At 42.1% G+C, this 461,373-nt stretch carries 427 protein-coding genes, 7 tRNA genes, 3 rRNA genes, 14 pseudogenes and 1 riboswitch (1 of these 452 only partly in view); of the genes and pseudogenes, 274 read left to right on the forward strand and 177 right to left on the reverse strand.

Going from position 1 to position 461,373, the window contains the following annotated elements:
• The first annotated feature begins 100 nt into the window (after positions 1 to 100).
• The 5 genes from dnaA to ACSC9N_RS00025 all read left to right on the forward strand — a co-directional run bounded on the left by dnaA (position 101) and on the right by ACSC9N_RS00025 (position 6,899).
• Positions 101 to 1,480, forward strand: coding sequence for a chromosomal replication initiator protein DnaA (dnaA, locus tag ACSC9N_RS00005; RefSeq protein ID WP_004697428.1), 1,380 nt, complete (start codon positions 101 to 103; stop codon positions 1,478 to 1,480).
• Between the two features lie 110 nt (positions 1,481 to 1,590).
• Complete coding sequence (gene dnaN / locus ACSC9N_RS00010; protein WP_004977721.1) at positions 1,591 to 2,739, forward strand: DNA polymerase III subunit beta; 1,149 nt, start codon at positions 1,591 to 1,593, stop codon at positions 2,737 to 2,739.
• A gap of 15 nt (positions 2,740 to 2,754) precedes the next feature.
• Positions 2,755 to 3,837: a DNA replication/repair protein RecF gene (gene recF, locus ACSC9N_RS00015; RefSeq protein WP_395474970.1), complete on the forward strand. Its 1,083-nt coding sequence runs from the start codon at positions 2,755 to 2,757 to the stop codon at positions 3,835 to 3,837.
• A gap of 52 nt (positions 3,838 to 3,889) precedes the next feature.
• Positions 3,890 to 6,361 (forward strand): DNA topoisomerase (ATP-hydrolyzing) subunit B, encoded by a 2,472-nt coding sequence (gyrB, locus tag ACSC9N_RS00020; RefSeq protein ID WP_058951451.1) that lies wholly within the window; start codon positions 3,890 to 3,892, stop codon positions 6,359 to 6,361.
• A gap of 169 nt (positions 6,362 to 6,530) precedes the next feature.
• Entirely contained in the window at positions 6,531 to 6,899 is a 369-nt protein-coding gene (locus ACSC9N_RS00025; protein WP_004977712.1) for a hypothetical protein, read from the forward strand.
• A 639-nt stretch (positions 6,900 to 7,538) separates the two neighbouring features.
• On the opposite strand, the gene ACSC9N_RS00030 is transcribed toward ACSC9N_RS00025, so the two are convergent.
• Positions 7,539 to 9,479, reverse strand: coding sequence for an ATP-binding cassette domain-containing protein (locus tag ACSC9N_RS00030; protein ID WP_058951452.1), 1,941 nt, complete (start codon positions 9,477 to 9,479; stop codon positions 7,539 to 7,541).
• A gap of 232 nt (positions 9,480 to 9,711) precedes the next feature.
• On the opposite strand from ACSC9N_RS00030, the gene ACSC9N_RS00035 reads away from it, so the two are divergent.
• The 4 genes from ACSC9N_RS00035 (at position 9,712) to erpA (ending at position 13,672) form a co-directional block, all read left to right on the forward strand.
• Positions 9,712 to 10,722 (forward strand): putative solute-binding protein, encoded by a 1,011-nt coding sequence (locus tag ACSC9N_RS00035; RefSeq protein ID WP_058951453.1) that lies wholly within the window; start codon positions 9,712 to 9,714, stop codon positions 10,720 to 10,722.
• A gap of 254 nt (positions 10,723 to 10,976) precedes the next feature.
• Complete coding sequence (locus ACSC9N_RS00040; protein WP_058951454.1) at positions 10,977 to 11,987, forward strand: putative solute-binding protein; 1,011 nt, start codon at positions 10,977 to 10,979, stop codon at positions 11,985 to 11,987.
• 229 nt (positions 11,988 to 12,216) lie between these two features.
• Entirely contained in the window at positions 12,217 to 13,218 is a 1,002-nt protein-coding gene (locus tag ACSC9N_RS00045) for a putative solute-binding protein (RefSeq protein WP_371746435.1), read from the forward strand.
• 118 nt (positions 13,219 to 13,336) lie between these two features.
• A complete protein-coding gene (erpA, locus tag ACSC9N_RS00050; RefSeq protein ID WP_004697409.1) occupies positions 13,337 to 13,672 on the forward strand; it encodes an iron-sulfur cluster insertion protein ErpA in 336 nt (111 codons plus the stop codon).
• A gap of 59 nt (positions 13,673 to 13,731) precedes the next feature.
• Here erpA and ACSC9N_RS00055 read toward each other — a convergent pair whose 3' ends face one another.
• From ACSC9N_RS00055 to grpE, 5 genes are all read right to left on the reverse strand, one after another.
• Positions 13,732 to 14,106 (reverse strand): hypothetical protein, encoded by a 375-nt coding sequence (locus tag ACSC9N_RS00055; protein ID WP_005401765.1) that lies wholly within the window; start codon positions 14,104 to 14,106, stop codon positions 13,732 to 13,734.
• Between the two features lie 115 nt (positions 14,107 to 14,221).
• Positions 14,222 to 15,133 carry a matrixin family metalloprotease gene (locus ACSC9N_RS00060; RefSeq protein WP_159151798.1) on the reverse strand — a complete coding sequence of 304 codons (912 nt, stop codon included), beginning with the start codon at positions 15,131 to 15,133 and terminating at the stop codon, positions 14,222 to 14,224.
• A gap of 82 nt (positions 15,134 to 15,215) precedes the next feature.
• Positions 15,216 to 16,040 carry an OXA-211 family carbapenem-hydrolyzing class D beta-lactamase OXA-652 gene (locus ACSC9N_RS00065; RefSeq protein WP_058951457.1) on the reverse strand — a complete coding sequence of 275 codons (825 nt, stop codon included), beginning with the start codon at positions 16,038 to 16,040 and terminating at the stop codon, positions 15,216 to 15,218.
• Positions 16,041 to 16,156: 116 nt separating this feature from the next.
• Positions 16,157 to 18,097 (reverse strand): molecular chaperone DnaK, encoded by a 1,941-nt coding sequence (gene dnaK / locus ACSC9N_RS00070; RefSeq protein ID WP_058951458.1) that lies wholly within the window; start codon positions 18,095 to 18,097, stop codon positions 16,157 to 16,159.
• 119 nt (positions 18,098 to 18,216) lie between these two features.
• Positions 18,217 to 18,765: a nucleotide exchange factor GrpE gene (grpE, locus tag ACSC9N_RS00075; protein ID WP_058951459.1), complete on the reverse strand. Its 549-nt coding sequence runs from the start codon at positions 18,763 to 18,765 to the stop codon at positions 18,217 to 18,219.
• Between the two features lie 922 nt (positions 18,766 to 19,687).
• Here grpE and ACSC9N_RS00080 point away from each other — a divergent pair.
• Positions 19,688 to 19,915: a hypothetical protein gene (locus ACSC9N_RS00080; protein ID WP_039890835.1), complete on the forward strand. Its 228-nt coding sequence runs from the start codon at positions 19,688 to 19,690 to the stop codon at positions 19,913 to 19,915.
• 136 nt (positions 19,916 to 20,051) lie between these two features.
• On the opposite strand, the gene ACSC9N_RS00085 is transcribed toward ACSC9N_RS00080, so the two are convergent.
• Positions 20,052 to 20,600: a hypothetical protein gene (locus tag ACSC9N_RS00085; protein WP_058951460.1), complete on the reverse strand. Its 549-nt coding sequence runs from the start codon at positions 20,598 to 20,600 to the stop codon at positions 20,052 to 20,054.
• A gap of 199 nt (positions 20,601 to 20,799) precedes the next feature.
• On the opposite strand from ACSC9N_RS00085, the gene ACSC9N_RS00090 reads away from it, so the two are divergent.
• Positions 20,800 to 21,873: an alpha/beta hydrolase gene (locus ACSC9N_RS00090; RefSeq protein WP_058951461.1), complete on the forward strand. Its 1,074-nt coding sequence runs from the start codon at positions 20,800 to 20,802 to the stop codon at positions 21,871 to 21,873.
• A 47-nt stretch (positions 21,874 to 21,920) separates the two neighbouring features.
• Here ACSC9N_RS00090 and ACSC9N_RS00095 read toward each other — a convergent pair whose 3' ends face one another.
• Positions 21,921 to 22,589, reverse strand: a complete 669-nt coding sequence (locus ACSC9N_RS00095; RefSeq protein ID WP_005401739.1) for an acetoacetate decarboxylase family protein — start codon at positions 22,587 to 22,589, stop codon at positions 21,921 to 21,923.
• 100 nt (positions 22,590 to 22,689) lie between these two features.
• Positions 22,690 to 23,103 (reverse strand): IS200/IS605 family transposase, encoded by a 414-nt coding sequence (gene tnpA, locus ACSC9N_RS00100; protein ID WP_005402021.1) that lies wholly within the window; start codon positions 23,101 to 23,103, stop codon positions 22,690 to 22,692.
• A gap of 20 nt (positions 23,104 to 23,123) precedes the next feature.
• Between tnpA (ACSC9N_RS00100) and ACSC9N_RS00105 the strand changes: the two genes are divergently transcribed.
• The 16 genes and pseudogenes from ACSC9N_RS00105 to ACSC9N_RS00180 all read left to right on the forward strand — a co-directional run bounded on the left by ACSC9N_RS00105 (position 23,124) and on the right by ACSC9N_RS00180 (position 38,568).
• Complete coding sequence (locus ACSC9N_RS00105; RefSeq protein WP_058951462.1) at positions 23,124 to 24,182, forward strand: RNA-guided endonuclease InsQ/TnpB family protein; 1,059 nt, start codon at positions 23,124 to 23,126, stop codon at positions 24,180 to 24,182.
• A 72-nt stretch (positions 24,183 to 24,254) separates the two neighbouring features.
• Complete coding sequence (locus ACSC9N_RS00110; protein ID WP_058951463.1) at positions 24,255 to 24,824, forward strand: peptidylprolyl isomerase; 570 nt, start codon at positions 24,255 to 24,257, stop codon at positions 24,822 to 24,824.
• Positions 24,825 to 25,251: 427 nt separating this feature from the next.
• Positions 25,252 to 26,789, forward strand: a 16S ribosomal RNA gene (locus ACSC9N_RS00115).
• 61 nt (positions 26,790 to 26,850) lie between these two features.
• Positions 26,851 to 26,927, forward strand: a tRNA-Ile gene (locus ACSC9N_RS00120).
• A gap of 68 nt (positions 26,928 to 26,995) precedes the next feature.
• Positions 26,996 to 27,071: transfer RNA gene (locus ACSC9N_RS00125), tRNA-Ala, on the forward strand.
• A gap of 420 nt (positions 27,072 to 27,491) precedes the next feature.
• Positions 27,492 to 30,385 (forward strand): 23S ribosomal RNA (locus ACSC9N_RS00130).
• Between the two features lie 170 nt (positions 30,386 to 30,555).
• A 5S ribosomal RNA gene (gene rrf, locus ACSC9N_RS00135) occupies positions 30,556 to 30,670 on the forward strand.
• The 16S, 23S and 5S rRNA genes sit together here with 2 tRNA genes alongside, the layout of an rRNA operon.
• Before the next feature lie 367 nt (positions 30,671 to 31,037).
• Positions 31,038 to 32,396: an MFS transporter gene (locus tag ACSC9N_RS00140; protein ID WP_004691886.1), complete on the forward strand. Its 1,359-nt coding sequence runs from the start codon at positions 31,038 to 31,040 to the stop codon at positions 32,394 to 32,396.
• A gap of 144 nt (positions 32,397 to 32,540) precedes the next feature.
• Positions 32,541 to 33,101 (forward strand): DUF4256 domain-containing protein, encoded by a 561-nt coding sequence (locus ACSC9N_RS00145; RefSeq protein ID WP_395475258.1) that lies wholly within the window; start codon positions 32,541 to 32,543, stop codon positions 33,099 to 33,101.
• 964 nt (positions 33,102 to 34,065) lie between these two features.
• Complete coding sequence (locus ACSC9N_RS00150; RefSeq protein ID WP_004691884.1) at positions 34,066 to 35,544, forward strand: sodium-dependent transporter; 1,479 nt, start codon at positions 34,066 to 34,068, stop codon at positions 35,542 to 35,544.
• A 9-nt stretch (positions 35,545 to 35,553) separates the two neighbouring features.
• Positions 35,554 to 35,697: a methionine/alanine import family NSS transporter small subunit gene (locus ACSC9N_RS00155; protein ID WP_004691882.1), complete on the forward strand. Its 144-nt coding sequence runs from the start codon at positions 35,554 to 35,556 to the stop codon at positions 35,695 to 35,697.
• Between the two features lie 484 nt (positions 35,698 to 36,181).
• Entirely contained in the window at positions 36,182 to 36,517 is a 336-nt protein-coding gene (locus tag ACSC9N_RS00160) for a hypothetical protein (protein WP_439036095.1), read from the forward strand.
• Positions 36,508 to 36,690: pseudogene (locus tag ACSC9N_RS00165) on the forward strand (hypothetical protein); the annotation flags it as partial. The gene ACSC9N_RS00160 and the pseudogene ACSC9N_RS00165, both read left to right, overlap by 10 nt.
• Positions 36,690 to 37,106: a hypothetical protein gene (locus ACSC9N_RS00170; protein WP_004691877.1), complete on the forward strand. Its 417-nt coding sequence runs from the start codon at positions 36,690 to 36,692 to the stop codon at positions 37,104 to 37,106. The pseudogene ACSC9N_RS00165 and the gene ACSC9N_RS00170, both read left to right, overlap by 1 nt.
• A gap of 6 nt (positions 37,107 to 37,112) precedes the next feature.
• Positions 37,113 to 37,241 (forward strand): hypothetical protein, encoded by a 129-nt coding sequence (locus ACSC9N_RS00175; protein ID WP_017396977.1) that lies wholly within the window; start codon positions 37,113 to 37,115, stop codon positions 37,239 to 37,241.
• A gap of 163 nt (positions 37,242 to 37,404) precedes the next feature.
• Positions 37,405 to 38,568, forward strand: coding sequence for an IS4 family transposase (locus tag ACSC9N_RS00180; RefSeq protein ID WP_026056493.1), 1,164 nt, complete (start codon positions 37,405 to 37,407; stop codon positions 38,566 to 38,568).
• Positions 38,569 to 38,608: 40 nt separating this feature from the next.
• Here ACSC9N_RS00180 and rsmB read toward each other — a convergent pair whose 3' ends face one another.
• On the reverse strand, positions 38,609 to 39,913 hold the full coding sequence (gene rsmB / locus ACSC9N_RS00185) for a 16S rRNA (cytosine(967)-C(5))-methyltransferase RsmB (protein WP_004691874.1): 1,305 nt from the start codon (positions 39,911 to 39,913) through the stop codon (positions 38,609 to 38,611).
• Positions 39,913 to 40,872 (reverse strand): methionyl-tRNA formyltransferase, encoded by a 960-nt coding sequence (gene fmt, locus ACSC9N_RS00190; protein WP_004691873.1) that lies wholly within the window; start codon positions 40,870 to 40,872, stop codon positions 39,913 to 39,915. Before fmt ends, rsmB begins: the two co-directional genes overlap by 1 nt.
• Positions 40,873 to 41,343: 471 nt before the next feature.
• On the opposite strand from fmt, the gene ilvD (ACSC9N_RS00195) reads away from it, so the two are divergent.
• From ilvD (ACSC9N_RS00195) to ACSC9N_RS00215, 5 genes are all read left to right on the forward strand, one after another.
• Complete coding sequence (ilvD, locus tag ACSC9N_RS00195) at positions 41,344 to 43,173, forward strand: dihydroxy-acid dehydratase (protein ID WP_078388253.1); 1,830 nt, start codon at positions 41,344 to 41,346, stop codon at positions 43,171 to 43,173.
• Between the two features lie 438 nt (positions 43,174 to 43,611).
• Positions 43,612 to 45,297 carry a dihydroxy-acid dehydratase gene (gene ilvD / locus ACSC9N_RS00200; RefSeq protein WP_395474974.1) on the forward strand — a complete coding sequence of 562 codons (1,686 nt, stop codon included), beginning with the start codon at positions 43,612 to 43,614 and terminating at the stop codon, positions 45,295 to 45,297.
• 71 nt (positions 45,298 to 45,368) lie between these two features.
• The gene (locus ACSC9N_RS00205; RefSeq protein ID WP_242759839.1) at positions 45,369 to 46,667 is read left to right on the forward strand and encodes a hypothetical protein; all 1,299 of its coding nucleotides are present in this window, start codon (positions 45,369 to 45,371) and stop codon (positions 46,665 to 46,667) included.
• A gap of 205 nt (positions 46,668 to 46,872) precedes the next feature.
• Complete coding sequence (locus ACSC9N_RS00210) at positions 46,873 to 48,975, forward strand: TonB-dependent siderophore receptor (RefSeq protein ID WP_395474975.1); 2,103 nt, start codon at positions 46,873 to 46,875, stop codon at positions 48,973 to 48,975.
• 161 nt (positions 48,976 to 49,136) lie between these two features.
• Positions 49,137 to 49,874, forward strand: a complete 738-nt coding sequence (locus ACSC9N_RS00215; protein ID WP_395474976.1) for a sulfite exporter TauE/SafE family protein — start codon at positions 49,137 to 49,139, stop codon at positions 49,872 to 49,874.
• Here ACSC9N_RS00215 and ACSC9N_RS00220 read toward each other — a convergent pair.
• From ACSC9N_RS00220 to ACSC9N_RS00240, 5 genes are all read right to left on the reverse strand, one after another.
• Positions 49,871 to 50,776 carry a LysR family transcriptional regulator gene (locus ACSC9N_RS00220; protein ID WP_395474977.1) on the reverse strand — a complete coding sequence of 302 codons (906 nt, stop codon included), beginning with the start codon at positions 50,774 to 50,776 and terminating at the stop codon, positions 49,871 to 49,873. The genes ACSC9N_RS00215 and ACSC9N_RS00220 overlap by 4 nt on opposite strands.
• A 149-nt stretch (positions 50,777 to 50,925) precedes the next feature.
• Positions 50,926 to 52,227 carry a solute carrier family 23 protein gene (locus ACSC9N_RS00225; RefSeq protein ID WP_058951473.1) on the reverse strand — a complete coding sequence of 434 codons (1,302 nt, stop codon included), beginning with the start codon at positions 52,225 to 52,227 and terminating at the stop codon, positions 50,926 to 50,928.
• Positions 52,228 to 52,528: 301 nt separating this feature from the next.
• On the reverse strand, positions 52,529 to 55,213 hold the full coding sequence (gene ppc, locus ACSC9N_RS00230; protein ID WP_159151818.1) for a phosphoenolpyruvate carboxylase: 2,685 nt from the start codon (positions 55,211 to 55,213) through the stop codon (positions 52,529 to 52,531).
• A gap of 205 nt (positions 55,214 to 55,418) precedes the next feature.
• Positions 55,419 to 56,045, reverse strand: a complete 627-nt coding sequence (locus ACSC9N_RS00235) for a TetR/AcrR family transcriptional regulator (RefSeq protein ID WP_279734761.1) — start codon at positions 56,043 to 56,045, stop codon at positions 55,419 to 55,421.
• An 86-nt stretch (positions 56,046 to 56,131) separates the two neighbouring features.
• A complete protein-coding gene (locus tag ACSC9N_RS00240) occupies positions 56,132 to 56,833 on the reverse strand; it encodes an IS1 family transposase (RefSeq protein WP_004282341.1) in 702 nt (233 codons plus the stop codon).
• Positions 56,834 to 56,990: 157 nt separating this feature from the next.
• On the opposite strand from ACSC9N_RS00240, the gene ACSC9N_RS00245 reads away from it, so the two are divergent.
• From ACSC9N_RS00245 to dnaJ, 4 genes are all read left to right on the forward strand, one after another.
• Positions 56,991 to 58,091, forward strand: a complete 1,101-nt coding sequence (locus ACSC9N_RS00245) for an efflux RND transporter periplasmic adaptor subunit (protein ID WP_395474979.1) — start codon at positions 56,991 to 56,993, stop codon at positions 58,089 to 58,091.
• A 2-nt stretch (positions 58,092 to 58,093) separates the two neighbouring features.
• Positions 58,094 to 61,231, forward strand: a complete 3,138-nt coding sequence (locus ACSC9N_RS00250; protein ID WP_094148440.1) for an efflux RND transporter permease subunit — start codon at positions 58,094 to 58,096, stop codon at positions 61,229 to 61,231.
• A 131-nt stretch (positions 61,232 to 61,362) separates the two neighbouring features.
• Positions 61,363 to 61,740 carry a hypothetical protein gene (locus tag ACSC9N_RS00255; protein ID WP_004691852.1) on the forward strand — a complete coding sequence of 126 codons (378 nt, stop codon included), beginning with the start codon at positions 61,363 to 61,365 and terminating at the stop codon, positions 61,738 to 61,740.
• A 103-nt stretch (positions 61,741 to 61,843) separates the two neighbouring features.
• On the forward strand, positions 61,844 to 62,962 hold the full coding sequence (dnaJ, locus tag ACSC9N_RS00260; protein ID WP_004978425.1) for a molecular chaperone DnaJ: 1,119 nt from the start codon (positions 61,844 to 61,846) through the stop codon (positions 62,960 to 62,962).
• Positions 62,963 to 63,025: 63 nt separating this feature from the next.
• On the opposite strand, the gene ACSC9N_RS00265 is transcribed toward dnaJ, so the two are convergent.
• Positions 63,026 to 63,265, reverse strand: a complete 240-nt coding sequence (locus tag ACSC9N_RS00265) for a hypothetical protein (RefSeq protein ID WP_078388264.1) — start codon at positions 63,263 to 63,265, stop codon at positions 63,026 to 63,028.
• Positions 63,266 to 63,462: 197 nt separating this feature from the next.
• On the opposite strand from ACSC9N_RS00265, the gene dapB reads away from it, so the two are divergent.
• Positions 63,463 to 64,284 carry a 4-hydroxy-tetrahydrodipicolinate reductase gene (dapB, locus tag ACSC9N_RS00270; protein ID WP_062031806.1) on the forward strand — a complete coding sequence of 274 codons (822 nt, stop codon included), beginning with the start codon at positions 63,463 to 63,465 and terminating at the stop codon, positions 64,282 to 64,284.
• Between the two features lie 58 nt (positions 64,285 to 64,342).
• Positions 64,343 to 64,990, forward strand: coding sequence for an START domain-containing protein (locus ACSC9N_RS00275; protein WP_159151821.1), 648 nt, complete (start codon positions 64,343 to 64,345; stop codon positions 64,988 to 64,990).
• A 49-nt stretch (positions 64,991 to 65,039) separates the two neighbouring features.
• Here the strand turns inward: ACSC9N_RS00275 and ACSC9N_RS00280 are convergent, their stop codons facing one another.
• Positions 65,040 to 65,441: a hypothetical protein gene (locus tag ACSC9N_RS00280; protein WP_004691842.1), complete on the reverse strand. Its 402-nt coding sequence runs from the start codon at positions 65,439 to 65,441 to the stop codon at positions 65,040 to 65,042.
• Between the two features lie 99 nt (positions 65,442 to 65,540).
• On the opposite strand from ACSC9N_RS00280, the gene ACSC9N_RS00285 reads away from it, so the two are divergent.
• Positions 65,541 to 66,992 (forward strand): PLP-dependent aminotransferase family protein, encoded by a 1,452-nt coding sequence (locus ACSC9N_RS00285; protein ID WP_395474980.1) that lies wholly within the window; start codon positions 65,541 to 65,543, stop codon positions 66,990 to 66,992.
• A 28-nt stretch (positions 66,993 to 67,020) separates the two neighbouring features.
• Here ACSC9N_RS00285 and ahr read toward each other — a convergent pair whose 3' ends face one another.
• The 8 genes from ahr to ACSC9N_RS00325 all read right to left on the reverse strand — a co-directional run bounded on the left by ahr (position 67,021) and on the right by ACSC9N_RS00325 (position 72,186).
• Positions 67,021 to 68,043, reverse strand: a complete 1,023-nt coding sequence (gene ahr, locus ACSC9N_RS00290; RefSeq protein WP_395474981.1) for an NADPH-dependent aldehyde reductase Ahr — start codon at positions 68,041 to 68,043, stop codon at positions 67,021 to 67,023.
• A 36-nt stretch (positions 68,044 to 68,079) separates the two neighbouring features.
• Positions 68,080 to 68,634 (reverse strand): DNA-3-methyladenine glycosylase I, encoded by a 555-nt coding sequence (locus ACSC9N_RS00295; RefSeq protein WP_178928248.1) that lies wholly within the window; start codon positions 68,632 to 68,634, stop codon positions 68,080 to 68,082.
• 19 nt (positions 68,635 to 68,653) lie between these two features.
• Entirely contained in the window at positions 68,654 to 68,899 is a 246-nt protein-coding gene (locus tag ACSC9N_RS00300; protein ID WP_004691836.1) for a hypothetical protein, read from the reverse strand.
• A 15-nt stretch (positions 68,900 to 68,914) separates the two neighbouring features.
• Complete coding sequence (locus tag ACSC9N_RS00305; RefSeq protein ID WP_224469376.1) at positions 68,915 to 69,457, reverse strand: M23 family metallopeptidase; 543 nt, start codon at positions 69,455 to 69,457, stop codon at positions 68,915 to 68,917.
• Positions 69,458 to 69,541: 84 nt separating this feature from the next.
• Entirely contained in the window at positions 69,542 to 70,576 is a 1,035-nt protein-coding gene (gene mutY, locus ACSC9N_RS00310; protein ID WP_395474982.1) for an A/G-specific adenine glycosylase, read from the reverse strand.
• 108 nt (positions 70,577 to 70,684) lie between these two features.
• The gene (locus ACSC9N_RS00315; protein ID WP_004691832.1) at positions 70,685 to 71,047 is read right to left on the reverse strand and encodes an HIT family protein; all 363 of its coding nucleotides are present in this window, start codon (positions 71,045 to 71,047) and stop codon (positions 70,685 to 70,687) included.
• Between the two features lie 74 nt (positions 71,048 to 71,121).
• Complete coding sequence (locus ACSC9N_RS00320) at positions 71,122 to 71,862, reverse strand: dienelactone hydrolase family protein (protein ID WP_148825283.1); 741 nt, start codon at positions 71,860 to 71,862, stop codon at positions 71,122 to 71,124.
• 165 nt (positions 71,863 to 72,027) lie between these two features.
• Positions 72,028 to 72,186, reverse strand: coding sequence for a DUF1328 domain-containing protein (locus ACSC9N_RS00325; protein WP_004647174.1), 159 nt, complete (start codon positions 72,184 to 72,186; stop codon positions 72,028 to 72,030).
• Between the two features lie 202 nt (positions 72,187 to 72,388).
• Here ACSC9N_RS00325 and ACSC9N_RS00330 point away from each other — a divergent pair, with 202 nt between their 5' ends.
• On the forward strand, positions 72,389 to 72,841 hold the full coding sequence (locus ACSC9N_RS00330; protein WP_130235501.1) for a YcgN family cysteine cluster protein: 453 nt from the start codon (positions 72,389 to 72,391) through the stop codon (positions 72,839 to 72,841).
• Between the two features lie 99 nt (positions 72,842 to 72,940).
• Positions 72,941 to 74,218, forward strand: a complete 1,278-nt coding sequence (locus tag ACSC9N_RS00335) for a replication-associated recombination protein A (RefSeq protein WP_159152757.1) — start codon at positions 72,941 to 72,943, stop codon at positions 74,216 to 74,218.
• Positions 74,219 to 74,315: 97 nt separating this feature from the next.
• Here the strand turns inward: ACSC9N_RS00335 and ACSC9N_RS00340 are convergent, their stop codons facing one another.
• Positions 74,316 to 74,936 (reverse strand): LysE family translocator, encoded by a 621-nt coding sequence (locus ACSC9N_RS00340; RefSeq protein ID WP_171518825.1) that lies wholly within the window; start codon positions 74,934 to 74,936, stop codon positions 74,316 to 74,318.
• An 86-nt stretch (positions 74,937 to 75,022) separates the two neighbouring features.
• On the opposite strand from ACSC9N_RS00340, the gene ACSC9N_RS00345 reads away from it, so the two are divergent.
• The gene (locus ACSC9N_RS00345; protein ID WP_228254617.1) at positions 75,023 to 75,490 is read left to right on the forward strand and encodes an Lrp/AsnC family transcriptional regulator; all 468 of its coding nucleotides are present in this window, start codon (positions 75,023 to 75,025) and stop codon (positions 75,488 to 75,490) included.
• A 157-nt stretch (positions 75,491 to 75,647) separates the two neighbouring features.
• Here the strand turns inward: ACSC9N_RS00345 and ACSC9N_RS00350 are convergent, their stop codons facing one another.
• The 8 genes from ACSC9N_RS00350 to dapA form a co-directional block, all read right to left on the reverse strand.
• Complete coding sequence (locus ACSC9N_RS00350) at positions 75,648 to 76,424, reverse strand: ABC transporter ATP-binding protein (RefSeq protein ID WP_159152756.1); 777 nt, start codon at positions 76,422 to 76,424, stop codon at positions 75,648 to 75,650.
• Between the two features lie 8 nt (positions 76,425 to 76,432).
• On the reverse strand, positions 76,433 to 77,146 hold the full coding sequence (locus ACSC9N_RS00355; protein WP_004691821.1) for an ABC transporter permease: 714 nt from the start codon (positions 77,144 to 77,146) through the stop codon (positions 76,433 to 76,435).
• Complete coding sequence (locus tag ACSC9N_RS00360; protein ID WP_004691820.1) at positions 77,143 to 77,832, reverse strand: ABC transporter permease; 690 nt, start codon at positions 77,830 to 77,832, stop codon at positions 77,143 to 77,145. Before ACSC9N_RS00360 ends, ACSC9N_RS00355 begins: the two co-directional genes overlap by 4 nt.
• Positions 77,833 to 77,916: 84 nt before the next feature.
• Positions 77,917 to 78,702 carry an ABC transporter substrate-binding protein gene (locus tag ACSC9N_RS00365; protein ID WP_004691819.1) on the reverse strand — a complete coding sequence of 262 codons (786 nt, stop codon included), beginning with the start codon at positions 78,700 to 78,702 and terminating at the stop codon, positions 77,917 to 77,919.
• A 445-nt stretch (positions 78,703 to 79,147) separates the two neighbouring features.
• On the reverse strand, positions 79,148 to 79,804 hold the full coding sequence (locus tag ACSC9N_RS00370; protein WP_159152755.1) for a YrbL family protein: 657 nt from the start codon (positions 79,802 to 79,804) through the stop codon (positions 79,148 to 79,150).
• Positions 79,805 to 80,046: 242 nt separating this feature from the next.
• Positions 80,047 to 80,766, reverse strand: a complete 720-nt coding sequence (purC, locus tag ACSC9N_RS00375; RefSeq protein WP_004691818.1) for a phosphoribosylaminoimidazolesuccinocarboxamide synthase — start codon at positions 80,764 to 80,766, stop codon at positions 80,047 to 80,049.
• Positions 80,767 to 80,802: 36 nt separating this feature from the next.
• Positions 80,803 to 81,411, reverse strand: a complete 609-nt coding sequence (locus ACSC9N_RS00380) for a lipoprotein-34 precursor (NlpB) (RefSeq protein ID WP_159152754.1) — start codon at positions 81,409 to 81,411, stop codon at positions 80,803 to 80,805.
• Positions 81,412 to 81,424: 13 nt separating this feature from the next.
• Positions 81,425 to 82,324 (reverse strand): 4-hydroxy-tetrahydrodipicolinate synthase, encoded by a 900-nt coding sequence (gene dapA / locus ACSC9N_RS00385; protein ID WP_004691815.1) that lies wholly within the window; start codon positions 82,322 to 82,324, stop codon positions 81,425 to 81,427.
• Positions 82,325 to 82,424: 100 nt separating this feature from the next.
• Here dapA and ACSC9N_RS00390 point away from each other — a divergent pair, with 100 nt between their 5' ends.
• The 4 genes from ACSC9N_RS00390 to ppk1 all read left to right on the forward strand — a co-directional run bounded on the left by ACSC9N_RS00390 (position 82,425) and on the right by ppk1 (position 86,819).
• Positions 82,425 to 82,709 (forward strand): hypothetical protein, encoded by a 285-nt coding sequence (locus tag ACSC9N_RS00390; protein WP_063454370.1) that lies wholly within the window; start codon positions 82,425 to 82,427, stop codon positions 82,707 to 82,709.
• A 216-nt stretch (positions 82,710 to 82,925) separates the two neighbouring features.
• Entirely contained in the window at positions 82,926 to 83,564 is a 639-nt protein-coding gene (gene pncA / locus ACSC9N_RS00395; protein WP_063454371.1) for a bifunctional nicotinamidase/pyrazinamidase, read from the forward strand.
• Positions 83,565 to 83,635: 71 nt separating this feature from the next.
• Positions 83,636 to 84,610, forward strand: coding sequence for a bile acid:sodium symporter family protein (locus ACSC9N_RS00400; protein ID WP_063454372.1), 975 nt, complete (start codon positions 83,636 to 83,638; stop codon positions 84,608 to 84,610).
• 145 nt (positions 84,611 to 84,755) lie between these two features.
• A complete protein-coding gene (gene ppk1, locus ACSC9N_RS00405; RefSeq protein WP_063454373.1) occupies positions 84,756 to 86,819 on the forward strand; it encodes a polyphosphate kinase 1 in 2,064 nt (687 codons plus the stop codon).
• Between the two features lie 54 nt (positions 86,820 to 86,873).
• Here ppk1 and ACSC9N_RS00410 read toward each other — a convergent pair whose 3' ends face one another.
• A complete protein-coding gene (locus tag ACSC9N_RS00410) occupies positions 86,874 to 88,127 on the reverse strand; it encodes a hypothetical protein (RefSeq protein WP_062031846.1) in 1,254 nt (417 codons plus the stop codon).
• Positions 88,128 to 88,204: 77 nt separating this feature from the next.
• Here ACSC9N_RS00410 and serB point away from each other — a divergent pair, with 77 nt between their 5' ends.
• The 3 genes from serB (at position 88,205) to ACSC9N_RS00425 (ending at position 90,801) form a co-directional block, all read left to right on the forward strand.
• Entirely contained in the window at positions 88,205 to 89,425 is a 1,221-nt protein-coding gene (serB, locus tag ACSC9N_RS00415; RefSeq protein ID WP_063454374.1) for a phosphoserine phosphatase SerB, read from the forward strand.
• 410 nt (positions 89,426 to 89,835) lie between these two features.
• Positions 89,836 to 90,171, forward strand: coding sequence for a ciprofloxacin tolerance protein AciT (aciT, locus tag ACSC9N_RS00420; protein WP_004691806.1), 336 nt, complete (start codon positions 89,836 to 89,838; stop codon positions 90,169 to 90,171).
• 150 nt (positions 90,172 to 90,321) lie between these two features.
• Complete coding sequence (locus ACSC9N_RS00425) at positions 90,322 to 90,801, forward strand: SCP2 sterol-binding domain-containing protein (protein ID WP_004691804.1); 480 nt, start codon at positions 90,322 to 90,324, stop codon at positions 90,799 to 90,801.
• 104 nt (positions 90,802 to 90,905) lie between these two features.
• On the opposite strand, the gene dtd is transcribed toward ACSC9N_RS00425, so the two are convergent.
• Positions 90,906 to 91,346, reverse strand: a complete 441-nt coding sequence (gene dtd / locus ACSC9N_RS00430) for a D-aminoacyl-tRNA deacylase (RefSeq protein ID WP_148825294.1) — start codon at positions 91,344 to 91,346, stop codon at positions 90,906 to 90,908.
• 300 nt (positions 91,347 to 91,646) lie between these two features.
• Here dtd and pncB point away from each other — a divergent pair, with 300 nt between their 5' ends.
• The 3 genes from pncB (at position 91,647) to asd (ending at position 94,718) form a co-directional block, all read left to right on the forward strand.
• Positions 91,647 to 92,858, forward strand: a complete 1,212-nt coding sequence (gene pncB / locus ACSC9N_RS00435) for a nicotinate phosphoribosyltransferase (protein WP_184117890.1) — start codon at positions 91,647 to 91,649, stop codon at positions 92,856 to 92,858.
• A 163-nt stretch (positions 92,859 to 93,021) separates the two neighbouring features.
• A complete protein-coding gene (locus tag ACSC9N_RS00440; protein ID WP_184117891.1) occupies positions 93,022 to 93,870 on the forward strand; it encodes a sulfurtransferase in 849 nt (282 codons plus the stop codon).
• Positions 93,867 to 94,718: an archaetidylserine decarboxylase gene (asd, locus tag ACSC9N_RS00445; protein ID WP_234963304.1), complete on the forward strand. Its 852-nt coding sequence runs from the start codon at positions 93,867 to 93,869 to the stop codon at positions 94,716 to 94,718. The genes ACSC9N_RS00440 and asd overlap by 4 nt, the downstream gene beginning before the upstream one ends.
• A 95-nt stretch (positions 94,719 to 94,813) precedes the next feature.
• Here asd and phoR read toward each other — a convergent pair whose 3' ends face one another.
• From phoR to ACSC9N_RS00460, 3 genes are all read right to left on the reverse strand, one after another.
• Positions 94,814 to 96,172, reverse strand: coding sequence for a phosphate regulon sensor histidine kinase PhoR (gene phoR / locus ACSC9N_RS00450; protein ID WP_004691795.1), 1,359 nt, complete (start codon positions 96,170 to 96,172; stop codon positions 94,814 to 94,816).
• Positions 96,173 to 96,181: 9 nt separating this feature from the next.
• The gene (phoB, locus tag ACSC9N_RS00455) at positions 96,182 to 96,892 is read right to left on the reverse strand and encodes a phosphate regulon transcriptional regulator PhoB (RefSeq protein WP_004691794.1); all 711 of its coding nucleotides are present in this window, start codon (positions 96,890 to 96,892) and stop codon (positions 96,182 to 96,184) included.
• Positions 96,893 to 97,106: 214 nt separating this feature from the next.
• Complete coding sequence (locus ACSC9N_RS00460) at positions 97,107 to 97,805, reverse strand: TetR/AcrR family transcriptional regulator (protein ID WP_062031860.1); 699 nt, start codon at positions 97,803 to 97,805, stop codon at positions 97,107 to 97,109.
• 203 nt (positions 97,806 to 98,008) lie between these two features.
• Here ACSC9N_RS00460 and ACSC9N_RS00465 point away from each other — a divergent pair, with 203 nt between their 5' ends.
• Positions 98,009 to 98,848: an SDR family NAD(P)-dependent oxidoreductase gene (locus ACSC9N_RS00465; protein ID WP_005401472.1), complete on the forward strand. Its 840-nt coding sequence runs from the start codon at positions 98,009 to 98,011 to the stop codon at positions 98,846 to 98,848.
• 99 nt (positions 98,849 to 98,947) lie between these two features.
• On the opposite strand, the gene ACSC9N_RS00470 is transcribed toward ACSC9N_RS00465, so the two are convergent.
• The 5 genes and pseudogenes from ACSC9N_RS00470 to ACSC9N_RS00490 form a co-directional block, all read right to left on the reverse strand.
• Positions 98,948 to 100,315, reverse strand: coding sequence for an MATE family efflux transporter (locus ACSC9N_RS00470; RefSeq protein ID WP_395474984.1), 1,368 nt, complete (start codon positions 100,313 to 100,315; stop codon positions 98,948 to 98,950).
• Positions 100,316 to 100,439: 124 nt separating this feature from the next.
• Complete coding sequence (locus ACSC9N_RS00475) at positions 100,440 to 101,597, reverse strand: methionine aminotransferase (protein WP_279663624.1); 1,158 nt, start codon at positions 101,595 to 101,597, stop codon at positions 100,440 to 100,442.
• Positions 101,598 to 101,709: 112 nt separating this feature from the next.
• A complete protein-coding gene (locus ACSC9N_RS00480; RefSeq protein WP_439036096.1) occupies positions 101,710 to 103,017 on the reverse strand; it encodes a DUF445 domain-containing protein in 1,308 nt (435 codons plus the stop codon).
• 16 nt (positions 103,018 to 103,033) lie between these two features.
• On the reverse strand, positions 103,034 to 103,603 hold the full coding sequence (locus tag ACSC9N_RS00485; protein WP_279691142.1) for a CC0125/CC1285 family lipoprotein: 570 nt from the start codon (positions 103,601 to 103,603) through the stop codon (positions 103,034 to 103,036).
• 38 nt (positions 103,604 to 103,641) lie between these two features.
• Positions 103,642 to 104,176, reverse strand: a pseudogene (locus ACSC9N_RS00490) (DUF924 family protein).
• 225 nt (positions 104,177 to 104,401) lie between these two features.
• Here ACSC9N_RS00490 and gshA point away from each other — a divergent pair.
• Both gshA and ACSC9N_RS00500 read left to right on the forward strand, forming a co-directional pair.
• A complete protein-coding gene (gene gshA, locus ACSC9N_RS00495; protein ID WP_004691780.1) occupies positions 104,402 to 105,979 on the forward strand; it encodes a glutamate--cysteine ligase in 1,578 nt (525 codons plus the stop codon).
• A gap of 19 nt (positions 105,980 to 105,998) precedes the next feature.
• A complete protein-coding gene (locus ACSC9N_RS00500) occupies positions 105,999 to 106,514 on the forward strand; it encodes a disulfide bond formation protein B (protein WP_058870537.1) in 516 nt (171 codons plus the stop codon).
• Positions 106,515 to 106,570: 56 nt separating this feature from the next.
• Here ACSC9N_RS00500 and ACSC9N_RS00505 read toward each other — a convergent pair whose 3' ends face one another.
• Entirely contained in the window at positions 106,571 to 107,902 is a 1,332-nt protein-coding gene (locus ACSC9N_RS00505) for a PGAP1-like alpha/beta domain-containing protein (RefSeq protein WP_078388291.1), read from the reverse strand.
• Positions 107,903 to 108,142: 240 nt separating this feature from the next.
• Between ACSC9N_RS00505 and ACSC9N_RS00510 the strand changes: the two genes are divergently transcribed.
• From ACSC9N_RS00510 to ACSC9N_RS00535, 6 genes are all read left to right on the forward strand, one after another.
• Entirely contained in the window at positions 108,143 to 108,718 is a 576-nt protein-coding gene (locus ACSC9N_RS00510) for a YqiA/YcfP family alpha/beta fold hydrolase (RefSeq protein WP_201706918.1), read from the forward strand.
• Between the two features lie 14 nt (positions 108,719 to 108,732).
• Positions 108,733 to 110,613 (forward strand): DNA topoisomerase IV subunit B, encoded by a 1,881-nt coding sequence (parE, locus tag ACSC9N_RS00515; RefSeq protein WP_004978337.1) that lies wholly within the window; start codon positions 108,733 to 108,735, stop codon positions 110,611 to 110,613.
• 91 nt (positions 110,614 to 110,704) lie between these two features.
• A complete protein-coding gene (locus ACSC9N_RS00520) occupies positions 110,705 to 111,340 on the forward strand; it encodes a TnsA endonuclease N-terminal domain-containing protein (protein WP_061524353.1) in 636 nt (211 codons plus the stop codon).
• Positions 111,330 to 113,246: a Mu transposase C-terminal domain-containing protein gene (locus ACSC9N_RS00525; protein WP_395474988.1), complete on the forward strand. Its 1,917-nt coding sequence runs from the start codon at positions 111,330 to 111,332 to the stop codon at positions 113,244 to 113,246. The genes ACSC9N_RS00520 and ACSC9N_RS00525 overlap by 11 nt, the downstream gene beginning before the upstream one ends.
• A complete protein-coding gene (locus ACSC9N_RS00530; protein WP_255031929.1) occupies positions 113,246 to 114,241 on the forward strand; it encodes a TniB family NTP-binding protein in 996 nt (331 codons plus the stop codon). The genes ACSC9N_RS00525 and ACSC9N_RS00530 overlap by 1 nt, the downstream gene beginning before the upstream one ends.
• Before the next feature lie 28 nt (positions 114,242 to 114,269).
• A complete protein-coding gene (locus tag ACSC9N_RS00535) occupies positions 114,270 to 114,767 on the forward strand; it encodes a hypothetical protein (RefSeq protein WP_395474989.1) in 498 nt (165 codons plus the stop codon).
• Positions 114,768 to 114,790: 23 nt separating this feature from the next.
• Here the strand turns inward: ACSC9N_RS00535 and ACSC9N_RS00540 are convergent, their stop codons facing one another.
• Positions 114,791 to 115,723: an IS5-like element ISAha2 family transposase gene (locus tag ACSC9N_RS00540; RefSeq protein ID WP_001040037.1), complete on the reverse strand. Its 933-nt coding sequence runs from the start codon at positions 115,721 to 115,723 to the stop codon at positions 114,791 to 114,793.
• Between the two features lie 211 nt (positions 115,724 to 115,934).
• On the opposite strand from ACSC9N_RS00540, the gene istA reads away from it, so the two are divergent.
• The 4 genes from istA (at position 115,935) to ACSC9N_RS00560 (ending at position 122,782) form a co-directional block, all read left to right on the forward strand.
• A complete protein-coding gene (istA, locus tag ACSC9N_RS00545) occupies positions 115,935 to 116,954 on the forward strand; it encodes an IS21-like element ISAba8 family transposase (RefSeq protein ID WP_439036097.1) in 1,020 nt (339 codons plus the stop codon).
• Positions 116,954 to 117,727 carry an IS21-like element ISAba8 family helper ATPase IstB gene (istB, locus tag ACSC9N_RS00550; RefSeq protein ID WP_034686254.1) on the forward strand — a complete coding sequence of 258 codons (774 nt, stop codon included), beginning with the start codon at positions 116,954 to 116,956 and terminating at the stop codon, positions 117,725 to 117,727. The genes istA and istB overlap by 1 nt, the downstream gene beginning before the upstream one ends.
• A gap of 146 nt (positions 117,728 to 117,873) precedes the next feature.
• On the forward strand, positions 117,874 to 119,331 hold the full coding sequence (locus tag ACSC9N_RS00555; RefSeq protein ID WP_419283680.1) for a TniQ family protein: 1,458 nt from the start codon (positions 117,874 to 117,876) through the stop codon (positions 119,329 to 119,331).
• Positions 119,332 to 119,809: 478 nt separating this feature from the next.
• Entirely contained in the window at positions 119,810 to 122,782 is a 2,973-nt protein-coding gene (locus ACSC9N_RS00560) for an NACHT domain-containing protein (protein ID WP_439036098.1), read from the forward strand.
• Between the two features lie 496 nt (positions 122,783 to 123,278).
• Here ACSC9N_RS00560 and ACSC9N_RS00565 read toward each other — a convergent pair whose 3' ends face one another.
• Positions 123,279 to 125,687, reverse strand: coding sequence for a S8 family peptidase (locus ACSC9N_RS00565; protein WP_439036099.1), 2,409 nt, complete (start codon positions 125,685 to 125,687; stop codon positions 123,279 to 123,281).
• Positions 125,688 to 125,691: 4 nt separating this feature from the next.
• A complete protein-coding gene (locus tag ACSC9N_RS00570; RefSeq protein ID WP_255031897.1) occupies positions 125,692 to 126,888 on the reverse strand; it encodes an AAA family ATPase in 1,197 nt (398 codons plus the stop codon).
• A gap of 193 nt (positions 126,889 to 127,081) precedes the next feature.
• Here ACSC9N_RS00570 and ACSC9N_RS00575 point away from each other — a divergent pair, with 193 nt between their 5' ends.
• The 6 genes from ACSC9N_RS00575 to urtE all read left to right on the forward strand — a co-directional run bounded on the left by ACSC9N_RS00575 (position 127,082) and on the right by urtE (position 133,678).
• Positions 127,082 to 127,546: a 3'-5' exoribonuclease gene (locus ACSC9N_RS00575; RefSeq protein WP_255031896.1), complete on the forward strand. Its 465-nt coding sequence runs from the start codon at positions 127,082 to 127,084 to the stop codon at positions 127,544 to 127,546.
• A gap of 518 nt (positions 127,547 to 128,064) precedes the next feature.
• The gene (gene urtA, locus ACSC9N_RS00580) at positions 128,065 to 129,348 is read left to right on the forward strand and encodes an urea ABC transporter substrate-binding protein (RefSeq protein WP_395474991.1); all 1,284 of its coding nucleotides are present in this window, start codon (positions 128,065 to 128,067) and stop codon (positions 129,346 to 129,348) included.
• A 96-nt stretch (positions 129,349 to 129,444) separates the two neighbouring features.
• The gene (gene urtB / locus ACSC9N_RS00585; protein ID WP_201701902.1) at positions 129,445 to 131,076 is read left to right on the forward strand and encodes an urea ABC transporter permease subunit UrtB; all 1,632 of its coding nucleotides are present in this window, start codon (positions 129,445 to 129,447) and stop codon (positions 131,074 to 131,076) included.
• Positions 131,077 to 131,080: 4 nt separating this feature from the next.
• Positions 131,081 to 132,154, forward strand: coding sequence for an urea ABC transporter permease subunit UrtC (urtC, locus tag ACSC9N_RS00590; protein WP_005401483.1), 1,074 nt, complete (start codon positions 131,081 to 131,083; stop codon positions 132,152 to 132,154).
• Positions 132,151 to 132,969, forward strand: a complete 819-nt coding sequence (urtD, locus tag ACSC9N_RS00595) for an urea ABC transporter ATP-binding protein UrtD (protein WP_004691767.1) — start codon at positions 132,151 to 132,153, stop codon at positions 132,967 to 132,969. Before urtC ends, urtD begins: the two co-directional genes overlap by 4 nt.
• A 10-nt stretch (positions 132,970 to 132,979) precedes the next feature.
• A complete protein-coding gene (gene urtE, locus ACSC9N_RS00600) occupies positions 132,980 to 133,678 on the forward strand; it encodes an urea ABC transporter ATP-binding subunit UrtE (RefSeq protein ID WP_395474992.1) in 699 nt (232 codons plus the stop codon).
• Between the two features lie 116 nt (positions 133,679 to 133,794).
• On the opposite strand, the gene ACSC9N_RS00605 is transcribed toward urtE, so the two are convergent.
• Positions 133,795 to 134,517, reverse strand: coding sequence for a hypothetical protein (locus ACSC9N_RS00605; RefSeq protein ID WP_395474994.1), 723 nt, complete (start codon positions 134,515 to 134,517; stop codon positions 133,795 to 133,797).
• Between the two features lie 196 nt (positions 134,518 to 134,713).
• Between ACSC9N_RS00605 and ACSC9N_RS00610 the strand changes: the two genes are divergently transcribed.
• Positions 134,714 to 135,220 carry a DUF1877 family protein gene (locus ACSC9N_RS00610; RefSeq protein ID WP_395474995.1) on the forward strand — a complete coding sequence of 169 codons (507 nt, stop codon included), beginning with the start codon at positions 134,714 to 134,716 and terminating at the stop codon, positions 135,218 to 135,220.
• On the opposite strand, the gene ACSC9N_RS00615 is transcribed toward ACSC9N_RS00610, so the two are convergent.
• Both ACSC9N_RS00615 and ACSC9N_RS00620 read right to left on the reverse strand, forming a co-directional pair.
• The gene (locus tag ACSC9N_RS00615; RefSeq protein ID WP_035326298.1) at positions 135,209 to 135,715 is read right to left on the reverse strand and encodes a GNAT family N-acetyltransferase; all 507 of its coding nucleotides are present in this window, start codon (positions 135,713 to 135,715) and stop codon (positions 135,209 to 135,211) included. The two genes, ACSC9N_RS00610 and ACSC9N_RS00615, sit on opposite strands and share 12 nt — an antisense overlap.
• A 96-nt stretch (positions 135,716 to 135,811) precedes the next feature.
• Complete coding sequence (locus ACSC9N_RS00620; RefSeq protein WP_395474997.1) at positions 135,812 to 136,543, reverse strand: outer membrane protein OmpK; 732 nt, start codon at positions 136,541 to 136,543, stop codon at positions 135,812 to 135,814.
• A 691-nt stretch (positions 136,544 to 137,234) separates the two neighbouring features.
• Between ACSC9N_RS00620 and ACSC9N_RS00625 the strand changes: the two genes are divergently transcribed.
• The 5 genes from ACSC9N_RS00625 to ACSC9N_RS00645 all read left to right on the forward strand — a co-directional run bounded on the left by ACSC9N_RS00625 (position 137,235) and on the right by ACSC9N_RS00645 (position 141,579).
• Positions 137,235 to 137,609 (forward strand): HPF/RaiA family ribosome-associated protein, encoded by a 375-nt coding sequence (locus tag ACSC9N_RS00625; RefSeq protein ID WP_094148409.1) that lies wholly within the window; start codon positions 137,235 to 137,237, stop codon positions 137,607 to 137,609.
• A 139-nt stretch (positions 137,610 to 137,748) separates the two neighbouring features.
• A complete protein-coding gene (locus ACSC9N_RS00630; protein ID WP_004978318.1) occupies positions 137,749 to 138,291 on the forward strand; it encodes a hypothetical protein in 543 nt (180 codons plus the stop codon).
• Positions 138,292 to 138,305: 14 nt separating this feature from the next.
• Complete coding sequence (locus ACSC9N_RS00635; protein ID WP_114836392.1) at positions 138,306 to 139,076, forward strand: transporter; 771 nt, start codon at positions 138,306 to 138,308, stop codon at positions 139,074 to 139,076.
• 19 nt (positions 139,077 to 139,095) lie between these two features.
• Positions 139,096 to 140,922, forward strand: coding sequence for a protein-disulfide reductase DsbD (gene dsbD / locus ACSC9N_RS00640; RefSeq protein WP_395474998.1), 1,827 nt, complete (start codon positions 139,096 to 139,098; stop codon positions 140,920 to 140,922).
• An 18-nt stretch (positions 140,923 to 140,940) separates the two neighbouring features.
• Positions 140,941 to 141,579 carry a glutathione S-transferase family protein gene (locus tag ACSC9N_RS00645; protein ID WP_395474999.1) on the forward strand — a complete coding sequence of 213 codons (639 nt, stop codon included), beginning with the start codon at positions 140,941 to 140,943 and terminating at the stop codon, positions 141,577 to 141,579.
• On the opposite strand, the gene ACSC9N_RS00650 is transcribed toward ACSC9N_RS00645, so the two are convergent.
• Positions 141,576 to 142,811, reverse strand: a complete 1,236-nt coding sequence (locus tag ACSC9N_RS00650) for a GGDEF domain-containing protein (RefSeq protein WP_395475000.1) — start codon at positions 142,809 to 142,811, stop codon at positions 141,576 to 141,578. The genes ACSC9N_RS00645 and ACSC9N_RS00650 overlap by 4 nt on opposite strands.
• A 246-nt stretch (positions 142,812 to 143,057) precedes the next feature.
• Between ACSC9N_RS00650 and ACSC9N_RS00655 the strand changes: the two genes are divergently transcribed.
• Positions 143,058 to 143,624 carry an FMN-dependent NADH-azoreductase gene (locus ACSC9N_RS00655; RefSeq protein ID WP_039890677.1) on the forward strand — a complete coding sequence of 189 codons (567 nt, stop codon included), beginning with the start codon at positions 143,058 to 143,060 and terminating at the stop codon, positions 143,622 to 143,624.
• Between the two features lie 70 nt (positions 143,625 to 143,694).
• On the opposite strand, the gene ACSC9N_RS00660 is transcribed toward ACSC9N_RS00655, so the two are convergent.
• On the reverse strand, positions 143,695 to 144,606 hold the full coding sequence (locus ACSC9N_RS00660) for an alpha/beta hydrolase (RefSeq protein ID WP_058870520.1): 912 nt from the start codon (positions 144,604 to 144,606) through the stop codon (positions 143,695 to 143,697).
• Between the two features lie 155 nt (positions 144,607 to 144,761).
• On the opposite strand from ACSC9N_RS00660, the gene ACSC9N_RS00665 reads away from it, so the two are divergent.
• Positions 144,762 to 145,199, forward strand: coding sequence for a DUF2147 domain-containing protein (locus ACSC9N_RS00665; protein WP_004691748.1), 438 nt, complete (start codon positions 144,762 to 144,764; stop codon positions 145,197 to 145,199).
• 97 nt (positions 145,200 to 145,296) lie between these two features.
• A protein-coding gene (locus ACSC9N_RS00670; RefSeq protein WP_395475001.1) for an IS3 family transposase occupies positions 145,297 to 146,519 on the forward strand; the annotation gives its coding sequence in 2 pieces (ribosomal slippage) (positions 145,297 to 145,633 and positions 145,633 to 146,519; 1,224 coding nt in all).
• 22 nt (positions 146,520 to 146,541) lie between these two features.
• Here ACSC9N_RS00670 and ACSC9N_RS00675 read toward each other — a convergent pair.
• Both ACSC9N_RS00675 and ACSC9N_RS00680 read right to left on the reverse strand, forming a co-directional pair.
• Positions 146,542 to 146,913 carry a Spx/MgsR family RNA polymerase-binding regulatory protein gene (locus ACSC9N_RS00675; protein WP_395475002.1) on the reverse strand — a complete coding sequence of 124 codons (372 nt, stop codon included), beginning with the start codon at positions 146,911 to 146,913 and terminating at the stop codon, positions 146,542 to 146,544.
• 452 nt (positions 146,914 to 147,365) lie between these two features.
• Positions 147,366 to 148,184, reverse strand: coding sequence for an exodeoxyribonuclease III (locus ACSC9N_RS00680; protein WP_333654258.1), 819 nt, complete (start codon positions 148,182 to 148,184; stop codon positions 147,366 to 147,368).
• A gap of 39 nt (positions 148,185 to 148,223) precedes the next feature.
• On the opposite strand from ACSC9N_RS00680, the gene pyrE reads away from it, so the two are divergent.
• The gene (gene pyrE / locus ACSC9N_RS00685; RefSeq protein ID WP_183173466.1) at positions 148,224 to 148,874 is read left to right on the forward strand and encodes an orotate phosphoribosyltransferase; all 651 of its coding nucleotides are present in this window, start codon (positions 148,224 to 148,226) and stop codon (positions 148,872 to 148,874) included.
• 49 nt (positions 148,875 to 148,923) lie between these two features.
• Here the strand turns inward: pyrE and ACSC9N_RS00690 are convergent, their stop codons facing one another.
• The 4 genes from ACSC9N_RS00690 to ACSC9N_RS00705 form a co-directional block, all read right to left on the reverse strand.
• Positions 148,924 to 149,772, reverse strand: coding sequence for a methylated-DNA--[protein]-cysteine S-methyltransferase (locus ACSC9N_RS00690; protein WP_395475003.1), 849 nt, complete (start codon positions 149,770 to 149,772; stop codon positions 148,924 to 148,926).
• Positions 149,773 to 149,960: 188 nt separating this feature from the next.
• Positions 149,961 to 152,195, reverse strand: coding sequence for a TonB-dependent receptor (locus ACSC9N_RS00695; protein WP_395475261.1), 2,235 nt, complete (start codon positions 152,193 to 152,195; stop codon positions 149,961 to 149,963).
• A gap of 199 nt (positions 152,196 to 152,394) precedes the next feature.
• The gene (locus ACSC9N_RS00700) at positions 152,395 to 152,592 is read right to left on the reverse strand and encodes a DUF3565 domain-containing protein (RefSeq protein WP_159152743.1); all 198 of its coding nucleotides are present in this window, start codon (positions 152,590 to 152,592) and stop codon (positions 152,395 to 152,397) included.
• On the reverse strand, positions 152,593 to 153,045 hold the full coding sequence (locus ACSC9N_RS00705; RefSeq protein WP_094148488.1) for a MarR family winged helix-turn-helix transcriptional regulator: 453 nt from the start codon (positions 153,043 to 153,045) through the stop codon (positions 152,593 to 152,595).
• A gap of 181 nt (positions 153,046 to 153,226) precedes the next feature.
• Between ACSC9N_RS00705 and ACSC9N_RS00710 the strand changes: the two genes are divergently transcribed.
• The 9 genes from ACSC9N_RS00710 (at position 153,227) to lpxC (ending at position 163,464) form a co-directional block, all read left to right on the forward strand.
• The gene (locus tag ACSC9N_RS00710; protein WP_333656816.1) at positions 153,227 to 153,709 is read left to right on the forward strand and encodes a glutathione peroxidase; all 483 of its coding nucleotides are present in this window, start codon (positions 153,227 to 153,229) and stop codon (positions 153,707 to 153,709) included.
• Between the two features lie 215 nt (positions 153,710 to 153,924).
• A complete protein-coding gene (gene gshB, locus ACSC9N_RS00715) occupies positions 153,925 to 154,869 on the forward strand; it encodes a glutathione synthase (RefSeq protein WP_291389356.1) in 945 nt (314 codons plus the stop codon).
• A gap of 480 nt (positions 154,870 to 155,349) precedes the next feature.
• Positions 155,350 to 156,447 (forward strand): undecaprenyldiphospho-muramoylpentapeptide beta-N-acetylglucosaminyltransferase, encoded by a 1,098-nt coding sequence (gene murG, locus ACSC9N_RS00720; RefSeq protein WP_234954634.1) that lies wholly within the window; start codon positions 155,350 to 155,352, stop codon positions 156,445 to 156,447.
• Positions 156,448 to 156,459: 12 nt separating this feature from the next.
• Positions 156,460 to 157,908, forward strand: a complete 1,449-nt coding sequence (gene murC / locus ACSC9N_RS00725; protein WP_004691731.1) for a UDP-N-acetylmuramate--L-alanine ligase — start codon at positions 156,460 to 156,462, stop codon at positions 157,906 to 157,908.
• A gap of 56 nt (positions 157,909 to 157,964) precedes the next feature.
• Entirely contained in the window at positions 157,965 to 158,894 is a 930-nt protein-coding gene (locus tag ACSC9N_RS00730; protein ID WP_333654243.1) for a D-alanine--D-alanine ligase, read from the forward strand.
• Positions 158,895 to 159,749, forward strand: coding sequence for a cell division protein FtsQ/DivIB (locus ACSC9N_RS00735; RefSeq protein ID WP_333654240.1), 855 nt, complete (start codon positions 158,895 to 158,897; stop codon positions 159,747 to 159,749).
• Positions 159,750 to 159,815: 66 nt separating this feature from the next.
• Complete coding sequence (gene ftsA / locus ACSC9N_RS00740) at positions 159,816 to 161,078, forward strand: cell division protein FtsA (RefSeq protein ID WP_004691727.1); 1,263 nt, start codon at positions 159,816 to 159,818, stop codon at positions 161,076 to 161,078.
• A gap of 163 nt (positions 161,079 to 161,241) precedes the next feature.
• The gene (gene ftsZ / locus ACSC9N_RS00745; RefSeq protein WP_062031955.1) at positions 161,242 to 162,438 is read left to right on the forward strand and encodes a cell division protein FtsZ; all 1,197 of its coding nucleotides are present in this window, start codon (positions 161,242 to 161,244) and stop codon (positions 162,436 to 162,438) included.
• A gap of 123 nt (positions 162,439 to 162,561) precedes the next feature.
• Positions 162,562 to 163,464, forward strand: a complete 903-nt coding sequence (lpxC, locus tag ACSC9N_RS00750; RefSeq protein ID WP_317455168.1) for a UDP-3-O-acyl-N-acetylglucosamine deacetylase — start codon at positions 162,562 to 162,564, stop codon at positions 163,462 to 163,464.
• A 97-nt stretch (positions 163,465 to 163,561) separates the two neighbouring features.
• Here the strand turns inward: lpxC and ACSC9N_RS00755 are convergent, their stop codons facing one another.
• A complete protein-coding gene (locus tag ACSC9N_RS00755) occupies positions 163,562 to 164,002 on the reverse strand; it encodes a hypothetical protein (RefSeq protein WP_058870506.1) in 441 nt (146 codons plus the stop codon).
• A gap of 108 nt (positions 164,003 to 164,110) precedes the next feature.
• Here ACSC9N_RS00755 and ACSC9N_RS00760 point away from each other — a divergent pair, with 108 nt between their 5' ends.
• From ACSC9N_RS00760 to recJ, 10 genes are all read left to right on the forward strand, one after another.
• Positions 164,111 to 164,794 carry a M23 family metallopeptidase gene (locus ACSC9N_RS00760; RefSeq protein ID WP_201701884.1) on the forward strand — a complete coding sequence of 228 codons (684 nt, stop codon included), beginning with the start codon at positions 164,111 to 164,113 and terminating at the stop codon, positions 164,792 to 164,794.
• Positions 164,795 to 165,071: 277 nt separating this feature from the next.
• Positions 165,072 to 167,774, forward strand: coding sequence for a pyruvate dehydrogenase (acetyl-transferring), homodimeric type (gene aceE, locus ACSC9N_RS00765; protein ID WP_176536761.1), 2,703 nt, complete (start codon positions 165,072 to 165,074; stop codon positions 167,772 to 167,774).
• Between the two features lie 2 nt (positions 167,775 to 167,776).
• Positions 167,777 to 169,720: a 2-oxo acid dehydrogenase subunit E2 gene (locus ACSC9N_RS00770; RefSeq protein WP_395475005.1), complete on the forward strand. Its 1,944-nt coding sequence runs from the start codon at positions 167,777 to 167,779 to the stop codon at positions 169,718 to 169,720.
• A gap of 139 nt (positions 169,721 to 169,859) precedes the next feature.
• A riboswitch (yybP-ykoY riboswitch) is annotated at positions 169,860 to 170,010 on the forward strand.
• Between the two features lie 75 nt (positions 170,011 to 170,085).
• Positions 170,086 to 170,661, forward strand: a complete 576-nt coding sequence (locus tag ACSC9N_RS00775) for a TMEM165/GDT1 family protein (RefSeq protein ID WP_201952863.1) — start codon at positions 170,086 to 170,088, stop codon at positions 170,659 to 170,661.
• 182 nt (positions 170,662 to 170,843) lie between these two features.
• Entirely contained in the window at positions 170,844 to 171,641 is a 798-nt protein-coding gene (locus ACSC9N_RS00780) for an MBL fold metallo-hydrolase (RefSeq protein ID WP_004691719.1), read from the forward strand.
• 94 nt (positions 171,642 to 171,735) lie between these two features.
• On the forward strand, positions 171,736 to 172,101 hold the full coding sequence (locus ACSC9N_RS00785; protein ID WP_004691718.1) for a YkgJ family cysteine cluster protein: 366 nt from the start codon (positions 171,736 to 171,738) through the stop codon (positions 172,099 to 172,101).
• Between the two features lie 224 nt (positions 172,102 to 172,325).
• Complete coding sequence (gene guaB, locus ACSC9N_RS00790) at positions 172,326 to 173,792, forward strand: IMP dehydrogenase (RefSeq protein WP_004691717.1); 1,467 nt, start codon at positions 172,326 to 172,328, stop codon at positions 173,790 to 173,792.
• Between the two features lie 122 nt (positions 173,793 to 173,914).
• Positions 173,915 to 175,246, forward strand: coding sequence for a phosphoglucosamine mutase (gene glmM / locus ACSC9N_RS00795; protein WP_395475006.1), 1,332 nt, complete (start codon positions 173,915 to 173,917; stop codon positions 175,244 to 175,246).
• Between the two features lie 13 nt (positions 175,247 to 175,259).
• Entirely contained in the window at positions 175,260 to 175,916 is a 657-nt protein-coding gene (gene pdxH, locus ACSC9N_RS00800; RefSeq protein ID WP_395475007.1) for a pyridoxamine 5'-phosphate oxidase, read from the forward strand.
• The gene (recJ, locus tag ACSC9N_RS00805) at positions 175,917 to 177,623 is read left to right on the forward strand and encodes a single-stranded-DNA-specific exonuclease RecJ (protein ID WP_395475008.1); all 1,707 of its coding nucleotides are present in this window, start codon (positions 175,917 to 175,919) and stop codon (positions 177,621 to 177,623) included.
• Positions 177,624 to 177,668: 45 nt separating this feature from the next.
• On the opposite strand, the gene ACSC9N_RS00810 is transcribed toward recJ, so the two are convergent.
• Both ACSC9N_RS00810 and ACSC9N_RS00815 read right to left on the reverse strand, forming a co-directional pair.
• Positions 177,669 to 178,505 (reverse strand): putative porin, encoded by an 837-nt coding sequence (locus tag ACSC9N_RS00810; RefSeq protein ID WP_159151704.1) that lies wholly within the window; start codon positions 178,503 to 178,505, stop codon positions 177,669 to 177,671.
• Positions 178,506 to 178,672: 167 nt separating this feature from the next.
• Positions 178,673 to 179,455 carry a putative porin gene (locus ACSC9N_RS00815; RefSeq protein WP_130235401.1) on the reverse strand — a complete coding sequence of 261 codons (783 nt, stop codon included), beginning with the start codon at positions 179,453 to 179,455 and terminating at the stop codon, positions 178,673 to 178,675.
• Positions 179,456 to 179,939: 484 nt separating this feature from the next.
• Between ACSC9N_RS00815 and prfB the strand changes: the two genes are divergently transcribed.
• The 5 genes from prfB to ACSC9N_RS00840 all read left to right on the forward strand — a co-directional run bounded on the left by prfB (position 179,940) and on the right by ACSC9N_RS00840 (position 184,875).
• Positions 179,940 to 181,035 (forward strand): peptide chain release factor 2 gene (gene prfB, locus ACSC9N_RS00820; RefSeq protein ID WP_100222790.1). Its coding sequence is split into 2 segments (ribosomal slippage): positions 179,940 to 180,011 and positions 180,013 to 181,035, totalling 1,095 coding nucleotides; the frame shifts between segments, so codons are not numbered across the junction.
• 140 nt (positions 181,036 to 181,175) lie between these two features.
• Positions 181,176 to 181,475: an ArsR/SmtB family transcription factor gene (locus ACSC9N_RS00825; protein ID WP_004978252.1), complete on the forward strand. Its 300-nt coding sequence runs from the start codon at positions 181,176 to 181,178 to the stop codon at positions 181,473 to 181,475.
• Positions 181,476 to 181,490: 15 nt separating this feature from the next.
• Entirely contained in the window at positions 181,491 to 182,570 is a 1,080-nt protein-coding gene (locus tag ACSC9N_RS00830) for an alkene reductase (protein ID WP_159152729.1), read from the forward strand.
• Positions 182,571 to 182,669: 99 nt separating this feature from the next.
• Complete coding sequence (locus tag ACSC9N_RS00835; protein WP_159152728.1) at positions 182,670 to 183,950, forward strand: 3-deoxy-D-manno-octulosonic acid transferase; 1,281 nt, start codon at positions 182,670 to 182,672, stop codon at positions 183,948 to 183,950.
• A gap of 214 nt (positions 183,951 to 184,164) precedes the next feature.
• Entirely contained in the window at positions 184,165 to 184,875 is a 711-nt protein-coding gene (locus ACSC9N_RS00840; protein ID WP_159152727.1) for a 16S rRNA (uracil(1498)-N(3))-methyltransferase, read from the forward strand.
• On the opposite strand, the gene ACSC9N_RS00845 is transcribed toward ACSC9N_RS00840, so the two are convergent.
• Complete coding sequence (locus tag ACSC9N_RS00845; RefSeq protein WP_087526697.1) at positions 184,861 to 185,832, reverse strand: mechanosensitive ion channel family protein; 972 nt, start codon at positions 185,830 to 185,832, stop codon at positions 184,861 to 184,863. The genes ACSC9N_RS00840 and ACSC9N_RS00845 overlap by 15 nt on opposite strands.
• Positions 185,833 to 186,284: 452 nt before the next feature.
• On the opposite strand from ACSC9N_RS00845, the gene acs reads away from it, so the two are divergent.
• Positions 186,285 to 188,228, forward strand: coding sequence for an acetate--CoA ligase (gene acs, locus ACSC9N_RS00850; RefSeq protein ID WP_159152726.1), 1,944 nt, complete (start codon positions 186,285 to 186,287; stop codon positions 188,226 to 188,228).
• Between the two features lie 81 nt (positions 188,229 to 188,309).
• Here the strand turns inward: acs and ACSC9N_RS00855 are convergent, their stop codons facing one another.
• Complete coding sequence (locus ACSC9N_RS00855; RefSeq protein ID WP_159152725.1) at positions 188,310 to 189,614, reverse strand: MFS transporter; 1,305 nt, start codon at positions 189,612 to 189,614, stop codon at positions 188,310 to 188,312.
• A gap of 31 nt (positions 189,615 to 189,645) precedes the next feature.
• Complete coding sequence (gene lhgO, locus ACSC9N_RS00860; protein ID WP_159152724.1) at positions 189,646 to 190,854, reverse strand: L-2-hydroxyglutarate oxidase; 1,209 nt, start codon at positions 190,852 to 190,854, stop codon at positions 189,646 to 189,648.
• 23 nt (positions 190,855 to 190,877) lie between these two features.
• Between lhgO and ACSC9N_RS00865 the strand changes: the two genes are divergently transcribed.
• Positions 190,878 to 191,585: a GntR family transcriptional regulator gene (locus tag ACSC9N_RS00865; RefSeq protein WP_159152723.1), complete on the forward strand. Its 708-nt coding sequence runs from the start codon at positions 190,878 to 190,880 to the stop codon at positions 191,583 to 191,585.
• A 263-nt stretch (positions 191,586 to 191,848) separates the two neighbouring features.
• Here the strand turns inward: ACSC9N_RS00865 and ACSC9N_RS00870 are convergent, their stop codons facing one another.
• From ACSC9N_RS00870 to msuE, 5 genes are all read right to left on the reverse strand, one after another.
• Positions 191,849 to 192,463, reverse strand: a complete 615-nt coding sequence (locus ACSC9N_RS00870; protein WP_159152722.1) for a riboflavin synthase subunit alpha — start codon at positions 192,461 to 192,463, stop codon at positions 191,849 to 191,851.
• A gap of 62 nt (positions 192,464 to 192,525) precedes the next feature.
• Positions 192,526 to 193,359 (reverse strand): SDR family NAD(P)-dependent oxidoreductase, encoded by an 834-nt coding sequence (locus tag ACSC9N_RS00875; RefSeq protein WP_159152721.1) that lies wholly within the window; start codon positions 193,357 to 193,359, stop codon positions 192,526 to 192,528.
• Between the two features lie 14 nt (positions 193,360 to 193,373).
• Positions 193,374 to 193,766 carry a DoxX-like family protein gene (locus ACSC9N_RS00880; RefSeq protein WP_159152720.1) on the reverse strand — a complete coding sequence of 131 codons (393 nt, stop codon included), beginning with the start codon at positions 193,764 to 193,766 and terminating at the stop codon, positions 193,374 to 193,376.
• A gap of 127 nt (positions 193,767 to 193,893) precedes the next feature.
• On the reverse strand, positions 193,894 to 195,000 hold the full coding sequence (sfnG, locus tag ACSC9N_RS00885; protein WP_178895759.1) for a dimethylsulfone monooxygenase SfnG: 1,107 nt from the start codon (positions 194,998 to 195,000) through the stop codon (positions 193,894 to 193,896).
• A 26-nt stretch (positions 195,001 to 195,026) separates the two neighbouring features.
• Positions 195,027 to 195,755: an FMN reductase gene (gene msuE, locus ACSC9N_RS00890; protein WP_078425075.1), complete on the reverse strand. Its 729-nt coding sequence runs from the start codon at positions 195,753 to 195,755 to the stop codon at positions 195,027 to 195,029.
• A gap of 377 nt (positions 195,756 to 196,132) precedes the next feature.
• Between msuE and ACSC9N_RS00895 the strand changes: the two genes are divergently transcribed.
• Positions 196,133 to 196,783, forward strand: a complete 651-nt coding sequence (locus tag ACSC9N_RS00895) for a response regulator (RefSeq protein WP_004691689.1) — start codon at positions 196,133 to 196,135, stop codon at positions 196,781 to 196,783.
• A 57-nt stretch (positions 196,784 to 196,840) separates the two neighbouring features.
• Here the strand turns inward: ACSC9N_RS00895 and ACSC9N_RS00900 are convergent, their stop codons facing one another.
• Positions 196,841 to 197,608, reverse strand: coding sequence for a hypothetical protein (locus tag ACSC9N_RS00900; RefSeq protein WP_159152769.1), 768 nt, complete (start codon positions 197,606 to 197,608; stop codon positions 196,841 to 196,843).
• A gap of 402 nt (positions 197,609 to 198,010) precedes the next feature.
• Positions 198,011 to 201,508 carry a hybrid sensor histidine kinase/response regulator gene (locus tag ACSC9N_RS00905; protein WP_159152768.1) on the reverse strand — a complete coding sequence of 1,166 codons (3,498 nt, stop codon included), beginning with the start codon at positions 201,506 to 201,508 and terminating at the stop codon, positions 198,011 to 198,013.
• Between the two features lie 186 nt (positions 201,509 to 201,694).
• Between ACSC9N_RS00905 and ACSC9N_RS00910 the strand changes: the two genes are divergently transcribed.
• The 4 genes from ACSC9N_RS00910 to ACSC9N_RS00925 all read left to right on the forward strand — a co-directional run bounded on the left by ACSC9N_RS00910 (position 201,695) and on the right by ACSC9N_RS00925 (position 206,808).
• Positions 201,695 to 202,027, forward strand: a complete 333-nt coding sequence (locus ACSC9N_RS00910; RefSeq protein WP_058870483.1) for a DUF485 domain-containing protein — start codon at positions 201,695 to 201,697, stop codon at positions 202,025 to 202,027.
• Entirely contained in the window at positions 202,027 to 203,742 is a 1,716-nt protein-coding gene (locus ACSC9N_RS00915) for a cation acetate symporter (protein WP_183174706.1), read from the forward strand. The genes ACSC9N_RS00910 and ACSC9N_RS00915 overlap by 1 nt, the downstream gene beginning before the upstream one ends.
• A 251-nt stretch (positions 203,743 to 203,993) precedes the next feature.
• Positions 203,994 to 204,683: an ion channel gene (locus ACSC9N_RS00920; protein WP_004691682.1), complete on the forward strand. Its 690-nt coding sequence runs from the start codon at positions 203,994 to 203,996 to the stop codon at positions 204,681 to 204,683.
• A gap of 157 nt (positions 204,684 to 204,840) precedes the next feature.
• The gene (locus tag ACSC9N_RS00925; RefSeq protein ID WP_183174707.1) at positions 204,841 to 206,808 is read left to right on the forward strand and encodes a BCCT family transporter; all 1,968 of its coding nucleotides are present in this window, start codon (positions 204,841 to 204,843) and stop codon (positions 206,806 to 206,808) included.
• 49 nt (positions 206,809 to 206,857) lie between these two features.
• On the opposite strand, the gene omp33-36 is transcribed toward ACSC9N_RS00925, so the two are convergent.
• Complete coding sequence (omp33-36, locus tag ACSC9N_RS00930) at positions 206,858 to 207,736, reverse strand: porin Omp33-36 (RefSeq protein ID WP_183174708.1); 879 nt, start codon at positions 207,734 to 207,736, stop codon at positions 206,858 to 206,860.
• A gap of 1,085 nt (positions 207,737 to 208,821) precedes the next feature.
• On the opposite strand from omp33-36, the gene ACSC9N_RS00935 reads away from it, so the two are divergent.
• Positions 208,822 to 210,531 (forward strand): GGDEF domain-containing protein, encoded by a 1,710-nt coding sequence (locus ACSC9N_RS00935; protein ID WP_178895762.1) that lies wholly within the window; start codon positions 208,822 to 208,824, stop codon positions 210,529 to 210,531.
• 110 nt (positions 210,532 to 210,641) lie between these two features.
• Positions 210,642 to 211,109, forward strand: coding sequence for an HIT family protein (locus ACSC9N_RS00940; RefSeq protein ID WP_101598932.1), 468 nt, complete (start codon positions 210,642 to 210,644; stop codon positions 211,107 to 211,109).
• Between the two features lie 118 nt (positions 211,110 to 211,227).
• Here ACSC9N_RS00940 and uvrA read toward each other — a convergent pair whose 3' ends face one another.
• The 3 genes from uvrA to tenA form a co-directional block, all read right to left on the reverse strand.
• A complete protein-coding gene (gene uvrA, locus ACSC9N_RS00945; RefSeq protein ID WP_058951558.1) occupies positions 211,228 to 214,059 on the reverse strand; it encodes an excinuclease ABC subunit UvrA in 2,832 nt (943 codons plus the stop codon).
• Positions 214,060 to 214,379: 320 nt separating this feature from the next.
• Complete coding sequence (locus ACSC9N_RS00950; RefSeq protein WP_058951559.1) at positions 214,380 to 214,754, reverse strand: hypothetical protein; 375 nt, start codon at positions 214,752 to 214,754, stop codon at positions 214,380 to 214,382.
• Between the two features lie 161 nt (positions 214,755 to 214,915).
• Positions 214,916 to 215,590 (reverse strand): thiaminase II, encoded by a 675-nt coding sequence (tenA, locus tag ACSC9N_RS00955; RefSeq protein ID WP_058951560.1) that lies wholly within the window; start codon positions 215,588 to 215,590, stop codon positions 214,916 to 214,918.
• A 212-nt stretch (positions 215,591 to 215,802) separates the two neighbouring features.
• On the opposite strand from tenA, the gene ACSC9N_RS00960 reads away from it, so the two are divergent.
• The 6 genes and pseudogenes from ACSC9N_RS00960 (at position 215,803) to ACSC9N_RS00985 (ending at position 223,098) form a co-directional block, all read left to right on the forward strand.
• Positions 215,803 to 216,882, forward strand: coding sequence for a DUF475 domain-containing protein (locus tag ACSC9N_RS00960; RefSeq protein ID WP_058952492.1), 1,080 nt, complete (start codon positions 215,803 to 215,805; stop codon positions 216,880 to 216,882).
• A gap of 159 nt (positions 216,883 to 217,041) precedes the next feature.
• On the forward strand, positions 217,042 to 218,406 hold the full coding sequence (locus ACSC9N_RS00965) for an MFS transporter (RefSeq protein ID WP_004978200.1): 1,365 nt from the start codon (positions 217,042 to 217,044) through the stop codon (positions 218,404 to 218,406).
• Between the two features lie 51 nt (positions 218,407 to 218,457).
• Entirely contained in the window at positions 218,458 to 219,042 is a 585-nt protein-coding gene (gene ssb / locus ACSC9N_RS00970; RefSeq protein ID WP_058951561.1) for a single-stranded DNA-binding protein, read from the forward strand.
• 151 nt (positions 219,043 to 219,193) lie between these two features.
• A pseudogene (locus ACSC9N_RS00975) lies at positions 219,194 to 219,382 on the forward strand (site-specific integrase); the annotation flags it as partial.
• 55 nt (positions 219,383 to 219,437) lie between these two features.
• Positions 219,438 to 220,370 (forward strand): IS5-like element ISAba12 family transposase, encoded by a 933-nt coding sequence (locus ACSC9N_RS00980; RefSeq protein ID WP_131230786.1) that lies wholly within the window; start codon positions 219,438 to 219,440, stop codon positions 220,368 to 220,370.
• Positions 220,371 to 220,527: 157 nt separating this feature from the next.
• Positions 220,528 to 223,098: a toll/interleukin-1 receptor domain-containing protein gene (locus tag ACSC9N_RS00985; protein ID WP_058951563.1), complete on the forward strand. Its 2,571-nt coding sequence runs from the start codon at positions 220,528 to 220,530 to the stop codon at positions 223,096 to 223,098.
• A gap of 7 nt (positions 223,099 to 223,105) precedes the next feature.
• Here ACSC9N_RS00985 and ACSC9N_RS00990 read toward each other — a convergent pair whose 3' ends face one another.
• Together ACSC9N_RS00990 and ACSC9N_RS00995 are read right to left on the reverse strand one after the other, a co-directional pair.
• Positions 223,106 to 223,972 (reverse strand): DUF4231 domain-containing protein, encoded by an 867-nt coding sequence (locus ACSC9N_RS00990; protein WP_058952493.1) that lies wholly within the window; start codon positions 223,970 to 223,972, stop codon positions 223,106 to 223,108.
• A gap of 8 nt (positions 223,973 to 223,980) precedes the next feature.
• On the reverse strand, positions 223,981 to 224,451 hold the full coding sequence (locus ACSC9N_RS00995) for a TIR domain-containing protein (RefSeq protein ID WP_058951564.1): 471 nt from the start codon (positions 224,449 to 224,451) through the stop codon (positions 223,981 to 223,983).
• Between the two features lie 313 nt (positions 224,452 to 224,764).
• On the opposite strand from ACSC9N_RS00995, the gene tnpA (ACSC9N_RS01000) reads away from it, so the two are divergent.
• The 3 genes from tnpA (ACSC9N_RS01000) (at position 224,765) to tnpC (ACSC9N_RS01010) (ending at position 227,159) form a co-directional block, all read left to right on the forward strand.
• Positions 224,765 to 225,148, forward strand: coding sequence for an IS66-like element accessory protein TnpA (gene tnpA / locus ACSC9N_RS01000; RefSeq protein WP_098733097.1), 384 nt, complete (start codon positions 224,765 to 224,767; stop codon positions 225,146 to 225,148).
• Positions 225,145 to 225,480 (forward strand): IS66 family insertion sequence element accessory protein TnpB, encoded by a 336-nt coding sequence (gene tnpB, locus ACSC9N_RS01005; protein WP_004282310.1) that lies wholly within the window; start codon positions 225,145 to 225,147, stop codon positions 225,478 to 225,480. Before tnpA (ACSC9N_RS01000) ends, tnpB (ACSC9N_RS01005) begins: the two co-directional genes overlap by 4 nt.
• Before the next feature lie 74 nt (positions 225,481 to 225,554).
• Positions 225,555 to 227,159, forward strand: coding sequence for an IS66 family transposase (tnpC, locus tag ACSC9N_RS01010; protein ID WP_004835366.1), 1,605 nt, complete (start codon positions 225,555 to 225,557; stop codon positions 227,157 to 227,159).
• Positions 227,160 to 227,476: 317 nt separating this feature from the next.
• Here the strand turns inward: tnpC (ACSC9N_RS01010) and ACSC9N_RS01015 are convergent.
• The 5 genes from ACSC9N_RS01015 to ACSC9N_RS01035 all read right to left on the reverse strand — a co-directional run bounded on the left by ACSC9N_RS01015 (position 227,477) and on the right by ACSC9N_RS01035 (position 232,280).
• Positions 227,477 to 228,552, reverse strand: a protein-coding gene (locus ACSC9N_RS01015) for an IS3 family transposase (protein WP_439036100.1) whose coding sequence is annotated in 2 segments (ribosomal slippage) — positions 227,477 to 228,300 and positions 228,300 to 228,552 — 1,077 coding nt in all. Because the reading frame shifts where the segments join, the coding sequence is not laid out codon by codon here.
• A gap of 66 nt (positions 228,553 to 228,618) precedes the next feature.
• Positions 228,619 to 228,840: a hypothetical protein gene (locus ACSC9N_RS01020; protein ID WP_058870629.1), complete on the reverse strand. Its 222-nt coding sequence runs from the start codon at positions 228,838 to 228,840 to the stop codon at positions 228,619 to 228,621.
• Between the two features lie 23 nt (positions 228,841 to 228,863).
• The gene (locus ACSC9N_RS01025; RefSeq protein WP_058870630.1) at positions 228,864 to 229,784 is read right to left on the reverse strand and encodes a copper resistance protein B; all 921 of its coding nucleotides are present in this window, start codon (positions 229,782 to 229,784) and stop codon (positions 228,864 to 228,866) included.
• Positions 229,771 to 231,894, reverse strand: coding sequence for a multicopper oxidase domain-containing protein (locus ACSC9N_RS01030; RefSeq protein ID WP_058870702.1), 2,124 nt, complete (start codon positions 231,892 to 231,894; stop codon positions 229,771 to 229,773). Before ACSC9N_RS01030 ends, ACSC9N_RS01025 begins: the two co-directional genes overlap by 14 nt.
• An 89-nt stretch (positions 231,895 to 231,983) precedes the next feature.
• A complete protein-coding gene (locus ACSC9N_RS01035) occupies positions 231,984 to 232,280 on the reverse strand; it encodes a hypothetical protein (protein ID WP_004281865.1) in 297 nt (98 codons plus the stop codon).
• Between the two features lie 148 nt (positions 232,281 to 232,428).
• On the opposite strand from ACSC9N_RS01035, the gene ACSC9N_RS01040 reads away from it, so the two are divergent.
• Both ACSC9N_RS01040 and ACSC9N_RS01045 read left to right on the forward strand, forming a co-directional pair.
• Positions 232,429 to 233,109, forward strand: a complete 681-nt coding sequence (locus tag ACSC9N_RS01040; RefSeq protein ID WP_004679347.1) for a heavy metal response regulator transcription factor — start codon at positions 232,429 to 232,431, stop codon at positions 233,107 to 233,109.
• The gene (locus tag ACSC9N_RS01045; RefSeq protein ID WP_044111300.1) at positions 233,102 to 234,502 is read left to right on the forward strand and encodes a heavy metal sensor histidine kinase; all 1,401 of its coding nucleotides are present in this window, start codon (positions 233,102 to 233,104) and stop codon (positions 234,500 to 234,502) included. Before ACSC9N_RS01040 ends, ACSC9N_RS01045 begins: the two co-directional genes overlap by 8 nt.
• A gap of 38 nt (positions 234,503 to 234,540) precedes the next feature.
• Here the strand turns inward: ACSC9N_RS01045 and ACSC9N_RS01050 are convergent, their stop codons facing one another.
• Genes ACSC9N_RS01050 through ACSC9N_RS01070 form a run of 5 tightly spaced genes read right to left on the reverse strand, consistent with a single transcriptional unit; the run spans position 234,541 to position 239,572 of the window.
• Positions 234,541 to 235,821, reverse strand: a complete 1,281-nt coding sequence (locus ACSC9N_RS01050) for an MgtC/SapB family protein (RefSeq protein WP_058951567.1) — start codon at positions 235,819 to 235,821, stop codon at positions 234,541 to 234,543.
• Entirely contained in the window at positions 235,818 to 238,193 is a 2,376-nt protein-coding gene (locus ACSC9N_RS01055) for a heavy metal translocating P-type ATPase (protein ID WP_058951568.1), read from the reverse strand. The genes ACSC9N_RS01050 and ACSC9N_RS01055 overlap by 4 nt, the downstream gene beginning before the upstream one ends.
• Positions 238,194 to 238,204: 11 nt before the next feature.
• Positions 238,205 to 238,855 (reverse strand): methyltransferase family protein, encoded by a 651-nt coding sequence (locus tag ACSC9N_RS01060; RefSeq protein ID WP_004681447.1) that lies wholly within the window; start codon positions 238,853 to 238,855, stop codon positions 238,205 to 238,207.
• Positions 238,852 to 239,124, reverse strand: coding sequence for a DUF2933 domain-containing protein (locus ACSC9N_RS01065; RefSeq protein ID WP_058951569.1), 273 nt, complete (start codon positions 239,122 to 239,124; stop codon positions 238,852 to 238,854). The genes ACSC9N_RS01060 and ACSC9N_RS01065 overlap by 4 nt, the downstream gene beginning before the upstream one ends.
• Before the next feature lie 28 nt (positions 239,125 to 239,152).
• On the reverse strand, positions 239,153 to 239,572 hold the full coding sequence (locus ACSC9N_RS01070) for a hypothetical protein (RefSeq protein ID WP_131230782.1): 420 nt from the start codon (positions 239,570 to 239,572) through the stop codon (positions 239,153 to 239,155).
• 573 nt (positions 239,573 to 240,145) lie between these two features.
• On the opposite strand from ACSC9N_RS01070, the gene ACSC9N_RS01075 reads away from it, so the two are divergent.
• Positions 240,146 to 241,171, forward strand: a complete 1,026-nt coding sequence (locus ACSC9N_RS01075) for an IS30-like element ISAba125 family transposase (protein WP_439036101.1) — start codon at positions 240,146 to 240,148, stop codon at positions 241,169 to 241,171.
• Between the two features lie 94 nt (positions 241,172 to 241,265).
• Here ACSC9N_RS01075 and ACSC9N_RS01080 read toward each other — a convergent pair whose 3' ends face one another.
• Positions 241,266 to 241,508 carry a DUF2789 family protein gene (locus tag ACSC9N_RS01080; RefSeq protein ID WP_004281876.1) on the reverse strand — a complete coding sequence of 81 codons (243 nt, stop codon included), beginning with the start codon at positions 241,506 to 241,508 and terminating at the stop codon, positions 241,266 to 241,268.
• Positions 241,509 to 241,981: 473 nt separating this feature from the next.
• On the opposite strand from ACSC9N_RS01080, the gene ACSC9N_RS01085 reads away from it, so the two are divergent.
• From ACSC9N_RS01085 to ACSC9N_RS01095, 3 genes are all read left to right on the forward strand, one after another.
• Positions 241,982 to 242,362: a copper resistance CopC family protein gene (locus tag ACSC9N_RS01085; protein WP_004681441.1), complete on the forward strand. Its 381-nt coding sequence runs from the start codon at positions 241,982 to 241,984 to the stop codon at positions 242,360 to 242,362.
• Positions 242,363 to 242,426: 64 nt separating this feature from the next.
• Complete coding sequence (locus ACSC9N_RS01090) at positions 242,427 to 243,308, forward strand: copper resistance D family protein (protein ID WP_005105846.1); 882 nt, start codon at positions 242,427 to 242,429, stop codon at positions 243,306 to 243,308.
• 469 nt (positions 243,309 to 243,777) lie between these two features.
• The gene (locus ACSC9N_RS01095; protein WP_004281879.1) at positions 243,778 to 243,972 is read left to right on the forward strand and encodes a heavy-metal-associated domain-containing protein; all 195 of its coding nucleotides are present in this window, start codon (positions 243,778 to 243,780) and stop codon (positions 243,970 to 243,972) included.
• A 177-nt stretch (positions 243,973 to 244,149) separates the two neighbouring features.
• Here the strand turns inward: ACSC9N_RS01095 and ACSC9N_RS01100 are convergent, their stop codons facing one another.
• A complete protein-coding gene (locus ACSC9N_RS01100) occupies positions 244,150 to 244,854 on the reverse strand; it encodes an IS6-like element IS1006 family transposase (RefSeq protein WP_058951570.1) in 705 nt (234 codons plus the stop codon).
• 523 nt (positions 244,855 to 245,377) lie between these two features.
• On the opposite strand from ACSC9N_RS01100, the pseudogene ACSC9N_RS01105 reads away from it, so the two are divergent.
• Positions 245,378 to 245,568, forward strand: a pseudogene (locus ACSC9N_RS01105) (addiction module antidote protein); the annotation flags it as partial.
• Positions 245,569 to 245,623: 55 nt separating this feature from the next.
• Here the strand turns inward: ACSC9N_RS01105 and feoB are convergent.
• Genes feoB through ACSC9N_RS01120 form a run of 3 tightly spaced genes read right to left on the reverse strand, consistent with a single transcriptional unit; the run spans position 245,624 to position 248,992 of the window.
• A complete protein-coding gene (feoB, locus tag ACSC9N_RS01110) occupies positions 245,624 to 247,453 on the reverse strand; it encodes a ferrous iron transporter B (RefSeq protein ID WP_058951571.1) in 1,830 nt (609 codons plus the stop codon).
• Complete coding sequence (locus ACSC9N_RS01115) at positions 247,443 to 247,700, reverse strand: FeoA family protein (RefSeq protein ID WP_058951572.1); 258 nt, start codon at positions 247,698 to 247,700, stop codon at positions 247,443 to 247,445. The genes feoB and ACSC9N_RS01115 overlap by 11 nt, the downstream gene beginning before the upstream one ends.
• 11 nt (positions 247,701 to 247,711) lie before the next feature.
• The gene (locus ACSC9N_RS01120; protein ID WP_005105969.1) at positions 247,712 to 248,992 is read right to left on the reverse strand and encodes a cation transporter; all 1,281 of its coding nucleotides are present in this window, start codon (positions 248,990 to 248,992) and stop codon (positions 247,712 to 247,714) included.
• Between the two features lie 90 nt (positions 248,993 to 249,082).
• Here ACSC9N_RS01120 and cadR point away from each other — a divergent pair, with 90 nt between their 5' ends.
• The 4 genes from cadR to ACSC9N_RS01140 all read left to right on the forward strand — a co-directional run bounded on the left by cadR (position 249,083) and on the right by ACSC9N_RS01140 (position 252,087).
• Complete coding sequence (cadR, locus tag ACSC9N_RS01125) at positions 249,083 to 249,475, forward strand: Cd(II)/Pb(II)-responsive transcriptional regulator (RefSeq protein WP_439036102.1); 393 nt, start codon at positions 249,083 to 249,085, stop codon at positions 249,473 to 249,475.
• A 251-nt stretch (positions 249,476 to 249,726) separates the two neighbouring features.
• Positions 249,727 to 250,536: a restriction endonuclease subunit S gene (locus ACSC9N_RS01130; protein WP_131230780.1), complete on the forward strand. Its 810-nt coding sequence runs from the start codon at positions 249,727 to 249,729 to the stop codon at positions 250,534 to 250,536.
• A 90-nt stretch (positions 250,537 to 250,626) separates the two neighbouring features.
• The gene (locus ACSC9N_RS01135; protein WP_058951574.1) at positions 250,627 to 251,253 is read left to right on the forward strand and encodes a hypothetical protein; all 627 of its coding nucleotides are present in this window, start codon (positions 250,627 to 250,629) and stop codon (positions 251,251 to 251,253) included.
• A 9-nt stretch (positions 251,254 to 251,262) separates the two neighbouring features.
• Complete coding sequence (locus tag ACSC9N_RS01140) at positions 251,263 to 252,087, forward strand: hypothetical protein (protein WP_058951575.1); 825 nt, start codon at positions 251,263 to 251,265, stop codon at positions 252,085 to 252,087.
• Between the two features lie 376 nt (positions 252,088 to 252,463).
• On the opposite strand, the gene ACSC9N_RS01145 is transcribed toward ACSC9N_RS01140, so the two are convergent.
• Positions 252,464 to 253,882, reverse strand: coding sequence for an aspartate ammonia-lyase (locus ACSC9N_RS01145; protein WP_058951576.1), 1,419 nt, complete (start codon positions 253,880 to 253,882; stop codon positions 252,464 to 252,466).
• A gap of 134 nt (positions 253,883 to 254,016) precedes the next feature.
• On the opposite strand from ACSC9N_RS01145, the gene ACSC9N_RS01150 reads away from it, so the two are divergent.
• Positions 254,017 to 254,907 (forward strand): LysR substrate-binding domain-containing protein, encoded by an 891-nt coding sequence (locus ACSC9N_RS01150; RefSeq protein ID WP_058951577.1) that lies wholly within the window; start codon positions 254,017 to 254,019, stop codon positions 254,905 to 254,907.
• Positions 254,908 to 255,041: 134 nt separating this feature from the next.
• Here the strand turns inward: ACSC9N_RS01150 and ACSC9N_RS01155 are convergent, their stop codons facing one another.
• Complete coding sequence (locus tag ACSC9N_RS01155; RefSeq protein WP_058951578.1) at positions 255,042 to 256,340, reverse strand: dicarboxylate/amino acid:cation symporter; 1,299 nt, start codon at positions 256,338 to 256,340, stop codon at positions 255,042 to 255,044.
• An 893-nt stretch (positions 256,341 to 257,233) separates the two neighbouring features.
• On the opposite strand from ACSC9N_RS01155, the gene ACSC9N_RS01160 reads away from it, so the two are divergent.
• The 4 genes from ACSC9N_RS01160 (at position 257,234) to ahpC (ending at position 260,728) form a co-directional block, all read left to right on the forward strand.
• Positions 257,234 to 258,226 carry a DUF1852 domain-containing protein gene (locus tag ACSC9N_RS01160; RefSeq protein WP_058951580.1) on the forward strand — a complete coding sequence of 331 codons (993 nt, stop codon included), beginning with the start codon at positions 257,234 to 257,236 and terminating at the stop codon, positions 258,224 to 258,226.
• A 36-nt stretch (positions 258,227 to 258,262) separates the two neighbouring features.
• Positions 258,263 to 259,309 (forward strand): methionine synthase, encoded by a 1,047-nt coding sequence (locus ACSC9N_RS01165; protein WP_058951581.1) that lies wholly within the window; start codon positions 258,263 to 258,265, stop codon positions 259,307 to 259,309.
• 85 nt (positions 259,310 to 259,394) lie between these two features.
• Positions 259,395 to 259,886 carry a flavin reductase gene (locus tag ACSC9N_RS01170; protein WP_058951582.1) on the forward strand — a complete coding sequence of 164 codons (492 nt, stop codon included), beginning with the start codon at positions 259,395 to 259,397 and terminating at the stop codon, positions 259,884 to 259,886.
• A gap of 278 nt (positions 259,887 to 260,164) precedes the next feature.
• Positions 260,165 to 260,728 carry an alkyl hydroperoxide reductase subunit C gene (gene ahpC / locus ACSC9N_RS01175; RefSeq protein WP_004691631.1) on the forward strand — a complete coding sequence of 188 codons (564 nt, stop codon included), beginning with the start codon at positions 260,165 to 260,167 and terminating at the stop codon, positions 260,726 to 260,728.
• Between the two features lie 97 nt (positions 260,729 to 260,825).
• Here ahpC and ACSC9N_RS01180 read toward each other — a convergent pair.
• Both ACSC9N_RS01180 and ACSC9N_RS01185 read right to left on the reverse strand, forming a co-directional pair.
• A pseudogene (locus ACSC9N_RS01180) lies at positions 260,826 to 261,046 on the reverse strand (LysR substrate-binding domain-containing protein); the annotation flags it as partial.
• Positions 261,047 to 261,209: 163 nt separating this feature from the next.
• Positions 261,210 to 261,413, reverse strand: a pseudogene (locus ACSC9N_RS01185) (hydrolase); the annotation flags it as partial.
• A gap of 101 nt (positions 261,414 to 261,514) precedes the next feature.
• Between ACSC9N_RS01185 and ACSC9N_RS01190 the strand changes: the two are divergent.
• From ACSC9N_RS01190 to ACSC9N_RS01200, 3 genes are all read left to right on the forward strand, one after another.
• Positions 261,515 to 262,396, forward strand: coding sequence for a pirin family protein (locus ACSC9N_RS01190; protein ID WP_058951583.1), 882 nt, complete (start codon positions 261,515 to 261,517; stop codon positions 262,394 to 262,396).
• A gap of 414 nt (positions 262,397 to 262,810) precedes the next feature.
• Entirely contained in the window at positions 262,811 to 264,109 is a 1,299-nt protein-coding gene (locus tag ACSC9N_RS01195; protein ID WP_178928517.1) for an FAD-dependent oxidoreductase, read from the forward strand.
• A gap of 3 nt (positions 264,110 to 264,112) precedes the next feature.
• Positions 264,113 to 264,943 (forward strand): SAM-dependent methyltransferase, encoded by an 831-nt coding sequence (locus tag ACSC9N_RS01200; protein ID WP_058951585.1) that lies wholly within the window; start codon positions 264,113 to 264,115, stop codon positions 264,941 to 264,943.
• A gap of 67 nt (positions 264,944 to 265,010) precedes the next feature.
• Here ACSC9N_RS01200 and ACSC9N_RS01205 read toward each other — a convergent pair.
• The 3 genes from ACSC9N_RS01205 to ACSC9N_RS01215 all read right to left on the reverse strand — a co-directional run bounded on the left by ACSC9N_RS01205 (position 265,011) and on the right by ACSC9N_RS01215 (position 265,894).
• Positions 265,011 to 265,086: transfer RNA gene (locus ACSC9N_RS01205), tRNA-Thr, on the reverse strand.
• 177 nt (positions 265,087 to 265,263) lie between these two features.
• Positions 265,264 to 265,491, reverse strand: coding sequence for a hypothetical protein (locus ACSC9N_RS01210; RefSeq protein WP_004691623.1), 228 nt, complete (start codon positions 265,489 to 265,491; stop codon positions 265,264 to 265,266).
• A gap of 312 nt (positions 265,492 to 265,803) precedes the next feature.
• Positions 265,804 to 265,894: transfer RNA gene (locus ACSC9N_RS01215), tRNA-Ser, on the reverse strand.
• A gap of 121 nt (positions 265,895 to 266,015) precedes the next feature.
• On the opposite strand from ACSC9N_RS01215, the gene ACSC9N_RS01220 reads away from it, so the two are divergent.
• Positions 266,016 to 267,893, forward strand: a complete 1,878-nt coding sequence (locus ACSC9N_RS01220) for a potassium transporter Kup (RefSeq protein ID WP_130235123.1) — start codon at positions 266,016 to 266,018, stop codon at positions 267,891 to 267,893.
• 62 nt (positions 267,894 to 267,955) lie between these two features.
• Here the strand turns inward: ACSC9N_RS01220 and ACSC9N_RS01225 are convergent, their stop codons facing one another.
• Complete coding sequence (locus ACSC9N_RS01225) at positions 267,956 to 268,564, reverse strand: hypothetical protein (RefSeq protein ID WP_178904331.1); 609 nt, start codon at positions 268,562 to 268,564, stop codon at positions 267,956 to 267,958.
• A 257-nt stretch (positions 268,565 to 268,821) separates the two neighbouring features.
• On the opposite strand from ACSC9N_RS01225, the gene ACSC9N_RS01230 reads away from it, so the two are divergent.
• Complete coding sequence (locus ACSC9N_RS01230; RefSeq protein WP_058952494.1) at positions 268,822 to 269,910, forward strand: DNA/RNA non-specific endonuclease; 1,089 nt, start codon at positions 268,822 to 268,824, stop codon at positions 269,908 to 269,910.
• A 76-nt stretch (positions 269,911 to 269,986) separates the two neighbouring features.
• A complete protein-coding gene (locus ACSC9N_RS01235; protein WP_005006328.1) occupies positions 269,987 to 270,232 on the forward strand; it encodes a hypothetical protein in 246 nt (81 codons plus the stop codon).
• Positions 270,233 to 270,313: 81 nt separating this feature from the next.
• On the opposite strand, the gene aqpZ is transcribed toward ACSC9N_RS01235, so the two are convergent.
• A complete protein-coding gene (gene aqpZ, locus ACSC9N_RS01240) occupies positions 270,314 to 271,000 on the reverse strand; it encodes an aquaporin Z (protein WP_058951600.1) in 687 nt (228 codons plus the stop codon).
• 131 nt (positions 271,001 to 271,131) lie between these two features.
• On the reverse strand, positions 271,132 to 272,133 hold the full coding sequence (locus tag ACSC9N_RS01245) for an AraC family transcriptional regulator (RefSeq protein WP_058951601.1): 1,002 nt from the start codon (positions 272,131 to 272,133) through the stop codon (positions 271,132 to 271,134).
• 110 nt (positions 272,134 to 272,243) lie between these two features.
• On the opposite strand from ACSC9N_RS01245, the gene ACSC9N_RS01250 reads away from it, so the two are divergent.
• Positions 272,244 to 272,882 carry a hypothetical protein gene (locus ACSC9N_RS01250; RefSeq protein WP_131230756.1) on the forward strand — a complete coding sequence of 213 codons (639 nt, stop codon included), beginning with the start codon at positions 272,244 to 272,246 and terminating at the stop codon, positions 272,880 to 272,882.
• Between the two features lie 318 nt (positions 272,883 to 273,200).
• Here ACSC9N_RS01250 and ACSC9N_RS01255 read toward each other — a convergent pair whose 3' ends face one another.
• Positions 273,201 to 273,662, reverse strand: coding sequence for a hypothetical protein (locus tag ACSC9N_RS01255; protein ID WP_058951603.1), 462 nt, complete (start codon positions 273,660 to 273,662; stop codon positions 273,201 to 273,203).
• Between the two features lie 74 nt (positions 273,663 to 273,736).
• The gene (gene hisF / locus ACSC9N_RS01260) at positions 273,737 to 274,495 is read right to left on the reverse strand and encodes an imidazole glycerol phosphate synthase subunit HisF (RefSeq protein WP_148825358.1); all 759 of its coding nucleotides are present in this window, start codon (positions 274,493 to 274,495) and stop codon (positions 273,737 to 273,739) included.
• 113 nt (positions 274,496 to 274,608) lie between these two features.
• Here hisF and ACSC9N_RS01265 point away from each other — a divergent pair, with 113 nt between their 5' ends.
• Genes ACSC9N_RS01265 through ACSC9N_RS01275 form a run of 3 tightly spaced genes read left to right on the forward strand, consistent with a single transcriptional unit; the run spans position 274,609 to position 276,623 of the window.
• Complete coding sequence (locus ACSC9N_RS01265) at positions 274,609 to 275,559, forward strand: homoserine kinase (protein WP_058951604.1); 951 nt, start codon at positions 274,609 to 274,611, stop codon at positions 275,557 to 275,559.
• Between the two features lie 13 nt (positions 275,560 to 275,572).
• The gene (locus ACSC9N_RS01270) at positions 275,573 to 276,202 is read left to right on the forward strand and encodes a DUF1294 domain-containing protein (protein ID WP_058951605.1); all 630 of its coding nucleotides are present in this window, start codon (positions 275,573 to 275,575) and stop codon (positions 276,200 to 276,202) included.
• Positions 276,203 to 276,230: 28 nt separating this feature from the next.
• Complete coding sequence (locus tag ACSC9N_RS01275) at positions 276,231 to 276,623, forward strand: DUF4870 family protein (protein WP_004691561.1); 393 nt, start codon at positions 276,231 to 276,233, stop codon at positions 276,621 to 276,623.
• Positions 276,624 to 276,960: 337 nt separating this feature from the next.
• Here ACSC9N_RS01275 and ACSC9N_RS01280 read toward each other — a convergent pair whose 3' ends face one another.
• The gene (locus ACSC9N_RS01280; protein WP_439036103.1) at positions 276,961 to 277,320 is read right to left on the reverse strand and encodes a helix-turn-helix domain-containing protein; all 360 of its coding nucleotides are present in this window, start codon (positions 277,318 to 277,320) and stop codon (positions 276,961 to 276,963) included.
• Positions 277,321 to 277,407: 87 nt separating this feature from the next.
• Here ACSC9N_RS01280 and ACSC9N_RS01285 point away from each other — a divergent pair, with 87 nt between their 5' ends.
• Positions 277,408 to 278,751, forward strand: coding sequence for an APC family permease (locus tag ACSC9N_RS01285; protein WP_058951607.1), 1,344 nt, complete (start codon positions 277,408 to 277,410; stop codon positions 278,749 to 278,751).
• A gap of 40 nt (positions 278,752 to 278,791) precedes the next feature.
• Positions 278,792 to 280,204 (forward strand): NAD(P)/FAD-dependent oxidoreductase, encoded by a 1,413-nt coding sequence (locus tag ACSC9N_RS01290; RefSeq protein ID WP_058952495.1) that lies wholly within the window; start codon positions 278,792 to 278,794, stop codon positions 280,202 to 280,204.
• A gap of 72 nt (positions 280,205 to 280,276) precedes the next feature.
• Here the strand turns inward: ACSC9N_RS01290 and ACSC9N_RS01295 are convergent, their stop codons facing one another.
• A complete protein-coding gene (locus tag ACSC9N_RS01295) occupies positions 280,277 to 281,176 on the reverse strand; it encodes a DMT family transporter (protein ID WP_131231024.1) in 900 nt (299 codons plus the stop codon).
• A 91-nt stretch (positions 281,177 to 281,267) separates the two neighbouring features.
• On the opposite strand from ACSC9N_RS01295, the gene ACSC9N_RS01300 reads away from it, so the two are divergent.
• Positions 281,268 to 281,816, forward strand: a complete 549-nt coding sequence (locus tag ACSC9N_RS01300) for a helix-turn-helix domain-containing protein (RefSeq protein WP_094148590.1) — start codon at positions 281,268 to 281,270, stop codon at positions 281,814 to 281,816.
• Between the two features lie 76 nt (positions 281,817 to 281,892).
• Here the strand turns inward: ACSC9N_RS01300 and hisA are convergent, their stop codons facing one another.
• From hisA to hisB, 5 genes are all read right to left on the reverse strand, one after another.
• Positions 281,893 to 282,624 carry a 1-(5-phosphoribosyl)-5-[(5-phosphoribosylamino)methylideneamino]imidazole-4-carboxamide isomerase gene (hisA, locus tag ACSC9N_RS01305; RefSeq protein ID WP_004691558.1) on the reverse strand — a complete coding sequence of 244 codons (732 nt, stop codon included), beginning with the start codon at positions 282,622 to 282,624 and terminating at the stop codon, positions 281,893 to 281,895.
• Positions 282,625 to 282,703: 79 nt separating this feature from the next.
• Entirely contained in the window at positions 282,704 to 283,372 is a 669-nt protein-coding gene (locus ACSC9N_RS01310) for a 3'-5' exonuclease (protein WP_094148592.1), read from the reverse strand.
• A gap of 92 nt (positions 283,373 to 283,464) precedes the next feature.
• Positions 283,465 to 283,929 (reverse strand): DUF805 domain-containing protein, encoded by a 465-nt coding sequence (locus tag ACSC9N_RS01315; protein ID WP_004978134.1) that lies wholly within the window; start codon positions 283,927 to 283,929, stop codon positions 283,465 to 283,467.
• Between the two features lie 288 nt (positions 283,930 to 284,217).
• Entirely contained in the window at positions 284,218 to 284,835 is a 618-nt protein-coding gene (gene hisH, locus ACSC9N_RS01320) for an imidazole glycerol phosphate synthase subunit HisH (protein ID WP_395475012.1), read from the reverse strand.
• Positions 284,835 to 285,428, reverse strand: coding sequence for an imidazoleglycerol-phosphate dehydratase HisB (gene hisB / locus ACSC9N_RS01325; RefSeq protein WP_004691554.1), 594 nt, complete (start codon positions 285,426 to 285,428; stop codon positions 284,835 to 284,837). The genes hisH and hisB overlap by 1 nt, the downstream gene beginning before the upstream one ends.
• Before the next feature lie 92 nt (positions 285,429 to 285,520).
• On the opposite strand from hisB, the gene ACSC9N_RS01330 reads away from it, so the two are divergent.
• The 4 genes from ACSC9N_RS01330 to ACSC9N_RS01345 all read left to right on the forward strand — a co-directional run bounded on the left by ACSC9N_RS01330 (position 285,521) and on the right by ACSC9N_RS01345 (position 287,268).
• A complete protein-coding gene (locus ACSC9N_RS01330) occupies positions 285,521 to 285,898 on the forward strand; it encodes a GNAT family N-acetyltransferase (RefSeq protein WP_004691552.1) in 378 nt (125 codons plus the stop codon).
• 186 nt (positions 285,899 to 286,084) lie between these two features.
• Positions 286,085 to 286,160, forward strand: a tRNA-Phe gene (locus tag ACSC9N_RS01335).
• Between the two features lie 137 nt (positions 286,161 to 286,297).
• Positions 286,298 to 286,373: transfer RNA gene (locus ACSC9N_RS01340), tRNA-Phe, on the forward strand.
• Between the two features lie 142 nt (positions 286,374 to 286,515).
• Positions 286,516 to 287,268 (forward strand): class I SAM-dependent methyltransferase, encoded by a 753-nt coding sequence (locus ACSC9N_RS01345; protein ID WP_335998752.1) that lies wholly within the window; start codon positions 286,516 to 286,518, stop codon positions 287,266 to 287,268.
• 10 nt (positions 287,269 to 287,278) lie between these two features.
• On the opposite strand, the gene ACSC9N_RS01350 is transcribed toward ACSC9N_RS01345, so the two are convergent.
• The 4 genes from ACSC9N_RS01350 to ompR all read right to left on the reverse strand — a co-directional run bounded on the left by ACSC9N_RS01350 (position 287,279) and on the right by ompR (position 292,079).
• The gene (locus ACSC9N_RS01350) at positions 287,279 to 287,698 is read right to left on the reverse strand and encodes a GNAT family acetyltransferase (protein ID WP_004691549.1); all 420 of its coding nucleotides are present in this window, start codon (positions 287,696 to 287,698) and stop codon (positions 287,279 to 287,281) included.
• A gap of 128 nt (positions 287,699 to 287,826) precedes the next feature.
• Entirely contained in the window at positions 287,827 to 289,344 is a 1,518-nt protein-coding gene (locus ACSC9N_RS01355; RefSeq protein ID WP_004978127.1) for an acetyl-CoA hydrolase/transferase family protein, read from the reverse strand.
• Positions 289,345 to 289,550: 206 nt separating this feature from the next.
• Positions 289,551 to 291,011 carry an ATP-binding protein gene (locus tag ACSC9N_RS01360; RefSeq protein ID WP_125273607.1) on the reverse strand — a complete coding sequence of 487 codons (1,461 nt, stop codon included), beginning with the start codon at positions 291,009 to 291,011 and terminating at the stop codon, positions 289,551 to 289,553.
• Between the two features lie 303 nt (positions 291,012 to 291,314).
• Positions 291,315 to 292,079 (reverse strand): osmolarity response regulator transcription factor OmpR, encoded by a 765-nt coding sequence (gene ompR, locus ACSC9N_RS01365; protein WP_004691545.1) that lies wholly within the window; start codon positions 292,077 to 292,079, stop codon positions 291,315 to 291,317.
• A 336-nt stretch (positions 292,080 to 292,415) separates the two neighbouring features.
• Between ompR and ACSC9N_RS01370 the strand changes: the two genes are divergently transcribed.
• Complete coding sequence (locus ACSC9N_RS01370; RefSeq protein ID WP_395475013.1) at positions 292,416 to 294,767, forward strand: Tex family protein; 2,352 nt, start codon at positions 292,416 to 292,418, stop codon at positions 294,765 to 294,767.
• 56 nt (positions 294,768 to 294,823) lie between these two features.
• Here the strand turns inward: ACSC9N_RS01370 and ACSC9N_RS01375 are convergent, their stop codons facing one another.
• From ACSC9N_RS01375 to ACSC9N_RS01390, 4 genes are all read right to left on the reverse strand, one after another.
• Entirely contained in the window at positions 294,824 to 295,141 is a 318-nt protein-coding gene (locus tag ACSC9N_RS01375; RefSeq protein WP_058870435.1) for a hypothetical protein, read from the reverse strand.
• A gap of 94 nt (positions 295,142 to 295,235) precedes the next feature.
• The gene (locus tag ACSC9N_RS01380) at positions 295,236 to 295,559 is read right to left on the reverse strand and encodes a hypothetical protein (RefSeq protein ID WP_058870434.1); all 324 of its coding nucleotides are present in this window, start codon (positions 295,557 to 295,559) and stop codon (positions 295,236 to 295,238) included.
• Positions 295,560 to 295,690: 131 nt separating this feature from the next.
• Positions 295,691 to 296,566: an SDR family NAD(P)-dependent oxidoreductase gene (locus ACSC9N_RS01385; RefSeq protein ID WP_238893368.1), complete on the reverse strand. Its 876-nt coding sequence runs from the start codon at positions 296,564 to 296,566 to the stop codon at positions 295,691 to 295,693.
• A 320-nt stretch (positions 296,567 to 296,886) separates the two neighbouring features.
• A complete protein-coding gene (locus ACSC9N_RS01390) occupies positions 296,887 to 298,164 on the reverse strand; it encodes an O-acetylhomoserine aminocarboxypropyltransferase/cysteine synthase family protein (RefSeq protein WP_234304410.1) in 1,278 nt (425 codons plus the stop codon).
• Between the two features lie 295 nt (positions 298,165 to 298,459).
• Here ACSC9N_RS01390 and ettA point away from each other — a divergent pair, with 295 nt between their 5' ends.
• Positions 298,460 to 300,121, forward strand: coding sequence for an energy-dependent translational throttle protein EttA (ettA, locus tag ACSC9N_RS01395; protein WP_004978114.1), 1,662 nt, complete (start codon positions 298,460 to 298,462; stop codon positions 300,119 to 300,121).
• A 66-nt stretch (positions 300,122 to 300,187) separates the two neighbouring features.
• Here ettA and ACSC9N_RS01400 read toward each other — a convergent pair whose 3' ends face one another.
• From ACSC9N_RS01400 to ACSC9N_RS01420, 5 genes are all read right to left on the reverse strand, one after another.
• Positions 300,188 to 300,991 carry a DUF4198 domain-containing protein gene (locus ACSC9N_RS01400; RefSeq protein ID WP_395475014.1) on the reverse strand — a complete coding sequence of 268 codons (804 nt, stop codon included), beginning with the start codon at positions 300,989 to 300,991 and terminating at the stop codon, positions 300,188 to 300,190.
• Positions 300,992 to 301,141: 150 nt separating this feature from the next.
• Positions 301,142 to 301,483: a membrane protein gene (locus ACSC9N_RS01405; RefSeq protein ID WP_010327661.1), complete on the reverse strand. Its 342-nt coding sequence runs from the start codon at positions 301,481 to 301,483 to the stop codon at positions 301,142 to 301,144.
• Positions 301,484 to 301,635: 152 nt separating this feature from the next.
• Positions 301,636 to 301,711 (reverse strand) — tRNA-Glu (locus ACSC9N_RS01410).
• A gap of 92 nt (positions 301,712 to 301,803) precedes the next feature.
• The gene (gene gltX, locus ACSC9N_RS01415) at positions 301,804 to 303,312 is read right to left on the reverse strand and encodes a glutamate--tRNA ligase (protein WP_395475015.1); all 1,509 of its coding nucleotides are present in this window, start codon (positions 303,310 to 303,312) and stop codon (positions 301,804 to 301,806) included.
• 148 nt (positions 303,313 to 303,460) lie between these two features.
• Entirely contained in the window at positions 303,461 to 303,745 is a 285-nt protein-coding gene (locus ACSC9N_RS01420; RefSeq protein WP_395475016.1) for a hypothetical protein, read from the reverse strand.
• A 411-nt stretch (positions 303,746 to 304,156) separates the two neighbouring features.
• On the opposite strand from ACSC9N_RS01420, the pseudogene ACSC9N_RS01425 reads away from it, so the two are divergent.
• The 4 genes and pseudogenes from ACSC9N_RS01425 to tnpC (ACSC9N_RS01440) all read left to right on the forward strand — a co-directional run.
• A pseudogene (locus ACSC9N_RS01425) lies at positions 304,157 to 304,797 on the forward strand (transposase); the annotation flags it as partial.
• 309 nt (positions 304,798 to 305,106) lie between these two features.
• A complete protein-coding gene (gene tnpA, locus ACSC9N_RS01430) occupies positions 305,107 to 305,490 on the forward strand; it encodes an IS66-like element accessory protein TnpA (protein ID WP_098733097.1) in 384 nt (127 codons plus the stop codon).
• The gene (gene tnpB, locus ACSC9N_RS01435) at positions 305,487 to 305,822 is read left to right on the forward strand and encodes an IS66 family insertion sequence element accessory protein TnpB (protein WP_004282310.1); all 336 of its coding nucleotides are present in this window, start codon (positions 305,487 to 305,489) and stop codon (positions 305,820 to 305,822) included. Before tnpA (ACSC9N_RS01430) ends, tnpB (ACSC9N_RS01435) begins: the two co-directional genes overlap by 4 nt.
• A gap of 74 nt (positions 305,823 to 305,896) precedes the next feature.
• On the forward strand, positions 305,897 to 307,501 hold the full coding sequence (gene tnpC, locus ACSC9N_RS01440; RefSeq protein ID WP_004835366.1) for an IS66 family transposase: 1,605 nt from the start codon (positions 305,897 to 305,899) through the stop codon (positions 307,499 to 307,501).
• Between the two features lie 232 nt (positions 307,502 to 307,733).
• Here tnpC (ACSC9N_RS01440) and tnpA (ACSC9N_RS01445) read toward each other — a convergent pair.
• From tnpA (ACSC9N_RS01445) to ACSC9N_RS01465, 5 genes and pseudogenes are all read right to left on the reverse strand, one after another.
• Positions 307,734 to 307,997, reverse strand: a pseudogene (gene tnpA, locus ACSC9N_RS01445) (IS200/IS605 family transposase); the annotation flags it as partial.
• 32 nt (positions 307,998 to 308,029) lie between these two features.
• Complete coding sequence (tnpC, locus tag ACSC9N_RS01450) at positions 308,030 to 309,655, reverse strand: IS66 family transposase (RefSeq protein WP_395475017.1); 1,626 nt, start codon at positions 309,653 to 309,655, stop codon at positions 308,030 to 308,032.
• Positions 309,656 to 309,729: 74 nt separating this feature from the next.
• Positions 309,730 to 310,065, reverse strand: a complete 336-nt coding sequence (tnpB, locus tag ACSC9N_RS01455; RefSeq protein WP_004691523.1) for an IS66 family insertion sequence element accessory protein TnpB — start codon at positions 310,063 to 310,065, stop codon at positions 309,730 to 309,732.
• The gene (gene tnpA, locus ACSC9N_RS01460; RefSeq protein WP_005401365.1) at positions 310,062 to 310,490 is read right to left on the reverse strand and encodes an IS66-like element accessory protein TnpA; all 429 of its coding nucleotides are present in this window, start codon (positions 310,488 to 310,490) and stop codon (positions 310,062 to 310,064) included. The genes tnpB (ACSC9N_RS01455) and tnpA (ACSC9N_RS01460) overlap by 4 nt, the downstream gene beginning before the upstream one ends.
• A 76-nt stretch (positions 310,491 to 310,566) precedes the next feature.
• Positions 310,567 to 310,728, reverse strand: a pseudogene (locus ACSC9N_RS01465) (transposase); the annotation flags it as partial.
• Positions 310,729 to 310,748: 20 nt separating this feature from the next.
• On the opposite strand from ACSC9N_RS01465, the gene ACSC9N_RS01470 reads away from it, so the two are divergent.
• The 10 genes and pseudogenes from ACSC9N_RS01470 to ACSC9N_RS01515 all read left to right on the forward strand — a co-directional run bounded on the left by ACSC9N_RS01470 (position 310,749) and on the right by ACSC9N_RS01515 (position 322,169).
• The gene (locus ACSC9N_RS01470; protein ID WP_005401363.1) at positions 310,749 to 311,807 is read left to right on the forward strand and encodes an RNA-guided endonuclease InsQ/TnpB family protein; all 1,059 of its coding nucleotides are present in this window, start codon (positions 310,749 to 310,751) and stop codon (positions 311,805 to 311,807) included.
• 2 nt (positions 311,808 to 311,809) lie between these two features.
• Positions 311,810 to 312,700 (forward strand): annotated as a pseudogene (locus ACSC9N_RS01475) (sulfate ABC transporter substrate-binding protein).
• 252 nt (positions 312,701 to 312,952) lie between these two features.
• Positions 312,953 to 313,972, forward strand: a complete 1,020-nt coding sequence (locus ACSC9N_RS01480; protein ID WP_058870429.1) for a sulfate ABC transporter substrate-binding protein — start codon at positions 312,953 to 312,955, stop codon at positions 313,970 to 313,972.
• Positions 313,973 to 314,159: 187 nt separating this feature from the next.
• Positions 314,160 to 315,083: a 16S rRNA (cytosine(1402)-N(4))-methyltransferase RsmH gene (gene rsmH / locus ACSC9N_RS01485; RefSeq protein WP_058951622.1), complete on the forward strand. Its 924-nt coding sequence runs from the start codon at positions 314,160 to 314,162 to the stop codon at positions 315,081 to 315,083.
• The gene (gene ftsL, locus ACSC9N_RS01490) at positions 315,083 to 315,415 is read left to right on the forward strand and encodes a cell division protein FtsL (protein WP_004691506.1); all 333 of its coding nucleotides are present in this window, start codon (positions 315,083 to 315,085) and stop codon (positions 315,413 to 315,415) included. Before rsmH ends, ftsL begins: the two co-directional genes overlap by 1 nt.
• 12 nt (positions 315,416 to 315,427) lie before the next feature.
• Positions 315,428 to 317,251 (forward strand): penicillin-binding protein PBP3, encoded by a 1,824-nt coding sequence (gene ftsI, locus ACSC9N_RS01495; protein ID WP_078389190.1) that lies wholly within the window; start codon positions 315,428 to 315,430, stop codon positions 317,249 to 317,251.
• Between the two features lie 7 nt (positions 317,252 to 317,258).
• Positions 317,259 to 318,755: a UDP-N-acetylmuramoyl-L-alanyl-D-glutamate--2,6-diaminopimelate ligase gene (locus ACSC9N_RS01500; RefSeq protein ID WP_348959934.1), complete on the forward strand. Its 1,497-nt coding sequence runs from the start codon at positions 317,259 to 317,261 to the stop codon at positions 318,753 to 318,755.
• 9 nt (positions 318,756 to 318,764) lie between these two features.
• Positions 318,765 to 320,174 (forward strand): UDP-N-acetylmuramoyl-tripeptide--D-alanyl-D-alanine ligase, encoded by a 1,410-nt coding sequence (locus ACSC9N_RS01505; protein WP_005401358.1) that lies wholly within the window; start codon positions 318,765 to 318,767, stop codon positions 320,172 to 320,174.
• The gene (gene mraY / locus ACSC9N_RS01510) at positions 320,175 to 321,293 is read left to right on the forward strand and encodes a phospho-N-acetylmuramoyl-pentapeptide-transferase (RefSeq protein ID WP_004691502.1); all 1,119 of its coding nucleotides are present in this window, start codon (positions 320,175 to 320,177) and stop codon (positions 321,291 to 321,293) included.
• Between the two features lie 69 nt (positions 321,294 to 321,362).
• On the forward strand, positions 321,363 to 322,169 hold the full coding sequence (locus ACSC9N_RS01515; protein ID WP_395475018.1) for a putative RNA methyltransferase: 807 nt from the start codon (positions 321,363 to 321,365) through the stop codon (positions 322,167 to 322,169).
• A 31-nt stretch (positions 322,170 to 322,200) separates the two neighbouring features.
• On the opposite strand, the gene ponA is transcribed toward ACSC9N_RS01515, so the two are convergent.
• Positions 322,201 to 324,729 carry a penicillin-binding protein PBP1a gene (gene ponA, locus ACSC9N_RS01520; RefSeq protein WP_395475019.1) on the reverse strand — a complete coding sequence of 843 codons (2,529 nt, stop codon included), beginning with the start codon at positions 324,727 to 324,729 and terminating at the stop codon, positions 322,201 to 322,203.
• Positions 324,730 to 324,894: 165 nt separating this feature from the next.
• Here ponA and ACSC9N_RS01525 point away from each other — a divergent pair, with 165 nt between their 5' ends.
• The 19 genes and pseudogenes from ACSC9N_RS01525 to ACSC9N_RS01615 all read left to right on the forward strand — a co-directional run bounded on the left by ACSC9N_RS01525 (position 324,895) and on the right by ACSC9N_RS01615 (position 347,308).
• Positions 324,895 to 325,953, forward strand: a complete 1,059-nt coding sequence (locus tag ACSC9N_RS01525; protein WP_004978085.1) for a pilus assembly protein PilM — start codon at positions 324,895 to 324,897, stop codon at positions 325,951 to 325,953.
• Positions 325,953 to 326,609, forward strand: coding sequence for a PilN domain-containing protein (locus tag ACSC9N_RS01530; RefSeq protein WP_395475020.1), 657 nt, complete (start codon positions 325,953 to 325,955; stop codon positions 326,607 to 326,609). Before ACSC9N_RS01525 ends, ACSC9N_RS01530 begins: the two co-directional genes overlap by 1 nt.
• On the forward strand, positions 326,606 to 327,328 hold the full coding sequence (locus ACSC9N_RS01535) for a type 4a pilus biogenesis protein PilO (protein ID WP_004691497.1): 723 nt from the start codon (positions 326,606 to 326,608) through the stop codon (positions 327,326 to 327,328). Before ACSC9N_RS01530 ends, ACSC9N_RS01535 begins: the two co-directional genes overlap by 4 nt.
• A complete protein-coding gene (locus tag ACSC9N_RS01540) occupies positions 327,328 to 327,855 on the forward strand; it encodes a pilus assembly protein PilP (protein WP_004691496.1) in 528 nt (175 codons plus the stop codon). The genes ACSC9N_RS01535 and ACSC9N_RS01540 overlap by 1 nt, the downstream gene beginning before the upstream one ends.
• A gap of 19 nt (positions 327,856 to 327,874) precedes the next feature.
• The gene (pilQ, locus tag ACSC9N_RS01545) at positions 327,875 to 329,953 is read left to right on the forward strand and encodes a type IV pilus secretin PilQ (RefSeq protein ID WP_439036104.1); all 2,079 of its coding nucleotides are present in this window, start codon (positions 327,875 to 327,877) and stop codon (positions 329,951 to 329,953) included.
• Between the two features lie 37 nt (positions 329,954 to 329,990).
• Positions 329,991 to 330,524 (forward strand): shikimate kinase AroK, encoded by a 534-nt coding sequence (gene aroK / locus ACSC9N_RS01550; RefSeq protein WP_004978075.1) that lies wholly within the window; start codon positions 329,991 to 329,993, stop codon positions 330,522 to 330,524.
• A 30-nt stretch (positions 330,525 to 330,554) separates the two neighbouring features.
• On the forward strand, positions 330,555 to 331,640 hold the full coding sequence (gene aroB, locus ACSC9N_RS01555) for a 3-dehydroquinate synthase (protein WP_395475022.1): 1,086 nt from the start codon (positions 330,555 to 330,557) through the stop codon (positions 331,638 to 331,640).
• Positions 331,641 to 331,647: 7 nt separating this feature from the next.
• Complete coding sequence (locus ACSC9N_RS01560) at positions 331,648 to 332,487, forward strand: hypothetical protein (RefSeq protein ID WP_395475023.1); 840 nt, start codon at positions 331,648 to 331,650, stop codon at positions 332,485 to 332,487.
• A gap of 447 nt (positions 332,488 to 332,934) precedes the next feature.
• Positions 332,935 to 337,410, forward strand: coding sequence for a glutamate synthase large subunit (gene gltB / locus ACSC9N_RS01565; RefSeq protein ID WP_395475024.1), 4,476 nt, complete (start codon positions 332,935 to 332,937; stop codon positions 337,408 to 337,410).
• A gap of 72 nt (positions 337,411 to 337,482) precedes the next feature.
• Positions 337,483 to 338,904 (forward strand): FAD-dependent oxidoreductase, encoded by a 1,422-nt coding sequence (locus ACSC9N_RS01570; protein ID WP_395475025.1) that lies wholly within the window; start codon positions 337,483 to 337,485, stop codon positions 338,902 to 338,904.
• A gap of 223 nt (positions 338,905 to 339,127) precedes the next feature.
• On the forward strand, positions 339,128 to 340,006 hold the full coding sequence (locus ACSC9N_RS01575; protein ID WP_395475027.1) for a metal-dependent hydrolase: 879 nt from the start codon (positions 339,128 to 339,130) through the stop codon (positions 340,004 to 340,006).
• 149 nt (positions 340,007 to 340,155) lie between these two features.
• Positions 340,156 to 340,746, forward strand: a complete 591-nt coding sequence (locus ACSC9N_RS01580) for a LemA family protein (RefSeq protein ID WP_395475028.1) — start codon at positions 340,156 to 340,158, stop codon at positions 340,744 to 340,746.
• Between the two features lie 37 nt (positions 340,747 to 340,783).
• Positions 340,784 to 341,851 carry a TPM domain-containing protein gene (locus ACSC9N_RS01585; RefSeq protein WP_395475029.1) on the forward strand — a complete coding sequence of 356 codons (1,068 nt, stop codon included), beginning with the start codon at positions 340,784 to 340,786 and terminating at the stop codon, positions 341,849 to 341,851.
• Positions 341,845 to 342,405, forward strand: a complete 561-nt coding sequence (locus tag ACSC9N_RS01590; protein ID WP_395475030.1) for a TPM domain-containing protein — start codon at positions 341,845 to 341,847, stop codon at positions 342,403 to 342,405. Before ACSC9N_RS01585 ends, ACSC9N_RS01590 begins: the two co-directional genes overlap by 7 nt.
• A 205-nt stretch (positions 342,406 to 342,610) precedes the next feature.
• A pseudogene (locus tag ACSC9N_RS01595) lies at positions 342,611 to 342,713 on the forward strand (pilin); the annotation flags it as partial.
• Positions 342,692 to 343,189 carry a pilin gene (locus ACSC9N_RS01600; RefSeq protein ID WP_434056516.1) on the forward strand — a complete coding sequence of 166 codons (498 nt, stop codon included), beginning with the start codon at positions 342,692 to 342,694 and terminating at the stop codon, positions 343,187 to 343,189. The pseudogene ACSC9N_RS01595 and the gene ACSC9N_RS01600, both read left to right, overlap by 22 nt.
• A 7-nt stretch (positions 343,190 to 343,196) precedes the next feature.
• Positions 343,197 to 343,970, forward strand: coding sequence for a TfpX/TfpZ family type IV pilin accessory protein (gene tfpZ / locus ACSC9N_RS01605; RefSeq protein ID WP_395480422.1), 774 nt, complete (start codon positions 343,197 to 343,199; stop codon positions 343,968 to 343,970).
• A gap of 4 nt (positions 343,971 to 343,974) precedes the next feature.
• Positions 343,975 to 345,594, forward strand: a complete 1,620-nt coding sequence (locus tag ACSC9N_RS01610) for a Wzy polymerase domain-containing protein (protein WP_439036105.1) — start codon at positions 343,975 to 343,977, stop codon at positions 345,592 to 345,594.
• A gap of 76 nt (positions 345,595 to 345,670) precedes the next feature.
• Positions 345,671 to 347,308 (forward strand): PglL family O-oligosaccharyltransferase, encoded by a 1,638-nt coding sequence (locus tag ACSC9N_RS01615; protein WP_395475034.1) that lies wholly within the window; start codon positions 345,671 to 345,673, stop codon positions 347,306 to 347,308.
• A gap of 48 nt (positions 347,309 to 347,356) precedes the next feature.
• Here ACSC9N_RS01615 and bfr read toward each other — a convergent pair whose 3' ends face one another.
• The 6 genes from bfr to gmk all read right to left on the reverse strand — a co-directional run bounded on the left by bfr (position 347,357) and on the right by gmk (position 352,181).
• On the reverse strand, positions 347,357 to 347,821 hold the full coding sequence (gene bfr / locus ACSC9N_RS01620) for a heteropolymeric bacterioferritin subunit Bfr (RefSeq protein WP_004691472.1): 465 nt from the start codon (positions 347,819 to 347,821) through the stop codon (positions 347,357 to 347,359).
• A 251-nt stretch (positions 347,822 to 348,072) separates the two neighbouring features.
• Entirely contained in the window at positions 348,073 to 348,267 is a 195-nt protein-coding gene (locus tag ACSC9N_RS01625) for a bacterioferritin-associated ferredoxin (protein ID WP_010327639.1), read from the reverse strand.
• A 155-nt stretch (positions 348,268 to 348,422) separates the two neighbouring features.
• Positions 348,423 to 348,806: a RidA family protein gene (locus ACSC9N_RS01630; RefSeq protein ID WP_004691470.1), complete on the reverse strand. Its 384-nt coding sequence runs from the start codon at positions 348,804 to 348,806 to the stop codon at positions 348,423 to 348,425.
• Between the two features lie 69 nt (positions 348,807 to 348,875).
• Positions 348,876 to 350,975, reverse strand: coding sequence for a RelA/SpoT family protein (locus ACSC9N_RS01635; protein WP_395475035.1), 2,100 nt, complete (start codon positions 350,973 to 350,975; stop codon positions 348,876 to 348,878).
• A 223-nt stretch (positions 350,976 to 351,198) separates the two neighbouring features.
• Complete coding sequence (gene rpoZ, locus ACSC9N_RS01640) at positions 351,199 to 351,480, reverse strand: DNA-directed RNA polymerase subunit omega (RefSeq protein ID WP_004978050.1); 282 nt, start codon at positions 351,478 to 351,480, stop codon at positions 351,199 to 351,201.
• Positions 351,481 to 351,557: 77 nt separating this feature from the next.
• On the reverse strand, positions 351,558 to 352,181 hold the full coding sequence (gmk, locus tag ACSC9N_RS01645) for a guanylate kinase (RefSeq protein WP_005401338.1): 624 nt from the start codon (positions 352,179 to 352,181) through the stop codon (positions 351,558 to 351,560).
• Between the two features lie 134 nt (positions 352,182 to 352,315).
• Here gmk and ispH point away from each other — a divergent pair, with 134 nt between their 5' ends.
• The 12 genes from ispH (at position 352,316) to rplS (ending at position 362,937) form a co-directional block, all read left to right on the forward strand.
• On the forward strand, positions 352,316 to 353,266 hold the full coding sequence (gene ispH / locus ACSC9N_RS01650; protein WP_317112052.1) for a 4-hydroxy-3-methylbut-2-enyl diphosphate reductase: 951 nt from the start codon (positions 352,316 to 352,318) through the stop codon (positions 353,264 to 353,266).
• Between the two features lie 165 nt (positions 353,267 to 353,431).
• Complete coding sequence (locus tag ACSC9N_RS01655; RefSeq protein WP_395475036.1) at positions 353,432 to 353,887, forward strand: pilus assembly FimT family protein; 456 nt, start codon at positions 353,432 to 353,434, stop codon at positions 353,885 to 353,887.
• Positions 353,884 to 354,387, forward strand: a complete 504-nt coding sequence (pilV, locus tag ACSC9N_RS01660; RefSeq protein WP_159151566.1) for a type IV pilus modification protein PilV — start codon at positions 353,884 to 353,886, stop codon at positions 354,385 to 354,387. The genes ACSC9N_RS01655 and pilV overlap by 4 nt, the downstream gene beginning before the upstream one ends.
• A complete protein-coding gene (locus ACSC9N_RS01665) occupies positions 354,387 to 355,274 on the forward strand; it encodes a PilW family protein (RefSeq protein WP_279736063.1) in 888 nt (295 codons plus the stop codon). The genes pilV and ACSC9N_RS01665 overlap by 1 nt, the downstream gene beginning before the upstream one ends.
• Positions 355,274 to 356,041 (forward strand): pilus assembly PilX family protein, encoded by a 768-nt coding sequence (locus ACSC9N_RS01670; protein ID WP_395475037.1) that lies wholly within the window; start codon positions 355,274 to 355,276, stop codon positions 356,039 to 356,041. Before ACSC9N_RS01665 ends, ACSC9N_RS01670 begins: the two co-directional genes overlap by 1 nt.
• Positions 356,042 to 356,051: 10 nt before the next feature.
• Positions 356,052 to 359,783, forward strand: a complete 3,732-nt coding sequence (locus tag ACSC9N_RS01675; protein WP_395475038.1) for a pilus assembly protein — start codon at positions 356,052 to 356,054, stop codon at positions 359,781 to 359,783.
• The gene (locus ACSC9N_RS01680) at positions 359,783 to 360,199 is read left to right on the forward strand and encodes a type IV pilin protein (protein WP_159151570.1); all 417 of its coding nucleotides are present in this window, start codon (positions 359,783 to 359,785) and stop codon (positions 360,197 to 360,199) included. Before ACSC9N_RS01675 ends, ACSC9N_RS01680 begins: the two co-directional genes overlap by 1 nt.
• Before the next feature lie 10 nt (positions 360,200 to 360,209).
• Entirely contained in the window at positions 360,210 to 360,674 is a 465-nt protein-coding gene (locus tag ACSC9N_RS01685) for a type IV pilin protein (protein WP_159151571.1), read from the forward strand.
• Between the two features lie 145 nt (positions 360,675 to 360,819).
• Positions 360,820 to 361,077, forward strand: coding sequence for a 30S ribosomal protein S16 (gene rpsP / locus ACSC9N_RS01690; protein WP_004718284.1), 258 nt, complete (start codon positions 360,820 to 360,822; stop codon positions 361,075 to 361,077).
• 28 nt (positions 361,078 to 361,105) lie between these two features.
• On the forward strand, positions 361,106 to 361,654 hold the full coding sequence (gene rimM, locus ACSC9N_RS01695) for a ribosome maturation factor RimM (protein ID WP_004978035.1): 549 nt from the start codon (positions 361,106 to 361,108) through the stop codon (positions 361,652 to 361,654).
• A 27-nt stretch (positions 361,655 to 361,681) separates the two neighbouring features.
• Positions 361,682 to 362,422, forward strand: a complete 741-nt coding sequence (gene trmD / locus ACSC9N_RS01700; protein ID WP_094148539.1) for a tRNA (guanosine(37)-N1)-methyltransferase TrmD — start codon at positions 361,682 to 361,684, stop codon at positions 362,420 to 362,422.
• A gap of 140 nt (positions 362,423 to 362,562) precedes the next feature.
• Complete coding sequence (gene rplS / locus ACSC9N_RS01705) at positions 362,563 to 362,937, forward strand: 50S ribosomal protein L19 (RefSeq protein WP_004691454.1); 375 nt, start codon at positions 362,563 to 362,565, stop codon at positions 362,935 to 362,937.
• A gap of 59 nt (positions 362,938 to 362,996) precedes the next feature.
• Here the strand turns inward: rplS and ACSC9N_RS01710 are convergent, their stop codons facing one another.
• The 3 genes from ACSC9N_RS01710 to ACSC9N_RS01720 all read right to left on the reverse strand — a co-directional run bounded on the left by ACSC9N_RS01710 (position 362,997) and on the right by ACSC9N_RS01720 (position 366,193).
• Positions 362,997 to 363,968 (reverse strand): esterase/lipase family protein, encoded by a 972-nt coding sequence (locus ACSC9N_RS01710; RefSeq protein ID WP_395475040.1) that lies wholly within the window; start codon positions 363,966 to 363,968, stop codon positions 362,997 to 362,999.
• Positions 363,969 to 364,141: 173 nt separating this feature from the next.
• Entirely contained in the window at positions 364,142 to 365,095 is a 954-nt protein-coding gene (locus ACSC9N_RS01715; protein ID WP_439036106.1) for an esterase/lipase family protein, read from the reverse strand.
• Positions 365,096 to 365,161: 66 nt separating this feature from the next.
• The gene (locus ACSC9N_RS01720; protein WP_395475042.1) at positions 365,162 to 366,193 is read right to left on the reverse strand and encodes a lipase secretion chaperone; all 1,032 of its coding nucleotides are present in this window, start codon (positions 366,191 to 366,193) and stop codon (positions 365,162 to 365,164) included.
• Between the two features lie 154 nt (positions 366,194 to 366,347).
• Here ACSC9N_RS01720 and truB point away from each other — a divergent pair, with 154 nt between their 5' ends.
• Positions 366,348 to 367,253: a tRNA pseudouridine(55) synthase TruB gene (truB, locus tag ACSC9N_RS01725; protein WP_395475043.1), complete on the forward strand. Its 906-nt coding sequence runs from the start codon at positions 366,348 to 366,350 to the stop codon at positions 367,251 to 367,253.
• 35 nt (positions 367,254 to 367,288) lie between these two features.
• Positions 367,289 to 368,044 (forward strand): sulfite exporter TauE/SafE family protein, encoded by a 756-nt coding sequence (locus ACSC9N_RS01730; protein ID WP_395475044.1) that lies wholly within the window; start codon positions 367,289 to 367,291, stop codon positions 368,042 to 368,044.
• Here the strand turns inward: ACSC9N_RS01730 and ACSC9N_RS01735 are convergent.
• Positions 368,007 to 368,969 (reverse strand): IS30 family transposase, encoded by a 963-nt coding sequence (locus ACSC9N_RS01735; RefSeq protein ID WP_005401265.1) that lies wholly within the window; start codon positions 368,967 to 368,969, stop codon positions 368,007 to 368,009. The genes ACSC9N_RS01730 and ACSC9N_RS01735 overlap by 38 nt on opposite strands.
• 321 nt (positions 368,970 to 369,290) lie before the next feature.
• Here ACSC9N_RS01735 and ACSC9N_RS01740 point away from each other — a divergent pair, with 321 nt between their 5' ends.
• Positions 369,291 to 369,749: a hemerythrin domain-containing protein gene (locus ACSC9N_RS01740; protein WP_395475045.1), complete on the forward strand. Its 459-nt coding sequence runs from the start codon at positions 369,291 to 369,293 to the stop codon at positions 369,747 to 369,749.
• A gap of 42 nt (positions 369,750 to 369,791) precedes the next feature.
• Here the strand turns inward: ACSC9N_RS01740 and ACSC9N_RS01745 are convergent, their stop codons facing one another.
• The 3 genes from ACSC9N_RS01745 to serA form a co-directional block, all read right to left on the reverse strand.
• A complete protein-coding gene (locus ACSC9N_RS01745; RefSeq protein ID WP_395475046.1) occupies positions 369,792 to 370,664 on the reverse strand; it encodes an EamA family transporter in 873 nt (290 codons plus the stop codon).
• Positions 370,665 to 370,799: 135 nt separating this feature from the next.
• Entirely contained in the window at positions 370,800 to 371,675 is an 876-nt protein-coding gene (locus ACSC9N_RS01750) for an EamA family transporter (protein WP_078425491.1), read from the reverse strand.
• A gap of 138 nt (positions 371,676 to 371,813) precedes the next feature.
• Complete coding sequence (gene serA, locus ACSC9N_RS01755; protein WP_004691438.1) at positions 371,814 to 373,046, reverse strand: phosphoglycerate dehydrogenase; 1,233 nt, start codon at positions 373,044 to 373,046, stop codon at positions 371,814 to 371,816.
• A gap of 364 nt (positions 373,047 to 373,410) precedes the next feature.
• On the opposite strand from serA, the gene ACSC9N_RS01760 reads away from it, so the two are divergent.
• The 8 genes from ACSC9N_RS01760 to ACSC9N_RS01795 all read left to right on the forward strand — a co-directional run bounded on the left by ACSC9N_RS01760 (position 373,411) and on the right by ACSC9N_RS01795 (position 380,079).
• Positions 373,411 to 374,820, forward strand: coding sequence for an FAD-binding oxidoreductase (locus tag ACSC9N_RS01760; RefSeq protein WP_439036107.1), 1,410 nt, complete (start codon positions 373,411 to 373,413; stop codon positions 374,818 to 374,820).
• A gap of 140 nt (positions 374,821 to 374,960) precedes the next feature.
• Complete coding sequence (locus tag ACSC9N_RS01765) at positions 374,961 to 375,332, forward strand: hypothetical protein (RefSeq protein ID WP_078389157.1); 372 nt, start codon at positions 374,961 to 374,963, stop codon at positions 375,330 to 375,332.
• 220 nt (positions 375,333 to 375,552) lie between these two features.
• A complete protein-coding gene (locus ACSC9N_RS01770) occupies positions 375,553 to 376,077 on the forward strand; it encodes a hypothetical protein (protein ID WP_325087186.1) in 525 nt (174 codons plus the stop codon).
• Between the two features lie 27 nt (positions 376,078 to 376,104).
• Entirely contained in the window at positions 376,105 to 377,037 is a 933-nt protein-coding gene (locus tag ACSC9N_RS01775; protein WP_395477891.1) for an IS5 family transposase, read from the forward strand.
• 22 nt (positions 377,038 to 377,059) lie between these two features.
• Positions 377,060 to 377,473: a hypothetical protein gene (locus ACSC9N_RS01780; protein WP_325087094.1), complete on the forward strand. Its 414-nt coding sequence runs from the start codon at positions 377,060 to 377,062 to the stop codon at positions 377,471 to 377,473.
• A 12-nt stretch (positions 377,474 to 377,485) separates the two neighbouring features.
• A complete protein-coding gene (locus ACSC9N_RS01785; RefSeq protein WP_205667547.1) occupies positions 377,486 to 377,674 on the forward strand; it encodes a hypothetical protein in 189 nt (62 codons plus the stop codon).
• A 36-nt stretch (positions 377,675 to 377,710) separates the two neighbouring features.
• The gene (locus tag ACSC9N_RS01790; RefSeq protein WP_325087095.1) at positions 377,711 to 378,601 is read left to right on the forward strand and encodes a pirin family protein; all 891 of its coding nucleotides are present in this window, start codon (positions 377,711 to 377,713) and stop codon (positions 378,599 to 378,601) included.
• 248 nt (positions 378,602 to 378,849) lie between these two features.
• Positions 378,850 to 380,079 (forward strand): MFS transporter, encoded by a 1,230-nt coding sequence (locus ACSC9N_RS01795; protein WP_087011712.1) that lies wholly within the window; start codon positions 378,850 to 378,852, stop codon positions 380,077 to 380,079.
• 116 nt (positions 380,080 to 380,195) lie between these two features.
• Here ACSC9N_RS01795 and ACSC9N_RS01800 read toward each other — a convergent pair whose 3' ends face one another.
• The 5 genes from ACSC9N_RS01800 to ACSC9N_RS01820 form a co-directional block, all read right to left on the reverse strand.
• Positions 380,196 to 380,495, reverse strand: coding sequence for a DUF3817 domain-containing protein (locus tag ACSC9N_RS01800; protein WP_004977999.1), 300 nt, complete (start codon positions 380,493 to 380,495; stop codon positions 380,196 to 380,198).
• Positions 380,496 to 380,609: 114 nt separating this feature from the next.
• The gene (yccS, locus tag ACSC9N_RS01805) at positions 380,610 to 382,760 is read right to left on the reverse strand and encodes a YccS family putative transporter (protein ID WP_125273554.1); all 2,151 of its coding nucleotides are present in this window, start codon (positions 382,758 to 382,760) and stop codon (positions 380,610 to 380,612) included.
• A gap of 216 nt (positions 382,761 to 382,976) precedes the next feature.
• Positions 382,977 to 383,528, reverse strand: a complete 552-nt coding sequence (gene sodC, locus ACSC9N_RS01810; RefSeq protein WP_395475048.1) for a superoxide dismutase [Cu-Zn] SodC — start codon at positions 383,526 to 383,528, stop codon at positions 382,977 to 382,979.
• A 145-nt stretch (positions 383,529 to 383,673) separates the two neighbouring features.
• Entirely contained in the window at positions 383,674 to 384,795 is a 1,122-nt protein-coding gene (locus ACSC9N_RS01815; RefSeq protein WP_168158788.1) for an AI-2E family transporter, read from the reverse strand.
• A 137-nt stretch (positions 384,796 to 384,932) separates the two neighbouring features.
• On the reverse strand, positions 384,933 to 385,577 hold the full coding sequence (locus ACSC9N_RS01820; protein ID WP_395475049.1) for a ParA family protein: 645 nt from the start codon (positions 385,575 to 385,577) through the stop codon (positions 384,933 to 384,935).
• Between the two features lie 123 nt (positions 385,578 to 385,700).
• On the opposite strand from ACSC9N_RS01820, the gene ACSC9N_RS01825 reads away from it, so the two are divergent.
• Positions 385,701 to 386,174, forward strand: coding sequence for a Holliday junction resolvase-like protein (locus ACSC9N_RS01825; RefSeq protein WP_004691414.1), 474 nt, complete (start codon positions 385,701 to 385,703; stop codon positions 386,172 to 386,174).
• A 65-nt stretch (positions 386,175 to 386,239) separates the two neighbouring features.
• Here the strand turns inward: ACSC9N_RS01825 and ACSC9N_RS01830 are convergent, their stop codons facing one another.
• Positions 386,240 to 386,881 carry a class I SAM-dependent methyltransferase gene (locus tag ACSC9N_RS01830; RefSeq protein ID WP_286405423.1) on the reverse strand — a complete coding sequence of 214 codons (642 nt, stop codon included), beginning with the start codon at positions 386,879 to 386,881 and terminating at the stop codon, positions 386,240 to 386,242.
• Positions 386,882 to 387,056: 175 nt separating this feature from the next.
• On the opposite strand from ACSC9N_RS01830, the gene ACSC9N_RS01835 reads away from it, so the two are divergent.
• Positions 387,057 to 387,617 carry a hypothetical protein gene (locus ACSC9N_RS01835; RefSeq protein ID WP_058870379.1) on the forward strand — a complete coding sequence of 187 codons (561 nt, stop codon included), beginning with the start codon at positions 387,057 to 387,059 and terminating at the stop codon, positions 387,615 to 387,617.
• A 219-nt stretch (positions 387,618 to 387,836) separates the two neighbouring features.
• Here the strand turns inward: ACSC9N_RS01835 and ACSC9N_RS01840 are convergent, their stop codons facing one another.
• Positions 387,837 to 388,169 carry a HopJ type III effector protein gene (locus ACSC9N_RS01840; protein WP_291389283.1) on the reverse strand — a complete coding sequence of 111 codons (333 nt, stop codon included), beginning with the start codon at positions 388,167 to 388,169 and terminating at the stop codon, positions 387,837 to 387,839.
• Between the two features lie 389 nt (positions 388,170 to 388,558).
• Here ACSC9N_RS01840 and crcB point away from each other — a divergent pair, with 389 nt between their 5' ends.
• Complete coding sequence (crcB, locus tag ACSC9N_RS01845) at positions 388,559 to 388,936, forward strand: fluoride efflux transporter CrcB (protein ID WP_004691408.1); 378 nt, start codon at positions 388,559 to 388,561, stop codon at positions 388,934 to 388,936.
• A gap of 121 nt (positions 388,937 to 389,057) precedes the next feature.
• Here the strand turns inward: crcB and ACSC9N_RS01850 are convergent, their stop codons facing one another.
• Both ACSC9N_RS01850 and ACSC9N_RS01855 read right to left on the reverse strand, forming a co-directional pair.
• Positions 389,058 to 389,312, reverse strand: a complete 255-nt coding sequence (locus tag ACSC9N_RS01850) for a type B 50S ribosomal protein L31 (RefSeq protein ID WP_004691406.1) — start codon at positions 389,310 to 389,312, stop codon at positions 389,058 to 389,060.
• Between the two features lie 129 nt (positions 389,313 to 389,441).
• On the reverse strand, positions 389,442 to 390,740 hold the full coding sequence (locus tag ACSC9N_RS01855) for an ABC1 kinase family protein (RefSeq protein WP_184118004.1): 1,299 nt from the start codon (positions 390,738 to 390,740) through the stop codon (positions 389,442 to 389,444).
• A 193-nt stretch (positions 390,741 to 390,933) separates the two neighbouring features.
• On the opposite strand from ACSC9N_RS01855, the gene ACSC9N_RS01860 reads away from it, so the two are divergent.
• Positions 390,934 to 391,143 (forward strand): DUF1737 domain-containing protein, encoded by a 210-nt coding sequence (locus ACSC9N_RS01860; RefSeq protein WP_004691402.1) that lies wholly within the window; start codon positions 390,934 to 390,936, stop codon positions 391,141 to 391,143.
• Positions 391,144 to 391,198: 55 nt separating this feature from the next.
• Here ACSC9N_RS01860 and ACSC9N_RS01865 read toward each other — a convergent pair whose 3' ends face one another.
• Together ACSC9N_RS01865 and ACSC9N_RS01870 are read right to left on the reverse strand one after the other, a co-directional pair.
• Positions 391,199 to 392,500 (reverse strand): MATE family efflux transporter, encoded by a 1,302-nt coding sequence (locus tag ACSC9N_RS01865; RefSeq protein ID WP_184118015.1) that lies wholly within the window; start codon positions 392,498 to 392,500, stop codon positions 391,199 to 391,201.
• 101 nt (positions 392,501 to 392,601) lie between these two features.
• The gene (locus ACSC9N_RS01870; RefSeq protein WP_131230683.1) at positions 392,602 to 393,063 is read right to left on the reverse strand and encodes a DMT family transporter; all 462 of its coding nucleotides are present in this window, start codon (positions 393,061 to 393,063) and stop codon (positions 392,602 to 392,604) included.
• Between the two features lie 124 nt (positions 393,064 to 393,187).
• On the opposite strand from ACSC9N_RS01870, the gene hemW reads away from it, so the two are divergent.
• Positions 393,188 to 394,342, forward strand: a complete 1,155-nt coding sequence (gene hemW, locus ACSC9N_RS01875; protein WP_131230681.1) for a radical SAM family heme chaperone HemW — start codon at positions 393,188 to 393,190, stop codon at positions 394,340 to 394,342.
• 78 nt (positions 394,343 to 394,420) lie between these two features.
• Here the strand turns inward: hemW and ACSC9N_RS01880 are convergent, their stop codons facing one another.
• Positions 394,421 to 395,050 (reverse strand): hypothetical protein, encoded by a 630-nt coding sequence (locus ACSC9N_RS01880; protein WP_281199382.1) that lies wholly within the window; start codon positions 395,048 to 395,050, stop codon positions 394,421 to 394,423.
• Positions 395,051 to 395,704: 654 nt separating this feature from the next.
• On the opposite strand from ACSC9N_RS01880, the gene hchA reads away from it, so the two are divergent.
• Positions 395,705 to 396,574 (forward strand): glyoxalase III HchA, encoded by an 870-nt coding sequence (gene hchA, locus ACSC9N_RS01885; RefSeq protein WP_281199383.1) that lies wholly within the window; start codon positions 395,705 to 395,707, stop codon positions 396,572 to 396,574.
• A 124-nt stretch (positions 396,575 to 396,698) separates the two neighbouring features.
• On the opposite strand, the gene ACSC9N_RS01890 is transcribed toward hchA, so the two are convergent.
• Together ACSC9N_RS01890 and ACSC9N_RS01895 are read right to left on the reverse strand one after the other, a co-directional pair.
• Positions 396,699 to 397,460, reverse strand: coding sequence for a substrate-binding domain-containing protein (locus ACSC9N_RS01890; protein ID WP_281199384.1), 762 nt, complete (start codon positions 397,458 to 397,460; stop codon positions 396,699 to 396,701).
• Positions 397,461 to 397,800: 340 nt separating this feature from the next.
• Positions 397,801 to 399,624 (reverse strand): acyl-CoA dehydrogenase C-terminal domain-containing protein, encoded by a 1,824-nt coding sequence (locus ACSC9N_RS01895; protein ID WP_078389970.1) that lies wholly within the window; start codon positions 399,622 to 399,624, stop codon positions 397,801 to 397,803.
• A gap of 231 nt (positions 399,625 to 399,855) precedes the next feature.
• On the opposite strand from ACSC9N_RS01895, the gene ACSC9N_RS01900 reads away from it, so the two are divergent.
• Positions 399,856 to 402,273: a hypothetical protein gene (locus tag ACSC9N_RS01900; RefSeq protein WP_281199386.1), complete on the forward strand. Its 2,418-nt coding sequence runs from the start codon at positions 399,856 to 399,858 to the stop codon at positions 402,271 to 402,273.
• Between the two features lie 43 nt (positions 402,274 to 402,316).
• Here ACSC9N_RS01900 and aroE read toward each other — a convergent pair whose 3' ends face one another.
• From aroE to hemF, 3 genes are all read right to left on the reverse strand, one after another.
• Entirely contained in the window at positions 402,317 to 403,105 is a 789-nt protein-coding gene (gene aroE, locus ACSC9N_RS01905; RefSeq protein ID WP_281199387.1) for a shikimate dehydrogenase, read from the reverse strand.
• A gap of 100 nt (positions 403,106 to 403,205) precedes the next feature.
• Positions 403,206 to 403,412 carry a hypothetical protein gene (locus ACSC9N_RS01910; RefSeq protein WP_010327619.1) on the reverse strand — a complete coding sequence of 69 codons (207 nt, stop codon included), beginning with the start codon at positions 403,410 to 403,412 and terminating at the stop codon, positions 403,206 to 403,208.
• A gap of 288 nt (positions 403,413 to 403,700) precedes the next feature.
• On the reverse strand, positions 403,701 to 404,642 hold the full coding sequence (hemF, locus tag ACSC9N_RS01915) for an oxygen-dependent coproporphyrinogen oxidase (protein WP_234954372.1): 942 nt from the start codon (positions 404,640 to 404,642) through the stop codon (positions 403,701 to 403,703).
• A gap of 267 nt (positions 404,643 to 404,909) precedes the next feature.
• On the opposite strand from hemF, the gene hemN reads away from it, so the two are divergent.
• Positions 404,910 to 406,274 (forward strand): oxygen-independent coproporphyrinogen III oxidase, encoded by a 1,365-nt coding sequence (hemN, locus tag ACSC9N_RS01920; protein ID WP_395475264.1) that lies wholly within the window; start codon positions 404,910 to 404,912, stop codon positions 406,272 to 406,274.
• A 59-nt stretch (positions 406,275 to 406,333) separates the two neighbouring features.
• Here the strand turns inward: hemN and ribA are convergent, their stop codons facing one another.
• Complete coding sequence (gene ribA / locus ACSC9N_RS01925; protein WP_159151594.1) at positions 406,334 to 406,936, reverse strand: GTP cyclohydrolase II; 603 nt, start codon at positions 406,934 to 406,936, stop codon at positions 406,334 to 406,336.
• Between the two features lie 304 nt (positions 406,937 to 407,240).
• Here ribA and dxs point away from each other — a divergent pair, with 304 nt between their 5' ends.
• From dxs to ACSC9N_RS01965, 8 genes are all read left to right on the forward strand, one after another.
• On the forward strand, positions 407,241 to 409,142 hold the full coding sequence (gene dxs, locus ACSC9N_RS01930; RefSeq protein ID WP_159151595.1) for a 1-deoxy-D-xylulose-5-phosphate synthase: 1,902 nt from the start codon (positions 407,241 to 407,243) through the stop codon (positions 409,140 to 409,142).
• A 116-nt stretch (positions 409,143 to 409,258) separates the two neighbouring features.
• Positions 409,259 to 410,089 (forward strand): inositol monophosphatase family protein, encoded by an 831-nt coding sequence (locus tag ACSC9N_RS01935; protein WP_004691373.1) that lies wholly within the window; start codon positions 409,259 to 409,261, stop codon positions 410,087 to 410,089.
• Between the two features lie 757 nt (positions 410,090 to 410,846).
• A complete protein-coding gene (locus ACSC9N_RS01940) occupies positions 410,847 to 412,769 on the forward strand; it encodes a DEAD/DEAH box helicase (RefSeq protein ID WP_062032563.1) in 1,923 nt (640 codons plus the stop codon).
• A 403-nt stretch (positions 412,770 to 413,172) separates the two neighbouring features.
• Positions 413,173 to 413,991 (forward strand): ABC transporter ATP-binding protein, encoded by an 819-nt coding sequence (locus tag ACSC9N_RS01945; RefSeq protein ID WP_004691369.1) that lies wholly within the window; start codon positions 413,173 to 413,175, stop codon positions 413,989 to 413,991.
• On the forward strand, positions 413,988 to 414,767 hold the full coding sequence (gene mlaE / locus ACSC9N_RS01950; RefSeq protein WP_004691368.1) for a lipid asymmetry maintenance ABC transporter permease subunit MlaE: 780 nt from the start codon (positions 413,988 to 413,990) through the stop codon (positions 414,765 to 414,767). The genes ACSC9N_RS01945 and mlaE overlap by 4 nt, the downstream gene beginning before the upstream one ends.
• Positions 414,767 to 415,441: an outer membrane lipid asymmetry maintenance protein MlaD gene (gene mlaD, locus ACSC9N_RS01955; RefSeq protein ID WP_281199388.1), complete on the forward strand. Its 675-nt coding sequence runs from the start codon at positions 414,767 to 414,769 to the stop codon at positions 415,439 to 415,441. Before mlaE ends, mlaD begins: the two co-directional genes overlap by 1 nt.
• Before the next feature lie 20 nt (positions 415,442 to 415,461).
• Positions 415,462 to 416,097 carry an MlaC/ttg2D family ABC transporter substrate-binding protein gene (locus ACSC9N_RS01960; protein WP_087527364.1) on the forward strand — a complete coding sequence of 212 codons (636 nt, stop codon included), beginning with the start codon at positions 415,462 to 415,464 and terminating at the stop codon, positions 416,095 to 416,097.
• An 11-nt stretch (positions 416,098 to 416,108) separates the two neighbouring features.
• The gene (locus ACSC9N_RS01965) at positions 416,109 to 416,396 is read left to right on the forward strand and encodes an STAS domain-containing protein (RefSeq protein ID WP_004691363.1); all 288 of its coding nucleotides are present in this window, start codon (positions 416,109 to 416,111) and stop codon (positions 416,394 to 416,396) included.
• 81 nt (positions 416,397 to 416,477) lie between these two features.
• On the opposite strand, the gene ACSC9N_RS01970 is transcribed toward ACSC9N_RS01965, so the two are convergent.
• On the reverse strand, positions 416,478 to 417,491 hold the full coding sequence (locus ACSC9N_RS01970) for a CorA family divalent cation transporter (RefSeq protein WP_004691361.1): 1,014 nt from the start codon (positions 417,489 to 417,491) through the stop codon (positions 416,478 to 416,480).
• 152 nt (positions 417,492 to 417,643) lie between these two features.
• Here ACSC9N_RS01970 and ACSC9N_RS01975 point away from each other — a divergent pair, with 152 nt between their 5' ends.
• Together ACSC9N_RS01975 and ACSC9N_RS01980 are read left to right on the forward strand one after the other, a co-directional pair.
• The gene (locus tag ACSC9N_RS01975; RefSeq protein WP_094148658.1) at positions 417,644 to 418,243 is read left to right on the forward strand and encodes a TIGR00730 family Rossman fold protein; all 600 of its coding nucleotides are present in this window, start codon (positions 417,644 to 417,646) and stop codon (positions 418,241 to 418,243) included.
• On the forward strand, positions 418,240 to 418,644 hold the full coding sequence (locus ACSC9N_RS01980) for an NUDIX hydrolase (protein WP_094148657.1): 405 nt from the start codon (positions 418,240 to 418,242) through the stop codon (positions 418,642 to 418,644). Before ACSC9N_RS01975 ends, ACSC9N_RS01980 begins: the two co-directional genes overlap by 4 nt.
• Here ACSC9N_RS01980 and ACSC9N_RS01985 read toward each other — a convergent pair whose 3' ends face one another.
• Together ACSC9N_RS01985 and recG are read right to left on the reverse strand one after the other, a co-directional pair.
• Positions 418,645 to 419,292 (reverse strand): ComF family protein, encoded by a 648-nt coding sequence (locus ACSC9N_RS01985; RefSeq protein WP_094148656.1) that lies wholly within the window; start codon positions 419,290 to 419,292, stop codon positions 418,645 to 418,647.
• A complete protein-coding gene (recG, locus tag ACSC9N_RS01990) occupies positions 419,279 to 421,324 on the reverse strand; it encodes an ATP-dependent DNA helicase RecG (RefSeq protein ID WP_131230677.1) in 2,046 nt (681 codons plus the stop codon). The genes ACSC9N_RS01985 and recG overlap by 14 nt, the downstream gene beginning before the upstream one ends.
• Positions 421,325 to 421,357: 33 nt before the next feature.
• On the opposite strand from recG, the gene ACSC9N_RS01995 reads away from it, so the two are divergent.
• The 3 genes from ACSC9N_RS01995 to ACSC9N_RS02005 all read left to right on the forward strand — a co-directional run bounded on the left by ACSC9N_RS01995 (position 421,358) and on the right by ACSC9N_RS02005 (position 423,160).
• Entirely contained in the window at positions 421,358 to 422,173 is an 816-nt protein-coding gene (locus ACSC9N_RS01995; protein WP_094148654.1) for an NAD-dependent epimerase/dehydratase family protein, read from the forward strand.
• Positions 422,174 to 422,364: 191 nt separating this feature from the next.
• Positions 422,365 to 422,598 carry a DUF6500 family protein gene (locus ACSC9N_RS02000; RefSeq protein WP_029575124.1) on the forward strand — a complete coding sequence of 78 codons (234 nt, stop codon included), beginning with the start codon at positions 422,365 to 422,367 and terminating at the stop codon, positions 422,596 to 422,598.
• Between the two features lie 184 nt (positions 422,599 to 422,782).
• Positions 422,783 to 423,160 carry a hypothetical protein gene (locus tag ACSC9N_RS02005; RefSeq protein ID WP_029575123.1) on the forward strand — a complete coding sequence of 126 codons (378 nt, stop codon included), beginning with the start codon at positions 422,783 to 422,785 and terminating at the stop codon, positions 423,158 to 423,160.
• Between the two features lie 112 nt (positions 423,161 to 423,272).
• Here ACSC9N_RS02005 and plsB read toward each other — a convergent pair whose 3' ends face one another.
• A complete protein-coding gene (gene plsB / locus ACSC9N_RS02010; protein ID WP_131230676.1) occupies positions 423,273 to 425,846 on the reverse strand; it encodes a glycerol-3-phosphate 1-O-acyltransferase PlsB in 2,574 nt (857 codons plus the stop codon).
• Positions 425,847 to 426,138: 292 nt separating this feature from the next.
• Between plsB and ACSC9N_RS02015 the strand changes: the two genes are divergently transcribed.
• Positions 426,139 to 427,011, forward strand: coding sequence for an acyl-CoA thioesterase (locus ACSC9N_RS02015; RefSeq protein WP_131230674.1), 873 nt, complete (start codon positions 426,139 to 426,141; stop codon positions 427,009 to 427,011).
• A gap of 230 nt (positions 427,012 to 427,241) precedes the next feature.
• Positions 427,242 to 428,501 (forward strand): dicarboxylate/amino acid:cation symporter, encoded by a 1,260-nt coding sequence (locus ACSC9N_RS02020; protein ID WP_131230672.1) that lies wholly within the window; start codon positions 427,242 to 427,244, stop codon positions 428,499 to 428,501.
• A 55-nt stretch (positions 428,502 to 428,556) separates the two neighbouring features.
• On the opposite strand, the gene ACSC9N_RS02025 is transcribed toward ACSC9N_RS02020, so the two are convergent.
• The 6 genes from ACSC9N_RS02025 to ACSC9N_RS02050 all read right to left on the reverse strand — a co-directional run bounded on the left by ACSC9N_RS02025 (position 428,557) and on the right by ACSC9N_RS02050 (position 435,304).
• Positions 428,557 to 429,501 (reverse strand): metal-dependent hydrolase, encoded by a 945-nt coding sequence (locus ACSC9N_RS02025; protein WP_439036108.1) that lies wholly within the window; start codon positions 429,499 to 429,501, stop codon positions 428,557 to 428,559.
• 140 nt (positions 429,502 to 429,641) lie between these two features.
• Positions 429,642 to 430,502, reverse strand: a complete 861-nt coding sequence (gene yihA / locus ACSC9N_RS02030; RefSeq protein ID WP_010327597.1) for a ribosome biogenesis GTP-binding protein YihA/YsxC — start codon at positions 430,500 to 430,502, stop codon at positions 429,642 to 429,644.
• 103 nt (positions 430,503 to 430,605) lie between these two features.
• A complete protein-coding gene (locus ACSC9N_RS02035) occupies positions 430,606 to 431,055 on the reverse strand; it encodes an RrF2 family transcriptional regulator (protein WP_004977913.1) in 450 nt (149 codons plus the stop codon).
• Positions 431,056 to 431,144: 89 nt separating this feature from the next.
• The gene (gene hmpA, locus ACSC9N_RS02040) at positions 431,145 to 432,353 is read right to left on the reverse strand and encodes an NO-inducible flavohemoprotein (RefSeq protein ID WP_131230668.1); all 1,209 of its coding nucleotides are present in this window, start codon (positions 432,351 to 432,353) and stop codon (positions 431,145 to 431,147) included.
• Positions 432,354 to 432,503: 150 nt separating this feature from the next.
• A complete protein-coding gene (locus tag ACSC9N_RS02045) occupies positions 432,504 to 434,087 on the reverse strand; it encodes a helicase HerA-like domain-containing protein (RefSeq protein WP_439036109.1) in 1,584 nt (527 codons plus the stop codon).
• 8 nt (positions 434,088 to 434,095) lie between these two features.
• Positions 434,096 to 435,304, reverse strand: coding sequence for a PLP-dependent transferase (locus ACSC9N_RS02050; RefSeq protein ID WP_159152627.1), 1,209 nt, complete (start codon positions 435,302 to 435,304; stop codon positions 434,096 to 434,098).
• A gap of 161 nt (positions 435,305 to 435,465) precedes the next feature.
• Here ACSC9N_RS02050 and ACSC9N_RS02055 point away from each other — a divergent pair, with 161 nt between their 5' ends.
• From ACSC9N_RS02055 to ACSC9N_RS02205, 31 genes and pseudogenes are all read left to right on the forward strand, one after another.
• Positions 435,466 to 436,203, forward strand: coding sequence for a type 1 glutamine amidotransferase (locus ACSC9N_RS02055; RefSeq protein ID WP_131230662.1), 738 nt, complete (start codon positions 435,466 to 435,468; stop codon positions 436,201 to 436,203).
• Positions 436,204 to 436,467: 264 nt separating this feature from the next.
• Entirely contained in the window at positions 436,468 to 436,779 is a 312-nt protein-coding gene (gene rpsJ, locus ACSC9N_RS02060) for a 30S ribosomal protein S10 (protein ID WP_000070912.1), read from the forward strand.
• A 60-nt stretch (positions 436,780 to 436,839) separates the two neighbouring features.
• On the forward strand, positions 436,840 to 437,478 hold the full coding sequence (rplC, locus tag ACSC9N_RS02065; RefSeq protein WP_004691328.1) for a 50S ribosomal protein L3: 639 nt from the start codon (positions 436,840 to 436,842) through the stop codon (positions 437,476 to 437,478).
• Between the two features lie 11 nt (positions 437,479 to 437,489).
• Entirely contained in the window at positions 437,490 to 438,092 is a 603-nt protein-coding gene (gene rplD, locus ACSC9N_RS02070; RefSeq protein WP_004691326.1) for a 50S ribosomal protein L4, read from the forward strand.
• Entirely contained in the window at positions 438,089 to 438,409 is a 321-nt protein-coding gene (gene rplW / locus ACSC9N_RS02075; RefSeq protein WP_004691323.1) for a 50S ribosomal protein L23, read from the forward strand. Before rplD ends, rplW begins: the two co-directional genes overlap by 4 nt.
• Positions 438,410 to 438,420: 11 nt before the next feature.
• Positions 438,421 to 439,245 carry a 50S ribosomal protein L2 gene (gene rplB / locus ACSC9N_RS02080; RefSeq protein ID WP_004691322.1) on the forward strand — a complete coding sequence of 275 codons (825 nt, stop codon included), beginning with the start codon at positions 438,421 to 438,423 and terminating at the stop codon, positions 439,243 to 439,245.
• 19 nt (positions 439,246 to 439,264) lie between these two features.
• The gene (gene rpsS, locus ACSC9N_RS02085; RefSeq protein ID WP_004281508.1) at positions 439,265 to 439,540 is read left to right on the forward strand and encodes a 30S ribosomal protein S19; all 276 of its coding nucleotides are present in this window, start codon (positions 439,265 to 439,267) and stop codon (positions 439,538 to 439,540) included.
• A gap of 9 nt (positions 439,541 to 439,549) precedes the next feature.
• Complete coding sequence (gene rplV / locus ACSC9N_RS02090) at positions 439,550 to 439,879, forward strand: 50S ribosomal protein L22 (RefSeq protein ID WP_004691320.1); 330 nt, start codon at positions 439,550 to 439,552, stop codon at positions 439,877 to 439,879.
• A gap of 1 nt (position 439,880) precedes the next feature.
• A pseudogene (gene rpsC, locus ACSC9N_RS02095) lies at positions 439,881 to 440,697 on the forward strand (30S ribosomal protein S3).
• Positions 440,637 to 441,050, forward strand: a complete 414-nt coding sequence (gene rplP / locus ACSC9N_RS02100; RefSeq protein ID WP_004691317.1) for a 50S ribosomal protein L16 — start codon at positions 440,637 to 440,639, stop codon at positions 441,048 to 441,050. Before rpsC ends, rplP begins: the two are co-directional and overlap by 61 nt.
• Entirely contained in the window at positions 441,050 to 441,247 is a 198-nt protein-coding gene (rpmC, locus tag ACSC9N_RS02105) for a 50S ribosomal protein L29 (protein WP_004650482.1), read from the forward strand. The genes rplP and rpmC overlap by 1 nt, the downstream gene beginning before the upstream one ends.
• The gene (gene rpsQ / locus ACSC9N_RS02110; protein ID WP_004691314.1) at positions 441,244 to 441,501 is read left to right on the forward strand and encodes a 30S ribosomal protein S17; all 258 of its coding nucleotides are present in this window, start codon (positions 441,244 to 441,246) and stop codon (positions 441,499 to 441,501) included. The genes rpmC and rpsQ overlap by 4 nt, the downstream gene beginning before the upstream one ends.
• A 92-nt stretch (positions 441,502 to 441,593) precedes the next feature.
• Complete coding sequence (gene rplN / locus ACSC9N_RS02115) at positions 441,594 to 441,962, forward strand: 50S ribosomal protein L14 (protein WP_004657680.1); 369 nt, start codon at positions 441,594 to 441,596, stop codon at positions 441,960 to 441,962.
• 9 nt (positions 441,963 to 441,971) lie between these two features.
• Positions 441,972 to 442,289 carry a 50S ribosomal protein L24 gene (gene rplX / locus ACSC9N_RS02120; RefSeq protein ID WP_004691313.1) on the forward strand — a complete coding sequence of 106 codons (318 nt, stop codon included), beginning with the start codon at positions 441,972 to 441,974 and terminating at the stop codon, positions 442,287 to 442,289.
• Positions 442,290 to 442,304: 15 nt separating this feature from the next.
• Positions 442,305 to 442,841 (forward strand): 50S ribosomal protein L5, encoded by a 537-nt coding sequence (rplE, locus tag ACSC9N_RS02125; protein WP_004691311.1) that lies wholly within the window; start codon positions 442,305 to 442,307, stop codon positions 442,839 to 442,841.
• Positions 442,842 to 442,850: 9 nt separating this feature from the next.
• Positions 442,851 to 443,156, forward strand: coding sequence for a 30S ribosomal protein S14 (gene rpsN / locus ACSC9N_RS02130; RefSeq protein ID WP_004691309.1), 306 nt, complete (start codon positions 442,851 to 442,853; stop codon positions 443,154 to 443,156).
• Between the two features lie 12 nt (positions 443,157 to 443,168).
• Positions 443,169 to 443,564, forward strand: a complete 396-nt coding sequence (rpsH, locus tag ACSC9N_RS02135; RefSeq protein WP_004691308.1) for a 30S ribosomal protein S8 — start codon at positions 443,169 to 443,171, stop codon at positions 443,562 to 443,564.
• A gap of 13 nt (positions 443,565 to 443,577) precedes the next feature.
• Complete coding sequence (rplF, locus tag ACSC9N_RS02140) at positions 443,578 to 444,111, forward strand: 50S ribosomal protein L6 (RefSeq protein ID WP_004691306.1); 534 nt, start codon at positions 443,578 to 443,580, stop codon at positions 444,109 to 444,111.
• A gap of 14 nt (positions 444,112 to 444,125) precedes the next feature.
• Positions 444,126 to 444,476 carry a 50S ribosomal protein L18 gene (gene rplR, locus ACSC9N_RS02145; protein WP_004650473.1) on the forward strand — a complete coding sequence of 117 codons (351 nt, stop codon included), beginning with the start codon at positions 444,126 to 444,128 and terminating at the stop codon, positions 444,474 to 444,476.
• A gap of 2 nt (positions 444,477 to 444,478) precedes the next feature.
• On the forward strand, positions 444,479 to 444,976 hold the full coding sequence (gene rpsE, locus ACSC9N_RS02150) for a 30S ribosomal protein S5 (protein WP_004691304.1): 498 nt from the start codon (positions 444,479 to 444,481) through the stop codon (positions 444,974 to 444,976).
• A gap of 6 nt (positions 444,977 to 444,982) precedes the next feature.
• Complete coding sequence (gene rpmD, locus ACSC9N_RS02155; protein WP_004691302.1) at positions 444,983 to 445,159, forward strand: 50S ribosomal protein L30; 177 nt, start codon at positions 444,983 to 444,985, stop codon at positions 445,157 to 445,159.
• Between the two features lie 3 nt (positions 445,160 to 445,162).
• Entirely contained in the window at positions 445,163 to 445,603 is a 441-nt protein-coding gene (gene rplO / locus ACSC9N_RS02160) for a 50S ribosomal protein L15 (protein WP_004691300.1), read from the forward strand.
• Between the two features lie 45 nt (positions 445,604 to 445,648).
• Positions 445,649 to 446,968 (forward strand): preprotein translocase subunit SecY, encoded by a 1,320-nt coding sequence (gene secY / locus ACSC9N_RS02165; protein ID WP_171054269.1) that lies wholly within the window; start codon positions 445,649 to 445,651, stop codon positions 446,966 to 446,968.
• Positions 446,969 to 446,987: 19 nt separating this feature from the next.
• On the forward strand, positions 446,988 to 447,104 hold the full coding sequence (rpmJ, locus tag ACSC9N_RS02170) for a 50S ribosomal protein L36 (RefSeq protein WP_000867907.1): 117 nt from the start codon (positions 446,988 to 446,990) through the stop codon (positions 447,102 to 447,104).
• Between the two features lie 107 nt (positions 447,105 to 447,211).
• Entirely contained in the window at positions 447,212 to 447,568 is a 357-nt protein-coding gene (gene rpsM / locus ACSC9N_RS02175) for a 30S ribosomal protein S13 (RefSeq protein ID WP_004691296.1), read from the forward strand.
• A 19-nt stretch (positions 447,569 to 447,587) separates the two neighbouring features.
• A complete protein-coding gene (gene rpsK / locus ACSC9N_RS02180; protein WP_001040166.1) occupies positions 447,588 to 447,974 on the forward strand; it encodes a 30S ribosomal protein S11 in 387 nt (128 codons plus the stop codon).
• A 12-nt stretch (positions 447,975 to 447,986) separates the two neighbouring features.
• The gene (gene rpsD / locus ACSC9N_RS02185) at positions 447,987 to 448,613 is read left to right on the forward strand and encodes a 30S ribosomal protein S4 (protein ID WP_086213046.1); all 627 of its coding nucleotides are present in this window, start codon (positions 447,987 to 447,989) and stop codon (positions 448,611 to 448,613) included.
• Positions 448,614 to 448,629: 16 nt separating this feature from the next.
• Complete coding sequence (locus ACSC9N_RS02190; protein ID WP_004691292.1) at positions 448,630 to 449,637, forward strand: DNA-directed RNA polymerase subunit alpha; 1,008 nt, start codon at positions 448,630 to 448,632, stop codon at positions 449,635 to 449,637.
• 18 nt (positions 449,638 to 449,655) lie between these two features.
• A complete protein-coding gene (gene rplQ / locus ACSC9N_RS02195; RefSeq protein ID WP_004691290.1) occupies positions 449,656 to 450,021 on the forward strand; it encodes a 50S ribosomal protein L17 in 366 nt (121 codons plus the stop codon).
• A gap of 195 nt (positions 450,022 to 450,216) precedes the next feature.
• Positions 450,217 to 451,707, forward strand: a complete 1,491-nt coding sequence (locus ACSC9N_RS02200; RefSeq protein ID WP_159152626.1) for a flavin-containing monooxygenase — start codon at positions 450,217 to 450,219, stop codon at positions 451,705 to 451,707.
• A 138-nt stretch (positions 451,708 to 451,845) separates the two neighbouring features.
• Entirely contained in the window at positions 451,846 to 452,637 is a 792-nt protein-coding gene (locus ACSC9N_RS02205) for an alpha/beta fold hydrolase (protein ID WP_078426171.1), read from the forward strand.
• 34 nt (positions 452,638 to 452,671) lie between these two features.
• Here the strand turns inward: ACSC9N_RS02205 and ACSC9N_RS02210 are convergent, their stop codons facing one another.
• Positions 452,672 to 453,844, reverse strand: a complete 1,173-nt coding sequence (locus ACSC9N_RS02210; protein ID WP_131230659.1) for an acyl-CoA dehydrogenase family protein — start codon at positions 453,842 to 453,844, stop codon at positions 452,672 to 452,674.
• Between the two features lie 192 nt (positions 453,845 to 454,036).
• Here ACSC9N_RS02210 and ACSC9N_RS02215 point away from each other — a divergent pair, with 192 nt between their 5' ends.
• From ACSC9N_RS02215 to ACSC9N_RS02240, 6 genes and pseudogenes are all read left to right on the forward strand, one after another.
• Positions 454,037 to 454,294: a succinate dehydrogenase assembly factor 2 gene (locus ACSC9N_RS02215; protein WP_004977895.1), complete on the forward strand. Its 258-nt coding sequence runs from the start codon at positions 454,037 to 454,039 to the stop codon at positions 454,292 to 454,294.
• 5 nt (positions 454,295 to 454,299) lie between these two features.
• Positions 454,300 to 454,686 (forward strand): protein YgfX, encoded by a 387-nt coding sequence (locus tag ACSC9N_RS02220; protein ID WP_078426173.1) that lies wholly within the window; start codon positions 454,300 to 454,302, stop codon positions 454,684 to 454,686.
• Positions 454,687 to 455,206: 520 nt separating this feature from the next.
• Complete coding sequence (locus tag ACSC9N_RS02225) at positions 455,207 to 456,244, forward strand: hypothetical protein (protein WP_131230657.1); 1,038 nt, start codon at positions 455,207 to 455,209, stop codon at positions 456,242 to 456,244.
• A gap of 71 nt (positions 456,245 to 456,315) precedes the next feature.
• On the forward strand, positions 456,316 to 456,888 hold the full coding sequence (gene rrtA / locus ACSC9N_RS02230; protein ID WP_131230655.1) for a rhombosortase: 573 nt from the start codon (positions 456,316 to 456,318) through the stop codon (positions 456,886 to 456,888).
• 182 nt (positions 456,889 to 457,070) lie between these two features.
• Positions 457,071 to 458,673, forward strand: a pseudogene (locus tag ACSC9N_RS02235) (TRAP transporter large permease subunit); the annotation flags it as partial.
• Positions 458,674 to 458,813: 140 nt separating this feature from the next.
• Positions 458,814 to 459,353, forward strand: a pseudogene (locus ACSC9N_RS02240) (TRAP transporter large permease subunit); the annotation flags it as partial.
• A gap of 406 nt (positions 459,354 to 459,759) precedes the next feature.
• On the opposite strand, the gene ACSC9N_RS02245 reads toward ACSC9N_RS02240, so the two are convergent.
• The 3 genes in view from ACSC9N_RS02245 to ACSC9N_RS02255 are tightly spaced (at most 52 nt apart) and all read right to left on the reverse strand, a layout consistent with a single transcriptional unit that may run on beyond the window.
• The gene (locus tag ACSC9N_RS02245; protein WP_131230652.1) at positions 459,760 to 460,179 is read right to left on the reverse strand and encodes a hypothetical protein; all 420 of its coding nucleotides are present in this window, start codon (positions 460,177 to 460,179) and stop codon (positions 459,760 to 459,762) included.
• A gap of 12 nt (positions 460,180 to 460,191) precedes the next feature.
• Positions 460,192 to 460,404: a YheV family putative zinc ribbon protein gene (locus ACSC9N_RS02250; protein WP_171503108.1), complete on the reverse strand. Its 213-nt coding sequence runs from the start codon at positions 460,402 to 460,404 to the stop codon at positions 460,192 to 460,194.
• 52 nt (positions 460,405 to 460,456) lie between these two features.
• Positions 460,457 to 461,373 carry the 3' portion of a M3 family metallopeptidase gene (locus ACSC9N_RS02255; protein WP_171503109.1) on the reverse strand. Its footprint extends 1,126 nt past the window's final position, so the window shows 917 of its 2,043 coding nt (coding positions 1,127-2,043); its start codon lies off the right edge, out of view — the gene reads right to left on this strand; its stop codon occupies positions 460,457 to 460,459.

Consider the following 461,373-nt stretch of genomic DNA (forward strand, 5'->3'; position numbering starts at 1 on the left):
TTTCCATGACAGATGTGGATAACTTGGTTAGAATGGCGACCCGCTTCGGTGGGTACATAGTGTTTTTATTAATTATCGATGGAATGAATAGGGGTTTCACATGCTTTGGACGGACTGCTTAACTCGCTTGCGACAAGAGCTCTCTGGGAATGTCTTTACAATGTGGATACGCCCTTTAGTTGCAGAAGAGTTAAATGACACACTACGTCTTTATGCTCCGAATCCCTATTGGACACGTTACATTCAAGAACATCACCTAGAGCTGATTACAATTTTAGTGGAGCAGCTCTCTGAAGGGCGTGTACGTAAAGTTGAAATTTTAGTCGACTCACGCCCAGGTGCAATTTTATCTGCGAGTGAGCAACCTGCAACGACGACTGCGGCTTTAGAGTCTGCTCCAGCACCTGTTGTACGTCCGAAAAAAGAAAAAGAAGAGGGGAATTCTAAAAACAGCCGTAAACGCCAGTTAAATCCTTTATTTTCCTTCTCACTTTTTGTGGAAGGTCGTTCAAACCAAATGGCTGCTGAAACGTGTCGTAAGGTTTTAACCCAGTTAGGTGCTTCTCAGCACAATCCCTTATTTTTATATGGCCCGACTGGATTGGGTAAAACACACTTAATGCAAGCAGTGGGCAATGCCTTGTTGCAAGCCAAACCGAATGCACGTGTCATGTATATGACGGCAGAAAGCTTTGTTCAAGATTTTGTTAGTTCTTTACAACAAGGCAAAGTAGAAGAATTTAAGAAAAATTGCCGATCTTTAGATCTATTGTTGGTCGATGATATTCATTTGCTGGCGGGTAAAGAGGCGAGTTTAGTTGAGTTTTTCTATACTTTTAACGCACTTTTGGATGAATCAAAACAAATTATTCTGACTTCTGATCGTTATCCAAAAGAATTAACGGAATTAGATCCACGTTTGGTTTCACGCTTTTCTTGGGGCTTGTCGGTTGGGGTTGAGCCACCAGATATTGAAACCCGTATTGAAATTTTGCTGAAAAAAGCAGAAAGCAATGATGTGGAATTACCACGAAACTGTGCGTTATTTATTGCGCAACAAGTGGTTGCAAACGTACGTGAATTGGAAGGTGCGCTGAATAAAGTGGTGGCCATTTCACGCTTTAAGGGTACAGCTATTGATTTGGATGTTGTGCGTGAGTCATTAAAAGACGTCTTGGCCATTCGTGCACGAACCATCAGTACTGAAAATATTCAACGTGTGGTGAGTGAGTACTTTAGAATCCCACTCAAAGAGTTGGTTGGGCCTAAACGGACCCGTATTTATGCTCGTCCACGCCAATTGGCAATGGGCTTGGCACGGGAGCTAACCGGAGACAGTTTCCCTGAAATTGGTATGGCCTTTGGCGGTCGAGATCACAGTACCGTCATGCATGCTTGTGAAAAAGTTTTAAGTCTGCGCGATGAAGATCCGATCTTCAATGAGGACTATAAAAACTTGCAACGCTTGCTGCAAAGTTAAGCAAAATTGCTCAAATTCTATTCTTGCAATGCGGCATGTTCTGCCGCATAGTACACTGCTAAAAACACATTTATTTATTATTTTATCTTCAGTTTTTCGAGGAATGTATCGTGCGTTTAAAAATCGCGAAAGAAAGCTTACTTAATGTTCTATCACATGTCGTAGGAGCGGTTGAACGTCGCCATACTTTAAACATTCTTTCAAATGTTAAAGTGCAAGTGAGCCAAGCGTCGTTGACGATTACAGGTTCGGACTTAGAGGTCGAATTGGTTGCAAGTACCACGCTTGCGGAAGGGGCGTGTTTGCAAGCGGGTGAAACCACAGTTCCTGCACGTAAGCTGATGGATATTTGCAAATCTTTACCGACTGCAGCACTGATAGACCTACAAATTACTGAAGATCAACGTTGTATCTTAAAGTCCGGTAATAGCCGTTTTGTGTTGGGGACTTTACCCGCTGAAGATTACCCGTTATTGACCACAGAGAACACGCAAGGCACGCAAGTTGCGGTGACACAGCGTGAATTAAAGCGTCTATTTGAAAAAACTGCATTTGCTATGGCGGTGCAGGATGTACGTTTTTATCTCACAGGAACCTTGCTCGAAATTGATAATAATCAACTGCGTGCAGTGACCACAGATGGCCACCGTTTAGCTCTGTGTGAAACTGTTGCTAGCTCAAATGCCACTCAATTGATTCAAGCGATTGTTCCACGTAAAGCGGTGGGTGAACTACAGCGTTTATTGAGCATTGAAGATGAACAATTGGCGTTGTTGATTGGTCGTGAACTATTGAATGTGACCATTTCTATTGCCAGCCGTGACAAAGAACAAGGGGATACAACGGTTCGTTTCACCACTAAACTGATTGACGGTAAATTCCCTGATTATCGTCGTGTGATTCCACGTGGTGGGGATAAAAATGTGTTAATTGCACATGATGTCTTTAAGCAATCTTTACAACGTGTTTCGATTTTAAGTAATGAAAAACTACGTGGTGTGTTCTTAAACTTTGCCGCAGATACTTTGCAGCTACGTGCCAATAACCCAGAGCAAGACGAAGCCGTAGAAGATTTGGCGATTCAATATAATAATGCGCCAATGGAAATGTCTTTTAATGCCCAATACATCTTGGAAGTTTTAGGTGCATTGGATGGTGATGATGTATCAATGACGATGACCGAAGCAAATCAATCGGTTCTAGTGCAAGATCCAGCCCATCAAGATCAGACCTATGTGGTCATGCCAATGCGTGTTTAAGCCCTAGGTTTAGGCATGCAAATCACGCGTTTAAACATCGAACGTGTTCGAAATCTCAGAACGGTTGCTCTCCATGGATTGCAACAGTTTAATGTTTTTTATGGACAAAATGGTTCAGGTAAAACCTCAATTTTAGAAGCCATTCATCTGCTGGCGACAGGGCGTTCCTTTCGCACCCATATTCCGAAACACTATATTCAAACCGATACCCAAGACGCGGTTGTCTTTGCCCAATCCAGTTCTGAAAAAATAGGGATGCAAAAGCTGTTGTCTGGTGAACAGCTCATCAAGGTCAATGGCGACAATATTGCCACTCAAGGTCAATTAGCTAAAATCCTTCCTTTGCAACTGATTGATCCGCAAAGTACCGATATTATTGATCATGGTGCCAAGCCTAGACGGCAACTATTAGATTGGCTGATGTTCCACGTGGAACCTGAGTTTTATCATGCATGGCAATATTATTCACGGGCATTAAAACAGCGTAATAGTTTACTAAAAACACGACGGAATCTAAGTCTGGCAGATTTGGAGCCGTGGAACAAAATGCTTGGTGATTATGGGGAAATGCTGCATTCGCAGCGCGTCAGCATTGTGGAGCAGTGGAAGGGCTTTTTTGAGCAAGATTTAAAACACCTGCTGCCAGATATCGAGGTTCAGTTAGAATATAGCCCTGGCTTTCATACCGAGTTAGGGTTACTGAATGACCTGCAAAGTCATCATCAAAAAGACCTTGAACGGCGCTATACCGAGTATGGTCCACACAAGGCAGATTTGCGTTTAAAAACAAGCCTTGGCGATGCTGATGTCGTACTGTCACGTGGACAAAAAAAGCTGTTAATCATAGCCTTAAAACTGTCACAGATTGCAATGCTACATGCTTGTAATAAGGAAACTGTGGTATTATTAGATGATCTGACAGCAGAATTAGATTTAACAGCACAACAACGTTTAATTGAGCGATTGAGCCAACTGGGTAGTCAAGTTTTTATTACCACTTTAGAGTATGAATCAGTCAAAAATCACTTACATGATTTATCTATTTCTTATCAATTATTCTGTGTTGAAAACGGTCAAGTTCAAGTTGTCGCACAATGATTTTAGATTTTACCCATCACGGGATAGACCTATTTTTCGCTAGGGAGAAACCATGAGTTCAGAAGATCAACAAGCTGCTTCTCAAACGGAACAAACCACAGAAAAAGCTTATGATTCCTCTAGTATCAAAGTATTACGTGGATTGGACGCAGTACGTAAACGTCCGGGTATGTATATTGGCGATACGGATGATGGTTCAGGCTTACACCATATGGTGTTTGAGGTGGTGGATAATGCGATCGATGAGGCGCTTGCAGGTCACTGTGATGAAATTTTGGTGACGATTCACGAAGATGAATCTGTAAGTGTATCGGACAATGGGCGCGGTATTCCGACCGATATTCACCCTGAAGAAGGGGTTTCTGCCGCAGAAGTGATTTTAACCATTCTGCACGCAGGCGGTAAATTTGATGACAATAGCTACAAGGTTTCAGGTGGTCTACATGGTGTAGGCGTATCGGTTGTGAATGCCTTGTCACGTAAGTTGGAACTGACGATTCATCGTGCAGGTCATATTCATCAACAAGAATATAAACACGGTGATCCGGTTTACCCACTGACTGTTGTGGGGGATACGGATACCACAGGAACAACTGTCCGTTTTTGGCCAAGTGCTGAAACTTTTAGCCAAACCATTTTCAATGTCGATATTCTAGCGCGTCGTTTACGTGAATTGTCTTTCTTAAACGCGGGCGTGCGCATAGTTTTGCGTGACGAGCGTATTCATGCAGAACATGTGTTTGACTACGAAGGCGGTCTGTCTGAGTTTGTGAAATATATTAACCAAGGCAAAACCCATCTGAACGACATTTTCCATTTCACCGTACAGGCTGAAAATGGCATTGGTGTTGAAGTGGCGTTGCAGTGGAATGATACCTATCAAGAAAACGTACGTTGCTTTACCAACAACATTCCACAAAAAGATGGTGGAACGCATTTAGCGGGTTTCCGTGCGGCATTAACGCGTGGTCTAAACAGCTACATGGAAAACGAAAACTTACTCAAAAAAGAGAAAGTAGCGGTTTCTGGTGATGATGCACGTGAAGGTTTAACTGCGATTGTTTCAGTGAAAGTGCCTGATCCGAAGTTCTCTTCTCAGACCAAAGAAAAGTTGGTTTCAAGTGAAGTGAAACCTGCGGTTGAGCAGGCAATGAATAAATCATTCTCTGAATATTTGCTTGAAAACCCGCAAGCTGCAAAATCAATTGCAGGAAAAATCATTGATGCGGCACGTGCTCGTGATGCAGCACGTAAAGCGCGTGAAATGACGCGTCGTAAAAGTGCGTTAGACATTGCAGGCTTACCAGGTAAGCTCGCAGATTGCCAAGAAAAAGACCCTGCATTATCTGAATTGTATCTGGTCGAGGGTGACTCTGCAGGCGGTTCAGCAAAACAAGGCCGTAACCGTAAGATGCAAGCGATTTTACCGTTGAAAGGTAAAATCTTAAACGTGGAACGTGCGCGTTTTGACAAGATGATTTCATCTCAAGAAGTCGGCACGCTGATTACAGCATTGGGTTGTGGTATTGGTCGTGAAGAGTACAATCCGGACAAATTGCGTTATCACAAAATCATCATCATGACCGATGCTGACGTGGATGGTTCGCACATTCGTACCCTATTGTTGACCTTCTTCTTCCGTCAAATGCCTGAGCTGGTGGAGCGTGGTTATATCTATATTGCTCAGCCACCGCTGTATAAGCTGAAAAAAGGCAAGCAAGAGCAGTATCTTAAAGATAATGATGCGCTTGAAACCTATTTAATTTCAAATGCGATTGATGAGCTTGAATTGCACATCAGCGATGCGGCACCTGCAATCCGTGGTGAAGCTTTAGCGAATGTGATTGCAGACTATCAAACGTCTCAGAAGAGCTTACAGCGTTTAACTGTGCGTTATCCTGCCAGTGTCTTAGATGCGTTGATTTCGGTTGAAGGCTTTAAGCTTGATCAAAACCATGACCGAGCTTATGTTGAGCAGTGGGCTGAACAAGTGCGCAGTGCTGTGGCAGAGATTCAACCGAGCTTGCGTCCTGAGTTAAGCTTAGAAGCGTTTGAAAAAGAACTGGCAGATGGTCAAAAGATCGAGACTTACTTGCCTCGTATCACCATCTATGTACACAATCTGCCGCACAGCTACTTATTAGATGCAGGCTTATTGGGTTCTGGTGAATATGCACGTTTGTTGAAAAACTCCAAGAGTTGGTTCACGTTGTTGGAAGATGGCGCATACCTACAAAAAGGTGATCGCAAGATTGCAGTCACTAACTTCCATCAGGTATGGCAGCATATTTTGTCTGATTCGCGTCGTGGCATGATGATTCAACGCTATAAAGGCTTGGGTGAGATGAATGCGGACCAGCTTTGGGAAACCACCATGGATCCTGAAAACCGCAACATGTTGCAAGTTACCATTCAGGATGCGATTGAAGCCGATCGTATGTTCTCTTGTTTGATGGGTGACGATGTGGAACCACGTCGTGCATTCATTGAGGAAAATGCATTGAATGCGGACATTGATGCCTAAGCGCTTTACAAAATAAGCCAAAAAAGCACCCTACGGGGTGCTTTTTTTTACAGCATTTTTTATGATTTTGAATAAAATATAAGCAGTGCACACTGTTATTAAACTGACTTATAGCGATGTCATGATGTGAGTATCAAGTCTTTTGCACAGTGCAAAATGTGAGGTCATTATGATGGATAACCAACTAGAACAAGTACGCGACATTTGGGTGAATGCTTTTTTTACAGGTAATTATGAGGTTTTAGCTCAATATGAAGATGAGCATTTTAAAGTGGTCTATGAACAAGCTGATCGTGTAGAGAGTAACTATACGCGCTATGAAAAGATCGCGCATGCTGTGAAAAATGGCGTTTGGAAACCTCAAAAACCCGACGTCGAATTTGAAGAATTTGAGTTTGATCGTGACCAAACACGCTGTCAGGTCTTGATCGGTTTGGTTGAAAATCGCCAACAAATCCAAGAAACATGGGTCTTCGATCAGGGATGGAAAATACAAGAATTACGTTTTTTAAAGGCGCAAAGAGCTGTATTAAATTAAGGAAAAAGAGCGCAAAAAAGAGGATGGATTTGCCTAAAACAACTGAATAAATAAACAACATTAGCCTGTGGATAAATAAAAATAGCACTTTATATCAGTTGCTAAAATACGTATAATTTTATCCACAGCTGCTTTAAGTGTGGTTTTAAATTTAAAACCATGCGTTATTTTTTAAATTTAAATCGGATCTTTTAAATTGATTCCCTCTTTTTAAATTCAAAACTTGTTGTGTTGAAAGGTGCGTGTCTGAACATGATGGATATTCGCTGTCTGTTGTGAAGGTTGTATTTGGCTTTAAGCTGTGAAATGCATGGAAATAGGGCTGTATATAGTTGAATATTCAATTAATTAAGCTAAATTAAACAATCTAATTTTTTGCTTTTTAAGAATATCTAAACAATAAGAAACAATCAATTTATTGATTTATTTATTAAGAAATAATTTTAATTTCAATCACTTATGATTTCTTAAAATGCTCAGACTATTTGGGTGCATTTCCTATTGAGTTATATGCATAGACCGAAAAGGCACGTTTTTCGAGATCGATTGGTGTTGCAGCAAAGTAAATCAATCAAAATGGTTAAGACATAAAAATGCCCGCCATGCATAAACAGAGCGGGCAGGGTGTATGAGGAAAGATTATTCGTTTTCGAATGAGCTTTCGAGCTCTTCAAGTTCCATCATCAGCTCTAGCATTTGTTCTTCAGCTTCACTGACTTGGTTTTTAAGTTCGGTTTGCTCATTCATCAGTTTCATGAGTTCATCTTTGCGTGCAGCGTCATATAGGCCAGCATCACCGAGTAAACTTTCAATTTCGAGTAAACGTGGCTGGTGTTTTTCCAGTAGGCTTTCACATTTTTCGATATTTTTACGAATCGGACGCGTTTGTTCACGGCGCTGTGCAGCTAATTTACGCTGCGCTTCTTTATCAACCTTTGAAACGATGGTTTTTTGAGTGCTGACTTTAGACACGATCGGCGCTACGATTCCGCCTTGTTTAATCATCTCTAGGCGCGCTTGGCGTAACCAGTTGGCATAATCGTGTAGATCGCCTTCAAATTCGGTCGATTTTCCAGCATGGACTAAAATGAGGTCATCACATACGCTGGCAATCAGTTGGCGTTCGTGTGAAACCAAGACCACAGCACCTTCATAGTCTTGTAAAGCCATGGTTAAGGCATGGCGCATATCTAAGTCTAAATGGTTGGTCGGTTCATCTAGAATCAAGACATTGGGACGTAACCACACGATTAAAGCCAATGCCAAACGGGCACGTTCACCACCAGAAAAACTCTCGCAAGGGGTATCCATTCGCTCGCCACTAAAGCCGAAACTGCCTAAAAAGGCACGTAAGGTCGCTTCACTGATTTTTTTATCCGCAATGCGTGCCAATTGCAGCATTGGGCTGGCCGACTCATCCAGTGAATCCATTTGATGCTGTGCAAAATAGCCAATATTCAGCAGTTCTGAGGCTTTGCGTTGTCCTGCCAATAAAGGTAAATCACCGACCAAGGATTTGATTAAAGTTGATTTACCTGCACCATTCATCCCCAATAAGCCAATCCGGCTCGTCGGGGTGATTTGTATGTTGATATTGGTGGCAATCAGTTTGTCGCCATAACCAATATCAGCCTGTTCTAGAGTGAGCAGTGGTGAACTCATTTTGGTGGGTTCACGGAAGCTAAAGGTAAATGGGGTATCGACATGTGCAGGAGCAAGCAGCTGCATCCGTTCCAGTTGTTTAATTCGGCTTTGTGCCTGACGCGCTTTAGTGGCTTGGGCTTTAAAGCGATCAATATATTTTTGAATATGCGCCCGTGTTTCGAGCTGCTTTTCATAGGCTTGTTGTTGTTGGGCTAAACGTTCAGCACGAGTGGTTTCAAAGGTGGAATAGTTGCCGCTATAGAGGGTGAGTTCTTGATTTTCGATATGCAAAATACGGTTGGTAATGGCATCTAAGAAATCACGGTCATGCGAAATTAAAATCAGGGTGCCCGTATAGGCATTTAACCAATCTTCTAACCATAAAATAGCATCGAGATCTAAGTGGTTGGTCGGTTCATCCAGTAATAATAGATCTGAACGGCTCATCAAAGTACGCGCTAAGTTTAAACGCATTCGCCATCCACCAGAGAAACTCGAAACCAAGAGTTGGTTTTGATGTTCCATAAAACCCAGACCCGCCATAAGCTGAGCGGCTTTAGCGGGTGCGGAATAACCGTTAATTTCGTCGAATCGGCCATGTAAATCAGCCAGTTCAGTGTCAGTTAACTGTTCAGGATGGTTGAGCTGTTGTTGAATGTTCCAATATTCTTCATCACCGGTCAGGACGAAATCAATTGCAGCCATATCTAAGGCTTTCACTTCCTGTGCCATGTGCGCCACCGTCCATACGGCAGGGCGGCTTAGGGTGCCATCATCAGGACCTATCGAGCCTAAGAGCGCAGCAAACAGGGTTGATTTTCCAGCACCGTTGACACCGGTGAGACCAACTTTCCAACCCGGATGGATTTGCATGGAGGCTTTTTGAAATAACACTCGTCCACCACGGCGCAATGAAACTTGATCAAGCTGAATCATGGAACTATCAAATATCAGAAAAAGGTGCGCCTATTCTAATGGATGCGTCCGCAAAAGACTAAACATTCAAAATTTATCTGAACTGAAATCTCTCAGCGTTTCTTTATAAGGGGGAGGATGAAACCATTTGACCTTTGGTCGGAAAGCTAAAAGTTGACCTTTTTTGACCTATATTGAGGAATAGCACACAGATATATTTCCCCAGTAAAACAAAAAATATGAAGGGATAATAATGAAAAGAAAAGGATTTTTTATTTTATCGACGCTAGCACTATGCGCTTTCTCCAGTATGGTGCAAGCGAAGCAGCAGGTGTGTGTCTTCGACCTATTAGGTAAAGCAGGGGAATCTTATAAATTCTTAGAAGAATGGGCTTTGGTCAGTAAAAAATGGGGTGCACAGGTACAATTGATTTCGTTTCAGGACGAAGACTTGGCCGATAAAGCCTTCCAAAATGATAAATGCGATGCGGTGTATATGACCTCAATGCGCGCGCGTACCTATAACAAGTTCGCAGGTTCGATTGATGCCTTAGGCGGAGTGCCAAGCAATAAAATTGCACAAAAGGCGGTGGAATATGTGTTGGATCTTAGAAATACCAAGCGTATGACCACCACATTACAAGGTGAAAACTATGAAGTGGCAGGTATCGGTTTGATTGGTTCAGCCTATATTTTTGTAAAAGACCGAAGTCTAAATACCATCGAAAAAGCACAAGGTAAAAAATTTGCCATCCTGCATTATGACCGGGCCCAACGGGTGATGGTAGAGCGAGTGGGCGCTGTACCTGTGATGTCGGATATTTCCAACTTTATAAAAAAGTTTAATACAGGCGAAGTCGATGTAGTTGCTGCACCTGCATATGCGTATAAACCCTTAGAAATTGAAAAAGGTCTAGGCTCTAAAGGGGCTATGCTTAACTTTCCCGTGGTCAATGTCACTGCAGATTTAATTGTCAGACCCGAGCGTTTTCCTGCTCAATTTGGCGAGCAATCACGGCAATGGTTTTTGCAAAAAATTCCGCAATCCTTTGCTATGGTGCAGCGACTTGAAGCTGCCATTCCCAGTAAAATCAAAATGCAGCTCAGCAAAGAAGACAAAGAAAAATATCAGCGCTTGCTACGGGAAGGGCGCATTGATTTAACCAAACAAGGGGTCTATGACCCAGGCATGATGCGCGTGCTGAAAAAAGCCCGTTGTACGGTTGAACGCACTAACTTTGAATGTTCATTGGGCGGTGAATAAGGCGAAAATCTGTATTTCTTTGTAATATTAAGCATCATTCATGTAAAACGAATGATGCAGGCTTTTTATTTTAATATAATGAATTTAAAATGTTTTTATAAATCCTTTGAAAATAAAAATGAGAGAAAAGAAAAAAATTTGCCCAATTGACAGTAATTTTTGAGTAAATGCTCTATTTTTTTAATTTTAACTTGCTTAATATTTTGCATGTGTATGGACACCTGTCAAACAACAAAACGAACAAGGACACAAGAATGAAAAAATTAACCCTCGCACTCGCTGCTTTTTCTGCTTTGGGTGTAGCGTCGACAGCACAAGCGGCTAAAGTGGACATCTGTGTATTTGACTTGCTTGGCAAATCTGGTGAGTCGTATCAAATGGCGCAAGAATGGGCTTTGGCGGCAAAAGGCTGGGGGGCTGAAATTAATTTAATCCCTCGTCAAGATGAAGCCGTTGCCGACAACGACTTTAAAGCAGGCAAGTGTGATGGCGTATTTATGACCGCTATGCGTGCGCGCCAGTACAATAAATTTGTCGGTTCTATTGATGCATTGGGCGGTGCCCCAAGCAATGCCATTGCACAACGTGCGATTACTTTTGCATTAGATCAGCGTAATGCGACCAAAATGGTGACCAATCTTGGGGGTAAAAAATATGAAGTGGCAGGGATTGCACCTTTAGGTTCAGCTTTTATTTTTGTACGAGATAAAAGTATTAATTCCATTGAAAAAGCGGCGGGTAAAAAGTTTGCAGTCTTGGGCTATGACGATGCCCAAAAAATCATGGTGCAACGCGTCGGTGCGCAAGCGGTGATTTCCGATGTGTCTAACTTTGTGGCGAAGTTTAATAACGGTCAAGTCGATATGGTCGGGGCACCGGCTTATGCTTATAAACCTTTAGAGATTTATAAAGGTTTAGGCACGAACGGCGCAATGTTTAACTTCCCTGTACTACAAGTGACAGCTGACTTTGTGATTCGCCCAGATCAATTCCCTGCAGGCTTTGGACAAAAATCGCGAGATTGGTTTGTGAAAAACCTACCGAAAAGCATCGCAATGATTGGTCGTTTAGAAGCAGGCATTCCTGCAAAATACAAAATGAATCTTACAGCAGAAGACAAAACTAAATATCAAAAAATGCTGCGCGATGGTCGGATGGATATGACCAAACGAGGCATTTATGATCCAGCAATGATGTCGGTCTTGAAAAAAGCCCGTTGCTCGGTGGATAAAGCCAACTTTGAATGCTCACTGGGCGGTGAGTAATTTGCCGAGTGTGATCAAAGAAAGCTCAGTTTAATTGAGCTTTCTTTTTTGCTTTTAAGCGACAGATTTAAATGGATTTGACGCAGCTAATTTGTATAGCGCGTAGGAAATGAGTGGTTTTGAACCGAGTGAAGTGTCATTCGGGGCATTAAAAATAACAAAGAGCACAAGTGAATGGCTCATCACAATAAACAACAATAAGTCAAAAGGAAGATACATGAAACAGTGGATGAAAAGCCTCAGTGTCGGGACATTAGTCATTTCTGCAACAGCGATGGCACAGGCCAAACAAGTGGTTTGTGTATTCGACTTGGTCGGTAAAAATGGTGATGTATATAGCTTGATGAAAGATTATCAGTTGGCGGCTAAAAACTGGGGCGCGGATATTGAACTGCGGGTCGGACAAAACGAAGCCGTGATTGCTGAGGATTTTAAAGCAGGAAAATGCGATGCCATTAGTGTTACAGGCATGCGTGGGCGTCAATTTAATTCGTTTACAGGCTCACTCGACGCAATTGGTGCGATGCCCGATCTCAATTTAGCGGTTAAAGTGATGCAAGGCTTGGCCAGCCCAACTTTTGCTAAACATATGGTCAATGGCAAGTATGAATTGGCAGGGGTGATTCCTGTGGGGGACGCCTTTTTATTGGTGAATGACCGTAGCATTAATACCGTAGCGAAAGCCGCAGGCAAGAAAATTGCGGTTTTAGACTATGATCAAGCGCAAAAAGTCATGGTTCAACAAATTGGTGCGCAAGCTGTGAGTGCCGATGTCACGAACTTTGGTGCAAAGTTTAATAACGGTCAAGTCGATATTATTGGTGCGCCTGCTGCGGTTTTTAAGCCCTTAGAGTTACATAAAGGCTTGGGGACGAAAGGGGCGATTGTAAATTATCCGATTTTACAGGTCACAGGTAATATCATTATTCGTCCAGATAAATTCCCTGCAGGTTATGGACAAAAATCACGGGAATGGGTCAAAGGCCAGCTGCCGCGTGCATTCGGTATTTTGGGTAAAATGAAAGCTGAAATTCCGCAAAAATATTGGATGCAGGTGCCCGCTGCAGATCAACCGGGTTATCAAAAGATGATGCGGGAAGCACGAATTGATCTCACCAACCGCGGTATTTACGATAAGCGAATGATGAAACTGTTATGGCAATTCCGTTGTAAGCAAGCGGCGAAAAACTTTGAATGTGGACTACAGGATGAAAATTACAAACAATCTTGAGAAAATTAGTCTGATTTGACTTTAAATATTCAAATAGGGACCATATATTGAGTATGCTATACTCGAAATATGGTCTTTTTGATTTGAAAGACAGCTGAACCGAACTGAGGAATCTAAGATGAATGCCCAAGCACTTGAACTAAGCGACAATGCCGCAAATAAAGTACGTCAATTACGTGACAGTGAAGGTAATCAAGATTTAATGCTTCGTGTATATGTCACGGGCGGTGGTTGTTCAGGTTTTTCTTATGGTTTTAACTTTGCTGAAAACCAAAATGAAGACGATGCAGAATTTATCAATGGTGATGTGAAAATGTTGGTTGACTCATTGAGTTATCAATATTTGGTCGGTTCAGTGGTGGATTATATTGAAGGTTTAGAAGGTTCACGTTTCATCGTGCAAAACCCAAATGCAACAACGACCTGTGGTTGTGGTTCATCTTTCTCGATCTAAACCTGATCTGATTAAAAAAGCCCTCATCATGAGGGCTTTTTATGTGCAATCATTCACTTTCAATCGAGTTTAATTGCATCGAGTAAGTCAAAAATAATCGTGGTGACATCTTGGCTTAAGTCACGGTTATTAAAAACTTCATAGGCAGTAATGGTGACATCGGTGTCACTCGGTAACAGTTTCTGTTCTTCTTCGATCAAGTCATTGATTGGTAAAAGCGTCTGTTTCACTTCTAGGTGTAAAACATCCTTAAACTCTAAATTTTCATCTTCAAGTTCTAACAGCTGCTCATTAAAATAGGGCAATAGAATAGAATGGAGATAAGGTTGAATCTCAACAATATCAAAGATTTCGATATCACGAGTTTCTTCAATCGTACTGATGTGGTCATTTACTTCGATTAAGATATGGTAGTAACTCACATTCGTCTCCAAAGCTTCTAGTGGATATTCAATTATTTACAATAACACGAACCCGAGTCAAGATGTGCTGTGATTGTATTTTATACACATATTGAAATTAGGGAATTGTTTTTAGCAATCCATCACTTCAACGGGCATTAAACAACGCAATATCGGCACTTTGTAAACGAAAATGCTGCATGTCTTGCTCTTCTAGCATTGGGTACATCAGGGCTTTCGGATCATTATGATGTTTCATGCCGAGGGCATGGCCAAATTCATGTGCTAAAGTCATACGTAAGTCTTCTTTGGACTCAAACTCATAAATATGAATTTCACGCCCATTGAACAGTCCTTTATCAAATAAACGAGGTTGAAAGCGCTGGTTGAACTGGTCGATGGCCAGATTGTGACCTTGATCCAAACGGTTCAGCTCATCTACCTTTTGGTTGTAGGCATTCACTTGCAGATTAAAGCTGGTAATTTGTTGGTCTAAAACGTGTTGCTGTTGATGCAGCTGCGCTAAACTCTGTTGTACGGCCGCTTGCTGCGAAGCAGGAACTCCGCCGTGCTGGTTATACTGACGGATCATGGCATTATAGTTTTGGCTAAGTTCTTGTAGACTCTGTTTTTGCACATCTAAGGCCCCTGAGTGACGTGCCAGATTTTGTTGCATGGCTTTGAGTTCATTATTTTTTTGACTCAGCCCGTGTTCATTTTGTGTCAGTTTAGACAGTTGATCGCGGCGTTGTAACGACTCATCTTGACGCTGGTCATAAATGAGTCGAATACTGAGCCGAGCATTAGGGTCATAGACAAAGTAGTCTTGGCCCAAACCCTGTTTCCAAATGTCCGTGGCTTGCTGGCTAATCTGCTTTAACTCATGTTCACTAAGAGCAAAACGTGGATCGACTTCCGCAATACGATAGCGAATACGCTGATCGAAAGGATGGGTGAGCCGATCCAGCAGTGGGTTGAGACGCAGCTGGGGCTGTTGTATATTTTGATACAGAATCAACCCTAAAAAGCCCAGTAAAGCAAACAAGAGACTTTGACGCATATTTCTTCATATATCTTTATTTTTAGCTACTTTAGCGTAAAAAATACCTTTGCAACATAAAAAATGCGTCTTCTCTGGGGGCTTAAATTATCCCCAGTGCTGTTAGACTTTGTTTGACCAGTTGCTCACGCACGCTGGCTGAAATTCCTGTTTTCATCTGCATATTCAAAGCAAAATACACTTTTTCACCTGTTGCTGTTTCGACCCAGCCTGTCCACCAGCCCACTTGCGGTTCTAGGTCCATGCCCCAACCAGATTTGGCGTAGAGTTTATAATTCGGTTTTTGTTCAATCAGCAACATGTCTTGTACGGTATGTTGCACATCTGGCTCAAAAGCGAGTTGTGTATTGGCCAGCTTCTCTACAAAAAGGACTTCTTGAACAGGTGTAATTTGCAGTGGACCGACTAACCAAAAATTATCGACAACGGTGCCAATCTGTTGATTGCCATATCCAATGCGCTGTACTTCTTTTTGCATCAGGTCTAGACCAATGCGCCGTGCAAGCTCCTGATAAACGGGAACAGCAGATGCTTGCATGGCTTGCCCTAAAGTCATGTCTTTTTCCCAGGCAGGGAAACTACGCTTTTGACCATCCCATTTAAACACCTCGGTGCTGGTTGCTTTACCATGTTCTAGTCCGATTAAGGCATTCAGCATTTTAAAGGTAGAGGCCGGTACATAGGGTGTCTGAGCACGGCTCAAGTCATTGCCGTAGCTGTGTAAGCCATACTTGTCCTTAATGACAATCACCCCAGTGGTTTGGAGTTGATCGAAGGCTTGTTGGATCTGCTGCTGCGCGCTTTGCTGATGTTGGTTTTTAGCTGTTTCTACGGAGGGGCTTATTGTTGTACATGCGGAACCGAAGGTTGTAATGAGGACGATGAGTCCCAACTGTAAATTTTTCATTGAAGGCTGAGATCTAAATTTTTTATCAGCCTAATGTAAAAGTGGAATGTGAAACAACAATATTTAGGTAATAAAAAAACCGCGCCTAAGCGCGGTTTTTTTATTAAAGAGACAAATTATTTTTTGTCATCTTTTACTTCAGTGAACTCAGCATCTACAACGCCATCGTCCGCTTTTTGTTGTTGACCAGCTTCACCACCGAATGCATTCGGGTCGAACCCTTCAGCACCGCCTTGACCTTGCGCAGCTTCATAAGCGCGTTGCGTGATCGGCATGATGATGTTTTGAAGTGCTTCAGTTTTCGCTTTGATGTCTTCTACATCATTTTCTTTAGTCGAAGTTTCAAGCTCAGCAACAGCAGTTTCAACAGCAGTTTTTTCGTCAGCAGTTACTTGCTCGCCTAGATCTTTTACTGCTTTTTGAGCAGAAGATACCAATGCATCCGCTTCGTTACGTGCTTTCGCAAGTTCTTCGAACTTACGGTCTTCTTCAGCATTCGCTTCAGCATCTTTGATCATTGCTTCGATTTCAGCATCAGACAAACCTGAGTTTGCTTTAATCTGGATTGATTGCTCTTTACCAGTGCTCTTATCTTTCGCAGATACTTTCAAGATACCATCAGCGTTAATGTCGAACGATACTTCAATTTGTGGCACACCACGTGGAGCAGGTGGAATGTCGCCTAATTGGAAGTTACCTAACAATTTGTTTTGCTGTGCCATTTTACGTTCACCTTGGAACACAGAAATGTCTACAGCAGGTTGGTTGTCCGCAGCAGTTGAGAACACTTGAGATTTCTTCGCAGGAATCGTGGTGTTTTTCTCAATAATTGCTGTTAACACGCCACCCATGGTTTCGATACCAAGTGTCAACGGAGTAACGTCAAGAAGAAGTACGTCAGTTTTGTCACCAGACAATACCGCACCTTGAATTGCAGCACCCATTGCTACCGCTTCGTCAGGGTTCACGTCTTTACGTGGTTCACGGCCGAAGAACTCTTGTACTTTTTGTTGTACAAGTGGCATACGAGATTGACCACCCACCAAGATTACGTCAGAGATGTCGCTTGTTGAAAGACCAGCATCTTTAAGCGCAATGCGGCAAGGTTCGATTGTACGTTCAACTAAATCAGCCACTAAACCTTCAAGTTTTGCACGTGTTACGTTAATCACTAAATGTTTAGGACCAGTCGCATCAGCCGTGATGTACGGAAGGTTAATTTCAGTTGCATTTGACGAAGAAAGCTCGATTTTTGCTTTTTCAGCTGCTTCTTTCAAACGTTGTAATGCAAGTGGATCTTGTTTCAAGTTGAAGTTTTGTTCTTTCTTGAACTCTTCAACCAAGAACTCGATTAAAGCGTTATCGAAGTCTTCACCGCCAAGGAAGGTATCACCGTTAGTTGATAACACTTCAATTTGTTGGTCGCCATCAAGATCAGCGATTTCAATGATAGATACGTCAAAAGTACCACCACCTAAGTCATAAACTGCGATTTTACGGTCGCCTTCTTTTTTGTCCATACCGAACGCAAGTGCAGCAGCCGTTGGTTCGTTGATGATACGTTTAACTTCTAAACCTGCGATTTTACCCGCATCTTTAGTTGCTTGACGCTGTGCATCGTTAAAGTAAGCAGGAACGGTAATCACCGCTTCAGTTACTGTCTCACCTAAGTAATCTTCTGCAGTTTTCTTCATCTTTTTCAAGATTTCAGCAGAGATTTGTTGTGGTGCAAGTTTCTTGTCGTTTACTTCAACCCAAGCATCACCATTGTCAGCTTTGATGATTTTGTAAGGGACAAGACCGATGTCCTTTTGAACTGCTTGGTCTTGATACTTACGACCGATCAAACGTTTGATTGCGAATAATGTGTTTTTAGGGTTAGTCACTGCTTGACGTTTTGCAGACTGACCCACCAAGATTTCGCCATCTTTATACGCAATAATCGATGGTGTTGTACGTGCACCTTCAGCGTTGTCGATCACTTTAACTTTGTCGCCTTCAAGTACAGCGACGCAAGAGTTTGTTGTACCTAAGTCAATACCAATGATTTTAGCCATTTGGATGATTCCTCAAAAATTTTTGCAATGTTTTTGCTTGTTATTCGATATGAGAGCCGTTCAATTTTTTTCAAGTGATAATCAAGAAAAAATTTTACAAACTCTCGAATTTATAGAGTTTATGCGCCAACCATGACCATTGCTGGACGAAGCAAACGACCATTTAAGGTATAACCTTTTTGTAATACCGTTCCGATCTCGTTGGCTTTTGCATTTGGATCAATCCCGACTGCTTGATGCAAGTCCGCATTGAAACCATTTGCTGTATCAACTGCGACCACACCAAATTTTTCCAGTGCAGTCAGTAGCGATTTCAACGTTAGTTCCACACCTTCAAACATTGGTGTTTTTTCCTCACCCGATGCGCTAAGGGCACGTTCTAAATTATCCACTGAGTCAAGTAACTCTTTTGCGAATTTTTCGAGAACGGTGTCTTTATGCTTATCGGATTCACGTTGAATACGCTCTACACTTTTTTGTGCTTCGTATACAGCATTTGCAGTGCGTGCTTTTTCAAGCTTTAGGCTTTCTTCAAGATTGGTAATTTGAGCTTGTAAATCCTCAACTGAAACTTCAGCTTGCTCCGTTTCAGCTTGAGTTTGCGCTGTTTGTGAATCCGCTTGCTCTTGCCCTAGATCTTGAGCTTCTTGATTGTGCTCAGTCGCCATTGATTTACTCCGTTTAAATGGGTTCTTAAACATGTACAGTCCTTCAGGCATCAGTGTTAACTGGGTTAATCTGAACTGCCATGCGTCATTGAATTCAGGATTACTATAAAAGGTCGGGGCAACAGCCAAAAATTCAAGCGGCTTCAGTGATTAATTCATTTATTTTTGGTAAAAATTTGCTGAAATCAGGCTTTCTTGGCACTTATTCTGTCTGAAGGTCCATTTCCAATCCTGCTTTAGTTTTTTTATGTTGAAAAAGTCTAATCGTTACATTGAATTATTTTAATTAAATTTATCTGTTTTACTAATTTTTCGCTTGACCACATAATGAGTTCATCAGCGGTGATCATACTTTGTGGAGAGAGCAAAGTATGGTGACTGGGACCTATTTGCATAGCTTGGGGAAATCTTCCTAATTTAGAGATTTAGGTTTTTGAATAATACGTCTCCCAAAAGTACTTTATTCAGTGCAAAGGTATAATGCTGTCAGGATGCTTCCAGCTTTGCGCTCAAAATTCGATTTTTAAGGCTGTGGTTTCTTTATTTTTGTATGCTTTCTCGAGCTTAATCCGCTTTGGGTTAAGCTTTTTTTGCTTAAACTTTAAAAATAACATTATTTAATCGTGTATCAGCATACAAGAGTTCTGCAATACTGAAGAGTTGATGGTCTAAGCATAGAGTTCCTATTTATGCTGCTCACCGAAGAAAGAAATAATGCAGAATCAGCATATTAACTTGAGCTGCTGTGGAGATGTAGTGCTAAGGCGGTATTTGTGCGCAATTAATAAAAAATTGCACAAGTTGTACTCGAGTCTGCAAAAACTACAACTCAGCACGTGTGTAAAAGTTTTCGGATTTGACAAAGATAGGCAGGGCAAAGTTTGGCTTTGCTATTTTGTATGACGTAAAAGGAAATGAAAGAATGTTAAATAAGAAAACTGCACTATTGTCTCTAGCGCTTTTAGGTTCAGCATTTGCCATTGTGGGCTGTAGCTCAAATGAAACCAATACAGCGCCTGAGTCCGCTCAAGTGACCACTGCACCGGATGCAACAGCAACCGTTGAGGGGAGTGCTGGAGTCGAGGTTCAAGCAGATCCTGCGGCTCAGATTGAACCCATCCAATCTACACCTGCGACAACACAACAATAAAGCTTAAAAGAGAACTTCTCTTACACTCGCTTTGTTAAAGACCTTCACAGGATGCCGTGAAGGTCTTTTTTTATAGGATAAATCACTAAAGCTGTTCAGCCGTGTTATTTCATCAGTCTGATGTGCGATGACGATTTTATCGCTCTTGACGTGAGTTATCCCAACCTTTGTTTTGATCGCGGCGTTGATCATCGGTACGTTGCTTACGATCGTTATTGGATTGTTTACGTCGATCTTCAGTTCGTTGACGCTCTTGCTCACGACGTTTGCGTTCGGCATTTTGTCGTTGCTGACGCTCAGCATCATAACGTTTACGTTCTTGGTTTAATCGCTCTTGCTCACGCTTTTTCTGTTGCCAGTCTTGATGACGTTGATGAGCGATCCGTTTGCGCTCAGCTTCAATACGTTGCCGTTCTTGTTCGCGGTTTTGGCGTTCCCATTCAGTATGTCTTTGACGGTTTCGGTCTGCCTCGCGGCGTTCGCGTTCAATGCGGTTTTGTCGTTGTTGGTATTCCCAACGTTGGCGGTCTCGTTCACGTTCATAGCGATCATGCTGGTCGTAGCGTCGATCGTCATAATCATAGCGGTGGTCATAGCGTCCGTCATAATAGCCATCCTCAGGAAAAGCCACACAACCAACAAACAAGGTGCTGATGAGTGAGAGGAATATTATTTTTTTAGTCATGGCAGGTCTCCTTCATAAAAACGGAGTAGCAAAACACTCCTAAATCGGCATAAAAATTGTCAATGACAAGCTCTTAAAAGAAGATTAGCGTATAGGGCGTATTGCTATGTATCTTGATGTGAAGACTTATATAAGAGAATGGTCACATAAGTGCTGATCATGTAGAGAATATGAAGAACGATAAAAGGATATTATTGACATGGGCGTGTTGAATCAAACTTTACAACAATGGATGGAACAAGGCCAAGGCAGTGCGGCACGAGTAATTGATCGCTTACCGACAGTAGCACAAGAAGGCTTGGTTAAAGCGCTGGGTTATCCTCACCAGTTTGAACAACTGGACCCCTTTATCAAATGCTTAATGGCAGCTCAATATAAGCAAGGCAAATCAGGCTTTATTTTTGAAGACTACCACCGTTCGCGTAAATTGTTTGATCATCAAATTCAAATGTTGACCGCCAAACCCAGCACGGTAAAACAAGTGGAGGATTTACGTCTACCTTTACAAAGTGGAACTGTGTTTGCGCGGCATTATCATCCTGCACCGAATAAGAAACTTCCGATGCTGGTGTTTTATCATGGCGGCGGCTTCGTGGTCGGCAGTCTCGACAGTCATGATGAAGTCTGTCGCTTACTGGCGATCCATGCCAAAGTGCAGGTGCTCAGTATTGATTATCCTTTGGCGCCAGAAGTTGGCCCGAATTTATTAATTCAATCTTGTGAAGATGCTTTGGCTTGGGTCTATCAAAACCGTCGTCAGTTCAAAATTTTGAAGAATCGAATTGCGGTGGCTGGCGATAGTGCCGGTGGTAATATCAGTGCCGTGGTGGCGCAGCGAACTGCTGCAAAAGCTTATGCGCCAAGTGCACAACTGTTAATTTACCCCGTGGTCGATTTCAAAAGTCGCCATCCATCGTTCTTTGCTTATAAAGATGGACTGACCTTAACGGGGCAAGATGTCGATAGAGTGACGTCGTTGTATGCTGAACAACATCAGGTAGCACTGGATGATCCTATTGTTTCGCCGACTTATGGTGTATTAAAAAGTGTCGCACCCGCTTTTGTCATCACCGCAGGTCATGATTTATTGCATGATGAAGGTGAAATTTATGCCATCAAATTAAAGCAGCAGAGCAATAAGGTTTATTATCAGAATTATCTAGATCAACCCCATGGGTTTGTGAACTTCACCATCATTTCTCGTCGGGCAAAAAAAATTACCATAGAAATGGCAAAGAATTTTAGAAAATTTTGGGATAAGAATGCCAAATAAAAAAGCATGGATTTTAAAAAGAATGTTTCACGTGGAACATTCTTTTTTTATTTAGGGCGGATTTTGGCTTCTGGAAAAACGAGCTGAAAACTCGGGACATAAAAACTTTGTAGAGCCTTGGCTTGGCCAAAGTCTGGGAAGAGGGTGGTATGGTTTTGCCATTCAAATTTTTTCAGTTTTATTAGCTTTGCGCGAAACTGTGGAGAAAACTCATAGCGTTGACCTTGCCATGCTTGTTGTATTTTGAGCATGGAACGTGGAATGTGATGACTATTAATATAAAACGGACGTGCCTTTTTGCATTGGGTGAGTGTTAAACACAGGGTTTGGTCTTGAGTGCTGAGTTGACATTGTGTTGTTTCGTGCTGCGTATGCCAGTCAAACTGAGCGAACTCTTTCGGAATGCCCCAAAGTTGTTGACCATGTTCAACTGAAATCTGTGTAGACACATAAATTTTAGGAATCGAGCTTAATCGCCGTTTGCTCAGTAAAGGGTGGTCGAGCAAAAGCAGTTCATCATAAGGTCCAACAGGGGATTGATGATAACGCACCAACATGACTTGAACCACACGACCAATCGGGGACGGGGCGATACGAAACGCTTTATATTGTCGGATAAATTGCGGACTGATCCAATAATTCAAAATAAAGGCTTCACCTTGTAAATGCCAAGGTGGAAATTGACTCAATTGAGACAGGGCTAAAGCTTCATTCATCGTTATTCTCGTTTTCTTAGAAGAAGTAGTGTTTTATTTATCCATTGGAGCGTAAAACCTCGGGGTTTAGCCCGAGGATATAAGCGAGTGGCGTAAGCCATTAATGCGGTGTTTGCTGTTGTTGAATATATTGTTTAACAATTCCAATTGGCGCACCGCCACATGAAGCAGCGAAGTAACTAGGCGACCACAAAGCACTGCCCCATAGCTTGTTTTTAATTTCAGGGTGTTTGGTTCTTACAATGCGACTTGAAGCACCCTTTAAACTATTCACTAAGCTAGAAATTGCTATTTTAGGTGGATAATTCACAAGCAAATGAACATGATCGTGTTCACCATCAAACTCTACCAACTCGGCTTCAAAGTCTAAGCAGATACGCTCAAACACTTCACGCATTGTTTCAAGCATTGCTTTGGTAAAAACATCTCTACGGTATTTAGCCACAAAGACTAAATGTACATGCATATTAAAAACACAGTGGCGACCTGTTCTAATCTCTTGACTATTGCTCATAGACCAAATATATTTTAATCATGAAAACACTTAAATTACGCATAAAAGACAAACATTACAAGGTACTAGACCAACTCGCATTGGAAGTAAATTTTGTTTGGAATTATGTGAATGATTTAGGATTTAAACATCTAAAAAGAAAAGGTGAATTTCTTTCAGCTTACGATATTGCTAAATACACGAAAGGCACATCTAAAGAATGCAATCTGCATAGTCAAACTGTTCAAGCGATAACAGAAGAATTGGTTACTCGAAGAAAGCAGTTTAAAAAAGCAAAGCTAAAATGGCGGGTGAGTAATAAGAAGTCTGCAAGACGTTCTTTGGGTTGGATACCCTTCAAAAAGGTTGCAATCAAATATGCTGATGGCTACGTGCAGTATGGCAAGCATCAATTCAAGCTATGGGATAGCTATGGACTATCAAAATACAACGTCAAAACAGGCTCATTTGTAGAAGACAGTCGTGGACGTTGGTATGTTTGTTTAGTTGTTGATAAGACAAAACAAGTTAAATCAAAGGGTAATACCTCAATCGGTATAGATTTGGGCTTAAAAGACCTTGCAACCTGTTCAGATGGCGTAAAGCTCAAAGCCCCTCAAATCTATCGGCAATACGAACAAAAACTTGGCATTGCTCAACGTGCTAGAAATAAAAAGCGTGTTAAAGCGATTCATGCCAAGATTAGAAACATACGTCAAAATACGCTACATCAATTCAGTCATAAATTGGTGAATAAACATGCAGCCATCTTCGTTGGTAATGTGAATGCAAAGGCATTAGCACGGACTAAACTAGCGAAGTCTGTATTAGATGCAAGTTGGACAACACTTAGAACCATGCTCAAGTATAAATGCGAGAACGCAAGTGTATGGTATAAAGAAGTCAATGAAGCCTATACCACCCAAACTTGTTCGAGCTGTGGCTCACGCTGTAGTAGTCCGAAAGGTAGAACGGGACTTGGAATAAGAGAATGGCAGTGCATGGAATGTGGTACATTCCATGATAGGGATATAAATTCCGCACTGAATATTCTTGCGCTCGGACATGAGCGTCTAGCAGTAGGAATCCCCGTCCTTTAGGTCGCGGAGGATGTCAAACTGAACGATTAATATACCGAAATCTAATAACATCTGAATGCTGTGAGTAACGAAATGTTAAAGAAGAGTTTAGTTGCAGTGGCGGCTACATGTATGAGTATGGCGGTCATGGCAAATAACACGATTGTTGAAATGAAAACATCAATGGGCAACATCGAAATTGAACTGTTTAATGATAAAGCACCAATCTCAGCAAAAAACTTTGAAGACTATACGAAAGCTAAGTTTTATAACGGCACGATCTTTCATCGCGTCATTCCGGGTTTTATGGTGCAAGGTGGGGGCATGACTGCTGACCTGATAGAAAAACCAACACGACCAGCCATTCAAAATGAATCAAGTAATGGTCTATCGAATAAACGTGGCACTTTGGCGATGGCACGAACCAACCTACCGCATTCTGCAACCAGTCAGTTCTTTATTAATGTGGTGGATAATAACTTTCTAGATAGAAGTACCAATAACGCAGGTTATGCGGTTTTTGGTCAGGTCACTAAAGGTATGGATGTGGTGGATAAGATCACTAAAGTACCGACAGGACGTGCAGGGCCACATCAAGATGTACCGAAACAACCTGTTAAAATTCTCAGTGTGAATATTAAAGCAGCAGCAGTGCAAAAGTAATGAAAAAAGATAGCAGAAATATTAAATCTATATTTCTGCTTTAAAATTATTGGGTTAGGTGTGTGGTTGTGTGTTTTTGAACCTTTTTAGTGCATAAAAATACAACATCCGATAAAACAACCAGTTAAAAGCACTTGCAAAGCTTTAGAAATCCTCTAGAATGCACCCCATACCGACGAGATAGACGGAAACGAACGAAGCACGAAGTGCTGAGTTGTTAAGTATATTGAGTCCAGCTTCTAGCACTGACGAGGTGTTAGGAAGATCATTAAGAGATTATGAAGAACAACTTGTGTGGATTTTTACTGATTGATCGATCGAAAATATTTCATTGATTGATGGTAAAAATTACTCGAAGTTTATTTGAGAAATATTTGTCAGAAAATTGATGAGCCAAGATTTGTAGCCATAAGCTACTAATGATTTTTAACTGAAGAGTTTGATCATGGCTCAGATTGAACGCTGGCGGCAGGCTTAACACATGCAAGTCGAGCGGGGAAGGGTAGCTTGCTACCTGACCTAGCGGCGGACGGGTGAGTAATGCTTAGGAATCTGCCTATTAGTGGGGGACAACATTCCGAAAGGAATGCTAATACCGCATACGCCCTACGGGGGAAAGCAGGGGATCTTCGGACCTTGCGCTAATAGATGAGCCTAAGTCAGATTAGCTAGTTGGTGGGGTAAAGGCCTACCAAGGCGACGATCTGTAGCGGGTCTGAGAGGATGATCCGCCACACTGGGACTGAGACACGGCCCAGACTCCTACGGGAGGCAGCAGTGGGGAATATTGGACAATGGGCGAAAGCCTGATCCAGCCATGCCGCGTGTGTGAAGAAGGCCTTTTGGTTGTAAAGCACTTTAAGCGAGGAGGAGGCTACTTAGATTAATACTCTAGGATAGTGGACGTTACTCGCAGAATAAGCACCGGCTAACTCTGTGCCAGCAGCCGCGGTAATACAGAGGGTGCGAGCGTTAATCGGATTTACTGGGCGTAAAGCGTGCGTAGGCGGCTTCTTAAGTCGGATGTGAAATCCCTGAGCTTAACTTAGGAATTGCATTCGATACTGGGAAGCTAGAGTATGGGAGAGGATGGTAGAATTCCAGGTGTAGCGGTGAAATGCGTAGAGATCTGGAGGAATACCGATGGCGAAGGCAGCCATCTGGCCTAATACTGACGCTGAGGTACGAAAGCATGGGGAGCAAACAGGATTAGATACCCTGGTAGTCCATGCCGTAAACGATGTCTACTAGCCGTTGGGGCCTTTGAGGCTTTAGTGGCGCAGCTAACGCGATAAGTAGACCGCCTGGGGAGTACGGTCGCAAGACTAAAACTCAAATGAATTGACGGGGGCCCGCACAAGCGGTGGAGCATGTGGTTTAATTCGATGCAACGCGAAGAACCTTACCTGGTCTTGACATAGTAAGAACTTTCCAGAGATGGATTGGTGCCTTCGGGAACTTACATACAGGTGCTGCATGGCTGTCGTCAGCTCGTGTCGTGAGATGTTGGGTTAAGTCCCGCAACGAGCGCAACCCTTTTCCTTATTTGCCAGCGGGTTAAGCCGGGAACTTTAAGGATACTGCCAGTGACAAACTGGAGGAAGGCGGGGACGACGTCAAGTCATCATGGCCCTTACGACCAGGGCTACACACGTGCTACAATGGTCGGTACAAAGGGTTGCTACCTAGCGATAGGATGCTAATCTCAAAAAGCCGATCGTAGTCCGGATTGGAGTCTGCAACTCGACTCCATGAAGTCGGAATCGCTAGTAATCGCGGATCAGAATGCCGCGGTGAATACGTTCCCGGGCCTTGTACACACCGCCCGTCACACCATGGGAATTTGTTGCACCAGAAGTAGGTAGTCTAACCGCAAGGAGGACGCTTACCACGGTGTGGCCGATGACTGGGGTGAAGTCGTAACAAGGTAGCCGTAGGGGAACCTGCGGCTGGATCACCTCCTTAACGAAAGATTGACGATTGGTAAGAATCCACAACAAGTTGTTCTTCATGACGATGTATCTGAGGGTCTGTAGCTCAGTTGGTTAGAGCACACGCTTGATAAGCGTGGGGTCACAAGTTCAAGTCTTGTCAGACCCACCAAATCTGACTAACAAGCATTATTAAATGCTGAATACAGAAAAACAGAGACATTGACTTATTGATAAGCTGGGGACTTAGCTTAGTTGGTAGAGCGCCTGCTTTGCACGCAGGAGGTCAGGAGTTCGACTCTCCTAGTCTCCACCAAATTTCAAGAATAGAAAAACAATGTTTTTCCTTGAAATTTAAGCAAGAAGCTATGCTTCGCGCAGATAGGTTGGATTATAGAATTTAGTAAGTTGAAGCTTATTAACTTCTGTGATTTATCACAGTTTCCTGACCTGACGAAGGCTGGAAAAATCATTAACAGAATATATTTGAGTTGAAATAATTTGTTCATACTCGTTTTTAAGATTGACATTAACAGTGATTTATTACTGATTGATGAAGATTGAAGAAATGAGTTACTAGCGAAATTAACTGAATCAAGCGTTTTGGTATGTGAATTGAATTGAAGCTGTACAGTGTTTAAGTGCACAGAACAACAAACTGTAAGGAAGTGATGAGAAATCATCATAGACTGTCTTAATCCTACTTGTAGGGATTAACGACTGTTTGGGGTTGTATAGTCAAGTAATTAAGTGCATGTGGTGGATGCCTTGGCAGTCAGAGGCGATGAAAGACGTAATAGCCTGCGATAAGCTCCGGGGAGGCGGCAAATATCCTGTGATCCGGAGATTTCTGAATGGGGAAACCCACCTGTCATAAGGCAGGTATCGTATGATGAATACATAGTCATACGAGGCGAACGAGGGGAAGTGAAACATCTCAGTACCCTTAGGAAAAGAAATCAATTGAGATTCCCTCAGTAGCGGCGAGCGAACGGGGAAAAGCCCATTAAGTCATATAAGTTCTAGTGGAATGCTCTGGGAAGTGCAACCATAGTGGGTGATAGTCCTGTACACGAAAGGGCTTATATGATGATGTCGAGTAGGGCGGGGCACGTGAAACCTTGTCTGAATATGGGGGGACCATCCTCCAAGGCTAAATACTCCTGACTGACCGATAGTGAACCAGTACCGTGAGGGAAAGGCGAAAAGAACCCCTGTGAGGGGAGTGAAATAGATCCTGAAACCGCATGCATACAAGCAGTGGGAGCCGACTTGTTCGGTGACTGCGTACCTTTTGTATAATGGGTCAGCGACTTACATTCAGTAGCAAGGTTAACCGCATAGGGGAGCCGTAGAGAAATCGAGTCTTAATAGGGCGTTTAGTTGCTGGGTGTAGACCCGAAACCGGGTGATCTATCCATGAGCAGGTTGAAGGTTGGGTAACACTAACTGGAGGACCGAACCCACTGTCGTTGAAAAGCCAGGGGATGACTTGTGGATAGGGGTGAAAGGCTAATCAAACTCGGTGATAGCTGGTTCTCCCCGAAAGCTATTTAGGTAGCGCCTCGGACGAATACCATTGGGGGTAGAGCACTGTTTCGGCTAGGGGGTCATCCCGACTTACCAAACCGATGCAAACTCCGAATACCAATGAGTACTATCCGGGAGACAGACTGCGGGTGCTAACGTCCGTAGTCAAGAGGAAAACAATCCAGACCGCCAGCTAAGGCCCCAAAATTATAGTTAAGTGGGAAACGATGTGGGAAGGCATAGACAGCTAGGAGGTTGGCTTAGAAGCAGCCACCCTTTAAAGAAAGCGTAATAGCTCACTAGTCGAGTCGGCCTGCGCGGAAGATGTAACGGGGCTAAAACTATATGCCGAAGCTGCGGATTTGCAATTTATTGCAAGTGGTAGGGGAGCGTTCTGTAAGCCGATGAAGGTGTATTGAGAAGTATGCTGGAGGTATCAGAAGTGCGAATGCTGACGTGAGTAACGACAATGCGAGTGAAAAACTCGCACGCTGAAAGACCAAGGGTTCCAGTCCAACGTTAATCGGGGCTGGGTGAGTCGACCCCTAAGGCGAGGCCGAGAGGCGTAGTCGATGGGAAATTGGTTAATATTCCAATACTTCTATGTAATGCGATGAGAGGACGGAGAAGGTTAAGTCAGCCTGGCGTTGGTTGTCCAGGTGGAAGGTTGTAGGCATGTATCTTAGGCAAATCCGGGGTACTCTATGCTGAGAACTGATAGCAAGCTGTACTTGTACAGTGAAGTGGCTGATACCATGCTTCCAGGAAAAGTCTCTAAGCTTCAGTTACATAGGAATCGTACCCGAAACCGACACAGGTGGTCAGGTCGAGTAGACCAAAGCGCTTGAGAGAACTCTGCTGAAGGAACTAGGCAAAATGGTACCGTAACTTCGGGAGAAGGTACGCTGCCGACGGTGATAGGATTTACTCCTTGAGCTATTGGCAGCCACAGAAACCAGGCCCCTGCAACTGTTTATTAAAAACATAGCACTCTGCAAACACGAAAGTGGACGTATAGGGTGTGATGCCTGCCCGGTGCTGGAAGGTTAATTGATGGGGTTAGCGTAAGCGAAGCTCTTGATCGAAGCCCCAGTAAACGGCGGCCGTAACTATAACGGTCCTAAGGTAGCGAAATTCCTTGTCGGGTAAGTTCCGACCTGCACGAATGGCATAATGATGGGGGCGCTGTCTCCAGCAGAGACTCAGTGAAATCGAATTCGCCGTGAAGATGCGGTGTACCCGCGGCTAGACGGAAAGACCCCGTGAACCTTTACTGCAGCTTGACATTGAACTTTGATCTTACTTGTGTAGGATAGGTGGGAGGCTTTGAAACCGAGACGCTAGTTTCGGTGGAGCCAATCTTGAAATACCACCCTGGTAATATTGAGGTTCTAACTCTGTCCCGTTATCCGGGACGAGGACCATGTCTGGTGGGTAGTTTGACTGGGGCGGTCTCCTCCTAAAGAGTAACGGAGGAGTACGAAGGTGCGCTCAGCGTGGTCGGAAATCACGCGTAGAGTATAAAGGCAAAAGCGCGCTTAACTGCGAGACCCACAAGTCGAGCAGGTACGAAAGTAGGTCTTAGTGATCCGGTGGTTCTGTATGGAAGGGCCATCGCTCAACGGATAAAAGGTACTCTGGGGATAACAGGCTGATACCGCCCAAGAGTTCATATCGACGGCGGTGTTTGGCACCTCGATGTCGGCTCATCTCATCCTGGGGCTGAAGCAGGTCCCAAGGGTATGGCTGTTCGCCATTTAAAGAGGTACGCGAGCTGGGTTTAGAACGTCGTGAGACAGTTCGGTCCCTATCTACCGTGGGCGTTGGAAATTTGAGAGGATCTGCTCCTAGTACGAGAGGACCAGAGTGGACGAACCTCTGGTGTACCGGTTGTGACGCCAGTCGCATCGCCGGGTAGCTATGTTCGGAAGGGATAACCGCTGAAAGCATCTAAGCGGGAAGCCTACCTCAAGATAAGATTTCCCTAGGACTTTATGTCCTCTAAAGAGCCGTTGAAGACTACGACGTTGATAGGTTGGATGTGGAAGCATAGTGATATGTGAAGCTGACCAATACTAATTGCTCGTGAGGCTTGACTATACAACACCCAAACAGTTGGTGTTGTGGTTCAAATCACTGCAAACAACTTGATTTAGTTATAAAGCTAGATAAAATATCCAACTCAAATATACCTGTTAATAACTCATTTGATGAAAGTTAGGCATACACAATGTGTAAATAAGACCCAACGAATAGTCATAAACAGTTGTGCTGGCGACAATAGCAAGAGTGAACCACCTGATCCCTTCCCGAACTCAGAAGTGAAACCTCTTAGCGCTGATGGTAGTGTGGAGTTATCCATGTGAGAGTAAGTCATCGCCAGCTCATTAATTCTAAATCCCCCTCCGCTTAAAGCAGAGGGGGATTTTTTTATGCAACATATATTCAATAATTTAAATAAAGAATTATTAAGTGGGTAAGAAGAGAATTAGAGCGGAGAATACACGCTAAATTATACAAAAATACATTTATATAATTTAAAATTATGTGAAACATCTACTATTTATCAAAGAATTCGATGAAGTGCAAATTATTTTGCGTCATTTTTATACAACTTTAGTCTAGTTTTTCCAAAAAAAGCTGTTTCAATTGTTTTATTTATAGACAAAAACTGAATTATGATTCATTTTATTTAAAAGTGAATTTGGATTCACTTTTTATAATAAAGCTCACAATTGGAGGTGAGGGAAAAATGACAGCGACAACAATGAATGTAAATGCTGTAATCGATCAGGCTAAGTTTAAGCCTTTTCATTTAACGGTTGTTTTGTGGTGCTTATTCGTCGTCTTGTTTGATGGTTATGATTTAGCAATTAACGGTGTGGCTTTACCGCTTTTAATGAAAGAGTGGGGTATGACGGCTGTTCAAGCGGGAATGCTAGCCAGTACTGCCCTAGCAGGTATGATGTTTGGTGCAATGCTATTTGGGATGCTGGCCGATAAAATTGGCCGTAAAAAAGTCATTATTATCTGTGTTACGTTGTTCAGTGGGTTCACTTTTGCGGGTGGCTTTGCATCAAACCCGACTGAATTTGGTATTTTACGCTTTATCGCAGGTCTTGGAATTGGTGGTGTATTACCGAACTTGGTCGCTTTAACTTCGGAATATGCGCCGCAGAAGTTTCGTAGTACTTTGGTGACCGCGATGTTTAGTGGCTATGCAATGGGTGGGATTATGGCAGCGCTACTAGGTGTTGCGTTTACGCCAACCTTTGGCTGGAAGATCATGTTTTTCATTGCGGGTATTCCATTACTGTTTATTCCGATTTTATGGAAATTCTTACCTGAATCAGTCACTTTTTTAGTGAAAGACCAGCAAACAGAAAAGGCTCGTAGCATTATTCAACGTCTGGTCCCTGAAGAGACTGTAACTTCAGATACTGTTCTAGTGCTGAACGAAGCTAAAGTCCCTGATGCATCTGTCGCTGCCTTGTTTAAAAATGGCCGTGGTATGGGTACAGTTTTATTTTGGTGCTGCTTCTTCATGTGCTTATTGATGGTTTATGCCCTAGGAAGCTGGTTACCAAAACTGATGATGGCTGCGGGTTATTCGATGGGCAGCAGTTTAATGTTCCTCCTTTCCTTGAACATTGGTGCGGTGATTGGCACTGCTGGTGGTGGTGTGCTTGCGGATCGTTTCCACTTGAAACCTGTCATTATTAGCATGTTGACTGTCGGGGCATTTGCATTGGTGGGTTTAGGCTTTAATTCACCACAACCTGTAATTTATTTATTGGTTGCACTTGCAGGAGCTGCTTCAATCGGTTGTAGTATTTTACTATATAGCTATGTGGCGCAATATTATCCATTGGCTGTTCGTTCAACTGGGTTGGGTTGGGCATCAGGAATTGGCCGTGTAGGTGCAATCGTGGGTCCAATTGTCATTGGTGTATTGTTGGGCATGGAATTACCACATAAGTTGAATTTTATTGCTGTGGCAATTCCTGCGGTACTTGCTGCGATAGCAGTTTCTTTTATCCGTTTAAATAGTGCTGAAGAAGCAGTTAAAACTCAGGTGAAAGTTTCAAGTTCAATCAAAGCATCTTCTTAGTTAAATCTTAAATAAATAAAAGGCTCTCGTTGTGAGGGCCTTTATTTTTTTCAAAATAGATGTACCGTTGGATGGTATTTGATCGTGTTTGAAGGAGAGTGCTATGCTAAAGGCAGCTTTAAATAGGGCAGTACAATAACAATGATTAAGCAGCAGAAAAAACTCGAACCTGAGCAAAGTGAACGTTTATTCAACATCCTAGAACAGCGTTTTCAGCAGTACACTGAACGTCATATGCAAATTAGTTGGGCATTTGTCCGAGAAAAACTTTTGCAGTCTCCGGAAAAATTATACGCCTTACAACAAATGGAAATGAGTAGAGGTGAGCCTGATGTCGTGGTTTTACCGAATACACAAGATGTGTATTTTTTTGATTGTTCGATTGAGTCACCGAAGGGGCGACGGAGCATGTGTTATGACCGAGAGGCACTATTGAGTCTCAAGGATCATCCGCCTGAAAATACAGTGCTCGATTGGGTACAGGCGTATGGCTTAAGCTTAGTGACGGAACAACAGTATTATCTTTTACAGCAGATCTTTAATTTTGACTTGAAAACATCCAGTTGGGTTGAGACTCTAGCTGAATTACGTCAGCAAGGCGGGGCAATTTTTTGTGATCAGCGCTATGGTCGTACGTTTACCTATCATAATGGCGCTGCTTCGTACTATGCGAGTCGAGGATTTCGGACTTATATTCAGCTTTAACTGTGGAAATATAGATAAAAAGAAACCCCGACATCCTGTCGAGGTTTCTTTGTATTTCAGTGTTTAGATACAACTTCTGTCATATCTCACATCCTGATGCTCAAACTGATTATTGTTGTTTTAAGTTTGGGAAACGTCCTGTTTCCTGATGATTTAAATATACATGGCGATGGCTGTTGTTCATACAGCATTTTAACCACGCTATTTGTAAGCCTAAGCTGACAAAAGTGAATGGCTTATAATTTTTGCTTAGTGCTTTAGATCAGCATCTTTTAAATAGTCTGATGAATGCTGGATTGATCTAGTGAAACTGATGATGTTCTACGCAATGACTGGCTTTGGTGGTTTCTCTTTTAAATATAGAGCATCACTGGTATCGCGCAGTTTTAAATACGACTGCGCGATAAATACAGAACAATATTAAAAAGTTGTATGCATGCATGTGATGTTCATCAGAAAGATGATCAATCTTTCTAGATGGAGTGAATATTTGAATAAAAATGTGAAAAGTAATGTTTTTATGCAGGAGATTGATAGCTTTAGCGTTATTTACATTGATTTTTTCAGTAGGTTGAGTATCGATACAGGATCTTCAAATTTTATGCAAGAAAATAGGCGCAATAAATCATTCCAAAAATTTTGTTAATTTATAACTAATTTTGTACAATAAATAAGCTGATTAATTGAACGGTTGAATCAGCACACATTATAAAAATGGAATATTTGAAGCAGAAATTACAGAATATTTTTATAAAAGTGAGTATTGTTGAACCATATAAAAGGGAAGTTTAATCGACACACTTTAACCAAGGTTTTGTGAAAACTCCTCTGTTTGTCATTTAGAACCTTGCACCCAAAAGGTCGAAGCTAAATCAAACACTCAAGATTAATATTAAATGGTTCTTTTTTGTTGCGAGATAACCAAATAAAAAGCAATTAAAAGGGACCTAGGTTTAGGTGTTTTATGTCAGGAACTCGTGAAAACTGGACATCACGATCTGGTTTTATTATTGCAGCTGTAGGTTCGGCTGTAGGTTTAGGTAATATTTGGCGTTTCCCTTATGTTGCTTATGAAAATGGTGGCGGCGCCTTTCTTATTCCTTATTTATTGGCTTTAATTACCGCTGGTTTACCACTGTTATTTTTAGATTATGCAACGGGACATCGTAGTTCGGGGTCACCACCTAAAGCCTATCGGGCTTTGTTTAAAGGCGGTGAAACGCTGGGTTGGTGGCAAGTCTGTGTGTGTATCATCATTGGTTTGTACTATGCCAGCGTACTGACGTGGGCGGGTAGCTATGTTTACTTCTCGATTGGTCAGACTTGGGGCAGTGACCCTGAAAGTTTCTTCTTTAATACCTACTTACAAACTTCGAAAGCAACAGGTTTCGATTTACAGTTTGTAAGCCATTTATTTTGGCCAATCGTAGGAATTTGGGCGCTGACCTTAATTATTCTGTTTGGCGGGGTTAAAAAAGGTGTTGAATTATCGAATAAGATTTTCATGCCTTTATTGTTCGTTTTATTTACCATTTTAGTAGTGCAATCACTTCGTTTACCAGGTGCCGCAGAAGGCTTAAATGCATTCTTTACGCCAAACTGGTCTGCGATGATGGACTATAAAGTGTGGCTGGCGGCGTATGGTCATACCTTCTTCTCGCTTTCTGTGGGTTTCGGGATCATGGTGACTTATGCATCTTACTTAAAGCCAAAGACCAATTTGACAGGCTCAGGTTTAATCGTTGGTTTTGCCAATGCTTCAACTGAAATCTTGGCGGGTATTGGTATTTTTGCTGCATTAGGCTTTATGGCGCATGCCGCAGGCAAAGAAGTTCAAGATGTGGTGAGTGGTGGTATCGGTTTGGCATTTATTGCTTTCCCGAAAATCATTTCAAGTCTTGGTGCAGGTGCTGATTTATTCGGTCTATTGTTCTTCTCATCATTATTTGTTGCCGGTATTTCTTCTATGGTTAGTATCTTGGAAGTGCCAATTGCAGCGATGCAGGATAAGTTAAAATGGAGCCGTAAAAAAGCAGTTACCATTATCGGTGGTGGTAGTGCACTGGTTTCAGTGATCTTATTCTCAAGTGTGAATGCGATTAAATTGGTAGATATCGTGGATCACTTTATCAATAACATTGGCATTGTGGGTGGCGCGCTTGTTTCTATTCTTTGTATTACTTGGTTTAAGCGTTCAGCATTGATTGAGCTGCGTGATCACGTAAACCGTATTTCTACCATTCAACTCGGTAAGGGTTGGGCATTTACCTTGACCGTGATTACTTCACTCGTGTTATTAACGACGTTGAGTATGACGTTATTTAATTTGGTGAAAAATGGTTACGATACTTATAGCATGAGTCTGCAAGGGCTATTTGGTTGGGGCAGTGTGATTTTCTGTGCCGTCGTCGCAATCGTACTCAGTAAAGTTAAAGATCGCTAGGAGAAAAAAATGAATACTTCAGCAATCGTAATGATGGTGATTTCGATGTTGTTTGTTTGGGGAGGACTTGTGTTGTCTATTCTCCACTTGATGAAAAATCCAGAAGAGCTCGATGATGTTCTTGAAGAAGTGAAAGACCAGCATACGTTGTAATACCTGATATAAAATTTAACCCTGAAAATAGGTATTTACCTATTTAAAATAACGCCCGATGAGCTTCATTGGGCGTTATTTTTTTCTATGGAGGTAAAGTGAGTTGGCAGCTTAGATAAGCTTTTTTTGATGAGTTGATTTGGAGCTTATTGTTCACGTCCATTTGGCTCGAAATAAATAAGAATTTAAACGACCAGAAAGCACAAAAAGTATGCTGTACAAATTTTATCTAATAAATATGCAATCACAATAACAACTATGATACAAAATAGTATAGAGTTGTGACACAGTTTGTATTTTTGCTGGCTAATTCATATGAAAATTAACAAAAAGAAATTTTCTGCTCTGTCGTTTTTATTTTTTTTCATTAGAAGCACATGCATTTCCACAACCGGGAAGCTATATTTCTAACGTTGCATCTGGGGACTATACCGATGAGATGGGGAATGTTTTATTGGTCAATTCCAATCCCGTGGCATTGGAAGTGCAAAAAACGTACTCACTGACTTTAGTACAAAATCAAAACCAATATGGTGTGGTTGGTGGGGCGGTAAATCTGCCACATGTGTTAACCAATACAGGTAATACTGCTGATCGATATACATTGGGTCTAGTACAAAGTAGCACTGATAATTTTGATTTAAGTAATGTGAAGGTCTATGCAGACCGCGATAAAAATGGTTTACCAGATAATACCGAAGACTTATTGGTGGGATCAATTGAGCTCAATGCGGGTCAATCTTTAGCAGTTCTGCTTGTGGGCAGTATCTCGACCAATGTGTCTTTTAATCAGCTCAGTAGTTTAGACCTCATCTACTAGCGTCGAACCTTTGGGTTTCAGGTGGATATAACTTTGTGGGCTATCAAGATAAAGATCTGATTGATAGTGATACAACGATGGATGGAGCATATTTCCGTTTCCGCTTCAAATTTGACGAAAACTTATTTAACAAAAATAAGCCTTCAGTCAATAAAGCCTTGGAGCCTAAATAATGTTGAAACACCATGCTAAACATGTGTTGTGGCTTCTAGCTTTGGGTACTGTGGTGGCGCATGCTGCAGAGGTCCCTGTCAGCTCAAATTATCCAGTTTCGCAGCAGCAGGTGCATGAGCAATTGCACACTGCAATTGAGCAAGCGATGGACGTACGAGACAAGTACCAGTTAGAAAAAGCACGAACATGGCTGAGTTATGCTGACCATGAATATAGTGAAAAAGCGAAGCGTCAAAATATTGATCTGATCTATCAGCAGGTCTTAGACATTGTATATGCAGATCAGCGTGCAACGTTAAGTATAGAAACACCAATGCTACCGTTTTCCCAACTGATGCGCCGCGATTTATGGACGCGTGCCACAACCATAAAAACACAGACTGGATTTCAGTGTGCTTATAAAGAACTTGCATAGGCTGAAGTGAATTTGGTTTGGGCGGCTGCTGAGTACCGTGAATTAGGTTGGCATCATTCGCGTGAGATTTTTGCTTCTGCAGAACGGTTGATGGATCAAGCCACATATTTATCTGAAAACCGTGGCACACTTTAACTTAAAGCAGTTCACTTTTTAGAAAAATTGCAGTAACTGCAATCAGTACACACATGAAAAAAGGAGCCTTTCAGCCACTGCTGTCCCATAGTTAGATTTAAATAAAAAACCTGAGTCCAAAGTAGTTAAAATATAAGTGCGAACAAACACTTCAACTACAAGGATTCAGGTTTTATCACATCAAAATACTGTATTTCATCAATTACTCAAACCCATTTTAAGACAAGATTTTGAACGTCTTGCAAAACAATACCATCAAGGACAAAAATTAAGATCTGCAACACGATGGGATCAATTTATTGCTATTTTGATGTCTCAATTATCATGTCGTCAAAGCTTGAGGGATATTGAGTCTAATCTCGAATCACAACAGGAAAAGCTTTATCACCTTGGTGCCAAAAGAATTGCACGAAGTACGTTGGCAAGAATCAATGAAGAACAACCAGTTAGCTTGTATCAGCAATTGTTTATCCAATTACTTCAACATTGTGAAAATTCCAAGATTGCTCATAAATTTCGATTTAAAAATCCATTATATTCACTTGATGCGAGTCATATTGATCTTTCACTGTCATTGTGTGAATGGGCAAAAGTACATGAGTCCAAAGCCAGTATAAAACTTACAGTTGGGTTAAATCATAGTAATACCATTCCTGAATTTGTTGCGCTTGGTGATGGTATTGAAAATGACATGGTACAAGGTCTACGACTCAAATTCCCACCTGGAAGTATCATTGTATTTGATAAAGGGTATGTTGATTATCAGTGTTTTGTAGAAATGACCAACCAAAAAGTCAGCTTTGTCACTAGGCTGAGACCAAAGACAGTTTATGAGGTGAAATCAAAACAAGATGTGTTAGTCAGTAAGGGGATTCTTGCGGATGAATATATTGAGTTGAGTAGCGATTATGCTAAAAAGCGTGGTGCACCGAAGCGATTAAGACGTATAGAATTTTATGATGAAAAAAAGAAAAGAACGTTTGAGTTTTTAAGTAATAACTTTCATTTAGCTGCATCAACCATTGCTGCAATTTATAAAGATCGATGGAAAGTAGAACTATTTTTTAAAGCGATCAAGCAAAACCTAAAGTTGAAATCGTTTTTAGGCCGTAGTCGCAATGCGATACAAACACAAATATGGATTGCACTAATCGCGTATTTATTGGTGAGTTTTGCGAAACATATGGCGCAGGAAGGATGGAGTGTTCAAAGATTATTAAGAATTATTCAGGTGAATTTATTTGAAAGGAAACCATTGAAGGCTTTGTTTTTACCTGACAAAAAGTGGAATAAACAAGAAGAACCTCAACTGAGGTTCTTCTTGTGATATTTATGGGACAGCAGTGGCCTTTCAGCTCCTTTTATTTTTAAATTTTTTCAATGCGACAATAATAAAAACCATCGCCACGCCCTACTTGTGGGAGTAGTTGGCGACCATGAATCTGCTCAACACCCCAATCGGCATCAATTTTAATTTCTTTCGCATCCGTATGTTCAGCAAAGAAGTCGACCATTTGCTGTTCATTTTCGGCTTTCAAAATCGAGCAGGTGATGTAAAGCAATGTGCCGCCGACTTTGAGTTGTTGCCACATATTTTCAAGAATTTGCTTTTGCAGCTGTACTGTTTTAGCAATATCGCCCGACTGACGCAGTAAACGAATATCGGGATGGCGACGGATTACTCCAATGGCAGAACAGGGTGCATCGAGAACGATACAATCCGCCAGTTCAGGCGATGTCCATTTCACTGCATCGGCAGTGATAATGTCGACATACTTTTCATTTAAAGCCAAACGCTCTAAGTTTTCAGAGACACGTTTTAAGCGCTTTTCATCTTGGTCGAGTGCAATCAGTTTTTTCGGCTGATACATCTCTAAAATATGCGCTGTCTTGCCGCCAGGTGCTGCACAGGCATCAATTACGAATTTGCCATTTAAGTCTGGCAACAAGGTTGCACAGAGTTGCGCATGTTCATCTTGTACTGAAAAACCACCTACTTCAAAACCCGGTAGGCTTGGGATATGCAGACTGTCATCCAACACAATACCGACATTCGAAAGTTCACAGGCGTGTGCTTCAATGCCTTCATCTTCTAAAATTTCAAGATATTCGTCACGGCTGACTTGTAAGGTGTTCACTCTTAAGGTTAAGGGTGCAACTTGTTTAAGCTCATAGCTGATTTCAGCCAATTGCTCGCCCCAGTCTTTTTTCAAACGTTTGGATAACCAACTTGGCAGATTCGAGGCTTGTTCCAAAACATCGTAGAATTGTTCTGTTTCACGTGTTGCACGGCGTAAAATGGCATTCACCACACCACTTAAGCTTTCCATCCCCAATTGTTTGGCTGCTTCTACCGTTTCAGAAATCGCGGCATGCGCTGCAACGCGGGTACACAACAATTGGTATAAACCCACATATAAACAGGTTTCAACGACTTGGTTTTCCAGTGGCTTAGTCAACAACGGTAAAGTCACTTGTTTAAGTGCATGCCATTGGCGTAGGCAGCCAAGAACTAATTCATGGTACAAGGCACGGTCTTTGTCAGACACAATTGCCATGTGTTGCTGAAGCACCGATGCCAGTGATTGACCATTTTGGACAGCCAATAACGTTTTAACAACCTGAGCACGTAAGTTTAGAGTCTTACCTGAGGCGTGGGGAGATTGTTTCATTATAAAATTTGTCCAATATTCAGTTTTTGGGTTTGTAAAATTTGTACGGCATTTAGGGGTTTACCACCTGGCCATTGCAGAGAGCTTAAACACACTGCTTGTTCATCGCCACAAGCCACATGAACACCGTGTTTATCGATGGCTAAAATGGTCCCTGCAGCTTGAGCTTGGGCATTTTCTTGAGACAACATCGAACCCCAAACGCGCAGATTATTGCTTTCATCCAGTGCGATAAATGCGACAGGCCATGGGTTAAATGCGCGAATATTACGGTCAATTTGCACCGCTGTTGAAGTCCAATCAATTTGCGCTTCAGCCTTAGAGAGTTTGTGTGCATAGACTGTCAAAGCTTCATCTTGCACTTCGCGGTTGTCTAAATAGTGCTGCAATGTGCTTTCAGAGGCTAACACTTTGACCGTCGCTTCAGCCCCTTGGAGTGCCAGTTTGTCATGCAAACTTGCAGAGGTATCTGTAGTTTCAATCGGGCAGTAGGTTTTATACATCATATCGCCCGTATCCAAACCTGCGGCCATTTTCATAATGGTGACCCCAGTTTCGGTATCTCCAGTAGAAATTGCGCGTTGAATAGGTGCTGCACCCCGCCAGCGTGGCAACAGCGAACCGTGAATGTTTAAACAGCCATATTTAGGCGTATCCAAAACCACTTGAGGCAAAATCAGGCCATAAGCCGCCACCACCATGACATCTGCATTTAAGGCTTTCAATTCAGCCTGAGCCGCTAAGCCTTCTTCAGTTGAAGACTTAAAATGCAGCGGTTGATAGACAGGAATATCATGTGCTAAAGCCAACTGCTTCACGGCTGAAGCGGTAAGTTTCTGCCCACGACCTGCTTTACGGTCAGGTTGCGTATAGACGGCTACAATTTCGTGTTCTGTTTTTAGGAGAGCGTCTAATGCCACAGCCGCAAATTCGGGCGTGCCTGCAAAGATGATTTTCAAGAAATACTCGGAAAAAAGGAGAAGATTAAAACAATTATAGCAAAACTCGAGCAGCTACAGATTTATCCTGCATAAAAAGCCGATAGAGTAGTTCTAACTAGATGATGTGCGAGAGTTTTATTCAAAAAATAGCGGAAGGATCCTTGATAGCATATCGCTCAAAATTTGTATTTCATATAAATAAAACTCATGCAAAATTTAAAAATTATTCATAGAAGTTTTGTATTGCAAGGCGATTGAACGGGTTATAGTAGTTTCCATATGCAATTGAATGTCAGCTCATCGGTTAAAATGTAGCGCGCAAACTTACTGCCTTCGGTAATTTAGGTCGAGATGCCTAAAAACGAGATTTATGCAGAATGCGAATATGCTATGTTTAAATTTTTGACAGTTTGACACTCTCAGAACTCAGATTTTAGCCAGAGTGAATGTGGACATTCATCTCAAGCACAACTATGTTGGAAAAGTACAATGCCTGACTATCGTTCAAAAACATCAACACACGGAAGAAACATGGCGGGTGCGCGTGGCTTATGGCGCGCAACGGGGATGAAAGACGAAGACTTTGGTAAGCCGATTATTGCGGTAGTCAACTCATTCACTCAATTTGTACCGGGTCACGTTCATTTAAAAGACTTAGGTCAACTTGTGGCACGTCAAATTGAGAAAGCAGGTGGCGTAGCTAAAGAATTTAATACCATTGCGGTCGATGATGGGATCGCGATGGGACACGATGGCATGCTGTATTCATTGCCTTCACGTGACTTGATTGCAGACTCAGTGGAATACATGGTCAATGCGCACTGTGCTGATGCGATGGTCTGTATTTCAAACTGTGACAAAATCACTCCGGGCATGTTGATGGCGTCTATGCGCCTGAACATTCCTGTGGTGTTTGTCTCTGGCGGGCCGATGGAAGCGGGTAAAGTGAAAATCCGTGGTAATGAACACGCGATTGACCTTGTCGATGCCATGATTGTCGCAGCAGATGACAGCTTCACTGATGAAGAAGTGGCTGAATACGAACGTTCAGCTTGTCCAACCTGTGGTTCATGTTCAGGCATGTTTACTGCAAACTCAATGAACTGTTTAACCGAAGCTTTGGGACTATCGCTTCCGGGCAATGGTTCAACCTTAGCGACCCATGCCAATCGTAAAAAATTATTCGAAAAAGCAGGTCAGTTGATCGTTGAAATTACTAAACGTCATTATGAACAAAACGATTACAGCTTGTTGCCACGTTCAATTGCCACCAAAGCAGCCTTTGAAAATGCCATGACGCTTGATATTTCAATGGGCGGTTCAACCAATACCGTTTTACACTTGTTGGCAGCGGCGCATGAAGCGGAAGTTGACTTTACCATGACTGACATTGACCGTTTGTCACGTAAAGTGCCTGTGCTGTGTAAAGTTGCACCTGCAAAGCAAGATGTGCACATGGAAGATGTACACCGTGCGGGTGGTATCATGTCGATCTTGGGTGAGTTAGACCGTGCAGGGCTATTGGATACGTCTGTACCCACTGTGCATGAAAAAACCTTAAAAGATGCTTTGGACAAGTGGGACATCATCCGTACTGAAGATGAAGAAGTGTATCAATTCTTCCGTTCAGCACCGGGTGGTGTGCCGACGCAAACCGCATTTTCACAAGACCGTTACTACTCTCGTTTAGATGGTGACCGTGACAACGGCGTGATTCGTAATGCTGAACATGCCTTCTCTCAAGATGGGGGGTTGGCTGTCCTGTACGGTAACATTGCACTTGAAGGCTGTATTGTGAAAACAGCTGGTGTAGATGATTCCATCTTAAAATTCAACGGCACCGCACGTGTGTTTGAAAGCCAAGATGCAGCGGTAGAAGCGATTCTAGGTGGAAAAATCACCGCTGGTGATGTGGTGGTGATTCGTTACGAAGGACCACGTGGTGGTCCGGGTATGCAAGAAATGTTGTATCCAACCAGTTACTTAAAATCGAAAGGCCTTGGTAAAGACTGTGCTTTACTCACCGATGGGCGTTTCTCTGGCGGTTCATCAGGTCTATCGATTGGTCACGTGTCGCCTGAAGCGGCTGAAGGCGGTGCAATTGGTTTGGTGGAAGATGGCGACCGTATCGAAATCGATATTCCAAACCGTAGCATTCACTTAGCCGTGGATGAAGCAACGATGGCTGCGCGCCGTGAAGTGCAAGAAGCCAAAGGCTGGCAACCTGCTGAACAACGTCCACGTAAAGTGTCTAAAGCCTTAAAAGCTTATGCGATGCATACCACGAGTGCGTCTAAAGGTGCGGTACGTGAAATTTAAGCTGTAGTCTTTGACTGAGTAAAAAAAAGCACTCCATTTGGGGTGCTTTTTATTTAAAAGTCATTGGTTCAGCACAATGGAGTCTTAAAATAGGTTTCTCAAATTGCAGTTGATATCCTTCGGTTCGACCTACTTTTGTTTCGGCAAAAGTAGGCAAAACCATTGGTCGTCCGCAAAACCTGTTTATTTTCTGCATCTAAAAGAATGCCTTGAAAAAACCGCCCATTGAATCGGCTATGCAGGTTGCGGACGACGTTTCCGTGTATCAAACAACCTGATGGATTCAAGATCAATATGTTAAGACCGTGAAGAGCTTGATGGGGATTGACTCAAAAGTCTCATTGTACTTTTATGTCTAGCCTGCTTTCTATACAATAAAAACAGAAAAAATTGCCAAGACTGTAGAGCAATACGCCGCCATCGCTAAGGACAAATACAATGAGTAAAGACAATATCCGCGAACATTCAGCTCCTGTTTATGAAGGCATCGAAAATGCACCCGCACGTTCCATGATGCGTGCCACAGGCTTTAAAGATTCAGACTTTACTCGTCCCTTTGTCGGTATTGCATCTACTTGGGCCAATGTCACGCCATGTAATATGCACATCGATGGTTTGGCACGTGAGGCTGAAAAAGGGGTCAATCAAGCTGGCGGTAAAGGCATTATTTTTAATACCATTACCATTTCTGACGGGATCTCGAACGGCACCGAAGGCATGAAGTATTCATTGCTGAGCCGTGAAATTATTGCAGACTCGATAGAAGCGGTGGTGGGATGCCAGGCCTATGATGGGGTGATTGCCATTGGTGGCTGTGACAAAAACATGCCGGGTTGCATCATGGGCTTGGCCCGTTTAAACCGTCCGGGTTTGTTTGTCTATGGCGGGACGATTAAGCCGGGCGCAGGGCATACTGACATGATTTCTGTCTTTGAAGCTGTGGGTCAGCACGCCAAAGGTGAAATCAGTGCCATTCAAGTTAAACAGATTGAAGAAGTGGCACTGCCGGGGCCAGGTTCTTGTGGCGGTATGTACACTGCAAACTCGATGGCCTCTGCGATTGAAGCTTTGGGCATGAGTTTACCGGGTTCATCTGCGCAAGAAGCAGTTTCGGATGACAAGCGGATCGACTGTCAAAAAGCAGGTGAAGCGGTGATGAATTTGCTGCGCTTAGACCTGAAACCACGCGACATTATGACCAAAGCTGCATTTGAAAACTCAATTAAAGTGCTGATTGCCTTGGGTGGTTCGACCAATGGTGTGCTGCACTTACTGGCAATGGCACATACTGCTGGGGTTGAGCTGAGTTTGGATGATTTCGTCCGTATTGGGCAAGATATTCCCGTGGTGGCCGATGTACGTCCATCTGGCAAATATTTGATGTCTGAGCTGATTGCGATTGGGGGCATTCAACCGCTGATGAAGCGTATGCTGGATGCTGGCATGCTCGATGGTTCATGTTTAACCGTAACTGGAAAGACCTTGGCGGAAAATTTGGCTGAGGTCGAAGACTATCCAGAAGGTCAGCAGATTATTTTACCGTTCGACGCGCCAATTAAAAAAGACTCTCACTTGGTGGTACTTAAAGGTAACCTGTCTCCAACAGGTGCTGTGGCTAAAATTACCGGCAAAGAAGGTTTGTATTTCGAAGGGCCTGCGCGTGTCTTTGAGGGTGAAATCGGTGCGATGCGTGGTATTTTGGACGGCGAAGTTCAAGCGGGTGAGGTGGTGGTGATTCGTGGTGAAGGGCCTAAAGGTGGTCCGGGTATGCCTGAAATGCTGAAACCGACCTCAGCGATTATTGGTAAAGGACTCGGTAAATCTGTGGCGCTGATCACCGATGGTCGTTTCTCTGGCGGCAGTCATGGTTTTGTCATTGGACATGTAACCCCAGAAGCCTATGAAGGCGGGCCAATTGGTCTAGTGCAAAACGGAGATCGCATCTCGATTAATGCCGAAACCCGCGAAATGACGTGGCATGTTTCGGCAGAAGAAATTGCAGCGCGTCAAGCCGCGTGGGTGAAACCGCAACCGAATTATCGTTATGGGGCTTTGGCCAAGTTTGCAAAACTGACCACTGGTGCGGAAAAAGGCGCGGTAACTGATCTAAATTTAGATGTCTAATTGATCATTTTGCTGTGAATTGATATAAACCCTTGTAGTACTTTCAAGGGTTTAATTTAGAGGCTTTGCTCATGTCACTGTTGCGTCGATGGTTCGATCCGATTCGATCGCGTTGGTTTTATCAAAAACCGATTCGTCAAACGGTCGTATCTACAGAACAAGGCTTGAGTATTCATTTACGCCTCGACGATGTATATAGCTATTTAGCGGTTCAGCAGTTACCACAAATTGAAGAAATTTTAGCGGATGAACTGAAGCCATTGAAGGTGGTCATTTCCAGTCAGGCTGCTGAACCTCCGAACCAAATGTCGGCTTTGGAATGGCAAACTTATTGTTTAAATGATGCCAAAATTCTGTCGCGTCAGCACCGTTTTAGCTTTCACGAAACGCCAGAACAACCCAGTCCAGAGGCATTGAGCCAAGCAGAAACCATCTTGCGGCATACGCCGCTGCGTGGGCAGGACTTTTTGTATTTGCTGGAAGATGTGTTTCACATGCTGTGGCAAAAACAAGAAGGTAAGCTGCGCACCTTATATGCGATGGCCAGCCGTCATCATCAAGAGCAAAACTTTCCAGAACGTATTTTTAATGATGATGCGGTACTGGCCAGTTACTTCCAGCTCGGTGATCGTCAGTATCATGCCGTCGATGATCTGCTGCGTTTAACGCGCCGTTTAAAACAACAAAAATTATTTACCGATAACCCCATTTTTTTGATCAATCATATTGATTGGCGTGAGCATTTGATTAGTGATGCTGAAGAGTTAAATGAAATTCAGGCGCTCGATCCAGAGTTAGACTTATACGTTGCGCTGGAAGATCCAATTTCATGGTTGTTATTGGCTTATATTAAAGAAGAACTGGCCGATTATTATAATATTCAGCTCAATGTCTACCCGCTCAGTTATCACGGTCGAGATGGGTTTGATTGGAGTTTGGCAACGCGTTTATCCAAACGGACAGAAATCAAATTCACACCGTTTTGCCGTCCGACGCAAGCAGCCACTTTGGCGATGGCACAGTTATTTTATAGCGTGCCCGAAGAGCAGCGTATTGATGCCATGTATCGGATTTTGAAAGCCGTTTGGACCCAAGGCAAAGATTTATCCTTTAAATCGCATTTTGATCAACTGATGCAAGAATTGGAAATCACAGCATTGATCACCGAAGATGTAGAAGCCAAGCTTCAAGAAAATGACATGCTCTGTGAAATGAAGTCCCAGCCTGATTTCCCCGTGATTGAACTGCGTGTGGATGGGCAGAGCTATGTCTTTAATAGTCTGTATCGCGTCTGGATGATTGAAAGTATTTTCAGTAATGTGCTGGAAGATCAATATAAAACCGACCCTGTGGATGAAAGCGAAGGCTGAGTTTTTGTATACCTCTTATTGATCAAAACAGTCCAATAACACATGAAACCTAAAGCCGATGGTGTTTTAGGCTGAGTTATTAAAGTGCTTATTAATAATGTTAATGAGGTTTAACAATTAAATTCATTGTTAAATTTTATTAATAAATAGGCTTCCAAATGAAAATGATTATAATTGGCATTCTTTCTGTCTGTTGATTGATGTTATGCGTTTTCATATTTCTTCTTTGAGCTTATCCATTCTGGCCGTGATGACTACAGCAGCGTTTGCTCAGGGCGAGACACAGGAAACAGCATCATCCCAAGTTTTACCGACTTTGCAATTTGAAGCCCAAGGTGCTGATGACAAAGCGGCATATGCAGCAAAAACTGCATCAGCTGTTTTGCGTTCAGATGCCCCACTTTTTGAAACCGCACAATCGATCAGCGTGATTAGTGAAAAACAACTGGAACAGAAACAAGCAAAAACACTGTCTGAAGCCTTGCAGGGTGTAGCGGGGGTCACCGCAGGACAGTATGGTCGCCGTGGTTGGGATGACTTTATTATTCGTGGGCAGGTTTCCAGTGCACAGACCTATGTAGATGGCTTGCGTATTCAAACTTCTGATAATGCCCTACGTTCAGAGGACATCAGTGGTTTACAGTCGATTGAAGTGGTGAAAGGGCCGACATCGACTGGTTTTGGCTTTGCCTTGCCGGGCGGCTTAGTTAACTTAACCACCAAACGTCCTGAAGCTGAAACTTTTTCTCGGGGCAGTGTGAGCTATGGCAGTAATGCCTTTGTAGATGGCACATTTGATATCAATTATGCGCCAAATGATAGCGAAAAAGGGGCGTTTCGTGTGGTGGGTCATGCCTCTGACCAAGATGATCCAACTGATTATGTTTATTATAAAAATTATTATATTGCACCGTCTTATAATTTTGACTTAGGTGAAAAAGACGAATTGTCTGTGATTGCCAGCTATCAGCATCGGGATTTTATTCGCCAGCAGGGGATTCCCTATAGCAATGGCGCTTATAAAAACTATTCACAGACCTTATTTTTTGGTGCACCGAATCTAAGCAATACGGTCGATGTTCTACGCTTAGGGTCGAACTATGCGCATTATTTTGATAATGACTGGAGCTTTAAACAAAACTTTGCGGTCACCAAAACCGATGCAGATAACAATCCAGTATTGGCGGGGAGTAATAACACATTACCGACCATCAAACGGACGGTGGAAAGACAGATTAAAGATGATGTGAATTTTGCGCTAGATCATAATTTGTCGCGTCATTTTGATTGGGGCAAAACCCAATATGATTTAATGATTGGTTTAGATATGATGCATGAGCGTAGTGACTATGAACGCCGTCGCAATAGTTTGTCATCTTTTAATGCCAATAATCCTGTTTACACTGCAATTCCAAAAGCAACAACAACAATTGCTCACCAAATTACCGACACCCAATATATGGGTGTATATCTACGTAATAATTTTAAAATTGATGATCATTGGATCTTGGGCTTATCGGGTCGTCATGACTGGACACAGGTCGAAGTCGATGACCTTTTTAATGATACGACGCTGAAAAACTCGGACAACGCTTTCACGGGTAATGCATCCTTGATGTATCAAATCAATGATATGTTTGCCCCTTACTTGAGTTATGCAACCTCATTCTTTCCTGTGAGCAACACTGGCGCTGGTGGAACACTATTGGACCCTGAAGAGGGAGAGCAGTTTGAGGTTGGAGTTAAGTTCCAAAGGCTGAATCAAAGACTGCAAGGTTATGTGGCTTATTATAATTTAACCCGTCAGAACGTGACTGAGTCGGATTCTACCCTCGGTTATTATGTGCAAATCGGTGAACAAAAAACTAAAGGTTTTGAGACTGAGTTATCCGCTGCGTTGACGGATCAATGGAACTTGATCGCAACCTATAGTTATATTCCTACTGCAGAAACGACAGAAAGTACCACCAGCAGTGATATCAGCAAGCGAATTAACCATGTGCCTAAAAATGCAGCCTCTTTATCAACCCAATACTTCTTTGCAGATGAGCAATTGGGCTGGAATATTGGTGCCAGTGCGAATTATCAAGGTGCGCGTACAGCACAACGTGGGACTGATTATGTGCCACTATCGAGCTATACGCTATATGACGTCAGTGCAGGTTATGAGGCGAAAAATTGGGGCGCAAAATTCAGCGTAAAAAACCTGTTTGATAAAGAGTATTTAGTCGGAACCACGCCAAATGCACAATTGGTGAGCTGGGGCGATCCACGTACTTTCCGCTTCAGCCTAAATTTCAAATACTAAGCAGAATTACAGCGCATCACATCTGGATTCAATAACAGTTGAGTCCAGACCATTCTTTCCAGTAAGCCTCAATCTTTGGTTGAGGCTTACTTCTAAAAACAGTGATATGAGCCCAGATTTAAATTTTATAGCATGGCGCTAAGTGTTTAGAGAGAAGCGTCATGCTTGCTTTTGTTATTTTTGTTTTTGCTGTCGCAGGCATGATTAAAGGTACCATTGGTCTGGGTTTGCCCGCCGTGTCGATGGGACTTTTATCTTTGGTGATTAGCCCATTTCAAGCGGCAACTTTGCTGATTATCCCTTCCATGGTCACGAACTTTTGGCAATTGTTTGCAGAAGGGCGTGTACTGCGACTGGTACAACGCTTTTGGCCGTTGCTAGTGGGCATGATCATTGGTTCAGTTTGGAGTGTTTTTCCTACACTTGGACATGGCGAATTTCAAAGTGAAGCGCTGTTGGGCGGGATGCTGGCCATTTATGGTCTATATGGTTTGTTTGCCAAAAACATGCCCCACTTAGCCCCGTATGAAAAATATTTATCACCGATCATGGGCTATTTGGGCGGTGCTTTGACGGTGGCGACAGGAGTGGTGGTGATTCCCGTGGTGCCGTATTTGCAGTCCTTGCATTTGAAACGGGATGATTTGGTACAATCGCTCGGCCTTGCCTTTACCGTTTCAACTTTATGTCTTGCCGTGTATTTACATCTAAATCCTGTTGAAGACACTCCAATTGACTATCAACTGTCGTTGATCGCACTGCTGCCTGCATTGCTCGGAATGTGGTTGGGCACTAAAATTCGCTATCGCATCCCTGAGCAAGCCTTTCGTAAGGTGTTCTTTGTGGGCCTAGTCTTATTTGGCAGTTATATGGTTTTACATCAACTGGGCTGGCTTTAATGCGCAATGAGTTGGTCATGTTGGCTCAAGAGGAATTGACTAAAACGTTGATAATCTGCAGGGAGCTGATCAAAACACCGTGCTGCTAATAGCAACTTGCGGTTGGCCCATTTGCCTAAGAGTTCAACCTGCTGAAAATCATACTGTGCTTTTAAACGCAGGGCTGCCCGTTTGGGAATAATCGCAATGCCGACGCCATTGGCAACGACTTGGGCAATCGCGGCAAAGTTCGGCACCCGTAGACGATAGTGGATGTCACAGCCTAAGCGTTTGGCTTGCGCTTCTATTGACTGTTGTAAGGAGTGATATTGCATGAGGCCCACAAACGGATGTTGCAGTAATTCTCCCAGTTCTAGTTGTGCCGCAGTGGCAAGTGGATGCTGGCTTGGGCAGATCAGTACCAACGGGTCTTCAGCAAACTCTTGAGTTTCAAGCTGTCCCGCATCAAAAAAACCAGAGATCAGTCCTAACTGCGCCGTGCCTGTACTGAGGGCCTGAATGATGTCATTGGTTTCGGCTTCTTTTAATTCAATATGGAGCTTCGGATTTTCCATCAAATACTGCGGCAATAAATGCGGTAAGTACTCACTCTGCGCCGATGAGTTGCACCACAATATAATGTTGCTCGTTGCACTGTGAGCAAAGGGCAGCATGGCTTGTTGTAATTGCTGCTGTTGTTGCAGTAAGTGCTGCGCATGTTCCGCAAAGGTTTGTCCAGCAAGGGTCGCTTTTACCCCAGTTGCATGGCGGGTAAATAAACTGACTTTAAAATGCTGTTCTAATTTTTTAATTCGCTCACTGGCGGCCTGTAAAGAAATGGCGGAGCGTTCTGCACCCTTGGTCAGACTGCCTGTACTCAGGATATTGATAAACAATTGCAGATCAAAAAAATCAAGGCGCATGGCAGGGTCAAAGCGGAAAAGGTTGCTTTATCTTAGTCCTTTTTGCGTTTTGAGACATCCCTTTAGGTGTAATAGGAGTCAGAGCATTAGACCAAAAAAAGCAGCCCGAAGGCTGCGATCAACAATGGATAATCAAAATATCAGATAGATTAATCTTTTTGCCCTAAGCTGAAGAACCAGTTTAAGAACAATGCTGCAAACGTAGCAGTACCAATACCACCCAAGTTAAAGTTGCCAATTTGTAAGGCAAAATCACCTGTACCTAAAATGATGGTGACTGCAGCGACCATCAGGTTTTTGTTCTGTGAAAAATCGACTTTGTTTTCAATCCAAATTTTTGCACCCGCGATGGTAATCAAACCAAACACCACAATCGACGCACCGGTTAAAATCGCGGTCGGAATGGTATGGATGATGGCACCAAATTTCGGTGACAGACCCAAGAAAATGGCAAACACACCTGCGATGGCAAAAATGATGGTCGAGTAAACACGTGTGACTGCCATGACCCCAATGTTTTCACCATAGGTGGTCATGCCTGGTGCGCCGACACCACCCGCTAATGTCGTTGCGACACCATCGGCAACAAACGCTTTACCAATGTGCGGATCAAGGTTTTCACCGGTCATCGCACTCACGGCTTTAATGTGACCGAGGTTTTCTGCCACCAAAATTAACGCGATTGGTGCAATGATCATCATGGCATTGGCATTAAATTCAGGTGCATGAAAAGTCGGTAAACCAAACCAAGCGGCTTGCTGAATTGGTGCAAAATTAATCGCTGTGCCATAGCCCATAACGTTGGTCACGATGAAATAGACCAAGTAAGACAGTAACAAACCAATTAATAATAAGAGACGCTGCAATAAACCACGGGTAAAGACTGCAATCGAGCCCATACATAATACGGTAACCAGTGCCATCCACATATTAAAGGAATTGCCCGCAACGCCTTTGACCGTCACTGGGGCAAGGTTGAGACCAATAATCATCACCACAGCACCTGTCACCACAGGCGGCATCAGTTTTTCAATCCACTTGGTGCCCGTTGCCATGACCATAAAACCAAACAAGGTATAGAGCACGCCGCAGGCAATAATACCGCCGCCCGCCATAGCTAAATTTGGATTGAGTGCGCCTGTGCCCGATGCGGTATAGCCCGTTGCTGCAATCACAACCCCAATAAAGGCAAAACTTGAACCTAAATAGCTTGGAACACGTCCACCCGTCATAATAAAGAACAAGATGGTACAAATCCCGGACATTAAAATGGCAAGGTTGGGATCGAAGCCCATTAAGAAAGGGGCAAGAACCGTTGCTCCAAACATGGCAAAGGCATGCTGAACACCTAAAATTGCACTTTGTGAAGCAGGGAGGTATTCACTTGTGCCAACAGGACGTGCATCGATATTGCCTTCGTACGGGCGCCATTTGGGAAACCAATTGGACATTTTTTGAGCACTCTAAAGATAAATTGTGCACATCATACTCTTGTTTTTTAGAAGATTTAATCAGTGATACAAAAAATTGTTCAAACTAATCTCATGACTTTTCAGAACTTTTTACCGCATGGTAAAACTTTTTATTTTTAAAAATAATGATAAATCAAGGTTTAATTGGTAAATTTAGCCAATCGCTCATTCATAAATATTTATGATTGGATTGATAAAAAAAATTATAAAAGGTTTGACCATGCGGTCAATAAAAAAGCACATCATAGTGATGTGCTTTAAATGGAGCGGGCTTAAAACTTTATCCTGTGTTACGAAGACCTGCTGCAATGCCGGCGATACTCACCATAAGTGCATGATCTACAGGTGTATTTGTTTCATGACGCTCTTCTAGGTAACGGCGGCGACGTTTCATTAACTCTGCTTGGAGTAAATGCAGCGGCAATAAATACGGTTTGCGCACTCTCATAGACTGATCTAAAACTTCGTTACTGCTGAGGAGTTTAGACTCACCTTTAAGCGCTAACAGGGTTTGCACCGCATACTTTAAGCGCTGACGCAGATGTTCACCGAGCACTTTCAAGTCTTCATCATCGGTCAGATGCGACTCATAATACAGCGCCACATGAGCATCAGACTTTGAGAGCACCATTTCCAGCATATCAATCAGGGTTTGGAAATACGGCCAGGCCACCAGCATTTCATCTAAGGTAGCTTTATGACCTTGATCAATCACTTGGTTAATTGCCGCACCAGTACCCAACCAAGCGGGTAGCATCAAACGAATCTGGGTCCACGCAAATACCCAAGGAATGGCACGTAAGGACTCAATGCCGCCAGAGACTTTACGTTTTGCAGGGCGTGAGCCAAGCGGTAACATTTGCAGTTCAAGCTCTGGCGTCACTGTACGTAAGTACTTTACGAAGTGCGGGTTTTCTCGCACGGTTTGACGATACACCTGTACCGACAAATCGGTCATGCTGTGCATTAACTCGCGCCACTCAGGTTTTGGGACGGGCGGTGGAAGTAAAGTGGCTTCTAAAGTGGCAGCGGTATAAATCTCTAGGTTTTGTAGCGCAATGCCTTCTAAGCCAAACTTGAAGCGAATCATTTCACCTTGTTCAGTGACTCGAATTGCACCTGAAATCGAGCCAGGTGGCTGTGAAAACAGGGCTTGTTGCGTTGGCGCACCGCCACGGCTGATGGAACCGCCACGACCATGAAATAGTGTGAGTTGTACGCCATGCGTTTTCGCAATTGCGGTTAATTCTTCTTGCGCACGGTACTGTGCCCAATTGGCTGACATAAAGCCTGCATCTTTTGCCGAGTCCGAATAGCCAATCATGACTTCATGTTTGCCCTGAATATGCTGTTTATACCAATGCATATTGAATAGGGTATTCATGGTGGCTGCGGCGCCATCTAAGTCTTTCAATGTTTCAAACAATGGCACCACACGTAGTGGATGTTGGATGCCTGCTTCTTTTTGCAAAAGCAGTACCGCCAGCACATCACTAGGATATTCAGCCATCGAAATAATGTAGGCACCTAAACTTTCTTGAGGCTGCGCTGCCAAAGTACGCATGGTGGCAAATACTTCTTGCACTTCAGGTTGTTCAATCAAGCTTTGCGCAGGTTCATTTAAATGCTTGGGCAACAGTGGACGTTTGCTTTGTAGCTCTTGCAATAAGAAGTTTTGGCGCGCTTGTTCGGTCCACGTTTCAAAATTACCCAGACCCAAATATTCAGTAATGGCCGAAATCGCTTGGCGATGACGTCCTGACTCTTGGCGAATATCCAGTTTCAGCAGTTCAATCCCGAAACAGTTCACCCGATGGATAAAGTCCAGCAATTTGCCATTGGCAATTTCAGGCAGATTGCTGGCAATCAAAGAGCGATAACACAGCAGTAAAGGCTGTAACAGTTCATCTTTGGCTTTAATCACCAAGCTGTCATCGGCATCGGCACCGCGCAGTTTTTCTGCGAGCCAATGGCGCGTAGCTTTTAAACGTTCGCGGGTATCGCGTAGATATTCACGGTAGGGTTCAGGATGGTCTTGACCCAAGGCTTGGCGCAGTTCATCGCTACAGCTTTGAATCGACAGTTCCCAACGCAAATCTTCAATGTCACGTAAGTAAAGATCAGCCGCTTTCCAACGCGATAGCCACAGGACTTCTTGAGTAATGTTGTGTGTCACATTCGGGTTGCCGTCACGGTCACCACCCATCCATGAAGCGAAACGTACAGGTGCCACATGTAAAGGCAGACGTTGCCCGCAGTGTTCAATCACCATGTCGTCTAGTTCACGCATGAACTTCGGCACGGCATTCCATAAGGTTTGCTCAATGGTGGTAAAGCCCCATTTTGCTTCATCGACTGGGGTTGGACGGTGTTGACGAATTTCATCGGTCTGCCACGCCGAACAGATCAGTTGTTTTAAGTCTTCAAGGACTGTTTGGCGCTCACGAGGGGTCAGTTTTTGCTGATCCATTTTAAATAAGGCATCGTTAATACCATCATATTTTTGGATCAGGGTACGTCGGCTGACTTCAGTAGGGTGAGCGGTCAGAACCAGTTCAATATTTAAATCACAGATTTGCTGGAACAGCGTATCGGTTGAAATGTCGTTATTTTTAAATTTAGCAAAGAGGTGGTCGAGCGGATTTGGAGAGGGTGCGGTCTCATCAAATTCACTTTGACGACGGCTACGCACCACATGATATTGTTCCGCAATATTGGCAAAGTTCAAAAAGTGGGTAAAGGCACGCGTCAGCGGCAAAATTTCATCGTCTTCAAGGCTGAAAAACAATTGTTCCAGCTGCTTTTCGGCTTCAACTTGACCGTCCCGTGCCCCTTTGGATAAGGCCCGAATTTGCTCGACCTGATTAAACAAATCTTGTCCTGCATGCTCCTTGAGGGTTTCACCCAATAGGTTGCCGAGTAATCGGACATCTTCACGTAGTGGAGCATCAATTTGTTGAATCATGATTATTATTCCCTCGTTGTTCTTAATTTGACTATACCCCGATTCGATGACAATCCAAGTAGGGGCAGACAAAAGTAGGGGATTAATTGCTGATTTTAGAATCAAATGAATAACTTAGGGCAAGCAATTGTTTTAAAGTAAAGAGAGTTTTTAATTGCAAATATTTGAATTAATTATGAAAAATACAAGTTTAATTAACCGAATCCTAATGTTTTTGTAAGGGGTATTTTAATAAAAAAATCGCAATAGCCTCTTGAATCAGTTGCTCGCGTTGTTCGGCATTTGGCACTTCATTCATTCCCAACAACATTTCTTGGTGACGATACCCAAACAGTAAAGACATTAATAAGGTGATGACCTGATTGACCTGTTCAAACTGAAGCACGCCTAAGGCTTGAGCTTGGGCAAAGAACTGTTCCCAAATCGCCCGCATTTTGAGGTGGGAGGCTTTATAGAAGTTCTCTAGTAATGGGTTTTGTTCAGCGGCCAGCTGTAATAGTAGGTGCTCCAGCTTGATGGCCTCAGGCAGGTTAATAATATGCATCGATAACGCACAGATCTGTTCGAGCATGGGCACAAAGTCTTCGGCATGTTGCAATTGAAATGAACGACCCAGCATCAGCTTTTCACAGGTTTCCTCAATCGCACAACTGAACAGATTGGCTTTGTCTTGAAAATGGTTATACACCGTGAGTTTGGTGACGTGCGCTTCCTTGGCAATATGGTCCATGCTGGAGCCGTGGTAGCCATGTTGTAAAAACAACTGACGTGCCACCTCCAAAATACGTTGCCGTTTTTCTAAATCCTTGGGACGTCCTGCTGAAGTTTGCACACATTTTCCTAAAAAAAGTTCAAAAAGTCATTTACATCTGAGCATATCTTTAATTAGTGGGTGGTGTTTCAAAAAGTATGCTGGCATTAAACGAATCCATTATTGATATAAAAGAACACTAAATCAAAGGCTTTGAAATGATTTTCAAGCTTTTTGGAGAAGTTGCAGCTTCTCCTAAAGCCTCGCCTGATTCGATGCCGTAATCGACAATTATTGCCTTCTATACCCACAGTGAAAAATTTACCAATCAACTGTTTGCATTCTTTAAAGGTCGTAACAAAGCTATCCCAATGGTCACTTGATATACATGTATAGCTTACACCTAACTGCTTCAATTTTAATTTAAGTCGTTTTGCAGTGGCTAAATCTCGGTTACCCCATACATAAGCAACAATTTCACCTGTTTCTCGATGATAGGCATAAATTAGCCATTGTTTATTTTGCTTATGACCAACAAAAGTCCAAAACTCATCTACTTCAAGGGTTTCATAATGACTTTGCTGTGCTCGAAGTTGATATTTTGATTGGCTAAGTGTCCGTAGAACTTTACCGATACTTACTCTTTCAATTTCTGCTATATCCCTGACACCACTGCCTCGCACCATGAGGTGTAATATTTTGGTTTTGATACCTGAGTGACAGCCTTGATAACTGAGAGCATGATCACCAATAAATTGACGTCTGCATATTTTACATTGGTAATTTTGCTTACCATCTACTTTTGTGCCATTTTTCTTTATACTGTCACTTAGGCAGGCTGGACACTTGATTTCTAGAGTTATTCGCATTTCTCTATTTTATCAAAATCCAACCTGCTTTTTTTCAGCATACTTTTTGAAACACCACCAATTAGTGTACTATGCAGTATATTAATTAAAAAATAACCAAATTAAGTCTGGATATTGTGCCTGATTAATTGATGGTTATGGAAGAAGAGCAGACTTCATGAGCAAAATTCAGACCCTTGTGGCAAGTATGATGGTGGTGTGTAGTATCACCTTGTGGGGATGTAGCAAAGACACGACCGAACCAGAGTCGGTGCCTTTGGTAATGGTGAGCCAACCGAATACCACACATCTAGAACAAAAAAGCTATGCAGGCGAAGTGCAAGCCCGCCAACAAACGGCACTGTCTTTTCGGGTTGGGGGACAAGTCACGGAGCGTTTGGTCGATGTGGGTGACCAAGTTAAAGTCGGGCAAGTTTTAGCGCGCTTAGATGTGCAAGATGCCCAGTTGCAACTCAATGCAGCCAAAGCACAGTTAGAAAGTGCTCAATCGGCTGAAAAAAATGCGCAGGATGAACTCAATCGCTTTAAACAATTATTACCGAGTCATGCGGTGAGTCGTTCACAGTACGACAGCGTTGAAAATCAATATAAAGCTGCACTATCGAGCTTGAAACAAGCACAAGCCAATTATAACGTTACGCAAAACCAAACCAGTTATAACCAACTGATCGCCAATAAAAACGGCGTGATTACCGAGCGTAATATTGAAATTGGACAGGTGATTTCAGCAGGGCAACCCGCATTTCAACTGGCCATTTCAGGTGATCGTGAGGTGGTGATTGGTGTGCCTGAACAAGCCATTGCTCAGATTAAAGTTGGGCAAGACGCAATCGTCACCTTGTGGTCCAAACCTGATGAGCGTTTTGCTGCCTACGTCCGCGAAATTTCGCCTGCCGCAGATCAGTCACGTACTTTTAGTGTCAAAGTGGCTTTGCGTGAAGGACAAAATACGATTCAACTGGGACAGAGTGCTCGGGTGTTTTTCAGCTCAACTGAAAGCAATGTGTTGAGTGTACCGTTAGCCAGTGTTTCTGCTGCGGGTAAAAATGCCTATGTCTGGGTGGTGAATGCTGACAACAGTATTCGTAAAGTGCCTGTCAGTGTGGGGGAGTATGGTCGAGACAGCGTTACCATTCGTTCAGGTTTACAGCCAAAGGACTATGTCGTGGTGGGTGGGGTACATTTACTGCGTGAAAAACAAAAAATTCAACCGATTAGCCGTGACAATAAAACGGTCAAGATTGCGATAGGGAGTTAAGTATGAACTATAACCTGTCGGAATGGGCCTTAAAAAATAAGGGCTTGGTCCTTTATTTGATGTTGTTACTGGGCATCGTGGGTGTGGTGTCTTATTCCAAACTTGCACAAAGCGAAGACCCACCTTTTACCTTTAAAGTGATGGTGGTACAGACCTATTGGCCGGGTGCAACGGCGCGCGAGGTGTCTGAACAAGTGACCGACCGTATTGAAAAAGAGCTGATGACCACGGGTAAGTATGAGCGCATTATGGCCTACTCCAGACCCGGCGAGTCGATGGTGACTTTTGTGGCACGAGATGCCATGCGCTCCAGTGAGATACCAGATGTGTGGTATGACGTACGCAAGAAGGTTGGAGACATCAAACATCAGCTGCCCAATGGGGTACAAGGACCATTCTTTAATGATGAGTTCGGCGATACTTTCGGCAATATTTATGTGCTGACTGGTAAAGACTTTGATTATGCGGTGATGAAAGAATATGCCGACCGTCTACAGTTACAACTACAACGCGTCAAAGATGTCGCCAAGGTCAACTTGGTTGGGCTGCAAGATCAAAAGATTTGGATTGAAATTTCCAACACCAAGTCGGCACAGTTAGGCATTCCTGTGACAGCGGTGCAACAAGCCCTGCAACAGCAAAATACCATGGCCAGTGCAGGCTTTTTTGAAACAGAATCGGATCGTATTCAACTCCGAGTCACAGGGCAAATTAAGAGCGTTGAAGAACTGCAACGTATGCCTTTATTGGTGAATGGGAAAACCATCCAGCTGAGCGACGTTGCCGACGTCTATCGTGGCTTTAGTGAACCCGCTCAACCCCGTATGCGCTTTATGGGGGAAAATGGCATTGGCATTGCGGTATCGATGCGTAAAGGCGGCGACATCTTGGCTTTGGGTAAAAACTTAGAAACTGAGTTTTCCAAGCTGCAAAAAACTTTGCCTATAGGTATGGAGCTGAAGAAAGTTTCAGACCAGCCTGTCGCGGTGAAGCGTAGTGTCAACGAGTTCATGAAAGTTTTGGCTGAAGCGGTGATTATTGTCTTGCTGGTTAGCTTTTTCTCGCTGGGTTTCCGTACTGGACTGGTGGTGGCATTCTCCATTCCATTGGTCCTAGCCATGACCTTTGCAGGCATGAATATTTTTGATGTCGGTCTACATAAAATTTCCTTAGGTGCGTTGATTTTGGCGCTCGGGCTCTTGGTCGATGACGCTATTATTGCTGTGGAAATGATGGCGATCAAAATGGAGCAAGGCTACAGTCGACTACAAGCAGCAGGGCATGCGTGGCGAACGACGGCTTTCCCAATGTTGACGGGAACCTTGATTACCGCTGCGGGCTTCTTACCGATTGCTACAGCAGCGTCCAGTACAGGCGAATATACCCGTTCTATTTTCCAAGTGGTGACCATTGCCTTAATTGTGTCATGGTTTGCAGCGGTGCTTTTTGTACCTTATTTGGGTGACAAACTCCTGCCCGATTTTAATAAAGAGCTGATTCAAAAAGCGCCGTGGTATAGCCGTTTGTGGGCACGTTTGCGCAAACAGCCAGAACCTCAGCCGATGGTGCATCATGCAGGTGAGCATCACGATCCTTATCAAACCAAGTTCTATCAAGGTTTTCGCCGTTGGGTCGATCTGTGTGTGACCTATCGTAAAACGGTCATTGCGACGACTGTGGCTATTTTTGTACTCTCGGTGTTGATGTTTAAGTTAGTACCACAGCAGTTTTTCCCGCCTTCGAATCGTGCCGAAATTTTGGTCGACTTAAAACTTGAAGAAGGAGCATCTTTAACCGCAACTGAAAATGCGGTGAAAAAAGTTGAACAGTTCCTGTCGAAGCAAGAAGGCATTGATAATTATGTGGCATATGTGGGCACAGGCTCGCCACGTTTTTATTTACCGCTCGATCAGCAGCTACCACAAGCCAGCTTTGCTCAGTTTGTGGTCTTGGCTTCTTCACTGGATGATCGCAATGAAATTCGCAAATCCTTAGACACCCAAATCCGTCAGTTATTGCCCGATGTACGTACTCGTGTCTCTTTACTTGAAAACGGTCCACCTGTTGGTTATCCACTTCAATATCGCGTATCGGGTGAAGACCTAACCCAAGTGCGTGCTTGGGCGGATAAAGTCGCGGCAATGCTGAGTGCTAACCCCAACACCACCAATGTGCACTTGGACTGGGGTGAACCAAGCAAGATGATCAATTTAGAGATTGACCAAGACCGTGCCCGCCAAATGGGGGTATCGAGTTTAGATTTGGCCAATTTCTTGAACAGCTCAATTTCGGGTGCCACCATTAACCAGTACCGTGAGAAACGTGAACTGATTGAAATCCGTTTACGTGGCGATCAAGCCGAGCGGGTTGAAGTAGCATCATTGGCGAGCCTTGCCGTTCCAACTTCAAATGGCGGAACAGTACCGTTGGCACAAATTGCAAAAATTGATTATAGCTTTGAAGAAGGTTTGATTTGGCATCGTAACCGCCTACCGACCATTACGGTACGTGCAGATATTCGGACCAAGTTACAGCCGGCCACGGTGGTGGATGAAATGGCCGAACAGATGAATCAGCTGCGTGCGGAACTGCCGAATGGCTATTTGGTTGAAGTTGGCGGTACAGTGGAAGAGTCTGCACGTGGGGGTAAATCGGTTGCAGCGGGTATGCCTTTGTTCTTGGCCGTGGTCATGACTTTGCTGATGATTCAACTGCGCAGTATGTCTCGTGCCACGATTGTCTTACTCACTGCGCCTTTAGGTTTGATCGGCGTGGTGTTATTCCTGCTGTTGTTCAATAAACCTTTTGGCTTTGTTGCGATGTTGGGTACCATTGCCTTGTCGGGCATGATCATGCGCAACTCACTGATCTTGATTGATCAGATTGAGCAAGACATTCAAGCGGGGCATGAATCATGGGATGCGATCATCGATGCGACGGTGCGACGTTGTCGTCCAATTGTGCTGACAGCATTGGCAGCAGTTCTGGCTATGATCCCACTATCGAGAAGTATTTTCTTTGGGCCCATGGCGGTTGCGATCATGGGCGGACTGATTGTGGCGACGCTATTAACCCTGTTCTTTTTACCTGCCTTGTACGCGCAGTGGTTTAAAGTAAAAAAAATTAGCCATAAGCTGTAAATTTATGCCAATATCAGGTGCGAAACGTTGAAAATTTCAATATAGTAGCACCTGAAATTTATGGCATTTTTATAAAGCAGTTTTTTGCTACACATTAAAAAACCAACGATGTGGCAAATGGGGTTAAACGCATGATGCAAGACAATGTAACCAAGTATCGCCGCTCTATCGCGATTTCTTATGTCTTCATGTTTTTGGCTTTGTTTACTGTGATTAGTGGCGCATTTTCCTATTGGTATGCCCGAAAAGTCACGCAAATTGATCATGCCGAAGTGTGGTTACAAGCGCAAGCACTCTGGGTCATGCGCAATATTGTGATTTATAGCATTTTGGCTTTATTTGCAGCACTGTGGTTTATTCCTCTTATTTTCTTCACTTGGGACAGCGCATTATGGGTGACTGGATGCACGGTTGCAGGTGTGGTTTTTAGCTGTATTGCATTTCTCTTCCTTCTAAATGCATGGTTTAAAGGCCTGTCTAAATTTTTGAAAAATAAAGCAGTTTTCTAATTCTACTGATTTTTTTCAAACACCCCCTTGTAAAACTTGGTTTGAACCCAATTTCAGACCACAGTTGAGTATTAAATAAATTCCGTGAGGAGCATCGCCAGACATGGCTAAACGTGATTATTATGAGGTTTTAGGTGTTGCTAAAACCGCTAGTGATGATGAAATTAAAAAAGCCTACCGTAAGTTGGCGATGAAATATCATCCGGACCGCAACCCTGACAATGCTGAAGCTGAAGAGAAATTTAAAGAAGCGGCTGAAGCTTATGAAATTTTATCGGATAGCGAAAAGCGCAGCATGTATGACCGTATGGGGCATCAAGCCTTTGAAGGTGGTATGGGCGGCGGAGGCGGCTTCGGTGGTGGTTTCAGCGCAGAAGACATTTTCAGTCAATTCGGTGACATTTTCGGTGGTGCATTTGGTGGCGGCGGCGGTCGTGGTCAACAGCGTGCACGTCGTGGTTCTGACTTACGTTATGTGATGGAACTGACGTTGGAAGAAGCAGTAAGAGGGGTGAAAAAAACCATTACTTTTACCGCACCAGCGCCGTGTGAAACTTGTGACGGTAAGGGCTCTAAAAATCCGAACGATGTTGAAACCTGTAAAACTTGTCATGGTGCAGGTCAGGTTCGCATGCAGCAAGGTTTCTTCTCTGTACAGCAGACCTGTAGCACCTGTCGCGGTCAGGGCAAGATCATTAAGAATCCATGTAATACCTGTCATGGTTCGGGCGTTAAAGACCGTCAACAAACCTTAGAAGTGACGATTCCTGCGGGCGTCGACAACGGTGACCGCGTTCGTTTAACGGGTAAAGGCGAAGCGATTCGTGATGGTCAGTCAGGCGACTTGTACGTAGAAGTAGTAGTGCGTGAGCACGAAATCTTCCAACGTGATGGTGCAGACCTGTATATGGATGTGCCTGTGAGCATTGCCGATGCTGCTTTGGGTAAAGAAATTGAAATCCCGACACTCGAAGGTCGTGTGAGTTTGAAAATTCCTGAAGGCACACAAACGGGTAAAATGTTCCGTTTACGTGGCAAAGGGGTTAAACCTGTACGTACCAGTATGCAAGGTGACTTACTCTGCCGTATCGTGATTGAAACACCCGTTAACTTGACGGCACGTCAACGTGAACTGTTGAAAGAGTTGCAAGAAACTTTAGATGGAGATGATCACAAATCATCACCAAAGAAAAAGTCTTTCTTTGACCGACTGTTTGATTAATTGAATACGGTAGGTCTGAATTGGTGTTGAAAAGAGCGGGAAGATTTTCCCGCTTTTTTTATGTTATTGCCCTTCTGTTGGCAGCTCAGGTTGATCGATCTCTTCAACCGACACCATTTCTTCAGCCATAGGTGCAGCGGCTTGTACTTGTTGTTCGGCCTGTACTTTAGGGTGTGTGCTGGTGGTGATCTTTACCTGTGACAAACTTTCTAAGGTGTCGCCCGCTTGAACAGCGGGTTCAGCCTGAACTTGTGCCCAACTGCCCCCAAACGCCATCGCTAGAAAAAGTACCTTGGCTTTCATTCTATTTTCCTCATTTTAAAGTTGTTTTTAAATGCGAACCTAGTCTGCGTAAGATTGATTGCAAATTTGTGAAAAGCTGGAGAAATCATGTTTGAAAATAAAGCGATTTTTTCGATGAAAATGCCCAACAAACCTTAGTCTGTGCAATCAGTTTTGCTATAGTAAGAGCAATTTTGAAGCTAGATTAGGAATATGTTATGTCAGCAGCTCCACGCATTGGGGTCTTAGGTGCCGGCGGTCGTATGGGTCGCATCCTTATTCAAGCGGTACATGAAGCAGGCTATCAACTGGCTGCGGCAGTGGAACGTCCTGAAAGCTCACTGGTTGGTACAGATGCAGGTGAGCTTGCAGGTATTGGCAGCCTAGGCGTGAAGGTGGTGGGTAGTCTGGAAGCGGTAGTGAAAGATTGTGATGTGATCATTGATTTCACTGCACCAGTAGCGACCGTTCAGCATTTAAAAATTTGTCGTGAAGCTGGGGTCGCCATTGTCATTGGCACCACGGGCATGAATGACGAACAAAAAGCTTATTTGGATGACTCTGCGACTCAAACACCTGTGGTCTATGCAGCCAACTATTCTGTGGGGGTCAATGTTTCGATTAAACTGTTGGAATTGGCGTCTAAAGTCTTTGGCGACACAGTGGATATTGAAGTGATTGAAGCGCATCACCGTCATAAAGTCGATGCACCATCAGGCACAGCGTTGATGATGGGTGAGGCGATTGCGGGTGCTTTAGGTCGTGACTTGAAAACCGATGCAGTGTATTGCCGTGAAGGTCATACAGGACCACGTGAGCGTCAAAGTATTGGTTTCCAAACCATTCGTGGCGGCGATATTGTCGGTGAACATACGGCTATGTTTATTGCTGATGGTGAGCGTGTTGAAATTACCCATAAAGCGACCAACCGTATGAACTTTGCTTCGGGTGCGGTACGCGCTGCGGCTTGGGTGGTAGGACGTGAAGCACGTAAATATGACATGAAAGATGTACTGGGTTTTAACGACATTCAAGTTTAAAACCTGTTTCATTCGCCATAAAAACAAGATAAAAAACTAAAATAAGACGAAGAATAGAATGAAAAAAGTCATATATATGGCTTGTGTTGTTGCCGTGATGACGACAGCACAGGCCAAACCTATGGATCAAGCCAAACTCAGTATTCATAAAAATAATATTAAAGTTTGGACCTATCAAAATGCACAAAACCCAGTTTTTTTATATGAGGCTGAAACCACGTTTGATGTGCCGATTGAAAAAGCAGTGTCATTGATCTTAGATGTTGACCATGCGGTGAAATGGGTGCCGTATATGGGCAGTGTGAAAGTCTTGTCGCGCGATGATAAAAAAGGCGAGTTTCAACTGTATATGGTGCTGGATTTTCCTTTTCCTTTAAAAGACCGCGACTTGGTGGTGCAGGGAAAAATGACCAAGGACAGTCAGGGCATTATTAGCATTAAAAATAAAGCGATTGATAAAAACATCCTTAAAAATCCAGATTATGTGCGCCTAAATCATTATGAGGGCGATTGGACCTTTCAGAAACTGGGATCAAATAAAGTCAAGGTTTCGACCTCAGGTTATGCTAACCCTGAGGGGTCGATACCACTGAAGTTTGTGAATATGTTTGTCCAACAACAACCCTATCAAATGCTGCAAAAAATGAAAAATCAATTGCTGGAACAAGAAGACACTCCTGCCCATTTACCAGTTGCCTTACGTTAATTTTAAAGATGAAGAAGCCTGCAATGCAGGCTTTTTTATGTTTTAAAACTTAAGGCTGTTGATAGGCGCTCAGCAGCTCTAAGGTTGAAGCCTTAGGCAGGTCTAACTGGATTAAACTGAGCATGGCATCTCCTTCACCAGCGAGCGAGATCTTGAAGTTTTCAGCACTGCTTTGGTCACATTGGAACTGTAAATTTTTCTGGTGGGGCAAGTTCATCTGCATTTCACGTTCATTGTTCAACCGATATTGATAGGTTCGTTGGGTCGAGGTTTCAGTCAAGCTCGGCGCTAAACTTAAAAACTGATAATCAGTTAAATTTTGCGTTTTCAGAAACCCTTCAATCAGTGCTTTACAAATAAAATGTTGCTGTTGTACCTGCTGTGAAACATGTGGCGGTTGGCAAGCCGATAAGCTCAATAAGCAAAAGAGAGATATGATTATTTTTTTCATAAAAGTGCCTATTTATGGTTGTGAACGAATGACAGAAGCATAATTCTGTTGGCATAATGGATACAGATACATAAAAGTTAAAAAAATAGGTACAGATGAATGGCATTCCAGTATCAAAGCTTGGCTGCACAGTTGCTTGAAAAAATTCAAAATGCTGAATTACCCGCAGGGCAAAAGTTGCTGTCGTTACGCCAGTTTGCTAACTTACAAAAGGTCAGCTTGAATACGGCCAAGAGCTGTTATGAGCTACTCGAGTCGCAGGGGTATATTCATGTGAAAAATAAGTCGGGCTATTTTGTCAGTTATCAGAAAAATACCAGCTCATCTATTCCTGTACCGCAGCATCCTGATTTTCAGTCTCAAGCCCGTGATATTTCTAATTTAGAGCTACAGCTAGAAATTCAACAGTCTTCCATTAATAGCCGTCTCATCCATTTGGGAGCGATTCAGCTTTCTCCAAAACATGTGCCTGTAGAGGCGCTCCGCCGCTCCATTCAACGTGCTTTAAAACACAGTCAACCTGAAGATTTTTTATATAGCGATAAGCAGGGTCATATTCGCTTACGGCAGGCTTTGTCTGAGCATTGGGCTGAAGATGGCTTTTATATTTCGCAGGATGATATCTACATCAGCAATGGCTGTATGCCTGCGTTGTCGGTGATGATCCAACACCTCAGCAAGGAAGGCGACAGCGTGATTGTGCCGACCCCAAATTTTAATGGCCAGTTGCAAATGCTGGCGGGGTTAAAGCGAAAAATTATTGAAATTCCAGCCGATACCCAAGGCTTTGATCTTGAACGTTTAGAGCAGGTCATGCAAAGTTCAGGCGCAAAAGCGTGCTTACTCACGGCCAATTATCAAAATCCATTGGGGTTTTGCTTAAGCAATGCAGAAAAAGAAAAAATTGCACAACTGGCGGCGCGCTATCATTGCTATGTGATTGAAGATGATATTTATGGTGAATGTAGTTTCAGCTCGAGTCGTCCGCTGCCGATTAAGTATTGGGATCAGCAGGGTTATGTGATTTTCTGTGGTTCGGTTTCCAAGTCACTTTCAACTGCGTATCGCGTAGGTTGGTTTTGTATTCCGCAGCGCTTAGCGCATTTGAAGGCTACGTTATTGATGCAAAATATTACAGTGAATACACCCTTGCAGTTGGCACTGGCCGATCTCATTTATAGTCGTGCTTATCGGGAGCATTTACAGCAGTTAAAGCCGATTTTGAAACAGCAAGTTGAGCAATACCGACACATGATTCAGCATGCCTTTAACGGAGTTGAGTTACGTATCAATCAACCCTTTGGTGGTTATGCACTGTGGTTACAGTTGCCAGAGTGTATTGACGGTTTAGATATGTACTATTTTGCTCAGCAGCACGGTATTAATATTGTGCCAGGCGAAGTCTTTGGTGAAGGGCAGCGTTATAAAAACTGTATCCGCCTCAATGCAGGTCATGAAATTTCAACAGATATTCGCGCAGCGGTCACTTTGTTGGCCGATTGGGTGAAAGCGCAACTCAGCAGTTCGACGTTGGTCAAACAAGCGGTATAAAAAGCGCCTCTTTTGAGGCGCTTATGGATTAAAAATCGGCTTTGAGGACGATACGATAACGGGCTTTTCCAGAATGTAACCGTTCCAGTGCTTCATTCAACTGTGACATAGGATACAGTTCAATTTGTGGCGCAATGTTTTTACGTGCAGCGAATTTGAGTAGCTGACGTAATGCCGCAGGTGAGCCAGTGGGTGAACCCGTGATAGACTTTGCTCCACCAATCAGACTACCTGCATTTAACTTGATGGGCTCTAGAGGCAGGCCTAGCAAATGGATCGTGCCATTCGGTGCCAGCGTACTGATATATGCAGGCCAATTGAGTGAGACATTCACGGTGCTGAGGATGAGATCAAATTTGCCCCGCTGGGTTTTAAGCGCATCCACATCACGGCTATTCACCACATGATCTGCGCCCATGGCCTTGAGCTCTTCAGTTTTGTCAAGGTTCGAGGTGAACGCCGTGATTTCACAGCCCCATCCTCGAAGGAGCTTAATAGCCATATGCCCTAAACCACCGATGCCAATCACTCCGACATGGTGAATGGCTTGAATGCGGTGTTTTAAAATTGGATCAAAAACGGTAATACCGCCACACAATAAAGGACCCGCTGACTCAGGATCTAGCTCTTCAGGTAAAGGAATAATCCACTGCCAACCTGCGCGAACTTTGTCGGCAAAGCCGCCTGCATGACCGACGATGGTTGCTGTCGGTCCTCCTGTACAGAGCACTTGTTGGCCCGACACACAGGGGTCACAGTGTTGGCAGCTTTCTGCCGTCCAGCCAATACCGACGCGCTGTCCAAGTTTAAGCCCTTTGGCTTCGGAGCCTAGGCGACTGATGGTGCCAATAATTTCATGACCAGCGACAACGGGATAGACCGAAGAGTTCCATTCATTGTTAATGACTGAAACATCGGAATGGCACAATCCACAATATTCGACTTGGACTTCGACCTGATGTGGTTGCAGTTCACCCGCATCGAATTGATAGGGTTGTAGTGCTGCACCTGCTTGCATTGCCGCATAGGCACGAATGGTGTTATCCGTCATATTCGAGATCCTTATTTTCCTGTTTTTTATGTACTTTTATTTAAAATGACAGCTGTTTTCATGATCATTGACCATACCAACCGCTTGCATAAAGGCATAGCAGGTGGTGGGTCCGACAAATTTAAAACCCTGTTTTTTTAAGGTTTTAGACATATTTTGGCTTTGAGGAGTCTGTGCAGGTGCTGTACGGTAGTCCGGGACATCATTGTTGATTGCGTGTTGCTCGACAAAGTTCCAGAGCCACTCAACGGGGTTGATGCCTTGTTGCTTTAGGGCTTGCCATGCAAGCGCATTGTCACGAATGGCGGTCAGCTTCCCGATATGGCGAATTAAGCCGATATCTTGGACTTTTTCGGCTAAGTCTGTATCACTCAAAGCCGCAATCTGTTCAATGGAATATTGAAAAAACTGGCGATGATAATGTTCACGCTTTTTCAGGACGGTAATCCATGACAGCCCCGCTTGTTGACCTTCGAGGCAGAGCATCGCAAATAACTGCTTTTCATCATGTAGTGGTTTACCCCACTCATGATCATGGTAGTCGATGTAAAGTGGGTCTGAGGAGCACCATCCGCAGCGTTGAGTGGTCATGAACATGCTCCTGATCTTTTTATAGGGTAAAAGGTGCCCATTGGTCGTGTTGATTGTCCCAATAAAACAATTGGGCGTGTTCGAGGTCGGAAAAGTTAATCCAAACATCTTTTCCTGTTTTTTCAGCAAATCCAGTGCTGATTAAAAGCGCATCTTCAGTAATTTCCATGATCCAACCTTGGTGGTTTTGTCCAGCCAAGATGATTTTTTGTTGATTGCCTGATTCAGCAAATTCGACCAGACGGTTGATCAACGCTTCTGACATGAAAAATTCCTAAAGTTAACGTAAATAAGGATAGGGATTTACTGCACCACGGCCTTTACCTTGTAAATAAAGTCCATAATGCAAATGTGGGGCTGTGTGCCGTGCATTGCCTGTATTGCCAACATAGCCAATCAGGTCGCCTTTTTTGACATAGTCGCCGACACTTAAGCCGCGTTTATGGTCATCAAGATGAGCGTAGTAATGCCAAGTGCCTGCTGGCCCCATAATCCAAACCACTTTACCACCCAAATTGTTATTGCGTAAGTCTGCAACGAGACCTTCTGTGGCAGAAAAAACTTTTGTTCCACGTGGAGCCAGAATGTCGATGCCTTCATGCGTCCGTCCGCTACTGCGGGACGCTCCCCAAGTATCTGTGAGCCCGTGACGTTTAATGCCTTGAACGGGTACAGGCAGCTGCTGAGCTAAACGCATGTTTTTCAGCTGTTGGACTTGTGAGGCCGGTAATTGACTTCCACTCGGCGCAGGCGGCGTGGTGCGGCAAGCTGCGAGTAACAGAATCACAAAACTTAAACTGGCAAGCGCAGAAAGGCTGGGCAAACAATTACGCACGAACAATCCTTTATTATTTCAGTGATCTAATTTTAAAGTGTCAGGGTGAACCCAATGCATCACCCAACTATGTCACAGTTGAATTGCCGAGATCAATTTTTTCATCGCGGTTGGGATGCCCATTTCTGTGACGTTTTGTATGTCTATCCATGTGCTGGCCAATTCTATACTTAAATGTTCGAGTTGATCGGCATCGACCTCAAAACAAAGCGCTTCCAGTTGCCAAGTGAAATGGGTGAAACTATGCGAAATTTCAGCGCGTTGCGAGACTTGTTTTAGTCCTAGACTTTGGCACAGTTGCGTGAGTTCATCACGATTTTCAAAAATAGGTAAACACCATAAACCACCCCACAGTCCACTATTGGGACGCTGTTGCCACAGCCATTGATTGTGATGACGCAGTACCAAAACTTGGCCAGACTTCACAGGCACAGCTTTCTTGGGCTTTTTAAAAGGCAATTCAGTTTCTAGCCCTTGTGCATGGGCTTTACAGTGTTGCTGCATTGGGCAGTATAAACACAGTGGTTTTTTAGGGGTACAGACGGTTGCCCCCAAATCCATGATGGCTTGGGTATAGTCGTGGTTACGTTCAGTTGGACAGAGTTTAGTGGCCAGTTGCCACATGCTGCGTTCATGCACAGGTTTGCTTAGATCATCCTCAATGGCAAAAAAACGCGCGAGCACGCGTTTTACATTGCCATCCATAATGACGCCGTACTGACGTAAACCCAAAGACATCAGCGCCCCTGCGGTAGATGGACCAATGCCTGGCAGTTCAATCCAGTCCTCTAAAGTTTGAGGAAAGTGTCCCTGACGTGCCACAACCCCTGCGGCTTTATGCAGATTACGTGCACGGGCATAGTAGCCCAGACCTGCCCAGTAAGGTGCGACCTCATCCCATGATGCTGTCCCTAAAGCTGCAACCGTTGGGAAGCGTTCGATAAAACGCTCGAAGTATTGCAGCACTGTTTTGACTTGGGTCTGTTGCAGCATAATTTCAGACACCCAGACTTTGTAGGGATCATCGGCCACTTGCCATGGCAGGTCATGTCGACCATGAACATCGAACCAAGTCAGTAACGCATCTGAAAAAGAGAAAGGAGACATCTGAGGCACAAGCAAAAAATTCGGCTTAGTATAACTGAATGTCTTTTCTGAGCCCGAGTTTTTGCGCATAAAAAATGGCGCTTACGCGCCATTTAAAACCATAAAAACTTAGTCTTTTGTCATGCCCCAACGTGCATCGAGTTTTAGCTCTTGGTCTTTGTAGCGTGGAATAATATGGATATGTAAGTGTTCAGACACATTCCCAAATATTTCACCATCATTAAAACCAATATGAAAGCCTGAAGGTTGATGACGCAATTGCAGTTCATTACGTGCCAATTCTAGTAAAGACATTAAACTTTTACGTTCTTTGTCGGTAATGTCAAAAAATGAACTCACATGACGTAGAGGGATAATGACACAGTGACCTTTAGACAATGCATTGGGTTCGGGCAAAATTACCCCAAAGTCATTTTTATCAAGCACGTCATATTCATCAAAATTACAATATTGGCAGTGGGTCTCAGTCATTGTTATCTCCTCTAAAATCTAATTATGTATCCTGTTGGATCTGAAAAATCAAATATTTGATTTTTCAGCTCTAGTTAAGCACTGAGATTGCGTTCTAGCAAGTCATACATTGCATCTAGCCCTTGTCTTTCTGCTTCTGGGTTATAGCCCAAGTCTACGCCATTGGCTTTGGCACGCTCATCGGCCAATGGGTTGCTAAAACCGTGCTTCGCATCTTCAAAAATGATGACTTCATGGTCCACTTTTGCCGCATGCATTTCTTCACGGAAGCTGGCAACATCATCCAAAGTGACCATGCTGTCTAACTCACCATGTAAAACTAAAATTTCACCCTGAATTTGACCTTCGGCCGCAGGGGCTTTTGGTGTCAATGTCGCGTGGAAAGTCGCTACAGCTTTAAGTGGTGCGCCTGAGCGAGCTAAGTCTAAAACCACTTTACCGCCATAACAAAAACCAATCGCCGCCAGTTGAGTGGGATTCACTTCAGGCTGGGCAGCAAGCGTATCTAAACCTGCTTGCGCACGGTTGACAATGGTGTCGGCATCCGCAAAAGTTTGCATCATCCATTCATAGGCTTGTTTGGCATCTGTGGTGACATTTTTGTCGCCGTACATATCAATCGCCAGTGCGGCATAACCGTGTTCAGCCAGTTCGCGAGCACGTTGTTCAGTATATTCATTTCGGCCCCACCATTCGGGTGCAACGATGATACCTGCATGCGGTGTTTGAGAGCTTGGTGCTGCAAAATAACCAACTAAGCGTTGTCCATCGGCGGCGTTATATTGAATTTCTCGAGTTTGAATACTGATTGTCATGCTCAAATCCTGATAGATGATCTGCTCTGATTAAAGCATAAAAACTTTTACAAGGATTTGAAAAATATTCCGATGTACATGAGAAATGTGAGAAATTACTTTTAAAGGCACACATAAAAAAAGAAGGATCTGAATCCTTCTTTTTTTTATGAATAGTCGCGTACTTTAGACTTTGCCACGGGATAAAAATCCGACAATCGCTAGAATCACAGCAATCACCAATAAAATAATCGCAAAGTCTTTGGATAAACCTGCTACGCCGCCAAAACCAAGTAAACTTGCAATCAGTGCAATCACTGCGAAGATAATCGCCCAACGAAACATAATTTTTCTCCATAGATGTTCTTATTTATTACTCTATTAGTATAGAAAGAAGGTTCGGACACACTGTGTTGCTTTTGTTTAAAAAGTGTTCTGTTTGTATTTTAAGTTTATGAATATGATGTAAATATTGACACTTTAGATAGCTCTGAAAGCCATGTGACTATAGGTTATAATAGTGCATTCAGTTTTATTGGCAGTGGTTATGTCCAACGAATTAAGACCAGAGTTTTGGAAGCATTATGCGCTCACTGAGCTACGTTCAGCAGAGTGGGAAGCGTTGTGTGATGGTTGTGGTCTATGCTGTCTGGTGAAACTTGAAGATGAAGAAAGCCAAGAAGTCGCCTATACCAAAGTGGCCTGTAAACTGCTGGACTGTCAAACGGCCAGTTGTCGGGATTATCCGAACCGAAAGCAGCATGTGCCCGATTGTATCCAGCTTACGCCCGAACTTTTAGACACGATTCATTGGTTACCACCGAGCTGTGCTTACCGTCGTCTGCATGAAGGTAAAAATTTGCCCAGATGGCACTATTTGAACACGGGCTCACGTCAAAGTATTCTGAAAGCGAAAAAGTCTGCAGCAGGACGCTGTATTTCTGAAGAAGAGATTCAGGATGACGACATCGAAGACTATATTGTACGTTGGTTTCGCTAGCCGATAAAAGCACAATCAAATTGCATGAAAAGCTTGTGTCATTTGCCTGAATTTGCCATAACATAAGCATTCGATGAACGCATGATAAGTCCTAGCCCTATGTCCGATAGCAATATTCCACTGCCTGAACGTTTACGCCCGCGTGATTTATCTGAAATTATTGGGCAGGATCACTTATTGGGTGAGCAGGCACCGCTCCGCCAAATGATCGATCAAGGGCATTTGCCATCGATTATTTTTTGGGGGCCGCCAGGCGTGGGGAAAACCACCATTGCTTTACTGTTGGCGCAAGCAATCGACCGACCATTTGTCAGTCTATCTGCACTCAATACGGGGGTTAAAGAGCTCCGTGAGATCATTGCCGATGGCGGAGATTTAATGCCACCTGTGGTGTTTATTGATGAAATTCATCGCTTTAACAAATCACAGCAAGATGCCTTACTGAATGCTGTGGAGAAAGGCAAAATTACCCTCATTGGTGCCACCACCGAGAATCCTTCTTTTGAAGTCAACAGTGCATTGTTGTCGCGTTGTCAGGTCTATACCTTAAATGCACTCGATGCCGATGCGATTCAAATTTTATTATTGCAAGCAATTAAAAGCGATCCGTTTTTAAAAGAGCGTTATATTCAAATTGAAGAATTTGAAGCACTGGTGCAGTTTGCCGCAGGTGATGCCCGTAAAGCCTTGAATTTAATTGAACTCATTGCGGGCACCTTCGAACCTGACGTTGAAAATATCGTGACCAATGCAATGGTGGTCAAAGTTGCACAGCAAAATATCGCCCGTTATGACAAATCGGGTGAGCAGCATTATGATTTGGTGTCGGCTTTTATTAAGTCAATTCGAGGGAGTGATCCCGATGCCACCTTGTATTGGATGGCACGCATGCTCAAAGGCGGTGAAGATCCTGTTTTTATTGCCCGTCGGATGTTGATTGCAGCCTCTGAGGACATTGGCAACTCAAACCCCAATGCACTGCTGCTTGCTGGAGAATGCTTCCGTTCTGTTCAAGCGGTGGGCATGCCAGAGTGTCGAATTATTCTTGGGCAGTGTGCGGTTTATTTGGCGACCAGTGCCAAAAGTAACAGTACTTATCTTGCGATCAACAAAGCGTTGGATTTGGCCGAGAAAACAGCGAATTTACCTGTGCCGCTGCATTTAAGAAATGCACCGACCAAGTTGATGAAAGAGCAGGGCTATGGCGTCGACTACTTGTATCCGCACAACTATCCAGAGCATTTTGTGATGCAAGAATATTTACCCCCTGAGCTCAAAGGCGCCAAGCTGTATGAGTCGGCACGCAATAAGCGTGAGGTTGAGGGTGAGCGTTTACAGCAACGCCGTTGGCAACAAGAGCAGCAACAGCAGCAGTAATAAAAAAGCCTGATTCACAAATCACGCTTTTTGTTTCTGGGGCTTAGGATTTAGTCACATTCATTGAGCAGTTTTTTCTTTAAGCACTGTAGCGTTTTTATGTTCCGATGTGCGTATTTATCAATTTTAATGCCGCAGGTAACACAGCGGCTAATAAAGCGATTGCCATCGTGATGTTAAAGCTCAAGGCAAAGCGTGGTTTCATCAGATATTGGCGTAAGAAAAGACCACCGACAGCCCAAACCCCGACACATGGAATGGAAATCACCATTAAAATCAGGGCCGCATAAAGAATATCACTGACATGATGGTTTAAAGCAAAATAAGTGGCAATGGTGCTGATGGAGATAATCCACGCTTTGGGATTGACCCACTGAAAAAGAGCCCCTTGTAGAAAACCCATCGATGGTTTTTGTTCTAATTCGATGTTGAGTGGTCCACTGGCTGCAATTTTCCATGCGAGCCACAGAATATAAGCTGTGCCGATCAAACTTAAAATAAATTGGAGCTGGGGCAGGGCCAGAAACACCTGATTTAAGCCGATGCCGATGGCGAAGAGTTGCACGGCCACACCAAAGGCAATGCCTAAAACCAGAGGTAGGGTTTTACGGATGCCAAATCGTGCACCAGACAGCATGACCAGTGCATTATTGGGTCCAGGCGTGCAGGTCATTACGACACAGAACAGCAGATAAGAGACAAACAGTGACGCATTCATAAAGGGGATGGAGTAATCAAATAAGTATAATTTTATTGTTGATTTATCACAATTTGGTTGTATATTGATCGTTAATACTGAATTTTATGCAACAAATGATTGAATTAGATCGATTAGACCGAAAAATATTGTGTGAACTTGAGCGCGATGCACATTTAACCAATATTAAACTGGCAGAACGCGTGGGTTTGTCACCATCGGCCTGTTTACGACGCGTGCAAGAGTTAGAAAGAATTGGTGTGATCCGAGGCTATAAAGCGGTGATTGACCGTTCGCTTTTGGGTGTTGGTTTAACGGTTTATGTGACCATTGGGCTGTCTTGTCACTCAAAAGAAAGCTTGAGTCAGTTTGAGGATGTGATCACAGCAACGGATGAAGTCACAGAGTGTCATACCATTACAGGCTCGGTCGAGTATTTACTCAGGGTTGAAGTGGCAGACATCAAGTCTTATAAAAAGTTTCATACTGATGTTTTGGGAACGATTCCTTCCATTAGCTCGATCACCAGTTTTTTGGTGATGGATACCACTAAAAATCGATATACCAATCTATAAAAGCTTAGGTGGAAAGGTAAAAAACCGAGCGAAATGGCTCGGTTTTTATCTGAGTACATATAGTTTCGCGGGATCAGATCAAACGAGGCACTTTATCTTTTTAACTAAGCATTGAGTGTTGAATCATTGCTGCATCAAGCTATTGAAAGCTATTCAATTATTTAAAGTTACCCTCTAAAAACTGTTGCAGGCGTTCACTTTTGGGGTGAATTAAAACTTCTTTTGGATCACCTTGTTCTTCAATTTTGCCTTGATCTAAGAAAATGACATGATTGGACACATGGCGTGCGAAGCCCATTTCATGGGTGACCACAATCATGGTTCGGCCTTCTTCAGCCAAACTTTGCATCACTTTCAACACTTCACCCACCAGTTCAGGATCTAGAGCGCTGGTTGGCTCATCAAACAACATCACTTCCGGCTCCATTGCCAAGGCACGGGCAATCGCAACACGCTGTTGTTGTCCTCCTGACAAAAAAGACGGATATTTCTTTTCGACACTTTCTGCGAGCCCCACTTTTCTTAAATATTTTCGCGCACGCTCTTCTGCCTCACTCCGCTTTAGCCCCAAGACATGAATGGGCCCTTCAATAATATTTTCTAATACCGTCATATGCGACCATAAATTGAAATGTTGAAAGACCATCATCAGTTGAGTACGCATTTTTTGCAGTTGTTTAGAGTTTGTCGCTTTGAGATCACCATTTTTATCTAAAGTGGTCTCTAACTGTTCGCCATTGAGCTGAATGCTGCCTTGGCTCGGTTGCTCTAGAAAATTGATGCAACGAAGAAAGGTACTTTTACCTGAACCTGAGGAACCAATAATACTAATCACATCACCTGCGCGTGCCTCAAGTGAAACCCCTTTTAAAACTTCATGATCGCCAAAACTTTTACAAAGGTCTCGAATCACCAGTTTTGCTGAATTTTCCATTGTTTCTCCTAATGATTCGATGGTTTTAAAAACGCCAACCAGCGTTGTTCCAATTTACGAAAGATCCAAATGAGGATAAATGCCAGACAGGCATACAGCACAGCGGCAATGCCAAAGGCATCAAACGTGGCATAAGTGGCAGCATTGACATCCCGTGCAATTTTGAGAATATCAGGCACGGTTGCAGTGAAGGCAATGGTGGTTGCATGCAGCATCAAAATGACTTCATTACCATAAAACGGCAATGCTCGGCGTAGCATCGACGGAATAATAATACGGGTATAGCGTTTCCAAGGCGACATTCCAAAGGCTTTTGCAGCCTCAATTTCGCCGTAGGGAATCGAACGTATGGCCCCTGCAAAAATTTCAGTGGTATAAGCTGCTGTATTGAGTGCAAACGCTAAAATGGTGCAATTAAGCCCCTCTCTAAAAAACTCATCGAGCCGTTCATGGGCATGCACAAATTCAAGGCTATAAATTCCGGTATAAATAATCAGTAGCTGCACATATAAGGGGGTACCACGGAAAATATAAGTAAAAAACCAAACAGGTCCACGTACAAAAGCATGCTCAGAAACTCGAGCAATTGACAAAGGCACAGCCAGAACAAAACCAATCGCAATCGATAAGACCAGTAGCCACGCGGTCATGGCGACCCCAGTCATTTGAAAACCATCGGTCCACAGATAGGACTGCCAGTATTGTTGAATAATTTCAATCATAGTTGTCCCTTTTTCACACCAGCAGAATAACGACGTTCCAGCCACATGAGAATCAAATTCGAAAGGGTGGTGATGGCCAGATAAATGACGGCTGCAACAATACTGAAATAGAACACTTGCATGCTGCTTCGACCTGCATCTTGGGTAATTTTGACGATGTCGGTCAAACCAATTAAGGACACCAAGGCAGTGGCTTTAATCAGGACTTGCCAGTTATTGCCAATCCCCGGTAAGGCAAAGCGCATCATTTGTGGAAAGAGGACACGCCTGAAGACTTGAAATGGGGTCATGCCATAGGCATATGCAGCTTCAAGTTGACCTTTGGGGACGGCTTGAAATGCGCCACGGAAGGTTTCCGTAAAATAGGCCCCATAAATAAAGGCTAAAGTAATCACCCCTGCCACAAAGGGATTGATGTCAATTTGCTCCATATGGATCGATTCGGTAATCGAGTTCAATCCAAGTTGCAGGCTATAGAACAACAACAACATGATTACCAGATCAGGAACACTACGAATGAGCGTGGTATAGAGGGTTGCAACATGACGTAAGATTTGAATACGAGAGAGTTTGGCACTTGCCCCAAACAATCCAATAATGATCGAAAGTACCAGTGATAACAAAGCAAGCTGTATGGTCATCCAAGTGCCACTGAGTAATACGGGACCATAGCCAGACAGAAACATACTCAGTTTCTCCGAGTAAAAATATAAAATTTTATAAATCAGCAATATATATAGGGTGTCGGTATTTAATCGACACCCTATAAATTAATAAATGCTGAAGGAGAAGTATTTTTTCTCGAGTTTCTTATAGGTGCCGTCGGCAATAATTTCAGCTAATGCTTTATCAATATTCTTTTTCAGATCGACATCTTCTTTACGTAAGCCGATTGCAGCGCCTACACCGAGTGTTTTGGCATCGACAACATTATTGCCCGCAAAAGCAAAGCCTTTACCTTTCGCCGATTTCAGGAACCCTGCATCGACCATAATCGCATCTTGTAATGTTGCATCTAGACGCCCAGAAACCATGTCTTGGTAAAGCACATCTTGGTTTGGATAAGGAACCACATTCACACCCTTAGGTGCCCAATAGGCTTTTGCATAGCCTTCTTGAATCGTACCTTGTTGTACACCCACACGTTTTCCTTTTAAAGATGCTGGTGTAGGGAGCAAAGGAGAACCTTTCTTTGCGACCATGCGGGTAGGCGTGTTGTAAATTTTATTACTAAATGCGATTTGTTTTGCGCGATCCGTAGTGACCGTCATTGAAGACAGGATACCGTCGAATTTCTTCGCTTTGAGTGCAGGAATCATCCCATCAAAGGAGTTTTCTACCCAGACACATTTAGCTTTTAATTTGGCACAAATGGCATTGCCCAAGTCGATGTCAAAACCGACCAGCTTATTGTCTGGTGTTTTATATTCAAAAGGTGCATACGCAGATTCTGTGCCAAAACGAATGGTTTTCCATTCTTTTGCTTGGACAGTACTGCTTAGTGCTACGGCTACGAATGTAGTGGAAAGTAGTAATTTTTTTTGCCAGTTTTTCATTTTAAATATAGCCATCCGTAAAAAATCAAATCTAAGAAATAAGACGAAGATAGAACTTACCCTACTGAGTACTTTTGAATAAAAGCAATATCTATACCAAGCTTTCGGCTCTTAGGAGATCGATGGATCTTGTCGCCATGAGAGATGAGGAAATAAGGGTATTTTTTCGGTTGGAATAATTTTTATCTGAGAACGTCCTGTTCATATGTTTTTATCATATGAAAAAATGAAGGTGAGACATAGTTGAAATATACCTGAAGTCTTGTGCGCTATGGCGTACAGAATTGATGATTTTTTAACAGTGGATCAATGTCTTACAAGACTATTTTTCAGTGCTGAATAGCTTATAAGTAAGCTGAAGTACTGTAATAGCTATGGAGCTGAAAACAAAAAAACCGAACGTTTAAGCTCGGCTTTTTGAATGACGCAACTTAAAGGAGTGGTATTAGCTTAGAGGAAGAAGCTCATCTTTTAAGTTCAGCATTTGCTGCATTTGGGCGCGAATTTTTCGCTCAGTTTTTCGTACATTATGTGCATTAATTCTTTTGCTCATAGCCCGGATTGGAATAAATAATTTCTCACCCATACCATCGACCAAGACAAATTCGGGCTTATTATTTCGCTGCTCTGTATACATAATTCCTGCGATGTTTACCTCACCGAAGATAATGTGTAAGTCGCAGCAAAGCTGAAAAAAGTCATCTAGAGCTTTGGCGTGTTTTTCCTCAAATTGATGTGATTTGCATAACTCAAATAAAGTCATACCTTCACCACTTGGGCAGACAATTTTTTCAGTCACAAAACCCAAGCCTACAGAAGTTTTCACAAAACCATAAGGCATTTCGACAGGAAAGCTAAAGATATTATTTTTATAATGATTTTTACATAGCTGTAGATATTGCAATAATTCACGGCGGAATTGGCGATAAACGCCTTGCGACATTCTACGTTTAAGTTTGCCATGTCCTTTCCAGCCACCATCTTCATCCACTCGATTTGGATTCATGACTTTGATGATTTTGTTTTCATCCTCAGGATGCTGAAACACCATTTTTGAACAGCCTTGTCCGATACATTGCAGTTCATCTAATTGATAAATCATACGGCCTTCTATCAGGAGATATACAAGAAAAGCATCATTAGAAATGTGACATTTCATGTGATTGAAATGACTATTTTACAAAAAAATAAATAAAATTTCATGAAACTTTAATATTTATGTTGTAGAGGGGGGATTAAAAAAGAACTTATAGGCTTGTATTGCAGTTATAACAAGGCATTGATCTAAAATGTGAAACATAAAAAAACCGAGCGATTAAGCTCGGTTTTTGAATCTGTAACAGATTAGATATCAGAAAGGTCGATACCTAAACGTGCAGCAACTTCTTCATAAGCTTCAACCACACCGCCTAAACCTTGGCGGAAACGGTCTTTGTCGAGCTTTTTCTTGGTTTCTTTGTCCCATAGACGACAACCGTCTGGAGAGAACTCATCACCAAGAACAATTCGGTCGTGGAATACACCAAACTCAAGTTTGAAGTCCACAAGTAGCATGCCACCTTGGTCAAATAAGTTTTTAAGCACTTCGTTTACTTGGTAAGTGAGGACTTTCATTTGCTCAAGTTGCTCAGCAGTTGCCCAACCTAAAGCAATCGCTTGAGACTCATTGACCATTGGGTCGCCAAGCGCATCATCTTTGAAGAATAATTCAAAAGTCGGCGGTGTTAATTCCTTGCCTTCTTCTACACCTAAGCGACGGCATAAAGAACCTGCTGCATAATTACGGATTACACATTCAACAGGGATCATGCTGAGTTTTTTCACTAGAACTTCAGTTGGAGAAAGAAGTTTTTCAAAGTGAGTCTCAATGCCAGCCGCAGCCAATTTATCCATGATAAAGGCGTTAAAACGGTTGTTCACCTTACCTTTACGATCTAGTTGTTCGATCTTTTCACCATTGAATGCCGAAGCATCATCACGAAAGACTAAAATCAGGTGGTCTGCACTGTCTGTTTCATAGACAGATTTCGCTTTACCAGTATAGAGCAAGGTTTGTTTTAACATGAGGGAACCTTTTTCAAAAAAAAATGCCTAGTACGACTAGGCTGGCCAATTTTGGTAAATCTGGGTTAACAATTCTGTGGCTTTTTCAGGCGCTGCAAAACTGTTATCGGCATTGAACACAGCAAGGTTGTTGCTGCTGCCGACCGCGGTCAGTCTTAACACATAGACCTGTTGATCGATTTTAATGGTTGCTTCATAACCATTTTTGCTTTGACCAACGATTTGATGGTTGAGGCTGCTAAGGGTGGCAAGCGTATATTGCCAAATTGTAGCAGAATTTCCCTCAATTTTGAGCAGCGGATTATTATTTCCGTCAATAATCAATTGAGGGTGACTCACAGCTGTATCAACTGTTTCCGTTGATTCGGCATTCGACATGACTTGAGCAGCTTGAGGGCGCGGCATTGCAAAACGGTTTCCGCGCTTATTTTCAAGTACAGGTGCGTGTTCAAGAGCGAGCGCTTCAACCGTTGGAGCTGGATACAACGGCGTTGCAGGTCGAACCATAGAGCCTTCAGGGTACTTAAGAGGTTCTAAGGTTGCTGTTTCTTTATAGTCCAAACTACCGTTATTGACTGCAAGGGAACTACAACCCGCTAAACTGACGACTGAAAGTGCGAGAGTAAGACCTAAACGTAATTGCATATTGATGTGCTCTTTATTTAATGACACCCGCCGTTGTGAGTGCTTCACGGAGCGGTGTGCGATATTGTTCTGCAAGTGGTGTTAATGGTAAACGAATACCCGTTTCGATTAACTCCATTTCATGAAGTGCCCATTTCACAGGAATTGGGTTTGATTCGCAAAATAGAATTTCGTGTAAATTTGCAACTTGGGTATTTAGGTTTTCTGCTTTTTCAGCTTCGCCTGCCAGTGCTGCCGCGCAAACATCGCTCATTTCTTTTGGGGCAACGTTCGCAGTCACAGAAATATTACCTTTTGCTCCCGACAGAATCAGTTGATAAGCCGTTGCATCATCACCTGAATAGACGGTCATCGCTTTGCCAGCAAGGCCTTCGAGCAGTGCTTGGCCACGAGGGACATCACCTGTGGCATCTTTAATGCCCACAATTTGAGGAATATCGGCCAAACGAATGACCGTTTCATTCGCCATATCGACACCTGTACGACCAGGTACGTTATACAGAATTTGAGGAAGATCAACAGCTTCAGCAATAGCTTTATAGTGCTGATATAAGCCTTCTTGAGTCGGTTTATTATAATAAGGGGTAACCAGAAGAGCAGCATCTGCACCGAGTTCTTTGGCTTCTTTCGTCAACTCGATGGCTTCACGCGTTGAATTCGCGCCAGTCCCCGCAATAATCGGGATGCGTTTGTTCGCGACACGAATGATTTCTTTAATCACTTGTGTATGCTCTTTCATGCTTAGAGTAGACGCTTCACCCGTTGTACCGACAGCAACAATGCTATTTGTGCCTTGTGCGATGTGCCACTCAACGAGCTTCTCTAGACCCTTCCAATCTACGCTGCCATCTTCAAACATAGGGGTGACGATTGCGACAATTGAGCCTTGGATGGTCTGTGCTTGCTGAGTCATTTTAAAAAAATATCCTATTTGTCCATCCAGTTAGGCCAGAAAAACATAAGATTGGATGGGTGCGTATTTTAATTTATAGCATTTTCAAAGCGCTGATGCATTGAATAATGCTTATGCAAATTATGAACGAACACAACATGAAGAACAATATGCTTTAGTCAAAGTGTATAAAAACTTTATCATTCGCTACAAAAATACAGCTTGTTCAAATGGTAGACAAAGAAATGCATCTTATTTTGCATCTGAAAAGAGCGTTTTGCATAACCTATGGCCATGGATTAACGCATTTAAAAAAAAAGAGACTCTTCATCTCAATCGAGCATTAGAAGCCGATCAAATTGAATATTGGGTTATAAACTTCTATAAACGTCAGGATTTTGCATGATTATACGAGTTCTCTAAGTATGTGTGACATCGTCCTTTTAACGTTATAGATTAATGCCTAGCATTTTGTTCTGTATTCTATTTTCGCTTCAATTTGCCGCAATATCCATTGCACTCAAGGCTGTGGTCATTTAATTTTGACCCGCGAGGATGAATACTGTTTTATAAATTAAGCTATGCTTGGCCTTCGAGCGCAGAACAAAAAGGACAGAGAAGAATGCAGAAGAATATGGCATTGATTGTGGTGGATGTACAAAATGGTTTTACGCCTGGTGGAAATTTGGCGGTAGCAGGATCAGATCAAATTATTCCTAAAATTAATCAGTTGGCTGATTATTTTGACACTATTATACTCACCCAAGATTGGCATCCCGAAAATCACATTTCTTTTGCAGACAATCACCCCGATCAACAAGCCTTTCAAACCATTGAATTGGACTATGGCACACAAGTACTCTGGCCACGTCACTGTGTACAAGGCACACAAGATGCTGAACTGCATCCTGATCTCGACCTTGCCAAAGCGCAGTTGATCATTCGTAAAGGATGTCATACTCACATTGATAGTTATTCTGCTTTTTTAGAAGCGGATCACAAAACCCAGACGGGACTCGCAGGCTATTTAAGAGAGCGTGGGATTGATACTGTGTTTATTGTTGGGATTGCAACTGACTTTTGTGTGGCATGGACGGCAATTGATGCCTGTAAACTCGGTTTTCAAACCTATGTGATTGCCGATGCCACCAAAGGCATTGATTTACATGGTTCTTTACAACATGCATGGCAAGAGATGCTGGCCCATGGTGTGAAACGTCTGTATTGCAAAGATATTGTGCAACAATATGCCGTGAACTGATGCGCTGAACCAATCGGCTCACCTCAATCACTAATATCGACATTATAAAAAACATGCAGTAGGGAAGGGTCATGGGCACTTTTTTAAAATTTACCGCTTGGATTCAAAAAACCTTTGCCCTGTGGGTGGTGTTATTTGCAGGCATTGCGCTCCTAAGCCCTGAAACTTTTGTCTGGATGAAGGCTTATATCACGTGGATGTTAGGGCTGATCATGTTTGGTATGGGCATGACCATGACACTGGAAGATTTTAAAGGGGTGATGCAAAGTCCTAAAGCGGTTGCAATTGGGGTAGCGGCTCAGTTTGTGGTGATGCCAAGCGTGGCTTATCTGCTGTGCTTATTATTTCGCTTGCCGACTGAAATTGCGATCGGGGTGATTTTGGTGGGTTGCTGCCCGGGTGGCACAGCATCTAATGTGATTACTTATATGGCGAAAGGCAATACGGCTTTGTCTGTCGCATGTACCACGGTATCGACCTTATTGGCGCCTGTGTTGACTCCCGCGATTTTCTATCTGTTGGCCAGCCAATGGATTGAAATTAATGCATGGTCGATGCTGAGTTCAATTTTGCAGGTGGTGCTGTTCCCGATTATTTTAGGGCTGGTGGTACGTGCCGTGCTGAAACACAAAGTTGAAAGCTATATTTCGGTGATGCCCTTAATTTCTGTAGTGGCGATTGTGCTGATTGTGGCGGCGATTATTGGCGGCTCAAAAGCACAAATTTTAGAATCAGGCTTATTGATTTTAGCTGTGGTGGCATTACATAACGCGATTGGTTATTTACTTGGCTTTGCAGCAGCACGGATGTTTCACTTGCCACATGCCGACTGTAAAGCGGTTTCGATTGAGGTCGGTATGCAAAACTCAGGACTAGGCGTGGCTTTGGCTGCCGTGCATTTTGCTGCTTCGCCAATTACGGCGGTACCCAGTGCGATCTTTAGTTTGTGGCATAACATTTCAGGGCCAATTTTAGCCAGTTATTGGGCCGCCAAAGCAGACGCCACAGCCAAGGAAAAAAGTGAAAAGGAACATATGTCGGTTTGAATACTGTACGCTGTTGCAGCTTTAAGCATAAAGTCAGGATGAATTTTCTATTTGGCATGAGGTTGTAACTAAACTGTCATAAAGACTACCTAACATCCCTGCCAAACACTTCATAACAGACTGTTGCAAACAGCATTGAGAGGGTATGGATAATTTTCAGCATTCATCGGCGACGTATTTTAACCGAGAGTTATCGTTATTTGAGTTTCATCAGCGGGTTTTAGCACAAGCATTAGATCCGAGTTTGCCAGTGCTGGAGCGTTTAACTTTTTTAATTATTTTTTCACGTAATTTAGATGAGTTTTTTGAAATTCGTATTGCGGGCTTGATGAAACAACGCGATATGAATGTGATAGCACGGACCCCTGATGCTGTTCCCACTGAAGTGATATTAGAAGACCTGTCCCAATCCATTCATCGTGCCGTCAAAAAACAGTTTGAAGTTTTAAATCATTCGATTTTGCCTGAGTTACAAGCGCAAGGTATTCAGTTCATCCAGTTCCAAGATATTTTAGAAAAACATAAAGCGTGGATTGCAGAATATTTTGCCAAAGAAATTCAACCCGTTTTGACCCCCATCAGCTTAGATCCGTCACACCCTTTTCCTCGCCTCGTGAATAAAAGTCTGAATTTCATTGTGAGTTTACAAGGTAAAGATGCTTTTGGACGAAGTATTGAGATGGCGATTGTCCCTGCACCGCGCTCATTACCGCGTTTAATTCAGATGCCGAAAAACGTGGCAGGCAATATCGACACGCAGATTTTTTTAACCGCAATGATTCAGCAGCACATCAGCGATCTGTTTCCGGGGATGAAAGCCACGGGCTGTTATGCTTTTCGTGTGACGCGTAATGCAGATCTGATATTATCGGAAGATGTTGATGATTTGGCGGTGGCACTTAAAGATGAGCTGTCTTCACGCCGTTTTGGTCGCGCGGTGCGTTTAGAAATCGAAGATGACTGCCCCGAAGCGGTGATTGATTATTTGCTCAAGGAGTTTGATTTAACTGAGCAGGAGCTTTATCGCATTGATGGGCCAATCAATCTTTCACGCCTCAGCACCAGTTGTGACCGACCTGAATTAAAGCATCCAGTTTTTATCCCAGTCATTCCCAAAGTTTTGCGTAAACAAAAAAGTACCTTTGATACCTTAAAAGCACAGGATGTGTTGTTGCATCATCCTTTTGATTCTTTTCAGCCTGTGATTGGTTTATTAAAAGAAGCAGCGAAAGACCCAAATGTGCTGGCAATTAAACAAACGCTCTACCGCAGTGGACCTGACTCGGAAATTGTACAGGTCTTGGCAGAAGCAGCACGAAATGGCAAGGAAGTCACAGCCGTGATTGAGTTGCGTGCGCGTTTTGATGAAGAGTCGAACATTACCGTGGCCAATATTTTGCAAGAAGCTGGAGCGGTGGTGGTGTATGGCATTGTTGGTTATAAAACCCATGCCAAAATGATTTTGATCGTACGCCGTGAAAATGCTCAGTTGGTCCGTTATGCCCATCTGGGCACAGGCAATTATCATGCGGGTAATGCGCGTATGTATACCGACTATGGGTTGATGACCACACAACCTGATATTTGTGAAGATGTACACCGTATGTTCCAAGAACTGACGGGGATGGGCAAAATGGCCAAGTTGAAGGCGTTGTTACATGCGCCTTTTACGTTACACAGTGAACTGTTAAAACTGATTGAGCAAGAAATTCAGTTTGCGCAAGCCGGTCAAAAGGCGCGTATCATCATTAAAGTCAATGCTTTAACGGAACCTCAGTTAATTGCCGCACTGTATCGTGCGTCACAAGCGGGGGTACAGGTCGATCTGATTATCCGTTCGATCTGTTGTTTGATTCCACAGGTCCAAGGCATGTCTGAGAATATTCGTGTGCGTTCGATTGTGGGCCGTTTTCTTGAACATACCCGTGTGTATTGTTTTGAGCATGGCGGTGAGAAAAAGCTGTACTGTGCCAGCGCAGACTGGATGGGACGTAATTTATTTTCGCGTGTTGAAACCTGCTTTCCAATATTAGATCGCGTTTTGAAAAAGCAGATTTATAAAGACGGATTAATCAGTTACTTAAATGATTGTTTGAATGCTTGGGAGCTACAAGCCGATGGTCATTGGCTTAAAGTGGCCTGTACCGATCCAGAGCAAAGGTATAGTGCGCAGCAACATTTGATTGCGCAGAAGCAACTTAAAATTTAACAATTGCCATAAAAAAGCCTGACATATGTCAGGCTTTTTTATGGTTGGACATCATTAAGAGGCTTTAGATTGTTTTGCTTTTAAAATTTCCGTTCTTAAGCTTTGTGCCAACTCTGCAGACTCCGCACCCATGCCATTGACCATAAAGGCATGGCGGGTCAAGACATTGGTTGGATTAGGTAAATTCACCAGTTGGTAACTTTCAGAAATGTCTTTCAATAATTCGTTGCTTAAATGTATGGCACTTTCTTTGGCAGACAACTGTTGGACCAAACGCTCAGCAGCTTGATTTGCAGACAGCTGCATCGCATCGACTGAGGTTGAAATGCCACAGCGCGTTTGCAAAACAAAGCGCTTTTCTTCGCGGTAACGTTTATATAAAACCTCAGATAGCAGTTGGAACACACTACTGATCATCATTAAACACGGCACTGCATTCGGCGTGTCTGTCGACATGCTGAGGGTGGCACCATGTTCATTAAAGGATTGAACTGTAGTGATGTCCGTGCTGTTGAGTTTGTAGTGTTTTAGACAAAGTTCTGTGCTTTTATTGAGGAAAATTTGACACAAATTAAAGTATGGAATAGACACGGTTGTATTCACCGAGTCCATCAACTGTTTCGGGTCATAAAATTGAATATTGAGCGCAACCGAATGATTATCCACGATCACAGGTTTCTGTTCTTTGGGCTTCGCACTGGTTTTGATTTGTTGTTGTGCTTGGGCAATCGCGACCGCCGTATGGTGTTTTTCCTGTTCAAGCGTTTGGGTTAAAACTTGAATTTCATGTTTTAAGCGGGATTCGTTATTGATCCGTGCCAAATATTCGGTACGGCTTGGGCGCGCAATGGCGCGATAAGCCAACCACAGTAAACCATGAATCGCTAAGGACAATAAAATCGCTAACCACTGAGTACGTAAAATCTCACCCATACTTGGTTTAATGAGCGTGATTTCAATGCTACCTACTTTCTTTTCATTTTGCAGCGCATCACGGACAAATACTTCACCATCACGTGTTCGAACTTGGCCACCTGTGGCCAAGACTTGATTGTTGGCATCCAAAATACGAATGGAAGCTACGCTTGGGTTGGTCGCATAGCGATCCACCAAAAGCGCAAGGGAAACCGTGTTGGCAGGCTCCAGCTCTGCAAGACTGTCTGTGACCAATTGAGAGGTCATCAGTTGGCCTTGGTTGGCACGGTTTTCATTCAGTTGATGAGTCGTTGCCAATACCAATAAAAAGGTATGTAAAGCAAAACTTACAATTAATAGGCTAGCAAATAGCCCTTGTCTAGGCGCATTCAACGTAAACTTCCAAAGAAAATATATTCAATTTCGATTATGATTCTAACAATAGTCGTAGCTCAGACCCGAGTCAATTCATGCGAGAAATCATTCTTATTTCATTTTTAGGACCAGACCAGCCGAATCAGTTCACTCGATTAATGCAGGTATTGTCCACTCATTCATTACAAATTTTAGATGTCGGACAAGCAGTTATTCATAACCAATTGACCTTAGGTATTGTTATTTCTTCAGATGACCAAACTGCAACAGCTTTGGCCATGAAGGAAATTCTAATTTTAGCACATGATATTGGTTTAACTGTACGTTTTAAACCAATCACTACAACTGAATATGACCAGTGGGTGAGTGAAGGTGGACGGACGCGTTATATCGTCACGGCTTTGGCGCCAGAGCTTGAAGCGTCTCACTTACAAGCAGTTACAAATATTGTGTCCAACCAAGGTTTCAACATCGAAACCGTGACCCGTCTGTCTGGTCGTCCAGTCTTAAATGGCGAAGTCGATGGGCCGAAACGCGCCTGTGTTCAATTCGGTTTAAGTGGTCAAATGCTGGATGCCGCAGCCATGCGTGCAGCTTGTTTACGTTTGTCACATGAACTAAATGTCGATGTAGCGGTACAAGAAGACAATGCCTACCGTCGTAACCGCCGTTTGGTGTGTTTTGACATGGACTCGACTTTAATCGAGCAAGAAGTGATTGATGAGTTGGCGATTGAAGCGGGTGTCGGCGCACAAGTCGCTGAAATCACCGAACGTGCAATGCAGGGTGAGCTAGATTTCCAGCAAAGCTTCCGTGCACGTGTCGCACTGCTCAAAGGGATGGATGCCTCTGTCCTACCTAAAATTGCAGAACGTCTGACCGTTACAGAAGGTGCTGAACGCTTAATTTCGACTTTAAAAGCGTTGGGCTACCGCACGGCTATCTTATCGGGTGGTTTTCAGTACTTTGCAGAGTATCTACAAGCCAAACTTGGTATTGATGAAGTCCATGCCAATGTCTTAGACGTTGAAAATGGGTTGGTGACGGGCGAAGTTAAAGGTCACATTGTCGATGGTGCGCGTAAGGCATTATTATTACGTGAGTTAGCCGATAAGATGGGCATTTCTCTTGAGCAGGCGATTGCAGTAGGAGATGGTGCGAACGATTTACCGATGTTGTCGATTGCTGGCCTAGGTGTAGCTTTCCGTGCGAAACCGCTGGTGAGACAAAACGCTAATCAAGCCATTTCAAGTGTCGGCTTAGATGGGGTGTTGTATTTATTGGGTGTGCACGATAAAGACTTAAATCGTGCTTAAAGCATCTCTGTGTTATTAAAAACGCAGCCTTTGAGCTGCGTTTTTTTGTTGCAAATTTAAGCGAAAAATGATGAGCGGTCAGTGAAAAATGTCGATAAAAACAACGATCAATAGAATTGGAAAAAATATTTTTAAGCGCTGAAAATACGGGTTTTATTTTGTAATGACACGCCAAGACTGAGCGCGTCTTTGTTTTGGAAAAGTTCAAATCTAAAAAAATGTAATGACAATATAATATGGCGACAAGGTATGTCGCATTATAAAAATACAAGCCTTTTTTTCTTTTCAAAACTGCTCATAATGCATGCATAGAGTTTGAAAGCTACACAATCCATTAATTTTAAACGGTATCGGGGATGAGTTCAGCACAGTGTATCAGTCGCCTGAATTTATCTTAGACGGAGGTTTTTATGGTAACAGCGAATTTAGCAACCATCGTTGGCTTAAGTTTAGTCGCCGCTGCGTTAATTGCTGTTTTCTTTTCGCCTTATCGTCGCTGGTTGAGTTTTATGGTGGCGGGTATGGTGTTTTGGGGAATCTTGGAAGTCATTCGCCTAGGTGTGCAAGCAGTGTTTGAAATGCCGATCACTTATAGCTACTTAACTGCTTTAACTTCAGCGATGCTTATTGTGACGATGTTGCTTCTACGTGAAGACCGTCGCGCAGAACGTGCTCTGGCGCAGCGCCGTTGTATTGAACATACACCTGTATATGAAGATGACCAACAGCAGTGTTCTAGCCGCTAAGTCATAACCTCATACCGTAAAAGAAGATGCCTAGAGCATCTTTTTTACGTTCTTACATGATTGTTATACAAAGCCTAGCGGTAAAAATGGCAACTTGTGGTAGCATTGAAAACAGTCAATTTATCAACAATTACAATAGGCTTTCATGTCATGAAACTATCTTCAATTCCTGTGGTTAAACTTCCATTGGTTGATGTCAGCACGGATCCGCTGGATTTAATGGTTACTGGTTTGGCACTTCGTATGAAACAGCTGGCGCGTACCAGTCCAAAATTTATTGAATTAGTTCATGAACGTCAGTTCCGTATTCAAATTGGTACGGATCTGGGTATGGCGCGTCAAATTATTGTGAACAATGGTCAGATTGATACCGTTTCAGGTGATGCCGAAAAAGCCGATTTTATTTTACAGTTTGCGGACAGTGAGCAGGGTGTGAAAACTTTAATCAAAGGTGACCCAACCGCATTTATGACGGGCATGCAAAACGGCAGCATTAAAATGGAAGGTGATTTTGGTCTCTTGGTTTGGTTTAACCAAGTTGCAAAATTGGTTCCACCCAAGCTACCAAAGCCTGTGAAAGCAAAAATTAAAGCCGCTCGCGCATTTTTAAAAGAAAAAACAGGTAAGTAAAAAGATTTTTTAAACGTCTCGATTTCGTCTCCTTTATAAAAGGCAGATTGAGAGTGATGAAATCGAAAAGCCCTCTATCGAGGGCTTTTTTATGCATGGTGTTTTTATTCGACTTCTAAATTGAAAGTCACGGGTCCATCATTGACCAAATGTACTTTCATGTCGGCAGCAAAAATACCGGTTTGCACATGCTCAAACTGGGTCTTGGCATATTCAACCAGTTGTTCGTATAAGGCTTGGGCATCATTTGGTGACATGGCTGGTCCAAAGTCAGGGCGTAAACCTTTTTGGGTGTGCGCCATTAAGGTGAATTGAGAAACTAGAAGAATCCCACCACCGGCTTGGCTGACATTCCAGCCCATTTTGCCTTGTTCGTCGTCAAAAAAACGATACTTTAAAATTTTATCGATCATTTTTTTGCCTTTGTCTAAAGTGTCTTCTTTCCCAAGACCTAAGAAAACCAAGATACCGTGTTGAATTTCGCCTGTGGTTTCACCATCGACCACCACTTTGGCTTCGAGAACGCGTTGTAATAAGGCCCGCATGACTGATTCTATCTACTATTTGATTGTGCAGACTGAAATTGTAGCAAACCAAGTGCCGCACAGGAGAGATATCGATTGAAAAAACAAGGCAATTGCGTTGATATTCATTGCAAGGTTTAAGGAAAAGAGCATAAGCTAAGAGCGATAACAGCAAAGACAGCAACAGTTGGATTCTGAATCAAGAGAAACAAGGATCTATCGAGTAATTGGTCGAATAGCAAGACCGAATTACCAAAACATGGCTATGCAGTTTAAAAAAATGTGCTTTAATGCAATAAGTTGCTAAAAACCGAAAATGATATGTCTGCCATCATCCAATCCTTATTAGATACTGATCTGTACAAATTTACGATGCTACAGGTGGTCCTGCATAAGTTTCCCCAAGCGCATAGTGTGTACCAGTTCCGTTGTCGCAATTTGGATGACACGGTCTATCCTTTGGTCGACATTCTTGATGATTTAAATCACCAATTAGATTTGCTCTGCCAATTACGTTTTCAAGACGATGAGCTGCAATACCTGCGTGGTTTGCGCTTTATCAAAAGTGATTTTGTCGATTATTTAGAGTTGTTTCAGCTCAAACGCCGTTTTATTGTGGCCAGTATCGATCACCAAGGCCGTTTAGACATTCGAATTGAAGGGCCGATGGTTCAAGCCATGATGTTTGAAATCTTTGTGCTTGCCATCGTCAACGAGTTGTATTTCAGCCGTATTCGAACTGATGAGGTGATGGCTGAAGGTGAACGTCGACTACAGGCTAAAGTGGCCTTATTAAAACACTATGAAACATCGCAAACGCCAAATGATCCCCCATTTTTAGTTTCTGATTTTGGTACACGGCGTCGCTATAGTTTGGCGTGGCAAAAACATGTGATTGAAGTGTTTAATCAAGCTGCACCGCATATTTTCCGTGGCACCAGCAATGTCTTAATTGCAAAGCAATTGGGTCTGACCCCGATTGGGACCATGGCACATGAATTCCTACAAGCATTCCAAGCGTTGGATGTACGTTTACGTAATTTCCAAAAATCAGCACTGGAAACCTGGGTACAAGAGTACCGTGGTGATTTAGGTATTGCTTTGACGGATGTGGTGGGGATGGATGCATTCCTGCGTGATTTTGACTTGTACTTTGCCAAATTGTTCGATGGCTTACGCCATGACAGTGGCGACCCGTATGAATGGGGCGATAAAGCCTATGCTCACTATAAAAAGTTGAAAATTGACAGTAAAACCAAAATGCTAACGTTTAGTGATGGACTCAATTTAGAGAAAGCATGGGATCTGCACAACTATTTCAAAGACCGTTTCCAAGTCAGTTTCGGAATTGGTACCAATTTGACCAATGATATGGGACAAACACCATTAAATATTGTGCTCAAACTGGTCGAATGTAATGGCCAGTCGGTTGCGAAAATCTCAGACAGTCCGGGTAAAACCATGACCGATAACGATACCTTTTTGGCGTATTTACGTCAGGTTTTTGAGATTGCTGAAGCAGAAACCAATTAATCCAGAATATATACCATGCCAGAATCCATTCTGGCATTGTTGTATTCAAAAACTGGCGAATAGTGATATCTATAATTCTGCTAAAAGAATGCAAAAAATCAGAATAATTGTAAAAATGAGTTGTGCTAAGATCAAAGCATGATCTGAAAACATACGAAATAATATGACACATTCTGCCTTTGATTTTGGCTTGTTGATAGACACAGAGCAGTTGATTCCGCATTTAGGGAATGACAAATTACGCATCGTCGATTTAAGCCGTGCTTCAGTCTATGACCAATTGCATATTCCACATGCTTTGCATTTAAAGCCGAAATTTTTGGTGCGCCAAGATGAACAAGCTACGGGATTACTTCCCGATGTAGAAGGTTTACAGGAACTGATTCGTTATCTGAATATTTCACCCGAGCATCATGTGGTGGTTTACGATGATGAAGGTGGCGCTTGGGCGGGGCGTTTGATTTGGAATTTACACTGCTTAGGTTTTGAAAATACCAGTCTGCTGAATGGTGGAATTCATGCATGGCTTGCAGCAGGACTTCCAACCACTTCTGAAGTGGAACAGTTTGAACCTGTCAGTGCTTTAGTACAGGTCGATCAAGCCAAAATACAGCAGTATCGAATTGAATATGCTGAGTTATTAGAGAAAGTTCAAAGCAGCCAAGTCCAACTCTGGGACTGCCGCACAGAAGACGAATATACCGGCCTGCGTCTTGCAGCGCGACGCGGCGGTCACATTCCAAATGCACTACATTTTGAATGGAGTACTGCCCTTAACCGTGAAAATCATTTAAGATTGCACCCTTTAGAACGCACGCAGCAACGCTTAGAACAATTGGGTTTTAACTTAAATGAACCTGTGGTGGTGTACTGTCAGTCACATCACCGTTCAGGACTGGCTTATATTTTAGGTCGTTTATTGGGTTGGAATATTCAGGCGTATGACGGTGCGTGGAGTGAATGGGGCAACCGCCTCGACAGTCCTATCATTACCGGAGAGATGCCGTCTTGAGCCTCACATCACGCTTAAAAAAACAAATTTTCATTCAAGCTCAACGTGTTGTACCCCAACATCAGTTATCACGTGTCGTGGGCAGAGTCGCAGCCAGCGAAAATCCGATTGTGAAAAATGCGGTCATCACTGCGTTTAAAGCGCAGTATGGCATTGATATGTCGATTGCTGAGCAGAGCAATGCACTGAAGTTTAAGTCCTTTAATGAATTCTTTACCCGTGCATTAAAAGAGGGTGTACGTGATATTGATACCGATGCGACCAGTATTGTATCGCCTGCGGATGGTGCGATTTCACAGTTGGGTCCAATTGTGGAAGGTGATATTTTCCAAGCCAAAGGGCAAAAATTCACCGTTGATAACTTAATTGCAGATCCGCAGTTGGCTGAACCGTTTAAAAATGGTCAGTTTGCAACGGTGTATTTATCGCCTAAAGATTATCACCGTGTGCATATGCCATTTGCAGGCACATTGACGGAAACCTTATATGTGCCGGGTGAATTGTTCTCTGTCAATCAAACCACTGCTGAAAACATTCCAGGCTTGTTTGCCCGAAATGAACGTATGGTCTGTTTATTTGATACAGAAATCGGCCGTATGGCCGTAGTTCTCGTTGGCGCCATGATTGTGGCGGGGATTGAAACTGTTGCAACAGGAAAAGTGAAGCCTACTGGCCGTTTAGAATTAAATCAGCATAATTTATTCTTGGACAAAGGAGCTGAACTGGGTCGCTTTTACTTAGGCTCAACCGCTGTGGTACTGTTTGAAAAAGACAAAATGACGTGGGATGCAGCCTTTAAAGCCAACTCGACTGTGGTGATGGGTGAAGTGATGGGACATACAGTTTAATCGTTTCAGCTCTCGGTCACCGTCCTTGTTAAAGGGACGGTGAGAGACAAAAAAGCACCGATATCGGTGCTTTTTTCATGCTTTTGAAGAAAGGTTTATTCAGGATTATAGGTGCGTTCTTTGGGGAAAATCACTTTAAAAATAGAGCCTTGATTTTCTTTGGATTCAATTTCTAAATGTGCTTGGTGCTGCATTAATACGTGTTTCACAATTGCGAGTCCTAAGCCTGTGCCACCCGTTTGTCGACTGCGCGCGCTGTCAACACGGTAGAAGCGTTCGGTTAAACGGGGCAGGTGCTTAGGATCAATGCCTATACCAGTATCTTCCACAGTAAAATAAGCCTGTTCACCATTGTCATGCCAACCCATGGTCACCGTTCCACCTTTCGGCGTGTATTTGATGGCATTGGTAATCAGATTACTAAAAGCGCTGGCTAACTCCATATCTGAACCGATTAAGTCGCAGTGACTGTCGATATCGAGATTGAGCGTATGCCCATAATCAATATTATAGGCATGCGCATCGTCATAAAGTTGGTTCATTAAGCTAGGCATATCAATGATTTGATTTTTAGCAATTTGCTTGTCATTTTCTAGGCGTGACAGTAATAGCAAATCATTCACCAAGGCATTCATGCGTTTGGCCTGTGCCTGCATTTGGTCAAAGGCCCGCTTCCAACGTGGGTTGAGATCTTCTTGGTCTGTAAAGGTTTCAATATAACCACTGAGTACTGTGAGCGGTGTGCGTAGTTCATGTGAAATGTTATCGACAAAGTCTTTACGCATTTGTTCGAGATTATGCATACGGGTCACGTCATAGGCGACTAGTAAGCGACTTTCACCCCCAAATCGGGTCATTTTGACTTGAACATAATGTTCATCAAAACTGGATGACTTCATTTTTAAGCCATCTGGTGCCGCATCAATATTATTGTAATAATCCACAAAACTCGGTTGGCGTAATAAAGTCAAAATATTACGGCCACGGTCATTTTGTTCGATGCCTAATAATCGTTCTGCGGCAGGGTTCCACCATTCAATTTGTTGCATGTCATCGATCAGCACCACGGCTTCTTGCAAAGCGACCAATGATGACTGTGCCCGATCAATCAACCCGACCATTTCCGCTTGTACAATCCGTTCTTGGCGCTGTGCACGATAAACATTGAACAATAATGCCCCCCAAATGCCCCCAAGGTTGGGTGGAACTTCGTAGGGACGATTGGAAATCCAGTCATTGACCAAATACAAAGAGCGCATTTGCAGAATGAAAAAAACGGCAAAGGCAAAGGAGATACACGTCCAAAAATAACCAACGCCAAAACCAATCAAGCTTGCAATCAGCAAGAAAAAGGCAAGGAGACGTAAGTCCTGTTTGGCAAAGCCCCATAAACTGCTGTATCGCGTTTTTTTATGCTCGCGCGCAAGTTCAGGGACCGGGTAGGGTTCATACATAAAACAAAATTAACCTAGGGCGATATCCGCACGTGTAGAGAATCGATAGCCTGTACCGCGAACTGTTTGCACAAAGCGATCTGCCGCATAAGGCTCAAGCACTTTACGTAAACGGCGAATATGCACGTCGATGGTACGGTCTTCAATATACACGTTTCCACCCCAGACTTGGTCAAGAAGTTGTGCACGGGTGTAGGCACGCTCAGGATGAGTCATGAAGAAGGCCAGTAAACGATACTCGGTTGGTCCCATGTCGAGGAAATTATTGCCAAAGCTGACCCGTTGGCTGACAGGGTCTAAGATTAAGCCATTGGCATCAATCGATTTTTCACCGCTGAGCGCATTAGCGCGGCGTAAAACGGCTTTAATGCGTGAAACCAATTCACGGGTCGAAAACGGTTTAGTCATGTAGTCATCTGCACCAGCGTCCAGACCTTGTACTTTATGGTCTTCTTCACCACGTGCCGTGAGCATAATGACTGGAATTTCAGAGAGATTTTCATCGCGCTTGAGACGGCGACATAAGTCTACGCCACTGACGCCACCAGGCATCATCCAGTCGAGCAAGATCAAAGCAGGGCGCTGATCCACAATCATTTGGTGGGCTTGTTTTGCATCTTCTGCTTGTAAGCATTGAAAGCCTGCCATATCCAACGAGGTGTGAATCATTTCTCGAATGGGAAGTTCATCATCGACGATTAAAATGTAGTCATCTTTCACAACGCAATATCCTATTGTAGGTAACGGCAGGCCGTTTTAATTTTATGACAGGCTTATTACAAAGATTAATTATGACAGTATCATTGCAAAAAACAGACGATTGATGAAATTTGCAAAAAAATGTGACAAAAAATCGTCATATTGGGATTCAAAATTAATGGAAGTTTAATCTAAATTGCATTCGGAAATGCCGATTGCATCCAAATGAAAAGTCTTAGACATCCAATTTTGCCCGTGTATTCGGGTCTGAAAAGGTTTCTAGGAGTGAAATAAACACAATACGGCTGGAGGATAAAACTTCTTCAAAGGATTGTTTAAACCCACTAACCACCCAACGGATCGCAATTTGTGTGACATAGCCATTGAGACCTGTGGCGACCAGCGAAATTTCTCGTTCGGACCGGTTAATTTGCGGCATCATTAGCATCACAAAGGCCTGAATCATTCGGTCAAAACGGGTCATGGTTTCATGAATGGTGGCTTGGTTATGTAATTCTTGGACCAACATTGCATCGATATAAATAATACGCGCCATGCGGGGATTATCTTTTAAGGTGGTGAGCAGGGCACGCAGTCCAGCATCAATCATTTTGTGTGGATCTGAAGAGGCTTGCATAATGGCTTGCATGACATTGTGCTGTAACTCATCAATCAGCTTTAAAAAAATGGTTTGAAACAGTTGCTCACTTTTTTTAAACGATTCATAAAAATAACGTTCAGTAAGTTTGGCTTCATTACAAATATCTTTCACCGTCACGGCAAAAAAGCCGTGAGTGCCGTAGGCTTCAATTCCTGCTTCAATGAGTTTTTCACGACGCAGCTGTTTACGTTCAGAAAGCGATAAGCCTTTGAATTGTCTTTCTTTAATTTTATTGTTGTCGCTGTTTTTTTGTACTGGTTCAGATGCCGTCATCAGATTTCATCGCCCTATTTTAAAGCCAAGGTTTTGTATAGTTTAGCAATAAACCATGACTCTACCTATGCGTAGGCTTTAATCACTATCTGGTTTTCATGGACTTGACACTTTTGGCTATTAAATTTATGACAATTGATATTGTCAATTATAAAAAAAGTATCTACAGTCGATGTACAAAGATAAAGGACAACCACAATCTCATGAAGAATTTTAAAAATAAAGTTGCAGCCATTACAGGCGCTGGGTCGGGTATTGGCCAACAATTGGCACTTTTATTGGCCAAGGCGGGCTGTCATGTGTCATTGAGTGATGTCAATGAGCAAGGTTTAGCGAAAACAGTTGAACTGCTACAAGGCAGCAATGTACGCGTCACCACGAAAAAATTAGACGTCTCAGACCGTTTAGCGATGCAAGCGTGGGCTGAAGAAACTGTACAAAATCATGGTTCTGTAAATATGATTTTTAATAATGCTGGCGTTGCTTTGGGTTCAACCGTAGAAGGTGCATCCTATGAAGAGCTGGAATGGATCGTGGGGATTAATTTCTGGGGTGTGGTCTATGGCACCAAAGAGTTTTTGCCTTATATTAAGAAAACAGGCGATGGGCATATCATCAATATTTCCAGCTTATTTGGCCTAACCGCTCAACCGACTCAGTCTGCTTACAATGCCACTAAGTTTGCGGTGCGTGGCTTTACCGAGTCATTACGCCAAGAGTTAGATATGGAAAACTCTGGCGTGAGCGCGTTGTGCGTGCATCCGGGTGGGATTCGAACCAATATTGCCAATGCTGCCAAAGTGAATGACAGCTTGCGTAGCATCGGGATGAACCCTGAGAAATCTGCGCAGACCTTTAATAAATTATTACGCTGTCCACCCGAAGAAGCGGCACGTCAAATTTTAGAGGCGGTACAAAAAGACAAGCGTCGTTTATTGATTGGTAATGATGCGAAAACGCTAGATTTGATTCAGCGTATCTTACCGACGGGCTACCAAAAAGTGACGGCTTTTGCGACCAAATTAAGCCAAAGAAAGTCTTAATGTTGTGATGTAAAAAAACCCGCTTTGGCGGGTTTTTTTATACTTTATTTTAAAGAGTGTCATGATCAAAAAACTGTTTTATTAAATATCCGTTTAACTTTAAATGAGCGTTTCAATGGTCTTTTTCTTCCAAACAAATTGATAATAAAGCCCCTGCATAATGCATAAGCTGACAAAGGCTAGCGCATAAGCATACCAAATCCCTTGCAGTCCCCACCATTCACTAAATAAGTAGGCACAGGGCACTTCAATCGCAATAATCGCAATGATATTGATGATCATGGGCATGGTGACTGTACCGCTGGCCCGCATAATGGAGGCAAAAATGGCACTTGCACCAAAGAATAAAATGGACCACAGAACAATAAACAACAGCTGTTGCCCTAACTCAACGACTGCATGGTCCGTGATAAAAAGTGCCATGAGGTATTTGGAGAAGAGGTAGGCCAAAACCACCAAAGAGCCCGTAATGATAATGTTCATGCCGAGCGCGGTACGTGTGACTTTGGCCAATAACTCGGACTTGCCTGCGCCAATGGCTTGTGCACCAAAAATCGATGCAGCAATGGCAATCGACAGGGCGGGGAATTGAATATAATTCAGAACCTGATTGACCGCACCATAGGCTGCGGTCGCATCGGCCCCATGGCGGTTGACTAGGCCCACAATCACAAGACCCGCAACCGAGGTGGTGATCATTTGAACGCCTGTTGGAACCCCTAAGCGGAGAATGATTTTACTCAGCTGGCGGTCAAAGCGAATATGACGTAGCAGTTGTGCATCAAGCCTGAGTGGGTGCTGTTTATAGTTCAAATAGAAATACAAAAAGGTCAGCACAGAAACAAAGCCTAAAATGGTCGCAATGGCAGGTGCAACAATCCCCAGTTTGGGAAAGCCAAAATAACCCGCAATCAGAACTGGCGTGACACAAAGCCCAATCAAGATGGTCATGCCAGAAGCAATCAGAGGTGTCGTGCTGTCTCCGACACCGCGTAAAATTGAGGTATAAATAATATATACAAACAGTAGGGGACTACCTGCCAACATCCATTGCACATAAGGTAGCGAGAGATGCATAACATCTTCATCGATACCCAAAGCCGATAAAATTGGTCGCGCAAAAATCACCCCTAAAAATGCAATAAAACTGCCACCAATGAGGGTCATAAAAATAGTGGAGCCGACTACCGCACGGACTTTTTCAATATTCTGTGCGCCCCATGCTTGACCAACCAAGACGGTAGAACCCGCAGATAGCCCAATTACGAAGGCCATTAAGCAAAATAGGATGGGGAAGAACACTGCAACCGCTGCAATCGCCTGCACACCCATCATCTGTCCGACAAAGATGGTATTAATTGTACCCGACAGATTTTGCAGAATATTGGTGGCAATCAAAGGCATCAGGAAAATAAAAAAGGCTTTCCATAGCTTTTGTTGTTGCACCAATGGGGGGTGTGCTGACATAAGTCATCCTGAGGTTATTTTTATTACATTTCTAAGGCTTACCCTAGCATAGTTCGGTGCTGAAAAGCCGATGTATTTCAGTAAGCGAAGCCTGTTCTTGTGCAAAAGTAAAGCTGAAAAAGGTTTAAACGCTTTGCAAAATTTCAGCTGCCTGAGCCAAGGTTTGATCGGTCTTGGCAAAGCAAAAACGAATCATGCGCAAAGCCTCTGGTGCCTGCTGATAAAACACGGAAACAGGAATGCCAACAATGCCATGCTGCTCTGCCAGAAAGCGGCAAAATTCAACATCGTTTAAATCGGGACGAATGTGGCTGTAGTCGACATTTTGAAAGTAAGTGCCTTGCGAAGGCAGCCATTGAAAGCGTGAACCGGTTAAACCCTCAATAAAACGATCGCGTTTTGCTTGATAAAAGCCCGCTAAGTTTTGAATATGCTCAGGATGTTGCTGCATATAATTGGCTAACGCCAGTTGTACTGGGGTGACTCCGCAGAAGTTGGCAAACTGATAGACCTGACGGAACAGTTGCATCAGCGCAGGTGTAGCAACGCAGTAGCCGGTTTTCCAACCGGTCACATGAAAGGTTTTGCCAAAGGACCCCACCACTACACTACGCTCACGCAGTTCAGGAAAAGACAGCGCCGAATAGTGACGTTGACCATCAAATACCAGATGTTCATAGACTTCATCGGACAGGACTAAAATATTGGTGTCGCAAATCAGTTCAATCAGCATCAACCAATCTTGCTTACTCCAAATGGCACCACTTGGGTTATGTGGTGTGTTGATAATGATCAGTTTGGTTTTGGCAGTGATGGCTGATTTGACCTGCTCCCAATCGACCGAAAAATGTGGGGGGTGGAGCGCAATATGAATGGCTTTGCCCCCAACCAAAGCCACACTTGGCGCATAGCTGTCATAACTGGGGTCAAAAATGATGACTTCATCATCCGCATGGACTACGGCTTGAATGGTGGCAAAAAGGCCAATGGTTGCGCCCGGAGTGATGGTGATTTCAGTCATCGGGTCGAGCTGAATCTGATCGCGGTGTGCAAATTGCTGCGCCAGTTGCTCGCGTAATAACCAGACTCCATCGCCTGGAGCATACTGATTGAAACCACTTTGAGTGGCCTGTGCTAAAGCATCCAGCAGTTCAGCAGGAGCTTCGAAGTCTGGAAAACCTTGGGATAGATTTAGTGCATTTAAGCGCTGTGCCATGGCAGTCATAGTGCTGAAAATAGTGACGCCTTGTGCAGGCAGTTTAGATGAAGGCAACTGAATCATGAATGCTTAAAAGTGTCTAAATATCAGCCCAAAATAGCATATTCATCCCCTTTTACTTATGCAAATTTTGCATGTAGGGCAGGGGTGAAGCATGCATTTTTGTGGATTGCTTTTATAAGAGCTGTTCAACTGCCGCGCGAATAATCCCCAGTGCTAAGCCAATAAATGCACCGACTACGACGCCATTGACCCGAATCATATGCAAGTCGCCACCGACTTCATTTTCGATCTTGTCAATCATCACACTGGAGTCCCATTCGTGAATACGTTCACTGATAAAACGAATGACTTTTTCACTATATTGGTCACTGAGATTGACCGCAATGCCGCTGAGGCGTTGATTAAGCAAGTCTCTGACGGCTTGATTGGAGATGATGTTTTCCCCGATTTGTTGAATGGATACACGGATGTTGTGAGCAATACCAGAGTATGGTTTTTGCAAGTCTTGTTTAATGGCATCACATAAAATTACCACTGCACCGCTAATAAAATTCAGCACTTGTGGGCTATCTAGCAGGGCGTCTTTGGTCTGGTTTAAACGCTGACTGGCCCTACTGTCGCTGTCTGCCAGTTCGAGCATAAGCGCGTGTCCTATTGCTTCAATCTTTTGACGCCATGGATGCTCAGGATCGGCCAACATCGATTCGACTCGTTGAATGAGTGAGTCGATGGTTCTTTGCTGCACATCGATGCCAATCCAACTGGCCCCTTTGGCCAGTTTCCAAACCCCGAGTTCTTTGAACAAGGTTCGGGTCAACTCACGACTTTGTTCAGGATGTTGGGTCATCCAGTCATGTGCCAAGTCGAGTCCGCGTTGTAATACATCTTGATGGAAATCATTTTCCAGCACTGCACGCAGCATTTCACTGGCCAAATGATTGACCTGAGTGTTACGCACCCACTGCACGCTGTTACTTTGAATAAAGCGTCCGATTTGTTCTTGGCCCACAAACTCAAAGACTTTAGGCACAGTTTGTTGAATGACTTGGGTGACTTGCAGATTGTTTTGTGGGTTGGCAAGCCATTGGCCAACGGCCAAAGACAGGTCGGTGCTTTGCAGGCTTTTTTCCACCACTTGTGGAGAAAGAAAGTTCTCTTGTACAAAGCGGCCCATAGACTCTGCAATACGGTCTTTGTTACGAGGAATAATTTCGGTGTGATCGCGTAAAAACTTTGGAATCGGCATTTTTCCAAAGGGATTACGGAACAGCACAGTAATGGCATACCAGTCAGCCAAGCCACCGACCACACCTGCTTCTGCGGATAACATTAAAATATGAATGATCCAAACCTTGTCTGTGGGGACAAACTTGGCCACGACCATCAGCAGCAGCCATGTCACCACTGCCGTGATTAGGGCAATGGTGGCAAAACGTTTGCTGCGTTTCAGACTCGATGGGACGGCTTGAGGTTCATTCATAGGCAGGCTCTATGCTTTATTTACTGGTCGACGCGGGGCTGCCAGGTTCAGGCGGTGGGAGCACTTCACCAGTTGGGCTCAAACCGTATTTTCCACCCAGCGATTTTAAAATCAGCGTGGCATCAAAGGCATCGCTTGGTGCAGATTTTTGGTCTTTAAAGCATTGAATGCTGTATGACACTTGTACGGGGTCAATGTCGACTACACGTGGTACATCGTAGAACGGATCAGGCCAAAAGGCTGGATGGCGAGAATAATAACCATATGGGTAGTAAGGCATTGGGTTTGAATACACCACGGCCTGCCTTGGGGGTTGGTTTTGGTTGCTTGGGTCATTCAGCACTTTAAAGAAGCGATAACCATTTTGCACCGTAGTTTGCGCGGCTTTGACCAAGGTAATTTCTTCAGCCGTGCCATAGCTCATATTTGGACGCGCTTGGAAGCTGATGCGATAAGTCGAAGTGTTTAAAGGCGTATTACTAAACCGACCTAACTGGTCGAAGGTTAAGGGCTTTGAGGGGGTAGAGGCACAGCCTACTAAACTCAGACCCGTCGCCAGTGCACAGGCGATTAAAATTTTCTTCATGAGATAGACTCCTTAGCACAGAGGGAGAAGCCGAACAGTTAAAAATGGCTGTTGGGCTGAGTCAAAAAATCCAATTCTTCTTGGCTTGAGTTGCGGCCAAGGACTTGGTTCCGATGTGGATAGCGTCCAAAACGATCGATAATCTCTTTGTGACGCTGTTCAAAATCGAGGTTAATCGGATTGCCTAAGTCTTCGAATAATTTTAAAGCATATTGATGAATAAGTTTCGATTCACTATGCATAAAGGGCATATATAAAAAACTACGTGGGTGGCAGTGCTGCATCCAGTTTTAGCGTGATGGCTTCTTGTGCCAAAGCCAAGGCCAAAGCGTCCTGAGCAAAGACCAAAGAACTGTTGCGATACAGGTTTCTCGACAGTTGGTCGAGCACAATAATTTCAGCCAAACGCCCCTCAGCACTACTGCGCCAAGACCATAGCTCAGCATGCGCCGCTTGTTGATGAATTGTCTTAAATTTTTCTTCGATGAGTGCATCGAACGCATCATTTTGGCTAAACCACCAGCTTTGGTTTTTGGGATCGAACCAAAAATCTAAAATTTCTTGATAATTCATAAAGTTTACAATTCTTTAGCATTTATTCTTCAATACAATCACACTTTTGACATGTCTAATAGCGTAACTTTGTGATAAATATTTTCCGAAAAAATAGAACAGATGGTTTACTTGAAAATAGGACTGGGTGTAATGTGCCGAATTAAAATCACGTTATACTGATATAAACTGATGATTTTATTTTATTCGTCGTTGTAATTGTTTCTTCCAAAAAGTGAGATTGTAATGGGTCAACCCGCATCTAAATCTACAGCTGTGTTACCGACTTGGGTCAATTCATCACTTTTGCAAGGGATGTTACGCGGGATTGAGCGTGAAAGTCTGCGCATGCAAAGTGATGGTTTTTTATCACAAGCCGACCACCCTCAAGCTTTGGGTTCTGCGCTGACTCATCCACATATCACGACGGATTATTCGGAAGCTTTATTAGAATTTATTACACCGCCCCAGCCTAGCATTACCGAGGCGTTGCATTATTTAAAAGACATTCATAGCGTGGCGCATCGTCATTTGGAACATGGTGAAAAGCTCTGGCCGCTGTCGATGCCATGTATGTTGGATGACAATGACGATAAAATCCGTTTAGCCCAATATGGCAGCTCAAATATTGGGAAGTTCAAGACCTTGTACCGCCATGGTTTAGGGGTACGTTATGGTCGTCGTATGCAAACCATTTCAGGTTTACACTATAACTTATCTTTTCCTGATCAACTGTTTGAACAATTACAACAACACGAAACAGATGAGGCACTAAAAGCTTTATCTGCACAAGACTATCGTAGTCACCGCTATTTTGGTTTGATCCGCAACTTTATTCGCCTTACACCGTTGGTCATGTTCTTGGTCGGGGCAAGTCCATCGGTCTGCCAGTGTTTTATGACAGGGCGTGAACATCATCTGTTGCCATTGCTGCGCGGGACCTTGTATTTACCGTATGCAACTGCTTTGCGAATGGGACGTTTTGGTTATCAAAACTCAGCACAAAAGCAGCTCGGGATTCATTACAACAATATCGACGGTTATCTCGAAGGCCTACAAAAAGCAGTCAAAACGGCTTATGCGCCGTTTAGTCGCTTAGGCCTCAACGATGCGCAGGGCGAACCGATTCAAATTAATGATCATGTCCTACAAATTGAAAATGAGTACTACAGTTTGGTGCGGCCAAAGCAAGTGCCGCAAGCAGGGGAAACACCATCACAAGCGCTGAGCAATCGTGGTGTCGGTTATGTGGAACTACGTGCGGTGGATGTGAATCCGTATAGCCCAATTGGGATCAATGAAGATACCGCAGGTTTCTTAGAAGTGCTGGCGCTGTATTGCTTACTGCTGGATAGCCCAGATTTATTACCTGCAGAGCAAGATCAAATCGAGAAAAACCAAGCGGAAGTGGTCAATCGTGGTCGTGCACCGAATGCTGCAATTACTGTGGGTGAGCAATCGTTCCCAATTGAAGCATGGAGTCAGTCTCATTTAGAGGCGATGCAAGAACTGGTTGTGTTGTTAGATCAGTGCTATGGCACCACACTCTATAGCAAAGCGATGACAGTCATGCAACAGAGAGTCGCTGAAGTTGATGATACTTTGTCGGCGCAGATGATCGAAGATACTCTGGAAGCGGGTGGGACATGGGGCTTTGGTAGCCAAATGGCCGCACAACATGCATCGAGTTATGAGCGTCATCAGTTGAGTGCAGAGACATGGGCTTATTTTGACGATTTAGCTACGCAATCACTGCAACAACAACAGCAATTAGAGCAAGACAGTCAACTGAGTTTTGAACAGTATCTTGCACAATTTAGATAAAAAATTAAGAGGATTGACCATGCAATGGAGTTATCGCTTCGTGAGTGGTGTTTTGGTTTTAGCCAGTATCATCGGGATGGCCTTTGCCTTGTATTTAGAGCATGGCCCGCTACAGTTAAACCCATGTCCACTCTGTGTGTTCCAACGTGTGGGACTGATTGGACTGGGGATTATTTCGCTGATTGCCTTTTTGCATAACCCAGCATCGAATGGTTTTAAACGCTTTTATGCATTTTTAGGCAGCCTCTCGATCTTATGGTCGGCTGGTGTGGCAGCACGTCACGTTTGGTTACAGAGCTTACCGCCTGATCAAGTGCCGAGCTGTGGCCCAGGCTTGGATTATTGGTTAGACACGTTGCCGCTGCGTGCTGTGTTTGAGCAAGTCTTAACAGGTTCAGGTGAATGTGCACTGGTAGACTGGACTTTCTTGGGTCAGTCTTTACCTGTGTGGTCTTTGGTGTTTTTTGTGGCACTGGCGTTGATTAGTCTGTGGCAATTGTTGCGTAAATATCCAAGCCACGCGAAGAAAAAATAATAAAGATAAAAAAAGCCAACGTGATGTTGGCTTTTTTATGAGGTGAATGAGGGGGCCTAGGTGAGCGCAATGCCCTCTAAGTCATCCAACCCGATCATATATTCATGCACTTGACCATATTCCGTTTCAGTTGGATTTGGATAGAACCAATTGACGATTTGTTCGGCAACACTGGCATGGGTGTGTAGCTCAAAATGGTTTAAGCCATAGAAAATGGCTTTATGTGAATCGGGGACTTTCAGTTGAAAGCGTGGATTCATATGCTCGCCTAAGGCACTTTTCACACTGACCAAATAATCCCCAATCACATTGAGCGCACGATATTTTCGATGTTCAAACTCAATGGTACCTGCCACCAAGAAGGTATTGATATGGGAGGGCAATGGAGCAGGTTTACGGTTGTCATCAACATGACCAATACGCGCTTCATTATGTTCCCAGTCATCGTCCCGCACACTGCCATGACGTAAGTCTAAAATACCGTTGCTGCGAATGTTGACGATATGCCCAATAATTTTGACAAAAGGGAAACGTCCCAATTTGTCCTGCAAATGAAAGCCAAAACGTTCTAAAGCCGCACCATGATGCGGAGAACCAATACAGACCATGTTTTCCACCACATGAATCCAGCTTTGCATATTTTGTTTGCCGTAGAACAGCGCACTGCGCGAAACCAGTCCGCCCATACTGTGCCCAATCAGATCAATCGAGCTAATCCGTGGGTTGCGGTTGAGTAAATCTTGTAGTGAGTTGGCAAAGCTACGCCCATTGGCTGAAATACGACGACCCGTGTTGTAGTTGAGATATAGCATGGTATTTTGTGCACGTTGCGCCAGCAGTTTTTCCCCTATACCGCCATAACGCGCCGTGCTCCAGTACAAATGGTTCATGCATAGACCGTGGACCATAATCACCACGCGACCAGACAACTCGCCTTGCTGGATAGCACCGTAATGATCATAAAACACCATCGGTAGCGCCACAGGGTTGTGATATTTCAGTAAATAGTCGCCCAAAACGCCGTTGATTGCACCAACTAAATAATGCATGGTTGGGGTTAAGGGTTTGCGATGCAAATTTGGAAATTTTTCAATGATATGACGCAAACTTGGCGCCAATAAATAGCTACCGTAGTTTTGCAAGGTATTGAAGGAAAACTGGTAAATTTCTTCAATTGACCGTGTCGACAGAAACTTCTTGGAACTGGTTTCATTCATCCCAAATATACTGATTAAAATTTCTCGTTGAATGGCCTGAATTAAATCGTGGACGACATCGCCTAAGCGGGTTGTCACCAACTGAGCAATCCCTTCAAGCAGGTCGGCTTGGCTGGGAGGAGTACGATCCCATTTACAATAGGTCTCGTGCAGAGGCGTTAAACTTGGCATTTTTTCTACCCTTGTGTTTCTGTGTCCAAAGGGACTTTATTTTTTTCAACGATCACGGTATAAATTCTTAGCACTCTAGCTTATCTAATTCATCTCGAACAACTTTTACAATAGCGATGAATACACAGATGACCTTATTTTTTTGTCTGACAATTTTTATATCCATACAAAATAATACAGTCGGCTGATGCCACCTCTTTTGAGTTCAATAAAAATGATGTAGAAGAGTAAATGTACAGCATGAATATTATTTATTTACATGGCTTTCAAAGCAGTTCTTTATCGATTAAAGGTCAATTGCTGAAACGCTATTGCGAATCTCGTCCACACTGGAACGTGCATTTGCCAGACTTGAACATGCCGCCACATTTGGCCTTAGAAAAATTGGCCGCCTTGATTCAGGAGTTGGATCAGGTAGTGCTGGTGGGCAGTAGTTTAGGTGGATTTTATGCGACACAACTGGTCGCGAAGTTGGCAGTACCGGCTGTGCTGATCAATCCGGCTATGCAACCATGGCATTTGTTCCGAGATCTATTTGGTGCGACGCAACTGCCCTATAGAGTCAATGAACATTGGACGCTCGATGATGCGCAATTGGACTATTTAGAACAGATTGAACTGCCATTTGTGCAAGATGCAGACAAAATTTTAGTGTTATTGCAACAAGGCGATGAAGTTTTGGATTATCGTGAAGCACAGCGCTATTATAATGGCGCAGCGCTCGTGATCTCGGAAACGCAAGGCAATCATGCGATGGAAGATTTCGCAGACAAAATACCGATGGCATTACAGTTTTTATCGGACTGCTTAAAATAAGGAAACAGTACAACGTGTCTCAATATACGGCTCAATCGCTTGAAGTATTATCTGGTTTAGATCCGGTACGTCGTCGTCCCGGCATGTATACCGATACCACACGCCCAAACCATTTGGCGCAAGAGGTTATTGATAATGCAGTCGATGAGGCACTGGCCGGTCATGCCAACAAAATTACCGTCACCGTTTATAAAGATGGTTCACTCTCAGTCGAAGACAATGGTCGTGGCATGCCTGTCGATATTCACCCCGAATATGGTCAAAGCGGGATCGAGATCATCCTGACCAAGCTGCATGCAGGTGGTAAATTCAGTACCGACAACTACCAGTTTTCAGGTGGTTTGCATGGCGTAGGCATTTCCGTGGTGAATGCTTTATCTAGCCGAGTCGAAGTAGAAGTTCAGCGTCAAGGCAACCTCTACCAAATGGCCTTTGAGCACGGTGAACCGACTGCGCCCTTGGTGGTATTAGAAGGTAAAGCTCCGAAGCGTGCGACAGGAACCACCGTTCACTTTTGGCCTGAAGCTAAATATTTTGATTCACCGAAATTTGCCCTGAAAGCGCTGAAGCACAACTTAAAAGCCAAAGCTGTTTTGGCTGCCGGTTTGCAAATCAATTATGTCGACCAAATCAATGACGAAAAAATCGTTTGGCAGTTTGAAAATGGCCTCGTCGATTATTTGATGGATGAAATTGAGGATCGTGAGATTCTGCCTCATCCAGCCTTTGTGGCAACAGGAGATGCTGAGCGTGCCAGTGCTGAATTTGCCATTTGTTGGAATGTCGATGGCGGCGAATTGGTTCAAGAAAGTTATGTGAACTTGATTCCAACGGCACAGGGCGGCACCCATGTGAATGGTCTACGCTCAGGTGTGACCGATGCGATGCGTGAGTTTTGTGAACTGCGTAACTTGCTGCCACGCAATATGAAGCTGTCGGCTGAAGACGTTTGGGATGGCGTGAACTATATTTTATCGTTGAAGTTCCAAGAGCCACAGTTTTCAGGCCAAACCAAAGAGCGTTTATCCAGCCGTGAAGCATCGGGCATTGTTCAAAACATTGCCAAAGATGCTTTTGCACTGTGGTTGAACCAAAATTCCGATATTGCTATGCAGTTGGCGGAAATGGCGATCTCAAAAGCAGGTCGTCGTCTGAAAGCTGCGAAAAAGGTCGAACGTAAGAAAATTGTGGCAGGGCCAACTTTGCCCGGAAAACTGTCAGACTGCGTTGGGCATACCTTAGAAGAGTCTGAACTGTTCATTGTGGAAGGGGATTCTGCGGGTGGTTCAGCCAAGCAGGCGCGTGATAAAAACTTCCAAGCGATCATGCCTATCCGTGGAAAAATCTTAAATACGTGGGAAGTCTCTTCTGATGAAGTCTTGGCTTCGCAAGAAGTGCATAACATTGCCATTGCGATCGGGGTCGATCCGGGGTCGGATGATTTATCCGAATTACGTTATGGCAAGATCTGTATCTTGGCCGATGCTGACTCGGATGGTCTACACATTGCGACGCTGCTGTGTGCTTTGTTTGTGAAACATTTTCCGATCTTGGTTGAAGAGGGACATCTGTATGTGGCGATGCCACCGCTGTATCGAATTGATGATGCAAAAGATGTGCACTATGCCTTGGACGATGACGAGCTTGAAAGCATGTTGAAAAAATGCAAAACCAAGAACCCGCAAATTACTCGATTTAAAGGTTTGGGTGAAATGAATGCCAGCCAACTGCGTGAAACCACGCTGGATCCAAATACACGCCGTTTGGTGCAGTTAGACTTGGATGACAGTCATTTTACCGCAGGTTTATTGGACAAATTACTGGCAAAAAAACGCTCCAGTGACCGTAAAGAATGGTTAGAGCAGAAAGGTAACTTGGCCGAGTTAGTGGTTTAAGTGTAGATTGTAGGATAAGTTTATAAAATTGTAGGATAAACTTATAAAAAAGCTTATAATTTGAACAAGGAAGTTCAGGATGAGCTAGAAAATGAATAGCCCTGCGCGCAAAATTCAGAAATCTGCTGTTAAGAATATTGTTCGTTTTCCTTCAATAAAAGCGAATGATGGAAAGACAATTCTTGTTGAATCCATCTTAGAGTCGAAATATTGTCTTCATTTAGAATTTGACACTGAGGTAGAGACATATTTTCCGCAACCTCGAAAATTTGAAGTTTCTGATAATGATGGAGAATGTAATATCTATACACCTGATTTTGAAGTTATTTATACTTCTGGTGTTAGGAAATATGTAGAGGTCAAACCCTCTGAAAATGCTCAAACTGAACACTATCAATTTCTCTTTTCTCGATTTTCCAATTTCTTGCAAGGTACTAATACAGACTTCTTGATAGTGAGTGAAATTGAAATCTATCAGCAGCCATTACTATCAAACTATGAAAAGCTTTACCAATATAAAAAGCGCCCTTTATTAAAAATGAAGAATCTTCAGCAGTGCGCCGAAGATATTAATGATTCGATGCCATTAGCACAGTTAGTGCATAGACTTGGTGATCGAGCGCACTTGAGAGAAATATATTCATGGATTGCGCTAGGGTATTTGCGATTTGATATGCGCTCTGAGCCATTGAGTATGACAACAGAGGTGAAATTCGATGTCTGTTGAGTTATGGGAACAAGGTGTAATCATTGAGTTTAACAAGGGTATTCCTTGTCATCGTGCTATGGTTCGGTCTGTAGGAAAAGCAGAAGTCGTTTTAGTAGATATTGAGAATGGTGCCGTATCTAGATTGAGTCGAGAAGAACTAGGTACAGTTTACGCTTCAGGAGGTATCAAATTTCTTGCGGAATCGCGAGATTTTGGGGATCTTAAGTTTATTGATCTTTCAGAAGCTGAACAGCGTGAAACCAATAGAAAATATAAATATATCAAAAGGCTTAAAGAAAATGGTATTAGTAAAATCACTGAGAAAAGTGCCAGAAATACGATAGAGGAAGTCGCTTTAGAATTAGGTGAGAAAGCACCACATTGGCAATCAGTAAGAAGTTGGTATGCTAGTTTTGTCGAGGCAGGTCTAAAGATACAAGGTCTTTATCCTAAGCATCGATTTAAAGGGCATAGAAATCCTAAGATTGATGCTAAGGTTGTTGAAATTATTGAATATTGTGCAAAGCGATATTATACACTCAGCCAGTCATCAATGGCTTCAGTGGTTCGTAATGTTGAAGCTAAAATTATGTCACACAATTTAGATCATCCTGATGAACCACTTCAGAAACCAACATATCATACTGTTCAGAACCGTGTATTAAGTGGGCTTTACCAAACTAAGAGAAAAGGGCGATACGGTGCTCGAGTTTTGCAGGCGGAGCTAGCTAAAGCATTAAGTGGGATAACTACTACTAGAGTCTTAGAGCGTGTTGAGCTTGATCATACAGAGTTGGATATTCATGTTCTACATGATGACTATAAGACTTTACTTGGCCGACCTAATATCACTGCTTTGATAGATCATTATTCTGGAATGTTACTTGGATTCCAAATTTCTTTTGAAGCACCTTCATATGCCTCAGTTTGTTTGGCTTGTTTGAATGCATTCTTACCGAAAAATGACTTTATGAACGAGTTGAAATTGGACGGTTCTTGGCCTGCTCATGGAATTCCTTCGACGCTTGTAACAGACAATGGGAATGAGTTTTGGGGTAAGAAATTTATTGCAGTTGCGGATGAAATAGGGACAGTTTTTCAGTATTGTCCGATTCGTAAAGGTAACTATAAAAGTCGTATTGAACGTTTTTTCGGTATAGTCAATGCACTAGTGCTTGACGATTTGCCTGGTGTGGTTAGAAAAATTGGTAAATCTGGTGATGGCTATGACGCAAGGCAAGAAGCTGCGCTCACATTTTCAGAGTTTAAACGCTATTTCTTGAAGTGGGTGACAGAAGAGTATCACCATACACCTCTAGAAGACTCAGATTTAACACCTTATGAAATTTGGGCTAGCTCGGAGGAGTGCTTTCCGGTGCCAGTAGAAGATAAAATGGAGTTGACTACTATTTTACTGGCTACTGCCACACGTACGCTGAATAAAAGTGGTATCGAAATTTTTTCGATGAACTATGACTCAAGTCTTCTTAAAGATTTATATAGAAGAGATGGGCCTGGGGAAGTAATTGTAAAATACAATCCTTTTGATATTGGTTATATCTTGGTGCTAGATAAGATTAATAAGGTCTATTTAAAAGTAGATTGCCTGAAATATTCTTATGCTTCCAATCTTTCTGAGTTTGAACATAATAAGATTCGAGCTGCTGCAAGAGCTGCTCGACAATCAAAATTTGATAATCTGAATCTCCAAAAGGCTAAAATTCAACTTGCTAAAGAGCGTGAAGAATATCATGCAAGAAATGTTCGAAGAAGTAAGCAAGTAACAACATCTAAAGCCGCAAGATCGGATAAAACAGGTGTCCCTAATATCAGCCTTGTGGTGGACAATTCACATCGTACGATGAAAGTTGATTTTGAAGATGATGGGGATAATCTCAGCTTAAATGGATGGAGTATGGGCTAATGAAAACTACTTTCGAGGATCGTCCATTCATTAAAAGTCCATTTCTTACAAAGATGGTGAACTTATTTGATTCTTTGCGCAATAAAAAGAAAAAATATGGTGTTGCTTCTTGCATGTTGGTAACTGGAGAATCTGGAAGTGGGAAATCTGAGTTAGCAAAATATTATGCAAAGAATAATCCGAAAATAGAGCAAGTGGAGCGGACACATATCCCTGTTTTACACTACGAATTAAGATCTGTTTCTACACCAGAAGAATTCCTAAGATCGTTGTTGGTCACTATTGGCGACCCACAGTGCGGACGAGGTGCGAGAAACAAAGGTGAACTTTATGAGCGATTGATTACGTTGCTTAAGGTGGTTGGCATAGAGTTGCTGATCCTTGATGAAATTCAGGTGATCATTGAACGTCGTAGTGCAAAGGTTGTTACAGGAATTGCAGATTTATTTAAAGACCTAATCAATGATACAGAGATACCGATTATTTTTATGGGAATGCCTTGGAGTAGATATCTCGTTGAATCAAATCAGCAATTAGCACGTCGAATATCATACCGCTACACCATTCCACCCTTTAGGATTAGCAGTAACGAAGAGCGTGATGATTACAGAAGACTCTTGATGTGCCTATCTGAGGCATATGGGCTTTCTAAAAAGATTAAACTAGAAGAAATTACAATGTCGCTAAGGTGTTTTAGTGCAACGAGTGGAAATCTAGCAGCTACGGCTAATCTTGTTCGAGATGCTAAGATGATGTCTGAAATGGAAGACATGAAAGTAGATACGGATTTGTTTGCCGAGGTTCTTAGCAGCTATGGTATTGATGAGCGAAATAATGCTTTTTTACTGCCGATTGACAAGTTAGTGTTGAGAGAACTCATCGTTCATTCAGACTGGCATTTTGGGTATAGGGCAAATAAAAATGCGATCATCGATGCTGAATATGTTGAGTTCGGCGTATCAAAAGGCAATAAAGTGTTTTGTTTGGCAGGGTAAATGATAATTTATTTCAAGGTAAAGCATTGTGTTATTTGATCGATCACGACCAAATGATCAGCAAACATTTGATGATTACTTGAATGATTTAGGAAAGAAAAATGGTTTTTCGGATATTAAAGCTTTTAAAAAATTTCTAGTAAATTCTTCTAAAAAGTGGTATCGCACCTATTCTGTTAATAATTTGGATAGATATAGGGCCATTTCTGGGCTATTTCTTGAGCTTGGTATTGATCAAAAAGAAGTATCAGATATTATGCAGATACAATGTTTTAAGTGTCTTGATCGATACCCAGAGATATGGTCATGGAATAAGATAGCTGAGTACGAATGCGTAGGGCCAGAAGCTTATACCAGTAAAACATGTGAGCCATTACAGCAAGCATTTAAAACTAAAAATAAAGAAGAATATTGCGGTTTAATAAAGTGTTCTATGAGTAAGCTCGGACTAAGTACTTCACCACTACCAGATGGGTTCTATTTTGCGGATCTGGCTGGCTTTGTTGCACAAAGATTTAAAAGATAACACTCTGCTCATTTGAACAGAATTCAAGTGACAACTTGGGTATGAGGACGACCTAATTCTGTAAATTTGTTCAATACGGCTATGCGTGCATGAATCTCATTCACCTGACTAGAAAAACTCCTTGCTGTTAATTTATCACCTAATAGTTTGATGCAATGCATCTTGGTTTCAACTAAACTTCGACGATGATAACCAGACCATTTTTTCCAAAGCGTTCTTCCTAAACGTTTAACTGTTTTCAGTAACTCATTCCGCTCTAAAGATCTCAATTTCTGATCTTTCCATGGTTTTGCATTTTTTCTTGGCGGAATGAGCGCATGTGCATCTCGATCTAGAATGACTTGTCTGCAGTGCTTCGTGTCATAAGCACCATCGGTATAGACCGAATCAATTCGTTCATCTAAGGGAATTTGAGCAAGTAAATCACCGAGTACTTGCGAATCGCTCACATTATTTGTAGTAAGCTGTACTGCACGTATTTGCAAGGTTTCAGCATCGATGCCAATATGAAGCTTACGCCATTGGCGACGATATTCAGGTCCATGTTTCTTACGTTTCCACTCACCTTCACCTAGAAACTTTAAGCCAGTTGAGTCGACGAGTAGATGTAGCCCATCACTACTTTTTTGATAGCTAATCGCAATATCAATATGTTTTTGTCTTCGACAAAGCGTACTGTAATCTGGTGCGGTCCAATTTAATCCACAAAGTTTAATCAGACTTTGAACAAAACCTGTGACCATGCGTAAAGAGAGTCTAAATAAAGATTTGATCATTAAACAGCATTGAATAGCCGTATCGGAGTAAGTTTGATTTCGACCTTGCTTGTTTTGTGGTTGTGCATACCACTGAGTGTTTGGATCAAACCAAATGGAAATGTTGCCCCGATTAATGAGAGCGCGATTATAGGAAGACCAGTTGGTTGTACGATAAGTTTTAGGAGTAGGTTTATTCATTTTGAAATTATAGGACTGAATAAACCTTATAGGCTAGGTTTGTGCAACAAAGCCGATCTGGCTTCAAAAGAAAAACTAATGAAACGTTTCCGGAACTATAGTGGGATGAAAGAGCTTTCCATATGTTAGCGGCAGTGTAAAAATGACCCCCTAATGGCATTTAAAAACTGACCCCCTTGGTTAATATAGCGGTCATTTTGGACTGCTCAACATGTTAACTTTGGAGCAAGCAGTGACAATCCAAATACTTCATCAACAAGGTAAATCTATTAAAGCCATTAGTCGTGAACTGGGGGTGTCCAGAAATACCGTACGTAAATATTTACGGCAAAACACCACACCTCAGTATCAGCGTATACAGCCTAGAATAAGTATCCTTGACCCATATAAACCCTATTTACTCCAACGTGTAAATGCAGCTCATCCTGAATGGATTCCTGCTGTCGTGCTCTACCAGGAAATTTTAAGGTTGGGATATCCAGGAAAGATCAGGATCTTGAGGGAATATCTTGCAACATTAAAACCAGTTGCCAAACCGGAACCGATCATTCGTTTTGAAACCCAACCTGGCCAACAAATGCAGGTAGATTTCACGACAATTCGACGCAACAACACGACTTTAAAAGCCTTTGTCGCAACATTAGGGTATTCCAGAGCGACTTTCGTGAAATTTTATGATCATGAACGTACCGATGCATGGATCGATGGTCTAGAAAATGCATTTCAGTTCTTTGCAGGAGTACCTCAGGAAATCCTGTTTGATAACGCTAAAACGATCATGATTGAACGGGATGCCTATCAGGAGGGGCATCATAAATGGAACCCCAAACTGCTCGACTGCGCCAAGAAATACAGCTTTCGTCCCCGCGTATGTAAGCCCTACCGTGCACAGACCAAAGGCAAAGTTGAACGCTTTAATGGATACCTCAAATCAAGCTTTATTGTGCCATTGAAAGCAAGCCTGAAGACTTCGGGTTTACTGTTAGATGTTGATGTCGCCAATGCCCACATTGGCCGGTGGCTGCATGAAACCGCCAATCAGCGGATTCATGCCACCACGCAAGAAAAACCGGCTGTTCGACTGCAACAGGAGCAGCAAAAATTTACGCCATTACCGCAATCAGATACAGGTTCCAGCACTGTACCTGTTGCAGCAGCACAGCATGTCATGCCCTACGAGAGTTTGCAGCATCCCTTATCGGTATATGACCAGTTGCTGGGAGTTTCCTGATGAATCTGCAATACGACCGTATAGAGCAACTTTGCCAAAAGCTTAATCTGCCTGCCATCGCATCACAATGGTCACATCATGCACAACAAACATTAGGTCAGGATGGAAGTTATGCCGACTTTGTTGAAGCGATCTTGACGCATGAATATGCTGCCAGGCAACAGCGTAGCCAGCAGGTACTGATGAAACTCTCAGGCCTGCCTCAAGTCAAAACCCTGGAAGACTATGATTTTAATTATGCCCTAGGGGCCCCTAAATCACAGGTGATTGAACTGTTCAATCTGAGCTTTATTGCTAGAGCAGAAAATGTGGTGTTTCTCGGGGCTAGCGGAGTAGGAAAAACGCATTTATCTATGGCATTAGGCTATAAGGCCATCATGAACAACATTAAGATCAAGTTCATTACCGCAGCGGATTTAATGCTGCAACTGAGTACAGCCTATCAGCAAGGTAAATTGAAAACCTATATGCAACGTGCGGTACTGGGACCAAAGTTACTGATTATCGATGAAATTGGTTATTTACCGTTTGGACGTGAAGAAGCGAATCTGTTCTTTAACGTGATTGCCAAGCGTTATGAAAAAGGCAGTACGATATTGACGAGTAACTTACCCTTTAGCCAATGGTCTAAGTCATTTGCGGATGATGTTACGTTGACCGCTGCGATGTTAGATCGGCTATTACATCACTGTCATGTGGTACAGATATCGGGTGAGAGTTATCGTCTAAAAGATAAAAAGAGAGTAGGAATTCAACCACAAATTGAGTCTTAATAAATCATCAAAGGGGTCAATTTTACTTTGCTGTTTTTAAGGTAAAAGGGGTCAGTTTTAAATTGCCGTTGACACATAGATAGGCTGATAGCATTAAGATCTCAGTAACTATTAGATATTTTATTATCGATTGTGAGATCATTGAGATGCTTCTCGCCAGACCTAGCATCGAACCAAATGAATGCTTAGTTAGTTATTTGATTCGAATATCAGAGAAAAATGGCTTTAAGCACATAGGTCATTTGCTGCGTCACGCTGGTTTGGCTTGGAAAAATAATCGTGTACCAGTTCATCAGATTTTAACTGGTGAGTTTGATCTCAATGTGTATTTATTGCAGCTTGGGTTAGCAACTTGCTCCTCTAAAATTGAGCCAATATCTCACTCTTTTCAAAATGTTATTGATACGCCCTATCTAATCGTTAAATATCCAAAAGTATGTCCAGATTGTATTGAAGAATTTGGATTCTGTAGATTTGAATGGAGCTTATTGCCATACCTTGCATGTGTGCGACATGGAAAATTATTGATAGATATGCATTCTGGTACTAGCAAACGGTTGAATTGGTATCGTAGGTATTTAAATAAGTTTGATGATACTGATGTTATCAACTCATTAAGTAATGTTGCTCCGTCTGAGGCAATCAAACTCAGCCAATATATTGAAGCATTATTGAATGGTAGAAATGGTGTTACTTACCCTGAAATTCTGCAAGGTTTGGAGCTTCGAGAGTCTCTTAGCGTAATGCATTTTATTGCTCATTATAGATCAAGGTTATTGGGTGGTTCGTTTCAACCTCTTTCAATGACGAATAGTGAGCTTGCTCAACATTATCAGTACGTATGGGCAATGCTTGAGAATTGGCCAGATGCTTACTACAAGTTCCTCAACCAGTATCTTGAGCATCCGATGAGTAATAAAGGAGTCGGTGGCTTACATAAACATTTTAGGGATTTATATGAGTCTCTACATCGTCAGAGTGAAAACAAGGGAATTGCTCGGATCAAAGTTGAATTTGACCATTACATAGAGAATTATTGGCCTAGTGTCTTAGAATCGAAGCGTATAACACGCATCCAGTTAACTACCCGAGAACGAAATGTTGTTTCCAGAAAGGAAGCTGCCAAAATTCTTAATTGCCATCCAGATAGAGTAGATAAATTAGTACAACAACAAAAGCTTACACCTCGTGTTTTTGAAGGGAAAAAGCACTATTCCCGTGAACAGGTTGAGGGCCTTGCAATACAGATATCCTCAAATTGGTCGATGGATGAGGCTTGTGAGGCATTACAGCTCACAAGATACCAGCTAAAGCAGTTGTTAGATGCCGGTATATTACATACGTTTCAGCGCCCAGATACGTTCAACCGGGATTGGATCATTGATAAAGCACAATGCCAAGAGCTGATAGTAAGCTTGAGCCAGAAAGCACGGAAGAGCCCCACACTTTCGGGATCACTCTCAATGATAAGCATGCAGCGTAGAGGCTACTCAATAGTTCGATTAGTTCTAGCTATGCAAGCTGGGCAGATTGAGTTTGGGCAACTCTACGTTGCTGATCGTCCTTTAAGTTTTAAGCAATTTACAGATTTTGCTTTAATCTAAATAGTTATTAATTTTTTCGAAAAAAATAATTTAGTATGATAAAAAAATTATAAATGTTCTCAGATGATTTAATACAAAATCATCTGAGGGTTCTTGATTGTGTAAATTTTGAAATTAATACTACTTCTTTAATTGAAAAAAGAGACTATAAAAAATTTAAAAGAAAAATAGTGATCGTATCAACAAGTAATAGCGAAATAATTTTTGTACTTGAAAAAACACAGAAAAGTTTATTTAAGTACATCATTTCATATTGAATTTTAAAATTAGCTCATCACTATTTTTGATTAAATAGTGATCGTTGTGGTGTTGGTAGGAATTCAAGATGATGCAAAATATTTTTTTCAGGGTTACAATTACATACAGAGTATTACATCAAAATAATGAAGTAACCTTTCTCTAAAGATTTTTCATCCTCTATTTTAACTCTGGTTATTTGTTGGAAGGTCAACTGTAATTTTTATAATGGATTTTATTAATGGAACACCAAATTTTATTAGAAAAGCTATTGCAACAAGATGAAAGTTTATGCTTGGAATTTAAATCATTTTGGTACTGGAAATTAGAAAGAGAAAATTTAAAACAGAAAGGTTGGGATGAGTTTTTAAAAGATTTTATTTCGATGTTTAATACATATGATAATAATGATTCTCCTAGGTATTTTATTTTTGGGTTTAATGAAAAAACAGCAGAAAAAAACAATTTTTTTACGAATTCAGATGGTGATGATTTAAAAGAATTGCTAGATTTAGAAAATTTAAAATCAGATCTAATTACACGATTAGAAACCACATGTAATTATTCAATAAGTTCGACTGATAATATAATTAATATAGATGATTTTTTTGAATTTGAAACTATTAATGTAGAAGGAAAAGTATTGCTATTATTAACATTACATCATGCACCATTCTATATTACTCTAAAAAGAGATTTATCAGATGGTATGAAAGAAAATGTTATTCCTGTACGATCAATTAAACAAAATTCACCAAGAAACTCTATATTACCTAATAATCAGACTAGTACTTTAATAAATATTGTCGAAAAAAATAGTAGAAATATTCAAAAGCGAGATAAAAGAAGTATTAGAAGGATTGTTGAAGCATTTCAAACTAAACACTTTCCTTCTGCTACCGTTCATTTAAGAGAAGAAGCTAGAAATAAATCTGGAATTTATTTTGAAATATTTGAAGTACTTTCAGAATTAAATCCTGCTCAAATTTTTATTTATATAACTTCTTTCACGCGCCAAGAAAAAACTATTAATAATATTTTTTCATTTTATTTACAAAATCTACGAGAAGCTTCAAATATTTTTATTTTAGTAGATAAAGAAAATAGAGTAGGAGGTACTATTGATCTGGATAGAATTGAGAAATTATTTAAAGAAAAGCTTGAAAAAAACAAAAAAGCTGTAAAAGTTGAATACCTAGAAAACTTTTCTATAAGTAAAATTTATAAGGAAGAACTGTTAGAAGAGATTTTCTCTATTGAAAAACCTTCATCTCATAATGTATATATTTCACCTGATATTAAACAAACTAATGGAGAGAAAATAAAATCAGATTTATTTTTTGACGAATGGATTAAAAATGATGAAAGTCCAATTTTAGTTATAAAAGGTCCTGGTGGTGTTGGAAAAACAACAGTTGCTAGGCAGTTTATATACAAGATTCATAAGAAAAATAGAGTCTTAACTCCTGATGTAAATGATACAAAATATTTGTTTATTAATTCACATGGAATTATTAATGAATTAATGTCCTCAGGAAAAATAACTGATTTATATGACTTCTATCAAGTATTAGCAGAAGTACATAATACTAAAAAAAGATTTAATAGACATACATTTAGTCTTTCTGCTGATAATGGTAATTTAGTAATTGTCTTGGATGGTATTGATGAAGTTATTGCTAAAAAAGGTAGTGACTTTGATGTAGTGAAACTCATGAATTCAATCACTACAGAGTATTTAGGAAGTTTAGGAAAAACAAAGATTATTATTACCTGCCGTGACAGTTTTTGGAGTAATGATTTAGTTGAATTAAATAATATAAGTGAAATTGAAATATTACCTTTTGATAAAGATCTAGCTGAACAATATTTTAGAAAGATATTTGATGATGGTAGTAAGCAAAAAAAAGCTATAAATATGGCTCGTGATTATGAAATCAGTGGTAGTTATGTTCCATATATACTTGATATGATAAGAGAAATTATTATTTCTGATGAGGAAGGCTTAGGTAAAGCTAGTTTTGATAGCAAACTATTAAAATCATTCAAGAATACACATGACTTTCTAATAGGTAAAGTTTGTGAACGAGAAATTAAAAAACTAGATAATACTAATATTGATGAACAATTAGAATTATTCATGGATATGGCACTTCGTTATTCAGGAACTTTAAATCAATTACAATTAAAAGAATTACTATCTAAAAAATTCTCTCAAAAGAATTTAACCAAGTTTAATGCTCATCCTTTATTAAAGGAGTTAGATGGCATCTTGAGCTTTAGATATGACTTTTTTGAAGAATACTTTAAAGAATTATCTTTATGTGTGTTTTTTGAGCAAGATGATGTTAAGTTATCGAACCTTAACTCGTATTTAATTGATATTTTAAAAGACTATGTCAATTATGATAATGATTTTGTTGAGGATTTAAAGATTCGAATTAATGATACAGAGAAACTTAAATCTGATCTATATCTTCTATTAGCCGACTTAACTGAATTAGACCCGAATAAATATTCAGATATTATTAATATTAATAAAAAACACATCACATCTTCTTTCTTTATACTATTGCTATTAAATAATGAGTACAGTAAAGAAGCACGAACTGCATTATTAAAGGATATATTCATGACAGGAAAATGTATTGAAAATTTTTCTTTAATTAATTTACATACTATCAATAAAAAAATAAATTTTGACTTTAAAGGTTTGAAATTTAACAATTGTCATTTTGAAAATTTCTTTGAATGTGATTTTGATGAAGATACTTATTTTAGAAATAGTACTTTCTTGCCAAAATTGCGCAAAAATTCTCAAATTTCATCTAGTCTTACACAAAATAATATTGATAATTCAACTTGTAGGTATGATGGCTTACAAGGATATTTTGATGAAATAAAAGAAAAAGGAGTAAAGGAGAGAGACTTAAATGATAAATTTTTGAGAGATGTTATACGCTTTTTTTGGAAAGGAATTGGTTTTAAAATTATACCTAAGCAAAATGTAAATAATAGATTTAAAAATAATTATGCCCTATTAGATAAATTATTATCTATCTCTTTCTTAAAAGAGAAAAAGATTACAACAACACGTGAACGGAAAGAGCCACACTATTATATTTCAGAGGAATTTGATGGTGTTAGAAAAATTATGGAAGAGAATCAGACCTGTGTAGAATTTGAACGAGTTAAAAAAATGATGAGAGAGTAGATAAAATTTCTAATAATAATTTTATATAGATAAATTTATTATTGCAGACTTATTTATTAGTGAATAAGTCTGCAATACAAATAATTCAAATTTTCATACATGCTATTAAAAAAATAAAAAATACTATCAATTAATGTGTTGAATTAATAGAAATATTCGCTATTTTCCTATTTGTAAAAGAAGCATTAACTATTTTATCATGACAAAGAATTAGAAAAAATTAATTTCATTTCACTAAAATATTGCTATATCCTTGTTCTTTAGCCTGTATAAAAAAATTAGGGAAAAGAAAAAACTATATCCGCTGACTATTTTCTATTAAATTCTTCTTTAAAAATCAATGATTTTCTAAAGAAGAATAGAAGTATCAATATATTAATATTATTGGAATATTCAACCACGCTAAAAAATTTAAATCCATCATAGATATTAAGGTTGCTTGTTTTAAAACTACGTCAGTTTGATAATCATTCTAATTACTAAAAATTAAATCTTTCTAAGACTGTAAACGTGGTCGCAATGCTGTTCTAATATCAGAAAGCTGGACACCCTCGGACTGTAACTGGCTTCGGACAGCATTAAATACATCTTCTACTTGATTAGGATCACTAATTGTTACTATGACACTAAATGGTATCGGTTCTTTAATTACATAATCCGCTCTAGTTAATGGCTCTACCACTAAACGACATTGTGAGGATTGTCCCACGCCTTCAATAAATACATCACTTGATTGTTTGATTGGCCACCATTTAGCTCCTTGTGCAATTCTTTCTTTTTCTAAACCACTATCTGCTTTTTCATTTCGAATCATTCCACGATAAGAGATATTTCCAGTATTTTTATCAATTTTAGCTTGTCTTAGCCATGTGTTTATATTTACTAGAACGAATTCAGCCCCATTTTCTCGTTCAATAGGAGGACGATATACTGTCGTAATTTTCACACTACCAAGACATTTCCCTTCTGAAGTAACTAGGCAAGATGGCCATGCAAAATCAAAAACCATTTGCTGTCTATGCCCAACTTCACCATTAAAAACCATTGTAATTTCATGATTATTTAATAATAGTGATGAACTAGCATTTTGAGGTAATCCAACCCCAACGTAATCTTTTGCAATTCTTTTTAAATTTTTCGATTGTAATATTTCTGGTATTTCAGAATTATGCAATAACAATCCACATAAAGCTTCTCTTAGTACTTTTCCTTCAATTGCAAAATCTAGTGCTGCAAGCGTTTTTGCTACTAAAGGAGCAGCATAACTAGTACCACAACCTTGACATAAATTGCCATCAGGGCTTATCGAATAAAGGCCATGTGATTTTGTTAACCCTCCACCCACATGTGCAATATCGGGCTTTGCTCCATATGATGGACCAGGTCCTTTTCTAGTATACTGGGCTGGTTTTACATGACCTGTCATTGAGCTTGGATCTAAAGCGCCTACTGTAATAGAACGTAGACTATCTGCTGGTTGGTAAAGTCTATCTTTTCCTGAATGTCTATACTCTGCAAGCATTTGCAAAGCATCTTTATCATCTGATGGCCAAGGTTTTCTTACAGTATTTTGATCTAAATTACCTGCTGGCAATACAAAAATTACATCATATTTGTCGCATATCTGGTCTATTGTATTTGCAAAGAAACTATAGCGGGTATCCTCAACTAAAGTTTCAACAGACAAACTCATATTAAAAATACGAACCCCTTTTGAAACTGCATCTGCTATTTCAATTTCAAGCTGCTCAAGAAAATCTATAAACCCATTTGGATAGTAATATGAAAATTTCTTTTCATCTGGATATATCCCCAAATCATAAAACTTACATTCACTTTCTTCTAACTCAGGTAGAGGATTTAACTCTTTACCTGCACTTACAAGTCCAGCAATGAATGTACCATGATCAGTTTTCTTCATATTTGGAAATACAAAATCAGAACTCCCAATACTCCATGAATTTAAGGCATCAATGTCAGCAACACCAGAATCAATAATTCCAACCACAGGATAATTTTTACCTGCTTGCGGTAAATTCAAAGTATAAACAGATTCACTAACTGTGGACTCATTGGATGCTTGTAAAATTGGTGGAAGAAAGATAGATCTGACAATTTGTGAATTATCTAAAAAGGCAAGTAATGACTCATGATCTTCAAGTGTTGCTCCATTTGGGCGATTCATTTTAATTACAAAAAAAGTGTTAGAAAGCCAATCCTTATTCACTTCTGTTACAGAAATTGGGATATCTAATCCAGTTAAGCTAGCTTTAAATTTTCTCAATAACTTTAAAGACTGGCTCTTCTGCTTGTCATTAACAGTTTGTGAAACAAAATCAGCTGAGTAGAACGTTTCTATATAATAAGCTCCACCTGTTCTAGCATCACTTAACCAATTCCAAGCTTGTTCTATCGTAAAATTTCTTCGCTCTTGGGTTGAATAAGCTCTAATTGTACTAATTGCACCAACCTCACTCCTTTGAGCACTTGGTTTAGCAACTAGTTTACCTTTTTTATCTTTTACCCAATTTGTTTTTTCTTCAGCAGAGATTACAGCTAATTCAGCTGTTTGGAGATCTTCTTCAGATAATTCAACAATTAAGCGTCCGAGCTCATTGCCACCAATAGATCGTACTTTTTTTAAAGGAAAAAGTTTATCTGTTGGTTTATGACTTTTAGCCCATGCAGCTGATTGCAATTCAACAGTAGCATATATAACTTCATTATCTTTGAGCATTTTACTACTTTTAAGATATTGAATTTCATCAATCAAATTTTGCTTATGATCTTTGAAATCTTCATCACGCCCAGCATAAAAATCCTTATGGCCTCCACCTGGTGGCTTATTATTGGCCACTACATAGTTTTGTGTATTTAGGACAATTTGTACTGGGTTATTACTCATATTTTTATCCTTCTAAAGCTACGATATCTTTATTTGAATTTAACATTTTGCTAATTTTAGGCTGTGTTACGCCAAATAGTTGAGCTATTTTCATCTGTGAAAACCCTAACTCAGTATCATGGCTTAACACTTGAGCCAACTCTTCAGGTGAGCTTAATACCTTTTGTTTTCGATCATTACTATTTGTGTTTGCATTCAAACGCAAATATTCTTTAATTGTTTCTAAAAAATGAAATTCTTTGTCTAGAATAGCAATTTTCCTTTGAATAAAGAATGCCAATTTCTCAATATCTGATCCGCTATAACCTTTTGATAACCATACTAAAAAGTCCAGTTGAACATCTGTTATTTTAATTAAATCGTTAAAGTGGTTCTGTAACATGGTACGTCGTGCTAAAGCAACAGGTTTTGGAATTTCGATTCTTAAATCAAACCTACGCCAAATAGCTGAATCTAGAAGTAATTCATGATTGGTAATAGCCATAGTAAATCCTATCTTACTTCTTTCATCTAAACATTGGAGTAATGTATTTACGACTCTTTTTAACTCACCAAGTTCATTCGGATCATCACGTAACTTAGCAATTGCATCAAATTCGTCTAACAATAAGATGCATTTATATCTATTTGCAAAAGCAAAAAGATTTGCAATATTTCGTGCTGTTGTACCTAAAAATGATGAAAGCAATCCATCAAGGCGTGCCACAATAATAGGTAATCCTAATGTTTCACCAATATGGTGTGCTAATAGTGTTTTACCCGTACCAGGCGCTCCAAAAAGCATCAAAGATAATGCAGGCTCAATTCCCTTCATTTTTAATTTATCAACATGTTTCCACTCATCCAAAATATTATTGATACTTGAAGCCAATCCGCTTTCGAAAATTGGCAAAGTTATAGGCTTAGCTTTAGGGAAAATAATTTCGGCTAATGGTGCACTTGTTTCTCTATCAACAGGAGCCTTTACTGTTGGAATCAATTGTTCACCACTTAAAGCATTTGATGAAAGAATAACTCTGCTCGGCAAGATTTCTATATTCTTTTTTTTAGCTTGTAAAAGCTTTTTTAATCCAGCAACTTGATCTACCTCTTCATCTTTCTCCAAAGCTTTTATCAACCTTTCAACATGACCTGATATGGCTGGATTTTCGACTTGTAGTGCTGCTCTGCATATAGCGACAACAATTGAATAATGTTGCATGTTCCACCTAATTGCTTTCTATTCCAAAAAATAAAAAACTATAACTAATTTCTAGTATTATATAGCAAAAAATCAGATAAATATTGTGTTTTTGCGTGAACTTATGCCAAAAATTGGTTTTTATATAAAGAAAACTATACTTTTTATAACTAAAAGCATATTTTAAATATATCTTGTGTTCCGATGACAAAAAATGTATTTATTCTTGGATTGTGAATTTAATGGTTGGCATGATCAAGGTACAGGTGAATTGATTTCATTAGGCTTAGTGTCTGCCGACGGCAAATATGAGTTTTATGAGGTGGTGAGCTGTAAGGATCCTGGTCCTTTTGTTGAACAACATGTCCTGCCAATTTTAGGACAATCAGCTATTCCTATATGGGAGTTAGTGAACAAGTTGTGCAGTTTCTTATGGGAGGTAGACTCTCAACAAGAGGAGCACATTACTATCGTAGCTGACTATCCTTCAGATATAGAGCTATTTAACCGTATTTTGCTCTTAGGACAAGGGCAATGTATCAATGTTCCAGTATTAGGTTTCTTACTCGATTTGTCACTCACTACGAAGAACTCTATGATTCCCCACAATGCTTTAGCTGATGCTAGAGCTTTGAGCATAGATTATGCATTGAAGTACGCCCATAAGATTGTAAAGTGAGTTGGCATTGAAATTAGCCACAAAAAAGTGGCTTTTTATAATATTATCCTACAATTTAATTTATAGATTTATGCTTCAAAAGGCTTAGTTGAGCGGGGGCTAGGCTATTTTTTTATAAAGTTATCCTACAACTGACATTAAGTACGGCTAAGGATAAAATCAAAAAGCCCGCATATGGCGGGCTTTTTGCTGCGCAGATGAGCAATAAAATTGCGCCTAATCTGTGCACAATTTTCCAGATCAATCGACTGAATTAGGCGAAATGAATTGATTTGGAACACATGATGTATACAAGTTTGTATGCAGAAAAGTAGCCATTTGGGCGCAAATCCACCTAAAATGCAGTGCATTTAAAAATTAATAAATTATTGATAAATATTAAAATAATTAAAAATTTGATAATGATTTGTATATCATTAAATCCCGCTTGGCATAGAAATTGAATTGGCATTCATAGCACGAATAACAATCATGCATTGCAAAATGCACCCTAAGTTTCAAGTTTGGAGAAAATCAAGATGTTCCAACAAAAATTACTCACGAAAGCATTCCTTGCAACTGCAATGATGGGGACTATTGCTTTGACAGGTTGTTCAAAACCTGCGGAGAAAGCGGAAACAGCAACGTCTGAGCCAGCAGCGGCAGTGAGCAGTGGTGACACCATCAAAGTCGGAATTTTGCACTCGCTCTCAGGCACCATGGCAATTTCTGAAACCTCACTCAAAGATACGGCCTTGATGACCATCAATGAAATTAATGCCAATGGTGGGGTACTGGGTAAAAAATTAGAACCTGTGGTGGTTGATCCTGCATCTGATTGGCCTTTATTTGCTGAAAAAGCACGTCAACTCATTACCCAAGATAAAGTCGCGGTGATTTTTGGTTCATGGACATCGGTATCGCGTAAGTCTGTGTTACCAGTGGTAGAAGAATTGAATGGTTTATTGTTCTATCCCGTGCAGTATGAGGGGCAAGAACAGTCTAAAAACATTTTTTATACGGGTGCTGCGCCAAACCAACAAGCGATTCCTGCGGTGGAATACTTGATGAGTGAGGAAGGTGGCAAAGCTGAGCGTTTTGTGCTACTCGGTACGGACTATGTCTACCCACGCACCACCAATAAAATTTTACGTGCGTTCTTGAAGTCCAAAGGTGTGGCCGATGCGGACATCATGGAAGAGTACACCCCCTTCGGTCATAGTAACTATCAAACCATAGTTGGTAATGTGAAGAAATTTGCTGCAGGTAAGAAAACTGCGGTCATTTCAACCATCAATGGTGATTCTAACGTACCGTTCTATCGTGAGCTGGGTAACCAAGGCATTAAAGCTTCAGATATTCCTGTCATGGCTTTCTCTGTGGGTGAAGAAGAACTCCGTGGTATTGATACCAAACCATTGGTTGGACATTTGGCTGCTTGGAACTATTTCATGTCGGTGAAAAACCCGACCAATACTGAATTTGTGAATAAAATGAAGCAGTATGCGGTGCAGTATAAGCTGCCGAATGCTGACAAAATCGTGACCAATGACCCGATGGAAGCCACCTATGTGGGCATCAATATGTGGAAGCAAGCGGTTGAAAAAGCAGGCAGCACCGATGTTGATAAAGTTCGTGTTGCGATGGCTGGTCAAGAGTTCAAAGCACCATCAGGCTATACCTTAAAAATGGATGCTGAAAATCATCACCTACAAAAACCAGTGATGATTGGGGAAATTCGTGGTGATGGTCAGTTTGACGTGGTCTATAAAACACCAAATGTGATTAAGGCGGAACCTTGGAGTCCGTACATTCCTAAATAATTTTCTTAAGCGTTGAGCCTGCTGCGATCGCTGTGGGCTTTTCAGTAAGCACATCTCGATTTGAGATGTTTTAAGCAAGCTTAAGGAAGTCATATTATGAATCTTAATTTTTTTTGTGCTGCACTGTTGTGCGCAATGGCACAGCTCGTGAGTAGCAGTATTTGGGCTGAAGAGGCTCAACTTGCTGCTCAGACCCAAAGCGTATCAGCATCGAATGATACGATTCAACGTTTTGTCAAAGCTGAGTTTGCTGAGCGCCGTGCCATGCTCAACCAATGGCCGGGGACGATTGAAGAATTTGATCGACTGGTGGCACTGATCGACAGTGATGAGCTGTATCGGGACAGTGTAGGCACGACGTATATTTTAAAAAATAATGAAAAATTATTGCGTTATCCCGATGAGCAAGTGATTGAAACTTGGCCAGCGGATTTGTCTCAGGTGACTTTGGTAAACACTTTACGTAAAGCCTTAAACTTTGGACAAGCACAGGCCAAATTAAAATCTGAAGAATCTGCCCAACGTTTAGCAGCCATTGATATTTTAGAAAATAATCTGTCTGAACTGAATGTTGCGCAGATTAATCAGCTCTACCTGCATGAACAAAATAATAAAGTTAAACAGCGCTTGGCGCAGCTTAAAGCGCGCCTCGACTTTGAAAGTCCAGATGTTTTAGTCCAAATTCATGCTGCTAAAGTCCTTACCGATTCCAACCGTCCCGAGGTGCTGGCACTGGTTGAGCAAGCTTTAACTCAATCAAACTTGAACCCCGAACTCAAAGCTGTGTTGGTAGATGCCAAAAGTCAGATTAAAACACGGATTCAGGCCAGTGAATGGGCAGGGCATGTGTTTTCTGGTTTCAGTACAGCCAGCATTTTACTGCTAGCAGCACTCGGGTTGGCCATCACTTATGGTCTGCTTGGTGTGATTAATATGGCGCATGGTGAGTTGATTATGATTGGGGCTTATACCACCTATGTGGTGCAAAGCCTGTTTAAGGCCTACTTGGGTAGCTATGTCGATTGGTATTTGATTGCTGCCATTCCTGCGGCCTTTTTGGTGAGCGCGTTGATTGGCATGTTGATTGAACGGACGGTGATTCGTCCACTGTACGGTCGTCAGCTTGAAACCTTGTTGGCCACTTTTGGGGTCAGTCTGATTTTGATGCAATTGGTGCGGATGATTTTTGGCGCACAAAATGTTGAAGTCTCGAATATTTCTTGGTTATCGGGCGGTATTGCGCTGAGTCCAAGTTTAATGCTGCCGTATAACCGGATTGCCATTATTGTGTTTACGATTGCGGTGCTACTGCTGTTGGTTTACCTGCTTAATAAAACTCGCTTTGGTCTGTTTGTTCGTGCAGTGACACAAAACCGTCAAATGGCACGTGCTGTTGGTATTCGCTCTAGCCGTATCGATATGTTGGCCTTTGGGCTGGGTTCAGGCTTAGCTGGTCTAGCGGGCTGTGCCTTAGCACAAGTGGGCAATGTTGGGCCTGATTTGGGTCAGAACTATATTATCGATGCTTTCTTGGTCGTTGTGGTGGGTGGTGTAGGACAAGTTTGGGGAGCTGTGCTGGCGGCGCTTGGTTTAGGGATCAGCGGTACGGTCCTTGAAATTGGGATGGGGGCTGTTCTTGCAAAAATTATTCTACTGGTTCTTGTGATTTTGTTTATTCAAAAACGTCCACAAGGTTTGTTTGCCATCAAAGGCCGTTTTGTGGAGTAAGCGCATGAAAATCACTTCTTTATTTTCCGATAAACCTTATAGTGCGCTCGCTATTGCGGTCTGCTTTGCGGTGATGCTGATCCTGCCTTGGTTACATTTACTACCAGTCGATTCAGCCTTTCATCTCTCTGCGTATTGGGTCACCTTGATTGGCAAAATCATGTGCTTGGCTCTGGTGGCTTTGGCGTTGGACTTGGTTTGGGGTTATGCAGGCATTTTAAGCCTAGGCCATGGCTTGTACTTTGCCCTTGGTGGTTATGCCTTCGGCATGTATCTGATGCGCCAGACGGCAGGTGACAGCCTGCCTGACTTTATGCGTTTTTTAAGCTGGACTGAACTGCCGTGGTATTGGGTGGGTAGCAATCATTTCTTATGGGCTTTGGCCTTGGTGGTGTTGGTTCCCGGTGTGGTGGCCTTCATCTTTGGTTTCTTTGCCTTTCGCTCCAAAATTAAAGGCGTGTATTTTTCGATTATTACGCAGGCGATGACATTTGCTGCGGCACTGTTATTTTTCCGCAATGAAACAGGCTTTGGCGGAAACAATGGGTTTACAGGCTTTAAGACTATTTTAGGCATGGACATCACTTCTGCACCCATGCGTGCCACCTTATGTTCCTTAACGGCTTTGGTGTTGATGCTGTGCTTCGTGGGGTTGCGTCATCTCATGAATAAACCCTACGGTCGTGTGCTGGGGGCAATTCGGGACAGTGAAAACCGCTTGCAGTATTTGGGCTATCGTACGCTGTGGTACAAGCTTTCTGCATGGGTGCTGTCCGCAGTGATTGCAGGTATTGCAGGAGCATTGTATGTGCCTCAGGCTGGCATTATTAACCCGAGTGAAATGAACCCCGTTAATTCGATTGAAATGGCGGTGTGGGTGGCTGCGGGTGGGCGTGGGACTTTGATTGGTCCAATTTTGGGTGCAGGGTTAATTAATGGCGTGAAAACCTATTTCACCGTGGCTTATCCAGAAGCATGGTTATTGATCTTGGGTGCTCTATTTATTGTGGTCACCATTTTCTTACCCAAAGGTGTCATTGGTCTATTTGACCGTTTTAAAAAGGAGCGTAGCGAATGAGTGAGCTAATACAACCTCATGGTGGCCATGCTTCAGACGGCTATGGACGTCCCAAAGAACAAGGTGCCGACTTCAGTCATGGGATTGCACTGTACTTGGAAAAAGTTAGTGTTTGGTTTGATGCTTTTCGTGCCTTAAATGATTTATCGCTATACATCCAAGAAGGGGAGCTACGCTGCATCATTGGGCCCAATGGGGCAGGTAAAACCACACTAATGGATGTGATTACGGGAAAAACCCGACCGACAGAAGGCTCTGCTTTTTTTGGGCAAAACTATGATTTGGCCAAGATGAGTACCGAGCAAATTGCGGAAGCAGGCATTGGACGTAAATTTCAAAAACCAACGGTATTTGAAAACTTTAGCGTGATGGAAAACTTACTGCTTGCTGCACCAAAAGATAAGCGGGTGAAGAAAAGCTTTTTTAGCAAACTTGACCCCGATGCACAGCTGGCTTTGGATGAGTCTTTGGCTCAAATACGACTCGAAGAATGGGTACACAAACCTGCGGGGCTGTTGTCACATGGGCAAAAGCAATGGTTGGAAATCGGTATGTTGCTTATGCAACGTCCTAAGTTGATTCTACTTGATGAACCTGTGGCCGGTATGACCGATGCCGAAACGGAACGAACAGCTGAGCTATGTTTAGAACTGAAGAAAAATCACACCTTGGTGGTGGTTGAACATGACATGAGCTTTATCGACACCATCAGTGAGAAGGTGACGGTACTGGCTCAAGGGGCGATCTTAGCCGAAGGTACATTGGCTGAGGTACAGGCCAATGAAGATGTGATTGAGAAATATTTAGGACGTTAAGGAGCCGACCATGTTAGAAGTCAAAGACGTCAATCAGTTTTACGGTGGCAGCCATATTTTAAGAGATGTCTCCTTTCAAGCACCTGTAGGAGAGTGCTCCGTGGTGCTGGGGCGTAATGGCGTTGGGAAAACGACTTTACTTAAATGTTTAATGGGGATTTTACCGATTAAGTCCGGACAGATTTTACTTGATGGTCAGGACATCTCGAAAATGAGTCCCGAGCAACGCGTGCGTGAAGGTTTGGCTTATGTGCCGCAAGGGCGTGATATTTTTTCAACCTTAACGGTTGAAGAAAATATCCTGATTGGCATGGCCAAGTTTAAGGGAGCGAAAACTCGAAGAGTGCCTGAGCATTTGTATGAAATTTTCCCAATTTTAGATGAAATGAAGCACCGCCGAGGTGGGGATTTATCAGGGGGGCAGCAGCAGCAACTGGCGATTGCGCGTGCTTTAGCATCAGAGCCTCGGGTGTTAATTTTGGATGAGCCTACAGAAGGCATTCAACCTTCTATTATCAAAGACATTGGCCGAGTGATTCGTAAACTGGCGGATGGCGGCGACATGGCGGTGGTTTTGGTCGAGCAGTTTTATGATTTTGCCGAGGAGCTGGCCGATGCATATACCGTCATGGCCCGTGGACAAGTGATTGCGCAAGGGGCAGGCTGTGAAATGCCTGCAAAAGGTATTCGAGAATTGGTAGCGATTTAAGCTTTTTTATTCTCCCCCTCTTCCAAAGAGAGAGGGGGGAGAATAATGAAAATCTTGAATCTTGAATCTTGAATCTTGAATCTTGAATCTTGAATCTTGAATCTTGAATCGCGATCTTAGTCTACTTTTAGAAATATACCGTCTGCCGAAACATTGTGCCCAAAACCACAGCTCATTGTATTGGTTTCGCTGACACGGATGGTGTGTCCCATTTTGGGATCGAAGGCGAACTTTAAATTTATTTTACAGTCATCGACCTGATATTGCGCTTGAGTTCGATTTAGCGGCATGGTGGTTTCAAATTCGCCAATATTGGGTCCATAGATGAGACTGCGTAGTCCCATATAAAGACCATTAAATTCAATTTGATATACATTCTTAAGCGGTTTTACCTCAATCTGATTCCACTGCCCAAAGCCTGCATACTGCACATATTTACCTGCCAGTGTTGCTGACTGTTTAGGGAGTGGCAGTTGCTTTAAATTAAATTGACTGGATTTCGACTCAGCATTACGCAAAAACCATGCTCTAGCCCAAAGCGGTTTTCCCAACTTGCTATAACTTAAACCGACATTGTTGTTGGCAATTTCGACATCACGTTCAGTGAGGGATACACCACTTTCAGGTTGATTCATTAAACAAAAAGAAGACCACGTCGCCTGATACTGAAATTGCTCTAACGCTTTTTGATATTGTTTTTGATCATAAAATTTCTTACCAGTGCTGGCAGAGCTTTTGATTTTGGCACAACCTTGGCGAAGTTCTTGTTCAAAGGTGTCGTCTGCTGAAGCGAGTGTGCTTACAGTTAAAAGTCCAATCAAGAATGGATACTTAGGCATGATTTGATTCCATTTTCGTTATGCTTTGAATAAAACATAGGGAGCTATTCGAAGTAAAGGGACAATCTTTAGGAGCTCGCAATTATTTAAGATAGAGTAATGATGGAAACTGAAAAATTACTCATACAAATTGTTTGAGCAGTGTGCTTTTAGACGCGTTAAGCTAGTGCAAAGCAACAACAATAAGAGCAGCCATATGGACACATTATTATTAAGTATTCCGCCCAATGCTTTGGAAACGTTGATTTTAGAATCTATTTCTGTCGACGATGTGCTGAATTCGGAGCACATCGAGTCACATCTGCTTTTAGGTAAAAACTGGAAAATCTTACAGACCTTATTGCAAGGCAGTTTTAAGTCTGGCACTTCTTTACTGGCTTTGAGTGTGCAAGCCGAGCATCACTTGGCAGAGCGCCAAAAACAACTTACAGAGGTACGTTATAACACCGCGGTGCGTGTGGTTGAAGTCCAGGAAGCTTTAGAAAAACTGGATATCGAAGACTTTAAAAAGCATATGCAAACCAATTGTTTGAAACGCTTAGGACAGGAACATGGCATCCAGACCGAATCGATTGAATTGCAATTTGCCGAGTTGAGTTTAGTCTTTGCTCAGCTCAGAAACTTTTATGAACATGCGGCCAAGCATACATATGCCGTAATTAGCGTAACCAGTGACAAGTTAGTCCCGACCTCACTGATTTAACAGCAGTTGCATCAACACCAGATCACGCCATTGCCCAAACTTTTGTCCGACTTGGGGCATATAGCCAGTTTGTACAAAGCCAAACTTTTCATGCAAAGCAATTGAAGCCAGATTGGCGTGGTCAATCCCTGCAACCATGACATGCATGTGCTGCATTTTTGCTTGTTCAATCAAATACGCTAAAAGCTGTTGACCTAAGCCCTGACGGGCATAGTTGGGTGAAATATAAATTGAGTGCTCAACGGTATAACGATAGCCTGAAAAATTACGGAAGGTGGCATAGTCTGCAAAGCCTGCAATGGCCTGCGTTTCTTGGTCTTCCACCACGCAAAATGGAAATTGGTTTTGTTGAAAGTGTAGTAATTGTTTTTGGAAATGCGCTAAATCATAGGCATGTTCATTCCAAGTGGCCATGCCATGTAAGACTTCTGCATTATAAATATTTTGGATCGCGGGCAGATCGTGTTCAGTAGCTGGACGAATGAGAAAAGACATGAAGGCAAGGTTGTATGCGTTGGGGCTTTATCATGCTGCTTTTGCATAAAAAAAAGCAAGACAGAAGTCTTGCTTTTGGATATTCACAAAAGTGAATTAGAAGTGGTATTTGATTAACGCACTTACGTCATTTTGGTCAACGCCTTTATAGCCGTATTTGTTATTCCAAACTGAGTGCTCGATACCCACGTATAGGCGTGTATCTGGAGAAATGTGTTTACCTACATTCCATTTGTACTGACTAGTCCAGTTTAACTCGCTTGCATGGTCATCTTCAGCAGTTGACCAGTCAAGGAAGGCATCAACTAAAAAGTCTTCAGAACCAAGTTTGAACGGTACTGCATAGGTGATAGTCATTTGATAATCATCATCAGTCAGGTCGTTATCTGCTTTGTAGAAGTTGATGTTTGCATACTGTGTATATGGCACATTTAAGGCAAAACCAATACCATAGAGGTAGTTATTGAAACCTTCACCGCCTTCCCATGTCGTTGCAACTAGCACATCTTTAACTGGGCCAAGCTCAAGTTTAGTTCCTGTCATTGTACCTAAGCTGAAACGTGGTGCAACTTCAAAGTAAGTTCCATTGCCATCAGCATCGTTGTTGGTACGGTCAGCGAAAGCGAAGAAATCGCCATATTTGAAGCCCGCTGCGTATTCTGCAGTAATGGTTGTTTGCTCAAGCTTTTCGTCTTCAGTTTCGAACGGTGATTTGTAGTTTTCACCATATAAACCAGTGATGCTAAAGTCTTGCCAAATTGGCGCAGCTTGAGAGATTGCCGCAGCAGAAGATAATGCTAAGAAAGCAGCAAGTTGAGTCAGTTTCATGAATATTTCCCCAAAAAATCGGATACAGGATACCGATTATTAAGCAAAAATAAAGCCAAATTTGACGAACGTCATGGAAAATAGATATCAAAATGAGCCATTTTTTATACTTTTTTTACCAAATGGTTTAATGTTGCCTTTCAGGCATGACACTTAATTTGATATGGACCTTCATGGAAAAAATGTTAGGTGATTGAATAATAAATTTAGCAATATCGACATGATACAGCTCGGGAAAATCCTAGAATGGAACAGCGTTTGCACTTATTTGGGGATGTTTGCAAAGAGTGAATGATCGATGAGTGGAGTCATTCCTGCCGTAATTGAAGTTGTCATAATCATTAGATTTTTCTTGTTCATTCTAGCCAATGAAGTCACCTGAATAGCGAGAAGATGGAATCAAATCCATCTGTTTCTGGCCATGCAAGTAAGGGCTTGTCACAATAAGTATCCTTTTCATATTTTTTTAAAAATATCACTTGCATAATTTTCAGTTAGGCCCGATATTCAAAGGAGAAGGACACAGATCTGCAGACTCAAAAGTGTTCATCATTCAATCGATGGAGGTTACATTCCAAAGCAATTGAAGATGGTCGAATACTGTTAAAACAGTAAGTTACAAGTGTGCTAAGAGATAAAAATCTTCGTACAAAAAAAGAGTCGAATAAAGAAAGAGAGAGGATGTTATTTTATGAACATAGAAATCCGTACAGATAAAAACATTCAAAATAGTGACCGTTTAATTAGTTATATACGCGAAGAGCTGAATCAAGAATTTCAACGTCACAGTGAGCGAATTACCCACTTTTCAGTGCATCTAAGTGATGCCAATAGCCATAAAGGCGGAGATGACGACATTCAATGTATGATTGAAGCGCGTCCAGCAGGTTTAAAACCCGTGGTTGTAAATCATAAAGGTCATAATGTCGATACTGCGATTCATGGCGCGATCGATCGCCTGAAACGTAGTTTAGAACATACCTTTGAAAAAAATGATAAACCGCGTACTGGCCAACCTGTATATGCAGATCAGGATGATGGCCTAGTTGATGATGAGGAAGATTAAACCTCACCGAATTTAAAAAAAGCCCCTCAATCAGGGGCTTTTTTAATGCTGGGCACTCACTTTTATCCAACATTACGGATAACAAATATCCCGTTTATTCGGCATAATAGAATAAACTGAATTGAAGAGCGTCATCTCCATGTTAACCGCGCAACAACAAGCTTTCGTGCAAGCACTTGAAGAATTAGATCTTCAACAAGTTCAACGTCTATTGACCGATGGGTTAAGTCTCAATTTTATCGATCCTGAAAAAGGACCTGTGATTTCTGTTTGGTCAGACGGCTTATTCAAATGGTGGGAAGCGATTTGCGAAGCGTATGAAGCAGGTGCACCACTGTCAGAACAAGAAAAACAACAGACTCTAGCGGTACATTTAGATATTTTAGAACAACTGATTCATGGCAAAGCAAACTTGCATTTGTGGGATACAGAAGAAATTTATGGCCCACTTTGGGATGCTGCAAGTGCTGCATGTGCGCCAGCGGTCAAGCGTTTGTTGGACGAAAAAGTCGATCCAAACACCAAAGATGAAGATGGCTTAACTATTTTATCTTCAATTAGCGATTTATTCTTTGATTGTGAGTTTGACGAAATTAATTGGGCCGAAGCATTGGCTGAAGAAAAGCAAACTTTAGAGTTGCTTCGTCAGCATGGTGCAAAAATGACAAAAGAATTAGCTTAAACAGCGAGATCATCATGATGCAATTAAAACATTTAGGTTTATGTGTAGCCGCTGGGTTCAGTATGAATGCGATGGCTGCAGATTTTTCCTTTGACCGCCCAGGTTCGGGCATAGGGACAGGGATTACGCCTGTGGGGCAGTTGGCTTGGGAGCAGGGCTTGGCCAATGCGCACTATGCTGAATCGACCACGGCTGATGGTGAAAAAGTCAAAACCACCAGCTTAAATGCAGATATGTTATTGCGCACAGGTTTAGCTGAAAACATCGAATTGCAATTGGGTTGGGCTGGGCCCTCTTGGCAACAAATGAAAGTGGCAGGCAATAAGTCTGAAACAGATGGTTTGGGTGATGTCAGTGTGGGTGTGAAAGCGGCGATTCCTTTGGATGATGAACGCTTGACTATGGCGGTACTGGCTGAAGCGATTATTGCCACAGGTAATGATGGTTTCACCAATGAAGATGATATTTATAGTCTGTCATCTGTGGTGGCATACGATTATAGCGACCTCGTGTCGACATCCATCACTATGCGTTATGAAGTGCAAAATAGTGATTGGGCCATTTCTGCAATTCCGACTTTAGAATATCAATTTACCGATAAACTCAGCGGTTTTTCTGAATTGGTTTATCGTAAAGCAGAAAGTCAAGACAATGAATATGCGCTCGGTACAGGTGTCATGTATGCGGTGAATAATCGGATGCAGTTGGACGCAAGTGTTGGTGTCGACTTAAATGGTGCAGATAAAAGTTATTATTCAGGCCTTGGCGTTTCATACTTATTTTAATTAGAAAAAAGAACATATTATGAAAAAGCATCTTCATCTGAAACAGGGGATGAGCGGCAAAACGTGGTATCTGGCGCTGTCAGTATTGATCATCAATCTGTGTATCTGGGCCAGTATCCTAAACGTTCATGCGGAAACTCCACTTCTTTCAGCTGAAGATGCTTTTCCATTTACAGTGGAATCCACGACTGAGCATAAGGCTCAACTGCACTGGAATATTCCTGAACAGTATTATCTGTATCAGCACAAATTTGAAGTGCAACAGGCGGGTCAGCCCCTTAAGCTTGAGCTACCGCCTGCGCATGATCTGTATGATGAAAACTATGGACACACCCAAGTTTATTATCAACAAGTGCAATTTGACTTAGATACACAGGCCTCGCAGACCTATAAGGTGACTTGGCAAGGCTGTGCCAAAGATCGTATTTGCTATCCGCCGCAAAGCATTGAGTTTAAAACGGATGTAAATGGTTTGGTCAGCCTACAAGACCAAGCAGGTGGATCAAAACGACTGTTAGATTTAGCCGCGCAATCGAATCCGCAATTTGAGCCGATCAACCCCACAGTCACTGCTGAACCCGCCGCAACAGCTTCTGATACGATGGCTGCGCAAGATCAAATTTGGTCTGAAGAGTTAGCCAAAAGCTCGTTGGCCTATGGTTTATTACTGTTCTTTGGCCTCGGGATATTACTGGCGTTTACGCCGTGTTCTTTACCGATGTTGCCGATTTTAACCTCTTTAATTATTCGCGATAGCAAAGGCCTCAAAGCATGGATGATTGCCTTGGTCTTTGTGTGCAGTATGGCCATGGTCTATGCCATTTTGGGCTTGGTGGCCTCATCTGCAGGTTTGAACTTTCAGCGTTGGTTACAACAGCCATCCACCCTGATTGCTTTTAGCATTCTTTTTGTTTTGTTCGCACTCAATCTATTTGGTTTGTTTGAACTTAAACTGCCGCAAGCCGTGGTGAATAAACTTGATCATATCCAGTCTATGCAAAAGGGTGGAAGTCTGATCAGTGCTGCGATTATGGGCATGATTTCTGCGCTGTTGGTTGGACCGTGTATGACGGCACCTTTGGCAGGCGCTTTACTGTTTATTTCGCAGACACAAAGCCAGTGGCAAGGGGCCATTTTGCTGTTCACCTTAGGCTTTGGTATGGGGACACCATTGTTATTGGCAAGCGTACTGGGTGCTAAGGTATTGCCTCGTGCTGGGCTGTGGATGAATCAGGTTCGGGTATTCTTTGCTTTCATCATGTTGGCTTTAGCGCTGTATTTTGTGCGTCCTTTGCTTTCTGAAACATGGATGCAAGCACTGAGTCTGCTGCTAGGCTTGAGCTTTATTATTTATGTGTTGTATCGTTTGATGTGGCATAAAACACAATTGCGTATGCTGTACATTGTGGCTCTAGTCATTGGCGGGACGTACATTGCTTATAGCCAATATCAGCAGAGTCAGCGTTTCTTTGAAGCACCAATGGCTGCATCTGCGCGTTGGCATGTGGCAGCGACAGCAGCGGAGTTTAAGCAGCTCTTGGCACAAGCACCAAAAGGTCAAAAGATCATTATCGATGTCTATGCTGATTGGTGTGTTGCTTGTCAGCCGATTGAACACCGTATATTAAAGTCTGCAACGGTACAGCAAGCGCTTGCGCCGTATTATTTGATCAAATTAGATTTGAGTCATTACGATGCAACCCATCAACTGCTCTTAAACCAGTGGGATATTTTAGGACCACCGACCTATTTATTCTTAGATGCCTCACAACAAGAAATTCGTGGTTTACGTTTAACCGGTGCATTTACTGAGGCTGAACTTTTAGCTCAATTACAACGTTTTTAAACCTGAGGGAGAAGGGTGATGCAACGTTTATATATTGCCAATAAAAATTACTCCAGTTGGTCGATGCGAGCGTGGTTGGTCTTGACTGCATTTGATCTGGATTTTGAAGAGGTAGTGGTTCGCTTTGATGCGACAAACCCCAGTTTTAAAGAGCAACTGTCTCACATTCATGCTAATGCTAAAGTGCCCGTATTGGATGTGGGTGAATTTAAAATTTGGGATTCTTTAGTCATCTGTGAATATTTGGCCGAGCAAAATCCAGATTTAGCCCTGTGGCCCAAGCTTGACTATTTGAGAGCAGAAGCACGGAGTATCAGTGGTGAGATGCACAGTAGTTTTATGGCACTACGCCAATTATGCCCCATGAATATTCAGGCGCAGTACAGCATAGCTGAGGGGCTAGCTTTGTGTGCGCAGCATGCTGAATTAAGAGCAGATGTCGAACGAATTGAACAAATTTGGGCACAGCGTTCGGATGAGCATACCTTTTTATTTGGTGATTTTTCTATAGCCGATGCCTTCTATGCCCCTGTAGTGATGCGTTTCAAGAGTTATGCACTACCTGTATCTGAACGCAGCCAGCAGTATATGCAACACATTATGCAGCATCCTGCGGTCATACAATGGGTCGACGCGGCACGGGCAGAAGCCGTTTAGTTAGGTGAAATGTGCTGTGTGTCACCACATGCAGCGCTATCTTTGAGCTCACCGGGATTGATTTCTAAATAGCATTTGATTTGATTACGTCCACTGGCTTTAGCGGCATAGAGTGCTTTGTCTGCTTGACTCAAAACTTGCTGAGGTCTGAGTCCATGGTGAGATTGTGCAATACCAAAACTAGCTGTGACATGGATAGATTGGCCTTCATCATTGTTAATGACTAAAGCCTCGATGGCTGAACGACAACGTTCCGCAATTTGATGGGCTTTAGAGAGTGAAGCATGTTTTAAAATAAGGATAAACTCCTCTCCGCCAAAGCGCCCCACTAGGTCATGGTCTTGTATCTGGTTATTTAATTGTTGGCTCACAGCGATGAGCACGTTATCTCCCATATGATGTCCAAATTGGTCATTGATGCTTTTAAAATGATCGAGATCTAAGAGGATAACCGCATAGGGATTCTGCGGATCTTGCTGATGCAAATACTCCAAACTTTGGCTAATATGGCGACGGTTAAATGTATTGGTTAGTGGGTCGATCTGACTTAAATGTTGAATGAGTCGTTCACGATGTCGCCATTGGCTAAGTAAAATTTCAAATAAAATCAGACAAGTGATTAGGATGGGAATAACGAAATACAGCATCGATAGGAGCCAAAACCCATTGAGAAAGAGTTGGCCATCAATCTGAAAAATAGGAGCATAAGGAATCACATCAATAAAACTGAGGTAGCCTGAGAAGGTTAAGAAGCCTGTCGCAGGAATTAGCATCGCATACACGATCTTTCGCTCAAACAACACCAAACCGACAGCGATCAGACAAATATAGACCACCATAGTGACAGGGCTAAACACCCCAATCATATAACCGTTATAGCAAAGTGAGATGATTAAAATTCCAATCGCAATATAAGGGAGGAATCGTTGTACCCAAGCTTGTTTTTGTAGGGCATAGCAAGGGTAAATCAAACCCAATAACGTGATGAAAAAAATGGAATTAATAACCAATTTATGGCGCAAAAGCTGAACATTAACGACATGCCAATATTCTGAGTTGAACAGTACAAAAGTCTCCCAAACTAACCAGATCAAATTGACACAACAGCCGAGAACAAGGATTAAAATACACTTTTTCAAGGTATCCCAGTTCATAATCACTTCCTCTTCAAGTAGATAATGAGAAAGTTTGCTGTTGCTTAGCTGTTTAGATATTGAGAACCATGAACTCATTCAATCGTTTCATCCTTGATATATCCGCTTTATTTTTTAAATAATGTGATTGATTTCTTATACATTGCTTTCAACATATCACAATCTTATAAAAAGACGGTATCAAAGGTGACGAACTGAGCATGTAGCTCAGAAGGGAAAGACCATTCTATTTTTAGAACATAGTGTTTTGAATAGGCCTATTATTCTAAGGATAATCTTATTTTAAAATGCAACTATTCAATAAAGATTATGTTGGAACATCCCATGAAAGTTTTACATATTGATTCAAGTATTATGGCGGATGCTTCTGTGTCTCGTCAGTTGAGCCAAGCGATTGTTTCGCAACTCAGCGAAAAGCATGCGCAAGTTGAGGTTGAATATTTGGATTTGGCAACGCAACCGATTCCACATTTAGACGCAGAAATTTTAATGGGTCAAAATGCAGAACAATCGGCTCTGGGCGAACGTATTATTCAACAGTACTTAGATGCGGACGTTGTGGTGATTGGTGCAGCGATGTATAACTTCGGGATTACTTCGACTTTAAAAGCATGGATTGACCGCATTAGTGTTGCAGGTCGTACTTTCAAATATACTGAAAATGGCCCGGTCGGTTTGGCTGGTGACAAGAAAGCCTATATTGCCAGTAGTCGCGGTGGTGTCTATGGTGAAAATAGTCCTGTTGACTTCCAAGAAGGCTTCTTAAAAACCGTCTTTAATTTTACCGGTGTGACCGATGTTGAAATCATTCGTGCTGAAGGCGTGAATATGGGGCCAGAGCTGAAAGATAAAGCCATTGCAGCAGCTTTAGCACAGGTGCAAGCGATTTAAACAATAACTGTAGTTCCATGATTCCTCATTTGGTCAGCGTTAAGCTGACCTTTTTTTATGCAGGATGTGTCTAGTCTTGGTCGAGCGCTTGAGCAAACGTTGCTATGTCATGCAACGCCATTTTAGCTTCTGGAAACCATGCATTAAACATTTGAAAGTTATGCCACATGCCTGTGTATAGTTTAAATGTCACATCTACACCTGCCTTGGTCGCTTTATCTCTAAACCGCTGGGCATCGTCCAAGAGAATTTCTTTCGAACCGACTTGTACAAGGGTAGGCGGGAGGTCTGCTAAATCATCAAATAAGGGTGAAACGAGTGGGTCGGCGGGGTCGATTTGCTCTGGAACATAATAGTCGATGCCTGTTTCAAGGGCTTCGATGGATAACAGTGCATCGAGCTTGCTGTTATAGCGAATAGATTCACTGGTTAAGCTTAAATCCAAAAATGGCGAAAGCAGAATCAGCCCACTGACTTGAGGGCGTTGCTCATCACGAATGCGCAGCGCCAAGGCTAGCGCTAAATTTGCACCACATGAATCCCCTGATAAAATAATATCTTTGGCTTGTATCCCTTGCTCCAATAACAGCAGATAAACATCAAACAGCGCATCAATGGCTTCAGGATAGGGGTGTTCGGGTGACAAAGGATAGTCAAGGTGAATGACTTGCATTTGTGTACTGGCTGCAAGGTCTGAGACAAACGCACGGTGGGTATTCATTGAACCTAAAAAGAAAGCTCCACCATGAATATGCAAAATGAGCTGAGTGGCTTCAGTTTCAGGTTTTAACTCTTCCGCACGCAGGCCTGCAAGACGTAGAGGACGAATCTGGATCGACTTATTGAGTGGAAAGGCACGACACATTTGTTCAAGAAGAAAACGCTGACTACTGGGTGGGAGACTAAAGCGACTTGGGGTTCGAATCGTGGTTTTTAAAAACTGCTCTGTAATGATTTGTTTCCATGGATCGGCAATCTTCATAGTTATTCCATTTTGTTATTTGTTTTACCTTGAGTTTGTGTATTTACCAACATAATTTACAAGGTTACACTAATTGGTCACATTGAAAAATTGAAAAATTGTTGTGACTTTTTAATAATGATAGTCGTCTATACTAGACTAGGGAAATGACAAAAATGAAAAAAATTGCACTTGCGTTAAGCGTACTAGGATTAACCGCTCTAGCTCATGCAGCAGATCCGCTGAATGGCACTGTTTGGAAAACGATTGATGACAAAACTAAACAAGCGAAAGCCTTGGTTAAATTCACTGAGCAAAAAAATGGAACTTTAACTGCGAGTATTCAAGGTATTTTGACACCAGGTGAAGAAAATGCATGTACCAAGTGTGAAGGCCCATACAAAAACAAATCGTTGAAAGGTTTAACGATTGTACATGGTCTGAAAAACGCGGGTGGTACAAGCTATGAAGGTGGATCAATTTTAGATCCGCAAACGGGTAAAACTTATAAATTAAAAGGCAACATTGCTGCTGGTGGTAAAAAACTAGAGCTTCGTGGCTATATTGGTGTGGCTGCACTTGGCCGTAACCAAACTTGGATTCGCGCGAACTAATCTCATCCAACAAAAAAAGCCGAGCAATTGCTCGGCTTTTTTGTTTTTGTTATGTGTCCCGTCCTGAAATAAGTTTACACCTTAAGAGACTTATTTTATGGAACATGCACGAGAACAACGAGTTAAACGTACACAACGTGATTATAGCTTGGCCTTTAAAATGATGGTGGTACATGAAGTAGAAAAAGGGCAAATTACTTATAAACAAGCTCAGGCAAAATATGGTATTCAAGGAAGATCAACTGTGCTGGTATGGTTACGCAAGCACGGACAACAAGATTGGACTTCGAATATGCCGACTTCTTCTAAACGTCAATTGACACCCCAACAACGAATCCGCCAATTAGAAAAACAGTTAGCCGCAGAAAAGCTCAAAACTGAATTTATACAGGATGTGATTTATCACATTGATAAAGAGTGTGGGACTGATCTTGGAAAAAAGTATACCGAGCACGTTTCAAAGATTGGCAAAGCCAAAGAAGACTAAGCGTTTCACGTTATTGTCAGTGGTTAGGAATCACTCGACAAGCTTATTATCAAGCAGAAAAACGTGCTCAAATGACTGCACAAATAACCGAACAAATACTCGAGTTGATTATGGAGTATCGCTGTCTCATGCCAAGTATCGGAACACGTAAGCTGTATTGGCTTATTAAAGGCAAATTGTTGCAGCGTGGTTTAAAGTGTGGACGGGATCAGTTATTTAAAATATTGAAAGAAAATAATTTATTGATTCACCCCAAGCGTCGCTATACAAAAACTACGGATAGCAAGCATTGGATGAAGAAGCATCCAAATTTATTAAAGGATTATTCAGCAGTGCAAGCCAACGAAGTCTTTGTTAGTGATATTACTTATGTTGAGAGTGCTGAAGGCGTACATTATTTATCATTGGTGACAGATGCTTATACCCGTCAGATTAAAGGTTATAAGTTATCGAATGATATGCGTGCGGAGAATGTTATGCAGGCTCTACATATGGCGATGCAGCATGTGACGGATCGAGCGACTAGGATGATTCATCATTCAGACAGAGGCTCTCAGTATTGCTCTGAGCTATATCAATCGGCATTGCGCCATTATGGGATATGTCCTTCCATGACAGATGGAGGAGACTGTTATCAAAATGCATTAGCAGAGCGGATTAATGGAATATTAAAGCAGGAGTTTTTAACTACACGATGTCAAACCATGAAGGAGTTAGATCACTTAATTACGGAATCTATCATGATTTATAATTACTATAGACCACATTTAAGTTTAAATATGAACACCCCGAATCAGATGTATGAACAAACTAAAACCGAGCTAATTGCTTAACTCGGTTTGAAGTGGAATACTGTCAATCTATTTCAGGACAAGACAATGCCTTTAGGGCGCGAATTGCATCTTCATTGAACCCCACAATAAAACCATTCGGGGTTGCAATCACGGGGCGCTTGATGAGACTGTGATGGGTCGTGAGAGCTTCAATCAGTCCTTGCTCTGAAGCTAAAGCAGTGTCTTGTTCTGCTTCAGTCAACTTACGCCAAGTGGTGCCTTTTTTATTCAGGACCAGATCTGCCCCAATCTGATCGAGCCATGTTTTGACAGTCGCAGCATCAATGCCTTGTTTTTTATAATCATGAAACTCATACGCTAAACCTAACTCATTCAGTAGGTCGAATGCTTTTTTCATTGAATTACAATTTTTAATGCCATACACGTTTAACATGGAAAACCCTTCTAAATTTTAAGCTGGGTTTAGAGTAACGGAAAAAGCAGAGCAGCTCTAGTGTCGCGATTTAAGCCAACAGCGTCATCGTCTTGTCATAAAAGCGTTTTAGAATTAAATCAAAGAAAAATAGAATATAAAAAGAAGAAGCATTAAAAAAGCAGAGACTAAAAAAGAGAAAACCCGCATTTAATCATCCTGATCATGCGGGTCTCATTACAACGTCCATTGTCACATCCTTGAAAACCAACTATATCCATAGTTCGTTTTAATTTCATCCTACGGCGTCCTGTCCTTGTGCTGTCATCCTGACATCGTCCCTTTGCCGTGGAAACATAATGCACTGATTGATTGATCAGAAAAAGACTCAAAAAACGGCAGATAATGTAGGTTAAAAACTCATACTCAGTAAACGGTTGTTCACTGAGTATGAACTAAATACTTAAATTTTTCTAGATTTTGTAGTCAATAATGACAGGTGCATGGTCGCTAAACCATGTTTCTTTATAGACCCAAGCATTGACTGTGCGGGCTTTCCAGTCAGGTGAGCAAGCCTGATAGTCAATGCGCCAGCCCACGTTCTTGGCACGAGCTTGTCCACGGTTTGACCACCACGAATAAAGCTCAGCCTCTGGACGTACTTCACGGAAAGTATCGACATAGCCAAGTTCATCATAAATATGATCGAGCCAAGCGCGTTCGTGCGGTAAGCAGCCTGAGGCCTTTTGATTGCCTGACCAGTTTTTAATATCGATGCGTTTATGTACGATGTTGTAGTCACCGCAGACAATCACGGATTTATTTTCATCGCGCCATTGTTGCAAAATTTGTTTGTATTCGTCTAAGAAGTGATCTTTACGGACTTGTGCTTCTTCACCAGAAGAACCCGATGGTAAATAGAGTGAGCAAATATGCACGTTTTGGTCTAAGCCTAAGTCAAACTCAGCCGAAATAAAGCGGCCTTGAGAATCAGCCAATTCAAAACCAAGCCCATCAGTAACTGAAACAAACGGTAAACGGCTATAAATAGCAGTACCAGCATACCCTGGACGTTCAGCAGGGAACAGGTGGGTATGCCAGCCTTCAGGTTTAAATTTATCGGTCCATTGTTCGTGGGTGATGCGAGATTCTTGCATGCAAATCACATCGGCATCTGATGTGGCAATCCAATCAAAAATCCCTTTTTTTTCTGCAGAACGTAGACCATTTACGTTAATTGAAACCACACGTAAAATTTTTTGATCACTTGGATAGCTACTCTTTGGTATCATGCGCAAGTCTTACCTCAATTTGAAAATACGGAGCACCGCATGACAACGCAAGCGACATTTAACCCTCAAGCTTTTATCGAACTCGCATTATCACGTGGCGTGCTTAAATTTGGTGAGTTTACTTTAAAATCGGGTCGTGTGAGTCCTTATTTTTTTAATGCAGGCCTACTCAATGACGGCGAAGCCTTGTCACTACTGGCGTCTGGCTATGCAACTAAACTGACAGAATGCAACAATGTTGAGGTGGTCTTTGGTCCTGCGTACAAAGGGATTCCTTTTGTTGCTGCAACAGCGGTGGCCTTGTCACAAAATCATGGGGTGAGTGTGCCTTGGGGGTTTAACCGTAAAGAAGCCAAAGATCATGGTGAAGGCGGGGTCTTGGTTGGTGCATCCGTTGCAGGCAAAAAAGTCTGGATTATTGATGATGTGATTACTGCTGGCACAGCGATCCGTGAAGTAGTCACCATTTTGAAAAATGCAGGTGCGCAGATTGCAGGTGTGTTGGTGGCATTAGATCGTCAAGAAAAAGGTCAAGGTGAGCTGTCTGCGATTCAAGAAGTGCAAAAAGAACTTGAAATTCCAGTACATGCATTGGTGACCATGAAAGATTTGATGAATTATTTAGAGGCTAAAGGTGAGACAGAAGCTTTAGCAAAAATGGAAGCCTATCGCGTGAAATATGGCGTTTAAGCGTTGAAACAAAAAAGGGAAGCTTCGGCTTCCTTTTTTATTGGCTCTCTCATTCGGTTGGCGTTTGGCTATGCGCACCTTCCCAACCAATTATCGCAGTTTTACGTGTTGTCCCCCACATATAGCCGCCACGTTGCCCTGAAGACTGAATGACCCGATGGCATGGAATTAAAAAGGCAACGGGGTTGCTGCCAATGGCTGTTCCGACCGCTCGTGAAGCACGCTCTTGCCCAATCTCTTGGGCAATATGTGCATAACTGCTGAGCTGCCCCATGGGAATTTTGAGCAGACTTTGCCACACCTTGAGCTGAAAGTCGGTGCCTTTCAGATGCAGTTTAATCTCTGATAGGCTGTGTTGATCTTGCTGAAAAATCGCGAGTGCTTTGCGTTGTAATTCATCCTGATCTTCAATAAATGTCGCACGTGGGAACTGTTTTTTCAGATAGGCCAATGCATCCCGATCTGCTTCGGTAAAGGCTATATGACAAATCCCTTTAGGGGTCGAGGCAATAATGACGGAGCCAAAAATGGTCTCGGCAAAGCTATAGTGAATGTGGAGTGCTTCACCGCCATGTTTATATTCTGCGGGCGTCATACCTTCGATTTGGACAAATAAATCATGCAATCGGCTGGTACTAGAAAGGCCAGTGTCAAAAGTTGCTGCAAAAATATTATTTTCTGTGTGATTTTTCAAAACTAACTTTGCATATTCCACACTAATGTATTGCAGAAATTTCTTCGGACTAATACCAGCCCATTCGCTAAACATACGCTGAAAATGTGTAGGACTTAAATGCACGTGTTCAGCAATCTCAGCCAAACTGGGTTGCTGTTTGAAGTTTTGTTCAATGTATTCAATTGCCTTTGCCACACGTGCGTAATTGCTATGTTCTGTCATGATTACTCGTGGAAATCATTTAACTTAAGAAAACACTAACAAATCCAGTCAGGCCTGAAAATCCGTTTCTTGCGTTTTATAACAAAAGATTCAAAGCATTTATTGATTGGCATAATCGTCCCTTGATAAGCATAAAAAAGCGGAACAGTGACCTGTTCCGCTTGAGATGGCGTTTTAACTAAAGGGGTTTAGAACTGGTAGTTCAAACGCATGAGGAAGCTACGTGGTGTACCAGGCATAGAGTTCGAACGCCAATATTCTTTATTGGTCAAGTTGCTGACAGCTAAGGTCAAGTTCCATGGATCAGCATTATAACCAATGGCTGCATCGACACGATTGAAACCATCCATCTTGGTCAAGTTATTGATGTTTGTGTAATAAGAGCCCACATAAGTCACACCAACTTCACCGTAGAGTTTTTCTGTAGGTAAGTAGCGCACAAACAGGTTGCCTGTGTTTTTAGAGGCATTTGCTAATGCATTCCCTACATTCTCTGGTTTTTCCTTATCCTTTTTCACTTCAGTATCGGTATAACCATAACCACCACGGACAAATACGTTGTCCAGTACACGACCGATGAAGCTGAACTCTAAACCTTTGGCTTGATGTTCACCACCTACGGACCAAAGGAAAGGTTGTTCTTTTGAATCAGGTTGATAACGAATATTCTTTTTACGAATGTCATAAACAGAAAGTTGTGTGTTTAAGCGTTGGTCTAACCAATCACTCTTAACCCCAATTTCATATTGTTCATTGTATTGAGGTTCAGCATCATAGTATTTAGGATCAGTATTAACATCAACAGAAATATTGCCACGACCTCCATAAGGGGCGAAGCTTTTATTGTATGAAGTATAAAAACTGTGTTGTTCTGATGGTTGCCATACAAAGCCAATATTAGGGCTGAAGGTCGTATCATCATATTGTTTTGAAAGGTTCTGGATATGATTGGTCGATTTGAAATTGTACTGATCATAGCGCATACCTAACATCATTTTGAGTTCAGGTGTCAGGCTAATTAAATCTTGAGCGAAGAACCCCATTGACTCACCTACGTGATGATTTTCCGAGGTTACAGGGAGGCGTTCAGAGCTTGGTAACGTATTATATTGGTCTGCTGGATTGTAGGGGTTAATAAAACCATAGTAGCGAGGAACACCTGTACCACTTGAGTAATTTCCTAGTTTTGGTGAACGGTCTTCACGGCTGACATCTGCACCGACGAGGAGCTGATGTTCTATAGCTCCAGTTTTGAATGAGCCAGAAATATCAAAAGTATTGGTAATGGTCTTATTCATGGTTTCTTGCCATGCATAGCTTTGACGTATGTAACCATTCCAAGTACATGCTTTTGGTGTGGCTTCTAAAGTGAGATTATTGTTGCAATAGGTGCCACCAAAGAAGTTGTCAAAGTTCTGATAAGCTTGGCGATAGCTGAGCGCCCAGTGGAAATTCCAATTTGGCGCATATTGATATTTCACATCAGTACGAATGACTTGTAATTCGTCTTCAATAAAATCGCCTTCTTGAGCAAAGCCAGTCTTGATTGAAACACCCGCGGGTAAGTTACTATAAGAAGGCCCGCGGTCAGGGGTTCGATTTAATTTGTCATAAGTATATTGTGTGGTCCACGTGAGGGTTTCATCATCATTTTTATAAGTGAAACTTGGCGAGATCATCTCAATTTTACTGTCGATGCCTGAACGGAAACTATCCGCTTCACCGTATTCACCTGTTAAACGGACAGCCCAATTGTCATTCAACACTTGGTTAATATCTGCGGTAGCACCGTAGTTATCATATGAGCCTACGTAAGTACCGACGGAACTTTTCGAGTCAAAGTTGGCGTATTTACTCACCATATTGATCACACCACCGCCAGCACTACGACCGTAAAGTACCGAGGCAGGGCCTTTTAAAATTTCGATGCGTTCAATGTTGGATGTGTTGCGACGTACTTGGCCACTTTCACGAATACCATCACGGTAAATATCACCCGAGTCGGCAGAGAAACCACGGAGGGTAATGCCATCACCACGCGTATCGTAGCTGGTGGATACCCCTGGTGTGCCTTGTAGCATTACACTGAGGTCGTTAGAGCCATAGATTTTATATTTCTGTACATCAATGGTGTCGATGGTTTGAGGAATGTCTTTTTTCTTTAAACCATTCCGTGTGACATTGGCCTGATCATAATCGACATAGCTTTTGATTGGATCAAGTTCACTCATTGCCTCAATTTTTAAGGTGGGCAAAACTGCTGCTGTGCCCGATTTGTTTGTCATCGCTTGCGAGGAGGGGTTCTCATTATTTTGTAGCGTCGCTTCATCCGCATAGGCTGCATGCGCATTTAAAATCATAAAGCTGAGAAGGCTATATTTGAATAGGTTAGAACCACAAAGCGGCTGTGGTGAAGATTTCATCATGATTTAAGGCTCGGAGAGAGTGAATTGCCAATAAAAATGAGAAGTATAATCATTTACTAAAAATGAACAAGACTTACGGTAATATTCATTTTTTCTACATAGTTTTACTGGGTTGAAAAGTACAGCTGTACAGGCTTTTTAATTTTTCTAAAAAATTGATAAATAAGCATTAAAATTTGAAGAAAATGTAAAAGAATTATTTTTGTGCATTTTCCATGCATTTTTTACAGCTTAAAAGAACGCCTATTTTTTCTTGACGTCCTTGCTCAGTTTGTACCCAAGGGCGGTTTTGCCATGGTGGAGTATGGCGGACATGTTGTGTGTGGCCACAGGAAAGCTCCGCCACCCAATGATGTTCTTCATCGAGATGAAAGCCAACAATCGCTTGTTGCACTTAAGTATCTCGACTGCCGTGTTGGGGCTGTTCTAAGCCATTTAAAAAACGCTGACACAGTTGATGGATAGCCGCCAAATCATCGGGATCTAGGCCTAAAGAACACGCCAGCTCAAATGGAATGGCCATAATTTTATCTTTGGCTAACAGTGCTTTTTCCAGTAGAACGACTTTTTTCATACGTTCATCTTCTTTGACGGCAACACGCTTTAAAAACTGTTTTTCTTCTAGTTTTTTAATAATCGGGGTTAAGGTGCCTGAGTCAAAAAAGGTTTTTTGTCCAATCTCGGTCAGTGTCACATTGTCCTGCTCATATAAAGCCAACAAAACAATAAATTGCGGATAGGTCAGATCGTAAACTTGTAAGCGTGGACGGTATTGACGAACCATGGCATTGGTTGCGGAATACATGGCAAAACACACGCGGTTTTCTAAAAGTGGGGTGTCCGCCATGTTGCATGTCCTTGGGTGTTAATGTCTGTAAAGCAGTATAAATGAAATAGGGATGAAAGTGTATTGCACATAATAATCTTGTGCGCAAGTTAATTGTGTGCAATATTATTCTGAGAGTGAGGTCGATTCAGTGTTTGAAGCGACTTTAAGTAATGACATTTTGATGAATGGAAGAGATGTAATGACCACAATTTATGATTTTCAGGCCGAACTGTTGGAAGGCGAGCAAAAGAATCTGGCCGATTATCAGGGCAAGGTTTTATTGGTGGTGAATACCGCCAGCCAATGTGGTTTAACCCCACAATTTGAAGGTTTGGAGCAGTTATATCAGGACTATCAACAGCAAGGTCTGCTGGTTCTAGGCTTTCCTTGCAACCAATTTGCGCAGCAAGACCCTGCGAGTAATGAAGAGATCGGCAGCTTTTGCCAGCGTAACTATGGAGTCTCTTTCCCAATGTTTGCCAAAGTTGACGTGAATGGGCCTACAGCGCATCCGCTGTATCAGTATTTAACCGCTGAAGCTAAAGGCATTTTAGGTAGCCAGAGTATCAAGTGGAATTTCACCAAGTTTCTCATTAACCAAAAAGGACAGGTGGTGAAACGCTATGCGCCGATTGTTAAACCTGAAAAAATTGCCAAGGATATTCAACGCCTTTTGGCTTAATGGAGAAGGTGTGGAAAGGAGCTGTCGCTTGGTAATGGATGTAACTTTCCTTTGTTGCATCGCGCAGTTAGCATCTGATTAGTTGCCGCAAGAAGTTGTAGTTATTTGAATAAAATAGATTTTTTAATCTTTAATTATTACACAACTTGTTGCACCCAAACTTGAAAACTTCGCTATACTTTTTGCCAAGTTTAAAAAATTTGAGCGTGAGAATTATGCGTGTACTGGTAGTGATGGACCCGATTGAAACGGTGAATCTGAAAAAAGATTCCACCATGGCCATGTTATGGGCAGCAAACCGTCGCGGACATGAGCTGGGTTATGCATTACAACACGATTTATATATCGATCAAGGCAAAGCCTTTGGTCTGATTTCTCCCTTAAAAGTGTTTGAAGATTACGATCATTATTATGATTTGGGTGAACAGCAAAAAGAGTCCTTGGCCGATTACGATGTGATTTTGATGCGTAAAGATCCACCATTCGACATGAACTTTGTCTACACCACCTATATCTTGGAACAAGCGGAACGTGAAGGCGCGTGGATTATCAATAAACCACAGTCCTTACGTGACTGTAATGAAAAACTGTTTGCCACGCAGTTCCCCGAACTGCAAGTCCCTACATTAGTGACTTCACAACAAAGCCTGATCCGTGAATTTATCAAAGAACATGGTGATGTGATTGTGAAGCCTCTCGATGGGATGGGTGGCATGGGAATTTTCCGTTTATATCAAGATGGTGTGAACATTGGCTCAACTTTGGAAATGTTGACGGAAATGGGCACACGTCCGATTATGGCGCAGCGTTATATTCCTGAAATTGTGGAAGGGGATAAACGTATCTTGCTGGTCAATGGTGAACCTATTCCGTACTGTTTGGCGCGTATTCCACAAAACGGCGAAGTCCGTGGGAATTTGGCCGCAGGTGGTTTGGGTCAAGCACGTCCTTTGACTGAAAACGACAAGGCGATTGCTGCAAAAGTGGGACCCTTCTTACGTGAAAAAGGTTTGGTTTTTGTTGGACTTGATGTAATTGGCAACTATGTGACCGAGATTAATGTCACCAGTCCAACCTGTATTCGTGAGATTGATGCGCAATTTGGTACCTCGATTGCCGATACTTTATTTGATATCTTAGAAGCAGGCAAAGCCAGCTAAAACGACAGAAAAGGAACCTGAAATGGTTCCTTTTTTCTTTCATGGTTGTGGTCGGTTTTGAAATAGAGCTGTACTTTGCTGCAAAGTGTATCAATTTGGTTGAAAATAAAGCGGATTATGTTGCCAGACACTACAAATTTTCATCCTACTCAAATGTATGCGCTCAGATTGTATTTCTAAGCGCTAAAATGAAGTGAATTGGGCTTTAGAATGATGTTAAATATTTGATTCAAATCAGCTTCATAGTTTTATTTTTAAATATCGCCAATTGCGCTGTCGAGCCTGATTGTGTGCTGTAGTTTGAGTAAAAATGCACATCTGATAACAAATCTAGTTTAAACTTGAAAATCAGTAGAAAAAAACAATCAAATGCCTGTTGAAAAAAAGTAAATAATCTTTCGCGGTTATGCGTTTGTGATTACAATTGATCGCTTAAAATTGAATTTTGTTTCCATATTTTTAGAATTGAAGAATTAGACTGTGACCGAAGCAACACAAACAAAGCCGAAACATGTAATGATGATGGCTGCCGGAACGGGCGGGCATGTTTTTCCAGCACTTGCTGTGGCTAAGGAATTACAGCAACAAGGCTGCCAAGTCTCGTGGCTTGCTACGCCTACAGGTATGGAAAATCGCCTGCTTAAAAATCATGATATCCCAATTTATCAAATTGATATTCAAGGTGTGCGCGGCAATGGCTTAGTCCGCAAAGTATTGGCACCCTTTAAAATTTTAAAAGCCACTTTAAGTGCAATGCGTTACATGAAGCAGCTCAAAGTCGATGCCGTCGCGGGCTTTGGGGGGTATGTCGCTGGGCCAGGTGGATTGGCTGCGCGTGCACTGGGTATTCCTGTGATTATTCATGAGCAGAATGCGATTGCGGGTTTTACCAATACGCAGTTATCACGTATTGCCAAAACAGTGTGTCAGGCATTTCCAAATACCTTTGCTGCACAAGATAAAATTGTGACCACGGGTAATCCCGTCCGCAAAGAGATTACGGAAATTTTAAATCCGTCTTGGCGTTATCAAGAACGTGAAAAAGCAGGTCTGCCACTGCGAGTTTTAATTGTGGGTGGCTCGTTGGGTGCACAAGCGTTAAATGAGCGTGTTCCTGAAGCATTGAAGCAATTGAATGTGCCGTTAAGCGTTTATCATCAGTGTGGTCAAAACCATGCAGATACGACCCAAGCGCGTTATGCCGATGCCCCTGAGCAGCTTCAGGTTGAAGTCCACCCTTTTATTGAAGATATGGCCAAAGCTTATAGCGATGCCGATTTAATTATTTGCCGTGCTGGGGCGTTAACCGTGACCGAAATCGCGACTGCTGGCGTGGCTGCGGTGTTTGTTCCGCTGCCGAGTGCAGTGGATGATCACCAAACGGCCAATGCAAAGTTTTTAGCCAATATCGGTGCAGCCAAAATTTGCCCACAAGCAAGCATGACGCCCGAGAGTTTAAAAGAATTATTATTACCCTTGATGAACCGTCAGTTATTGTCTGAAATGGCAGTGAAAGCACGTCAGCAAGCACAACCCGATGCAACCCAACATGTGGTTCGTTTAATTCAAGCATTGTAAACCGAGTATTTTATGTCGCCATCTACGCCTGCTGATCAAGCAAAAAAGTTAATTAAAGTGCCAGAAATGCGCCGTATTAAGCACATCCATTTTATTGGGATTGGTGGTGCGGGTATGTGTGGTATTGCCGAAGTGCTCAAGAACCAAGGCTACAAAGTCTCAGGTTCAGATATCAAAGCGTCAAAAACCACGGCTCAGCTTGAAGAAAACGGCATCAAAGTCTATATCGGGCATACGGCTGAAAATATTCAAGGGGCAAACGTGATTGTGGTGTCGACTGCAATTGATGCAGAAAACCCAGAAATTAAAGCAGCCATTGAAACGCGTACACCTGTGGTGCGCCGTGCAGAAATGCTGGGTGAGCTGATGCGCTACCGTCATGGGATTGCTGTTGCGGGAACGCATGGTAAAACCACGACCACTAGCCTTGTCACGTGTATGTTGGCAGAAGAAAATCTCGACCCAACTTATGTGATTGGCGGTTTGCTGAATCGTACTGGTGTGAATGCTGCACTGGGCGCGAGTCGTTTTATCGTGGCAGAGGCAGATGAATCAGATGCTTCATTCTTGCATTTGCAACCAATGGCCACCATCGTGACCAATATTGATGCAGACCATATGGACACCTATGGTGGTAGCTTCGATGTCTTAAAAGATACCTTTGTACAGTTCTTACAAAAACTGCCGTTTTACGGCTTGGCTGTGGTGTGTGGCGATGATGCCAACATTCGTGAAATCATGCCGCGCATTGGTCGTCCATTGATCACGTATGGTTTTAACGAAGACAATGACATTCGTGCAGTAGATATTGAACAAGAAGGCATGCAGTCGCACTTTACCGTATTACGTAAAGATCGTGAGCCTTTGCGTTTAACCATCAATTTGCCGGGTTTGCATAATATTTTAAATGCACTTGCGGCGATCGGTATTGCAACCGATGAAGGTGTGTCTGATGCTGCGATTGCACGTGCGTTGGAAAGTTTCAGCGGTGTAGGTCGTCGTTTCCAAGTCCAAGGTGAATTTGACATCGAAGGCGGTAATGTGAAATTGGTGGATGACTATGGTCACCATCCAAAAGAAGTTGAAGCGACCATTAAAGCTGCACGAGCAAGCCATCCAGACCGCCGTTTAGTGATGATGTTTCAGCCACACCGTTTTAGCCGGACCCGTGACTGTTTCGATGACTTTGTGGATGTACTGTCACATGTCGATCAGTTGTTGCTGCTTGAAGTCTATCCTGCGGGCGAAAAACCGATTGTGGGTGCAGACAGTCGTTCATTGGCGCGTAGTATTCGTTTACGTGGCGATGTAGAGCCGATTTTGATCGATCCAGTCGAAGGTAATTTGCAGCATGCGTTGAAAAAAGTGTTACAAGCGGATGACTTGTTATTGACGCAAGGCGCAGGTAATGTGGGGGCTATCTCGGTTGAGCTTGCAAGCAATCATTTATATTTAAAATAATCACGTTGTGTGATTACTCAATGAATAAAACAGTCATAAAGTTTAAGGATATCAACGTGTCAAATGCTTCAAAATTCGGCAAAGTAGCGGTGTTGCTTGGTGGTAAGTCTGCCGAGCGTGAGGTTTCTCTAGATAGTGGTGCAGCTGTACTTGAAGCATTGGTTCGTTCGGGTGTAAATGCAGAAGCTTTTGACCCGCAAGAGCGTAGTGTGACCGAATTGGTCGCTTATGACCGTGCGTTTATTGTGTTGCATGGTCGCGGTGGGGAAGACGGTCAAATCCAAGGGGTCTTAGAGTGGCTCAACATCCCGTATACCGGAACAGGCGTACAGGGTTCTGCTATTGGTATGGATAAAGTTAAAACCAAGCAAGTTTGGCAGGGTTCAGACTTACCGACAGCACCCTATCGCATCATTAGCCAAGAGTCAGATTTAGCTGAAGTGGTGGCGAATTTGGGCCTTCCACTGATTATCAAGCCGGTACACGAAGGTTCAAGTGTCGGCATGAGTAAAGTCGAAAAAGCAGAAGATTTGGCAGCGGCAATTGCCAAAGCGACCCAACACGATGCTGTGGTGATGGCTGAAAAATGGATTACGGGACGTGAATTCACGATTTCATTTTTAAATGGTCAACCGCTACCTGTGATTCGCCTACAACCGCCTGCAGATGTGGCTTTTTATGATTATGAAGCGAAATATCAACGTAATGATGTGGAATACGGAATTCCGTGTGGCTTAAGCGCTGAAGAAGAGCAAAAGTTGCAAGCGCTTTGCCTCCGTGCATTCCAAGCGGTGGGTGCAAGTGGTTGGGGCCGTATAGATGCGATGCAAGATGAGCAAGGCAATTTCTGGTTGCTAGAGGTGAACACAGTACCTGGTATGACCAGTCACTCTTTGGTACCAAAAGCAGCAAATGCAGTGGGTTATAGCTTTGATGCACTTTGTGTCCAAATTTTAGAGCAAACACTGACAGGTGCGGCTCACTAAATGGCGCAATTACCCGCTTCTATGCGCCGTAAACGCGCAGCGATTACTTCAATACACGATAAACCACCGACGCGTAAGGAGAAGCTTGCCAACTTCGGTGGTTGGGTGATGTTGGTCGTTGCCGTGGCGGTGCTGTTGGTTGGTATTTATGGCTTATATCAAGTCATGACAGATGCACGTGTGGCCGAACTTGATGTGGTAGGCGTACGTTCTGAGGCGGAAAAAAATCAGGTGATGGGACATGTTTCACCAGCCATTACTCATAATTATTTCACCTCAGATTTAGAAGAAATTCGTGATCGTACCTTAGAGCTGGGTTGGGTCGATCGTGTGGTGGTTTCGCGCGCATGGCCGAATGCAATTCGCGTTCGCGTCATGCCTCGGCATGCAATTGCACGTTGGGGGACGGGGCGTCTCTTAAGTGACAGTGGTGACGTATTTAGCGAAGTGGCGCCGAAAAATAATCAGAATTTGCCTTTATTACACGGCCCAATCAGTCAGTCTAAAATGATGATGCGCCGTTATAATGAAATTAATCAATTATTCCAGCCAGTCAACCTTCGTTTAAAAGAACTATATTTAACAGAGCGTATGACTTGGTTTATGCAGTTCGATTCAGGTTTACGTGTTATCGTAGATCAGGATCAAACCATGAGTAAGCTGCAACGTTTGAGTTATTTGGCTCAAAGTGATTTGAAGCCAGTTTGGGCCAAAGTATCTGCCATTGATTTGCGTTATCGGAATGGCTTGGCCATCCAATGGAAGAATGCTGCCGCACCAAAGATAGCAAATGGTCATTTTGTTGTAACGATTGATGACACAAGCATTGCAGGTGGAGCAGCAGCAAAGCCATAATACTTGGCTTTAAAACAGAGGCATAAAGCCATAAATTAAACAAACATGTGATGGTAGTAGTAAATAATGAATGAAGCGGTTCCCTCAGTTGTTGCGATTGACATTGGGACGCACAAAGTTTCAGTTTTGATTGGTAAGGTACATGCGCCAGACAATATCCAAGTGATAGGAATGGCAACTGCTCGTAACCGAGGCATGAATAAAGGAAAAATTGTAAGTCTTGATAAAGTCATTACAGCGATAAAAAATGCCGTGCAAGAAGCAGAAGATATGGCTGAATGCCGTGTCCATTCCGCGTGGGTCTCAATCCCAAGTGCCGAGTTAAAAAGCTTTTATGCATCTGGACGAACGCCAGTTGAAAATACTGACCATACAATTACAACAAGTGAAGTGGTTCGTGCATTAGAGTTGGCCAAAGCCAGCCACATGACCTCGGATCATTATTTGGTTAGTGCTGTTCCACTGGGCTTTGAGCTGGATGATTCCACTGAGTGGGTACAAAACCCAATACGGATGTCTGCACACAGCATGATTGGTCATTATCAGTTGATGATGTTACCGATTAGCACCATGCAAAACCTTGATCGGGCATTAAAAGGCGCGAACATCGGGGTGGAAAAACTGGTGGTGTCTTGTCTGGCAACGGCAGAGGCTAGCCTACTCAAAGATGAAAAAGAGTATGGTGTCTGTTTAGTCGATATTGGTGCAGGTACCACCAACATTGCGGTGTATTTGGATGGTCGTTTGGCGTTGACACATACTTTGCAGCGTGGTGGCGAACATGTCACCCGTGATATTGCTGCTGTGTTACAAACCACCACTGAAGAAGCTGAGCGAATTAAATTACTCTATGGGTGTGTCGACATTAAGTCGGTTAAACCGGACCATATGATTCAGATCCAAGGGATTGATGGTCCGCAAACGATTAGTCGTATTGAGTTGACTGAAATTGTGATTGCACGTTATGAAGAAATCTTAGGCCAAGTTCGCCAAGAGCTAGAGCGTAATGGTGCGATTCATGGTTTGTATCATGGTGTGGTGTTAACTGGTGATGCCAGTCAAATCGAAGGTATGGTGACGTTGACTCGTCGTATGTTGGGTGTGTCTGCGCATTTGGGGAATCCACCTGTGCAAGTGACAGCAGATGAGCAAAATATTGCCGCACTGCGTCGCTCTCAGTATGCCACTGCCGCAGGTTTGTTGATGTTTAGTCAGAGCGAAACACAAGAAACTATAGTGGAACCAGAAGATACAGAAAAACTGTCTTTGATTAAACGCGTTGGACGCGCTTGGTCGGGACTCAATGAAAAGCTGAAATCTGTTTTTTAAGTTGAATTTTTTTGGAATATTGTTAAGAAGTTGTACAACGCATCGCTTAAACTTGACAAGTTATGGCTTGCACAGCATGCTTAAAAGCAATTTTGTTTATTAAGATCAAGGCAGTATACGGGCTTAAGTGACTGCCAATAACGAATTAGGAAATCTATAGGTCATGGCCTCATTTGAATTTTTAGAAGATGATCAAACCGATAGCAACGGTCAAGCCCGTTTTACTGTGTTTGGTGTTGGTGGTGCAGGTGGTAACGCCGTACAACACATGCTTGAGTCAGATATTCAAGGTGTAAAATTTGTATGTGCCAATACGGACAAGCAAGCGCTAGACCGTATGAATGCACAATTCAAAATCCAGTTGGGTGAGCAAAGTACTCGTGGACTAGGTGCAGGCGCCAATCCAAATGTAGGTCAAGCCGCGGCTGAAGAAAGTCGTGACTTGATTCGTCAACACCTTGAAGGCACTGACATGGTATTTGTCACTGCCGGCATGGGTGGTGGTACAGGTACAGGGGCTGCGCCAGTGGTTGCTGAAATTGCCAAAGAAATGGGCATTTTAACCGTAGGCGTGGTAACGACACCGTTTAACTTTGAAGGTAAACGTCGTCTTCAGTCTGCTGAGCAAGGTATTGAAGCATTAGAAGCGCATGTAGATTCTTTAATCATCATTCCAAACCAACGTTTGTTAAAAGTTTTCCGTGACATCTCAATGAAAGATGCTTACAAAAAAGCGGATGATGTCTTATTAAATGCGGTCCGTAGTATCTTTGATTTGGTAGTGCGCCCAGGTCATATTAACCTTGACTTTGCTGACTTGAAAACTGCGATGAGCACACGTGGTTATGCCATGATGGGTGCAGGTTTAGGTCGTGGTGAAAACCGTGCACGTCAAGCAGCCGAACAAGCGATCCGTAGTCCATTGCTAGATAATGTCACCATTATGAATGCCAAAGGAATTCTGATTAATGTGACGGGTGGTGATGACGTTACATTTGGCGAAATCGAAGAAATTACCGACGTTGTGAACCAAATTGTCGATCTAGATGAAGGCCAAGTCTTCTATGGCACTGTATTTGATCCAGATGCGCGTGATGAAATCAGTGTGACTGTGATTGCAACTGGTTTGACTCGAAATTCAGCAGATTCTGCTGAGCCAGTGAAGCGTCCAAATGCACATGTGCAGGTAGCACAACATGGGCATGCAACGCAAGCGGTTGTTGAAGATGATGATGTGCCTGCAATCCAGCGTCAGAACCAAGACGTGGCTGCTGCAGCGAATTCTGCATCGACAGTGAGTGCTGCACGCCCAACACCAATGAGTATTCAAGATTACTTGAAAAATCAACAACGTAAGTAGTATTTGTCTATGTGGTTAAGCCACATATGATGAAGAAAAGGTAGTCAGAGACTACCTTTTTGTTTTTTATCAATGGCTAAATATGCTAACGTATAGCGGTTTAGTGGTGAGATGATATGAAACATGTTGAAACAAAGAACTCTACAACGTGTCGTTAAAGCAAGCGGCATTGGTTTGCATAGTGGTCAAAAAGTCTTAATTAACTTTGTGCCACATCATGCGGACGGAGGAATTGTGTTTCGTCGTATCGATCTCAGTCCACCAGTCGACATTCGTGCAAATGCAATGTTGATTCAAGAAGCCTTCATGTGTTCAAACTTGGTTCAAGAAGATGCCAAAGTCGGTACGATTGAACATGTCATGAGTGCAATTGCAGGTCTAGGTATTGATAACCTAATCATTGAAGTGTCTGCCTCTGAAGTACCAATTATGGATGGCAGTGCAGGTCCGTTTATTTACTTGCTCATGCAAGGCGGTCTCAAAGAACTGGATGCACCTAAAAAATTTATTAAAATACTCAAACCTGTTGAAGCTCTCATTGACGACAAACGCGCCATTTTCCGCCCGCATGAAGGTTTTCAACTCAATTTCACCATTGACTTCGATCATCCCGCTTTTAAGAAAGAATATCAGTCTGCCACGATCGATTTTTCAACCGAAACCTTTGTTTATGAAGTCAGCGAAGCCCGTACTTTTGGTTTTATGAAAGATTTGGACTATCTCAAAGCCAATAATCTCGCTTTGGGAGCAAGTTTAGACAATGCCATTGGCGTTGATGAAACCGGGGTGGTGAATGAAGAGGGTTTACGCTTCTCAGATGAATTTGTTCGTCACAAAATATTAGATGCGGTGGGTGATCTTTACTTGCTCGGCCACCAAATTATTGCCAAATTTGATGGATATAAGTCTGGGCATGCTTTGAATAATCAATTATTGCGCAATGTCCAAAGTGATCCAAGCAGCTATGAAATTGTAACATTTAATGACGAAGATCAGTGTCCAATTCCTTATGTGAGTGTGACTTAAGTCATTGTCTTTATTGTGTGATGTTATATTGTAACAAGCATAAATGTGATGAATTTATCATTTTAAAAACGCAATTCTGACGCGGGTCGAGACGAGGTTACTTTTTTTTGCTTGCCAAACGGCGCATTGCTTGGCTAAGCTTAGGGTCGCTCACAAAGTCAGCAGCACCTCGAATTAAGTCTTGAGTTTCTGTGCTTAGCGATCTTGAAATAGATTGTATCTTTGCGGGTGTTTGAGAGGGGATTCTCAAACGAACTTGGAGTTTTTGTAGGTCTTTAAACTCATCAAGTTCCGACAGTTGTGCAATATATTGTTTTTGAAGGTAACCAAGTTGACTAATCATCGCTTGATTTTCGCCGGTAATCGTCAAAATACCATATTGATAACAAACAACCTGCCACTGCTCTGGTTGCGGTAGGATAGGTTGAATCAGTTTTGTAAGTTTCTGCCATGCAGTCACTTGCTTTGAGAGAAACGTTAAGTTTCCTGTTTTTATGTGTTTTCTGGTTTGTTGAAAGAGATTCACTGGTTCGGACATACATATTTCCTTCATGTTAATGTCTTAATCTTATGCGCTTCTTTCGGTAGATATCAAGGACGAGATCACGCAAGAAACATTCGTAAGAACAGTTTTAAGAGGTTTTTTATGCATATGCGACGTATTTTGTTGGCTTTTTCTTTTGCGGCATCGGCTGCTTCAGTAGCCTTCGCTGATTTGGTAGAACTCAATACAAATAATGCATCTTCGGATCGAATTGAGCAATTGACACGCACTTTATCGGAAGGTGCTTATACCGAATCTAATGATATTGATATCCCTGCCGAAACGAAAATGTCCGTGAAACTACGTGAGAAAACAGTTGAACTCAACAACGCTTCACTGGCGAAAAAATACGGTTCGGAATCCTCTGCAAAAAGTTTTTCAAATAATCCATATTCGTGGTTAGTGACACACCCACTTCCAAGCGCACGTGTTAGCTCAAGTTACGGCGGCCGAACCATGAATGGTCGTGCTGAGCGTCACTCAGGTCTAGATCTTGCTGCGCCAAGCGGTACACAGATTTATGCGACAGGTCCAGGGATTGTGACCAAGTCAGGTTGGGGTACAGGTTATGGTCAATATGTTGAAATTAACCATGGCAATGGTTACATCACGCGCTATGCTCATGCATCGCGTTTAATTGCTCGTGTTGGCGACCGTGTAGACGCGGGTGAACATATTGCCAATGTCGGTTGTACAGGTCGTTGTACTGGCCCACATTTACATTATGAAGTGGTTAAAGATGGTCAACGCAAAAACCCATCGACTTATCTAGCAATGTTGCCTTAAATCCGATTTGATCGATAATCCGAACTTACCGTTGGTCTGATGCTTGAAAAAGGAATACAGCTCTGACGAAATCCAAGTTAGCATCAAAAAGCAGCATTAAATGTATAAAAAACCGCCTAAATTGGCGGTTTTTTGTTATCTTGGGTAACGAATGGTAAATGACTATTTAGTTGCTAAATAGTATGGCTCAGCCATATTCAGCTGTAGCGATACTCTTATAGGACGAAAGTATGATACATATTAGCGTATAAGATTAGGATATCGAAATAGGTGAATTATGGCGTTTTATGGTGATACTGACGCGCAAGAAACGCAAGAGTGGCAAGATGCGTTTGACTCCGTTTTACAACACATGGGGACTGAGCGTGCAGCTTTTCTACTGGAAAAACTGTATCAACAAGCAATCGCTAAACATGTCCCTATTCAGCGATTAAATACGCCTTATTTAAATACAATTTCAGTGGCTGAAGAACCTGCAATGCCAGGCGATCAAGACATGGAGCGTCGTATCCGTGCGTTGATTCGTTGGAATGCGCTAGCGATGGTACTCCGTGCCAATAAAACGGGTGATGACTTAGGTGGTCACTTGGCAAGTTTTGCCTCTTCTGCAACTTTATATGATGTCGGTTTTAACCACTTTTTCCGTGCCAATAACGACAACTTTGGCGGGGACATGATCTATTATCAAGGTCACTGTGCGCCAGGTATTTATGCGCGTTCGTTCCTTGAAGGTCGTTTGACTGAAGAGCATCTAAACAATTTCCGTCGCGAAGTGGACGGTGTTGGCTTACCTTCTTATCCGCATCCATACTTAATGCCTGATTATTGGCAGTTCCCAACGGTATCGATGGGTCTTGGCCCAATCATGTCGATTTACCAAGCACATATTCAAAAGTATTTGATGAACCGCGGTTTAATCAAAGAAGAAAATCGCAAAGTTTGGGCATACCTTGGCGATGGCGAGATGGATGAGCCAGAAAGCACAGGTGCAATTTCACTTGCGGGTCGTGAAAAATTAGACAATCTCATTTGGGTTGTAAACTGTAACTTACAGCGTCTAGATGGCCCAGTACGTGGTAACGGTAAAATTATTCAAGAATTAGAGTCTCTATTCCGTGGTGCGGGCTGGCGTGTCATTAAAGTGGTTTGGGGCCGTCATTGGGACCCACTACTGGCTAAAGACAAAACTGGTGCTTTAAAGTCGGTTATGGAAGAAACACTGGATGGCGAATACCAACGCTTACAAGTGAAGGGCGGTGCATATGCACGCGAAAAGTTCTTTGGTAAATACCCAGAAGCGGCTGAGTTGATTAAAGACTTAAGCGATGAAGATATTGATAATCTAAATCGTGGTGGTCATGACCCGTACAAAGTTTTTGCAGCCTATGCAGAAGCATGTACAGCCAAAGGTCAACCAACTGTAATCTTAGCGAAAACTGTTAAAGGTTATGGCTTGTCTGATGAAATTGAAGCAGTAAACAAAACGCATCAAATCAAAAAGATGCAAATCGAATCTTTAAAATATGTACGTGATCGCTTCAATTTGCCATTTAACGATGAGCAATTAGAAGAAGTGCCTTTCTATCGTCCAAGCGAAAACTCACCTGAATTGAAATATATGAAGGCACGTCGTGAAGCACTAGGTGGTTACTTACCTGCACGTCGTAAAGAAAGTGAACAGTTGGCTATTCCAGAACTTTCTATCTTTGATGCAGTCTTAAAAGGCTCACAAGGCAAAGAACAATCAACCACCATGGTGATGGTTCGTTTAATCGCTGCATTGTTAAAAGAAAAAGCAATTAAAGACCGTGTTGTTCCTATTGTTCCAGATGAAGCACGTACTTTTGGTTTAGAAGGTATGTTCCGTCAATTGGGTATTTATGCAGCCAATGGTCAGCATTACACGCCTGAAGACCAAGAACAGTTGATGCATTACCGTGAAGCAAAAGATGGTCATATGCTTCAAGAAGGTATTAACGAAGCAGGTGCAATGAGCGCTTGGGCAGCGTTGGCAACCAGTTATTCAACCAATAACTTACCCATGATTCCAATGTACATGTACTACTCTATGTTTGGTTTTCAACGTATTGGCGACATTGCATGGGCTGCAGGTGATGCACAAGCACAAGGTTTCTTATTGGGTGCAACAGCAGGCCGTACAACGCTCAATGGCGAAGGCTTACAACACCAAGATGGTCACTCACATATTCTTGCGAACACGATTCCGAACTGTGTGTCGTATGACCCATGTTTTGGTTATGAATTAGCAGTTATTGTGCATGATGGTTTACAACGCATGTATGTGAACCAAGAGCGTATTTTCTATTACTTAACGGTAATGAACGAAAACTACGAGCATCCTGAAATGCCACAAGGTGCTGAAGAAGGCATTAAACGTGGTATGTACTTACTTCAAAAAGATGAAAAAGCCACTGTTCAGTTGATGGGTTCAGGTGTAATTCTGCGTGAAGTCATTAAAGCTGCTCAAATCTTACGTGATGAATACCAAATCCATTCAAATGTATTTAGCGTAACAAGTTTCAATGAACTTGCACGTGATGGTATGGCATGTGAAGAATACAACCGCTTGCATCCAATGAGCGAGAATGTGAAAGAAGCTTGGGTGACTGAGCAACTGCGCGGCACAGAAGGGATCGTAGTTTCTGCAACAGATCATATGCGTGCTTATAGCGAACAAATTCGTGCATATCTTCCAGACAACCGTCCATTCGTAGCATTGGGTACAGATGGTTATGGTCGTTCAGATTCACGCGCTAAATTACGTAGCTACTTTGGTGTAGATGCAGCGCACATTGTTGTTGCCACACTGAAGAAATTGGCTGATGAAGGTGAAGTGGATGCACGCTTAGTGAAAGATGCCATCTCTACATTTGAATTAGATACAGATCGTCCAGTAGCTTGGGCTCCTCAAGCAACGCCATCTGTACACGCTGTAGCTGACTACAAAGAGGAGAAATAAGTATGCAAATTACAACTCCTGATATTGGTGTAGATAAAGCCGTTGTTGCTGAAATTTTGATCAAAGTTGGCGATACCATTGCGGTTGATGACAGTGTTGTTCTATTAGAATCAGACAAAGCATCTGTTGAAGTGCCTAGCACTTCAGCAGGCGTTGTTAAAAGCATTTTAGTAAACTTAGGTGACTCTGTTGCTGAAGGTGCAGCGCTGATTGAGCTGGAAGCCGAGGGACAAACTGAAGCGCCAGCAGTACAAGCACAGGCTGACGTTGTACAAGCTGAAGAAAAGACTGCACCCGCTGCGACTACAGCATCACAAGTGATTGATGTGCAAGTGCCAGATATTGGTGTGGAAAAAGCAACCGTTGGTGAAATTTTGGTGTCGGTTGGCGATCAAATTGACGTCGATCAAAGCATCCTCGTGGTTGAGTCAGACAAAGCGACTGTGGAAGTCCCGAGTACGATTTCAGGCACAGTGGAATCGATTAGTATTCAAGTTGGTGACAGTGTTAAAGAAGGTGTGGTGATTCTGACTGTAAAAACAGCAGCTTCAGTTGCACCAGTGACTGCTGAGCCTACGCAAGTTGCAGCACCTCAAGCCACTGAAACTCAGCCTGCTGAAGCGGCGCCACAAGTTGCTGCTGCGCCTGCAGGTGCGGTTGAAATTGCAGTGCCTGACTTGGGTGTAGACAAAGCGGCTGTTGCTGAAATTTTGGTGTCAGTAGGTGATACGGTTGAAAAAGACCAAAGTATCATCGTGGTTGAATCAGACAAAGCAACGGTTGAAGTACCAAGTACAACAGCGGGTGTGATTAAAGCCATTCATGTTGCATTGGGACAAAATGTATCGGAAGGTGTGGCTTTGGTGACCATTGAAGGTGAATCTTCATCAGCACCCGCTGCTGCACCTGCGGCGGCTTCTGCTCCAGCGCCTAAAGCTGAAGTTAAAGCGCAGCCTGCGCCAGCAGCACAGTCAGTTGCGGCTCCTGTGTCAGAACAGGGTGCAGACAAGCTGACGAAAGCGCAGAATGACGCCAATGCGAAAGTCTATGCAGGCCCAGCTGTACGCAAGCTGGCGCGTGAATTAGGCGTCGTATTGTCTGAAGTAAGCGCATCTGGCCCGCATGCGCGTGTCATGAAGGAAGACCTGAAAGCATTTGTCAAAGCGCGTTTAACTGCGCCTCAGGCTGCTCCAGCCGCTCAGGCTGCTGCTCAAGTTTCTGGCTTGCCAAAGCTTCCTGATTTCACAGCGTTTGGCGGTGTCGAAGAGAAAGTGCTGACACGTCTGCAACAAGTCTCTATTCCGCAGTTGTCTTTAAACAACTATATTCCACAAGTGACTCAGTTTGACTTGGCGGATATTACTGAGCTTGAAGCTTGGCGTAATGACCTTAAAGGTAACTTTAAGAAAGATGGCATTAGCTTGACCATTATGGCTTTCATTATTAAAGCTGTTGCGCATTTGCTGAAAGAAGAGCGTGATTTTGCCGGTCACTTGGCTGATGATGGCAAGTCTGTACTCTTGCGTAACGAAATTCATATGGGCATTGCTGTAGCAACACCAGATGGTTTAACCGTTCCGGTACTACGTAATCCAGACCAGAAATCAATTAAAGACATTGCGGTGGAGCTCGGTGTATTGGGTCAGAAAGCACGTGATAAGAAGCTTTCGCCGAAAGACCTACAAGGTGCAAACTTCACGATTTCAAGCTTAGGTGCAATTGGTGGTACGGCATTTACACCATTGGTGAACTGGCCACAAGTCGCAATTTTGGGGATTTCTCCAGCGACGATGCAACCAGTATGGAATGGTCAAGGTTTTGATCCGAAACTGATGTTACCGTTGTCACTGTCTTATGATCACCGCGTGATCAATGGGGCTGATGCAGCGCGCTTTACCAATAAGCTGACCAAGTTGCTGAAAGACATCCGTACTTTGCTGATCTGATGATCTGGTTTTTTGTCCTGTTGGTTTCTCTTCTCAAAAGAGAAAAATAGCGGCTGGAAGCACTGCAAAAATACCTCAATAAAGACTCTGCTTCGGCAGGGTCTTTTGTATTTAGAGATTGCCAAAAAACGTATTTTCGCCTAACATGGTGTTACTTCATTGGGGAGTAGCCGCTGTTCGTGAGAACAGGTGATGATCAACATATTTGCTCTAAAACGAGCATGGTCATCATAGCAAAGAACCAAATGAGCTTCCTAAAGAGCTTTCTTTTGTTGGCAAGACCTTTGATTTACCACTCTGCAGATTTTTGGCTAGCAGGAGCGGTGAGTCATTGGTATTTGTTATGCTAGCCAGAGAAAGACATCATGTATGAATTCCTCCTCTCCACAGCCATCGTGGCTTTAGCTGAAATGGGCGATAAGACCCAACTGCTCGCATTGTTACTTGCTGCACGTTTCCGTAAACCCGTCCCAATTCTATTGGCTATTTTGCTGGCGACCATTATTAACCATGGCGTCTCTGCTGTTTTAGGCCAATGGATCACCACAGTTTTAAGTCCTGATGTGCTGATCTGGATCCTCTCGATTGGTTTTATTGCTATGGCAGGTTGGATGTTGATTCCTGATCAGTTGGATGATGAGTCAGGCAGCATTAAGAAATGGCAGAAACTAGGGGTATTTGGCGCAACGTTTGTGTTGTTCTTTTTGGCCGAAATTGGTGATAAAACCCAAATTGCGACAGTGGCTTTAGCGGCACGTTTTGACAGTATAGTTTGGGTGATGTTGGGTACGACTTTAGGGATGATGTTGGCCAATGCGCCAGCGGTCTTTATTGGCGATAAGTTGGCGACCAAGTTGCCAATTGCCTTAATTCATAAAATTGGTGCGGCCATTTTCTTGGTCATTGGTGTTGCGACACTTGTACAGCATTATTTCTTCTAATTCACCGTAGAAAATAAGAATCCCGACTTAAAAAATCGGGATTTTTTATTGCAAAATTATCTTCAATTTATTGATATATCAAATGATATTGGTCGCAAATGCATTGTAAGTTTGTGTAAATCCATATATGTTGTAGGTATTAAAAAGTCTTTTAAGAAAAACAGCATTTTGAGGGGATGGGCATGGCATTTGACCGCACAACGTCACAGGTTTTATATGATGATGGCACACATAAGTGTATTAGCTTTACCAGCTTGGTCAAAGGCGAGGGTGTACAGGCAAATCAGTTTTTAATTATTGATCATGAGCGTGCAGCAGTCTTAGATCCGGGTGGTGATTTAACTTATGTGCCGTTGACCATGGAGTTGAATAAGTATACGCGTTTGACCAATCTTGATTTTGTGATGGCCTCACACCAAGACCCCGACATTATTACTTCAATGCCGCGTTGGTTGGTCTATACCGAAGCGAAAGTGGTGGCGTCTAAACTTTGGGCACGCTTTTTACCCCACTTGAACTCTGCCTTTATGAGTGAGCGGATGAAAGGTAACTGGCTGGATCGTTTAGTGGAGCTACCGGACCACGGTCAGGTGATTACCTTGGGGCAGTCTTCGATTATTGCTGTGCCGGCGCATTTTTTACATTCAGTGGGTAATTTTCAGTTTTATGACCCGATTGCCAAGATTCTATTTTCAGGCGATATGGGGGCATCGATGGTGGATGATGCCTCAAAACCTTTGGAAAACTTTGCTGCGCATATTCCTAAAATGAAAGGGTTTCATCAGCGCTATATGTGCAATAACAAAGTGATTCGTTTATGGGTCAATATGGTCCGCACCATGGATGTCGAAATGATTGTACCGCAGCATGGAACACCGTTTATTGGGCAAGAGCAGATTCATCAATTTTTAGACTGGATTGAGACTTTGGAGTGCGGTACAGACTTGATGGATGAGAGTGTTTTTACCTGTCCAACTTAAGTGACAAAATAGTCGTAAATTTTGCTTGTTTGGCAACCACAATTTTTTTAATATTTTCTTCCAAAAAAAGTTTTTGAAAATGAGAATATAAAGGATGTTGTCTCAAGTTCCAACGGAAGATGCCTGTTTAAGCTGCGGGGCATGTTGTGCCTTTTTTAGAGTCTCATTTTACTGGGCTGAAGGCATCTCCATGCCTGAACATTACACAGAGCCAGTGACGGCTGTGTATTCATGTATGATTGGAACCAATCAAGCCAGCCCACGCTGTATCGCACTGCAAGGCACCATTGGTGAGCACGTCAGTTGTGGGATGTATGAACAGCGTAGCTCTTCATGTAAAGAAGTTCAAATTGCTGATGATCAATGCAACAAAGCACGACGTGCACACAATATGATTCCATTTGTGCAATTGGAAGCGAGCATTGCCGTCAACGATGAAGGTTTTGATCAAGTGTGTTAATCAGTAAAAGCAGAGTCAAGGCTCTGCTTTTTTGAGTTTTAGAACGTCAATTGAACCCATCTCAAAACAAGAAATAAAAAAATAAAGGTGAAAATGAAGGTGTCAAATAAAATATAGGTTTTATCACTTTATTTTCTAAGATAAAAAAATAAATTTTCAATTGAAATGAAATTTAAGTTCATATTTGTTTATAATAGCGCACGGAAATTACCAGTGAGACTGCCATGTTGACCATCGTTCAAGACGCGTTAACTTTTGATGATGTCCTATTACTCCCTGCCTATTCTACTGTTCTCCCAAAAGATGTCTCATTAAAGACACGATTCACGCGCGGCATTAATTTAAATATCCCCCTTGTTTCAGCAGCAATGGATACGGTGACTGAATCACGTATGGCGATTGCAATGGCGCAAAACGGTGGTATTGGTATTTTGCACAAGAACATGGATATTGCGGCACAAGCTGCAGAAGTCCGTCGTGTGAAAAAATTTGAAGCAGGAATGGTGAAAGATCCAATTACTGTGACACCTGAAACCACAGTACGCGAATTGATCTCGATTACTCAAGCCAACAACATCAGCGGTGTGCCTGTTGTGAAAGATGGCAAAGTGGTCGGTATTGTGACAGGTCGCGATACACGCTTTGAAACGAACCTTGAGCAACCTGTAAGCAATATCATGACCGGCCAAGACCGCCTTGTGACTGTTCGTGAAGGTGAGTCGAAAGAAAATATTCAAGCATTACTGCAAAAGCATCGGATTGAAAAAGTTTTGGTCGTTGGAGAACACAACGAACTTAAAGGCTTAATTACAGTTACCGACTTCCGTAAAGCGGAAAGTTATCCAAGCAGCTGTAAAGATGACCTTGGTCGCTTACGCGTGGGTGCTGCAGTCGGCACAGGTGTAGAAACACCAAGCCGTGTAGAGGCTTTGGTTGAAGCGGGTGTTGATGCGATTGTCGTGGATACGGCACATGGTCACTCTGCGGGTGTGATCGAGCGTGTACGTTGGGTGAAAGCGAATTACCCACAAGTCCAAGTGATTGGCGGTAACATTGCAACTGGTGATGCTGCATTGGCACTCCTTGATGCAGGCGCAGATGCGGTTAAAGTCGGTATCGGCCCAGGTTCAATTTGTACCACTCGTATTGTGGCAGGTATTGGTATGCCGCAGATTTCTGCGATTGACAGTGTGGCTAATGCATTGAAAGATCAAATTCCATTGATCGCAGATGGTGGTATTCGTTTCTCTGGAGACATGGCGAAAGCGATTGGCGCGGGTGCGAGTACGATTATGGTCGGTTCACTCCTTGCCGGGACTGAAGAAGCGCCAGGTGAAGTGGAATTCTTCCAAGGTCGTTACTATAAAGCGTATCGTGGTATGGGTTCATTGGGCGCGATGGCAGGAGCAACAGGTTCTGCGGATCGTTATTTCCAAGACTCTAAAGCAGGCGCTGAAAAACTTGTTCCTGAAGGTATCGAAGGTCGTGTGCCATACAAAGGTCCAATGGGCAATATTGTGCATCAAATGATGGGCGGTTTACGTTCTTCTATGGGCTATACGGGTTCATCTGTGATTGAAGATCTTCGTCAAAATGCGAAGTTTGTGAAAATCACTTCGGCAGGTATGTCTGAGTCGCATGTTCATGATGTGACGATTACCAAAGAAGCACCGAACTATCGCGTTGGCTAATAAAGTTATACGAATTGTTGAATGTAAAAGCCGTCATTTTTATGACGGCTTTTTCGTTTTGGTGTAAAGTGTCGTGAGTAAAAAAGTGATGATTTAGATCACCATTAAGAAGTGAGTAGAACATGAGTTATTTTGGTACCGATGGTATTCGCGGTAAGTTTGGCGTCCTCCCTATTACCCCTGAATTTGCCCTTAAATTAGGCTTTGCCGCAGGGAAAGTTTTAAAACGCCACAGTAAAAAATCAAAACCATTGGTGGTACTTGGTAAAGACACACGTTTATCGGGTTATATTTTAGAGTCAGCATTACAAGCGGGTTTAAACGCAGCAGGGGTGTATGTACATTTACTAGGCCCATTGCCAACCCCAGCGATTGCACATTTGACTCGTGCTTTACATGCAAGTTTGGGCATTGTGATTTCAGCATCACATAATCCTTATTTTGATAATGGGATCAAGTTCTTTTCCAGTGAAGGTAAGAAACTACCAGATGCTATTCAAGAAGAAATTAATCAAGAACTTGAAAAAGAATTAGTGATTGAAGACACAGCAAACTTAGGTAAAAGTGTGCGTGTAAAAGATGCCAATGGCCGCTATATTGAATTTTGTAAATCTACATTTCCATATCATTTAGACTTGAACGATTTAACGATTGTGGTGGATTGTGCTAATGGTGCAGCATATAACGTGGGTCCATCGGTCTTTCGTGAGCTCGGTGCCAAAGTCATTGCCATTCATAATGAGCCTAACGGTGTAAATATCAATGAGCAATGTGGATCGACCCATCCTGAGCATTTGCAGCAACTTGTCGTGAAGCATGAAGCTGATTTGGGCATCGCCTTTGATGGGGATGCAGACCGCGTTATTTTAGTGGATAAAGATGGCAAGCTGATTGATGGCGACCATATTTTATATATCTTGGCGACACAAAGTGCTAAAAAGCCTGCTGGAATAGTGGGCACCTTGATGTCAAACATGGCTTTAGAGTTGGCATTGGATAAAGCGGGTGTAGCGCTATTACGTGCTAAAGTGGGGGATCGTTATGTCCTACAAGGTCTAGAAGAAAAAGGCTGGGTCATTGGCGGTGAGCCATCAGGACACATCTTAACCTTGGATAAAAGTACCACGGGTGATGCCATTATTGCGGCTCTACAAGTCCTTACCGTGATGGTCGAGCAGAAGAAAGCGCTGCATGAATTGGTTGCTGACTTTAAGCTTCTACCAAATGTGCTGGTGAATGTACGTTTAGAGGCGATGTTTGACCCTTATGCGGTGCCTGCTTTGGTGGCTGAATTTGATAAAGCCGAGCAACAACTCAAAGGTCGTGGTCGTTTGTTGATTCGTAAATCAGGTACTGAACCTGTGATTCGTGTCATGGTGGAAGGAGATGATCTCGATGAAGTCAGCACTTTAGCCCATACATTGGCTGATGCTGTACGTGTGAATGCAGCTTAATAAGGAGTGAAAAATGAGTGATTTAATTAAAGATCTCAGTGAGCTTCGTTTAAGTTATCAAAAAGGCGAGCTGCATGAAGATCGAGTAGAAACCCATCCACATGCTCAGTTCTTGCTTTGGTTTAATCATGCCTTAGAAGCACAACTGCACGAACCCTATGCCATGTCATTGGCGACAGCAAGTGCGCAGGGTCGCCCACATGTGCGAACGGTATTGCTACGTGGTGCAACCGAAGAAGGGTATGATTTTTATACCAATTATGACAGCCAAAAAGGCAATGATTTGGCAGAAAACCCATATGCAGAGTTACTGTTTTATTGGCAAGAGCAGGAACGTCAGATTCGCATTGGTGGTAAAGTAGTCAAAATTTCTGAAGCTGAATCGACGGACTACTATCATAAGCGTCCACGAGATAGTCAAATTGCAGCACATATCAGTACACCACAAAGTGGTGTGATTGAAAGCCGTGAGGTATTGCAACAACGTTTTGAGCAATTGCAAAGCCAAGTTGAAGGTAAATCAGAACTGAATAAACCTGTCTTTTGGGGTGGCTACCGTCTCGAGCCTGACTATTATGAGTTTTGGCAAGGGCGTCCAAACCGTTTACATGACCGTTTAAGTTATGAAAAACAGCAAGATGTTTGGATGCTGAAGCGTTTGATGCCGTAAATGTCATCTATTCAAATTAAGCAAAGACCCTTCATGACCTGTCCTGAATTATTTCAGGACATTCCTGCGTTTATTGCAGAAATTTTAGCCCGCCGTGGGGTGGCGTCAACGCAGGAGCTGGAGTTAAAGCTCAAGCATTTACTGGCCCCTAGTCTGAAAGGCTTAAATGAAGCGATTCAGTTGATAGATGCTGCAATTGATCAGCAACACAAAATTGTCATTGTGGGTGATTATGATGCAGATGGTGCAACCAGCACTGCTTTAATGATCTTGGCTTTGCGAGAAATGGGGGCGCAGGTAGAGTATCTGGTTCCAGACCGCTTTAAATATGGTTATGGCTTAACGCCTGCGATTGCGGATTTAGCATTTACCAGCTTTACACCTGATTTATTGATTACTGTGGATAATGGTATTTCCAGTCATGACGGCGTGAAACAAGCGCAAGATCATGGTATGCAGGTGATTATTACCGATCACCATTTGACCACCAAACCGACTCCCAGTGCCCAAGCGGTAGTGAATCCGAACCAGTTGGGGTGTGATTTTCCAAGTAAAGCCTTAGCTGGGGTGGGTGTGGCCTTTTATGTCTTGGCCAATTTATCGACCTATCGTAAAAAACTGCATAAGTCCTCGGCACTCATGAGTCAGTATTTGGATTTGGTGGCCTTAGGCACTTATGCCGATGTTGCCAGTCTTGACTATAACAATCGCATCTTGGTCGATGTTGGCCTGAAGCGCATTCAACAGCATTTATGCCGCCCTGGTATCAGTGCTCTACTGGAGATTGCAGGTCGAGAGGCTGCAACTTTAAAAGCGCAAGATTTGGGGTTTGTACTGGGACCACGTATTAATGCGGCAGGTCGCATGGAAACCATGGATATCGGGATTGAATGTCTATTGGCACAGGACTTTGCCTCTGCCTATCCATTGGCAGAACAACTGAATCAGTTGAATGTGGAACGTCGTCAGGTTGAAACCACGATGAAACAAGAGGCTTTAATAGCCTTGGATCAAATTCAACTAGATGATACGGTCTTACCCGCGGCTTTAATTATGTTCGAGCCGCATTGGCATCAAGGGGTGATTGGCATTGTTGCGGGGCGCTTAAAAGAACAGTTTCATCGTCCGAGTATTGTGTTTGCTGCAGATGAAGATGGGATACACATCAAAGGTTCTGCCCGTTCGATTGAAGGAATCCATATCCGCGATGCCATTGAGTGTGTTGCTGAGCAATATCCACATTTGGTCAGCCACTTTGGTGGGCATGCTGCGGCAGCGGGTTTAACCATTCAAAAAGTCCATTTTGAAGAGTTCAAGCAGGCCTTTGAAGCACTGATGACAGCTCAGGATGAACGTTTATTTACGGCGACTTTATGGACCGATGGCGAGTTAGCTGCACAGAATATTCAGGTTGAAACGGTCGATCTGCTGCAGCAGATTAGTCCATGGGGGCAAAAGTTTCCAGCGCCTATTTTTGAAGGAAATTTTCAAATTTTAGATTTTCGCTGGCTGAAAGAAGTGCATTTAAAATTACGTGTTGCTTTAGACAATGGACAGGTGGTAGATGCGATTGCTTTTAATGCGTTGGGCAAATACCAGTTCAATGAAATGAACCATCAAATTCGTTTGGTCTATGAGCTGGATAAAAATGAATTTCGTGGCAATGTCAGCGTACAACTTCGCATTTTGCATTTAGAACAACACTAAAAAACCGCTCTATAGAGCGGTTTTTTTAATACATTTTTGTTTCAATTAGAAGCGGAATGTACCATTGATACCGTATGAATCAGCATCTTCCGTTGTTGTGTAGTTCAAGCCAACAGCAATAGCAGGCGTAAAGAATTTTTGCGCGCGAACAGCCCAAACAGTGTCAAAGTCATCGAATGTTGTATCCATAAACGAAACACCAACACTTAAGGTTGGATCGATATATAAATCGGCACCTAAGCGGTAAGCAGTTTCATCGCCAAAGTATGTTGCACCTTCAAAATTAGTAAAATAGTTACCAATTTGAGTCACATATTTAGCGCGTAAGGTCACAGCTGTATCGTCTGCTACTGCGGAGATATTTGAGAATGTATCAATGAAGCCATTTTTTGAAACATACATTGGATCAAGATTTTCTTTGGCTACACCAGCCGCAATGAGTAGCCCATCGACAGGCAGGTAACCTGCTTCTAATGCATAACCCACATTATCATCTGATGCTTTACCAAATTCACTTTCAACCGTTACTTCAGAGCGGTTGAGGCTACCAGAAACATAAAATTGAGAGTTTGGGATAAAAAATTCACCATTTAAACCGACTGTGTCAATTTCTAAATCGGCGCCGTCTTCATCAATACTTGAGTTCGCATAACCAAGACCAATGTTGCTTGCTTTGCTTAAAAAAGCAGCCTCTGCAAGTGGCGAATTTTTAGTGTTCACTCCATTTAAGTAGTACTTGCCACTGATGCCAAAAGTATCAAGATCTTCACTGTCACCATCAAAGCTTGTATTTTCGTAGTTTGCATTGATTTCCGCTTGGTAAGCATGTGCAGTCCCGAAGCTCGCAATAAGTGCGGTAGTAAGTGCAAGTTGTTTAAGCATTTTAGAGGTTCTCTCTTTGTTATAAAAATATGACTGTTCTATGACAGTTGTAACGAAGTGTACAAAAAAGTAGCAGGGAGTCAATCTTTATTTATAACAATGCTTTATGAGAGGGCAAAAAGCCCATTCGAAAATGGGCTTTTTGTATGTAAGGTTTTTAATTGGTTTTAGAAACGATATTTAGCAGCTAAACCGAATTTGTTGTAGTCGTTGTTGCCATCTTCACCAAAACCAACACGGCCTTCAAGGCTGACTTGCGGGGTAAAGAATTTACGTGCATTGATACCAAATTCGTTAGTATCACCATAGTCACGGTCTTTGCTGTAGTAATCTACACCTAGGCTTAAGGTTTTATCGATGAAGTAATCTGCTGCAAGATTATATTCGTCTAAATCACCAAAACCTGCGCCTGCTTCTAAGTTAATATCTTTACCATTGCTTAGAGAAGTGACATATTTAGCGCGAAGAGTAGGATCTACGCCATCGTCATAATCGTTGTCATAGCCTTTTAGACCCGCAGCAATTAATAAACCTGGTGCTGGTAAATAACCCACTTCAGCGCCATAAACGGTCTCATCAAAATCGCCACCGCGGTCAAATTTCCTATCATCGCGACCAACATTACCACTCACATAGAAATCTGAGTTAGGGACAAAGACTTCAGCACCGACGCCATAACGATGACGTTCATTATCACCTACTTCGTCGTATTGGTATTTTGCGTTAACGTTACTTGCACGGTCTAAGAATGCTGCTTCTGCAAGTGGCGCATTACGTGTTTGAACTGGGTTGAAATAGTATGTGCCATCTACGCCAAAAGAGCCGCTTGAACTACCGTTGTCTGGATCAATTAGGCCAGCTGAAGCACCCACTTCTGCTTGGTATGCATGTGCAGTACCTGTGATCGCTAGAGCTGAAAGTAATGCTGAAGCAATTGCTAATTTTTTCATGGTATGTACCCCTCGTAAGTGGAACTGTATTTCATTAATTTTTTGTTACAACTTCAGTCTAGGGCAAAATAAAAAAGCGTCAACCAAAGGAAAGTTAATGCTCTGTATCTAAGGTTACATCGTGTAATTTTTTAAATTTAAATGATTGATAATAAATTATAAATTTATAATGTTTTGTTTTATTAAAATTGTGTAGATTATGTGGATTTCATAATTTTTGACGCTATTTTAACCAATTTTAACTCAAAATGTTTAGTCCGTTCGTCTGTTGAGAAAGCTTCTCAGACGTATTTTTTTTTTGGATGGTTCGCATTTGTATGCAGCTTGATTTTGGATCAAGTGAATACTTTTTGGGAGGCTAAAAAATTTTAAGCTCTAGAAAGAAGGGTGTGATTTTGTCGAATTTGAGATGAATAATCCCAGCCGTCGACTGTGATATAATCAGCGGCTATTTTTCGCTTTATATTGATTGAGAGTAATTCACGTGGAAATTAATCCGTATCTAAACCAATTAAAAGACTTAAACGACCGTGGTCTCACATTACGGGGGTATCTTTGACTACGATCTGAAAAAAGAGCGTTTAGAAGAGGTTCTCCGTGAATTAGAAGATCCAGCGATTTGGAATGATCAAAGCCGTGCACAAGCCATGGCCAAAGAAAAAGGCGAACTTGAAAACGTCTTAAATGTGTTAGATGGTTTGGCAACGCAGCTTGAAGATGCGCAAGCGATGCTTGATTTGGCAGTAGAAGCAGATGATGAAAGTCTGTTGGCTGATGTCCAAGCTGAATTGACTTCTGCAGAAGAAGAGTTAGCGAAGCTTGAATTCCGCCGTATGTTCAGTAACCCAATGGACCCAAATCCATGTTATGTGGAAATTCAAGCCGGTTCAGGTGGGACAGAAGCACAAGACTGGGCTTCAATGCTACTGCGTATGTATATGCGCTGGATTGAACGTCATGGTTTTAAAGCTGAATTGATGGAAGAGTCAGACGGCGATGTGGCTGGGATTAAGTCAGCAACGATTCGTGTGGAAGGTGAGTATGCCTATGGCTGGTTGCGTACCGAATCGGGTGTGCATCGCTTAGTGCGTAAATCGCCATTTGACTCGGGTAACCGCCGTCATACCTCATTCTCTGCTGTGTTTGTCTCGCCAGAAGTCGATGACAACATTGAAATTGATATCAACCCATCTGACGTGCGTACCGATACCTACCGTGCTTCGGGTGCAGGTGGTCAGCACATTAACAAAACAGACTCTGCGGTACGTTTAACCCACGCGCCAACAGGCATTGTAGTGGCGTGTCAGAACCAACGTTCACAACATGCCAACCGTGACCATGCGTGGAAACAGTTACGTGCGAAGTTGTATGAGTTGGAAATGAGCAAACGTAACGAAGCAGCGCAAGCACTTGAAGACTCGAAGTCGGATATTGGTTGGGGCAGTCAGATTCGTTCTTATGTATTGGATGACTCGCGTATTAAAGACTTACGTACGGGTGTTGAAAACTCCAACACAGGTGCAGTACTAGATGGTGACCTTGATAAGTTTATTGAAGCAAGCTTAAAACAAGGTTTGTAATTTAAATGATGAATGAAAGCAAAGGGTTATCAGCTATTTTACAATATATCTAAAAAAATCGATATTAAAATCGAAAAAATGCGATATATTAAGTAAAACAAGCTGACAACGCTTTGTTGCCCATTAAACGTGTCTTGAGTATGGATATAGATTTAATTTTTAAAGCCTTGGCTAATCCAACGCGTCGCCAAATTTTGGAATGGTTAAAAAAACCGGAACAATTTTTATCGAGTGACGAATGTGGTGACTTTAGACGCGGCGTATGTGCAGGTCATATCGAACGGTTGGGAAATGTATCGCAATCGACGATGTCGAACCATTTGTCCGTTTTACAGCAGGCCGGTTTAATTCAAGTGGAAAAATATGGACAATGGTCTTATTTTTCTCGCAATGAAGCGTTGATTCAGCAATTTATCGAACACCTACAACAACACCTTTAACAGGTGGGAGTAACGATGGCTGAATTAAATTCTCCTTTAACGCTCGGTGCGTTAGAGCTTAAAAACCGTGTCATCATGGCGCCGCTGACCCGTAACCGCGCAACTGCTGATCGCGTTCCAACCCCAATGATGGTTGAGTACTATGCGCAACGTGCAAGTGCTGGCCTGATTATTTCTGAAGCCACAGTGATTTCTGAAGAAGCCAATGGCTATTTGAATACTCCAGGATTGTTTACCGATGCTCAGGTCGAAGGCTGGAAAAAGGTCACTCAAGCGGTTCATGAGAAGGGCGGTCTGATTATTGCCCAGCTTTGGCATGTTGGTCGTGTATCGCATCCGGATCTGTTAAATGGTGAAACACCAGTCTCTGCAAGTGCAGTACAACAGGCGGGTCATGTCAGCTTACTACGTCCAAAACGTCCTTATGTATTGCCACGTCCTTTGGAGGTTTCTGAAATTCACGTGATTACCGAGCAATATAAGCAAGCCGCGATTCGTGCTAAAGAAGCCGGTTTTGATGGTGTGGAATTACATGCTGCCAATGGTTATCTGATTGACCAGTTCTTGCAAAGCAAAACCAATCAGCGTGAAGATGAATACGGCGGTTCAGTGGAAAATCGTACACGGTTCCTGCTAGAAGCAACTGATGCACTGATTGAAGTATGGGGCGCAGATCGTGTAGGGGTGCATTTTGCGCCGCGTTGTGATGACCATGACATGGGCGATGATAATCCACGTGAAACATTTGGCTATGCCATGGAGCAGCTGGGCAAACGCAAGATTGCCTTCTTCTTTACCCGTGAATATCTGGCTGAAGATAGTATTTCTGAATATATGAAAGAGCGTTCTGGTGGAGTGCCTTATATTGCCAATATGCAACTGAGTCGTGAAGATGCGATTGAGCTGTTGGCAGCTGAAAAGGCAGATGCCGTTGCATTTGGTAAAGCCTATATTGCGAATCCAGATCTGTATGAGCGTCTACTGCAAGATGCACCACTGAATGAACTGAAACTGGAAAACATGATTGGAACAGATGTCGCGGCAGGCTATGTGGACTATCCAACTTTAGCTGAAATGGAAACTGCTGCGGTTTAAATTGCTTTTCCGTTAAATTCGCGACAAGATAACAGCGTAATTCATGGGATAATATGAGTTGCGCTGTTTTATTTTTGCATTGATTTTTGGAGCACGTATTTGGCTACTCCTTTTTGGTATAACGCAGCACTTGCGCTGATCAAACCGCTGTATAAGTCTAAAATAAAAAAACGTGCAGAGACTACAGAACAATTTCAACAAGAATGTCTCGAACGTTTCGGGCCGTTTCAACCGGTTAAAAATCGCCAAGCGATTTGGTTCCATGTCGTGTCGGTGGGTGAAACCAACGCAGCGCAGCCTCTAATCGAGCATTATTTAAAAGCCGGTCATCCAGTCTTGGTGACCAATACCACTAAAACTGGGCAGGCGCGTGCCAAATCCCTATTTTTAAAAGTACCTTATTTAGACCTGTTCCAAGCTGTATATTTACCTGCAGATCAAAAGCCTTTAGTTCGTCAGTTTTTTGCATTGTATCAGCCCAAACTCTTGGCTTTGGTTGAAACGGAACTCTGGCCAAATTTAATTGCCCAAGCAGGGCAGAGTCAGGTGCCATGTATCTTGATTAATGCGCGCCTCTCTGAAAAATCAGCCAAAGGCTATGCCAAAGTATCTAGCCTGACGCAGCCGATGTTACAGGGGCTAGATCAGCTTTTGGCACAAGATCGGGCAACTGCAGAGCGCTTTATTCAGCTTGGTGCAGCGCCATCGGTAACACAGGTCGTGGGCAGTATTAAGTTTGATATTCATGCGCCAGAATCGGTTGTCAAACATGCAGCTCAGCTCAAGCAAGAATGGTCACTCGCTGGGCGTAAGATCATCACTATTGCCAGTACTCATGCACCCGAAGAACAAAAACTGTTAAGCGCGCTTAAGCCGTATTTGGATGCACAGTCTGAACTGTTGTGTATTGTTGTACCGCGTCATCCAGAACGTTTTGATGAGGTCTTTGCTGCTGTACAGAGTCTAAATTTAAATACCACTCGCAGGAGTACGGGACAAAGCATACAGGCGGACACCCAAGTCTATTTAGCCGATTCGATGGGGGAGATGTGGTTATGGTATGCCTTATCTGATGCTTGTTTTGTCGGGGGATCACTAAATGAACCGGGTGGCGGACATAATATTTTAGAGCCAATTGCGTTACATGTGCCGACGGTTTTGGGCAAAAACTATTTTAATTTCCAAACCATTGTCGATGAATTTGTACAAGCCGATGCAGTGAAAGTTGTTGAGGATGCTGAACAAGCTGCCGTGGTGTTGATGACACTGTTAGAGGATACTGAGCAGGCCAATACACTGAATCAATCTGCACAAAAGATTATGCAGTTAAATACGGGCTCTTTGAAAAAGCATATTCAAGTGATTGATGCTTATTTATAAAACTTGAGTGAGTTTGTCATTACTACAAATACTGTAGATTTTATGGATGGCTTTGCGTAGGTGGTTCTTACTTTTCAAAGATGAAAAGTAACGAAAATCTTTTGCTGTGCTAAAGGTACATCCTGTACCTCAGCACAGCGGGCGGCATCCTTGTCGCCTTTCACGATGACATGTGCTGATGAGGCCTTCACTGTTTGGATTTTTTCTATTTATTATGAATATCGTTCTGTTAGACCCGCGCCAAACTGAATCTGAACTCTGGTCCATTAGCGCTAAGCGTCAGCTTGAACATTTGCATCATCATTTAGAGTTGAAAGCCGGTGATACGTTAAAAGTAGGGATACAAAACGGAAAGCGTCATCTTACGCAAGTGGTTGATGTTTCTGAAACAGCTGTACGTATAAAACCCTTATATGAAGAACCTGTACCAGCCAAACTGCCAGTGACTTTAATTGTCGCGATGCCACGCCCTAAAGTTCTGCGTCGTTTGATTATGGATGCGGTGACTTTAGGGGTTGAAAAAATCATTTTGCTGCACAGCTATCGGGTTGATAAAAGTTATTGGCAAACCCCGTTCTTACAACAGTTGGATCAATATGTGACTTTGGGGCTAGAGCAGGCAGGTGATACGGTTGCGCCCAAAATTGAAATTTATAAACGCTTTAAGCCTTTTGTTGAAGATCAATTGCCAAGCTTAATTTCAGCCGATTGTCCTGCTTATGTGGCACATCCTTATAGCGATGCCAAAATGCCTTTTGCGATTCAGCATCCGTGTACGGTTGTGATCGGACCGGAAGGTGGATTTATCCCTTACGAAGTTGACCTACTTGTAAAAAACGGCTGCCAAGCGATGAGCTTAGGCAACCGTATTATTCGGACTGAAACCGTGATCCCTTATGTTTTAGGACGCTTATTTAGCGGTTGAGGCTTCTGTCGGGTAGCTGTCATTTTTTGCGACGCGAACTTCTTGAACTGGGTAAGGAATAGAAATCCCTTGCTCAGCAAAGGCCTGAACCACATATTCTTGTACTGAACTGATTGAGCCAGATACCGTGGTTTCTGTGGTGTTGACCCACCATTGGACTTTGAGGTTCACTGAAAAATCTGCAAGTGCAGCGACGTTCACGCTAAAACCTGGTTGACTTAAAATGGTCGTATCTCGGTCTAAAATACCTAAAATAATATCTTTGGCTTTTTTGATGTCATCTTCATAACCAATACCGACCAAGAATTCACAGCGACGACGTGGATAGGCGGTGTTAACGGTGACTGCACTGGTATACACAGTTGCATTTGGAATCACGATACGACGACCATCTGGCGCACGTAGGTAAGTGGCACGAATTTGAATATCTTCAACGTTACCTTCCATACCCGAGACAATGATGTCGTCGCCAATCTTAAACGGTTCACCCAGTAAAATCAGGATTCCTGAAAGTAGGTTTTGGAAGATGTCTTTAAATGCAAAACCAATCGCAACCGAGCCAATCCCCAAAGCACTCATCAGCTGACCAGGGGTGAAACCCGGAATCGCAATCACCATGGCAATCAGGAAGCCAATAAAGACGATGGCCGAACTGCCGACACGGTTCAGGACAAGGACAAGGTTTTGCTTGGTATAAGAACGATCAGACAGTGCTTTACGAACAAAAAGTTTAAACAGCTTGGAGAGCAAATAAAAAATGACGAAGGTAATCAGCGCAATACAAAAATAAGGCATACGCTCCCAAAAACTATCGACAAATTTGTCGATGGTGGAATAGGCGTCATTATATTTTGCCGTATGTGCAATTACACTTTGCGTGGTTTTCGCTGTCGCGTCATGTAGCATCTCTGACGTACCTTGAGCAACCTCGCTCAAGGTATTGGTTTGTTCTGACACTGGTGCTCCAATCGCTGAAAATTTGGCATATTTTGCCTGAAAATTGTGTGTATTTAATAGAGAAAAGCGTATGAAATTATCGCATTCTGGGTGATTGATAAACGGATAAAAATCTATCTGTCTGTTTTTTAAATGCTTGATTTTTTGAATCAAGGTGCTGAGCCATGCTCCTATGTATGAAATAGCACAGCCTGAAGTGTAACAATATTCTTAAAAAGCCTAGCTGGAACGACTTTACGTAGTTCGACGTTGTTCATGTTACGGATTAAACACAGGATCTCATTGAAAGATCACTATGAAATGTGTTTTAAATTGTAGAAATAATATACGACCAAAGCCGTGTTGATCTGTTTAAAAAACAATCGTCATACTGTGGTTATGCAGTCCAATAATAAACCAATAACTGTGGCATGAACTCTCGCGATGTGAGTCAGAATATAAGGAAGTATGATATGAAAGAAGTCTATCCTGTACCTGCTGAATTTGAAAAAACTGCGCGCACCAATGAACAAGAATATTTTGAACGCTATCAAAAATCGATAGAACAACCTGACGAGTATTGGGCTGAACAAGCGTTGAAGCTAGATTGGATCAAGCCTTTTAGCCAAGTTAAAAACACCAATTATGATAAAGACAATTTTAAAATTGAATGGTTTGCAGATGGTCAACTGAACTTAAGCGCCAACTGTCTTGATCGACATTTAAAAGAGCATCCGTATAAACCTGCCATTATTTGGGAAGGCGACCATCCCTCGCGCCATAAAATAATTTCCTTTGCTGAACTGTATGATGAAGTGTGTCGTTTTGCCAATGTCCTGAAAAAGCATGGGGTGGTGAAGGGTGATCGTGTGGTGCTGTATATGCCAATGATTTCAGAAGCAGCCATTTCGATGTTGGCCTGTGCCCGAATCGGTGCCGTGCATTGTGTGGTGTTTGGTGGTTTCTCGCCTGATTCATTGGCGAGCCGAATTGATGACAGTCAAGCCAAAATTGTGATTACCGCAGACTCTGGAATGCGCGGTGGGAAACCGATTCCGCTGAAAGAAAATGTAGACGCAGCATTGAATCTACCCGGGACAGACTCAGTACAGAACGTGATTGTGGTGCACCGTACAGGCAATCCAATCACGCTGAAAGAAGAGCGTGATTTGTGGTATCACATGGAGATCATGACCGTCAACGAGATTTGTCCACCTGAACCGATGAATGCCGAAGATCCCCTATTTATTTTATATACCTCAGGTTCAACGGGTAAGCCCAAAGGGGTGCTGCATACCACAGGCGGTTATTTAACTTATGTGAATAGTACCTTCCGTGAAGTGTTCGACTTAAAACAAGATGATGTTTTTTGGTGTACCGCCGATGTGGGCTGGATTACAGGGCACTCTTATGTGCTGTATGGCCCCTTGTCGAATGGAACCACAACGGTGATGTTTGAAGGAATCCCACAGTATCCAAGTTGGGCACGTACAGGGCATATTGTCGACAAACACAATGTGACGATTTTATACACGGCACCGACAGCGATCCGCGCCATGATGCGTGAAGGGGATGCCTTTGTCCGTGAGAGTGATCGTAGCAGTTTGCGTTTAATTGGTTCCGTCGGAGAGCCGATCAACCCTGAAGCATGGAATTGGTACTACACAGTGGTGGGGGAAAGCCGTTGCCCAGTGGTGGATACTTGGTGGCAAACTGAAACAGGCGGGATTTTAATTTCTCCACTTCCGGGTGCGACACCACTTAAACCAGGGTCTGCAACGCGTCCTTTATTTGGGATTCAACCAGCTTTGGTTGATGCTGAAGGCAAAGAGTTAGAAGGAGAAGCTGAAGGCAATCTGGTGATTAAGGATTCATGGCCGGGGCAAATGCGAACCATTTGGGGGGATCCTAAGCGGTTTATCGAAGCGTATTTTGCAACTTATCCGGGAACGTATTTCACGGGCGATGGCGCACGCCGTGATAAAGATGGTTACTACTGGATTACAGGACGGGTGGATGATGTACTGAATGTGTCAGGGCACCGTTTAGGCACGGCTGAAGTGGAAAGTGCTTTGGTGGCACATGAGGCGGTTGCTGAGGCTGCCGTAGTAGGAATGCCACATGAGATCAAAGGGCAGGGAATTTGTTCTTTTGTCACTTTACAAGCAGGCACAGCGCAAACGGAAGAGCTCCGTGCAGAGCTGATTCAGTGGGTAAGAAAGGTGTTGGGTCCTGTGGCAACACCAGATGCCTTACATTGGGCACCGTCTTTACCTAAAACACGTTCAGGCAAAATCATGCGCCGTATTTTAAGAAAAATTGCGGCGAACGAGTTAGATAGTTTGGGCGATACATCGACGCTGGCTGAACCGCAAGTGGTCGAAGTGTTGATTAAAGAAGTATATCCAAACGGATAAATGTTGGCTGAAGCCAAAAAGCCCATGTCTTAAATTTCAGACATGGGTTTTGTCTTTGTAGACGAACAGCTATTCAAGTATTTAGTTTTTATGTTTGGAGAATTTATAGCCTTGATCGCAAAAAGCAGTTACGACCACAAATAAACCTGCTAGCGCTAAAATTAGAATCACGCCTGTCGTGGAATGGGTTGGTGAAGCGGCTACCAATGACAAGGCACCTAAAGGTGCTAAGCCCCCTGCAATTGCTGTTCCAATTTCGCGGCCTGTACTTACACCAGTAGAACGGTTTTCCACGGCAAACTGACGACTGAGGAAAGATCCCTGTGGTGCAAACATCATTGGAGCAAGAATACCTGTTCCAATTGCTAAAGCGATGTAGATTGAAGTGTTGTCACCTGTTTCCAGTAATTTCATAAAGGGATAGGCAAACAGGATTGATAGAAAACCACCCAAGATCAGAACATTTCTACTGTTCCATTTGTCACACAACCAACCGAAGAATGGTACAGTGAAGATGGCAACCAAACTTGCAATGGTCACGGATAATGAAGTGACATGTGCCGTAACGCCTTGGAATTGAGTTAAATAAGCCAAAGAAAAGGTTTTAAAGATATAGCTCAAGGCGTTATAGCCAATTGCAATCAGAAAGACCACGCTTAGACCTTTCATATTGGTTTTTAAGATCTGTTTAAATGGGTTTTCAGTCGATTTTTCGACGTGTGCTTCAGAATAATCAGGCGTTTCAGGCAAACTCTTACGTACCCATAAACCAATAATCACCAGCACAAAACTGAGAATAAATGGAATACGCCAGCCACCATTAATTAAGAACTCATCACCATTTAAGGTTAATAAAAAGACTGTAAGTGAAGAGAGCAGGAGACCTAAGTTTAGACCCAGAGCAGGCCATGCACCTTGACTACCGCGTTTATCTTCAGAGGCATGTTCATACGAGGTAATTGCAGCACCCGCAAATTCAGCCCCTGCACCGAGGCCCTGAATAATACGGAAGGTCACCAACAACACTGCTGCCCAGATACCGATAGATTCATAGGTTGGAATAAGGCCAATAGCTGTAGTGCACAGTCCCATCAATAAGAAGGTGACAAACAGCATCTTCTTGCGCCCATATTTATCGCCAAAATAGCCAAAGAACAGCCCCCCTAGAGGGCGTGCGATAAAGCCAATCGCGAAAGTCGCAAAGGCTTTCAGACTGGCACTACCTGGGTCTGAAGTGTCAAAAAACACTTTAGCAAAGACAATCGAGGCCATGGTGGCATACAGATAGAAGTCATACCACTCTAACATGGAGCCGACAATGGTTGCGGTTGCTACTTTTTTGAGTCGCTTCTTTTTTTCTAATTCTGTTTCATGAGTATTGCTCATTTGATATTCCTTTATGAGAGTCAGTTTTTTATTAGTGGTGAGACATGACTTCGCGCACAATATATTCGGCAATCGCTAAAGATGAGGTCGCGCCCGGAGACGGGGCATTACGAATATGGGTGATATTGCCTTGTTTGCGAATGACAAAGTCATCGACCAATGAGCCATCAGCTTCCATAGCTTGAGCTCGAATGCCACGTGTTGCAGGTTCAACAGAGACGTCAGCAAGAGATGGCACATATTTGGCTGCTTCTGCGACAAAATTGGTTTGGCTGAGCACCGTTCTCAGCTCTCGTACCGCTGCGGGCATGTTTTTAGAGGAGAATTTCCAAAAACCTTTGTAAGTGAGGAAGTCGTAAATATCGGTGAGGTTAAATTTATTACCGGTATAGTTTTCACGGCCAAACGAAATAAACGCATTTGGTCCAATGGTCATCTGACCATCAATTCGTTTGGTGAAATGTACCCCTAAAAATGGATATTTAGGATCGGGTACAGGATAAATCAGACCTTTGACATGATTTTTGAATTGTTCATCAATCACATAGTATTGACCAAAGAATGGGACAATTTTTGGCGTGGCAATATCGCCTGAATTGCTCGCAAGTCGGTCAGACTGTAAACCTGCACAGGTTACGACGTAGTCAAACTGAGTTGGATAGACCTCATGATCGTCAAAATGTACACTGACTTTATTATTTTTTTCCGTCAAATTAATGACTTTTCGACCCAATACCAATGTGCCATTTTTCTGTTTAATTTCTTCTGCAATTTTTTTCGCAATTGCACCATAGCTGACAATTGCGGTACGTGGGGAATAGAGGGCTTTGGTCCCAATACAATTCGGTTCCACGTCTTGAATTTCGCCAGCTTGAAGAATACGGACATCAGGAACTTGGTTGGCCATTGCTTTTTTGTAGATTGCGTCGAGACGACCTTCTTCATCTTTAGAGAGTGCAACCACGACTTTGCCACATTCATCATAGGGAATTTGGTTTTCAGTACAGTATTGTTGAACCAGTGTCGCACCACGACGGCATAAGCGGGCTTTTAAGCCCCCTGGTTCATAATATAGCCCAGCATGTACTACACCTGAATTATGGCTAGATTGATGCATGGCAACATCAGTTTCTTTTTCAAATACCGTGACACGGGCATCTGGATAGTCCAACAGAAGTTGGCGGGCAACAGCCAATCCATTGATTCCCCCCCCGATGATGGCATAATGTTTATTCAGCATATTGATTCCCTTTGTAAAACCTCATGAAACTGATCCAAAAACCAAAAACATTAACTGAAGAAGCTTTTGAAATTTTGCAGGATGCAATTATCAATAATCACTTACAGTTCAATGTCTTGTACTCAGCAACAGAATTGGGTCAGATGCTTGGCGGCATTTCACGCACACCTGTGCGTGAAGCAGCACAAATGCTTGAAAAGATTGGTATTGTGAAAATTGAGAAAAATAAAGGGATACGTATTATTCCGACAACATTCACCACAATGATTGAATCCTTTCAAATCCGATTGATGCTGGAGGTTCCTCTGGTCTACCGTGCAACTAAGGTCAGAACAGAGCAAGATATTGAACATTTGAATGCTATTTTTGAGGAGTTCAAACTGAAGGCGGCCTCAAATGACATTACAGGGACTTTAAAAGCTGACCGGGATTATCATTTAGCGTTGTTACAAATCGTGGGCAATCAGAAAGCGATTGATATTATTAGCAATACCCGTAACCAAGTGTTAATCGCGGGTTCTGCAACCATTCCGCATTCGCGAAATTGTATGCAGACCTTTGATGACCATTTAAAGTTACATCATGCATTTGTGAGTGGAGATGCTCAACAAGCCGCTAACTTGATGAAAGATCACATAATAAATACCGCAACGCTACTGATAAACCAAGAATCGGAAAAACGTGAAAACTGGTCAGATTACAGTACCAATGACTATCTCAACTGGATCTAAAACTGATGGTAGCATGTTGCATGCAACATGTAAATTTTGAACAATCATTCCTGTGCGGAAATTTTATACGACTTTAGTCGTGGTTTTTGGCAGCGATTATTGATGTGAAATATGAGGCTCAACCCTTAGAGATTTGAACTGAGGAGGATCGAAAGGGCGCATGTGCATTGGTAAGCTGATTGATAATTAATATTTTTTAAAATACGCAAAAACGCCTGAGTCAGGCGTTTTTGTACAGCAATAATGTCAAAAATAAATCTAGCTTATCGCTGATGGATGCTTTCTAAGGTATCCACCATCGTCCGTGTCATCTGATCAATTTCATAATTGACGGCATCGCCGACTTGTACCGATGGCCACGTGGTCAGACGCAAAGTTTCAGGAATCAAATCAACTGAAATTTCATGGCTGTTACGATCAACACGGTTGACGGTGAGGCTACAACCATTCAGACCAATAAAACCTTTTAAGAAAAAGTATTTAATATTGCCCTCGGGAATGTGAAGATCCACATGCAGAGTCTCGCCGTGACGGCTCAGCTGCTTTACTGTAGCCGTTCCTTCGATATGTCCATACAAGTTGTGTCCCCCATTTTCCATCCCGACTTTGGCTGAACGTTCGATATTCACCTCATCACCTGCCTGTAAAGTGCCTAAAGTGGTCAGGCGTCGAGTCAAATCCGAAACATCAAAATGGACTTGATTGGCGGTCAGATCGATGTGTGTTGCAGTTAAGCAGGTACCATTGATGGCTACACTTGCACCGATAAAGACATCGTGAAAAAAGTTGTGTGTATTTGAAACCACAAGGGTGCTAAAACCGTCGCCTTGACGGACATCTAGAATTTTTTCTAAGCCTTGTACGATACCTGTGTACATTAGAAGCCTTCCTTCATTTGGGGTTTATGTTTAATGTAAATGATCTACACCTTGATGTGGCATTATTTTGAGTTGAGATGTGCTAAAGCTGTATCTTTGATTGGGTTTCGACGCCAATAATAGGGTTGCAAAAATCGGAGTAACAGACGTAAGGGCGTCATCCATACGATGCGAGTATGGCGATGTTTATTCTCTAAAATACGTTGAGCCAAATAGCGACAGACCACTTCGGGAGGATCGATAATAAACAAAAAAAGCCGTTTCATTTTGTTCCAGTGCTGAACATTGCCATTTTGCCAAGAGGATACCAGTAGGTCGGTTGCCACCATTCCGGGACTGAGCGTACCGACTTGAATGTTGGTCTGTTTGGTTTCTTTAAACAGTGCTTGACTAAAGTAACCTACGGCACGTTTGGTGGTGGCATAGGTAGTCATGCCTGCACTCCATTCACCCCGAGTACCCCAACCTTCCATATTGAAAATTTGACCATAGCCTTGTGCCAGCATGCCGTTTAAGGCTACTTGTGAGCCGAACATACTGCCTAGAATATTGGTTTGAACCACAGTCTGTATGTCTGCTGCTGCGAGATCTTTAAAGTCTAGTGTCGCTGTACAACTGCCTGCATTATTAATCCAAATCTGAACAGCACCAAAGTGTTGAATGGCTTCATCCCAAAGTGTTTGTACTTCATGGATCTGCGTGACATCACAAGTGACGGCATGAATCAGCGCAGCAGGAAAGCGATGCTGTAGCTGTTGCAGGGCGCTGTGCAAATCTGTGCTGTTTCGCCCAGAAATCACGACAGCTTGTTGTTGTTCCAAGAAGGCTTGAGCTAAACCCAAGCCGATACCTTTAGAACTGCCTGTAATGACGATGCAACCTGATTTTGAATTCATATGGATCCTTTACTTTATGAACTAAAGGACGTCGCTTTTTGTCTGTGAAGCATGCAATAACAAATGGATAGACTGATCATTGCAAGGTTCATGACCACAGGATTAAAAGCACGAATGAGACTGCCTGGTATTAGAAAAGCGACCAGTGCGAATAAAAACACCAAGCTAAAGATACTGAGGTAATGCAAATATTTACTTGAATTAAAGAGGAACAATAAAGCAAAAACACACTCAAGCACACCTGAGCCCTGACCTGCCAGTTGGGCCTGTGTGTAGGAAAGCCCAAAAGTTTGCCAAATGGCAATCTCATCGGGATTGATAAAAAGGATTTTAGGAATTAGACCTTGATAGCCCCATAAAAAGGCCAAAGAGAGATTAATGAATTTGGAAGGTTGGCTGTTGTTCATATCAAGTGGTTATTTTTTACTTTGTGTGGATTATACACCAATAAAAAAACCCTCAAGCCGAGCCTTGAGGGAAGAATAGAGTCACCTATGATTATTATTTTTTAGTTCGTGTCTGCTGCTTACCGAGCTAAGCAGATTTGGCAGTCTCAACGGATTGCTGCTGAGCTTCCAACTCACGAACCAATGGCAACACTTTGGCACCGAAGTATTCAACCTCTTCGATAAAATGTAAAAAACCTGAAAGGATTAAATCCACACCAACGGCTTTTAATTCCACAATACGTTCGGCAATTTGGCGTGGTGTACCAATCAAATTGGTTTTAAAGCCATCATTATATTGAACCAAATCTTCAAAGGTCGATTTGGCCCAGTTGCCTTCACCTTCAAGTGTTGATGCTCCCGCTTCACGGGTAGCCTCACCAAAGGCATGTACCGCTTGAATATTGGCTTTATCAATAATTTCTTGCAGAACCGTTTTCGCTTCTTCCTCGGTATCTCGGGCAATGATGAAAGCATTGACCCCAATTTTGACCTGATGACCATTTTGTTGGGCTTTTGCACGAATATCATCAATCTGTTTTTTGAGCTCCTCAGGGGTATTGCCGTTGGTGAAATACCAGTCTGAAACCCGCGATGCCATATCCCGTGCAGCGCGTGAACTGCCGCCTTGAAAAATTTCAATATGCGGCTTTTGCACAGGTTTGGGTGACAAGGTGTAGTCTTTGAACTGGTAGTATTTTCCATTGAAGCTATAGTTGTCTTGGGTCCAAACGCCTTTTAGTGCACGAATAAATTCTTCCGAGCGGGCATAGCGTTGGTCATGTTCAGGCCATGCTTCACCAATGGCATCAAATTCGCTGCGAAACCAACCACTAACCACATTAATCGCAATACGTCCTTGGGTTAAGTGGTCGATGGTTGCAAGCTGTTTTGCGGCAAGCACGGGTTTCCACGGGCCAGGTAAAATAGCGGCAATGACTTTGAGTTTGCTAGTTTTGGCTAAAATACCGTGACTAAAGCTGACCGACTCATGTTGGTTTTCTGCGTTATAACCCGCAGTAAAACGAATCTGAGTCAGAGCATAATCAAAGCCACTTTTTTCTGCAGCCTTCGCTAAACGGACGTTATAGTCATAACTCCAATCCGTACGTTGCTCAATATTACTTACCACTAAGCCACCGCTGACATTGGGAACCCAATAAGCAAACGTAATATTTTTATTCTGTTGTGACATGTGAAAACCCTCTCAATGCTTTTGCGTTAAGCGACCTGTGGTTTGGCTTTTTTCTGATGCAAGCGAGACTCGGCTGCATCTAAATTCGGAACTGCGGCTGAAGGCAGCACATCGTCTTGTTCGATTTGTGTGTTGATACCCAAGTTTTGATTTGCAAGTTGGGTCTTTTCTTTCACTACTTCTGCACGCTGACCTTTGGCAGGTGCCCATTCTAGAATGGGTAAAGCACGGGCCACAGCAAGGGTGATGCGATCTCGTAATAATTCACTGTGGATGGTATACGCGGGTGTAAAGTCTTTGTCTGTGGCATAGACACCAATAGGTAAAGTTTGCGCTTGGAAGAAACTAAATAATGGGCGGAGTTGATGCTCCAGTACCAACGCATGACGCTCACTGCCGCCTGAGGCTGCAAGCAGTACCGGTACATCGACCAGCGCCGTTTGCTCAACAAAGTCGAAAAAGTGTTTAAACAAACCAGTAAATGAAGCACGGTAAACTGGTGTTCCAACAATCAACGCATCGGCAGCTTCGACTGCGGCTAAGTCATCTTGCACACGTTGTGGCAGTTGATTGCGGTAAATCGCACCACCGAGCAGATGGCCAATTTCGCTGAATTTAATAAAATGTACATGGATTGGGGTTGCATCGCCCAGTTCATTTAATATTTCTTGTACTAGCGCCTCAGTTTTAGACGGGGTATTTAAACCGCCTGACACAGCGACAATATTGAGTGGTTTTTGCAGTAAAGTAGACATAAGGACAGCCCTAAAGTGTTGTATCTCGGAATGGGCTTATTTATCTAATATCTGCATTTGGTCTGTAAAATAAAGAAATAGCGTTAAGTTATCTAATTTTCAGATATATCTGTTGATGCCGAAAAAGACTATCTAAATTTTTATTAAATGGTTGTATTTTTTATATATATTTAAATTAAATAACCTTTTTCAATGTGCTGATAAATTTTATATCAAAATGTGATTAGTTATTTATATTTCAATATCGACTTGGAATTGAGGCTATTTTCCTGCCTAAAGCGTGATAAAGTGAAAAAAAGTTAGACTTTGCATATCCTTATCGGCACTTGTATGGTTAGAATAGTCAAGACTAGTGCACTCGAAATCTCTCGTTGCTTATGAATATATTAATCGTTGATGACCATCCGCTGTTTCGCCATGCGTTAATCCAAGCTGTTCGTTATAGCTTACCGCAAGCTCAAATTCATGAAACAGCCGCAGTAAACGAGTTTTATGAACGCCTTGAAAAAGGTCCTGAACCTGATTTGGTGCTATTGGACTTAAACTTACCAGGTGCTTCGGGTTTTTCTGCATTGGTACATGTTCGTGCCCAGTATCCATCATTACCGATTATTGTCGTTTCAGCGCATGAAGAGACGTCGATCATTCAGCGTTCAATTGCGCATGGTGCGATGGGGTATATTCCAAAGTCGGCACATCCAAGTCATATTGGCGAAGCAATTCGCGAAGTCTTAGATGGTGAAATTTGGTTGCCGCCAAATTTACCTGCTAACATGAACTTTGACCCACGTGCTGCCGATGAAACTGCACTGGCTGAGCGGATTCAATCCTTAACGCCGCAGCAGTTCCGTGTTTTGATGATGGTGGCAGAAGGTTTGCTGAATAAGCAGATTGCTTATGAACTTGATGTTTCAGAAGCGACAATTAAAGCGCACGTGACTGCGATTTTCCGTAAGCTCGGGGTACAAAACCGAACTCAAGCGGTCCTTGCGATCAATGCTTTAAATATTGAAGAAAAACGCATGTAAGCTGATCTATTGAATTAAAAAAGCGCTGAATCATCAGCGCTTTTTTTGGTCTTAAGTTTAAGCCAAGCAGTTTTGTTTGCTGGTGACATCAGTACAAAATAAAGGATTTAAAGCACATTGCAGATCATCAATTTGCTCTTCAGAGACATAGCCCTGTTGTTTCAAATAAGCCGCAACACGGTCATCGCGCAGACTTAAAAAGGCCGCATCATACACGCCAAGATCGACAAATAAAGCCGCCGTTTCTAAGCTATTGAAACGGTCTAAGTAGATTTCGTTGTCATACATGAGGAAAATATGGTCTTGTGTTCCTTGCGCATCAATACTTAATCGATCCGCCAAGACTTGCGGTGGTGTTTTAATAAAGAGCAGATCCGACAATTGGTCAAACTGGGTGGTGTCGAGTTGATCCTGATCGGTTTTGACTTTACCGAGCCATGCTTTAAACACCAAAACTGCACCGCCGCGAAGGAGCATGCTCCACATTTGATGGCGCACATCTGCACTGAGTCCGCTGGATTCGGCTTCCAATGCCAGCAAGAACGGGTCTTCTTGTTGCTGAAGTTTTTCAAATAGACCTAAACCTTGCGGTTGGTAAGCCGCGGGGCGAAACACATCAAAGTCGAGTTGTTCAAACACTTGTAATGCGAGGGGAATAGCGGTGTGATACAGCGTATCTAAGGCCTGAACATGAGTCTCGCTGAGTTTACTTTGTTTAAAGAGTTCAACCCAGTCGATACTGGGTAAAAAGGCATTGGCACTATACTGGCGCAGAAATTGTTGCGACTGATCTGAGCCATGTGGCATTGCTTTAGAAATGTTCATCATAAAACTCCAAGAGAAGGATGATCAGTTTCTTCAGCGAAGGAAGGGGTATATAGGTAGAAAAACTGATCTTTTCTTAGTCCTAGTTATCTGCCAATCCCCTATGGAGATGAATAAGACTAAAGTCGTAGTTTATGTTTTTATGCATATTTAGTTTAGATAAAACAGGTGCTTGAGAAATTGTAACTAAGTATACAAGTGTTCACTAATGTAATTGGTGTATTTTGCCATAGTAAAAGTAGGTGTGTAATTTTTAGCCAATATTGTTGGGCTTCAACGTGCTGAAAATGAGCACTTTTGTAGAAATCTTTAAAATTTTAGTCAGTTTGCCATGTATACAGAGCCTAAAAAAGACAAAACCCAAGTCATATGACTTGAGTTTTGTGAGTAAATGTAGTGAATTTATTCAGGATTTGAAATTTTTAAACCCGATAACCATGCTCGTAAAGAAGCAGGTTTTAATGGTTTTTTCAAAAGCACGATATTCATATCTTTGACCCGTTGTGGCAGTTCAGGATCTGAGTCTGCGGTAATCAAAGCGACCGGGACATTTTCTTGACGATTGGCCAAAATAAAGTCCAAACCAATTTTGTCATGATTTAAGTGCTGATCGACCAACCAGACCTGAATGCTTTCTTGCTGAATCATCTCAAAAGCCTGTTCAGGTTCAGTTGCTTTAAACACTTGATAACCCCATTTGGTGAGTAAAGTCGACATCCCTTCTAAAATGGTTTCATCATTGTCCAAGCACAAAATCTTATAGGCTTTGGTTTTGAGTGGAACTGCTTGTACAGGCGCTGCTACGACTTTTGGTGGGTCAATGATTGGTACTTCAATCATAAAGCATGAACCTTTGCCATACTCTGAATAGACATGTACTGGGTAGTCGAGCAGGCTGGTCATCCGCTGTACGATGGCCAAGCCCAAGCCAAGCCCTTGCTCACCCCATGGTGAGGTATGACCGCAGCGCTCAAACTCTTGGAATAGTTTGATTCGTTGTTCTTCTGCAATCCCGGGTCCTGTATCCCAAACTCCAATTCGAATATGGCGTGGTTTGTCCGTGGAGCGGAGTACGCCCACCACCACTTTGCCTTTGGCAGTGTAGCGTAGGGCATTACTGACAAAGTTCTGAATAATACGGCGAATCCATTGTGGGTCGGTATCTATCCAGAACTGAGCATCATGTACGCTGAAACGAATACCGCGCTGTGCTGCAATGGATTTAAACTGCAATTCGAGGTCACTGAGTAAATCATGCAGCGGATAAGCCTGACGGTTGGGTTGAATGGTGCCACCTTCAAGACGGGCAATATCCAACAGGGCAGACAACATACTTTCTGCACCGTGTAAGGCACGATCAAGCTGTTGTAAGGTTTTACGGTCTTCTTCACTTTGTACGCTTTGTTCTAAAGCTGTACTGAACAGACGCGCAGCATGCATCGGTTGCAATAAGTCATGACTGGCCGCGGCAATAAAGCGGCTTTTCGACATATTGGCTTTATCGGCTTGTTCACGTGCCAGTTGTTGTTCAGTCAATGCATCTGCTAACTGTTGAGTTCGGTCTTGGACACGCGCCTCCAGCATGGCTTCATTTTCACGGAAGGCGGTAATGTCGGCGAAGGTGGTGACAAAGCCGCCGCCTTCAATTGGATTGCCACGCATTTGAATGACACGACCATCTTTACGAATGCGTTCAAACTCGTGTGCGCTACCGACTTGCATCCAGTGCATCCGTTTCCGTACATGTTCTTCGACCGAACCCGGGCCACATTCGCCGCGCTCTGCGTTATACCGAATCAAATCGGAAATTGGACAACCGACATAGACAATGTCCTTCGGATAATCAAACAGTTTTAAATATTGGTTATTCCATGCCACCAAACACATATTTTCATCGACCACACTCACCCCTTGGGTCATGTGGTCAATCATGGTCATGATCAGGTTTTGATTAAAACGTTGCCACTGTGAGGCTTGGTCTAGAATGTTTGCCACTTGCCCCAAAGCGAGGCCATTGTTGACCATTGCGGTGGTGAGCAGGGTACGTGCCGATGCAGCGCCAATCGTGCCTGCTAAATATTGTTCGGTAAAACGCCACCACATGCCGTTGGCATTGCTGTTTTCATTCAGCACCACATTGTTCTGGGCACAGAACTGTTGGAAAGCGCGCATAGTTGCGCCATCGCCAGTAATCCGTTTGGCTAAGGTGATTAAATCACCAACTTTTAAGCGTGCAACATCGTGATGAATGTAGTTGATGTCTGTTGACGTGCTCTGTGTTGGCAGTGGCTTAGTTTCATAATAGAAAAAGCTTTCTGCTTGAATTTGTTCGGCCACGCTGGGGCGGAAAATTCGGGAAATCCAAATGTATAAAATAATATTCAGACCCAGTGCCCACACCACCCCATGGGTAAGTGCGGCAAAGGATTCAAAACCGAGCAGGGCTTCAGGACGTAACCAGTTAATGCCCATTGGCCCGAAATTGAGAAAGCTTTCGGTAAAGTGTGAATATTCAGCAGGCAAACTGCGCAGTACAGTGGGTAACAGTAGGGTGTAGGCCCACATACCAAAACCAGCCAATAAACCTGCATAGACGCCTTGTTTACTGCCGCCACGCCAGTACAGACCACCTATGAGGGCAGGTGAGAACTGAGCCACCGCACTAAAGGCCAACAAGCCAAAGACTGAAAGTTGGTCAATGTCATTGAAAAAATGGAAGAACAAAAAGCCCAATAACATTACGGCTAAAATACAGACCCGACGGGTAAATTTAAGCACCAAGGGTAAGCGTTTATCGTGGCGGGACAGTAAATTAGTACGCCATAAGGCAGGCATGATCAAGTCATTACTGAGCATGATCGATAGTGCCACTGAAGACACCAACAGCATACCCGTAGAGGCAGAGAAGCCGCCTAAAAAGGCCAATAGGGTTAACCAGTCTTGGCCATAACTTAAAGGTAAAGACAAAACCGCTACATCGGGAATCGCTAAGTAACCTGGCGTTGCATGCAGCGCCCAACTGGCAATCGGGATAATAGCAATGATGGTTAAAACTAAATAGACTGCGAACCAGCGCCGTGCCCCGCGAATATGCTTTTCATCACGCAATTCGACCACAGCGACGTGGAACTGACGCGGTAAGCAAATGATCGCGAGTCCAGCCAACAAGGTTTGAATCCAAAATGTATCGGGCACCCCAATGAGTTGTACTTGATGGAAAGTCTCTGCGACATCTTTGGAAATTTGATGGATGTTTTCAGGTGCAGCAAACACGAAAAAGAGTGCGACACACAGCAAAGCAAACAGTTTGACAAAAGACTCGAAGGCAACCGCCAACATCAGACCACCATGTTGTTCTGTATTGGCAATCTGTCTAGTCCCGAAAATCATGGCTAAAATGGCCAAAATACCGGTGAGGAATAGCACACCGTTGGTGGTCGAGGCGATGCTGCCTGCGGTAGGTTCTAAAATCACCGCGGCACTGAGTGCAATGGCACGTAGCTGTAGGGCAAGGTAAGGGATAATCGCAATGACGGCGAGGATGGTCACCATTGAGGCCAAAGGCCCACTTTTACCATAGCGTGCAGCGACAAAATCGGCAATTGATGAAATAGCATGATGCTGACGAACGCGGCCTAAACGACGCCAAATGTCATAGCCCAGTGCGACGAAAAGTAGTGGGCCAAGGTAGATCGGCAGAAAGATAATGCCTTCACGAACTGCTGCACCTGTTGCGCCATAAAAGGTCCAAGATGAACAGTAGACCCCTAAAGTTAAACTAAACAATAGCATGCGCCCACGCGTGCTCAGGCGGCTGGCGTGTTTCTCACCAAAAAAGGCGCAGATAAAGAGTAAGACGATATAGAGGGCCAATACCCCGATAATGAGCCAGCTGTTCATTTTACCTAAAGTTTTTCCATCATCTCGGCCATCATAGCGCATCTGGGATAGCGGCTGCTGAGCTTGTTTAAAATTTACAGACCAAAGTCTAAATTACAACCCATACAGAAGCTTGCTACTTTAGCAAATGTAATAATTCGAATTAAAAAATTGTATCTACGGTTGGATACAGACAGGAGTATGGTTATGGATGAGAGACAAGTAGAACAGATTCTACAAAATCCCAAATTCAAGGAAATGGTTAGTCGTAAAAGTAAACTGAGCTGGACACTGACAACTATTATGTTGGTTGTATACGTTGGTTTCATGTTGTTGGTCGGCTACAACAAAGAATTTTTAATGACTTCAGTCAGTGGTGGGGTGACCACGATTGGCATGCCATTGGGTCTAAGCATTATTGTATTGTCTTTCCTTTTATGTGGTGTGTATTCGTATATCTCGAATAACAAACTCGACGCATTAAATGAAGAAGCAATGCGTGAAGTCGAAGCCATTGCGCAAGAGAAAGGACAGCACTAATGAAATGGAATTCATTGAAAGCGCTTACAGTCGCTGCTATCGCACTGTTGACTTCGAGCCTAGCACTTGCAGGCCCAGATTTGGGTGAGGCTCAACAACAAGCGACAAACTGGCATGCAATTATCATGTTCGGTATCTTTGTCGGATTTACTTTACTCATCACCAAATGGGCAGCAAAACAAACCACCAACACTGCTGACTTCTACACAGCAGGTGGCGGGATTTCAGGTTTCCAAAATGGTTTAGCGATTGCGGGTGACTATATGTCCGCAGCGTCATTCTTGGGTATTTCCGCAATGGTTTTCAGTTCAGGCTTCGACGGCTTGCTGTATTCATTGGGTTTCATGGTCGGTTGGCCAATCGTATTGTTCTTGGTGGCTGAACGTCTACGTAACTTAGGTAAGTTCAACTTATCTGACGTAGTGTCATTCCGTTTAGCGGAAAAACCAGTGCGTACGCTTGCAGCAGTAAGTTCTTTGGTTGTCGTTGCATTCTATCTGATCGCTCAGATGGTGGGTGCAGGTCAGCTGATCAAACTGTTATTTGGTTTGAACTACAACATTGCTGTAGTAATTGTTGGTCTTCTGATGATGGCTTACGTGATCTTCGGTGGAATGTTGGCAACGACTTGGGTACAGATTATTAAAGCTGTAATGCTTTTGTCTGGCGCGACATTCATGGCTTTCATGGTGATGAAAGGCGTGGGCTTCAGCTTCTCTGAAATGTTCACCCAGTCAATTCAAGTTTTCTCTAAAGTACATGACATTTCTTTAGCAGAAGCGGGCAATATCATGGGCCCAGGTAAACTTGCAGCGAACCCAATTGATGCCATTTCTTTAGGTTTGGCTTTAATGTTCGGTACAGCGGGTCTACCACACATCTTAATGCGTTTCTTTACCGTTAAAGATGCTAAAGAAGCACGTAAATCAGTGGTTGTAGCAACGGGTTTCATTGGTTACTTCTACCTTTTAACTTTCATCATTGGTTTTGGTGCGATCCTTTATGTATCGAATAACCCACAGTTCATTGATGTCGCGAAAATGGCAGTAACGGGCAAACTAGAGCTTGTTGGTGGTAACAACATGGCAGCGGTTCACTTGTCTGATGCATTGGGCGGTGACTTGTTCATGGGCTTCATTTCAGCAGTGGCGTTCGCAACGATTCTTGCTGTTGTTGCAGGTCTGACCTTGTCAGGTGCTTCAGCAATCTCGCATGACTTGTACGCAAACGTATTCAAGAAAGGTCAAACGACTCCTGAATCTGAACTTCGTATGTCTAAAATCGCGACTTTAGGTCTTGCTATTTTTGCAATGATTTTAGGGATTCTGTTCGAGAAACAAAACGTTGCCTTCATGGTTGGTTTAGCATTCTCTGTAGCAGCATGTGCCAACTTCCCAGTGCTTGTACTGTCAATGTTCTGGAAAGGTTTAACCACGCGTGGTGCGGTGATTGGTGGTGTGATTGGTCTAACGACTGCGGTGGTACTCATTATCTTATCTAAAGCAGTTTGGGTCGATACATTGGGTATTTCTGAAACCCCAGTGAACCCATTCAATGGTCCAGCAATCTTTGCAATGCCATTGGCGTTCTTCTGCTGCTGGTTGTTCTCTGTGACTGATAACTCAGCACGTGCACAAGCAGAACGTAAAGCATTTGATGCGCAGTATGTACGTTCGCAAACAGGTATTGGTATTTCAGGCGCTTCAGATCACTAATCTGAACCTGAACTAAAAAAAGCCCCATTGATTGGGGCTTTTTTTATGGTGTTGAATACCTAATTTTGTTGGCTTTGAATGCTGAAAGACCTAGATCGTGACATTCACTACTCAAGCAGTACTCAAATTGTTGGACAAAATGAATCGACTGACACGAACAAAAAGCATCGGTTTCAGTGGCTATTCATGCTAAGTTAAAATAGCGAGAACAAGAACCAATCAAACTTGGCTTTAAAAACAACAGGCTGCATATGCAAGTATTTGTCGAATTTTGGAAAGGTTTCCGTCTACTGCCTTCAGCATGGTTACTGCTGTTGCAATTTATTATGCTGATTTTGGCGCTGTTGAGCGGCCATAGCCTGTCCTTACGTGTATTGGTTTGGGGCTTAGGTGTTTTGGTCCTGTTACTCATTGCCAAGGTCATTCGTCAAACTCCCGTGTTTACCATCCTCGGCTTGAGCTTTGTTGGTGGGGCGTTGTTCTTTTCCTTACTGATTTTGCTGGGTGCGCGAGATCCGATGCTGTTGGTGATTAGTCATGCCTTTGAGGCGATGGCCTATTTTATTGCGGCCTATGGCTTGCTGCGCTATATGTTTGCAGACCGTTATTTGACCAAAGATGAGCTATTTGCTGCAGGGGCAGTGTTTACGCTTATTGCATGGGGTTTTGCCTTTTTATATAGCATTTGCCAGATTTTAGAACCGAATAGCTTTTTAAATCCCAATGTGGCGGGCGCACAGTCATGGCTTGATTTATTATTTTTAAGCTTTAGTTTGCAGTCGGCGACAGGTTTGTCCGATTTAATGCCATTAACACCGCTGGCTCGTATGATTGCGATGTTACAGATGTTTTGTGGGGTGATGTATTTGGCTTTAGTCGTCTCACGCTTGATTGCCTTGCAGTATATTCAGCATCGCCCCAATGATCATAAAGAAAATTAAACTGTTACAGGATTCGCACTGCCTTATTTTTAAACATAAATTATGATGGAACAGAATCGTTAAATTTTAAGCTATTCATTCTTCACTTTTTATTAGACTCGTCTAATTAACCATTTTGGTTATATCTTTGTACTAAAAATAATTTTCTGGGGGAATTATGCCTTCCATAAAGCCATCGCTGTTTGCAAACGTCAAACGGAATGTATTTCTCAGCACTGTCGTGATTCTGGTGCTTTTTCTGGCCTTGATTCTTTTTGATCCAAGTGGTTTTGAGGCTTTAACCAAACATTTAAATCAATGGATTATTGATTCATTTAGCTGGTTTTATGTTTTAGCCGTCGCGTTATTTCTGATCTTGCTGATCTTTATTGCGCTCTCCGATATGGGGAAAATCAAACTCGGCCCCGATCATAGTCTGCCTGAATATAGCAGTGGTTCTTGGTTTGCTATGCTGTTTACCGCAGGGATGGGGATTGGTTTGATGTTCTTCGGTGTCGCTGAACCGGTGATGCACTATGTCAACCCGCCCACGGGAGACGGGCAAACCGTAGATGCCGCACAACAAGCAATGCGAATCACCTTTTTCCACTGGGGATTACATGCATGGGCCATTTATGCGCTTGTGGGATTGTCGCTCGCCTATTTTTCTTTCCGACATAATTTGCCTTTAAAGGTTCGCTCTGCTTTATATCCTTTGGTGGGCAAAAAAATCTATGGTGCAACGGGAGATGCGGTTGATACCTTTGCAACCTTAGGCACCATTTTCGGGGTTGCGACCACACTTGGTTTTGGGGTGACCCAAATTAATTCGGGACTGAATTATCTTTTTGGCATTCAGCAAAGTATTGGCATTCAGGTCGGGCTAATCATTTTTGTCACTTTTTTAGCTTCGCTCTCAGTCGGTTTTGGTTTGGACAAAGGCATTAAACGGCTGTCTGAATTGAACTTGGTGCTGGCAGTGGTTTTACTGTTATTTGTGTTTTTTGCCAGTTCTTCCATTTATATCTTACAAACCAGCATTCAAAATGCAGGGCAATATGTATCTAATCTGTTCACGATGACTTTCAACCTCTATGCCTACCAACCCAATGGTTGGATTGGTGGTTGGACCATTATGTATTGGGCCTGGTGGATTTCATGGTCGCCTTTTGTTGGAATGTTTATTGCCCGAGTGTCTAAAGGTCGAACCATTCGCGAGTTCATTGTCGGGGTGTTGTTCATTCCAACAGGCTTTACCCTGATTTGGATGGGCTTCATGGGGAATGCAGCGCTGTTCAGTATTATTCAAGATGGGCACACTTCTTTAATCTCAGCGGTACAACAAGATTCATCCGTCGCACTGTTTGAATTTTTGACCCATTTACCTTTCTCTCAAATATCGAGCCTGATTGCGACCGTTCTGGTGGTACTATTCTTTGTGACTTCAGCCGACTCAGGCTCATTGGTCATTGATTACTTAACCGCAGAAACAGAAAATTCACCCTTATGGCAACGATTGTTTTGGACAATTTTGATTGCGTTACTGTCGATTATCTTACTGATGGCAGGCGGACTTTCAGCCTTACAATCGGCCACAATTATGAGTGCCTTGCCCTTTACTTTGATTATGTTACTGGTCTGTTGGGGCTTACTGAAAGCACTGCGTTTGGATGTCACCAAAATGCGTGCACTACAAGATGCGCGAATTACGCCACGTGCGATTCAAAATCCACGCAGTTGGCAACAACGTCTAGGTCTGATTATGCATTATCCGCATACCCAGTCTGAGGTTGAAGAATTCATTGGTCAGCAAGTACAACATGCATTTTCAGCGGTGCAAAAGGAATTTCAGCGCCGTCAGCTAGATGTGACCATTCAACCGATTGAGCATGGCTTGCAGTTACGCGTAGATCACCATAATGAAATTAACTTCATCTATCAGGTGGTTGCCCGTGAAACCCAGCCACCTAGTTTTATGGCGGATAGACTGGAGGAACAGCAGTTTTATCAAGCTGAAGTTTTCTTAAGAGAAGGTGGGCAGAATTATGATGTGATGGATTGGACTTTAGATGATCTCTTGCAAGATATTATTGACCAATATGAGCGTCATTTACATTTCTTAAATTTAGTCAGAGCCACAAACTAAAAAAAGGACGCTTAAAGCGTCCTTTTTTCTATTCAGTTTCTAAATTGAATTAGAAACGGAATTTAGCGTTTACGCCAACAGATTGTGTATCAAGATTTGCACTTTCAGCATTAGCATTTACATAGCTAGCACCTACAGCAATCGCTGGAGTGATGAAGTAGTTTACGTTCGCACCCCAAGCTGAATCTGGAGTACCAGCAAAGCTTGATTCAACATAAGAAGCACCAACACTTAACGCAGGTGTTAAGTAAAGGTCAGTTTTTAATTGGTAAGCAGTGTCGTCACCATAAACAAGGCCAGCTTCTAAGCCAAGCGCCATGTTAGTACCGTCGATGTTACCTACGTATTTAGTACGTGCCGTAATCGCGTCTTGGTCATCACCGATGGTTGCAGTTTCACCAACAGCTTTAACCGCGCCATTGCTCATTACGTTGAACGCATCAAGAGCAAATTGGTCAGCAACGCTAGTATAACCTACAGCAACCAAGAAGTTTGGAGCAGCTAAAGCACCCACTTCAAGAGCATAACGGTCGCCATTGTCATCAGGAGTTTCGCTGTTTTTACCATCCAAATGTGTGTGGCTATAAGACGCACTTGCATATGCTGGAACGAATTTAGTAGGAATATACGCTTCAGCTTTAGCGCCGTAGTTGTGTGCGATGAAATCAGTACCGTCAGTGCCTAATTCAGCATAGTTATATGCCAAAGAAACATTTGAAGCTTGGTTTAAAAAAGCAGCTTCAGCTAAAGGACCTTTAGATGAATCAACATCTTTAAAGTAGAAAGTACCTTGTAAACCGCCAGTAAAATCTTTGTCATTTGCATCAGATGCATCGATGTATTCAGATTGACCTTGTACTTCGAATTGGTATGCTTGAGCACCGGTCATGGCTAATAATAAAGCAGTGGCTAAACCGAGTTTTTTCATGATATTTACCAGATTGTTAACATTGGATTAAACTAATGCTATTCTATTGTAACAATTTATTAAGTCAATGAGCTCTAATGGTATTATATTATTGAGTAATTACTCTAGCTGTGTTAGAGGTTAAAAATTGCTCAATTGAGTGTATCCATGTCAACCAAAAAAAACTTACAGCAGAACAATAGGGTATACCTATTTAGAAAACAGAGAATGCAGGAAAATGAATTGTACTGAACTTGATTTTTAATTGGTAAATTAGATTGAATATATTGATATAAACGGTAAAAAAGTTAAATAAGGCACCTCAAATATAGGCGTTTTTGTGTCCTAAATCTAAAAAACGCCTAAAATTAGCGCAAAAAGCTCGTTTTTAGCTTGCATAATGTACATATCCTCTGGGTATTTGTGATAATTTTCACGATAATTATAGCGTTGTGTTAATCCATAGTGCTTTAGTTGGCTTTACAAGTGAACGGATTTATTTCATAATGACTTTAGCGAATCATTTAACAATATTGTTGTTTTCTGAGAAGCTAATTCTCCACAAACAGTTTTTGTTTATCTGCCCAACTTTCCCCAAGGTTGGGCTTTTTTTTATTTAAATTTTCGAGATCTTCTTTTTTCTGAATAAAAATATATTGGAGTTTAATGCGCCATAATGGTGCAAATGTGGGGCTGTATTTTTCATTAAAAACTTTTATTCGAGCAAAAAAAAACCAACTTCTAAGAGAAGTTGGTTTTTTCCGCCAAAATTTGTGGGAAAATTAGAATATTTGCTGAGGATATACTCTAATTCGCTCCAATACTGTGCATTATGCACTTAAATGTTGCATATGTAAATATAGGAACTTTAAAAAATGGGAATTAAAAATATTGAATGAAATTCACACTAAACATGAATATTATTAAGGATGGATTGACTCAGCTTTCATAGGTGAGTGAAAGTTTAGCTGTGATCATTTGGGGATGATGAAATCTTAAAACGATGCAAAACAAAGAATTAATCACTTAAATACACGATATACTGTTCGTATAATAAACAGTTAATTTAGTTTTCTTTTATTTGGGAATGGGGGCGTGGTTGAAGTATGCGAGAAATACGCTCTGAGTATTTGAGTCAAAAGCTGTATATTGCAATGAGCATTATTATTTTGTCATTGTGCAGCTTATCCATTCCGTTGATAGTTAAAAGTTATCGTGATTACAACAAAACCAACCAAGCTTTAACTGAAATACAAGCCTTACAGGCTGTTGCAGACTTGGCCAATAAGATTTCACGAGAGCGTGCACCAGCCAACAAACTCATGTCGAGTAATCAACAAGACTTTGCCAAACACGTGCTTGAGTTAAAACTATATCGGCTCACGGTGGATGAGCAGATGAAAAAGACTTTAGAGGTTTTAAAGCACTCGAACCTCCCAAATTTAGATTTAAGTTTAGTTGACCGTTTAGATGAAGCTTTAATGCAAGGCAGACAACAGGTAGATGCCTATGCAGCTCTACCACGTGAGCAACGTAATGCCGAGACCATGGATCAAGCCATCCTAAAAATGTTTAGTGCTTGGGATCGTAGTCATGATGTTTTAAAAGACGTAATCGCTGTATCTGAAGGCAAAGACACCGCTGTTTCAAACTTCTATGTCCAAATTTTATTATTAGCGGACTTACGTGATCAGGCCGGTCGTGCTGCATCCAATGTGATGGCACATGTGGCTTTTAAACAACCGATTCCTGAAACCAATTTAGCGCGTTCTTTACAGACTCGGAGGCAAGTGATGTATTTGTGGGAACTCATTGATACCTTACAGCCCGAGCGTGATAAAACCGAAGAATTTAAAGTGCTGCATCAAGCGGTTTATAACGAGTTTTTAGCCAAAGGGCTATTAATCGTAGAGCGCTTGATGAATGAAAGTATTTACCATCGACCGTACTATTTAACAGGGACACAGTTAACTGAAGCAATCGTTGATAAATTTTCGACCGTGGTGGAATTGCAAAATTATTTACTCAAATATAGCGTTGAAAAAGCCATTATCGAAAAGCATAAAGCACAAAATATTTTGCTCACAACGGTGGGTATTTCACTGATTTCAATTTTTGCGGCACTGTTTACCATGATCTATGCGCGCAAGAGAGTGTTTAGTCCACTCATTCAAGCGCGTGAAATTCTGTTTGATTTATCCCATTCAAGTATTCGCCCCAACCCGATGGATACCAAAGATCAACCCGCCAATATGTATTCTTTATTTACAGCAATTCAGCAGTTAAAACAGACGCTTCAGCAGCGAGATGCGTTGGAGTTTCGACTCAAGAATATTGCGCATTTGGATTCATTAACCGGGGTTGCAAACCGTTATGCGCTGAATGAATACATTAAACTTTTGGAAAATCAGCCGACTCAGTTTTCGGAAACTTGTTTAATGGTGATCGATATCGATCATTTTAAACAGGTCAACGATGTGTATGGACATCTGATGGGGGATCAGGTGATTCAGTTTGTGGTTGAAAAATTAAAAGAAAATATTCGGACATCTGACTTGTTGGTACGTTACGGTGGCGATGAATTTATTGTGCTGATTGAAAATGTTGGAATGGAGCGCGCTTTAAAAATTGCGGAAAAGATTCGTTCTGAGATTTATGAAGCGAAGCCACTTGATAATGTACGTTGCCCTGATTTAAAAGTTAGTATTAGTATTGGGGTCGCAATTGGTGCGACCAGTTGGATGGCACTGTTAGAAAAAGCCGATCGTGCTTTGTTTCAAGCCAAAGAGCAGGGTAAAAATAAGGTGGCGAGTTGAGTTTATTTGTGAAATTCTTAGCTACTGGAAATATCAAAAAAACCAGGGTGATATAACTCAATAGAAGTCTGTGTTTAAATTAAATTTGATAATAATAGAAGGAGCTAAACGTGAGCGAAGGCTGTATTTTTTGTCAGATGATTCAAAATAAAATACCTTGCCACGTCATTGATAGCAATGATGACTATATGGCTTTTTTGACTATCTTTCCAAATACATTAGGCGCAACGGTTGTGATCCCGAAAAAGCATTATGCAAGTTATGCTTTTGATTTAGATGATGATGTTTTAACTGGGTTAATACTCTATACCAAGAAAATTGCGAAAAAGTTAGATGGATTCTTTGAAGACGTTGGACGTACCGCAATGGTATTTGAAGGTTTTGGTGTCGATCATATACATGCAAAATTGTTCCCTATGCATGGAACTATGCAAGTGCATGAAAACTGGAAAGCTGTAAATTCTAATGTTGATAAATACTTTGAGCAGTACGAAGGCTATATTTCATCACATGATTTTCAGCGAGCAAATGATGACGAGTTGGCGAAATTGGCGGAGAAGATTCGAGCATTTGAGTAATATAAGTAAACTGTTGGTATGGTAATCCCCCCTAACCCCTCTTTGATAAAGAGGGGAACACCATTTGATTAGTAATGGGAACTCCCTCCTTTTTAAAAGGGGGGGTGGGGAGGATTTACTACTTCAACATCGGCTTCAAAAACTTCGCAGTATGCGAAACTTTATTCTTCGCCACGTGTTCAGGCGTTCCTTCCGCAATAATCATCCCACCACCTGCACCACCTTCAGGGCCCAAATCAATCAACCAGTCAGCAGTTTTGATCACATCCAAATTATGCTCAATCACCACAATAGTATTGCCCTTATTGCGTAGCTCATGAAGGATATCTAACAGTTTAGCAATGTCATGGAAATGTAGACCTGTAGTGGGTTCATCCAAGATATATAACGTTTTACCTGTATCACGTTTTGCCAATTCACGTGCTAATTTCACACGTTGCGCTTCACCACCTGATAGAGTCGTTGCTGACTGACCTAAACGAATATAGCCCAAGCCCACTTGATTCAGTGTTTCTAAACGACGATGAATCACAGGAATCGCATCAAAGAAATGCATTGCATCTTCAACTGTCATATTCAGTACATCGGAAATATTCTTACCTTTATAACCCACTTCTAACGTTTCACGGTTATAACGTTCACCATGACAATTATCACAAGGCACATACATATCAGGTAAAAAGTGCATAGCCACTTTGATCATGCCATCACCTTCACAGGCTTCACAACGACCACCTTTCACGTTAAACGAGAAACGTCCCGCAGCATAACCACGTGCTTTGGCTTCAGGTGTTTGCGCAAACAATTCACGAATTGGGGTAAACAAACCCGTATACGTTGCAGGGTTAGAACGAGGTGTACGGCCAATCGGGCTTTGGTCAATATCAACAACTTTATCAAGGAATTGCAGACCATCAATTGAATCAAATTTTTCAGCCGTTAAAGTGGTTGCACCATTAAGCTGTGTTGCTGCTAAAGGCAATAAAGTACGATTAATCAACGTTGATTTACCTGAACCAGATACACCAGTCACACAGGTCATCACACCCAAAGGAATGGTTAAATCCACATTCTGTAGGTTATGACCCGCAGCACCCATCAATTTAATTTGTTCTTCAGGCTTTGGTGGTTCAGTACGTTTTTTCGGTACTTCAATTTTCAGTTTGCCTGATAAATATTGACCTGTAAGTGATTCACTATTCGCAAGGATTTCATCATAAGTCCCTTCAGCAATCACATGACCGCCATGAATACCAGCGCCAGGACCAATATCGATAATATGATCCGCTGCACGAATCGCATCTTCATCATGCTCAACGACTAAAACGGTATTCCCCAAATCACGTAAGCGGACTAAGGTTTCCAATAGGCGATCATTATCACGTTGATGCAGACCAATCGATGGTTCATCGAGGACATACATCACACCCATCAAACCTGCACCGATTTGCGAAGCCAAACGAATACGTTGCGCTTCACCACCAGACAATGTTTCTGCTGAACGAGATAGACTTAAATAATTCAAACCCACAGAGACTAGAAAGTGCAGGCGCTCACGAATTTCTTTAAAGATTTTATCGGCAATTTCACCTTTTGCACCATCAAGATTTAAATCTTGATAATAACTTTCCGCATCACCAATCGACATTTTGGTAATTTGGGCAATGGTTTTGTCTTTTACTCGAACATGACGTGAAATTTCATTTAGACGTGATCCGCCGCAGGCATCACATGCCGCATTAGACAGGTACTGTGCTAAATCATCACGAACATAGTTACTCTCAGTTTCACGATAGCGACGTTCTAAATGTGGCAAAATTCCTTCAAAAGGTTGCACACGATTATGCTTACGACCACGTTCGTCGATATAACTTAAATCAACTTTTTCTTTGCCTGTACCGTATAAAAATTTCTTTTTGGTATCCGCATCCAATTCATTCCAAGGTGTATCCAAAGAAAAACCAAAATGCGCTGCCACTTTTTCAATCATGCTGTAATAATACGGACGTTGACGATCCCAACCACGAATAGCACCTTGGCTAATCGATACATCAGGACTTGGAATGAGTTTTTCAGCACTAAAATGGCTACGGGTCCCTAAACCATCACAGGTTGGGCAGGCACCAAAGGGATTGTTGAATGAGAATAGACGAGGTTCTAATTCTGCGACAGCACGGTCACATTCAGGACACGAGTGTTTAGCCGAAAAGACCCGATCTGGGTGTTCACCGTTCATCCAAGACAAAACAGCAATATCACCACCTAAGCGCAGTGCCGTTTCAAAAGATTCTGCAATCCGGTTGCCGAGGTCATCACGAACTTTAAAACGATCCACCACCACTTCAATGGTGTGTTTTTTCTTTTTATCGAGTTCTGGAATTGGGTCGAGATCAACAATTTCACCATCGACGCGCGCTCGGACAAAACCTTGACTTTGTAATTGTTCAAACAAGTTGGAATATTCGCCTTTACGCTCACGCACCACTGGTGCAAGCAGCATCAGTGCTGTCCCTTCATCCAATCCTTTTACGGCATCGACCATTTCCGATACGGTCTGTGCCACCATCGGCAAATCATGCTCTGGGCAAAATGGCGTGCCGACACGTGCGTAGAGTAGACGTAAATAGTCATAAATTTCGGTAATGGTTCCCACCGTAGAACGTGGGTTATGGCTGGTTGACTTCTGTTCAATCGCAATGGCAGGGCTTAAACCTTCAATTGAGTCAACTTCAGGTTTTTCCATTTGTGACAAGAACTGGCGCGCATAGGCCGAAAGCGATTCGACATAACGACGCTGGCCTTCGGCGTACAGCGTATCAAATGCAAGCGATGACTTACCTGAACCAGAAAGTCCCGTGATCACCACGAATTTGTCGCGGGGAATATCAAGGTTCACATTTTTTAAGTTATGGGTACGTGCGCCTCGAATACGGATATGACTTTGGCTCATAAAACTATCTCGAAATTGTGCAGATGAAGGAGGTATATGATAACGACTTATGCTTTATTCAAGTGTTAAACATGATTTTATAGCGAAAAATCATGTCGGCCAAAAGAAAATTGATGCTGCTAGACTGTAGCTAGATTTCAGTGTTGAAACAAGTCTCAAGCTATCGATATTGGCTGTGACTGAAAACAGGAAGGTATTTATAAGTTCCCTAAAAAAGAGTGGATCACCCATTCGGCGCAAAGCAAAAGTTGAATCATGACTGTGTTATTTTTGGTTTGCCGTACGCCTTCAGGGATAGAGCATTGTTATGGTTGCAGTATTTAACATGCTAGCGCATAAGGACGTTCAAAGATTGAATCGACCGTCTCAAAAGCAAAGGGACGGATAATGTCATGATGGAGACGGACATAGAAATTGACTTCGTGCTCAAGAGTTTGTAAGAAGGCGTCGTAGTCATCTTCAAAGTCTGGTAGGTCGAGTAAGTCTTGTTCTCGACTCAAAACGCAATGATATTTTTTAATAAACGCCAACATCAATTTTTGAATATGTGGATTGGTATAATAAATGAGATAGGTCGCGGCAGAACCGCAGTGTAAACAGCCTTTTTCAAGGTAAATTTCTTCGTTATTCAGCCAGCAACATTGTACGGTAAAAAATGCACGAATGGCTTCAGTACCTAGAGTATCAGGATGCATGAGAACGGCCCTCGAAAGTTAATTATGCAAATGATAATTATTATCATTATTGAAGTTTAGTTTTAAATGCTTAAAATAGCAATCGCGCCTTCTGAAAAAATACGATATTCGGTCAATAAAAAGCCCTGAAGGGTTCAGGGCTTTTTGGATCATTTTCGCTTTTAAGCGTGGTCTAAACCGAGCCATTGCTGCTGTTTATAAGCGCTGTCCCAGAACAACCATTCCAGTTCAGCCCCTTTACGGTAGGCTTTATGCATTTTCTCAATGGTATCCGCATCGCAACGTGCAGCCACTTTATCGATGGTTGCAATTACATTACGTACCGCTTGGTTGAATTCTTCCCCCGCGTAAGTATTAATCCACGCTTGGTACGGGTTGTTGGCGATAGAGTTACCCACAATGTCTTTACCCACTTCAGCATAAATCCAAAAACAAGGTAAGAGTGCTGCTAACACTACAGGGTAGCTTTCAGACCATGCTGTTGCCGTTAGAAATGAAGTGTAATGGTGACATGCTAAAGTTAGCGGTGTTTCTTCAAACTGCTGCTTTGAAATATCAAAATTTTTCATAAAGCCATCATGTAAACTGCGTTCCACCACAATCGCTTCTTTAGCCCCTTGGCTAAACTGAATAATGTCGTCAGCCTCATACGCTTTGGCACCACACACCGCTAAAGCACGACCATAAGCCACCAAGTAGTGCGCATCTTGAATCACATAATGGCAAAACGCTTCTTTATTAAGTGTGCCTGAAGCCAATTCTTGGTTAAAAGGTAAAGCCAGTGTTTTTTGATATAAGTCGACATTACGTTGCCAAACGTCTTGGGAAAAGGCCATGATTAGATCCTGAGGGAAGCCAAAATATGGGCAAGACTATAACAACAGTTTACGCGGAACAACAATCCATCTCCGTACATCGGTGAGATAAGTAAAAATTAACGAAGATGTTTTGGTTTCAGGCGCAAAAAGCGTCATAATTGCGGCCATAAAACTCAACCTGTTTTTTAAGTTTTCGTTCATCTCCAAATTTTTTTATAGGTCGATCTGTCATGATGAAACATTTTGGTTTCTCTATCATTTTTACGATCGTGTGTCTTGCGTTGTCTGCGTACTGGGGTTTTACCCATGGACCAGAAGCGGGCTTAAAGACCATGTTTACTGCTTTGACCATCACTGCAATTTTAGCGGTGATGGAGGTCTCGTTATCTTTTGATAATGCCGTTGTCAATGCATCTGTGTTACGAGGTTGGGATCATTTTTGGAAAATGTTATTCCTTACCGTGGGTATTTTAGTCGCTGTATTTGGTATGCGTTTAATCTTCCCTGTCGCAATTGTGGCGGTAACTGCAGATATGGGCTTCGTTGAAGTTGTTCAATTGGCTTTAAATGATCCAAAAACCTACTCACAACGTCTGATGGATCACCACCCTGAAATAGCTGCATTTGGTGGCGCGTTCTTATTGTTAGTGTTTCTTAACTTCTTTTTGGATGAAGGTAAAGATACGCACTGGTTCCGTTGGTTGGAGCGCCGTTTGGCGAACTTGGCTAATGTTCCTGCAATGTCAGTCTTCCTTGCACTGATTGCACTTTTGGTGATGGCGGCTAATGTCGATGAAGCTAAACGTCTCGTGGTGACCATGGCGGGAATCTGGGGCATCGTGGTTTACATTGGCGTACAAGTCTTGAGTCATTTGTTGGGTGGTGAACCTGAAGTTGATGAAGACGGCAATGCAGTTACACATGATGCCAATGGCGCAACCACGGGTGTGGTCAAAGCAGGTATTGGTGGTTTCTTATACCTAGAAGTACTTGATGCATCGTTCAGTTTTGATGGCGTAATTGGTGCATTTGCGATTACTTCCGATGTTGTGATTATTATGCTGGGTCTCGCGATTGGTGCGATTTTCGTGCGTTCGATGACGATTTACTTGGTAGAAAAAGGGACTTTGGATGCCTATGTCTTCCTTGAGCATGGTGCACACTACGCAATTGGTGCTTTAGCATTCATTATGCTGGCAAGTGGCACAGGTCTACATGTACCAGAAGTTGTCACGGGTTTAATTGGTGTGGCCTTTATTGTTTGGGCTGTTATTGCTTCTATTCAATACAAAAAACATCAAGCCGCTTAAAGCAGATTGCTTTAAACCGTGGAAAAGCGCAGCTCAGGCTGCGCTTTTTGTTTTTCAGATCAGGAAGGCTTTTATTAAACATAAAATTCATGCCGCTAGTCAGATTGAATAGCCTATAATCTTGATCCAAGATTAATTCAATACAGTCTGTCCTTGTTTATGATGAATGCTTTAGAACGTCGTTCAACTTTTGCCTTAAGCAGTATTTTTGCCTTACGCATGTTGGGTTTGTTCATGATCATCCCTGTATTTTCTGTGGCAGGGCAGACCTATGAATATGCAACGCCTGCGTTGCTCGGTTTGGCTGTGGGGATTTATGGCTTAACACAGGCCATTTTACAGATTCCTTTCAGCTTAATTGCCGACCGTTATAGCCGTAAGCCTTTGGTGGTTTTTGGGCTGCTTCTGTTTGCTTTGGGTGGTGCAATTGCAGCGATGTCAGACACCATTTATGGGGTGATTATTGGTCGTGCCATTGCGGGTGGTGGAGCAGTGTCTGCCGTGGTGATGGCACTACTGGCGGATGTGACCCGTGAAGAAAACCGTATGAAAGCCATGGCAACCATGGGCATGAGTATCGGGGTTTCTTTTGCTGTGGCTTTTAGTTTGGGGCCGTGGCTTACCGGTTTAGTAGGAATTTCAGGATTATTTTGGGTGACCACCATCATGGGTTTGGCGGCCATTTCGATGTTATTTTTGGTGCCCAAAGTCACCCGCCATCATCGTAATTATCAGCAAGGTTATTTGGCTCAGCTCAAACAAGTCTTAAAAATGGGGGATCTGAACCGTCTGCATGTGTCAGTGTTTAGCTTACATTTATTGCTGACGGCAATGTTTATTTATGTTCCCTCACAGCTCATCGATTTTGCAAAAATTCCACTAAATTCGCATGGCTGGGTGTATTTGCCACTGTTGGTGATTAGCCTATTTTTTGCCTTTCCAAGTATTGTGTTGGCTGAAAAATATCGCAAAATGCGAGGCATCTTTTTAACGGCCATTGGCGGCATTATTTTAGGCTTAGGCATCCTAATTTTTGGCTTTGAGTCGAAGTATATCTTGCTGACAGGTTTGGGCTTATTCTTTATTGCTTTTAACGTTATGGAAGCGTTGCTGCCGTCATGGTTATCGAAAGCTGCACCGATTCAGTCCAAAGCGACTGCGATGGGCGTAAATGCCAGCAGCCAGTTTTTAGGCGCATTCTTTGGTGGTGTCACAGGTGGTCAGTTGTTGCTGTTAAACAATACTGCTTTGGGTTGGAGCATCCTGACTGGACTGGCGATTGTTTGGTTATTGATTAGTTTTGGCTTGGCACAACCGCGTTATTTGTCTTCGATGGTATTGCGTTTACCTGAACATAAACAAACGGACGAATGGACTTCACAGCTTTTAGCGATTCGTGGTATTGAAGAGGTCGTGGTGATGTCTGATCAGCAAGTAGCGTATGTAAAAGTCGATAAGCAGCAAATAGATGATGCTACGCGACAAGATTTAACGCAGTTGTTGGGGAAAGAGGTAGCCATTTAAGCATAACTCTTATAAAGTAAATAATAGAAATAGATAGGAAGTAAACATCAGATGCGCGGTGTAAATAAAGTTATTTTAGTGGGCACATTAGGCCGAGATCCAGAGACGAAAACTTTTCCAAACGGTGGTTCGTTGACCCAGTTTTCAATTGCCACGAGCGACTCTTGGACAGACAAAAGCACAGGTGAGCGTAAAGAGCAAACCGAATGGCACCGTATTGTGTTACACAACCGTCTAGGTGAAATTGCGCAACAATACCTACGTAAAGGTTCGAAAGTTTATATTGAAGGTTCACTGCGTACTCGTCAGTGGACAGATCAAAATGGTCAAGAACGCTACACTACAGAAATTCGTGGTGAGCAAATGCAGATGCTCGACAACAACCGTCAGCAAGGTGAGCAAATGCAAGGCGGAAATGATGGTTATGCACAACCACGTTTCAACAATAACCAAGGTGGTGGTTATAACAATAACAACAACCAAGGCGGTTATGGCGCCAATCCTGCAGCAGGTAATAGCAACAATCAACAAAGTGGTTATGCGAACAATAACCCAAGCGGTTTTGCACCCAAGGCGGCTCCTCAGTCAGCGCCTGCGGCAGCACCAGCAGATATGGATGATGATCTTCCGTTTTGAGACACACTAGAGATATATTTTTGTAAAGTTTATAAAATTTATCTTTATATTTAGTAGGTTACAGAGAAAGTTTACAGATACTAAAATAGTTCTGTAAACTTTTTTTTATTATGATTTAATATATTTAATACTTAGACTTTTTGTAAAATTTATGCTTTCAGTTAAAAGATTTGTCATGAATAGTGGGGAAAGATTTGCTGTCTTAATTGATAGTAATGGTCTCCCTCTAACATACCCAAATCTTTATACGATGATTTATTTGAGAAACAGAGGGCATTCGGTTAACACAATTGTTGCGGTACTTGAAGATATTGAACTGCTTTACCATATTTTTCATAAATGGCTTTGTTGCACAAACCTATCTGTAAAGGGTTTTTCAGCGATATAATTTTCAAATGAAGAAGCCTGCACACAAAATCTACCGCACAACCAATTGGCCCGCATATAACCGAGCACTCATGAGTCGCGGAAATATTGCCATTTGGTTTGATCCTGCTACGCAATGGTATGCGCCATCAAAAGGCAAACAAGGGCGAAATCAAACCTACTCCGACGCAGCCATCCAATGCTGCTTAATGATTAAATCCTTATTCCGTCTGTCTTTACGTAAGGTCACTGGCTTTGTGCAAAGTCTGATTAAACTTTGCGGATTAAATTGGATAGCTCCAGATTACACCACGCTTTGTAGAAGACAAAAGCATATTGATATTGTAATCAGCTACCAAAAAAGTAGTGATGGGCTGCATCTACTCATGGACTCTACAGGCATGAAGTTTCTAGGTGAGGGCGAATGGAAACGCAAGAAACATGGACCTGAATATCGTCGCCAATGGCGTAAACTTCATATTGGTATAGATGCTAAAACCCTACAAATACGAGCAGTTCAGCTTAAAACCAATAATGTCAGTGATTCACAGGTGCTTGGTGATTTACTTAATCAGATTCCACAAGATGAGCAGATTAACTCTGTTTATACCGATGGAGCTTATGACACCAAGCAATGCCGTCAGGTCATTGCAGATCGGCAAGCGCATGCGGTGATTCCACCTAGAAAAAATGCGAAACAATGGAAAGATACAAAGAGTAGCTCGCTAGAGCGAAATGAATTACTTCGAACAATTAAACGTTTAGGCAGGACACTATGGAAAAAATGGTCAGGCTATCATCGGCGAAGTTTGGTTGAAACTAAGATGCATTGCATCAAATTATTAGGAGATAAACTCAGTGCAAGGAGTTTTGATAGCCAAGTGAATGAGATCCATGCACGTGTAGCAGTCCTTAACAGATTTACGGAATTAGGTCGCCCACTTACCCAAGTTACGCCTTAAATTTAGCTCAATTAGGGGCGCTTTGCATTTCAAATCTTTGTGCAAAAAGCCTATCGCTGAAAAACCCTTTACAGATAGGTTTGTGCAACAAAGCCTAAAAATACTATAGAATAGATGAAAAATTTAACAATATTTTTATGGGGTTGAGGGTAGTTTAGTGGCTAAAATTTTTATTAGTTATGCACATAAAGATGAAGATCATAAGAATGCATTAACAGAGCATTTATCTCCCTTAGTAAGAACTGGTTTGATTGAAGAATGGAACGATAGAAAATTAGTACCAGGCACAAATTGGGCAAATGAAATATCAGAAAATTTACAAAATTCCACAATTATTCTTTTTTTAATTAGTTCTAGTTTTCTAGATTCAGACTATTGTATAGAAGTAGAAGCACAAACCGCATTAAAAATGCACAAGGAAGGTAAAGCACAACTTATACCAGTAATTCTTAGACCTAGTATGTGGAATAAGAACTCTGATTTATCAGAGCTTCAAGCATTACCAACAGATGCAAAGCCTATTACTAAATGGGATGATGCAGATGAGGCTTGGTTGGATGTAGTGCAAGGTCTTAATACTGTAATTACTACTTTTCAGCCAGTCGAGATTATGAAAACTAATAAAATTATAGATTCTGAAGAGAATATCGGTATAACTACAGATATTGAAAATTGGTTAAATGATACTGAAATAACTCTAACCCATAGAAATGTTACAAAAATAGGATTAGATCAAATCTTTATTACCCCTGATGTAGAGATAAAAAATGAAAATATAGGGGGTGAATTAAAATTTTATCATGACTCAGGAGATGTATTAAGAAAATGGGATGAAATATTAATTGTAGCGGAAGAGCAACAGGGTAAATCATCACTTCTAAAATATCATTACAGAGATCAACTTATTAAGGGTTTTTTACCTTTATATATAAGTGCAGCGGAAATTAAGAAATCTAATACGGAAGAAATAATTAAGAAACAGTTAAAAAAACAATATAACAATTTAAGTTTTGATGATTATATTAATTCTAATAAAGCAATTTTATTATTAGATAATGTTGATCAAATCGGTTTAAATCCTAAATATCGCAATATACTTTTAAGTGAATTTAATAAAATTTTTATAAAGAAAATTTATACATCTCAAATTTCATATTTATTAATGATTAATGATATACCACCTCTTTTAAATTTTACAAAGGCAGAGATATTAGGCTTAGGGCATAAGAAAAGAGAAAAACTAATTCAAAAATGGGTTTCGTTAGGTATTGAAGAAACTATTCAAGAAAAAGATTTATATGAAAGATGTGATGATTTAAAAGAACGACTTAATACTATTGTTAAAAGAAATATTGTTCCATCAAAGCCAATATATATATTAATGATGCTTCAAATGTTTGAAGCTCATAAAAACTTAAATTTAGAGCTATCTTCCCATGGTCATTGTTATCAACAATTAATTTACCAGTCATTTGAGAATGCAAAAATAAATGAAAGAGAATATGATAAGTATTTAAATGTATTAACAGAATTAGCATGGAGAATATTTGTTAAAGAATCAGATTTAAATGCTTATGAACTTGAAGAATTTTTTTCTTATTATCAAAAAGAATTTCTAAATATAGATAAAGAAATAATTCTTAAGAAATTAGTAGGACATTCAATATTAATGAAAAATGGTATTTATACAGGATTTAAATATCCATATATATTCTATTTTTTTGTAGGTAAGAAAATTGCTGAATCATTTTCAGAGGATGAAGAAGCTAAAGTAAAAGTGGATTACTTAATAGATAATATGCATCGTGAAGACTTTGCAAACATTCTTATTTTTATAACACATCATACTAAAGATGCATGGGTTCTTGACAAAATAAATAATATAATGCAGTCACTATTTGATTCTAATGAGGAGGCTTCTTTAGAAAAATCCCAGCTTAAATTTATGGATGAGTTTATGAAACAAATTCCTGAAATAATAATTGAACAAAGAGTTGTTCAAAGTGAGCGTGATAAACATAATGAAAATTTGGATCTAGCTGAAAGATCAGGTAATCATGAAATTAATAAACTTGAAGCAAATTATGTAGATGTTTCTAAAGATATATTAGCGAATATTAATAAGGCTTTTAAAGGGATGGAAATTTCTGGCCAAATTATCAGAAATAGACACGCTTCATTAAAAAGAAGAGCATTAAATGATTTAGCAATAAAAAGTATTAAATCAGGGTTAAGGTTTTTACAATATTTTATTCAGGTTACTGATATTGCTAAAAAAGAAATAGTTCAGTTAATTTCACAACAATTAGCTGAAAACCCTAGTCTTTCAAATAAAGAAATAGAAAAGTATGCTGAAAATGCTTATACACATTTAACATATAATGTTATGCAAGCAGTAATAAGAAAAATAGCAGCTTCGATCGGATCGAAAGAAGCTTTAGAAGTTTATGATAATATTAAAGAAGAAAATGAAACACCGGCTTTAATTTTATTAAACCAGTGCATTCATCTACATTTTAATAAAAAGCTAGATATGTCAAAAATTTCTAATACAGCGGATCAATTAAGAAGTAATCCAGTTTGCTTTAGAATTCTTAAAGAACTAATAGTACAACATATATATATGTTTCCAACTGACTATAAGGAAAAACAACAGCTTTCTCAATTACTGCGCCTTCCTATTCAACAACAAAATATAATAGGAAAAAAGCAAAAAAGCTTAGCTTAGTAAGTATTTAGTATATGTCTTTTCTTGCTACCCATTGAGTGTGTTCGCGAGAAAAGGCATTTTCTGCATCACCAACAAATACAGAAAATTCGTCTTCGTTCATTTCATCTAATGCTTGAGACTTGATAATATTAATTTCATGTGCAGCTAAAGTATATGAAGCAGCCAGTTCTGAAAATCTTTTAGCTTGTATCCATGTTAAAATGCTTGCTGCTGCTGCAATAAAAATATCGGTAGGCCACGGTGTAATATCAGCAAAAGCTATTTTTGTAGCTGCTAATATGACTGCGATACTATTCATTATAATCAATATTATGAAGAAAAAATTTGATTTATCTTGATTATATTTTGCTTTTGCTGAATACCAATCGTTCTGGTCTTTAATTCTATATAGGTGATAATTTTGTTGTCTTGTCTTTAGATCTTTTGAACGCATTTCGATCATTTTTTTAGTGATTTGTTCATCACCAAGATGATTTGAATAGTTTTGACAGACTTCTCGATTTTGCTGGACTGCTTGATTTAAAGTTTTAATAAACTCACTTTTAGATTCTTTATCTTCATTATTAAATGGTTCTGCTTTACTAATATATCTCCAAGTTAATGTCTTAATTGATTCAGCAAGAGCTCTGCCAGAATACCAAATTTTTTCCGGTTTTTGAGTGGCTAAGTATATTGAACACAATAAAGTGGTTAATAGTACAAGTAATTGTAGTAAAGGAATTATCCAATGTGATATAGGAATGAAGGATAAAATTGCAGCTATTACTAAAGTAATTAAATTTGTTTTTAAAACAAGTTTAAATTTATCTTGATAATTTTTCGCTACTTTATCTGCGGCTAGAAATAAACCTGGAAAGTCTTCCTCTTTCATACTCACTCTCAATATCCAAGTTGTTGATAAATAGAATCTGGGTAATACCAGTTTCCACTTGGCTGCTTAACCCAATACTGTAGAGCATAGGCTACGATCTCTGCTGAAAAAGGAACAAATACTGCACCAATATCTTGTAAAAAAGTTGGACAAGTAGAGAAATTTAATTGGCGTGATCCATCTAAATTTACAGCAATGATTCGGCAGTTTTTTTCTAAGGCAACTTCAACTTCCCACTTAACAAATGTATTTTTCAAATAAGTATCTTTTCCTACTAGTACAATTAATGTACCAGCCATATTGATACGTTCTCTGCATAATCTTTTTATATAAGCTTCATTTACCGATTGTATAGCAGTATGTAATTGGCAATCAGTAAAATTAAAATTTATGTGCTTATTGGCTTTCCATGCCTGCATTAATCTGTAGTAATGAATATCAGTACTACTGAAGCTAACAAAAGTTCGAGGTAACCCCATAATTTTATGAGCCTTGATGATTAGAAAATGATTAAAATCTTAACAAAATTTTCATACAAATAGTTTAAGAGTTTTAAAAGTGAATTAAGACGACAAAAAAATTAACATTATTGTATTAAGTGCATAAAAGAGTTAGAAAAAGTGGGGCTCAGCGGACGCTTCCGTTCTAGATCATATACCCAAGTAATTTGTTAAGTTGTTTAAAGGTTTATTGTTTTAAATTCATTGTAAGCGTCCGCTGAACACACCTTATGAATTCATCCTATAAGCCTTAATTTAGTCCCCACTTAAAAACAAGTGGGGACTAAAATTTATGACTACAAATAACCAGACATCCATCGCATCTCTTGCGAAAAAACGAAGAACATACAGTGCTGAATTTAAACAGCAGATCGTTCAGGCTTGTAAAGCACCGGACGTTTCAATTGCTTCGGTCGCTTTGCAACATGGATTGAATACAAATCTTGTATCCAAATGGATTCGCTTAATTGATGCTAAGCCAGGGAATGATCGCTCACCACTACCGAATAAACCTGCATTTATTGCCTTATCCTGCTCTGCACCATTAGATCCTACTCCTACTGACATATTAACGGTTCAAATTACTTTACCCCACTCAAAAGCAGAAATTGGCTTGAAATGGCAAGTATCAAAAATATCTGCTTTAGCAGAATTACTCAAGGCACTGGCAACATGATCCGTATCGATGAAATCTGGTTGTCTACCCAGCCCATGGACATGCGAGCAGGAATGGATACGGCCATGGCTCAGGTGGTGAGAGCCTTTGGCTACATCAAACCGCATTGTGCTTACCTGTTCTGTAATAAACGTGGCCATCGCATGAAAGTACTGGTGCATGATGGACTGGGGATCTGGCTGTGTGCCCGGCGGCTGGAACAGGGCAAATTTCACTGGGCTAAAGTTCACCAGGGTGAAAGCGTAGCCCTCAGCCCGGAACAGTTACAGGCACTGATCCAGGGTTTGCCCTGGCAGCGCATTGGACAACAGCAGGTAGTGACGATGCTCTAAACCAGGCTGCTACATTCTGCTATTCTCCAAACGTTCTATTTCCTCTGCGTCATGACCTCAGGCATACTGCGGTCATGAATACGCTGCCTGACTTAAGCCAACTGACCCATGAACAACTGCTGGAATTTACCAGACAGTTGGCAATGCAGCATCAACAACTCGCAGAAGATAACCAACAATTAGATACCAAAGTTCAGCATCTTGAAGCATGCAACCAACATCTTTCCATTCTCAATCAAAAATACGAGCATGAACTGGCGCTGTTTAAAAAGCACAAATTCGGCAGTAAAAACGAACATCTCACCGCAAAACAAATCCATCTCTGGGATGAAGCGGTCGAAGAAGATATTGCAGCCGTTGATCTAGAATTAGAACGATTAAATGCAGATAAAACCGATGCAGCGACACAGAAAGCCACAGTCAACAAACCTAAACGTCGACTGCTACCCGATCATCTACACACCATCCGTATTGAGCATGAACCTGCATCAACCCAATGCAGTTGTGGCTGCCAGTTACGTCGTATCGGCGAAGATATCAGTGAAAAACTGCATTTCAGACCGGCACAGTTCTATAAGGAACAGCATGTACGTGGCAAATGGGTCTGTGATCAGTGTGACACCCTGACTCAGCAAGCGATGCCCGCCTATGTGATTGATAAAGGTATTGCCAGTCCTGAACTGCTCAGCCATGTGCTGGTATCGAAGTATGCCGATCATTTGCCGCTGTACCGTCAGCGCCTGATCTATCAGCGGGCGGGCATTGATCTGTCCAGATCCACGTTATCTGACTGGATTGGTCGCTGCGGTGTAGAACTGGAACCTCTGGCCAATGCCTTAAAACAGGTGATGCTGCAACAGCGGGTGATCCATGCCGATGAAACGCCGGTCACCATTATGCGGATGGGTGAGAATGAGAAAAAACCGAAGAAAGGTTATGTCTGGGCCTATGCCACCACACAGTACAATCCAGTTCAGGCAGTGATCTATGACTTTCAGGATAGTCGTTCAGGTCAGCATGCTGAAGCGTTCCTGAATGGCTGGCAGGGTCATCTGGTCTGTGACGATTACAGTGGTTATAAAGCACGCTTTAAATCAGGCCAGGTCATTGAGGTGGGCTGCATGGCGCATGCACGTCGTAAATTCCATGAGCTACATGTGACTGGGAAAAGTCAGATCGCTGAACAGGCATTACTGATGATTCAGAAACTGTATGCGATAGAAGCAGAACTCAGGAAAAAGACCGATAGTACAGCAGAACACCGCCGCGAATACCGACAACAGCACAGCCAACCGGTGATGCAACAACTGTATGAATGGCTCAACCAACATTATCTGACGGTGCCATCGAGTTCTCCAACCGCCAAGGCCATCAATTACAGTTTTAAGCGTTGGCCAGCTTTAAGCCGCTATCTGGATGATGGCAATCTACCCATTGACAATAACTGGGCAGAGAACTCAATGCGCCCCTGGGCCTTGGGACGAAAGAACTGGCTATTTGCAGGTTCGCTGCGCAGTGGTCAACGAGCAGCCAATATCATGACTTTAATCCAGTCAGCAAAGCTGAATGGGCTGGATCCGTATGCCTATTTAAGTGATGTGCTGAAAAGGCTGCCGACACATAAAGCGACCCAAATAGAAGAATTACTGCCACATCGCTGGAAATCCAACTCAAATTAAAAAATAGGCATGGGGTTCAGCGGACGCTTACAATTCATTTAAATTCAGTTTCTTAAACAGTAAAATAGCTCCTTTTATTTTGTAAATAAGAGGAGCTATTTTTTTAAACTTTAAAAATGTTAAGTTAAAAGTGCATATATAATTTATTTTGTGTAAGCGTCCGCTGAGCCCCACTTTTTCTAACTTCTACAAATCTGATTGTTGTTCACTTCCAGTGTGTTTTTTAGATTGGAAATATCTAGATTTATCTAAAAATATCTGAAATTTATCACTTGTGTGGTAATCCTCCCATAAATAACCGAAGTTAAAAGTAGAGGTTAAGCAGCCATTAGAGGTGGCTTTCCTTTGTTAGCTTGATGTGGTCTTTCATGGTTGTAATGCCACAACCAGTTTGTTGCATAATCTTGTACTTCATCCAAAGTATCAAATAAATGCTTGCTCAGCCAACTATAACGTATGGTCCGATTATAGCGTTCAATATACGCATTCTGCTGTGGCTTACCCGGTTGAATATATTCAATACGAATACCGTGCTCAGTAGCCCAGCGCACAAATTCGTGACTGATAAATTCGGGACCATTATCGCATCGGATCACTAACGGTTTTTCTCTCCACTCCAGCAATTGATTCAACGTACGAATAACCCTGATTGTGGGCAATGAGAACCCTGCTTCAATGGCTAGGCCTTCGCGGCGGTAATCATCAATCACATTCAATAATCGAAACTTGCGACCATCGGAAAGCTGATCATGCATAAAATCTAATGACAAAACCTGATTTTCTCGGATTGGTTCTTTCAATGGTTCAGGCGCATGCCGTTTTAGTCTTCTTCTCGGTTTAATACGCAGATTCAGTGCCAACTCACAGTAAATGCGGTAAACCCGCTTGTGATTCCAGCAGCAACTCTCAACATGCCGTAAATACGAGAAGCACAAACCAAAGCCCCAATCGGAATTTTCCTCAGTGATTTCAATGAGCTGTTCAGCAATGAGTGCATTGTCATCGCTGAGTTTGGCTTGATAGCGGTAGCAGGTTTCACTAATGCCAAATGCTTTACAAGCCAAACGAATACTAATGGCATGCTGGGCAACTGCCTGTTGTGCCATCTTACGCCGGCAAGATGGCTTTACCACTTTTTTGCCATCGCTTCCTGGATGATTTCGGCCTTTAATCGCTCTTCCGCATACATCTTTTTAAGTCTGGTATTTTCGGCTTCTAGCTCTTTCAGTCGAGCCATTAATGATGTATCCATACCACCATATTTGGCACGCCATTTATAAAAGGTAGCATTACTCATGCCGTGTTCACGGCAAAGGGTCGCTACAGGTGTGCCAGATTCTGCCTGTTTCAAGATGGACATGATCTGACTGTCAGTAAATTTAGATGTTTTCATGCAGAATCTCCTGCTCGTATCTTAAGAGAAAATTCTACTTTTAGATCCTATTATTTTTAGGGGGGATTACCCTTTAAAAAAGCTTTCTTGCAATATATAAGCAGCTGCTTTAGCGATATCACGCTCAGATGTTGGTTTTTTAGTTGGCATATCAAAAACTCTCATAAGTGATAATTTTAAGCATGTTTTTAACCACTGCATAAAAATAGACCAAAAATTAAGCTTTTTTAGTTTTACAGATTCGAAAATAAATAGTAATAATTCATGAATAGTAGCCGAAGCTACCATTCATGAATCCAAATCATACTATTTTAAAAAACTAATTCGATGCCTGCACCATATTTCCATCCCTTTTCAGACTCTGTTGCCTCTTGCATAGAAGTGGCTTTCTGTCCTTTTTCATATTGGTAAGCAACATCAATGAAAGGTTTAATTCGCTTAGTAATCTCATATCGGGTTTTGATACCAGTTTTTAGTTCTGATAAACCTGATTTTGCAGCATAGTTAGAATCATCGCTAAATATTACATCTGCTTCGATATAAGGTTGAGTAATAAGTTTCTGAGTTAAAAGCAAATCACGTTCTAATTCAAAACTTGCTCCCCAAAAATTATTCTCACCGCCATAAAGATATGCTTGTGTTTCAAAGAAATAAGGAGCTAGACCTAATATACCAATAACCCCATCCACTCGATCGCTGCTGCTGTTATTTTTATCTTCACTATATCTTACCCCAGCTTGTACATCCCAAAATGGGGCTACGTTACGGCTATAAAGTGCTGATACAGCATATTTTGGATCATTACTTTCTGACTTTTCCGAATTGGCTTCAATAAATAGACGATTTTCATCTGTTCCAATTAAAGTTTCAAACTTTGTTCCTAGGTTGCCCTTACCGTCTTCATCAACCATCCATTCATTTTCAAGTTTTGTTGCTTGATAAATTTGTCCGCCATGTTCTTTAAGATGATCATCATGAGATGGGGCTGATCTCTTTCTTGCGGTCAGAATAATATTATCTCCCCCATTTGCATTTTCCATTGAATAATATTCTGGATACAATTCTTGGGGGCTATATCTTAAGCCACCAGACTCCTGTAATAAGACTCTCATACCATTTGTAATATTACTGTCTTGTACAGGAGTTTCATTTTTAGCGAACGTTAGATTTGATAATCCAAATAGCGCAATCATCAAAGTTGTTTTTGAAAACAAATTATTAGTGATGTGCATGTGGATTTACTCCCTTCTCATTTACTTGGGACTGAGGAACAGTCTTTGTAGAATTACCATCTTCCACTTGAGCTACAATGAGTTTATTCATCATTCCTGCACTCATATGGTAAAGCAGGTGACAATGAATAGCCCACTCACCTAACTCATCAGCTGTGAGTAGAGTGGTTATCGTTTTCCCAGGTGGAACAATTACCGTATGTTTGTTTGGCATATTGCTTGGATCCTGACCATTCTCAAGCTGCATAAACATGCCATGTAAGTGCATTGGGTGAGCCATCATACTGTCATTGACAAATTTTAAGCGAATACGTTCACCATACTTCACCACTAGTGGGTCGGCTTCATTAAATTTTTTACCATTTATTGTCCAAATATAACGCTCCATGTTTCCACCAAGACGGATCTCTATTTCACGTTCAGCTGCACGAGTGTCTTTTTGAGGATCTAACGATTGCAAATCACTATATTGCAATGCTTTATTACCTTCAGGTGTTGAAGCATTTGCCCATCCAAATACGGTATTATCATTCTTGTCTGAAGCCGCCTTAACAGTAGCGCTATTCATCGGCATATCATGATCCATACCTTTCATAGAAGACATATCGTGATTCATGCCTTTCATAGAAGACATATCGTGATTCATGCCTTTCATAGAAGACATATCATGATTCATATCTTTCATTGAAGACATATCATGATCCATACCTTTCATAGAAGACATATCGTGATTCATGCCTTTCATAGAAGACATATCATGATCCATACCTTTCATTGAAGACATATCATGATTCATACCTTTCATAGAAGACATATCGTGATTCATGCCTTTCATAGAAGACATATCGTGATTCATGCCTTTCATAGAAGACATATCATGATTCATATCTTTCATTGAAGACATATCATGATCCATACCTTTCATAGAAGACATATCGTGATTCATGCCTTTCATAGAAGACATATCATGATCCATACCTTTCATTGAAGACATATCATGATTCATACCTTGCATTGAAGACATGTCATGATCCATCCCCATATCTTCCATAGTCAATAAAGAGCGAGGACGAGGTTTAGGCATCTCAATTTGTTTTACAGGTAAGGTATTTTCATCATGTAAGGTTCCAACCGAAAAACCAGTACGATCAATAGATTCAGCTTCAATTTGGTAATGTGCTTGTTTTGGTTCCACAATGACATCATAAGTTTCAGCAGTACCAATACGGAACTCATCTACAGGAACGGGCTTTACAGGTTGACCATCAGCACTGACTACAGTCATTTTTAGGTTTGGAATGCGTACATCAAAGAATGACATAGCGGAAGCATTAATAAAACGAAGGCGAACTTTTTCACCAGCTTTGAAGTTACCCGTCCAATTTTGCTGAGGTGTCTTGCCATTCATTAAAAATGTATAACCAGTCACATCGGACATATCTGTTTTCAGCATTCGCATCTGATTCCACATAGAACGGTCTTGCCAAGTCGCTTTTAGCCCATCACGTTTAACTTGTTTTAATACATCGAATACTGTTTCGCGGCGGTTCTGATAGTAGTCTGCTTCTTTTTTAATATTTTTCATAATTTGATCACTTGTCGAATTATGAAAATCAGAAAGCAAAACAACGTAATCTTTATCGGTTTTTTCAGCAGCTGTTAGTGGAGTTTTATCTTTAGGATAAATAACAAAAGCACCATATAAACCGTCTTGTTCTTGTCCTTTACTATGTGAATGATACCAATAAGTACCATTTTGGCGGACTTTAAACTTATATTCATAAGTTTTATTAGGGGCAATGCCATTAAATTTGTTAAATCCAGGTACACCATCCATAATTCCAGGTAATAATAAGCCATGCCAATGGATTGAAGAGTCCTGATTTTTTAACTTATTGTGAACACGGATAACGGCCTCATCACCTTCTTCAAATTCAAGAAGTGGTGCAACGAATTTACCATTTACAGTAATTCTCTCAACTGGTTTTCCTGTGATATTTACAGTTTGTTCAGCGATTGTTAAATCATATTCTTTAACTGCCGCCATTACCCAAGTTGATGAAAATAAACCAACTCCAATTAAGAGTATATGACTTAACTTTTTTGACATTCTATCTCACCTTTAGAAAGGTCAAGATTGAAGTAATAAAGCAAATATTTAGTATAAACTTTAATACTTCTTTCTCGCTATTTATAAAATTATTTATTGCTACTAGGCATATTCATCTTTGAATGATCCATTTTAGAATGGTCCATATTCATCATAGAATGATCCATTTTTGACATGTCAGATGAGTTAGGAGACTGATGTTGACTATGATCTTGCTGAGTCTTGTCATCTTTTTCCATTTTACAAGGTTTTGTACAAGGTTCCTGTGCTTTTACCGTTTTAGTGGCACTTGAGGTTGATACATCTTTTGCCCAAGATTGAGTACCAGCAATTAAAGTTCCAGCACACATTAAAATTGTTAGACTACGACGCACTACAGTTTTCATAAGTTTCTCTAAAAGTTAATTTCTTGCTACTACAATAAAGTGAAGCACTGAACATCTAAGTGACTTGAAAATGACATTTTTGTAATCTATCTCGATCAGATGTTTTATAACGTTATTATAGTTTTAATGAATGACTTAGGATTCGGAAATGAGAATACTATTAGTTGAAGATGAACAAAAAACTGGTGATTATCTCAAGCAAGGTTTATCCGAAGCTGGCTATATTACTGACTGGGTTACAGATGGGTTAACGGGTAAACATCAAGCTCTTTCTGAAGAGTATGACTTAATTATTTTAGACGTGATGTTACCTGGACTAAATGGTTGGAATATTATCAATGATATTCGTAGCAGCGGTAAAACAATGCCCATTCTTTTTCTTACCGCCCGAGATCAAATCGAAGATCGAGTAAAAGGATTAGAGCTAGGCGCTGATGATTATTTAGTTAAGCCTTTTGCTTTTGCAGAGCTTCTAGCTCGAATAAAAACGCTCCTTAGACGAGGGCAACAAAGAGAAGATAATAATATTATTAAGATTGCTGATTTAGAACTTGATTTGAGAAAACGTCGGGTAACACGAGCAGGTCAACGCATTGATTTAACGGCTAAAGAATTTGCTCTTATGGAGCTTTTTATGCGTAGAAGAGGTGAAATTCTACCAAGAGCACTTATTGCATCTCAAATTTGGGATATGAACTTTGATAGTGATACAAATGTAGTTGAAGTCGCTATTAAACGATTAAGAAATAAAGTAGATAGTAATTTTACCCCTAAGTTAATTCAAAATATTAGAGGAATGGGGTATGTATTAGAGGTAGAAGATGAATAATAAATTATTCAAATCTATCAGTTTTCGTATTGGTATTATTTTCTCATTATCGACTATATGTATTCTCATTATGATGGGGTTTTTCATCCATAAATTAGTGATGCATCATTTTGAAACGCAAGATCGTACCCAATTAGAAGGTAAAATCCAGCTAGTTCAAAACCTTCTTAAACAAAACCCTAAAAACTCTCCAAAACTTAATTTATATTTGAAAGATGCTTTAGTTGGGCATCATGATCTGATTGTTCAAATTGAACGACCCACAGGCCAAATTCTATTCAGTACTGCCCCTTCAATGATTAATTCCCAAAAGTTAATGAAAACAGCGGATAGTTCGTGGATTGAGTGGAAACTTCAGGGTAAAACTTATCGGGGGATTATCTATAACGCGAATATAGTTGAAAATTCTGAAATAAAATCTACTCAAATTATTGTCGGTATAGATACCTCTGAGCATCTACATTTTTTAAATGATTTTAAGCGTCAACTTTTTTACATTGGTTTAGCCGGTACGATTTGTTTAATGTTTTTAGGCTGGTTTGCAACCTGGAGAGGTTTAAGACCCGTGCAAAAAATGGCTAAGGTCGCAGAAGGCATTTCTGCCCAACATCTTTCAGAACGTTTAGAAGTTGAGCACACACCAACAGAACTAAAATCATTAGCAATTGCCTTCAATGATATGCTCGACAGACTAGAATCAGCTTTAGAAAGGCTTTCCGATTTTTCATCTGATTTAGCGCATGAAATTAGAACACCGATTAATAACTTAATGACTCAAACTCAAGTATGTCTTGCCCGTAAACGAGATACCAGTACCTATCAAGAAGTACTATTTTCTAATTTAGAAGAATTAGAACGTTTGGCTCGAATGGTATCCGATATGCTTTTCTTGGCAAAAGCAGAACATGGCCTAAAATTACAGAACTTACAGAATATTGACCTGGTTAAAGAAGTTACAGCCTTATTTGATTTCTATGATGCGCTAGCTGCCGAAAAAAATATGACGCTTCAACAAACAGGATCTGGAAATGTCAAAGGTGATCCTGCTATGTTACGTCGAGCACTCAGCAATCTATTATCTAATGCAGTTAAATATGGAAATAAGAATTCTACAATACGCATAAAACTTCAACAGAATTTAGATAACACAATATTTTCAATTGAAAATGAAGGCCCTGAAATCTCTCCTGAACAACTATCCAGGTTATTTGATCGATTTTATCGAACAGATGCATCTAGACAAAGAACAGAAGAAGGAACCGGCTTAGGGCTCGCGATAACAAAATCTATTCTTGATATGCTTGGGGCGACCATCCAGGCTGAATCCCTCAATGGTCGAATCATTTTTACCATTGTTTTTCAAAGTGAATCCATGCAAGGGGAATCATTTTAACTCATTTTTTGAACATCTTCCATTTACCCGAGTTGACCTTACATAAAGCTCAAACTGAGAGCCAGAGCTACGCCAGCACCTATCATGGCAATTGTGTAGCCAAATATGATAGCTCGGCCAAACTGTGCCCCCCCTGTCATCCATGCAATTGTCGCTTTGCTTAACATGTTGCTCAGTGTGGCCAGCCCTAGCGCGACAGCAGCCACATTTGTTGTTAAGCCTTCAGTACTATGCAGGCGGGCAAGTGAGACTAAAATAGCATCTACGTCTGCTAGCCCAGAAATAGTCGATAATACGAAGATGCCGCTGGTGCCCAACCATTGTTTTGCTGCCGGGACCAAGACTGCCATGACAGCCAGGAAAGCAAAGCTGAATGCTGTCCCAAGATCAAAAGGAGCCATTGCTTCTATTGTTCGATCGTTGTTTTCAGCGCTGGTAATTTGGCGTTGTCTCCACAATGCCATACCCAGCAGAAGGATTCCCGCAATCATCATTGCACCACCAAAAGTGCTTAGCAATGCTGGCTCAATGACGCCTATCAGCACAACCATACGAAAAAACATGATGCCACAGGCAGCCAATGTTCCAGAAATAGCAGCACTGACCATGACGGGGTGCTGGCGTGTATAGCGTGCCAGTGCGACAGTTGCAGCTGTAGAAGATGCCAAACCACCCAATAGACCTGTCCAGAGTATGCCTCTTTCTGAACCGGTGAGCCGCATGGCAAAATGACCTGCCAGAGAGAGTCCGGCAATCAGGATCACTGCCCACCATAACTGGTAAGGATTTAATGCAGCAAAAGGTCCCATACCCGTATTGGGTAAGTAAGGTAATATAACGACAGAAAGTACCAGTAACTGTAGAGATGCGGTTAATTCACGATGTTCGATCAAGCGTAACCAACCATGTAAGGTTGGCTTGAGATCCAAAAATACAGCCACGATGACAGCCGCTGTTAATGCTAAAGTAACATTACCATGGGATGCATATGCACCTAGAACTAATGTCAACAGCATCGCGATCGTCGTGGTAGCGCTTAAATTACCGGAAATTTTTGCGGTACGCGCGTAGGATACCGTAAGTAAAAGGGAAAGCCCTAATACGGCTGCGACTAGTGGCCAAGGCCCAAAGTTTGGCTGTAGATGACCCAGCACTCCTCCGAGTAATCCTGTCAATGTGAAGGTACGTAGACCTGCTACTCGGCTGCCTTCTGGCAGTTCACGATCATTCCATCCTCGTTCTAAACCAATGAGCAGGCCGATGGCAAGTGCTGCAATCAGGCCTGATACATCTGGTGGAAGAAAAAGACTCTCTATCATAGCTTTTTATGTCGCAGGCGAAGGGCATTGGTGATCACTGAAGCGGAGCTAAAACTCATGGCCAAGGCCGCAATCATGGGTGACAACAACCAACCGGTAAATGGGTAGAGTACGCCAGCTGCTATTGGGATACCCAAGGCATTGTAAAGGAAAGCAAACATGAGGTTCTGTTTCATGTTGCCAACAGTAGCTTCCGAAAGTGAACGGGCAACCGCGATACCGCGTAAATCTCCCTTGACCAAGGTAACTTGAGCACTATTCATTGCGACATCAGTTCCGGTCCCCATAGCGATACCGACATCAGCCTTGGCTAGTGCTGGTGCATCATTGATTCCATCGCCGGCCATTGCCACGATGCGACCTTGCTTCTGCAATTTGCTGACAAGTTCGAGTTTATCTGCGGGTTTAACTTCACCATGTACCTCATCAATACCCAGACGTGCTGCGACTGAACGGGCAGTGGTGAGACCATCTCCTGTTGCCATCACGATACGTAGTCCAGCTTCCTTCAGGGTGGCAAGTGCTTCAGGGGTACTTTTTTTGATGGGATCGGATACTGCAAGCAGGCCGGCCAATTCACCATTGATGGCTAGATGCATCACACTTGCACCTTCTGAACGCAGCTCTTCGGCTTGCGGAATCAGAGATTGTACCGAGATACCTAATTGCTCCATCAGTGCTGTGTTGCCCAAAGCTAACTGACGATCGCCCACTTGACCTCGAACACCAATCCCTGAGCCTGATTCAAAATTATCTGGTGTTTCAAGAGACAGGCCACGTTCGTGTGCTGCATTTACAATCGCTTCGGCTAGCGGGTGTTCACTGCCTTGATCAAGACTGGCGGCTAAACGTAATACTTCAGATTCATCGAAACCTGATGCGGCAACCACACGATCGAATACAGGGCGTCCTTCGGTCAACGTACCTGTTTTATCGATGATTAGTGTGTCAATCTTGCGCAGATTCTCAATGGCTGCTGCATCGCGGAACAACACACCATGAGTAGCACCTTGACCCGTTGCAACCATGATAGACATTGGAGTTGCCAAGCCTAGTGCACAAGGACAGGCAATAATGAGTACTGCCACAGCATTGATTAATGCATAAACCCAGCTCGACTCTTCTGGGCCGAACAATCCCCATCCAAAGAAGGTAAGCAAGGCAATGGTTACTACAGCCATGACGAACCAACCTGCTACCTGATCAGCCATACGTTGCATTGGTGCTCTCGATCGTTGAGCTTGCGCCACCATCTGTACGATCTGGGACAACATGGTACTTGAACCAATTTTCTCTGAACGCATGATCAATGAACCATTGGTATTCAGGGTAGCGCCAATGACTTTATCGCCGATACGTTTAGTGATTGGTAAAGGTTCACCTGTCAGCATCGATTCATCCACTGAACTACTTCCTTCAGTGATTACACCATCAACAGGCACTTTTTCACCTGGGCGAATTCTGAGTAAATCTCCTACATGTACATGCGTTAGAGGAACATCTTCTTCAGTTCCATCAGGTAGGATTCGGCGAGCTGTTTTAGGAGCGAGCCCAAGGAGTGACTTAATTGCAGCAGAAGTTTGCGAACGTGCTTTTAACTCCAATATTTGTCCCAGTAGGGTCAATGAAATGATGACCGCTGAAGCTTCAAAGTAAACAGCGACACGACCCATGGAAATAAATGAGTCGGGGAAGATTTGGGGTGCAATGGTTGCGACCACACTATAAATAAATGCAGCTCCAGTGCCCAGACCAATCAGCGTCCACATGTTCGGGCTGCGATTCACAACTGATTGCCAACCCCGGGAAAAAAATGGCCAACCTGCCCAGAGTACAATCGGGAGTGACAACACCAGTTCAATCCAGCTCTGAACAGCCATATCGAAGAGATTCATTTGATGACCAAACATCGCCAAAAAAGTCACGATGATGGTCAATGGCAGTGTCCACCAGAAACGTCGGCGGAAATCACGTAACTCCGGATTCTCATCTTCCTCTAATTCAGGAATGAGTGGTTCCAGTGTCATTCCGCATTTAGGACAGTTTCCAGGATGATCCTGTCTAATTTCTGGATGCATTGGGCAAGTATAGATGGTCGTGCCTGTTGTGCTTGCCTCATTAACGGCTTGAGCAACCTGATGATGCTGTGTGTGTGCATCGGCATTCATAGTTCCAGATTTAGTGATGTATTGCACAGGGTTGCTATGAAACTTTGATTGACATTTATCACTGCAAAAAAAGTAAGTTTTCCCCTTAAATTCCTCATGGTATTTCGATTCTTTAGTCACTGTCATACCACAGACTGGGTCTTTCAATACGTCTGTTGTAGCCTGCGCCATATGGTCCTGGTTATGATTGTTTTGGTCTGACATAAATAATTCTCTTATGGAAAAGTGGTTTTATGGCCGAATTTTGGAATAAATCTCGGAGTCTGTTGAGCATAGCTGTCATAGACAGCGCCAAACTGTTTACTCATTTCAGCCTCTTCCTTAATTGCCAAGCGGCTGTACATTAAGAGTAAGATTGGAAACATAATCAGTGTCAGTAAAGTTGGCCATTGCAATAAAAACCCCAGCAAGATCAAGATAAAAGCCACGTATTGGGGGTGACGTATGCGCGCATAGGGTCCGGTTACTGCCAATTGGTGATGACGTTGTGCGTGGTACAACACGTTCCATGCTGATGACAGTAAATAGAAACCATAGCCCAAAAAAATATAACTCGCGATGTGCAGAATGCCAAAATGTGGATCACCCTTTTCACCCAGTAGCGTTGACCATAAGTGACCTGAGTTATGCGACAGCAAATCAAGTTCAGGAAAGCGAGTTTGTAGCCAGCCTGACAACAGGTAAATGGTTAAAGGGAAACCATACATCTCGACAAACAATGCAATGATGAAAGCAGAGAAAGCGCTAAAAGTACGCCAGTCTCGTGCTGTGGCGGGTTTAAAAAAACTGAAGGCAAACATAATGAAAATTGCCGAATTTATGATGACGAGCCACCACAGACCATAGGCCGATTCCGCATGATTCATGAGGGGTCTCCTGGTTCGCGTGATTTTTTATTATCTGATGTGTCTGGATTTTTCTGTTGATGATGGTGATGTCCATGACCACCATGCATAAAAATATGCATGAGTGGGCATGCTAAAAGGAGTAAAAAGGGTAAAACACCAACGATATGGGCCAAATGCTCGGTTAAGAGAAAATAGGCTGCCACACCACCAATCACGAATAGGCCGATGGCATAACGTGTAGACCAAAAGTTAGGTACTGAATTATGTTCTTGAGGTTGATGGTTCATGGTGCTTCCCTCTCTAATTCATGGGTAATTATTTAGTTGTGGAGGGAGGCATACAGTCCATCATCATCTGCATCATGTCCATACGTTTTTCCATCATTTGCTGACGGTCAGCCATATTTGCATTCATGCTTTGGCTGCCCATCTGTTTCATCATACTCATACCTCCTTGCATGAGTTTCATGTGCTCAGCCATAAGTTTCTGACGTTCTTGTGGGGTTTTTGCAGCCATCATCTTCTCATGCATGGCTTGCATCGCCTTCATGTGTTGATCCATTGCAGCCATTTTATCTGTAGCAGTGGTGCTGGTAACTGTTTGCTTAATTGTTACTGCAGATGGTGCTGTTTTTTCAGGGTGGTGATCTTTGTGTTCATCGGATTGCTGTGCAAATGTATTCAATGACGCGGCTGCGATACATAAGCCCAAAAAAATGTTTTTGAATTTCATCATAGTTTTTCCTTTAAATAATTTGGAAGTAAAAGCTATGTTTTAGTACTGAACAGAGACTAGGAATTTGACTACTAAACTGATGAAATTTTTGGTTATTCTCTGTCTCTCTTAAAAATTTTAGCACTATTAATTAATTATTTTTAAAAATGACAAAAATGTAATTTTGAGATCTTCTCGAAATATATAGTCTATGCTGAGATGACAAAAATTTTATTTAATATTAATCTTTTAAAACTATTAAAGTTGTTATGATTTTATGTGCTTAAAAAAATAAAAATGAAATGATTAGATGACTCCAAGGCTAGTTAGAGACACATTCTTAATGTAATTTACACTGTTATTCCTTTAAAGAAAAAATACAGTTGATCAAAATAGTTTTTTTATAGAAAAAAGGGTGGATAATTTAATTATTAAACTTATTGGTATATTTATTAGATAGAAGGTAAAGAAGATTATTTTTAATATTAGGGTTTATAATCCAAATTTCAGAGTAAGGAATCTACTACTTATATAATAGAGGGCAGAGTAAAACTTGAAGTGCGACATAAACCACCTAATTAATTTAAAGGGTTTATGGAGTATATAAAATTGTCATACCATCATCTTAACTTTGAAGATCGTACTGCATTAATGCTTGAGTCAAGAAAAGAAGGCTTTTCAGCCAGAAAATTTGCTGAACTCATTAAAAGACATCCTAGTACGATCTATCGTGAGCTTAAAAGAAATAGCATCAATGACGTTTATCAAGCTCGATATGCTTCTGATAACACCTTCGCTAGACGTAGACGTGGTCACAGAAAACTCAAAATCGATTCAATCCTCTGGAAATTTATTGTTGAAGCGATCCGTTGTTTATGGTCTCCTCAGCAAATAGCAAAGCGTTTAAAGACATTTCCTGATTTGGATCAAACAATGAATGTAAGCCATACAACGATTTATTCAACGATACGAGCATTACCCAAGGGTGAGTTGAAAAAAGACTTATTATCCTGTCTGCGTCATGAAAATAAAAAGCGAAAAGCTAACGGTGAACCTAAAAAAGATTCTATATTACAGGATATTAAAACTATTCATGAGCGCCCAGCCGAAGTTCAAGAAAGAAAAATACCGGGTCATTGGGAAGCTGATTTAATTAAAGGTAAAGACAATAAAAGTTCGATAGCAACACTTATTGAACGAAATACACGGCTCTGTATCTTGGCAACATTACCTGATGCAAAGGCAGAATCAGTGCGCAAGGCTTTAACTGAAGCTCTGAAATATTTACCTGCAGAACTGCGTAAAACGTTGACCTATGACCGTGGACGCGAGATGTCAGAACATAAAATACTCGAAGAAGATTTAGGCATAGATATATATTTCTGTGACCCACATTCACCTTGGCAAAAAGGCACATGCGAAAATATGAATGGTTTAATTAGGCAATATTTACCTAAAGGGATTGATTTAAATCAGGCAGATCAGCATTATTTAAATCAAGTTGCCATGTCACTGAATACTCGTCCTAGAAAGGCGTTAGATTGGCTTACACCATTAGAGAAATTTGCTCAGCTTGTTGATTATCATATGGCTTTTGAAACTGTCGCACCTCATGTTTGAATTCGCCGAGATTCCATCTCCAAAACAGTACTACTGTATGAATGAGTTGTATTCAATGCAGGGAAGAATGTAGATCCTTAATACTAACGGAAAATTATTTTACTGAATTTTCATGTAAAGACTCATTTAATTGATCAATCACTGTCGTCCATTCACCATCAGAGTGTAGTTTTTCTTCTAAAAAATGACGTTGAGCATCAGTCCAAAAAATTGCTTGTGTTAAAAAAACATCTCCAGCTAGCTGATGGCTCTCTATGAATTTTGCAATTGCTTCTTCAGTAGAAGCTAAACCAAGCTGTTCAAATAATTTGGTCATTCTTGGACGTGTTTGAGTCATGTGCTTAGCCCATAAATTTATATTAGATCAAATTAAACATAACATGTTTATATTTAAACTAAAATATAAAAAATTAAATAGCTACGGCTTTGTTGCACAAAGATTTCATAACTATATGATTTTAAAAGTTTTGATTATTTTTTGATCCAAAATTAAATCTATTTAAATCAGATGCTTACATATTTATGCAACAAAGCCAATAGCTACTATTTTCTTAGACAAAATGATTACTACATTTCATAAATCAACCACCTACATAATTTGTTTATTAAATGATCATTATTTTTCAATAAGATTATTTTAATAGTTAAAGATTTTAAATTTTAAAAATGACAAAAATGTAATTTTGAAGTCATCGCTCTGTTTCTGTCTCTCACTAATAATTGAAATATAAGAGGAGATGATGTGGTCTCATTAAATATAGATTTTATAAAGTCATCTCTAATGAACTAACGAATCAAGAGGAAACGTAAATGAAATTATTTCAAAATAAAATGACTGCTCTACGTAATGTTGTAGTAGCTGCAACGATGATTGTGGCTACTACAACTACGTTCGCTCATGTGAGTTTAGTGAGTGCGATTCCTGCGGAAAATGCATCTATCCTTAGTCAACCAAAGAACTTGACCCTTAACTTTGGTGCAGAGGTTATGTTGATGAATATTAAGTTACTGGATGCTCAGCGAAGAGATGTTCCTTTAAAATATAAAGTTACTCATGACTTAAAGAAATCCTTTGATGTCGCTCTTCCGAAACTGAAAAAAGGTAAATATACCGTTGTCTGGACAACAATGGGGAAAGATGGTCACAACATGAATGGTGAATATAGTTTCACTATCAAATCAACTAAATAAGAATTGATTACCTTTCAACATGTCAGTGAGGTGCTGGCATGTTGTTCTAGAATGGACAAAAATAATGATTTCTGAATATTGGATGTGGGCCACTTGGTTAACTAAGGTTATTTTATATTTAAGTGTAGCTTTTGTCGTTGGTGGAGCCTTTTGCTATTTTTTACTTAGACAATATCTTGAACTAAAAGAATCGATTCTTAAATATATTACAATTGGCGCTGGATTAGGCCTAATTTCCAGTACCTTGGGATTTTTTATTCTGATTGGTAGTTTTGCCAATACTGGTATTACAGGGATGGTGGACCCCACGTATATTAATATATTGGTTAATACTCCGACGGGGTATATATACGTTCTTCGTTCTATTAGTTTTGCTCTTTTACTTCTTCTCATGGTGGTTAAACTTAACAGGAACAAAGGTCAGTTTTCTATAATTGAAAGTTCAATATTTTGTGTTTTACTTCTCCCGATTATTTTTAGTTTTTCCCAGCTCGGACATGTCGCTAATTTAACCTTACTTGCTCAAATTTTATTATCAATCCATATTCTAGTTATGTCGTTATGGATGGGGTCTTTATATCCGTTATGGAAAACCAGCCGGGAAATAAGTGGTTTACCTTTAAAAGATCGCATGCATGTATTTGGACGTATTGCTGCTTTCATTGTTGGGATATTAATCGCCTGTGGCGCTAGTGTAGCTCTTCTTTTAATTAAAGATTTTAATACCTTAATCAATACTGCATATGGCTATGGTTTCATGGTTAAAATGTTTTTTGTTATAGGTATTCTACTTTTAGCTGCCTTCAACAAATGGTATTTCACCCCGCGTCTTCAACATCCTAAATTCGCTAAACACCTTAGTCATGCCATTTTATTTGAGATGTTATTAGGTCTATCAATTCTATTAACAACAGGCTATATAACCACTGTCGTGGGTATTGAATAAGAGAATTTCAAAATAAGGGAATTGAGGAAATTTAACATTACTGCATTTATCTTTTGTAGCTGAGCAATAAAGTTTCTACTGGACTGCCAACTTACGACAATCAGAACAGTAAAATCGCATCATGAGGCATTATACATAAAGGTAGTCACCGGTTTTTAGCTTATCTTCAACCCATAACGGTCTCATCTATTCAGTTCACTACCATTGATTGAAATAACTAATCTTATAAATTTCAGAGTGATCGTAGATGATAAAAATGTCATTTTAAAGTCACATTAATGTTGGTTAAGTACTTTTACTGTAGTCATTAGAACACTCTTCTTTGGAATACTCTGAAGAAAACTGTAAGGTTGTAAACAGACCAAGTTACAGCGAGTAACTGATTCAGAAAAAGGCTGGTTGTATGGTGAAAGTTTAGAGTTACTGTTCTAATGTTTTAAACAAATGTTTTGTTAAAAAGGAGCAACATATGAAATTTCACATCGCTAATATGACTTGTGGTGGTTGTGCACGCGGCATTACTACCGCAATTAAAGAGCTCGACTCGAATGCCTCACTCGATATTGATTTACAAAACCGTATTGTTGAAATCAACACAACGGTGAGTCAGGATCAAGTCATTGCCACTCTCAGTGAGCGTGGATTTACAGCTGATCCTGCTTAATCTCTGTTAGAGTAACAGTGGGAATTCCTTACCACTTTTACTCTCTCTTATTTTCCTCATCGTACAGATTAAACCTGTACTTGCTTGAAATAAAAGTAATCCCTGAATTCCCCCTAATCTTGGTTGGCACTGTTGCAAATAGAGATTTGAGTCGATGATGTTTCCTTTAAAAAGTACTTAGAGACCGAAAACCCTGTTGATTAGACACACTTCACCCTGAGGCTGACCATAATAAAATGACGATGCTTGTCCTTTACGTAGTGCACGCATGACTTCAATACCTTTAATTGTGGCATAAGCCGTCTTCATAGATTTGAATCCTAATGTGGCCCTGATGATCCGCTTTAGCTTGCCATGATCACATTCAATCACGTTATTTTTATACTTAATCTGCCTGTGCTCAAGGTCTGGTGGACATTTACCTTCCCGTTTTAACCGTGATAAAGCACGTCCATATGTGGGTGCTTTATCCGTGTTGATCACTTGTGGAATTTGCCACTTCTTCACATTATTTAAAATTTTTCCAAGAAAACAATATGCTGATTTGGTATTACGTCTAGAAGAAAGATAAAAATCAATGGTATCGCCACGTTGATCGACTGCACGATACAGATAAGACCATCGTCCATTCACTTTTACATAGGTTTCATCAATATGCCACGAGCTCAGATCTGTAGGATTACGCCAATACCAGCGTAAACGTTTTTCTATTTCAGGAGCATAACGTTGAACACAACGGTAAATAGTCGTGTGATCAACATTCACACCCCGTTCGGCCAGCATTTCCTGCAGTTCACGATAGCTAATGCCATATTTACAATACCAGCGCACAGCCCAAAGAATGATTTCGCCCTGAAAATGCCGACCATGGAAAGGATTCATATGCTGCACCTTTAGCTAAAACAGTCTTCAGCTTACCATTCGTGGTTATTTGCAACAGTGCCGTTTAACGACTGTAATACAGGCACACATTGCTTGATAATTTGGGAATAACGCAGCAAACCTAAAACCCTGTTCTGACCTGCTACAATCACGAAAGCTTTCATTTTTTGGGACTGAATTAGGCATTTTAATTTCAGCTTGCAAGTGCAGTAAAGCAGAAATCATGGCTTGTTAACTACCAAACGCACACAGGGTTCTTCAGCACCGTATTCACGGTGATATAAGAACCATATAATAATTGCTGAGGCCACAATACAAATAAATATCCTTTTACAGTGATAATAATTCTTACCTCATGTGCAACGCACCAACTTGTCCAAGGTGCAATAAAAACCGAAAATCAGACCGTCAGTAAAAGGGAGGCATACTCTAAAATAACATAAAAGGGTATTTTATATGTTTTGCACTTGTGACGTCAGGTGACACAAGATTTGTCATTGAACGACACATAATGTTATTCCCGTCTAATTGCGATGCGGCATTTATAGCTAAAGCTTTGGGAACTATCGCAAAGGTCAAAGGGATGACTCAATTGTCTGAAGATACTGGTCTAGGTGAGAAAGCCTTTATAAAGTTCTTTCTCGTGAGGTTAACCCTAGTTTCGATACTATGATCAAAGTTGTAAAAGCATTTAATTTACGGCTAGCAATTTAACAGTGAATATTTAATAACAACGGGAACTAGACTCCCGTTGTTATTATTTTGGTAATTAAAGATTACTAGCAACTTGGTATGTGATGAATGAAAAGATGTAAGCTAATGCGAATAGATAAGTTGCCATAATGACTGGCTGTTTCCAGCTACCTGTTTCTCGTCTTATTGTTGCTAAAGTGGCGAGACAATGGGGAGCAAAAATAAACCATACTAATAATGATAAACCGGTGGCTAGCCCCCACCCATCTGGACCTGAAATTTGACTTAGCAGACTTTGGGTTACTGTATTTTCATCGCCAGACATTGCATAAATGACACCAAGAGCAGCAATTACAACTTCCCTTGCTGCCATAGCAGGGATGAGGGCAATACAAATCTCCCATGTAAAACCAATAGGTGCAAATATAGGGTGAATTAAATGTCCTAATTGACCAGCTAGACTATAGTTAATTGCTGGCATGGTAGCGTGGTCTGGTGGTTGAGGGAAAGTAACAAGTACCCATAACAGGATAGACAGTGCCACGATAATGCCACCAACTCGTTTTAAGAAAATGCTCGCTCTATCATACAAACCTAATGCAATGTTTCTAATATCTGGAATTCGATAGGTAGGAAGTTCAAAAATAAAAATACTTTCAGTTTTATCTTTACGAACTAATTTCAGAAAGAGTGAAACTAATAACGCAGATACTATTCCCGACATATAAAGACCAAAAAGGACCAATCCTTGCAGACTTAACCAGCCATAGATCAATTGGTTTGGAATAAAGGCAGCGATTAATAAAGCATATACTGGCAATCTTGCTGAACAGGTCATCAAGGGTGCAATCATAATTGTCGCTAATCGATCCCGTTCAGAGCTAATGCTTCTGGTTGCCATAATTCCGGGAATAGCGCAGGCAAAGCTAGATAGCAAAGGAATAAATGAACGCCCACTAAGGCCTGCTTTAGACATTAATTTATCTAACAGAAATGCTGCCCGTGGCAAGTAGCCTGATTCTTCGAGCATTAAAATGAAGAAGAATAAAATCAGAATTTGGGGCATATATGCAAGTACGCTACCTGCACCAGCAATTACGCCATCAACGACTAAGCTTCTTAATAATGGATGCTGAATGAGGGGGCCAATAGAATCACTAAGCCAGACCACAAAATTTTCAATGAATTCAATAAATGGTGTGGCCCATATAAATACCGCTTGGAACATCACAAACATGGTTAAAGCTAAGATTACCAAACCCAGTACAGGATGTAGAAAAATCTTATCTAGAAACGCAGTTCTTTTGTCACCACTGTCATTATTTAAAATGACTTGTTTGGTGATTTGCTTGATCTGTTCAAAGTGATCTAATTCAGAATGATAAGGGGCAACAAAAAGATTTTTTTGATCTAACTGATTAATTAAATCTTGAATCCCTTTAGTTTTGACAGCGACAGATTCAACTACAGGGATACCTAACGATTGAGAGAGCTTATCCTTATCAATGGATATACCACGCTTCTTGACCTCATCCATCATGTTTAATACAAGAAGCATAGGCCTGTTTAGAGCACGAACTTCAAGAACTAAGCTCAAATGTAAGCTGAGATTTGTGGCATCTACAACGCATACAAATATGTCAGGTAAAACTTCACCTTTTAGCTCACCAAAACAAACTGCTCTAGTGACTTCTTCATCTAAACTGCTAGGTTTTAAACTATAAGTTCCGGGTAAGTCTAATACTCGTACTGTATCACCAGAAGGTAATTTAAAAGAACCTTCCTTTCTTTCAACAGTAACCCCAGCATAGTTGGCAACTTTTTGACGAGTACCTGTAAGGGTGTTAAAAAGTGAAGTTTTACCGCAATTGGGATTACCAATAAGTGCAATATTTTTAGTGTTCATTGATGATCTCTACAAAAATGCGTTCAGCTTCGTTCTTTCTTAAAGCAAATCTTGAAGTTTCAATTTGAACTAATACAGGGTCTCCACCAAAAACACCTTTAGCGAGTACTTGTAGAGTTTCACCCTCTCTAAAACCTAATAGTTGGAGCCGTTCCAATACGGGATCAGTGGTATGACTGTATTGATTACCTTTTTTGAGATCTCTAATTTTGACGATCTGATTTTGTTTAACTTGAAATAGATTCATTTTCGATACTCTTACTTCAAAGCCAAAATCTTTCGAGCACCATTAAGCACGAATAAAGAAACCAGGATGCCAATGATTAAGTCTGGGTAAGCTGATCCCGTCCACGCCACGAGTACACCGGCAAATATAACGCCCATATTTACGACAACGTCATTCGCCGAGAAAATCCAACTGGCTTTCATATGTGCGCCATCTTCTCGATGACCAGAAATAAGATATAAGCATGTCACGTTAGCTATAAGTGCGAGCAGGCCAATAACAATCATGAGCGTTGATTCTGGCTCGCTTCCAAACATGAATCGTCTAATGACATCAATAATCACGATGACAGCAAGTAATAACTGAATCCAACCTGCGAAATGGGCTGCTTTCACTTGATATTTCGCAGCTTTTCCGACGGCATATAGCGCAATACCATAAACGGCTGCATCGGCAAACATATCTAGAGAATCAGCAATCAATCCTGTAGACGCAGCAATAATTCCGCTGATGAATTCTATAAAGAAAAGTAGAGCATTAATGCCTAATAACAGTTTAAGTACTTTAGCTTGTCTCACAGGATCAGGTTCATTAGGTATATCGCCTGAAGAAAGCTGTGTTTCATCAAGTTTCGCCCCAAAACCCAGTCCTTCAAGTTTGGCCGTAATTTGCTGACTCCCTTCATTATGGAAGACTTTCAGTTTTCGATTGGGAAGATCAAAAGTAAGACCTTTAACTGCTTCAATATCTGCAAGAGCCATACGGACCATTTGCTCTTCAGCAGAGCAATCCATTTTAGGAATGGTATAGGTACTTGTTTGCTTAGCCTGTTGATTGCTTATATAAGTTTCAGTCTTCACAAGCTTTGCACCAAAACCCAAAGCTTCAAGTTTGGTAGTTATATTTTCATCTTTTTGATTATGTAGAACCTTTAAAGACCGGTTAGGTAAATCAAAGATGAGTTTTTGAACACCATCAATTGAAGATAGCGCCATACGAACCATCTGTTCTTCCGCAGAACAATCCATTTTGGGAACTAAGTATTCACTCATGTAGTGCGAATTTTTTAAAACGTCTTCAGTGCTTAAATTTTCTTTGGGATCAGAACCACAACAGGATTGAGCGGTATCTTCACAACTGTTTGAAGTGTTACAGCAAGGAGATGAAGATTTTTCTTCTTCCTCTTCACCACAACAGCTAAGCGTATTATTACAATTCTTTGAATTGTTTGCTTCTGCAATTGATGGATGATTTTCTTGTTGAGATTTCTTATCTTTGCATGGTGTTTCTTTACTACATCCACAGCCACTCATAATTATACCCATTAAAAAAATTTATAAACTTTGAATATTAGAATCCCTATAGTTACTATAGAGTCAAGATTTTTTGGAAATACCAACTCAATGCATTTAAAAATTGGTGAACTCTCTAAAAAAACCTCATGTTCAGTATTAACAATTAGGTTTTATGAAAAGGAAGGTTTAATTCCGGAACCCGAAAGAACGGAAGGAAATTACCGCCTTTACGATATAGGCTATGTTGAGCGAATTAAGTTTATTTTGAATTGCCGAACTTTAAATATGAATTTGAATGAAATTCGTCAATTACTCACCTATAAAGATAATCCCAAGAAAAATTGTTCAGATGTGAATGAATTAATTGACTTACATGTCAGTGCTATCAGAGAAAATATAATCAAGCAACAAAAGCTTATTGAACAACTATCTGATTTAAGAGGTACTTGTGATGGTTTATGTACAATTGACCAATGTGGAGTTCTAAAAAATCTAGCTTGATTATCTAGACCTATGCTTTTTTCAAAAACTCTGTATATCTTTACTTAAGGCTGCAAAAAGATTAAGGTGACTTAAATTTTGTGATCAGATCTTAGATGGATTTGGACAGCTTCCTATTGGTGTTTTAAATACAGATTTGTGTATGAAGAGAAAAACATTTCTAATGGCTTTGTTGCACAAAGATTTCATAACTATATGATTTTAAAAGTTTTGATTATTTTTTGATCCAAAATTAAATCTATTTAAATCAGATGCTTACATATTTATGCAACAAAGCCTATCTGATTGAAAAAATAATTGCCAATAATAATCGTATTAATCTTGAGCTAGAGAATAAAGCGAGGCTATTATTTGATTATTGGTTTATACAGTTTGATTTCCCTGATGGTGAAAATGAGCAATATAAATCTTCAGGTGGAGAAATGGTTCATAACCAAATATTGAATAGAAAAATCCCTGAAAACTGGTCTGTTAAAGAATTATCAGATATCGCAAATATAACCATGGGGCAATCTCCTGAAGGTTCTTCGTATAATAATGAAGGTAATGGAGCAATATTTTTCCAAGGTTCTACAGATTTCGGTTGGTTATTTCCATCTGTTCGTCAATTTACAACGGCTCCATCTAGGATGGCCAAAAAGGGCGATATCCTGTTAAGTGTACGTGCACCAGTCGGGGACATGAATATAGCGAATACTGATTGTTGTATTGGTCGAGGCTTAGCTGCACTGAATAGTAAAGATGGATTTGATGGGTTTCTTTTTTATGTGATGAAATACTTTAAACAGGTATTTGATAGAAGAAACTCAGAAGGAACAACTTTTGGCTCAATTACGAAAAATGACTTATATTCCCTAAAGTTAGCTTATCCTCCAAAAGAGCTTATAGAAAAATACGATAATATCGTTTCAAAATACAATGAGATGATCTTTATTAGAAGTATGGAAAACCAAAAGTTAGAAGAGTTACGAGATTGGCTCTTACCTATGCTGATGAATGGTCAGATTTCTATTCGAGATGCGGAAGAGCATATGGCTAAAAATTTTGAGCAAAACGAATAAAGTGTTAATGCGTCAAGTTGTGTCTCTTCACGCTATGAAATGGGATGAAAATTAAGCACAATAGACTTTGATTGCAGATGGAGATTTAGCATGAAACATCTATTACATATAGTTTTGACTGCTATTTCCATCGCCTTAGCAGGCTTAATCTTTCTGATTTCTCATGAAGAAACAGTTTGGTTGAAGTGGGAGTGGGTCAAGTATCTAATCTCACTTTTACTTAGCCATGAAAATCTTAGATTTAGTGAAAAATTTATAACTGAGTCAATTACATATGTTGTCTATGTAATTTATCTGATAGCTTTGCTGTTTCTTTCATTTTTTTCGATTAAATTTAGTTTAAAGTATTTAGATCAGGATGTTATAGAGAGAAAAAAAGTAAAAGAATTTGAGCAGGCAAATGACTTTTATCTTCCAATTTATTTAGGTTATGCATTTGTTGCCATTAGTTTACCTACATTGAAGTCATTCATACTTTTCTTTGTATTAATGCTAATCGTCCTAGCTAGGACTCGATTTTTTTACTTTAATCCAATCTTTTTAGTATTGGGATATAAATTTTATTTTATAAAACATATAGATGATTCAAAAGTTTTGGTAATTTCTAAGAAAGAAATAAAAACTATTGATGAGCTTTTTGAAGATAGTAATGGTGATATGCGAAGTTATATTGCTCTTACAAAAGTGAACGAGTATACATTTTTAATTTTAGACTAAGGGGTGGTAATGAATTTTCTGTATTCACGTAATAATGCGAAGTTTCATGTCGTTTTGTCTGGTCAAAACTGTCCTAATTTTTATGCTGGTTTATTACCGACTACTTTAAATACTATTTCTTACACACCAACAGCGATAGCCCGAAATGGTGATTGGTTTAAAGTGGACTTAAACACGTTGACTGATGTAACAAACCCTATTCTAGAATTAGAAAGAAAAGTAAATACCTCATTGCCGACCATCAGTGCTGTTCAGTATAAAGATATTAAGTATTTAATTTTTAAGCGTCAGAGCGATGATTTTTACTATATCCAAAAAGTTTTGCCTAGCGCAAAAATTTATAGAAAGACTTTAAGTTTTTCAAATCAGCCTGAAGTGTTGGATAATCCTATTGTCGTTTTGACCGATTCTCCAGATGCAATTTTTGATAAAAATACGGGGCATTTATATTTTAAAAGCTTAAGTGCCATGAATAGTATTTTTAAAGGATTAAACACCCTTTATAGAGCAGCGACAACCGCAGAAGTAACACAATTTTTTCAATTGGGCAGTTTATTAGCTGTTGATCCCTCATACACTGAAGACAAAGTGGGGATTCCAAATCGTAAGAATATCGCTAAAGCATTAGATACTTACAATTCATATAGCCCTCAAGTTCAAAATAGCTTACATAGCTATATTCAAACCTTGGGCTTACCTACAGATGCAAATGGTAAATACACGATTACAGACGAAGAGTCCTTGAAGAATTTTGTATATGCCATCCAAGAGCGTTTCTACACAACACAGGCTTCCACAGAAAAGCGTTTAGCTCAGGCTTATGTTCCAGTTTAGTATATTTGTTTTTTCATAGCTTGCGAATTAACACTAAATTTCAGTGTAATAAAAAAGTGTAAATTTTTAAGCAATTTCTCATTGAATTTTTACAAAATACATTACATAATGATATAAGTTAATGAAATATATGTATTAATATTATTTTGGTGTGTATATCCATTTTAGACTATACAATAACTAAATATTGTATGAAGTGAAAAAGAACTTGATTTATATCAAGTTCTTTTTTTATGACTCGGAAAACTTTGTATTTAAAAAAGAACTTTATGGCATCAAAATGTTCAGCTAGTACGAGTCACATAGCATACTTTTCTTTTCTATAAAAAAGGACCTCTGATGAGATCCCTTTTTAAAAAGACGAAATGCTAATAAATTATGATAAAGATTGCTGAGGATGAACCATATTTTTGATCGATAGCACATCAGCCAAAATTTGATCAGACAATAGGTTTTCAGCTTTAATTAAAGCCAATACACTTTGACCAGTTTCATTCGCTTGTTTTGCAATACGAGTCGTTGTTTCATAACCCAAATATGGGTTGAGTGCAGTAATAATGCCGATTGAATTATCTACATTTGCCTGACAGTGTTCAGTATTGGCACGGATGTTTTCAATACATTTATGTTGGAACATTTGCATAGCTTTACTTAACAAATCGATCGATTCGAACAGTTTAAAAGCAATTAACGGCTCCATCGCATTGAGCTGTAACTGACCTGCTTCGGCCGCCAAAGTAATGGCCAAATCATTTGCAATCACTTGAAAACACACTAAATTCATTGCTTCTGGAATAACAGGGTTCACTTTGCCAGGCATAATTGAGCTGCCTGGTTGACGCGGTTCCAAATGGATTTCATTCAGACCAGTACGAGGGCCACTAGACAGCAAGCGCAGGTCATTGGCAATTTTTGAGAGTTTAGTCGCGGTACGTTTTAAGAAGCTCGATAATAAAACGAAATCCCCCATATCTGAGGTTGCTTCGATTAAATCAGGTGAACTGCTGATCTGCTTTTGCGTAATTTCAGACAATGCTGCGATGGCATATTCACGATACTTAACTTCGGTATTGATCCCTGTTCCAATTGCTGTTCCACCCAAATTTACAACACTTAAAGCAGACGGCATGATGTCATTAAGCTTGTTTAAATCATTTTGTAAGGTATTTGCAAATGCGCCAAATTCTTGACCTAAGGTCATTGGAACGGCATCTTGCAATTGGGTTCGGCCCATTTTTAAGATATGTGAAAACTCATCTGACTTGTTCTTAAAACTTTGAATTAAATTTTGAAACGGGCCGTTCAATTGCTCTATTGCAAAAATTAAACCTACTTTAATTGCCGTTGGATAAACATCATTGGTTGACTGAGACATATTAATATCATTATTTGGATGTAAATATTGATATTCGCCTTTTAAATGATCTAAATGTTCTAAGCCAATATTAGCCAGTACTTCATTGATATTCATATTGGTGGACGTTCCAGCACCACCTTGAATCATATCAATTGGAAATTGGTCATGATATTTATAATTAATAATTTGTTCACATGCATATTGAATGGCATTGTATTTATTTTCTTCAAGTTTATTGAGTTTAAAATTGGCTTCTGCGCATGCAGCTTTAACCATTGCAAGGGCATTAATAAAAACAGGGAATTGATTGAGTTTATTTGGGCTTAAATTAAAGTTCTCTAAAGCTCTTAAAGTTTGTACGCCATAATAGCAATGAGCAGGAATTTCTTTATATCCTAATAAATCCTTTTCAACGCGTGTGTTAATCTTAATGTTCATTTAAATAGACTCTAATCTCGAATAAATCAATATTAAAGTGCGAACGGTTTTTTTTCTAATGTAAAAATATATTACTACATGCATTTTTTGCATAATAGATTATAATTGATCAAAGGATGAGTGAAGAATGAGTTATGACTTTAGAAATTCGATGGATTGAAGATTTACTTGCGTTAGAGCAAGAAAAATCGATATCTCAAGCAGCAGCTCTACGACATGTCACGCAGTCTGCCTTTACGCGCAGAATTCAGAATATTGAAAACTCATTGGGTTTCCAAATTTTGAAAAGATATAGTAAAAATATTGATTTCACAGAAGCAGGGCAAGTTTTACTGGCTTCGGCAAAAAACATACAAAATCAACTAACTACAACAATAAAGTATTTAGAAAAGAATGTGAAACATGATGAGTTAACCGTCAAGTTTGCAGTGTCACACTCGCTCATTACCCAGTTTTTCCCCCGCTTTATTCAGGAGTTAGCGATGGATATGACGGACTTAAAATTGGAAATTATTGCCTCAAATTTCAAACAGGGGATGCGCTTATTAAAAGATGGCTCGTGTGATTTTTTAATCAGTTATTGTGATCAAAAAACATTAGAACAATTCGATCGTTCTTTGTTCGAATTTTATAAAATTGTTGAAATGGAAATCCTCCCTGTGACAGCCTTAGATCATGACGGGACTGCCAAATATTCACTCGATCAGTCTTTTCCTTTGTTGTCTTATAGTAAACAAGCATATTTAAGAAACTGTGTGGATGAAGCGATTGAAAATAAGTTGGATTATAGAACTTTATATGAGACGGATAATGCAGGTGATTTAAAAGAGTTGGTATTGCAAGGTTTAGGTGTGGCATGGCTGCCGAAATTATTGGTTGAAAGAGAGATTCAAGAAAATAAATTAAAAGTACTGGACGGTAAGCAGTACTATTTATTCCAAGATGTCTATCTGGTTAAGCGTGAAATGTCATTTTCAAATCGAATTGATTATATTTGGAATATTTTAATTCAGAAAAATAAATAATTGGATTTTATGGATTATTTTATTTAATCATTGTGAGATATATTTTAATAATAAATAAGGTGATTTTATGAATAGTAAATAAAGGACTTTACTTACTATTTAAAAATCACCTTTTATTTTCTCTATAAATAATTCTAACTGTTATCGGCCAATTGGTTTGCAGGAGGAAGGTTGTTCACCATGATGCCTTCTTGCTCCGTAAACTCATCTTTATTGCCCTCAGTGCGTGCAATCACGGCCGTTGCAATACTATTTCCAATCACATTGGTTGCCGTACGGCCCATATCTAAAAACTGATCAATCGCTAAAATTAATAGAATACCGGCTTCAGGAAGTTGGAACATAGCCAGAGTGGAGGCAATCACCACAATAGATGCTCGTGAAACACCTGCAATCCCTTTACTCGTAATCATGAGGGTAAAGAGTATGAGTGCTTGCTGGGAAAAACTTAAATCAATGTTGTAGGCTTGTGCAATAAATAACACAGCAAATGCCATATACATCATCGAGCCGTCGAGGTTGAAAGAATAACCTAAAGGGAGCACGAAACTGGTAATGCGTTTAGGCACACCGAATTTCTCCAAAGCTTCCATGGTTTTTGGATAAGCCGATTCGCTACTTGCGGTCGCAAATGCCAACATGGAGGGTTCACGCACGATTCGCATCAATTTAAAAATATCTTTTTTCAAGAAGATATAGCCGAAAGCAATCAGGAGAGTCCAAAGCAGCAGTAATCCTACATAGAACTGTCCAATGAAAATACTATAATCGATAATCAGCTTAGGGCCTTGGATGGTAATCGCGGAGGCAATGGCTGCAAAAACGGCGATAGGGGCAAATGCCATGACATAATCTGTAATTCGGAACATGACCTTGCAGAGTTCATCAATAATTTTACCAATGACGGTCACTTCACTTTGATGTTGCACATAGGCAAGTGCAGAACCAAAGAAAATTGAGAAAACCAAAATCTGTAATATCTCATTATTGGCCATGGCTTCAGCAAAACTACGCGGGAAAATATGCGTAATGAAGCTTTCTAAGCTCAGACTTGTCGCACTGACACCGATATCAACTGCTGTTTGAGGAACGGTGAGATTCATTCCAGCGCCGGGCTGGAATAAATTGGCTAAGCCCATGCCCAGTAAAAGTGAAATAAATGATGCACCAATGAACCAACTCATGGCTTTTAAGGTAATTGATCCCAGAGATGAGGATTTTCCCATCGAGAGCAGACCAGAAACGATTGTTGCAAACACTAAGGGTGCAATAATCATTTTAATTAATCTTAAGAATACATTGGTCACAATTTTAAAATAGGCTGCAAGTTCTGTGGTTTGTGCAGTTGTTAAAGTGCTATGAAAAGCCCAACCAATCAGTATTCCTGAGATCATGGCAATCAGAATATATTTCAGTAGTTTCTTCTGCTTCATACTTATCGTTCCTTCTTTAATCTTCTTTTCATCAACTTTTGGCCTGATGTAGCAAGGCATTGATGACATTCCATGTTGATCAATTTATAGAGGCATTGCTTTAGGTATTGAGTGCTAAATCATCGATTGGGGATTTAACTGTGGCAAGTGTTACTTTTTTTAAAAAAACGACAATGCAATTTTTAATTCAGTTATGCAAAAAATGCATTAGATGATTCTTTAGTTTTATTTGATATAGGTGAGCTGTTTTTAATATAACGACCGAATGTTTGTTTTTTTAATTCTGATTGGTGATAGGAAAGATATTAAATTTCTTGATTCTGTGAGGAAGAGCCAAGGTCAGAAAGAGGAGCCAAAGTTAATAAATACAAGAACTCAAAACCAAGCTTGCACTCTTAATTTTCCCACAGACAAAACCATTGAATTGCCTGTTTTATCTAATATTTTAATAATCATCCCATGACTTTAAGTTGCTGATTTAAAAAGATAATTAAAATAAAGATGTAGCGTGTTGATGACGTTGATTGAGCAATATCATGACTTTTCACAACTCACGCACAAGGGCTTAATGTTTTCATTCTTTCCTTTCGTACATCCACAAAAATTATCCACGCATAATTCATTGTTAAAGTGACAGAATTTCTAAACATGAATTTAGTTCACTTTGGTGTGAGATTAAATCATTTTTATTCATGTGATCATTCAGGTATAAATTAAACCACGCTCTTAACGATAGATCATATTCATCGTTGCTTCTTAGCCTGATGCTCAGAAAAATCTGAGAAGGTTGGAAAGACGATTTGCTAGAAAGATCCAAAAAGAAAATTGGACCCTCTAGAAAGAGCATGAAAGAAATTCAGTTTTATCGCAGAAATATAGGGTAACAGATCGCCATGAGTACAGAGTTTGCATGTTCAATTAAACGCATTCGTTTTGATGAAAACTATCAACCAGCAGATAACACACGTCTAACGACGAACTTTGCTAACTTGGCGCGTGGTGAAAGCCGTGAGCAGAACCTACGTAATACACTTCGTATGATTAACAATCGTTTCAATGCCTTAGCACAAACAGATAACCCGAATGGTGATCGTTATTCGCTTGAAATCGATATTATTTCTGCAAATTTAGACATTGAGGGAAATGGTCAAACTTTCCCAATCATTGAAATGCTGAAAAGCACGATTAATGATCATTATACCCATCAACGTATTGAAGGCATGATTGGCAATAGCTTCTCGTCTTATGTACGTGACTACGATTTTAGCGTGGTGCTGAAAGAACATAATAAAGAGAATTCGACGTCGTATGCGCCTGAAGGTTTTGGTGATCTACATGGCAAACTGTATCAATACTTGGTGAACTCAGAGACTTTTAAAGCAGAGTTTAATCAACAGCCTGTGATTTGTTTGAGTGTTTCAACAGCGAAGAAGTATCACCGTACTACCAATGAGCATCCTGTGTTAGGCGTTGAGTATAAACAAGATGAATATTCACGTACCGATGAGTATTTCCATAAAATGGGCTTACAGGTTCGCTTCTTTATGCCGAAAGGGAGCGCTGCACCTTTAGCATTCTATTTTGCGGGTGATTTACTGCGTGATTACACCGATCTTGAATTGATCAGTGTGATTAGCACCATGGAAACTTTCCAAAAGATTTATCGCCCTGAAATTTATAATGCAAATTCATCAGCAGCTCAAGTCTATCAAGCCAGCCTAGAGTACCCAGATTACTCATTAACGCGAATCGTCTATGACCGCGTTGAACGTGGTCAGCTCGCGGTCAAGCAAGGTAAATGGACAGAAGAAAACTTTATCAAGCCGTATCAAGACATCCTTGAAAAATGGGCTGCGAATTACACCGTAAACAGCAACGCTGCTTAATTTACCTGAAACAGAATATTGAAATAGAGATTTAAAATGGCCATTTTATTACCAACATCAACTGCGGGCAGTTTACCGAAACCTTCTTGGCTTGCTGAGCCTGAGAAACTTTGGTCACCTTGGAAACTCGAAGGTGAGGCATTACTCGAAGCGAAACAAGATGCTTTACGTTTGTCATTGCAAGAACAACTCCATGCAGGCATTGATATCGTTAGTGATGGCGAACAAACCCGCCAACATTTTGTGACGACGTTTATTGAACATCTGGATGGCGTTGATTTTGAGAAACGCGAAACGGTGCGTATCCGTAATCGTTATGATGCGAGTGTGCCGTCTGTAGTCGGTGCAGTAAGCCGTCAAAAGCCTGTTTTTATTGAAGATGCTAAGTTTTTACGTAGCCAAACAAATCAGCCGATCAAGTGGGCATTACCTGGCCCGATGACCATGATTGATACGCTGTATGATGGTCACTATAAAAGCCGTGAAAAACTGGCTTGGGAATTTGCCAAGATCCTGAATCAAGAAGCACGTGAGTTAGAAGCTGCGGGCGTGGATATCATTCAGTTCGATGAACCTGCATTTAATGTGTTCTTTGATGAAGTGAATGACTGGGGTGTTGCAACGCTTGAACGAGCACTTGAAGGTCTGAAATGTGAAACTGCGGTTCATATTTGCTATGGCTACGGCATTAAAGCCAATACCGATTGGAAAAAGACCTTGGGTTCAGAGTGGCGTCAATACGAAGAAGCATTCCCTAAACTGCAACAATCTAAAGTTGATATCATCTCACTCGAATGTCAAAACTCGCGTGTACCAATGGATCTGATTGAACTGATTCGCGGTAAAAAAGTCATGGTCGGTGCGATTGATGTTGCAACCAACACCGTTGAAACACCAGAAGAAGTTGCGAATACACTACGTAAGGCGCTTCAGTTTGTCGATGCAGATAAACTCTATCCTTCGACCAACTGTGGCATGGCACCTTTAGCACGTGAAGTGGCACGTGGTAAGCTGAATGCGTTAAGCGCAGGTGCAGAAATTATTCGTAAAGAACTTTCGGCTTCATACGCAGCAAGCGCGTGATGTGAGAGGGCTATCTATTTGATCAGAAATGGGTAGCTCGTATTCCATTTAAAAGCATGTGTCCGTTCTACTGAGGAATAAAATGATGATTGAAGCAACAGACTTTAGAGATGCAATGTCTTTGTTAACCAGTGCCGTGAGTGTCGTAACTACGGCAGGCATGGCTGATCGTCATGGATTCACAGCATCTGCCGTATGCAGTGTGACGGATACACCACCGACATTATTGGTCTGTATGAATAAAGCATCGCGTTCACATGCACATTTTGTCGACAATAAAATTTTATCGGTGAATGTGTTAGGTGCACAACATCAGCATATTTCGAATGTCTTTGCATCTAAAATGACGTCTGAAGAGCGTTTCAAACATGGTGTGTGGACAGAGCTAGAAACGGGCGCACCTGTTTTAAAGGATGCTTTGGTCAATTTTGATTGTGAAATTGAGGATATTCAAGAAGTGGGAACACATACGGTTTTTATGTGCCGTATTGTTGCGATTCAACAAAGCCAACATGAGCAAAGTTTGGTTTATTTTAATCGTGCTTATCATCAGGTGGGGCTGACCGAAACGGCTTAATTTCACTTTTTATTGAACATCAAAGCTTTGAAAGGCCCTTCCAAATCATAGATTTTCCACTGCTTGACTCTAGATTTGACTGTATTAGCTCGATTTGAAAAATGGAAAGGTTTTCATTTAGACCACAAGATGGTGAAAATCGGGCAACAGTGTCGGGAAATAATGAATCTAAAAATCCGATAAAAATAATAAAAACTTACTGTTTTACCAATTTTTGGTTTGTGCGTATTCTTGCTTCATCACTTAAGCACTCTCACAAATCTTTTGAGGACGAATACATGAGTTTAATCAATACTGAAGTTAAGGCGTTTAATGCAACAGCTTACCAAAATGGTGAATTCATTGAGTTGTCTGAGCAAAACTTGAAAGGCACATGGTCTGTCGTATTTTTCTATCCTGCTGATTTCACCTTTGTGTGTCCAACAGAATTGGGCGACTTAGCCGATCACTATGCTGAGTTTAAAAAACTCGGTGTGGAAATTTACGGCGTATCGACCGATACCCACTTTACCCATAAAGCATGGCACGACACTTCAGATGTGATTGGTAAAATTCAGTATCCCTTGATTGGCGATCCAACTTGGACTTTGTCTAAAAACTTTGATGTGCTGATTGAAACAGAAGGTCTAGCAGACCGTGGTACTTTTGTGATTGATCCTGAAGGTAAAATCCAAATTATTGAAATTAATGCCGGCGGTATTGGTCGCGATGCGTCTGAACTATTACGCAAAGTGAAAGCAGCACAATATGTGCATGCGCACCCAGGCGAAGTATGTCCTGCAAAATGGAAAGAAGGTGAAGCAACGCTTGCGCCGTCAATCGACTTGGTTGGTAAAATCTAAGTCAACCTCGATGGTTGCATTGTGCTAAGTCATGAGCATGATACCTGTAAAAAATCAGCCCAAGTGGCTGATTTTTTTATGTGAGTTCTTTTCGGTTCTAGAGATGGTAACCCTTGCTGGTGCTGGCAAAGTCTCTTAAACCTTGGATCAAATACTCAATCAGTTTCTCCATGACCAAACGTTGTCCTTTACGTGAAGCATAGACCAACTGTACGCTTCCAATATTGGAACACCAGTCGGGCAAAATTGAACTAGGCGACCTGAAGCAATATCTGCCTCTACCGTTAAGTAAGGCAGGTTGGCAATGCCGAGTCCATCCACAGTCAAAATAATAATAGTCGTCAAATGAATGCATGATGGATTCAAGCCTGTATTGATTTGTGACAGAAAGCAGTCTGCGATGGATGATCTGATACTGTTTGATTTCTAACGATTGCACACGACAAAAAGCGATCCTACGATCGCTTTTACTGAGGTCTGATTATTTTTGAGCAGTATTTTTGCTATAGCTTTGAATCGGGTTTTTATAGTCTGGAATATGCGCTGCAAAGAGTGAACCGAGGCCTTCAATATCATTAAGCCAGTCGCGGTGTAATTCACATGCGGCACCAAACCATGACATCAACTGCGCATCTGCCTGATATATACGATCCCATACTGCATCACGTGTGATGGGATTAATTGTCCTATTTTTGTGATTCTGTGTACTAGTGCAGCGCTATAAGAGGGCTGAGGAAAAGGGTAGTATAGATTGCATATTCATCCTATCGAGATAGGCGCTCCAAGATGAAAAAAGTAATTGGTGTTTATCGTAATCAAGACATGCATTGGGTGGGTGATGGTTTTCCTGTCAAAAACCTCTTTTCATATGACCGCTTAGGACAAGCAATTAGTCCGTTTCTACTTTTGGACTATGCGGCACCTTACAAATTTGATCCAACCACATCGCAACGTGGTGTGGGTTCACACCCGCATCGTGGCTTTGAAACAGTCACCATCGCCTATAGTGGTGAAGTGACGCACAAAGACTCTAGCGGCGGCGGTGGTACCATCAATACTGGCGATGTACAGTGGATGACTGCGGGTTCAGGTGTGGTACATGAAGAGTTTCATTCCCCAGCCTTTGCTGAGCATGGTGGTCTGTTTGAAATGGTACAACTTTGGGTGAATTTGCCAGCCAAAGATAAAATGACCACACCGCGTTATCAAGCCTTGACCGTGGCGGATATCCCGCGCATCGAAATGGATGATAATGCTGGACACATACGCGTGATTGCGGGGGAGTTTGGTGGTCATCATGGCCCTGCTCAAACGTATAGTCCCGTCAATGTTTGGGATGGTGAATTAAAAGCAGAGTACGAAACTTTTATCCATGTGCCTATCACGCATAACACGATTGTGGTGGTGCTCAGTGGTGAAGTGTTGATTAATGGCACGCAAAAAGTGGTGGATAGTTCCATTGTGATGTTTGCTCAAGATGGCGAATCTGCAATTCAACTACAAGCGCTGCAAGACACTAAGTTCTTGGTGTTGACTGGTGAACCACTAAATGAGCCAATTCAAGGTTATGGTCCATTTGTGATGAATAGCAAAGCGGAAATTGTGCAAGCTTTTGACGATTTTAATCGTGGCAAGTTTGGTGAAATCCCCGTTGCTGTGGTGGACTAAAATCTTGTCGCTAAAAAGAAGAAATCCCTACTCGGTCAAGGGTAGGGATTTTTTAGGCGCTGTAGTCTTCTTGTTTTGCATAGTTGGTCATGAATTATTATGTGATGTAATTATCTTTTTTATGCGAGGCGCATATTAGCGCTTTTTCGCTAGTTTGTAAAACAGATGTTATAAAAATAGTTAATTTATATACTTTGTTTTTAAAGGGTTTATCTTTTTATTTAAAATAAAATGCATAAAAAACCTGTGTTTATTTAAGTGGCTTTTTAGTGTAATGAAATGTAATTTAAGCAAATATCGTCCTACCAGTGCGGCACATGAAAAAATGTGATTCTGGTATTTTTTAATAGCCCTATTTTTTCGACATTGGGTCATAATTTCAGTCAATATAAGTCAGACTGACGGATCATAATTTTGGATATTGCAGTTATTGGTAGCGGCATGGCCGGTCTTGCTACCGCAAGAATTCTAAAGGATGCTGGGCATAATATTACTATTTTCGAAGCACTGACTGGGCGAGGGATGGATAGCCACAGTACAGAGTTTGAAGGTGGTCTGATTGATGCTCCGTTACGTGTCATGAACCCACACTTATGGAAAAACACCTTAAGTCTTGCGACTTATTTAGGCATCAAAACGTATCCAGTACGCACCTACATGGCATGTAGTTGGTTGTTTGAAGACCGTACAGAAACATGGTTAACCACTACCCGTAGCCGCATTGGCAATTTCCCAATTATCAATAACCGTAAAGGCCTACAGCAGTATGGATGGCGTTTGGTTAAAGGTATGTTGCAGCTTAAAACCGCGATTGCTAAATTCTTCAAATCTAAAGATCAAGACATTACTTTGGCTGAATTTATCAACCAGCATGACATTGAAGAAGTATTTTGGCATGGCGCAGTCATGCCTGTGCTCTACACCATCTGTACCTGTAATCCAAAAACCATTGGCGAATGGCCAGCGAAACCGCTGTTGATCTTTTTACGTCAGTTGACGGATGGCGATGCTTTATTGCGTATACAAGGGGGAACACCTGCCTTGGTCGATAAATTGATTGAAAACATCAATATCCAAAGCGGATCGGCTATTAGCAAAGTCACTGAACAAGGTGACAAGGTTTTGGTTGAAAATAATAAGGGCGAACAGCAACTGTTTGACCGTGTGGTGGTGGCAACGCCAACCACAAAAATTGAAGAGTTTTTAGATCCTGTTCAGTTTGCAGATGATATTGCGCTGTTAAAGCAGTTTCGTTTTGAGCAAGGTCAGCTGGTGATCCATACTGATCCTTCCGTGATGCCGCCTAAGCGTAAAGACTGGTCGGTGCTGAGCTATATGATGGACCGTAAGTTTATCCGTCAACAGTTCACGGTTTGGCTCAATTCAGTCGAACCGAGTCTGGTTGGTAAAAATGCCGTGTTTCAAACGTGGCAGCCTGTGACCGAGATTGACCCGAAAAAAGTAATTTCAACTGTAACTTTGACCCGTGCGGTGGTGGACTCGCAAACGGTGGCTTTGAATAAAGAGTTACAACAACGCCATAAGAGTGCTAACCGAAAAGTCTTCTTCTGTGGTTCATGGTCGTGCGATGGTCTGCCTATCTTAGAGTCTGCCGTCACTTCAGCAATGCATATTGCAGAAATTTTCGGTGCGCCATTGCCGTTTGTTGGATTAAAACCTAAAGTTGAGGTTGCCCCACAACTCGGCTACTAAAGCATGAAATGGCTCCAAACCTTACAGCGACATCTGCCCAAACATAAATATGCAATTGATGCAAAACAATTGGGAGATCACGCAGTATTGGCTTGGAGCAATCTTGGTTATTGGGAAAATAACCAATCCTCCTACCCTGAAGCTTGCCAAACCCTGGCAACGCATCTTGCTGATCGATTACAGCTAAAGTCAAATGACCGGGTTCTAGACTTGGGCTGTGGACAGGGTGCGAGTCTATTGCTGTGGCAGCAGCATTACCATGTTCAGCAACTTTGTGCGGTTGAGTTACAAGCCGAATGTGTTCAGCGCATACAACACACTTTAAATTCAAAGATACACATCACTCAAACGTCATTTTTAAATTTAAATTCAAAGCTATTTTCAGCGCCTTTTAATGTGGTGTTGTGCCTCGATGCCGCTTATCACAGTGATTTAAATTCATTTCTGAGATCAACCCATTCTGTTTTAAATTCAAAAGGGCGTATCGGTTTTCACTATCTGATGTTGAGTGATGCATTTTTGAATTTAAATCGTTTTGAGAAACTTCAACTGAAAATGCTGTTAAAAGCAGCCGATGTTCATTTGGAACATCTTCAGTTAGAAGCGAATTTGAAGCATTCGATAGAATCACAAGGCTATCAGCAGGTTGCTATTGAAGATTTATCCGATGCAGTTTTGGCGGGTTTTTCTCGTTATTATCATGTGCATTTAGTCCAACAGGCCGCTCAAAATTTGGATTACTTCAAAATTAAAATGACGGCTAAGCTCTGTCAAAAATTATTTGAACAGGGCATCGTGCGCTATGTTCAAATTACAGCAGTTAAAGACATTTAAAATGAAATAAAAAACCAAAGGGCCAGAAACAACAAAGCCTCACTAAAAAGCGAGGCTAAGTATAAAATGGTGCCGGCACACGGATTCGAACTGTGGACCTACTGATTACAAGTCAGTTGCTCTACCAACTGAGCTATGCCGGCAACGTGGTGAGAATAATAGCGGATTTTCTTGAAAACGCAAGCCAAAAAGTGAGCGATTGAAGTGCACATGATTTTTTGTTCAAACTTCACCCACCAAAGGGTGGGTGAGAGCTAAGAATAAAATTTGGGGGCTGTGATGAAACTGTTTTTAAATAGGGTTAAGTGAAAACATGGAACTTATTTGCTCCTTAAAATTTGATCGAGGTCTTGGGCACATTCTTCCAACGTAAAAGCCATGTCGAGTTGCATTTGAGGTTTGAGTTCATTGGCCAGCGTTCTCCATTGTTCAATCAGACGAATTGCTTTTTGAATTTTATGTTTGTTGACATCCTTTGCAAGGGTTGGGGTATAACCGCCTCGTTTAGCGTTTTTAATTTGTTTGACATAATTGGTGCTGTTATTCATTCTGACTCCCGAATAGCAGTTTTATTGGTCAATTTAGTGTTTCGCTAGTTATATACCGCAAATGAATTGTGCTTCATAAACATTGCATCTAGATGATCATTGATGATTTATTTTAACCTCCCTTAGAAATTATTTAGCTCAAGTTTGAATCAGGTTCAAGCGTTTATTTTTGAATAAATATTTCACTTTGTGGTGCAAATTATCCTGTTTTGTGAAGAGTCGTTTTTATGAAGCAGACTTTGTGCCAAGTCTAAATAAGAATGTTCAGCATAAAAAAAGACCTTAATCTTTCGATTAAGGTCTTTAAAATTTTGGCGGTGAAAGAGGGATTCGAACCCTCGAAACGCTATAAACGTTTACACACTTTCCAGGCGTGCTCCTTCAGCCACTCGGACACTTCACCATGGCCGAGGATAATATCGAAAAACATAGCCATCGACAAGGTGAAACAATTGAATTCGAGCAAAAGTTTTAGCTCAATGATATGATTCGCAAAAATAGTGTCGATAATTGAAGACAAGCTTATGCAAAGTACTGCAAAAAAAGCCGCCTTGCCTGCGATGACCTTGGCAGCATTAGGGGTCGTGTTTGGGGATATTGGAACCAGTCCACTCTATGCATTGAAAGAATCCTTCCACGCTGCACATGGCTTGGGCATCACCCCTGCAAACGTATTGGGTATTTTGTCCATTATCTTCTGGACCATGACCATGGTCATTACCATTAAATATTCTGCAATTGTAATGCGTGCAGATAACAATGGTGAAGGCGGGATTATGGCTTTGCTTGCACTCAATTTGCGCAATACCAATTTTAGCCATCGGAAAAAATTACTGTTAATTTCGATTGGCTTTATTGGGGCTTCACTATTTTTTGGGGATGGGATCATCACCCCAGCCATTTCAGTCTTATCTGCCGTAGAAGGCTTATCCATAGCAACCGATGCACTTGACCCTTATATTGTGCCGATTGCAATTAGCATCGTCACTGCTGTATTTGTCATGCAAAAGTATGGGACAGCCTTTGTTGGTAAGTTCTTTGGCCCACTGACTTTATTGTGGTTCTTCTCTCTGGGTATTCTTGGGATCTCGAGCATTATTCAAACGCCTTTGGTTTTGGGCATGCTGAGCCCACATTGGGCATTTCAGTTTATCGTGACCAACCCGTTAATGGCCTTTTTCATTATGGGTGCGGTAGTGTTGACCGTCACAGGTGGCGAAGCCCTGTACGCAGATATGGGACATTTTGGTCCTGTGCCGATTCGTTTGGCTTGGTTTATTGTGGTTTTGCCGTGTTTACTGCTTAATTATGCAGGACAAGGTGCATTGCTCTTGCGTGATCCGACTGCGATTGAAAATCCATTTTACCTGTTGGTGCCAGAGTGGGGCTTGTACCCAATGATCTTCTTGGCCACTATGGCCGCAGTTATTGCTTCACAGGCCGTAATTTCAGGGGTCTTCTCTTTAGCGCGTCAGGCCATTCAATTGGGCTATTTACCACGTTTAAATGTGAAACATACTTCAGACTCGGAACAGGGGCAGATTTATGTACCTTTACTGAACTGGATATTGTTGGCATCAATTATTGTCTTAATTTTAATCTTCCAAACCAGCTCACAGCTTTCGCATGCCTATGGTCTAGCGGTCACCATGACCATGCTATGTGACACCTTATTGATTGCGGTATTTATTCGTTATACATGGAAATGGAGCATGCCAAAATTGGTGCTGCTGATTATTCCATTCCTTGTTTTAGATTTGGTCTTGGTGAGCGCGACCTCACTTAAAGTATTATCGGGCGGTTGGGTTCCATTGCTGATTGGCGGTATTGCATTCATGTTATTAATGACATGGAAACAAGGTCGCGAGTTAACTTTTGCCAAGCTTCAGCAAGATACATTGCCACTCGATTTATTTGTACAAAGTATTGGTGATCAAGCCAATTGGGTTGAAGGTGAGGCCGTCTTTTTAACAGGAACGCCGACTGTTGTGCCACATGCCATGTTACACAATATGAAGCACAATAAAGTACTGCATCAAAAGAACATTATTCTCACTGTTAAAATTCAAGATGTTCCTTATGTGGAAGAGTCTGATCGCTTCCATGTCGAAACCATGAATCAGCATTTTTATCGTCTTGAATTGTACTATGGCTTTAAAGATGAAATGAATATTCCACAAGCGCTTGAAGCGGTATATCAAGCGATTGAGCTGGAATATAACTTAATGCAGATCAGCTTCTTTGTATCGCGTGAACGGATTATCAGTACCGTGGGTGATGGTATGGCGCCGTGGCGTGAAAAGCTCTTTATCTCAATGCAAAGGAATACCAGTCCTGTGAGTGACTTCTATCAGATTCCACCTAACCGTGTGGTTGAGCTCGGTAGTCAGATCGAGATTTAAAACCTCAATAAAAAAACCAGCATATATGCTGGTTTTTTTTGGAGGATAAATCAGTTGAAGTCTTAGTTCATTGGGTCATTTACAGGTGCTTCAGGCATCGCTTGGACAGGCTGTTCTGCTGAAGCGTCAGGAAATGCCTGTGCAGGAGCATCTGGTGATGGCAGTGAATCAGGCTCAACCGCATTGACGGGTGCCTCTGCTGATGAATCTAATTGAGGTGCAGCAGCTGGGGCAGCATTCATATCTGTATTTGCGGTGGGTGCGACAGCATCATTTAACGCCGCTTCAGCTTGTTGTGCTGAGAGTTCTGCATTTGGTGCCAGCGGATGTTGCTCTGTTGGAGTCGCAGCGACTTGTTGTTGCGCTGTGGTATCAGGTGCGGCCTGTTGAACAGGAGCTTCACTCTGTGGTGCTGTTGGCATCACTGCTTGGTCATTGGGTGCACCTTGGCCTGCTGGGCTGATAGGTGCTGCATTTGGATCAAGCAATTTAATTAGCCCTGAGCTTACGAGTTCTTGAATAGAACCCGGTTGACCATTAACCGTAGTCGTGACTTTGGCTTGAGAGAGACTTTCTAAGGTGTCACCCGGTTGGATAGGTGGCTCGGCGAAGGCTGAAGCACTTATCACTGTGCCGATTAAACCAAGAGAAGCTAAAATCTTAGAATGCATAAGAACTCCGTAAATTGCATGTATTATTTCGTTCGATTCTTTTTTACCTTGGCATATTTTTTGAAGCGACAGCAATCAAAGATACGCAATCGCATCACGTTGCCGTAGAAAAACTCTACAAAAAAGACATTTTGTTACATGCAAAATCATCTAAATATGGCGATTTGTTTAATTGTTATGCGAATAGAACTCGAGCGATATACTTCGTATACGCTGATTGTTAAGCTCGTGAAAAACCGATGTTTATTGTAGTTGTGATGGCGAAGAAGAAAAGTAGTTCAGGTAAGTCAGTCTTTAACATGTTTAATCAAAATGGCCTGAAAGTGATTTTAGGATTGGTGGCAACGGGAAGTTTTGCGATTGCCTTTGGTCAAGAAAAAATTCAGCAATACGTGTCTTTAAGCCCAAGCTCAAATTCAGCCTGTTTAGAACAATTTTATCGAGAAATTCCGCCTTATTTACTCAAAGAAAGTTTAAGTAAACACAGCTATGCACTGTGCTTTAACGGTTTTAATGTGATGTATTCGGGCGTTTCGAAAACCCCCCTCTGGGTTGCAGAGGCCCTGAAGCCGCAGCGCCTGAGCCAAAAAATTCCACGTGAAGATAGTTTTCACGAAGAAAATAATGTTGCAACCGAACATCGAGCGACATTGTCGGACTACCGTGGTTCAGGCTATGACCGTGGACATATGGCACCGAATGCTGATATGCCCAACAAAGCCGCACAATTCGACAGTTTTTCTTTGGCCAATATGGTGCCACAGGCCCCTAAAAATAATCAGCAAGTGTGGCGTGAATTGGAAGAAGCCACACGGGCGCTTGTGACCAAGCAAAAGCTGGATGTTTTTGTGGTAACTGGGCCGGTATTTCAGGGCAAAAAGCTCAAGACCATTGGTCAGGGAGTGATTGTTCCGAGTGCGGTTTATAAAGCGGTCTATATGCCAAAAACAGGTGCAATCGGCGCTTATTACGCACCGAATGATAATTCACAGCAGGTAAGAATTGTCAGTGTCTGCTATTTGGAAGAGCAGTTGGGTGTGAATTTATTTCCGCAACTGACAGAAGAGCAAAAACGTAATACTTATAAACTACCGTTGACAGCAACGGCGGTAAAAGCCAATAGTGCAATTCAGTATTCACATTGGGATGCGGAAAGTCAGTGTGCAGAAGAGGTTGCATCCGAGCAGCTCAAAGCCTTACAAAAAAACTTTAAATCGGGCTCTACTCAGTCGAGTAGTGGTAGCACCGTAACAAAGGGCACGGTTATTGATGCGGCGGACCAAGATGCGATTGTGAAACAATTAGTCGACGCCTTATTGCAATATATTTTGCAGCTGTTACGTTAAAGTTCTAGGCAGTTGGATGTATAGACATTCGACTGCAGTGCCCAATGCCTGAAAAACAAACAAGAGTAAAAATAAAATGTTTAAACCTTTTGTACAAGGTAACGAGTCCCATGCCATCCATGATTTGACCCTTGAAAATGACACGGACTGCGTCAGTATTTATGGCAATTTACAACTCACCAAAGACCAAGCTGGTTTAGCTGCGGCCAAAGCATTGCAGGCATATCTGAATGCCATTGTGCAACAGCTTGAAAGTGAAGCTCAGCTTCCTGAGAAAATTGAACATCCGCAGTCGGGTGAAATTGACAATCCATTTTTATAACATAAGCCTATCTATGTTCCATGTGGAACAATAACAAAGTCCACAGATTGTGGGTTTTTCTTTTAAGGGATAGAGAAAAAATTAATCCTCTTTTCCTAAAATTTTATAAATAATAGCGCCGATAATGGCACCGACAATCGGAGCAACCCAGAACAACCAGAGTTGGCTTAAAGCGGCTGTTTCAGCAAATATTGCAACACCTGTACTTCGTGCAGGGTTAACCGAGGTGTTGGTCACAGGAATACTGATCAGGTGAATCAAGGTCAAAGCTAAACCAATGGCAATCGGCGCGAAACCAGCAGGCGCACGCTTATCTGTGGCGTCCATAATCACGATTAAGAACATTGCGGTCAGTACAATTTCAATCATTAAAGCGGAGATTAAGGAGTATTTTCCTGGTGACAGTTCGGCATAACCATTGGTCGCAAAGCCTCCTGTACCGGCGAAACCAGCTTGTCCTTGGACAATCAGGTATAACACCCAAGCGGCTAAAACTGCTCCGACCACTTGGGAGACCACATAGGGGATCAGATCTTTGGTATCAAAACGTCCACCGACCCATAAGCCGACACTGACTGCAGGGTTAAAGTGACCGCCAGAGATATGTCCAAGTGCAAAGGCACCCGTTAAAACGGTTAAACCAAAGGCAAGTGCAACGCCAAGAAAGCCGATGCGCAACTCGGGAAAAGTTGCTGCAAAAATGGCACTGCCACAGCCTCCGAAGACCAACCAAAACGTTCCGATGAATTCAGCAAGATATTTATTCATAATGCGCTTTTTCTAGTTATTGATGTTTTATTCGCATAGAACTTTATATCTAACGAGAAAATACTCGTTTTTCAATCAATTTAACAAAAAAAGCATGACATCCTGATGACGTGGATTAAACAGGTCAGATTTTAGTGAAAATGCTGAATACGCCACTGCTGAGGTGTGACTTGTGTCCAGTGTTTAAAGGCACGTTGAAAAGCACTTTGTTCAGAGTAACTCAGCAACAGTGCAATTTCCTGTAAGCTGAGGTGTGGATCTTTTAAGTATTGCTCCGCCAAAATACGTCGAACTTCTTGCATCCGCTGTTGGTAGGTCGTGCCTTGTTGTTGTAAGTAACGTTGCAGCTGTCGGACTGAAAAGTTCAGCTGCCGAGCAATATGTTCAATTTGATATTGGTTTTTTTGTAGCCCGGTTAAAATCGCATGCTGTAAGCGCTGGTCGATGTGAGTAGAGTTAGGGAGTTTTTCCAGTAAGGCTTCGGCCTGCTGTAAGAGCAGTTTTTGCAGGGTTTGATCACCTTGCTGAAAGGGCAGGGATAATTCGCTGAGGGGAATCATCATCATCGGTCGGCTTTGAGAGAAGCGAACTTTACAATTAAAGTACTGCTCATACAGTGCCGTATTTTTCGGGGCAGGGTGAGTAAAATGAACCTCGCTGAGCTGGATGTCATCATGGGCGACAAAGTGCTTCATAAACTGAATGATCAGCGCCATCGCCACTTCATTGCTGAGTTGTGTGGTCAGTTCAATCGGCATCTCCACCCAACCAAAGCACAGATTTTCACCTTCAACTGCCATATACAGTGAACTGCCATCATAAATGAGACGGTGAAAGTCATGATAACGGGTGAGCGCTTCGCCTAAATTTTCGCAGGACAGCGCAATATAGCCCAAAATGCCTAAATGCTTGGGCTGTACATACTTTGCAATCTCAAGTCCGAGCGCAGGGATGTGCAGATGGCTGTCAAGATCATTCAGTAACTCTAACCACAGGGCATAATCAAAACGTTCTAAGTTCTGTGCTTTTTCAAGCTGTTCAGAAATTGGGTAGCCCACGGCTTGGCAATAGGCATAGAGTAAATGTCCCAGTCCACCGTAGACAGAACCTGTGTAATCTTTGAAATGTTGCATTGATTAGCTCTATTGTTCTTGTCGTAATTTGTCAATGAATTTGAATGCTAGGGTCAATATTTAGCATAGTTTCCACATTATATTCAATCTGAATATAGGAGGAATTTGCCATGTGGAAAGGTTTTGTCGCAGGACTGGTGGTTGCCAATGCGTTTGAGTGGGTTGCACATAAATATATTTTGCATGGAACACACCGTGCTGGAAAGCCACGCTATAGCCCCGTGCCTGACAGCATGAAATCGCATTGGGAGCATCACCGAGAAGTGCGGAAAACCACATTTCACGATCATGGTTATGTTGAAGGTTGGAGCAACTGGCGTACCAAAAATGAAATCGTGTCACTTGCTGTCGTGGCGGGGGTATTTGGGACATTATTTTATCCTGTCTCCAAAGGCATGACGTTGTCTGTGTTGTACAGTGCAGGAAATTATTACTATATCCACCGCCGTGCACACTTAGAGCCAGACTGGGCAATGCGTAAGATTCCTTGGCATTATGACCATCATATGAACTCCAATCAGGATGCCAACTGGTGTGTGACTAAGCCGTGGTTTGATTATATTTTAGGAACGCGGGTCATTTCCTCGCTGGATTTGCAAGAGCAAAATCCGCTGGGTATTGCTTTACCCCAAGTGGTGTCGAATAAGCTCACCCAGTGGGTCAATCAGGTCTTCCCTGCAAAATGGATTAAGGCACCTGAAGTGATTACGCTGAACTCAGCGCAGACGACGGAAACGGTTGCAGGATAATTGAAAGGGATATTTTTGTCGTGATTTGTCAATAATATTGGTATGTATTGTCAATATTTCGTCATTTGAACATTCTATAGTAAGGCTGTTAATCAGATGAAATCATCTCATAAGTATTAATACGTTATTTTTCATTTTCCAGTCTAACAAGTCAATGTTGTCGTTATTCTAGGTTTATAGGGAGTCGCAAGACTCCCTTTTTTTATCTCAAAAATTGAGAGCATAAGTTCGGTCAAAAGCCAGCGAGCATTCTAAACTTTAACATCTGCTGCATAATAGAGGCACTGGCTGTGCCTGAGTACAGCGTAATTGAGCTTTTTAATTCGCCTGCTTTTTGAAGCCTGTTAAAATATAGCGATCCATTTCATCGGTATAGTCAGGGGAAAACTGAAAGCAAACATGCTCATTGATGTTTAAGGTTTTGAGATCAGGGAAGCTTTGTCTGGCACGCGGACTATTGCTAAATAAAAAAGCTTGTCGATCACTCTGAAAGTAAAACACTTTTTCAGTGCTGATGTTGTGCCGTCGATAATGAGTGACCTCCGACCATTGTGTAAAAATACCACAAGCCCGAATTTGATCAGGTGCAATCAGCGCTTTTTCATAATAGTGTTTAAACTGGTATTTGCAGAAGCTGATATAGCTAAACAGGCATAAACCAAGGAGTAGCAGTACAGCCAGCATAGCAAAAGGGCGGTCAACATATTTCTTCATCAACAGAATGAAAACAAAACAGATCAATAGACCACAAATAAATAAGATTAGCTCTAAGTGATACATTTTTTCTCATCTTTAAAATGATAAAAAGAGTACTCGAAAGCACTCTTTTCATAGATTTTACGGTTATGGTCTGTTTATAGACGCATTTCAATGCCTTGCTCGGCAAGATATTTCTTCGCTTCAGGAATGGTGTGTTGTCCAAAGTGGAAAATCGAAGCAGCCAGTACAGCGTCTGCGCCACCTTTTAAAATACCATCGGCCAAGTGTTGTAAGTTACCGACACCGCCCGAAGCAATGGTTGGAATGGTGACGCGGTCATTGATTTGACGCATCAGCTCGAGGTCATAGCCTGCTTTGGTACCATCGGCATCCATCGAAGTAATGAGCAGTTCACCCGCACCAAAGTCAGCCATTTTCATGGACCATTCAATTGCATCAATACCCGTTGGTTTACGGCCACCATGGGTAAAAATTTCCCATTTGTTCTCGCCCGTTTTTTTCGCATCAATGGCAACCACAATACACTGTGCGCCAAAGCGTTGCGATGCTTCTTGTACAAATTCTGGGTTAAACACCGCTGCTGAGTTAATGCTGACTTTATCCGCGCCAGCATTGAGTAAGAGGCGAATATCTTCAACTTTGCGAACGCCACCACCGACCGTTAAGGGAACAAAAACCGTTTCAGCCATACGTTCAACCGTACGATAAGTCGTGTCGCGACCATTCGAAGTTGCGGTAATGTCTAAGAAGGTAATTTCATCAGCACCTTGTTCGTTATATCGACGTGCTACTTCTACTGGGTCACCTGCATCACGAATATCAAGGAATTGAACACCTTTCACTACACGACCGTTGTCTACGTCGAGGCAAGGAATAATACGTTTAGCTAGCATAATTTTTTCCAAAAATAACAGCCGATTATGAAACTTTGCGACTTAGATGCTACACCTTAATAGTCGGAGCGGGTATTCTATCAAACTTATGTAAGTTTTTTTGCAGGTTTTATATGTCGGTTTATACCACTTTGACTTTACAGGAAGTTCAGGCGTTTGCAGCACCTTATGAACTTGAGGTAATCGATCTGATCCCAATTCAAGGCGGTATTCAAAATACGAACTATTTTATTGTGTGTGAAAATGCTGTGCAGTATGTATTGACTGTATTTGAAGAAATGGATGAACAGGGCGCAGGCGAGTTGGTTCCTGTACTTGAGCATTTAGGTCAGGCTGGTTTAGCGGTTCCTGTACCTTTAAGTCATTCAGGTAAAGCCATTCATAGTTTAAAAGATAAACCCGCGCAAATTGCCCCACGGATGATGGGCAAACACCCCATGCCTGCGACCCTTGAACAAGCCGAAGCGATTGCGGTTGCACAAGCGAAAATGCATGTCGCACTGCAAGATTTTCCACTGGAACGTGCAGAATACCGTGACCATGATTACTGGCTCGCTGTAGCGTTACAGATGAAACCGACATTAAGTGAGGCGGATCAAGCACTACTCAATAAGTTGTTGGGGTTATATGACGCATTATCGGCGGTTTATCCGAATCGTCCAAAGGGCTTTATCCACTCGGATTTATTTCGTGACAACACTTTGTTTGAGGGCAATCAGCTCAAAGGCATTTTAGACTTTTATGAACTGAATAAAGATGAGTTCTTGTTTGATATTGCGATTACCCTGAATGATTTCTGTACCGAATATCCAAGTGTGCATTTAAATGAAGACAAAGCCATTGCATTCTTAAACGCCTATGAAAGCATTCGTCCTTTGACTGCCGATGAAAAATCTTGTCTCGAGTTGTATCTTGCAATGGCCGCTGCGCGTTTTTGGATGATGCGTTTACAAGTGGCACAAAAAAATGCTGAACAAGGCCGTACGGGGGATGACATTTTGCAGAAAAATCCTGCCGAAATGCGTAATATGGTGATTGACCGCCTAAAATTTGTAACTGCTTAAATAGGAAAGAAAAATGCGTGACCAAGGACGACTCGTTGAATGGTTTGATGAAAAAGGCTATGGCTTTATTCAGCCTAACGATGACAGCAAAGATCGCGTGTTTTTACATATCAAGGACTTTGCTCGGCAAGGTCCTCGTCCTATTTTAGGTTGTGCGTTGGAATACAACGTGATTGTGGATGTGCAAGGGCGTTATCGTGCACAGCAAGTTAGTTATTTAAAAGCATCACAAACCCAAAAGAGCCGTACCTCAAAAGTCTCACCGAAAAAGACCGAACAGGGTCAACGTTGGAGTCCAATGCAAATTGCGTCGGTGGCATACATCGTGTTTTTGGCGTTATTGGTACTCATGGGGCGTTTGAGTGGATTGGTGCTGCTGTTTATTAGTGTGATGAATGCGGCCAGTTATTGGTTCTATGCACAAGACAAAGAGGCTGCACAAAATGGACAGCGCCGTGTACCTGAAAATACACTACATCTCCTTTCATTTTTAGGGGGATGGCCTGCAGCATGGTTAGCGCAGCAAAAGCTACGACATAAAACACAAAAACAACCGTTTAGAAAGATTTACTTTTGTACAATTCTATTCAATATTCTTTTAATTTTATGGCTTATTTCTCCTTTCAATAGTTTGCCTATTTAAAGTTCAAGCCCACTTCATGAGGGACAATATGAATTATTCAGTCGATCAAGATCCGAATCGTAGTCTGACTTTTATTCTTTATATTTTGTATATCGTTGCGATTTTTTCCGCAGGGATTTTAGCCATCATTGCTTTAGTGATTAATTATGTGAAGCGTGGCTCTGTGCGAGGTTCCATTTTTGAGAGCCATTTTACTTGGCAGATTCGCACCTTTTGGTGGTATTTGATTTGGAACGTGATTGCTTTTGTGCCATTTATTTTCTTATTCTTTACGGGTGAAAATGCCACCGCTTTCGCAGGTGTCGCACTCGGTGCTTCAACCTTCTGCGTGTCTGTGATTGGGTTGTCGTGGGTGTGGATTGTGTATCGCGCCATTAAAGGCATTATTCGTTTAAACGACAATCAACCCATGTATCAATAACAAGTGATGGGATTTAAAAAAGGGCAGTGTGCCCTTTTTTTATGACTTTATTTTTTATAACAAGGTTTATGCACCGAGATGAACCAAGCTGATGCAGTAGTGTCTCTATTTTTGCGCAGGCTTTTAAAAAGCATCTTACTAAATTGAATTTCAATATTTACCTTTTTATATTAATAAATTTACTTTTTTAATATTTATAACTTACATTTTTATTTATAAATAATTACTTTTTTAATAATCATAACTTACATTTTTAATAAATTAACCTTACATTAATGTACAGTTATTTATATGAATATATGCGTAGAAAATATTATAAAAAATAGTCCCTTTTTGACTAAGCGTAGAATCTTCCTCGACGACGTTTTAGCCCCAAAACATGAATGGCGCGAACCAAAACTGCATAAGAAACCGAATAGCCAAAGTGTTGTTCAAAAAGTGGAACCAAATCGCTAATATTTTGAAATTTTGTATTTTTAACAAATACTTGAAATGCAATCCAGTCTTTAATATGGCTGGGTGCTCCACGGCTGTTGGCTACTTTTGGAGACAAGCCGCCTGTTTCTTCTTCGAGCTTAATCCATGCGTCTAAGTTCACACGAGAGATGTTAAATTCCTTGCAAACGGCAACCTTATAATCCGTGAGTTTATAGCGTTGAATCGCTGCTTTTCGGGTTTCTAAATCGTACTTTGGCATTTAATTCAATATTTTTAAAATAGCTAAGCTGTTATTATATGGCATAGTTGTTGCAAAAACCAAAATCACTAGATTAAAAAATGAAAGATGGTGATTTCGGTGAAAAATGCAGATTTTTCTTTAAAGAAAATGTCACTATGGCAAGTGGTCATTATTGGTGTGGCCTATATGACCCCGATGGTCGTGTTTGATACCTTTGGGATTGTGTCTGGGATTACCGATGGGCGTGTGCCATTGGCTTATATTTTGGCGTTGGTTGCAATGTTACTGACCGCATTTAGTTATGCACGTTTTAGCCGAATCAGTGGTGACTCAGGTTCTGCCTATAACTACACGGCACAGTCGTGTGGAGCCAAAGCAGGCTTTTTTGTCGGCTGGTGTTCACTGCTAGATTATATTTTGTTGCCCTTGGTGAATGCCTTACTGGCAAGTATTTACTTAGAAGCTGTGATCCCGAGTGTGCCGTATTGGCTATGGGTGGTTGTATTCACGGGTTTGGTTACGCTGATTAACTGTTTCCGAATCAATATTTTGGCGAATTTAAGTCTGTTGTTTGTACTTTTACCCTTACTGCTGATGGTTTTATTTATCTATCTAGTCATTCAAGGCGTGGGTTCTGAACAAGGCTATGATCATGTACTGACTTTAGCCCCTCTGTTTAATGGAGACAGTTCTGTTTTGCCTTTGATTGCGGGTGCATCGATTTTATGTTTTTCATTTTTGGGTTTTGATGCGGTCACGACCATGTCCCATGAAACCAAAGATCCCCAAAAGAATATTCCACGTGCCGTGCTGCTTACCACGTTGCTCGGGGGCGGGATTTTTATTAGTGCCTCATGGTTTATCCAGCTGTATTTTCCAAGCAATGTGCGTTTTAACAACCCTGACGAAGCCTTACCTGAAATTGTCCTCTATGTGGGGGGAGCACTTTTCCAAGCCGTATTTTTATGTGCCCAAATCATGAATACCTTCGCTTCAGGTTTAGCCACTCATGCCAGCGCTTCACGCTTAATTCATATTATGGCGAAGGATGGCATTTTCCCCAAAGCAACCTTTGGGCAGCTCCATGCAAAATTAGGTACGCCACTTTATGCCGTCTTAAGTATTGGCCTGATTTCGCTATCGGCCATTTTTCTAGATCTTGCGACTGTGGTCAGCATGATTAGCTTCGGTGCTTTGATTGCCTTTACTGCGGTGAATTTCTCGGTTTTTGTGAAGTTCTATCTGTTGGAAAAACAAACCCAAGGCATTAAAAACAAATGCCTCAATTTGATTCTTCCCTTGTTATCTGTATTGGTGATGCTTTGCCTCTGGGTCAATTTAGAACGAAATGCATTGATTTTTGGTTGCTCTTGGTTGGCGATAGGCATTGGTCTATTTATTTATAAGAAATTGAAAAGACAAAACATTGTGATTGGAAATGCATATTAAAACCTGCATGAAAATGAGATAGATATTGAGTGTGAATGAAATGAATATGAATAAACCGACATTTTTAGATGACGTTGAATACAAAGCCTGTTCTGCGGCACAAAGTGGTAAAGAGTGGAATTGGTTGAACCCGCAGTGTGGTGCGTTTAGTCATCCAGCCAATTACTATGAAAGTTCAATGCATGTATGGCATGAGTTTGAGCCTTTAAATGCAGATATCGAATGTGACGTGGTCGTGATAGGCGGTGGCTTACTGGGAGCATCGGCTGCACTGCATTTTTCGGAGCAGGGTGTCGATACGGTCTTGGTTGAAAAAAACCGAGTGGGCAGTGCTGCCTCAGGGCGTAATGGTGGGCAACTCACCCCGGGGTTGGCACGTTGGGAAGCCGAAACCATGATTGAGCACTTCAGCTTTGAAGAGGCTAAAAAGTTATGGCACTTTACCTCAACGGAAGCCATGACTTTGATAGATGACATTACTGAAAAATATGGCTTAGATGTGCAACGTAAACGTGGACATCTAACGGCCGCAGTACACCCAGGACATTTAGATGCACTGCATGAAGGGATGAAAGCACGTCAGTATTTAGATGAAAAAAATACCTCAATGTTGACCCAAGACGAATTACGTGAGCATGTGCAATCCGACAACTATTTTGGCGGTCAGTTGGATCAACTTGGGGGACATATTCATCCTTTAGCCCTGACGCGTGGTTTGGCTTATGGCTTTTGTCAAAACGGCGGCACGATTTATGAACAGACGGAAGTACAGTCAATCCAAGAACGTGCCGATGGTATTTATGTGACCACAGAGCAAGGGGTAATTAAAGCACGTAAAAGTGTGGTGATGGGCGTACACCATGCCTCATTTAAACTATTAGAAGAACGTAATCAAACCACCATTCCTTTTTATACCTATGTGTGTACCACAGCACCTTTAGCACTGGATTTGAAAGAGCTATTGCCGACGGATCTGCCTGTATACGACACCCAGTTTCAAATTGACTATTACCGAGGGGTCTCAAAAAACCGATTGTTATTTGGCGGTGAAGGCACGGGTTCGTGTTGGAGTCCTGAACAAACCCATGACTATTTGCTAGGACGTATTCAACACGTATTTCCTCAGTTAGAGCAAGTCCAGCTTGATTTTGTGTGGAGTGGCACGACCGATTTAACCGTTAATGGTGCTGCGGATAGTCGTAAATTTGGTAGCCAATACCCAATCTATGCTGTTCAGGGGTGGAGTGGACATGGTGTTGCGCAAACGGTGCGTATTGGTAAAGCCATTGCCGATGATTTCTGCAGTGCAAGTGATGACTTTAATATGTTGACCCGTATTCAACATCAGAACATTCCTTTTGGTCGTGCACTGGCGCCATTGGTCATTCCAATAGCCAAAAGCATGTATGGACTCGGAGCAATGATTAATCCGGGCAAGATGGTGTCATTCTAACCACCTGACCATACTGCTGAATTGGTGGCCATTGATCACTCGATTCAGCAGTTTTTGCGTTTCGGAGATGGGCTAAAGTTGTTCGACGTTCTTTTTCGACTTCAGCAGTTTCGGTTTCCATTCACTGATCATAATGCCAAACACCACTAAAAGTCCGCCCAACAAAGCCAGTGGTGCTAAGCGTTCTCCTGCAAGACGCCCAAACAGTGCTGCCCATACAGGCTCTCCTGCGTAAATAATCGCTGCTTGAGATGGACTGACTGAGCGCTGTGCCCAATTCATTACATATTGAATAACGGCACTGGCAAGACCCAAGCCGAGTGCGATACTCAGTAAAGGCCATGAAAAGTCTGGAATGCGGTGTTCACCTGCCAATGGCATGGCTGCAAAGGCGAGCACAGAGGCAACTGCCAGTTGAATGACCGTCACTCGACCAATGTCGACTGTTGGGGCAAAATAACCAATTAGGATAATTTCCATCGCTATAGCAATTGCACCGAGTAGGGTTAAGGTCTGGCCAAAGTTCAGTGAAATTGAATTCAGGCTATTGCCTGTAAGTAAGACTAAGCCCATGAACGCACAGAGCGCACCAATCCAAATCATAAAATGGGGCACTTTACGAAAGATTAACCATAATAATACGGGTACTAGGGGTACATACAGTGCAGTTAAAAAGGCAGACTCACTGCTACTGACTGTTTGTAGTCCGACCGTTTGTGTGCCATAGCCAATAGTGACCATACAGCCAATGAGTGCACCTGCCCACAAGTCCTGTCGGGTAATGTGTTTTAAATGTTGATAGGAAAATAAGCCAATAATTGTCGCGGCGCAGGCGAAACGACAGCCCACAAAGAACATGGGGGAGCTGTAATTTAAGGCGTATTTCACGGCCAAGAAGGTACCGCCCCAAATAAAGGTAATTAAAATCAGTGCAATGACAGGTGCTTTAGAGCCGAGCTGAGTATTCAACATAAAAGAATTGGTGTGCAATATATTGCACATAGCTTGTCATGCTTTGTTTTTATGTGCAATATATTGCTCAATGTTTTTTTGATTGAACTTTATGAAGTCTCCTGCAGTACTACAACACGTCAGTCAAAATGTGCGTCATTATCGAAGCTTAAAAGGCCTGAGCCAGCAACAACTAGCGGATTTGGCTGGCTTAAGCCGTCGCATGGTGGCTGGGGTTGAATCAGGGCAGGACAATATTAGTTTGGCGAAACTCAGCTTGATTGCCGATGTGCTTGAGGTCGATTTTGTACAGATTATTGCCGCGCCTGAACAGCAAGGGCAAGCGGTGGTCAATGTTTTGGCTTGGCAGGGCACACAAGCACACAGTGAAGCAAAATTAATGGCCTCGGCGGCGGCAACACAAAAAGTTGAACTGTGGACATGGGTACTTGCCCCAAATGAACACTATAGTGCAGAACCTGACCCAGAAGGTTGGCGTGAGATGCTCTATGTGATGGAGGGGGAGTTAACTTTGGATTTGGCAGGTGACATGAAAGTCTTGGGTGTAGGAGAGTCGATTGTTTTTTCCAGTGCCATCGAATACCAATATATCAACCGTGGAACTGTACCGTTAAAGTTTATTCGTAATGCGATTTATTAAATAAGATGCAGATCTTACACACTGATATTTAGCGCATAAAAAAGAGGTCAAAAGACCTCTTTTTTAAGTTCTACAGTTAGAGCGACTGTTCGTCTAATAGCAATTGTGCTTCACGTAGGTTTAAACTGCCTTCGTAAATCGCACGACCAGTAATTGCGCCCAAAATACCCGGTTGACCCTTGAGGTTACGTACGTCATCAAGGTTAGTCACACCACCTGATGCAATCACAGGTAGGCCAGAGTATTGTGCCAGTTGAACAGTTTGCTCAACGTTCACACCTTGCATCATCCCGTCACGCGCAATGTCGGTATAGACAATGCTCGATACGCCCGCATCGGCAAAACGTTTGGCCAAATCGGTTGCTTTCACATCGGTCACATTGGCCCAACCATCGGTGGCCACCATACCATTCATGGCATCGATACCGACAATGATATGACCTGCAAATTTCTTACAAGCTTCTTCAACAAACTCAGGATCTTGAACAGCTTTGGTGCCAATAATGACAAAAGACACACCCGCTTCTAAGTAGTGTTCAATGGTTTCTAGTGAGCGAATACCGCCGCCAATTTGAATTGGCAGTTCAGGTTGTGCGCGAGCAATGGCTTCAACCACAGGTTTATGAATTGGCGTACCAGCGAAAGCACCATTTAAATCGACCAAATGTAAGCGACGCGCGCCTTCATTTACCCAGTGCTGTGCAGTTGCAACAGGATCATCAGAAAAAACCGTATCGTCTTCCATACGACCTTGTTTTAAACGAACACATTTGCCATCTTTCAGGTCAATTGCAGGGATGATCAGCATGCTTTCGCTCCTAGCCAAATCTTAAATAAAATCAATGTCCGTCATCTTAGCAAAGTATTGGCAATTTTCTAAGCATCTGTTACAGCTTTTCATGACGACAAGGTTTTGTTGTTTTTTCTAATTCTTTGGAAATATCTTTTGGAAGTCGCTCTAAACGCCGCAATTCTTCAAAAACCAACAGCGCCGCATAGGCATCCGCAGCAGCATAGTCAACTTGTTCAGGCGTGAGCATTTTCCTTGCCCAATTTGAAGTGCTGACTTTTTTACTTTTCGGGAAGTTGAGCCGAAAGAGCAGGGCGATGGCATTTTTAATGCCGACAGGGTTGGTCAAACCAAAGCTTGCAAAGCATTTTGACAGCTCAACCACGCCTTTGAGCTCAAAACCTTTTTTGCGGAAAAGATGGGTATCATTTTTTAAACCAAAGCCCACTTTGAGCTGGTCTGGATTCGCCAAAAATGGTGCAAGGAAGCTCCAAATGGGTGGACTCATTTGAAACAAATAAGCCTGCTCGACGCTGGCTAGTTGAATTAAATGCGGACCCGTGGAGACTTCTCCCACTTGAAAGGTCGGTTTGGACTCGCTGTCAAAACCGAAGATGGAAACCTGTTCTAGTTCAGCGCGGATTGCTTCACACTGTTCTAAGTTTTGAATGACATGAATTGCTTGTTTTGGCAAATTTTGAAAACGAGGAAATTGTTGAATTTCGACTTTGCTGGGAAGGATGTGTTGAAAAGAAGAATCCATCATGCTTTGACTATGCCATTGTTGCTTAAGCCTAAAGCTTTTAGGTTGATTTAGCAAAACAGCCGACCTAGGCAGGCTGTTTTGCACGGGTGATTTTAGGACATAAAACCAGCCGCAATACCGCCGATAATTGCTAAAACGAAAATCACGATGTAAATCCATGCCAAAACGGCTTCCCAGCCTGCGGTTGGGCGTGGTGAGCCATAGCTGTTGCTACGATCATCGCCTGGTGCGAAAATCAGGTAAAGCATTAAGATCACGTTGGCAAGAGGCACCAACATCAACAGTGATAACCAGCCCGTATGGTTGCGGTCATGTAGGCGACGAATAGTAAATACAAACGTGAAGTACATCAGCGCAACATAGATCAGGATGATAAAAATCATGCCGCCACCGAAGTTGCCTGTTTCCAAGTTCACGAATGTATTAGGAAAGATGGCGATGAAAATACCAAGAATAATTGATGCTACAATGGCAAGTAGACAGTTCCATGCTAGGTATGAAAAACGTCCGAAACGACCTGCGGCATTCAGCGCAGATTCTTGTGCATATTGAGTCATAGTGACTTACCTTATCGTTGTAAATTAAGTTTTTTATAAATAAAAATGTCTAAAAAGCAGGCAAAGCATAATCAAATTTGGTGACAATGAAAAGGCATCTCAGCCATCTTGAGTACACTAGTCTGCTGTAAAGCAAAGATTTTATACATTGAAAGGCACAGGAGTGAGGCACACGCCTCATTTACTTAAGTTGTTTCTGATTTATTTTGAGTCTAGATGCATCAATTTTGGATAAACAAAAGCCCAACCGAAGTTGAGCTTTTTCAATCAAACAAAAGCTGGAATGAATTAAATTTTCCATTCCACAAAGTTTTTCAGCAGTTGTAAACCTGCAGTATGACTTTTTTCAGGGTGGAACTGGGTCGCAAACAAATTTTCTTGGTGAATCGCGGTACAGAACTCTAAACCATAGTCACAAGTTGCAGCCACAATGCTAGAGTTCTTAGGTTCAACATAAAAGCTGTGCACGAAGTAAAAACGTGCATCTTGCTCAATGTCTTTCCACATTGGATGACTCGGATCAGCCTGATGAACTTGGTTCCAACCCATATGTGGGACTTTCAAGCCGTCTACATCAGGAAAGCGTTTCACGCTTCCTTCAAAAATACCGAGAGCATCCACTCCGCCATTTTCTTCAGAGCGTTGCATCAGCGCTTGCATACCCACACAAATCGCTAATACAGGCTTATTAAATGCTGCATGACGAACGACTTCATCAATCCCTGCTTCATGCATGCCTTGCATACAGTCACGCATAGCACCTACGCCGGGGAATACAATTTTATCAGCTTGAGCCACTAACTTGGGATCATTGGTCACATCGACCGTTGCACCAACATGCTCAAGCGCTTTTGCTGCTGAGTGTAGGTTACCCATACCATAGTCAAGAAGGGCAATACGGGTCATTACAAACTACCTTTGGTTGAAGCAATGGTGTTGGTTGCACGTGGGTCAATTTCACAGGCCATACGAAGTGCACGCGCAAATGCTTTGAACACACTTTCAATTTGGTGGTGGCTATTTTTACCTTTGAGGTTATCAATGTGTACCGTCATGAGCGCATGGTTCACAAAGCCTTGGAAAAACTCAGAGAAGAGATCCACATCAAAACGACCAATCATGGCGCGGGTAAATGGAATATCCATAAACAAACCCGGACGGCCTGATAAGTCCACCACAGCACGGCTTAAAGATTCATCTAACGGTGCATAAAAATGACCATAACGACGTAAACCTTTTTTGTCACCTAAAGCTTTGGCAAAAGCCTGTCCAAGCGTGATACCACAGTCTTCAACCGTGTGGTGATCATCAATTTCCAAGTCACCATCACATTCAATATCAATATCAAATAAGCCATGTCGCTTGATTTGATCAATCATATGATCTAAAAAGGGAATACCTGTGTTGAGCGTGCCTTGACCCGTACCATCGAGGTTTACACGAACTCGAATTTTGGTTTCGTTGGTATTTCTTACCACTTCACTGATACGTTCTGTCATAGACACGTTCCTCAAAGACGTCAAATAATTGATGTAAAATGTTTCGCCGTAACGAAGTCACCGCATATTAGATTGCTCAGGAGGGTTTATCAATGCCTATTACCGTACACGCTTATACTTCACTGGAAAAAGAAGAGTTGCGCAGCCAGCTAGAGCGACTGTACGACACCAGTCCTGAATTTGGCGATGGGCATGATGCCGTAGAACAACTTGAGCAAAATCTAGCTCAGTATACCTTACTTTACACTGCAGAATTTAATACTAAAGTCATTGGTGCCATTTGGTGTAGCGGGCAGGGTGAAAATAAAACCTTAGAATACATTGTGGTACATCCTGCAAACCGTGGACGAGGGGTTGCGGAGCGACTGGTTGAAGAAGTCTGTCGTATGGAAGAAGCCAAAGGTGTGAAAGTGTTCGAGCCGGGTTGTGGTGCGATTCACCGTTGCTTAGAGCACATTGGTAAAATTTAAGCTTTTTTCAAGCAGTCTTCGGGCTGCTTTTTTTCATGAATAGTGATGGTGACGCGCTTTAAGTGCAAAGAATGACTCGAAAAATGTACGAAGGGTGCTGGGTTTGCTGTAAAAGTAAACACTCAAATGATTTTTTTGAAAACGGACTTGACGCTGCTTCGCTTAAACTGTTTAATACGCGACATCGGCGTGATAGCTCAGTAGGTAGAGCAACGGATTGAAAATCCGTGTGTCCCCAGTTCGATCCTGGGTCTCGCCACCATATTCAAAATCTTATTTAAAAGATTTCAATCCCTGATCCCATCAGGGATTTTTTTTGCCTGAAATTTATCCGATCAAATAAAAAAGTGATGATTTTTATTGACTATTCATCCGAGATACGGCTTAATACACGGCATCGGCGTGATAGCTCAGTAGGTAGAGCAACGGATTGAAAATCCGTGTGTCCCCAGTTCGATCCTGGGTCTCGCCACCATATTCAAAAAAGCCTCAAACAATGTTTGGGGCTTTTTTTTGTCCCATGAAAAGTGCGATTGTGTAAGATGTTGGACAACATCATGCTTTAGTTAATGGAAAATGTGCTAATTTTGAGTCAAAAATAAGACTGAGAATAGCTTATGAAAGACCGCTTTTCGTCAGGAAGTCAGCTTTATCAACTCGCACGTCCAAGTTATCCAGCAAGTTTGATTCAAGAAATACTCAAGCATGTGGCGACTCCTCAATTTGCATGGGACTGTGGCGCAGGGTCGGGGCAATTGACTCAATTGTTGGCGCCGCATTTTGATGCCGTGGTGGCGACAGATATCAGTGCTCATCAGTTACAACATGCACCTTATTTTGAAAATGTCAGTTATCAAGTTCAGTCTGCAGAGCACACCAGTTTTGCCGAGCAGAGTTTTGATTTAATCACAGTGGCTCAAGCCATTCATTGGTTTGATTTTGATGGTTTTTATGCAGAGGTGCTGCGGACTTTACGACCTGAAGGCATTTTGGCGGTCATTGGCTATGGTTTAATTCAGCTGCAGCAACTTGAGTTACAGGGTTGTATTGAGCGACTTTATTTTAAGACTTTGAAAGGCTATTGGGATGCCGAACGTCGCTATATCGACGAGGCCTATCAAACCATTCCTTTTCCCTTTGAGAAAATAGCGACATCTGAATTGTCGATGTCATTTCAATGGTCTGCTGCTCAATTGTTGGATTATTTAAATACATGGTCTGCACTGAAACATTATCGAGCGAAAAATTCAGATGACCCCTTATATGAGTTCAAAGCATTCTTTGCGTTGGATGATCATGCGAACCAAGTTTTTGAGCTTAAATTTCCAATTTTTTTAAGATTGGGTCGTCTATCTGTATCGGCACCTTGAGTGTCTGAGCTTAATCGGCAATCAGACGTTTACCAAAGCACACGACTTCGATTTCCTCATAGCCTAGCTGCTCATAGAAGCTTTGCACGTCGATATTTTCTTTACGTACAAGCAGTTGTAGTTTGGGGCAACCTAACGCAATCAGGCGCTTCTCGAGCTGCTGTATGAGTGCAGTTGCGACTCCATTGCGTTGAAAGTGTGGATGTACTGCCAAATAATTAATCCAGCCGCGATGGCCATCATAACCACCCATCAATGTGGCGATGAGCTGTTCATCTTTAACGGCCAATAAAAATAAACCATCTTTTTGTGCGGTTTTTCTAAAAATATCAATTTCAGGGTTGTTCCAAGGGCGAGTGAGGTCACATACCTCCCAAAGTGCAATGACATCTTCTAAATCTGTTTCGAGATAGGGGCGAATAATGAACATGAGCTTGGCATTTTTATTTTTTGGATGCCTTTAGATTAATTGAGTTTTTTTATTTTGATAAGTGTTTTATTGCACTTTTCATCAGACATAAAAAAACGCCCAATGGGGCGTTTTTCTTAAACTTTAAATTAAGCTGATTTCGCTTCTGCTTGAACAGGAAGCATGTGGCCTGTTTCTTCAAAGTTAGAATGCCAAGACAACGCTTCACGAAGGAGGTGAGGTGTATGACCGCCTTTTGCACATGAACGATCAAAGTAGTCGTTTAACGCATCACGGTAAAGTGGGTGTGCACAGTTGTCGATAATCGCACGTGCACGTTCACGCGGTGCTAAACCACGGAGGTCAGCCAAACCTTGTTCAGTGACAAGAATGTCAACATCGTGCTCTGCATGGTCGATGTGAGACGCAAACGGTACGATAGAAGAGATGTCGCCACCTTTTGCAATTGATTTGGTTACGAAGATTGCCAAGTGCGCATTACGTGCGAAGTCACCTGAACCACCAATACCGTTCATCATTTTCGTACCGCAAACGTGAGTTGAGTTCACGTTACCGTAAATGTCAAATTCAAGTGCAGTGTTGATGCCGATAATACCTAAACGACGAACCAGTTCAGGGTGGTTCGAAATTTCTTGCGGACGTAAAACCAATTTATCTTTGTACGCTTCAAGGTTATTAAATACTTTTTCGCCGTATTTAGCTGAAAGGGTAATTGATGAACCTGAAGCAAACTTCATTTTACCTGCATCAATCAATTCAAACGTACAATCTTGAAGTACTTCTGAGTACATGACGAGGTCTTCGAAGTTTGAATCTTTAAGGCCTGTAAGTACAGCATTGGCAATTGAGCCAATCCCTGCTTGTAATGGGCCTAAGTTCTTCGGTAGACGCTCTTCAGCTACTTCTTTTTCAAAGAATGCGATTAAGTGGTCTGCAATGCCTTGAGTTTCATCATCTGGTGCAGTTACTGTTGATGGAGAGTCGTGCAAGTCATTGTTGATGACGATACCTACGATTTTTGCAGGATCGATATTGATCGCGTGCGTACCAATACGCTCATCCACTTGAGTCAATGGAATCGGTTGACGTGTTGGACGGTAAGTTGGGATGTAAATATCGTGTAAGCCTTCAAATGCAGGGCTTAAGTTGGTATTGATTTCAACAATCACTTTTTCTGCGAAAATTGCGAAGCTTGCAGAGTTACCTACCGACGTTGTTGGAATGATGCCGCCATCTTCAGTAATTGCAACCGCTTCAATGATCGCTACATCTGGCTTTTTCAACTGAAGGTTACGCATTTGCTCAACAGTTTCAGACAAGTGTTGGTCAATGAACATCACTTCGCCATTGTTGATTGCTTTACGTAACGTGTTGTCCACTTGGAACGGTAAACGACGTGCCAATACACCCGCTTCAGTCAATTGCTTGTCTAGGTCATTACCTAAAGAAGCACCAGTAATTAATGTGATTTTTAAAGGATTTGTGTGTGCACGTTTAACCAATGCCAAAGGTACAGCTTTCGCTTCGCCAGCACGAGTGAAGCCACTCATACCTACAGTCATGCCATCTTCAATAAAAGCAGACGCTTCTTCTGCACTGATGACTTTATCGTGAAGTGAAGCTAAACGGATACGATCTAAAGACATGGTTTACTCTCGTTAATATTCTGGATCTGGCACCGATTGTACCGATCAAGAACGACATTGTGCATACCTGTTAGGCTAAGGTCTAATTTTTTGAAAAAATGTGGGTATAAGGGATTCTGATGATTTGTAAGTGGTTGAAATATATTTGGTAAAATTAAATTGTTGAATAGTTGAACAAAATCGTTTGATCAACTATTGTACAAAGTTTAAAAATGCTCAACCAAGGTTTGCTTTAATTTTTCGAGTGGATTGTTGCTGGAAATTTCAACATCTTGATTGTGATGAAGAGGTAGCGAAATAATTGCTTCAAGTCCGCCTTGTTCCCGATTATGAATGCTGAGCTGACCTTGGTGAATATCGACAATGCGTTTCACAATGGCGAGACCTAAACCACTGCCTTGAACTGTTCTGGCTTCATTCCCACGCACAAAAGGTTGCATGAGTTCTTCAATTTGATCATCAGGAATACCTTCCCCATGGTCTGCTACGCTAATTAAAATATGTTCATTTTCCACTGTTGCGGAAAGTTCAATCGGCTCAGCACCGTAGCGTTTTGAATTATTAATCAAATTACCAATCAGGCGTTTAAGAGACAGGCTACGTGCCTGAATAATTGGTAATTCAGCAGGTTCAAAACGAATATCCAGCGGTTTGAATTGCACCACCAATTCTTGTAACAGCATATTTAAATCGGTGTCTTGGATTTCCTCATCCGAACCATCACGCATATAGGAAATGAACTGATTTAAGATCGCGTCCATATCTTCAACGTCATAAATCAGTCCTTCTTTTAAAAAATCATCATCGGGCATCATTTCTGCACTGAGTCGAATACGGGTCAGTGGGGTGCGTAAGTCATGTGAAATCCCTGCCAACATAATCCGGCGGTCACGTTCAGTCTGATCTAGGGTGTAGATCATGTGATTAAACGCTTGGTTGACCTCACGAATTTCTTGGGGGCCGTGATTGGTCTCTAAATACGGCGCTGTGCCTGTTTTACTATAACTGTTGGCAGCATTTTGCAGACGACGCAGCGGGCGATTGAGCTGACGAACCAAGGTTAAAATAATGGCTGCTGCAATAAGGGGTACGCCAAGCAGCCAACCGAAAATTAACTCAGGGCTGTAGTTGGCATAAGTTTTCAGTGGTTCCCGTACCCAGTTGCCGTTCATTTCAGGCGTTTGAATCCAAATGCGCGGGCTAGGTTTAAATTGGAAATATACTGTGGCATGTTCGACTTTTAATTCTTTGGCCAGCTTTGCTTCAATTTGGTTGGTAAAGAACTCGGCAATCACCTTATCTTTAACATTGGGGTATTCTTTGGGATCGGTGACGTATTCAATGCCAACTCGGCTTCTTAACCAGTCATCGACATCGACTTCAGTATTTTGATGATAAATCCGTAAATCGGGGTTGTTGAGAATTTCTATTTCAACAGCAAGATAGCGAGCATGTTGTTGGATTTCTGGAAGATATAAGGTTCGCCAAAAGAACCACAAGGACATAAATAAACTGAAAAACACAATGAAAAGTACCAGTACGGTGGTACGCATGGCAGCAGAGCGCGGCTTGATTTTATCTAAAAAGCGTTCCCAACGCGTGCGTTTCCGTTCTGAATACGCTTCGTAATCTGTAAATTTTTGAGGGTCGATGGGTTCGAGTTTCACGTGATTTCCTGTTTCTATGTAAGAGACATAGTTCAATGGTGACAGGTATGCGATACGCGAAAAGTCATCTGCAATTGTTCGAGGCAGGAGGTCTGGGTGTTATAAAGTTTCTGCGAGCATGATGTTGAAATGCAGAAATATGCCGAGTTTTGCAGATGACAATGGTTTTGCTTACTTTTGTCGAAACAAAAGTAAGGCGAACCGCAGGTTAATCGATAAAGTTGAGCTTAATTTTAGGACTCCGTCGTGCTGATTATTGCTACTCAGCTTAAAAAGACCGAAGCCGTATTTTTCAATTTTGAATTATTCCGCGCCATCTGGAACGAACACATAACCTACACCCCAAACCGTTTGAATATAACGTGCACGAGCAGGGTTTTCTTCTACAAGACGACGTAGGCGCGATACTTGAACATCAATTGAACGTTCCATTGCGCCCCATTCACGGCCACGCGCAAGGTTCATCAATTTGTCGCGAGTTAAAGGCTCACGTGGATGTTGTACCAAGGCTTTCAGTACCGCAAACTCACCTGTAGTTAGGGTCACGACTTGACCTTCACGCGTTAGGGTACGTGTTGATAAATCAAGTGACCATGGTCCAAAGCTGACCACTTCCATTTGTTGGCTTGGTGCACCTGGAACTTCACGCACTTGGCGGCGCAGTACGGCGCGAATACGTGCTAACAACTCATTTGGATTAAATGGTTTCGGTAAATAGTCATCTGCACCCGCTTCTAGACCTGCAATACGGTCTGAGTCACTGCCACGTGCGGTGAGCATAATAATAGGCGTATCGATATTGGATTGGCGTAGACGACGGCAGATACTTAAACCATCTTCAACAGGGAGCATGAAGTCGAGCACAATCAGTGAAAACAGTTCGCGCTGTAAGAGACGATCCATTTGGGTTGCGTCATGCGCTGTTTTCACCACAAAGCCTTTATCTTCTAAAAAGCGTTGGAGTAGCGTACGTAAACGCACATCGTCATCTACCACTAAAATGCGTTCAACGCGATCTGCATCGCTATGTACAGCATCTGTTTTTTCAGCAGGTACAACTAAACTCATTGAAGTGCTCCTTTATTCTTTATTGTCATCGTAAACAAAAGTCGGGATAGTCTTGAGTATACGACTCATTTGTATGTCTTTACTATGCTCTAAAGCAACAAGTATTGCAGGTAAAATCAAGACATAGATACCAAATGTATACATCTTAGCCCATAGAAAAAAATGGCAAAGAATACCTAAAAATAAGATTTAACACTGAAAATGAGATGGATTTATGAAATTTGCCTGAAATATGTCACATTTAAGCCATTAAATTAATAAAAACAGTTGTGGATTTTATAGTCTCGGTCTTTATAATCATGGCTTTTAGTACATATCCTTGTGGGATCACATACGATGACTGACTTAGTTCAGCAGTTGGCAAAAGAAATTGCCGTACGTCCAAATCAAATCGAGGCTGCCATCAAGTTGATTGATGAAGGTGCTAGCGTTCCATTTATTGCGCGTTACCGTAAAGAAGTCACGCAAGGCTTAGATGATGCGCAGTTACGTCAGCTCGATACACGTTTGGCTTATTTACGTGACTTATTTGAACGTCGCGACAAGGTAATTGAATCATTAAAAGAACAAGACAAATTGTCTGATGATTTATTGGCACGTGTAAATGCTGCTGAAACTAAAAATGCCTTAGAAGAAATTTACGCACCCTACCGTCCAAAACGGACCAGTAAATCATTTAAAGCCAAAGAAGCAGGCTTAGGCCCGATTGCAGAGAAAATCTTTGCAGAAGCGGTTGATCCAGCTGAAGCATTGGCAGGCTTTAGCCATGAAGATTATCTAGATTTAGAAAGTCAGTTGGATGCGATTCAACATATTTTAATTGATGACTGGGCGCAGAACATTGCACTGACCACTGAACTTAAGGCCACGTTTGCAAAAACGGCCACTTTAAAAAGTTTAGTGGCAAGTGATGAGAAAAAAGAAGTTGGCAAAAAATTCCGCGATTACTTCGATTTTTCTGAAAATTTAAACAAAGTCCCATCACACCGTTTATTGGCCATGTTACGTGGTCGTCAAGAAAACGTTTTAGGTTTAAAAGTTGATGGCGAAGATGATGCACTATTGGCGCGTATTGAAACAGAATACAGCCTTGAAACTGCACAGCCGCAAGCACGTCAAGATTACTTAAAACAAACGGCTAAATTGTTCTGGTTAGGTAAGGTTCGTCCAAGCATCGAACATTCGTTGCTCACCGAAAAACGTCTTTCAGCTGAATCTGAAGCAATGGATGTTTTCGCTGAAAACTTACGTCATTTGTTGCTGTCTGCACCTGCGGGCGCACGTACAACATTGGGTGTAGATCCTGGCATCCGTACAGGAGTGAAATTGGCTGTGGTGAATGCATCAGGTGATGTACTTGCACATAGTACGATTTATCCATTTGCACCTAAAGATGATAAAGCGGGTTCAATTGCAGAACTTGCCCGTTTATGCCGCGAGTTCAATGTTGACCTGATTGCCATTGGCAATGGTACAGCAAGCCGTGAAACAGAAAGCGTTGTGGCTGAAATGATGGCTGCAAATAGCGATCTTAAATTGACGCGTGTTTCTGTATCAGAAGCCGGTGCATCGGTTTATTCAGCATCTGAATTGGCTTCTGCGGAGTTACCAGAGCTAGATGTGTCGATTCGTGGTGCAGTGTCGATTGCACGTCGTTTACAAGACCCATTGGCTGAACTGGTGAAAATCGATCCAAAATCGATTGGTGTAGGTCAGTACCAACATGATGTGAACCAAACTGGTTTAGCGAAAACCCTTGAAGCAGTCGTTGAAGACTGCGTGAACTCGGTAGGTGTGGATGTTAATACTGCATCATCTGCTATCTTGGGTTATATTGCCGGTTTGAATAAGTCGATTGCGCAGCAAATTGTCGATTTTCGTAAAGAAAATGGCCGTTTTGACAACCGCCAAGATTTGAAAAAAGTGCCACGTTTAGGCGAGCGTACTTTTGAACAAGCAGCAGGTTTCTTACGTATTCAAGATGGTTCAGAGCCACTAGATGCTTCTGCTGTTCACCCAGAGTCTTATGCGCTGGTGGGTAAAATTGTTGAAGCGAAAGCGACGACAGTGAAGGATATCATTGGTAACTCTGAAATCATTCGCCAAGTGAATGCTGAAGAATTTGCAGATGAGAAATTTGGTTTACCAACCATTCAAGATGTACTGTCTGAACTGGAAAAACCAGGTCGTGATCCGCGTCCAGAGTTCCGTACAGCAAAATTCCGTGAAGACATTACGGAAGTTGCGCAACTGACTGAAGGCATGCAGCTTGAAGGTGTCGTGACCAATGTAACGAACTTCGGTGCTTTTGTGGATGTGGGTGTACATCAAGATGGTTTAGTTCATATTTCAGAGTTGGCCAATGAATTCGTTGCAGATCCGCATAAAGTGGTGAAGCCGGGGCAAATTGTGCAAGTACGTGTACTCACTGTAGATGCTGAGCGTAATCGTGTGAATTTGTCGATGCGCCCTGAAGGTGCTGAAGCGCCTAAAGCTCCACGTCAACCACGTCGTGAAAATACAGAGCGTAGTGAACGTAAACCACAAGGTAAACGTCCACAACAAGCACGTCCGCAAGGCGAGCGTGCTCAAACAAACAAGAAGCCGCAAACGGCTAAACCTCAAGAAAATAAAATTGGTGGTTTAGGTGCATTGTTACTTCAAGCAGGCATTAAAGGTTCGAAATAATCTTTAAGATTTGAATAAAAAAACCTCCCAAGTGGGAGGTTTTTTTATGGTTACTTTTATCCGTTGATGATGGGCACGATCCAAGTGGTGATAATCAGCATAATGCCAAAGTGCCCAAGCTTTCGGCAAACTTTGACAAAGGTAGGAGCGGGTTGTTCCAGTCGAGTGGCATAATCTTTGAGGCTTATGGCTTGGGTACTGCGGCTATGCCACAGGAAAACAGCAAGATCGATACAGATTAGAATCGTCCCGACATTGGCCACGATATCCATCATCACATAATCTTGTAAATACAGGCTACTGCCTACTCGGTAGCAGAGATAAATCGCAAAAGCGATACACACATATTGCAGTACGAAAGTAAAAGCGCGCATAAATTCACAAAATAAAAAAAGACGGCTGTTTATAACACAAAAAGTAGAAGGGTCACGTCGTCTTTATCTTTTGTCCACAAAAAAGGTATGAGTCTTAACTGATTAGGCTTTGTCCAATCAGGCTGGAAAAAATGGAGACTAACCCTATTTTTGAAAAAATATTGCTATATATGCTTGGGGGTTGTGAAGTTGGCCCAGTTTCTGTTTCTAGTGAGCGTATTTCACTCGTTAGTGGGGTAGTCTGTTGTGGTGCGCGTTGGCTCTTAAAGCCAAATTCGAGCAAGATCATCAGCAAACCACCATGAATCAGCACTTGCCAGATTGAAATATGAGAGAGGGTAAGTTCTGTATATAGATTAAAAGTGGTAATTGCAGCAAAGATGAAGCAAAAAAGCTTGAATAAATAAAGTGCCTGCATTTCTTTTCCCCTTTTATTGTTGCTCTTATGGTGGACTTTTTTTCTTAAGCGAATATTAAGGACTATAAAAGAGTGGTGAAAAATTTAGTTACCCAACCTTTAATCAAAGGTTGGGTAACTTGTAAGAAAACTTACCAGTGTTCACCTGGGAACAAGCGTGCATATGCTTTTTGTACCCAGTTGAGTTTTTGCTGTTCGCCCACAGACGCGGTAGAACTTGGGAATAAGTTATAACCAATCGACATGAGCTTATTGTTGATGTCTGGTGCGATTGAATAAGTGATTGATGCCAAACGACCTAAGTTAGTTGCCACTTTCTTCGGGCGTTTCACAATCGCATAAGCAACCAGATCTGCTGCTTGTTCAGGCGAAAGAGTCGGAACGTATTTATAAATTTTTGTTGGCGCAATCATTGGCGTACGTACCAAAGGCATATACACCGAAGTAATCGCAATTTTATGTGAATGCACTTCAGCAGAAAGACAGCGACTGAATGCATCTAATGCGGCTTTAGACGCCACATAAGCCGAGAAACGAGTGGCATTTGCCAATACACCAATCGAGCTAATGTTAATAATATGCCCATCACGACGAATCATCATTTGTGGCAGGATGTTCATGACTAAACGTACAGCACCAAAGTAGTTGAGCTGCATGGTACGTTCAAAGTCGTGGAAGCGTTCGGCTGACTCATGTACAGCACGGCGGATCGAACGACCTGCGTTATTAATTAAAATATCAATATGATCGACTGAAGCTAAAATCTGCTTAGAGACTTCATCAATCGAGTCTAAATCATTTAAGTCGCATGGAAAAACAGAGGCTGAACCACCTTTGGCTTCGATTTCTGCTTTAACTTCTTCTAATGTTTCTTTGGTGCGCGAAACTAAAAGGACGTGTGCTCCTGCGTCAGCCAGTTTGTGCGCAACGGTTAAACCAATACCACTTGAAGCGCCTGTAATTAAGACGGTTTTTCCATTTACACGTTCTTTAAAAAGTCTATCCATTCTTGAATTCACGTTATCATTCCTGATCTAAGTCAAATATTTGAGGGTTATGGCTATTTTTATATTCGATTATTAAGGCTGCATTTTCTGAGAAATGTAGCGGCTTTCCTTCACAGTATAATACCTAAACTGCTTAAAAATATCACGGCATAAGTTATTGAAATAATAAATAAAATTAGAGTAAAAGCTCTATTTTATTTCTTCTAATTACTTGTTTTTACCACGAATTCAAGCGAAGTGAAAGGGCTATAAATATAAAAGACAAGCGTATAAAAAACCTCAATCATGTGATTGAGGTTTTAAGTTTAGCAGTCTGTTTTTTAGACTTGAGCCAAGGCCTGCTCTAAATCTGCAATCAAATCATCAATATGTTCAATACCTACAGATAAACGCACCATATCAAGACTTACTCCAGCAGACTTTAATTCTGCTTCATTCAGTTGGCGATGTGTGGTGGTGGCGGGGTGGCAGGCCAGACTTTTGGCATCGCCAATATTGACCAAGCGAGTGAAGAGTTGTAGTGCATCAATAAAGCGAGTGCCTCCTTCACGGCCATCTTGTACCCCAAAGGATAAAATTGCCGAAGGTTTTCCTTTGACATATTTTTGCGCTAAGCCATGCTGAGGGTGATCTTTCAGGCCGGCATAGTTGACCCATTGTACTTTAGGGTGTTGCTGTAAATATTCAGCCACTTTCTGCGCATTTTCAGTATGACGTTCCATACGCAGGTTCAGCGTTTCTAAGCCTTGTAGAATCAAGAACACGCTTAACGGACTAATGGCTGCACCGGTATTGCGTAATGGCACCACACGGGCACGTGCGATATAAGCTGCTTCGCCTAAAGCTTCGACATAGTTCACGCCGTGATAGCTTGGGTCTGGCGTATTCAGCACTTTAAAGCGTTCAGGATATTTGCCCCAAGGAAATTTACCGCTATCGACAATCGCACCGCCAATCGAGTTACCATGCCCGCCAATATATTTGGTCAGGGAATGCACCACAATATCTGCCCCATATTCAAACGGTTTCAGCAGCGCAGGAGTTGCGACAGTATTATCGACCACCACAGGCACACCATATTCATGTGCGATTTTGGCAATCGCTTCTAGGTCAATGATGTTGCCAAGTGGATTGCCAATCGATTCAACAAAGACCAACTTGGTTTTTTCATCAATTAAACCGCGGAGGGCTTCTGGATCTTGATAATCAAAGAAACGGACTTCAATGCCTTGTTTCGGTAGAGTGTGGGCAAACAGGTTATAGGTGCCACCGTACAAGGTTGAAACAGAAGCAATGTTGTCGCCTGCTTCGGTAATGGTTTGAATGGCATAGGTGATGGCAGCCATGCCAGAGGCTAAGGCCAACGCGCCAATTCCCCCTTCGAGTGCGGCTAAACGTTGTTCTAGCACCGCAGTGGTCGGGTTCATAATTCGAGTATAAATATTGCCTTGTACTTTAAGGTCAAATAAATCCGCACCATGTTGCGTATTATCAAAGGCATAAGACGTAGTTTGATAAATCGGTACTGCCACTGCTTTGGTGGTGGCTTCTGGGCTATAACCAGCATGGATAGCCAAAGTTTCATCTTTATAGGTCATGGGACTTCATCTGCGTGAGTTAAATATTGCACAGTCTACCATCAATGAATATGAGTGAAAGTGTGAAAATAATGAATATTTATCTAAAAAATTCATAAAGATGAGCTGCGAGAAGCTTCTTGTCTGCGGAAAAGTGAGATAAAAAGGGCGTTTAAAAAACAACCGTGCTGAAAGTTGTAACATTGCATTGAAGATCGGTTTCATGCCTTATTTTTTCAACGTATTCATCGTATAATGCCCGCAAATATTTTTTCGCTTCTTGCGATTTTTTGGTTTTTCTATTGAGGAGTCCTACGTGGCCCAATATATTTATACGATGAACCGAGTGTCTAAGATGGTTCCGCCTAAGCGCGAAATCTTAAAAGACATCTCTTTGTCATTTTTCCCGGGTGCAAAAATTGGTGTACTTGGTTTAAACGGTGCAGGTAAATCGACCTTGCTTCGTATTATGGCGGGCGTAGACAAAGATTTCTCTGGCGAAGCGCGTGCGCAACCAGGTATCAAAATCGGTTACCTAGAACAAGAGCCGCCACTTGATCCAAATAAAGATGTGCGTGGAAACGTAGAAGATGGTTTACGTGAACCATTGGATGCTTTGGCGCGTTTGGACGAAGTATTTGCTGAATATGCAGCAGAAGATGCAGACTTTGATGCATTGGCAAAAGAGCAAGAAAAACTTGAAGCAATTATCCATTCATGGGATGCGCATAACCTGAGCAACCAAATGGATCAAGCTGCAGCTGCCTTGAATCTACCAGCTTGGGATGCGGATGTAAGCTTGCTTTCAGGTGGTGAGCGTCGTCGTGTTGCATTGTGTCGTTTGCTTTTATCTAAGCCAGACATGTTACTTCTAGACGAACCAACGAACCACTTGGATGCAGAATCGGTGTCTTGGTTAGAGCGTTTCTTGAAAGACTTTGCCGGCACGATTGTGGCGATTACGCACGACCGTTATTTCTTGGATAACGTGGCGGAATGGATTCTTGAGCTTGACCGCGGTATGGGTATTCCATATCAAGGCAACTATTCTTCTTGGTTAGAGCAAAAGAATGCGCGTCTAGAGCAAGAGAACAAGCAAGAAGAATCTTTTGCTAAAGCATTGAAGAAAGAACTTGAATGGGTTCGTTCAAATGCGAAAGGTCAGCAAAAGAAAAACAAAGCGCGTATGGAGCGTTTTGAAGAGCTTAACTCACGCGAATTCCAACAGCGTAACGAAACTTCTGAAATCTATATTCCACCTGGTCCACGCCTAGGCAATAAAGTCGTAGAAGTGGAAGGGATCAGCAAATCATTTGATGGTCGCGTACTGTACGAAAACCTAAGCTTTACCGTACCACCTACAGCAATTGTGGGTATCGTGGGTCCAAACGGTGCGGGTAAAACCACACTGTTCCGTATGATGACGGGCGAACAACAGCCAGATACAGGTACGGTGACTTTGGGTGAGTCGGTTAAAGTAGCGTATGTGGGGCAGATTCGTGACACCTTAGATAACAACAAAACCGTTTGGGAAGAAGTTTCTGGCGGTTTGGATATCTTAAGAATTGGCGATTATGAAATTGCATCACGTGCTTATATCGGTCGCTTTAACTTTAAAGGTCAAGACCAACAGAAGCGTGTAGGTGAGTTGTCAGGTGGTGAGCGTAACCGTTTACAACTTGCGAAAATCCTGCAAATGGGCGCAAACGTGATCTTACTGGATGAGCCATCGAACGACTTGGATATCGAAACCTTACGTGCACTTGAGGATGCAATTCTTGTATTCCCAGGTACGGTAATGGTAGTGTCGCACGACCGTTGGTTCCTTGACCGTATTGCAACGCACATTTTGTCATTTGAAAACGAACAGCCTGAATTCTACGAAGGTAACTATGCTGAGTATGAAGCCTATCGTTTAGCGCGTTTGGGTGATGCTGCAGTTCAAAAACGCACCAAATACAAGAAAATTGGCGGTTAATACTTCCGTTAATTCAATTAAAAAACCAGCCTTCGGGCTGGTTTTTTTATGCTTAGCAATTGCCGCTTAAGGCGTTTTAGGGGCATTCACTTGTAAGCTAATAATGGTGTAATACTGATTTTTAGGTTTTGCTTTGGCATCGACTTTTTCGCTCACTTCAATCAGGTATTGCCCAGCTTGTGCAAACGTGAGTGTGGCATGGCCTTGTGCGTCGACAGGTGTGCTTTTCGCTTGTTGCTCAAGCTCACCTTGAGCACGAACCATGAGTTCTGCATGCGCTAGGGCTTTGCCTGCTTGAGTAATTTGCAATTGTACAGGCTGTTGCACCGTGATTTGGTTTGGATGGGTTTTGAAGTTGACTTGAATTGGGGCTGGCGTTACAGCAACAGGTGAGGTGCTGTCTTTGCTCACATAGCTTTGAATGCTCCATTCGCGAACCGTAGAGACTTTGCTTGGCACTTTGCCTTTAAAGTCACTTGGAATGACATAGTCACGCTCGCTTAAGGCAGGGACTTTGTCTGCTGCGACATCAGCAAAGATTTTCCATTGACGATTATGTTGTACATATTCAATTGGATATGAGGTCTTGGCAAAAATGGTATAGGTGCCTTTTTCCGGTAGCTTAAGATCAAATGCAGTTGCAGATTCTAAGTGCTTCTGTGCTTGAATCGTAGTCTGTGTTTGGTTTGGCTGGAAAACGCTGAATGAAATATCTTTTAGGGCATATTCAGGATGAAAGGCTTGTTCTGCGTAGGCGCTCAATACAGGAATTTGGGTATTTTCAGTGTGATACGCCAGTGGAGCGACATAGGGTTCATGCGCTTGAGCCACTGAACAGAATAAGAGTGTGCAGAATAGAGCGTTTTTCATAGAGACTAGGCCTAAAAATATTTGGTAAGATAAGGCTTTTGATTATATCGAGAAAAACTAACAGGTGATAATAATTATTATTTATTCTTTGGGTGGATAAAAAGGGGGTGCATAGACTCCCCCTTTTGGATGCAGGTTCTAAGTTAAGGCTTAGATTTCCCACTCATGGTCGCACTCGCGACATTTCCATTTTTTCTGAGACTGCATGAAGCCTTGCATTGAAATCTTAAAATCAGGAAGGTCACGGTAAAATAGGAAGCCTGCAATCACACACACGATGAAAACCACAACCGTTGCAATTTGTAGTGTTGAGCCAGCGCCATCCCCAAATAGCCACATTGCGATGCTAATGAGCACCAAAAGTAATAATACAAAAATGGCTGGAACTAAAAAAACCAGACTTTTAGGCACGACAGGGCGTGTTGCTGGAGCCCCTGCTTGAGCAACAGGCATAATTTTTGGGCTTTGACATTGAGGACAACGATATTGCATTACAACTCCAAAATTCGAATCTATGCTGTATTCTAATCGGATTGGAGCAGAAAGCCAAAAAAGCGTGGTAATGAAGTGCTGATACTTTTGAGGCAATAAAAAACCCAAGTCATAATGCTTGGGTTTTTTACCAGATGTTGCCATCTTAAATATGGCGTCCCTACGGGGATTCGAACCCCGGTTACCGCCGTGAAAGGGCGATGTCCTAGGCCTCTAGACGATAGGGACTTATTGAGGCATCACGTTGAGTGGTTAACACCGTCTCTCTGTGTGAGCGCTATATTAGGGATATAACGCCCATGCGTCAACTAAAAAATCAATTAAGCTTCATCAACTGCGTCATTTTTCGGCAATTTTAGACTTTCATTGATTTTTTCCCAAACTTTTGCTTCTTTTTTGCTTGGACCGCCCACAATTTCAAGGGCATGACGTAAGCGCGCGAAGGTTAAGTCTGGGCCAATGGTGACCATGGTCTGCATAACTGGGGTCGAAGCGGTTGAACCGGCAATCGCAATAAAGAACGCTGGCATAAAGTCACGGAGCTTAATTTCCATTTGGCTAGCTAAGTCCATCAAGGTTTGACTTACGGTGTCATTGTTCCATGTGAACATGCTTTCCAAACGCCAAATCGCAAATTGCAGACTTTGACGAACCTGCTCTTCGCTCAGTTTCTTGCTTTCAAACTGTTCTTTGGTCAAGCTTGGGAATTGGTTAAAGTAATGCGCAGACCAATTCACCGCTTCTGAAAGTAAGTTGATACGAGGTTGAATCGCTGCGGCGATGTCTTCGAGCATCTTACGATCTGCTTTCCATGCCAATAAAGTATCTAACAGTTCAGCAGGGCTTAAGCCTTTGATCCATTGACCATTGAGCCAATTCAGTTTTTCCACATCAAAAATTGGACCACCGAGGGATACACGTTGAATATCAAAGTGTTCAATCATCTCGGCCAATGTGAATTTTTCGCGTTCATCTGGCATCGACCAGCCCATGCGGCCTAAGTAGTTCAACAAGGCTTCAGGCAAAACACCAATATTTTTGTAGTAGTTAATAGAGGTTGGGTTCTTACGTTTCGACAGTTTTGATTTGTCTGGGTTACGTAGTAATGGCATATGACCCAGTACAGGCATTTCCCAACCAAAGTATTGATACAGCAACTGATGTTTAGGTGCAGAAGGCAGCCATTCTTCGCCACGGAAAACGTGGGTAATTTGCATCAAATGGTCATCCACCACATTGGCAAGGTGATAGGTCGGTAAACCATCTGTTTTAAGTAAGACTTGCATGTCCACTTGTGCCCAAGGGATTTCTACTTCCCCTCGCAGTAAGTCATTGACTGTACAAATGCCTTCTTCGGGCACTTTCATACGAATCACGTGTGGCTCACCTGCAGCAAGACGATTTTGGACTTCTTCAGCAGATAATTTTAAACCACGACCATCGTACTTTGGTGTTTCACCACGGGCCTGTTGTTCTGCACGCATTTGATCCAACTCTTCGCTCGTAGCAAAGCAGTAGAACGCATGACCTTTTTCAACCAAATCCAGTGCATATTGCTTATAAATATGCATGCGTTCAGACTGGCGATATGGCGCATGTGGCCCGCCAATGTCTGGACCTTCAGACCAATTCAATCCTAACCAACGCAGTGAATCTAAAATCATTTTTTCAGATTCAGGAGTCGAACGAAGTTGGTCGGTATCTTCAATCCGCAGAATAAATTCACCACCATGTTGCTTGGCATAGCATAAGTTAAATAACGCAATATACGCTGTGCCCACATGCGGGAAGCCAGTTGGAGAGGGTGCAATACGAGTACGAACAGTCATAGCCAATTATGATTCAGAATGTAAATTGAGGTCTATTATAACGAAAAAGCCCGACCACTTAATGCTTAATTCAACATTCAGTGATCAGGCTTTAGTACGCAAATGTCATAACTTGAGAGTGGTTACGACACTGTGGCTTATTTTTAGTTTAGAGGAACAATGATTGCACAAAACGGCTAAAGCGCTGGTTTTGTGTAGCAAAGAAATTTTGTGTCGGTGCAACTTTGATTGAGGTCATGATTTTTAAATCATTATCCGTCATCGTGGTTCGGTCACTGCCTTTTTGTTGACTGAGCGCTTTTTCAATCAACGATGTTTTCTCAGTGGGCATCGTCGCTTTGTCATTGCTTTGAATGGCTGCACTATGTCCCAGTTGGCTAAAACAAGCCAAGCCGATACTCAACGTAAAGGTATGTAAAAATGTTGCTTTCATGTCCTTTTCCCCCCTCTCAACATGGTATTGGAACAGATTTTTATTAAAGTCATTGGTAATCTAGTTTCAATTTAACCGATTTCACAAATAAAAAAGTAGAACTGTGTCACATAATTTACAAAATTATAAACAAATTTGGGCTAAATTGACATTTAAACATCAAATATAAATCATTTGGCTTTTTGTACCAAATAACTGTGGAGATAGCATGGAGATTTTGAGCTTGATCTGTGGAGGGTGGATATGGGTTATCCTTAAAAGTGCACAAAATAGTCCTTTTAGAGATATCTTTTTATCAGTATAGCCGTAAAACCTCGCCTTCAGGGTATAGGTATCTATGATCCTAGCCAAAATAATGGACAGCACGTCCCTCTAAAGATAACGTAACTTTAATCTTTGGAGATTCAAGAAATGGCTAAACGTTTTAGTCCTGAATTTAAACAGCAAGCGATTGATTATGCACTTTCAAACCCCCACGAACCTATAGCTGCAATCGCCCAGAAATTAGGTGTTGGTTATTCAACATTGGATAAATGGATTCGTGAAGCCAATCCAGTGGGTTCAAGCAAACGCCAACTTTCATCAGAACAACAGCGGATTTTAGAATTAGAGAAAGAAGTCAAACAGCTCAGGGACGCCAATGACATCTTAAAAAAAGCGCATGTGTACTTTCTGACAGATCATGCCAAGAAAAGTACACGGTAATTCAAGATCTGGATGTGAATGAAGTCACTGTATCTTCTGCCTGTAAATGCCTGGGTGTCAGCACTTCAGGCTATTATGCCTGGCGAAAATGCCAGGCCAATCTAGCGCAGAAATATAATGATTTAAAAGCCGTATATTGGCAGCATCATGCACGATTGGGTGCACCTTCATTGGTACATGACATGCATGATTTAGGTTACAGCATGAGCGAACGAACCGTTGGAAGAATGCTTAAAAAGCTTGGTTTACGTAGCAGGATTGCACGTAAATACAAGCATACGACTGATTCAAACCATCGTTTGCCTACAGCGCCTAACTTGTTGGATCGTCAATTTGGCGTTGGTCAATTGAAAGCTACTTCAAGCTTCTAAAACAAGCGGGTCATGATGTTGAATCGTGGCTCCAAACGACCCCTCAAGCAATTTTAAGAAAACTACTTGTTGCGAGTATGGCCTGCGTACTGACATGGCGAATACAACGCTGTAATGATGAACAAACTACTCGAGTAAGAGCCGTACTAACACGACTATCTGGGCGACAGCAAAAGCGAGGGAAAAGAGAAAGTGCACCGTAAGCGTCCGCTGAACACACCTTATGAATTCATCCTATAAGCCTTAATTTAGTCCCCACTTAAAAACAAGTGGGGACTAAAATTTATGACTACAAATAACCAGACATCCATCGCATCTCTTGCGAAAAAACGAAGAACATACAGTGCTGAATTTAAACAGCAGATCGTTCAGGCTTGTAAAGCACCGGACGTTTCAATTGCTTCGGTCGCTTTGCAACATGGATTGAATACAAATCTTGTATCCAAATGGATTCGCTTAATTGATGCTAAGCCAGGGAATGATCGCTCACCACTACCGAATAAACCTGCATTTATTGCCTTATCCTGCTCTGCACCATTAGATCCTACTCCTACTGACATATTAACGGTTCAAATTACTTTACCCCACTCAAAAGCAGAAATTGGCTTGAAATGGCAAGTATCAAAAATATCTGCTTTAGCAGAATTACTCAAGGCACTGGCAACATGATCCGTATCGATGAAATCTGGTTGTCTACCCAGCCCATGGACATGCGAGCAGGAATGGATACGGCCATGGCTCAGGTGGTGAGAGCCTTTGGCTACATCAAACCGCATTGTGCTTACCTGTTCTGTAATAAACGTGGCCATCGCATGAAAGTACTGGTGCATGATGGACTGGGGATCTGGCTGTGTGCCCGGCGGCTGGAACAGGGCAAATTTCACTGGGCTAAAGTTCACCAGGGTGAAAGCGTAGCCCTCAGCCCGGAACAGTTACAGGCACTGATCCAGGGTTTGCCCTGGCAGCGCATTGGACAACAGCAGGTAGTGACGATGCTCTAAACCAGGCTGCTACATTCTGCTATTCTCCAAACGTTCTATTTCCTCTGCGTCATGACCTCAGGCATACTGCGGTCATGAATACGCTGCCTGACTTAAGCCAACTGACCCATGAACAACTGCTGGAATTTACCAGACAGTTGGCAATGCAGCATCAACAACTCGCAGAAGATAACCAACAATTAGATACCAAAGTTCAGCATCTTGAAGCATGCAACCAACATCTTTCCATTCTCAATCAAAAATACGAGCATGAACTGGCGCTGTTTAAAAAGCACAAATTCGGCAGTAAAAACGAACATCTCACCGCAAAACAAATCCATCTCTGGGATGAAGCGGTCGAAGAAGATATTGCAGCCGTTGATCTAGAATTAGAACGATTAAATGCAGATAAAACCGATGCAGCGACACAGAAAGCCACAGTCAACAAACCTAAACGTCGACTGCTACCCGATCATCTACACACCATCCGTATTGAGCATGAACCTGCATCAACCCAATGCAGTTGTGGCTGCCAGTTACGTCGTATCGGCGAAGATATCAGTGAAAAACTGCATTTCAGACCGGCACAGTTCTATAAGGAACAGCATGTACGTGGCAAATGGGTCTGTGATCAGTGTGACACCCTGACTCAGCAAGCGATGCCCGCCTATGTGATTGATAAAGGTATTGCCAGTCCTGAACTGCTCAGCCATGTGCTGGTATCGAAGTATGCCGATCATTTGCCGCTGTACCGTCAGCGCCTGATCTATCAGCGGGCGGGCATTGATCTGTCCAGATCCACGTTATCTGACTGGATTGGTCGCTGCGGTGTAGAACTGGAACCTCTGGCCAATGCCTTAAAACAGGTGATGCTGCAACAGCGGGTGATCCATGCCGATGAAACGCCGGTCACCATTATGCGGATGGGTGAGAATGAGAAAAAACCGAAGAAAGGTTATGTCTGGGCCTATGCCACCACACAGTACAATCCAGTTCAGGCAGTGATCTATGACTTTCAGGATAGTCGTTCAGGTCAGCATGCTGAAGCGTTCCTGAATGGCTGGCAGGGTCATCTGGTCTGTGACGATTACAGTGGTTATAAAGCACGCTTTAAATCAGGCCAGGTCATTGAGGTGGGCTGCATGGCGCATGCACGTCGTAAATTCCATGAGCTACATGTGACTGGGAAAAGTCAGATCGCTGAACAGGCATTACTGATGATTCAGAAACTGTATGCGATAGAAGCAGAACTCAGGAAAAAGACCGATAGTACAGCAGAACACCGCCGCGAATACCGACAACAGCACAGCCAACCGGTGATGCAACAACTGTATGAATGGCTCAACCAACATTATCTGACGGTGCCATCGAGTTCTCCAACCGCCAAGGCCATCAATTACAGTTTTAAGCGTTGGCCAGCTTTAAGCCGCTATCTGGATGATGGCAATCTACCCATTGACAATAACTGGGCAGAGAACTCAATGCGCCCCTGGGCCTTGGGACGAAAGAACTGGCTATTTGCAGGTTCGCTGCGCAGTGGTCAACGAGCAGCCAATATCATGACTTTAATCCAGTCAGCAAAGCTGAATGGGCTGGATCCGTATGCCTATTTAAGTGATGTGCTGAAAAGGCTGCCGACACATAAAGCGACCCAAATAGAAGAATTACTGCCACATCGCTGGAAATCCAACTCAAATTAAAAAATAGGCATGGGGTTCAGCGGACGCTTACAGTGCACCATCAATACTTGCTGGACTTTCAATCTTATTAAACACCTTGAAGCTACTGGAAAGTTATTCGGTGGATGAGTTAAAGGAAATGGCTAAAATTGCGTTGGGGTATCCACACGAAGATGTGTAGATACCTATACCTTCAGGGCGGGGATGTAAGGCTGCAATCCGCTAGTCCCCTTGTGGGGATTAGCTAGGATTGCTAATGCGGAGTTTGCTGTTGCTGAATATATTGTTTGATAATCCTAATAGGTGTACCATCACATGATGCAGCGAAATAGCTAGGCGACCACAAAGCATTACCCCATAACTTGCTTCTAATTTCAGGGTGCTTGGTTCGTAAAATACGACTGGAAGCACCTTTTAAACTATTTACCAAGCTAGAAATAGCGACCTTTGGCGGATAATGCACAAGTAGATGGACATGATCATCTTCACCATCAAATTCTGCCAACTCGGCTTCAAAGGTAAGCGTGCGCTGAACCCCATAGCTATTTTTTAACTTGGGTTGGATTTCCAGCGGTGTGGCAGTAATTCTTCTATTTGGGTCACTTTATGGGTCGGTAACCTTTTCAGCACATCACTGAGATAGGCATACGGATCCAGCCCATTCAGTTTTGCTGACTGGATCAGGGTCATGATATTGGCCGCTCGTTGACCACTACGCAGCGAACCTGCAAATAGCCAGTTCTTACGTCCCAAGGCCCAGGGACGCATCTGATTTTCCAACCAATTATTATCAATGGGCAAATTGCCATTATCCAGATAGCGACTTAAGGCTGGCCAGCATTTTAGGCTGTAGTTGATCGCTCGGGCAGTTGGGGAACTCGATGGCACCGTCAGCTGATGTTGGTTGAGCCACTCATATAGTTGTTGCATCACCGGTTGACTATACTGTTGCCGGTATTCGCGGCGGTGTTCTGCTGTACCATCCGTCTTTTTCCTGAGCTCTGCTTCTATCGCATACAGTTTCTGAATCAGCACTAATGCCTGTTCAGCGACCTGACTTTTCCCAGTTACATGCAGTTCATGGAATTTACGACGTGCATGGGCCATGCAGCCCACCTCTATGACCTGGCCTGATTTAAAGCGTGCTTTATAACCACTGTAATCATCACAGACTAGATAGCCCTGCCAGCCTTTCAAGAACGCTTCAGCATGCTCGCCTGAACGACTATCCTGAAAGTCATAGATCACCGCCTGAACTGGATTGTACTGTGTAGTGGCATAGGCCCAGACATAACCTTTCTTCGGTTTTTTATCATTCTCACCCATCCGCATGATGGTGACCGGTGTTTCATCTGCATGCAGCACCTGCTGTTGTAGTACCACCTCTTTTAAGGCATTGGCCAGAGGTTCCAGTTCCACACCGCAGCGACCAATCCAGTCAGATAAAGTAGATCTGGACAGATCAATGCCCGCCCGCTGATAGATCAGGCGCTGACGGTACAGCGGCAAATGATCGGCATACTTCGATACCAGCACATGGCTGAGCAGTTCAGGTGAAGCAATGCCTTTATCAATCACATAGGCGGGCATCGCTTGCTGAGTCAGGGTGTCACACTGATCACAGACCCATTTGCCACGCACATGCTGTTCCTTATAGAACTGTGCCGGTCTGAAATGCAGTTTTTCACTGACATCTTCGCCGATACGACGGAGTTGGCAGCCACAAGCACATTGGGTTGATGCAGGTTCATGCTCAATACGGATAGTGTGTAGATGATCTGGCAGTGGTCGACGTTTAGGTTTATTTGCTTTGGCTTTGTGTGTCGCTGCATCGGTTTTATCTGCATTCAGCCGCTCCAGTTCCAAATCAACTGCTGCGATATCCTCTTCAACCGCTTCGTCCCACAGATGGATTTGTTTTGCGGTGAGATGTTCGTTTTTACTGCCAAATTTGTGCTGTTTAAATAGTGCGAGCTCATGCTCGTATTTTTGATTGAGAATAGAAAGATGTTGAACTTTAGAATCTAATTGCTGATTGGTGACTTCAAGATGTTGAACTCTGGCATCTAATTGCTGGTTTGATTGTGCTAGAGACTGATGCTGCAGCGCCAACTGTCTGGTAAATTCCAGCAGTTGTTCATGGGTCAGTTGGCTTAAGTCAGGCAGCGTATTCATGACCGCAGTATGCCTGATGTCATGATGCAGAGGAAATAGAACGTTTGGAGAATAGCAGAATGGACGAGCCTGGTTTAGAGCATAGTCACCACCTGCTGTCGTCCAATGCGCTGCCAGGGCAAACCCTGGATCAATGCCTGTAACTGTTCCGGACTGAGGGCTACGGTTTCACCCTGATGAAGCTGAACCCAGTGGAATTTTCCCTGTTCCAGCCGCCGGGCACACAGCCAGATACCCAATCCATCATGTACCAGCAGTTTCATGCGATGGCCACGTTTATTACAGAACAGGTAAGCGCAATGCGGTTTGATGTAGCCAAAGGCTCTCAGCACCTGAGTCATGACAGTATCCATACCTGCACGCATATCCATCGGCTGGGTAGCAAGCCAGATTTCATCAATACGGATCATTGAGTCAAACCCTGGATCAGCACCAGTAATTCAGTTACTGACTCCACCGGCCAGTCGATCTCGATCATCTGACCCCTTACGGAACCTGGTTCCTCATGTAGTGGAATCCTAATATGAGCGACAACTTTCTTCTCTGGTACAGGTGGCGGAGGTGCTTCTTGTCTGACTGGAGTCGGGTGAAGAATGACGGGAAGGAAGTCGGTCTGTGGAATAGATGGGGGTGTTAATGATGGAACCATTGATCTGGACTGACGAATCCATTTATGCAACAGATTCGCATTGACCTGATGTTGCATTGCCACCTTGGCCACTGATGTGTCTGGCTGCTGACATTGCTGAATAAGTTGATGTTTAAATTCAGCCGTGAAGGTTCGACGGGGCTTTTTTAGGGTTGGTGTGCTGTCTATAACTGTCTTTAAATCCATAAATAGGTGTCCACTTAAATTTTAGTGGACACTATCGCGGTATTAATGAGTTAGAAAAAGTGGGGTTCAGCGGACGCTTACCTTCAAAGTCTAAACAAACACGCTCAAACACTTCACGCATTGTTTCAAGCATTGCTTTGGTAAAAACATCTCTACGATATTTAGCGACAAAGACTAAATGAACGTGCATATTAAAAACACAATGACGACCTGTTCTAATCTCTTGACTATTGCTCATAGACCAAATATATTTTAGTAATGAAAACACTTAAATTACGAATAAAAGACAAACATTGCAAGATGCTAGACCAACTAGCAGTAGAGGTGAACTTTGTTTGGAATTATGTCAATGATTTGTGTTTCAAGCACCTACAACGTAAACAACAATTCTTTTCAGCATACGATATTGCTCAATACACGAAAGGCACATCAAAAGAATGTAACTTACATAGCCAAACCATACAGGCAATTGCAGAAGAATTAGTTACACGAAGAAAGCAGTTTAAAAAAGCCAAGCTAAAATGGCGTGTCAGTAACAACAAATCTGCAAGACGCTCATTAGGCTGGATACCTTTTAAGAAAGTAGCCATTAAATACGCCGATGGCTATGTGCAATATGGCAAGCACCAATTCAAACTATGGGACAGCTACGGACTAAGCAAATACAACGTCAAAACAGGCTCATTTGTAGAAGACAGTCGTGGACGTTGGTATGTTTGCCTTGTGGTTGATGATATTCAACAAGTTAAAGCTATAGCTAAAGGCTCAATTGGCATAGACTTGGGTTTGAAAGATTTAGCCACTTGTTCAGATGGTGTGAAACTCGAAGCTCCTAAAATCTATCGCCAATATGAGGAAAAACTTGGCATTGCTCAAAGAGCAAAAAATAAGAAACGTGTCAAAGCGATTCACGCCAAGATTAAAAATATACGCCAAAATATGTTGCATCAATTCAGCCATAAACTGGTGAATGCACATGCAGCAATCTTTGTTGGCAATGTGAATGCTAAAGCATTAGCACAAACTAGATTAGCGAAGTCAGTGTTAGATGCCAGTTGGACAACACTAAGAACCATGCTCAAGTATAAATGCGAGAACGCAGGAGTATGGTATGGAGAAGTCAACGAAGCCTATACGACCCAAACATGTTCGTGCTGTGGCTCACGCTCTAGCAGTCCGAAAGGTAGAGCAGGTCTTGGAATAAGAGAATGGCAGTGTATGGAGTGCGGTACGCTCCATGATCGGGATATAAATTCCGCACTGAATATTCTTGCGCTCGGACATGAGCGTCTCGGAGGAGGAATCCCCGTTCTTTAGGTCTGGGAGGATGTCAACAAGAATATAACCAAGCCTTTGGACAGTATTGGAAAAGCAAAGCTGGGCAGGAGGTCAACTTTAAACAGTCTCATGGTGGATCGGGCAAGCAAGCACGTGCCGTTGCAACGGGTCTCCAAGCAGATGTGGTGGCCTTGGCCAATGATATTGATGAAATTGTGAATACTGGACAAATTGATAAAAACTGGCAAAAAGAATTTCTAAATAATTCTGCACCTTATACTTCAACCATTGTTTTTTTAGTGCGTAAAGGTAATCCAAACAAATTAAAGACTGGAATGATTTAACCAAGCTGGGGGTGAGATCATTACCTCAAATCCAAAAACAAGCGGTGCGCCGCGTTGGATCTATTTATCTGCTTGGGGGTATGCGTTAAAACAACCTGGAGGTAATGATGCTAAAGCCAAAGAATTGGTGAAAAACTGTATCAAAATGTCAAAGTTCTTGATTCAGGCGCGCGAGGTTCATTGACCACGTTTGCTGAACGGGGCATAGGTGATGTGTTGTTGTCTTGGGAAAATGAAGCTTTACTGGCAACTCAAGGCCTAGGTAAAGACAAATACGATATTGTTTATCCGTCTATTTCGATTTTAGCGGAGCCGTCAGTTGCGATTGTAGACAAAACCGTGGACAAAAATGGCAATCGAAATTTGGCCAAGGGCTATTTAAACTATCTGTATTCGCCAAAAGGGCAGGAGTTGGCGGCGAAGCATTTCTTCCGTCCACGAAATAAACAAGTGGCGAACAAATACCTTGCGCAATTTCCAAAGCAAAAAACCTTTAATATTAATGATGTCTTTGGAGGGTGGACCAAAGCGCAGAAAACTCACTTTGTAAATGGTGCGATCTTTGATCAAATTTATACTGAAAAATAAACGTGCTATGGTTTGACGCGATCACGTTCGAACATAAAAGTGGATATACACATATCCACTTTTATTATATTTTAAGCATAAAAATGTATATAATAAGAATAAGTAAAGTGTTTGCTATTATTTTAAATAAAAACAATTCATTAAGTCTTAGTGATGTAAAAATAATGTGTATTTAAAAAACAAAAGCGAATTGCGATTTATGATTTTGTTTCATATATTTAGCATAATTCTTGATATTTAATTTAATACGCTATGAAAACGCATTTGAAATCTCTCTGGGCTGCTGCCGTAGTGGCAACAGGTCTGACATTCAGTATGACATCAGCTCAAGCAGCTGACCGTACTATGCTCAATGTCTCCTATGATGCAACACGTGAATTTTACGATGAGTTCAATAAATCCTTTGGTGCTTATTGGCAAAGTCGTACTGGACAAACGGTCGATTTTAAACAGTCACACGGGGGTTCAGGTAAACAAGCCCGTTCGGTCGTGGATGGTCTAAAAGGGGATGTGGTGACCTTGGCCTTAGCCAATGACATTGAAGAAATTGTTAAATCAGGTCAAATCCAGCCGGGTTGGCAAAAAGAGTTCCCAAATAACTCTGCGCCTTATACATCGACCATTGTGTTCATGGTACGTAAAGGCAACCCGAAAAAAATTAAGGATTGGTCTGATTTAACCAAACCAGGTGTACAAATTATTACGCCTAATCCTAAAACAGGCGGTCTACCACGTTGGGTGTATCTGTCTGCTTGGGGTTATGCACTGAAACAACCCGGTGGCAATGAGGCCAAAGCCAAAGAGTTCGTGGGTAAAATGTACCATAACGTGAAAGTCATGGACTCTGCGGCACGGGCGTCTATGACCACCTTTGCAGAACGTCGCATTGGTGATGTGTTATTGACTTGGGAAAATGAAGCCTTAGTGACACAAAAAACTTTAGGTAAAAATCAGTTCGATATTGTTTATCCATCGATCTCGATTTTAACCGAGCCTTCGGTGGCAATCGTTGATAAGACCGTGGCGAAAAATGGCAACAAGTGGTTAGCACAGGGTTATATCAACTATTTATATTCACCACTGGGTCAGGAAATGGCGGCGAAACACTTCTATCGTCCGCGTAATGCGGCAATTCTAGAAAAATATAAAGCGCAATTTCCACCGTTAAAAACCTTCACCATTGATGAAGTGTTTGGTGGTTGGGCCAATGCTCAAAAGACCCACTTTGTGAATGGGGCGACTTTCGACCAAATCTATAATAGCCGTAAATAATCCAGTTAATTATTTCAGCTGCTGCTTACAAAGCCTCCCTTGGGAGGCTTTTTTGATAATGAATGCCGTTTAAAAACGGTTTTGTCTATGAAAAGTAATATTTCCCTACAAAAAGTCGTTTGGAGCTTTGTTAAAACAAGGTAATAATGTGCAGTTACATTTTTCCTTCCGATCATATTGAGTCTTTATGTCGCATATTTCTGTATTACTTCACGAAACTGTTGATGCTTTGGTAGCAGATCGCAATACAGGGATTTTCATTGACGGGACGTTTGGTCGTGGCGGACATACACGCTTGCTGTTGTCTAAGCTGGATGAAAATGCACGTGTCTATGGTTTTGATAAAGACCCGCAAGCACTGGAAACAGCCGCGATTTTAGAACAAGAAGATCCACGGTTTAAAATTATCCATGCCAGCTTTGCTGACCTTAAGCATGAGTTAGAAGTACGCGGCATTGGCTTGGTCGATGGTGTTATGGCCGATTTGGGCGTGTCTTCACCGCAGCTTGATCAGGCGGAGCGTGGCTTTAGTTTTATGAAAGATGGACCACTGGATATGCGTATGGACAATTCAAAAGGTCCAACTGCAGCGCAGTGGTTGGTCAATATTGAGGAAGAGGCGTTAGCCAATATTATTTTCCAATATGGTGAAGAGCGTTATAGCCGTCGTATTGCCAAAGCTATTAAAGCAGCTGGGTTGATTGAAACCACCGCGCAGTTGGCTGAAATTGTGAAAGTGGCGCACCCGAAATGGGAAAAAAATAAACATGCCGCAACACGAACTTTCCAAGCAATTCGTATTGCCATTAATAAAGAATTAGAAGATATTGAAGTTTTCCTACCGCAAGCGGTAGACGTATTAAAACCGAATGGTCGCTTGGCTGTGATTAGCTTCCATTCGCTAGAAGATCGATTAATTAAACAATTTATTCAAAAAGAGTCGACACTTGAGGAAGACATGGGTTGGGGAATGCCACAACAACGACCAGATACACGTCGTTTAAAGAAAGTATCACGTGTGAAAGCAAGTGATGCAGAAGTTAAAGCCAATCCACGTTCACGTAGTGCATGGCTTAGAGTTGCAGAGCGCTTAGCACTTAAAGGCGAATAATGAAAACTGAAGTCGTTGAAAAAATTCCAACAAAGTTAAAGTTTAAGAAGCTGATTGCCTATGTCATTTTATTGGTGCTGGTGTTTATCAGTGCCATGATGGTGGTGTTCCAAGTGTTTGAATACCGCCATGACTATCGCGAAATGAGCTCTTTTATGCGCGAGCGTGATGACCTAAATGCAGAGTGGGGCCGTTTGCTGATTGAACAGCAAACTTTTGGCGCAACTGCACAAATTGGAACGCGCGCGGTGACGCAACTGCGGATGTATTCACCACCTGCGGCGCAAACCGTAGTGATTTCTTTACCCACGACTTCAGAAGACAAAAAATAAGGCCGCTGTAACATGGTAGAAAAGCGTAAACCCACTCGTAAAAAACAGCAAGCGGTGACTGAAAAATCGGCTCTACAGGTTGAAATGTGGCGCTTTTATCTCATGTGGGCGGTGGTTTTAGCCTGCTTTATTGCTTTGGTTGGACGTGCTTTTTACGTACAAGTCATTAATACCGAATTTTTGCAAAATAAAGCCAATGCCAATATTTTAAGAACTGAAAAAATTAAGGCCATGCGCGGTGTGATTTATGACCGTCATGGTGTACCTTTGGCGATCAGTACGCCGATTATGAAAGTGGTGATTGACCCGCGTGATTATTTTGATAATAAAAAACTATTTGATGAAATTACCGCTGAATTAGCCAAAGATCCACACAATCGTAAATTGAAGCGTCAATTACCAGACAAAAATCTAAATCTGGATGAACTGGCTGATGCCGTGGGCATGGATCGTGCGGAACTGAAGCGGAAACTCAATGAACGTCCGCGTTCGCGCTACTTGGTTTTGAAAAAAGAAGTGCCACCTCAGCAAGCCGAACTGATTGCAAAACGTGAGTTCCAAGGTGTGTATACCGAAAAGAACTACAAACGTTACTATCCGCAGCCACAACCGAATGCGCAAATTATTGGTTTGACCAACAGTGAAGGTTCGGGCATTGAAGGTTTAGAAATGCAGCTGAATCAACGCTTGTCGGGTATTGATGGTGAGCAGCAAATTGTTCGAGATAAAAAGGGCAATCGTTTTAAAGATGCCGAGGTGGTTAAAGAAGTTGAGCCGGGCGAAAATATTACGCTCAGTATTGATTCGCGCCTTCAGTACATTATGTACCGTGAACTGACCGCTGCGGGTGTAGCCAATAATGCTCGTTCTGCCACAGCAATTGCGGTCGATGTGAAAACGGGTGAAATTTTAGCGATGGCGTCGTGGCCGTCGTATAACCCGAACGATAAAAACAGTTTGTCCAATAAAGACGCCATGCGTAACCGTGGTGCGGTTGACTCTTTCGAACCGGGTTCAACCATGAAGCCTTTGACCATTTCAATGGCCTTGGAAAGCGGCAAATACATGCCGAATACTGTGGTTAATACCACTCCGGGTTCGATGCGAGTCGGCAACCACACCATTCGAGATACACATAACTATGGTCCACTGACTTTGGGTGGAATTATTCAAAAATCGTCTAACGTGGGTGTGGCTAAAATTGCTTTGTCTCTCCCTTATGCAACTTTACCGACTTTTTATAAACGTCTCGGTTTTGGTCAGCGTTCAGCTGTTAAATTCCCGGGTGAAAGTGGTGGTTTAATTCTTCCACCAAGTAAATGGAATGTATCGGAAGTGGCGACCATGGCGTATGGCTATGGCTTAAATGCGACTGTGCTGCAAATGGTGGATGCTTATGCCATGTTGGCTAACAAAGGTGTGAAAATGCCTTTGAGTTTGTATAAGTTAGATGCGCCTCCCCGTGGTGAACAAATGATTGATCCAAAAATTGCGGATCAAGTTTTGTTGATGATGGAAACGGCAACCTTACCGGGTGGTACCGCGACTCGTGCAACCATTCCGGGTTACCGTGTAGGTGGTAAAACAGGAACCGCGCATAAGTTACGTGCTGACCGTAAAGGCTACTCAACCAATGAATATCGTGCACTTTTTGCCGGTGTTGCACCAGTCAGCGACCCGCGTTTAGCGATGGTGGTTGTGGTCGAAAACCCGCAAGGGACCTACTATGGTGGTACGGTGTCTGCGCCTGTATTTGCCCGTGTTATGCAAGAATCCTTACGTTTAATGAACGTGCCTTTAGATAAACCTTTAGATGCTCCTGTAATCAAGAAATAGGTGATGAATGTCCATTACATTTCAACAACTCTACACCGCTAACCAAAACGCTGGATGGATGGCACAGCCATTTCAAGGTTTTGTTCTTGATAGTCGTAAAGTACAGGCAGGGCAAATTTTTATTGCGCTGACCTCCCTTTCACAACCTGAAAAAACCGTGCAGTTTGCGCAAATAGCCTTGGATAAAGGGGCTTTAGCGGTGGTGAGTGAAACTGAGCTTGCACTTGAAAACAGTATTGTGGTGCCGAATGTGCGTCACTTGATGGGAGGCTGGCAAAAGCAATTTTTGTTGGCCACTAGCCAAGTACAGCCTGCTCGTATTTTAGCGGTGACAGGAACCAATGGTAAAACCACCATTTCTCGTTTAGTCGCAGAACTGTTGATGCTACAAGGCAAATCATGTGCAGTAATGGGCACGACAGGTAATGGCATTTTGCCCAATTTAGAAGCATCGTCGCATACCACCTTGGATGCGCTGCATCTACAAAATGCACTACATAGCTATGCCAAGCAAGGTGCTGAATTTGCATCGATTGAAGCCTCTTCACATGGTTTGGAACAAGGCCGTTTAGCGGGCAGTGAAATTGAAATTGCTGCATATAGCAACTTAAGCCGCGACCATTTGGACTACCATGGCACGCTTGAGGTCTATGCCGAAGCTAAATCTCGCTTATTTCAATTTCCATCATTGAAAGTTGCAGTCATCAATCTGGATGATGAGCATGCTGGAGTCATGATTCAAGCGGCACAAAATAATCCAGCCCAACCGAAAATTTTAACTTATTCAACCACGCAGCCTGCAGACTATCTGGTAAAGAATATTCAATATAGCCTGACGGGTGCAAACTTTAGCTTGTGTACGGCACAGGCCGAATATCAGGTACAGAACCCATTATTGGGTCATTTTAATATTGAAAATTTGGTCGCCAGTTTAATTATGGTTGAACAAGCGGGTTTTGATTTAGCCGATGTGGTTGCTACAACAGCACAGCTCAAGGGTGCGCCAGGTCGTATGCAAGTGATTCGTGATGATGCGCGTTTGTTTGTGGTTGATTATGCGCATACGCCTGATGCTCTGGTGCAAGTCTTAAGTACGTTGAAGCGCCATGTGGAACAGCAACTCTGGGCAGTATTTGGCTGTGGTGGAGACCGCGACCGTGGCAAACGGCCACTCATGACCCAAGCAGCATTAAACGGAGCAGATGTGGTGTTGTTGACTTCAGATAACCCACGTACAGAAAATCCTGAGCAAATTTTTGCCGATATGAAAGCGGGGATTGATTTCTCAAACCGTGTGGTTCATGAAATCCATGATCGTCGTGAAGCGATTAAATTTGCCGTTCGACAGGCCCAAGCGGGTGATATTGTCGTGATTGCAGGCAAAGGTCATGAAAACTATCAAGAAATAGAGGGTGTTCGGCATTGGTTTGACGATGTCGTCGAAGTGCAATCCGCGATTGATACACAGCACCACACTACTGATTCTGCTTATCCTGCACACTAAGGAAGTCGTATGCATACCTCAACAACAAGCACAGTGCCTTTAGTGTCATGGACCGCCGCACAGTTGCTCGAAGCTACCCAAGGTTATTGGCTAAATGATCAAGCGCCAAATACTGAAATTAAACGCATTTTGACGGATTCACGTGATGCAGAAGCAGGAGATGCTTTCTTAGCACTCAAAGGCGAACGTTTTGATGCACATGCTTTTATTACGCAAGTTGCTGAACAAGGTTGCCAAGTGGCCATTGTGAGTCAGCCTATAGATGCAGAGGTTTGTCAGTTGGTGGTGCCCGATACACGTTTGGCATTGGGACAACTGGGGGCTTATCGCCGTGCACAAAACCCACAGCTAAAAGTGATTGCGCTGACGGGTAGTAGTGGTAAAACCACCACCAAAGAAATGTTAGGCAGTATTTTGTCACGTATAGCACCAACGTTGGTGACCCGTGGCAATCTGAATAATGACTTGGGTGTGCCAGTCATGTTATTGGAATTACATCCAGAGCATCAATATGCAGTGATGGAGTTGGGTGCAAGCCATCAAGGTGAAATTGACTATACTTCGAATTTGGTCCAGCCCTTGGTTGCAGGCATTATCAATATTGGTACAGCACACTTGGGTGAGTTTGGTGGACGCGATGGCATCTGCCGTGCTAAGTCTGAGATTTATGCGCATATTGCTCCAAATGGCACATCAATTGTTCCTGCAGCCGATGATTTTGCCGATAGCATTCGCCAAGCAGTGCAAACTGAACAGGTGCTCAGCTTTGGTGCGGGTGGTGAAATCTTTGCCACTGAGATTGAGTTACAGGCACAATCTGCAACGTTTAAGCTAAATACCCCGCAAGGCGTGCGTCAGGTGAATTTACCATTTGCTGGGGAGCATAATGTTCAAAATGCAACTGCTGCGGCAGCTTTTGCTTTAGCGATTGGTATTAGCTTGGATGATATTGTGCTTGGCCTTGAGCAAGCGGTCGGTGCAAAAGGGCGTTTGAACTTTATTCAACAAGGCCGTCATTTGTTGATTGATGATACCTACAATGCCAACCCAACCTCTATGCGTGCCGCTGCTGAAGTGCTTGCACAGCAAGAGGGGGTTCGAGTGATGGTGATGGGTGATATCGGTGAGCTAGGTAGCTCTGCTGCACAGCAGCACTATATGCTGGGGCGCGATTTGGTCTCAGTGAAAGGGCTGAACTTCGTGGTGGCTGTCGGTGAATTTGCACCTGCGGCACAAGAAGGTGCACGCAGCACCCAATATGGCAAAAAAATGCAGGCTTTTTTAACTCAAGAGCAGGCTTTGCCGTTCTTACTCAGTTTAATTGAAACACATCAACCCCAGTCTATGAGTTTCCTGTTTAAAGGTTCTCGTTATACCCATATGGAAACGTTGATGGCTGATTTGATGGAGAAACTCTAAATGTTGTTATGGTTGTTTGAACAACTGGCGGGCTACCATAGTTCGTTTCAGGTGGTTCGTTATTTAACATTGCGTTCTTTGCTCAGTGTTTTAACCGCACTGACCATTGGTCTAGTGCTCGGTCCTGTGATGATTCGCAAGTTGCAAGCACTCAAATATGGTCAAGCCGTGAGTTCATATGCTCCTGAAAATCATGCCAAAAAAATGGGCACACCAACCATGGGTGGTGTGTTGATCTTACTCTCAATTGGTATCTCCACACTGTTGTGGGCAGATTTATCCAACCCTTATGTATGGATTGTCTTGGCAGTGATGGTGATTTTTGGTGCAGTGGGTTGGGCCGATGACTGGATCAAGATTCGCTATAAAGACAATGCAGGCTTACCTGCCCGTAAAAAGTTCTTTTGGACGTCGCTTGCATCATTGGGCGCAGGTATTGCGCTATATGTAATTGCGCAACAACAGAGCAATCCTGTGCATACCGCAAATATGCTGGATCTGCTGATTCCATTTTTTAAAGATTTAAGTATTCCTTTGTCGGTGATTCCGTTGGGTATTGGTTTTATCATTTTCACCTATTTGGTAATTAATGGTGCATCAAATGCCGTGAACCTGACCGATGGTTTGGACGGTTTAGCGATTATGCCTGTAGTGCTTGTTGCAGCGGGTTTAGGTGTATTTGCATATTTGGCTGGTGATGTCCGTTTTGCCAATTATTTACATATTCCTTATGTGCGCTTTGCTTCTGAGTTGGTGGTGATTTGTGCAGCCATGATTGGCGCGGGTCTAGCCTTCCTCTGGTTTAATGCACACCCTGCACAGGTTTTTATGGGCGATGTGGGCGCATTATCATTGGGTGCAATGCTCGGTACAATTGCGGTCATGGTTCGTCAGGAAATTGTCTTTGCCATTATGGCTGGTGTGTTTTTGGTCGAAGCGATTTCAGTCTTCTTGCAAATTGGTTCCCTCAGAATGCGCAATAAACGGGTATTCCTGATGGCACCATTACACCACCATTATGAGAAAAAAGGCTGGCGTGAAACCCAAGTGGTGATTCGTTTTTGGATTATCACAATTATGCTGGTAGTTTTAGGTCTAATGACCTTAAAATTGCGTTAAGCAAAAGTATGAAAAGAGTCGGTATTTGCCGGCTTTTTTTATGCCTGAGGTAAGGTCTTGGAGAAAATAATGAATCTGCTCATGTGTCCTGTGTGTCGTGAGGCTTTAACTTTAAACGAAAGAACATGGCGCTGTGCGAATTCACATAGTTATGATGTGGCGAAACAAGGCTACGTCAATTTGCATGTCGTTCAACACAAGCACAGCAAAAATCCGGGGGATACGCCTGAGTCGGTACAAGCCCGCCGTGCCTTCTTAAGTGCAGGTCATTACGCGCCTTTACAGCAAGCAGTGATCAATAAGGTACGTGAGTTACGTATTGAAAATTTACTCGATATTGGTTGTGGTGAAGGCTATTACACCGATGCAATGCAGTCGGAGGTACTGCAATGTGTCGGTGTAGATATTGCAAAAAATGCAGTGCAAGTGGCTGCGAAAATCAATAAAAATATCACGTGGGTAGTGGGTACAGGAGCAACTTTACCCGTGTTGGATCAGTCAATTGATTTATGTAGCAGTTTATTTAGCCCGATTCCAAAACAAGAGATTTTAAGGGTGCTCAAGCCGCAAGGATATTTATTTGTAGTGACGCCTGCGCCTCAGCATTTGTATGCCATGCGTGAAGCTCTGTTCGAAGAGGTGAAGCCGCATGAACCGAGCAAATTTGTAGAGCAGTTGAGTGATGCGTTTGATTTGGTGAGTGATGATGTTGTTGATGCTGAACTTAGGCTTAATCAGCAGGACTTAAAAAACCTGATTGCCATGACCCCTTATGCCTATAAAGCAAAACAAGAGCGACGTGAAGCCTTAGAGTCACAAGCAGCTCTTGACTTACATGCACAGTATCAAATTTTACTGTTTCAGAAAAAAGTATAAGTATAAAAAAGCCCGCAGATGCGGGCTTTTCTTATTGGACTTGATCAATCAAATGATCGAGCGCATCTGTTTTAGGTTTTGGTTGTTCTTTGGGTGCATGCATGGTGGGTGGGGCGCTGTTCTTTGGAACCAGCGTTTCCTCTTCACCCGGCAAATCATCAAAGTCACGCTCAGGAGCACGGGGAACCACCACCGGTGCAGGGCGATACAACGGCTGCGCCAAAGGTGGGGTTGGGCCTAAGTTGCTTTGAGGTGCTTCTTTCTGATGGCGTTGAATCGGCGCTTTGGCTTTGGCATCGAGTTGAACCCAAGCCGAAGGCGTGCCTTGTAAGGCTTTGGCCATGAAGTCTGTCCATATCGGGAGCGCAGCCACACCGCCGTATTCGCGGCGTCCTAAAGTCGTTGGTTGGTCGAAACCGACCCACGCTACGGTCACTAATTTGCCATTAAAGCCGGCAAACCAAGCATCTTTCGCATCATTGGTGGTTCCTGTTTTTCCGCCCAAGTCATCTCGTCCAATACGTAGCGCAGCACGGCCTGTACCATGTTGAATCACGTCTTTTAAAATATTCGCCATATCATAAGCAGAACTGGATTTTAAAATACGTTGCGCTTGGCGATAGTCACTGTTGATCTCAACAGGATTTGCCGATTTTTCAGCAGGGTTCAGCTCTTGGTTGGTGACTTCAATTACTTCATCATCAGGTGTGATGGTGTCAGCAGACTGAGGATTTGATTCTTGTTGAGAGATACAACTAATACATGCATATTCAGGATTGTTCTGATAAATGACCTTGCCATAGGCATCTTCAATCCGATTGATGAAGTGTGGTTGAATACGATAACCGCCATTGGCAAAGGCTGAGTAACCTGTAGCCATTTGAATTGGTAAAACCTGAGGTGTTCCGAGTGCAATGGTGTAGTTGCGTGGAATCTGTTCATCAGTTAAGCCGAAGTCCATGAACAATTGACGTGTACGTTCAATGCCCACGGTTTGTAAGAGTCGAACTGACACGGTGTTACGCGATAAATAGAGTGCACGACGCAATGGAATCATGCCTAAATAGCGACCATCGGCATTGCGTGGTGACCATTTACCAATGGTGATTGGGCTGTCATTCACCATGCTATACGGTGTCATACCGCGCTCTAAAGCGAGTGCATAGACAAAGGGTTTAATAATCGAACCTGGTTGGCGCCAGCCTTGTGTGGTTCTATTAAATTTAGATTGATAAAAGTTATAACCACCGACCAGTGCTTCTACAGCGCCATTGTTTGGGTTCAGTGCAATCAGCTGGCCCTGAACTTTAGGCAATTGCACCAAAGCCCATGAGGTTTTGTTGTCATTGGGGCGCAGACGTACAATGTCTTTTACTTTAACAATTTGAGATGCTCTTGATGGTGCACCGCCTACCGCATTTGCATTGCGATAAGGACGTGTCCAAGACATGCCAGACCATGGCACGGTTACTGTCGAGCCATCTTGCATTAAGGCATCAAAGCTATTTTGATTCACACGGGTAACTTCGGCAGGGAAGGTATTGGCAAAAGCACTAAAGCTACTTAAGGGTTTGTCATGGGCTTCCGCACCACGCCAACCATGACGACGGTCATAGGCTTCTAAACCATCTTGTACCGCTTGTTCGGCATAGGCTTGGCGTTCGCTGTTGATGGTGGTGTAGACCTTATAACCAGAGTCAATCGCATGCTCGCCGAACTTTTCAATCAGTTCGCTGCGGACCATTTCACCGATATAGGGAAATCGGTTGCTTACCCCGCGGTCAGGCATATCGAGGTTAATTGGTTCAGCAATCCCTTTTTCATATTGGCTTTGGTTGATGTAGCCTAGCTGCAGCATACGACCCAAAATCCAGTTACGACGTTCTAAAGCACGTTCGGGGTTGACCACTGGATTGTATTTAGACGGCGCTTTAGGCAGACCTGCAATCATCGCCATTTGCGCAATGCTGAGTTCGTCTAAGCTTTTGTTATAGTAAATTTTAGCTGCCGCTGCGATACCGTAGGCATTTTTACCCAAGAAAATCTTGTTGACATAGAGGGTTAAGATTTCCTCTTTCGTCAAATTTTGTTCAATTTTTCGTGCCAGAAAAACCTCAGTCAACTTACGTTTTAAGGTACGCTCGGGACTGAGATAATAGTTTTTTGCCACTTGCATGGTGATGGTCGAGCCACCCGTTTGGACGTTGGAGCCAGTAATACTTTCACTGACTGCACGTCCTAAACCTTTAAAACTGATACCACTATGCTCAAAAAAAGAAGAATCTTCCGCTGCTAAAAAGGCATGAATAAAACTTCGTGGGATCTGATCGTAATCTACGGGTACAGATAGCTTGCCACCGTATTCCGAAATGAGTTGGTTATCCGCACTATAAACTTGTAAAGGTTTTAGTAATGGCGCCTTTTTTATAGTTGTCATTTGCGGCAAAGATGGGGCAATATAGAGATACATGCCATAAAAACCCATTGGAATTGAGACCAACATTATAATAATGATCAAAAAAAATGGATGAACACGGCCCGAACAAGATAGCTTTTTCATAACAAGTAAGTTTTAATAAGAGCTAATGGCAAACTAATTAGCGGTCAGTATATCCTGTACACATACGGAATGTTAGATGAGTTATTGTATCCGTATAAAATTATAGACGCAGACTAATTAGTGGGTTACTTTTTTTGGGGATAAAAAAATAATAGGAATGATACTGTGCTCAGGTTATATCGTAAGCCAAGTAAGGGGTTAATAGGAGTAGATATTAGTTCGACTTCTGTTAAGGTATTGGAACTTTCTGTTAAAAACAATCGGTATTGGGTGGAGAGCTATGCACTTGTCCCTTTACCAGAAGGAAGTGTGGTCGAAAAAAATATATTGAATCCAGAAGCAGTTGGTGATGCCCTTGAGCGTGCGGTAAATTTGGCCAATGTTCAATCGACAGACGTAGCACTGGCAGTTCCGACTTCCATGGTGATTACTAAAATCATTGAAATGGATGCCGATATGAACGATGACGAACGTGAAATTCAGATTCGTGATGATGCTGAGCAATATATTCCATTCCCATTAGATGAAGCGAGTTTAGACTTTGAAGTCCTTCCAGACCGTTTAGCCAATCCTAATCGTGTCAATGTACTCCTCGTTGCAACCCGCATTGAAAATGTAGAGGCACGCGCCGAAGCATTGGAGTTGGGCGGTTTAACGCCTAAGATTGCCGATGTTGAAAGTTTCGCCATTGAAAATGCATTCAAAGTTTTTTCAGATACGCTTCCAATGGGCGTAAATACTGTTGGGATTCTGGACATCGGTCACACCATGACCACCTTGTCCGTCATGCAAAATAATAAAGTCATTTATACCCGTGAACAGGTGTTCGGGGGTAAACAACTGACGCAAGAAATTCAAAATCGTTATGGTTTGTCTTTTGAAGAAGCTGGACGTGCCAAAAAAAGCCGTACCTTGCCTGATGACTATGATATTGAAGTCCTTGAGCCTTTTCTTGAAGCTGTGGTGCAACAAGCAGCACGCTCTTTGCAGTTCTTCTTTTCGTCCTCTCAATTTAATGAGATCGACCATATTTTATTGGCAGGGGGGAATGCCAATATTCCAGGACTGGCGAAGTTATTACAACAAAAATTAGGTTATCGGGTCACCATTGCCAACCCATTTTTACAGATGGGCTTTTCTCCACAAATCGACATTAAAAAAATTGAAAATGATGCTTCATCACTCATGGTGGCATGTGGATTGGCATTGAGGAGTTTTGATTAATGGCAAAAATTAACCTACTCCCTTGGCGTGATGCGTTAAGAGAGAAACGAAAAAAAGAATTTATTGCCTATTGTGTTGGGGCTGCATTAGTTGGGGTTTTAGCTGTTGCTTTGGCTTGGTTCTTTTACAGTCAAAAACTGGAAGATCAAGAACAGGCCAATCAGTTGGTGGTGAGTACCAATCAAAACTTAGATGTTCAATTAAAGTCATTGGAAGGTCTGCAAGAGCAGCGCAATGCGATTGTTCAACGGATGAAGTTGATCCAAGGCTTGCAAGGTCAACGTCCTGTGGCTGTGCGTTTGGTTGATGAAATGGTGCGTGTTACACCAAGTAATATGTATATTACTAAGTTTGTGCGTACAGGTGATAAATTTACCATTGAAGGGAAAGCGGAAAGCCCGAATACAGTTGCGGAGTTCTTACGTAACCTAGAAGCATCGGCGTGGTATCGCAATGCCTTTATGAATTCATTCTTGGTTGCTGAAGAGAAAAAAGATAAAGCACCAAGTTCCATCGTGCCACGTGTTGAAGAAACCTATGGCACCTTTGTGGTCACGGCAGATTTAGATGAGATTGCTCAGCCAGTAACGCCTGATGCGACCACACCTGAAGCCGCAAGCACAGTTAATAATTCAACAGCGGGGGCAGCACAATGAGTCGCGATGAATTTGAAGAATTAACGTCAGAAAACCATGCTGTAACCAAGAAAAAAATGACGGTTGATAAATTTTTTCAACAGTTTAATACCCTAGATCCAAACAATTACGGTAGTTGGCCGTTTTCAGTCAAATTGACTTGTTGGATCTTTATCATTTTAGTGATTGGAGCTTTGGGTTATTTTGTCGTGATTAAGCCGAAACTTGATGCGATTTCAAATGCACATGCACAAGAACAAAATTTACTGAATGAGTTTCGTGAAAAAGATTCAAAATTACGTAACTTGCAGCAATATCAAGCGCAATTGCAAGAAATGGAAGCTAATTTCAATCAGCAGTTAGAACAGTTGCCGAAAGAAACTGAAATTCCGGGTTTGGTTGAAGATATCAACGTGAGCGGCGTAAATTCTGGATTAAAGTTTAAAAATATTCGTTTAGAGCCAGAAATTCGCCAAGAGTTCTTTATCGAACAGCCGATTTCTATTGAAGCGACGGGTGATTATCATTCTTTTGGTTCATTTGTCAGTGGAATTGCAGCTTTGCCGCGTATTGTGACCTTGCATGACTTCGATATCTCAGCATCAAGTAATAATGAGAAAAAGACGGATATTCCGCAAATTTCATACAGTGTAAAGGCTAAAACTTACCGCTATGTCGGGGCGACAGCTGCTGCAAGTGTGGAAAATACAGCTAAAGCAGATGCAGGAGGTGCTCAGTAATGAAATATCAAAATCTCATGCTTAGTCTCTGCGTTGGACTATTCCTTATCGGTTGTGATTCACGTATTGATGCGGTCAATATGCAAATGGCTGAAATTCGTAATCAGCCACCATTGCCGATTGAACCTGCGCCAGATTTCCCACCTGTACCGACTTTTAATTATGCCGCGCATCAATTAAAAAGTCCGTTTATGCCAAGCTCATTAGCGGCTGAACTGAAAATTATGGCTGGAAAGCGTGTTTATCCAAACTTATCTCGCCAATTACAACCCTTGGAAAGTTATGCGATTGAATCGCTTAACATGAAAGGCAGCATGCGTGGACAAAATGGACAAATTTTGGCGTTGATTCAAACCCCTGATGGTGAAATTGAACGCGTGCAGCGTGGTAGTTATTTGGGGATGAATCATGGTCGTGTGATTAATATCACCGCTACACAAATTGATTTGATTGAAATTATTCCGGATGGGCGTGAGGGCTATGTCGAGCGCCCGAGAAGCCTAGTATTAATTGGGCCGGCGCCTTAAAAAAGGAAAAGGAATAAAAATGAAAAATAGTGCTAAAGATTTTATATTTGGGGATGGCAATACGATGAACCATATGTTCCGTCAGTTTTCAATGGGTGCAATTGCAATGGCGGTGATGCAGGCTGCAAGTGCGCAAGTCAGTATTACGAATATTGTGCCGATGCAAATTCCGGGACAGGGAACAGAAATTCGTGTCATGTTCAACGGTTTGCCACCACAGCCGCAAGCCTATCAGTTGGAACAGCCATCACGTTTGGTTTTGGATTTTGATAAAGCACAGCAGAGCTTAAAACAAGGCAGCATTGTGGTGGCAACGGCTGAAGCAAGTACAGTAGATGTAACTTCAGATGCGCAGCGTTCACGTTTAACTGTAAATTTGGCTGATGCCGGTGCATTTACTACACGTGTTGAAGGTAATACCTTTATTCTGAAAATTAACTCAGTGAACCCAGCGCTAGCAACACCTGTTGCTGCAGCGCGTTCAGAGCAAGGTATTTCAAATATTGGATTCCAACGTGGTTCAGACGGTGAAGGCCAAGTTGTCATTGATTTAAAAGGTAGCAATACCCCTGTCGATGTGAAACAACAAGGCAGTAAAATTGTGGTGCGCGTTTTGGGGAATAAAATTCCTGCCCACTTATCGCGCCGTCTCAATGTGAATGATTTCGCAACGCCTGTATCGACCATCGATGCACAAAACGATGGCAGTAACGGCCTGATCACGATCCAATCGAATGGCAGTTTTGAATATATGGCTTATCAGGCTGAAGATAAGCTCACCATTAGTTTAAAGCGTCCTGAAGATAAAAATCCAATGAAGCCTAAAGCACCAAGTGCTTATACAGGCAAAAAGATTTCTTTAGATTTTCAAGATATTGAAGTGCGACGTGTATTACAGCTCTTGGCTGATTTTACAGGCATTAACATGGTGGCTTCTGACACTGTACAAGGTAATATTACCTTGCGCCTGAAGGATGTTCCGTGGGATCAGGCGCTTGATATCATTATGAAAACCAAGAACTTGGATAAACGACGTAATGGTAATGTAATTTGGATTGCTCCTGTAGCTGAACTGATCAAATCTGAGGATGATGAAGCTAAAGCCATTGCACAAAGTATTAAACTTGCACCGATTCAAACCGATTATATTCAGTTGAGCTATGCGAAAGCTGCTGATATTTTAAAATTGCTAGAAGATTCTCGAAATAGCAAAGGGGCGGCATCCAACGGTACGGCTGGCACAGATTCACTAGCTTTAGAAAGCTTATTGAGTTCACGCGGTAGTGTGGTTGCCGATTTACGAACCAATACTTTAATCGTAAACGACACATCGCAGAACATTGATAAGATCCGCCGGATGATTGACTTACTTGATGTTGCAGTGAAACAGGTGATGGTTGAAGCCCGTATTGTAACTGCACAAACAGATTTCTCTCGCGAATTGGGAATTCGTTGGAGTGCGCAAAAACTCAATAACAATCCTGTGTGGGGTGGGGATTTCCAACCGAGTTTTGATTTAGGAGTAGATTTGGCAACGGGTACGGCGGGAACGTTTAACTTTGGTTTGTTAAAAATCTCAGACTATATGTTGAATCTTGAGTTAACTGCGCTACAAGCAGATGGTCATGGTGAAGTTTTGTCGGCGCCTAAAGTACTTACTGGTGATAAACAGAAAGCCTATATTCTACGTGGAGATCAAATTCCTTATCAAACGTGGAGTGCGGATACAGGAACAACAACTAGTTTTGTTGATGCGAATTTGAAGTTGGAAGTCACGCCAAGTATTACACCTGATGGTCGCGTACAAATGTCGCTAAAAATTGAAAAAGATACAGTTGGTACACTAACATCAGCAGGGTATTTAATTAATACAAATGAACTTGAAACTAATGTTTTGGTTGATGATGGTGAAACAGTCGTACTTGGCGGTATTTTTGATGACATTAAGCAAAATCAATATGAGAAAGTTCCATTTTTTGGGGATTTACCTGTAGTGGGTGCTTTATTTAAAAATAACACCAAATCTAGTGCGCAAACTGAGTTATTGATTTTTGTGACACCACGAATTGTTAATGACAGTGTTTCAAGAAATCATTAATATATTTTCAATTTGAACAAATCTAAAAGGTGACTCCTTGCCAAGCAAAGAGTTTGAAACCCTACCAAATATTTATTTGGTAGGGCCTATGGGGGCTGGAAAAACAACGGTAGGACGACATTTAGCTGAACTGTTAGGACGTGAATTTCTTGATAGCGATCATGAAATTGAGCGTAAAACAGGGGCAACGATTCCATGGATCTTTGAAAAAGAGGGAGAGCTTGGGTTTCGTAGTCGTGAAACGGTTGTGATTGATGAGTTAACCTCTCGACCCAACTTGGTTTTGGCCACAGGTGGTGGGGCGGTGACTCAGGCTCCAAATCGCGCATTTCTCAAACAACGGGGTATCGTTGTTTATCTTTATACTCCTGTCGAAATTCAGCTACAGCGAACCTATCGTGATAAAAATCGCCCACTGCTTCAAGTGGAGAATCCTGAACAAAAGTTAAGTGACTTACTCAGCGTTCGAGATCCTTTATATCGTGAAGTTGCCCATTATATTATCGAGACCAATCAAGGGGCTGCACGAGATCTGGCGCAGCGTATCTTAAATTTGATTCTTGTAAAGTAGTTTTGATTCAGTTTTGAAGTGATTTGAACCATGCAAACCTTATATGTTGAACTTGGCGAACGCCGTTACCCGATCTTTATTGGTAGTGATTTAGATCCGAACGCTTTACTTGAGCCATATATTCATGGGCGTCAAGTGATGATTGTGAGTAATGAAACGGTCGCGCCTTTGTATTTAGGTCGTTATGTCGCAGCAATTGAAGCTTTGGGTAAATCGGTTGCAACCTGTATTTTGCCCGATGGTGAAAAATATAAGAATATTGAGCACCTCAACCTGATTTTTGATGCATTGTTAGCGTCAGGCTTCAACCGTGATTGTACAGTTTTAGCTTTAGGTGGTGGTGTGATTGGTGATATGGCGGGCTTTGCTTCGGCATGTTTCCAGCGTGGAGTCTATTTTATTCAGGTGCCAACAACACTTCTTTCACAGGTTGATTCGAGTGTCGGGGGTAAAACAGGGATTAACCATCCGCTGGGTAAAAATATGATCGGGGCATTTCAGCAACCGCAAGTGGTCTTGGCGGATATGTCTCAACTTAAAACGCTGCCAGCACGTGAGTTATCAGCAGGTTTGGCAGAAGTGATTAAGTACGCACTCTTGGGAGATGCTGACTTTCTCACTTGGTTGGAACAATATATAGATGATTTGGTCCAGGGTGATGAAGCTGCACTGGCTGAAGCTGTGTATCGTTCTTGTGCCCATAAAGCGCGTATTGTTGCCAATGATGAAAAAGAACAAGGCGAGCGTGCCCTATTGAATCTTGGGCATACTTTTGGACATGCGATTGAATCTTATTTAGGCTATGGTGAATGGCTCCATGGTGAAGCTGTGGCAACAGGTATGGTGATGGCAGCAGATCTATCGCAGCGTATGGGATGGATTAGTGCAGAAGATTTGGTACGTACAAAAAATATCATTCAACGCGCGAATTTACCGATAGTATGTCCGCAGATTCCTCTCGATGACTTTTTGGCATATATGGCTCATGATAAAAAAGTCTTGAACGGGCAATTGCGTTTGGTTTTGATGCAAGCGGTAGGGCAGGCCATCATTACCAAAACATTTGATGTAGAATTGATGAAACAGGCGATTTTAGCCAACCAAGAGCAGGCATAACTTTATTATGGCAACAACCCTTCGAACCCAGTGGCAGACAAAGCAAAATTATATTTGGCTTGCATTCGGAGGGGTATGCTTGTTTGGCGCCATAGTCTTTTGGGCCATTACAGATCAAGAGACTGTGGTTGAAGTTGAAAAAAAAGCTGAATCTGAAGTTGAGTTGCAAATTCAGCCAGAAAAAGTCGCAACCACCGCCCATTTAGGCTCATTCATTGATGAAGTAAAACCTTTGGATATGACGACACGTGTTGTCGCCATTGCACAGCATGAAGCTGAATTCCGCGGTACCAAATTTATTCAGGAAAATAAAAAGAATAGTGCAATTGAACTGTTTAGAGTCTCAGAAGAAGCGATTATTAAACGTTTTTTGCAAAGGCAATCTGATCGTCAAGCTTTTAGTTACTTAAGACTGACAGGTGAAAACCAAATTGAGCAATATGTGCTGATCTATGGTGTATATAAAAATGCTAATGAGGCGCAAAAGGCATTGGCTGATTTAAAATTGACATTGCCGAAGTCAGTGCAACCCAAAGTTGAAAAAATTGAAAGTTATGCTGAATATGTCAATGATCTCGGTTCTGATGAACTTGGACTTAGCAATAAGCTCTATGCTGTGCAGTTGAAACCAGTAGCTGTACCTGTGATTGATGAAGCTACACTAGCTGCGCGTCAGCAAGCGGCACGTGCAGCAGCCGTACAAAATAAACAATCGACAACATCGACGACGGTTACTCGTCGTGATGCGGATGGAAAAGTGGTTGATGTGCAAAAGTCACAAACGACCGTAGAGAATGCGCCACAAAATAAAACAAATGAACCTGAAGTGACCGACCCATTTAATTAAAATTGGTTCATTATGGCGCATCAAAAAATGTAAATTCCATATACGCACAAATATAGTGCAATAAATTGATTGTCTTCGAACTAATTTTTTACGTAAAAAACACAAACCTAATAAAACTAAAGCGCTTAACACACAAAATAAATAATTGGCATAAAACTTGCTTTAATGGTGCATGAATTGAGTTGATGTCACTGTTTTGGCGCAAAAAAGATTCGATTTATGAGCGAAATAGTAGCGGCCAAGTGCCTTAAAAAAGTGCGTGACTGCTGCATACATTTTTTCAATTAAGACATGCATAAAGACGAAAATCAGTCTATCTTGGGTGTGAAGAAAAAATGCTGTACTTCAATCAGAATCTGAATATGAGTCAATTGAACGAATCGGCAAGAAGTAATTAGATTGTTAGACGCCCGACAGGGCCTGTAGAAAGAAGGGTACGCTATGCACATGCCATCGCCTAATACTGTAGCTCCCGCTCAAGGTTTATACCAACCGGATGAGTTTAAAGATAACTGTGGTTTTGGTTTAATCGCCCATATGCAGGGTGATGCAAGCCATGATCTTGTCAAGACTGCTATGCACAGTCTGAGCTGTATGACCCACCGCGGTGGTATTGCTGCAGATGGTAAGACAGGGGATGGTTGCGGTTTACTCTTAGCAATGCCAAAACAGTTTTTCCGCGAAGAAGCGAAAAAACTCAGTGATATTACACTCAGTGAAGTTTTTGCTGTCGGTACGGTGTTTTTAAGCCTCGATCCAGCAATTGCTGCACATGCAAAACAAATTTTAGCCAAAGAAATTGAAGCTGAGGGTTGTCGTGTATTGGCTTGGCGTGTAATCCCAACCAATAACGATGCTTTGGGCCCAATTGCAATGCAGTCATTGCCTGTATTTGAACAAATCATTGTGAACTGCCCAATGGGTGTGTCTGAGGTTGAATTTAACCGTAAACTCTTCTTGGCACGTCGTCGTGCAGAACAGCAGCTCAGCAATGATTCTTCATTTTATGTAACCACATTATGTTCAACAGTGATTAGCTATAAAGGCTTGATGATGCCTGAAGCGATTGCTGATTTTTACACAGACTTGGCTGATCCACGTCTTGAGTCACATATTGTGGTGTTCCACCAACGTTTCTCGACCAATACTTTGCCGCGTTGGCCTTTGGCTCAGCCATTCCGTTATCTTGCACACAATGGTGAAATTAATACCATTACTGCGAACCGTAACTGGGCGATGGCGCGTACGCCAAAGTTTGAAAACCCATTATTGCCTGGTTTAACTGAGCTCAACCCAATCGTGAACCGTACTGGCTCGGATTCTTCAAGCTTAGATAACATGCTTGAAATTCTTGTGGGCGGCGGTATGGACTTGTTCCGTGCATTGCGTATGTTGGTTCCGCCAGCATGGCAGAACGTGGAGACTTTAGATGCCGATTTGCGCGCATTCTATGAGTTTAACTCGAAGCATATGGAAGCGTGGGATGGTCCTGCTGGTCTAGTGATTCAAGATGGTCGTCATGCAATTTGTATGTTGGACCGTAATGGTTTACGTCCAGCACGTTGGGTGATTACCAAAAATGGTTACATCACACTGGCATCTGAAATTGGTGTATGGGGCTACGAGCCTGAAGATGTGATCTCTAAAGGTCGTGTCGGTCCAGGTCAAATTTTAGTGATTGATACCTTCACAGGTAAAATGCTCGACACTAAAGATGTCAGCACGCATTTGAAAAAAATGCGTCCTTACCGTGAATGGTTACGTGAAAACTCGGTTCGTGTACAAGGTAGTCCAGAGCTTGAAGAATATTTATGTGATCAAGGCTTAAAAGGCGACGACCTTAAAGCATCACAAAAAATGTTTATGGTGACCTTTGAAGAGCGTGACCAATTGCTTCGTCCAATCGCTGAAAGCGGTCAGGAAGCAGTGGGTTCAATGGGTGATGATACGCCAATGGCGGTTTTGTCTCGCCACGTACGTCATGTATCGGATTACTTCCGTCAACAGTTTGCTCAGGTCACTAACCCACCAATCGACCCATTACGTGAATCGATTGTGATGTCATTGGAAACGTGTTTAGGCCGTGAGCAAAACGTTTTTGAACAAAGCCCTGAGCATGCGGATCGTTTGATCATTTCAAGCCCAGTGTTGTCAAATTCGAAAATGCATCAAATCCGTACGTTGGGTCGTAAGGGTTATGAAATTGCAGATATCGATTTAAATTATGCGGAAGATGAAGGTCTAGAAGCTGCAATTGCGCGTATCTGTGAAGAAGCAGCACAAGCCATTCGTGACGGCAAAACCTTATTGGTGTTGTCTGACAAGAAAATCCGCCAAGGTTTCTTACCTGCCAATGCATTGATGGCAACTGGTGCAGTGCATCACTACCTGATTAATGTCGGTTTACGTACGGATGCCAATATTATTGTTGAAACGGCGCTGGCACGTGATCCGCACCAATTTGCGGTTATTCTAGGTTTTGGTGCAACTGCGATTTATCCTTACCTTGCTTATGATGTGATCAATGACTTGGTTGCAAAAGGTGAGCTATTGGGTGACCCAATCCAAGCGCAAGTGAATTTCCGTAAAGGCATTGAAAAAGGCTTGTTAAAAGTCCTTTCAAAAATGGGTATTTCTACGGTGGCCTCTTACCGTGGTGGTCAGTTGTTTGAAGCGGTGGGTCTGTCTGAAGAAGTGGTTTCAAAATGCTTCACGGGTGTACCGAGCCGTATCAAAGGTGCAACCTTTGTTGACCTTGAAAATGACCAAAAGAAATTGGCTGATACCGCATGGAAAACACGTAAACCAATCGATCAAGGTGGTTTGCTGAAATTTGTCTTCGACAAGGAATACCATGCATTCAACCCAGATGTGATCAATGCTTTGCATAAATCAGTGCGTTCTGGTCAATATGCAGACTTTAAAGAATATGCTGAGCTGGTGAATAACCGTCCAGTGGCAACAATTCGCGACCTATTAAAGTTAAAAACAGATAACTCGATTGCTTTAGATCAAGTGGAGTCTGTAGAAGCGATTTTACCGCGCTTCGACTCTGCAGGCATGTCCTTGGGTGCATTGTCTCCTGAAGCGCATGAGGCGATTGCGATTGCGATGAATACCATTGGTGGCCGTTCAAACTCTGGTGAGGGCGGTGAAGATCCAGCGCGTTATGGCACGATTCGTAACTCGAAAATCAAACAGATTGCATCAGGTCGTTTTGGTGTAACACCTGCGTATTTAACCTCTGCTGAAGTCTTGCAGATTAAAGTAGCGCAAGGGGCTAAACCGGGTGAAGGTGGTCAATTACCAGGGGGTAAAGTGAATGGCTTAATTGCACGTTTACGTTATTCAGTACCGGGTGTGACCTTAATTTCTCCTCCACCGCACCATGATATTTATTCAATTGAAGATTTATCACAATTGATCTTTGACTTAAAACAAGTCAACCCTCAAGCGATGGTTTCAGTGAAACTGGTGTCTGAACCGGGTGTTGGCACCATTGCCGCAGGTGTGGCAAAAGCCTATGCTGACTTCATTACCATTTCAGGTTATGACGGTGGTACAGCAGCATCGCCATTGTCTTCAATTCACCATGCAGGTTCACCTTGGGAGTTAGGTCTTTCTGAAGCGCATCAAGCACTTCGTGTCAATGACTTACGTGGTAAAGTCCGTGTTCAAACCGATGGTGGCTTGAAAACAGGTCTAGACGTGGTAAAAGCTGCGATTTTAGGTGCAGAAAGCTTTGGCTTTGGTTCTACACCAATGATTGCTTTAGGTTGTAAATACCTGCGTATTTGTCACCTGAATAACTGTGCAACGGGTGTTGCAACTCAACAAGATCATTTACGTCAAGAACATTATATTGGTGAGCCACAAATGCTCATTAACTTCTTCACATTTATTGCTGAAGAAACACGTGAGTGGTTGGCAGCGTTGGGTGTTTCAAGCCTCAAAGACTTGATTGGTCGTACAGACTTGCTTGAAATGCTTCCAGGTGAAACGGAGAAACATGCGCACCTTGATTTGAGTGCATTACTGGAGTCACATCCTTCTGCGCAAGGTAAGGCGCAGTACTGCGAAGTTGAAGGTAACGCACCGTTTGATAAAGGCTTGCTTGCTGAGAAAATGGTGGCAGAAATGTTGCCAGCAATTGAAGCTGGGACCACTGGTGAATATCACTTCACCATTGGTAACTGTGACCGTTCAATTGGTGCTCGTATTTCTGGTGAGATTGCGCGTCGTTATGGCAACCTCAGCATGGAAGCACACCCAGTGAAGATGAACTTGGTGGGTACTGCGGGTCAATCCCTCGGTGTTTGGAACGCAGGTGGTTTGCACATTCGATTAGAAGGCGATGCGAACGACTACGTGGGTAAAGGCATGGCAGGTGGTCGTGTGTCAATCTTCCCGCCAAAAGGTTCGCCTTTCCAAACCCAAGAAACGGCAATCATTGGTAACACCTGTTTATACGGTGCAACAGGCGGTAAATTGTTTGCGGCAGGTACAGCTGGTGAGCGCTTTGCAGTACGTAACTCGGGTGCTTTCGCTGTAATTGAAGGTGCGGGCGATCACTGCTGTGAATATATGACAGGTGGTATCGTGACCGTCCTTGGTAAAGTGGGTCATAATTTCGGTGCAGGTATGACAGGCGGTTTTGCTTACGTTCTTGACCTTGATAATGACTTCGTTGATCATTACAACCACGAGCTGATTGAGCTGAATCGTATTTCGACTGAGTCGATGGAAGAACATAAAGAGTTCTTAAGCCGTATTTTAGATGAACACATTGCTGAGACTGGTAGTGCTTGGGCGTACAAGATCCGTAACGAGTTTGATTTCTACAGTCGTAAATTCTGGTTGGTGAAACCGAAAGCTGCCAACTTACAGACTTTGTTGAAAACCACTCAAGCTGATCCACAATAATTCCACTACTGCTGATACATAGGCAGGTGCAGACGATAGATAAACGGGCTGCACCTACCCACGGAGAGAGACATGGCAGAGCGCCTAAACAATGACTTTCAATTTCTGGATGTAGCACGCCAAGATCCAGAGAAAAAAGAGATTCAGGTCCGCAAAGCAGAGTTTGTGGAAATTTATAAACCTTTTACAGCGGAAGTGGCAGCAAATCAGACCCACCGTTGTTTAGGGTGTGGTAACCCATATTGTGAATGGAAATGTCCAGTACATAACTACATTCCAAACTGGTTAAAATTGATCGCTGAAGGTCGTATTTTCCAAGCAGCAGAATTGTGCCACCAAACCAACACGCTACCTGAAGTATGTGGTCGTGTTTGTCCGCAAGACCGTTTATGTGAAGGGGCTTGTACCTTAAACGATGGTTTTGGTGCAGTGACGATTGGTAACGCTGAAAAATACATCAATGACACCGCCTTTGCACTGGGCTGGCGTCCAGATATGTCTTCAGTAAAGTGGACAGATAAAAAAGTCGCGATCATTGGTGCAGGCCCTGCGGGTCTAGGCTGTGCTGATATTTTGGTGCGTAGCGGGGTGAAACCTGTTGTATTCGACAAACGTCCTGAAATTGGTGGTCTATTAACCTTTGGTATTCCAGAATTTAAAATGGAAAAAGATGTGATGAAGCGTCGCCGTGAAATCTTCACGGGTATGGGCGTGGAATTCCGTTTAAATACTGAAATTGGGACAGATGTCACCATCGATCAACTGCTTGCAGAATACGATGCGGTGTTTATGGGTATGGGTACTTATACCTATATGAAAGGCGGCTTTGCAGGTGAAGACCTTAATGGTGTCTATGATGCATTGGATTTCTTGATTGCCAATGTCAACCGTACTCAAGGTTGGGAAAAAGACCCAAGTGAGTACATCAGTGTTGAAGGCAAAAAGGTGATTGTTCTTGGCGGTGGTGACACTGCAATGGACTGTAACCGTACTTCGATTCGTCAAGGTGCGGAAGTGGTGAGCTGTGCATACCGTCGTGACGAAGAAAATATGCCAGGTTCACGTCGTGAAGTGCAAAATGCCAAAGAAGAAGGTGTGAACTTCTTGTTTAACCGCCAACCAATTGAAATCGTCGGTGAAAATGGCAAAGTTGCGGGCGTGAAAGTGGTTACAACTCAACTTGGCGAGCCTGATAGCCGTGGTCGTCGTAGTCCAGAACCAATTCCAGGTTCAGAAGAAATTTTACCTGCAGATGCGGTGTTATTGGCATTTGGTTTCCGTACCAGCCCTGCGGATTGGTTTACAAATGTGAATATTAACCTTGATGGTTCGGGTCGTGTGGTTGCAGCTGAACAGCAAACTTATAAATTCCAAACCTCAAACCCGAAAATCTTTGCGGGTGGTGATATGGTTCGTGGTTCAGACCTTGTTGTCACAGCGATTTGGGAAGGCCGTCAAGCAGCTGAAGGTATTTTGGATTATTTAGACATTTAATCTAAATCGTTCAACACAAAAACCCGCTTCGGCGGGTTTTTTTATGATCACTATTTGCCTGAGATGATATGAAAGAGGTGGATCGGGATAAGTCGAAAAAGATCTGGTGGTGAGTCAGATAAAAATGGATGAATTTGCAAACGCACTAAGCATTTTTGCCATATGTGAATGGCCTCTAAATTCAGATACTGAAGATCGCTCGGTTAAATGTTAGGAAATGGACATGACTCAAGTGACGACAGAAAAACTATATCAACATCGTCCAAAAGCTCAGGGTATTACGATTCGACGTTTGCAATTCAACCCCAAAGCCATTCGCAGGCATTATTTTGCCAATTCACCGGTCATGTCGCATTTGCTGACGGCATTGTCTTCGACTTTTCCCATAGGTGAGCAGTTCTTTGTGCATAGCGTGCGTAATGTACGTGACCAAGTGAAGGATGAAAATCTGCAAGTGCAGATTGCGGCATTTATTGGTCAAGAGGCGATGCATTCTCAAGCACACACGGCATTTAATGCGGCATGGCGCCGTGATGATTATAATCTTGACCGTTTTCAGGCGTGGTTGGCGCGTAAAAATGATTATGTGAAAAACCTGCATCCTAAAATTCAGCTCGCAATCACCTGCGCTTTTGAGCATTTTACGGCACTGCTAGGCGGCTATATTTTAAGGCATCCTGAGGTATTGAGTACCTTGGATGATGATGCGGTTAAACTCTGGGTGTGGCATGCCATTGAAGAAATTGAGCATCGTGCGGTTGCCTTTGATGTTTATCAAGATGTCTATGGTGATGACAAGATTCGCCGCTTAATTATGCGCAGTGTAACGACAGGTTTCGCCAGTTTAACTTTTTACTCGGCCAGCCGTTTATTTTTACAAGACCGTAAAAAGAGTATACCGAAATTGGGCGGGAATCTGTTTGGATTGTATTTACTGGTGAAGATGTTTGTGCAATTACTGCCTGAATATCTGTCTTACTACAAAACCAACTTCCATCCTTCTGACATTGATTACAGCCAACTGTTGAAATATTGGAAAACTCGTTTAGCAGAAGACTATCAACTCGAAGGTTTTCAGCAGGAGTGGCACGCGGTTGTTTAATGTTAAGTATAAGAAATGAGTAATAAAAACCGAGTGAAGTTCACTCGGTTTTTCATTTTTAGATGCTTTAACTAAAAGCAACAAAAGGATAATCAAATGTGTTTACAATCAAGTTATTGCAATAAATACAAAAGAAAGAGGATAGCTGAATGAATTTTATGAAAAAAACTGCTGTCGTTGTTACCCTCGCGAGCACGTTAACGCTATCGGGCTGTGGTTATAATACCTTGCAGGTCAAAGATGAGGCGGTTACTGCTGCGTGGTCGGAAGTACAAAACCAATATCAACGCCGTGCAGACTTGGTGCCGAACTTGGTGAATGTAGTGAAAGGGTATGCCAAACATGAAGAACAAGTCCTAACTGAGGTCACACAGGCTCGTGCCAATGTGGCAGGTTTAAAAGTCGATAAAGAAGTATTAGAAGACCCTGCATTATTCCAAAAATATCAAGAAGCGCAGGCGCAAATGACCGGTGCATTGTCGCGTTTAATTGCGGTCTCAGAAAATTATCCAGATTTAAAAGCCAATGAACAATTCCGTGATTTGCAGGTTCAGCTCGAAGGTACCGAAAACCGTATTGCGGTAGCGCGTAATCGCTACATTAGTACAGTACAAGACTTTAACTCCTATGCACGTCAGTTCCCACAAGTCATGACTGCGAAGGTGATTGGGATGGATACCAAACCAAACTTTAATGCAGAGCAAAGCGCGCAAAAAGCACCAACGGTGTCATTTAACTAGCTGTGACTTAAAGTAATCGCAACCATAGGGTGAATGAATGATAGTACAGCAGCAGTTCTTACGGTTTTCGTATAAATGGGTGGTTGCATTCATTTTATCAGGACTGCTGTGTCTAAGTTCTTTAACATGGGCAGAGGTTGCTACAGCAACAGATGGTGGTGCTGAAACAGTTATCGCTGGAAAAATTATTCAAGGTCAGCAAGCGGAGAGTTCCAATAAGGTAAGCTCGACGAATGCTGATGTTGTGCCACAACCACCCATTGCCAATGATATGGCAGAAGGTGAATCCATCCGTGGACTGCCCACGCTAAATGCGCCCGTTGTGGATCAGGCAAACTTATTAACAGAAAGTCAGAAACAGGAAATTAGTCAACGGATTTTAGCGCTACATGAACAAGGCAAGGCACAAATTGGTGTGGTGATTGTTCCAAGCACAGGGCAAGAAGATATCTTCGACTTTGCCATGCGAGTTGCTGAAAAATGGCAATTGGGTTCAGCTAAACAAGACAATGGTTTATTGATGGCGATTGCTGTAAATGACCGTCGTATTCAAATTCTGACAGGTTATGGTTTGGAAGGTGTAATACCCGATATTGTGGCAAGTCGAATTATTCGAAATCAGATCACTCCTTATTTTAAACAGGCTCAATATGCACAGGGGGTTGATGCGGGCTTGGTTGAAATAGAACGTATTTTAAATATGGATCCTGAAGTCGCACAGAAAGCAGCTGAAGAACTTAAAGAACGTCAACAACAAGCTTTGCATGAACAGCAAGCCAAAGAGAAAACTTTTAGTACTGCATTATTTATTTTGATTGCAGGGATTATTGGTTCTTTTATTTTTGGTAAGGGTCTAAGTGCATCGACTGCTGCGGTAGCTGGAACAGTCGCTGGTTTGGTGAATGGTGCAGGATTAGTCATCAGTTTATTAATTGGTGGTGGAATTTTCTTTTTACTGATTACCGCTATTGCACAAACCATTTTTCAGCTGTTCTTGGCTTCTGGTGGGGGACGTGGCGGTCGAGGCGGCGACTTTGGTGGTGGCGGTGGATTTAGTGGCGGTGGCGGTGGTTTTGGCGGGGGAGGAGCATCAGGCTCATGGTAATAAAAACAGAAACGACAGAAATTGTCACACAACCTAAAATAGAAGAATTAAGCCAACCTAGTTTTAAGCGCTGGTTAAAGCATTTTCTATATATGCCTGCGGCTAAACGTTATTTTTCCAAGCAGGACCAACATGCAATTGCTCAAGCTGTAACTGAAGCAGAACACGGACATGTGGGTGAAATTCAGGTGGTGATTGAAGGTTGTATTCCAGCTAATCAGGCGTATAACCAAAATACACGTATACGTGCACAACAACTGTTTGCTGAACTGGGCGTATGGGATACTGAATATAATAGTGGGGTACTTTTATATTTAAATTTATGTGAACGAAAAGTAGAAATTGTGATTGATCGGGGAATCAGGAACGCAACTGAACAGGCAGTCTGGGATGAGATTTGTCAAAAAATGATTATGCAACTTTCCCGACATCAATATCGTGAAGCTGTGATGACAGGTGTATCTAGCATAAGGAAAGTGTTAAATGAGTTTTATGCACACTCAATAGATGATCAACATAATGAATTAAGTAATACACCAATCATATTGGGCTAGGAAATAGTAGGTAAGTGACAAAAAATGTCATTTTTTTACCAAAATAAACATTAAAGCTACGTTGTAATAATTTTATTTTTTTAAAGTGCTGTTTTTTCTGTTAATTTTATTATAATCAATTTTGGCACAGTTAGTGCTAACTATAAATTAAGCTAAATTAGCTTTACAAAGCTTATAAATAAACAAAACATTTGTGGAGAATGTTATGAAATCTATACAAAAGGGTTTTACTCTTATTGAATTAATGATCGTGATCGCGATTATTGGTATTTTGGCAGCTGTTGCATTGCCTGCTTACCAAGACTATACCGTTCGTGCAAAAGTTTCTGAAGCAATCCTAGCAGGTTCTTCATGCCGTACAGCGGTAACAGAAGCAATTCAAAATGGAGTAATCCCTACAAATGGTAATTGGGGGTGTGAACAAAATGCTGATGCAGGTTATACAATTAAAACTACAGGTACTGCTGCCAGTAAATATGTGCAAGGTATAGTAGTAGATTCGACTACAAATATTGGACAAATCAAAATATTATTGAATCCTACTGCATCAGATTTGAAAGATGCAAAAAACACATATATTGTTATGACACCAAAAGGCAGTGATAATAAAGCATTTACAAATAAAACTGTAAGTGACGTTCAGACAGGTCCTTCAAATAGTAATGGTTCTACGGCAGCTACTGCAGGCGGTATCACTTCTTGGGATTGTGGTCCAGGTGCCGGTACTACTGGTACCCCATCTAAATATTTACCAGCTTCTTGCCGTACAGTAGCAGCAAGCTAACAATATTTTGCAAAAAAGCTGGCTTCGGTCAGCTTTTTTTATGAGGTTTGGAATGTTGAATAGCAAAAAAGTCCGTTATTTTATAAAACATTTACTTGGGTCACTCTTTATTGGGTTAAGTGCATTATTGGTCATCTATTGGCTGTGGTATCCCGCCCCTTTAGCCACTGCCACAGGTGCGAATAAACTCATTTTAATGCTGATCATTGTGGATATCATTATTGGGCCATTGCTTGGTTTTATTGTCTATAAAGAAAGCAAAAAAAGCTTAAAATTCGATTTAGCTTGTATTATTGCACTACAGTTAACCGCATTCTGTTATGGCATATGGCATATTGCCGATGGTCGTCCTGCATGGCTGGTATTTAATGCTGACCGTTTTGAGTTAGTGCGTAACAATGAAGTCATTCATGATGGAAAGGTTAAGCCCCAGTATCAATCGGCAGCCTGGACAGGCCCACAATTTGTTGCAATTCAAGCTGCAGAAAACCTTCAAAAGAAAAATGATGATTTATTTCTTGAAATGATGTCTGGGGTTAAACTTTCACAATTTAATGCACGATATGTAGCATTAGACCAATTAAATAAACAAATGAAGCTTTCAGCTCAATCAATTGATAAACTAAAAAAATATAATAATAAGCAACAGGCGCAGCATGTACTGGAGCCTTATAAAACAGCGAAATATTATTTACCTTTAACGATGAGTCAGCAAGATTTGAGCATATTATTAGACAAAAATTATAAAATTATCAAAATTGTTAATTTAAAACCATGGTGAAGAAATGCTTTTAGAATATAAATATACTCAATCCTGTATATTATTAATCAGTGCATTATTTATATCTTTAGCATGGTTGTGGCCAAATGCGTACTATCCTTGGCTTAGCTATACTCAAGATTTATTTTGTTTTTTAGCAATATCTACATTGTTTTTACTGTGTTTGAATAAAAAATTAAATCTGCCACTAAGTTTTTTATTTTTTTTAGGTGTTAGTTGTATTCCATTGATACAATATAGTTTTGGTCTAATTTATTATATTTCTGATGCTATTTTAATTACGTATTATTTACTATTTTTTTGTTTAGCTTATTTGATTGGTTGTAATCTGAGTTTTTATATTGATAGATCGAAAATATTATTTTTATTGGCTTGTATGATTGGAGGTACAGCGATTATTTCAGCTATTTTGAGTGTGTTACAGTTTTTTGAATTAAATTTTAGTTTTATTCGGGGACTAAAGGGTCATCGTATTTACGCAAATTTTGGTCAACCCAATAATATGGCAACGTTTCATTTTATGGGTTTAATTGCTTTATTGTATTTAAATTATGTTAAACGATTACATAATGTAGTATTGCTATTAATTACTGCATTACTGGTGTTTTCCATTGTGCTCAGTCAGTCTCGTGCAGTTTGGTTGAGCTATATATTAGTTATTTTTCTGACCATGATTTACTTTAGAAATAAAATATTCATTCTGAAATTAATGACAATCGGACTGATGTATGTTGGCTTGAATATCGTCTTTAGTGTGTTAAAAACCCCAGCGGTATTAGAACGAGGAATATCAAGTAACGGTAGGTTAGATATTTGGCAACATATGCTCTTTGCCATTGGCCAAAGCTCATGGCTTGGTTATGGTTGGTATCAAACGAGTATTGCACAGCTTGAAGGCGTATTGCTTTTTAAAAATGCTGGTTATTTATCCAGTGCACATAATATTATTTTAGATTTAATATTATGGAATGGTATTCCGCTTGCTCTAGTGATTATTATTACGTGTTTTTTTATTTTAATTTCCATCTTTTACTCGCTAAAAAATAGTCAAGATTTCATATTATTTTTATGTATTGTACCAATTCTAGGTCACTCATTATTAGAGTTTCCCCTATTTTATGCTTTCTTTTTAATACCTTTTGCATTTATTTTGGGATTGTTTTCAGCGCATATGCCATCTATTTTGACGCTCAAGCAGGATACTTCAAAGTTGATATTTTTGGTGTTAATTGTGGTCTTTGCATATTCCTATCAACAAATCTATATCACTATGAACAGACTTTCGGCTGCTTCTTTTTTTTCTGAATCAAATCAAAAATTAGAATATCCAGAAAAAATATATTTATTGAATAAAATGAGTGTTCAAGAGCAATGGCTTCTTTTAGATCCGTTTACAAAAATGGATGCAGACAGAATTCAATTTTTTAAAAATTTCGTTATAAGTAAGCCAACTTATTACAATTTAATGAAATTTTCACAACTTTTGGCATATAATAATAGAAAAGAAGAAGCAAGAAAAAACCTAAATATATTAAATGCTTTATATTCTAAGACGCACACTGAGGATGAGTTACTCAGAAAAATTGATTTTAAAGGCAGTCTGATTATTTCTCAAACAAATTAAAATTTAACTCGTAAATTTTTGAATCTGAGCTAAACTTGCCAAGCTATTGATTGTTGCTTTGTTATAGTCAAATTATATGAAATTCATCCTTGTACTCATTGCAGCCATTCTCATCTCCTTTGCTTGGCTTCTCCCCATCCATTACCGCCCTTGGGTCACCTACACCGGCGAGCTATTTGCATTTTTATCCCTTTTTGCCTTAGCTGCAATTTATCTAAAAGATAAAACTAAATTGCCTGTATTAAGTTTGCCTTTACTAGTTCTTGCTACTATCCCACTAATTCAATACTTAGGTGGTGAATTATTTTTCTTCGATAAAGCTTTGACCAGTACGCTATTTGTCTTTGGTTTTTGGATGAGTATAGTCATCGGCTATAACTTGTCTGTAGAAAAAATAGATCGTGAAGATATTTTTACTGGTCTCAGCTATGTATTTTTAATGACGGGTACAGCCACGGGTGTTATTGCGATCTGCCAATGGACCAATTTGGTTGCGTATTTACCGGGTATGGTGAATATACAAGGCAACAGACGTCCTTTTGCAAACTTTGCTCAACCTAACAATATGGCGACTTTTCTACTCATGTCATTAATGGCATGTTTATATCTGTATGAAAAGAAAAAAATCCAGACCAAATGGGTAGTAGCCTGTGCTTTACCTATAGTTATCGGCGTTGCCTTAAGCCAGTCACGTACTTCTTGGGTCGCGTGTCTGTGTATTTTAGCCTATTTGGCTTATCACCAATATCGGGGTTTCATTCGCCTTAAATGGTATTGGTCAGTTACATGGTTTATTTTATTTGTCGGACTGATTGTCATATCTCCTGTATTGAGCCACCTCCTTGCACAAGCCACTGATGCACAAATTGTGCAAAGCCGCGATGTAGTACAGCGCGCAACAGGTGATATGTCTCGCTTAGCCATTTGGGAGCAAATGCTGCACGCCATTTTAGATCGCCCTTGGTGGGGCTATGGTTGGAATCAAACCAGTGTGGCTTATACTTTGGTCAGTGATCATTTTCAGGGACCCGTCTGGATACGTAGCGCACATAATTTTATTCTTGATTTTGTGCTCTGGAATGGCTTGCTAATTGGCATTCCATTTTTGGCCTACTTTGGTTATTGGGGCTATCAGCTGAATAAGCATGTCAATTCAGTGGAGTCCGTAATTGGTATTTTAATGATTGGGGCGGTGCTGGTTCATGCCATGCTCGAATTCCCGCAATATTATGCTTATTTCTTGCTTCCTGTGGGCTTTATTCTGGGGTTGGTGCAATCACAACAATCCAATATCAAGACCATTACGCTTTCACCCAATTATATGCGTGGGCTTTATGTTGTGTCGCTGTTGTTATTGGGATTGATTATTCGAGATTATTCGGTTGCTGCTGCAAAACTGAATCAATCGATACGTTATGAAAAAACACCTGAGAAAATAACCAATCAAAAGCCCATTTATTTGCTTGAAGAATTTGACCGACGGATTGCATGGATTCGTATGAGTCCATATACAAAGCTTAATCAGCAGGAATTAAACGAAATTCGGGAAATGGTTTTAAACTATCCGACTAAATATGATTTGATTAAATATGCTAAAGCATTGGCTTTTAATGGTCATGAAAAAGAAGCTAGACATCAGCTGTGGCTACTTAAAAAATTAGGAAAAATGGATCTGGATTATGCTTCACTAGCACAGCCTATTTCTAAAAAGTAGAACATCAAATGTAAAATAGCCAGTCAATTGACTGGCTATTTTTTTGGATTAAATTTGACTCTGAATATAATTTTCTACACCGACGGTTTCAACCAAATCGAGTTGTGTAGTTGTCCAATCTAACCACTCTTCTTCTTTTTCTAAAATCTCTTGAACAAGATCTCGAGTAACGTAGTCCAGTTGTTCTTCGGCAAGCTTAACAGCGGCTTGAATGGATTCAATGTTCTCTTTAACTTTACGGACATCACAGTTTAGAACTTCAACAGTATGTTGGCCGATATAGAGTTTCCCTAAGTGTTGTAAGTTTGGTAGACCTTCTAAAAAAAGAATACGTTCAATAATTTTGTCAGCATGCTTCATTTGGCGAATCGATTCTTTATATTCTGCAGAACCGAGTTGCTCAATTCCCCAGTCATTAAACATGCGAGAGTGCAGGAAATTTTGGTTAATTGCAGTTAAATGATGATAAAGCACCTGATTTAACTGATTAATTACATCACGATTGCCCTTCATGAGAAAGCTCCATTCAAACTGCGGCTTAAAAATAATATCAATAACTTATGAGAAATATCTTAAACAACAAAGTGGATTTTGGCGAGTAATTTATAGAACAGCAAATGAAAATCGCAATCAAAAGCATGCGGAATGGAAATTTGATTTTTAGGCATTTTAAAAGAAAACCCGCCTAGAGTCATAAGCGGGGGAGGAGCTACTCATAAAGAGTAAATTTATAATTATGTTTATTCTAAAAACGAATCAAATACCTAGGCAGCAATGGCTAAGCGTGAGGCAATCGCAGAGACTTCAGCACTGATGATTGAGCGTGCTTCTGGTGCACAGCGACCACAGCATGTGCCGAGGTCGAGCATCTCGCGAACTTCACGATAACTACCCGCACCATTTTCAACAGCGTCTTTAATATCTTGATCTGTAATACCACGGCATAAGCACACGTACATTTCAGCAAGCTACATGAAAGAAATAAGATAAGTGATATTATTGATAATTGTTATCGTTTGTCAATAAAAATCATTTGAAATCTCATTTGTCTTTATTGGAATTTTGGATAAAAAAAATCCACTCAATCGGTGGCTTTTTCTTAAAAAAATATAACTTATTGATTAATAATCACAATGCCATCCATCTCAACCAATGCATTTTTAGGTAGGCTAGCCACACCGAGTGCAGCGCGTGCAGGGTAAGGTTGTGCGAAATACTCGCCCATAATTTGATTGACCAACTGGAAGTTTGAAAGATCGGTTAAGAAAATATTCAACTTCGCGATATCAGCCAGTGTTCCACCAGCAGCTTCACAGACAGCTTTTAAGTTATCAAACACACGACGAATTTGTGCTTCAATGCCTTCAACCAACTCCATACTGTATGGGTCTAAACCGATCTGACCAGAAAGGTAAAGTGTATTGCCGACTAAGATTGCTTGCGAATAAGTGCCGATCGCAGCAGGGGCATTTTCAGTATGAATTACTTGGCGGGACATCGTGTTCTCCTATTATATTCACCATCAATCATAGCCTAGATTGGCATTAAAATGTGTGGATTTAAACAATTAACTCGCAATCGATGTTTCCGCAATACTAACAGGTTGAGCCAATCGACTGATACGTGGGAAGCCAAAATGCATACGTAGATCACGAATGATTTTTGCAATTTGCTTACGGTTGTGCACCACAACATTGACATAAGTCTTATCATCTTGATTACACACCATTTCGACCCCGATTTTTTCTTTACGGCATTGATAAATTAGGTCAGAAATTTGTTCGTCATCCATGGCCATGTTAATCAATAAATATGCAGTAAAACTAATTTCTTCTTCATTCTCGTTAGTCCACTGCAACGGCATGATATTTTCAGGGTGCAGATGTTGTTCATGTAGGAGGTTATGACAACGTGCACGATGCACAATAAGACCGCGGCGTGATAAATGTCCTTGAATTGGGTCACCCAACACAGGGTTACAGCAATGTGCGTATTTAACATCGACACCCTCAGTACCTTGAATGAGTCTGTCAGATTCCTGTGCACTTTGGTCATGCGCAAACAAATGATTCGCAACCAATTGCGGCAGTAAATCGCCCACGGCAATTTGTTCAAAGAGTTGGTCTTTACTTTCAATATGTCGCCATTGTAAAAGCTCTAACCAGTCTGATTCGGTTAAATCTTTAATGGATACATTGAATAGTTTTAAAGCGCGATTTAAAGCTTGTTGTCCAACAAGGCGTTGTTCTTCGATGTCTTGCTCACGCAGTATATTTTGTAGGGCACGGCGGGCTTTTTGCGTATTGACGAAGCTGAGCCAATCCGGGTTTGGGGTGGCCAAGACATCGGTTATAATTTCAATCACCTGACCACTGTGCAATGGCGTAGAAAGTGGTTTAGTTTCCCCATTGATTTTCGCACCTACCGCATGGTTACCTAAAAATAAGCTAGCAGAGTAGGCAAAATCGACGACTGTTGCACCTTGTGGTAACTCGTGTAGATGACCTTGTGGTGTATACACCCAAATTTTCTCTTGGTGTAAATAATCGAGCAGTTCGCTAAAAGTGGTTTTGGCACAGGCACCATCAATCAAGACATTTAAGTTCTGCATCGAGGCTTGAATCGCAGAGCGGCAAGCTTGCGGAGCACTGTCGCCTAGTACTACACCAAAACGCGCCGCTTTGCGCATCAGTTCGGTTTGAATGGTGACTGATAAGGTTGTATTTTCACCTTTTAAACGTAGTAGTAGCGATTGGTTACCACCTGGGAGTGGTTTACGAATATGGTCTGCAAAGTGTAAAACTTGAAAACTCTCTCGCAACACATCGGCTAAGCGGTCACAGTCAGCAATACTATTTAGAATAATTTCAAAGGCATGACTATGCGTGAGTTCATGCAGATCAATGTCATTTTTTACAAAGTGACGTAACAGTTCGATATTATTATTTTTCTTTTTAATTCGACCTGAAATTTGATGGGTTTTTAATAGCTCAGTAAGATTATTTTCCCATTTGCTTTGATATTCACAGCGTTTGGGTTTGGTTTGCAAGAGGGCTTCTTGGACATTGTTATACATGTCGAGATCAAGGTTTTGATAACACAGATGTTCGAGGTTATCGCCCATCTCATTCATGCCAACAATACGTGCCATTGGGACAAAAATATCAAAGGTTTCTTGGGCAATACGCGCACGCTTATCGGGGCGTAGTGCATCCAAGGTAGTCATATTGTGATAACGATCAGCCAGTTTAATAATAATGACACGTGGGTCTTGTAGTGTAGCTTGCAGAATTTTTCGGAAAGAAGCGGCTTTGTTATATTCTTTATCGCTGGATTGACTAAGTTTGGTGACGCCATCGACCAGTTCGGAAACGGTTTTTCCAAATTTTTCTGCAATATCTTCTTTGCTAAAGTCTGTGTCTTCAATCACATCATGTAAAAGTGCCGCCATCAGGGTTTCGGGATCTAGACGCATATGCGCTAAAATGCAGCTTACCGCAATCGGGTGCAAAATATAGGGTTCGCCACTTTTACGGGTAATACCATCATGGGCAATGTCCGCATAATCACAGGCCGCAAGCACTCGCTCGACGTCGCTTTCAGTTAAGTAAGCATCGATAATAGTTTTGAGCTGTTGTTTAGCTTGGCTGACCATTAGGCCTGGCATAAAACACCTTTAAGACGTAGCAATGACAAGAAAATTTTACTGATCCTCTAATGAAAAACATATTGCATGAGTTGTCAATTTTTTCATTCGAATAAAAGTAAAAAAGATACACCTAAACCACGATGAATCCTATCTTCTAGTTATAACGTGTATTGCACAAATATAAAAGTTATCCAATAAAAAAGCCTAGTTAAAAACTAGGCTTTTAAGCGATAAATTTTTCTTATTGGAAAGAAAAACCATCTAAATTCAAATTGTTTGCAGAAAGTGCAAGATCAAGACTCGAAGTTTGGTAGTCTTGCTCACGTTGTTTCAAAATATCTTTAGAAACATGACCGATTGCGATTTCACGTAATGCAACAACAGTCGGTTTGTCATTGTCCCACTCAACAGTAGGTTCAATGCCTTGACGTGCCAATTGACGCGCGCGTTTGCTTGCCACTAGTACAAGCTCAAAGCGGTTGTCTACATGGTCTAAACAATCTTCAACGGTTACGCGTGCCATAAGAGTTCTCGTTACAAAGGCTAAAATTAAACAGACTGTGCAGTATAAGGTGCTTTGTCTGTAGACTCAAGTTTTAATCACTTTTCAACAGGGGTGATCAGCTCAGAAATCATTTTCTGATGACGACTCGCTTGCTGTGTAATGACTAAACGATTGGCAATAATTACAGACTCAAGATCGTGCAATGCCTTATTAAAGTCATCATTAATAATGACATAGTCGAAGTTGACATATTGTTGCATGTCTTCGACCGCACAGCCTAAACGACGCTCAATCACTTCAACCGAGTCTGTGCCACGGTTAGACAGACGTTGACGCAGATCAAACTGGCTTGGTGGTAAAATGAAAATTTGTTTAGAGTCAGGAAAAAGCTTACGAACTTGCTGTGCGCCTTGCCAGTCAATTTCTAATAGGACATCATGACCTTTCGCCAATTGTTCTTTCACAGTGGCTTGAGCTGTGCCGTAGTAATTACCAAAGACTTCGGCATATTCAATAAAACCACCTTGTTCAACCAAGGCCAAAAATGAGTCTTTTTCGGTAAAATGGTAATGTACACCATCAAGTTCGCCGGGACGTTGCCCACGTGTAGTATGAGAAACAGAAACGTGAAGATTCGTTACACGGTCTAAGAGGGCTTTTACGAGGGATGTTTTGCCTGTTCCTGAAGCTGCAGAAACGACAAACAAGAGACCCGACATGATATTTTTCCTGATATGATAAAATATCTTCTCTATTTTAGAGCAGACAAGGTTTAAACGAAATAGCAAGGCGTCACTTTGTTTGCATTTATTTTATTAGTTTCCACTGATTGAAAAGTGGTATCGAGGAACATATGGAAATTGTATTGGCCAATCCACGTGGTTTTTGTGCAGGTGTTGACCGTGCGATTGCCATCGTAAATCGTGCGCTTGAGTGTTTTAATCCGCCCATTTATGTACGACATGAAGTGGTGCACAATAAATTTGTCGTGGACGATTTACGTCAACGAGGTGCAATTTTTGTCGATGAATTGGATGAAGTACCCGATGACAATATTGTAATTTTTAGTGCACATGGGGTCTCTAAAGCGGTACAGATCGAAGCCGAACGTCGTGGTTTAAAAGTTTTTGATGCAACCTGTCCATTGGTGACTAAGGTTCATATTGAAGTTACTAAATATGCTCGTGAGGGGGTTGAGGCGATCTTAATTGGTCACGAAGGCCACCCTGAAGTTGAAGGTACCATGGGGCAATATGACCTGAAAAATGGTGGTGCGATTTATTTGGTTGAAGATGAGCAAGACGTGGCCGAGCTTCAAGTCCATCATCCTGAGCGTGTGGCTTTTGTTACTCAAACAACTTTGTCGATCGACGATACTGCAAAAGTGATTGATGCGTTACGGGCAAAATTTCCTGAGATTCAAGGGCCGCGTAAAGATGACATTTGTTATGCGACTCAAAACCGTCAAGATGCGGTGCGTGATTTAGCAACCCAATGTGATGTAGTGTTGGTGGTCGGTTCACCAAACTCATCAAATTCGAATCGTTTACGAGAATTGGCCGAACGAATGGGTAAAGCCGCTTATTTGGTTGATAATGCAGATGAACTTCAACAAGTGTGGTTTGAAAATATCGCCAAGGTTGGCGTCACAGCGGGTGCATCTGCACCTGAAATTTTAATTAAGCAAGTGATTCAACGATTACAAGATTGGGGTGCAACACCACCACAAGAACTTGCCGGAACGGAAGAAAATATTACCTTTAGTTTGCCAAAAGAGTTACGTATTGCGGTAACTCAAGCCTAAAAGGTGGATTGGTTAACATTCTAATTTTATTGAAAAATTGACAGATGATTGTAAATTGGCAATCATCTGTTTTTTTATGCCTTTTATCCTGTATTGTGCTGATTGTGTAAAGAATTAGAATATGATTTTAAATAGGGTAAAGTTTTGTTGCCTTGGGGAGGGAGTATGCAAAATAAACATAAAGGGTTCACCTTAATTGAGCTGATGGTGACGATTGCGATTATGGCGGTAATAGCAGCAATAGCTGCTCCTTCTTTTCAGGCACAAATTTATAATTATGAGCTGAAGAAGGAATTAAATGAGTTGGCCTCTGTACTCAATGAAGCTAAAGCTAGTTCGAAGGCATTAAACCAAACAGTTAGTATTTTCTTTAGAGCAGCAGAGTCAAAAGATCCAGCCAATTCACTGTACTTAGATCCTGATAAGAATAAATATGAATTTAATATGGGGGGTAAAGTGATTTTGTTTAGAAATAACGGTCTGATAGACCCATCTTCGGGTAACTTCCCTATATGTTTTGAAGTTAAACATATGAAAAGTGGTAAAACGAAAAGCGTAGAGTTGACTCAACTTGGTATGCAGAAAATTTCGGATGGTGCGTGTACGAGGGCAGGATCATGAAATACCAAAAAGGTGTGGGATTGATGGAAGTTATTATTTCAGTTCTTGTGCTAGGTCTTGCTGTATTGGGATTTATTGCACTTCAGTACAGGTCCCTAGAGTTGGCATCAGAAGCCTTAAAGAAAGTTGAAGCTGTTAACTTAGCAAGTAATTTAGCAGAACGAATGTATGTTAATCGGACATCCTATACGGATGCAGATGGATTAATCGCTGGTCGAAATCTTAGTGACTGTGTAAGTGAAAATGACTCCATTAAATATTGTAATGCTGCAAGTTTCGCTGCAAAAGATATAGCCGATATTCAGGCGATTGCTGCGGAAAAAAATATGCAAATAAATGTATTTACATGTCCTGATACCAGCAATAACCGAAACTGCATATATGTAGCATGGGATGAGACGCAAGCGATACAAGGAGATGAAGGAGATGAAGCTTGTACCTCTGAAGATGATTTTAGTTATTTGCCCAATGCTAAATGTGTAGTGGTGGAGACGTTCTAATGAAAAGAAAAATGAGCGGCTATACGTTAGTTGAGCTAATGGTTGCATTGGTTCTAGGCTTAATTGTTGTTTTGGTTGCTGTTCAAATGTTATTGGCTGGTCAGAGAAGCGTAGCATTTCAAAATGCTGTTTTAAATGTACAGGACAATGCAAATATTGGACTGAATTATATTGTCACAGATTTGAAGCATACCAATTTAAATTTAATTAATCGTGATATGAGAAGCACAGGGGTTTCAGGTCTTATTGTAAGTGATTCAAATTATCCAGCTAATATTACAGAGAATAGAAGAGTGAGCTCTACTGCTTTGGCTGGTTCACCATCTTTAACCGAAGATGATAGCGATGTATTAGTTATTCAATATAGACCGAATTTAGCCAAAGGTTATGATTGTGAAGGAGAAGCTATTACTTCACCGAATGATGTAATTGTTCAGCGCTATTTTTTAAGACGAGATACAAATGGTGCGAATTTTGATTTAGCTTTAGCTTGTGATGCTGGGCGATATGCGAATACAGAAACTGAGACTACTATTACTGGGTTTAATAATAGTAATAATAGTGGCCAAATTATTATGCAACGTGTAGATCAATTCAAAGTTTTAGTAGGCGTACAAAATACATCAACAAGAAGTCTATCCTATATGACCTTGGCTCAGTTTGCTGCTGTTCCAGCAGGTGAGAATTTAAGAGCTGTATCTTTACAAATTGGTATTCTGGCACGTTCTTTGGATAATGCTGGCGCTGATACGAATGAAAAATTAGATTACACTTTGCTTAATTTGCCACAAGTTGTTGATAAGCCTGATGAAATGAAAGCAAGATATGTACGTGTACCTGTCGAGCAAACAATTGCATTAAAAAATGGTTTAGGGGAGCGCTTATAATGAATGGTTTTAGGCAAAATGGCTCAGCCTTAATAATTGTACTTGTTGTTGTGATGTTATTGACCATTATTGGGGTTATGGCTGTACGTTCGGGTTTATTAGGGTTGAATATCGCAACCAATAGTCAAGCTTCACATATTATGGATCAAAATAATGATGCTGCATTATTCCAGATTGAAGATAATGCGCAGTTTGATGATTTTATCGCAGGAACAGGATTGTTTGGTTATCCTAAAATGATTGCTAACCGAGATAAAGAGTTGGTCATTTGTTATCGCGGGAAAATAAATCAATTTTATCAGTTTTATCGTGCAAGTGTGGTATATACAGAAAAAAATCAAGATCAAGCTACTGTTGTAAAAACAGAGGATATTGGCGGTTCGGCACGTTCAGGGTTTTGTCAGGTCAATGATCAAAAGTCTGACTTCGTGAGTGGTAGAGCAGCAGCGATGACACAAATTTCTGTTCGTGTTGCAGGTAGCGTGACAGATGGTAGTGAGCCTTTTAGTTATTATCAAGTTGGCACAGATACGGAGTCTGGAAAATTAGATGAAGCTGTGCGCCTTATTGTAACAGCAACAACCGTAATGCCTGTATTAAGTACTGAAGATAATGAAACCATTAATGCGTGTATGAAAAATCTGAGCTATGTAGATACAGCAACAAATTTGGAAACTATATCTGAATGTCTAAGTAAAAATGCAGTCCCGTATAAAACCCAAGTATCTGAATATACTTTGGGTCAGTTCATTAAAAAAGTAGCGTAGGGGAACCGTTATGAAAAATAGCACATACATTGAAAAAAGATGGATGCAATTTAAAGTATCGGCTTTATCTGCATCTATAACAGCTTTAGTTGTGAGTGGTATCCCCACCCAAATCTCAGCATCTGATATTGATATTTATCAGTCTGGTGGTACTGGTGCGATTAATATTTATTTTATGCTGGACACATCGGGCAGTATGGGAGGTATGAGTCTGCCATCTGATTATGAACACACTACGACCAAAAATGTTTGCAATAATCATGCAGGTTATAATTATACACAAGCATTAAGGGGTACTAGTTATGTTTATTTTGAGTTCGTTGGTTCAAATAATGGAAGTTATAATAAAAGTGGAAATAACTATAACTTTGTAGGGCCAAACAAAGGCCAATATAATATTTACAGAGAATCAACGAGTAATTTTGTGGGAGCGACTAGATATAATAAAACTGAAAGTAGTGTGAGTGTTTGTAATAATGTTACCACCAATATTTGTTCATCTTCTAATTTATATCGATCTGAGTGGTATGGAGAAACTTTACCTGCTGCTCTCAAAGAGGGGGGGTATGAATATGCTAACCAAGGTGAAGGATATTGTTTAGTTAAAGAGTCTGATTTAAATTTCGCTAGTAATGCTGATAAAGAATATCTAATCAAAGTTCAAAAAATATGTGAGCCTTCAGGGGTCGCAGGTCAGTATAATTGTTTAACACGTTTGGCTAATTTAAAGAAAGGTTTTTATCAATTACTTACATCTTCTGAAATAGATAAAGATCATAATTTTGCAATAGGTAAATATTCTAGTAGTAATATTAGTACGCTCAAAGAATTTACCAGTATGGATTCAGTTGGTAAAAAAAGCCTATCTTTGTACGTGCAAAATTTAGTTGCTGGTGGAGGTACGCCTATTGCAACAGCCTACAACGAAGCGAGTAACAAGATAACTGTAGGTGATACAGTCAGCAATGCTAAGCCGCAATGCAGCGGAAATGGTATTTACTTTTTAACAGATGGACAACCCGATCCTGGTTTTACTAATTTATTTTCTGGAGATAAAGTTGCAGATAGTGAGCTGATTTATAGCGCACATACAATTAACAATAATGGTGACAAACAGTACATATGGAAGGATGGACAATGGGTCCCTGTTATGGGGAATACTGATTATTGGCAACGAGTAGCGGGTAAAGGAAAAAGCCTTAGAGAAAGTAATAAACTTATTAAAACAGCTACAGTGGGTTTTGGTGGTGAATATTATTTGACTAACTCGTATGCAAAAGATGGTAATTTTGACTGTTCTGTCTATAGCCACCCACAGAAGGGGTTATGTCTATGGGGAACAAAGCAGAGAACATATGGTCAAGGTGGATTTTATAATGCGCAATCTGCTGAAGACATTGTAGGAAGCATTAAACAGTTTGTTAGTGATGTTTCTGTGCCTATAGAAGGCTCGACTATGGGAACCAGTACCATTCCTGTTGATGCCTTGAATACAACTCAACTACAACCATACTCCTATTTCCCTATGTTTAAGCCTTTAATTGATTCAAAAGATCAACTTTGGGCGGGAAATTTGAAAAAATTCAAAGTTACATCAGGAACAATTGTTGATACACAGAGTTTAACTGTTTTTGAGAATGACAAGATTAGAGCGCAGTTGCAAGATTATTGGTACAGTGCAAATGGTAGTAGTAGTGATGACCAGTTTATGACTTGGGGAGGGCATCTAAGTCGATTAAAAACATTTAATCTACCGAAGTCCGAAACAAGTTCAACCACTTTAAATAAGAATTTATATATTGATGTAAATGGTGAGCTTAAAAAAGTCACAGATGTTCTAAGCTCGAGTGATAAACCAACCAATAGTCAATATCTTTATGGACTTATGGGCTTTTCTAAGTTGAAAGAAGCTGATTTTACCGCTTTAGGTGATAATAAAACCTATACTCAACAATTAGCTTATTTAAAAGACAGAGTGAGTACTGCATCAGGCTATCAAATGGGGGCGGTAATTCATTCAACGCCTGTACTACTCACTCAAAAAGGTGCGATTGAGGTTGAAAAGGGTGTGCAGTCCTCTAAAGACCGTGAAGATTACATCATGTTTGGTACAACGCAAGGTGTTTTACATATTGTAAAAGCTGGTCAACAAAATACGAATTCGGTTGATGCTGAAGGCGGTAAGGATGTATTTAGTTTTGTGCCTAATGAGTTTTTAACACGACAGTCTAAAGGCTTTGCAGAGTCTTTGGCTATGGGGAGAACAGATTCAGTCAATACCTTTTTCTATGGCATTGATGGCCCTTGGGTTGCACACACGGTTTATGAGCCATCTATTACTGATTTTTATAAGAAAGATGAAAATGGTAATGATGTTATAGAAAATGGCCAAAAAGTTATTGAATCTACCCGTGGTTCATTGGTAGTCAAAGCTGATAGTAAAAATAGCCATCAGTATGTATATGGTGGCTTACGCATGGGTGGACGTAGTTATTATGCCTTGAATTTATCTGACATGAGCAAACCTAAGTTGATGTTTCATGTAAATCCAGATGCAGAAACTTTAACCACAGACGACCCTTTATACCATATGGGTCAAAGTTGGTCTCAGCCAACACTCACTTATATAAAATGGAATGGTGAAAAGAAACTTGCCATGATTGTAGGTGGTGGATATGACAAAAAATATGAAGATCCAGCTTTTACCAACAACCCTTTAACGGATGAAGATACTTCAGGGAATGTTCAAGGTAATGGCGTTTATATTTTTGATGCAGAAAATGGCAAATTGCTTTGGTGGGGTAGCGCTAGGGTAAAAAATGCATCTCAGGCAACAGTAGATAATAAGGGAATATTGACCAGATCTGAGTCGACAACCATTGGAGCGATGGTCAATAGTATTCCATCTCGAGTTAAGGCTATTGACCGAGATGGCGATGGGATAACGGATCATTTATATGTGGGTGATTTGGGTGGGAAATTATTTAGGATTGATTTAAACCCTAAACATACCATTAGTGAAAAAACAGACGAAAAAAAATCATTTATATTAAATGCCTTTGCTTTGGCAGATGTTGGTTCGCGTCGGTTTTACGAAGCGCCAACATTTACGATTCATAAGTCAGGTATGACTCGGTATGCTGTTTTATCGATGGGTTCAGGGGATAGAAGTAGTCCATTGTCAAACTCAAGTTCCAATGATCTGTTAGTTGGTATTTATGACACGAGTGTGACTAAAACGATACCAGCTGTTCAGGCGACAGTTAGCTTAGGTAACTTAAGAGAGATTTATAAAGATAATAAAGAAGATGAAATACATCAGGGGTGGTACTACACACTACCAAAACTCACAGTTAAGGATACAACGTATCAACAACGTATTTTGGAAGAAGGTGTCGCTTTAGATAATTCACTGTATTATCCAATTTTTAATCCACAAAGTAGTACTGCAAATGTAGATGCCACTTCTTGTACTGGTGGGATTACAGGTGAGAGTACACTTTATCAATTCTGTCTACCAAGTGGGGAATGTGTTGCGAATCAGGATGCACCAAAAAGTGGTGGGCCTTTGGGTTCGGGGATTTTAGGTTTGGCCGTCGGACCTGGTTCTGGTGATAATAAACGGACGTTTGTTTTTAATAAAAAGCCAGATCCGATACCAGATGAGTTCGAAACATTGAATAAATTACTTCCGCAGCGTTGGTTTGAGTATTCTCCTTATAAGGTGAAAGGAGATAAATAATGAAAAATCATGGCTTTACTCTTATGGAGTTAATGGTTGTTACAGTTATAATTGCAACTATGGTAGCCATCGCGCTACCAAGCTATGCACATTATGTTCGTAAAAGTCATGAGAAGCTCGTATTACAAAAAATAGCTGATGTTGCTTTAAAGTTAGAGAAAGAGAAATCACGTAATTTTAGTTATGAGCGATTTAAACAAGCAAATGAAGATAAAACTGTAACAAGAAGCAAAACTTCTAATGAGGTTATTTATAACATCGATACAGTTTCGGGTTTTCAAAACTGGAGTATAGTGGGATGTGTGAACAGTTCATTGCCGAATGCTAGTCAATATAAAAATTTTGCAGAGAATAATAAGGGGCGTAAATGCGAATGGATAGACACAAATTGTTCTGTACCTGAAAGTTGTAAGTAGGCAAATTAAAATGCATAAAAAAAACAAAGGTTTTACATTGATTGAAATGATGATTGTTGTTGCGATTATCGCTATTTTAGCTGCAATAAGTTATCCGAGTTATCAAAATTATGTGAGAAAGACAAAAAGACTTGAAGCTCAGTCGATGCTAATGGAAATAGCTAATAAATTGCAGCGATATAAGGTAGTTAATTCTACATTTAGACCTAATAATGTAGCAATTACATTAGAAGCATTAGGCTATAAAGTTAACCCAAATGGCGCACTATCTATTCCAGAAGGAGCAAACCCTACTTATAGAATTTCATTGCAGGAGGTTACTGACAGTGAATGGTTACTTGTTGCAATGACAGAGAATGGTCAAAAAGGTGATGGTACTCTAGGCTTAGATCATAGAGGACAACGGTGTTGGGCAAAAGGAGATGATAGAGGGAGATGTACCCCGAATTCAGCCACCAACTGGGACGGCAGATAAAACCCAAATTCAAAACTGTGGATAAATAAATTTTAATCTTTCTTTCACAGCAAAGATAACGTAAAATATTGCCCTCTATGAAAGGGGTTTGAAATGTTCCGGTGGTCGGGGCAGGGATAATCCGTAAAAACTATAAGGTTGTATCATGGTAGTTATTCGTCTTGCACGCGGTGGTGCTAAAAAACGTCCGTTCTATCAAGTTATTGTAACTGATAGCCGTAATGCGCGTGACGGTCGTTTCATCGAACGTATTGGTTTCTTCAACCCAACAGCTCAAGGTAAAGCAGAAAAACTTCGTTTAGATGCTGATCGTTTTGCACACTGGGTTGCTCAAGGTGCTCAACCATCTGAACGTGTTGCTTCTTTAGCTGCTCAAGCTAAGAAAGCTGCAGCTACTGCATAATTTTTGCTAATTAAGTAGTAGGTAGCCCATGACACCAACACAGAATGTTCCCGAAGATCGTATTCAGATTGGACAGTTACGTTCAGCATATGGATTAAATGGGTGGCTCTGGATCTATTCCAATACAGAACCGATGAGCAACATCTTTGACTATCTGCCTTGGTACATTGAAACCAAAGCAGGTTGGCAAACCATAGATGTAAAACGTTGGAAACCGCATGGCAAAGGCTTAGTTGTTTCGCTAAAAGGCGTCATTGATCGCACTGCAGCAGATAACCTAGTTGGCGCAAATGTCTGGATTTCAAAAGCGCAACTTCCTAAAGCAGGAATGGATGAGTTTTACTGGTCAGATTTGAAAGGCTTAACAGTGTTAGGTTTGGATGATGAAGAACAAGAAGTAAATCTCGGAAAAATCCATGAAATGTTTGAGACAGGTGCCAATGATGTGATGGTGGTTCACGCAACACCAGACAGCGTTGATGCTGAAGAGCGTATGATTCCATGGCATAAAGATGTGGTGCAACGCGTTGATCTCGAAGCTGGTCGTATCTACGTTAATTGGGGCGTAGATTACTAATTATTTTTGGAAATACGGGGGTCTGCGATGTTTTTTGCAGTCATTACGCTTTTTCCTGAAATGTTTGAAGCGATTACAGCCTACGGTATTAGCGGGCGCGCAGCAAAAAGTGATTTAGTACAAGTGACTTGTATTAATCCTCGTGATTATGCTGAGGGCAACTACAAACGAGTGGATGAACGTCCTTTTGGTGGTGGTCCTGGTATGGTGATGATGGCTGAGCCTCTGGCAAAAGCAATTCAACATGCCAAAGAGCTTGCCATGCAAGCAGGTGCAGTTCATGTTCCTGTGGTGTATATGTCACCGCAAGGAAAAACCTTAAATGAGCCTGCAGTACAACAGTTTGTCGACTATGATGGATTGATTGTATTGTGTGGTCGTTATGAAGGGGTCGATGAACGTTTGATCCAAAAATATGTTGATCAGGAATGGTCCATAGGCGATTACGTTTTATCGGGTGGCGAGCTTCCTGCGATGGTTTTATTAGACAGTATTATTCGGAGACTCCCGGGTGCAATGTCTGATGAACAGTCTCATGTGCAAGACTCATTTGTGGATGGTCTTTTGGACTGCCCACAATATACCAAGCCAGACCATTTTGAAGGTTTGGATGTCCCTGAAGTTTTAAAGTCGGGACATCATGCCAATATTGAGAAATGGCGGTTTTTGCAGCGTTATCAACGAACACAACAACGCCGACCTGAGTTGGTGGAAAATGTGGAGTTGACGAAGCAGCAAAAGAAATGGCTAACAGATTTGAATACTTAATTTAGAGTATTCTTTTAATAGGCTCTTTGTGCATTGAAGTGGTCAAGCATAAAGAGAAAGATAATCGGGTCTATGCGATTTAGCCTCTATACCCAGCGGATATCAGACCTCTTCTGACCCGCACATATTGGAGATACCCCATGAGCGGTAAGCATCCTTTAGTACAAGCTGTTGAAAATGCACAGCTTAAACAAGACATCCCAGCTTTTGCACCAGGCGATACAGTTATCGTTCAGGTTAAAGTAAAAGAGGGTGACCGTGAGCGTCTTCAGGCATTTGAAGGTGTTGTAATCGCGAAGAAAAACCGTGGCTTGAACTCTGCGTTCACAGTACGTAAAATTTCTAGCGGTGTTGGTGTTGAGCGTGTTTTCCAAACTCACTCTCCAATCGTTGCTAAAATCGAAGTGAAACGTCGTGGTGACGTTCGTCGTGCTAAACTTTACTACCTACGTGAATTGTCTGGTAAAGCTGCACGTATTCGTGAAAAGTTACCAGCTCGTAAAGTTAAAGCTTAATTTTAAGTTTTATACGAGTAAAAAAATGCGCCCAATGGCGCATTTTTTATGCCTAAATTTTAGAGTCCTTGAAGCTTCAAACGGTTGGCGTGTTGACGGTAAACATCAACAGGGTCTGGAGCAAAAATAGAACGTAGACCAAAGAACTGGTTAATCACATCTAAATGGTTCCAATTATAGTTATCGCGCACGGTCTTACCATACTTGGCACTACAACGTGAGACTAAGCCATCGTTATCATTGGGCGCTTGCATGAGTAAGCCTGTCGCCGCCAGTAATGAGTCTGGATCAAGTACGTTCGTCAACGTTGAGTTGCCAGAGAAAGAGTAAAAATAAACTCCATTTTCTTTCGCTAAACCTTCACCACAGCTTGTTTTTGGCATACCCAGTGGATATTTCTGTGCAAAAGCTTTAGAACTAGCTTGACTTAAACTTTTACCAGCACCGAGTGCATCATGTGGAAGTGAGTTCGGATCTTGCTGTTGTGCCCAAACAATAGCCTTGGACCCAAAGTTGATTAAGCCTACCAGCGGTTGTTCTAGCGGCGTACCTTGAGCGGAAATAATCAAATCCGCCACAGGAGAGCCTTTTAAAGGACTAGAAATGGCTGTTGCAGTCGCGATTTTATTGGGCATAACATTTGAGACATAGGCAATACTATGTCCGCCGTGACTATGACCAAGCAAATTGACTTTGGGTGCTCCTGTAATCGCTAAGATTTCATCAACTTGTTGCAGCAGTTGTTCACCACGAACTTCAGATGTGTTGAATGGAGAAACGCGTGTTGCCCATGCGTTTGCACCGTTACGGGCTAAATCTGGCAAGATTTGATACCAGTAATCCACACCAAGTTCATCGGTTCCTGCTCGAATCCAGCCACCCATACCATGTGCAAAAACCAAAGGGTATTTGGTCTTTGCATAATTAGAGGCAACGTAGTTTGATTTAATTTGTGAAGCAGCTGCTTGCGTTTGTGTAGCAGCAAGTGCGCAGGTCGACAGCAGTCCAGCTATCAATAATCCATATTTCATTGATCATCCTCGTTTTTTATTTTTTATGACGACAATTTAAGTTGTCAAAAATGAGTATAAAGGTGAGGGAGGAGGAGCGTAGAGAAATCCGATTAAATTAAATACAGTTTGTAACTGGATAATTCTAGGAGGCATCCCTCCGAAACGTTAAAGATTCGAAGGGAAAAATTGAACTAGAGTCCTTGAAGTTTTAAGCGATTGGCATGTTGGCGATAGACATCAACAGGGTCTGCGCTAAATAGTCCACGTAGCCCCATAACTTGGTTGACTTCATCTAAATGATTCCAGTCATAGTTATCACGGATGACTTTACCGAAGTGTGTACTACAGCGTGCCACCAAACCATCATTGTCGAAATGGCCATAGGCCAACGGCCCTAGCAGTGAGATTGCACTATCAGCAACATCGAGAATGTTGGTGACTTGAGATGTGCCTGTCCACGAGTAGTAATACACGTCATTGTTGGACGTAGCACCGCTCTTGTTACAGTCGGAAGCCAGTGCTGGTGTTGGGTATTTCTGATTAAAAACACGGGAACCTTGCTCGCTAATCGAGGTGAGCGATGCCGTTAAATTGCTTTTTAATGCAGGGTTACTTTGCCCATAAGCAAGCATAGGGCCAATAATATAATCCGCCGCTAGGCTGAGCAGTTGTGTTCCGCCTTGATTGGCAAGAAGCTGGTCTGCCACTTTTGAACCTCTAAATGTTGCTCCCACACCTGTCAGTGAGGCCACATATTGCGGTTTAACTGCTTCTACATAGCGAATGGTTGGTCCGCCATGGCTATGTCCAATCAAATTAACCTTGGGCTTGCCAGTCAGGGCAATCACCTCTTCAACTTGTTGTAGTAACTGTTCACCTCGTACTTCAGTTGACTCTAAAGGGGAAATTTGTGCTGCAAAGGTGGTTGCGCCATTTCGAGCCAAGTCGGGTAAAATTTGATACCAGTAATCTAGTCCAAGTTCGGGAACGCCCACTCGGCTGAACCCAAACATGCCATGGGTAAATAGCAATGGATATTTAGTCTGAGCATAATTACTTTTTACGCTTGCAGTCACCGTCTGTAACCCAGCTGTGGCTGTGGTTGCGCTGAGTCCAAGGCTGGTAACCAGACCTACGAGTGACATTGTTTGTATCATTCTTTTCGTTATAAACATTTTTTTCATCCTGAAAAAGTCAAACACGGTATAGCTTTAATCTGCGAACGGAAGTTTTCCTCCCGTGTCATGCGTGGTTTCAAAGGCTCCTAGTCGAAGTTGTTCTTGTGAATTATTAAACTGTTGATCACGTAGTTTTTGAATAGCTTGCTGCTGCGCGTCTTGACTCATGTTGCTGTTGAGAATGCTGTCGCGTTGTTCTAAGTAAGTATTGACCCGAAATTTCCAATTGTTTCGATCTTGGTCGAGTTTTTCTAGGCGTACGGTCGCTTCGGCACCGACAAGATTCTGGCGCATTTGGCGAATTTCTTCAGCAGAGCCGCCGCGCGCTTTAATATCTGAGGTCAGTTTACGCAGATCTTCGAGTTTGGAGAGTTGTTCTAGGTTTTCTTTCCAATCTTCAGGCAGTTGAGCAAACAACTCTTTCAGTTTCTGCGCTTTTTGTACTTCAGTTAAGGATTGATCTGCCATGATGCTCATACGGTCTAAGGTATATTCATGGTAGGTATTTTCAGCGCCAAAGAGACCTTCGATTTCATAGTCGGAAAAGAACTGGCTACGTAGGTTTTTCATCAAAGTAAAAATTTTACGATAGTACTCAGGGTCTTCTTTATTTAGGTTTGGCTCCTTCAGACTACCCAATTGCACACGATAATCTAAATAACGAGTCCAAAGATCTAAAATTTGCTTAAGCGCAGGTTCTTGATAACCTTGCTGGATATAGGCTTTAAAATCTTGCTTGATCTGGTCAATATTTTTTTCACCATATTGGGTAATAAAATATTCAAAACAATTACGAGTCTGTTCATTGACAACTAAGCGATTACCTTGGTCGAGCACCAGTTGGCAGTTGACTTCGGTGTCCTGTTGGCTGTTACTGACAAAAGGCAGCCCCGATGCGTTTGGCGAGTCTGACGCTGCGGGTAATAAGCCTGTCGTATTTTGAGCACTAGAGCTAATCGGCCCTTGTTTGGAGCCAACAGTTGCATTGGGTGCGAGCCAAATGAGAAAACCAAGAATGACAACGATGATCACGGCGAAAATGAGCCATAATTTCTTTTTTTGCATATCCTATGCCTAACATCCCTATTGTATTTTTTATTTGGTTCATATGACTGAACTCGATTTATTCTGAAACAAAAGGGTAAATAAACAACAGAAAAGTTGTAAAACTAGACAAGCGGTTGATAGTATTGCGGCAGCTTTAAGACGTGTCTATGTTATGAAATCATCTGCTTCAAAAATCCAGCGCCGTGCAGTGAATGGTGTATTTTTATTGAATAAGCCATTGGGGATCAGTTCAAATGCGGCATTGCAAAAAGTGCGCTGGTTATACCGTGCGCAAAAGGCGGGGCATACAGGAGCGCTTGATCCATTGGCATCGGGACTGCTGCCGATTTGTTTGGGCGAAGCGACCAAGTTTTCGCACTTTTTGTTGGACTCGGTGAAGCGTTATCAAACCACCATTCAGCTGGGGCACAGTACCACCACAGGTGATGTAGAAGGCGAACGGTTGTTAGAGCAGGCTGTACCTGAGTTAACCGAAGAGTTGATTCAACCCATTTTGGCTCAGTTTATGGGTGATATTCAGCAAGTGCCGCCGATGTATTCCGCTTTGAAGAAAGATGGCCGTCCTTTATATGAGTTAGCCCGTAAAGGGATTGAGATTGAGCGTGAAGCACGCCCGATTACCATCTCTGCGATTGAGCTGCTTTCATTCACAGCAAACAGTGTCACCCTTGATATTACCTGCTCGAAAGGCACATATATTCGTGTTTTAGGTGAAGATATTGCGAAGGCATTGGGTACTTATGGTCATTTGACTTATTTACACCGCATTAAAACGGGTCATTTTGATCTGATTCCAAGTTATACCATTGAGTATTTGGAAAGTTTGTCGGAACAAGAGCGCGAAGCACTGTTGTTACCTGTGTATGCACCTGTAGATCATTTTCCTAAAGTACAAGTTCCAGAAGGGCGCAGTGAATACTTTAGTCGCGGTATGGAAAGTAATATTGAGCATATAGCGGAAGCAGAGGTCTTGGTTTTCGATGGGGAAAAATGCTTAGGCTTGGCTGAAATTACCGATAAGAAAAGATTGGTTCCAAAGCGGGTTTTAAATCTATAATCGAAATATATCACTCGGTAAAAAAAGGATAAGGCGTGGACATCGACATTATTATCAGTCTGATCTTTTTTGCCTTTTGTGCAGGCGCAATTGACGCCGCCGTTGGTGGTGGTGGACTGATCCAAATTCCCGCTTTGATGAATGCATTTCCGTCGATGGCACCTGCCACTTTATTTGGTACCAACAAATTAGCGGCAGTGGTGGGTACAGCTACTTCCGCCGTTTCCTTTGCCCGAAAAGTGCGCTTTGAATGGAAACTTTTGGCTGTGGTTGCAGTGTGTGCCACCATCAGTTCATTTGGGGGCGCAGCCAGTGTGGCCATGATTCCAAAAGAAGTCCTTCAACCCTTTGTCTTGGTCATGTTGGTTGTGATGGCGGTCTATACCCTCATGAAGAAGCAATTTGGGCAAGTGCATATGGCACAGCGTGTGACGCCTAAAATTTTGCTGTTGGCGGGAATCGGGAGTTTAGCCATTGGCTTTTATGATGGTTTGTTTGGCCCAGGTACGGGCAGTTTCTTTATTTTCTATTTTATTCGCTATTTACGCGTTGATTTTTTGCATGCGGCGGCATTGGCTAAAATTGGCAATGTGATGACCAATCTTGCAGCGCTAAGCTTTTTCATTCCCTCGGGGCATGTGCTCTTTGCTTTAGGAGGCATGATGGCCGTCGCAAATATGATCGGGTCTATTTGTGGGGTAAAAATGGCGCTGAAATATGGCAGCGGCTTTATTCGTATTTTATTTGGCGGATTCAAGCGGCAAGTGCAACAGTATAAAAACCAGCCATAACTTCACTCGGTGTATGCCAACCTAGTGTTTTTCTAGGACGATGGTTGAGTGCAAATTCTATCTGCTCTATTTGTTCGTTTGACACGTCATCAAACGATGACGATTTTGGCAGATATTGCCGGATTAAACCATTCGTATTTTCATTTCTAGCTCGCTGAATAGACTTGTAAGGATCAGCAAAATACGTATCTATGCCAGCATCAGTAATTCTTTTGTGTTCGGAAAATTCCTTGCCATTATCAAATGTCACACTATAAGCATGGCTCATCTGTAAACGATCTAATGCACAAGTAATCGTTTGAGAGGATGCTCTCGTTGACCCTAAATGAACAATATGTACGTACAGGCTCTTTCGATCAACGAGAGTTAATAAAGCACCTTTATGATGTTTACCAATCACCGTGTCACCTTCGAAATCTCCTAAACGTTGTCGTTGATCAATGACCTGGTCTCGGCAATGAATACTTGTTTTATCAATGATTTGACCCCTACGATCCGTGTTTTTGTAACCTCGTTTTCGATATTTCTTCTGATGCCTTAAGTGTAGATGGAGTTTACCGCCTTTTGATTTATCTTGATAAATGTACTGGTAAATCCACTCATGTGAAGGTACATCCAGCCAACAGCGTTGTGTTAAAGCACCTGAAATTTGTTCTGGTGACCAGTCCAAGCCAATCAAATAATCAATATAAGCGAAGGCAAACGCTGTCATGGGTGATGAAGGACGGTACCGTCTTTGACTTGCAAATTTAGCTGCCTGTTGAGCTCTATATCCACGTTGTCCAGTATTTCTTTTTAATTCACGGTAGATGGTTGATCGTGAACGCCCTAACTCCCGAGCAAGGGTAGCGATTGAACTTTTACTTTTCAAAGTAGCATAAATTTCGTATCTTTCATCTTGAGAAAGTTGGGTGTATTTCTTCATTGTGTGCTTTCCAATTGCGAGTTGAAAAAGTCCAATGATTCTACGAATACACCTAACTTTTTCAACTAACTACAAATGTGTCGCACTTGGGATTTGAATCTGCGTTTCTTATTTTGGTGACAATTCTGATCGTAAGATTGAGTTATCAAATGTTTTTGATGTAATGGTGAGATAGCTTTAAAACTTCATTACAAAAAACGCGTAGTCTGTGACCTCATTTCTCGTTTATTGCATTTAAGATAAATACAGCGCACTTAATGCTGTGCCAAGAAGCTTTTCAATAAAAATGATGTTTTAAGCTGAACGGAACTGGAGCATAGAATGAATATATTTGAAGCCTTAAGAGAAAGTCACGTTATACAACGAAATTTGGCTGAACGACTACTCCAAACTTCAGGGGATACGCCTGAGCGCCGTGAGCTATTTGAACGCCTTAAAAATGAATTATTTGCCCATGCTGTGGCAGAAGACCGTTATTTTTATATCCCGTTAATGATGACTGATTCGGGCCTCAACATTACCCGCCATGCTTTGGCAGAACACCATAAAATGGATGAGTTATTGGAACAGTTGACGGAGACGGAATTCTCAAATCCGGGCTGGTTGGCAATTGCAAAAAAATTATCGGAAACCGTACATCATCACTTACAAGAAGAGGAGCATGGTTTTTTTCAGCAAGCAGGAAAAATTTTACTTGATGCTCAAAAGACTGCACTCGCCAATCAGTATCAGAAGGAATACAAAAAGTACAAAAAAATTGAAAAAGACAGTTTGGTTTAAGTCCATTTTAAACAAAAGATGGCGAGTGCCATCTTTTGTGATTTAAAGCGCGTCATCACTTTGTGGTTTGGCTCTAAAGGTAACACCAACAGAGGCAATCATAATGCAAACCAACGCCAACGTTTGCCACATACTAATTTGCTCTTTTAGTAGTAACCAACCTGCCAAGGCTGCTAAAGCCGGTGATAAACTTGAAAGCGTCCCATAGCTAAGTTTACTCAAACGTTTTAAAGCCATCAGGTCTAGAGCATACGGAATGGTTGTGGCGAGTAGTGCAATCAATAAGGCTTTGGGCCAGTATTCCGTTTGCATTAGCGCTGTAGGGTTATGCGTGGCGCTAATGGGCAGTAGCACCAAGGCTGAGATCACAATAGCAATACTGAGGGCATGCATGCCGATATTTTGACGGACGACTTTTTGCCCAAAATAAATATACAGCGCCCAGCAAGCACCCGCTGAAACCGCAAATGCAGCACCTAAGAAAGAGAAGTTGGTTGCATTGGCTTGATGCCACGGCACCATCAGTGCAATGCCTAAAATCGCTAATCCGACCCAAATATAATCACGACGTTGTTTAATCGAGAGTAGCGCTAAAGTTAAAGGGCCTAAAAACTCTAAACCGACGGCAATACCTTGCGGTAGTTTACCCAGCGAAGCGTAGAATAAAATATTCATGAGGCATAAAGCTGCTGTATAACTGAGTAAATCTTTCCACTTTAAACGCGGTAGGCGTTTGATGATGCTCCATGAGCGGAACATCAGCACAATTAAAATTGCCGCAAAGCACAGTCTAAGGGTCACCACGGTTAGCGGGTCAAGGATGGCAATCAACTGCTTGGCAAAAGAAGCACTGATTTGATAGGACAGCATGGACAAGACCATGAACATCACTGCCATCAGTTGAGAATTAGGCATCATGCACACATCAGGTCATGGCGACCTGTTATTTTAAGAAGGTGGATTAGTATAACGATTCAGCACCCAAGTTGGATGCTGAATAAGCTGATTTTTTGAAACACCACCCTAAATTCAAACTCTGGATTACATCGTTTAAACTGCAGCTTGGCGGTTTTTTTGGGCTGTATAGGTACAACCAATAGACGCCATGATAATCACGCTGAGCGCAAGCCACTGTGACCACAATAGTTGCTCGCCTAGAAAGACAAAACCGGATAATGCTGCGATAGCAGGTTCAAGACTCATGAGCGTCCCAAAACTTAAAGCGGTTAAATTGCGTAGCGCAATCATTTCCAAGCTAAAAGGCAAAGCGCTGGCCAAAACTGCCAAAGCTACGAAATAGATCAGGTTTGAGGGTTCAAACACATTTGTGGGTAAACCACTGAATAGGGCGAGCGGCATTAAAATAAGCATACCGACAAACATACCTAAGCACACGGTATGATTGCCCGAAACACCCGATGGGCGCTGCCCCGCCACGATATACAAGGCCCAACATGCACCTGCACCTAGTGCAAATGCAATCCCAAGAGGATCTAAAGGTTGAGCGGCTTGGTCGAATGGAAACAGCAAAACCAAGCCTAAAATAGCCAGCCCGACCCAAACAAAGTCAAAGCGTTGTTTGGCATAAAACAGAGCAACACTGAGCGGGCCAATAAACTCAAACGACACTGCAATGCCAAGCGGCAGGCGAGCAATGGATAAATAAAACAATAGGTTCATGCCTGCCAAAGCAAAACCATAGCTGAGAATGGCTTTATATTTGACTTGCTTAAAGTCAACCTGCCAAATTTTAAACAGCACGGCCAAAATGATTGATCCCAACAGCAAGCGCATGGCGGAAACGGTTAAAATGGGAAATTGATCGAACAGCACTTTGGCCAATGAACCACTACTTTGCAAGCTAAGCATTGCAATCAGCAATAAAAAGGTTGCTTGGAGGTGGGGAGTACTTTTTAGATTTGGCATTATTAGAATACTAGATAGGGAAGTGAATACTTGCGAAAAGTAGCGGAGAATGTGCTTGGGTCGCACATAAAACTTTAACAAGTATTCAAAAATAAAAAAACCACAGCTTGGCAGCTGTGGTTTTTAAATAGAGTCGAATTAGAACAATACGCGAACGCGGATTGTGCCTTCAACGTCTTGTAGAGTATCTAAAGCTTCTTGAGATGCTGTTGCGTCTACATCCATCACTAAGTAACCAACATCACCTTTGGTCATTAAAGATTGACCTGAGATGTTGATGCCGTGTTCAGCAAACAAGTTGTTGATTTTTGACAACACGCCTGGCACGTTTTTGTGGATGTGAAGTAAACGGTGTTTGCCTTCGGTCAACGGTAACGCGATTTCTGGGAAGTTCACCGCAGATAAAGTCATCCCTTTATCTGAATATGAAACGAATTTCTCAGCCACTTCTAAACCAATGTTCGCTTGCGCTTCCATAGTCGAACCACCCACGTGAGGAGTTAAGATCACGTTTGGAATGTTACGTAGTGGAGAAATGAATTCTTCACCATTGGCTTTTGGCTCTTTCGGGAAAACGTCAACCGCAGCACCAGCAACATGACCTGATTTCAAGGCATCTGCTAAGTCTTCAATCACGACACATGTACCACGTGCAGCATTGATGAAGATTGCACCTTCTTTCATTTGTGCAAATTTTTCTTTGGTCATGAAGTTACGTGTAGACGGAACATCAGGTACATGCAAAGAAACAACATCAGCATTGGCTAAAAGTTCGTTTAAGCTACCGACTTGACGTGCATTACCTAATGGTAGTTTCGTCACTGTGTCGAAGTAGATCACTTTCATACCCAAGCTTTCAGCAAGGACAGAAAGTTGTGAACCGATTGAACCGTAACCGACAATCCCTAAAGTTTTGCCACGAGTTTCGAACGAACCAACAGCTGACTTGTTCCAACCGCCTGCATGTGTATCTGTCGATTTTTCAGGTACACGGCGAAGAAGAAGGATAGCTTCAGCAAGTACAAGTTCAGCCACTGAACGTGTATTTGAGTATGGTGCGTTAAATACTGGAATACCACGAACCATCGCAGCATTTAAGTTCACTTGGTTGGTACCAATACAGAAACAACCAACAGCGATTAATTTATTCGCTGCTTCAAACACTTCTTCAGTGAGTTGTGTACGGGAACGAATACCAATGAAATGTGCATCTTTAATCGCTTCTTTCAACGCTTCACCTTCAAGCGCAGTTTTACGATAATCGATGTTGGTGTATCCGGCAGCATTTAGTGTGTCGATTGCGTTTTGGTGAACGCCTTCTAACAACAAGAAACGAATTTTATCTTTAGGAAGTGAAAGATGTTGGCTCATTACGGCTCCGCTACAAAGGCCAAATTTAGTGGCGATATAATAGCACGTACCGCGCCCGATATACATTTCCTTTATGCGGACTCTGCTGGGTATTTTTAGCCTCTATGGTGCGTAAAAAAGTCTTTTTGGTCTAATTAAACTAATCATTTCAAAGGTATCCTGAATAAAACAGCTTTTTCTGCGGGAAACAGAAAAAATGCCTTATAATATGACTCCGTGAAAATAAGCCAGTTGCACACTGCTGCTTAAATCCTCACGAACTGCCTGAGCTTTAGGGCATGGAAAGACTGAAATGAAGCGCTTTTCATGCAGAGAACCCTAGTGCCACAAACAACTTGTTTACTTCTTGCAAGGTCTGAAAACGATGAATGCTCCAGTCGCTTTAACCCCAGAGTTATTGACCCAATTGACAGCAATTGTAGGTGAAAACCGCATTAAAACCGATGCGGATAGCCTTGAAAATTGGGGACGCGATCATACCAAACATTTTGATCCAAACCCGTCAGTCATCGTTTTTCCATCGAGCACGGAACAAGTGCAAGCGGTTGTGAAACTTGCAAATGAGTTTAATGTTGCGATTACACCATCGGGTGGTCGTACTGGCTTATCTGCCGGTGCAGTCGCTGCCAACGGTGAAATTGTGGTGAGCATGGACAAGATGAACCAAATCTTGGAATTCTTCCCAGCAGACCGTATGGTTCGAGTCCAAGCAGGCGTGGTGACTGAACAGCTGCAAAACTATGCTGAAGAGCAAGGCATGTATTACCCAGTCGATTTTGCTTCTGCGGGTTCGAGTCAAATTGGTGGAAACATTGGCACCAATGCAGGCGGTATTAAAGTCATTAAATACGGCATGACGCGTAACTGGGTACTCGGTTTAACTGTAGTTACGGGTAAGGGTGATGTGCTGCGTCTAAACAAAGGCATGATCAAAAACGCGACTGGTTATGCACTGCAACATTTATTCATTGGTGGTGAAGGGACACTGGGCTTAGTGACTGAAGCTGAAATCAAACTGGAACGCCAACCGCAAGACCTTCAAGTAATGGTGTTGGGTGTGCCTGACTTTGATGCTGTGATGCCTGTACTGCATGCTTTCCAAGCAAAAATTGACCTGACTGCATTTGAGTTCTTTGGTGAACTTGCAATGCAAAAAGTGTTGGCACATGGTCATGTACAACGTCCATTTGAAACTGAATGTCCATTCTATGTATTGTTAGAATTTGAAGCGCCATTTGAGCCAATTATGGATAAGGCGATGGAAATTTTTGAGCACTGCATGGAACAAGGCTGGGTACTGGATGGCGTGTTGAGCCAAAGCCTCGATCAAGGGGAAAGCTTATGGCGCTTACGTGAAGACATTTCTGAGTCGATTGCTCCATTTACACCATACAAAAATGACATTTCAGTGTTGATTACCCACGTTCCGGCATTTATTAAAGAAATTGATGCGATTGTGGCAAGTAACTACCCAGACTTTGAAATCTGCTGGTTCGGCCATATTGGTGACGGTAATTTACACTTAAATATTTTAAAACCAGCTGACCTAAGCAAAGACGAATTCTTTGCTAAATGTCAGGTGGTGAATAAATATGTCTTCGAAACCGTGAAAAAATACGATGGTTCAATTTCTGCGGAGCACGGTGTGGGCATGACCAAAAAGCCATACCTTGACTACACGCGTTCGGCGGAAGAAATTGAATATATGAAGGCATTGAAGCAAGTTTTCGATCCAAACGGAATTATGAACCCAGGTAAATTATTCGACCTTTAAGTTCGAATTGGGTTTTAAAAGCGCATCCATCGTGATGCGCTTTTTTATGGCTGAAGGAACTGAATTACATTTACTAAATAGTGTAATAGGCCTAAAAAAGGCATGATGGACTGATAAATAATGAATTTTAGGTGGGATTTATGTTGCGTCTTATTTTAGCATCAGCCGTATGTGTGGGATTATTGTCAGGTTGTGCGACGACCAAAGAGTTAGTGAATAAAGTCGGTTCGTCAGATACGCCGTTGGCTCAGGTACTTAAAGAGCGTCCAGATTTGCGTAATGAGTTGGCTACGGTTGAAATCCGTCAGTACTTTAATACAGTTGAGTCTCCGACTGCGGCAGAAGTTAAAGTGACTGAAACAGGGTTGTTAGATGATTCGGTGAAGTCGGTGCGTACCGTATATAACTTTAAGTTGGTCGATGGCGACTGGGAAAAAACTGCGACGAAAACGTCTTACCAATGTGCGCGCGGTAAAAATACCAAGAACTTCCAAACAGCGAAGTGTGCATAATAAATCTTTGATTTATGGTTGAAATGTAGACGATTCTACCTCATAAAAAGCGTATCGGTTGATGCGCTTTTTTGCTTTTTGGGATTTTATAAAAATGAATATTTTGATTGTTGAAAGTGACTTATTTAAGAAATTGATTCAATAAAAGTACTTTTAAAGTATTACTGGTTATTGGTAATATTATGTTTGTGAAAAGAATAATAAATTCTTGGATGTATTGATGTTAAAAAAGATTTTTGGTCAAAAGTGGCTTAGTTCAGCCTTTGCTGTTTTATTGGGATTATATTATGGAACTTTGGATATTTGGGGAGATGATTGGGGGTGGATCGTAGATTATAAGCCTTTACACAGTAGAATATATTCAATTTTGATGGGACTTACTATAATCAGTGTAAGCCTAAGAGCATATTATGATTGGCAAGATGTGAAGAATAAAGCTGTTCACGATAAACTCCAAAATCAATTTTTATTATTTATAAAAAATATTGTACAAGCGAAAAGAACTCGCTTTTACGATAAAGTGACAAAGTTGGATATAGGAAAGAGGGCTAATTTCTTTGAAATTATTACTCATCCAAAAGAACAACTAAGATCGATAATGCAGAATGCAATAATCTTTTTTGAATTTTATGGTGTTCCACGATCTAATTTGCAAATCACCATATTAAGTTCTAATTCAAATACTAATGAATGGGTTTATGAAGAGACACTAGATAGGGGCTTTGTTGCACAAACCTATCTGTAAAGGCTTTTTCAGCGATATAATTTTCAAATGAAGAAGCCTACACACAAAATCTACCGCACAACCAATTGGCCCGCATATAACCGAGCACTTATGAGTCGCGGAAATATTGCCATTTGGTTTGATCCTGCTACGCAATGGTATGCGCCATCAAAAGGCAAACAAGGGCGAAATCAAACCTACTCCGACGCAGCCATCCAATGCTGCTTAATGATTAAATCCTTATTCCGTCTGTCTTTACGTATGGTCACTGGCTTTGTGCAAAGTCTGATTAAACTTTGCGGATTAAATTGGATAGCTCCAGATTACACCACGCTTTGTAGAAGACAAAAGCATATTGATATTGTAATCAGCTACCAAAAAAGTAGCGATGGGCTGCATCTACTCATGGACTCTACAGGCATGAAGTTTCTAGGTGAGGGCGAATGGAAACGCAAGAAACATGGGCCTGAATATCGTCGCCAATGGCGTAAACTTCATATTGGTATAGATGCTAAAACCCTACAAATACGAGCAGTTCAGCTTACAACCAATAATGTCAGTGATTCACAGGTGCTTGGTGATTTACTTAATCAGATTCCACAAGATGAGCGGATTGACTCTGTTTATACCGATGGAGCTTATGACACCAAGCAATACCGTCAGGTCATTGCAGATCGGCAAGGGCATGCGGTGATTCCACCTAGAAAAAATGCGAAACAATGGAAAGATACAAAGAGTAGCTCGCTAGAGCGAAATGAATTACTTAGAACAATTAAACGTTTAGGCAGGACACTATGGAAAAAATGGTCAGGCTATCATCGGCGAAGTTTGGTTGAAACTAAGATGCATTGCATCAAATTATTAGGAGATAAACTCAGTGCAAGGAGTTTTGATAGCCAAGTGAATGAAATCCATGCACGTGTAGCAGTCCTTAACAGATTTACGGAATTAGGTCGACCACTTACCCAAGTTACGCCTTAAATTTAGCTCAATTAGGGGCGCTTTGCATTTCCAATCTTTGTGCAACAAAGCCCTAGATAGGCAAAAAAATCATACTGATGCTAATGTTTTAATGCAGAACAGATCAGTTGCGACCCAAGCTTTACAAACTGGAGAGCCTATTTTTTTTGCTGATTTAAGTGAGGAAGGTACGAGAGACTCAGAGAAAATATTTTACAAATCTGAGCGTTCTGTTAAAGTGAATTGTATAGGTTCTATTTATTGCAAACCAGTAACAATAAAAATTCAAGAAATCACTTACAACTATATTTTCACTCTAGTAACATATGGCACTTATTTATGTTCGCCAAATAATGTAGATGAAGCTAACCAAATAGCAACATTGTTGGATGAAATTGGTGATAGGGTGGAATTAGAACTTTATCTCTTAGCAATGCGACAGCATCAAGCTAAATGATAGGAGGGTAAAATGAGCACATCTAAAAGCAATAATACATGTAACAATGTTAGAGTTATAGTTTCAGAGAAAACAACTCATTCAGAACATGATGTAGCAAAAGGTCATAAATATATTTCTGTATTCTCAAACTTATTTATTTCATCTAAGAATGAAGGTAGTTCTTCTGATAATAAAAGAGTTACTCGTTGTAACTCTTGATAAAATATGGGTCACAATACCTAAAAATTGTAAATCATGAAAACCCTTGTCTTTATTCACTCAGAAAGTACACGAACGGCTGTAGGCGACTTCGCCCCAGTCGTCTCTGTGTTTTCACACTATGAACTAGGGAACTCGGTTTCACCTTTTCTATTGCTGGATCATATAGGCCCGAGTTATTTACAGCCAACTCGCTTAAAAAAGGGCGTGAGTGAACATCCGCATCGTGGCTTTGAAACAGTGACTATTGTCTACCAAGGTGAGCTTGCCCATCAGGATTCTACAGGTGGTGGAGGTGTGATTGGCGCAGGGGATGTACAGTGGATGACAGCAGGGGCTGGGGTACTGCACGAAGAAGTGTTTAGTGAGGCATTTTCCAAAACAGGCGGGGCATTTGAAATGATCCAGCTGTGGGTCAATTTGCCTGCCAAAGATAAAATGAATCCTGCACGTTACCAACACTTAAGTCATGAAGCTATTCCAGAAGTTGAGTTGGCGCAAGCTCAAGGAACAGTTAGGGTGATTGCAGGGGCTTATGAAAACCAGACAGGGCCCGCTCAAACCCATAGCCCTATGACCGTGTTGGATGTTCAACTTATAGCGAGTACGAAAACAGTTTTACCTGCATTGGAAGGTGAGACGACACTGCTGTATATCCGTAGGGGGCGTCTTCAGCTCAATAGCAGAGAAACTGTTGAAGCACAGCAGATGGCAGTCATGTCCAATCATGGCGAGCACCTTGAAATACAAGCGATACAAGACAGCGCTTTTTTATTACTCAGTGGGCAGCCTTTAAATGAACCCATTTATGGACGTGGCTATTTTGTCATGAACACCTTCACCGAAGTTTTACAGGCGTATGAGGACTTAAAACAAGGGCATTTTATTGCGCCTAATACAAAACCAAATGCGACAGATGAAACTTAAAAAAGTAACAATACAAACAGATGCAACACTGCTAAAATAGCTTAACTGAGCTTTGTCGGTGTCACCGCTCAGTCTATTTTAATAACACCTTTTCTAAAAACGCTTTGTGAATACAGCGTAAAACCAGTGTGCATTTCTCGCACCCATTACATTTTTATTCAATTTTACAGTGCTTGCCATTGGGCTTAGTCGTCTCTCCCTCTAATGGACTTCGCTCAAGCGTGTACGCATTTTATATGTAGATAACAATGCAAAACGTACAAACTTTAAAGTTAAGCCGTGCCACATTGATGTTTCCTTTGGCATTGGTTTTATTCGAATTTTCGGTCTATATCGGTAACGATTTAGTCCAGCCTGCTATGCTCGCGATTACCCAAGACTTTGGGGTAAGCAGTGCGTGGGCACCATCCTCTATGTCCTTTTATTTACTGGGCGGTGCTTGTGTCGCGTGGCTACTTGGACCACTCTCAGACCGTTTAGGCCGTAAAAAAGTGTTGCTCGCAGGTGTGGCATTTTTCGTGCTGACTTGCCTCGCGATTTTACTCACTCAAAACATTGAGTCTTTTTTGGCGCTCCGCTTTTTACAAGGCGTGGGGTTGTCGATGATTTCTGCGGTAGGTTATGCCGCAGTACAGGAAAGTTTTGAAGAACGTGATGCCATTAAAGTCATGGCACTCATGGCCAATATTTCTTTGTTGGCACCGCTGCTTGGCCCTGTAGTGGGCGCATTTATGATTGACCATGTGTCATGGCATTGGGGCTTTATTGGCATCGCCTTTTTGGCTTTTTTAAGTTGGTTTGGTTTAAAAGCCAAAATGCCTGCGACACAACAACGTCATTCTAAAAAGCCGCTGCGCTATATTTGGGATGACTATAAAACGGTCTATAAAAATAAGACCTTTTTGGCGCTCACCTTTGGCCTACCGATGGTCGCCATGCCTTTGATGCTGTGGATTGCGCTGTCACCCGTGATTTTGGTGGAAGAACTTGGCTTGAGCAGTATGCAATACGGCTTGGCACAGTTCCCCGTCTTGGGTGGTCTCATTCTGGGCAACATAGTACTGATTAAAGTCATCGACAAAATGGCACTGGGTAAAACCGTGTTACTCGGTTTGCCTTTGATGTTCGTCGGTACGCTGTTGGTGGTGCTCGGCACCATTTTCCAAAGTTATTTCTTGCCGTTACTGATTGTGGGGATGACTTTGGTGAGCTTTGGTGAAGGTATCAGTTTTTCTGTGTTATATCGCTTTGCTTTGATGTCATCGGAAGTGTCCAAAGGGACGGTTGCCGCAGCCGTTTCGGTATTGATGATGTTTACGTTCTTCTTCGTGATTGAACTGGTGCGTATGGCTTATGTGGCATTTGGCCTCTGGGCCTATAGTTTGGTCTGCCTCATTTTAATTGCACTTTGGTTTAGCTTTCCACGCTCGACCGTAAAAAAAGTGATGCAAAAACGTCTTGAAAGTGGTGTTTACTAAGATTTTATTTGCTGGATTCAGCGAAGTTCACATCATTAAAAAGCGCGCATTCATTTGAATGGGCGCTTTTTTATTACGGCTTTAAAAAATCCGTTTTAAAGTCAGTTTTTTTAAACTTAGGCTTCGGCTTGCTCAGGTTCTAATTTTTTAATTTTGGCATCAAACACAAAAGGCCCAAAGGGTAGAATGGACGCGATCAAACCTAAAATAAACATCTTCAAAGACCATTTTTGCTTTTCACAGACCACAAACAGCACGATGAGAAACAAGATAAATAATACGCCATGCCCCATACCCACGTATTTGACTAGGATCGGGTTATCAAAGATGTATTTCATTGGCATCGCAACGAATAACAACAGTAAAAAAGAAATCCCTTCTAAAAATCCTACAACACGTAATGTCTGAATGTTCATGGTCAAAAAATCTATGAGAATGAAGCTCGAGTGTACGCAAGAACCAGATAAAAATGAACCACAATACACTCGTACATCATGACGCTTTTAAAGATCTTCGTTGTGTCGTCCGTTTTATTTAATGTCTCGGGCCAGCAGTTCAGTTTTTAACTTCAGCAATTCGGGCAGAGTTTCCAGTAGTAGACTGATTTGTTTGAGGACCAAGTGTAAATTCGGACTCATTGTTTCTTGCGCATTTAGGCTTTTAATCTCTGCCAGTTTTTGCTGGATGTCGAGTTCAGCTAATGCCTGCTGATGGAGCAGTACATGATTTAGCGTATTTTGACACCACAGCATGAGTTCCAGCACTTGTGTATCCTGCACCAATTCTCGGTGACTTCCCAAAGCAGAAATATAACTGAGTTGACTGTGGCTATATACCAAGTAGCGAAAAGCATGATGTACCAGTTCTGGGTTGGGATTGGGCTCGGTACTGAGACTAGAAATCATGCTTGCAAGTTCAGTTTGAGCATTATGCGCAGTACGACGCGCACTGCGGTAACTCAGACTATTATTTTTGCCCTGTTGGTACTGTTCACAAATGGCATTGAAATAGTTGAGGGTTGCATCTGATGCTTTTTTAATGGTGTTGGAAATATTGCGGAAGTCCCAATCCGGCCAAATAAAACTCACTGCGAACCAAGCAATGGCACAACCAATGAGGGTGTCTATAATTCGCGGTAAAATAATGGCATAGCCTGCACCTTTTAAATTAAAAATCAGCAGCACCATGAGTGTTGCCATCAGGGTCGCCATGGCATATTTCTTGGAACTGAGATAGAAAAAACACACGCCAAAAATAATGGTTAGTAGCAGTTGTCCTTCAATACTCGGCACAAAATACAGCAGCGGAACCCCTAAAACAACGCCCAAAATAGTGCCCAAGGTTCGCATTTTTAAGCGGCTTTTGGTGGCGAAATAACGCATTTGGCAAACAAATAAACTGGTGAGCAAAATCCAATAGCCATGTTGCGCAAAGGGCAGAAGTGAGATGCCATAACCTACAGTAAAGACAAAGGCGATGCGTACAGCATGGCGAAACAGTGCGGATTGGGGGGTGAGATGTTGACTGAGTTTGAGCCACAGATCATGCCAATCATGGATATCATCATCATATAAGTTGAGGTTATCAATATGCTGTTGATAACGCTGTTCTTGGCGCGATTGTAGTTCGTTGAGGTGCTGAAAATGTTCATGAACACTGTCCAAATTATTTAAAATCAGTTGTAGATTTTTGACTTCAATATTGTGTGGATGATCTCGAATCCAGTCCTGCATGGAACTGTGTAAATTCAGCAACGCCTGAGTGGTCGTTGGATCTGATACATAGGTTTGATTGTTCAAAATACACCGTGCCAAAGCCTGACAGGCAAGGGCTTGCAGTCGAATATTTTTTTGAATACGAAAAATGAGATCAGTTCGGCTAAAGTTTTGATGTAACTGCTCATAGTGCAAATAATTAGAGCTGGCTTGTTCATGAATGTCTTGAACGAGAAAGTAGAGATTGAGCCAATAAATCGTATTTTGGTTGGCGCGAGACGCTTTTAGTCGCGTCAGTAGTGAACTTTTAGTGTGGTTAAAACTTTGCACCACAGTACTGTTTTGTAGGGATAAATCGTAGAGCAGCGCTTCTACATTGTCTCGATTGTCTGGGTCGAATAGACGTGCTTTTGCGTTGAGCAAATCGGCAACTTGATTAAAACAGCGGGCTAAGTTGTCCTGAACGGCCAAGGTGGGTTTAAGGATATAAAACACAATGGCGGTACAGCCATACCATAATGCTCCCAAGACAAAACAACTGGGTTGAAAGTACCAAACCGAATATTCACCTAGGCCAAACATACTGTATAGGGAAAGTAGAATGGTGCCAAAGCTCATCGCTGCATAGCGTTGCCCCAGTGCCCCCAGTAAAATAAAACAAGCACTAGACAGTGATAAATATAAGATGAAGAAGAATTTATAAGGATGCAAAAAATCTAAGATGCTACTGACGCTAAAGAACAAGACACAGACATAGGCAAGGTTTCTGAGACGAATACTGAGCCTATCGTCGAAGTCGGTCAGGGCTGTTGCAATTGCACCTAATGTGGTCGGAACGATGAGCTGTTGCAGTCCTAAGAAATATAAACCTAAGGTTGTACCACTCAGCACAATCAAAATTTGCAAGCAATACATAAAAATTGCATTGGACTGAAAGGACTGAAACCACTGACGAAAATTGTTCACGATGTAATAGTCTAGGCTTAGTTTTATTTTGGTTTTAGCCTGAACTTTTTTCAGGGCACTGTCAATTTAATGCTGTGGTCCTTTGCATGAAAAATTCACCTATGACAATAAAAATGCAGCAGAGCATGGCTCCGCTGCATTGTGTGTATAAGTCGAAACTTATCCACAGGTGCGAGGGGAAAACACTGCTTTATTCACAGTGCAAAGGCGATAGCCTTATTTAATCACGCCACACGCGATACGGTCACCGCCACCGCCAAGTGGTTTAGGGGTGTCTGAATAGTTATCACCACCTGCATGTACCATCACCGCTAAGCCCTCAACGTCAGCTAAACTTAAGCGAGGAGCGAGTAAATTGACTTTTGCATTACCTGCCGAGTCGACATTCAAGATCGGTAAATCACCCATATGGCCATTCAGTGGTGTGCCGTGGTTTGGTGCTTTTTCTGGGTTAAAGTGTCCCCCAGCCGCTAAAGCAGCCACAGGTTTTCCTTCTTTTTCAGCCACATCACACGAACCTTTTTCATGGATATGAAAACCGTGTGGGCCGGGTGGAAGTTGAGTCAAATTGGTTTGAATCGCTAAACCAACAGGGCTATCAATAAAACGAATGGTGCCAATTTTTTGTCCTACACCTGCAGTAGAAACAGCGTGTACATCGACGTCTTTGACCATCGTATTGGTTTCAGTGGGTGTAGTGGTACATGCCACAGTCCCTAAACCGATTAAAATCACAAGTGCGCTTAGTTTGAAAGCAGAAGACAACATTTTGGATCCTTTTTTCCTTAAAATTCAGAACCATTCAAACAAAGCCAAGGCTTCGGTTCAATGTTGTCCGTACAGCGTTTTTGTATCTGACATAAAAAAAAGCATACTTTCGAGGAAAGCATGCGCTCAAGTCATTTCACTGAACTTATTTTTTGGGCGTATCTAAAGGCTCTTCAGGTGGATCATAAGCCAATGTCGCTTTCGGCATCATTAGGGGTTCATTGACTTGTTCATGTAGCCATTCGCGCCAAATGGCTAACAGTACCGCTAGAATCACGGGGCCGACAAATAAGCCGACCATACCAAAGCTGGCTAAACCACCCAATACACCAAACATGATGAGTAAGAATGGAATTTGCGTTGCACCTGAGATCACCAATGGGCGAATCACATTGTCTGCTGTGCTGACCACACAAACCCCCCATACCATCACTCCAATCGCTTCAATAGTCTGCCCTTGAGAGAATAACCATAAAGACACGGCGCTATATGCCACAGGTGGGCCAAAAGGAATGAGTGCAAAGATAAAGGTCACAATGGTCAGTACCATTGGGTTTGGGACACCAGCAACAAAATAGCTCAGGCCTGCCAAGAGTGCTTGCGCAATTGCAGTTAGGCCAACTCCATAGACCACAGCACGCGTTGTTTCTGAAATGGTGTCTAAATAGTGGTGGATACGTGGGCCAATTACCATTTCCAGCGCTTTACTGACCTGATTTAAAATGGTTTGTCCGTCACGATAGAAGAAGAATAACGACATCACCGCAAAACAGAGTTTAAAAATATTTTTACTGATTTCACTCAGCACCAAACGACCATAATTTAAGTGGCTTTGAAACCAGCCTGAGACATTTTGTACAATACTGTTCGGATCGGTGTTGATTTCTTTTAAAGTACGGGTGACTTCTTTACCAATAATGGGCAAGTCCCGAATAAATTGAGGTACATCTAAATGACCTGAGAACACTTGTCTTTGCAGTTCATAAAACAGATTACGGCCCTCATGCTGCAGCATAAAGATGGCAAAGGTCAGCGGGATGCCGACAACTAACACCACCATACTGATCATGATGGTGGCGCTTAAGGTTGGACGCGGTCCACAGAGTTTCTGCACTGAGTGATATAGAGGCCATGTGATGTAGGCAATAATCGCAGCCCAAAGCACAGGTACAATAAAGTATTTCAGGACTTGAAAGCTCAAATAGAACAGAATAAAAATCAGTCCAAATAACAATACTTTTTGTAAGGCTGGTGCGTATCGTTGCACGGTATTCACTGCTATATCTCTAAGGTCAAAGTCATATTAACTGAAAAAAATGCGCACGAGAACGTACCCTTGGTAAGTTCTCGTGAATAACCGACTATAAATAGGGAATAGCCCCATTTTATCTATAGCAAAATATTTTAGAACCAAGCACTTGGGTCATCGACAATGGCGTTCAGCAGCGGTTGCCATTGGCTTTGAATGGAGAGGTAATTCTTTTGTGTTTTATCAAATATACTTAAACCTTGCATTGCCAATTGGCCATACGCAGTACGTTCTGAAATCCATGCTACAGGTTGTTGTTCAATTTTCGCAAAAAAATCTTGGATGTCTTTGGCACTGGCGCTGTTGGCTTTGACCCGATTGGCCAAAAGCAAAATTTGCACTTTGCCTTTACGAATACGTTTAATGTCTTGTAAATGCTTTAAAAAACGACGGGTACTGTCAATATCAAAAAACGAGGGTTGTAGTGGGGTCACAATCGCGTGTGCTTCACTGACCAGTTGTTCAGCATGTTCACCAGACAGCGCACCCGGCGCATCGATAATTAAATATTCAATGTTTTTAGGTACTTCACCAATCGATTTCTCATGGCGCCAATCTAAACTTTGAATATGCACCACTTGCTCTGGACGCTGTTTTAACCACTGACGAGCAGATTTTTGATTATCGGCATCGGCCAAAGCCACTTTATAACCTTTTTGTGCGAGTGCCGAAGCTAGATTGATTGCGGTTATCGTTTTGCCACAGCCACCTTTTTGGTTGGCGATTAATATCGTTTTCATGACCTTAAATGATTTTATTCTGCTCACCCCTAGCATATCATTCTTTTGTGTGTCGCATATGACACCAAACCAAAGTTGTAAGTTTAAATCTTGCTACCTGTAGCACAAAATTAGGAAAGAACCATGTCCATATGGATGGCAATGTTGATCGGTGCAGCAATTGGTGTGGTATTGACCACCCTTATTTTAAGTCACAGCCGAAATGGACGCATCAAAGCAGAATATGAGCGCTACATTGCCGAATTAGAACTAGAGCATCAGCAGGCTTTGGCTCAAGCACAAAAGCGCAGTGTCAATACCAGTCGTGCAGTGCTCAAAGGTAAAATGGCGGAGCAACTGGCACCGATTATGCCGCAGTTTGAATACTTACCCAGCGATGCCAAGTTTTTGGGTGATCCTGTCGACTATGTGGTCTTTGATGGTTATACCGACCTGCGTGATGGTGAGGGGAGAGCAGAAGATATTGAAATTGTTCTCATTGATATTAAAAGCGGTGGGGCGAGGTTAACCAAAGGACAAGTTGCCATTGCACAAGCGATTCAAGCAGGGCGGGTTCGTTTTGAAACGGTCCGCATCGACTTCGATACGATTGAATAAGCTTGATAATGTCTACCCATGAAAGCATCTTGCTTGATATAGAGCAGATGTCTTCTACATGACTATCATGACCCATCGCTTGAATGTAGCTTTTGAGCACGTGCAAAAAACATCAGTTGTCCGAGTTTTGGAATACCTTCGGCATAAAAGTAGTGTTGTTCTATCAAATTAAAACCTGTTGCTTTTAAGGCCTGTTCAATGTTTCGATTGAGATGGCAACCATCGGCTAAACGTTTTTGTACAGGTGTGAGTAAGTGTTGTAGACGCTGAATATAAAGGTTATTTGTATTTAATACATGTTCGACCACATGTAAGGTGCCACCCGGTTTGAGCACGCGTAATATTTCCGCCAAAGCCAGTTCTAGCTCAGCAATACTACACAGTGTCCATGTACTGACCACATGCTCAAGGCTCTGGTCAGCAAAAGGCAGCTTTTCCGCACGGGCTTGTACATGATGCACTTCAAATGCTGCTGCTTGTACTCGCTCTAAAGCTAAATGATAAATTTCAGGACTGGGTTCAAGGGCAAAGACAGTATCGACATTTTGATAAAAGGGTAGATTCAGCCCTGTACCAAAACCAATTTCTAATACCTCTCCCTGAATTGGCAAAAGCAGTTCGCGGCGTTTGTCCATTAAGCTTGGTACTTGCATGACCTGATTCAGGACATGTGGAAAGATGTGTTGTTGATAGTATTTATAAAGCATGATTGTTTTTGGGTCTCTGTTCTTCAGCTCTAGCCTAACTGAAAAGTTCTGTGGCTAAAAGTAGACTGCATAATTCGTTCACAATGTTACTAAGTTCATAAGCTTCTTTTCAGGAAACTGGACTAAGATGAAAATTGGTTGATATTTTCCTAGGTCGATGGGAATGAGGTTTGCAATGAAATCTAAATTTATCCTGCTTAGTTTACTCAGCAGTTTGCTGTTGCCCATCAGTGCAAGTGCCACGGTAGATTACAACATTGCCAAAGGTTTAGCGCCGACCTCTAAAGATCAATCGATTTCGGTATTGAAACCGTTTAAAGGTGATTTTCGAATTTTAGGTTCTAAAATGTATTCGGATGATGCACAAGCTAAATTCTCTCCGATTGACTACGCCGTGAGTTGGGGCTTGTTTGCTGAACCTGAAATTGCACGCCATATTACCGTGAATCAATACGACCGTTATCTCAACTGGAAAATTGATCGTTTGCCTGTGCCTGCCGAGCAAGCCATGCAAATGGTGTCAAATATGCACATCATTCCAGCCAACCCTGAAATTGCTAAACAAATTAAACACGTGAAACGTGGTGATTTGGTCCGTTTAAAAGGTGAGTTGGTTGAAATTAAAGACAAAGATATGGTCTGGACCTCATCCTTAACCCCGACCGATACGGGCGATGGAGCATGTGAAGTATTTCGGGTCAGCTCAATCCAATGGATCGAACGGGTAAAGGGGTAATGTGGAAGTAGCGCTGAGTTACTTCAGCGTGCTGTTTTAATGTTTTATAGCTGATTAACACCCATATGAAGTCTTGCTCCACGTGAAACCTACTTGTCAAATCTGTGGATGCTTATAGGTGTATCAATGTTAATAGTGTTTATAAATGTCTGATAATAAAATTAATATTGTATTTGTTTAAAACCACGTTCAAGTTGCTTGAACGTGGTTTTTTTATCTTTATTTTGCAGTTAATGCCGTACCATCAAATTCAATACCATCCCATCCATTCAACATGAACTGACGAATATTTTGATGATCTGTTGCATCAGGTGTGGCTAAAACAGAAGCATAGTGTTCTGCAAATAGGCTTAAAGTTTGCGTTTGATTGAGACCTTGAAGTTGTGCAAACGAAAACACTTTTGCGCTGCCTTGGTTTTCAGTTGCCGCATTGTGCTGCAAACCATTTTTAAATGCGGTTGGTGTATATGTATAGGCTGCTTCAATAAAAGCCAATACATCTGAAAATTTTGCTTCGCCCGCTGCAAGCTGAGCCAATAATACCTGTGCCATGCGTCTATTTCCGACTAAATTTATATCCACATCATACCCAAAAATTGTATGTTTGGGAGTTTTTGCCTGAGAGAAAACCGTCTGTTTTGCATGAAGAACGAGTGCTAGTAATTTTGGGAATCTATGTTGTATTGGTAATAGAACACAGCAGGGGTGAAGTGAGGATATCTGGTGATGTTGGGTTCAATATCCAATGTAAAGCATGTGTTAGTTTGAATGCTAATGTTCACTATTGATAGTGAGACAAGAAGATATATAAGGATCAACAACCGATGTTGAAAAACCTTGAAGTGCGAGGATTGATTCAGGTTTAATAGCGTTATAGTTGATGAACTGTGGATAACTTTGGACTTATCCATACCGCATTTTGTAAAGAATAGGATAGGTCAATGAATTGGATCTTGGTGGCAATGGGGGGCGGAATAGGTGCCTGTTTACGCTACGGTGCAGGATTGTGGTTGTTTAAACCGAGTATGAGTTTTCCATGGCCGACATGGTGGATCAACATCATCGGTTGTTTTGCTGCGGGTATTTTCTTTGCTTTTAGCCAGAAGTTTCCAGTACTGCAACAAGAAGCACGTTTATTTTTGATGGTGGGCATATTGGGCGGTTTTACGACATTTTCGAGTTTTGGCCTCGAAACTTTTCAGTTATTTAGACAGGGACAAACTGTACTGGCTTTGAGTTACGCCCTGTCGAGCTTAGTGGTGGGTGTCATCGTGCTTGGGATCGGATTTTATCTGTTGGATAGTGTGCTTAAACATTAAGAAAAAAGTTGGTCAAAATAGGAACCAGAAAAGAACGCATAAAAAAGAAGCCTAAGCTGGAGGAGGTCTTAGGCTTCTTGATATCTTTACTATAACGCGTATAGCTTAAAGAAAAATGAAATTATTGTGAGCGTTTGAAACGCGCGAAACGTTTATTGAAGCTTGCAACACGACCTTCATTACTGGTTTGACGTTGTTCACCGGTATAAAACGGATGTGAAGCACTTGAGATATCTAAACTGACGTAAGGATAAGTCTTGCCTTCATACTCACGAGTTTGATGACTTTGTAAGGTACTGCCGATCACGAAAAACGCGTCGGCATTGGTGTCGTGGAACAGAACTTCACGATACTCTGGATGAATATTGGCACGCATAGACTTCTCCTTAAATGTATTATTTTGAAATGTTATAATGTAACAATAAGGAAGTCAAAATAAACCCAGTGACTTTATGTAACTGGGTTTATTGAGTTGCAGCGATTTTATCGTGCTCGCAGTCTTTATTTAGGCAGGCGGTGGCACCAACTCTTCAAATAGATCATTGAGGTTGTCGTGCACTTTGAGATGAATCAGGTTCCAATAATGTCCTGAGACTGTGCGATTGACCATTAGTGTATCGGGTGAGGGTTTAAATACATCCCAGTATTTTAGCGATGGTTTGACCAGTTCAATACCATCATGATGCGCTGAGTTCTCAGCAAAGTCATACAAAGTGGTCAGTGGACGCATGAGCACTTCTAACCATGCTTCATACAGTTCGGCAGGGAACTTGCCTTGCTCAGACATCGAGTGCAAAGCAGTCAGTTGCTGTTCCATGGCCAAGATATCACTGTCGCGCGCTGCTTGAATCAGCTGCTTAAAATGCATCACGATTTCAGTCGATAGGGTTTTTACACCGCCGTAGTCATACACGATCACGCTACCATCTTCTCGGAAAGCAAAGTTGCCCGGATGTGGGTCGCAGTGGAAGCGCTTTAAGAAGAAAATTTCACGGCCAATGGCACGAAATAAACGACGCCCCAGTTCATTTCGCGTCTCTTGTGACCATGTACTGGCCGTTTCAATGCTTTCGCCGTGCTCCAAGCTTAAGGTCAAAATATGACGGCTTGAATAGTCTTTGTAGACTTGAGGAATAATAATTTTAGAGTCTAAAGCTTGATGAAAGGTTCTTGCGACCTCTAAGTTTTGGGCTTCTATTTGATAGTTTAGCTCGTTGTCTAAACTGTCCTGAATTTCTTTAAAGAGTTGATCTTGCAGCTTACGGTCAATTTTAAGTACACCCATTAGGCGTAGCGCTAAACGGACTTGTTTTAAGTCGCTTTCACAGGCTTCTTCTACACCCGGATATTGAACTTTAACCACAACTTGCTCACCACTCGGTAAAGTGGCTTTATGTACTTGACCAATGGAGGCTGCGGCAAAGGGTTGTTCATCAAAGGCTGTAAAAATTTGATTGAGCGGCTTGCCGAGTTCTTTTTCAACTTGAGCTTTGATCTCTTGAAAAGGCATCGCAGGCGCTTGACGTTGTAATTTACTAATTGCACGTGCCACTTCAGGCGGGAAAATGTCTTTGTATTGAGATGCAATTTGCCCGACTTTCATCACGGCACCTTTCATTTCACCTAAGGTATCTGCAATTTGAAGTCCAATGTCCTGAAAAAGCTGACTGCGCGCCGCATTTTTTTTATCTTCATCGGCATTGAAGTTTTTAATTGAATTGGTCACAGTTTTGGTTGCGATACTTGCTGTCATGCTGGCAAGTTTCATAAAGCGACGACCGGGCGTACGAGTCGTATTTGCCATGCGATATTCCTCGGGGAATTTTCATTACATCTCAGATTTGATCATAGGCGACAAATGCAAAACTGCCTACTTTAAATTGTTAAGCTGATGTTTCTATTTAAATAATAGTGGTCAGTTGAGTGAATTGCACACAAGATGCTTTTGTATTGAAAAATCGCGTTACACTGTGCGAAAAATTTTGAGTATGAAATAAATGAAAGTTTATCGTTATTTTACAGGCAAGGACGATGTGCATTTTTGTGCGCGTGTCACCAAAGCACTCAATGAAGGTTATAGCCTGTATGGTTCACCCACCATGACCTTTAATGGCAGTGAGGTGATCGTGGGGCAGGTGGTGGTTAAAGACGTTGAGGATGAGAGTGAAGTGCCACAAGGTCTGAAAGACGCTTTGGCACAACAGTAAAATAGCTGGAATAGGAGAAGAGTCTGGCTCCTTCCTATTCTATGCCATGCATGACTTATGGATAGTCCTGACTGAGGCGTTTATTGTTGTTATAAAGTCGGAGCAAGAGCAGGACACATGCCACGCTTAAACCGATAATCAGTCCAATCCAAACACCTGCTGCACCTATGTTGGTGTAGCGCGCCAAATAAATGCTGACAGGAAAGGCCACGATCCAATAGGCAACCATTGTGATCCACATCGGGCCTTTGGTGTCTTGCATGCCGCGTAAGCAGCCTGCGGCACTAATTTGCCAAGCATCCATCAGCTGGTAGGCGAGTGCGAACAGCAGTAAATACATCGCAACTTCCGATACTTCATGATCAGAGGTATAAATCGCCACAATTTCAGGACGAAACAGTGCAATCAGCAGCATGGTCATCAGCGCCAAAACCGTGCCTGTAGCCAGTCCAAGCTTTTGTACCTTGCGCATCGCGATCCAGTTTTTTTCACCATAGTAAGTCCCGACACGAATAGTCAGGGCGATGGCAAGGGACATCGGAATCATAAACAACTGAGAGGTGACCGACATTGCAATCTGATGAGCTGCCACAATGGTTTCACCCAATGGGCTGAGAATAATCGCAGCGGTACTAAAAATACTGACTTCGAAGAAAATAGCTAAGCCAATAGGTAAACCAAGTTTTAAAATACGCTCGATCCAGTAGCGATCCATCTTCTCCCAAGTGCTAAACACTTGAGTTTTTTGATATGCCGAGGCTTTAAAAATATAAGTGGCTAAGGTGAAAAACATGATCCATTGTAAAATAGCAGTGGCAAATCCGCAGCCTGCCGAACCGAGTGCTGGAATCGGGCCGAAACCATACATAAAGACAAAGTTCAGTGGAACCAAAAGAACCAAGGCCGCTAAGCTAATGACGGTCACAGGACGTGGGTGACCAAGTGCTTCAGAATATCCACGCAGTGCTGCATACATAGTCACCGCAGGCATGCCAAAGCCAATGGCATGTAAAAATAGGCTGGCTTTAGGTAGTAAGTTTGCAGGAACACCCATGAGGGACAATAACAGCGGCATGGCTTGTAAAATTAAACCCGCAATGCTCCCCAAAATAAAGGCCACCCACAGGGATTGACGAGCAATAGTGGCGATTTTTTCAGGGGTGCGTGCACCATTGGCTTCTGCCACCAACGGTGTTGTCGCAATCATGATGCCGCTGAACAGCAACATCACTGGTATCCATAAACCAACACCGACGGCAATCGAGGCTAAATCGGTAGGGGATAAATGCCCCGCCATGATGGTATCAATTAACCCGAGACCCGCTTGAGAAAACTGCGTGATCAGGATGGGCAGCATTAACACCAATAACTTTTTTAATTCGAAACGATGGGACGTGATTTTATTTGTAGTCGACACAAAAATTACTCATATTCATCATGTGCTTGGTCTAAATAAATTCAGCGTTGTAAAGTGAGAAGCACACCAATAAAAATTACGACGCCACCAAGTAAACGCTGCCAATTGACAGGGGTTTTTTCGGTACCAAGTAGACCATAGTGGTCAAAAATCATCGAGGTCAGGATTTGTCCAAAAATAACCAAACCTGAAAACGTGAGAAAGCCTAATTTAGGCGCAGTATAGATGCTTATACTGATGGCATAAACCCCTAAGCAACCACCGAGCCATAAGTACCATGGAATATTGGAAAAATCATGTAACTGCGGTTTGTCGACGGGTTGGAGTACAACCAAAAGTACTAAAACGCAGGTACCAATGAAGAAGGATAACAATGCGGCTTGTAGTGGAGAGTAAAAATATTCTCTGAGCTGTGTATTCAGCGCCGTTTGAAAAGTCATAGCAATGCCAATACCAAAGGCCAGTGGTAGCATAAACAGCAAGTGGCTCGATATTTTCATCATTTTAAACCATTCATTCTTCTTGTCTTTTTATCAGTCTAATCCAAATAGACACAGATTTCATAAGTGTCTTGATGCAGTCATGTTAAAATATGCAAGATTACCGCTGTGCTTAAGAGTCTCTTCCTTGACTGATTTACATCCTGCAAATATTCCGTTGTCTTTATATATTCACATGCCGTGGTGTGTGCGTAAGTGTCCCTATTGCGACTTCAACTCACATGCGGTGCCAGATGGCAAACTGTCTTTAGATCTAGAGCAAGAATATTTACATGCTTTGGTGGAAGACTTTAAAACTCAACTCGAGTTTGCTCAAGGGCGTCATATTCATAGTGTGTTTATTGGCGGCGGAACGCCGTCTTTGATTTCAGCACAAGGGTATCAATGGTTATTTGCCCAGTTAAAAGCACTACTGCCCTTTGAGACCGATTGTGAAATTACCTTAGAAGCCAATCCAGGTACAGTCGAACATGACCCTTTTGCCGATTATTTAGCGGCAGGTATCAATCGGTTGTCGATAGGGGTTCAAAGTTTTAATACTGAACATTTGACCAAGTTGGGACGAATTCACAGTAACGCCGATGCGATTTCTGCGATTGGTCTTGCGCGTGATGCAGGCTTTCAGCGAATTAATGTCGACCTCATGCATGGTTTACCTGAGCAAACTTTAGAACAAGCTTTACTGGATTTAAAGCTGGCCGTAGACAATGGTGCAACGCATATTTCATGGTATCAACTCACGATTGAACCGAATACCGTGTTCTTTAGAACCAAGCCTATCTTACCTGTGGACGATGTGCTTGAAGAGATTCAAGCCCAAGGTGAAGCTTATTTAAAAGCGCAGGGTTTTATCAATTATGAAGTTTCGGCATGGCGTAAAGAGCAGCCTTCTGCGCATAATTTGAATTATTGGCAGTTTGGCGACTATTTAGCGATAGGGGCTGGTGCACATGCCAAAGTTACACAGCCAGATGGAGTCTATCGTTTCCAGAAAACTCGTTTACCCAAAGACTATTTGGCTAAAGTTCCTGCGGAGCATGTGCAGTTTAAGCGGATTGAAGCCGACGAACTTCCATTTGAATTTATGATGAATGCTTTGCGTTTAAATACGGGTGTGTCTGCTGAATATTATGCGCAGCGGACAGGTTTGAATCTGGATAGTTTGGCTGAAGCGTTAGACTCACTACGCAGTCGAAAATTAATGGTGGATGATGCCACGCGCTTAGCATGTACCGAGCAGGGGCATATATTTTTAAACTCAGTGTTGGAAGAGTTTATCTAAGTTTTATAAAGCCATGATTGTATGAATTACCATCATGGCTTGAGTGAAGATCTCAAGCCAATTTTTTAACTTGGATGATTACTTAAATGGCATTCGATCAAGCCAAGAATTCCAATTAGTATAACCATCATCAAAGCCGATATATTTCAACATCACCAGTGGGACTAGCATACTGAAATTAGCATAATATTCTGACATTTCGAGTTTTATATATGTTCCATTTATATTTGGCTCACATTCCAATTTTCCATTATGAAATAAAGCATTGCGTAAATGGGTATATGTGGAAACGGATTGTGTTAAATTTTTGACATTGTCTTGAGATATATCAAAGTTATATGGCTTAAGAAATTTTGCAATAGGAGTGGAGACATTCTTTGAATCATAATCATCAAGATGATATCGACTTAATGATTCTAATGCAGAAAAAAGCAGATAATAATTTACATCAATGAAGCTCTCACTGCCTCTAAACGGCTCTATAGATTTAAAAAAAGCACTACGAAAAACTCCTTGGTTTTGGTCATACTCTTTCAATTTATTGAGAGCTTTTTGTATACAATCTTTTCTAGATTCAGGGCTAACTGTATCTCTTAAAATCAGAGACCCAATACCATTTAATCGTCCAATAAAAGTAATTTTTAAGGGATAGTCTTGATCTAATGTTTGATCGGTTTCATGCGGGCGTAAGGGATGGGTAATAATCACATTCTTTTTGATCAATAAAAGATAAGATACCCTGTAAATCAAAAATTAAAATGTGTTGATTTAAAATTTGATTTTCATCTATTTCAAGAAATCCCGTTAAATGATAATGATCTCGATCTGCGGCTAATTTTTTAACTTCTCTATGGTTTTGAGAGCGTGGGATCAGTTTGAAACCCTATAATTCAGCAGTTTTTGTAATTTCATATCCGTAGATGCCATAAGTGATCATTGATTAATCCTGAGTATTTTTAGATTTTTATGGAAGTCTTAAAATTTATAATAAGATGAATTCTATTTAATTTGTACGAATTAGCTTACATCAATTCCCGCTTTTTGCGCCTATACGCCTGCCTGTAAGTTTTTTTAATATAGAATCATAGAGAGCAGGATGCTCCAATAGAATAACAATAAAGATCAGCTCAAGGACGAAGGTACGACAGGAGTCATACCTCAGCACTTAATACGAAAAACACCGACAGGATGTCGGGGTTTTTTATTGTTCAATTTTTTATCTTGTCATACAGGCAAGCTTATATTTACATCTTAAAACAGAGCCACGTTGAAACTTTGTTATGCTGAATAAATGAGCTGTGGTACAGAACTCTAGGTTTCGTAAAACTGAAAATAACCAAGCAATAATAAAGGAGAATCAGCATGGCACAGACCAGCCAAGACCGTAATCCAAGCCCTGATTTAGCTGAAGATAATGCGTTTTTTCCATCACCTTATTCACTTTCCCAATATACCGCCAGTAAAACCGACTTCGATGGAACTGACTATCCAACACCCTATATTGGGCATAAAAAAGTTTTGATGGTCGCAAGCGATGAGCGTTATCTACTGATGAAAAATGGCAAGTTCTTCTCCACAGGCAACCACCCAGTAGAAACTTTACTGCCTATGTATCATTTAGACCGCGCGGGCTTTGACATTGATATTGCTACGTTATCCGGCAATCCAGTTAAACTTGAAATGTGGGCGATGCCCCATGAAGATGCTGTTGTGCCTGCAACATTCCAAAAATACTTAGCCCAATTTAAGAAACCTTTAAAACTGGCAGATGTACTGAAAAACAGTTTAGGTGATGACTCTCCCTATTTGGCTGTCCTTATTCCCGGTGGGCATGGTGCTTTAATTGGTCTACCTGACAGTGAAGACTTAAAAACCTTACTGAAGTGGGCGGTGGCAAAAGATAAATTTGTCATTTCGCTGTGTCATGGGCCAGCAGGCTTATTGGCTGCCGCGGTTAATGAAGCCCCTGAAAACTATATTTTTAAAGGCTATAAAATGTGTGTGTTCCCCGACGCACTCGACCAAGGGGCAAACTTAGACATTGGTTATATGCCGGGGGAATTACCATGGTTGCTGGCAGATCGCTTAGAAAAGTTGAGTGTCGAAGTGGTCAATAAAGAGATGTCGGGACAGTGTATTCAAGACCGTAAGTTAATTACAGGAGATAGTCCTTTGGCATCGAATACCTTGGGTAAAATGGCAGCACAAGCGCTTTTGGCCGAGGTTCAGTAGTTATATTTTCTTCAATCAAGAGCGCCGAGGCGCTCTTTTTTATGTCCAATTTGCTTATTAAAAGTTCGATTTTTTAAGCTTGGAAACTGATCTTGAATGTGGATCAAAGATTAAAATTAAGCACTTATTTGTTCCAACCAAACTGTTTAAAAATCGCATGGCCTTGTGGAGAACTTAAAAACGTAACAAAACTTTTTGTTTCAGGATTTTTTAGACTGTGCTGAGTCAGTGCAACACCTGCATCGCGGTAAATCACCAGTTCAGGTTCGATCGGAATAATTTGCCCAATGTCTGGATTACTGACTCCCCAAATATTAAACACCAACCATGCATCATAGCTGCTGTCCGCTTCCCATGCTTTTTTCGCTGCGCCTGTATTGGGTGCATACATGGCGATATTTTTACGGAATGATTTTGTGAGCTGAATGTTACCTGTTCTACCTGCAATATCTTCCCACATGCCCACTTGGCCTGCGCCATGTGTGACCAAAACTTTAGTGTTTGGTTTGCTTAGGTCTTTAAACCCTTGAATATGTTTGGGATTGCCTTTTCTGACTAAAATGGCAGCAGGGCGTAAGTAGAGTGGCTCAATTGAGTCCTTTACGATTTTGTCAGTAAATACGCTTTCTAAATCAGACATCATGGCTTCAGAACCGCTATAGATGACGTCGGCATCGAGTTTGGCTTTGTCTGCCCATTGTGGCGTAGGGCCAGCGGTTACATGGACATCAACTCCTGTCTTATTTTGAAATTGTTTAGCTGCTTCATGCATCGCTGGTGCTGGCCCACCTGGGCCATAAACATTGATTGCAGCTATAGTATTCATTGATAAAAAGCTCAGCATGAGCGGAAATATATAGTGGCTGAACTTATAGTTTTTTGACATTGTTATTCCCTTTATTGATATTTGTTTTTCTGATGTATTTGAATCTTTATATTATTTTTTCTATTAAATGATTTTTTAAATATAAACGCCATTTTCTTACTTAAATTTAAGTTGTAGAAAGACAGAGCCATGACAAAATTTTTAACGCGCTAACTCTAAAAAACTATCAGGGAGCGTAGAGAACTCTTTTTAACTGTGTAGGGGACGCTTTTACCAAAGTCTAAAGATGAGGCCAGAAAATTGGAGCGACAGCTAAGTTGCTGGGGGAGTTGGATTGTAAGGTCGGACAAGAAATAAAAAGAGCGCCTAGGCGCTCTTTTTATTATTTTGACACTATTAATTAGTAATCAAAGCTAAAGTGTTCAGGTGCTAAAGAAGTCATGGTTTTTGAAGGATTGACCATTGCTTCGGCATGACCTTGGGTACGTGGTAATAAACGTTCGAAATAGAAGTCTGCAACTTTAATTTTCGCTTTATAGAATTCAGCAGATTCTTTGCCATCACCAGAAGCCAATTTTTCTGAAGCGACAGCCGCTTGTTGCGCCCAGAAATACGCCATCATCACATAGCCAGAGAACATCAAGAAATCGACAGAAGCTGAAGATACCACGTCACGGTCTTTACGGGCTGCCAGCATAATGCGAACAGTTAAGGCATTCCACTGCGCACATACTTTGGTTAAGTCCCATGCAAAACGACGCATGTATTTGTTGCGTGCCTGTTGACCACAGAATTTTAAAATTTCAGTGGTGTAGTCGCGAATCACTTTACCTTTAGAGGTCAGAAGTACTTTACGACCAATTAAGTCAAGTGCTTGAACACCTGTTGTGCCTTCATACAATGTCGCAATGCGTGCATCACGTGCAATTTGCTCCATACCCCATTCTTTAATGTAGCCATGACCGCCATAGACTTGCATACCGTGGTTTGCAGCTTCCAAGCCCAATTCAGTTAAGAACCCTTTTAAAATTGGGGTATAGAAACCTAAGTGATCATCATGTGCTTCAAATGCAGCAGTATCGCCACGCTCAAGTGCATCTGCCATTTTGTCTGCAATTTGTGCTGCATAATAAATCATTGAACGACCGCCTTCAGCAATCGCTTTTTGTGTCAGCAACATACGGCGAACGTCAGCGTGATGAATAATGGCATCAGCGACTTTTTCAGGGTCTTTCTTGCCAGAAAGTGCACGCATCGACATACGTTCTTTGGCATATGGAAGTGCGCCTTGGAATGAAAGCTCAGCATGTGCAATACCTTGAATTGCTGTACCGATACGTGCGGTGTTCATGAAGGTGAACATGGCATGTAAGCCTTTGTTTGGCTCACCAATCAAGTAACCGACAGCATTATCAAAGTTCAACACTGCGGTTGCAGAAGCACGAATCCCCATCTTATGTTCAATTGAACCACAGGTCACAGGGTTACGTTCACCAAGGCTACTGTCTGCATTGACCAAGAATTTAGGCACAATGAACAGTGAAATGCCTTTGGTGCCTGCAGGTGCATCTGGAAGACGAGCAAGTACGATGTGAATGATGTTTTCAGTTAAATCTTGCTCACCTGCAGAGATGAAGATTTTGGTGCCTGAGATGTTATAAGTGCCATCGGCATTTAATTCTGCTTTGGTCTTTACTTGACCTAAGTCGGTACCACACTGAGGTTCAGTTAAACACATGGTACCTGACCATGTACCTGCCACTAAGTTCGGCATATACAGATTTTTCTGTTCGTCTGTACCAAACTGTAAAATGGTGTTCATACAGCCGATGCTTAAACCTGGGTACATTTGGAAAGACCAGTTTGCTGTGCCCATCATTTCCGATTTAATCAGATTTAAAGATTGAGGCAGGTTCTGACCGCCAAACTCTTCAGGGAAAGACAAACCTTGCCAGCCACCTTGGACAAACTGGTCATAAGCATCTTTGAAGCCTTTTGGAGTTTTCACTTCACCATTGTCGAAGGTACAACCTTCTTCATCGCCCGATTGGTTTAAAGGAGATAAAATATTTTCACAAAAATCTGCTGCGCCTTCTAAGATCATATCTACCGTATCAGCGTCGGCAGCTTCACCATTCGATAGGGTTTGATAATGTGCAGGATAGTCCAGCACTTCATTCATTAAGAAGCGAATATCATGTAAGGGAGCTTTATATGCAGGCATGTGTGTAATCCTAATTTAGAAATAGTATTGGATTATTTAAATCGATCATTTCATTATTCATACATCGTATCAAAATACATTGATAGATCCGACTTGAGAAAATGTCAGAAAGGCGAATTGGTAGATAAAATCATCAATCTAAAAAGACAGTTCTGTTACACTGACTCGGTGGTCTTTTGATCATGTACTTTTTTAATAAACTATAATTAACTCAGGTTTTCAGCAAGTATTATGCGCTTAAAATATATAACACTTTGTTTATTGGGTTTGAGTATCAGTGGGTGTACTCAGCATGTCATTAAATCCAATGCCTCTTCAGATCAGCAGCTCGGGCAACAAGCCACGCATGGTCTTAATGCCATGTTTGAAAATGCCAGCTATGATTTTAAAGGTCAGTTCTCTATTCAATCTGACTTTAATTTTAATGAGTCCAAGCCAAATTCCAAGTCCAATGCTCAGTCAAATGGGACGAATTTAGATCCAGAGCTGAAAAAACAATTAGATCAGTTATTAAAAAATCAAAAGATTTCCTTTACCACCAAAGAAAAACAAGCCTTATATGATGCACTTGCGCGTGAACAAAATCCGTATGCATCGTTGTATGGCAGTGGAGAATCACGTTCTGCTAAGGTTCAAATCGCAGAGTCTTTGGTAAATTTACTCAATGACTTACAGTTTAGTTATCAAGGTTCTGTGCATTTCCGTCAAAAATTGGCAGCATTGACTTTGCAGTTAAGTTATCAAAAACCAACCCTACAAGTGCAAGCACAGTTGCCGATGGTGGTTGATTTTAATGATTATAAATTTTACACCAACTACTTTGCCTTTATGCCGTTTATGGTGAATCGTGAAAGTCAGGATCGCTTTGCCTATATCGACTTTTCTAAGCATAAAGAAGCATTCAGTAATATCGATTTTAAAAAGTTTGCTGAATATTTGAAGCAGATGAATGCACTGCCATATGCTTTGGCAGAGCCAAATCAGGTGCATAGTGTTGATTTAAGCAAGTCAGAAAAAGAAGCAGGGCTAAGCAAAAAAATTCGCTATATGGGTGACTTAGAAACAGCACAAGTACAATTGGGCTTGTTTGAATACGTCAATAAACTGCACTATACCCAGCAGATACAAGCTTTTGATGCTGAGCGTCTGATTGAAGCATCGGAAGAATCATCAAGTGCCGCGAATGAAGCAATGCAGGCGGAACAAGAAGCAGAGGGTACTGCGACTAGCACTAGTGAAGATCTAGCTCATGAATCACTAGGGCGTGTGACTCAGTTGATTAATCAAAAGGCACATTCACTTAATTTGTATGTGTATGAAGATGTACCAGAAGCTGAGGCGGATGCTCATACTCATGGTGAGGCTGATGATGAATATGATGAAGAAGTGGATGAATATGCCGAAGCTGAGACAGAAGAAACAGAAACTGAAGAATCTGATGCTGTAACATCAAATACCCTGTCTGAAGAAGCTTGCGATGCGCTGATAAACAATAAAAATATTCCAATTGGTAAAGTAACAGTTTGTCGTGACTATCAAGAGATTGATGTACTTGCGCCTAAAGCAGCCAATGAATCTGTAGATGAAGAGACTTTTGGACAAGCAGCGACCAATGTTTTGGAAGAGTTGAAACCACTCTTTAGCGCGTATCAAACAGAACAACTGGTAGATGCACAAAGCTTTAAACAACTTTGGCAAAAACATCAGGCTGAAATTACACCAATCATGGCACAGCTAGGTAGTGAGCGTTCACCGTTTGTGATGGATGTTGGACTGGACCAAAAAGGCCGTGCGCAAAACATGGATTACAACATTGTGATTAGCGATGAGCAAATTGGTAAGCTACAAATTAAGAGCACCAATCAGGTGTTTAATTATGGCAGTGCGAGCGCCATTGACCGTCAAGCTTTAAGAAATGCCAAATCGATTGAGGAAGTGTCTAAAGGTTCACTGTTGGAAAATGTAGTGAAAGGCATGCTGGGCCCGTTAGGTACAGATTCATCAAGTGTAGAGAGCGCATCATCAGGCTCGACAGCTTTATCTCAAGATATTTCTGAATATTATCAGCAGGTTGCACAGAAAAGTTATGCACGTTACCATTCTGAAGTCAAAGCGTACCAAACGGTATTTGCTTTGGTATTTGCCGCTCAGCGTCCAGAGTATATTCGTTACTATAGCTCAGCGACTATCAATGAAATTTCAGAAGTCTATGCTTATGAGTTCCTCGATATTGAGGAACCAAAGGGTGCAGCACTTAAACGTTTGCAGAAACTACGTCAAAAACATGCCTTAGAGCAGGTGCAAGATTTTGATGCGCTGGGCAAATCTGTAGCGAATATAGTTGATGATGCGTTGGAAGATGCAAAAGAAAACCAGCACTGGAAAAATTTGGTGAAGAAATACAAGACCAAACAAGCTGTATTTGCACAGGTTTACCAAGATGAATTTAAGGACATGTATAGTGTAGATTCAGAGCAAACTGTAAAGTTAGCTCAGGCTGCACAAATCTTTGCTAAAGCATTTGCCGATGATTTAAAAGGTCAGCAATCCGAAAAGTCACTTCAGGGTATGACGCTTGAACATATCGACTTCTTTAGCGATTCGACCTATTACGAGACCTATAAAGCCGTACAGAAACACATGAACTAATCTGAAAAAAAGAACCTCTGCGGAGGTTCTTTTTTATTTGTGCTTATAAAAAATCTTTCAGGTTGGGTTTGATGCCATTCCAAATCGAAAAAGATTCAATCGCCTGACCAACCAGCATGCCATAGCCTTCCGAGGTGGGTACGCCGCGAGCTTTGGCTTGATCTAAAAAGGTTGAGGGTTTGCCATAGGCCATTTCATAGGCATGTTGAAACTGGAGTGTTTCTGGCAGAATGAGGGCATCGCCACTTAGGCTGGCAGAAGTTGCGTTAATCACCAAGTCAAACTGACCTTCGAGTGCATCTAAGCCGATGGCTTGTAATTCGGCTTGCGGTACAGCTGTTTTCAAATCGGCAACCAGTTGCTCAGCACGGGCAAGGGTACGATTGGCAATCACAATTTTTTTCACCCCTGCTTGTACCAGTGGATAAATGACGCCACGAGTTGCACCACCTGCACCGATGATCAGTACATCTGTCTGGTCTAAGTTCCAGTCCAACGCATGAATGGCATCGACTAAGCCTTGTCCATCGGTGTTGTCACCATGTAATTGACCATCGATCATCCACAACGTATTGACTGCTTTTGCGATTTTAGCGCGTTCAGTGAGGACTGCGCAGGCGGCAAAGGCTTGTTCTTTAAACGGCACAGTGACATTAAGACCCATGCCACCCTGTGAGAAGAATTCTTGGATGTTGGCGAGGAAGCCATCGAGTGGCACAAGACGTTTACTATAGTTGAGGTCGAGCCCCATTTTTTGTGCAAACGCATGGTGAAGTTCAGGTGAGCGAGACTGCTCAATCGGGTTGCCAATGACAGCGAATTGTTTGTTCATCGCACCAAATCCATGTGAGAAATGCCGTTCAATATACGGCAAATTACACACAGGCTAAAGCGTTCAGTGGTTTTTTATCAACAGAAAAAAGAAAGGCGACTTATGGGTTACAGATGCTGTGAATCGCATCAAACAATAATTTTGCTGCGGTCAGGGTTAAGCCGATACCTGCAAATACGGTGATGCTGATGGATGCATTGTCATTAAACGCACTTTCAGAAAAAATAGTGGTACTGATCGAGCTTAGCAACACAATAGCAAAGCAGAAAAGAACCATGGTGGTCGAGCTAACTCTTTTTGCGAACATGTTTGGGACCTCAGAGAGAACAGCAAAGGAGGATACTAAATGTTGATGTCATTAAAATGAATACATTGAAAATGACTTAATTTAGCTTACGGTTTTTGCGAACTTAAAAGAACCCAATTGCTGTTTTAAACCTGTGACAATGCTTTAATAAATGCAAAGAAATGACGCTTTGTGTAGTGGCCATTCTACGAGGAATTGATCGGGAAATATATAAAATTTAATATATAAGCTGCCCTAATCTAGTGAAAAGGGCATGCGTGGGGGATATAGAATTGTAAGACTGTGTGTCTATTTGAGCAGGTTGAGCCAATCTTGGGGTTTCAGGTAAAAGTCGGTCAATTTTTTCTCAGCAGAATCGGCCTCCCATTCAGGTCGATATGACCAACCCGCCAAATTCGGCAAGCTCACTAAAATCGACTCAATCCGCCCACCTGTTTGTAAACCAAAGAGCGTGCCGCGGTCATAAACTAAGTTATATTCGACATAACGACCACGACGATAGATTTGAAAGTCGCGTTGCGCCTCGCTAAATGGCTTGTCTTGGTTACGCTGGAAGATTGGAAGAATAGCTTCTAGGTAGCCATTGCCGACTGCTTGAATATATTGAAAACAGGTTTCAAAGTCCCATTGATTGAGATCATCAAAGAATAATCCACCGACACCACGTTGTTCGTCACGGTGTTTTAAATAGAAGTAGTCATCACACCATTGTTTATGTTCGGCATAGACTTCAGCGCCAAAGGGCGCACATAAGTCATGCGCTGTCTGATGCCATGACAGCACATCTTCATCATTTGGGTAAAATGGAGTGAGATCGAAGCCCCCCCCAAACCACCAAATTGGATCTTGACCTTCTTTTTCCGCCACGAATAAGCGCACATTGGCATGTGAAGTCGGGACATTTGGATTTTTCGGATGGATCACTAAGGACACACCCATGGCCTGTGCTTTGGCACCTGCAATTTGCGGATGGCGTTCAGTCGCTGAAGCAGGGAGTTTAGATATGTTGATGTGTGAGAACATCACTCCACCTTTTTCGATCACTGTGCCATTTTGCAGTACGCGTGAACGACCCCCACCGCCTTCAGGACGCTCCCAATCATCTATTTCAAACTGCGCAGTCCCGCCACCAGCACACTCTTGTTGTTCAAGTGCGGCACAAATACGAGCCTGTAAGTCGAGGAGAAATTCGCGAACGCGTTGGATATCCGCAGACGTTGGGTGCTGCATGAAAAGCCTCATGGGAAAAGATGAAAACTGCCTACATCAAAACATAAAACAGCAAAAAGATTAAGAATATTTTCCGAAGAGTCCTACAGCAGCATTCGATGTTGTGAGACAATTCAAAAATGAAATGCTGCTATGTGCAAAATAACCTGACCAATTCGCTAGGTTGAATTCTGATCCTAAGCTCAGCAGAATAACCACAGTACAGACCCGAGTTTGGCGATGCAGAATAGGCTGCATTTTCTGAATGTGGAAGAGCTGATGGTAAATATGCGCGATTCATTGATTCAAAAATACAATGTTCCTGGTCCACGTTATACCAGTTACCCAACGGTGCCGTATTGGGAAGAGCCACAGTTTTCTTTAGAGCAATGGAAACAGACGCTGAAAACATCGTTTGCTGAATCGAATTCGACTGAAGGCATAAGTTTGTATATTCATCTGCCTTTTTGTGAAAGTCTCTGTACTTTTTGTGGCTGTCACAAACGCGTGACCAAAAAGCATGAGATGGAGCAGCCTTATATTCAGGCGATTTTAAAAGAGTGGTCTCTTTATTGTGACTTGCTTGAAGAAAAGCCGTGCATTAAAGAAATTCATTTGGGTGGCGGAACGCCGACTTTCTTTTCTCCAGCGCATTTAACTCAACTGATTGAAAGTATCCTTGCGCAAGCAGAGATTGCCGAGCAGTATGAGTTTAGCTTTGAAGGGCATCCGAACAATACCACACGGGAGCATTTGCAAGCCTTGTATGACTTGGGCTTTCGCCGTGTCAGTTATGGGGTGCAGGATTATAATGAAACCGTACAAAAAGCCATTCATCGGATACAGCCTTTTGAACATGTCGAGCAAGTGACGCAGTGGGCGCGTGAAATAGGCTATAGCTCAATTTCACATGATTTGGTCTTTGGTCTGCCTTTTCAAAACCTAGATGATGTGCTCAACACCATTGATCAAACCAATCGTTTACGTCCAGACCGTTTGGCATTTTATAGTTATGCGCATGTGCCATGGATCAAAGGCAATGGGCAACGTGGTTTTAAAGACCATGATGTGCCGAAAGATGAAGTAAAACGCCAGTGCTATGAAGAAGGGAAGAATAAATTACTGGCACAGGGTTATCATGAAATTGGTATGGATCATTTTGCTTTAGAAAATGATGCGATGTATCAATCATTTCAGGCAGGCACTTTGCATCGCAATTTTATGGGCTACACCGCATCAAAAACCCAAGTGATGATAGGTTTAGGTATTTCATCCATCAGCGACAGCTGGTATAGCTTTGCGCAAAATGAAAAAAAACTCGAAGATTATTATGCGCGACTCGAAAACAATGAACTTCCCGTCTATCGCGGGCATATTTTGAGTGCTGAAGATCTGATGATTCGTCGTCACATTTTAAATCTGATGTGTAGCTTTCAGACGTCGTGGGCAGAACTAGATATGCAATTTCCTGAGTTGGCTGAAGTCTTGGGACAACTGGAAGAAATGCAGGACGATGGTTTATTGGAGATTGGGCCACACAGTATACGGGTGACTGAGCAGGGCAAAGCCTTTGTACGCAATATTTGTATGGCGTTCGATTTGCATTTAAAACGCCGTCAACCCGAGAGTCGTATTTTCTCAATGACCATCTAATGTCATTAAAGCGCTCTAAGCCAGCCTATTCAAGCAGGCTTAGAGTATGTTTTCAAATTTTAAAAATCATCTTTCTTGTACAAGTGCGCCATGCGTTCATGTTTGGTTTTTAAATATTCTTCATTGAAAGGATTTAAACCGACCGTCAATGGTACACGATCCACCACATTGATCCCTTGCTCTTGCAGTGCTGCAATCTTTAACGGATTGTTAGTAATCAAACGGACTTGTTGAATATTTAAATGCTCCAACATAATACTGACCATGTCATAACGACGTGCATCGGCAGGGAGATTGAGCATTAAGTTGGCATCAACTGTGTCATGCCCTTGATCTTGTAGCGCATAAGCACGAATTTTATTGGTCAGCCCAATACCACGACCTTCTTGACGCAAATACAGAATCACGCCTTGCCCAGCTTCATTGATCAGTTTTTGTGTGGCTTGCAATTGTGGACCACAGTCACACTTCAAGGACGCAAAGGCATCGCCCGTGAGACATTCGGAATGAACCCGGACTAAAACGGGTTCTGTGATCGGCTGATCCAAACCTTTTGAGAGTGCAACATGTTCTTCACCGGTCTTAGGATCTTGAAATACGGTGATGTTAAATTCACCAAAAGCAGTCGGTAAACGGGATGTGGCAACAAATTCAATAGGCACAGCTAAACCTGTAAATAGTTCAGAAATTGGCTAAAGTATAGCGTAATGCATCGACATTGGTAGAATTGCATCCACGAATTTATGCAGAAGATTTTCTTTTTTGTATAAAGCGAACGATAATAGTTGATAAATAGTAAGATTATTCAGGATAATCACCTGCACTAAACGAACACCCAGTGAGAGCACTGCTCAAAACTGCATCGCTAGAAATATGGCTGATTGAAGGTGATAGCATTCGACGATATGATCGAATTACCCATTTGACCTAGCTAGATTTGCCAGGCTTTAGAAGGCTTTGCCATATATGTTGTATACAGAAATACCAGCTCATCGCCCTGTAACACCGTTGTTGGATACGATTGATCATCCTCAACAACTTCGCTCGCTTGAGCAAAGTCAATTAGCACAAGTGGCAGACGAGCTACGTCAATTTATTCTGTATGCCGCAGGACAAAGTGGGGGACACTTTGGTGCAAACCTCGGTGTAGTCGAGCTCACCGTGGCATTACATTATTGCTTCAACACGCCGAATGACCGCTTAATTTGGGATGTTGGTCATCAAGCTTATCCGCATAAAGCCTTGACTGGGCGCCGTGAACAGCTCATAACTATTCGTGCCAAAGATGGTTTAGCTGCCTTTCCTGCGCGTGATGAATCGGTGTTTGATACCTTTGGAGTTGGACATTCTTCGACTGCGATTTCAGCAGGTCTAGGTATGGCGCTGGCACGTCGCTATCAAAACGATCCATGTGAAGTGGTTGCGATCATTGGTGATGGGGCGATGACAGCGGGGATGGCCTTTGAAGCCATGAACGATGCAGTCGCACATGATGCGGACCTGATGGTGGTGTTGAATGACAATGATATGTCGATTTCATGCAGCACAGGTGGTTTTGCTAAACATTTGGCTTCGATTTGGGAAAGTGGTCAGTCCATTAATATTTCAGCGGATGGCGAAGCTTATGTACAGCCACATCCTGAATGGACCTATAACTCGCGCTTACATAGCGCAGCGACAGATGCGGCCGACAACGTATTTAAAGCGATTGGTTTTGATTACTTTGGGCCTTTTGATGGGCACGATGTCGAACAGCTGACACAAGTCTTTACCGCATTGAAAAAACGTAAAGGGCCACGTTTAATTCATGTCTATACCAAAAAAGGCAAAGGCTTCGCCCCTGCTGAAGCAGACCAAATCAAATATCACGCGATTACAAAAATAAATGCCAAGTCTGCTCCGCAAACGGCGCCCAAATATTCAGATGTCTTTGGTCAATGGTTATGTGATGAAGCCGCACAAGATGAGCGCTTACTGGCGATTACCCCTGCCATGTGCGAAGGCTCAGGTATGGTGGATTTTGCTAAACAGTATCCACAGCGCTTTTTTGATGTCGCGATTGCAGAACAGCATGCTGTAACTTTGGCGGCGGGTATGGCATGTGAAGGCTTAAAACCTGTGGTTGCAATTTACTCGACCTTCTTGCAGCGTGGCTATGATCAATTGATTCATGATGTGGCCCTGCAAAATCTGGATGTTACCTTTGGTATCGACCGTGCAGGTTTAGTGGGTGAAGATGGGCCGACTCATGCTGGGGCCTATGACTATGCCTTTATGCGCACCGTACCGAATTTAGTGATTATGGCGCCAAAAGACGAAAATGAATGTCGTCAAATGTTGCATACCGCTTATTTATTCAATGGTCCTGCCGCAGTGCGTTACCCGCGTGGCAATGGTCTCGGTGTTGAAATTCAACAACAGATGACCCCGATGGAAATTGGTCAGGCTGAAATTGTAGCGAGCTTTAATGATGCCCAAGACGACGTTATTAGCATTCTTGCCTTTGGTAGTCGTGTTCAGGCCGCAGTAGAGGCAGCACAGAAATTAGCTGAACAAGATTTAGCGGTTCGTGTGGTGAATATGCGCTTTGTTAAACCGCTTGATGAAAAGATGATAGCGACTTTAGCACCATCAACGGCTTTATTTGTTACGGTTGAAGAACATGCGGTAATGGCGGGTGCGGGCAGTGCAGTCAATGAATATTTGGCACAAGCTCAAATCGTGAAACCGATGTTAAATCTCGGTTTAGCTGATACCTTCATGCATCAAGCCACGCATGCGCAAATGTTGCATCAGGCGGGACTAGATGCAGAAGGCATTGAAAGCTCGGTGCGCCAAGCGTGGTCAAAACTTGTACACATGGTTTAAGCACCGTTTTTAAATTTTAGAAACATTTTTTCCCTAAAAGCCCCGATCTTTGATAAGATGCGCGGGCTTTTATGCATTATTCTTTATCAATATCTTCAAATTGTAGTGGGTGTTCAATGGAACCTATGGTGGTGATGGCTGCGCGTGCGGCTCAATTAGTCGGTCAAGAGCTTTTAAAAGCGCATCAAAATCGTCATAAGCTCGATCTACAAGTCGAAGAAAAAGGAATTGATGGTCCTGTAACGCGTGTAGACCGTTATTTGGAACAATTGGCTATCGATACCCTACGTAAAAGCTATAAAAATCACAGCTTCCTTGGTGAAGAGTTTGGTTTTCAAGAAGGTAAAGGTCACGACGCAGATTGGTGTTGGATCATCGACCCACTTGATGGCACTCTAAACTTCATTAACGGTGTTCCTCACTTCTGTATCTCTATTGCAGTTCAACATAAAGGCATTACTCAACACGGCGTGATTTACGACCCTGTGAAAGATGAGTTGTTCTCTGCAAGTCGTGGTCGTGGTGCCATGATGAACCAACGCCGTATTCGTGTAAATGTGAAAGACAGCCTTGAAAATACATTCATGTCTGTGGGTCATGCTTACCGTGCAAAACGTAATGGTGAAGTGATTTCTTATGCAAAAAATCATTTTGATTCATTGTTAAATGTGACTGAAGCTGGCGCACAATACCGTCGTACAGGTTCTGCAGCATTAGATTTGGCGTATGTGGCAGCAGGTCGTTTCGACGCGTACTTCGAACTCGGCTTAAAGCCTTGGGATATCGCAGCTGGCGAGTTGATCGTGAAAGAAGCGGGCGGTACAGTGGTTGATGCACGTGGTGGTAGCGAATCTATGGAAAATGGCCAAGTACTGGCATGTTCTATGAAAATGTTGAAACCTCTGATGAAAGCAGTTGTACCTGCTTGGGGTGAAGCGGCTAAGTAATAGCATGCAGATCGTGTTTTAAGACATTGAAAAAGCCCTCATAAGAGGGCTTTTTCTTTGATGAGGATGAAAAAAAGTAAAGACCTTTGTGGTGATTTACTTTATGGCTTTGACCTCTATTCGATTGTAAAACATAGGCTGTGCCAGATTCTGATCACCTCTTAATGAAGATCGCGCTATGCAGAAATAAAGTAGGTTGAAATTAGACAGCGTATAGACACCTATTTAAGCTTGCTGTGTGTAATGTTCATTACAGGTCAGATACCATGTCAAATCACGGCAGCATTAGAGTAGAGCAAGAGCTAGTACAATTAATTGCGTTTTATGGCTGATAGCTGAGGAATAGAACGTAGAGTACTATTCAATATTTTTCTAGATGGTCAAAAAAATTAAATGAAAACCTGCATTTATTCAATCTTTGAGGAAAATATTGTATCAATTTCACGAAAAGAGGTGACTTTTAAAAATATCCTGCTATACTCCGTCCACGCACTAAATTTCGTTCATTACCTGAACATTCTCTTCTATCATTGTGTATGCGCGTCCGGTCCAAAGAGAGGACATTATTTCGCGCCCCACCCAATCGCTTAAGCGATTCCTTCAGGTTGCGGCTGTAATCAAATGTGCGTTATACGCATCGTCGTTCTCGGATCGCCGCTGATTCTATATTTTCAGCGATTATTGCTGTGCCGCTTTTTGCCGATGTCCATCAGACCATATATTTAATGGAGCACCCATTTTTCGGGTGAAATACTCTATGAGCAAAACTTTTGCTGATTTTCCTTTACATGAATCGTTACAACAAGCTTTACAAAGCTTAGGTTTTACTTCTCCTACGCCTGTACAGGAACAATCGATTCCTGCAGCTTTAGAAGGTAAAGACCTTTTAGTATCTAGCCAAACAGGTTCAGGTAAAACTGCAGCGTTCTTACTTCCAACGTTAAACGCACTTGCAGCCCAAGAGACTTTCGTTCCGTTCAAAGAACGTATGAAAGCAATTACACAACCGAATATCTTGGTTCTTTGCCCAACTCGTGAGTTAGCGCAGCAAGTAAGCCAAGACGCGATTGGGTTTGTCCGTCACATGAAAGGTGCACGTATTGCAGCGATCATGGGTGGTATGCCGTTTGGTAAGCAAATCCAGCAGTTAAAAGGTGCACAAGTTGTTGTTGCAACACCAGGTCGTTTACTTGACCTTGTAAACCGTCGTCAAATTAAATTAGACCAAGTTGATGCGCTTATTGTTGACGAAGCAGACCGTATGCTTGATCTAGGTTTCTCTGAAGACTTGGAAGCAATTAGCGATCTTGCTGCAAACCGTAAACAGACGTTAATGTTCTCTGCAACATTTGCTGGTCGTATCATTACACTTGCTGAACGCATGATGAATGATCCACAACGTATTGCAATCGAAACTGGTCACTCTACGAATACTGACATCACTCAGACTTTACACTGGACTGATGGCTTTGAGCACAAGAAAAAATTACTAACGCATTGGTTAAGTGCTGAAGACTTAGATCAAGCTGTTGTATTTGCTTCTACTCAAGAAGATACCGATATGTTGGCTGAAGAACTTGCTGAAGCAGGTTTATCAGTTGTAGCACTTCATGGTGCTATGCCACAAACTGTGCGTAACCGTCGTTTACGTAGCATCCGTGAAGGTCGTGCAAAAATTTTAGTTGCAACCGACGTTGCTGCACGTGGTCTTGACGTACCAACCATTTCACACGTAATCAACTTCGGTCTTCCAATGAAGAACGAAGACTATGTACACCGTATTGGTCGTACAGGTCGTGCGGGTCGTACTGGTAAAGCAATCACTTTAGCAACTTACCGTGAACGCGGTAAAATCCGTGCTTTAGAAGATTTCTTAGATGCGCGTTTGAATGTATCTGAAATTGAAGGCCTTGAGCCGTCTCCACCTCCTGCACGCGGTAGTCGTGATGGCGGCGGTCGTGGTCGTGATGGTCGTGGTCGTGATGGCGGCGGTCGTGGTCGAGGTGGTTTCGGTGGTCGCGATGGCGGCGGTCGTGCTCGTTTCGAAGGTGAGTCTAACTTTAAACGTCGTGAAGGTGGTGATGACCGTCCACGTCGTAGCTACGATGACAAACCTCGTGGTGATCGTCCATCATTTGGTGGTGAAGATCGTCCACGTCGTGAGTTTAATAATGATCGTCCACGTCGTGAAGGCGGTTTCGGTGATCGTCCACAACGTTCTTTTGATGACCGTCCAAAACGTGATTTTGGTGATCGTCCAGCGCCACGTCGTGAAGGCGGTTTCGGTGATCGTCCGCAACGTTCTTTTGATGATCGTCCAAAGCGTGAATTCAACTCTGATCGTCCACGTCGCGAAGGTGGTTTCAACGATAAGCCACGTTTTGACTCGAATGATGACAACCGCGGTAACCGTGTAGACTATAAACCACGTCGTGAAGGTTCTTTTGGTGACCGTCCAAAACGTGATTTTGGTGATCGACCAGCGCCACGTCGTGAAGGTGGTTTTGGCGACCGTCCACAACGTTCTTTTGGTGATGACCGTCCAAAACGTACTTTCGGTGGTGAAGACCGTCCTAAGCGTACTTTTGGTGGCGAAGACCGTCCGAAGCGTGAATTTAATTCAGATCGTCCACGTACTGAAGGTGGTTTTGACCGCCCACGTCGTAAGTTTAACGACTAATTCTGAATGAATAAAAAAAACCAGTGGAAACACTGGTTTTTTTTTGTCTACGGCTGTAAAAAAATAAATTAAAATGTATACTGAGTCATATTTTAATTGTATTGATAATAATGATGCACAATAATGAGGTTGAATCAATCGCCACACTCTCTGACGTGAAAGAGGTCAATATGGCACATTATCTCGGACTCTTTTTGTTGATTTGCAACATTCTTTTCTTTGTCTATAGTCATTATGGATGAAGCAATTCATCTTATGTCGCTTGTTTGCGCAGTTCAAATAAATATAAATACAACCAACTGAAATCAATTCGTGCACAAAATTAGACACGGAATACGCTAACATATCGTTTTTTAATCCTTTATAGTATGCATGCTGAAAAAATGCAGGAAAACGCACAGCTATGAATAATCAAGCGCCTCTGACTGCTCAAGCCCTCATTGAGGTCAAAGACCTGAGCTTTAAGCGAGGGGAACGTGTCATTTATGATCAGGTCAATTTAAAAATTCGACAGGGTCAAATTACGGGCATTATGGGACCATCGGGTACAGGTAAAACCACTTTACTACGTTTAATTGGCGGTCAATTGACCCCAGATCAAGGTGAAGTGCTTTTTGATGGGCAAAATATTGCGAAAATGTCACGCAAAGAGTTATTCGCTGCGCGTGCGCGTATGGGCATGCTTTTTCAAAGTGGCGCATTGTTTACCGATATGTCGGTATATGAAAATGTGGCCTTTCCGATAAGAGCACATACCAAGTTGCCAGAACATTTACTGTCAGAAATTATATCTTTAAAACTAGAGTCTGTCGGTTTACGTGGCGCAGAACAGATGATGCCTTCTGAGCTCTCAGGCGGGATGAACCGTCGTGTGGCTTTGGCACGTGCAATTGCACTGGATCCTGAGCTGATCATGTACGATGAGCCATTTGCAGGGCAAGATCCAATTGTGAAGGGTGTACTGACACGTCTGATTCGATCATTGCGAGAAGCTCTTGATTTAACGACAATTATTGTCTCACATGACGTGGCTGAAACCTTATCGATCGCAGACTATATCTATGTTGTTGCTGAAGGTAAGGTGCAAGGTGAAGGCACGCCTGAACAGTTACAGGCGAATGCCTCTCCATTTGTTAAACAGTTTTTAACAGGTGCAGTTGAAGGGCCTGTCGATTATCAATTCAGCCATAAGGCATATCTAAATACTGAGGTGCAAGCATGAATGCGATAGCACTCTTAGGTCGACGCGTGATTGAACGGGTTCGCGGCATTGGTGTTGCCAGCCTGATGTTATTACAAATTTTATTTTCGATGCCCACTGCTTTAGGTGTTCGGTTATTTGTTTACCAAATGTACCGCGTTGGGGTGTTGTCGCTGCTCATTATTGTGGTGTCAGGGCTATTTATTGGTGCGGTACTGGGCTTACAGATGTATAGCATCTTGGTGACCTTTGGTAGTGAAGCGATGCTGGGTACAGCGGTTGCATTGACCTTACTCCGTGAATTAGCACCTGTAGTTGCGGCATTGCTGTTTGCAGGTCGTGCGGGTTCTGCATTGACGGCTGAGATTGGTTTAATGAAAGCCACAGAGCAGCTGTCCAGTATGGAAATGATCGGGGTTGATCCACTTAAACGTGTGATTTCGCCGCGACTTTGGGCCGGTATTTTTAGTTTGCCGATGTTGTCTGTCATCTTCGCTGCGGTGGGGATTATGGGCGGTAAAATGGTGGGTGTAGACTTCTTGGGTGCAGATGAAGGCTCTTACTGGAGTGGCATTCAAAGTAGCGTAGAGTTCTATAAAGATGTCCTGAATGGCACCATCATTAAAAGTTTTGTTTTTGCTTTAATTTGTACATGGATTGCGGTGTATCAAGGCTATGCCTGTGAACCGACATCTGAAGGTATTGCGACATCAACCACACGCACTGTGGTGTATTCATCGCTCTGTGTTTTAGGTTTTGATTTTGTGTTGACTGCGGTCATGTTTGGAGGTGTTTAATGAAATCACGTGCAAGTGAGCTGGCAGTCGGCATATTTGTCATTTTATTCGGTATTGCTTTGTTTTTTATTGCGATGCGAGTGAGTGGCTTGGTGGGATCAAATCTCAGTGATCGCTATGAAATGAGTGCAACCTTCGATAACGTAAATGGTTTAAAACCACGTGCGAAAGTGACGATGAGTGGGGTGAAAATTGGTCAAGTTGATCAAATTAGCTTAGACCCTGTGACACGTTTAGCGACGGTTTCTTTTTCTTTGGATGGTAAATTAACGACCTTTAATGCAGCACAACTCAAAGAAGTTGAAAAGAATGCACTTGAAGAGCTTCGTTACAGTAGCGACTATACCGCTGCGGATGCTGCGCAACAAAAAGAAATGGAAAAGCAACTTATTGCGAACATGAAGTCCATCACCAGCATTGATGAAGATGCTTATATTATGGTGGCAACCAATGGTCTGCTAGGTGAGAAGTACTTGAAAATTGTTCCAGGGGGCGGTTTGAACTACGTGAAACGTGGTGAAAGCATTGGCAATACCCAAGGCACAATGGACCTAGAAGACTTAATTACTAAATTTATTACGGGTGGTGCAGGTAAATCGAAAGATGCTTCAGCAACAGTTGAGCAACCTGAAACCGCTGAAACAGCAGATGCCAACGTGTCATTTGTTGAATGATTTGAAGAGGACCAATTGTAGTGAATACTTTATTGAAACAAACACTGACAGCTAGCATTTTAACTACAATGTTTGCGGGTACTGCTTTTGCAGCACCAAGTGAAGCACCACCTGCTTTTGTTAAAAAAGTGGCGGATGGCTTGATTGCGCGTTTAAAAGCGGATCATGCCAAGCTCCAAAACAACCCTGCTGCGGTGAAAACGATTGTTCGTCAAAACTTAGACCCATATGTGGATTCACAAGCATTTTCACGTATTGTGATGGGGACTTATGCAACCAATCAATACAGTACTGCTGCACAACGCGCGAAGTTTGAAAATAATTTCCGTGAAACACTGATTGAAAACTACGGTTCTGCATTCGCGAAATTCAGCAATCAGACGTATACCATCCGTCCGTATAAAGAAACCAATAGCAAAAACCCTGTGGTGACGATCGACTTTAATAACAAAGGCGAAAAAATCCCAGTGTCTTTCCAGTTGGCGGATAAAGGTAACCAATGGAAAATCCGTAATATCAATGTGTCGGGTATCGACCTTGGCTTACAGTTCCGTAATCAGTTCGCGGCAACGGTTAAACGTAATGGCGGCGACCTAGATAAAGCGATTGCAAATTTCCAACCTGATGCAGAAGCAGCGGTTGAAAAGAAAAAATAAGTAGGTGAAAGGTGATTAACTTTAGCAATCAGGAAATGCAGCTTTCAGGTCAGATTACATATGACAATGCTGAAAGCTACTATCAACAAGGTCTGAAGGTGATTCAGTCACAGTCTTATCCTGTGGTGGTGAATCTGGCCCAGCTTGAGCATGGTAGTACACTAGCACTGGCAGTATTGGTGCGTTGGTTGCGTCAAACACCCGATGCACATAGTTTACATTTTAAAGCTGTACCTGAAAAAATGATGAAAGTGATTCAAGCCTGTCATTTACAGGATGACTTAAAGTTAATCCCTTAAATAAAAAAAGCACCCTACGGTGCTTTTTTTATATGTTGCGTTTCTTAAATCTATTTTGAAAAGTAATATCTTAACGTGTACTCAAATCCATTTTTTCCAGCGGAAGTAAATGAGCGGACCAATCAGGAACGCCATTAAGATCAGGCTCACCACAATAAAACTGGTGCCGCCTTTGGCAAAAGGCAACACATCGGTGTTCATGCCGTAAATACTGGCAATCAGCATTGGTGGAGCGAGCATACTGGGTAAGATAGAGAAGCGACGAATCGTGTCATTCTGCTCGGTGTTAATGAAGCCTGAGGTGGTATCCAGTAAGAATCGTACTTTTTGGAACAAGAAGGCATCGTGCTCAACTAGTGAGCGAACGTCTTCACTGAGCTCTCGAATGTCTGCATCATAAATATGACTGCCTAAAGCACGCGGGCGTGATAGAAAGGTCAGTACACGACGTAAGTCAATCAAACACAGCTGTGCTTTTCCAAGCATATCTTCCAAGTGGGCCAGACGGGTAATCATGTCATCTAAGTCGAGAATCATCTCGCGGTGACGGTTATTCAGCACTTCTGTGGAATACTTTTCCAAGTCCTTGTGGATATCTTCTAAGATATCCGCAAGCTCGTCCAGCTTAGCCTCGAGTAAACCGAGTAAGATCCACGTTGGATCTTTATAGTCGATTTCATAGTCATTGCGGCGCGCACGCGCACGAAAGGCACGGAACGCTACCAGTTTTTCCCCGCGAAGGGTAAAGAGACGTTCTTTATGTAAAATGAAAGCGACAGTTTGTACCGTGGCAAGGGCACCGCTGCTTTCTTCAGGCTCACCATCGACTTGATAGTTTTTATTTTTCGTTAAAAAATACGTACTGATATGCAAAATACCGTCGTCATCACGGTAGAATCGAGCTGAAGATGAAATGTCTTCGAGTGATTTTAGCGTAGGTAAATTTTGTTCATATGCATCTAAAATCCACTGTTGTTCTTCTTGGGAGGGAGCAATGAGGTCAAGCCAGACCAAATCGGGCTGAAGATCGAAATCGCCATTAATGGTGATGTCTTCTAAGCTACCGCGCTCTGTGGCGTAAAAGGCTTCAAGCATGCCGTCTTTCTCCTTTGCGCAGTAATGGTTGAAGTGGATGGGTGTATTTTAGACAAGGATTGCAATAAAAACACTGATCGAATGGTTAAATTGCTAAAAAATATCCATTCATTTTAGTGAAGTTGCATGACAATTAAATATCAGAGTAAAAAATGACAAATTCAATTGCGATCTTTTGTGGTTCCGCATTAGGTTCAGATCAAATCTTTTCCGAAACAGCACGTCAGGTTGGACACACCATTGCAGAACAAGGCAAAACCTTGGTCTATGGTGGTGGTCGTTCAGGCTTAATGGGTATTGTGGCAGACAGTGCTTTAGAGGCAGGCGGTCAAGTGATTGGCGTGATTCCACATGTGTTGGTGGATCGTGAGTTGGCGCATCAAGGCTTGACTGAGTTACATGTTGTCAAAGACATGCAAGAGCGTAAACTGAAAATGTCAGCCTTGTCGGATGGATTTATTGCAATGCCAGGCGGTGCAGGGACTTTAGAAGAAATCTTTGAACAATGGACGTGGGCGCAGCTCGGCATTCACCTTAAGCCGAATGCCTTTTTAAATGTAAATGGCTTTTATGATGATTTACTTAAATTTCTGAAGATGACCACCAACAAAGGCTTTACCCATGCGCGTTTTACCGACAGCCTGATTGTATCGGATTCGGTGAAAGCCATTTTAAAGCAGATGGATCAGTTCCAAGCGCCTGAACCGAAGTGGGGCATGGTTGATCCTGAGTTGTTGGATGTCAAAGCATGAAGGTGATTACGGTCGCTGCTGCTATTATTGTGAATGAACAGCAGCAGCTTTTATTGGTGCGTAAGCAGAACACCGCGTGTTTTATGCAAGTGGGCGGTAAGCTTGAGCCCAATGAAGCACCTGAGCAAACCATGCTGCGTGAGATTCGGGAGGAAATTGGAAGTGCTGCAACGATTGAACAGTTTGTTGGTCGTTTTGAAACAGCCACCGCCAATGAACCTGATTTTAAATTGGTGAGCTATGTTTACCATGTTCAGCTTCAGCAAGCGCCACAAATTGCGGCTGAAATTGCAGAAATGAAATGGGTCAGTTTGAATGATCAGCAGACTGCACTTGCACCGCTAACCACCGAAGTGGTCATGCCATGGGTACGTGAACATTTGCTGATTGACGTAGTCTAATTATTTTAGTGCATAGGCAATACACGCGGCGCTGACTTTATGACAACCCAATTGTTCAAGCTGTAAAGTCAGTGCCTGAATCGAGCTGCCTGTGGTCACGACATCATCTAATATCAAAACACGCCGGTAGAGTTTTGCGTACTGGCGCTGCTGAGGATCGATTTTAAACTGTTGTTGAATTTGATCTAAGCGTTCTAGTCGACTGAGTCCTTTTTGCGAATGTTGATGCAGTCGTATCACAGGTTGCCAAATGGGAACATTGAACTGCTTGGCTAAGTCTTTGGCGAGGATCATTGATTGGTTATAGCCACGTTCCGCTAAACGCTGGGTCGAAATCGGCATCGGAACAATTGCTTGTACTTTAGGTAAGCGAATTTGCTGAAGAATGCCTGACAGTAGAGGCTGCCAATGCAGTTGTTGTTCATATTTGAACTGCTGAATAAGATGATCTAAAGGATATTGATACTGTCCTGCGACATGAATGCTCAGCTCTTGTTTTTCAACGGTCTGTGGATGCAGTGGAAGTTGTTGCCAGCAGTCCAGACAGACCGAATGCAGATCTGCGCGTACAATGCCACACAACTGACAAGGCTGTGCTTTGTGTAGCAACTGTTTGGCAGTGTGCAGTAAATGACTAAACATAGGCATAGCGTGGTGCTTCAGGTAGCCAGCGTTTCAGTAAGGCTTCAGCGTTTTTAGGATAGTCCTTTAAAATCTGCGCTGCGACAAAATGTGCTTGATTGAGCAAATGATCATCGCGTTCCAGTTTCGCTACACGAAAGCCCATATCGCCTGTTTGTTTGGTACCGAGCAATTCACCGGGACCGCGGATTTCCAAATCTTTTTCGGCAATTAAAAAGCCATCATTGGTTTCACGCATGATGCGTAGGCGTTCTTGTCCATTTTGAGACAGCGGGCTTTTATATAGCAGGGCGCAAAAGCTGGCCTTGGCGCCTCGACCAACACGGCCACGTAATTGGTGTAATTGAGAGAGTCCTAAACGCTCCGCATTTTCAATCACCATGATCGAGGCATTTGGTACATCGACCCCCACTTCAATCACTGTGGTCGCAATCAAGAGCTGTAATTCATTGGCTTTAAACTGTTGCATCACTGCTTGTTTTTCGTCGGCTTTCATTTTGCCATGTACAAGGCCAATGTTGAGCTCTGGGAAGCGTTCTTTAATTTCTAAATAGGTCGCTTCAGCAGCTTGAGCATCTAAGGTTTCAGACTCTTCAACCAAGGTGCAGACCCAGTAAGCTTGTTTACCTTCTAGACAGTTGCTGGCAATACGTTGTAGGACTTCTTCTCGGCGGTCGAGTGGAATGGTCACGGTTTGAATCGGGGTTCGTCCGGGTGGAAGTTCATCGATCACGGACGTGTCCAAGTCTCCATAGGCGGACATGGCTAAAGTCCGTGGAATAGGGGTTGCAGTCATGACCAATTGATGTGGGGTCATATTCTGTGCGCCTTTATTGCGGAGGGCTAAGCGCTGATCGACCCCGAAGCGGTGCTGCTCATCGATAATCACTAACCCGAGTTTGGCAAAGTGGATATTGTCTTGAAACAGGGCGTGTGTACCCACCACCAGATGCGCTGTGCCATCGACAATGGCTTGTTCGGCTGCAGCACGGGCTTTGCCTTTTTGTTTACCTGAAAGCCAAGATACACTGAGTCCCAAAGGCTCAAACCATTTTTTAAAATTGAGATAGTGTTGTTCCGCCAATATTTCAGTCGGTGCCATTAACGCCACTTGCCAACCTTCTTCTAAAGCATGGCAGGCTGCGACTCCAGCGACCAAGGTTTTGCCTGCGCCGACATCGCCTTGAACCAAACGTAACATTGGTTTATTGAGTTTTAAGTCTTGTACTATTTCTTTGGAGACACGCTTTTGTGCATTGGTCATTTCAAAAGGTAGGCTGCTGAGCAGTTGTTTGGCAAACTGACGACTGGCAGAAATACGTGGCGCTTCAATTTGTTGGATATAGGCGCGACGGCTTAATAGACTGACCTGATGCGCAACCAACTCTTCAAAAATCAAACGTTGCTGGGCAGGGTGTGAGCCTTGGCTCAGTTGCAGCATATTGGCATCTACAGGAGGATGATGGATGTAATCCAACGCCTGTTTAAGTGCATAGCCATTGGTAAATTTTGCAGGTAGCAGTTCAGGTAAATCATCACTGTGCTTGGCTAAAGCCTGTTTGATGTATTCACGAAACTTAGGTTGCGTCAGACCTTCTGTGCTGGGGTAAATCGCAGTCAGTTGGGTTTGTGGAAGCGGCGTATGTTCTGTAATGAGCTGAATTTCGGGATGATACATTTCCAAGCCACGTGCACCCACACGGACTTCACCAAAAATACGCAGACGATTACCGATCTTTGCACGATCCGTTAAGCCTTTATAAATATGATAAAAGCGCAAAGTCACTTTGCCAAAGTCGTCTTGCAGTCCAATCGCCATCGATTTACGTTTACCCGGCGGAAAGTCCACGCCTTGAATCGTTCCTTCGAGTAGGTAGCTACGCCCAACCGTTAATTGGTTCATCGGTATGATCGTGCTACGATCTTCATAGTCTCGTGGCAGATGAAACAGCAGATCATCTGTAGTGAAGAGATTCAACTTTTCAAGTAGTGCAGCAGAGGCAGCTCCGACCCCCTGCAACTGATGGACTGCAGCCATGTCCCCTCAACTTTGTCTGTGATTTGGTGCTAAATGCATATTTTATTTATAGGTTATGGTAAAACATCTCAGCGTGTTGCTAAACAGTTATTTCAGCAAGGCCACCAAATTACCACAATTAGCCGAAGTCCGAAATCAGATGATTGGGCTGAGCATTTGATTCAAGATATTCATCAGCTGGATTTGTCTCAAGTCGCACCGATTGATGCGGTATATGTCTTACTCTCGCCTGAGAGCAGTACGGTGGAGGCGTATCAGCGAACTTTTGTAGACTCGATTGCACCCATGCTACATGCCTTAAAAAGTCATCCTTTAAAAAAAGTGATCGTAGTTTCTTCTACACGTGTCTATGGTGAAAGTGCAGGGGAGCGGGTTGATGATGACACTAGTCCCCAACCGAGCGATGTGCAAGGGCAGGTGCTATTGAACATGGAAACTTTGTGGCAACAGGCTTATCCATCTGAATGTGTGATTGTACGTCCAACAGGAATTTATGGGACTTCAGTTGCACGTATGATTAAACTTGCAGAAACCATAAAAACTTATCCCAAACTGCATTGGTCGAACCGAATTCATATTGATGATTTGGTTGCTTTTCTAGCACACTTGCTTCACGTGGAACATACTGAAAAGTCTTACATTTGCAGCAATAGCCAACCATTGCCCTTACATGAAATTATTCAATGGTTTCAACAGCAGTTAGGACTGCCAGTTTTGGTTCTGGAAAGTGCTGTGTCATCAGGCAAACAAATTCATGCTACGCGTATGCAACAGATGAATTTTGAATTACAGCATCCACATTGCTTTGATGATTATTTGGCGTTGTTAGCAGAGCGTGAGTCAAAATAATTTTTTATTTTTACTCATAAAAAATGTGAAGCATCGTTTGGAAAATGGCTGTGGAACGTGAAGAATCATGACAAATCCGTTCCAGTGCGCTTAACCCTAGAACGGCTTTTATTAAGATATTGATGCTTATAGGAAAATTTTAAGAATTTCGTATAAGGTGTATTATGTTAATTTTAGAGAAAGTTAAAAATATGAGAAAAGAGTTAAGAGAAATATTTATTCATGGATGTAATGAGAAAATTGAGAAAAAAGGAGATAGCGTAGGTTTATCTTTCTATGCTTTTTTCAAGAGTAAAAATGATAATCCTGAGCTTTTAATGGAGGCAGCCAATTGGTGGATCATGCAACATAAATTAGATCATTTCGAAAAAGCTGTAAAAATTAAAGCTCTTGTTTTAAGTGAGTCTTCGCCTAACTTAACATAATGGCTGTTATACGAACAGCAAGAAGCCTAGATCCAGATCGTAGTTTTAAAATTTGGATCTATTTTTTCTTCTACTCGTTGTACATACTTTTACTATCGTTATATTAGTAATCAATAAAATCCATTTAAGTACAATAAGTATATGTTTATAATAGGGATAATAAAATTAATATATTGTGATTGATATGTCATTAAGTTCAAAAAAAATAGTCGAGTTTTCTATACTTACTATATTAGGTTTTACACTTTATTTCGGGGTTACCACTTACCATAATTGGAAATACAAACAGGCGTTAAAATCTGGTAATCAAATTCGTGAGTGTGGTGAATTTATTGAAAAAACAGAAATCGTCAAAGAGCGCTTTGGACGATCGGATAGTATTGAACCGATCTATACCTTCAAGAACTCACAAGGCAATTTATTCAGTTTTAGTGGTAGTAAACAAGTCATCAAGCACTTACCTAGACTTAATACATTACAACCACAACAGTCTATTTGCTTCCAATATGCAACGATATCGAAAGATAAAAATGATTTCTTTCCTCTCACCAATCTTTACTAAAAATTAGCTTATTTAACATAAATCTCTTATTCTAAATAGATTTTAATTTTTATTCATAGACTTAAAGCATAGGCACCTACATTTTGTAGATACCTATGCTTTTAAAAAGAAATTACTTCTTCTTACGTTTCAAACGCTTCTTCGCTTGTTCAGCAGCGACTTTGTCTAGCGTGTCTTTCAGTTCTTCATCGCTGAAAGTGGTGATGTGTTGCAACATTTGTAGTGTGACATCATCCAACACCAAGTTGGCATATTGCGCAACGTTTTGGAAGTTCTCATCAAACACAATCGCGTTGTCTGAGTTGGTGCTGATATAACCCTGTTGCGTCAGCACTTTAATAAAGCTTTGGAACAGGGCTTTATCAAAGAATTCAGGTGAATTGAACTCATACAGGACAGATAGACGCTGACCGACCAAATGACTGAGTTCTTCAACCTGACGTGCTGAAATGTTCCCAGAGCCGCGCTGTGTAATCAGCGCAAGCGTCATATAGTAACGTTCGAGACTTTGCATTACTGGCGCTGCCAAGACCACCAATTGGTTATGATCTTCACTGTTTGGAGCAGGAGAAATCAAGTGGCCTTCGGCATCTTCAGAAATCAGTTTGGCTTGAATTAAACCATCTACATAGGCACAGATTTGATCTTTGAGTTCAGCATCTTCCCATTTTAAAAACAGTTCTGCTTTTAAGAATGGATATAGCGTGCGAATTACATTGATTAAATCACTACGACCAATGGTTCCATTATGTTCAACCAAAGCGGCAACAAGAGATGGCAATACAAAGGCATGCAAAATGTTATTACGGAAGTAGGTCAGCAGTACCGCTTGATTGTCCGCAATCGCAATAATGTCACCAAGAACGTGATTGACACGCTTGATCAGTTTTAGCTTTAAACCATAAGCAATGATTTCTTTACCTGATAATGGCGTGACCAAGAGGCGCTCATCATAAGGAAGTGTCGTCAAAAGCTTGCGATAGGTATCGAGCTGTTTAATACAGATTTCTTCATCAAGGGTATGCTTCTCAGTGGCCAACAGAACCAAAGACAAGAGTGAAACAGGATTCACCACAGCCGCACGGTTAATATTTTCTAAAATCGCATGCGCTGAACTGTTGACTGCATCAGAGACTTCTTGCGGAATTGGATCATCATTTTTAGCAATTTGTACATTCTCAGCGCCATGCTTTTTCAGCATGTCATCGAGGAAAACGGGCTCACCAAAGTTGAGATGGACTTTCCCGAAAATACGTTCAATTTTGCGTAAAGTTTGCAGAATCCCAAAGACAGACTCGGCTTCTTTGGGTTTACCGTTCATCTCGCCGACGTAGGTTGCACCTTCCATCAAGCGTTCATAGCCAATATAGGTCGGAACAAAGACTATCGGTTTGGCACGACCACGCAAGTGACTGTGTACCGTCATGGCTAACATACCTGTCTTCGGTGGTAGCAGACGACCTGTACGTGAACGACCACCTTCGATGAAGTATTCTAAAGGCGTGTTACGCGACAAAATGCTGTATAGGTATTCTTTAAAGACCGAAGTGTAGAGCGCGTTACCGCGGAAAGTACGGCGAATAAAGAATGCACCGCCACCACGTAAAATTTGCCCAACAAATGGCATATTCAGGTTATCGCCTGCAGCAATATAAGGCACCATCAAACCACGGTTATACACCACATAAGACAACAGTAAATAGTCGATATGACTACGGTGACATGGGGTATACACAATTTCGTAGTCTTTAGCCAGCTCACGAACCGTATTGAAGTTATGTACTTCAACTCCGTCATAGAGTTGCGTCCATAAACGTGCCAGCGCCATTTCCGCAAAACGGATGGTTGAATGTGAGTAATCCGATACGATTTCATTGACATAACCAATGGCACGACGTTCTGCGTCTAACATGCTAATTTTGCCGCGGATACTTTCACGGCGAATCGCATCTTGTACATCACTGGCTTTAATCAATGAATGCATCACGTTGCGGCGGTCCGAAAGATCGGGACCGAGTACCGCTTCACGGTGTGCATCGAGCTGATTATTTAAGGTGTTTAGAATGTAGGTCGCAGGGGATAAATTCGGATAGGTGGTTTTTGCAAAGTCAACCAAAGCACGTAAAGACTGACTTTCATGAAACTCTAAAAATGACTGACGACCATGTAAACCGATATTCATCAGCTGTTTCACCGTACTTGGAGTTGCCCAAGTGTCGGTAAATAACAATTTAAACCAAGAGTCTTCTTTATCTGGTGAACGTCCCCACAGTACCGTCACAGGTACCAACTCTACGTCTAAATCGGGTTGTTGTTCTAAAGCTTCAACGAGACGTAATAAGCGCGGTGGAAAGGTGTGTGGTGAAGGGTTAAGTAAATTATTTTCATCGTTATGCTGTAAAAAAACGATCGATGCTTTTTCTTGATGTGTCCCCACGACCAAAGGGTCGAGTGCAGGAGCAAGCTTTAAACGACGTGTTTCACCATCCACCAACAACGCATTACTGCGTGAGTGATTTTGAAGCACATAACAGACAATTTTTTTGGGATGGCCTGAAGCTGCTGGGTCAGCATCTGTTGCTGTCGGTTCTGTTGGAACCTCACCCAATACATGTGGGGTTACTATTAGGTCAAGAAGCTTACCTGAAAGCTTTCTATACATTTGACCAAAGCCACTTTTGGACATATACACTCCTGCTTAAATGACCAATCCCGCAGTTTGTCTGAAGGGGTATTTATTTTGCGTAATTGTAAACATAAACCGTATGTCATTTCCTGACAAATTTGTTTTATATGGTGAATTTTATCGTTAAAAATCGTATTTTTAGTCGGAAATAACGAAAAAAACTTATGACAACTCAGTCAAGCAATCTATAGGGTTTTAGTCTGAATTTATGGCAAAATAGAATTTATGCTCTATATATGATATCTGTCACTTTACATAAATATTGGGTATCTCACCATTAAGTAGGTTGTTTATGAATGCTTTAACCCAAGAGTTGGTTGAATTACTGAGCCTCGAAAAAATTGAGGAAAATATCTTTCGTGGACAAAGCCGTAATTTGGTTGGGAAGCGTGTTTTTGGCGGACAAGTCTTAGGTCAGGCCCTACGTGCGGCGTCATATACGACGGATCGTCCAGCTCATTCTTTACATGCATACTTTTTATTTGGTGGCGATGTGAACGCACCGATTATCTATGAAGTTGATCGAATTCGTGATGGTCGTAGTTTTGTCAGTCGCCAAGTGCGCGCTATTCAGCACGGTAAAACCATCTTTATGTGCATGGTGTCTTTTGCTGACAATGAAGAAGGGCTGAATTACCAAATCGGTGAGCCTGAGTATCCAGCACCAGAGTCTTTAAAGTCTGAGGCTGAACTGAAAAAAATGATGGTGGAATTTGTGCCTGAAAATGTGCGTGCAAGTTTCATGCGGGATCGTCATGTGGAAATTCGTCCCATCAATCCACAGAACCCGTATCAACCGCAGCCTGAAGCGCCTGTATATGCGCACTACATTCGCACACATGACCGCATTGCAATAGAAGTGGATGAGATTTCGTTGCATCAAGCAATTGCGGCATTCTATTCAGATTTCACTTTAATGACCACGGCACTGCGCCCGCATGGTTTAAGTTATCTTTCGCCAAGTTTGCAGTGTGCGAGTATCGACCATGCTATGTATTTCCATAAGCCCTTTCGCGTGGATGACTGGATGCTGTATGACATGGACGCCACAGTCAGTGCCAGTTCACGTGGTTTAAACTTTGGACGAATGTGGCAAAACGGTGAGTTGGTGTGTAGTACTACGCAAGAAGGTTTGATTCGGCTCCGTGAAATCGAAGCCCAATAAAGCCTAAGTACAGAAAAAGCTGAGTGATATGACTCAGCTTTTTTTATGACTGATTTTATGACTGAAAGGTGGTCAGAGCTGAGCTAGGCGTTGAGCTTGAATTGTAGTGGTCTCATCTTTTTGGGAGAGGTATATGGGGAAGTGTGCAGTACTTGTGACAAAAAAATGCTCGATTCTCACCTGTTCACATGGCATAGTTTCCCAAAGAAATCTTTGAAAAGCATGAAGCTATGAGCTTAAACACGCAAATTCTAATTGCAGCGATCTTTGGGGTCATCTTCGGATTTATTCTCAATCTTTTCCCGGGTACCGCTTTTTTAGACATGAGTTTGTATGGAATCGGGGTGGTCAGCAGTGTTTTTATTGGTCTGTTAAAAATGCTCTTGATTCCCCTCATTTTTAGCTCAATTGTGGTGGGGGTATCCAACTTACAAGCGGGCGGACAACTCTCCCGTGTTTGGAAAATTACGCTGGCATGTTGTGTCACCACCACGACTTTGGCCTTGATATTGGGTTTAAGCTGCGCGCATTTATTTGAAGTTGGCAAAGGTGTCGATATAGCTATGTTCCAAGACGCCATGGCCTCTCATCAAACTCCAGATACGCTCACGCCATCTTCGTTCTTCACCAACTTTATTCAAAATACGCTGATTAACCCGTTCAAAGCTTTTGCCGAAGGCAATGTTTTAGCGGTGGTGGTTTTTGCTCTGTTCATTGGAGTGGCACTGGTTAAAGGCGGAGAAAAATTCCGTACGGTACGTAAGCTGAGTCAACAGTTCTTTGACATCATGATGTTGATGATTGGTTGGGTGATGAAGCTAGCCCCGCTAGGAATTTTTGCCTTACTTGCTAAGTTGATTGCCACTGAAGACATTTCGGTATTGAGTCGTTTGGCTGAGTTTGCGGCTGTGGTAACGGGCACTACCATTTTTCATGGTCTGGTGGTCTTGCCGCTATTACTGTGGATTTTTGGCAAGATGAATCCGATGACCTTTTTTAAAGGTACACGTGTGGCGTTAATTACGGCTTTTGCCACCAGTTCAAGCTCAGCGACCATGCCTTTATCCCTCAAGTGTGCGCAAGAAAATCTTGGTGTACGTCCGCAAACGGCAGGCTTTGTGATTCCGTTGGGGACGCAGCTCAATATGGATGGTACTGCGCTGTATGAGGCAGCGGCGGCTTTGTTTATTGCCAACTTGATGGGACTAGATTTGACCTTGAGTCAGCAGCTGGTGGTGTGTCTGACGGCAATGATTGCCTCTTTAGGTGCTCCGGGGATTCCGAGTGCGGGCATGGTCACCATGATTATGGTATTGCAGTCTGTCGGGCTTCCTGCTGAAGCAATTGCGATTTTATTGCCGATTGATCGCTTGCTGGATACCGTGCGTACTGTGGTGAATGTACAAGGTGACATGATGATTAGTGTGGTGGTGGATCGACATACCAAGGATCTGGATGCACCTTTGCCCAATTTATCGAATCCGTCTTAAGTTTTGCTCTAAAATAAAAAAAGCAGCCGATTGAGCTGCTTTTTTATTTTAGGATTTAAGCGACTTTGAGCATGGCACGTTTAGCCGCTGGGGATTGGTCTAAGTAGGCAATAGCATCTTCTGTTTTGGCTTCGTGTACAGGGTCATACCATGGTACCAAATAGCCAAATTGCTGTGAGATTAACCAGAGTGGACTTGGTAAAACTTGATGATTCCGTTTAGAAATAGACAGCCACTCACGCCAAATCCAAGGTTTAAACAGACTGGGTTGAATCGACTTAAAACGGTCATCTTGTTTCATAATATGGGCTGCACCATCAACCCATAAACCCAGCACGGCAGCAATCACCACCAGACTCAAATAATAGCGCGCAATATAGCCTCCACCTAAATGTCGGTACAAATCAAATGCGACGGTACGGTGTTCAATTTCTTCTGCGCCGTGCCATTTGATTAAGTCTAGCATCGCAGGGTCAGCGCCCATTTTTTCCCATTCGGTGTTGTCCAGTGCATATTTGCCAAGGACACAGGTCATGTGTTCCACCGTGGCAATAATACCGAGTCGAAACAGATCCCACTGGTGCTCAAGTGCTTTGGGTACAGTGAGATCAAGTGGTTTATCGGCCAGTAATTTTCCAAATAAGAAATTCATCAACTCTAGATTACGGGAGACATCAATCTTTCTTTGGCTGAGATACTCTTTATTGGCTGAGTTGTGTGCCTGCGCATGCATGGCTTCTTGGCGGATAAAGGCTTGTACATCCTGTTTCAGCTTTTCATCGCTAATTTGCGGTAAGACTTTGTTATAGAGGCGGCAGAACCAGAACTCACCTGCGGGCAGAATCATATTAATTTCATTGATGAAATAGCTGGCAAAAGGGTGGTTGGGAATCCAATCAATCGGACTGTCTTGCCACACAAATTTAACTTTGCGAGGCTTAATTGTGTAGGCAATAGAGGAACGAATTTTGTTTTTTTTCAATCGAGACCATAATTTCATATGCTGACCTATTTTTATATGTGTTGAACTTTTTCACGAGCTGAATAAAGTCAGTATAAAAAAAAGTCCCCGATTGCGATTAGCAATAGGGGACACAGATACAGCAATAGATGATGCTTTTATAGGTTGGCGTTTAAAACTTAAGCCTCAGACTGTGGTTTGGTTTCCACATCGTCTTCAGCGTCAAGATCTATCGCGGCTTCAGGATCTTCATCGAACTCGTCTGCATCCAGCTCATCGGCTGTTGCATCTGGAATACTGCTTAAGTCAAAGTGTTGGGCTTGGTCTAAAGTAAAATTGAGTCGTCCGCCCATCACACTTGCCAGTTCTTCTAGGCCTTGTTTGTTGAGAGAAGAGAACAATTGAATTGAGAAATCCAGTTTCATCTTTTTCAATTGGGCTTTCACTTCTTGCAATGCTTTAGAAGCAGGGCCACGGTTGAGTTTATCGGACTTGGTTAGCAGTACATGCACAAACAATTTACGTGAATACGCCCATTCCAACATCATCACGTCAAAGTGCTGTAGCGGATGACGAATATCCATCAACAAGACTAAGCCTTGTAAGCTTTTACGCTGAATCAGGTAATTTTCTAACTCTTTTTGCCACACGATTTTCATCGCTTCAGGCACGGCTGCATAACCATAACCGGGTAAGTCGACGAGACGTTGATCAGGATTACCCAGACTGAAAAAGTTAATCATCTGCGTACGACCCGGTCTTTTCGAGGCACGAGCCAATTGCTTTTGGTTGGTTAAGGCATTGATCGCACTGGACTTTCCTGCATTTGAACGACCCGCAAAGGCAATTTCATAGCCTGTATCTTCTACACACAGATTGAGCTTCGGGGCACTCATTAAAAACTCTGCTTTACGCAGCCAGTTGAGAGCGCGCACAGCATATTCAGTAACTGCAGAATCTACCTTTTTTTCATAGCTAATTTTTTGCTTTGGGGCAGCAGCAATTTTACTGTTTTTGGATTTTCCTCGGCTGTGGTGCATAACTCAACTTCAATTTATGATCTACAATCAGCCATTATAATGGAAGTCGAGCAGGCAATCGACCTTTGCAGCGTAAAGTCCGTAATCTTGTCTATAAAAGACCTTAATCGGCAAGATTGATCAGGTTAATCGGCGAGTGGGTTGTGAACTTATTTTGAGCTTCAGTGCCCAGTACATCTGCTAAGGTATATTGGTCTAAGCTGTGATAGAACTGATCCAGCGCTTGATCTAAGATCCCTTTCAGTCCGCAATTCGAGCGGAGTACGCAAGGCGGGGTGTTACATTCCACAATGTTCTGATCCGCTTGTAAGACCCGCACAATCTCGCCCAGTCTTAAATGTAGGGTTTCTGGATTGAGTCGAATCCCACCGCCACGACCGCGTGCAGTAATAATCCACTGCTGTTTCGCCATAAAGTGTACGATTTTCATCAAGTGGTTTTCAGACACTTGTAGTGCTTGTGCCAGTTCTGCAATGGTATGTGGTAGCGCTTTCGGCTGTGAAACATACATCAGAATTCGCAAAGCGTAATCGGTAAATTTATTGAGCTGCATGAGGTTACTGATCGTTGATAAGCAAAAAAACAAAGGGCTAGTCTAGCATAACCTGACTAACCCTCTCTATTTTATGCCGATGGCATGGGTTAGTGGTGAACACCACCTGTACCAAAAGCTTCACTGTGAATATTTTCGGCAGGAACACCACGGGCAATTAGGGCTTTTTGTTGTTCAGCCATAAATGGCATTGGGCCGCATAAGTAGTAGTCTGCTTGTACTGGTAGAATCGCGCTATCGATAGTATTCAAATCAAGGCGACCCTTCGCATCATAATCTTGACCCAAAACATCGCTTTGATGTGGGAACTCATATGCAGTAAAGGTGCTTAAGCGTGGGTATTTGGCTTTTAAGTCATGAATATGTTGTTTCATGGCATGCACTTGTTTGCTACGGCAGGCGTGCACAAAAGTCACAGGCTCTGGCATATCCAAAGTCACCAATTGATTCAGCATCGCCACCATTGGCGTGAGGCCTACACCACCACTAATAAAGACATTGCGTTTATTTGGGTCAATCAGGTAGAAGTTACCTGTTGGTGCAGACACTTCAATTTCAGCACCTTCGGCTAAACCATGCAGAGTATTTGACACCCAGCCTCCCGCCAAATCACCTTTTTCATCTTCGCGTTTAACCGAGATACGTAAATAGTCAGCTTGAGGGCTAGTTGAAAGGGTGTATTGGCGAGGTTGTTTTAGACCAAGTTCCTCAACAAATACACGTACTGAAATGTACTGACCTGCTTCATATTTTGGTAAATCACCACCGTCCACAGGGGCAAGATAGAAAGACGTGATTTCATCGCTTTCAACCACTTTCTTCGCGATTTTAAAGTTGCGCCAGCCTAACCAGCTCCCTTTGGTTTGTTGATGTTGCTCATAAATCGCTTTTTCAGTGCTAATGAATAAATCAGCCAATTGACCATACGCCGCAGCCCAAGCATCAATCAATGGATCCTCCATTGAAATACTTAAAACTTCACTAATCGAATGGAGGAGGTTTTCCCCAACAATATTGTAGTCGGGTGCTTGAATATTCAAGCTGACATGTTTGTGGGCAATCAGCTCAACCACAGGGAGTAATACTGAAGGATCTTCAATGTTTTCTGCATAGGCCAACACAGCACCCGCCAAAGCTTGGGCTTGAGCACCACTGCGTTGATGCCCCATATTAAAGGTTTCTTTTAAATTAGGATTGTTGCCTAACATGCGGTTATAAAAATAACCCGTGAGTGCGACACCATTTTCACGAAGGACAGGAACAGTTGCTTTTACAAGGTCAATTTGCTGCGGAGTCATGTTTGATCTCTCTTGGCTATCATTTATAAGATGTATTTAAAATATACCTTTAAAGATGTAATGTAAATACATCTTTTAAAGAAAAGCTTAATTTTTTTATGGAATATAATAATATCCCATAAATTTTGATTTTTAGATTTAAAAAGTAGATCACTTACGCCCAAACAAAGAGCCGAGTAAACCACGGACGATTTTTTGTCCTGTACTGCCCCCAAGGCTACGTGCGGCACTTTTAGCAAAGGTTCCGACCGTGTCTTGAATTAGCTTCTCACGCTGTTTCGCTTCACGTTCAGCTTCTTTCTGCTGTTCTTTTGCGATACGCTCTTGCTCACGTGCTTGTTGCTTAGCCAGTTTTTCAGCTTCTTTGGCCTGCTGTTTTGCGAGCAGCTCCTGTTCTTTGGCTTGTTGTTTCTCTTGCTCTATCTGTATCGCTTGTTGTTGGCGTTCAACCACTTTATTTTGTAGAAGTTCAAAAGCACTTTCACGGTCTAGGCGTTTTTCATAAATGCCTGCCACGATACTTTGTGAAATCAATGCTTGACGTTGCTCTGGGCTAATAGGACTGAAAGACGAGTAGGGTGGCATCACCCATGCACGCTCTACGACTTGCGGCGTGCCTTGTTCATCGAGGCAACTAATCAAAGCTTCACCCACAGCTAGCTCGGTGATGGCTTGCTCAACCTTAAATTCAGGGTTGGCACGGAAGGTGTCTGCAGCTGTTTTAACCGCTTTTTGATCTTTCGGGGTAAAAGCACGTAAGGCATGTTGTACGCGATTGCCGAGCTGTCCTAGGACGCTTTCAGGCAAATCCAGTGGGTTTTGCGTGACAAAGTAAATACCCACCCCTTTGGAGCGGATTAGGCGCACCACTTGTTCAATTTTTTCTTGCAGTGCTGCACTGGCATTATCAAACAGCAAATGTGCTTCATCAAAGAAGAACACCAGCTTGGGCTTGTCCATATCACCAACCTCAGGCAGCTGTTCAAATAACTCTGAAAGCATCCAGAGCAGAAAAGTGGCATAGAGCTTTGGGGTATTCATGAGCTTGTCTGCGGCTAGAATATTGATATAGCCATGACCATTACTGTCGGTCTGAATAAAGTCGAGAATATTTAAGCTGGGCTCCCCGAAAAATTGATCACCGCCTTGATCGGCCAGTGCCAATAAATTCCGTTGAATTGCGCCAAGGCTGGCAGGAGATAGGTTGCCATATTCGGCTTTAAACTCTGCGGCATGTTCACTGACATAACCAATCATGGCTTTTAAGTCTTTAAAGTCGATCAGTAACATGCCTTGATCATCTGCAATACGAAATACCGCAGAAAGTACCCCTTCTTGGGTATCATTCAAATTCAGCATACGTGCCAGCAACAGCGGGCCAATTTCAGTAATCGTGGTACGAATAGGATGACCTTGTTCAGCAAATAAATCCCAAAACATCACGGGTGATGCAGCAAAGGGAATGCTGTCGATGCCTAAACTTTTAATGCGTTCATCAAATTTGGGGTTGGATGCACCTGCCTGCGCTAAGCTGGAAACATCGCCTTTGGCATCGGCTAAAAATACGGGCACCCCGAGTCTGGAAAAACTTTCAGCCAACACCTTCAGGGTTACGGTTTTACCTGTCCCTGTTGCCCCTGCAATTAAGCCATGACGGTTGGCAAACTTCGAGTGTAGAACAACATCTTGTTGGGTATTCGTGGTTTTCTTGGCAATGATGATCGGGGTGCTCATACTTCTTCCTATTCAATTTTTTTGTGATGGTTATTCAGTCGTTTTAGTGCGTTTTCTATATCTTGAATTAAATCGGCAGGATGTTCTAGTCCTATACAAAAGCGAACCAATAAACCTTGTTGTAAATGTGTATGCTCAAGTGCACGCATGTCTTTGAGGTCATACAGCATCACCAAACTCACAGGACCGCCCCAACTAAAGCCGAGTTTGAAGAGCGACAGGGCATCACAAAACTGACGAATATCTTGCAGATCAAATTCGGGCTTGAAAATGACACTGACCAAACCTGCACTGTGTTGATCGACACAAATGTCTTTCCAATATGAATGACCTGCAGCACTCGAGTCAGCAGGGTGTAAGACCTGCACAAATGCCGGTTGTTGTTTTAGCCATGCTAGGAGTTGCAGCGCACTTTCAGACTGTGCGGCATAACGAATGCGCATTGATGCTAGACTGCGTTGGACTTGAGCAACATCATCCCCAGAGACGCTAATGCCTTGAATGGCATGCGTGCGAAAGAGTTGATGATGTAAAGCTCGCTCGCGTGTCACGACTGAGCCCATTAAAATGTCTCCGCCGCCACTTGGGTATTTGGTCAAAGCATGTACCGTCACATCTACACTTAAGTGCGCATCACTAAAATCAAAAGCATTAAAGGCAAGACCTGCGCCCCATGTGTTGTCTAAAGCAGTGAGCACATGATGCGTTTGTGCTTTTTTCACCAGTCCGACCAAATCTGGAAACTCCAGTGTGACTGACCCTGCGGCTTCTAGCCAAATCAGTTTTGATTTTCCCGTCGGTTGGAAAGAAGACACATCAATAGGGTTATAAACACGAACATCAATGCCATAGCGTTTTTCTAGATTACGAAGATGCTCCATGTTTGGCCCGTAAATATTATCTGCCACCCAAACTTCATCACCATGACTTAAAAAACATGAGTTCACTAGGTTGATGGCAGATAAACCACTCGGTGCCAATAAGCAGTAGGTTCCACCCTCAATTTGTGCAATGTTATCGCCCAGTGTAAATGTGCTGGGGGTGCCATGGGTGCCATAACTATAGTCATAGTCATCGGTCCAATGGCGATTAAACAGTGCATCTGTATCTTTAAAAATAATCGTCGATGCACGATACAGGGGAGGTTGGACCGTTGAGATGTACTGAGGAGCTTGTCTTGGTGCATGAACCAATGCGGTTTGCGGTTTTTTTTTCACGAATCGACTCATCATAAAGCGATAAATTGTTTTTAGCTTAAGAGAAAGTTTCTAAATAGGCGAGAAAATTGAACAAATGTGAATAAAGGTAAACAAAATACAAAGTTGGCTTCAATTTTGCTAAATCATCGATAAGGATAGTAAAAAGAAGGCATAAGCGCATGACGTCGCATTTAAAAGTACATTATTTTCAGCATATTGCTGGTGAAGGGTTCGGCAGTTGCTATACGTATTTAAAACAACAGGGTGCAGTAATCAGTGCAACTGAGTTTTTTGCTTTACCTGTGGATCAAGCCTTAGAGATAGAGGCCTTACCGAGTATTGAGGATGTTGACTTACTCATCATTATGGGGGGCACTATGAGTGTGAATGATGAAGTGAATTTTCCATGGTTAAAGATCGAGAAGCGTTGGTTAAGGCGTTACTTGGCCGCAGGAAAACCCGCGATTGGTTTATGCTTGGGTGGGCAATTGATTGCGAATGCTCTCGGTGCTGCGGTCAGTCGCAATGAACAACAGGAGTTGGGTTGGGCGACAGTACGCAAAATCCAGCACGTCCCAACAGAATGCTTTGAATTGCCTGAACAGTTTAATGTGATGCAATGGCATAGCGAGACCTTTGAAATTCCAAAAGGTGCTGTACATTTGGCTGAAAATACAGTCTGTCGCAATCAAATGTACCAAATTGGAAAGAATGTATTGGGTTTTCAATTTCACCCAGAGATCGTGCCAGAAACCTTAGCACTTTTTTTAGAAAATGATGACGAGCTGAATAAGTTTTCGGGGCAATACGTGGCAACTGAAACTGAATTGAAAAAATCGCCAAAATTAAATTTTATTGAGGGAAATCAAATCCTTAATAGCGCAATTGATTATGTGTTGCGGCAAACAGTCTATTGATGATTTTTTAAGCTACTGATAATCCAAACAAATTGAATATATTGTAAAAAATCAAAAATGGATTTGCTTATGCATTAAACAATGGCTATAATGAGCGACCCTTTAATGAAAGGGGGTTAACTGCGAATAAAGTAGTTAACATCGTGACAGTCGTGGCATCGATCATGACCTTAGTGATATTTCACTGCTCTTGACACTTACCTTTTAGTGGGGTGAGATGCGTCAGGAGTGATTCTTTATATATTTGGCTTGGAGTTTACTGGTATGTCTAACCAGAGAATTCGTATCCGTTTGAAGTCTTTTGATCACCGTTTAATTGATCAATCAGCTCAAGAAATCGTAGAAACAGCAAAACGTACTGGCGCACAAGTTTGTGGTCCAATTCCAATGCCTACACGCATTGAACGTTTTAACGTTTTAACATCACCACACGTTAACAAAGATGCGCGTGACCAATACGAGATCCGCACTTATAAACGTTTGATCGACATCGTTCAACCTACAGACAAAACTGTAGATGCATTGATGAAGTTAGATCTTGCAGCTGGTGTTGATGTTCAGATCGCATTGGGTTAAGGCTTTCGGGTTAATTAACGCTCTAAGTTAATTAGGCCGCTTTTTTAGAGGTTTATGCACATGGCTATTGGTTTAGTCGGTCGCAAGTGCGGTATGACACGTATCTTTACAGATGCTGGTGTTTCTGTGCCTGTTACAGTGATTGAGGTTGATCCTAACCGCATCACTCAAATCAAAACGCTTGAAACTGATGGTTATCAAGCGATTCAAATCACTACTGGTGAACGTCGCGAATCTCGCGTAACTAACGCTCAGAAAGGTCACTTCGCGAAAGCGGGTGTTGCTGCTGGTCGTCTAGTTCAAGAATTCCGTGCAACAGAAGCTGATCTTGAAGGTCGTGAAGTTGGTGGAACTATCGGTGTAGACATGTTCACAGTTGGTCAAGTTGTTGACGTAACTGGTCAGTCGAAAGGTAAAGGTTTCCAAGGTGGTGTTAAGCGTTGGAACTTCCGTACGCAAGATGCTACTCACGGTAACTCACTTTCTCACCGTGTTCTGGGTTCTACAGGTCAAAACCAGACTCCTGGTCGCGTATTCAAAGGCAAAAAAATGGCTGGCCATTTAGGTGCTGAACGCGTAACTGTACAGGGTCTAGAAATTGTATCTATCGACGCAGAACGTTCAGTTTTAGTAGTGAAAGGTGCAATTCCTGGCGCTACTGGTGGTGACGTAACTGTTCGTCCTACGATCAAGGCCTGAGGGGAAATAACGTGAATTTAAATACTGTTTCCGGCTCTGCTGTTGAATTATCAGAAGTTGCGTTCGGTCGTGAATTCAATGAAGCTCTTGTACACCAGGTTGTTACAGCTTATTTAGCTGGTGGCCGTCAAGGTTCAAAAGCTCAGAAATCACGTGCAGACGTTTCTGGCGGTGGCAAAAAGCCATTCCGTCAAAAAGGTACTGGTCGCGCTCGTGCTGGTTCTATTCGTAGCCCAATCTGGGTAGGTGGTGGTAAAACTTTTGCTGCTCGCCCACAAGATTGGTCTCAAAAAGTTAACCGCAAAATGTATCGCGGTGCAATGCAATGTATCTTAGCTGAACTTGTTCGCCAAGATCGTCTTGTATTGGTTGAAGAGTTTGCTGTTGCTGCTCCAAAAACTAAAGAGTTGCTTGCAAAACTTAACGACTTGAATGCTACTCGTGCATTGATCGTTACAGAATCTGTAGATGAGAATCTATACCTTGCAGCGCGCAACATTCCACACGTTGATGTGGTTGATGCTGCTGCTATCGATCCTGTTAGCTTGATTGCGTTCGATAAAGTTGTTATGTCTGTAGCTGCTGCTAAGAAAATTGAGGTAGAACTCGGATGAACAACGAACGTATCTATCAAGTCCTACAAGGACCTGTATTCTCAGAAAAAGCACAAGTTTTAGGCGAAACTGCTGGTGTTCAAGTTTTCAAAGTTGCACTTGATGCAAACAAACTTGAAATCAAGAAAGCTGTTGAGCAATTGTTTGGTGTTCAAGTTGTTAAAGTTAACACAACGATCACTAAAGGTAAGACTAAACGCTTTGGTAAAACATTAGGACGTCGTTCTGATGTTAAAAAAGCATACGTCACCCTGAAAGCTGGCCAAGATGTTGAGATGGCTGACTTGGGCGATACCGCTGAAAGCGCAGCGGAATAAGGACGAGAATTATGCCAATTCAAAAATGTAAGCCAACGTCTCCTGGACGTCGCTTTGTAGAGAAAGTCGTTCACGACCATCTTCACAAAGGTGCGCCTTATGCTCCGTTGGTTGAAGCTAAAAAACGTACTGGTGGTCGTAATAACAACGGTCACATCACGACTCGTCACGTTGGTGGCGGTCACAAGCAGCACTACCGTCTAGTTGACTTTAAACGTAACAAAGATGGTATTCCTGCAACTGTAGAGCGTATTGAATACGATCCTAACCGTACAGCACACATTGCACTAGTATTGTATGCTGATGGTGAGCGTCGCTACATCATCGCGCCTAAAGGCCTTCGCGCTGGCGATAAAGTTCAATCTGGTAACGATGCTCCAATTCGTCCAGGTAACTGTTTACCGCTTCGCAACATGCCTATCGGTTCTACTCTTCACAACATCGAACTTAAAATCGGTAAGGGCGCGCAATTAGCTCGTTCAGCTGGTACTTCAGTTCAGTTGTTGGGTCGTGACGGTTCTTACGCTATCGTTCGTTTACGTTCTGGTGAAATGCGTAAAATTCACGTTGAGTGCCGTGCAGTTCTTGGTGAAGTTTCTAACCAAGAAAGCAACCTTCGTTCACTTGGTAAAGCAGGTGCAGCACGCTGGCGTGGCGTTCGTCCTACCGTTCGTGGTATGGCGATGAACCCAGTAGATCACCCGCACGGTGGTGGTGAAGGTCGTAGCAAAGGTATTCAACCTGTAAGCCCATGGGGTCAAAAAGCTAAAGGGTACAAGACACGTACCAATAAGCGTACGACTAAGATGATTATTCGCGACCGTCGCGTTAAGTAACAAGTAAAGGAATCTGACAATGCCTCGTTCTCTGAAAAAAGGCCCATTCGTCGATGCGCACTTGTTCGCTAAGGTTGAAGCGGCTATCGCGGCTAATAACCGTAAGCCGATCAAAACTTGGTCGCGTCGTTCGATGATCCTCCCAGATTTTGTTGGTTTAACAATTTCTGTACATAATGGCCGTAACCATGTTCCAGTGATCGTATCTGAACATATGGTTGGTCACAAACTTGGTGAATTCGCGCCAACTCGTACCTATCGTGGTCACGGTGTTGACAAGAAATCTAAACGTTAAGGTGCTATGATGGAAGTTACTGCTAAATTACGCGGTGCCGCTATCTCGGCACAAAAAACTCGTTTGGTTGCAGACCTAATCCGTGGCAAATCTGTTGCTCACGCGCTTAATATTCTCAACTTCAGCAACAAAAAAGCTGCAGTTTTGGTTAAAAAAGCATTGGAATCTGCAATTGCAAACGCTGAACACAATAACAGTTTAGATGTAGACGACCTTAAGGTTACTACGATTTACGTTGACGAAGGCACTAGCCTTAAACGTATTATGCCACGTGCTAAAGGCCGTGCAGATCGTATTACTAAGCGTACTTGTCACATTACCGTTAAGGTAGGGGTTTGATATGGGTCAGAAGGTTCATCCAATCGGTATCCGCCTTGGTGTTGTAAAACGTCATAACGCCAACTGGTATGCGAGTCCGAAACAATACGCTGAATACTTGCTTAAAGATCTTCAAGTTCGTGAGTTTTTAACTAAAAAACTTAAGAATGCAATGATCAGCAATATTCTTATCGAACGTCCTACGGGCGCTGCTAAAGTAACTATTAGTACTGCACGTCCTGGTATCGTTATCGGTAAAAAAGGCGAAGACATTGAGAAACTACAGCGTGAACTTACTCAAATTATGGGTATTCCAGCGCAAGTAAGTATCAATGAAATCGATCGCCCAGACTTAGACGCTCGTTTAGTTGCTGAAGCTATCGCTTCTCAATTAGAAAAACGTGTAATGTTCCGTCGTGCTATGAAGCGTGCAGTTCAAAACACAATGCGTGCTGGTGCTAAAGGTATCAAAGTTGAAGTATCAGGCCGTTTAGGTGGTGCTGAGATTGCTCGTACTGAGTGGTATCGTGAAGGTCGCGTACCTTTGCATACACTTCGTGCAGACATCGATTATTCAACTATGCGTGCTGAAACGACTTACGGTACGATTGGTGTTAAAGTTTGGATCTTCCGTGGTGAGATCTTGGGTGGCATGAAACAAGTCATGAACCCAGCTCCAGCTGAAGAACGTCCAGCTAAACGCGGTCGTGGTCGTGGTGAAGGTCAAGAGCGTCGTGGTCGTCGCAATGATCGTTCTGCTGAAAAAGGAGAATAATCCATGTTACAACCTAAACGTACTAAATTCCGTAAAGTGCAGAAAGGCCGTAACACTGGTCTAGCTCACCGCGGTAGCTCGGTATCTTTTGGTACAATCGCACTTAAATCTGTTGAGCGTGGTCAAATGACTGCTCGTCAAATTGAAGCAGCGCGTCGTACAATCAGCCGTCGTATTAAACGTGGTGGTAAGATCTTTATCCGTGTTTTCCCAGACAAGCCGATTACTTCTAAGCCTCTTGAAGTGCGTATGGGTAAAGGTAAAGGTTCTGTGGAATACTGGGTTTGTCAAATCAAACCAGGTAAAGTCTTGTACGAAATTGATGGTGTTAACGAAGAATTGGCTCGCGAAGCGTTTACGCTTGCAGCTGCTAAACTTCCGTTTAAAACCACTATCGTGACTCGGACGGTAATGTAATGAAAACTAAAGATCTACGTGAAAAGTCGGTAGAAGAGTTGACAGCTTTGCTTGATGAGCAACAGCTTAACCAATTCCGTCTTCGTATGGCAAAAGCAACTGGTCAATTGGGTAAATCGCACGAAGTTGCACTTACTCGTAAGACAATTGCTCGTATTAAGACACTCCTTACCGAAAAACAGGGGAACGGACAATGAGTGAACAAACAGTTCGCACGTTAACCGGCAAAGTAGTAAGCGACAAAATGGACAAGTCTATTGTTGTACTTATCGAACGCCGCGTTCAACACCCGTTGTATGGCAAATCAATCCGCCGTTCAACTAAATTACATGCTCACGATGAGAACAACACAGCTAAAACTGGCGACGTTGTGACTATCAAAGAAAGCCGCCCAATTTCTAAAACTAAGTCTTGGACTCTAGTTGAAGTTGTTGAAGCTGCTGCTGAGTAATTAGACGTATCTGTTGCATCATCGGTTAATTTCGAGTACTCTTTGAGCCTTTCGAAATTGTGACCGGTGATGCTCGGTTTTGGAGTAGGGCAATGATTCAAACCGAAAGTATGCTAGACGTAGCAGACAATAGTGGTGCTCGCCGCGTACAATGTATTAAAGTACTTGGTGGTTCACACCGTCGTTATGCTTCTGTTGGCGACATTATTAAAGTTACTGTAAAAGAAGCTATTCCACGCGCACGTGTTAAAAAAGGTGACGTGATGAATGCTGTTGTAGTTCGTACAAAATTCGGTATCCGTCGTCCAGACGGTTCAGTGATTCGTTTCGACGATAACGCTGCTGTTATTTTGAACAACAACAAAGCGCCGATTGCAACTCGTATTTTCGGACCAGTGACTCGTGAACTTCGTACTGAACAGTTCATGAAAATTATTTCACTGGCTCCTGAAGTTCTATAAGAGGCAATCATGGCTAAGATTAAAAAAGGCGATCAAGTTATTGTGATCGCAGGTAAAGAAAAAGGCAAACAGGGTACTGTTCTGTCTGTTTCAAATGACCGTGTTATGGTTGAAGGCCTTAACTTGGTTAAGAAGCATCAAAAGCCGAACCGTGCAACAGGTGCTGAAGGCGCTGTAGTTACACAAGAAGCTTCGCTTCATATCTCTAACGTGGCAATTTTTAATGCTACAACCCAAAAGGCTGACCGTGTTGGTTACCAAGTGACTGAAGGCGTGAAAACTCGCGTTTACAAGTCAAATGGTGAATCAGTGGCGGTAGCGAAGTAATAGGTTGAAAAGGCAATGGCCAGACTTAAAACGCGTTACAACGACGAACTTAAGGCTCAATTACAAGAGACTTTAGCCGTTAAAAATGTGATGGATATTCCTCGCATTACTAAAATCACGATCAACATGGGTGTTGGCGCAGCTGCTGCTGACAAAAAACTCCTTGATGGTGCTCTTGCTGATATGCAAGCTATCGCTGGTCAAAAACCAGTTCTTACGTTAGCTCGCAAATCAATCGCTGGTTTCAAAATCCGTGATGGTTGGCCGATTGGTTGTAAAGTTACTTTACGCGGCGAACGTATGTACGAATTCTTAGACCGTCTAATCTCGATTGCGATCCCTCGTATCCGTGACTTCCGTGGTTTCTCTGCGAAATCATTTGACGGTCGCGGCAACTACTCAATGGGTCTTAAGGAACAAATCATGTTCCCTGAAATCGATTTTGATAAGATTGATCGTATTCGTGGTATGGATATTACCATCACTACGACTGCTCGCACCGATGACGAAGGCCGTGCGCTTATGCGTGCATTCGGCTTCCCGTTCAAATAAGAGGTCGATATGGCTAAGAAAAGTATGATTAATCGCGAATTGAAACGCGAAGCTACTGTTGCTAAATACGCTGCAAAACGTGCTGAATTAAAAGCTGTTATTGCAAACGTAAATGCTAGCGACGAAGAGCGTTTCGAAGCGATGATGAAATTCCAAGCATTACCACGTAATGCGTCTCCAGTACGTTTACGTAACCGTTGTGGTTTAACTGGTCGTCCTCATGGTTACTTCCGTAAGTTCGGTTTAAGCCGTAACAAATTACGCGATACAGTAATGCAAGGTGATGTACCGGGCGTTGTTAAGGCAAGCTGGTAAGGAGCGCTATAGATGAGTATGCAAGATACCGTTGCCGACATGTTAACTCGTGTTCGTAACGCGCAAATGGCAAAGAAACAAACCGTTTCTATGCCTAACTCTAAGTTGAAGGTTGCTATTGCAAACGTTCTTCAACAAGAAGGTTACATTTCAAACGTAGAAGTTGCTGATGCTGAAGGCAAAGCAACTCTTACTTTGACTTTAAAGTATTTCGAAGGCAAACCAGTTATCGAAACTGTGAAACGCGTAAGCCGTCCAGGTCTACGTCAGTATCGCGGTAAAGATGCACTTCCGAGCGTTAAGCAAGGTTTAGGTATTGCAATTGTTTCTACAAGCAAAGGCATCATGACTGATCGCGCTGCACGTGCTGCAGGTATCGGTGGTGAAGTTATTGCTTTTGTTTCTTAATAGGTGATTCCTCATGTCTCGTGTGGCTAAAGCCCCAGTAACTGTACCTAACGGTGTAACAGTTACTCAGAACGGCCGGCAGGTCGAAGTGAAAGGTAGCAAAGGTACTTTGTCTTTCACCCTGCATGCGCTGGTCGAGCTTAAACAGGAAGACGGTATTTTAGCGATTGCTCCAAAAGCTGAGTCGAAAGACGCTTGGATGCAAGCTGGTACTGCTCGCGCTGTGCTTAACAACCTTGTAAAAGGTGTGAGCGAAGGCTTCGAACGTAAGTTACAACTTATCGGTGTTGGTTATAAAGCTGCGGTTAAAGGTAACATTGTTAACCTTAACCTTGGTTTCTCTCACCCGATCGACTATACGCTTCCTGAAGGTGTAACTGCTGAAACTCCTACAGCAACTGAAATTGTTCTTAAATCTGCTGATAAAGCACGTTTAGGTCAGGTTGCTGCAGATATCCGTGGTTACCGTCCACCAGAGCCTTATAAAGGTAAAGGTGTTCGTTATTCTGACGAAGTTGTACTTCGTAAAGAAGCTAAGAAGAAATAAGGCGCGAGGTTCTTATGAACGAAAAGAAACAATCCCGTTTGCGTCGTGCGAAAAGCACACGCTTGCACATCCGTGCGTTGGGTGCGACTCGTTTGTGTGTAAACCGCACTCCGCGTCACATCTACGCTCAAGTTATTTCAGCAGATGGTGGCAAAGTTTTAGCGCAAGCTTCAACTTTAGATGCTACTTTACGTGCTGGTACAACTGGTAACGTTGAAGCAGCTACTAAAGTAGGTGCTTTAATCGCAGAACGCGCTAAAGCAGCTGGTGTTACTAAAGTTGCATTTGACCGTTCTGGTTTCAAATATCATGGTCGTATCAAAGCCTTGGCTGATGCTGCTCGTGAAAACGGCTTGGAGTTCTAATCATGGCTAAAGTTGAACAAAACGAAGGTCTTGTTGAAAAGCTGGTTGCCGTTGATCGTGTAGCCAAAGTTGTTAAGGGTGGTCGTATCTTCTCTTTCACAGCATTGACTGTGGTTGGTGATGGTAATGGTCGTGTAGGTTTTGGTCGTGGTAAAGCACGTGAAGTTCCAGCTGCTATTTCTAAAGCACTTGAAGCTGCTCGTCGCAACATGATTACTGTTGACCTTGTTAACGGTACTGTACAGCACCCTATTAACGCGCGTCACGGTGCAAGCCGTGTTTACATGCAGCCTGCTTCTGAAGGTACTGGTGTAATCGCTGGTGGTGCTATGCGTGCAGTTTTAGAAGCTGTAGGCGTACGTAACGTATTAACAAAATGTTATGGTTCTACTAACGCTGCAAACGTAGTAAACGCGACTTTTAACGGTCTGCGTGATATGACTTCTCCTGAGAAGGTTGCTGCGAAACGTGGTCTTACAGTAGAACAAATTCAAGGGTAATCAATCATGAAAACGATTAAAGTTACCCAGACTAAATCTTCTGCGCATCGCTTGAAAAATCACAAGCTTAGCCTACAAGGTTTAGGTCTGCGTCGTATTGGTCATACTGTAGAAGTGCAAGATACGCCTTCTAACCGTGGTATGATCAACCAAGTCTACTATATGGTTAGTGTAGAGGAATAAGCCATGACTCTGCGTTTAAATGAGCTTGCACCTGCTGAAGGTGCAAAACGTGAAAATCGTCGTCTAGGCCGTGGTATCGGTTCTGGCGTTGGTAAGACTGGTGGCCGTGGTGTCAAAGGTCAGAATTCACGTAAGAGCGGTGGTACTCGTCCAGGCTTTGAAGGCGGTCAAACTGCGTTATATCGTCGTTTACCTAAATTCGGTTTCACTAGCCAAATCGCTTTGAAAACTGCTGAAGTACGTTTATCTGAGCTTACTAAAGTGGAAGGCGACATCGTTAGCCTAGAAACTTTAAAAGCTGCAAACGTTGTACGTAAAGATATGTTACGTGCTCGTATCGTACTTTCTGGTGAAATTACTCGTGCATTCACTGTTCAAGGTGTTGCTGTGACTAAAGGCGCTAAAGCTGCTGTTGAAGCTGCTGGCGGTAAAGTCGAGGAGTAATCGCTAGTGTCTATGTCTCCTAGTTCTTCAGGTCATGTCAATATGATGAAAGGCCAGCCATTTCATGTGAAATACCGTGAAATTATTCGCCGCATGATGTTTCTCATCGGTGCATTATTGGTTTTTCGACTAGGAGCACATATTCCAGTACCAGGCATTAATAATGCCGCACTTGAAAATCTTTTTAATGCAAACCAAGGCACGATCCTTGGTTTGTTTAACATGTTTTCAGGTGGTGCATTAGAGCGTATGTCCATTCTTGCTCTTGGGATTATGCCGTACATTTCTGCATCGATTATCGTGCAGTTAATGTCTACAGTTATTCCTTCGCTGGAAGCTTTAAAGAAAGAAGGCGAACAAGGCAAGCGTAAGATTAATCAATATACGCGACAGGGTACATTGTTCCTTGCACTCGTGCAGGCAATTGGGATGTGTGCTGGTCTGATCAGTCAAGGGATTACCTTAACTGCAGGTCTGGCTTTCTACGTACCAGCTGTAACCTCTTTGGTTGCAGGTACAATGTTCTTGATGTGGTTAGGTGAGCAAATTACCGAACGTGGGGTGGGTAATGGTATTTCCATGATCATCTTCGCCGGTATTGTTGCAGGTTTGCCGAATTTAATTCTGCAATCAATATCATCAGTAGATAATGGTCAAACCAGTCTAATCGGCTTGGTAATTTTTGGCGTGTTGTCACTGGCTGTATTAGCTGCAATTGTGTTTATTGAGAAGGCGCAACGTCGTATTCCAGTAAACTATGCTCAAAAACAACAAGGACGTCGTGTATTTACTGCACAACAGTCGCATTTGCCATTAAAAATTAATATGGCGGGTGTGATCCCAGCGATTTTCGCAAGTTCATTGCTTTTGTTCCCTGCGAGCTTAGGGCAATGGGTGGGTAGTGCAGATCCGAATGCGGGTATTATCAAACGTAGTTTGCAAGATTTGGCATTAGTGCTTTCGCCTGGTCAGCCGTTGTATTTGGTGCTCTTTGGTGCGTTAATTATCTTTTTCTGTTACTTTTATACAGCGCTTGTATTTAGCCCGAAAGAAGTATCGGAAAACTTGAAACGCAGCGGGGCTTATGTACCTGGTATTCGTCCAGGTGAGCAAACTGCTCGTTACTTAGATCATATTCTTAACCGTTTGACATTTATTGGCGCGATTTATATCACCATCATTTGCTTAATGCCGATGATTTTACAAAGCTCATTTGGTATTCCATTCTCTTTAGGTGGGACATCTTTGCTTATTGTTGTGGTGGTAGTGATGGACTTTATGGCTCAGCTGCAAGCACATCTCACCTCGCATCAGTACGATAATCAAACGTTAATGAGAAAAACGACTGCTCATCCTAAGGGATAAGCGCACTTGAGGTTTCATCATGAAAGTACAAGCTTCTGTAAAGAAAATTTGTGGTAGCTGTAAAGTTATCCGTCGTAATGGGGTTATTCGCGTAATTTGTAGCGCAGAACCTCGTCATAAGCAGCGTCAAGGTTAATCTGATCAAGACCTGTTGATTTCAGTAGGCTAATTAGGTTATTATCCGCCCCTCAAGATTTTTGTGGGGCGGTTGATTGTCTTAACTGCCTTTTTGGAGAAAATTGAATGGCTCGTATTGCCGGTGTAAACATTCCGGATAACAAGCATGCTGTTATCTCTCTAACGTACATCTTTGGTGTAGGTCGCCACACTGCTAAGAATATCTTGGCTGCTGTTGGTATCGCGCCGACTACAAAGATCCGTGAATTAGATGACGCTCAGCTTGATGCGATTCGTGCAGAAGTTGCTAAGGTTCCAACCGAAGGTGATTTACGTCGCGAAATTTCCATGAACATTAAACGTTTAATGGATTTAGGCTGCTACCGCGGTCTTCGTCATCGTCGCAGCTTGCCTGTCCGTGGACAACGCACCAAAACTAACGCACGTACCCGTAAAGGTCCGCGCAAACCTATTAAGAAATAAGATTTCTGGAAGCTAAAAGATGGCTAAAGATACTCGCACACGCAAGAAGGTCACTCGTACCGTCTCTGAAGGTGTTGCACACATTCACGCTTCTTTTAATAACACCATTGTGACTATTACCGATCGTCAAGGTAATGCACTGGCTTGGGCTACCTCTGGTGGACAAGGCTTCCGTGGATCACGTAAATCAACTCCGTTTGCTGCTCAGGTAGCTGCTGAAGTTGCTGGTAAAGCTGCTTTAGACTACGGTTTGAAAAACTTGGACGTCCTTGTAAAAGGTCCTGGTCCTGGTCGTGAATCTGCGGTTCGTGCTTTAGGTGCAGTGGGTTATAAAATTAACAGCATTACCGATGTGACGCCAATCCCGCACAACGGTTGCCGTCCACCTAAAAAACGTCGCGTGTAAGGAGAAACATTCATGGCTCGTTATATTGGTCCAAAATGCAAACTCTCTCGCCGCGAAGGGACAGACCTGCAATTAAAATCTGGCGTTAAACCATTTGACGTCAAAACTAAAAAAGCTGCTAAAGCTCCTGGCCAACATGGCGGAGCGCGTGGTGGCAAACAATCTGAGTACTCACTACAATTACGTGAAAAACAAAAAGTACGTCGTATGTACGGTGTTTTAGAGCGTCAATTTAGTAATTACTATAAAGAAGCTGCTCGTGTGAAAGGCGCAACTGGTGAAAACTTGTTGAAACTGCTTGAAAGCCGTCTTGATAACGTCGTTTATCGCATGGGTTTTGGTTCTACACGTGCAGAAGCTCGTCAGCTTGTATCTCACCGCTCGATCACTTTGAATGGCCGTCGTGTTAACATCGCGTCTATCCAAGTTAAAGCTGGTGATGTAATTGCTGTGCATGAAGGTGCTAAACAACAATTGCGTATCAAAAACGCAATTGAATTAGCTGCACAACGTGGTATTCCTTCTTGGATGGAAATTGACCATTCTAAGTTGGAAGGTACGTTTAAAGCTGCACCAGATCGTTCAGATTTACCTGCTGAAATCAACGAAAGCTTGATTGTAGAATTGTATTCTAAATAATCCTTGAGGTAGCAATATGACGCGTACTGCAAATGAGTTTCTAACTCCGCAAGCGATCAAGGTCGAAGCGGTTAGCGGGACCTCGGCAAAAGTTATTCTAGAACCCTTAGAGCGTGGCTTTGGTCATACTCTGGGCAATGCTTTACGTCGCATCCTTCTTTCTTCTTTGCCTGGCGCTGCTGTGGTTGAAGTTGAGATTGAAGGTGTCGAGCACGAGTACAGTACTTTGGAAGGCTTGCAGCAGGACATCGTCGAGCTCTTGCTGAACCTAAAAGGATTGTCTATTAAGCTGTTCGATCAAAATGAAGCTTATTTGACATTAGAGAAACAAGGTCCTGGCGACGTAACTGCCGCTGACCTTCGTTTACCTCATAATGTTGAAGTGGTTAACCCTGAACATTTGATCGGTACTTTAAGTGCTTCAGGCTCATTAAAAATGCGCTTGAAAGTTTCTCAAGGTCGTGGTTATGAAACTTCTGACTCGCGTTTCCCAGAAGGCGAAACTCGCCCTGTAGGTCGCTTACAGTTAGATGCTTCTTATAGCCCAATCAAACGTGTGTCTTACACAGTGGAAAACGCTCGTGTAGAACAACGTACAGACCTTGATAAATTGGTCATTGATCTTGAGACCAACGGTACAGTTGATCCTGAAGAAGCGATCCGCAAAGCGGCAACAATCTTGCAACAACAAATTGCAATTTTTGTTGACCTTCAGAAAGATCAAGCTCCTGTTGCTCAAGAACCTCGTGAAGAAGTTGATCCGATTTTGCTTCGTCCAGTAGATGATCTAGAGCTTACTGTTCGTTCTGCTAACTGTTTGAAAGCAGAAAACATTTACTACATTGGTGATCTTGTACAGCGCACTGAGGTTGAGTTACTCAAAACTCCTAACCTTGGTAAAAAATCGCTTACTGAGATCAAAGATGTTCTGGCTTCAAAAGGCTTACAACTCGGCATGCGTTTAGAGAACTGGCCACCAGCTAGTCTCCGTATGGACGATCGTTTCGCCTATCGTAGCCGTTAATTAAGTAGGACTATCACCATGCGTCATCGTAATAGTGGTGTGAAATTAGGCCGTACAAGCAGCCATCGTAAAGCGATGTTTCAAAACATGGCTAACTCTTTGTTTGAGCACGAGTTGATCAAAACAACTGTGCCTAAAGCAAAAGAGTTACGTCGTGTAGCTGAGCCTTTAATCACTTTAGCTAAAAACGATACTGTTGCAAACCGTCGCTTAGCGTTTGCTCGTACTCGTTCAGCAGCAACTGTTGGTAAATTATTTACCGTTCTTGGCCCTCGTTACAAAGAACGTAACGGCGGTTATCTACGTGTTCTTAAAGCGGGCTTCCGTGCAGGTGATGCTGCGCCGATGGCTTACGTTGAACTAGTAGATCGCGAAGTTAAATAATTTCGTAGAACTATTCAGTTGTTCTTAGAAAAAGACCAGTGTTTCACTGGTCTTTTTTTATGGGTTTTTGTTCGACAATCTTTGTATTTTGGCCTGTAGTGACATATTTTACGAAAGATCTGCTTAAACTTGACATTGTGTATTGTCAGTTTTATGGTTTAATAAGAACAGAATATAAGACAGGATAAAAACAACATGGATAAGCACGTCGATCTGCTCATTGTAGGTGCTGGTATTTCAGGCATTGGTCTTGCGGCACATTTAACCAAGCATTGTCCACAACGTTCGTTTGAAATTATTGAACGTCGTGACAGCTTTGGTGGAACATGGGATTTGTTTAAATACCCAGGTATTCGTTCTGATTCAGATATGTCGACCTTTGGTTTTAATTTTAAACCGTGGCAACAAGCCAGCGTTTTGGCAGATGGTTCTTCGATTAAGGGCTATTTGGCGGAAGTCATTGATGAACAGAAACTCAAAGAAAAAATTCATTTTAAGCATCGCGTACTCAGCGCCAATTATGATTCTGCTCAGAAAAAGTGGCAGGTAGTGATTGAGAATGCAAAAGGCAAAAAAGAAAACTGGATTGCAAATTTTGTGTTTGGTTGTACCGGCTATTATAACTACGACCAAGGTTACCAACCTGATTTTCCAAATAAAGAAGTATTTAAAGGCGAGTTTGTAAATCCACAGTTTTGGCCTGAAAAATTAGATTATACAGGTAAAAAAGTCGTCATTATTGGGAGTGGAGCGACAGCGATTACACTGGTGCCTGCGATGGCCAAAGGTGGGGCGGCGCATGTCACTATGCTACAACGCTCTCCAACTTATATTGCTTCGGTGCCATCGATCGATTTTGTGTATGACAAAATGCGTAAAGTGTTGCCTGAAGATGTGGCTTATAAAGTGACTCGGGCACGTAATATTGGGATGCAACGTGGGATTTATGCACTTGCGCAGAAGCAACCGAAATTGCTACGCCGACTGCTGCTCCAGTCGATTAAGATGCAGCTCAAAGGTAAAGTGGATATGAAACACTTCACCCCAGAATATAATCCTTGGGATCAACGTTTATGTGTGGTGCCAGACGGTGATTTATTTAAAATTCTTCGTTCAGGCCAAGCCAGTGTTGAAACAGATCAGATTGAACGCTTTACTGAAACGGGCCTTCAATTAAAGTCTGGCCAGCATTTAGAGGCAGATATTGTCGTCTCAGCTACAGGTCTAGAAATTCAAATCTTGGGTGGTATACAAGCAACTATTGATGGCAAACCGTTAGATACCTCTAAACATATGTTGTATCAGGGCGTGATGGTGAGTGATGTACCGAATATGGCGATGATTATTGGCTATATTAATGCGTCATGGACTTTGAAAGTGGATATTGCAGCTGAATATATTTGCCGCTTACTCAACTATATGGATCAAAAGCAGTGGGCTGAAGTGATCCCGCAAGGGGATGCCACAGAGCTGATGGACGATACGGTCATGGGTAGTTTGAGTTCGGGTTATATTGCACGTGCTGCTAATGTAATGCCAAAACAGGGTAAACATGCACCATGGAAAGTCAGCAATAATTATCTTGCGGATCGTAAGACATTGAAAAGTGCTTCTTTTGAGGATGGAGTACTGAAATTTGCTAAACGTGATGCAGCATTGAACCAGAAACCTAAACTAGTTTCTTAAGCTGAGTAGTGGATTTAAAAGGAGCGTAATGCTCCTTTTTTTAAGGAAATGACTTTAGGGGGTTATGTTTTTACTTTCTTAAACTGTTGGAGTGTTGGATGATTTTAAAAACTTAAAAGATAATGAATAGGGAATATTTTGAATATCTTAGAACAAAGTTACCAAGTCCCATTTGCATCAAATATGATTCATGCCAAAAAATGGCACACTGATGTAGTAGATCATGCATTAGCTCCAATTATTTTAATGCACGATTCATTAGGTTGTGTGGCTTTGTGGCGGGATTTTCCTGCTCAACTGGCACAAGCGACCGCGCGGGTGGTTTATGCCTATGATCGTTTAGGTTTTGGTTTATCCGATCCGAGTACGCAGCCCTTGGCACATAGTTTTGTCATCACTGAAGCAGAACAAACCTTTAAAGCTGTATTGGATTATTTTTCGATACAGAACTTTATCATCCTAGGGCATAGCGTGGGCGGGGGGATGTCTGTTGCGATTGCTGCGGCGTATCCAGAGCGTTGCCAAGGATTAATTTCAATCTCTGCACAGTATGCGGTTGAAGCACTGACACTAAAGGGGATAAGTGAAGCGAAAGTTGGCTTTCAACAAGCGGGACAAATGGAACGTTTGGAGAAATATCACCCTGAAAAGGCGCAGTGGGTACTTGATGCATGGACTGAAACATGGCTATCGCCCATTTTTCAAGATTGGAATTTGGCCAGAGTGATTGATGGTGTGTGTTGTCCAACGTTGGTTATTCATGGTGAACTGGATGAATATGGCAGTACGGCACAACCTCAGCAGATTTTTGAAGGGGTGTCTGGACAGGCTGAACTGCATATTTTAGAAGGTCTACATCATATGCCACATAAAGAGCAGCCAGAGTTGGTGGTTGCTTTGATTGCGGAGTTTCACCAAGCACATTGTTAAAACTAAAAGCCCATCCAAAGATGGGCTATTTGAGTTAAAGAGAACGCGAAATGAGCTCTTTCATAATTTCATTGGTTCCTGCATAAATGCGATTGGCACGATTATCTAGATAAGCTCGTGCAATCGGGTATTCCAGCATATAGCCATAACCGCCATGCAGTTGTAGGCATTCATCGACAACTTTAGAAAACATCTCGGAAATTTTATATTTAGCTGCTGCAGCGGCATCAATGCCGAGACTCTCTTCCAGTTGCAATTGCATACAACGGTCGAGGTAAGCACGGCAAAAATCGATTTCTGTACGTAACTCTGCCAGTTTAAAACGGGTATTTTGAAAGCTTGAAACTGTTTTTCCAAAAGCTTTACGCGCTTTGGTATATTGGACTGTATGTGCTAGCGCTGCTTCAGCCCCTGCTTGGCAAATAATTGCCACTAACATGCGCTCCCATGCCAGTTCTTTCATCAGCATCATAAAGCCCATGCCTTCCATACCAAGCAAGTTTTCTTTAGGCACACGCACATGATCAAAAAACAATTCGCAGGTGTCTTGTCCTTTCATTCCAATTTTATTGAGCGGCTTTCCTTTACTGAAACCTACACGATCAGCTTCAACGATGATTAATGAGAGATTGGCTGAACCTTTTTCGTTATTGCCTGTCTTACAAACCACAATTGCCATATCGCAGAGATAGCCGTTGGTAATGAAGATTTTGGAGCCATTGATAATGTAGTCATCACCGTCTAAAACAGCCGTTGTTCGTACCGCTTGTAAGTCTGAGCCTGTGCCAGGTTCAGTCATCGCAATGGCTGTGACAGTTTCACCCGAAGCCATCCGCGTTAACCAATAGTGTTTTTGTGCTTCACTGCCAAAGTTATTGATATAATTGGCGACAATGTCGGAGTGTAGTGAAAACCCTGTCGAGGAATCCATGGCATAGGCTTGCTCCTCAATCAAAATCATACTGTACAAGCGGTCTACACCCGAGCCACCATAAGCCTCAGGCATAGTGGCACACAGTAGTCCCATGGCGCCTGCTTTATTCCATAGTTCACGATCGACATGTTGTTGTTGTTCATATTTTTCAATATTCGGAACGACTTCTTTGGCGTAAAATTTTCGAACAGTTTCTCGAAATGCCTCATGTTCAGCATTAAATAAGTTGCGCGGCAGCATATTGTTTAACGGGCGAATTGCGCCTGATTGCATGGAAGCTCATCCTGATGTTGTTATTTTGCTAAGAGAGTAGTGAAAAGTAGGACATGCGACAATGGACTGAATGCTCAAATCTATTTGATTTTTTGATGAGTTTTGCCAGTTGTTAAAATTGCGATATTTAACTAGTGGCGAGGGCGGTGTGATCGGTTAAACTAAGCCGTTTCAATTAATTTGGGGAATGTAATGACTGAAGAAATGAGCTTGGAAGAACGTAAAGTAATCTACCGTGCACGTCGTGGTTTAAAAGAAATTGATGTGTATTTTGACCCTTATGTGAAAAATTATTATCTTCAGGCAGATCCTGCGGAAAAGGCCATGTTTGCGGCCTTGGTTGAACAAGAAGATCCAGATTTGTTGGATTGGTTTATGGAAGTCTCTGAGCCGCCCCGCCCTGAAATGAAAACCTTGATTCAAAAATTAAAGCATTATGTACACGGATAAGTGCAATGGAACATCGTCATTTTCAACTTAAACCCAGCCGTCTGGCTTATGTGTTTCAGTTGTCGATTTATGCCGTTCTGATGCTGGTCTTGTATCAGCTACTTCCTTTAGGAGTGTGGCTGATTGCTTTGGTTGCAGGCTTTGTGCTGTATTTGTTTTTTCTACGTGGGCCGCAACATTTTCAGCTTCAGCATTTAGATGGCCGTGATTGGTCTTTGTCACTTCAGAAACAAACCAATGTGCAACGAGTGCAAATCAGCCATATTGTGGATCATCGTGCTTATATTGTGATTTATTTTCAACACTTTAGAGCAAAACCGATGTTGGTTTGGTGTGATCAGTTACCCATCACGCAATGGAAAGCCCTGAAAATACTCACTAAAATGCAATAATTGTTGGACAATTTTAATTCGTAATATCCATCTAAGCTATTGAAAAATAATAAATATAACCATATCTCATTTTCTGTTGTCTGACATATCTGAAGAAACTGATGTGCTTTTTTGGATTGTCAGACAACTTTCCTACAGTTTTTTGATCTTAAAATGTACATTCAAATCACCAACAGCAAACAAGGAAAATCGTATGATGATCCCAACTTGGATGTTTCTAGTGGTAGCAATTGTGTTAGCGATTGTTATAGGACGATTAGGAACTGTGCTGAAGGAACGATTTGCACCAAACAAAGCCTAGCTAGGCTTCCCAGTTGATAAGTAGCATGTGCCGAACCGTCGCTATGCTACTTTTTTTTGCCTAAAAAAAAGTTGAGGCGTCATTTTAGTCAATTTTCCGCTTTTTATTTCATGGCAGAGTAGTGGTCTGATTTAGAGTAAATACTCTTTTCTTCGGAAAATGCTTCTGCTATGTTTGTCAGCATGGACACATACAATTATACAAATAGAGGACAGGAAAATGTCGCAAGTCCAAAAAATAGGCCAGGGTGTGGCTGTTGTAGCGCTTACGAGTTTATTATTTTCGGGTTGTTCACAAGTGGTTAAAACAGGTGCCAATGTTGCGCTTGGGTTTAGTGAAAAACATATAGTACCGCCTATTTTAGCCATGGAAGACGCTGAGATGGTGTGTAACTCAGGCAATGCTTTGACTCCAGCGATTATGTCGACCAAAGACATGGGGGCAGATCCAACCCGTGTGGCGGTTCTACTTTATTCAGCATCGGGTATTTGTGCGGAAAATCAGGCACTTGAGGCTGAGTTACGTTATTTGCGTGCCTCGAAAGCAGGCAATGTCTCTGAAGCACAGGATGCTCGAATTGAACAAAAGCGTTGGGCGGCGACTGCAGCACAACGCCAATATACTGGTTATCAACTTTTTCAAAACCGCTGGGAAAAGAAATATAAGAAACCATTGGGTGAAGGCTGTCCAAAAATGAACAGCGATTTGGATCAAACTGTGTATCTGCTGGGAATGTTGAGTGGGCTACAAGCCATGACCAATGATATTAACTCTGGTGGCGCAGTCAATGTTCCTAAAGACATTGCCGCTATTGTTGAACGTGGGATGGTATGTCTAGACAATGAAAAGTTTTGGGGTGCGCCGAATGCAACACGTGCGGTGATTTGGACCTTATTGCCAGGTGCGGGTGAAGGTAAACCTGATCCATATCAGACCTTGAAACAATCGATGCAAATTGGGGAGCAAAAAGGGGTTCGTTTATCTCATGCAATGTATGCTATAGCGGCTCAAGCCAGTGGTGACGATGCCAAGATTCGTGATGCATTGAAAAGTTATGCGGCTTCTTATAGTGATGAAAAACAGAGCAATCCACAATTTAAACTGATTGATAGTATGGCCTCGAGTATGGTTCAAGGGATTTCGGATCGTTATTGGACTGAACATACTGGGACACGAACTGGGGATGGTGGTATGGCGCATTTCTGGGATGAAAAAGAAGACCGTTCTGAGCTAGATGAGTTGTTTAGTGAAAGTTAACCAATTTTAAACTGAGCCGAAGCGCAGAAAAAATAACAATAAATAAATGAGCAACACGATAAGGACATGTGATGCATGATCAATTTCTGAATCGAAAAATCATTTTGATTGCGTTTGTCGTGTCGATCTCGGCATGCCTACAGATTTTTAAAGATCAATTTATTTATTGGCGAGTGGATATTTTTCCTGAAATTTGGCGCTTGTGGACCGCGCACTGGGTGCATGTGGGATGGATTCATTTTGCACTCAATATGCTGGCTTTTATGTGTTTGCCTTTTATTTTTCCACGCACCCGTGTCTGGCATTTTGTGGCGTTATTGCTGATTTTACCGCCGCTGATTAGTCTGAGTTTTTATTATTTTCTGGCGGATATTGAAGCCTATGCAGGGCTGTCTGGTGTGCTGCATGGAATGTTCACTGCCATAGCCATTGTCCATTTGCTATACCGTAAAGAACGGATGTTTGCGAGTTTGGTGTTGTTTCTCATTTTAGGCAAACTGATTTGGGAAAATACCTTTGGTGGGAGTACTACGGCCGAACTGATCGGGAGTCCAGTTTTGGTCGAAGCACATTTATTGGGCGTGATCTGGGGAATTGTGATTGCAGCTTTGTATATAATCGGGGTGAATCTATTTGATGAATAGAGGATTGACCTAAATTCTAAAAAGAAAATCCAGATTGTCATATTCAAAAATATAAATTTGATGCAAAGATAAACAAAACAAAAATCTAAAGGCAGAGAGAAAGGACAAGCTCGAGCCGACTAAAATGACTGGTTCTACAGTGTATTGCGCTGGACAGAACGGTAATAAAAATAGGAAACAACATGCAAAATCATGGACAGCGCAGATCAGGACTCGATCTGCTGAAGTATATATGGACCGAGTGGATTTCTACTTTTGTCATTCTGATTTTACTGTTACTTACGCTGTTAATTGGTACAGGTGAAATGATTCATGGCCAATTACTGCGTATGGGTGAGCGCTTATATGGCGATCCAGCCACGGGTATGCAGTACTCTTTTTTAAGGGCAGAGCCTGCCAAACCAGAGTGTAATCGTCAGCCGAATGTGGATGCTTTGGTGAAAACCCAAATGCAAACCAACGCCGCAGATGAGTTCGCAGACTTTTTTGGTACGGCTTCGGAAGCGGATGTGCGTGCGTCCATCTTGGCGGGTGTGCAGCAGTGTGAAGAAAAGTATCAGTTTTATGATAAAGCCATGCAACATATGGAGGCACATCCAAGTATCCGTGCCTATCGTAATTTTGAAACCACCTTTTTCGGTATTTTTAAATTCGGAACAGAAAATCGCGCCATTCTATTAATTTTTATGGTGGTCTTAGCTGCGATTAGTGCCACCTTAAAAATCCATCATATTGGTTTGCGTGGCCCTGCGACTAAGCTAGATTATCGGGTTTATAGCCTCCTGATGACATTCGGTAATGGTCTATTAGCTTACTCGAGCATTAGTCAATTTAACTCAGTCAAAGACTCAGGTGTGCCGATGAATGGCGAAACCCAGCTGATTTATTGGCTGTGGATGGTTCTATTTGGCGTACTGACATTGATAAGTGTTTGGCAGCTGTTTAGCCCACCGAAAGATGCTAAAGCTGGTGGACGTCTTGGCTTTGCTTTCCTGAGTGTGCCTCTGTATGCCTACATGGCGGTGATTACCGGCGTAGCATTTATCTTCTTCATGGACTACCCAATGGGCCAAGGGATTTACTTGGGACAGCTGGTTGAATTCTCCAGTATTTTCCTGAATTTAGCCCTATTTATTTGGGCGGGTATGTTGTTGAAACAAACCCGTGTCGTGGATCTGTTCTTAAATATTTTGCGTCCATGGAATTTGGCGCCTGAAACTTTAACTTGGTTGATTTTAATCGCTGCGGCTTTACCGACCGCATATACGGGTGCATCAGGGATCTTTGTGATTGCAGCAGGGGCGATTATTTATAAAGAAGTCTGGAATGCAGGTGGACGTCGTCAGTTTGCTTTGGCTGCAACGGCAATGTCAGGTTCGCTGGGTGTAGTTTTGCGTCCATGCTTATTGATTGTAGTAGTGGCATCCTTAAATAAAGAAGTCACGACGGATCTGCTTTATCAATATGGTGTTTATACTTTCCTACTGACATCAACACTGTTTTTAGTGGTTTCACTCTTCTTTGCAGAGAGTAAATTCCGCATCGCGGCACCGAGTTTGGCCGCACCGAAATCAGGGCGTGCTTTCTTAGCAGTTGTGCCTTATATCGTGATTTTTGTCCTCACGTGGATGTTCTATAAATTCTTATTAGACACTGACCTAAATGAATTTACTGCACCCGTGATGATGCCTGTGATTTTATTGATGATCGTGTTGTTTGATAAATTACGTCATCAGCCTGCGCCTTTGCCTGCTGTGGGGCATTGGGATGAGACACTCAGCGCAAATTATAGCTCGGGTGGTGAACCTGCATTGGCTGGGGCTCAAGTTGCCCATGCAGAATACCGTGAAGGGCTACATGGTAATGCCGCAGATGATGGACAAGTGGTGAATCATGGGGTGGTTCAATCTAGTTCCATGGACGTGTTACGCCAAGTCGGTTTTTGGAAGTCGATGCATATCTCGACCAGTGAAACCGTTGGGCACATTGGTGCTTTGGTCATTTTAATGGCACTGTCGGTGAGCGTGGGCGGATTGCTTGAACGTACGGAGGTAATGAGTTTCTTCCCGACTGATATTAGCAGTACGTTTTTGGTCATTACTCTGATTTTGGGATTGATGGTCTTTGTTGGGATGATTATGGATCCGTTTGGCGCCGTGATCTTGATTTCTGCGACGGTTGCACCTGTGGCCTATCAATATGGTATTCATCCTGTCCATTTTTGGATGATCACCTTGATTGGCTTTGAGTTGGGCTATGTGACACCACCTGTGGCCCTTAATCACCTTTTAGCAAGACAATCCATTGGTGATGCCGAGGTAAATGAGGCCGATGAGGAAGTGCGTCATTTATCTTTCTATTATCGTTATGAACGTTGGATTTTACCTTTGATCGTGTTGTTCCCAGCGATGCTGATCATTGCTTATGTTCCATACTTCTTTAAGTTATTTGGCTGGTATCACTAAGTTGTGAACTTGAGTTAGACCATAAATAAGCATCTTCGGATGCTTTTTTTAATGCTTTAGCTTTATTGACGATGCTGGTCAGGAAAATGGTTTCTTTGCAGCGACTACCACTCAAATCAAAACAAAGTACAAGGATATTGCTAAGCGTCCCATCTTAAAAAATCAGCCCGCACTTAAGCTCAATGAAAAGAATCAATCGATCCATAAAGTCCCTCTAAAAGAAACCCTTTGCATGTCTAGGAGGGGGCATAACGAATGCAATGTCATTCATGGAACTAGGTGGGCAAGAATGATGAGTTGTGTAATGGCTTTGCGCTGATTGAATAGGTGGGTGAAGCAGCAGGGCAAAAAAAGACGTTAGCGTATCAGTCGATAAGCTAACGTCTTTAAAAATAACAACCGTATTTTACCGAGCAGCCAATTGGGCTTCTAACAGTTTAATTTGTTCTTCTTTGAGTTTTACCAGCTCATCGGCATCTTTGTGCTGTGCTTGCAAGCTCTTTTCCTGTTCCTTCAACTGGCTTTGAATATCGTCCAGTTTCGCCACTTCTTCTTTGGCAAGTGAGGCATTTTCAGGTACAGGTGCTTTTAAAATATCTTCTTCGACCAATTTAATGGTGTTGTCAGCCATGGCGGTCGAAACTGCTTTTTCAGCTTCTGGAAGCGTCTTCACGGTCGGTTGGATCAACTCCGCTTGGTGCATCGGTGTTATAGGCTCTTGTGCAGCAAACAACCACTGATAAAGTGCGAAAATCGCAATGATTGCGACCAAACCTGCTGTAATACCCCAGAGTAATTTAGGGTTGTTGTGTTGTACGGACGACATTCGATTCAACCTTTATTCTTTGGATTGACGTGGTTTAAATTGAATGACCCCAACCTCGTCAGGGATAGCAGGGATCTGAGGCTTGTCTACATGAGTTGGACGATTCTCAGAATAACCACAGTCGATACATTCAATCCATTCATCGTCATTCGAGGTAAGCATAACAACTCGATCCATCGCCTGACATTTAGGACATTTTGCACCTGCAATGAAACGACGTTTAATAGTCATTAGACTTACCTTCTGAACAATTTAGGCGCCTAGTTTACTCACTTTTTTAGCGGTTCGTCCAACCTTGATGACGAAGTAAAGCATCTATTTTTGGCTCGCGTCCACGGAAATTGATAAATGCATCAAGCGCTGTATCTTTTCCGCCAACTGCTAGAATAAACTGACGAAATTCTTTTCCAGTGACAGTATTAAAAATCCCTTCATTTTCGAAACGATCGAAGGCATCACTGGCCAAAACTTCCGCCCATTTATAAGAATAATAACCTGCTGCATAGCCGCCTGCGAAAATATGACTGAAGCTATGTTGGAAGCGGTTATAAGATGTGGTTTCTAAAACAGCATATTGTGCACGGATCTCATTTAAGGTGGCTTGGATCTGATCTGCTTTCAAAGCAGGGGCTGCTTTATGAATGCTGAGATCGAATAGGGCAAACTCAATTTGACGTAAACTTTGCATGCCAGATTGGAAGAAACGCGCGTCCAGCAAGGCTTTGAGTAGACTTTCTGGTAAGGTTTCTTGGGTGTCAATATGTGCACTGAGCAGGTCTAAGCTTTCAGTATCCCATGCCCAAAATTCCATGAATTGACTTGGCAACTCCACCGCATCCCATGCCACGCCGTGTGTCCCCGCAACTGCAATATTGTCGACTTCTGTCAACATATGATGTAAACCATGTCCAAATTCATGGAACAAGGTGATCACTTCATCATGAGTCAGCAACGCTGCTTGATCCCCCACAGGTGGCGTAAAGTTACACACCATATAGCAAATCGGTTTTTGTAGGCCTTGCGTTGTTTTGGTGCGAGAGCGGAAACCACTCATCCATGCGCCACCACGTTTGCCCTGACGCGCATAGAGGTCAAAGTAGAATCCACCGACCACTGCACCTTGATCTTCTAGTTCAAAATAGCGTGCATCTGAGTGCCAAACTGGGGCTTCACGCTCCACAATTTGAATCCCAT

Origin of the sequence: Acinetobacter sp. PC34 (assembly GCF_051789135.1) — a bacterium.
GTDB classification, from domain to species: Bacteria; Pseudomonadota; Gammaproteobacteria; order Pseudomonadales; family Moraxellaceae; genus Acinetobacter; species Acinetobacter johnsonii.

Coding starts and splice junctions, on each gene's coding strand:
- ACSC9N_RS00505 (WP_078388291.1), bottom strand. CDS start 107,902: ATGCCAAGTTTAACGCCTCTGCACGAGACCTATTGTAAATGGGATCGT.
- ACSC9N_RS00680 (WP_333654258.1), bottom strand. CDS start 148,184: ATGATACCAAAGAGTAGCTATCCAAGTGATCAAAAAATTTTACGTGTG.
- ACSC9N_RS00900 (WP_159152769.1), bottom strand. CDS start 197,608: ATGAACATTTCTAAAGCAATGCCACATGGCTCAGATCAGTCGCAACAA.
- ACSC9N_RS00325 (WP_004647174.1), bottom strand. CDS start 72,186: ATGTTTCGTTGGGCGATTATCTTCGCAGTGATTGCACTGATTGCAAGT.
- ACSC9N_RS01310 (WP_094148592.1), bottom strand. CDS start 283,372: ATGATGGATTCTTCTTTTCAACACATCCTTCCCAGCAAAGTCGAAATT.
- urtE (WP_395474992.1), top strand. CDS start 132,980: ATGTTAGAAGTCAAAGACGTCAATCAGTTTTACGGTGGCAGCCATATT.
- ACSC9N_RS00650 (WP_395475000.1), bottom strand. CDS start 142,811: ATGAGTTCATGGTTCTCAATATCTAAACAGCTAAGCAACAGCAAACTT.
- ACSC9N_RS00635 (WP_114836392.1), top strand. CDS start 138,306: ATGATGCAATTAAAACATTTAGGTTTATGTGTAGCCGCTGGGTTCAGT.
- ACSC9N_RS00630 (WP_004978318.1), top strand. CDS start 137,749: ATGTTAACCGCGCAACAACAAGCTTTCGTGCAAGCACTTGAAGAATTA.
- ACSC9N_RS00960 (WP_058952492.1), top strand. CDS start 215,803: ATGATGAAACATTTTGGTTTCTCTATCATTTTTACGATCGTGTGTCTT.
- dnaA (WP_004697428.1), top strand. CDS start 101: ATGCTTTGGACGGACTGCTTAACTCGCTTGCGACAAGAGCTCTCTGGG.
- ACSC9N_RS00605 (WP_395474994.1), bottom strand. CDS start 134,517: ATGCCTAAGTATCCATTCTTGATTGGACTTTTAACTGTAAGCACACTC.
- ACSC9N_RS01030 (WP_058870702.1), bottom strand. CDS start 231,894: ATGTCAAAAAAGTTAAGTCATATACTCTTAATTGGAGTTGGTTTATTT.
- ACSC9N_RS00240 (WP_004282341.1), bottom strand. CDS start 56,833: ATGCGAATAACTCTAGAAATCAAGTGTCCAGCCTGCCTAAGTGACAGT.
- lhgO (WP_159152724.1), bottom strand. CDS start 190,854: ATGCTGAATAAACATTATGCCATCATCGGGGGGGGAATCAATGGATTG.
- ACSC9N_RS00910 (WP_058870483.1), top strand. CDS start 201,695: ATGGATGAGAGACAAGTAGAACAGATTCTACAAAATCCCAAATTCAAG.
- ACSC9N_RS01775 (WP_395477891.1), top strand. CDS start 376,105: ATGAAGAAGCCTACACACAAAATCTACCGCACAACCAATTGGCCCGCA.
- ftsA (WP_004691727.1), top strand. CDS start 159,816: ATGAATGAAGCGGTTCCCTCAGTTGTTGCGATTGACATTGGGACGCAC.
- ACSC9N_RS02025 (WP_439036108.1), bottom strand. CDS start 429,501: ATGAAATTATGGTCTCGATTGAAAAAAAACAAAATTCGTTCCTCTATT.
- ACSC9N_RS00965 (WP_004978200.1), top strand. CDS start 217,042: ATGATGAATGCTTTAGAACGTCGTTCAACTTTTGCCTTAAGCAGTATT.
- ACSC9N_RS01910 (WP_010327619.1), bottom strand. CDS start 403,412: ATGTTCGCAAAAAGAGTTAGCTCGACCACCATGGTTCTTTTCTGCTTT.
- gltB (WP_395475024.1), top strand. CDS start 332,935: ATGCCATCGCCTAATACTGTAGCTCCCGCTCAAGGTTTATACCAACCG.
- ACSC9N_RS01935 (WP_004691373.1), top strand. CDS start 409,259: ATGGAACCTATGGTGGTGATGGCTGCGCGTGCGGCTCAATTAGTCGGT.
- sodC (WP_395475048.1), bottom strand. CDS start 383,528: ATGTTGTCTTCTGCTTTCAAACTAAGCGCACTTGTGATTTTAATCGGT.
- ACSC9N_RS00025 (WP_004977712.1), top strand. CDS start 6,531: ATGATGGATAACCAACTAGAACAAGTACGCGACATTTGGGTGAATGCT.
- ACSC9N_RS00485 (WP_279691142.1), bottom strand. CDS start 103,603: ATGAAGAAAATTTTAATCGCCTGTGCACTGGCGACGGGTCTGAGTTTA.
- ACSC9N_RS00920 (WP_004691682.1), top strand. CDS start 203,994: ATGCAAGTATTTGTCGAATTTTGGAAAGGTTTCCGTCTACTGCCTTCA.
- ACSC9N_RS00760 (WP_201701884.1), top strand. CDS start 164,111: ATGCATATGCGACGTATTTTGTTGGCTTTTTCTTTTGCGGCATCGGCT.
- ACSC9N_RS00520 (WP_061524353.1), top strand. CDS start 110,705: ATGAATAGCCCTGCGCGCAAAATTCAGAAATCTGCTGTTAAGAATATT.
- ACSC9N_RS00610 (WP_395474995.1), top strand. CDS start 134,714: ATGGACACATTATTATTAAGTATTCCGCCCAATGCTTTGGAAACGTTG.
- ACSC9N_RS01235 (WP_005006328.1), top strand. CDS start 269,987: ATGTTTAAACCTTTTGTACAAGGTAACGAGTCCCATGCCATCCATGAT.
- ACSC9N_RS01380 (WP_058870434.1), bottom strand. CDS start 295,559: ATGCAGGCACTTTATTTATTCAAGCTTTTTTGCTTCATCTTTGCTGCA.
- serA (WP_004691438.1), bottom strand. CDS start 373,046: ATGAGCCAACATCTTTCACTTCCTAAAGATAAAATTCGTTTCTTGTTG.
- ACSC9N_RS01210 (WP_004691623.1), bottom strand. CDS start 265,491: ATGAATAACAGCACCAATTATGTCAAACAAATTAAAAACGCTAAACGA.
- ACSC9N_RS01085 (WP_004681441.1), top strand. CDS start 241,982: ATGAAATTATTTCAAAATAAAATGACTGCTCTACGTAATGTTGTAGTA.
- ACSC9N_RS00870 (WP_159152722.1), bottom strand. CDS start 192,463: ATGTACACAGGTATCGTACAAGGCTTAGAAAAAATTCTAGATGTCCGT.
- ACSC9N_RS00775 (WP_201952863.1), top strand. CDS start 170,086: ATGTATGAATTCCTCCTCTCCACAGCCATCGTGGCTTTAGCTGAAATG.
- ftsZ (WP_062031955.1), top strand. CDS start 161,242: ATGGCCTCATTTGAATTTTTAGAAGATGATCAAACCGATAGCAACGGT.
- ACSC9N_RS01040 (WP_004679347.1), top strand. CDS start 232,429: ATGAGAATACTATTAGTTGAAGATGAACAAAAAACTGGTGATTATCTC.
- ACSC9N_RS00225 (WP_058951473.1), bottom strand. CDS start 52,227: ATGTCCAATTGGTTTCCCAAATGGCGCCCGTACGAAGGCAATATCGAT.
- rplX (WP_004691313.1), top strand. CDS start 441,972: ATGGCTAAGATTAAAAAAGGCGATCAAGTTATTGTGATCGCAGGTAAA.
- ACSC9N_RS00710 (WP_333656816.1), top strand. CDS start 153,227: ATGACCACAATTTATGATTTTCAGGCCGAACTGTTGGAAGGCGAGCAA.
- gshB (WP_291389356.1), top strand. CDS start 153,925: ATGCGTGTACTGGTAGTGATGGACCCGATTGAAACGGTGAATCTGAAA.
- ACSC9N_RS00285 (WP_395474980.1), top strand. CDS start 65,541: ATGGCATTCCAGTATCAAAGCTTGGCTGCACAGTTGCTTGAAAAAATT.
- feoB (WP_058951571.1), bottom strand. CDS start 247,453: ATGAACACTAAAAATATTGCACTTATTGGTAATCCCAATTGCGGTAAA.
- rpsJ (WP_000070912.1), top strand. CDS start 436,468: ATGTCTAACCAGAGAATTCGTATCCGTTTGAAGTCTTTTGATCACCGT.
- hisA (WP_004691558.1), bottom strand. CDS start 282,624: ATGCTGATCATCCCTGCAATTGACCTGAAAGATGGCAAATGTGTTCGT.
- ACSC9N_RS01980 (WP_094148657.1), top strand. CDS start 418,240: ATGAAGGTGATTACGGTCGCTGCTGCTATTATTGTGAATGAACAGCAG.
- ACSC9N_RS00780 (WP_004691719.1), top strand. CDS start 170,844: ATGGCATTTGACCGCACAACGTCACAGGTTTTATATGATGATGGCACA.
- ACSC9N_RS00500 (WP_058870537.1), top strand. CDS start 105,999: ATGCAATGGAGTTATCGCTTCGTGAGTGGTGTTTTGGTTTTAGCCAGT.
- rimM (WP_004978035.1), top strand. CDS start 361,106: ATGACACCAACACAGAATGTTCCCGAAGATCGTATTCAGATTGGACAG.
- rsmH (WP_058951622.1), top strand. CDS start 314,160: ATGTCGCATATTTCTGTATTACTTCACGAAACTGTTGATGCTTTGGTA.
- ACSC9N_RS01225 (WP_178904331.1), bottom strand. CDS start 268,564: ATGCATTCTAAGATTTTAGCTTCTCTTGGTTTAATCGGCACAGTGATA.
- rplV (WP_004691320.1), top strand. CDS start 439,550: ATGGAAGTTACTGCTAAATTACGCGGTGCCGCTATCTCGGCACAAAAA.
- ACSC9N_RS00815 (WP_130235401.1), bottom strand. CDS start 179,455: ATGAAAAAATTAGCAATTGCTTCAGCATTACTTTCAGCTCTAGCGATC.
- ACSC9N_RS00365 (WP_004691819.1), bottom strand. CDS start 78,702: ATGAAAAACTGGCAAAAAAAATTACTACTTTCCACTACATTCGTAGCC.
- ACSC9N_RS01405 (WP_010327661.1), bottom strand. CDS start 301,483: ATGCAATATCGTTGTCCTCAATGTCAAAGCCCAAAAATTATGCCTGTT.
- ACSC9N_RS01160 (WP_058951580.1), top strand. CDS start 257,234: ATGAGTACAGAGTTTGCATGTTCAATTAAACGCATTCGTTTTGATGAA.
- ACSC9N_RS01835 (WP_058870379.1), top strand. CDS start 387,057: ATGAAATCTAAATTTATCCTGCTTAGTTTACTCAGCAGTTTGCTGTTG.
- recJ (WP_395475008.1), top strand. CDS start 175,917: ATGTCATCTATTCAAATTAAGCAAAGACCCTTCATGACCTGTCCTGAA.
- ACSC9N_RS02215 (WP_004977895.1), top strand. CDS start 454,037: ATGACTGAAGAAATGAGCTTGGAAGAACGTAAAGTAATCTACCGTGCA.
- ACSC9N_RS01850 (WP_004691406.1), bottom strand. CDS start 389,312: ATGCGTGCCAATATTCATCCAGAGTATCGTGAAGTTCTGTTCCACGAC.
- ACSC9N_RS01095 (WP_004281879.1), top strand. CDS start 243,778: ATGAAATTTCACATCGCTAATATGACTTGTGGTGGTTGTGCACGCGGC.
- ACSC9N_RS01190 (WP_058951583.1), top strand. CDS start 261,515: ATGAAAAAAGTAATTGGTGTTTATCGTAATCAAGACATGCATTGGGTG.
- tnpA (WP_005401365.1), bottom strand. CDS start 310,490: ATGGATTTAAAGACAGTTATAGACAGCACACCAACCCTAAAAAAGCCC.
- ACSC9N_RS01285 (WP_058951607.1), top strand. CDS start 277,408: ATGGTGATTTCGGTGAAAAATGCAGATTTTTCTTTAAAGAAAATGTCA.
- ACSC9N_RS00460 (WP_062031860.1), bottom strand. CDS start 97,805: ATGACGGCATCTGAACCAGTACAAAAAAACAGCGACAACAATAAAATT.
- ACSC9N_RS00345 (WP_228254617.1), top strand. CDS start 75,023: ATGCAACAAATGATTGAATTAGATCGATTAGACCGAAAAATATTGTGT.
- ACSC9N_RS02005 (WP_029575123.1), top strand. CDS start 422,783: ATGTCATTAAGTTCAAAAAAAATAGTCGAGTTTTCTATACTTACTATA.
- ACSC9N_RS01740 (WP_395475045.1), top strand. CDS start 369,291: ATGAATATATTTGAAGCCTTAAGAGAAAGTCACGTTATACAACGAAAT.
- ACSC9N_RS00695 (WP_395475261.1), bottom strand. CDS start 152,195: ATGAAATCTTCACCACAGCCGCTTTGTGGTTCTAACCTATTCAAATAT.
- ACSC9N_RS00205 (WP_242759839.1), top strand. CDS start 45,369: ATGTCACTGTTGCGTCGATGGTTCGATCCGATTCGATCGCGTTGGTTT.
- rpsQ (WP_004691314.1), top strand. CDS start 441,244: ATGAGTGAACAAACAGTTCGCACGTTAACCGGCAAAGTAGTAAGCGAC.
- ACSC9N_RS00440 (WP_184117891.1), top strand. CDS start 93,022: ATGACACATTCTGCCTTTGATTTTGGCTTGTTGATAGACACAGAGCAG.
- rpsK (WP_001040166.1), top strand. CDS start 447,588: ATGGCTAAAGATACTCGCACACGCAAGAAGGTCACTCGTACCGTCTCT.
- ACSC9N_RS01245 (WP_058951601.1), bottom strand. CDS start 272,133: ATGCAACATTTCAAAGATTACACAGGTTCTGTCTACGGTGGACTGGGA.
- ACSC9N_RS01330 (WP_004691552.1), top strand. CDS start 285,521: ATGCCTATTACCGTACACGCTTATACTTCACTGGAAAAAGAAGAGTTG.
- ACSC9N_RS01825 (WP_004691414.1), top strand. CDS start 385,701: ATGTCCATATGGATGGCAATGTTGATCGGTGCAGCAATTGGTGTGGTA.
- ACSC9N_RS00980 (WP_131230786.1), top strand. CDS start 219,438: ATGAAGAAGCCTGCACACAAAATCTACCGCACAACCAATTGGCCCGCA.
- ACSC9N_RS01420 (WP_395475016.1), bottom strand. CDS start 303,745: ATGAAAGCAACATTTTTACATACCTTTACGTTGAGTATCGGCTTGGCT.
- ACSC9N_RS01745 (WP_395475046.1), bottom strand. CDS start 370,664: ATGCCTAATTCTCAACTGATGGCAGTGATGTTCATGGTCTTGTCCATG.
- bfr (WP_004691472.1), bottom strand. CDS start 347,821: ATGAAGGGCAATCGTGATGTAATTAATCAGTTAAATCAGGTGCTTTAT.
- truB (WP_395475043.1), top strand. CDS start 366,348: ATGAAATCATCTGCTTCAAAAATCCAGCGCCGTGCAGTGAATGGTGTA.
- ACSC9N_RS01500 (WP_348959934.1), top strand. CDS start 317,259: ATGTCCATTACATTTCAACAACTCTACACCGCTAACCAAAACGCTGGA.
- ACSC9N_RS01630 (WP_004691470.1), bottom strand. CDS start 348,806: ATGTCCCGCCAAGTAATTCATACTGAAAATGCCCCTGCTGCGATCGGC.
- ACSC9N_RS01400 (WP_395475014.1), bottom strand. CDS start 300,991: ATGAAAAACGCTCTATTCTGCACACTCTTATTCTGTTCAGTGGCTCAA.
- rplQ (WP_004691290.1), top strand. CDS start 449,656: ATGCGTCATCGTAATAGTGGTGTGAAATTAGGCCGTACAAGCAGCCAT.
- ACSC9N_RS01385 (WP_238893368.1), bottom strand. CDS start 296,566: ATGGATAGACTTTTTAAAGAACGTGTAAATGGAAAAACCGTCTTAATT.
- ACSC9N_RS01120 (WP_005105969.1), bottom strand. CDS start 248,992: ATGAGTGGCTGTGGATGTAGTAAAGAAACACCATGCAAAGATAAGAAA.
- ACSC9N_RS00655 (WP_039890677.1), top strand. CDS start 143,058: ATGAAAGTTTTACATATTGATTCAAGTATTATGGCGGATGCTTCTGTG.
- ACSC9N_RS01735 (WP_005401265.1), bottom strand. CDS start 368,969: ATGAAGAAATACACCCAACTTTCTCAAGATGAAAGATACGAAATTTAT.
- ACSC9N_RS01025 (WP_058870630.1), bottom strand. CDS start 229,784: ATGCACATCACTAATAATTTGTTTTCAAAAACAACTTTGATGATTGCG.
- ACSC9N_RS00555 (WP_419283680.1), top strand. CDS start 117,874: ATGCTTCTCGCCAGACCTAGCATCGAACCAAATGAATGCTTAGTTAGT.
- ACSC9N_RS00660 (WP_058870520.1), bottom strand. CDS start 144,606: ATGAAGATTGCCGATCCATGGAAACAAATCATTACAGAGCAGTTTTTA.
- ACSC9N_RS01150 (WP_058951577.1), top strand. CDS start 254,017: ATGACTTTAGAAATTCGATGGATTGAAGATTTACTTGCGTTAGAGCAA.
- ACSC9N_RS00935 (WP_178895762.1), top strand. CDS start 208,822: ATGCGAGAAATACGCTCTGAGTATTTGAGTCAAAAGCTGTATATTGCA.
- ACSC9N_RS00645 (WP_395474999.1), top strand. CDS start 140,941: ATGCAACGTTTATATATTGCCAATAAAAATTACTCCAGTTGGTCGATG.
- ACSC9N_RS01535 (WP_004691497.1), top strand. CDS start 326,606: ATGAGTCGCGATGAATTTGAAGAATTAACGTCAGAAAACCATGCTGTA.
- rpsS (WP_004281508.1), top strand. CDS start 439,265: ATGCCTCGTTCTCTGAAAAAAGGCCCATTCGTCGATGCGCACTTGTTC.
- ACSC9N_RS00615 (WP_035326298.1), bottom strand. CDS start 135,715: ATGTCTTTTCTCATTCGTCCAGCTACTGAACACGATCTGCCCGCGATC.
- ACSC9N_RS01540 (WP_004691496.1), top strand. CDS start 327,328: ATGAAATATCAAAATCTCATGCTTAGTCTCTGCGTTGGACTATTCCTT.
- ACSC9N_RS00035 (WP_058951453.1), top strand. CDS start 9,712: ATGAAAAGAAAAGGATTTTTTATTTTATCGACGCTAGCACTATGCGCT.
- ACSC9N_RS02035 (WP_004977913.1), bottom strand. CDS start 431,055: ATGCAGCTCAATAAATTTACCGATTACGCTTTGCGAATTCTGATGTAT.
- ACSC9N_RS02220 (WP_078426173.1), top strand. CDS start 454,300: ATGGAACATCGTCATTTTCAACTTAAACCCAGCCGTCTGGCTTATGTG.
- ACSC9N_RS01130 (WP_131230780.1), top strand. CDS start 249,727: ATGCTTACATATTTATGCAACAAAGCCTATCTGATTGAAAAAATAATT.
- ACSC9N_RS00220 (WP_395474977.1), bottom strand. CDS start 50,776: ATGCGCCTTGATTTTTTTGATCTGCAATTGTTTATCAATATCCTGAGT.
- ACSC9N_RS02225 (WP_131230657.1), top strand. CDS start 455,207: ATGTCGCAAGTCCAAAAAATAGGCCAGGGTGTGGCTGTTGTAGCGCTT.
- urtD (WP_004691767.1), top strand. CDS start 132,151: ATGAGTGAGCTAATACAACCTCATGGTGGCCATGCTTCAGACGGCTAT.
- rplF (WP_004691306.1), top strand. CDS start 443,578: ATGTCTCGTGTGGCTAAAGCCCCAGTAACTGTACCTAACGGTGTAACA.
- ompR (WP_004691545.1), bottom strand. CDS start 292,079: ATGAGTTTAGTTGTACCTGCTGAAAAAACAGATGCTGTACATAGCGAT.
- dnaK (WP_058951458.1), bottom strand. CDS start 18,097: ATGGCTAAAATCATTGGTATTGACTTAGGTACAACAAACTCTTGCGTC.
- dapB (WP_062031806.1), top strand. CDS start 63,463: ATGTCAGCAGCTCCACGCATTGGGGTCTTAGGTGCCGGCGGTCGTATG.
- ACSC9N_RS01570 (WP_395475025.1), top strand. CDS start 337,483: ATGGCAGAGCGCCTAAACAATGACTTTCAATTTCTGGATGTAGCACGC.
- rplB (WP_004691322.1), top strand. CDS start 438,421: ATGCCAATTCAAAAATGTAAGCCAACGTCTCCTGGACGTCGCTTTGTA.
- ACSC9N_RS01860 (WP_004691402.1), top strand. CDS start 390,934: ATGAAAGTTTATCGTTATTTTACAGGCAAGGACGATGTGCATTTTTGT.
- ACSC9N_RS00400 (WP_063454372.1), top strand. CDS start 83,636: ATGGGCACTTTTTTAAAATTTACCGCTTGGATTCAAAAAACCTTTGCC.
- grpE (WP_058951459.1), bottom strand. CDS start 18,765: ATGGCGACTGAGCACAATCAAGAAGCTCAAGATCTAGGGCAAGAGCAA.
- ACSC9N_RS01135 (WP_058951574.1), top strand. CDS start 250,627: ATGAAACATCTATTACATATAGTTTTGACTGCTATTTCCATCGCCTTA.
- ACSC9N_RS02210 (WP_131230659.1), bottom strand. CDS start 453,844: ATGCAATCAGGCGCAATTCGCCCGTTAAACAATATGCTGCCGCGCAAC.
- murC (WP_004691731.1), top strand. CDS start 156,460: ATGTCGCCATCTACGCCTGCTGATCAAGCAAAAAAGTTAATTAAAGTG.
- ACSC9N_RS00530 (WP_255031929.1), top strand. CDS start 113,246: ATGAAAACTACTTTCGAGGATCGTCCATTCATTAAAAGTCCATTTCTT.
- ACSC9N_RS01355 (WP_004978127.1), bottom strand. CDS start 289,344: ATGTCTTTAGATCGTATCCGTTTAGCTTCACTTCACGATAAAGTCATC.
- ACSC9N_RS01300 (WP_094148590.1), top strand. CDS start 281,268: ATGAAGTCTCCTGCAGTACTACAACACGTCAGTCAAAATGTGCGTCAT.
- ACSC9N_RS00315 (WP_004691832.1), bottom strand. CDS start 71,047: ATGACTGAGACCCACTGCCAATATTGTAATTTTGATGAATATGACGTG.
- hisF (WP_148825358.1), bottom strand. CDS start 274,495: ATGCTAGCTAAACGTATTATTCCTTGCCTCGACGTAGACAACGGTCGT.
- ACSC9N_RS01830 (WP_286405423.1), bottom strand. CDS start 386,881: ATGCTTTATAAATACTATCAACAACACATCTTTCCACATGTCCTGAAT.
- guaB (WP_004691717.1), top strand. CDS start 172,326: ATGTTGACCATCGTTCAAGACGCGTTAACTTTTGATGATGTCCTATTA.
- ACSC9N_RS00275 (WP_159151821.1), top strand. CDS start 64,343: ATGAAAAAAGTCATATATATGGCTTGTGTTGTTGCCGTGATGACGACA.
- ACSC9N_RS00705 (WP_094148488.1), bottom strand. CDS start 153,045: ATGGCGGACACCCCACTTTTAGAAAACCGCGTGTGTTTTGCCATGTAT.
- rpsP (WP_004718284.1), top strand. CDS start 360,820: ATGGTAGTTATTCGTCTTGCACGCGGTGGTGCTAAAAAACGTCCGTTC.
- ACSC9N_RS01035 (WP_004281865.1), bottom strand. CDS start 232,280: ATGAAAACTGTAGTGCGTCGTAGTCTAACAATTTTAATGTGTGCTGGA.
- ACSC9N_RS01970 (WP_004691361.1), bottom strand. CDS start 417,491: ATGCTTGAAGCCTTTTACGCCACAGAGCGCGGTAGCTTAGAAGACATC.
- gmk (WP_005401338.1), bottom strand. CDS start 352,181: ATGTCGGGTCTCTTGTTTGTCGTTTCTGCAGCTTCAGGAACAGGCAAA.
- uvrA (WP_058951558.1), bottom strand. CDS start 214,059: ATGAGCCAAAGTCATATCCGTATTCGAGGCGCACGTACCCATAACTTA.
- ACSC9N_RS01280 (WP_439036103.1), bottom strand. CDS start 277,320: ATGCCAAAGTACGATTTAGAAACCCGAAAAGCAGCGATTCAACGCTAT.
- ACSC9N_RS00045 (WP_371746435.1), top strand. CDS start 12,217: ATGAAAAGCCTCAGTGTCGGGACATTAGTCATTTCTGCAACAGCGATG.
- ACSC9N_RS00265 (WP_078388264.1), bottom strand. CDS start 63,265: ATGAAAGCCAAGGTACTTTTTCTAGCGATGGCGTTTGGGGGCAGTTGG.
- ACSC9N_RS01895 (WP_078389970.1), bottom strand. CDS start 399,624: ATGCCTGCATATAAAGCTCCCTTACATGATATTCGCTTCTTAATGAAT.
- rplE (WP_004691311.1), top strand. CDS start 442,305: ATGGCCAGACTTAAAACGCGTTACAACGACGAACTTAAGGCTCAATTA.
- ACSC9N_RS00880 (WP_159152720.1), bottom strand. CDS start 193,766: ATGAACAACAGCCAACCTTCCAAATTCATTAATCTCTCTTTGGCCTTT.
- ACSC9N_RS01145 (WP_058951576.1), bottom strand. CDS start 253,882: ATGAACATTAAGATTAACACACGCGTTGAAAAGGATTTATTAGGATAT.
- ACSC9N_RS01575 (WP_395475027.1), top strand. CDS start 339,128: ATGACTCAAGTGACGACAGAAAAACTATATCAACATCGTCCAAAAGCT.
- dnaJ (WP_004978425.1), top strand. CDS start 61,844: ATGGCTAAACGTGATTATTATGAGGTTTTAGGTGTTGCTAAAACCGCT.
- ACSC9N_RS00030 (WP_058951452.1), bottom strand. CDS start 9,479: ATGATTCAGCTTGATCAAGTTTCATTGCGCCGTGGTGGACGAGTGTTA.
- ACSC9N_RS01220 (WP_130235123.1), top strand. CDS start 266,016: ATGCAAAGTACTGCAAAAAAAGCCGCCTTGCCTGCGATGACCTTGGCA.
- ACSC9N_RS00875 (WP_159152721.1), bottom strand. CDS start 193,359: ATGAATTCAAAATCAGGTTGCATCGTCATTACAGGCAGTTCTAAAGGT.
- ACSC9N_RS01625 (WP_010327639.1), bottom strand. CDS start 348,267: ATGTACGTGTGCTTATGCCGTGGTATTACAGATCAAGATATTAAAGAC.
- ACSC9N_RS01940 (WP_062032563.1), top strand. CDS start 410,847: ATGAGCAAAACTTTTGCTGATTTTCCTTTACATGAATCGTTACAACAA.
- hmpA (WP_131230668.1), bottom strand. CDS start 432,353: ATGACTCCGCAGCAAATTGACCTTGTAAAAGCAACTGTTCCTGTCCTT.
- ACSC9N_RS01795 (WP_087011712.1), top strand. CDS start 378,850: ATGCAAAACGTACAAACTTTAAAGTTAAGCCGTGCCACATTGATGTTT.
- ACSC9N_RS01870 (WP_131230683.1), bottom strand. CDS start 393,063: ATGATGAAAATATCGAGCCACTTGCTGTTTATGCTACCACTGGCCTTT.
- ACSC9N_RS00320 (WP_148825283.1), bottom strand. CDS start 71,862: ATGACAATCAGTATTCAAACTCGAGAAATTCAATATAACGCCGCCGAT.
- tnpB (WP_004691523.1), bottom strand. CDS start 310,065: ATGATCCGTATTGATGAAATCTGGCTTGCTACCCAGCCGATGGATATG.
- ACSC9N_RS00895 (WP_004691689.1), top strand. CDS start 196,133: ATGAATATATTAATCGTTGATGACCATCCGCTGTTTCGCCATGCGTTA.
- rpmJ (WP_000867907.1), top strand. CDS start 446,988: ATGAAAGTACAAGCTTCTGTAAAGAAAATTTGTGGTAGCTGTAAAGTT.
- ACSC9N_RS00925 (WP_183174707.1), top strand. CDS start 204,841: ATGCCTTCCATAAAGCCATCGCTGTTTGCAAACGTCAAACGGAATGTA.
- ACSC9N_RS00865 (WP_159152723.1), top strand. CDS start 190,878: ATGAAACTGATCCAAAAACCAAAAACATTAACTGAAGAAGCTTTTGAA.
- ACSC9N_RS00510 (WP_201706918.1), top strand. CDS start 108,143: ATGAATATTATTTATTTACATGGCTTTCAAAGCAGTTCTTTATCGATT.
- ACSC9N_RS01080 (WP_004281876.1), bottom strand. CDS start 241,508: ATGACTCAAACACGTCCAAGAATGACCAAATTATTTGAACAGCTTGGT.
- ACSC9N_RS00675 (WP_395475002.1), bottom strand. CDS start 146,913: ATGTTAAACGTGTATGGCATTAAAAATTGTAATTCAATGAAAAAAGCA.
- ispH (WP_317112052.1), top strand. CDS start 352,316: ATGGAAATTGTATTGGCCAATCCACGTGGTTTTTGTGCAGGTGTTGAC.
- hemN (WP_395475264.1), top strand. CDS start 404,910: ATGCGCGATTCATTGATTCAAAAATACAATGTTCCTGGTCCACGTTAT.
- ACSC9N_RS00565 (WP_439036099.1), bottom strand. CDS start 125,687: ATGAGTAATAACCCAGTACAAATTGTCCTAAATACACAAAACTATGTA.
- ACSC9N_RS00540 (WP_001040037.1), bottom strand. CDS start 115,723: ATGAATAAACCTACTCCTAAAACTTATCGTACAACCAACTGGTCTTCC.
- glmM (WP_395475006.1), top strand. CDS start 173,915: ATGAGTTATTTTGGTACCGATGGTATTCGCGGTAAGTTTGGCGTCCTC.
- trmD (WP_094148539.1), top strand. CDS start 361,682: ATGTTTTTTGCAGTCATTACGCTTTTTCCTGAAATGTTTGAAGCGATT.
- ahpC (WP_004691631.1), top strand. CDS start 260,165: ATGAGTTTAATCAATACTGAAGTTAAGGCGTTTAATGCAACAGCTTAC.
- ACSC9N_RS02020 (WP_131230672.1), top strand. CDS start 427,242: ATGAGCTTAAACACGCAAATTCTAATTGCAGCGATCTTTGGGGTCATC.
- ACSC9N_RS01295 (WP_131231024.1), bottom strand. CDS start 281,176: ATGTTGAATACTCAGCTCGGCTCTAAAGCACCTGTCATTGCACTGATT.
- pyrE (WP_183173466.1), top strand. CDS start 148,224: ATGACAACGCAAGCGACATTTAACCCTCAAGCTTTTATCGAACTCGCA.
- ACSC9N_RS01315 (WP_004978134.1), bottom strand. CDS start 283,929: ATGACTCAATATGCACAAGAATCTGCGCTGAATGCCGCAGGTCGTTTC.
- ACSC9N_RS01390 (WP_234304410.1), bottom strand. CDS start 298,164: ATGACCTATAAAGATGAAACTTTGGCTATCCATGCTGGTTATAGCCCA.
- tenA (WP_058951560.1), bottom strand. CDS start 215,590: ATGGCCTTTTCCCAAGACGTTTGGCAACGTAATGTCGACTTATATCAA.
- ACSC9N_RS01710 (WP_395475040.1), bottom strand. CDS start 363,968: ATGAAATATGGATTATTGATAGCTGGACTGCTGTCGACCTGCGCACTT.
- ACSC9N_RS01900 (WP_281199386.1), top strand. CDS start 399,856: ATGCGCTTAAAATATATAACACTTTGTTTATTGGGTTTGAGTATCAGT.
- ACSC9N_RS00620 (WP_395474997.1), bottom strand. CDS start 136,543: ATGAAACTGACTCAACTTGCTGCTTTCTTAGCATTATCTTCTGCTGCG.
- recG (WP_131230677.1), bottom strand. CDS start 421,324: ATGGCTGCAGTCCATCAGTTGCAGGGGGTCGGAGCTGCCTCTGCTGCA.
- ACSC9N_RS00370 (WP_159152755.1), bottom strand. CDS start 79,804: ATGATTTATCAATTAGATGAACTGCAATGTATCGGACAAGGCTGTTCA.
- tnpA (WP_098733097.1), top strand. CDS start 305,107: ATGACTACAAATAACCAGACATCCATCGCATCTCTTGCGAAAAAACGA.
- aciT (WP_004691806.1), top strand. CDS start 89,836: ATGGTAACAGCGAATTTAGCAACCATCGTTGGCTTAAGTTTAGTCGCC.
- ACSC9N_RS00140 (WP_004691886.1), top strand. CDS start 31,038: ATGACAGCGACAACAATGAATGTAAATGCTGTAATCGATCAGGCTAAG.
- ACSC9N_RS00915 (WP_183174706.1), top strand. CDS start 202,027: ATGAAATGGAATTCATTGAAAGCGCTTACAGTCGCTGCTATCGCACTG.
- ACSC9N_RS00465 (WP_005401472.1), top strand. CDS start 98,009: ATGAAGAATTTTAAAAATAAAGTTGCAGCCATTACAGGCGCTGGGTCG.
- ACSC9N_RS00665 (WP_004691748.1), top strand. CDS start 144,762: ATGAAAAAAATTGCACTTGCGTTAAGCGTACTAGGATTAACCGCTCTA.
- ACSC9N_RS00300 (WP_004691836.1), bottom strand. CDS start 68,899: ATGTCAGAAGCGTTGATCAACCGTCTGGTCGAATTTGCTGAATCAGGC.
- ACSC9N_RS02055 (WP_131230662.1), top strand. CDS start 435,466: ATGACGTCGCATTTAAAAGTACATTATTTTCAGCATATTGCTGGTGAA.
- ACSC9N_RS01675 (WP_395475038.1), top strand. CDS start 356,052: ATGAAAAATAGCACATACATTGAAAAAAGATGGATGCAATTTAAAGTA.
- omp33-36 (WP_183174708.1), bottom strand. CDS start 207,736: ATGAAAAAACTCGGTTTAGCCACTGCTTTATTATTAGCCATGACCGGT.
- purC (WP_004691818.1), bottom strand. CDS start 80,766: ATGTTAAAACAAACCTTGCTCTATACTGGTAAAGCGAAATCTGTCTAT.
- rpoZ (WP_004978050.1), bottom strand. CDS start 351,480: ATGGCACGCGTAACCGTTGAAGATTGTTTAGACCATGTAGACAACCGC.
- tnpC (WP_004835366.1), top strand. CDS start 225,555: ATGAATACGCTGCCTGACTTAAGCCAACTGACCCATGAACAACTGCTG.
- ACSC9N_RS00475 (WP_279663624.1), bottom strand. CDS start 101,597: ATGATTCAGTTGCCTTCATCTAAACTGCCTGCACAAGGCGTCACTATT.
- ACSC9N_RS01470 (WP_005401363.1), top strand. CDS start 310,749: ATGAAAACACTTAAATTACGAATAAAAGACAAACATTGCAAGATGCTA.
- ACSC9N_RS01865 (WP_184118015.1), bottom strand. CDS start 392,500: ATGCTGCCCATCCTGATCACGCAGTTTTCTCAAGCGGGTCTCGGGTTA.
- ACSC9N_RS01890 (WP_281199384.1), bottom strand. CDS start 397,460: ATGTCAAAAAACTATAAGTTCAGCCACTATATATTTCCGCTCATGCTG.
- ACSC9N_RS00085 (WP_058951460.1), bottom strand. CDS start 20,600: ATGACTAAAAAAATAATATTCCTCTCACTCATCAGCACCTTGTTTGTT.
- lpxC (WP_317455168.1), top strand. CDS start 162,562: ATGTTGAAACAAAGAACTCTACAACGTGTCGTTAAAGCAAGCGGCATT.
- gltX (WP_395475015.1), bottom strand. CDS start 303,312: ATGACTGTTCGTACTCGTATTGCACCCTCTCCAACTGGCTTCCCGCAT.
- dapA (WP_004691815.1), bottom strand. CDS start 82,324: ATGACTCAGCAAGCACAGACCATCCAAGGCTCAATTGTCGCAATCGTC.
- ACSC9N_RS00840 (WP_159152727.1), top strand. CDS start 184,165: ATGAATATCGTTCTGTTAGACCCGCGCCAAACTGAATCTGAACTCTGG.
- ACSC9N_RS01230 (WP_058952494.1), top strand. CDS start 268,822: ATGGCGAAGAAGAAAAGTAGTTCAGGTAAGTCAGTCTTTAACATGTTT.
- ACSC9N_RS00825 (WP_004978252.1), top strand. CDS start 181,176: ATGGATATAGATTTAATTTTTAAAGCCTTGGCTAATCCAACGCGTCGC.
- ACSC9N_RS01685 (WP_159151571.1), top strand. CDS start 360,210: ATGCATAAAAAAAACAAAGGTTTTACATTGATTGAAATGATGATTGTT.
- cadR (WP_439036102.1), top strand. CDS start 249,083: ATGCATTTAAAAATTGGTGAACTCTCTAAAAAAACCTCATGTTCAGTA.
- hisB (WP_004691554.1), bottom strand. CDS start 285,428: ATGACAGAACGTATCAGTGAAGTGGTAAGAAATACCAACGAAACCAAA.
- ACSC9N_RS01720 (WP_395475042.1), bottom strand. CDS start 366,193: ATGCAAAAAAAGAAATTATGGCTCATTTTCGCCGTGATCATCGTTGTC.
- ACSC9N_RS00525 (WP_395474988.1), top strand. CDS start 111,330: ATGTCTGTTGAGTTATGGGAACAAGGTGTAATCATTGAGTTTAACAAG.
- ACSC9N_RS00575 (WP_255031896.1), top strand. CDS start 127,082: ATGTATTTATTCTTGGATTGTGAATTTAATGGTTGGCATGATCAAGGT.
- ACSC9N_RS01820 (WP_395475049.1), bottom strand. CDS start 385,577: ATGAAAACGATATTAATCGCCAACCAAAAAGGTGGCTGTGGCAAAACG.
- rsmB (WP_004691874.1), bottom strand. CDS start 39,913: ATGAAACAATCTCCCCACGCCTCAGGTAAGACTCTAAACTTACGTGCT.
- aqpZ (WP_058951600.1), bottom strand. CDS start 271,000: ATGAATAAATATCTTGCTGAATTCATCGGAACGTTTTGGTTGGTCTTC.
- ponA (WP_395475019.1), bottom strand. CDS start 324,729: ATGAAAAAGCTATCTTGTTCGGGCCGTGTTCATCCATTTTTTTTGATC.
- ppk1 (WP_063454373.1), top strand. CDS start 84,756: ATGGATAATTTTCAGCATTCATCGGCGACGTATTTTAACCGAGAGTTA.
- ACSC9N_RS00215 (WP_395474976.1), top strand. CDS start 49,137: ATGCTTGCTTTTGTTATTTTTGTTTTTGCTGTCGCAGGCATGATTAAA.
- ACSC9N_RS01670 (WP_395475037.1), top strand. CDS start 355,274: ATGAATGGTTTTAGGCAAAATGGCTCAGCCTTAATAATTGTACTTGTT.
- rplP (WP_004691317.1), top strand. CDS start 440,637: ATGTTACAACCTAAACGTACTAAATTCCGTAAAGTGCAGAAAGGCCGT.
- ACSC9N_RS00245 (WP_395474979.1), top strand. CDS start 56,991: ATGAGCAAAATTCAGACCCTTGTGGCAAGTATGATGGTGGTGTGTAGT.
- rplN (WP_004657680.1), top strand. CDS start 441,594: ATGATTCAAACCGAAAGTATGCTAGACGTAGCAGACAATAGTGGTGCT.
- ACSC9N_RS00060 (WP_159151798.1), bottom strand. CDS start 15,133: ATGCGTCAAAGTCTCTTGTTTGCTTTACTGGGCTTTTTAGGGTTGATT.
- ACSC9N_RS00170 (WP_004691877.1), top strand. CDS start 36,690: ATGTTGAAACACCATGCTAAACATGTGTTGTGGCTTCTAGCTTTGGGT.
- istB (WP_034686254.1), top strand. CDS start 116,954: ATGAATCTGCAATACGACCGTATAGAGCAACTTTGCCAAAAGCTTAAT.
- ahr (WP_395474981.1), bottom strand. CDS start 68,043: ATGACGGATAACACCATTCGTGCCTATGCGGCAATGCAAGCAGGTGCA.
- ACSC9N_RS01680 (WP_159151570.1), top strand. CDS start 359,783: ATGAAAAATCATGGCTTTACTCTTATGGAGTTAATGGTTGTTACAGTT.
- ACSC9N_RS01655 (WP_395475036.1), top strand. CDS start 353,432: ATGCAAAATAAACATAAAGGGTTCACCTTAATTGAGCTGATGGTGACG.
- ACSC9N_RS01250 (WP_131230756.1), top strand. CDS start 272,244: ATGTGGAAAGGTTTTGTCGCAGGACTGGTGGTTGCCAATGCGTTTGAG.
- urtC (WP_005401483.1), top strand. CDS start 131,081: ATGAAAATCACTTCTTTATTTTCCGATAAACCTTATAGTGCGCTCGCT.
- ACSC9N_RS01635 (WP_395475035.1), bottom strand. CDS start 350,975: ATGCCAGGCCTAATGGTCAGCCAAGCTAAACAACAGCTCAAAACTATT.
- hchA (WP_281199383.1), top strand. CDS start 395,705: ATGGCACAGACCAGCCAAGACCGTAATCCAAGCCCTGATTTAGCTGAA.
- ACSC9N_RS00095 (WP_005401739.1), bottom strand. CDS start 22,589: ATGAATGAAGCTTTAGCCCTGTCTCAATTGAGTCAATTTCCACCTTGG.
- ACSC9N_RS00295 (WP_178928248.1), bottom strand. CDS start 68,634: ATGACCACTCAACGCTGCGGATGGTGCTCCTCAGACCCACTTTACATC.
- ACSC9N_RS00995 (WP_058951564.1), bottom strand. CDS start 224,451: ATGGGGTTACCTCGAACTTTTGTTAGCTTCAGTAGTACTGATATTCAT.
- ACSC9N_RS01765 (WP_078389157.1), top strand. CDS start 374,961: ATGTTGCGTCTTATTTTAGCATCAGCCGTATGTGTGGGATTATTGTCA.
- ACSC9N_RS00040 (WP_058951454.1), top strand. CDS start 10,977: ATGAAAAAATTAACCCTCGCACTCGCTGCTTTTTCTGCTTTGGGTGTA.
- rplC (WP_004691328.1), top strand. CDS start 436,840: ATGGCTATTGGTTTAGTCGGTCGCAAGTGCGGTATGACACGTATCTTT.
- ACSC9N_RS00785 (WP_004691718.1), top strand. CDS start 171,736: ATGTTGTCTCAAGTTCCAACGGAAGATGCCTGTTTAAGCTGCGGGGCA.
- ACSC9N_RS00090 (WP_058951461.1), top strand. CDS start 20,800: ATGGGCGTGTTGAATCAAACTTTACAACAATGGATGGAACAAGGCCAA.
- rpmD (WP_004691302.1), top strand. CDS start 444,983: ATGAAAACGATTAAAGTTACCCAGACTAAATCTTCTGCGCATCGCTTG.
- ftsI (WP_078389190.1), top strand. CDS start 315,428: ATGGTAGAAAAGCGTAAACCCACTCGTAAAAAACAGCAAGCGGTGACT.
- tnpA (WP_098733097.1), top strand. CDS start 224,765: ATGACTACAAATAACCAGACATCCATCGCATCTCTTGCGAAAAAACGA.
- ACSC9N_RS00150 (WP_004691884.1), top strand. CDS start 34,066: ATGTCAGGAACTCGTGAAAACTGGACATCACGATCTGGTTTTATTATT.
- rpsH (WP_004691308.1), top strand. CDS start 443,169: ATGAGTATGCAAGATACCGTTGCCGACATGTTAACTCGTGTTCGTAAC.
- ACSC9N_RS02200 (WP_159152626.1), top strand. CDS start 450,217: ATGGATAAGCACGTCGATCTGCTCATTGTAGGTGCTGGTATTTCAGGC.
- crcB (WP_004691408.1), top strand. CDS start 388,559: ATGAATTGGATCTTGGTGGCAATGGGGGGCGGAATAGGTGCCTGTTTA.
- ACSC9N_RS01770 (WP_325087186.1), top strand. CDS start 375,553: ATGTTAAAAAAGATTTTTGGTCAAAAGTGGCTTAGTTCAGCCTTTGCT.
- ACSC9N_RS01170 (WP_058951582.1), top strand. CDS start 259,395: ATGATTGAAGCAACAGACTTTAGAGATGCAATGTCTTTGTTAACCAGT.
- ACSC9N_RS02190 (WP_004691292.1), top strand. CDS start 448,630: ATGACGCGTACTGCAAATGAGTTTCTAACTCCGCAAGCGATCAAGGTC.
- ACSC9N_RS01070 (WP_131230782.1), bottom strand. CDS start 239,572: ATGATGAAATTCAAAAACATTTTTTTGGGCTTATGTATCGCAGCCGCG.
- tnpB (WP_004282310.1), top strand. CDS start 225,145: ATGATCCGTATCGATGAAATCTGGTTGTCTACCCAGCCCATGGACATG.
- dtd (WP_148825294.1), bottom strand. CDS start 91,346: ATGCGGGCCTTATTACAACGCGTTCTCGAAGCCAAAGTGGTGGTCGAT.
- ACSC9N_RS01610 (WP_439036105.1), top strand. CDS start 343,975: ATGCTTTTAGAATATAAATATACTCAATCCTGTATATTATTAATCAGT.
- serB (WP_063454374.1), top strand. CDS start 88,205: ATGCGAGAAATCATTCTTATTTCATTTTTAGGACCAGACCAGCCGAAT.
- ACSC9N_RS01155 (WP_058951578.1), bottom strand. CDS start 256,340: ATGAAGCAGAAGAAACTACTGAAATATATTCTGATTGCCATGATCTCA.
- ACSC9N_RS00470 (WP_395474984.1), bottom strand. CDS start 100,315: ATGTCAGCACACCCCCCATTGGTGCAACAACAAAAGCTATGGAAAGCC.
- rpsN (WP_004691309.1), top strand. CDS start 442,851: ATGGCTAAGAAAAGTATGATTAATCGCGAATTGAAACGCGAAGCTACT.
- ACSC9N_RS01985 (WP_094148656.1), bottom strand. CDS start 419,292: ATGCCTATGTTTAGTCATTTACTGCACACTGCCAAACAGTTGCTACAC.
- ACSC9N_RS00855 (WP_159152725.1), bottom strand. CDS start 189,614: ATGAGCAATACTCATGAAACAGAATTAGAAAAAAAGAAGCGACTCAAA.
- tnpB (WP_004282310.1), top strand. CDS start 305,487: ATGATCCGTATCGATGAAATCTGGTTGTCTACCCAGCCCATGGACATG.
- sfnG (WP_178895759.1), bottom strand. CDS start 195,000: ATGTCACAACAGAATAAAAATATTACGTTTGCTTATTGGGTTCCCAAT.
- tnpA (WP_005402021.1), bottom strand. CDS start 23,103: ATGAGCAATAGTCAAGAGATTAGAACAGGTCGCCACTGTGTTTTTAAT.
- ACSC9N_RS01615 (WP_395475034.1), top strand. CDS start 345,671: ATGAAATTCATCCTTGTACTCATTGCAGCCATTCTCATCTCCTTTGCT.
- aroB (WP_395475022.1), top strand. CDS start 330,555: ATGCAAACCTTATATGTTGAACTTGGCGAACGCCGTTACCCGATCTTT.
- yihA (WP_010327597.1), bottom strand. CDS start 430,502: ATGCACCACAGCCGAGGAAAATCCAAAAACAGTAAAATTGCTGCTGCC.
- ACSC9N_RS01050 (WP_058951567.1), bottom strand. CDS start 235,821: ATGATAGAGAGTCTTTTTCTTCCACCAGATGTATCAGGCCTGATTGCA.
- ACSC9N_RS00065 (WP_058951457.1), bottom strand. CDS start 16,040: ATGAAAAATTTACAGTTGGGACTCATCGTCCTCATTACAACCTTCGGT.
- ACSC9N_RS00690 (WP_395475003.1), bottom strand. CDS start 149,772: ATGACAGAACATAGCAATTACGCACGTGTGGCAAAGGCAATTGAATAC.
- plsB (WP_131230676.1), bottom strand. CDS start 425,846: ATGTCCAAAAGTGGCTTTGGTCAAATGTATAGAAAGCTTTCAGGTAAG.
- ACSC9N_RS01760 (WP_439036107.1), top strand. CDS start 373,411: ATGAATGCTCCAGTCGCTTTAACCCCAGAGTTATTGACCCAATTGACA.
- ppc (WP_159151818.1), bottom strand. CDS start 55,213: ATGATTCAACAAATTGATGCTCCACTACGTGAAGATGTCCGATTACTC.
- ACSC9N_RS00255 (WP_004691852.1), top strand. CDS start 61,363: ATGATGCAAGACAATGTAACCAAGTATCGCCGCTCTATCGCGATTTCT.
- ACSC9N_RS01270 (WP_058951605.1), top strand. CDS start 275,573: ATGCGTGACCAAGGACGACTCGTTGAATGGTTTGATGAAAAAGGCTAT.
- aceE (WP_176536761.1), top strand. CDS start 165,072: ATGGCGTTTTATGGTGATACTGACGCGCAAGAAACGCAAGAGTGGCAA.
- ACSC9N_RS01255 (WP_058951603.1), bottom strand. CDS start 273,662: ATGTATCACTTAGAGCTAATCTTATTTATTTGTGGTCTATTGATCTGT.
- ACSC9N_RS01350 (WP_004691549.1), bottom strand. CDS start 287,698: ATGTTCATTATTCGCCCCTATCTCGAAACAGATTTAGAAGATGTCATT.
- ACSC9N_RS00425 (WP_004691804.1), top strand. CDS start 90,322: ATGAAACTATCTTCAATTCCTGTGGTTAAACTTCCATTGGTTGATGTC.
- phoR (WP_004691795.1), bottom strand. CDS start 96,172: ATGTATGAACCCTACCCGGTCCCTGAACTTGCGCGCGAGCATAAAAAA.
- ACSC9N_RS01275 (WP_004691561.1), top strand. CDS start 276,231: ATGAATTATTCAGTCGATCAAGATCCGAATCGTAGTCTGACTTTTATT.
- ACSC9N_RS00080 (WP_039890835.1), top strand. CDS start 19,688: ATGTTAAATAAGAAAACTGCACTATTGTCTCTAGCGCTTTTAGGTTCA.
- rpsD (WP_086213046.1), top strand. CDS start 447,987: ATGGCTCGTTATATTGGTCCAAAATGCAAACTCTCTCGCCGCGAAGGG.
- ACSC9N_RS01055 (WP_058951568.1), bottom strand. CDS start 238,193: ATGTCAGACCAAAACAATCATAACCAGGACCATATGGCGCAGGCTACA.
- ACSC9N_RS00155 (WP_004691882.1), top strand. CDS start 35,554: ATGAATACTTCAGCAATCGTAATGATGGTGATTTCGATGTTGTTTGTT.
- ACSC9N_RS02000 (WP_029575124.1), top strand. CDS start 422,365: ATGAGAAAAGAGTTAAGAGAAATATTTATTCATGGATGTAATGAGAAA.
- ACSC9N_RS00625 (WP_094148409.1), top strand. CDS start 137,235: ATGAACATAGAAATCCGTACAGATAAAAACATTCAAAATAGTGACCGT.
- ACSC9N_RS01090 (WP_005105846.1), top strand. CDS start 242,427: ATGATTTCTGAATATTGGATGTGGGCCACTTGGTTAACTAAGGTTATT.
- erpA (WP_004697409.1), top strand. CDS start 13,337: ATGAATGCCCAAGCACTTGAACTAAGCGACAATGCCGCAAATAAAGTA.
- ACSC9N_RS00830 (WP_159152729.1), top strand. CDS start 181,491: ATGGCTGAATTAAATTCTCCTTTAACGCTCGGTGCGTTAGAGCTTAAA.
- rplO (WP_004691300.1), top strand. CDS start 445,163: ATGACTCTGCGTTTAAATGAGCTTGCACCTGCTGAAGGTGCAAAACGT.
- ACSC9N_RS00340 (WP_171518825.1), bottom strand. CDS start 74,936: ATGAATGCGTCACTGTTTGTCTCTTATCTGCTGTTCTGTGTCGTAATG.
- ACSC9N_RS01060 (WP_004681447.1), bottom strand. CDS start 238,855: ATGAATCATGCGGAATCGGCCTATGGTCTGTGGTGGCTCGTCATCATA.
- urtA (WP_395474991.1), top strand. CDS start 128,065: ATGTTCCAACAAAAATTACTCACGAAAGCATTCCTTGCAACTGCAATG.
- istA (WP_439036097.1), top strand. CDS start 115,935: ATGTTAACTTTGGAGCAAGCAGTGACAATCCAAATACTTCATCAACAA.
- ACSC9N_RS01995 (WP_094148654.1), top strand. CDS start 421,358: ATGCATATTTTATTTATAGGTTATGGTAAAACATCTCAGCGTGTTGCT.
- rrtA (WP_131230655.1), top strand. CDS start 456,316: ATGCATGATCAATTTCTGAATCGAAAAATCATTTTGATTGCGTTTGTC.
- ACSC9N_RS01590 (WP_395475030.1), top strand. CDS start 341,845: ATGGTAATAAAAACAGAAACGACAGAAATTGTCACACAACCTAAAATA.
- ACSC9N_RS01530 (WP_395475020.1), top strand. CDS start 325,953: ATGGCAAAAATTAACCTACTCCCTTGGCGTGATGCGTTAAGAGAGAAA.
- ACSC9N_RS02045 (WP_439036109.1), bottom strand. CDS start 434,087: ATGAGCACCCCGATCATCATTGCCAAGAAAACCACGAATACCCAACAA.
- ACSC9N_RS01790 (WP_325087095.1), top strand. CDS start 377,711: ATGAAAACCCTTGTCTTTATTCACTCAGAAAGTACACGAACGGCTGTA.
- dxs (WP_159151595.1), top strand. CDS start 407,241: ATGTTGTATACAGAAATACCAGCTCATCGCCCTGTAACACCGTTGTTG.
- dsbD (WP_395474998.1), top strand. CDS start 139,096: ATGAAAAAGCATCTTCATCTGAAACAGGGGATGAGCGGCAAAACGTGG.
- gyrB (WP_058951451.1), top strand. CDS start 3,890: ATGAGTTCAGAAGATCAACAAGCTGCTTCTCAAACGGAACAAACCACA.
- ACSC9N_RS00250 (WP_094148440.1), top strand. CDS start 58,094: ATGAACTATAACCTGTCGGAATGGGCCTTAAAAAATAAGGGCTTGGTC.
- pilV (WP_159151566.1), top strand. CDS start 353,884: ATGAAATACCAAAAAGGTGTGGGATTGATGGAAGTTATTATTTCAGTT.
- ACSC9N_RS01715 (WP_439036106.1), bottom strand. CDS start 365,095: ATGTCACTCGTAGGTCTGGTTACCAGCCTTGGACTCAGCGCAACCACA.
- hemF (WP_234954372.1), bottom strand. CDS start 404,642: ATGCAGCACCCAACGTCTGCGGATATCCAACGCGTTCGCGAATTTCTC.
- pncB (WP_184117890.1), top strand. CDS start 91,647: ATGTCTGCCATCATCCAATCCTTATTAGATACTGATCTGTACAAATTT.
- ACSC9N_RS01345 (WP_335998752.1), top strand. CDS start 286,516: ATGAAAGACCGCTTTTCGTCAGGAAGTCAGCTTTATCAACTCGCACGT.
- ilvD (WP_078388253.1), top strand. CDS start 41,344: ATGCCTGACTATCGTTCAAAAACATCAACACACGGAAGAAACATGGCG.
- ACSC9N_RS01975 (WP_094148658.1), top strand. CDS start 417,644: ATGACAAATTCAATTGCGATCTTTTGTGGTTCCGCATTAGGTTCAGAT.
- ACSC9N_RS00330 (WP_130235501.1), top strand. CDS start 72,389: ATGTCCAACGAATTAAGACCAGAGTTTTGGAAGCATTATGCGCTCACT.
- ACSC9N_RS00810 (WP_159151704.1), bottom strand. CDS start 178,505: ATGCTTAAACAACTTGCACTTACTACCGCACTTATTGCGAGCTTCGGG.
- ACSC9N_RS01855 (WP_184118004.1), bottom strand. CDS start 390,740: ATGGCAAATACGACTCGTACGCCCGGTCGTCGCTTTATGAAACTTGCC.
- ACSC9N_RS01370 (WP_395475013.1), top strand. CDS start 292,416: ATGACTGACTTAGTTCAGCAGTTGGCAAAAGAAATTGCCGTACGTCCA.
- ACSC9N_RS01515 (WP_395475018.1), top strand. CDS start 321,363: ATGAATCTGCTCATGTGTCCTGTGTGTCGTGAGGCTTTAACTTTAAAC.
- rpsE (WP_004691304.1), top strand. CDS start 444,479: ATGGCTAAAGTTGAACAAAACGAAGGTCTTGTTGAAAAGCTGGTTGCC.
- ACSC9N_RS00480 (WP_439036096.1), bottom strand. CDS start 103,017: ATGAATGAACCTCAAGCCGTCCCATCGAGTCTGAAACGCAGCAAACGT.
- ACSC9N_RS00110 (WP_058951463.1), top strand. CDS start 24,255: ATGTTAAAGAAGAGTTTAGTTGCAGTGGCGGCTACATGTATGAGTATG.
- mraY (WP_004691502.1), top strand. CDS start 320,175: ATGTTGTTATGGTTGTTTGAACAACTGGCGGGCTACCATAGTTCGTTT.
- ACSC9N_RS01945 (WP_004691369.1), top strand. CDS start 413,173: ATGAATAATCAAGCGCCTCTGACTGCTCAAGCCCTCATTGAGGTCAAA.
- ACSC9N_RS00355 (WP_004691821.1), bottom strand. CDS start 77,146: ATGATTGAAATTATTCAACAATACTGGCAGTCCTATCTGTGGACCGAT.
- ACSC9N_RS00380 (WP_159152754.1), bottom strand. CDS start 81,411: ATGCAATTACGTTTAGGTCTTACTCTCGCACTTTCAGTCGTCAGTTTA.
- ACSC9N_RS00280 (WP_004691842.1), bottom strand. CDS start 65,441: ATGAAAAAAATAATCATATCTCTCTTTTGCTTATTGAGCTTATCGGCT.
- ACSC9N_RS01750 (WP_078425491.1), bottom strand. CDS start 371,675: ATGCCAAATCTAAAAAGTACTCCCCACCTCCAAGCAACCTTTTTATTG.
- ACSC9N_RS00350 (WP_159152756.1), bottom strand. CDS start 76,424: ATGGAAAATTCAGCAAAACTGGTGATTCGAGACCTTTGTAAAAGTTTT.
- ssb (WP_058951561.1), top strand. CDS start 218,458: ATGCGCGGTGTAAATAAAGTTATTTTAGTGGGCACATTAGGCCGAGAT.
- recF (WP_395474970.1), top strand. CDS start 2,755: ATGCAAATCACGCGTTTAAACATCGAACGTGTTCGAAATCTCAGAACG.
- ACSC9N_RS01585 (WP_395475029.1), top strand. CDS start 340,784: ATGATAGTACAGCAGCAGTTCTTACGGTTTTCGTATAAATGGGTGGTT.
- ACSC9N_RS02245 (WP_131230652.1), bottom strand. CDS start 460,179: ATGTCGTCCGTACAACACAACAACCCTAAATTACTCTGGGGTATTACA.
- pilQ (WP_439036104.1), top strand. CDS start 327,875: ATGAAAAATAGTGCTAAAGATTTTATATTTGGGGATGGCAATACGATG.
- mlaD (WP_281199388.1), top strand. CDS start 414,767: ATGAAATCACGTGCAAGTGAGCTGGCAGTCGGCATATTTGTCATTTTA.
- ACSC9N_RS01265 (WP_058951604.1), top strand. CDS start 274,609: ATGTCGGTTTATACCACTTTGACTTTACAGGAAGTTCAGGCGTTTGCA.
- secY (WP_171054269.1), top strand. CDS start 445,649: ATGAAAGGCCAGCCATTTCATGTGAAATACCGTGAAATTATTCGCCGC.
- ACSC9N_RS00335 (WP_159152757.1), top strand. CDS start 72,941: ATGTCCGATAGCAATATTCCACTGCCTGAACGTTTACGCCCGCGTGAT.
- hisH (WP_395475012.1), bottom strand. CDS start 284,835: ATGACCCGTATTGCCCTTCTTGACTATGGTATGGGTAACCTACACTCA.
- urtB (WP_201701902.1), top strand. CDS start 129,445: ATGAATCTTAATTTTTTTTGTGCTGCACTGTTGTGCGCAATGGCACAG.
- ACSC9N_RS01200 (WP_058951585.1), top strand. CDS start 264,113: ATGAAATGGCTCCAAACCTTACAGCGACATCTGCCCAAACATAAATAT.
- tnpC (WP_395475017.1), bottom strand. CDS start 309,655: ATGAATACGCTGCCTGACTTAAGCCAACTGACCCATGAACAACTGCTG.
- ACSC9N_RS01560 (WP_395475023.1), top strand. CDS start 331,648: ATGGCAACAACCCTTCGAACCCAGTGGCAGACAAAGCAAAATTATATT.
- ACSC9N_RS00990 (WP_058952493.1), bottom strand. CDS start 223,972: ATGAAAGAGGAAGACTTTCCAGGTTTATTTCTAGCCGCAGATAAAGTA.
- ACSC9N_RS01100 (WP_058951570.1), bottom strand. CDS start 244,854: ATGAATCCTTTCCATGGTCGGCATTTTCAGGGCGAAATCATTCTTTGG.
- ACSC9N_RS00105 (WP_058951462.1), top strand. CDS start 23,124: ATGAAAACACTTAAATTACGCATAAAAGACAAACATTACAAGGTACTA.
- ilvD (WP_395474974.1), top strand. CDS start 43,612: ATGAGTAAAGACAATATCCGCGAACATTCAGCTCCTGTTTATGAAGGC.
- ACSC9N_RS01045 (WP_044111300.1), top strand. CDS start 233,102: ATGAATAATAAATTATTCAAATCTATCAGTTTTCGTATTGGTATTATT.
- ACSC9N_RS00905 (WP_159152768.1), bottom strand. CDS start 201,508: ATGAACAGCTGGCTCATTATCGGGGTATTGGCCCTCTATATCGTCTTA.
- rplR (WP_004650473.1), top strand. CDS start 444,126: ATGAACGAAAAGAAACAATCCCGTTTGCGTCGTGCGAAAAGCACACGC.
- ACSC9N_RS00735 (WP_333654240.1), top strand. CDS start 158,895: ATGGCGCAATTACCCGCTTCTATGCGCCGTAAACGCGCAGCGATTACT.
- aroE (WP_281199387.1), bottom strand. CDS start 403,105: ATGAACAAACAATTCGCTGTCATTGGCAACCCGATTGAGCAGTCTCGC.
- ACSC9N_RS01480 (WP_058870429.1), top strand. CDS start 312,953: ATGAAAACGCATTTGAAATCTCTCTGGGCTGCTGCCGTAGTGGCAACA.
- rpmC (WP_004650482.1), top strand. CDS start 441,050: ATGAAAACTAAAGATCTACGTGAAAAGTCGGTAGAAGAGTTGACAGCT.
- ACSC9N_RS00755 (WP_058870506.1), bottom strand. CDS start 164,002: ATGTCCGAACCAGTGAATCTCTTTCAACAAACCAGAAAACACATAAAA.
- ACSC9N_RS00360 (WP_004691820.1), bottom strand. CDS start 77,832: ATGTTTCTGTCTGGCTATGGTCCCGTATTACTCAGTGGCACTTGGATG.
- gshA (WP_004691780.1), top strand. CDS start 104,402: ATGGGTCAACCCGCATCTAAATCTACAGCTGTGTTACCGACTTGGGTC.
- ACSC9N_RS01165 (WP_058951581.1), top strand. CDS start 258,263: ATGGCCATTTTATTACCAACATCAACTGCGGGCAGTTTACCGAAACCT.
- ACSC9N_RS01375 (WP_058870435.1), bottom strand. CDS start 295,141: ATGCGCGCTTTTACTTTCGTACTGCAATATGTGTGTATCGCTTTTGCG.
- pdxH (WP_395475007.1), top strand. CDS start 175,260: ATGAGTGATTTAATTAAAGATCTCAGTGAGCTTCGTTTAAGTTATCAA.
- pncA (WP_063454371.1), top strand. CDS start 82,926: ATGCAGAAGAATATGGCATTGATTGTGGTGGATGTACAAAATGGTTTT.
- acs (WP_159152726.1), top strand. CDS start 186,285: ATGAAAGAAGTCTATCCTGTACCTGCTGAATTTGAAAAAACTGCGCGC.
- ACSC9N_RS01290 (WP_058952495.1), top strand. CDS start 278,792: ATGAATATGAATAAACCGACATTTTTAGATGACGTTGAATACAAAGCC.
- ACSC9N_RS01115 (WP_058951572.1), bottom strand. CDS start 247,700: ATGAATCTATTTCAAGTTAAACAAAATCAGATCGTCAAAATTAGAGAT.
- ACSC9N_RS01785 (WP_205667547.1), top strand. CDS start 377,486: ATGAGCACATCTAAAAGCAATAATACATGTAACAATGTTAGAGTTATA.
- ACSC9N_RS00560 (WP_439036098.1), top strand. CDS start 119,810: ATGGAACACCAAATTTTATTAGAAAAGCTATTGCAACAAGATGAAAGT.
- ACSC9N_RS01505 (WP_005401358.1), top strand. CDS start 318,765: ATGCATACCTCAACAACAAGCACAGTGCCTTTAGTGTCATGGACCGCC.
- mlaE (WP_004691368.1), top strand. CDS start 413,988: ATGAATGCGATAGCACTCTTAGGTCGACGCGTGATTGAACGGGTTCGC.
- ACSC9N_RS01800 (WP_004977999.1), bottom strand. CDS start 380,495: ATGAACATTCAGACATTACGTGTTGTAGGATTTTTAGAAGGGATTTCT.
- rpsM (WP_004691296.1), top strand. CDS start 447,212: ATGGCTCGTATTGCCGGTGTAAACATTCCGGATAACAAGCATGCTGTT.
- mutY (WP_395474982.1), bottom strand. CDS start 70,576: ATGTCTCCTTTCTCTTTTTCAGATGCGTTACTGACTTGGTTCGATGTT.
- ACSC9N_RS01665 (WP_279736063.1), top strand. CDS start 354,387: ATGAAAAGAAAAATGAGCGGCTATACGTTAGTTGAGCTAATGGTTGCA.
- ACSC9N_RS00210 (WP_395474975.1), top strand. CDS start 46,873: ATGCGTTTTCATATTTCTTCTTTGAGCTTATCCATTCTGGCCGTGATG.
- ACSC9N_RS00770 (WP_395475005.1), top strand. CDS start 167,777: ATGCAAATTACAACTCCTGATATTGGTGTAGATAAAGCCGTTGTTGCT.
- ACSC9N_RS01065 (WP_058951569.1), bottom strand. CDS start 239,124: ATGAACCATCAACCTCAAGAACATAATTCAGTACCTAACTTTTGGTCT.
- ACSC9N_RS00570 (WP_255031897.1), bottom strand. CDS start 126,888: ATGCAACATTATTCAATTGTTGTCGCTATATGCAGAGCAGCACTACAA.
- ACSC9N_RS01075 (WP_439036101.1), top strand. CDS start 240,146: ATGGAGTATATAAAATTGTCATACCATCATCTTAACTTTGAAGATCGT.
- ACSC9N_RS01840 (WP_291389283.1), bottom strand. CDS start 388,169: ATGGCACAGGTATTATTGGCTCAGCTTGCAGCGGGCGAAGCAAAATTT.
- ACSC9N_RS00950 (WP_058951559.1), bottom strand. CDS start 214,754: ATGCATCCTGATACTCTAGGTACTGAAGCCATTCGTGCATTTTTTACC.
- ftsL (WP_004691506.1), top strand. CDS start 315,083: ATGAAAACTGAAGTCGTTGAAAAAATTCCAACAAAGTTAAAGTTTAAG.
- ACSC9N_RS01020 (WP_058870629.1), bottom strand. CDS start 228,840: ATGGTAGCTTCGGCTACTATTCATGAATTATTACTATTTATTTTCGAA.
- rplW (WP_004691323.1), top strand. CDS start 438,089: ATGAACAACGAACGTATCTATCAAGTCCTACAAGGACCTGTATTCTCA.
- ACSC9N_RS01580 (WP_395475028.1), top strand. CDS start 340,156: ATGAATTTTATGAAAAAAACTGCTGTCGTTGTTACCCTCGCGAGCACG.
- msuE (WP_078425075.1), bottom strand. CDS start 195,755: ATGTCTACTTTACTGCAAAAACCACTCAATATTGTCGCTGTGTCAGGC.
- ACSC9N_RS02015 (WP_131230674.1), top strand. CDS start 426,139: ATGAATGCTTTAACCCAAGAGTTGGTTGAATTACTGAGCCTCGAAAAA.
- ACSC9N_RS01140 (WP_058951575.1), top strand. CDS start 251,263: ATGAATTTTCTGTATTCACGTAATAATGCGAAGTTTCATGTCGTTTTG.
- tnpC (WP_004835366.1), top strand. CDS start 305,897: ATGAATACGCTGCCTGACTTAAGCCAACTGACCCATGAACAACTGCTG.
- rplS (WP_004691454.1), top strand. CDS start 362,563: ATGAGCGGTAAGCATCCTTTAGTACAAGCTGTTGAAAATGCACAGCTT.